Source organism: Bradyrhizobium xenonodulans (genome assembly GCF_027594865.1).
Classification (GTDB): domain Bacteria; phylum Pseudomonadota; class Alphaproteobacteria; order Rhizobiales; family Xanthobacteraceae; genus Bradyrhizobium; species Bradyrhizobium xenonodulans.
Map to the genome: position 1 here is coordinate 170,464 of NZ_CP089391.1, position 451,122 is coordinate 621,585.

Consider the following 451,122-nt stretch of genomic DNA (forward strand, 5'->3'; position numbering starts at 1 on the left):
TCAGCCCCCCAAAAGGCGGCTGACGATGCGGGCGGCGTAGTCCACGGTCGGGATCACGCGGGCATAATTCAGCCGTGTCGGCCCGATCACACCCAAAACACCGACGATATGGCCGGCGGCATCCCGATACGGCGAGATGATGGTGGAGGAGCCTGACAAGGAAAACAGCTTGTTCTCCGAACCGATGAAAATGCGCACGCCTTCCGCGGTTTCGGCCCTGCCGAGCAGGTCGATCACGCCGCGCTTGGTCTCGAGGTCGTCGAACAGAAGGCGCACGCGCTCCAGATCCTCCAGCGCATGCAGATCCTCGAGCAGATTGGCGTGGCCGCGGACGATGAGCTGGCGGTCCTCGTTCTCGCCGCCGGACCAGCTCGCAATCCCGGCCGAGATCACCTTTTGCGTCAGTTGGTCGAGCTCGGCACGAGCCTCCCCGAGCGCGGTCTCGAGCTCGAGCCGCGCCTCGGCCAGTGTGCGGCCGCGGATGCGCGCATTGAGGAAATTGCCGGCCTCGGTGATCGCCGAGGAGGGAACTCCCGGCGGCAGCGACAGCACGCGGTTTTCGACCTGGCCATCCTCGCCAACCAGGATCACCAGCGCCTTCTCCGGTTCCAGCCGGACGAATTCGATGTGCTTCAGCCGCGCATTGGATTTCGGCGTCAGCACCACGGCCGCGGCGCGCGTGAGGCCGGACAGCCGCGTCAGCGCCTGGTCCAGCGCCGCCTCGACCGATTGCGCGTGCCCGACGGTGGCAAGCTGGCTCTGGATCGACTGCCGCTCGGGCTCGGTGAGATCGCCAACCTGCATCAAGGCATCGACGAAGAAGCGCAGGCCGAGTTCCGTCGGCAGCCGGCCGGCGGAGGTGTGCGGGGCGTAGATCAGCCCCAGCTGTTCCAGATCGGCCATCACATTGCGGACGGAGGCCGGCGACAGCGGCATGGCGATCAGCCGCGAGATATTGCGCGAGCCCACCGGCTCGCCGGTCGCGAGATAGCTTTCGACAATTTGACGAAAGATGTCGCGAGAACGCTCGTTGAGCTGGGCGAGGCCTGCGCGCGGCGCGATCAGATGGATCGGATCGTGATGGGCCACAGACGATAACTCCTCTCAGATGCTCATAATTTGTCCATCCCCGAGGCTTCTGACAAGCGTGGCGTTTGCGGGGTGGAAAACCGGGGGTGAAAAAGCCTTGTCCTCCCCACTCACCCCCCCTACAAGCACCGCGAACAGCCCTTTTCCGAGAGTTTTGGAGGATTCCCCATGCGGCCAAGCCGCCGTGCGCCCGACGAATTGCGCCCCGTGACGCTGGAGCGCGGCGTGGTCAAATATGCGGAAGGCTCCTGCCTGGTGAAATTCGGCGACACTCATGTGCTGGTGACAGCCACGCTGGAGGACCGCCTGCCGCCGTGGCTGAAGGGCCAGGGCCGCGGCTGGGTCACCGCCGAATATGGCATGCTGCCGCGCGCGACCTCCGAACGCACCCGCCGCGAAGCCTCTGCGGGCAAGCAGAGCGGCCGCACCGTCGAGATCCAGCGCCTGATCGGCCGCTCGCTTCGCACCATCGTCGACCTCGAAGCCCTCGGCGAGCGCCAGATCACGGTCGATTGCGACGTGCTCCAGGCCGACGGCGGCACGCGCACGGCCTCGATCACCGGCGCCTGGGTCGCGCTCGCCGATTGCATCGGCTGGATGAAGGCGCGCAACATGGTCAAGGCCAACGTGATGCGCGACAACGTCGCCGCAATCTCCTGCGGCATCTACAACGGTACCCCCGTGCTCGACCTCGACTATGCCGAGGATTCGGAAGCCCAGACCGACGCCAATTTCGTCATGACCGGCGATGGCCGCATCATCGAGGTGCAGGGCACCGCGGAACGCGAGCCGTTCACGCAGGACGAGTTCCTTGCGCTGATGGCGCTGGCACAGAAGGGCATCGCGCGTCTGGTGGACTTGCAGAAACTGGCTGTCGCGTAGTCAATAGGCCCATGCACCGCCGAATCACCGGAAAGCTCGTCATCGCGACCCACAATCCCGGCAAGCTCGCCGAGATAAAGGAGCTGCTCGCGCCTTACGGCGTCGAGGCGGTGTCGGCCGGTGAGCTCGGCCTCGCCGAGCCGGAAGAGACCGGCAACGATTTTCGTAGCAACGCCGCGATCAAGGCGATCGCGGCCGCGCAGGCGACCAAGCTGCCCGCGTTCGCCGATGATTCCGGCATCGTGGTCGATGCGCTCGACGGCGCGCCCGGGATCTACAGTGCGCGCTGGGCCGGACCGAAGAAGGATTTTGCTGCGGCGATGGCGCAGATCGAGCGCCTGTTGCAGGAGCGCGGCGCGACCACGCCCGACAAGCGCAAAGCACATTTCGTCTCGGCGCTCTGCGTCGCCTGGCCCGACGATCATCTCGAAGAGGTCGAGGCACGCGTCGACGGCACACTGGTCTGGCCGCCGCGCGGGAATGCCGGCTTCGGCTACGATCCGATGTTTTTGCCTGACGGACACGGCCGCACCTTCGGCGAGATGGAAAGCATCGAGAAGCACGGGCTGCCGCCGCTCGGCCTCGGCCTGTCGCACCGCGCCCGCGCCTTCGTGAAACTGGCGGAGATCTGCCTTGAGCCGCGCTAAGGAAGCCTTCGGCGTCTACGTGCACTGGCCGTTCTGCCTGTCGAAGTGCCCCTATTGCGACTTCAACAGCCATGTCCGCCACGCCGCGATCGACGAGACACGCTTTGCCTCCGCCTTCGCGCGCGAGATTGCAACCACCGCCGAGCGTTCGCCCGGCCGCGAGGTGACCTCGATCTTCCTCGGCGGCGGCACGCCGTCCTTGATGCAGCCCGCAACGGTCGGCGCCGTGCTCGATGCGATCGGCAAGCACTGGACGGTCGCCAATGACGTCGAGGTCACGCTCGAAGCAAATCCGACCAGCGTCGAAGCCACGCGCTTCGCCGGCTATCGCGCAGCCGGCGTCAACCGTGTCTCCCTCGGCGTGCAGGCGCTCGACGATGCCTCGCTGAAGGCGCTCGGCCGCATGCATAGCGCGCGCGAGGCACTCGATGCCGTCGCGATCGCACGCCGTTCGTTCGACCGCTATTCGTTCGACCTGATCTACGCCCGCCCCGACCAGACGCCGGCGATGTGGGCCGACGAGCTTCGCCTCGCGATCGATGAGGCGGCCGAGCATCTGTCGCTTTATCAATTGACGATCGAGGAAGGCACGCCGTTCTTCGGCCTGCATCAGGCCGGCAAATTGAAGACGCCGGACGAAGCCGTCGCGCGCGCGCTCTACGACGTCACGCAGGAGACCTGTGACAAGCTCGGCCTGCCCGCCTACGAGATTTCCAACCACGCGCGGCGCGGCGCCGAGTGCCGGCACAATCTGGTCTACTGGCGCGGCGAGGAATATGCCGGCATCGGCCCCGGCGCCCATGGCCGCCTCGACATCGACGGCGTGCGCCATGCCACTGCCACAGAGAAGCGCCCCGAAGCCTGGCTGATGCGCGTCGAGACCAACGGCCACGGTGTCGTCACCGACGATCTCCTCAACAGCGAAGAACGTGCCGACGAATTTTTGCTGATGGGATTGCGTTTGGCTGAGGGTATCGACCCCGAGCGTTACAAGGCGCTGTCGGGCCGCTCGCTCGATCCCAAGCGCATCACGCTGCTGCGCGAAGAAGGCGCGATCACGGTCGATGCCACGGGCCGTCTGCGCGTGACCAGCAGCGGATTCCCGGTGCTCGATGCGGTGGTTGCGGATCTCGCGGCGTAGCGAGATCTCGTAGGGTGGGCAAAGGCGCACTTGCGCCGTGCCCACCAATTCCATGTGATAGCTGAGAGATCGTGGGCACGCTTCGCTTTGCCCACCCTACGGCAGCGTCGTCCTGAGCTACGCCCCAAAACTCTTCGGCGAGCCCGCCACCGCGACGCCGCCGCCGGTCGACACCTTCATCACTGCGAGGCCCCGCTCATTCGTGCCGTCCGCGCGGAAGCGGAACAGTCCGTCGATGCCGGCGAAGCCGGACGGATTGGTGAGCACGTCGGGCGCGAAGCGCGTGGTGCCCTGCGTGCGCGCGAGCGCGGCGACGAGGGCGACGGCGTCATAGGCGAGTGTGGCGGTGCGGATCGGCTCGGCGCCATACTTCGTGCGATAGCGGCCGGAGAAGGCGCGGAAACCGGCCGGATCGGGCGCGGCGTAGAGACCGCCTTGCAAGTTCTGGCTGGCATAGACGCGCGGGCTGTCCCACAGGCCGGTGCCGAGCAGCTGGATGTTGCGCAAATTAGCACCTGCGGCCGTCATTGCATCGGCCACCGTCACCACCGCGTCGCCGTCATCGGCGATGAACAGCGCATCCGCGCTGCCGAGCTGCTGTGCCACGGTGCGCGCCGGTGTGGCGCGATCGGCACCGTATTTCTCGAACGCGACGATGCGCCCGCCGCGGCGCGGCACCGCCGCCTTCACCGCGGCCTCGACCACATTGCCATAGGCATTGTCGGGCACGAGCACGGCGACGGAGCGCTTTCCGATGCTGGCGGAATATTCGACGATGCGGTTGACGTCGGACTCCGGCAGGAAGCTGAGCAGATACACGCCGCGACCGGCGATGCTGGAATCGGTCGAGAACGCGATCACCGAGATGCCGCGTGCGCGCGCGACCTGCGCAACAGCCGGCACGGACTGCGCGAACAGCGGCCCCAGGATGATCTCGGCGCCTTCGTCGACCGCCTGCTGGGCGCCCTGTTGCGCACCCTGCGGGCTGCCGTTGTCGTCCTTGATCAGGAGCTGGACGTTGGGATTCTGGAACTCGGCCAGCGCCATCTCGGCGGCGTTGCGCATCGACTGCGCGGCAAGCCCGGCATTGCCCGCGGCCGAAAGCGGCAGGATCACCGCGACCTTGACCCCGCCCGTGCCGGCGGTCGTCGCCTGCTGCGGCGGCCCGGCCGGCTGGGCCGGCGGCGGGGAGGAGCTGCTGAACGGGTTGGAGAACTGGCTGAGGCTCTGCTGCACGCCGGCGCAGGCCGACAGCAGCGGCGCGCCGAGCAACAGGCCGAGCGCACTCCGCCGGGTCGCCCCTGATATCGAGGGCCCCTGAACGGGAGACTCCTCCGAAGAGGACGATCTGGGATCACGCGGGCCCGGCATGGCAGCTTCTCTTCTGACTTGCCGTTGCCGGCCGGTCACAACATTCTTTCCACGACACAAGCCGCGGATTCAGGCATATTGTCGGCAAATAGTTAACCAAAACAAAAGGATAATAACCGCTTAACGCGACCGCACCTCGAGTCCTGGCCGGCTGTCCACCGTCCGTCACCCAGCATCAAGGCGGCGTTTCCGCCGCGAATATGGCGCTGATGCTTCATTCTCCAGGGAATGTGATGCCGGATGGATCACATTCCAGTCCTTCCTCACCCCTCACCTCGGCACGATCTTTTTCGGAGGACCGGTTCCCAGCCCCCGGGATCATGCCTAAGTTCGATTCATTATGCGCGCAAAGCCGGCCCCGATAAATACGCCTGAAGGCCCAGACGCCGCCCCGCGCGGTTTCTCCATCGATGCCCATCGGCTTGCCGTGCCGAAGGCGTCGCCGGGCCTCCATCTGGTCGCGACCCCGATCGGCAATCTCGGTGACATCACGCTGCGGGCGCTTCAGACGCTCGCCGGCGTCGACGTCATCGCCTGCGAGGACACCCGCATCACGCGGCGCCTGACCGAGCGCTACGCCATCACGGCGCAGCTCAAGCAGTACCACGAGCACAATGCCGAAGCCGCGCGTCCCAGAATCCTGGAGGCGCTGGCAGCGGGCGGCTCGGTCGCGCTGGTGTCGGACGCCGGCACGCCGCTGATCTCCGATCCCGGCTTCAAGCTGGTGCGCGAGGTCTGCGCGGCCGGCCACGCGGTCCATGCGTTGCCCGGCCCGTCCTCGGTGCTGGTGGCGCTGTCGGTCGCCGCGCTGCCGACCGACCGCTTCTTCTTTGAGGGCTTTTTGCCGGCGAAATCAGTCGCGCGAAAATCGCGCCTCACGGAGCTGGCGCGCATCGATGCGACGCTGGTGATGTTCGAATCCGGCAATCGCGTGCAGGACACGCTCGCCGAGCTCGCCGAGATCATGGGCACGCGCGAGGCCGCGATCTGCCGCGAGCTGACCAAGCTGCACGAGGAGATTTCGCGCGCGACGCTGAATGAGCTGGCGCGCGATGCCGACACGCTGGAGACCCGCGGCGAATTCGTGCTGGTGATCGCTCCGCCAGCGGCCGATGCCGAAATGCTGACATCGGATGCGCTGGACGAGCTCCTGCGCGAGCAACTTGCCGCGCACAGCGTCAAGGATGCCGTCGCGCATGCGGTCGCGCTCTCGGGCCGGCCGCGCCGCGAGGTCTATGCCCGCGCGCTCGAACTCGCCAAGAATTTACGGGGCGGCGATGGCCAAGAGTGAGGGCGTGGAACCGAAAGTCGCATCGCCCAAGCGCGTCGCCGCGTTCCGCACCGGCATCTCCGCCGAGAGCCGCGCCGCCGCCTATCTCATGGCCAAGGGCTACCGCATCCTCGCCAAGCGCTTCCGCACGCCGCATGGCGAGATCGACATCGTGGCGCGCCGCCGCAACCTCATTGCCTTCGTCGAGGTCAAGGCGCGCGCGACGCTGGATGACGCCGCTTTCGCCGTCACCCCGCGCCAGCAGCAACGCATCATCGACGCCGCACAAGGCTGGCTCGTAGCGCATCCCGAGCATGCCGAATTCGAATTGCGATTCGACGCCATGCTGATTGCGCCGCGCTCGCTTCCGCGCCATGTGTTGGCGGCATTCGACGCCTCGACCTGAAAGGCAGACCATGAAACTCAACGTCGCCGTCCAGATGGACCCCATCGCCCGCATCAACATCAAGGGCGATTCGACCTTTGCGCTGCTCCTGGAGGCACAGAAGCGTGGCCACGGCTTGTCCTATTACACACCGGACAAGCTCTCGATGGTCGGCGAGGAGATTGTCGCCCCCGTCCAGCTCCTGACCGTTCGCGACGAGCCAGGCAATCACTTTACGCTCGGCGAGCCCAGGCGCGAGGCGCTGAACGGCTTTGACGTCGTGCTGCTGCGCCAGGATCCGCCGTTCGACCTCGCCTACATCACCTCGACGCACCTTTTGGAGCGCATCCATCCCAAAACGCTGGTCGTCAACGATCCGGCCTCGGTGCGCAATGCGCCGGAAAAGCTGTTCGTGATGAACTTTCCGCAATTGATGCCGCCGACCCTGATCTCGCGCGACCTCGACGAGATCAACGCCTTCCGCGACAAGCACGGCGCTGTCGTGATGAAGCCGCTGCACGGCCATGGCGGCGCAGCGGTGTTCCGCGTGATGCCGCAGGACATGAATTTCGGCTCGCTGTTCGACATGTTCTCGGTGACGTTCAGGGAGCCCTGGGTAATCCAGCAGTTCATCCCCGAGGTGAAGCACGGCGACAAGCGCATCATCCTCGTCAACGGCGAGTTCGCCGGCGCGGTGAACCGTGTGCCGGCCGCCGACGACCTCCGCTCCAACATGGTGCGCGGCGGCGCGGCGCAGGAGACCGAGCTCACCCCGCGCGAGCGCGAAATCTGCGCCACCGTCGGCCCGGCGCTGCGCGAACGCGGCCTGCTGTTCGTCGGCATCGACGTCATCAACGGCAACCTCACCGAGATCAACGTGACCTCGCCAACGGGCATCCGCGCCATCGCGAAGCTGGGCGGCCCGGACGTGGCGGCGAAGGTCTGGGACGTAATCGAGCAGAAGCGGGCGAAGTAAGGGCCGGCCGTAGCCCGAGGCGCCAACCCATCACCGTCACCCCCGCGCAACGGCGAAGCCGTTGTCGCTGGAGGTGGCCGCTCCTTCAGCGGCCCTCGAAGGGCGACGGCCCGGCTGCATCCCGGCCGCAGATCCTTCGAGGCTCCCGGCGCGACGCTTTGCATCGCGCCACTCGCACCTCGGGATGACGGATCACCAGTGTCCGCGCGGCGCGCCGTGATGGCGAGCCACACACCTCACTAACCACCCATTCACCATGACGCCGCGCGCGTCATGCGAACGTATGAGCCGTCACTCGTGTTTCTACGGGGCCACTGGCCGACCGGCTAACGCGACGTTCACCATCTGCGGAAAGACCGCACCGCGGCCGGCGATCGCATTCGGCCTCGCAACACCCCTTATACTTTTACTCCCTACTCATCGACATTGGGGAACCCGCCACGTGCGGTTCGAGTGCCCCACGTAAGAGTAAAAGCGTATGAACACCGCACGCATTGTCGTTCTCGTCATCGCGCTGGGCGCCGGCGGCGTCGCTGCGTATCTGGCGAGCGGCTTCGACAACAAGCCCGCGCCCGTTCTTCCCGTCGCCGAAAAGCTGCCGACGGTCGAGGTGCTGGTCGCGAAGAACGACATCCAGCTCGGCCAGGCCGTCAAGCCCGAGGATCTGCAATGGCAGACCTGGCCGGCGGCGACCGCAAGCAACGCCTTCATCCGCCGCGACAACAGGCCCGAGGCGCAGACCCAGATCGCAGGCTCGATCGCGCGCGTGCCGCTGATGCAGGGCGAGCCGATCCGCGAGCAGAAGCTGGTCAAGGCCGAAGGCTCCGGCTTCATGGCCGCGATCCTGCCCTCCGGCATGCGGGCCGTTTCCACCGAGATTTCCGCCGAGACCGGCGCCGGCGGCTTCATCCTGCCGAACGACCGCGTCGACATCGTGCTGACGCGCCGCCTGAAGAATCCCGACGCCAACGGCCCGACCGGCGGCAACGACCTGATCCTGTCCGAGGTCATCCTGACCAATATCCGCGTGCTCGCGATCGACCAGGCGCCGAAGGAAAAGGACGGCCAGAACGCCGTCGTCGGCAAGACCGTCACGCTCGAGCTCAAGCCCGACCAGGTCGCCACGCTCTCGGCCGCGCGCCAGGGCGGCACGCTGACGCTCGCGCTCCGGAGCATCGTCGATGCCAACGCGGTCGATCTCAAGCTCGACGACCAGACAGCCAAGCGTTCCGGCGGCGTGAACGTGATCCGCTACGGCGTGCAGGCACAGCAACTGACGTCACAGAAGTGATGATGGGGATACCATGAACTTTGGGGATGATCGCACGGGCATGCGCATTCGGGGGAAGCGCGCATACTCGTTCTGGGCAGGGGTATTGATGCTTGGGCTGGTTGCAGCCCCCGATCTCGTTAGCGCCGCGGATGCGCCGGTCGGCGACCAGGCGCCGATGCAGGCATCGGATCTCGACATATCGCCGGTTTCGACCATCGCGCCGGCCCGCACCCGCTCGCTGTCGCTCGGCGTCGGCAAGTCCGTCGTCATCGACCTGCCGCGCGAGGTCAAGGATGTGCTGGTGGCCGATCCCAAGGTCGCCAACGCCGTGATCCGTTCGGCGCAGCGCGCCTATATCATTGGCGGTCAGGTCGGCCAGACCAATATCGTTTTCTTCACTGCCGACGGCCAGCAGGTCGCCTCCTACGACATCGCGGTGAAGCGCGACCTCAACGGCATGCGTACGGCGCTGCGCCAGTCGCTGCCGGGCGTGCAGATCGAAGGCATCGGCGACAGCGTGATGCTGACCGGCTCGGTGTCGAGCCCGGTCGAGGCCCAGCAGGCCGGCGACGTCGCCGCGAAACTCGTCGGCGGCTCGGACAAGGTCGTCAACAACATCGTCGTGCGCGGCCGCGATCAGGTGATGCTCAAGGTCGTCGTCGGCGAAGTCAGGCGCGACATCGTCAAGCAGCTGGGCGTCGACCTCAGCGCCAGCCTCAATGCCGGCACCGCGGTGGTGAATTTCAACAACTCCAATCCGTTCTCGGTCAGCGGCGGCCCGATCGTCGGCAGCAACGGGCTCGGCGTGGCCGGTCTCGCCAAGGGCGTCGCCACCGTCAGCGCGACGATGCGCGCGATGGAAAGCGCCGGCGTGATGCGCACTTTGGCCGAGCCGAGCCTGACCGCGATCTCCGGCGAATCCGCCACCTTCATCGCCGGCGGCGAATTCCCGATCCCCGCAGGCTATTCCTGTGACCCGGTCACTCACGTCTGTACCACCCAGGTCACCTACAAGAAGTTCGGCATCTCCCTGAACTTCACCCCGGTCGTGCTCAGCGAAGGCCGCATCAGCCTGCGCGTGATGACCGAAGTCTCGGAGCTGTCGAATACGAACGCGATCACGCTGACGCAGGCGGTGTCCTCGACCTCGAGCAACTCGATCACCATTCCCTCGGTCCAGACCCGCCGCGCCGAGACCACGCTGGAAATTCCCTCCGGCGGCTCGATGGCGATGGCCGGCCTGATCCAGCAGAAAACCAAGCAGGCGATCAACGGCCTGCCCGGCGTCGACCAGGTGCCGATCATCGGCGCGCTGTTCCGCAGCCAGGACTTCGTCAACAACGAGACCGAGCTGATGGTGATCGTGACGCCCTATGTGGTGCGCGCGGTTGCCCAGAAGGAATTGTCGCGGCCCGACGACGGCTTCGCGCCGGCCTCGGACGCGCAGTCGGCGCTGCTCGGCCGCATGAATCGCCTCTACGGCATCGCGCGCCGTGTCGACCCGATCGACGGGACGCGCGGCGATTTCGGCTTCATCATCGACTGAAACGAACGGTTTGGGGACCGTGCAAGAAACGGGGCAAGAGGGGGACAAAGCGATGACGAAGACGATCGCCGATCGACGTCGCAACCTGCGGATCGCGCTGGCACTGACGGGTCTTTCCGTCCTGCTCGGCGCTTGCAACACGACCGGTGAGATCGTCACCCAGACGGTGCCGACCGACTATCGCCAGCGTCACCCGATCGCGGTGCAGGAAGCCAAGAAGTCGATCGTGATCTTCGTCGGCAAGGCCCGAGGCGGCCTCTCGGCCGCCCAGCACGCGGACGTCGCGGGCATCGCCCGGGACTGGGTCGGTGAAGGCACCGGCTCCGTCGTCGTCGACGTGCCGGTCGACACCGCGAACTCGCGCGCCGCGGCGGCGACCTACCACGAAATCCGCTCCGTGCTCGCCTCCGGCGGCGTACCGTCGCGCGCCATCGTCCAGCATCCCTATCGCCCCGAGGATCCCGGACTGCTGCCGACCATCCGCCTGAGCTATTCCAAGATCGCCGCGGTCGCCGGTCCCTGCGGGCTGTGGCCTGAAGACGTCGGTCCGAACATCCTCGACCCCGGCTACAACGAGAACCGGCCGTACTTCAATCTGGGCTGCGCCAGCCAGCGCAATCTCGCGGCCATGATCGACAACCCCGCCGACCTCGAGCAGCCGCGGGCCGAGACACCCGCCTACACCGCCCGGCGCGACATCGCCTTCGAACGCTACCGCAAGGGCTCGACGACCGCGACCACCTATCCCGAGGCCGACAAGGCCAAACTCAGCGACACCGGCAGATGACAGCCATCCACGACGAAGAAGCGGACGATCCGCGACACCCCGAGGAACACATTGCGCCGGTTCCCCGGATCTCGGTGCAGGCCTTTTGCGAGACCGAACAGACGCTCAAAGCGGTGACCGCGGCCGGCGAGGATCGCCGTCTCGCCAAGGCGCATCTCACCGCCAAGGACGGCGGCCTTGCCGCGGCCATCGAAGTCTATGAGACGATGCCGACGCCGAACGTCATCGTGATCGAATCCGACGGCACGCGCGACATTCTCGAGGGCCTCGACGACCTCGCCGGCGTCTGCGATCCCGGCACCCGCGTGGTCGTGATCGGCAATCCCAACGACACTGCGCCCTATCGCGAGCTAGTGCGCCGCGGCGTCAACGACTACGTGGTCGGACCGGTCGAAACGCTCGACGTGGTCCGCTCGATCTGCAGCCTGTTCTCGGCCTCCGAGGCCATCATCACCGGCCGCGTCATCGCGGTGGTCGGCGCCAAGGGCGGCGTCGGTGCGTCCACCGTCGCACACAATGTCGCCTGGACCATCGCGCGCGACCTCGCGCTCGATTCCGTCGTGATCGATCTCGACCTCGCCTTCGGCACCGCGGGCCTCGACTACAACCAGGACCCGGTGCAGGGCATCGCCAACGCGGTGCTGTCGCAGGACCGCCCCGACACGGCGCTAATGGAGCGCCTGCTGTCCAAATGCACCGAGCGCCTCAGCCTGCTTGCTGCGCCTGCCACCCTTGACCGCGTCTACGATTTCGGCGCCGAAGCTTTCGACGCGATCTTCGACACGCTGCGCATGACCACGCCCTGCATCGTGCTCGACGTTCCCCATCAATGGTCGGGCTGGACGCGCCGCGCGCTGGTCAACGCCGACGACATCGTGATCGTGGCCGAGCCGGATCTTGCGAACCTGCGCAACACCAAGAACATGCTCAGCGTGCTGAAGGCGGCGCGGCCCAACGACCGGCCGCCGCTCTATTGCATCAACCAGGTCGGCATGCACAAGCGGGCGGAGATCGACGTCAAGTCGTTCGCCAAGACGATGGAAAGCCAGCCGATCGCGGCGATCCCGTTCGACTCGAAGCTGTTCTCGACTGCGGCCAACAACGGCCAGATGATTGCGGAGGTCTCCAAGAGCCACCGCACCACGCTGCTGTTCCAGGACATGGCGAACCGCCTCGCCGGGCGTGGCGAAGTGAAGAAGCCGAGCCGATCATTGTTCGGACCGCTGCTGAAGAAGCTCAAGGGCAGAACGGGTCGCGGCTCAGCCCCGCATCGCAAGGCGTCCTAACAAACAAGAAGCGAGGGCGGACTACTTGTCCGCCCGCTGCTGCTTCTTCGCCAGCAACTGCCGCAGCGCCGTGACCTTGGCCGCGGCCTGGTCCGGCGGCAAATCTGCCTTCACAAGGATTTCAGCCTCGGCTTCGCGGCCCTGCAATCCCAACACGAGCGCGAGATTGGCGCGGATCCGCGCGTCGTTCTGATTACGCTGATGGGCGCGCCCGAGGACCTGTTCGGCCCGCTGCAGATTGTTCTGCAGCATGTAGGACAGGCCGAGATTGGACAGAACCTGCGGCTCTTCGGGCACGATCTTCAGCGCGCTCGCATAATATTGCTGGGCTTCCTCGTTGCGGCCGAGCTGGTCGAGCGCCGCGCCTTGCGCCGACAGGATGCGCCAGTCCGGATCCTCGGGCGAATGCGCGCGGCCGAACACGTCGAAAGCCTGCTGGAAATTGCCGCTGTCGGCGAGCGCCCGGCCGTAGCCGGCGAGCAGCGCCTTGTTGTTGGGATGGTTGAGCACGGCCTGCTCCATCACCGCGACGGCCTGGGCGCGCTGGCCGGTCCCGCGCAGTGCCTTGCCGTATTCGAGAGCGACCTCGGGATCACCGGGCTTGGCGCGATAGCGCTCGCGAAGCGCGTCCATGTCGGGCTTCGGGTCGGCCTTGCCAGCCGTTTCCGACTTGCCGCCGAGCGCGCCGGTGACGTCCTCCAGGCTCGTGGTCTGGCAGCCGCCGAGGGCTAGCATCAGAAGCGCGGAGAACAGATATCTCGCCGGGGAAGAGGCAACGGACGAACGCTTGGACATACTCTGATCACTCGGCGACTGATCAGAGATGCTTACCGATTAACGCTAAAGTCCCGTTAAGGAGCCGCGCCGGTCCGGTTCAATCGGTGAACTCGGCACCGAATTCGCAGCCGATGCGCCAACGCAGGCGGCACTGGCGGGAATAGTCGGGCGCGAAGATGATGGTAAATTGCGGCGGCACCTCCAGAAACTCCGCCACCACCTTCACGCCGCCATCCGAGATATCCGTGATGGTGCAGTCCCGCGGCAGCGAGCCCGCGCCAAGGTGAATCTTGGCGAGCCGGCTGCACACCCGACGTTCGCTTCTCCGGCGATTTGCAAGCATTTGAATTGTTCACCCGTTAGATCACGGCCCATCCCGCACCCTAGCAGTAGCGAACATTCGTTGGGATGTGCTGAGCGGAGCCGTTCGCATTCGAGGCGTAGTGTCTCCGTGCTGTTTACGACCTCTTAGGGCTTTACGGGCCTTCAGGTTCGTTCTCGTATTGTTCTTGCAGGGAAGATCGAGCTCTGCTACCCTCGATTGTGCAAGAGGGCAGGCTGGTTCGAGCATGGTTCAGCGGGTTTCTACCGTCGCCTTTGAGGGGATCGAGGCCCGCGCGGTCGACGTGCAGGTGCAGGTCGCACCGGGCCTGCCGGCCTTTGCCATCGTCGGCCTGCCGGACAAGGCGGTGTCGGAGGCCCGCGAGCGGGTCCGCTCGGCGCTGATTGCCTCAGGGCTGGCGCTGCCGGCGCGGCGGATCATCGTCAATCTCGCGCCCGCCGACCTCCCGAAGGAAGGCAGCCATTACGATCTGCCGATCGCACTTGGGCTGATGGCCGCAATCGGTGCGATCCCGCCGGATGCGCTGACAGGCTTTACCGTGCTTGGCGAGCTCGGCCTCGACGGCTCGATCGCGCCTGTCGCCGGCGTTCTTCCCGCCGCGATCGGCGCCAATGTGCGCGAGGAAGGTCTGATCTGCCCGGCCTCCTGCGGCTCGGAAGCGGCATGGGCGAGCCCTGACATCCAGATCATCGCTGCACAGTCGCTGATCCAGATTGCCAATCATTTCAAGGGCACGCAGGTGCTGTCGCGGCCCTCGCCGCGCGTGCACGAGGCCGCTGCCTCCACGCTCGATCTGCGCGACATCAAGGGCCAGGAGAGCGCCAAGCGCGCGCTGGAGATCGCGGCTGCCGGCGGGCATCATCTCCTGATGATCGGTGCACCCGGCGCCGGCAAGTCGATGCTGGCGGCACGCCTGCCCTCGATCCTGCCGCCGCTGTCGCCGGGTGAATTGCTCGAAGTCTCCATGATTGCCTCCGTCGCCGGCGAGATCGAAGGCGGAGCGCTGACCGCGCGGCGTCCGTTCCGTTCGCCGCATCACTCAGCCAGCATGGCCGCGCTCACCGGCGGCGGCATGCGGGCAAAGCCCGGCGAGATCTCGCTCGCGCATCAGGGCGTGCTGTTTCTCGACGAGCTGCCGGAGTTCGATCCGCGCGTGCTGGATTCGCTACGGCAACCGCTGGAGAACGGCGAGGTCGCGGTGTCCCGTGCCAATCACCGCGTCACTTATCCGGCGCGCTTCATGCTCGTCGCGGCGATGAATCCCTGCCGCTGCGGCAACGCGTTCGAGCCCGGTTATGCCTGCAAGCGCGGCCGTATCGATCGCTGCACCGGCGACTACCAGGCGCGCATCTCCGGCCCGCTGATGGATCGCATCGATCTACGCATCGAAGTGCCGGCGGTGACCGCGGCCGACCTGATCCTGCCGCCGCCGGCCGAAGGCTCTGCGGAGGTCGCCGCGCGCGTGGCGGCGGCACGCGACATCCAGCTCGCGCGCTATGCGGATGCGGGACTGCCCAACGTCCGCACCAATGCCGAAGCCCCCGCCTCGGTGCTGGAGAACATCGCCAAGCCGGATGCGCAGGGGCAGAAACTGCTGCGCGACGCCGCGGAGACCATGCGGCTGTCGGCGCGCGGCTATCACCGCGTGCTGCGGGTGGCGCGCACACTCGCCGACCTGGATAACGCCGACAAGATCGGCCGTCTGCATCTTGCCGAAGCGCTGTCCTATCGCGCACTCGCGGAGGATGTGCGCCAACTGGCCTGATCATTGCGCGCATCAACCCGGCGGTAACGAGTTTCCTTTACGCTCTGCAAACCATAAGGCCCATGAGTCCCGACATGAGTTCGTGGGGACAGTTCCCAAGTGGCCCGGCGAGTAGAGTGTCATGTTGCGTTTCAAGATCCTGGCCTCGGTTGTTCCCCTGCTGGCCGCCGCGGTGTTCGCCCGCAGCGAGGTCGGAGCGGTCTCGCATCCCTGCATCGCGCTGGGCGACACCTCGGTCGAGCTGACCTCCCTGTTCTGGACGGCCGGCGTCCATGTCGCCTTCACCGACGATCTGTCGCGGGCCACGGTGCGGGTTCAGATCACCGACGATCCGGACGCCGCGGACTTCGCGGTCGTCGACGACGGCCTCGGCTCTGAACCCGACTCCTGCCAGGCAAATCCGGCGACACGTCTCATCACCATTGCCGCGCAACCGGTCGACGGCGGACCGGTCATTTACCTCTCCACCGACGGTCCGGCCGATTACCGCATCTATGTGCGCTCGAAGACGTTCTCCCAGCGCGAGGCGGCAGCCCTGATCGTCGGCGCCCATGGCGGCCAACGCCCGCTCCGGCTCCAGGCCGCCTCGCTTTGAGGCATTAAGAACTCGCTAACCCTGTTTGGAGGCCGAACCAAAGCCTCAAGCTGTTCGCAAGGTCGGCGAGACATCGTCGCAGCCGGCGGCGGGGTTTCGGACAAGAGTCGGGGTCGGTGACGATGGGTCGGACGTTCCGGATCAAGGTGCGCATGCGCCGCTTCAGGCGGCAGCATCCCCGCATCGCCTTCGCGATCCGCTCCTTCATGATCTTCTCGGCCACATTCGGCGGCGCCTACGGGTTCGTCTCCGGCAGCCGGTCCGAAAATTCCGGTTACGATCCCAACACCTTTGCGATCGGCGCGAGCTTCCTGTTCGCCCTCGCCTGCCTCGGCCTCGCCACGCTCAGCATGCGGCTGCGCTTCGTCAACAAGCGCCTGCGCGCGCTGGCCGCTCACAACGAGGCGCTGATCGACCGCAACTGGGAACTGAAGGAAGCGGAAGAGCGCGCCCGCAGCCTGTTCGAGCAGCAGGGCGATCTGATCGTACTGCGTGACCATCAGGGCCGCATCACCTTTGCCAACGAGGCCTATTGCGCGCTCGCAGCACAAAAGCGTACTGCGCTGGTCGGCACGCGGTTCGACTTCGACGTGCTGGAGCAGGGCGACAGCGCCCGCGAAAGCAACGGCACGCGCATTCACGACCAGAGGATCACAACTCCGCTCGGCGCGCGCTGGATCGCCTGGCGCGAGGGTTATGTCCGACTCGATGCCGGCCAGCCCGCGGAGCTGCAGAGCGTCGGACGGGACGTCACCGACCGCACCGAGACCGAACGCGCGCTGTCGGACGCGCGCGACCAGGCCGACGCCGCCAACCGCGCCAAGTCGCGCTTCCTGGCGATGGCCTCGCACGAGATCCGCACGCCGCTCAACGGCATCATCGGCATGGGCGGCCTGTTGCTCGACACCACGCTGACACCGGAACAGACGACCTATGCGCGGGCGGTGAAGACCTCCGGCGAAGCACTGATGGCGCTGATCGAGGAGCTGCTCGACTATTCCAAGATCGAGGCCGGCAAGCTCGATCTCGAGCAGCGTCCTTTCCCGCTCTCCACCCTGGTCGAAGAGATCACCGAGCTGCTCGCACCGCGCGCGCAGGCGAAGACGCTCGAGATCGCAGCCTATGTCGACGAGCGCCTGCCGCTCGAGGTCGTCGGCGATGTCGCCCGGTTGCGCCAGGTGCTGCTCAACCTCGCCGGCAACGCCATCAAGTTCACCGCGACCGGCGGCGTCGCGCTGATCGTCGAACCCGGTATCTGGCCGAACGAGATCAGCTTCCTGGTGCGCGACACCGGCATCGGCATCGCGCCCGAAGCGCAGACGCGTATCTTCCGTGAGTTCGAGCAGGCCGACGAGCGGATCGCACGCACCTATGGCGGCACCGGGCTCGGCCTTCCCATCAGCGAACGCATCGTCAAGCGCATGGGCGGCCGTATCACCCTTACGAGCGAGCCGGGCAAGGGTTCGACCTTCGAGGTCGCGATCCCGCTCGCGCCATCGCAAACCGACGCGGGACAGACGGCGTTCCCGAGCCCTGACCTCACCGGCAAGTCGATCCTCTTGATCGCCGACGGCATCGAGGCCTCGCTGATTGCGCGGCGGCTGGAGCGCTGGGGCGGCCAGACCTGCCTGGTCTCGGATGCTTCGGTCGCCGAGGCGCTGCTGCCGGAGCGCTCCTGGCATGCGGTGCTGGTCGACCGCGCGATCGGTCCTGCGATTGCAGATCATGTTGGCGACGTCGCGCGCGCGCATGCGGCGCAGCGGCTGGTGCTGCTGACGTCGAGCTCGCGCCATGAAAAACTCTCCGCGGCCTTCACCGGCTTTCTGGTCAAGCCGCTGCGTGCGGCTTCGCTCGCCGCCCGTCTGGCGCTGACGCCGGAGGTGGCCTCGCCCGAGCTCGCGCCGGAGCCGCCGGCTGAAACCGCGAGCGCAACACCGGCGAAAGGCCTGTCGATCCTCGTCGCCGAGGATAACGAGATCAACGCGCTGTTGATGCGCTCGCTGCTGACAAAACTCGGCCATCGCGTCGTCATCGCCGTCCATGGCGAGGCCGCGCTGGAATCCTGGCTCGCCGCGTCGTCCGCCGGCACGCCCTACGATCTCGTGCTGATGGACATCCAGATGCCGCAACTCGACGGCATCGAGACGACAAAACGCATCCGCGCCCATGAGGCCGCCACCGACGGCCACCACACGCCGATCCTGGCGCTCACCGCCAACACGCTGGTGGAGGATCGCTATGCCTGCTTCGAGGCAGGCATGAACGGATTTCTGATCAAGCCGCTCGATCGCGACAAGCTGGAAGAGGCGGTTGCCGGGCTGGCGGCCTCACGGCATCCGGCGATCTGATCCAGAGTTCCACGGGAACTCATCTCGCCCGGCAATCGATAATTGAAATCGACCGCGTGGCACGTCACCATCCTCCGGGGCATTTGCAATAGAGGATTTGCGCATGAACGTGCTTTGCCGCCTCGCCGCCATTGTCCTTCTCTGTGGGTTCACCCAAGCCGCCGCAGCCGATACGCCGGACCTGATCGCCTCGCTCACGCAAGGCGGCTACGTCCTGGTGTTTCGGCACACCGCGACCGACGACAGCCAAAAGGATGTCTACCCCTTCAAGTTCGACGACATGAGCGCCCAGCGTCAGCTCAGTGAAAAAGGCAGGGACATGGCGCGCCGGATCGGGACCGCGGTCAAGGAACTCGCGATCCCGGTCGGTGATGCCTACAGCAGCCGGCTGAACCGCGCGATCGAGGCCGGCAGGCTGATCTCCGGCCAGGAGGTCAAGCCGGTCGATGCGCTGACGGACAGCAGCAATGCCAGCGCGTCGGGAATGGCAAACCCGACCGGCGCAAATGCAAAGGCCGGGCAGGCCGTGCGTCAGCTCGTCGATTCGCCTCCGAAAGCCGGCACCAACAATTTCCTGATCACCCACAAGACGAACATCGCCGATGCTTTTGGCAAGGAGGCCGGTGACGTGCAGGAAGGCGAGGCCTTCGTTTACCGGGCCAGCGGTTCCGGCCCGGCCAGCTTTGCGGGGCGCATCAAGCCTGCGGATTGGATTGCCAAGGCCGGCAAGTGAGCCCTCGGCTATGCGGCGTGAGCAAGAAAACGCGGCGCAGAGAGCTTATCCGGTGGTCCTCGGGTGCCTTTGAACACGGTGTCCGTCTGCGCTGCACGCTTGCAATGCGGGCAGACGAAGAGATGCGCGATGATTGGAACCGGCTCGTCCGCGAGCAGTTCGGAGCGGTACCACCTCATCTCGATATGGCAATCCGGGCATGTCGGCGCTTCGAGCTGTTCCGCCGCGCTTCTGAGACGATCAACCATGGGCCCCTCGCGTTGTCGAAGGCCATAACGGAATACCCTTTGTCAGTCTGCAACAAAAGACACTCAGCCTGAAAAATTAAAGGGCCCCACCCACCGGCGCGATTACAGCCTTCGCAGCGCCACGCTCGCCACCGTATGGTCCGCGCCCTTCTTCAGGATCAGCGTCGCGCGGGGACGGGTTGGCAGGATGTTGTCCTCGAGATTGGCGAGGTTGGTGCGTTCCCAGATCGCGATCGCCGTGGCGGTGGCTTCCTCGTCCGACAACAGCGCATAGCGGTTGAAGTAGGATTTTGGATTGGTGAACGCGGTGTCGCGCAGCGCCAGGAACCGCTTGATGTACCATTGCCGCAGTGCCGCCTCGTCGGCATCGATATAGACCGAGAAATCGAAGAAGTCGGAGACGACGGGCACCGCCTTGCCGTCGCGCGGCAGCTTGCCGGTTTGCAGAACGTTGACGCCCTCGACGATCAGGATGTCGGGCTGGTCGATCTCGGCCCACTGGTTCGGCACGATGTCATAGGTCAAATGCGAATAGACCGGTGCGCGCACATGGCGGCGGCCGGACTTGATATCGGAGAGGAAGCCGAGCAGCAGCGGCAGGTCGTAGCTTTCGGGAAAACCCTTCTTCTGCATGATGCCCTGCCGCTCGAGCACGGCATTGGGATACAGAAATCCGTCGGTGGTGATCAGCTCGACCTTCGGCCGCGGCGACCAGCGCGCCAGCAACGCCTGGAGCACGCGGGCGGTGGTGGATTTCCCGACCGCGACCGAGCCGGCGACGCCGATGATGTAGGGCACCTTGCGGTCGCGGATGTCAAGGAACTGGCGTTCCGCATAATACAGCCGCTGCATCGCATCGACATAGATCGAGAGCAGGCGCGACAGCGGCAGATAAATGTCCTCGACTTCCTTGAGATCGAGGCGATCGTGCAGCGAACGCAGCCGGTCGAATTCACCCGGCTCCAGCGTCATCGGCGTGTCGTCACGCAGGCGCGCCCACTGCTCGCGCGTATAAACGCGGTACGGATTATACTGCTGCTCGGGTGCGCGGATATCCATGACGCCGCCTTCTCCGTTACGATCTCAGCTAGTTTCCGCCCTTGCGGGACGCCTTCTCTTCCAACCCAGACATATTCGTGCGCTTGTCCAGCGCCGCTTCCACCTCTTCCAGCTTTACGCCGCGGGCCTTGAGCAGCACAAGGAAGTGGTAGAGCAGGTCGGCACTTTCGGCGATCAGATGCGCGCGATCGTTTTCGACTGCTGCGATTACGGTTTCGACTGCTTCCTCACCGAACTTCTTGGCGCAATGCTCGGCGCCCTTGTCCAGAAGCTTGCGGGTATAGGACGCTTCGCCGCCGGCCGCCGCGCGGGCGTCGATGGTCTCGGCCAGATCGTGGATCGTGAAACGCGGCATACAGGATACTCGGAAAATGCACCCGGCTGGACGAGCCGGTCCCTGACGGCTCATTTAGCATTTTTATGAACCGGAGTCGTCAGGCATCCAGGCGCATGGCCAGTCCGCGCCGAGCCATGTGCTCCTTGGCTTCGCGGATGGTGAATTCCCCGAAATGGAAGATCGAGGCGGCCAGCACAGCCGTGGCGTGTCCATCGCGGATGCCGTCGACGAGATGATCGAGATTGCCGACGCCGCCCGAGGCGATCACGGGCACGGGAACGCTGTCGGCGATCGCCCGGGTCAGCGGGATGTCGAACCCCTGCCTTGTACCGTCGCGATCCATCGAGGTGAGCAGGATCTCACCGGCACCGAGCGAGACCACTTCCTGGGCATATTCGATGGCGTCGATGCCGGTCGAGTTGCGGCCGCCATGGGTAAAGATCTCCCAGCGCTCGCCACCGCCCGCGCGCTTGACCCGCTTGGCGTCGATCGCGACCACAACGCATTGCTCACCGAACTTCTCGGCGGCTTCCTTGACGAACTCGCGCCGCGACACCGCGGCGCTGTTGATCGAGACCTTGTCCGCGCCGGCGCGCAGCAGCGTCTTGATGTCGTCCACCTTGCGCACGCCGCCACCGACGGTCACAGGCATGAAGCAGGCCTCGGCGGTACGCCTGACCACATCAAGCATGATGCCGCGGTTCTCATGGGTCGCGGTGATGTCGAGGAAGGTGAGCTCGTCGGCACCGGCGGCATCATAGGCGATGGCGGCTTCGACGGGGTCACCGGCGTCGCGCAGATCGACGAAATTGACTCCCTTGACGACCCGGCCGTCCTTGACGTCGAGGCAGGGGATCACGCGCACCTTGAACATGTGTCAGCTCCTGCGCGCGTCGCGGATCAAGGTGAGGGCGGCGGCGGGATCGAGCCGGCCGTCATAGAGCGCGCGGCCGGCGATCGCACCGGCGAGCTTCCTTGCGCGCGGCGTCAGCATGGCTTTCACGTCCTCGATCGAGGCGAGGCCACCGGAGGCGATCACGGGAATCGAGATCGCGTCGGCGAGCGCAATGGTCGCATCGAGATTCAGTCCCTTGAGCAGACCGTCGCGCGCGATGTCGGTGAAGATGATGGCGGCAACGCCGGCATCCTCGAAACGCTGTGCGATCTCCAGCACCGTCACCTGCGACGTCTCGGCCCAGCCCTCGACGGCGACCTTGCCGTCGCGGGCATCGAGCCCGACCGCGACGCGGCCGGGGAATTTTTTGGCCGCAGCCTTCACCAGTTCGGGATCGCGCACCGCGGCGGTGCCGATGATGACGCGGCTGATGCCCTTGTCGAGCCAGGCTTCGACGGTCGCGAGATCGCGAATGCCGCCGCCGAGCTGCACCGGGATCTTGATCGCCTTCAGCATCGCCTCGACGGCCTGCGCATTGACAGGCTTGCCGGCAAAGGCACCGTCGAGATCGACGACGTGGAGATACTCAAAGCCCTGCTCGACGAAGCTCTGCGCCTGCGCGGCGGGATTGAGGTTGAACACGGTCGCGCGCGCCATGTCGCCTTGCTCGAGGCGCACGCACTGGCCGTTCTTGAGGTCAATAGCGGGAAAGAGAATCACGGTTTCCATCGCAAAAAGTTCGAGATCAGGGCCAGGCCGAAACGCTGACTCTTCTCGGGGTGGAATTGCGTGCCGATGGCGGTGTCCTTCGCGACGATCGCGGTGACAGGCCCGCCGTAGTCGGCGCGCGCGAGCACGTCCGCCTCGTTGGCGACGTTGAGGTGGTAGGAGTGCACGAAATAGGCGTGCTGGCCCTTGGGGCCGAGCGGCAGCTTGTTCAGCACCGGATGCTCGCGCAGCACCTCGAGCGTGTTCCAGCCCATGTGCGGGATCTTCAGGCTCTCATCGCGCGGCGTGATCTTCTCGACGTCGCCGCCGATCCAGTTCAGGCCGTCCGTCGTGACATGCTCCTTGCCACGGCTCGCCATCAGCTGCATGCCGACACAGATGCCGAAGAAGGGCCGCGCCTTGACACGCACCGCCTCGGTGATCGCCTCGACCATGCCGTTGACGGCGTCCAGGCCGCGCCGGCAATCGGCAAAGGCGCCGACGCCCGGCAGCACCAGACGGTCAGCTTCATAGGCCTGGTCCGGATCGCTGGTGACGAAGACCTTTTGCGGATTTTCGAGGCTGCGCGCGGCGCGCTCGAACGCCTTCGCGGCGGAATGCAGATTACCGGAACCGTAATCGATGATGGCGACGCTCATCTTGACCCTCCCGGTTCTGGAAACAACCCAATGATGCCGCCGGCCGGAATCGGCGGCGGATTCGAAAATGGCTGACCCGGCACACCGCGGGTCGGCGGCGGACCGCCGCGGTCGACGGCCCATTGATCGTTGACGATGCCGTGCTGCTTCTGACTCCAGCGCTCGAAGAAGCGACGTTCGGCGGTGTCCTCGTCGTCGGCAACGACGACATCGAGCTGACGCCATTTGCCGCGCGACAGCGTCCAGCGGCGCAGGCTCGAGGCCTCGAAGCCCATCAGCAGCGCGACGATGAGATCGGCGAAGAAGATCGACGAGCGTCCGACGCCGAGGCTGGACAGCCCGGCGTTGAACGCGGCCACGAAGATCAGATAGCCGATCAGCGCCAGCCACAGCCTATTCCACAGCAGCCAGAGCGGGCCGAAGATCATCGCCCAGAAATGGAAGCCGTCGCGTACGAACACGAACTTGTCGGTCGCGCGCAGATCGGCTCCGGCAGGGGAGGGAGCATGAACTGTGTAGACAGGCATGGTGATGCCCCGTTCTCTGAATTCAGTGATAGGCGGCGCGTGCCGCCGGCCGAGAGGTCAGCCGCCGAGCGAGCCCTTGGTGGACGGGATTTCGCCCACAGCCTTCGGATCGATCGCGACCGCAGTGCGCAGCGCCCGCGCCAGACCCTTGAAGCAGGACTCGGCGATATGGTGGCTGTTATCGCCATATAGGGTCTCGACGTGGAGAGTCACGCCGGCGTTGATGGCGAAGGCCTGGAACCATTCGCGCACCAGCTCGGTGTCGAACTCACCGATCTTGTCGCGGGGGAATTCGGCCTTGAACACCAGGAACGGGCGGCCCGAGATGTCGATGACCACGCGCGACAGCGTCTCGTCCATGGGCATGTGCACGCCGGCATAGCGGGTGATGCCCGCCATATTGCCGAGCGCCTGCCTGACCGCCTGGCCGAGCGCGATGCCGGTGTCTTCGGTGGTATGGTGATAATCAATGTGCAAATCGCCCACCGCCTTGACCGTGAGGTCGATGCGGGAATGGCGAGCGAGGAGATCGAGCATATGGTCGAAAAAGCCGATGCCGGTCGCGATATTGGCCACGCCGGTGCCATCGAGGTTCACGGAGACCTCGATGTCGGTTTCCTTGGTCTTGCGCTTGATCGTCGCGGTGCGCATTGAAAAGCGGTTTCCATTCTGGTTTTGGACCGAAAACGCCGGTCTTTTAACAGCCAAATGACGCCTTCGCTACTGCGGGAACGGCCGGCCGGGCCTCTACTTCTGCCTATGGTGAGCGAAATGGGCCCGGAGCGGCCCGTTGTACGGTCGGTCTTGACCGACTAAATCAGGCCGGACAACGAGGTATTTCATGCAGGATTCCCAAAACAGCTCGCCGGGCTGGCACGGCACCACGATTTTGACGGTCCGCAAGGGCGACAAGGTGGTGGTCGGCGGCGACGGCCAGGTCTCGATCGGCCAGACCGTGATCAAGTCCAACGCCAAAAAGGTCCGGAAGCTCGGCAAGGGCGACGTCATTGGCGGCTTTGCCGGCGCCACGGCCGACGCCTTCACGCTGTTTGAGCGGCTGGAATCCAAACTCGAGCAATATCCGGGGCAATTGACCCGGGCCGCAGTCGAGCTGGCCAAGGACTGGCGCACCGACCGCTATTTGCGGCGGCTGGAGGCCATGATGATCGTGGCCGACAAGGACGTCTCCCTGGTGCTGACAGGCACCGGCGACGTGCTGGAGCCCGAGGCCGGCGTGATGGCGATCGGCTCCGGCGGCAACTACGCCCTGGCGGCCGCGAGGGCTCTGATCGACACCGACAAGGACGCCGAGACCATCGTCCGCCGCTCCCTCGACATCGCCGCCGACATCTGCGTCTACACCAACCGCAATCTGACCATCGAAAGCCTGGCGACCGGCTAGGCCATGGCGCCCGCCTACACCTTCCGCCCGATGACGACGGCCGATCTGCCAATGATCAGGCGGTGGCTGGGCGAGGCGCATGTGCGGGAATGGTGGGGCGATCCGGACGAGCAGTTTGCGCTGGTCAGCGGCGATCTGATTGAGCCCGCAATAGACCAGTTCATCGTGTTGGCCGGAGACAAGCCGTTCGGCTATCTTCAATGCTACCGCCTGACCGCCTGGAATACGGGGTTCGGGCCGCAACCGGAGGGTACGCGTGGGATCGACCAGTTCATCGGCGAAAGCGACATGATCGCGCGCGGCCTCGGCTCGACGTTCATCCGCGCGTTTGTCGACGAGCAGCTGCGGAACGGCCTGCCGCGGATCGTGACCGATCCGGACCCGCTGAACCAGCGTGCCGTGCGCGCCTATGAGAAGGCAGGTTTTATCCGTGACCGCATGGTCGAGACCCCGGATGGACCGGCGCTGCTGATGGTGCGCGAGCCGTGACGCTGGCGAGCACACACGAGAGCAGGGTCGCAGTCCCGCCGCTCGCCTGGGCCGGCATCGCGCTGCTGCTATTGGCGCTGCAGGCCTCGATCCTGCTTGCGATGGGACGGGTGCCGATCTGCACCTGCGGTTATGTCAAGCTGTGGCACGGCGTGGTGAACAGCTCGGAGAACTCGCAGCACATCGCCGACTGGTACACCTTCTCGCACATCCTGCACGGCTTCCTGTTCTACGGACTGACCTGGCTGCTGTTCGCGCGGCTGCCGTTGCTGCGACTGTCCTGGCCGGCACGGCTGATCATCGCCATGCTGATCGAAGGCGCCTGGGAAATCGTCGAGAACTCGCCCTTCATCATCGAGCGCTACCGCGCCGGCACGATCTCGCTGGACTATTTCGGCGACAGCATCGTCAACTCGGTCTCCGACAATCTGGCCATGATGCTGGGTTTCCTCGCCGCACGCGTGCTGCCGGTATCGGCGACGGTCCTGCTCGGACTCGCCTTCGAAATCATGCTGGCGCTCCACATTCGCGACAATCTGACGCTCAACATATTGATGCTGATCCATCCGATCGATGCCGTAAAACAATGGCAATTGGGGCCGCCCATCATCTGACCTAAAATGCAGCTTGTCCTTGCCCGCCTCCCGCCCTAGCTAAACAGACATGACAGACTTCTCCCCCCGCGAAATCGTCTCCGAACTCGACCGTTTCATCGTCGGCCAGGCCGACGCCAAGCGCGCCGTCTCGATCGCGCTGCGCAACCGCTGGCGGCGGCAGCAGCTCGAAGGCTCCCTGCGCGAGGAGGTGCTGCCGAAGAACATCCTGATGATCGGCCCCACCGGCGTCGGCAAGACCGAGATCGCACGGCGGCTCGCCAAGCTCGCCAATGCACCGTTCCTGAAGGTGGAAGCCACAAAATTCACCGAGGTCGGCTATGTTGGCCGCGACGTCGAGCAGATCGTGCGCGATCTCGTCGAGGTCGCGATCGCCCAGGTCCGCGAACGCAAGCGCAAGGACGTGCACGCCCGCGCGCAGCTCGCCGCCGAGGAACGCGTGCTCGACGCGCTGGTCGGCGCCAATGCCAGCGCCGCGACGCGGGAATCCTTCCGCAAGAAGCTGCGCGCCGGCGAGCTCAACGACAAGGAAATCGAGATCGAGACGCAGGGCGGCGGCAGCGGCATGCCGATGTTCGAGATCCCGGGCATGCCGGGCGCGCAGATGGGCGCGATCTCGATCGGCGATATCTTCGGCAAGCTGGGCGGCCGCAGCAAGACGCGGCGGCTGACGGTGGAGGGCTCGCACGAAATCCTGGTCAACGAGGAGTCCGACAAGCTCCTGGACACCGATCAGCTGACGCTGGAGGCGATCAGCGCAGTCGAGAACAACGGCATCGTGTTCCTCGACGAGATCGACAAGATCTGCGCGCGCGACGGCCGTGTCGGCGGCGACGTCTCGCGCGAGGGCGTGCAGCGCGATCTCTTGCCGCTGATCGAGGGCACCACGGTCTCGACCAAGCACGGCGCGGTCAAGACCGACCACATCCTGTTCATCGCCTCGGGCGCCTTCCACGTGGCAAAGCCGTCGGACCTGCTGCCGGAGCTGCAGGGCCGCCTGCCGATCCGCGTCGAGTTGCAGGCGCTGACCCGCGACGACATGCGGCGCATCCTGACCGAGCCCGAGGCGTCGCTGATCAAGCAATATGTCGCCCTGATGCAGACCGAGGGCGTGACGCTCGACATCACCGACAACGCCATCGACGCGCTGGCCGACGTCGCGGTCGCCGTCAATTCGACCGTCGAGAACATCGGCGCGCGGCGGCTCCAGACCGTGATGGAGCGGGTGCTGGACGAAATCTCCTTCACCGCCCCCGACCGCAGCGGCGAGACCGTCCGGGTCGATGCCGATTTCGTGCAGAAGCATGTCGGCGACCTCGCCAAGAACGCGGATCTGAGCCGGTTCATTTTGTAATTTTGGGCGGTCGCGCTATGGATGCGGCGTGACCGCACGTATCCTGCAAAATCCCTGGCGACTGCTGCTCGCGATCAACGCGGCGGTCATTGTCGGCGTGTTCGTCCACAAGATCCAGTTGCCGCCTTACGTCCCCTACATCCACCTTCTCGTCGACTACCATTTCGGCTTCATCAAGCGCGCGCTGATCGGGGCGATCGTCGCGCTGTTCATAGACAAGGTGCCGGTCTGGCTGGTGTTCGCGCTCGGCGGCGTGACCTGGCTGGTGACGCTTGGCCTCTATGCAAGACTATTCCAGAAGACGTTCGGCTTCACCGCGAAGACATTGCCGCTGTTCGTCTTCATCGGGGGCTCGCCGTTCTTCCTGAAGAATTTCATGCACACGCTCGGCCATTTCGACATCTATGGCTGCGCGCTGGCACTCATCCTGCTGCTGATGCCGGCGGGCTCATTGCTGTTCGTCGCTTTGGCCGCGCTGTTCTCGATCATCCTCGTGCTGATCCATCACATCCATCTCCTGATGTATGTGCCGACGATCATCACCATCGTCGTGATGAGGCACTACCTCGCTTACGGCTGCAATCGCAGCAACATGGCCTTCGGTGTCGCCGCCCTCACGGTCGTCTCCGCACTGTTCTTCGCGGCGCAGTTCCTGGGAACGATGCCGATCCCGCAAGCTGATTTCGTCGCCCATCTGAAGACCCGGATGGCCGATCCGTCCCGCACCGATCTGCTGCAGTTCGCCTACATCTGGTATCAGCCGCTGGCGAAGGAAATTTCCGACACCTGGGGCCGCCTGCCGCACAACATCCTCGGCGTGCCCGTGTTCGCGCTGCTGATCTGGCTGCACACGCCGCTCTGGCGCGTCTTCGCGAACCTTGTCGGCGCGCTCGCAAGCGATCTGCACCGCCGCCTCGTCGTCGCGGCACTGATCGGCATCAGCCTCGCCTATCTCGTGATGTTCGCGATGGTGTTCGACTATTCGCGCTGGATCTCGAACTGGGCGGTCTGCATGTTCCTGATCCTGCATGCGGTGAAGATGCTGCCTGCCGCGCGCGAGACGACGCTAATTCCGGAGGAGGATCGGAAGACCAACATCTTCGGCCTGATCATCACATTGATCCCTCGCGTCGGAATCGTCCGGCCGTTCTAAGATCTCGCGCGGCGGATCCGCACATAAAGCGCGCCCTCGCCGCCATGTCCGATACCAGCCTCCTCAAATCCAACCACCAAGGCGCGGAATTCCGGCAGGCTCAGCCATTCAGGCACCTGACGGCGCAGCACGCCGCTCTCGCCGCCGCTGCGCCCCTTGCCGGTGATGACGAGCACGAAGGTCAGGCCGTCATGATGAGCGCGGTGCAGGAAGCCGGACAGGGCCCGATGGGCGCGCATCTGGGTCATGCCGTGCAGATCGAGCCGCGCCTCGATCTCGCTGCGGCCGCGTGACAGCTTTGTGCGCTCGCGCTTGCCGAGCGGCGCCAGCGGCGGGATGGCCGGTTTTGCCGCGCGCGGCGCCGGCGCAGCAGGGATCGGACGCGGCGATGGCGCGGTCCGCGGGACCGGCGCTGCGGGTGAAGGCTCCGTGCGCGGCGCGGCTTGCGCCTTCGCCACGCGATGCTTCCGCAGCGGCTTCACCTGTCTTGCGACCGTATCCCACAGCTCGCGCTCCTCTTCGCTCAGCGCGCGGCGGCGCGGCGAGGGGCGAGGCTCCAGCACGGGCGGACGGGACGATCGCTTCATTGCTGGTCGGAACGACGATTCACGCGCTTGCGCTGTTCGCGGTCGGGCTTGATGTTGGGACGCGGCTCCGGCAGCGGCACCGGGCTCGCCACCGAAACGGCGGCATCTTTGGCTTGTGGCACGGCCGACGAAGCCACGCCAGCCTTCACCGGTTCAGCCTTGCTGGGCTCGGCGGGCTTCGCCGCAGCCGCCGTGTTCTTTGGATCCTTCGCGGGATCGGTCTGCGGAGACAGCTTTGCGATCTTCTCGGACGGTCGCGGGTCCGGCACCGGCAGCCGCGCACCGCGCACGGAGGGGTCGAGGCCCTTCGGCACCAACATGACGAAGTGCATGGGGTGGCGCAGCCGTCCCGAGACCCGGCCGGCTTCCTGACCGGCGCCGAAATAGAGATCGGCGCGCGCAGGACCGATGATGGCCGAGCCGGTATCCTGCGCGATCATCAGCCGATGGAATGGCGTCTTGGCGCGTTCGGAATCGATCGGCAGCTCGCCCTCGATGAAGAACGGGGTGCCGTAGACATGCAGCGCCTTGTCGACCGCGATCGAGCGGCCGGCGGTCAGCGGAATGCCTTGCGCGCCCACCGCCTCCTCCTTGTCGGAGAGATTGACCTCGCGGAAGAAGATATAGGAGCGGTTCTGGCGCCGCAGATCCTTGGCACCGTCAGGATTCTGCGCCATCCACTCCCTGATCTTCTGCATCGACATCTCTTCCTTCGGAATGATGCCGCGCTCGATCAAAACGCGCCCGACGGCGGTGTAGGGATAGCCGTTATAGGCGTCATAATTGAGCCGGACCGTGCCGCCGTCATCGAATTTGATCCGCGCCGAGCCCTGGATCTGGGCGAACAGCAGATCGGTCGGGTCCTTCAGCCAGGCGATCTCCAGTCCGCGGCCGGCGATCTTGCCGTCCTCGATCTCGCCGCGATCGTAATAGGGCACGAGCTTGCGGCGGCCGATCTTGCGATAGACCGGCCCCTTGTTGGGCAGGCTGACCGAATCCTGCTTGTAGCCGCGCACGAACAGGTTCGAGGGCCGGCGATAGACCGGCACGTTGAAGATATCGGTCTGCGTGCGCGATCCCTCGAGCACCGGCTCATAATAGCCGGTGACGAAACCATCGGGCTCGCCGAGCCGCGATATCCGCAGCGGCGCAAAATTCTCCTCGAAGAAGCTCTTTGCTTTGGCGTCGTCGGTGAGCTCGAGCGATTTGGCGGCCCGGCAGGGCTCGCTCAAGGAGCCAGCCAGCGCCTTCGGTTCAGCCGCGACGGTCTGCGCGTTGATCGTCCGGCAGCTCGCACGGAACGTCTTGTAGGCGGCGAGATGATTGTCGTCGCTCCAGCCCTTCACATCCGCCCAGGCCAGCGGCAGATATTGCGCGCCGGGGATCTCGAACGGCAGGGGAAGCTGCGGATAGGGCAACGCCCGCGGCGGGGCCGCAGGCAGTTCCGGACGATGATGATGATGGCTGCGATAGTGGCGCCGCGCCGCCTCGGCGCCGAGCGAAAACGACGACAGCGCGACGGCACCTGCGCAAAGCGCCGTCGCGCTGGTCTTCAGAAAATTCTTAATTCGCGCTTCCGGTGCCAACCAGCTTCCAGTTTGGATCGCGAGAGGTGATGTCGCGGGCGAAAGTCCAGATGTCGGTGATGTCGGCCACCGTATCGGCGCTGCCGTCGACGATGTTGCCGGTCTTGTCTCGGGTGGCCGAGATCATCTGCGAGACGAAGCGAATGGTGAGCTGGGCGGTGCGATCGCGCAACTCGGCACCGACGAGCTCGGCCTTGTCGATCGAGACGAAGCGCGTTTCGGTCTTCTGCTCGTTCTTCTCGCGCTCCTTGATGGCGGCGTCGAAGCTGTCATAGACGTCCGACGACAACAGGTCGCGCAGCGCGCGGCGGTCGCCATTGGCGAAGGCCAGCACGATCATCTCATAGGCGCCGCGGGCGCCCGAGATGAAATGGCGCGGATCGAAGGTGGAATCCTTGTCCACGATGGCATCGAGACCCTGGGCCAGCGCCGTGCCCGGCTCGGTCAGGCCCTTCCAGCGATCGGAGGGCGGGGCCGGCTCGGCTGCCGGCGCCAGCGGGGCCTGATCGATCACCTTGCCCGGCATGGTCACGACGTTCTTGTCCTGGGCACCCCCCAGCGCATTCCGGGCGGCGGTGCGGTCGAACGGCGGCCGTTCGTTCCCCGTCCGCTGGCCCAGCACGCTGCGCAGCCTCAGAAAGATGAAGACCGCCAGCGCCAGGAAGATGATGGTGTAGATGTCCACGTCGTATTCGCTTTCTGGTCTTCGCGAGAAGGGGCCGTCTCGAAGGGATCGTCGCCGGGGAAAATCAATCCGGCCAGTAGACCGTTCCATACCGGAACGGCAAGTCTACATCACCATTTAAGGTCCGCGCGTCTGGTCCTCGGGATGTAGGCACGAAATCTTGCCCGGCCAATGGCGCCTTTTGGCACAGCACCGAGTGTAGCGCGTTTTATGCTTAAGGGGAAACCCGATCCTGCCCGGAAATCGCGCATCTTCAATCGTTTAAGCCGTGATTTGGTGGAATGACCGGGGTGAACGTCACAGTTGTGGCCGCGGCTTGGATTCCCCGCCCGGGACCGTTCGTCCTTGTGGAACGAGGCGGCCCTATGTTAGCCAACCGCCGCGAAATTCAGCCCCATTCGGGTAAGGAGAGACTCTCATGACCAACGGTAACGGCACCCCTCCCGAGGCGGCCCAGGCTCCCCAGCTCAACGTGCTGGCGCAGTACACCAAGGACCTTTCGTTCGAAAACCCGAACGCGCCGACCTCGCTCCAGCAGCAGGGCCAGCCGCCCCAGATCAACATCCAGATTAATGTCAGCGCCAACAACCTCAGCGATACCGAGTTCGAGGTGACGCTGTCGGTCGAGGGCAAGGCCGAAACCGCCGGCAAGATCATGTTCTCGTTCGAGCTCGCCTACGCCGGCGTGTTCCGCATCGCCAATGTGCCGAAGGAGAACCTGCATCCGCTGGTCATGATCGAGTGCCCGCGCCTGCTGTTCCCGTTCGCCCGCGAGATCATCGCGACCGCGGTGCGCGACGGCGGGTTCCCGCCCCTGATGCTGGATCCAGTCGACTTCGTCGGTCTCTACCGTCAGAACATGGAGCGGCAAATGGCCGCCGGTGGCCAGGCAGGCCAAGCCTGATCAGGTTTAACCAGCCGGAGGCGCGGCTGGAGCGGGCAGGAACTCGTTCCAGATCGCCTTGTCGCCGAGCGTTGCGATGAAGGCCCGATGGGCGTCGCGCTCGGCATCGGAAATCCGCGGCGCAAGCGGCACCAGCCGCTGCCGCCGCGGCGCATCCCCAATCGCATTGACGCGAATCTCTTCGCTCTCCGAAGCCAGAAGCAGCTGCGACTGCCGCGCCCCGACCAGGTCGACATAGACTTCAGCGAGCAACTCGGCGTCGAGCAGCGCGCCGTGCTTGGTGCGGCGTGAATTGTCGATCGAATAGCGCGAGCAGAGATCGTCGAGCCGGTTCGACACGCCGGGATGCTTGCGCCGCGCCAGCAGCAACGTATCGACCAGCCGGTCGCGCGGAATCGCCGCGCGCTTGATGCGGTCCAACTCGGCATTGATGAAGCTAATGTCGAACGAAGCGTTGTGGATCACCAGCGGCGCATCGCCGATGAACTCCAGAAACGCGTCGACGACCTCGTGGAACAGCGGCTTGGTCGACAGGAATTCGGCCGACAGCCCGTGCACCGCAAAGGCTTCCGCCGGCATGTCCCTCTCAGGGTTGATATAGACGTGATACGTCTGTCCCGTCGGCATGCGGTTCAGCATCTCGACGCAGCCGATTTCGACCAGCCGATCCCCGCGGAGCGGATCGAGGCCAGTGGTTTCGGTGTCGAGAACGATTTCACGCATGATTTGAAACGCCGTGTGAGGGCGGCGAATCAGGCGCGCCGCTGCGGCATCTTAACGACCTCAGCCAGGATGTGCGTGATTTGGGCGCGCACCGGTTCAAGTCCGTGTGACGTATCCACTACGAAATCGGCCCGCTTGCGCTTCTCGGCATCCGGCGTCTGCTTGGCAATGATGGCATCGAGCTTGGCTTCGTCCATCGTGCCCCGCGCCAGAACCCGCTCGCGCTGGAGTTCCGGTGAGGTCGAGACCACGACCACGGCGTCAACCCGCTTCTCGCCGCCGGTTTCGAACAGCAGCGGGATGTCGAGCACCACGACCGGCGCCTTGGCCGCTTCCGCATCGGCGAAGAATTTTTGCCGGGAGGCGCCGAGCATGGGGTGAACGATCAGCTCGAGCTGCTTGATCGCGGCGGGATCGTGCACGACGCGGGCCGACAATTTGGAACGATCGACCTTGCCGTTTACGGTGGTGCCGGGGAAGGCGGCTTCGATCGCCGGCGCGGCTTCACCCTCATAGAGCTGATGCACGGCGGCATCAGCGTCGTAGACGGGCACGCCGGCCTCCGCGAACAGTTTTGCGGTGGTGGATTTGCCCATCCCGATCGAGCCGGTCAGTCCCACGATCCGCATCAGTGCCCAGCCTCGTCTAGCATCTACACCGCAACTAGCCGTTCGCGCCGCAGGAACGCAAGCAACGGCAGCAGCGGCAGGCCGAGAATGGTGAAATGGTCGCCCTCGATACGCTCGAATAAATGGATGCCGAGACCTTCGAGCTGATAGGCGCCGACACTTGTGGTCACGGCATCGCCGGCGGCATCGAGATAGGCCGAAAGCTCGGCGTCGGTCATAGCTCGCATGGTCATACGGGCGACCGAGACGTCCTCGAAAGCAATTTTGCCATCTCGCGCCACGGCCACGGCGGAATTCAGCTCGTGGCAGTTGCCGGCGAGATCACGCAATTGCGCCAACGCCTGTGCGCGGCCGGCGGGCTTGTTGAAAAGACGATCGCCGAGAGCCAGCGTCTGGTCGGCGCCAATCACGTAGCTTCCCGGACGATGGACCGATACCGCCTTCGCCTTCTCGCGCGCCAGCAGCAGGCCGATCTCGCGTGGGTTCGAGAGTCTGGAGGCAGTCTGAATGGCGCGCTCGTCGATGTCAGCGGTAATCGCCTCGAATTCGAGCCCGGCATTGGCGAGCAGCGTTTTGCGCGCGCTGCTTTGGGAAGCCAGAATCAACGGAGACCTGCCGAGCCACAGACTCATCGCCGAAACTATTCCGTTGGCCGATGACGCTGGCGGTCACTGTAGAGCTTCATGATCGCCGCCGCGGTTTCCTCGATCGAGCGCCGCGTGACGTCGAGCAGCGGCCAATCGTGCTTGGCGCTCAGCTTGCGGGCGAACGCGACCTCCTCAGTGACCGACTGTTTGTCGGTGTAGGTGTCGCTGCCGGAATCGGCCCCCATCGAGAGCAGGCGATTCTGACGGATCTGGATCAGGCGTTCCGGCGTCGCGTGCAGGCTCACCACCAACGGCCGTGTCAGCTTCTCCAATTGCTCGGGCACCGGGATGCCCGGCACCAGCGGCACGTTGGCGGTGCGGATGCCGCGATTGGCCAGATAAATCGACGTCGGCGTCTTCGAGGTACGGGACACGCCGACCAGCACCACGTCAGCATCGTCGAGGCCTTCGACATGCTGACCATCGTCATGGATCATCGTGTAGTTCAGCGCATCGATGCGCTTGAAATATTCGGCATTGAGGACGTGCTGGGCACCGACGCGGCCCGTGGTCGCTGCTCCAAGATAGGCTTCGAACAATTGCATCACCGGCCCGATGATCGAGAGGCTCGGAACGTTGATCCCCTTGCACTTGTCCTCGAGCCTGGAGACCAGATCTTTTTCCAGCAGCGTGAACAGCACGATGCCCGGCGCCTCCTCAATCTCATCGAGCACACGATCGAGCTGCTTCTGGCTGCGCACCAGCGGATAGACATGCTCGACCGGGGTCACGTTGGCGTACTGCGCGGCAACGGCGCGCGCGACCGTGATCAGCGTCTCACCGGTGGAGTCGGAGACGAGGTGCAGATGGAAATAATTGTTCGAGGTCGGCACAAAATCCCTTTGTATGGAGTCGGTGTGGTTTGTGGATTTCTGTGGACCTTAACCTCTCGGAAAGGGTTGTGCGACACCAGGGGCGGGACAAGTGCCAATTTTCTTCACACCACTGCCCGTCTGAACAAGTCCGGCTGCCTCCTGAGAGGGAAACGGGATTGCGCGGACAACCCCCTTGATAAGCTGCCGACAGAAACGCGCAAGCCCTTGAAGCTGGCTGACTTATGGGAAGCGGGGCAGAGCTGTCGGGATATGTTGATGGATGTGAACAAGCGCGCGTGAACGTGCGGACGGAATTGTGTGAGTCCAATCCACGGTCACATAGACTCAAACCTTAAGAATCTAAGATTCTAGATTTGAGGAAGGCGCTACGGACGGATATGTGTGCAGGGTAAGACCTTAACGAGTTCTTACTATCCCCAGCGGTCCCTGCACGGGGCAGAAATCCGGGCCCGAAAAATGTTCGAAGACGTCTATCTCTGGATCAAGGCGCTGCATGTGATCGCGGTCATCTCCTGGATGGCCGGCATGCTCTATCTGCCGCGGCTGTTCGTTTATCACTCCGAGGCCGAGATCGGCTCAAAACAGTCGGAAACGTTCAAGGTGATGGAACGCCGGCTACTCAAGACGATCATCAACCCCGCCATGATCGTCACCTGGCTCGCCGGACTTTATCTGGCTTGGTCCGGCCACTGGTTCTCGTTCGGCTGGCTGCACGTAAAACTGGCACTGGTCCTGGCGATGTCCGCGGTCCACGGCTTTTTTTCCCGCTGGCTGAAGGATTTCGCCGCCGACCGGCGCCCGCGGAGCCAGAAATTCTATCGGATTATCAACGAGGTGCCGACTGTCCTGATGATTTTCATCGTCATCATGGTGATCGTGAAGCCGTTCTAGGCAGCAATCGTGAACGATCGCTCAGCGCTTCGGCTTGCGGAGTGGGAAGCGATTTTCTATATTAGCGCTATCCCACCCAACGCAGGCGGATGTGGTTGTGTCTGAGCTTTCCAGAGGCCGGACACCGCATCAGGTTTGAAGCCTCATCGGCACTTAACCTTGCCAGACCTGCGGACCTTATCTTCTCACGTCCGCATTTCAGAGCCTCCTCGCACCCCCTCCCAAGGTTACCCCACAGGACCACCCCAATGCGGGAAATTAAACTCGAAGACCTCAAGTCCAAAACGCCGGCCGAGCTTGTCTCGTTTGCGGAGGAGAACGGGGTCGAGAACGCCAGCACCATGCGCAAGCAGGAGCTGCTGTTTGCCATCCTCAAGCAGCTCGCACTCGCCGAGACCGACATTGTCGGCCAGGGCGTCGTCGAGGTGCTCTCCGACGGTTTTGGCTTCCTCCGCTCGCCCGATGCGAATTACCTGCCGGGCCCGGATGACATCTACGTTTCGCCCTCGCAGATCCGGCGTTTCGGCCTGCGCACCGGCGACACCATCGAAGGCCACATTCGCAGCCCGAAGGAAGGCGAGCGCTACTTCGCGCTGCTGAAGGTCAACACGCTCAATTTCGAGGACCCGGAAAAGGCCAAGCACAAGGTCAATTTCGACAACCTCACGCCGCTGTTTCCGAATCAGCGTTTCCGCATGGAAATCGACGATCCGACGCGAAAAGACCTGTCTGCACGGGTGATCGACATCGTCGCGCCGATCGGCAAGGGCCAGCGCGCGCTGATCGTCGCGCCGCCGCGCACCGGCAAAACCGTGCTGATGCAGAACATCGCGCATTCGATCACGCACAACCATCCCGAATGCTATCTGATCGTGCTGTTGATCGACGAGCGTCCGGAAGAAGTCACGGACATGCAGCGCTCGGTGAAGGGCGAGGTCGTGTCCTCGACCTTCGACGAGCCGGCGGTGCGCCACGTCCAGGTCGCCGAGATGGTGATCGAGAAGGCCAAGCGCCTGGTCGAGCATGGCCGCGACGTCGTGATCCTGCTCGATTCGATCACGCGCCTCGGCCGCGCCTACAACACCGTGGTGCCGTCATCCGGCAAGGTGCTGACCGGCGGTGTCGACGCCAACGCGCTCCAGCGCCCGAAGCGCTTTTTCGGTGCCGCCCGCAATATCGAGGAGGGCGGCTCGCTGACCATCATCGCGACCGCGCTGGTCGACACCGGCAGCCGCATGGACGAAGTCATCTTCGAAGAGTTCAAGGGCACCGGCAACTCGGAGCTGATCCTGGACCGCAAGGTCTCGGACAAGCGTACCTTCCCGGCGATCGACATCTCGCGCTCCGGCACCCGCAAGGAGGAGCTCATCACCGATCCGCAGGTGCTCAAGAAGATGTACGTGCTCCGCCGCATCCTCAACCCGATGGGCACGATGGACGCGATCGACTTCCTGCTCGACAAGCTGCGCTCGACCAAGAGCAATTCGGAGTTCTTCGACTCGATGAACACCTGAGTGCGGTGCAACAAGGCATCAGAGGGCGCCTCCGGGCGCCCTCTTTCTTTTGTGCACCTTTGCTGCGGAGACAAAGCAGCATGGCAGCCGGGCCGAGTACAAATCCGGTTTTTCATGAAGGTGTTGATATATTTCGATAATTCTTGACTTAAGCTCGTCGGTCTATTCCGGGCGCATAGTCTTCTGCAGCAAAATGCTGCACTATATGCTGCATCGCAATATGGCTATTGCTGCGAGTCAGAGCGCAACAAAACGAAGTCGGCAAGGTCTCGAATGGGACGTTTGCGTTTTCTTCGCCAGCCGGACAAATAGGCCATGCATCCGCGAGACCAGACCATCTTTGCGCTGTCGTCCGGCCGTGCGCCGAGTGCGATTGCCGTGGTGCGTGTCTCGGGCCCGCAGGCCGGTCTGGTGTTGACGACGCTCGCGGGCAAATTGCCGGCGCCGCGGCAGGCCAGCCGTCGGCTGCTCCACGATGGCGGCGGCCAGCCGATTGACGACGCAGTCGTGCTCTGGTTTCCGGGGCCGGGAAGTGCGACCGGCGAGGACATCGCCGAATTCCACGTTCATGGCGGCCGCGCCGTGCTGTCGGCGCTCCTCGCCGCGATTTCTTTAATTCCGAATACACGTGCAGCCGAGCCGGGCGAGTTCACGCGGCGCGCCTTCGAGAACGGCAAGCTCGACCTCACCGAAGCCGAGGGCCTCGACGATCTCATCCACGCCGACACTGACCGCCAGCGTCGCCAGGCGCTGCGGCAGTTGCAAGGCCTGCTCGGTGATCGCGCGCGTGATTGGCGCGAGCGGATTATCGCGGCGTCGGCCTTGATCGAAGCCGGCATCGATTTTTCCGATGAGGGCGATGTGCCGGCCGAATTGAGAGCGCCGGCGGTCAAGGCGATCAGAGCGTTGCATGATGAAATTATAAAAGTCCTTGCGGCACAGGGACATTCCGAACGTTTGCGTGACGGCCTGGTGGTTGCGATCGCCGGCGAACCGAACGTCGGCAAGTCGACGTTGATCAATCAGCTCGCCCGCCGCGATGTCGCAATCGTCTCGCCGTACGCCGGCACCACGCGCGACGTGATCGAGGTGCAGCTCGATCTCGACGGCTATCCGGTCACGGTGATCGACACGGCCGGCATTCGCGAGACCGACGACCCCGTCGAGCAAGAGGGCGTGCGGCGGGCGAAAGCGCGCGCCGAAGATGCGGATCTCGTGCTGTGGTTGGTCGAGGGAGAGCAGGCCGTCACTCCGGACGCGCTGCCGTCACTTCGGAGTTCCGGGGAGGATGATGGGTCCTTCGGTCAGGTCTGGATCGTGCGCAACAAGATTGATCTGAGCCAAGCCAGGGTCGCCGGGTCGCGGGGCGAGTTCGGAATCTCGGCGAGCCGGGGCGACGGCATCCCCGAGCTGGTCGAGGGGCTCGTGAAATTTGCGGCCGAGTTTTTCGGAGCCAGTGAGGGCGCCGTGGTGACCCGAGCCCGCCAGCGAGATCTGTTGAGCCGGGCATCAGAGAGCTTGCGCCGGAGTCTGGAGCTTGTAGAAGACGGCGAAGAGCTTGCCGCCGAGGAGCTGCGCGCCGCCGCTTATGCCCTAGGCCGGCTGCTTGGCCGGGTGGACGTCGAGGACGTCCTGGGGGCCATTTTCCAGAAATTCTGTATTGGGAAGTAGCGCTAGTACTACATTGTAGAACTAGGCCTTGTTCCATTTCTTGTGTTTCACGTGAAACGTGGATGGGACCGTTGTTTCACGTGAAACGACGCCTCGGCCCTTTGGTGCCATCTGCCGATCCGGGAGCAGTGACAGTCGAGGATGATAGGTTTCGCTCCCAATCCCCGTCGTTGCGAGGGGTCTAAGCGACGAAGCTATCCGGACTGCCCGAAGCAGAGGGATTCTGGATTGCCTTCACTACGCTCGCAATAACGAGGCGGCAGCGGTGTTTTCGCGGAACAGCACCCGCGGAGCGGTAGAACCCCATACCACGCTGCCAGCGATTTCGTTTCACGTGAAACAGCAATCCGTTCAATAACCTTTCTACTGTGCATGGGGTTGTTTTCGCGAAAATGTATTCCGGGGCTTCGCTTGCCCCGTTTCACGTGAAACATGCGCCTCACAGTTTCCACTTCCGGCTTTCCCGGCTCTGGGATAGAAGTCCGCCCATGCGCACAGAGCGAGAGAGTTTCGACGTCATCGTCATCGGCGGCGGCCATGCCGGCTGTGAGGCTGCGTCTGCGGCTGCCCGGATGGGCGCGACGACTGCTCTGGTGACGCATCGGTTCTCCACAGTCGGCGCAATGTCCTGCAACCCCGCCATTGGCGGTCTCGGCAAGGGTCATCTGGTCCGCGAAATCGATGCGCTCGATGGTCTGATGGGCCGGGTCGGCGATGCCGGCGGCATCCAGTTTCGCGTGCTCAATCGGCGCAAAGGTCCCGCTGTACGTGGTCCTCGTGCCCAGGCCGATCGGAAGCTCTATGCCGCCGCGATGCAGACGGCGATCCAGGAGACCGGGGGTCTGTTCGTCATCGAAGGCGAAGCCGACGAGCTGACCGTGGTTGACGGACGGGTGACCGGACTCCGCCTGGCGGACGGTCGTGAGCTGCGGGCAGGGGCCGTCGTCGTCACCACCGGGACCTTTCTCCGCGGACTGATCCATCTCGGTGAGAAGAACTGGCCCGCCGGCCGGGTTGGCGAGGCGCCTGCGATGGGTCTTTCCAGCTCCTTCGAGCGTGCCGGCTTCACCCTGGGACGGCTCAAGACCGGCACACCGCCGCGTCTGGACGGCACCACGATCGACTGGTCCGCAGTCGAGATGCAGCCCGGAGACGAGCCGCCGGAGCCGTTCTCGGTCATGACGGAGCGGATCACGACCCCGCAGATCCAGTGCGGCATCACCCGGACCACCGCCGCGACCCATGAGGTGATCCGGGCCAATGTCCATCGCTCGCCGATGTACTCGGGCCAGATCAAGAGCAGCGGTCCCCGCTATTGCCCCTCGATCGAGGACAAGATCGTCCGCTTCGGCGATCGCGACGGGCACCAGATCTTCCTTGAGCCAGAGGGGCTCGACGACAGCACGGTCTATCCCAACGGCATCTCGACCTCGCTGCCGGAGGAGGTTCAGCTCGCGATCCTCGCCACCATCCCGGGTCTGGAGGGGGTGAAGATGGTCCGTCCGGGCTATGCCATCGAATACGACCATATCGATCCTCGGGAGCTCGATCCGACCCTGCAGACCAAGCGTCTGCGCGGTCTGTTCCTGGCCGGACAGATCAACGGGACCACCGGATACGAAGAAGCTGCTGGGCAGGGCATTGTGGCGGGCCTCAATGCGGCACTCTCCGCTAGCGGCGGCCTGCTGACGGTATTCGACCGGGCCGACGGCTATCTCGGCGTGATGATCGACGATCTCGTCACCCGCGGCATCAGCGAGCCCTATCGGATGTTCACCTCGCGGGCCGAGTACCGGCTGACGCTGCGGGCCGACAATGCCGACCAGCGCCTGACCGAGAAGGGCATTGCCCTCGGATGTGTCGGCAATGCCCGGACCCAGCATCACCGCGCCAAGATGGGCGCCCTGAACGCGGCTCGGATGTTGTCGAAGTCGCTCACGATCACCCCGAACGAGGCGATCAAGCACGGGCTGTCCCTGAACCGGGATGGCCAGCGCCGCTCGGCCTTCGAGCTGTTGGCCTATCCCGATATCGGCTGGAGCCAGGTCCGTGCCATTTGGCCGGAGCTATCCGCCATCGATCCCGTCATCGCCACCCACCTCGAGATCGACGCGAAGTACGATGTCTATCTGGAGCGCCAGAGCGCCGACGTCGAAGCCTTCCGACGCGACGAAGGGATGGTGCTGTCGGAGGTCGATTACCAGCAGGTCCCCGGTCTCTCCAATGAAGTGCGGGCCAAGCTGGAGAAGGCACGACCGTTTACGGTCGGCCAGGCTGGCCGGATCGACGGCATGACGCCGGCGGCGCTCGGCATCCTCGCGGCCTATCTCCGCCGTGAGGCGCGGAAGATCTCCAAGGCAATCGCATAGGCGTTTCACGTGAAACAGCGCGGACCGGGCGGGGACAGACCGCTATTGCGACGACCCAGAGCGGGTGAGGGCGCCGCTCGTCAATCCGAGCCCGCGCCGGCCAGACCGAAGATCGACAAGGCCAGCGCCAACGATCAGGCGCTCGATTCCATCATCGCCGCCGACAAGATCGCAGCGTTGAAGCTCGCCCCCGTTTCACATGAAACGGGGGAGCGGCTCGATCGCTACATCGCATTGCTGCGGGAGTGGCAGGCCAAGACTAATCTGGTCGCGCCCTCGACCCTCCCGCACCTGTGGACCCGGCACATCGCCGACTCACTTCAGCTCGTCGATCTCGCGCCATCGGCAAAACGCTGGGCCGACCTCGGCAGCGGCGGCGGCTTTCCCGGTGTCGTCTTGGCCTGCGCCATGGCCGGAGCGCCCAATGCCAGCGTCCATCTCGTCGAGCGAATCGCCAAGAAGGCGGCCTTCCTGCGCGAAGCCATCCGCGTCACCGCATCACCGGGGGTCGTACATCTTGCTGAGATCGGGGATAATGTGGATAGAATCACTGGCCCCGTCGATTGCGTCACCGCGCGTGCGCTGGCTCCGCTACATCAACTCATCGGCTTTGCGGAGCCGCTGATGCGCCAGGGCGCAAAGGCGCTATTTCCTAAGGGTCAAGATGTAGAGGCTGAATTGACCGAAGCCGCTAAATATTGGAATATTCAGCCGCAACTCCACCGAAGCCGGACAGGCGACGGTTGGATCGTCGAGCTGACGTCCGTCGAACGGCGCGGGTGAGGCATTCAGGGGTGAGTGGGGAATTTCGATGACCGTGATTGACGAGCCGAAGCAAGAACAGGCCCCAGAACCGACCAGCGACGTTCCGCATGGCCACCCGCGCATCCTGGCGTTGGCGAACCAAAAGGGCGGGGTGGGTAAAACAACCACAGCGATCAATCTCGGCACAGCGCTCGCCGCGATTGGCGAGCGCGTCCTGATCGTCGATCTCGATCCGCAGGGCAACGCCTCGACCGGCCTCGGCATCGACCGCCGCAACCGCTCCTGCTCGACCTACGACGTGCTGATCGGCGAATCGAGCTTGCGCGAAGCGGTGGTGTCGACCGCGGTGCCGCGGCTGCACATCGCGCCCTCGACCATGGATCTCTCAGGTCTCGAACTCGAGCTCGGCACCACGCCCGGCCGCGCTTTCAAGCTGCGCGATGCGATCGGCGCGCTCAACAACAATGTCTCGCCCGACGCCGACTACACCTATGTGCTGATCGACTGCCCGCCCTCGCTCAATTTGCTCACCGTGAACGCGATGGCTGCCTCCGATGCGATCCTGGTGCCGCTGCAATGCGAGTTCTTCGCGCTCGAAGGTCTGTCGCAACTGCTGCAGACGGTGGAGCAGGTGCGCTCGACGCTCAATCCGAACCTGTCGATCCACGGCATCGTGCTGACCATGTTCGACTCGCGCAACAATCTCTCGAACCAGGTCGTCGCCGACGTCAGGCAGTTCATGGGCGAGAAGGTCTACAAGACCATGATCCCGCGCAACGTGCGCATCTCGGAGGCGCCGTCCTACGGCAAGCCGGTGCTGGTCTACGATCTCAAATGCGTCGGCAGCGAAGCCTATTTGCGGCTCGCCACCGAAGTGATCCAGCGCGAGCGCGAGTTGCGCGTCACGCATTGAAGAGGCCGTGGGTGGGCAAAGGCGTCTTCGCCGTGCCCACCATCTTCCGCACATAACCAACTGGTGGGCACGCTTCGTTTTGCCCACCCTACGACAATTCAGTTCTGGAGTGCGCTCAAGTGAATCCAAGGGAGCTGGCGATGGCCGACGAAGCGCGTTCGCGACTGGGCCGGGGTCTTGCAAGTCTGATCGGTGACGTCGGCGGCGAGGCTCAGCATGTCGATCGTCCGCGCGCGCAGCGCAAGGTGCCGATCGAATTCATCAAGCCCAATCCGCGCAACCCGCGCCGCACCTTTTCGGACGCGGAGCTGAAGGAGCTCAGCGATTCGATCCGGCAGCATGGCGTGATCCAGCCGATCGTGGTGCGTCCGGTGAAGGGCGCCCAGGATCGCTTCGAGATCATCGCCGGCGAACGGCGCTGGCGTGCCTCGCAAATGGCCGGCCTGCACGAAGTGCCAATCGTCCCGGTCGACATCAGCGACAGCGATGCGCTGGAGTTCGCGATCGTCGAGAACGTGCAGCGCGAAGACCTCAACCCGATGGAAGAGGCGCTGGGCTATCACGCGCTCGCCAACGAGTTCAAACGCAGCCAGGACGACATCGCAAAAGTCGTCGGCAAGAGCCGCAGCCACATCGCCAACATGATGCGGCTGACGAAACTGCCGACGGAGGTGCAGGCCCTGATCACGAGCGGCGAGCTGACGGCCGGCCACGCCCGCGCGCTGATCGGCGTGCCCGATCCGCTCGCATCCGCGAGGCGCATCGTCGAGGAAGGTCTCAACGTCCGCCAGGCCGAGGCGCTCGCGCATGAAGAAGGCGTGCCCGAGCGCAAGCCGCAGAAGGCGCGCGCGACCGGCGGCAAGGAAAAGGACCCCGACACGATCGATCTCGAGAAGCGCGTCAGCGATGCGCTTGGTCTCAAGGTCACCGTCAATCACCGCGATCCCGGCGGCTCGGTCCAGATCAACTACCGTAACCTCGATCAGCTCGACGAGGTGATGAAGCGGCTCGCGAAGGGCGCGCTGTAGGCCAAGCCCTCGAGTCTTCGCCAAACCGCTCCCTGTGGTTACGGATCCCCGCGTTCGCGGGCATGACAGTGAGTGTGTGGTGCGCATCTGCTTCCACGTCGTCATTACAAGCGTCGCGAAGCAATCCAGAATCTTTCCGCGGTGGGACTCTGGATTGCCTCGCTGCGCTTTGCAATGACGGTGGAGAGAGTAGCGGTTCAGCCCCGCCGCTTCGCATTCGCGGCGATGGCCATCAGTGTGCGCTGGGCGATCGCGGCGGCTAGCGTCGATTGCTTGCGGGTATCGAGCGCGGCAGTCGCGAGCTGCTCGATGATGGCGGCAAGCCGCGCCACGTTGAAATTGCGCAGCGCCGTTTCGACCGCCGGCTTTCGCGAAAAATGCAGGCGCGGATAGCCGCCTTCGAGCACGGCGGAGGCCGGCGTGCCGTCGGCGATCGCGAGCGCGGATTTATGCAGCCACGCCGCCTGGCGCTGCGCGGCGGAGATGATCACGCCGGGATAGGTGCCGGCAATCATGGCCTTGGCGAACTCGGTCTCGACGATATCGGGCCGGCCGGCGAAGGCGCCGTCGACGATCGGATCGAGCTTCAGCTCAGACGCGTCGGCGACCACGGACATGACGTCATCAAGCGTGATCTCGCCCTTGCCATGCGCATAGAGCGTCAGCTTGCGCAGCTCGTTGCGCGAGGCCTGGCGGTCGCCGCCGAGGAACGACATCAGCGCCGCGCGGGCGTCCTGCGCGATGCGCAAATTGGCGATGCGGAGCTCGTCTTCCATCAGCTTGGCGAGGTCGCGCTCGGTGTCCGGATAGCAGCCGATCGCAACGGCCGTCTTGGCCTTCTCGCAGGCCTTGCGCAGCGGCGATTCCGGCCGCAGCTCGCCGGCCTCGATCACGATGCGGCAATCCCTCACGCTCATCTCCGCCAGCGTGTCGACACCGCTGGCAAAGCTGCGCGAGCCGGCGCGGATGCGGATGGCGCGGCGGCCGCCGAACAGCGGCACCGTCATGGCTTCGTCGACGAGACGCGACGGTTCGGCGGAGAGCTCGTCGCCATCGAGCTTCACGAGCGAGAAGGGATCGTTGGGATCGTCCACGGCCGAAGCAATCAGTGCATCGGCGCGCTCGCGCACGAGGCCGGCGTCGGGACCGTAGAGCAGGATGATCGGACGGCCCGCATCGGGACGGGCAAGAAAGGCGTCGATCTCTTTTCCGCGCAGCGCGACCATGTTGCCTGGGTTCGTCACTCCGGGCGCCCCGGAATGACAGGATGAATTACGTGCCTGCAGTGAAGAACGAGGCGAGCCGGGTCGTGATGTTCTCGGCGATCTCGTTGGCAGCACGATCCTCCGCATCACGTATCGCGCGGTTGCGGCCGAAACGCTGATAGGAGCCGGGCATGTCGTACGACACGCGCGAGAACGTCGTACCGGTCATCACCGACTTGCCGCTGACGACCTCGATCAGATTGTACTGGGCGTCGATGCCGTAGTTCTCACTGCTCGGCAGGCCGGTGTTGGGATCGACGATCAGCGATGACTTGCTGCTTGCAAAGCGGATCTCGAGGCGATGGGTCGGCGGCATGCCGGTGGCCGTGCCGTAGAGCTTGAAGGCGAGGGCGTTGCGGACCTCGACGCCGACGCGAGCCTCGCGGGAGGCGTTCGCCTTGGTGATCGGCGGCAGGTCGACCCCCATCAGCTTCTCGCGCAGGCCGGGGGTGCCGTCGGTACGCTCGGCGTACATCGGCTGGAAGCAGCCAGCCGTCAGCGCCGCCAGTGCGGCCACCGCGAGCAAGCGGGCTGCGATACGGATCCTAGCCGACAACATTCACGATCCTCTTGGGGACGATAATCACCTTGCGGACGGGTTTGCCGTCCAGGGCCAGTTTTACCGCATCGAGGGCCAAAACGGCAGTCTCGATTTCCGGATTCTGGGCCGCTGTTGCAACTGTGACCTCACCCCGCTTCTTGCCGTTGACCTGAACCACCAGGGTCACGCTGTCTTCCACCAGCAAATCGCGTTCGATTTGGGGCCAATCGGCCTCCGAAACCAGCCCGCTGTGACCCAGAACCTGCCAGCACTCCTCGGCCAGGTGCGGCATCATCGGGGAGAACAGCTGGACTAGGATCTGGCTGGCCTCCCGGATCGCCCAGGCGAGATCGGGCGCCGGCTGGCCGGGCCGCTGGAGCACCTCCGAAAACGCATTGGTGAATTCGCGGATATGGGCGAGGCAGACGTTGAAGTGCAGCCGCTCGACGCCGGTGGTGACCTTGTCGAGCGCGCCATGGGCGGCCTTGCGCAGGGCGATCGCATCCCCGCCGAACGAGGCCGGTCGGGCCGCGGGGGCACCCTTGCCGAGTTCCATGGCATCGTTCACCAGCCGCCACAGCCGCTGCACGAAACGCGAAGCGCCCTGGACGCGTTCGTCGCTCCAGATCACGTCGCGGTCGGGCGGGGAGTCCGACAGCATGAACCAGCGGGCGACGTCGGCGCCGTAGGTCGCGATGATGTCGTCGGGGTCGACCGTGTTCTTCTTCGACTTCGACATCTTCTCGATCGGACCGATCGTGACGTCTTCGCCTGTGCTCAGCAGCGTCGCGCGGCGTCCGTTGCCGCCGACCTCGATCTTCACCTCGGCCGGCTGCACCCAGCTGCCGTCGGTCTTCTGGTAGGTCTCGTGCACCACCATGCCCTGCGTGAACATGCCCGCGAACGGCTCGTCCAGTGCGATGTGCCCGGTCGCCTTCATCGCACGGGTGAAGAAGCGGCTGTAGAGCAGATGCAGGATCGCGTGCTCGACGCCGCCGATATACTGGTCGACCGGCAGCATCCGGTTGGCGACTGAAGGCGTCGTCGGTGCGTTCTCGTTCCAGGGATCGGTGAAGCGCGCAAAATACCAGGACGAATCCACGAAGGTGTCCATGGTGTCGGTTTCGCGCTGGGCCTTGCCGCCGCATTTGGGACAGGTGACGTGCTTCCAGGTCGGATGATGATCGAGCGCGTTGCCCGGCTTGTCGAAGCTCACATCCTCCGGCAGCACCACCGGCAGGTCGGCATCCGGCACCGGCACCACGTCGCACTTCGGGCAATGGATGACCGGAATCGGACAGCCCCAATAGCGCTGGCGCGAAATGCCCCAGTCGCGCAGGCGGAAATTGACCTGACGCTCGCCGACCGGCGCGTTGCCGCGCAGCTCGTTTTCAAGGCGTTTTGCGACCTCGTCCTTGGCCTGATCGATGGTCATGCCGTCGAGGAAGCGCGAATTGATCATGCGGCCGTCACCGTCATAGGCGGTGTCGGTGATGACGAACGATTTCGGATCCTGGCCCTCGGGACAGACGACCGGCGTATTGCCGAGGCTGTACTTGTTGACGAAGTCGAGGTCGCGCTGGTCGTGCGCCGGGCAGCCGAAGATCGCGCCGGTGCCGTATTCCATCAGCACGAAGTTGGCGACATAGACCGGCAGCTTCCAGGAGGGATCGAACGGGTGCACCGCGCGGATGCCAGTGTCGAAACCCTGCTTCTCCGCGGTGTCGATGATTGACTGCGCGGTGCCGATCTTCTTGATGTCGGCGATGAACTCCGCAAGCTTCGGGTTCTTCGCGGCGGCCGCCTGCGCCAGCGGATGATCCGCCGAGATCGCCATGAATTTCGCGCCGAACAGCGTGTCGGGGCGCGTCGTGAAAATCTTCAGCTCGCTCTCGCCGGCGGGCGTGGTCGCCTGATCCAGCGCGAAGCGGACCAGCAACCCTTCCGAGCGACCGATCCAGTTGCGCTGCATCAGCCGCACCTTGTCGGGCCAGCGGTCGAGCCCATCCAGCGCGGACAGCAGCTCTTGCGAGTACTTCGTGATCTTGAAGACCCACTGGCTCATTTCCCGCTGTTCGACAACGGCACCCGAGCGCCAGCCGCGGCCGTCGATCACCTGCTCGTTGGCGAGCACGGTCATGTCGACCGGATCCCAGTTGAGCTTGCGCTTCTCACGCTCGGCGAGGCCCGCGGCGAGCATGTCCAGAAACATCTTCTGCTGATGCTTGTAATAGCTGGGATCGCAGGTCGCGAATTCGCGTGACCAGTCCAGCGACAGCCCGATTGAGCGGAGCTGCTTCTTCATCGCGGCGATGTTGTCGTAGGTCCAGGCCTTCGGCGCGACCTTGCGCTCGATCGCGGCGTTCTCGGCCGGCAGGCCGAACGCGTCCCAGCCCATCGGGTGCAGCACGTTGAATCCCTTGGCGCGCATGAAGCGGGCCAGCACGTCGCCGAGGGTGTAGTTGCGGACATGGCCGATATGGATGCGCCCGGACGGGTAGGGGAACATCTCGAGCACATAGTATTTCGGCCGCGAATCGTCGTTTCGGGAGACGAAGATCGCCTGCTGGTCCCAGGTAGCCTGCCAGCGCGGTTCGGCGTCGCGGGCGTTGTAGCGTTCGGAGGTCATGGAATCGTTGGGTTTTTCGTGGATTCGGCCGTCTAAAGACGGCGGACTAGGCCATAAAAGTCCTCGGGGGGTCAATGGGTTGCCGCAGCCGAGGACCCTTCCCCTGCGGCTCCCCATAACTACCGAGGCCGCCGTTGGGCCGGGATTAAGGGCTCGATGCAAGTTCGCGGCTGACCAGAACCCCGAATATCCCGATGGACGCCAGCTTCGACGATCCCGATGACGACCACGCCGTGTCCATTGCCGGACAGGCGATGCGGCGCGATCGCGTGGTAACGGAGATCGAGCGCGATCGCGCCGGAGCAGCGGGCTAGTTAACCCGCCATCGCGATTTCGGCCGCGCCGTTGTCGATCACGAGGATGCCGTGCTCGACGACCTTGTTGCGGCCGCGGTGCTTGGCGGCGTAGAGCGCGGCGTCGGCGGCTTCGATGAGATCGCCGGGACGCAGGGTCTCGTTGGGCTTCGTCGCGGCAACGCCGATCGAGACGGTGACGATCATATGGGCCGAGGTGATGTGCGGCAGGCAGAGCTTCAGCACGGCCGCGCGCGCCTGCTCACCGATCTCGACGGCGCGCGTCACGTCGGTGTTCGGCAGCAGCAGGCAGAACTCCTCGCCGCCATAGCGCGCCGCAAAGCCCATCGTGTCGGCGGCGATACCGGAGAGCGATTCGCCGAGCCGGGTCAGGCACGAATCGCCTTCGAGATGGCCGTAGGTGTCGTTGAACAGCTTGAAGTGATCGACGTCGATCATCAGGAGCGCGAGGTCGCTGCCATATTGCTGCGCGCGCATCCATTCGAAGTCGAGCCGGCTCTGGAAGCCGCGGCGATTGGCAAGGCCCGACAGCATGTCGATCGAGGCCATCACGGTCAGGCGGTCGTTGCTCGCGATCAGCTCGCGCTCGCGCTGGCTGAGCTGCGCGGCCATCGCGTTGAACGCGCGGGCGAGCGGCACGAACTCGGCCGGTAGCCGGTTGCGCGCGGCGCGCGCCGACAGGTCGCCTTCGCCGAGACGCTTGGCCATGTCCGCGAGCATTTCGATCGGCTTGATCACGAGCTTCTCGGCGGCGATCAGCGCACCGAGCAGGACGAACAGGACGACGAAGGCGAGCTGGAGATAGGCGGTGCGGATGTCGCGGCTGACCGCCGCGGACACCTTGTCCTCGTCGATGCTGGCGATCAGGCGGGCGTTAGTACCGGCGATGCGGATATAGCTGACCGCGCGGCGCGAGCCGTCGGCGGCGAGGAAGGAGAGCGAACCTTCGTCCTGGTCCGAGCGCAGCGCCTTGTCGGCGATTGCCGACATCAGCGGCATGTTGTCGAGGGGACGGCCGATCGCGCTGTGCTGGTCGGCGGGTGCTGCCAGCACGGTGCCGGCGCTGTCGACCAGCACGGCGGTGATGCCGGCGCGGCCGCCGAGATTGCTCATGACCTTCGACATCCAGTCGAGGTTCACGGTGGCGAGCACGACGGCATCCGCGACGCCGCTGAAGGCGGACACCGGGTAAACCGCCATGACGGTCGGCGACGGCACCGGCCGCGACAGAATGAAATCGCTCAGCACGAACCGGCCGGTTTCCTGCGCCTGCTGGAAGTAAGGCCGGTCGCTGAGGTCGAGGCCGACATACATGTTGTTGGTGGCGCACTGGATGCGTCCGTCCTGGCCGGCGATCAACAGCGTGCGGATCCAGGGAAGGTTCGACGGCAGACTCGCGCGCAGCACGTCACAGCTCTTGCTGATGCCGCCGGCGGAGGCGCGGATGAAGGCTTCCGATTTCAGGATGGTCTCGACCGACGAGATCACTTCGCGCTGCGCATCGGCGCTATGCCTGGCGATGGTGGTGAATTCGGCCGCGGCCTGCGCGATTTGCTTTGCGCGCGTGTCCTCGAGCGAACGGACGCGCTCGAACATCAAGGGCGTCACCAGAATCACCGCGAGCAACGCAAGCCGCGCCCGGATTCCGAGAACCTGCTTGAGTTTCGCTCGTTTGCGGTTGAAACTGATGTTTGCCATCTTCGCGACCCACCCCGTGTGCCAAGGTAAAGCGAAGGGTTCAAAAACTCTTTCTTGAACTCGGTAAAATTAGAAATAGCACCGCAACAATCAGTCTCGATTCGACGTCATGACAGAAGAAAGCGCCGCGCCGGTAACCGGCCATTCACCTAACGCGCTCGCCGCGGTCGAAGCCGAAATTGCACGCGCCTGCAAGGAAGCGCGGCGGGATCGTGCCTCCGTGACGTTGATCGCGGTATCCAAGACGTTCGCCGCCGATGCAATTACCCCGATAATCGACGCCGGACAGCGCGTATTTGGCGAGAATCGGGTGCAGGAGGCCAAAGCCAAGTGGCCTGGGTTAACGTCCGCTCACTCCGGTATCGCGTTGCATCTGATCGGGCCGCTGCAATCCAACAAGGCGAAAGAGGCCGTCGCGTTGTTCGATGCCATCCATTCGGTTGACCGCCCGAGCATTTGCCAAGCGTTAGCCAAGGAAATCGAATCCCAGAAAAAGCACCCGGAACTGTTCGTCCAGATCAATATCGGCGAGGAGCCGCAGAAGGCCGGCATCGCCCCCGGTGAAGCCGATGCCTTCATCGCGAGCTGCCGCGACAGCTACGGGCTGACGATCTCCGGCTTGATGTGCATCCCGCCGGTCGACGAGCCGCCGGCAGCCCATTTCGCACTGACCGCCAAGATCGCCGCGCGCAACGGATTGAAGAATCTCTCAATGGGCATGAGCGCGGATTTTGCGACGGCGATCATGCTAGGTGCCACCCATGTGCGGGTGGGAAGCGCGATCTTCGGGCATAGATAGTTGTCGTCCCTGCGAACGCAGGGACGACGGCGAAGGGTGGAGCGCCTACACAAACCCCACCGACACCTTCCCCAGCACGCCGAAATCCACCTCGAAGCGATCGCCGGCCTGGATCGGCAGCGGCGGATGGCACGTGCCTGTGGTCACCACCTCCCCTGCCCGCAAGGTGATGCCGAGCCCGCGCAGCTCATTGGCGAGCCACGTAAGCGCGACACGGGGATCGCCGAGCACGTTCCCGCCGTGGCCGACATAATGCTGGCCGCGCAGCGTGATCTGCGGCCGTTCCTCGACGAGATCCATGGCTCGCCAGTTCGCAGTCGTCGGTGCGCCCAGCACGAACAGATGTGCGCAGGCGTTGTCGGCGATGAGCTGCGCCTCGCCGGCACTGGCGAAATCGACAAAGCGCGAATCCGGAATCTCGATTGCGGGATGAAAGCTGCCTGTCGCGGCGAGGACCTCGTCCACGCTGTACGGCGACGCACGCGGTGGCAGATCGCGCCCCATGCGGAAAGCGAACTCGGGCTCGCCGACGCGCATCTCGTTACCCTTCATCGACGCCGTGCCGCCATCGGCAATCACGGTGTCGCTCATGATGCGGCCGGCCAGCGGTCCCGTGACGTTGATATGCTTCTGTCCGGATTCGCTCGTCGCCGCGATCTTCCAGCCGAACAATTGTCCGAGCGATGGCGTTTCGAGCGCGGCCTGGATGGCGTAGCCATCGGCGCGGCTCCGCGGGCGCGGCTCCAGCGCGTCAAGCTTGGTGCCGTCGCGCCAATGTTTGGCCAGGACGCGAGAAGCGTCGGCGATCTGATCCTTGTCGAGCATGAGCCCTCACCCGATGATGATTCTTGTTCTTGGTCCCAGCCGCCGCAGCAATTGCAGCATTGCCGCCTTGGTCATCGAGACGCAGCCCGCAGTCGGCCCGAAATTGTCGCGGGCCAGGTGCAGGAATACGGCGCTGCCGCGCCCGGCGATGCGCGGTCTGGTGTTGTGGTCGATTTCGATGATGAAGTCATAGAGTTGGTCGGCCCGCTTGAGCCGGTCGCCGCCCTGCTCCCGATCGAGCCGGATCGGCTGATTATAATGGCGGTCGCTCGGGTCCTCGCACCAGGCGTCCGTGTCGCCGATGGCCCGCGCCGGTAAAAAGGTCTGCGGCCGGCTGTGGCGGTCGCCCCGCCACCACAATTGCCTGGGACGGAAGCTGCCCCTGGGCGTGCCGCCATCGCCCTCGCGCTTGTTGGCCAAAATACCGCCGCGTCCCAGCGCCACCGGAATTGTCAGGTGTCCGGCCGTCAGCCAGCCCCGGCGCGGATTCCCGGCGGCAGGCTTAACGCGGATCGTTGACAGCGGTCCGGCGCTTCGATTCCTGGTGTAACTGACTGACACGGCTTTATTTTTCATGCGAAAATGCGATGTCGAATTCATTACAGGACATTCATCGAAACGGCCCGCGATTTTGAGTTAGAGTGGTTCTGGCTTGAGAATCGGTAACAGCCCACTACTTCAACACGAACAACAATAATAACGGCGACCCCTAAACTTCCCCTCTCGGCTGGGTGCAGCATGGATGCGCGCCGCGCCGGACCCCAAAAGGATGACCCCCTATGGCCAATGCCCGCAAGATCCTCATCGTGGATGACGATACCGATCTGCGCGATACGTTGGTGGAGCAATTATCGCTGCACGAAGAATTCGAAGCCTCCGCCGTCGATACCGGCGCCAAGGGTGCGAGCGCCGCGAAGGCCAATGCCCCCGATCTCGTTTTGATGGATGTCGGCCTGCCCGACACCGATGGCCGCGAGGTGGTCCGTTCCTTGCGCAAGGGTGGCTTCAAGGCCCCGATCATCATGCTCACCGGGCATGACACCGATTCCGACACCATTTTGGGGCTGGAATCCGGCGCCAACGATTATGTCGCAAAGCCCTTCCGCTTCGCCGTGCTGCTGGCCCGTATCCGCGCCCAGCTCCGCCAGCACGAAGCCAGCGAAGACGCGGTGTTCTCGGTCGGCCCCTACTCCTTCCGTCCCGGCTCGAAGATGCTGACGGCGGCCAATGCGCGCAAGGTCCGGCTCACCGAGAAGGAAACGGCGATCCTTCGCTTCCTCTACCGGGCCGGCCAGATGCCGGTCTCGCGCGAGACCCTGCTCCAGGAGGTCTGGGGCTACAATTCCGGCGTCACCACCCACACGCTGGAAACCCATATCTACCGCCTTCGCCAGAAGATCGAGAAGGACGCCGCCAACCCGGAAATCCTGGTCACGGAAGCCGGTGGCTACAAGCTGGTGCCGTGATACGCTTCAGGGGCGTGCGAATCGTTTTAGATCGCGTGCCTTTGAGCCTCGGACCTGAATGTCAATCGACGACGACGTAGCGCTTCTCGAGCGTGTCCCGACACTGCGCCTGTTGGGAGACGCCTCGCTGCGCATGTTGGCGATCGGCTCCGAGCAGCGTAATTTCGTCCGCGGCGACATCCTGTTCAATCTCGGCGACGACGCCGATGCCGGCTTCGTGGTCCAGCGCGGCGCCTTTCGCGTCGATGACGGCGCCGGCGCGGAAATGATCGCCGGTCCCGGCGCGCTGATCGGCGAGCTAGCACTGGTGGTGCCGATGAAGCGGCCGTCGAGCGCGATCGCGCTGGAGCATGCCTCCGTCATCCGCGTTGCGCGCAGCCTGTTCCAGCGCGTGCTCGAAAGCGATCCCGCCGCCGCCGTTCGCTTGCGCGATGAATTCGCGGTGCGCTCCAGCCAGATTGCCAGCGATATCCTGATGGCGGGCGCGAAGCTGACGTCGTGAGTGATCCCTCATGGTGAGGAGGCGCGTCAGCGCCGTCTCGAACCATGAAGGCCCAAGTATCGCCTGCGGCCCATCCTTCGAGACGCGCGCGAGCGCGCTCCTCAGAATGAGGGCGTCCGGCGTGGCTGCCGGTACTACACCTCCAGCGTCACCGTCACCGGGACATGGTCCGAAGGCCGCTCCCAGCTCCGCGCGTCGCGCAGGATCTTGAAATCGCTGACCGCATCCTTCAGCGCGCGCGAGACCCAGATGTGGTCGAGCCTCCGGCCGCGATCGCCGACGGTCCAGTCGGCAGAGCGATAGCTCCACCACGTATAGACCTTCTCCGACATCGGGATGCGCTCGCGCGCGACGTCGACCCATTCGCCGGCTTCGAGCGCCGCCTTGAGCTTCTCGGTTTCGACGGGCGTGTGCGAGACCACCTTCAGAAGCTGCTTGTGCGACCAGACGTCATTTTCGTGCGGCGCGACGTTGAGATCGCCGACCAGGATGTGGCGATCCTCGCCGCGCGGATGCAGCGGCTCGCACGCCTTCATCTCGTCGAGGAAGCGAAGCTTGTGGTCGAACTTCTCGTTCAGCGCGGGATCGGGAATGTCGCCGCCGGCGGGCACGTAGAAATTATGCAGCACCAGCGGCTTTGCGATATTGGCCTTCTCGCCGAACGACACCGAGATATGGCGCGAATCCACCTTGTCGCAGAAGGTGCGGATGTCCGTGGATTCGAACGGAATCCTCGAGACGATGGCGACGCCGTGATAGCCCTTCTGCCCGTTCAGCGCGACATGCTCATAGCCGAGCCGCTTGAAACGCTTCAGCGGAAAGGCATCGTCGATGCACTTGGTTTCCTGAAGGCACAGTACGTCCGGCCGCGCGCTCTTGAGAAACTTCGCGACCAGGTCGATGCGCAGCCGCACCGAATTGATGTTCCAGGTTGTCAGGGAAAAACGCATGAGGGATGCGTCTTAGCATGGATTGGCGCGGGGCAAATGCTTGTCCACAACGAGCTCTCGCAGGGAGGGCAAAGCGACTTGTCCGCCGTAGCTCGAAGAGCGAAGGCGGAAGCGTGCCCGCGAGGCTTGCCATGAGGTGGAGAGATGGTGGCACGGCGCAAGTGCGCCTTTGCCCACTCTAAGACGACGTTGCCTATCCCGGCGACGGGCCGTAATTGGTGAAATCGATCTTGAACATGCTGGGGTCGAGCTTCTTGCTCGTGTCCAGATTGTAGACCGCGAACGTAGTGTCGTAGCCCTGCGGGTCGGTGACGGTCCACTGCTTCAACTGGCCGTCCTTGGCGCCGAGCATCAGCAGGAGGCGGCTGGTGCCGACCAGGGCCTGCTTCTCCTCGATGGTGACGCTGATGAAGAGGTCGTCGGCCGAAACGCTGATGACGTTGGTGTCCCTCATCAGGTCGATGCGGTCAGACAAGAGGAAGCGCAGCGGCGTCTGCGACAGCGGATAGACGTCCTGCGTCGCGAGCTTGCGGTCGCGCACCACCAGCGAGGATCCGTCGGCGACGATGTCGATCGGGCTCGGCGCGTCATATTCGACGCGCATCTTGCCCGGCTTCTGGATGTAGAAATCGCCCTGCGTCTTGCTGCCGTCGGGGCCGACCTGGACGAAATTTCCGACCAGCGTCTGGAGCGACGACAGATAGGCGCTGACCCTGGCCGCCTGCGCCTTCTGGTTGGCATCGAAGGTCTGGAAGATGCTGCTCGGCACGTTGCGGCGCGGATCCGGGATGACCGGATTCGGCGGCGTCTGAGTCGCGCCGGTGATTGCGGGCCCGCCGGCGGACGCACCGCCATCGCGGCCCTTCGGCGCGGGTCTTGGCACGGGCACGGTCTGCGCGAACGACGCAGCAGTCGCCATCGCGGCAGTGACGAGAAGCACGCAGGCCACGCGCGCGCTTCGCGCGACGATGGTGGCAGCGAATCGAATGTCCGGATGTCTGATCAACGCGTCGTCCTGTGTGGCTGGGCGCCTTTTTAGCGTGATTTCGGGCAAAAGCAGATAACGATTTCGCGTGAAATTTCGTTTGAGGCCCCTCGCCTCACATATGGCTGTCTTCTTCCTCGACCAGAATCTCGCGTTTGCCGGCGTGGTTGGCGGGGCCGACGATGCCTTCGAGTTCCATCCGCTCCATCAGCGACGCCGCGCGGTTGTAGCCGATCTGGAGCCGGCGCTGGATGTAGCTGGTCGAGGCCTTGCGGTCGCGTTTGACGATGGCAACGGCCTGTTGGAATAAATCGCCGCCGCCATCCGCGCCCATGCCGCTGGCGTCGAACACGGCGCCGCCGTCCTCGTCCTCGGTGGGCTCTTCGGCCGTGACTGCTTCGAGGTATTCGGGCTGGCCTTGCGTCTTGAGGTGACGCACCACCTTCTCGACTTCCTCGTCCGAGGCAAAAGGTCCGTGCACGCGGCTGATGCGGCCGCCGCCGGCCATGTAGAGCATGTCGCCCTGGCCGAGCAGCTGCTCGGCGCCCATCTCGCCCAAAATGGTGCGGCTGTCGATCTTGGACGTCACCTGGAAGGCGATGCGGGTCGGGAAGTTCGCCTTGATGGTGCCGGTGATGACGTCGACCGATGGACGCTGCGTCGCGAGGATCACGTGCAGGCCGGCAGCGCGCGCCATCTGCGCGAGACGCTGCACCGCGCCTTCGATGTCCTTGCCGGCGACCATCATCAGGTCGGCCATTTCGTCGACGATGATGACGATGTAGGGCAGCGGATCGAGCGAGAGCTTCTCTTCCTCGTAGATCGCCTTGCCGGTCTCCTTGTCGAAGCCGGTGTGCACCGTGCGGGTCGGCTCCTCGCCCTTGGCCTTTAATTCGAGCAGGCGCGTGTTGTAGCCGTCGATGTTGCGCACACCGAGCTTGGCCATGTTCTTGTAGCGCTCTTCCATCTCGCGCACGGCCCATTTCAGCGCGACCACCGCCTTCTTCGGGTCGGTCACGACGGGCGTGAGCAGATGGGGAATGCCGTCATAGACGGAGAGTTCGAGCATCTTCGGATCGACCATGATCAGCCGGCACTGATCGGGGCGCAGCCTGTAGACCAGGCTGAGGATCATGGTGTTGATCGCGACCGATTTACCGGAGCCGGTGGTGCCGGCGATCAGCATATGCGGCGTGCGCGCGAGGTCGATGATGACGGGGTCGCCACCGATGGTCTTGCCGAGGCAGAGCGGCAGCTTCGCAACCGTGTCGGTCGCTTCCTTTGCGATCAGCAGTTCGCGCAAGTAGACCTTTTCACGATGCGCGTTCGGCAGCTCGATGCCGATCGCGTTGCGGCCGGGGACGACGGCGACGCGTGCCGACAATGCGCTCATCGAGCGGGCGATGTCGTCAGCAAGGCCAATCACGCGCGACGACTTGATGCCGGGCGCCGGCTCCAGCTCGTACAGAGTGACCACGGGACCCGGATTGGCCTTCACGATCTCGCCGCGTACGCCGAAGTCCTGGAGCACGCCTTCGAGCGAGCGCGAATTGGCTTCCAGCTCGGTCTTGCTGAGCGGCTGGCGATCACCGGCCTTGGGCGCGGCCAGCACGGAGACGGACGGAAGCTCGAACTTGTCGGAGGATTTCTTGGAGGCGGCCTTCGGTGCAGCCTTCTTGCGCGGAGCGCGCGCGGCCGGCTCCTCTTCCTCCTCCTCGTCGACTTCCTCTTCTTCGTGCTCGTCCTCGTAGTCTTCGTCTTCGGCCTGCGGCGAGATCGAAGGCGCAGCGCGGCCGCCACCGAGATTCGGCTCCTGGCGGCTGAATGCAACGGCCTTGGTCTTCGGTCCGCTCGAGACCAGCGAACGGTAAGCGGCACCACACAGCCAGATCAGCCGCGCCTTGGTGCTCATCAGCGCATGGAACAGCCAGCCGAGCGACACCGAGCCGCGATCGCTCGCGTCGTCCTCGTCGAGCGGCTTGTCGTCGTCCTCGATCTCCGCGAGCTCGTCGTCATGCGCGCGTGCGCCAAGGCCACAGGCGATCAGGAAGGTCGCGGCCATCGCGGCGAACAGGATCGTGCCCAGCACGATGCGATAGATCGTGCCGGGCGGTCCGAAAATCACCGCGGGCGCGCGCACCAGGGCATCGCCGACCACGCCGCCGAGGCCGGTCGGCAGCGGCCAGGCGCCGCCATGCGGCCAGCAGCTGACGAAGCCCGCGGCGATCACCGTGCAGAGAATCCAGGAGCCGAGCCGCAGCGCCTCGCGGTCGAACGGGCGATGGGTCATCATGCGCCAGCCCCAGACCGCGACGGTCAGGACCAGCATGATCGCGCCGAGCCCGAGGATCTGCATCGCAAGGTCGGCGCCGATCGCGCCGGCATAGCCGAGGATGTTGCGGATCGGCCGCGAGGTCGCGTGGCTGAGGCTTGGATCCTGCACCGACCAGGTCATCAGCGCCGCCGAGGCGACGCCCGACAGCCCGATCAGCCCGAGCCCGGTGAGCTCGCGCATACGCCGCGCCAGCCCCTCTCGGATCGAGAGCGGCAGATGGCCGACCAGTGGAATGACACGTTCGATTGCCGACATGCTCATGGGCCCCGCCTAACCCAGAGTCTCGACCAGGCGGTGCAGCGCTGCCGCCGTGGTCTCGCCATCCTGAACCAGTGCGAGGCGAATGTAGCCCGCGCCCGGATTGAATCCGTCAGGCTGCTGCCGCGCCAAAAAGCTGCCGGGCACCACGCGCACGCCTGCTTCCTTGAAGAGTTTTAGACACACCGACACGTCGTCGCCGAGCTCGGATGTGTTGAGCCAGACGCAGAAGCCGGCGTCGGGCCGGCGATAGCCGTAACGATTGCCGATGATCTGGTCGGCGAGGTCGAACTTGATCCGGTAGAGTCTCCGGTTCTCCTCGACATGCGCTTCGTCGCCATAGGCAACGGTCGCGACATGCTGAAGCGGCACCGGCACCTGCGGCGCTGCGATGTTGCGCAGCTCGAGGAACATGCCGATGAGCTTCTTGTCGCCGGCGGCGAAGCCGACCCGCAGGCCCGGCAGGTTGGAGCGCTTCGACAGCGACTGGAACGCAACCACGCGGGTGAAGTCGGGGCCGGCGCATTCCAGCGCGCTGCCCGGCGCCTCGCGGGTGTAGATCTCCGAATAGCACTCGTCGCTGAGGATCACGAAGCCGTAGCGGTCGGCGAGCTGCTTCAGGCGCTTGAAATAGTGGGGCTTGGCGACCGAGCCTTGCGGATTGGCGGGCGAGGCCAGATAGAACGCCACCGTGCGGGCCAGCGTCGCTTCGTCGATGGCGTCGAGATCGGGCAGGAAACCGTTTTCGACCGTGGTCGGCAGATAGACCGGCTCGCAGGCCGCGGCGCGGGCGCCGGCGCCATAGACCGGATAGAACGGATTCGGCATCAGGATGGCGGGCTTGCCGGGCTTCGGGCCGACATAGCGCGCGGCCGCGATCGCGGCGAGGAACAGCCCCTCGCGGCTGCCATTGAGCACCAGAATTTCGCTCATGGGATCGAGGGGCCGCGGCAGCTTGAAGCGCGACGACAGCCAGGCGCCGGCTGCCTTGCGGAACGGCTCGGTGCCCTGGTTCATCGGGTAACGGCCGAAATCGGCGATGTGCTTGGCCAGCACCGGGCCGACGAAGTCAGGGACGGGATGCTGAGGCTCGCCGACGGCAAGCGAAATCAAGGGTTTGCCCGGCTGATGCGGCACCAAGAGCTCGTTCAGCCGGACGAAGGGCGAGCGCTCGCCATCGGAGCTTCCACTGGCCTGCGGCGCACGGGATGAAGCGGTCATGACCATTCTGGACGCCAGCACTCTTGGAACAGCCGGTCGCACCAAGGCGCCGGCGGGAAGCGGTTCAGTTCACCATAGATAGGGCGAGGTTAAGACGCGATTAACCATCGGCGGGCGGGCCCGTCCAGAGCGGGAATAATGAGGCCGGATAACAACGGGATGCGGGGCCTTCTAGCCTCTCCCGCTTGCGGGAGAGGTCGGCACAAAGCGCTGGGTGGTCGCCGGCTTAGTGCCCCGGCAGCTTCTCGAACGTCGTCATGCCCGCGGGGATCGCGTGAAACTCCTGCTTGTCGCAGGTGTAGATCGCCATTTGCGGCTCGAACTGTTTTGGCTCGTCCAGCGTGCCGACCTTCAGGATCGCCGCAGGCAGACCCGGAACCTTGGTCACCAGATGGGTGCCGCATTCGGCGCAGAATTCGCGCGTGACGGCGCGCTCGAGGTCCTTGCGCGTGAACTGCTTAGGTTGCCCGGTGATGTAGCTGAAGCCGGCCGCCGGCATCGCGATGAAGGTGTTGGGCGCGCCGCCCGAGATGTACTGGCACTCGCGGCAATGACACTGGGCCTGCATCATTGCATCGCCTTCGGCGACATAGCGCACTTCGCCGCAATAGCATCCGCCTTCCAAACGCATGACGACCTCCCGATTGTTGTTCTTGTGGCCGATATTTCTGCGCCGACGGTGCGGAATGGCAATCTTTTTCTTCGCCCCGGCTTCTTGTTTGACGCGTTTTCTTTACGCGAACCGGGATCCACTTCGCTCGAAAACGCTTTGTCGGATCAAAAAGAAAGGGGCTCCAACTTGCGCTGGAGCCCCTCGACGGTCTGGGCATTGCCGGGTATGTGCCCGAACCGTAGTTGTGGACGCGGCCTCCGAAGACGCCGCGTCCGGGAGGAGAGTTACATGTTGTAGGCGCGCTCGGTGTGCTCGGTGATGTCGAGGCCTTCACGCTCGCTCTCGACATTGGCGCGCAGGCCAACGATCACATCGACGACCTTGTAGAGGATCGCCGAACCGATGCCCGACCACACCAGCGTGGTGCCGACGCCCCAGAGCTGGGCGATCATCTGCGTGGCGAAGTCGTAATCGGCAACCTTCGGCGGGATCGCGGTGTAGTCCATGATGCCGGCGCCGCCGAGAGCGGGATTGACGAGAATGCCGGTGCCGAGAGCGCCGACGATGCCACCGACGCAGTGCACGCCGAACACGTCGAGGCTGTCATCGTAGCCGAGCGCGTTCTTCACGACGGTGCAGAAGAACAGGCAGACCACGCCGACCACCAGGCCGAGGACGATCGCACCCATCACACCGGCGAAGCCGGCGGCTGGCGTGACGGCCACGAGACCCGCGACGGCGCCGGAGATGACGCCGAGCACCGACGGGTGACCCTTGATGATCCACTCCGCGAACATCCACGACAGCGCGGCGGCTGCGGTGGCGACGAAGGAGTTGGTCATGGCGAGGGCAGCGCCGCCATTGGCTTCGAGGTTGGAGCCGGCGTTGAAGCCGAACCAGCCGACCCAGAGCAGCGAGGCGCCGATCATCGACATGGTCAGCGAGTGCGGAGCCATCAGCTCCTTGCCGTAGCCGACGCGCTTGCCGATCAGGAGAGCACCGACGAGACCTGCGATGCCGGCGTTGATGTGCACCACGGTGCCGCCTGCGAAGTCGATCGCGCCCTTCTTGAAGATCCAGCCGGCGTCGGCGTTGACCTCGTCGAGCTTGGCCTGTGCCGCGGTCTTCGCCGCCGCGTCAGTAGCGGCAGCCAGAGCCTTGGCTGCGTCCTGGATCAGATCCGGGCCGGGCCAGTACCAGACCATGTGCGCGATCGGGAAGTAGATCAGCGTGACCCAGAGCGGGATGAACAGGGCGATCGCCGCGAACTTCATGCGCTCGGCGAAGGCGCCGACGATGAGGGCGGGCGTGATCGCCGCGAAGGTCATCTGGAAGCACATGTAGATGAGCTCCGAGATGTTGGCGTCGACCGAGAAGGTCGCGGCCTTCGAGTCGGTGGTGACGCCCATCATGAAGGCCTTGGAGAAGCCGCCGATGAAGTCGGAGCCGCCGGTGAAGGCGAGGCTGTAGCCGTACACGGCCCAGATCACGGTGACGACGCAGACGGTGTAGAACACCTGCATCAGGACGGAGAGCATGTTCTTGGAGCGGACGAGGCCGCCGTAGAACAGCGCGAGGCCGGGGATCGTCATCAACAGCACGAGCACTGTCGATGTCAGCATCCAGGCGTTGTCTCCCTTGTTGACCGTTGGCTCGGCATAGGCCGCGGTCGCAGCGAACATGCCGACTGCGAGAGCCGCCAATCCCGCGCCATAGGGACGCTTAAACGTCATTTTATTCACTCCTGATTGGATAAGGTTGAGCGCGAAATCAAAGGGCCGCGGCATCGGCCTCGCCGGTGCGGATGCGAACCGCGTGGTCGAGGTTGATGACGAAGATCTTGCCGTCACCGATCTGTCCGGTTTTCGCGGCGGACGTGATGGCGTCGATGGTCTTGTCGACCTGGTCGGAGGCGACAGCGACTTCGATCTTGATCTTGGGCAGGAAGCTCACGGCATATTCGGCACCGCGATAGATTTCCGTATGGCCTTTCTGGCGGCCATATCCCTTGACTTCCGTCACCGTAAGACCGTGAACGCCGATGGCGGTCAGGGCGTCACGGACTTCTTCCAGCTTGAATGGCTTGATAATCGCCATAACAATTTTCATGGGTCCTATCCCCGCTTGGCCCGGTCCGGACGTGGCCGGGCGTTTCTCGACTGGTTCGCCACGAGGGAGAAGTTCACTACGCGGGCACAGCCGGGACCCTTAGAATCAAATGCCGTGCCAGATCGGACGGCTTGCCTAACGGACTATGAAAGCGGGTGTTTTCGCGTTTGACGCGTATTGCGGTGCAGTGCGCTATTACGCCGCGCTTAAAACGTAGTCACGCCTGATCAAAATGCGAGCACGACAGGCCTCCGACACAATGTTGCTCATGTGTCGGGCAGTGCGATGGTAATTAAGTAGGGAGATCGCCCTATGGGACGCTTCTCCGAGCTGCGAAATATTCAGCTCCTGAAGCTCGTGCTCATCGGATGCGCGCAAGGACGACCGGGTCGCGTGAGCAAATCTCGCCGAAAGGTATCCAGCTGAGGGCCGATGTCGGACCGTCAGGCGGCGTCGCGCGCTGCAAAGACCCGATCGACCAATCCCCATTCCACCCCCTGCTGTGCGGTCATGAAGTGGTCGCGGTCCAGGGTCCGTTCGACTTCCGCCTCGGAGCGCCCGCAATGCTGCGCATAGAGCCGGATGAGGCGCCGCTTGGTCTCCTGCATTTCGTTGGCGTGGATCAGGATGTCGGAGGCCTGGCCCTGGAAGCCGCCGAGCGGCTGATGCACGTGGAGGCTGGCATTGGGGAGTGCGGCCCGGTGCCCGGGCTCGCCGGCCATCAGCAGGAACGAGCCCATCGAGCGCGCGGTGCCCATGCACAGCGTATGAACCGGCGCCTTGATGAACTGCATGGTGTCGTACATCGCAAGGCCAGAGGTGACCACGCCGCCATAGGAATTGATGTAGAGATTGATCGGCTTGTTCGGATTGTCTGCCTCCAGGAACAAGAGCTGCGCGCAGACGAGGCCCGACATCGCATCATTGACCTCGCCGTTGAGGAAGATGATGCGCTCGCGCAGCAGCCGCGAATAGATGTCGAAGGATCGTTCGCCGCGGGCGGATTGTTCGACGACCATAGGGACGAGCTGAAGCATGTCGCGCATCGGCGACCTCCATGTCTGCAGGTGATGAAGTCTGTTTGCTCTTAGTCGAGCATGATCTTTTCGGAAAACCGCTTCACGCTTTGCGCTAGCGCGGCCCTTCGGGTCCGGATCATGCTCTAGGCTGCCAGCATCAGGCAGCAGTTGGTGTTGGCGGGCTGTGGCAGTTTCGCGAGGTCGTCGCAGGCTTGCTGGACGATGCGAACGCGGGTGCCGCCGTCTTCGTTCGGCTCGATCCGGAAGGTGACGTGGCTTTCGCGAAACGGCGGCTCGGAATCGCGAAGGCGGTAACTCACCTCTTCGCCTGTGACCGATGATTCCGGCTCGGCGCGCGCAAGATCGGAATCCGGCAGCCAGCGCTCGCGCAGGGCCGGAATGGTGACGGCGCGCCAGACCTTTGCCGGCGGCGCATCGAAATCAAATTCGAGCACCAGGTTTGCATCGGGACAATCAGTCTTCGCTGCGTCGCTCATTGATCCAGATCCTTATTGATCCATGTCCTTCAAGAGATCGGCGAGCGCTTCCATGCGCTTCGGCCAATAGGCGCGGTAGCGCGCAAGCCATGTCCCGATGGTTGCGATCCCGTCCGGGTCGACCTCGTAGTTCACGAAGCGGCCCTGGCGCTGTTCACGCACCAGGCCTGCCGCGCGCAGCACCGAAAGATGCTGCGACATCGCCGGTTGGCTGATCTCCAATCCGTCGCGCAAAGCGCTGGCATTCAGGCTGCCGCCAGCGAGCTTCTCAAAGACCTTTCGGCGCGTCGGGTCGGCCAGTGCCTTGAAGATGTCGGCTTCGATCATGACAACACATAAGCATGTACTTATGTGTTGCGCAAGCCTTTACTGAAGCGCCTCGCCGTGCTGCGAGATGTCGAGCCCTTCAAGCTCGTGCTCGCGCGAAACGCGCAAGGGCACGAACAGGGCGACCAGCTTGAGCAGGATGAAGCTCACGCCCGCCGCCCAGACGAAGGTGACGGCAACCCCATAGAGTTGGATCAGAAGCTGCTGCGGATGGCCCTCGACCAGGCCGGCGGTGCCGCCGATCGCGCTGGTGGCGAACACGCCGGCCAGCAGCGTGCCGGTCAAGCCGCCGATGCCGTGGACGCCGAACACGTCGAGCGAATCGTCATAGTTGAAGCGGTGCTTCAGCCAGGTGCAGGCCCAGTAGCAGACCGCCCCCGCAACCACGCCGATGACGATGCCATGCCACGGCGCGACGAAGCCCGAGGCCGGCGTGATGGTGCCGAGGCCCGCCACCGCGCCGGAGATCATGCCGAGCACCGAAGGCTTGCGCCGCGTCGACCATTCGATCGCGCCCCAGGTCAGCGCGCCGGAGCAGGCCGCAAGATGCGTCGCGATGATCGCCAGCACCGCGCGCGAATTGGCCGCGCCCGCCGAGCCGCCGTTGAAGCCGAACCAGCCGACCCACAACAGGCCGGTGCCCATCACCGCCAGCGACAGATCGAACGGCGAGAGATTTTCGGTGCCGTAACCGTGCCGGCGCCCCATCACCTTCGCGGCGACGAGGCCGGCGGTGCCGGCCGACAGATGCACGACGAGGCCGCCGGCGAAATCCAGCACGCCCATGCTGGCGAGGAACCCGCCGCCCCACACCCAATGCGCCAGTGGAATGTAGACGAAGATGAACCACGCGACCGAGAAGACGAGATAGGCGGAGAATCGCATCCGGTCGGCAACCGAGCCCGCGACCAACGCAACCGTGATGATGGCAAACGTCATCTGGTACAGCATGAACAGCGCTTCCGGGATCGTCTTCGCCGCCGGGTTGACGCTGTCCATGGTCATGCCGGCGAGAAACCAGCGGTCGAGCGAGCCGATCCACGGACCATCGCCGACGAAGCAGAGCGAATAGCCGAACGCGACCCAGAGAATGGAGATGATCGTCACCGCGGCAAGGCTTTGCGCCATGGTCGCGAGCACGTTCTTCTTGCGCACCATGCCGGAGTAGAACAGGGCAAGGCCGGGGATCGTCATCATCAGCACCAGCGCGGTGGCGACGATCATCCAGGCGGTGTCGGCGGTGTTGATCTCGGAGGCCGCGGCATGCGCAGGCGCGGCCATGATCGACATAAATCCGACCGGCGCAGCCATAACGGCTGCGCGGCGCAACAATCCCGCCATGTCATTTCCCCCAGCATAGAAATTACGTCGCACGCTGTGGCGTCGTTGCCCGGTGCGATCGAAGGTCTATCAGAGCGTTTTCGAGCGAAGTGGATACCGGTTCGCGTGAAGAAAACGCGTCAAAACAAAAATCTAGAGCGCGTCGCTGTCGGTTTCGCCGGTGCGGATGCGCAGCGCGTGGTCGATCGGTGTGACGAAGATCTTGCCGTCGCCGATCTGCCCGGTGCGCGCGGTCGCGGTGATCACGGAGACCGCCTTGTCGGCGACGTCAGAGGCGACCGCGATCTCGATCCGCAGCTTCGGCAGGAAGTTCACGACATATTCCGCGCCGCGATAGATCTCGGTGTGGCCCTTCTGGCGGCCATAGCCCTTCACCTCGGTCACAGTCATGCCGTGGACGCCGATCGCCGTCAGCGCCTGGCGGACTTCATCGAGCTTGAAGGGTTTGATGATCGCGACGACGAGTTTCATGGTCAGGCCTATTCCCCGGGATCCGCCGCGCCGCATGTCCCCGGCGCAGCGTCAATCTGGCATCTTTCCGGGCAGATGGCATAAAAAACTTGCAGATTGAAGCGGAAAAACGTTTGGCCATGGGCGGTCATGTGAACGGCCGCCTCTGTACAGGGCAGCCGTTCATCCTTCACAATGCATTTTTGGCATGGATGCGGTGAACCCAACCGTCCCGGCCGGTACATAAGTATGTTTGAGGGGGGACGCTTCATGGCGAGTTGGTTCTACGCATCCGAGGGCAAGCAGCAGGGGCCCTATCCGGAGGGGCAATTCCGCGACCTGGTCGCGCAGGGAATCGTCCGCCCGGATACGCTGGTGTGGTCCGAGGGCATGGCCGGCTGGCAGAAGGCCGCCGAGATCCCTGGCCTGATCGGCGGCGGCGGTGCCCCCCCGATGATGCCGGCGGGCGGCCCGCCGATGATGAGCGGCGGTGGCTATGCCGGCAGCGGCTACGCTGGTGGCGGCGGAGGAGGATCGCTGGCGGTCGATTTCGGCATCCTCGAGTTCACCTGGCGCACGCTCGTGTTGGCGATCGGCTCATGCTTCGTCATTCCGGTGCCGTGGCTGTTCGTCTGGTACACGAAATGGATCGTGCCCTGCGTCAAAGTCCCCGGGCGACCCAATCTCAGCTTCACCGGCAATGCGATGACGCTGGTGCCCTGGTTCTTCGGCTTCATCGTTCTGGCGATCGCGCTCGGCTTCATCGGCAGCCAGCTATTGAGTAATCTGCTGTTCATCGTGCAGATCGTGCTCTACTGGCTCCTGATCAAATGGATGGTCGCGAACCTTGCCTCCAACGGGCAGCCGCTCGGCTTGAGCTTCTCCGGCTCGGTCTGGGCTTATATCGGCTGGAACCTGTTGTTCGCGATTTCGATCATCACCATCATCGGCTGGGCCTGGGTCGCTGCGGCGCAGATGCGCTGGTTCTGCCGTGGCATCGAGGGCACGCGCCGCGAGATCTTGTTCAAGGGCAGTGGTCTCGACATTCTTTGGCGCGGCATCGTGGCTGCGATCCTGTGCAGCCTCCTCATCCCGATCCCGTGGGTGTATCGCTGGATCATGAACTGGTTCGCGTCGCAGACCGAGCTCGCGCCGCGCGGATCGCTCCAGGCCTGATTTGAAAGGCTCCAAGCGCGATCCGTCGCGCTTGGAGCGATCAGGATCTTCGCTCGCGCACGGAGCCTTCCTGCGCGACGGAGGCGACCAGCGTGCCGTCGGGCTTGAAGATCGAGCCGCGCGTCAAGCCGCGGCCTGATCGCGCGCTCGGCGAATCCTGCGCGTAGAGCAGCCATTCGTCGGCGCGGAACGGGCGGTGAAACCACATCGCGTGGTCGAGGCTCGCCGGCATCATGCGCTTGTCGAACAGCGTCCGGCCGTAGCGCGCCATGATCGCGTCGAGCAGCGAGAAGTCCGACGCGTAGGCCAGCGCGCACATGTGCAGCGCCGGATCGTCCGGCAGCGTCGCTGCGGTCTTGATCCAGACGTGAATGCGGCCGTCGTCGATTTTCTGGCCGAAGTAGCGGCCGAGCTCGACCGGGCGCAGCTCGATCGGTCGATCGGATTCATAGTAGCGGCGGATGAACTCCGGCATCTCGCGGAACATCGGCTGCTTCGCCACCTCCTCTGCGGTGAGTTTTTCCGGCGGCGGCACGTCGGGCATCTTGTCCTGATGGTCGAACGCGCTCTCCTCGTCGGTGTGGAACGACACCATGATCGAGAAGATCGCGTTGCCGTGCTGGATCGCGGTGACGCGGCGGGTCGAATAGCTCTTGCCGTCGCGCAGGCGCTCGACCTGGTAGATGATCGGGATCTGCGGGTCGCCCGGCAAGATGAAATAGCAGTGCAGCGAATGCGGCAGCCGGCCCTCGACGGTGCGGCAGGCTGCAACCATTGCCTGCCCGATCACCTGCCCGCCGAACACGCGCTGCCAGCTCGTCTTCGGGCTGTTGCCTCGGAAGAGATTCACCTCGAGCTGTTCGAGGTCGAGAATCGAGATCAGGTCGATCAGGCCTTTGGACATGATGGTGCTTTCTCGCCGTCGAACCGGACCTCATCTCTTCGAGACGCTCCGGAATGACACATTGGGCCAGTTCCGCCCTTGTTTCACCGCACTGTTTCGCCCAGCTATAGTCTGCTAGCAAGACCAAGAATTGACTGGGATTTTGGTATGTCGGTACAGGGTAGCATTGTCATTGGCGGCGGCGCGTTTGCAGGACTGGCGCTGGCCCTGGCGTTGCGCCAGGGGCTCGGGCCCGAGATTCCCGTCATCGTCGCCGACCCTGCGCTCAGCACCCGCCCGAGCCGCGATCCGCGCGCGACCGCGATCGTGGCGGCCTGCCGCCGCCTGTTCGAGGCGATCGGCGCCTGGGACGACGTCAGGGGGGAGGCGCAGCCGATCCTCGACATGGTCGTCACCGATTCCAAGCTGGAGGACGCGACCCGTCCGGTGTTCCTGAATTTTGCCGGCGACGTCGCGCCGGGCGAGCCCTTCGCGCATATGGTCGAGAACCGCCGCCTGATCGATGCGCTGGTGGTGCGTGCCGAGGCCGAGGGCATTGATCTGCGCGCCACCACCGTGTCGTCCTACGATGCGCGCGCCGAGGGCATCGACGTGACGCTCGGCGATGGCAGCGTCATCGCAGCCAGCCTATTGGTCGCCGCTGACGGCGCGCGGTCAAAACTGCGCGAGCGCGCCGGCATCATCACCCATGGCTGGGAGTACGACCAGTCCGGCATCGTCGTCACCGTCGGCCATGAGCGCGATCACGAGGGCCGCGCCGAAGAGCACTTTCTGCCCGCAGGTCCGTTCGCGATCCTGCCGCTATCCGGCAAGCGGTCGTCGCTGGTCTGGACCGAGCGCCGAGCTGAGGCTGCGCGCATCATCGCGCTCGGCGACGAGCAATTTCACGGCGAGCTCGAGCAACGCTTCGGTCTGCATCTCGGCGAGGTGAAGGCACTCGACAAGCCGCGCGCGTTTCCGCTGTCCTATTTCGTCGCGCGCTCCTTCATCGCCGAGCGCCTCGCGCTGGTCGGCGATTCCGCCCATGTCATTCACCCCATTGCGGGCCAGGGGCTCAATATGGGGCTGAAGGACGTCGCGGCGCTCGCCGAAGTCGTGGTCGATGCCGCGCGGCTCGGCATAGATCTCGGCGGCGCCGACGTGCTCGAGCGCTACCAGCGCTGGCGCCGCTTCGACACCATGGCGATGGGGGTTGCCACCAACTCGCTGAACTTCCTGTTCTCCAACCAGTCGACCTTGCTGCGCACCGTGCGCGACATCGGCCTCGGCCTCGTCGACCGTGCCCCGCCGCTGAAGAACCTCTTTATCCGCCAGGCGGCCGGGCTGACGGGCGAAGTGCCGCGGCTGTTGAAGGGCGAGGCGTTGTAGCGGGCGAATGGCGAATAAAATCTATTCGCCACTCCCTATTCGTCCTCTTCAATCGATCTTCCGCGCCTCTTCCGGCAACATGATCGGGATGCCGTCGCGAATCGGATAAGCGAGCTTGGCGCTGCGCGAGATCAGCTCCTGCTTTGCGGAATCGAACTCCAGCGGGCCCTTGGTCAACGGGCAAACCAGAATCTCCAGCAATTTGGGATCGACGCTGTTTTCGGGGCGTTCGGTAGGCGCGTTCATTGTGGTCTCCGGCGATTGCCTGCCTCTAGCACAGAAAGATGTGGCCGCCCACCGCGTCGCCTCAGGCAGAGACCATCCGCAGGATCTCGTCGAGCAGATCCTGGAGCCGTGCCGCCGGCACCGGCGTGCCCGACAGGGCAAAACCGAGAAATGTCCAGTACAGGATCTGCGCACGCGCCTGCGCCACCGGCGGCGCGAGTCCCCGCATGGTCAGTAACGTTGCGATATAGTCGATCCTGCGGCGGTCGATCGCGCGGACCGCGCCTTGCGCGGCCGTATCGAACGCCGCCCAGTTGCGCACGGCGCGCTCGAGATCGAGCCGCGCGCCAAAGGAACGCCGCAGCAACGCCTCGAGCGGCTCGTCACCGGCGGCCTCGACGTCGGCAATGATCTGCTCGGCTGCGATGTCACGCCAGCGTTTCAGCACGGCCGCGTGGAACGCGCCGAGATCGGCGAAGTGCCAATAGAAGCTGCCGCGCGACACGCCCATGGCCTTGGCGAGCGGATCGGCCTTCAGCGCCGTAAAGCCGCTTTTGGCGAGCGCCTTCAATCCCTCCTTGATCCAGTCGTCGGCGGTGAGCTGTTCCGTCATCTCGGTTCCCAAAATTCGACCATACACTAATGTATTGACAGGCGGCGCACCAGCGCCTATCTCACCATACACATATGTATGGGCAATGTTCGGGGAGCTTTGACGATGCGTGATCTCCTGCTCCAGTGCGCCGGTGTCCTGACCATTGCCGTGGCTCTCATCCACGGCTACCTCGGCGAGGCCAAGGTCTTTGTCCGCGCCACCATCGAGCCGGAGCGGCTCCGCACCCTGATCCGGCTGGTCTGGCAAGCCTCGACCGTCGCCTGGATCGGCGGCGGCATGCTGCTGATCGCGGCGCCCTGGATGGGCTCGGAGCCGGCGCGCCACTGGATCGTCGTCACCATGGCTTGTGTGTTCGGCTTCTCGGCTCTCGCCAACGCATGGGCCACGCGCGGCCGGCATTTCGGCTGGATGGCGCTCAGTGCCGTCGTCGCGATGGCGGTCGCCGGTTACTGAACTCGCCGATCCGAGCCACAAAGGAGAAGCACGATGACCGATCGTATTCGGCTGACCATCGAGGACGGCGTCGCCCGTGTCCAGCTGAACCGTCCCGACAAGATGAATGCGCTCGACCCCGAGATGTTCGCGGCAATCATTGCAGCCGGCACGCAGCTCGGTCAGCACAAGGACGTCCGCGCAGTCGTGCTCTCCGGCGAAGGGCGCGCATTCTGCGCGGGTCTCGATCTCGATCGACTGCTGGCAACGACAAGCGGCGAGCCATTGATCCCGTCCGTCGATCTGACACGCCGAACCCATGGCATCGCGAACTATGCCCAGCATCTGGTCTGGCTGTGGCGCGAGCTGCCCGTGCCTGTGATTGCCGCAGTGCATGGCGTTGCCTTCGGCGGCGGTTTCCAGCTCGCGCTCGGTGCCGACCTGCGCTATCTCGCGCCCGGAACGAAGCTCGCGATCATCGAGGCCAAATGGGGCCTGGTCCCCGACATGTGCGGCACGCAACTGATGCGACACCTCGCGCGTGAGGATGTCGTGCGCGAGTTGACCTATACCGGGCGGGTCTTTTCGGCCGAAGAGGCGCTCGCCTACGGCTTTGCGACGCAGCTTGCCGATGATCCCGTGGCGGCGGCCCTCGCGACTGCGCGCGAAATTGCAGGCCGCAGCCCCGATGCGATCCGGGCGGCCAAGCGGTTGCTCAATCTGTCCGCGACTTGCGATGTGGCGGCTGGTCTCGCCGCGGAGACCGCCGAACAGGCGACGCTGCTCGGCGCGCCCAATCATGTCGAAGCGGTCAGAAGCAATCTCGAGGATCGCGCACCGCGATGGAGCCACGCATGACGCTGACGCTCGTGACCGGCGGCACCGGCCATCTCGGCCGCGACATCGTCGATCGTCTCGTTCGTGACGGGCGTCGCGTCCGGGTGTTTGCACGATCGCCGAGCACGCGATCGGACGTCGATTGGGCGATCGGCGATCTGGCCACAGGTGTCGGGTTGCGGGAAGCGCTGCATGACGTCGACACGGTCATCAATGCCGCGACCTACTCGCCGATCGCGCGGCGGGGCGGCGTGCGGCCGATAGATTTTTTCAGGTCACCCTCGGCCGTCGATGTCGAAGGTACCGAGCGGCTGCTGTCGCTCAGTGGCAAGGCCGAGGTGCGGCACTTCCTCCATGTCTCGATCGTTGGCCTGGACGAGGCGACCCTGCCCTACGCACGGGTCAAGCTCGCCGGCGAGCGTCTGGTGCGTGCCTCCAACCTGCCGTGGTCCGTCGTTCGCGCGATGCCGTTCTATTATCTGCTCGACAAGCTGCTCGCGGGCCTCGTCTGGCTTCCGCTATGGCCGACGCCGACGACGCTGTTCAATCCCGTCGACACGTCCGACGTTGCCGACCACGTCGTGGCTTGCGCCTTCGACGGGCAGCGCGGCGAGCGCCCGGAGATTGGCGGCCCGGAAGATCTCGACCTTGTCGCCTTTGCTCGTCAATATCAGGATGCGAGGAGGCTGCACCGAAAAATCCTGCCGATCGGCCTTTCGGAGGCGAAGGCGCGCGGCATGGGATTTGTCGTCAGCCAGGGCGTGCGTGGGCGTCTCGCCTGGGCAGACTGGCTGCAGCGAAATGCCCCGGGATCGCGAAGCGCGGCCTGATGCAACCGGCGAGGTCGGCAACCTGTCCCCAGCCGTGAGGCGTAAGGCCGCAGCAATCCGCCAAAGGTACCATGCGCACGGAGAGCGCTGATCTTTTCGGGCTCGTTAGAACGACTCTAAGGCCAACTGACGCTGAACCGGATTGACTTCATCATCTCCTTTGCTTCCTTCGGTGCGCGCTACGCGGCCCCGCGCAGCACACACGACAGAGGAGGAGACGTTCGTGAAGGTCATTCGTGTAGTTGCCATTGCACTGACGATCGGGATTGGCATGGGATCGGCCGCCATGGCCGACGGATTCAAGGACTGCACCAAGCTCGACAAGGCGTCGTGGAAGCCGGCGAGCGAAGCCGAAGCCAAGGCCAAGGCGCTCGGCTACGAGGTGCGGCGATCCAAGATTGAAGGTTCGTGCTACGAGGTCTATGGCGTCAAGGAAGGCAAGCTTTACGAGCTGTTCTACAGCCCCGAAGATCTCACCCTGAAGCACACCATCGCCAAGTGAGCCGCGCAAGGTGATCTGCGCCAGGTAATTGATTGGGATGGTTCCGGCTTGATCGATGAAGCGGTGCCAGAAGCGCGCGGGGCGTCCGAGAGGGCCCCCGCGCATCGACCTGCATCCCGGACGGTCGGGGTCTGGGACCTCCCGCTACGCCTCTGGCACTGGGCCCTCGCGGCCAGCATTCTGGCTGCGTGGTTCACGCCCACCGTGTATGACGGTCTGCACCGCATCGTCGGTTACACGGTGCTCGTGCTCCTGGCCTTCCGTCTGATCTGGGGTTTTTGGGGAAGCCGCTATTCGCGCTTTCGCATGGTCGGTGCCAGGCTTCGTGCCGCACCGCGTTATCTCTGGAATCTGCGCCGCGGCATGACGGGCCGCTATATCGGGCTCAATCCTGCCGGCACCCTGATGCTGGTGGCGCTGCTGCTGGCGATCGCGGTGTCGGCGATCACAGGTGCGATGTCGGTGACCGCCACCTTCTTCGGCGTCTGGTGGGTCGAGGATACCCACGCCGTCGCATCGGACGCCGTCATCGTGCTGGCCGTACTGCATGTCCTGGGCGTGGTGCTGATGGGACTTGTCCAGCGCGAGAACCTGATCCGCGCGATGATCACCGGACGCAAGCGCATCCGCAATCGGCTCTAGACATTCCTGGCCGACCACTATGCGCGCTCCCGGCTGGTGCAGGACCGAAGCTACACCGTCATCTACAAGCGCTCGGCAAGCTTCAAATTGCGCGAACCGCGTTAACCTGCCGATAAGCATGCAATCAGGCACGGCACAAAATTAACGCGAAGGCTGGTTAGCCCGGTCACCATCGACAATATTGCCGATGGAGCAGCCTGGATGTTCCGTGTTTTGTCTTGCCTTACCGTTGAGCACGATTGGCGGCTGGTCCTGCTTGCCGGCCTGGTCTGCTTCGTCGCGAGTATCGTTGCCGTCAGCATCTTTCATCGCGCGATCGCAGCGCGCGCCAGAACACGATTGATCTGGATCGCGATTGCCGGCGCTGCCATCGGGTACGGGATCTGGGCAACGCATTTCGTCGCGATGCTCGCCTACGAGCCCGGCGTTACGACCGGCTACGGAATCGTGTTGACGGCGCTTTCGCTTGCTGCGGCAATGCTGCTGACGTCGGGGGGCTTCGGCGTTGCAGTCGGCGATACCGGCCGGTGGCGCGCAGCGGCAGGCGGCGTCATCGTCGGCGGCGGCATTGCCAGCATGCACTATCTCGGAATGTGGGCACTCGAAGTGCCGGGTCGCGTCACATGGTCAGTGGACCTGGTGTTCGTCTCGATCATCCTGGGAATGTGTCTGGGCTATGCAGCGCTGGCCGTCGCACTCAGGTACCAGGACCATTGGGGTACGCTGGCAGCGGCAGTCCTGCTGACACTCGCTATCGTGTCGCATCACTTCACGGCTATGGGTGCCGTGCAGATCGTTCCAGATCCGACGCGTGCGACAGACACCCTGTCTCTTTCTCCGACTTTCCTCGCACTTGCTATCGCCGGCGTGGCGCTTTCAGTGCTCGGGATGAGCCTGATCGGCGTCCTGGCCGATCGCCGCCTGGCAGTCAGAACCGCCAAGTTCGAGGGGATCATCAGCCAGCTTTCGACCGCCCGGCAGCAGCTCGAAGGCTCACAAAAAGAACTGCAACAACAGAAGCTCATGCTGGACACGGCGATCGACCACATGGTCGAGGGCCTCTGCATGTTCGACGCCGAGAAGCGGCTTGTCGTCTGCAACGAGCGTTATGCCCTGCTCTATCGGCTGCCGCCGGAGCTGCTGAGGACGGGGACGTCGCATACCGACATCATCAGGCATCGTATCGTGAAGGGAATCCTCAAGGGCGACCCCAGCGAGGGCGCTGCCGAGCAATTCATCTCGAAGCTGGCCGCGTTGCCGTTCGATGCAGTCTCGAGCAGAATCGACGAGTTTGCGGATGGTCGGTTGATCTGCGTGACGCGACAACCAATGGCCGGTGGCGGATGGGTGGCCACGCATCTCGACGTTACCGAGCAACGCCGGTCCGAGGCCAAGATTACTCATATGGCACAACACGATGCGCTGACCGATCTGCCGAATCGCGTGCTGCTCCGCGAGCGGATGGAGCATGCCATTGCGGTTACGCGCAACGGCGGCGTCGACCTGGCCGTGCTCATGCTCGACCTCGATCGCTTCAAGGAAGTCAACGACACGCTTGGTCATCCGACGGGCGATTCCCTGCTGCGCGCCGTTGCCGCACGTCTGCGCGAATGCACCACGGAAACAGCGTTGATCGCTCGACTGGGCGGCGACGAGTTCGCCGTGATCGATTACGTAACCAACCCGGCCGTGGAGGCCGCCGCGCTTGCAGAGAACATCAAAAAGGCGCTGTGCGAGCCGTTCGATCTCGGCGATCACCGGGTCACGGTAGGCACCAGCATCGGCATTGCCATCGCGCCGCGCGATGGCAACGATTCCGACGTGATCATGAAGAGCGCGGATCTCGCCCTCTACTCGGCCAAGAGTGGTGGACGTGGCGCATTCCGCTTCTTCGAGCCGGAACTCGACGAGCTCATGCACGCGCGCCGCAATCTGGAAAGGGACATGCGCAAGGCGCTTGCGCAGGGCGAATTCGAGCTCCACTACCAGCCGTTCGTGGACGTCGAGAGCGGCCAAGCCTGCGGTTTCGAGGCGTTGCTGCGGTGGCATCATCCCGAGCGCGGTCTGGTCTCGCCTGCCGAATTCATTCCCCTTGCGGAGGAAACCGGCCTGATCCTGCCCCTGGGCGAATGGGTGTTGAGAGCCGCCTGCGCCGAGGCAGCCAAGTGGCCTCCCGCTCTGACGATCGCAATCAATCTGTCTCCCGCTCAGTTCAGGAGCAAGGACCTCGTCTCGATCATTGTCGGCGCCCTGGCAGCCTCGGGGATCGCGCCGCAAAGGCTCGAGCTCGAGGTGACCGAGACCGTCATCATGCATGACAGCGAAGCGGTGTTCGCAGCCCTCGGGAAGCTGCGCGAACTCGGCGTGCGAATTGCCCTCGATGATTTCGGCACGGGCTATTCGTCGCTGAGCTTCTTGCAGAGATTTCCATTCGACAAGGTCAAGATCGATCGCAGCTTCGTCAGCGAGCTCTCCAGAAAAAAGGGCGAGGCGCATCGGATTGCCCGTGCCGTGGTCGCCTTCGCCGTCAGCCTCGGCAAGACGACGACGGCCGAAGGCGTCGAAACCGCCGAGCAGCTGGACATTCTGCGCGAGGAAGGCTGTGCTGAGGCGCAGGGCTACTACTTCAGCCGGCCGATGCCTGCTTCCAGTATCCCGCAACTGGCGCAGCGAAAGGCCGAAACAGCCGTTTATGCCGCCTAGGTGCTTGGATCCTCACTGCAACGGCGGATCGCCGCTGGTGCGCTTCTTCGCGAGGTCCATCTCGGTGACCGCGATCAAGATCTCGGCGCGGGTCTTCAGGTCCATCGCCTCCAGCATGGCCTGCTTTTCCGCCGGGCCGTAGGGCGACATCATCGCCAGTGCGTTGACGAGCGCTTCATTGGGTGCGCTCTCGACGCCCTCCCAGTCGACCTTGAGATTGTTGGCTTTCAGGAAATCGGCCAGCACCGCCAGCAGCGCCTCGCGATCGACCTCGTCCTCGCCCATGCGTGCCGTAAAATCGTCGACGAAGGCGAAGAAATCGACCTTGCACTGCCGGTATGCAGTCAGCACTTCGAGCTCCTCGACCACCCTGAAGCGAGAGACGCCGGTGAGCTCGAGGATGTAGCGGCCGTCGCCGGATTCGGCGAGCTGGGTGATGCGGCCGACGCAGCCGACGCTGAACAGCGCCGGCTTGTCGGAATTCTTCGGCGAATGCGCGACGTCAGGCTGGATCATGCCGATCAGGCGATGGCCGTCGCGGAGGGAATCGTCGACCATCGATAGATAGCGCGGCTCGAAGATGTTGAGCGGCATCTGGCCGCGGGGCAGCAAGAGCGCGCCGGGCAGCGGAAACACCGGAATGATCTCCGGCAGGTCGGCGGGTCCGCGATATTCGATGTTGATCGGCATCTGGTCCCTGCGTCGCTTTGCGGCCTGCGTCTACGAAAACAGGATCGTCGATAACCGCTTGCGGCCCTCGACGGTTGCATCATCCATGCTGCCCCAGGCCTCGAAGAACTGCACCAGCTGCTTGCGGGCGCCGTCGTCGTTCCATTTGCGGTCGCGCTTGATGATCGCGAGCAGCTGCTCGGTGGCGGCTGCGCGATTACCTTGCGCATTCAGCGCCGTGGCAAGATCGAATCGCGCCTGATGGTCGAGCGGGTTTGCGGCGACTTTCTGTTCCAGCTCGGCGACCGGTCCGAGCTGTTCCGCCTGCTCGGCGAGATCGATCGCGGTCTGCACGGCCTTCACCGCGGGATCGTTGCGCTTGGATTCCGGCACCATGGCGAGCGTCTGCTTGGCCTGCTCCATCGCACCGGAGACCGCGTAGCATTTTGCGAGGCCCGCGAGCGCTGCGATGTTGGTCGCATCATGCTGGAGCGCTTCGGCGTAGATCTGCGCGGCCGCGGCGGCATCGCCCTCGGCGAGCACGGCATCGGCTTCCTGCACGATCTCGGCGACATTGACCTCGCCGGGCGCGGTCACGCCCTTGGTCAGCTTCTCGATGAAGGCGTTGAGCTGGCTCTCCGGCACCGCGCCCATGAAGCCGTCGGCCGGCTGGCCGTTGACGAAGGCGATCACGGCCGGGATCGACTGGATGCCCATCTGGCCCGGGATCGCCGGGTGCTGGTCGATGTTCATCTTGACCAGCTTGACCTTGCCCTTGGCCGCCTTGACCGCCTTTTCCAGGAGGGGGGTCAGTTGCTTGCAGGGGCCGCACCACTCCGCCCAGAAGTCGATCAGCACCGGCTGGCGCTTCGATTCCTCGATGACGTCCTTCATGAAGCTCTGGGTGGTGGTGTCCTTGATCAGATCGGCCGCAGCCGGGCCCGGCGCTCCGTTACCCTGGTCGATGATCGTCACGGGATCCCCTCGTCTGATGTCTGGAATGGCGGGTCTTTAGCACGTCGCCATCACATATGCTTCGCTGTCGGCCCTAAAATTGGGCCGGGGCGGCCGAATTTCAATCCATGGGCGCCGATTCGGCGGTTCCGGAGCGTTTTCGGGCCAATTGGTCGCATTCGAGGTCCATTTAGGGCTCCAGATTGCGAATTGATGCTGCCGGTAGCTGTTGCATTCCCCTCCCGCTTTTGGCATACGACAGCCGTTGCCGGCGCGTCACGCGACCGACACAGGATGCGGGTGTAGCTCAGTGGTAGAGCACGACCTTGCCAAGGTCGGGGTCGAGGGTTCGAGCCCCTTCGCCCGCTCCAATTTTTTCCCAGAGCATCCAGCCAAATCAGGTCGGGCCGTGGTTTTCCACGCCGCTGGCGGCTGTATGGGGTTTGCAATGACAATTCTGGTCACCGGCAGCGCCGGCCACCTCGGCGAGGCGATTCTGCGGACGCTTCGCGGGCGCCGGTCACCTGTGCATGGGGTCGATCTGACACCATCGCCCTTCACCGATGCGGTCGGCTCCATTGTGGATCCGGGTTTCGTCCGGCGCCAGATGGACGGCGTCACCGCGGTCATCCACACCGCGACGCTGCACAAGCCGCATGTGGGAACCCACAGCAAGCAAGACTTCGTCGACACCAACGTCACCGGGACGCTCAACCTGCTCGAGGCGGCCGTGGCCGCCGGCGTGAAGAGCTTCGTCTTCACCAGCACCACCAGCGCGTTCGGCTCGCAGCTCCGGCCGGAGGCGGGACAGGCCGCGGTGTGGGTCACCGAGGATCTGCCGCCGGTGCCGAAGAACATCTACGGCACGACCAAGCTGATGGCGGAGACGCTGTGCGAGCTGTTCTTTCGCGAGCGCAGTCTGCGGGTCGTCATCCTTCGGACCTCGCGGTTCTTTCCGGAGGACGACGACGATCCCGCGATGCGGTCGGCCTACCCCTTGGACAATGTGCAGGCCAACGAGCTGCTCTATAGGCGGCTGGATATAGCGGACGCGGTGAGCGCCCATCTGCTTGCCGTCGAGTGCGCGCCGAAGATCGGCTTTGGGCGTTACATCGTCTCGGCCACCAGCCCATTCGAGCAACGCCACCTCGCGGCGCTCGCACGCGACGCGGCCGGCGTCGTGCACGAGCTTTATCCGGATTGCGAGGAGCTCTACGCAGCGCGCGGCTGGCGACTATTCCCGGAGATCGACCGCGTCTATGTCAACGCGCGCGCACGGCGGGAGCTGGGTTGGCGGCCCGAATTCGACTTCGCGCATGCGCTGAATTGCCTTCGCGACGGCCGCGATTTTCGCAGCGCGTTAGCGCGCGAGGTCGGGTCGAAGGGCTACCACGACGTGGTGTTTGACGATGGACCTTATCCCGTCGCCTCGTAGGCGCCGCATTTGTCGTTTTGCTCGATGCATCAAATGTCTGCCTGATGTCGCCGGGCGCAAAACGGCCTGAGCCGTTCTACTGTGCATGGGGTTGTTTTCGCATTTTTTGAGTTTGACGCCCCCATTGCTGTCCGCGAGTGCGCCGCGCGCGCGTCGATTCCGCGTCGCAGCGAGAGTGCTGTCGTCGCGGCGTCGCCCCTCGTTGACATTCCGTCTCAATTTTTATTGAGCCTAACCGCACCCCGCGCGACGCGCTTCTCAGCGCCGGCAGATGTGCTAACCTTTTTGCGTCTGCCTCCCGGCAGACCCCAACTTCGCCTCTCGACTAGCCATAACAAAATAACGTGCAGCCCTGACGGCTGCCTTAGGGGAGTGACGCGATGACATCGATGTTCCATCGATCCGTGTTGGCGCTTGCGGCCGTGGCCCTTCTTGCGGGGACCAGCGTTGTCAATGCGCAGCAACAGGACAAGAACCGGGCACTGAAGAAATACGAATCCGGCACCAAGGAGTTCTGGACCCACCCGCCGGATGACTGGTTCCTCGGCGACGAGACCGAGGCGCAGAAGGGCCTCGCGCCGCCCTCGGGTCCGCCGACCGGCGCTTCCGACGCCGAGCTCGCCAACATCGTCAAGAAGATCAAGCTGCCGGCGGGCTTCAAGATCGAGGTCTATGCCTCCGGCGTGCTGGCCGCGCGGCAGATGGCCTGGGGTGACAAGGGCACGCTGTTCGTCGGCTCGTTCGGCCTCGGCAACGTCTATGCCATCAAGGACAACAACGGAAAGAAGGAGGTCAAGACCATCCTGAAAGGGCTGAACATGCCCACGGGTCTCGCCGTCAAGGATGGTGCGCTCTACGTCATCGCGGTCGACAAGCTGATCCGCTACGACGACATCGAGAACAAGCTCGACAATCCCGGCGAGGGCAAGGTCGTCTATGACGACATGCCGTCCTACGCCGCGCATGGCTGGAAGTACATCGCGGTCGACAAGGAAGGCTGGTTCTTCCTGCCGTTCGGACCGCCCTTCAATGTCGGCATCCCGCCGACCAGCGTGTCGCAGATCCGCCGCGTCGATCCCAAGACCGGCAACGCTGAAGTCTATGCGCTCGGCGTCCGCAACTCGGTCGGCGGCGACGTCGATCCGCGCACCGGCAAATACTGGTTCACCGAGAATGCCCGCGACTGGATCAGCGACGACAAGCCCAGCGACAAGCTGAACATGATCAGCAAGATGGGCGAGCATTTCGGCTATCCCTATTGCCATCAGGGCAATCTGCCGGACGACAAGTTCGCGATGGGCCACAAGTGCTCCGAGTTCACGCCGCCCGTGCTGAATCTCGGCGCACATGTCGCCCCGCTCGGCATGAAGTTCTATACCGGCGACCAATTCCCGCCCGAATACAAGAACAACATCCTGATCGCCGAGCACGGCTCCTGGAACAGGCATAAATATCAGGGCGCGCGCATCGTGCGTGTCATTGTCGGGCCTGACGGCAAGAATCCGAAGGAAGAGGTGTTCGCGTCCGGCTGGCTCGAGGGCGACCAGGGCTATCTCGGCCGTCCCGACGACATCATCCTCGCCAAGGATGGATCGATCCTCGTCGCCGACGATTGGGCCGGCGCGATCTACCGCATCAGCTACAGCAAGAAGTAGCGCATGACGACAAGAGGCTGCGGTGGCCGAAAGGGGCCGCAGCCTCTTTTGCTTTCAACTTCAAGGTCGTTCCGGATCGCGCGCCAGCGCGTGTCCGGAACCCATGACCCCGACGGGTTGTTATGGATTCCGCACGCCGTGGAATGACGCAGTCGATAGATCGGAATCCCAATCATGCGCCGGCCGTTCATCTCGCACGCAATCAGCGCGGTTGCGCTCGCAGCGCTCGGCGCCCTCCCCGCAGGCGCCGCCGACAATGCCGCGATCAAGGAGAAGGCCGCGGTCTGCTCCGGCTGTCACGGCGAGAACGGCATTTCGCAGACGGAGAACATCCCCTCGCTGGCCGGCCAGCCCGATCAGTTCATTCAATGGCAACTCGTGTTCTTCCGCGCCGGCTCGCGCAAGAACGACCAGATGCAGCCGATCGTCGAGCAGATCACCAATGAGGACATCCGCAATTTCGGCGCCTATTTCGCGCAGATGACGCCGCCGAAGGCCGAGGAAGACAAAGACCCGGACCTGTCGAAAAAGGGCGCGCAGGTCGCCGCCGGCCGCCGCTGCGCCTCATGTCACACCGACAGCTTCGCCGGCACCAAGGCCGTCGCGCGGCTCGCAGGTCAGCGCGAGGAATATCTGGTCAAGGCGCTGCACGATTACAAGGCGGGCGCGCGCGTCGGCGGTGGCGTCGCCGCGATGGCCGATGTCGCCTATCATATGAGCGACGAAGAGATCACCGCCGTCTCGCACTATCTGGCGTATTTCAAGTAGCGCTAGGCTTTTGCGGTTAGCTCGCCCGCTGGTTCTCATACGCCTTCAGATGCGTATAGGCGATGCGCAGCTTCGGCACCGGCACCTTGGCGTCGTCGGCGCGCGCGATGAGGTCGCCGATGACGTGATCGGCCTCGACCGGCAGACCCGCTTTGACGTCGCGGAACATCGAGGCCGTCATCGGTGACCCCTCTGTGGTGAGGTTGCCCTTCACGCGCTCGAAGAACGGGCCGCCCGGCGTATAGCCCGACGCAGTGGCGATCGCGGTGGTCTCGTCCAGCATGCCGAGCAGAAAGTCCCTGCCGCCGGGGGCGGCGAGGATGTTGCCGACCGACGTGCGCATCAGGCTGGTGGATGCCGCGAGCGAAGACAGGAACACCCACTTCTCCCACATGTCCTGCATGATGTTCTGGCTGGCGGTGGCACCATTGATGCCGCTCTTGAAGGCCTCGTCGATCGCCTTGACGCGATCTGACATCTTGCCGTCGCGCTCGCCGTAATTGAGCGACTGCATCGGCTGGAGCTGCACCACCTCGCGCTTCTCGTTCAAGGTCGCGGCGATGGCACAAAGGCCGCCGAGCACGCGCTCCTTGCCGAACTTTTGATCGAGCGTGTCGAGATGCTTCATGCCGTTGAGCATGGGGATGATCGCCGTATCAGGGCCGACCGCCGGCGCGAATGATTTGATGGCGTCGTCGAGGTCGAACGCCTTGCAGCTCAAGAGCACGACATCGAATTTGTCATTGAGCGCGTCGGCCTGAACCGTCGGCGGATTCTTCAAGGTCACATCGCCGTTCGGGCTCTTGATGACGAGACCGGTGCTCGCAAGCTCGGATGCGCGCCGCGGCCGGACCAGGAAGGTGACGTCGCGGCCGGCCTGCAACAGCCTGCCACCAAAATAGCCGCCAATGGCGCCGGCGCCGACCACCAGGATACGCATGGGAGAACTCCGTTGAACGAGGCGAATGGCGAGTAGGGAATAGCGAATAGGGCGAGAGGCCGCAAATGACGAGTCACAATTTCACGACTCGCTATTCGCCATTCCCTATTGGCCCCCTTCCAGCACCATCTCCTCGACTTCGCGCAGCTGCTCCTTGCCGAAAAACATCTCGTTGCCGACGAAGAAGGTCGGCGAGCCGAATGCGCCGCGGGCGACCGCCTCCTCGGTGTTCTTGATCAGCTTGCCCTTTACTTCGGGCTCCTGGGCGCGGGCGAACAGCTTTTGGGCATCGAGGCCTGAGGATGCCAGCGCCTTTGCCGCGATTTCGGGGTCGTCCATCTTCTTCGGCTCGCGCCACATGTGGTGGAAGGCCGCCTCGACGTATGTCTCGAACACGCCCTCGAGCTGCGCCGCGATCGCCGTGCGCATCAGGTTCAGCGTGTTGACCGGAAAGTTAGGATTGAAGACGTAGGGCTGGACGTTGAAGCGTTTGATGAAGCGCTCGGTCTCGACCGCCTGGAATTCGCGCTTGTTCTTGATGCCGGCGAGCGTCTCGGCCGGCGACTTGTTGTTGGTCGATTTGAAGATGCCGCCGAGCAGGATCGGCACATATTCGAATTTGACGCCGATGCGCTGCTCGATTGCCGGGATCGCCAGATGGCTGAGATAGGCGTTCGGGCTGCCGAAATCTAACAGGAATTGCGGGGCTGTGCGGGTCAAATTCACTCTCCCTGACGAGCTTTCTGATCTGGCTTTTCATCCATTGTGGCGCAGGGCGCGCCACAGGTCCACCGTTTAATGATGGTCATAATCTCTTGACGGTCAGATCAAACGCCGGATCGCCCGCTTGCGCCACACCAGGAGGTAATAGCCCATCTGCAAAAGGAACATGGCGCAGAACACGATCGGATAGGCAGCCCACACGCCCTCGAGGCCAATGATGCGGCTCAGGATCACGGCCGACGGCAGCTCGATCGCGACGATGGCGAAGATCGACAGCAGCATCGGCGTAAAGGCGACACCCGCCGCGCGCATCGCGCCGGAGAACACTGTGGCGAGGCCGAATGGAATGGAGCTCCACAGGGCGATATGGAGCAGTCCTTTCGCGAGATCGAGCACGGCACCGTCGGTGATGAAGATGCCGAGGATCGCGCGCGGCACGAGGTAAATCAACGCCACCAGCCCACCGGTCAACACGATGTTGAACGCGAGGCCGGTGCGAACGATGGCGTCGAGCCGCCCCCTGTCGCCGCCGCCGACCGCCTGCGCGCCGAGGATCGAGACAGCGATCGAAATCGACATCGCCGTGAACTGCGTGTAGCCCATCACCTGGTTGACCGCGCCATAGGCGGCGGTGGCCTCGGATCCATAGCCGTTGACGAGGCCGAGCAGCACCAGCTCGGCAATCGCCATCACCACCATGCCGACGGCGCTCGGCAAGCCTATGCCGAGCACTTTTCCGAGCACGGGGCGATTGAGCCGCAGATGACGCAGCAATGCTGCGTCCGGAGCCAGTGCATGTTGCTTCCGCCTCAGATAGACGGCCAGCACGATCAGCGTCAGCGTGTTGGCAATCGCAGCGGCCCATGCCGGACTGGTGATGCCGGCCGCGGGCGATCCGAACGCACCGCGGATCAGCATCGGCGTCAGGATCAAGCCGATCGCGGTCGACAGGGCCAGCGCCAGCAGCGGTGTGAGTGCATCGCCAACGCCGCGGATCATCGCCGTCATCAGCAGGAACACGAAGCCGAGCGGCATGGTGAGCAGCATGACGCGCGCATAGGCACTCGCCTGGTCGAGGATGTCCGCCGGTGTCGCGAGCATCACCATCAATTGCCTGCTGAAGATCCCGCCGACCAGCGCGACCGAAAGCGAGAGCAGCAGGCCGACCGAGAGCGTCGTGCCGACCACGCTCTTGATCCTGCCGTGCTCGCCCGCGCCAAAGGCCTGGCCGATCAGCACGGTGGCGCCGGTGCTCAGGCCCATGACGAAGGCGAACAGGAAGAACATCACCGGGAAAAACACCGAGACCGCCGCGAGCGCGTCGACGCCGATCATCTGGCCGAGATAGACGTTGCTGACGGTGCCGAACAGCGATTGCAGCGCGTTGCTCAAAATCAGCGGTGCGAGGAAGCGGAGGAATGTTTTCCAAAGCGGTACGGCGGCGGACATGGATATGCCTTTCATCAGGGCGTGCGAAGCCGTTGCCGCGCGATGCGCGGCTCGGCCGTCGATGGGAGAGAAGTGCTGCGCGCTTAGGCGCGGTCGCTGTAGGCGAGCTTGACGATGTGGTCGCGGATGTCGGTCGGCCAGTCGGCAATCAGTCCGGTGAAGCGCCGCCTGTCATCTGCGAACAGCGCGCGCGAGGCTTCCTCGAACTGCGGCAAATTGCCGGCCATGGTCGACATGAAATGATAGGCTGCATCGCGTGCCTGCCGCTCGCGGTCCTTGTCGCCGCTGGCGCGCCTGGCCTCGTCGACGAGCTTTCGCAGCGCGACCGAGGCGCCTCCCGGCTGCGCGCCGAGCCACTCCCAGTGCCGCGGCAACAACGTCACCTCGCGGGCGACCACGCCGAGCTTCGGCCGGCCGCGGCCGCGCGGCTCGCTCGGGGGCGGGCTCTCCTCAGCTGGAGGCGGCACAAGCTTCGCCAACCGCGCCAGCACCTCGCGATCGCCGCCGCGCAGATCGAAGTCGATCGGTCGGCCCGTGCCGTCCTCGAAGATGATGATGGGCTCGTCCGGCCGCGGTGCCACCCGCTTGACGACCAGCGCGACTTCGCCTGCCGGTCCGGATGTCAGGCGGCGCTGGCCCTGGAACGCGGTGAAAATCCTTTGCATCGGAATCATTGCCAGATTGATGATGTTGGCCTTTTAATACCCGGGTAAATTATTGGCGTCAATATACCCGGGTGAAAATATCCGTCCGGATGTCTCGACATTGCGTTCCCGGGCTGGCACGAAATGCGCGGCCGACTGACCCGCCTAGCCCTCAAGGACCATGCGATGCTGACCGTTCATCACCTCAACAACTCCCGCTCGCAGCGCGTGCTGTGGCTGCTCGAAGAGTTGGGCATGCCCTACGAGATCGTGCGCTATCAGCGCCAGCCGGACATGCGCGCACCGCAGGAGCTGCGCGCCATCCATCCGCTCGGCAAGTCGCCCGTCATCACCGACAACGGCAACACCATCGCCGAGTCCGGTGCGATCATCGAATATCTCATCGCGACCTATGGCAACGGCCGGCTGATCCCGCCGCCGAACACGCCGGAGCGGCTGCGCTTCACCTACTGGCTGCACTATGCGGAGGGGTCCGCGATGCAGCCGCTGCTCCTGAAGCTGCTGTTCACGCTGATGCCGAAGCGTGCGCCGGCGCTGCTGCGCCCGCTGGTGCGCAAGGTTTCGAACCAGGCGCTCACTGCGCTGGTCAATCCACAGCTCAAGCAGCACATGGATTATTGGGAAGGCGAGCTTGCGAAGAGCGAGTGGTTTGCCGGCAACGAGTTCACCGCCGCCGACATCCAGATGAGCTTTCCGCTCGAAGCCGCGCAAGCGCGCGGCGGGCTTGAGCTCGGCCATCCCAAGGCGATGGCGTTTCTGGAGCGCATCCACGCGCGGCCGGCCTACGCGCGCGCGTTGGACAAGGGCGGGCCCTACCAGGTGGGGCGGTAACTCGCTTTCACTAGTCCGGGTGCAGCACGCGCCCGCGCGTCTCCGGCAGCGCGAAGGCGGCGATGAAGAACACCGCGTAGGCCGCCACCGCGAAGATCGCGATCGCATTCGCGAGCGATGTCGTCGCCGAGAGCGCACCGACGAGGAACGGAAATAGCGCGCCGATGCCGCGGCCGAAATTGTAGCAAAAGCCCTGGCCGGAGCCGCGCAACCGCGTCGGATAGAGCTCGGTCAGGAATGCGCCGATCCCCGAGAAATAGCCCGAGGCGAAGAAGCCGAGCGGGAAGCCCAGCAACCACAGGATCTCGTTGGTGAGCGGCAGCTGCGTGTAGAGCAGCACCACCGCCATGGCGCCGATCGAGAAGATCAGGAACAGATTGCGCCGTCCGATCCGGTCGGCGAGCCAGGCGCCGACGAGATAGCCGATGAAGGAGCCGATGATCAGAGTCGAGAGATAGCCGGTCGAGCCGACGATCGACAGATGCCGCTCCTTGGTCAAAAACTGCGGCACCCAGAAGGTGACGGCGTAGTAGCCGCCCTGGCAGCCCGTCGCCATCAGCGAGGCCAGGATCGTGATCTTCAGGATCGGGCCTGAGAAGATTTCCCAGATCGCCGGACGATCGCCGCTCGCGGCCTGTCTTGCGCGGGCCTCGGCCGCGATCTCCGGCTCGGTGACGGAGCGGCGGATGTAGAACACGAGAAGCGCCGGCAGCGCGCCGATCACGAACATCCAGCGCCACGCGGTCTCGGCCGGCATCAGTGAGAACAGGATCGCCTGCGACAGCACCGCAAGGCCCCAGCCGACCGCCCAGCCCGATTGCACCGAGCCGACCGCGCGCCCGCGATATTGCGGCCGGATCGCCTCACCCATCAGCACGGCGCCCGCCGCCCATTCGCCGCCGAAGCCGAGGCCAAGCACGGCGCGCGCGATCAGGAGCTGGTCGAAATTCTGTACGACCGCGCAGACCAGCGAGAAGAAGGAGAACCAGATGATGGTGATCTGGAGCGTCCTGACCCGGCCGATATGGTCGGAGAGATAGCCGCCGAGCCAGCCGCCGATCGCGGACGCCAGCAGCGTCACGGTGCCGGCGAGTCCGGCCGATCCCGCATCGACCTTCCACAGCGCGATGATGGTGCCGATCACCAGCGGGTAGATCATGAAGTCCATGCCGTCGAGCGCCCAGCCGGCGGCGCAGGCCCAGAACGTCCGCCGTTCGGCAACGTTCATGTCGCGATAGAAGGCGAGAAGGCTGGTGTCTTCGATCTCGGCGCGCTCGATGCGCCCGGTCGGATCGGTCGTTGTCATCTGCGTTTCCCCGGTGTTCTTTGGCCGCGGTGGTAGCACGCGCGATGGCCTGCGCAAGCCTTCGGGCCATGCAGGGACGGTGCTACTGCCCCGCGGCTTCTGCGCCGCGCGTGCGCGGATCGGGCGCGCCAAGCGGGCCGTTCGACGTCGCCAGAATCGAATTGGCCGAGGTCTGTCCCATCGGCTCGACGATGCGGTGGTCCATCGCCTTCAGCTCCAACAGGACATCGTTGGGAAAGCCGCTTTCGACGCGCACCTCGTCCGGCAGCCATTGGTGATGCAGCCGCGGCGCCGCAACGGCGGCGGCCACATCCATCCTGTAGTCGAGCACGTTGACGATCACCTGGAGAACGGTCGCGATGATGCGGCTGCCGCCGGGCGAGCCCGTCACCAGCACCGGCTCGCCGTCCTTGAGCACGATGGTCGGCGACATCGAGGACAGCGGACGCTTGCCGGGACCGGGCAGATTGGCCTCGAAGCCGACGAGACCGTAAGCATTGGAGGCGCCGACCGCTGCGGTGAAATCGTCGAGCTCGTTGTTGAGCAGCACGCCGGTGCCCTCGGCGACGAGACCGACGCCGTAGCTGAAGTTCAGCGTATAGGTGTTGCTGACGGCATTGCCGCGGGCATCGACGACCGAGTAATGCGTGGTGTTGGTGCCCTCGCGCGGCGCGGGAGGAGCGGAAACGATATCCTTGGACGGCGTGGCGCGATCGACAGGGATGCCCGCGCGCAGCTTGGCAGCGTAGTCCTTCGCAATGAGCGTCTCGATCGGCGCGTTGACGAAGGCGGGATCGCCGAGATAGCGCGCACGGTCCGCATAGGCGCGCTTCATCGCTTCGATCAGCAGATGCAGCGACGCCGGTGAGCCCTGCTTCAGATCGGCGAGCTGAAAGCCCTCGAGGATGTTGAGCGTCTCCACCAGCACCACGCCGCCGGAGGACGGCAGCGGCATCGAGACGATGTCATAGCCGCGATAGGTGCCGCGCACCGGCGCGCGGATCACCGCAGAATAGGATTTCAGATCGGCCGGCGTCATGATGCCGCCGGCATCGGAGACGGCCCTGGCGAGCTTGTCCGCAACCGGGCCTTCATAGAAACCGCGCGGACCTCGGGTCGCGACAGCCGACAGCGTCTCGGCGAGGTCGCCCTGCACCAGCCTGTCGCTCTCGCCAAGCGGCGTGCCATCGGGCCGAGAGAAGATCTTGGCCGAGGACGGCCAGCGCGCGAGGCGCCGGTGCCAGCCCGGCAGCGTGTCGGCCATGTCGTCGGTGACGATAAAACCGTCGCGGGCAAGCGCGATCGCAGGCTCGACCAATTGCGCCAGGCTGAATTGGCCCGAGCCGTATTTCTCGAGCGCCAAAGCAAGACCTGCCACCGTGCCGGGCACGCCGACGCCGAGCGCGGAATCGCGCGACTTCGCGGCATCGGGCTTGCCGTCGGGCCCGAGGAAGATTTGCGGCGTGGTTGCTGCCGGCGCGGTCTCGCGATAATCGATCGTGATGTCTTCGTTGCGGTCGGCCGAGTGGATCACCATGAAGCCGCCGCCACCGATATTGCCGGCACGCGGATAGGTCACGGCCATCGCAAAGCCGGTGGCGACCGCGGCATCGACTGCATTGCCGCCGCGGCGCAGGATGTCGGCGCCGACTTGCGCGGAGATTTTCTCCTGCGCCACGACCATGCCGTGCTCGGCGGAAATGGCGTGCACCGTGTCCAGCGCAGGCGGGACATAGGCCCGCCGCGCATCCTGCGCGGTCGCGGGCGCAAGGCCGAACGCCAGAGTGGCAACGAAGGCGAAAAATGTCCGCCGTGTCGAATATGACGACATCATCGATTTTCCGCCGTGGCCTTCAGTCTTTCTCCGGGCCGGTTCACACGCGTCACCGTAATGCTATACGGTTTGCGCCAAGAGAGGCAAAACTGTTCGTGATGGGGGCTGGACGATGACGACGATTGCCTCGGATGCGCGCCTGGAGGCGCAGCGGACTTATCCGCCGCGCGCCGCCGTCGTCAGCTGGATCTTCTTCGATTGGGCCGCGCAGCCTTATTTCACGCTGATCACGACCTTTGTTTTCGCGCCCTATTTCGCCACCAGCATCGCGCCAAATCCTGCTGCCGGCCAGTCGCTATGGGGCTTTGCGATGGCGGCTGCGGGTCTCGCGATCGCCCTGATGTCACCCGTGCTCGGCGCCATCGCCGATGCGTCGGGTCGCAGGAAGCCGTGGATTGCGGGGTTCGGTGCCCTGCTGGTGCTGGCGGCCTGCATGCTCTGGATCGGCAGGCCTGGTGACCCCTCCATCATTCCGCCGCTGCTGACCGCGGTCGCGCTTGCCAGCGTCGGTGCGGAATTCGCCACCGTCTTCAACAATGCGATGATGCCGACTTTGGTGCCGCCGGAGCGGATCGGCCGGCTCTCCGGCACCGGCTGGGCCACCGGCTATATCGGCGGCATCGTCAGCCTGATCATCGTGCTCGGCTTCCTCGCCGCCAATCCCGAGACCGGCCGCACGCTGCTCGGCTTCAAGCCGTTGTTCGGGCTCGATCCCGTCAGCCATCAGGGCGATCGCATCGTTGGACCGCTGACCAGCCTGTGGTTCATCATTTTCGTGACGCCGCTGTTTCTGTTCACGCCGGACTATCCGGCAAAGCGTCCGGTGCGCGAGGCGCTGCACGAAGGCCTGTCCGAGCTGAAGCAATCGATCAGGAGCCTGCCGCAGCAGAAGTCGCTCGCAGCTTTCTTGCTCGCCAACATGATCTACACCGACGGGCTGGTGTCGCTGTTTGCCTTCGGCGGCATCTATGCCGCCGGCACCTTCGGCTGGCACACGATCCAGATCGGCACCTTCGGCATCATGCTCGCGATCGCCGGCACGTTCGGCGCATGGCTTGGCGGCAAGCTCGACGATCGTCTCGGGCCGAAGCGCGTCATCGCCGGCAGCATGCTAATTCTCCTGCTCGCGGTGGCGGCGATCCTTCTCGTCGACAAGGATTCGATCTTCTTCATCAAGGTCGCGCCGCCAGAGCCCGGCGGTGGGTTGTTCGCCGCCCCCGCCGAGCGCGCTTATCTGGTGCTGGGCTGCCTCATCGGCGCCGCCGGCGGACCGCTCCAGGCTGCCTCGCGCACGCTGCTGATCCATCTCGCACCGAAGGATCGCATCGCGCAGTATTTTGGTCTCTTTGCGTTGACTGGAAAAGTCACGTCCTTCATCGGCCCGCTGCTGATCGGCATGATCACCGCGGTGACCGCAAGCCAGAAGGCCGGCATGGCCGTGCTGGTGGTGTTCTTCGTCGCGGGGCTCGCGCTGTTGATGCGGGTGCGGGATTAGCTGCACCGCGCAGTTTCACCTCCGTCATTGCGAGGAGCAAAGCGACGAAGCAATCCAGACTCTCTCCGCGCAGACTGGATTGCTTCGCTTCGCTCGCAATGACGACGTGATTATTGCCAATCAATCAGTGCCTGAAGTGCCGCGTGCCCGTGAACACCATGGCGATGCCGTGCTCGTCGGCGGCCTTGATCACCTCGTCGTCGCGCATCGAGCCGCCGGGCTGCACCACGGCGGTGGCGCCGGCCTCGATGCAGGCGAGCATGCCGTCGGCGAAGGGGAAGAACGCGTCCGACGCCACGACCGAGCCCTTGGTGAGCGGCTCGGCAAGCTTCAGCTCGTTCGCCGCATCCTGCGCCTTGCGCGCCGCGATCCGGGCTGAATCCACCCGGCTCATCTGGCCCGCGCCGATGCCCACGGTGGCAAGATCCCTGGCGTAGATGATGGTGTTGGACTTGACGTGCTTTGCAACACGGAACGCGAATTTGAGGTCGCGCATTTCAGCGTCACTCGGCGCGCGCTTGGTCACGACCTTGAAAATCATGTCGTCGACCACGGCATTGTCGCGGCTCTGCACGAGCAGGCCGCCGGCCACCGTCTTGGCAGTGAGGCCCGGCGCGCGCGGATCGGGCAGGCTGCCGGCGAGCAGCAGGCGCAGGTTCTTCTTCCCGCCGATGATGGCGATCGCTTCCTCGCTGGCGTCGGGCGCGATGATCACCTCGGTGAAGATCTTGGTGATCTCGCGCGCGGTGTCGGCATCGAGCGCGCGGTTCATCGCGATGATGCCGCCGAACGCCGAGGTCGAGTCGCAGGCGAGCGCCTTGCGATAGGCGCTGACGAGGTCGGATCCTTCAGCGACGCCGCAGGGATTGGCGTGCTTGACGATGACGCAGGCTGCGGTGCGCTTGGCATCGAACTCGCCGATGCATTCATAGGCCGCATCGGTGTCGTTGATGTTGTTGTAGGAAAGCTCCTTGCCCTGGAGCTGCCGCGCGGTGGAGACGCCCGGGCGCTTGTCGGGGGTTGCATAGAACGCCGCGGTCTGGTGCGGGTTCTCGCCATAGCGCAGCGACTGGATCAGCCTGCCGCCGAAGGCGCGGAAGTCGGGCGCGTCGATCTCGAGCTGGCGGTTGAACCAGTTCGAGATCGCGGCGTCATAAGCGCCGGTGCGCGCATAGGCCTTGGCGGCCAGCCGCCGGCGCAGCTTCAGCGTGGTTGCGCCGTTGTTGGCGGCGAGCTCGTCGAGCACGGCCTTGTAGTCCTCGGCCTCGACCACGACAGCGACGTCGTCATGGTTCTTCGCGGCGGCGCGGATCATGGCGGGGCCGCCGATGTCGATGTTCTCGATGCAATCCTCGAAGCCCGCGCCTTTGTCGACGGTCGCCTCGAACGGATAGAGGTTGACGACGAGAAGGTCGATCGGCGCGATGCCGTGCGCCTTCATCGCATCCGCATGCTCCTTGTTGTCGCGGATCGCCAGCAGGCCGCCATGCACCTTCGGATGCAGCGTCTTGACGCGGCCGTCCATCATCTCGGGGAAGCCGGTGAGGTCGGACACGTCCTTCACCTTGAGGCCGGCGGCGCCGATCGCTTTCGCGGTGCCGCCGGTCGAGACCAGCTCGACATCATGCGCGGCAAGCGCCTTGGCGAACTCGATCAGGCCGGTCTTGTCGGAAACGGAGAGAAGGGCGCGGGTGACGCGGCGGGGATGGTCAGTCATGAGCAAGATCCTCTGTCTTAAGGAGTGTCTATGCCCAGGCGCGCGGCGGATATCTGTCGCGCTTCCCGATGGTGCTCCATCCAAGGTCGCCAGTCGCGCGAGCGAGGGCTCGATAGCAGTTTTCGGCGCCCTTCACAACGCCGGACAGGACTGGCAGACGCGCGTTTACAGCGGAAGTTCCGGCTCGCGCCGGGCGTTGCGGCGGGCATTGGTGACCGCGGGCGAAGCGGTGGAACGGACAAAGCTCCAGCGGATCGACGGAGCCTGGCGCGCGTCCTGCCGGATCACGATCTGCGCGGTGCGACGCGGCCCGTCATTGCCGGCCAGGAACACGCTGTCTTCGAGGTCGACCTTGTCGTCGAGCGCCTCGAAGGTCCAGACGTCGCGGTTCGGCAGCACCAGCATGACGCCGCGCGCATCCGACAGCCGGCTCGCCTTCACCGCGGGATGCAGATGGAAGCGCAGCGCGAAATCGGCATCTGCGCCCTTGAAACGGCCGCCCTGTGGCGGCGACAGCGTGTCCTCGCCGTCGATACGCACGCCGTCATTGGCGATCATCAGCACGCGGCGATGGATCGCGCCGAACTTGGAGAGATAACCGTCATGCGAGGTCGTCAGCAGCGTGCCGTTCTGCACGATTTCGCGATAGCTCTCGACCTCGACCGGGCCGCTGGTGACGGGCGAGCCGTGCAGGAGGCGCTTCATCGCCGACATCTCGACGAACTGGCATGAGGACGTGTCGTGATAAGCCAGCGTCGAATGCGCAGCGGTGCCGCGCGCGAACGGCCGCCAATTGTCGCGGCCTGTGGTCGGCATGCCGCAATTGGTGACGATGCGGCTGATGCCGGAAGACAATTCGAACGACAGGCAGCCGGCATGGGCGTCGTGGCTGACGCCGGCCGGCGGCGGCGGGCCGGTGTCGATGATCAGCGTGGTCTGGCCGGCATCGAGGCGCTGGAAGCCGGTATGCGGCATGTTCGCCATCGGCGCGCCGTGGGTGTCGTCATAGGCGAGCAGGGTGGCGAGCAGGTCCGAAGGCGTCGCGCTCATGCCGTTGAACAGCGCGAAATTGCCGTCGCCGTGCCGGAAGAAGCGCAGCATCGGCATCATGCGGTCGATCGCATTGAGCAGCGCTGGCGGCGGCGCGATGTTGCGCGCGGCAAAGGTCTGTCGCAGTGGCAACAGGTCGATCAGCAGCTCGATCAGCGCGCCGGGATTGCGGGAGATGTGTCCGCCGTCCGGCAGGATCTGTCGCTGCAATTCATCCGAGAGCTTTTTCGAGGCGCTGCGGATGTGGCTCGCCTGATTGGCGAGGCACAGCGCCGCGTAGCACAGCGCGATCAGCACCTGGAGCTTCGGCACCCCGTCCGGAATGTTGACCATGGTGTAGCGCAGGAAACGGATCTCGCGTGCGAGCGCGCGCAGATAACGACGATAGAATTTGTTGTCGGTGTCGTTGAGCACCAGCGGGGCCTGCGACAGCAGCGAGATCACGCGCCGTGCCAGCACGTCGGCGCGCCGCGCGACCGGGCGGCGCTTGTTGGCGGGGTTGGCGATCCAGTCCTCGATCAGCGCGCGCGCATTGGCCCGCGTCAGCGCAGTATCGGCGGCGCGCAGGTGTCGCAGCCAGCCGAAGCCGAGTAGCGCAACCTCCCAGTCCTCCGACGGCGGCTCGAGATCGAAGATCGAGCGGCCGTGGCAATTGACGATCTTGCCGGCGAAGACGAAGCGACCGGCGTAGATCTCGGCGGCGCGGGTCGCGTCCGCCGTGCGCAAATCATGCGGCGCGATGATCAGCCGGTCGGTACGGCCGGGCCAGACCCGCGACAGCGCAACGGAACCGCTGCTCGCGCGCGCGAGCATGTTCCGCGCGAAGCGGTTCATCACCAGCGTCGAGATACGTCTGCGTTGAGCGACCGACACGCCTTGCCTTGAAGGGGGAGAGGATTAGCGACGAATCCTTCTTAATCCCAAAATCGGACGGCCGACACCATCTTCAGGGGGCACGAATCAACCCCGTCGCAAAAACCGGTGCAAAATCAGGATTTAACGAGCCGCGCCGCGTAGAACCCGTCGAGCCCGCCGAGCTTGGGATCGGCGTTCGGCAGGTGGCTCGGCAGGGTGCGCAGATCGCCCGCGGCGGTGATGATCTCGCTGAGATCCGACACCTCGGAAGCTTCGATCGGGTGACGGCGCAGGCCGGCCTCCGCGGCAAGCAGCGTGGCGATCGCCTGTTCGCCCTCTTCGGGTTCCAGCGAACAGGTGCAGTAGACCAGGGTGCCGCCGGGCTTGAGCAGCGAGACGGATTTCGTCAGCAGCCGCTGTTGGAGTGCTGTCAGGGCGGCGATGTCGGATTCCTGCCGGAGCCATGCGACGTCGGGGTGGCGGCGGATCGTGCCGGTCGAGGTGCAGGGCGCATCGATCAGGATACCGTCAAATCCCTCAGCGGGGCCGGCCCATTCCACGGCGTCGGCGACGACGGTCTCGGCCTGGAGCGACAGCCGCGTCAGATTCTCGCGCAGGCGTGCCACCCGGGCCGGCGAGCGGTCGATCGCCGTGACATGCGCGCCTGATAGCGCCAGCTGTGCGGTCTTACCGCCGGGGGCGGCGCAGAGATCGGCAACGGCCTTGCCCTTGATGTCGCCGAACAGCCGGGCCGGCAGCGCGGCGGCGGCGTCCTGCACCCACCACTGCCCTTCGGCAAAGCCCGGCAGCACCGTCACCGAGCCGTGCAGCAGCATCCGTACCGTCCCCGTCGGCAGCGTCTCGCCATGCAGGCGGCTCGCCCATTGTGCGGCGTCCGACTTCACGGTGAGATCGAGCGAGGGTTCGTGGCCGAGCGCGAGCGCCATGTCCCGCGCGGTCGCCTCGCCGTAATGCGCGCTCCAGCGCGCCAGCAGCCAGGGCGGCAGGTCCAGCGATTGCGCGGCGACTTCATCCACCAGCGCTTTGCCTTCGCGCGCGCAGCGGCGCAGGACGGCGTTGACGAGGCCGGCATAGCGCGCGGCGCGCCGGTCGGATTGCACGAGACGAACGGAGAGATCGACGGCGGCGTGATCGGGCACGTCCATCCAGAGGATCTGCGCGGCGCCGATCAGGAGCGCGCTCTGCGCCCGCGGCGCGTCGGAGGGAATGCCCTTGTCGAGCAGGCGGGACAGCACATGGCCGAGCGTGCCGAGCCGGCGCAGCACGGTCGCGACCAGGCGCCGCATCAGCGCGCGGTCGCGGTCGGCGAGCGTCTTCAAGCCGGGATGGGCGCCGCCGCCGTCGAGCTGGTCGTCAAGCGTGCGATGCTTGTGCAGCACGCCGTCGACGATGTCGGCGGCAATCCGCCGTGCCGCAAGACCTGGCACTTCGGACGGAGGAGCGAAACGTTGAGATGGCATGCGGAAGCAAGGTTCTGTGCGAGCGGCAGTTCCGCCGCAATGGGCGCATGCCTTGAGAAGCCGATCTCTGGCACGCGAATATGCCAAATGTAAGAATCGCTTCCGGCTTTTTCAGCCCTCCGGGCCCGATTTCAGGAATGCGTTATTTGGCGTCGCACCACGGGCCGTCCTGCGCTAGAACGCGGGATGATGAGTGACCCATCTCCCGTTCCTGATCGCAAGCCGCTCACGCCGGCCGCCCAGCGCGCGCTGGCCGAAGCCGAGGCGCGCCGGCAGGCTGCCGCAGCCCACGCCGAGGCCGCACCGAAGGAGTTGCAGGGGCCGAAAGGACCCGAGCCCACCCGCTACGGCGACTGGGAACGCAAGGGTATCGCCTCCGACTTCTAGGCCTCCGCCGGCCCCGGCAGGGCACTTTCGCCCCCGCCGCTAGAGATGCCGCTACAGATAATGATTATCCCTGAGATAGCGGATGATGCGTTCGCAGGCCGCGTCGGTCGATAGTTCCGACGTGTCGATGGTGATTTCCGGCGACTGCGGGGCCTCGTAGGGATGGTCGATGCCGGTGAACGCCGGCAATTCGCCCGCCCGCGCCTTGCGGTAGAGCCCCTTGGGATCGCGACGCTCGCATTCGGCGAGCGGGGTCGCGACATGGATCTCGATGAACTCGCCCGCCTCGACCCGGTGGCGCGCGAGCTCGCGCTCACTGCGGAACGGTGAGATCAGCGCGACCAGCGCGATCATGCCGGCATCGACGAACAGCGCCGCGATCTCCGCAGCACGCCGGACGTTCTCCATGCGCTCCGCGTTGGAGAAGCCGAGGTCGCGATTGATGCCGTGGCGGAGATTGTCGCCGTCGAGCAGAGCAGCATGACGGCCGAGCTCGGCAAGCCTGCGGTCGACGAGATCGGCGATGGTGGACTTGCCGGCGCCGCTGAGTCCGGTGAACCAGAGCACGCAGGGCCGCTGCTGCTTCAGCCGCGCCCGCACGGATTTGTCCACCGCAAGCCGCTGCCAGTGAATATTGGTGGCGCGACGCAGCGAAAGATCGATCATTCCCGCCGCGGCGGTGCGGTGGCTGATCGGATCGACGAGAACGAAGCTGCCCAATTCGCGGTCGTCGCGATAGGCCTCGAATACCAGCGGGCGGTCGAGATTGAGGTGGACGTAGCCGATCTGGTTGGCGCCGAGCGTGGCGGCGCTCTCCTGCGCCATGGTGTCGATGGCGATGCGGTGCTTGAGCGTGGTGATCACCGCACCGGTCGAGGCCGTGCCGCATTTGAGGACGTAGCGCCGGCCCGCGGCCATGGCCTCGTCATCGAACCAGACGAGATGCGCGGCCAGCTGATCCGAGACAAGCGGTGCAGGTCCCGCAGTCAGCACGTCGCCGCGGCTGACGTCGATCTCGTCGGTCAATGTGAGCGTCACTGATTCACCCGCCGCAGCCCGCTCGCACTCGCCGCCGGGCGTGAGGATGCGCGCGACGTGCGTGCGGCGGCCCGACGGCTGCACGGTCACGGTCTCGCCGGCCGCGATCGTTCCGCTGGCGATCCGTCCGCAAAAGCCGCGAAACTCCGCATGCGGCCGGTTGACCCATTGGACCGGCAAACGGAAGGCGCGTTGCGAGACGTCGCCGGTAACGTCCACGGATTCCAGATAGGTCGTGACCGTCGGTCCGGTGTACCAGGGCATCCGCGTGCTTGCGGCGACGATGTTGTCGCCGTCGGGCGCGACGACCGGGATGCACTGGACCTGCGAGATTCCGAGCTGCCCGGCCATGGTCAGATATTCGGCGGTGATGGCCGCAAAGCGGTCCCCGTCGAATCCGATCAGGTCCATCTTGTTCACGGCGAGCACGACGTGGCGGATACCGAGCAGCGACAGGATGTGGCTGTGGCGCCGCGTCTGCGTGATCACGCCCTTGCGGGCGTCGACCAGCACGACGGCGAGGTCGGCATTGGAGGCGCCGGTCGCCATGTTGCGCGTATATTGCGCGTGCCCCGGCGTGTCGGCGACGATGAAGCGGCGCAGCTTGGTGGCGAAGAACCGGTAGGCGACGTCGATCGTGATGCCCTGCTCGCGTTCGGCCTGCAAGCCGTCGACCAGCAGTGCGAAGTCGAGACCGCCGCCGGTGGTGCCGACCGTCTTGCTCTCCGAGGCGAGCGCGTCGAGCTGGTCGTCGAGCAGTGTCTTGGAATCGTAGAGCAGGCGGCCGACCAGCGTGCTCTTGCCGTCATCGACGCTGCCGCAGGTGACGAAGCGCAGGGTCGGGCGATCGCCCTGTTCGAGCCGCGGCGCGTCCGCGGCGGCGATCGTGGGAGCCTCGTGATAGGACATCAGAAATATCCTTCCGCCTTCTTGCGTTCCATCGATGCGGGACTGTCGCGGTCGATCATGCGTCCCTGCCGTTCGGAGCTGCGTGAGGCCATCATCTCCCGCACGATGTCCGGCAGGGTTGCCGCCGTCGAGATCGTTGCACCGCTGAGAGGATAGCAACCCAAGGTGCGAAACCGGACGGAGCGCCAGCGCGGCTCTTCGTTCGGGCGCAGCGGCATCCGTTCGTCGTCCACCATGATCAGCGCGCCGTCGCGCTCGACCACCGGTCGTTTTGCTGCGAGATAAAGCGGAACGATCGGGATGTCCTCGAGCAGGATGTAGTCCCAGATGTCGAGCTCGGTCCAGTTCGACAGCGGAAACACCCGCATGCTCTCGCCGGGCGCGAGCATGGTGTTGTACAGGCTCCACAGCTCCGGCCGCTGGTTCTTCGGATCCCAGCGATGCGCCGCGCTCCGGTGCGAGAACACGCGCTCCTTGGCGCGCGACTTCTCCTCGTCGCGCCGCGCCCCTCCGATCGCGGCGTCGAAGCCGTGAAGGTCCAGCGCCTGTCGCAACGCCTGTGTCTTCATGACATCGGTGTAGCGGGCCGAGCCGTGGGTGAAGGGGTCGATGCCCTGGCTCAAGCCGTCATTGTTGGTATGGACGATCAGATCGAGGCCGAGCTCGTGCGCGCGGCGGTCGCGAAACGCGATCATCTCGCGGAACTTCCAGGTGGTGTCGACGTGCAGCAGCGGAAACGGCGGCTTGCCGGGATTGAATGCCTTCATCGCCAGATGCAGCAGCACCGAGGAATCTTTCCCAATGGAATACAGCATGACCGGCTTGCGAAACTCGGCCGCTGTCTCCCGCAGGATGTGGATGCTTTCCGCCTCGAGGCGTCGAAGATGGCTGGCGGCGCTGCGTATGGCAGCGCCGTCCGGCGCGTTGGGCGCCGCCGCCATCGTGGGAGCGATCTGGCCGGTCATGCGGCGGTGACCATGGCATCGCCGAACAGGCGCGCTGCGGTGTCGGTGTCCAGCGAGAGGTCGCGGACGCAGGCGTCGACCGAGGCGCGGTACATGTCGTCGATGCCGTAGCGTTCGATGATCTGGAGCTGGGCATCGCTCAGCGATGCCGTCTTGCGGGTCCGGTAACGATAGGCAGTGTCCGATCCGTGAAGGCCGACCACGGTGTAGATCTTGGGCTCGCTGAGGAAGGTCACGCCAGATCCCTTCGTTTCGATCTGTCCGCGCTCCTTCCAGTCGGTGACGGCGCTTTCGGTGAAGCGTTCGCCAAGGCCAAGCCGGTCGAACAGCTTTCGCACCGATCCGGTCGCGTCCTTGCTGGCTTCATAGACGTAGTGCGTGACCGGCACGCCGTGCCGCCTTGCATAGCTCTCGACGCGACGCGCATTCAGCGAGGAGATCACGTAATTCTGGATCAGGCGATCCTCTGGAACGCGGTCCGACCATTTCTCGAGCCAGGATGCGAGCGAACTGGCGGGATCGCGGTCGAGCATGATCATGTGAAGCTTCTCGGCCGGCCAGCCGGCTTCGATCAGCGGCTGGAGCGGCAGGAATAGGCTTTCGGTCAGCACATAGGGCCCGGCCATTTCCTTGCTGAAAATATGCGGCTGCTCCGCCGCCGTCGGCATGGCCCAGGGCTCGCCCGCATTTCCAAGGAGCCGATGGCGCAGCACGACCTTCACCGGCTGGAAGTAGGACGGCATTCCGGCGACGCCGAACAGATTGGTGAGCGCGGTCGAGCCCACGCGGCAGCGGCCCCACGCGCAATAGAGCGTCGGGAAATCCGCAGGGCTCCAGCGCCGGAACGTTTCGCCGAGGCAGTCCCGCACCTCCCACATCAGCTCATCGAGCGCCGCAGGCCTGTTCTGGTATTTGCCGTCCGGTGCAAGGACCATCGTGTCGAGCGAGGGATGGTCGTGACGAACGAGATCGGCGAGGCGGTCGGTTTCTTCGACTGACGTCGTGATGGTGCTCATCTGCTGACCTTTCGGGTTGAGGATCGAATCGACCACGATCTGCGCACGGCGCAGGTTGATGTCGACGGCGGCAGCGTAGAAGTGCGCGCCCTTGGTGGGGCCACCGACCGCGTAGACGTTCGGATAGGGTGTGCCGTGGCGATCGTGGACTCGGCTGTCCTCGTAGCCGCAGCGAATTCCGCCGACCGGGTCGAACGCGACGAGCCCCTGTCGCTGCATGTCCCGATAGAGCGGGCTGGCGTCGAGCCGGTAGGACGGCCCTGTCGCGTCGATGACGTAATCGACGTCGTAGTGATCGCCGTCGCCCAGGATCGCGCGAAACCGGCTGCCGATGCCGGTTACGTCGCGCAGCCTTGCGCGGGCCGATAGCCTGCCCGACCGCATCAGGTCACGGATACGGATTGCGTTCTCCAGCGGCATCGCCGAACGGTTGCGAAGCCAGCCGGAATTGTAGACTTTCATGAAGCGCATTTTCTCGGCGTCGCTCATCCGGCTCCAGGCGCCGCACATCACGTCGATGACGCTGACGAGATAGGAGTAGACGTTGGGCTCGCCAGTCTCGGCTCGGGCGATGTTGTGCTCGAGATCGGCCAACGCATCGCCGCCGACGTTGCGGCAAGACAGATCGCAACGAATCCCGGTGGTCTCCAGCAGCAGCTCGGAAAGGCGGGCGGCAAAAGCATCCGCTTCGATCCGCTCACGGCTGGTCACATAGCGATCGAGGGCGTCGCGGAAGTCGGTCGCGATCGCGGGAATCGTCGCGGGCTGCACCGTGGGAAACAAGCCGCTTCTGGAGAGGCAGGTCATCCTGACGGCTTGATGGGTCTTGGCCAGTGCCGCCACGGTGTCGACCGCGCTGAGTCCGCTTCCGAGGATGCCGACCTCGACGTCGCCGCGATCCGCAAAGGCGAATGGGGCGTAGGGATCGCGAATGTAGTTCAGGTGTCCGGCCAGATCGTAATGATCGGCGGGCCCGTTGTGACCGGTGCAGAGGATCAGCGTGGACGAGATATGCGTGATGTTGCGGTCGGTCGTCAGCAGCACATCGCGATCCGGCGAGAATCGCATGCGGACGATTTCGGCATGTTCGACATGAACAGGCACGCCGGCGCTGCGGCATTGCGCGATCGCGGCCAGTCGCACCGAGTCGAGGTAGTCTTTGTAGACCATCCGCGGCAAATGCTTGCCGCGATGGCACGAGAGGCCGCGGGCCCGAAGCCAGCGCAGAAACTCCTCCGCGTCGCCCGGACGGATCGACATCGTCGACGCTTTCATGTTGAGCAGATGACGATCGCTCTGCGTGCGATAGGCGACCCCACCATCGAAGCCGGACTTGTCGAAGAGCTGAATTCCGCTGATCGCGCCGTTGTCTCGCTCCGATGCGGCGAGCTCCGCCAGATAACGCAAGATCGTGATGCCGGTTGCGCCGCCGCCGACAATGCTGATGATCATCGTTCAATCCCCCTGGTTTTTACCGTGTTTGACCCAGGCGCGAGCGGGGGCTCGGCGTGGGGGCCTCCCAAAGCCGTTGGTTTGTCGATGCGTCAGAAAGTTGGCTTGCCGCCGGCCTCAGGCCGGCTGCCGGACGTGCGGGGCCTCAGGCGGCCCGCACCGTGTCGAGGAATTTCGCGACCTCGTTCTTGAGGCGGCCACTCTCGGTCGAGAGTGAGCGCGCGGATGCGAGCACTTGCGTCGACGCCGAACCGGTGGCGCTGGCGCCATGACTGACCTGGGCAATCTTGTCAGCGACCTCGACCGTTCCCTTGGCGGCTTCGCTGACGTTGCGTGCAATCTCGGCCGTCGCAGCCCCCTGTTCCTCGATGGTGGCCGCAATGGTCGTCGAGATGTCCGAAATCCTGGAGATGGTCGCGCCGATCTCCTTGATGGCGCCGACGGAGTCTTCCGTCGCGGTCTGCATGCCGGCGATCTGCGCGCCGATTTCATCGGTCGCTTTCGCCGTCTGCGCCGCCAGTGCCTTGACCTCGCTGGCAACCACCGCAAACCCGCGGCCGGACTCGCCGGCGCGTGCCGCTTCGATGGTGGCATTCAGAGCCAGCAGGTTGGTCTGCTCCGCGATCGCGGTGATCAATTTGACGACGTCGCCGATACGGCCGGCGGCCTTGAGCAATTCGTTGATCCGGGCGTCGGTGCGCTCGGCCTGCTTCACCGCGTCGCCGGCGATGCGGCTGGAATCATGGACCTGGCGGCCGATCTCGACGACCGACGCGCTCATTTCCTCGGCGGCGGATGCCACGGCACCGACGTTGGCGGAGGCTTCTTCGGACGCCGCCGCGACCATTCCGGAAAGCTGCTCGGTCTCTTCTGCCGTTCCCGACAGCGTGCCGGCGGCGGATTCGAGCTGCTGCGAGGCGACCGAAACCGAATTGATGATGCCGCCGACTGCGTCCTCGAACGCGCCTGCCAGCCGGATCATCTCCTGCTTGCGCCGTGCGGCGGCCGCGGCCTCCTGATCCTTCTGCTCGGCCTCCATCTGCTCGATGCGGATCAGATTGTCCCTGAAGGTGCGGGCCGCACGAGCGTTGTCGCCGACCTCGTCACCGCGGGCCGTATAGGGAATCTCCACGGCCTTGTTGCCGCCGGCGAGTTGCAACAGCACGTCGCCGATGCGACGGATCGGCCGGGCGATGTTCAGCACCGAAAACAGCGCCGAGCCGGCCAGGACCAGGATCACGAGGACCCCGACGGCCAGGCTGACCTGGGTCGCCTGCTGCAGCGCGGCCATGAGCTGGTTCTGCCGCAGGGCCATGTATTCGTTGTTGGCGGAGACCAGCTTGTCGACGCGCGTCGTGATTTCCCGGGCGGCCGGAAGCACCCGCTCTTCGAACACGCGCGTCTTGGTCTCCTCCGCCTTCACGGCAGCGCCGGTCGCTGCCTTGAAGCGTCCCGCGAGGGCCGTCAGCGCGTCGACCCCGTCCGCGATATCCTTGTCGCCGGCGGATTGGCGCGCCTGTTTCAGGACACGGAGCATCGCGTCGGCACGTCCGCCGATACGATCTTTCTGCTCGACGTCACCCGTTGCCGTGAAATGCCAATCGGCGGCACTGACCGCCTTGAAGGACGAGTCGGCTTCGCGCAACGCGACCTCGATGCTGAGACGGCTCTGCGATGCGGCGAGCGCCGGCGATGCGAGCAATTTCTCGATCGCCTTGTTCCAGGCGTCCTCGATCTGGTTGGCCGCGGCGAATTCTGCGATGGCGGTGCCACGGGCTTGGCCGAGATCGCTGCCCGCCTTCAGGGAGGCCTCGAGCAGGGTCTTCACCTCGCGACAGAGCTCTTTGGCCTCGGCGCGCTTGGACCGATTCAACGCGGCGTCTATTTCGGTCGTGGCATTGGCGATGGAGCCGCGCAATGTTTCGAGATGTTTGGCGAGCACGTCGGCGGAGGATGCGGATCCGATCTCCGCCACGGCCAGGCGTGCGCGGGTCACTGCGAGCTCGGCGCCCTGGGCATTGGCCTTGTTGGCGGTGTTGATGACCACCAGCTCGCTCAGTTCCGCGATCTGCCCGTTCCTGACGAGCTGATTGGCCAGCATGCCGCCGACGAGAAGAACCCCCGCACTCGCGGTTAATCCCAGCTTTGTACCGATGCGAAACTTGAACGATGCCATGCTTGCCGCTCCCCCACACGCATACCGAGTACTCGCCCTTAATACTAAACGGCGGGTGAATATCAATCTCCGTACAACTACAGGAGGTATCGGATGGAGAGCGTTTGGAACAGCGTGCCTTGCATAGGTGAGATTTTCCGGCGGGAACGATCCGGGCGGCGGCGCCGCGATCGCGCCTTGCCGGTTTCCCCGACTCAGTCCTAGCGTGACCCGATGCCTTTCCACGATCGCCCCAATGCCTATCGGCCGCGGTTCGGCGGCTCGCCGTTCGGCCGTCGCGTCTCCGGATTGTTGCCGTGGATGTTCGTGGTCGGCATCGTGGTGGCGGTCGTGCTCATCTTCCGCCACGGAACGAACTGGCCCGTACCGCGGGCGGATGGCGACCGCATGCGGGACGCCGAGATCGTTCTCCAGAAGGCCGGCCATCCCGACAGTCGCGAACCGGTCGACGTCATTCGCACCATTGACGGCGACACCTTTCTCGCGCGCCTCCGTCAGAGCGACGGCCGCGATCTCGTCGTGCGCGTTCGCCTGCGCGGCATCGATGCACCCGAACTGAAGGCGTCCTGCCAGGAGGAGCTGGACAAGGCCGAAGCTGCGGCCCGTGCGTTGCGCGATCTGCTCGGCCAGGGCGGCGTGACGATCACCAACCTTGGTCCCGACAAATACGGCCGCGTTCTCGCCGACGTTGCGACCAAACGCACCGCCAACGTCTCGGCGGCGTTGCTCGCGGGTGGCTACGCGCGGAGCTACAATGGCGGCCACCGCGACGGCTGGTGCGCGCGCGGCTGGCGCTTCTGGTAACAAAAAAGCCGCGTCGAAGGACGCGGCTCTTCGTGTGGCCTTGATCCGGCGATCAGCGCGTCACGACCACCGTCGTGCCGACGGAGACGCGACTGTAGAGATCGGTGATGTCGTCGTTGAGCATGCGGATGCAGCCATAGGAGACGAAGCCGCCGATCGAGCCGGGCACATTGGTGCCGTGGATCGCATATTCGCCGCCGGACAGCGTCATTGCCGCAACGCCCATCGGGTTGCGCGGCGAGCCGCCCGGAATGACGTCGGGGATGCTCGGCTTGTCGCGCTTCACTTCGGCTGGCGGCGACCAGGCCGGGTTGCGATATTTGCCCTCGATGCGCGTGGTGCCAGCCCATTGCTTGCCGGACTTGCCGACGCCGACCGGGTAACGCACGGCTTGGCCGTTACCGATGATGAGATAGAGCCGCCGCTCGCTGGTTCTGACCACGATGGTGCCCGGCGAATAGTCGGCTAAATGCGTCCCCACCATTTCCGGCCGTGCCTCGGCTGCCGTCGACATCAAGACCCCAGCCCCGATGGTGGCGGCGAGCGCCACAGCAATCCTCATCGACATCATTTCCCCCTGCTCGAACGGATCGTCCAAAAATTACGCAGAAAGCGGCAATCGCCTGCGTGCCCGGAGATTCTTAATCGCGCCCGTTAACCGGATGGTTTCCACGCGCGGCCGCCAAGGGCCCGCCAGCAGGGGGAACAAAGGAAATGTTCGAAATAAAGTAAATGACAAGAAAACAACACTCGGCCGGAAAGATGCGGCCGTGCGCGCACGCGCGCTGACAAGCGCGTGAGGGTGTGAACGGCTGTTGTTTTGGGGGCGCTGGCGCGCGAAGGCAATCTCGTGTCCCGGACGCGCTACAGCGCTCTTGCGCTGCGGCGCAGAGCCGGGCCTCAGCTCTTTCTTCGCCGATGGATGGGCCCCAGTTCTGCAGCGCACCGCTCAAGAAGCGTTGCGCTGCGCCCGGGGCACGAGAGCGTTCTTACGCCGACTTCTTGTTCTGCCGGTTCTTGACGAGGTCGTCGACTACGGCCGGATCGGCGAGCGTCGAGGTGTCGCCGAGGCTGCCCGGTTCGTCCTCGGCGATCTTGCGCAGGATGCGGCGCATGATCTTGCCGGAGCGGGTCTTGGGCAGGCCCGGCGCGAACTGGATCTGGTCGGGCGAGGCGATCGGGCCGATCTCCTTGCGCACCCAGGTGACGAGCTCCTTGCGCAGATCGTCGGTCGGCTGGACGCCGGCCATCAGGGTGACATAGGCGTAGATGCCCTGGCCCTTGATGTCGTGCGGGAAACCGACGACGGCGGCCTCCGACACCTTCTCATGCGCCACCAGCGCGCTCTCGACTTCCGCGGTGCCCATGCGGTGGCCGGAAACGTTGATGACGTCGTCGACGCGGCCGGTGATCCAGTAATAGCCGTCGGCATCGCGGCGGCAGCCGTCGCCCGTAAAATACTTGCCCTTGTAGGTCGAGAAATAGGTCTGCTCGAAGCGGGCGTGGTCGCCATAGACCGTGCGCATCTGGCCCGGCCATGACCGGGTCAGGCACAGATTGCCTGATGTCTCGCCGTCCAGCACCTTGCCGTCGGCGTCGACGATCTCGGGCACCACGCCGAAGAACGGTTGCGTCGCCGAGCCCGGTTTCAGCTTGGTCGCGCCCGGCAGCGGTGTGATCAGGATGCCGCCGGTCTCGGTCTGCCACCAGGTGTCGACGATCGGGCAGCGGTCGTCGCCGACGACGCGGTGATACCACTCCCAGGCCTCGGGATTGATCGGCTCGCCGACCGAGCCGAGCAGGCGCAGACTCGTGCGCGAGGTCTTCTTCACGGGCTCGTCGCCGGCTTGCATCAGCGCGCGGATTGCGGTCGGCGCGGTGTAGAAGATGTTGACCTTGTGCTTGTCGATGACGCTCCAGAATCGCGAATTGTCCGGATAATTCGGCACACCCTCGAACATCAGCGTGGTCGCGCCGTTCGCCAGCGGTCCGTAGAGGATGTAGCTGTGGCCTGTGACCCAGCCGACGTCGGCGGTGCACCAGTAGATGTCGCCGTCGTGATAGTCGAAGACGTATTGATGCGTCATCGAGGCGAACACGAGATAGCCGCCCGACGTATGCAGCACGCCCTTGGGCTGGCCGGTCGAGCCCGAGGTGTAGAGGATGAACAGCGGATCCTCGGCGTGCACGTGCTCGACCGGGCATTCCGTCGTCACCATCGCCGCCGCTTCGTGATACCAGAGGTCGCGCGTCGGATTCATGTCGACCTTGCCGCCGGTGCGCTTGACCACGACGACCCAGTCGACGCCGTCGGCTTTAGTGAGCGCCGTGTCGACATTGGCCTTCAGCGGCACCTTCTTGCCGCCGCGCAGGCCTTCGTCCGCGGTGATGATCAACTTCGATTGGCAATCGTTGATGCGCTGGGCGAGGCTGTCGGGCGAGAAGCCGGCGAACACCACGGAGTGGATCGCGCCGATCCGTGCGCAGGCCAGCATCGCGTAGGCCGCCTCCGGAATCATCGGCAGATAGATGGTGACGCGGTCGCCCTTCTTGACGTTGCGGGTGCGCAGGATGTTGGCCATCCGGCAGACCTCGTCGTGCAGCTCCTGATAGGTGATGTGCTTCGACTGCGAGGGATCGTCGCCTTCCCAGATGATCGCGGTCTGGTTGGCTCGCTTGGCGAGATGCCGGTCGATGCAGTTATGGGCGACGTTGAGGACGCCATCCTCGAACCATTTGATCGAGATGTTGCCGGGCGCGAAGGAGACGTTCTCGATCTTCGTCGGCGCCTTCATCCAGTCGATGCGCTTGGCCTGCTCCGCCCAGAACGCGTTCGGGTCCGAGATCGAGCGGGCGTACATTTCCTGGTACTTGGCCTGGTCGACCCAGGCGCGCTTCGCCCACTCCGCCGGGACGTCGTAGATCTTCTCGGACATGGTTTCCCTCCACACGCGGCAGGCCGAGTGCATGCAACTGGCAAGCCGACTTCATCGTTGAACCGATTATGCGTCGGGCTAACCGGCCCCGACAAGGAGCACAAGCTGGACCTTCGGCGAGCGGCCGGCCATGCGGCGGATCAAGGCCATCGGGAGCAACTGTCGCAGATCTGAAACAGCGGAAGGCGCGGCTTTTGGGTCTTTACCCAAATCTCGGGAATAGGCCGGTGCAGGGCGCCCATGCGTCGCAGGTGGTATTTAGAAACCGCCTCTCACTGATTCGGGACTCGCAATGCGGTTCGGAACACCCTAAATGGCCAACCCGGGTCCAAAGAGACCTCAAGGAACAAAAATCAGAACAGCGGCATTGAACGGTAACAAACAGGGCCAAGGCTTAACACTATGATGGATCAGCAGAATCTCGGGACGATGCGGCCCGCTTCAGCCGATCCTGCAGCCGTTGCACTGGCCAAAGCCCTCGGACAGTGGCCGAAACCGGCCAGTTCCACCCGTCCCAGCCCGAAAAAGGTCTTTGATTCAGCTTCCCCGGCCGCGGTCGAGGACCTGGCCAAGGAGCTTGGCCTGCGGCTCGGCGACCAGAACGAGCTGACCATCCGCCGCATCCGGCGCGGCAAGGGCTATTCATTCGTCCGCCCCAACGGCGCCCATATCCGCGACGCCCGCACCATCCGCCGCCTGCACGCCATGGCGGTGCCGCCGGCCTATCGCGAGGTCCGCTACTCGGCTGATCCGAGCTCGCATCTCCAGGCGGTGGGACGCGATGCCGCGGGCCGGCTGCAATATCGCTATCACGCCGACTGGGAGAAGGTCCGCGAGCACCGCAAGGCGCATCGCCTGGAGAAGCTCGTCGGCGCGCTGCCGAAGATTCGGCGCAAGGTCTCGGCGTTCCTGTCAGGCGACGAGCCGACGCGTGAATTCGCGCTCTCGGCCGTGATCGAGCTGATCGCGCGCACCGCGATCCGTCCCGGCAATGAATCCTACGCGCGCCTCAACGGCACCCGCGGCGCGACCACACTGCTGAAGTCGAACGTGACGCTGGAAGACGATTGCTTCGTGCTGACCTTCAAGGCGAAGGGCGGCAAGGCGGTGCGCAAGGAATGCGACGCAGCCAAGCTGGTGCGTGCCATCGGCATTTTGAACGGCGTTCCCGGCAAGCGCATGTTCCAGTATCGCGATGCCAACGGCATCGTGCGTGCGGTCAGCACCACACAGGTCAACGCCTTCCTGCGCGAGATCGCCGGCATCAAGATATCGCTGAAGGATTTTCGCACGCTGATGGCCTCTGCCGTCGTCGTGGAATCGCTGTCGCGGATCACGCCCGCGACCAGCCAGCGCGGCCGCAAGAAGCAGGTGCTGGACGCGATCCGCGCCGCCGCCGACAAGCTCTCCAACACGCCGGCGATCTGCCGCAAGAGCTACGTCCACGACACCATCGTCACCGCCTTCGAGGACGGCATCCTCGAGCGCTTCGCCGCGACCATGAAGGGCCAGCGTTCGCAGGCTAGGCGCGAGCAGCTCTTGCAGCAGGTGGTGGCGACCGCAGCGGTTTGATCCGCGCGCCGTCGCTAGTCTGAAACGCCCTTATCCGGACCGGGATCGCTGCCCGCGGCCGCGCTGGTGAGCCGCTCCAGATAATGCGTCCACCCCTTCGCGTGCGCGGCGGCCTGTTCTTCGGTCGGCAGCCCGCTATGGGTCATGCGCAGCAGCGTGCCGCCGTCGCGCTCGATCAGGTCGATCTCGATCAGGCTCGAGCCGGGTGGCACTTCCTGGCCGCCCTCCCAGCCGAACGTGTAGGCCAGACGGTGCACCGGCACGACCTCGCGGAACGCGCCGCGGGCGACGCCGCCGCGGGGGCCGACGCCCTTCAGCAGATAGAGCCCGCCGGGATGTGGTTCGGTGGTTGCGTCCGAGCCCATCCAGCTCAGGATCTTCTCGGGATCGGTCAAATAGGCGAAGACGGTGGCGCGCGGGGCTGCGATCTGGGTCTCGCGTCGCACTACGAACGGCTCGGTCATCGGCGATCATCCCTGGGCTGACACTGGGACATGGCGGCGCCGAAGCGGGCCGTCAAGGATTGCCCGTGACAAAGACGGTCCACCTTCGTCATCATCGGGCCATGCAACTCTCCCCGACCCTCGCCTGGCTCGTCGATGCCGCCTCGGATAGCTCCGGAGCCGACCGCTTGCTCGCGGAACTCGGCGCGCATCTGGTCGCCGACGGCGTGCCGCTGGCGGCGGGCAGCCTGACGCTGGAGGTGCCGCATCCGCTGATCGCGAAGCGGACCTGGTTGTGGCGCGCGGAAAACGGCCGGGTGATCGAAGCGCTCGGCTTTGCACCGGGCGGACTGGTACCGGACCTGCCCGACGACGCCGGTCGCCGCTGGCTGCGCGACTTCCCCGGCGGCGAGATGCACGAAGATGTCGTCGGACGGCCCGACGGGCCGTTGCTTGGCTGGATCGGGCCGCGTCCGTTCACCGCAGACGAAATCGAGCAATTGCGCGAGGCCGCGCGCTTCGCCGCAACGCCCCTCGCTGTGCTCGCGGCGCGGGCCACGTTGCGTGCGACGTTAGATGCCTATCTCGGCAAGCGGAGCGCGGAGCGGGTGCTGGCGGCACCGCTGCGGCGCGATCTTGGCGAGACGATTCAGGCCGCATTGCTCTATGCGGATTTGCGCAATTTCACGCCCCTGTCGGAAACCAGTCCGCCCGCAGACGTCATCGCGGCGCTCGATGCCTGGTTTGATCGCATTGCCGGTGCCGTTCACGCTTTCGGCGGTGAGGTGCTGAAATTCATCGGTGACGGCGTGCTCGCGATCTTTCCGGTGGTCGAGCCGTCACCGCGCCGCGCCTGCGAGGCGGCTCTGCGTGCGGCCGGCGCAGCCGAAGCCGGCATGGCGTATCTCAACGCCGAGCGCCGCGCCCAGGGGTTGCCGCCGCTCGCATTCGGTGCCGCCCTTCATCTCGGCGAGATACTGTGGGGCAATATCGGCGCCGCCAACCGGCTCGATTTCACGGCGATCGGTCCTGCCGTCAATCTCGCCAGCCGGCTCGAGGGACTGTGCAAGCCGCTTCGAAGGACCGTGCTGGTGTCGGGCGCGCTCGCAGCGGAGACGGAAATGCCGCTGATTGGGCTCGGATCGCATGCGCTGCGCGGCATTGCGGCGCCGTGCGAGGTGTTCGCACTACCGGAGACGCAAGCCGGGCTACGGCGCTAGCTACATCCCGCCCATCTTGCATACGAGCTTCCACTCCTCGGCGGTTACCGGCTGCACCGACAGGCGCGAATATTTCACCAGCGCCATGTCGGCGAGCTTCTTCTCGGCCTTGATCGCGGCCATCGTCACCGGTGTCTTCAGCGGCTTGTCGGCCTTGATGTCGACGCAAACGAATTTCTCGGTCTTGTCGGTGGGATCGGGATAGGCCTCCTTGACGACTTCCGCGATGCCGACGATCTCCTTGCCCTCGTTGGAATGATAGAAGAACGCCTTGTCGCCCTTCTTCATGGCCACGAGGTTCTGGCGCGCCGTGTAATTGCGCACGCCGGTCCAGGCTTCGCCCTTGGCGCCCTTCGCCACCTGCTGGTCCCAGGACCACACCGACGGCTCGGATTTCACCAGCCAGTAGTTCATCGCAACTTGCCCCATTCTCGGATTTGCGCCGCGACAATACAGGGACGCGGATGCCCGCGACAAGCGTGGGCATCCGATATCCCCTCGCAGCGCTCATTCCTTCAGATATCGATCGAAGAACCTTGCGATATCGGTGAAAGCTTCCTTCGTCTCCGGCGCATTGATGTTGAACTGGTACTGCGCGTGCGACTGGCCTTCGTAGATGTTGAGATCAGCGACCACGCCGGCGCGGCGCAGTTTGCGATGCGTGCGAACCGTGTTGCTGAGGAACAGATCGCGCGTGCCCGATGTCAGGATGGTGGGCGGGAAACCCCTGAGGTCGCCGTAGATCGGCGAGATGTAGGGATTTTTCAGGTCCGTGCCATTGGCGTAGAGCTTTGCGGCGCGGCCGAGCCAGCCGTCCCAGGTCACCAGCACATTGTCGACCCACTCATTGCTGGCATAGGTGTCGCCGACCTTGTCGATGTCGGACCACGGCGTGCCCGGCGCGATCGCAGCGGGCTTCGGCAGCTTCTCGTCCTTCGCCCGCAGCACCATCGCCAGCGTCATCGCGCCGCCGGTCGACGTGCCGAAGATCGCCATCCGGCGTGCATCGTGCGTCTTGGTGACGTCCTTCCAGACCGCCATCGCGTCGTCCATCGCGGCGGGATAGGGGAAGTCGGGCGGCATGCGGTAATCGACCGAGATCACCTTGAAGCCACCAAAGCCCGCCATCATGATCGCTTCGGGCAACGCGGCCTCGCCGGGCCCGAACACATAGCCGCCGCCATGGACGTGGACCAGAAGGCGCCGGCGGTTCTCGGGCGCGATCCTGTTCGGCGTGACGATGAAGCAATGCACGCCGGCGATCTTCGTCTCCTCCACCTTGACGCCGAGCTTCTCCTTCATCGTGGGAACATTGGCGATCGACAGTTTTGCGCGGCGGTCGATCAGATCCTTCCATTCCGCCGGGGTCTTCGGGTCCGCATTGAAATGCGGCGGAAACGGCGCGCCGATCATGGCCTGCATGTCGGAGCTGACGTCATTGGACGGATTGCCGATCGACTTGAGGGGCGCGATCCGCTTGCCGTTCTCGGCATTGGACGCCGCCTCACTCTTGGCGAGCTCGTCATAGGAGATCGCGGCCTGGGTGTAGGCGGCGGTGGGTAAAGCGATGGCGGCGAGTGCGGTGATGGCGATCGAAACGATCGCGCGATGCGGTTTGCGCATGCGTTCTTCCCCTGGATCCGTTTCGTTATTGTTGGACCGGGATCCTGCGGTGTGCCGCTAGGCTAAACCAGCGTGCACGAGCCGTGAAGTGCGACCTGCGGCGCTGGGCGGCCGCTATTCTTCGGCCTTGAACGGCCGTGTCAGCAATCCTTCGATCGCAGCGTCGACGGTCAACCTGTCGTCGAGGATGGCGGCCACCGCCTGCGAGACCGGCATGTCGACGTGCCGCGCCGCCGCGAGCTCGACCAGCACCGGCGCGGTGAATGCACCTTCCGCAAGCTTGCCGGCCGGCGCGGTTTCGCCGCGACCGAGTGCGATACCGAGCGCGAAGTTTCGCGATTGCGCGGTCGAGCAGCTCAGCAGCAGATCGCCGAGGCCGGAGAGGCCCGAGAGCGTTTCCGTGCGCGCGCCGCAGGCACGGCCGAGCCGTGCCAGCTCGCTGAAGCCGCGCGTGGTCAGCGCGGCAAGCGCGGAAGCACCGAGGTTGCGGCCAACCACGATACCGGCGGCGATCGCCAGCACGTTCTTGGCCGCGCCGCCGATCTCGACGCCGCGGATGTCGGTGGAGCGATAGGGTCGGAACGTTGGCGAACCGAGCGCCTGCACCAGCGCGCTCGCCAGGGCCTCGTCCTTCGCCGCCAGCGTCACTGCCGTCGGCAAGCCGCGCGCCACGTCGTCGGCGAAGCTCGGGCCGGACAGGATCGCCGGCTGCGCGTGCGGCGCGGCCTCGGCGATCACTTCGGTCATGAATTTATGCGTGCCGTGCTCGATGCCCTTGGCACAAGCGACGATCGGCACCGGCTTTGCCAGATGCGAGGCGAGCATGTTGACGGCGCCACGCAGATGCTGCGCCGGCGTCACGATCAAAACCATGTCGGCGCGCGCAGCTTCCGCGAGCTCGTGCGTGACGACGATCTCCGGCGCCAGCTGCACGCCGGGCAGCCGCGGATTCTCGCGGGTCGAAGCGATGCGCGTCGCATGCTCGGCATTGCGCGCCCACAGCGTCACGTTCCGGCCGGCCCGCGCCGCCACCGTTGCCAGCGCCGTACCCCAGGCGCCCGCACCGATCACCGTGACGCATTGGAACGCAGCCATTGCTAGTAACCCGCCCGCGTCTTGCCGTAACCCGCCGGCGCCGTCGCGTTGGCGTCGAGCAGCCAGCGCGCGCGGGGTTGGGCTTCCATCGTGTCGGTCATGCCGAGCGCAAGGCGTTCGGCGCCGGCCCAGGCGATCATCGCGCCATTGTCGGTGCAGAGCGCGGGCGGCGGCATGATCAACCGCGTGTCTGCCTCTCGTGCGACGCCATCCAGGGCGCCGCGGATCGCATGATTGGCCGCGACGCCGCCGGCCGCCACCAGGGCATGCGGCGCACCGAACCGCTCGCGAAAAAGTCTCAAACCGACGTTGAGACGGTCTGCGGTCGAGTCCAGCACCGCGGCCTGGAAGCTCGCGCAGAGATCGCTCACGTCCTGCGGGGTGATCTCAGTTAACCGGCTCGCCTCGGTGCGCACCGCCGTCTTCAATCCCGACAGCGAGAAGTTGGCATCGGGGCGTCCTTGCATCGGTCGCGGGAAGGCAAAGCGCGTGGCATCGCCGTTTGCCGCGGCGCGCTCGACCTGCGGTCCGCCCGGATAGGGCAGGCCCAGCATCTTCGCGACCTTGTCGAAGGCTTCGCCGATGGCGTCGTCGACGGTGGTGCCGAGCCGCACATATTGGCCGACGCCGATGACCGCGACGATCTGGGTATGGCCGCCCGAGGCAAGGAACAGGCAGTAGGGGAATTCGATGGCGTCGGTGAGCCGCGGCGTCAGCGCATGCGCTTCGAGATGGTTCACCGCGACCAGCGGTGTGTCGTGCACCATCGCGATCGCCTTCGCGGTGGTGAGGCCGACGATGACGCCGCCGATCAGTCCCGGTCCCGCGGCGGCCGCAACGCCGTCGAGCTGGGCGAAGCCGATGCCGGCCTCGTGCATGGCTCGGTCGATGATACCGTCGAGCAGGTCGACATGCGCGCGTGCGGCGATCTCCGGCACCACGCCGCCGAAACGGGCATGCTCCTCGACCTGCGACCGCACGATATTGGACAGGATCCTTCCGCTGCCGTCGGGCGCGCGCTCGATCACGGCCGCGGCGGTCTCGTCGCAGGTGGTTTCGATGCCCAGCACCAGCATTGGCGAATCGTTATCCAATTTGCGGCCTTGCGCTCATCCGTAAAGCAGAGTTCTGGTAACGCGGTAGCATTCCGGGGTCGGCTTGCGCAATCGCCACGCGTAACCGCCCCCCGTCAATGCTCACGTGCCCCCGGGAACACCAGCGATGTCCATTCTTGTCACACGGCCGCATCCCGACAATGAGGCGACGGCGGAAAATTTGCGCGCGCGGGGTCATGTGGTGCTGCTCGCGCCGGTGCTCAAGTTCGAGCCGATCGCCTTTCACGACGAGAGCGAGGCGGGCTACGGCGCGATCATCGTCACGTCGGCCAATGCGATCCGTGCCGTCGCGCCGCAATTGCGGGACCTTGGCCTCCTGGAGCTGCCGCTGTTTGCGGTCGGCGAGCACACGGCTGCCGTGGCACGCGAGGTCGGCTTCAACGAGGTGATCGTGGCCGGCGGCGATGCCGCGGCGTTGCGCGACAAGGTGGTGCAGAGCGCGCGCGACAAGCTGCTGAAGAAGAAAAGCACGCTGCTTTATCTCGCCGGCGCCGATCTGTCGCGCGATCTCGGCGGCGATCTTAGCGCGGAGGGTTTTGGCGTGGTCACGCAGACCACCTATCGCATGGCGCCGATCAAGCATCTGCCGCGCGAGGTCTGCGAGGGTTTTGCGGCCCACGGGGTCGAGGCGGTGCTGCACTACTCCCGGCGCAGCGCACGTGCGTTCCTGGAAGCGGCACGAGACGAAGGCGTTGAAATCTCGGCACTGGCGATTCCGCAATGCTGCCTGTCCGAGACGGTCGCCAGCGTGCTGCGCGATGCCGGCGCGTCGCAGGTTCTGGTGGCCGCGACGCCGGACGAAAATGCCTTATTTGACACCTTGGAGCGTGCTTTGCGTACCCGTTTGGCGTAAGAGGTCGGGCCGAATCCGACGCAATCGGGTCCGTTTTGGGTATGGAAGTGTGAGGAACCGTCACGATGGCCGACGACAAGCCTGAAGACGCAGGCAAGCCTCAAGACGCGGGCAAGCCTGAAGACTTGGGAATGGCCCCCGAGTCCGGCCGTGCCAAGCGCACCCCGCCCACCATCGATCTCGAGGCGACAGAAGTCTCCACCCAGCCGCAGGAGACGGCCGCCGAACCGGAGGCTCAGCCGGCGGCCGAGCAGGCCGCGCATGAGCAGGCTGCGGTCGAAGAGGCCAAGGTTGAAGAGGCCAAACCCGAGCCGCAGCCCGAGCCCGTCGAAGCGCAGGCTGCCGTCGCGTCGCCGCCAATTTCTCCCTGGGTCATCGCGCCGTTCTCTGGCGCCGTCGCAGCAGCCATCGTGATCGGAGTCGGCTGGATGCTGGGCTGGCCCGCGGTGCAGGCGCCGCCGGCCGCGCCGCAAGTGACGAGTGCGACGGTCGATGCGCTGAGCGGCCGCGTTGCCGCAGTCGAAGCGAAGGCCGCCAAGCCCGCAGCCGATCCGGCCATGGTGGCGCGGATCGACGCGCTGGAAAAATCCGTTGGCGCCTTGCGCGGCGACATCGCCAGTCTGCGCGCGCAGCCCGCGCCGCGCGATACCGCGGCATCTTCCGATCTCGCCAACCGGGTCGCGCAGCTCGAGCGCGCCAGCAAGTCCGAACGCGCCGAGCTCGCGCAGCAGGGCGAGAAGATCGCCGACGCCAGGACGATGGACGACAAGCCGCTGCGCCATGTGGTGGCGGCGTCTCTGCTCGACGTCGCCGTTCGCCATGGCGATCCCTATCAGTCGCAGCTATCCGCGGCGCGCTCGCTCGCCGCCAAGGCCGAATTGTTGAAGCCGCTCGACACCTTTGCATCGTCAGGCATTCCGACGCCGGTCGCGCTGAGCCGCGAGCTGCTCACCATCGTGCCGAAACTGGCACCGCCGCCGGAAACCCCAGCTGCGAATGCCGGCATCGTCGAGCGGCTCCAGGCGGGGGCGTCAAAGCTCGTCCGCATCGAGCGCACCGACGGGGTCGGCAACGATCGCGGCGCTATCGTCGCACGAGTGACGGCTTTCGCGCTTCGTAACGATTTTACCGAGGCGCGGCGCGAGCTGAAGACCCTGCCCGAGGCCGATCGTGCGCCGGCGCAGGCCTGGCTCGACAAGGCCGATGCCCGCGACGCCGCGCTCGCGGCATCGCGCAAATTCGCCGACGATGCCATGGCGGATCTCGTTAAGCCCGCTCAATAAAGGTTCGCGCAACAATCAGCGCGTATAGGGATCGTCATGCTTCGCATCGTCCTCTTCCTCGTTTTGATTGCGCTGGCGGCGGCCGGCGCGGCCTGGGTTGCCGACCAGCCCGGCGAAGTCGTGATGACCTGGGGCGGCTGGCGAGCCTCGCCGACCATTCCGGTGTTCGTGCTCCTTCTCGGCCTGTTTGCGGTGGCGATCGTTTTGCTCTGGAGCGCCCTGACCGCGACGTGGCGACTGCCTGGGCGCATGCGCCGTCGTCGTCACGAGAAGCGTCACGCCCGTGGCCGCCACGCCATCACCCACGGCCTGCTCGCGATCGGTCATGGCGATACCGCGCTCGCCCGCCGGCACACGGAAGCGGCGCGCCGGCATGCGCCGAACGATCCGCTCGCGTTGCTGCTGCACGCGCAGTCGGCCCAGCTCGAAGGCAATCGTGACGAGGCCCAGCGTGTCTTCCGCGTCATGGCCGAGCGTGAGGATACGCGGCTGCTCGGCCTGCGCGGCCTGTTCATCGAGGCGCAGCGCGCCGACGACGCGGTCGGCGCCGTGATGATCGCGGAGGAGGCGATCAAGCTATCGCCGTCCTCCACCTGGGCCTCGCATGCGGTGCTCGGCTTCCGCTGTGCGCGCGGCGATTGGAGCGGTGCGCTGGCGATCCTCGATTCGAATCTGTCCGCGGGCCTGATCGACAAGGCGGCCTATCGCCGGCAGCGCGGCGTGCTGCTCACGGCGCGCGCGCTCGAATTGGCGACGATGGACCGCGACGTCGCGCGCGAGAGCGTGATGGAGGCGATCAAGCTGGCGCCGACCCTGGTGCCGGCCGCGGTGCTGGCCGCAAAGTTCGAAAGCGAGGCGCATCAGGTGCGCCGTGCCATGAAGCTGGTCGAAGCTGCGTGGCTCGCCAATCCGCATCCGGATCTTGCCGACGCCTATGCGCATGTGAAGCTCGGCGATTCTGCGCGGCAACGCTTGCAGCGGGTCGAGACGCTCGCGGCCAAGACGGCTGCCGACAAGCCCGGCCATGTCGAGGGCCAGCTCGCGATCGCGCGCGCCGCGATCGATGCCTCCGAGTTCGCCCGTGCGCGCGCGGTGCTGGCGCCTTACGTCAACGATCCGACCCAGCGCGTCGCGTTGCTGATGGCCGAGATCGAACGCACCGAGCATGGCGACGGCGGCCGCGCCCGGGCCTGGACCCTGCGCGCGGTGCGCGCCCGCCACGATCCGGTCTGGACCGCGGACGGCTATGTCAGCGACCGCTGGCGTCCGGTCTCCCCGGTCACCGGCCGCCTCGACGCCTTCCAGTGGCAGACGCCGGTCGCAAGTCTGCCTTCCGACAAGGGGACCACGATCGAATCGTCGGCCTTCGAGGAAGCCATGCTGGCGGCGCCGCCGCCGAAGCGGGTGACCGCGGCCCCGAGCGAAGGTGTCGTGGAACCGGTCGTGACGGCGCCCGCTCCGGTGCCGGCCGCACAGGACAATTCGCCTCCTGAGGCCAAAGAGACGGTCAAGGAAACCGCCGCGGAGACCGTCAAGGAAGAGCCGCCGGCTACACCCGCGGAGCCGGTCAAGCCGGGCCCGGAGGCGGCCGAATCATCGCCGGCGGCGGCAACGCCGGTGTTCCGGACCCGTGCCGACCTCGGCAAGCCTGCTCCCGGCCCGATCCCGGCCGTCATCCCGATCGTCCGCGCGCCGGACGATCCCGGGATCGATGACGAGGGTCCGAGTGATGAATTTACGGAACAAATCGGCACGTCCAAGGCCGATGCGAAGGCCCAGGCCGGCGGCTGGCGCGGATTCTGGTCCCGCTGGGGCGCGTGAGGCCCATTTCGCCTCCCGCTTGTTCTTGCCAATTCGGGCCATGCCCGATATCAGGAGCGCGCGTATCGGGACCGGCATTGCCCAAGTCCCGGCAGGGTTCGCCGCAATAGCTCAGTCGGTAGAGCACGTCATTCGTAATGACGGGGTCGGGGGTTCGAATCCCTCTTGCGGCACCAACGCCCCCATTCGTCCGATCGTCATCTTGCCTAGTGAAGCCGGTGCGCGTTGCGCTTCGCGCTTGTGCCACTACGATGCGCCGCCGATGAAATGCGCGTGACGGGGCAAGTGGTGGCGACGGAGAACAGGGTCGGGACGACGAATCAGAGCGCTTGGCTGCGGATCTCCTTTCTCGTCATTCTCGCCGCAGGCATCACCGCCATCGTTGCCACGCGATCGCTCGAGGCCTCACGCCTGCACAGCCGGCTGTCCGTTCCTCCGCTCTATGACGACGTCTCCTATTTCCTCGACGCCGTCAGGTGGATGAATGCTGCAAGCGAACAAAGCATCTTCGCCAGCGCGTGGAGCTTGTTGCATGACCACGCGCCATTCTCGACGCTGGTCGCGGTGATCGGCCTCGGGCTTTTTCCCGGCAGCTTCATCGGCCCCTATCTCGTCCACGCGGTGATCGTCTTTGCATTCCTACTCGGAATCGTCTGGCTGGTCTGGCGCCGGCCTGTGCTCGAGATCGCGGCGTGTCTGATTGCGGTGCTGTGCGTGCCGGTGCTGTGGCATACGGTGACCGAAGCGCGTCCGGACCTGCCCTCGGGTCTTGCCATCGGCCTTGCCGCGGGCGCCATCGTTCACCGCAGCGTGCTCGATCGCAGTGCGCGTGCTCTGGCCGCTCTCGGCGTCGGCTGCGGGCTCGCCGTCAGCATCAAGCCGACTTCATTCTTTGCCGTGCTCGCCTTGTTCGGCGGCGCCTTTGCGATCCGGCTGTTCGTCGATTGCATCGAAGCCGGCGGATTGCGGATCTCGATTCGCAGAGCGGTCGGCGCGCTCCTGTGGTTCGTGCTGCCGTTGATCGCGACCACGGCCGCGCTGATCGGACCGGCCCTTGTCGAGACCGTCACCTACATCCTCACTGTGTTCGTCGGCCAGCGCGATCTCTGGACGACTGGCGAAAGTTTCTGGGCCGGATTGCTGCGCTTCTCAGTTGGCGGAGAGGGACAGTTCGGCCTGCACTACTGGTTCGCCATCGGGCTCGGCCTGATGCTGCTGCGTCTCGTGCTGGCGGCCGTTCACGGCAAAGCCGCGCTGCTGGATGCCGTCGTCCTGCTCGCCGCCGTGCTGATCGCCTATGCCATTCCGTCCGTCGCGGAGCTCAAGACCTATTATTTCGGCGCGATGTTCTATGGCGTCTTCATCGTTGCGATGGTCCTCAACGGCTGCACCAGCCTGGTGCTCATTGAGGCCCTCCTCACCCGCTTCGGTCTCGGGAGCGGTGTCCGCATCTACATGCTCACAGCCGTTCGGGTGCTGGCGCTTGCCCTCGTCGCCCAGCTGTTCGTCTGGCACGTCGTCATCGGCGAGATCAGCACGGCGACGCCGCTGAGCGCGCAGCAGCAGGAAAGCATTCGCCTTGCAACTGAGCGGCTCTGGTCGCTGCTGCGCGACATCAAGCCGGAGAAGCCCGGCCCGCTCACTGTCGGCTTTTCGAGCCCTTATCCGGTGACGTCGGCGACGATCCAGCTCTATGCCGCGCAGGCGAAGACGAATCTCGTCATTCGCAACGAGCTGTATCACCGGACCGCGCAGGCGACGGGCGATGCGCTGTTGCAGTCGGAGATCCTCGTGCTTTCGAGTTCGATCCCACACACGCTGGTCGGGCCGCGCGTCGGCGACGAGCTCATCGCCCGCCTGAACACGGAAAAAGGCTTCTGCTCGATCGAAACCCAGACCTTTCCGGACGTGACGCTGCAGGTCTATCGCCGCGGGTGCTGATCGCGGCGTGGTGGGTTCGAATCGATCTGAGGTCCTTGTGAGGTTGATCACATCAGCCGGGAGGCGACTCCCGTATTGTCCCGGGTACGCAAACACGGGGAGATTTCACATGCGCAAGATCATTCTGGTTGCCGCCATGGTCGTGGCCTCCGCATCTGCCCATGCGGGCGACCGCAGCCTGTCGCTGTCTGGAATGGCCGGGCAGCCCGCCGCTTCGCAAGCCGCGACGACCGCCGTTCCCCCGACGCAAATCAGCGACGTCGCGCCGGCCGCGGAAGCTCCGAAATATGTCGACCGTCCGCCGGCAGTGTCGGCGCCTGCACCCGTTGCGGCGACGGCCCCTGCCGTCACCACGCCAACGACGGCCGCGGCGCCTGTCGCGACGACCAGGCCCGCCAAGACCGCAAGGGCGGAGAAGCCGAAGCGCAAGCGCGAATGGACCGAGCGCCGCATCATCGGCGAGCTGCATCGCCACGGCATCTACTGGTAAGCCGTTGCTTCCCTGCAAAAAGCAAATGGCCGGGCGAAAGCCCGGCCATGCGCGTATTGAAGCCGTCGACGTATTACTGCGAGACCGTCTGCACCACGCTACCGATCGGACGTGCGCTCGAGGTCGGCACTTTCAGGTCCTTCAGCAGCGCTTCGTCGTATTCCGGCAGCGTCTGGAAGGTCGTCTTGGCCTTCATCTGCACGATCTTGTAGCCGCCGGCCTTGAGCCGCGCGAGCAGCGCCGGCATGGCTTCGCCGGTGTGCTTCTGGAAGTCGTGCATCAGGATGATGCCCTTGCCGAGCTTGTCGAGCCTGGTCATCACAGTCTCGACGATCTTCTCCGGCGTCGCGCCCTTCCTGAAGTCGAAGGAGTCGATGTCGGTCGAGAACATCGCGACGTTGCGGGTGCCGAAATAGCTCACCATCGCCGGATTGTGCTGAAGCTGCGGGAAGCGGAAGAACGGCGCCGGATTGGTGCCGAGCGCGAATCGCACTGCGCTGAAGCCCTTCTCGACCTCGTCCTTGACCTGTTGCTCCGTCATCTTCTTGCTGTTCAGATTGACATGCGACCAGGTGTGCGTGCCGACCGTGTGGCCCTGGGCCAGCACCTGGCGCAGGATTTCCGGATGGTAGGTCGCGTGCTTGCCGACCGAGAAGAACAGGCCCTTGGTGCATTCATCCGCGAGCGCCTTCAGCACGGCGGGCGTGTTGACCGGCCACGGACCGTCGTCGAAGGTCAGCACGACCTCCTTCTCGGTGAGGAAGTCGAACTGCTTGAAGTGCTCGAAGCCGAAGCCCGGGCCACCTGTGGTGTCGATCTCGACCACGCGGGCAACGCCGAGCGCGTTCGGATTGGCGCAGGCCTGTTTCTGCTGCACCGGCATGGCCGGAGCGGGCGCAGGCGCCGGAGCGGGAGCCGCCGGCTTGGCCGCGATCGCAGCCGTGGTCTGGACGTCATCCTTGGCGGCGAGCTTCGCCGGTGCCGGCAACGGATCGGCGGCACGGGCGGCAACTGTCTTGGGAGCGCCCTGATCGGCGCGGGAGGAATAATAAAACCAACCGCCGGCGGCAATCACGACCGCGGCAACTACACTGGCCAGCATCAGGCCCAACGCATTACGCATCGCTACTCTTTCCAATTACGCAACCAAACCTGCGGAATTTCCCGCGCGACGAGCCATTAATGCGAAGGAACAGTTAACGTGACACCAACGCGACGGCGGTTGCGGAGGAATTTCAGCGATCTGCGCCAAAGTGACCGAGGTCACAGAGGGCGGGCCGCCCGTGACCATCATCACAGTGGAAACTGTTTTGCTGGAGCATCGTAGTTCCCATCAACAACGGGCCCCGCTTCCAGCGGCGCCAATGGGAGCTTCAAATGACCACCTCGCTGACCACCAAGTCTCTGACCAGCAAGATCCGCGACACCAGCCTGGCGCTGGGCTTTGCCGCCATCGTCTCGATCGTTTCGACGACCTCGAGCTTCGCCTTCTCGGCCGAGGCGCAGCAGCAGTGCACCGGCGATGCCTTCCGCCTGTGCTCGGCGGAGATTCCCAACATCCCGAAGATCACGGCGTGCATGATGAAGCATCGGTCGGATCTCAGCGCCGGCTGCCGCGCGGTGATGGACAAGGACCTCGCCAAGGGCGCCTCCCGCAAGGTCGCTGACGCGCAGGACAGTCAGTAAGCGCAACGATCGTTGCGTCGGTTAGCTCCCCGCGCGATGTGCCCCGGCGTCAAGCCGGGGCGACGCGGCGGCGCCATGCAGCCTGTCGATAAAGCCGTTGCGGCTGAGGGATCGTCGCACTAGCTTCGCCCGCACATTCTTCCGGGTAAGAGGCATTACGCGATGACCAGATTTCTTTTCATTCTTCCTTTGCTCCTGTGCGCATCGGCCGCGTCCGCGCAACAGCAGCCTGGCCACGATGCCTGTGCGCGCGATGTCACGCGCTTCTGCCGCGCCGTGATGAACAATGGCGATGGCGCCGTGCTCGCCTGCCTGAAGCAGAACCGCGCGCGGCTGAGCAAGGGCTGCGACAAGGTGCTGACGGACCACGGGCAATAATGATTCCGTAGCCGGGATGGAGCGAAGCGTAATCCGGTAAGTTACGTACTGCTCCCCGCAGCGGTCGCGACCACCGGCAGCACCTCGGCGCTGGCACGATCCGGCGTCTCGTCCTTCCAGCGCACGGAGCCGAACGGGCGCTCCAGCATGCGGCGGATCCGCACCGGCTCGGGGCCGATGTGGAAGGCGATCGCCTCCTGATGCAGCGCGCGTTCGGACTGCGTCGAGCGGTTGCGCTGGCGTAAGTAGTCGAGCCAGGTCGGACAGTGATAGCGCTCGGTCCACAATTCGGGATCGGCGATGTCGCGCGCGATCGACCAGCCATAGGCGCCGTTGCGCTGGCGGGAGAGCTGCACGTCCTGCATCACGTTGTGGAAGGCGCGCGCGTTCTCCTGGGCGACCCGGTATTCGATCTCGACCACCAGCGGTCCGCTGCGTGCCGTGAGCGACAGCTTCACCTCGGGATCGGCGAGCACGTCGGCGTCCTCGTTGCGGGCGCCGACGCGCGGCATCGTGAGCCACAAGCCCAGCAGCGGCGAGATCAGCATCAGGCCGGCGGCGGTGAGAAGTGCGATTTCGACGCCGGCATAATCGGTGAGATGGCCCCAGCCCCAGGCGCCGATGGCGATGCCGCCGGAAATCGAGGCCTGGAACGCGGCGAGCGAGCGGCCCGCGACCCAGCGCGGCGCCGAGAGCTGCACGCCGATGTTGAACAGCGCGACTGCGGCCATCCAGACGGCACCGGCGAGCACCAGCGCAGCCGCCGTCAGCACCGGCTCGGTGCTCACGGCGAGCGCGGCCATCGCAAACGCCATCGAGATGGTGCAGGCGCGGATCGCGGCCTCGCCGCTCATGCGCTTGCGCAATTCGTGGATGTTGAGCGCGCCGACCACCGCGCCCATGCCGAAGGCGCCGAGCATGATGCCGTAGGTCTGCGCACCGCCATGCAGCAGGTCGCGCGCCACCAGCGGCATCAGCGCCATGATGGCACCGCCGATCAGGCCCATCACCAGCGTGCGCAGCAGCACGATCTTGATCGGCGGGGAATTGGTGATGTAGCGGAAGCCTGAGACCATGGCGCGGTTGAGCTTCTCCCGCGGCAGGCGTGACGGCTCGGTGTTGCGGCGCCAGAGCAGCAGCACCACCAGCAGCGGCAGATAGAGGATCGCGTTGCAGGCAAAGGCGGCAACCGCACCGAGCGCGGCGACGATGACGCCGCCGACCGCGGGACCGAAGCTGCGGGCGATGTTGTAGCTGATGCCGTTCAGCGCGACCGCCGAAGGCAATGCATCGGGCGGCACCTGCTCGCTGACCGAGGACTGCCAGGCCGGACCGAACAGCGCGTTGCCGCTACCGACGACGAAGCAGAAGGCGAGCAGCAATTCCGGCGTGATGAGGTTGAGCCAGGCGAGTACCGTCAGCGCGGTCGCGCCGGTCAGCGCGATCGCCAGCGAGACCAGGGTGACGATGCGGCGGTCATACATGTCGGCGATGGCGCCGGCCGGCATCGAGATCAGCATGATCGGCAGCATCAGGGCGGTCTGCACCAGCGCCACCTTGTCGGCCGAGGCCGCCATCTGCGTCATCGCCCAGGCCGCGCCCACGCCCTGGATCAAGAGGCCGAGATTGGAGAGCAGGCTGGCCAGCCAGATACGCCGGAACACGGTGTACCGCAGGGGGGCGGTGATGCCGTCGGCTGCAATTTTCTGACGGTTCGGCTGCTCGGTCATATCCCCTTCCATATGGGCTGGCAGAAGTGGGCTTGGAGTGGTCTTTGGGTGATTCCGGCAAGTTCAGTGATGCCTGCGAAAGTCCTTCGCTGTCCAGTGGTTAGGCCGGTATAAGCGGTGCAAAGACATGGTTTTGCCGGGGAGGAACAATGAGGCTGTCGCGACGGACGATCCTGCAAGGTGCTGGCAGCTTGCCCTTCGCAATTGCGAGCTTGCGGGCGGGCGCGCTGGCCCAACCCGCACCCGCCGGCGCGCCGAGCGAGGTGCCTCCGATCCTGTTCGTCCACGGCAATGGCGACTACGACGCGCTCTGGATGACGACCTTGTGGCGGATGGAATCCAACGGCATCGCGCGCGACCGCATGGCGGCGATCAATTTCACCGATCCCAATGCGCGCAGCGACGACAAGGTCGAGCAGGCGAACCGCTCCTCGACGGAGGACCAGCGCCGCGAGCTCGCCGCTGCCATCTCGGAGTTGAAGCGCCGCACGGGCGCACCGCGCGTGGCGCTGGTCGGCAGCTCGCGCGGCGGCTATGCGATCCGCAACGTCATCAAGAATGGCGGCGCCGGCGATGTCAGCCACGCCGTGCTGTGTGGTACGCCCAATCACGGCGTGTTTGCGACCGATGACCAACCGAACAACGAATTCAACGGCCGCGGCGCGTTCCTGCGCGGCTTGAACGAGGGCGAGAGCGAGGTGACGCCGGGCACGGCCTTCCTCACGCTGCGCAGCGACGGCATGGACAAATACGCCCAGGCCGACGGCCGCTTCATCGGCAAGCCCGGCACGCCGACCGGCGTCACCGTCGAAGGGCCGGAGCTGAAGGGCGCCACCAATCTCGTGCTTGGCGCGCTCGACCATCGCGAGGTTGCGTTCCACCCGAGGGCCTTCCGCGAGATCTACAAGTTCATCGCGGGACGCGAGCCCGCGCGGATCGCGATCGTGCCGGAGCAGAGCGTCAGGCTGAGCGGCCTCGTGACGGGCACGCCTGGCGGCGTGTCGACCAATCGGCCGGTGACGGGTGCAACCGTCGATGTCTTCCGCGTCGATCCTGATACCGGTGAGCGTAAAGGCGCCGCGGTGCACAGCGCGAAGACCGGAGCCGACGGCCGCTGGGGTCCCGCGCAGGTCGATCCGTCATGGTCGCTCGAATTCGTCCTGACATCGCCGGATGCGCCGACGACGCATATCTATCGCTCGCCCTTTCCGCGCTCGTCCGATGTCGTGCATTTGCGCGCCGCCCGCCCGCTCGGTCCGGCCGACAAGGATGCCGGCGCCGTCGTGATCTTGTCGCGCCCGCGCGGCTATTTCGGGCTGCCGCGGGACGTGGTGCTGCTTGGTGGCAAGGAGCCTGCCGACGTCAAGCCGGGCGTGCCTACGGATTCGACAGCAACCCTGCGCCTTCCGGCCAGCGAAGTCGGGCGTAACATCGCGGCCCAGTTCGGCGAAGAACGGATTGTGGCACGCGCCTGGCCTGCCGCCGAGAACAGGATTGCGATTGCTGAGCTGACTTATTAGCTATCTGCCTGCGTGACATCGGGAGAGAGCCATGAACATCGCCAGCGTGCGTCGGCCCATCATCCCTCCGACCCCGCCGCGTGCGCCCGATGACATGTCGTTCCTCGGCCGGGTCGCCGTCCTCAGGCAGAACATGATCGCGACCTGGGGGCAGCGCGCCTACGAGGAAGACATCATCAAGGGCCGCTTCTTCCTCCGCAACAGCTTCATCCTGAACCAGCCGGACGCGATCCGGCACGTCCTGCTCAGCAATTACGAGAATTATTCGCGCACGCCGGCGGGCATCCGCATGCTGCGCCCGGTGCTCGGCGACGGCCTTCTGATCGCGGAAGGCCATTCCTGGACGTTTCAGCGTCGCACGCTTGCGCCTGCGTTCACGCCGCGCGCGACTGCAAACCTCGTGCCGCATATGACGGCGGTGCTGGACGAGACCATCGCGAAGCTCGATGAGCGAACGAGCGAGCCGGTCGACCTTCGCGAGGTGATGCAGCGCATGACGCTGGAGATCGCCGGCCGCACGATGTTCTCGTTCGGCATGGAGCGTCACGGCCCGACCTTGCGCAATTTCGTCATGGAATACGCCGCGCGGCTGGGACGGCCCTATTTCCTCGACATGGTGCTGCCCGTGTCCTGGCCGAGCCCGATGGATTTTGCACGGGCCCGTTTCCGCAAGCGCTGGACCGAGTTCGTCGCCATGCTGATCGCCGAGCGGCGTTCAATGGGCAAGAAGGACGGTGCGCCGCCGCGCGACCTGTTCGATCTCATGGACGAGGCGCGCGATCCGGAAACCGGCAAGGGCTTTTCCGACGAGCAGCTTGTCGACGAGGTCGCGACCATGATCCTCGCCGGTCACGAGACCACCGCAACCGCGCTGTTCTGGGCGCTCTATCTGCTCGCGCTCGATCCGGAGACGCAGGAGGAGGTGGCGTCCGAGACCCGTGGCGAGCATCTCGACAGCATCGCCGACATCGATCGCCAGAAGTTCACCCGCGCCGTGATCGAGGAGACGATGCGGCTCTATCCGCCGGCCTTCCTGGTCGCGCGGGCCGCGCGCGAAAAGGACAATGCCGCCGGCGTCGAGATCGGCAAGGGCGACATCATCATGATTGCGCCGTGGCTGCTACACCGGCACGAGAAGTTGTGGGACCAGCCGAACGCATTCATCCCCAAGCGCTTCATGTCGAAAGAGGCGCCGGACCGCTTCGCCTATTTGCCGTTCGGCGCAGGACCGCGCGTCTGCATCGGCGCGCCGTTCGCGCAGGCCGAATCCGTGCTGGCGCTGGCCCGGCTGATCGGCGCGTTCCGTGTCGAGCTCGCCGATACGACCGATCCCGTGATCCCGCTTGGCGTCGTCACGACCCAGCCGGACCACTCACCTTTGTTCCGCATCACGCGTCGGTGACAGACATTCGTCTGGCCGATGGCGTGATGCACTCCAGATAGAGTTTGCGCCATGAGCGACATCCAGGCCCAGTTTTCCGTTCTGAAGCAGACCGCTGACGCGAAGGTGGTCGATGCGATCGCGCGTCTCATCGAGGACGGTGAGGACCACGAGCTCAACCGCGTCAATGTCCTCGATTTCGCCACGCAGCATGGCCTCGACGAAGAGCATGCGATCTCGGGCTTTCTGCATTCGGCCCGGCTCGGGCTGTTCGATCTCGGCTGGAACGTGCTGTGTCCGGGCTGCGGCGGCGTGCTGGGGGCGCATTCGACGCTGAAGGCGCTCAAGCCCGACGATTATCACTGTGCGCTCTGCGCCTGCGGCTACAAGGCCTCTGTCGACGATCAGGTCGAGGTGTCTTTCACCGTGAATTCGCGCGTGCGGCGCATCGCTGCGCACGACCCTGATACGCTTCCGGTGTGGGAGTATTTCAAGCAGGTGTTCTGGAGCTCCGGCGTCGACTTCAACAAGGAATCGTTCACGACGCTCGCGAACGAGGTGACGTTGGACACGATGGAGCTGCCGGCGGGCGAAAAGGCGACGATGTCGCTGCAATTGCCGAACGATTTCATCATCATCTTCGAGCCGGTGACGCACGCCGCCCATTTCATCGACGTGCAGGGCGAGCCGACCAAGGACCGCCAGCAGCTCGCCATCATGTACAACAAGGTGCAGGCGCCGACGGGGACCACGACCATGCGGCCGGGTCCGCTGCGGTTGTCGTTGGAGAACCAGGCCGGCGTGCGCGTGTTGCCGTCGGTGTTCATCGCCGCCGAGGCGCTTCATCACCTGATCGGCAAGCGCAAGCCGTTCCTCACCGCCAAGAGGATGCTGTCGAACCAGACCTTTCGCGATGTGTTCAAGGCGGACAATCTCAGTCTCGACCAGCGGCTCCAGATCACCTCGCTGACGTTCCTGTTCACCGACCTGAAGGGATCGACCGCGCTCTACGAACGCGTCGGCGATCTCGCCGCGTTCGATCTCGTGCGGGCGCATTTCCATGCGCTGCTCGAGATCATCTCCTCCGAGAAGGGCGCGGTGGTGAAGACCATCGGCGACGCCGTGATGGCGACCTTCATCCGCCCCGAGCATGCGATCGTCGCCGGCTTCCGGATGCGCGCGGCGATGGACGAGCTGAACAAGCAGCGCGGCACCGAGGATCTCATCGTCAAGATCGGTATTCATGAGGGGCCGTGTCTGGCGGTGATGCTCAACGAGCGGCAGGATTATTTCGGCCAGACCGTCAACATCGCCGCCCGCGTGCAGAGCCTGTCGACCGCGCAGGAAATCCACATCACCGGTCCGGTGCTCGATGCGCCCGCGGTCGCCGAGCTGCTCGAGCAGCGCGCGATCAAGCCGATCCAGAAGCAGGCGGCGCTGCGCGGTATCGCCGACAAGATGGTGGTGTACGAGATACCGTGATGGACTTCCGTCTGAGGGCTTGGCTTGCTACTCGCGCCCGATTGATAGCGGCCAGATTGCCGAAACGTAATGCAGCGCGCGGAACTGACGCACGTTGCGGCGGTTGAGTTTCCCGCTCATATAAGGCTGGTAGCCGCCGGCTCCCCGCGGCGTCATCGATTTCGGTAGGACCTTATGCTCGACGGCTTGCGCCAATTCATCGCCGACATTGTTGCTCCCCATGGCCAGGACCGCGCGTTCGGCGATAGCGATTACCGGCTGGCGGCGACCGCGCTGCTGGTTCACGTCGTTTCGCTGGATGGCCAGCCGACCGCGGCCGAGCAGCGCAAGCTGCACAATTTGATCGAAAGCCATTTTGGGCTCGATCGCGGCACGGCCGATCGGTTGATCGCGGATGCGACCCAGGTCGAGGGCGAGGCGGTCGATCTCTATCATTTCACCAGCGTCATCATGCGCTCGCTCGACGAGGAGGGCCGCAGGCGCATCGTCCAGATGATGTGGGAGCTGGTCTATGCCGACGGCCAGGTCACCGAGTTCGAGGACAACGTGGTCTGGCGCGCCTCCGACCTGCTCGGGATCTCCCAGCGCGACCGGATCGAGCTGAAACATGCGGTCGCGGACCGCGCCGGCGGCCAAAACGGTGGTCAGGTCAAGGACAGCGCCGTCGGCGGCTAATCCGTCCCACACCGCAAATTGCCGGTTGTGCGGACCACATGACGAAACTTTAATATAGCCTTGGGAGACGGCCGGGTTCCGGATTCTCCTGTAAATACGCCGTTTTCCTGCTCTCCCTGTCTCCCGCTCAAGCCGCCATGCTGCAAGCGCCGCTTGCCTGTCGCGCATGGCCTATGCTCTCGTTCGGTCATTGCGGGCTAAAAAACTTCAATTCAAGAGACTTGGATCAAGAGACTTGGATCGTGACTGAGCGGGTAACGTTGATCACCGGTGCTTCGGCGGGCATCGGTACGGAGCTGGCACGTGTGTTTGCCGCGAACGGGCATCGCCTCGCGCTGACGGCGCGACGGGCGGATCGGCTGGAGGCGCTCGCGAACGAGCTCGCCGCCACGTGTGGCAAGAAGCCGATTGTGATCGCCTGCGATCTCCAGGATATCGATGCCGGCGAGAAGATCGCCGCCGCACTCGCCGCCGAAGGCGTCGAGCTCGACAATCTCGTCAACAATGCCGGCTTCGGCGTGTTCGGCGACGCCATCGAGCGCGACCGCGTCGAGCAGGTTGGCATCGTCGATGTCAACGTCCGGGCGCTGACGGATCTGTCGCTGCGCTTCGCCGACCAGCTCATCAGGAACAAGGGCGGTCTGCTCAATGTCGGATCGGTCGCCGGCTTTCTCCCCGGCCCCGGCATGGCCGTCTACTACGCGTCCAAGGCCTATGTGATTTCCCTCACCGAGGCCCTGCGCGCCGAACTCGCGCCGCGCGGCGTTCGCGTCACCGTGCTTTGCCCCGGTCCGGTGCCCACCGAATTCCAGGCGCGCGCCGGCGTCGGCTCCGGACACGACACGGCCCTTCTCAATGTCCCTGCCGCCGTGGTTGCAGAACAGGCCTATCGCGGCCTGATGGCCAACAAACGGGCAGTGCTGCCTGGTCTCGGCATCAAGATCGTGCCGTTCGCGCTGCGTTTCTTCCCGCGCGGCTTCATCCTGGCGGCCACCAGCCGCTTCCAGAGACAAAGGCGCTAGAAGCCGGACTCTCCCGTATTGGCCCGGAGCTTGCTTTCATTTCGGTGTGTGCGCGAACTCACACGAAATTAACGATCGCTTAGTTATGCTGGCGGTCTGAACCGATAGCACTCGCAGAGGCCATGTCGTTCCGGACGGACAGGTTTGGTGGCGCAGAACTGGTGCCCTTCCCCAGAAGGACGCCGACCGCCGTCGCCTCAGAAACCCGGTTGCCGGTTCTGATCATCCTGCATCAGGAATCCTCGACACCCGGCCGCGTCGGCAATGCGCTCCGCGCGCTCGGCCATCGTCTCGACATCCGCCGTCCCCGCTTTGGCGATCCCTTGCCGGAGACACTCGATCGGCATGCCGGCGCCGTCGTCTTCGGTGGTCCCATGAGCGCCAATGATCCCGACGACTACATTCGCCGCGAGATCGACTGGATCGAAATTCCGCTTCGCGAGCAGCGGCCGTTCCTCGGCATCTGCCTCGGTGCGCAGATGCTGGCGATGCAGCTCGGGGCCCGCGTCGCGCCGCATGCGGAGGCGCTGACCCAGATCGGCTACTACCCGATCCGCCCCACGGCCGCGGGCCACGCACTCTGCCCGGCCTGGCCCGCGCAGGTCTATCATTGGCATCGCGAGGGATTTGAACTGCCTGCCGGCGCCGAGCTGCTTGCGGAAGGCGATGATTTCCCGGTGCAGGCGTTTCGCGCCGGCAATGCCTTCGGCGTCCAGTTTCATCCCGACGTGACCTACGCGATGATGCATCGCTGGACCACGCGCGGCTATGACGGCTTCAGCGCACCCGGCGCCCGACAGCGGCATCATCATTTCGCGGATCGCGCCGTCTACGACGTCGCGGAGCGCGCCTGGCTCGATCACTTCATCCACGGCTGGCTGGCGCATCGGCCGGTACTGGCGCAAGCCGCCGAGTAGTCCGCGCGTTCGCGCGAGGCCCTTGCCTCTCTCCTGGATATGCTAGGCTCGTCGTCAACGAGCGCGCGTAAACGCGCGCCGGCAGACAAAGGGAGAGCGCGATGGCCTATGAACACATTCTCTATGACGTCAGCGACAAGATCGCGACCATCACGCTCAATCGTCCGGATCGCATGAACGCGTGGACGCCGACCATGGAGCGCGACGTCCGTCACGCGATGGAGGTATCGAGCGCGGATGAGAATGTCCGCGTCATCATTCTCACTGGCGCGGGCCGCGCCTTCTGCGCCGGCGCCGACATGGATGCGCTGAAGGGGCTCGATCCCAACGACGTCGGGCGCGCATCGAACCTGCCGCCGTTCGACATGAACCGCCGCCCGGACTGGCAGACGCGCTACGGCTTCTATCCGTCGATCGGAAAGCCCGTGATCGCCATGCTCAACGGTGCGACCGCCGGCATCGGCCTCGTCCACGCGCTCTATTGCGACCTGCGCTTCGCCGCCGACAATACCGTCTTCACGACGGCCTTCGCCCGGCGTGGCCTGATCGCCGAACACGGCATGTCCTGGATGCTGCCGCACATCGTCGGCCATGCCAATGCGATGGATCTGTTGCTCTCGGCCCGGCGCGTTTCGAGCGAGGAAGCGCTGCGGATCGGATTGGTCAACCGGCTCTGCCCGCCCGAGAAGCTGCGCGAGGAGACGTATGCTTACGCGCACGATCTCGCGGACATGGTTTCTCCGAGCGCGGTGGCCGTGATCAAGCGGCAGCTCTACGAGGTGCCGTTCCAGACCCTGGCCGAGGCCACGATCGAGGCCAACAGGGAGATGATGGTGGCGCTGAACGGCAGTGATTTCCGGGAAGGCGTCGCCAGCTTCATGGAGAAGCGGCCGCCGCGATTTACGGGGAAGTAGGGGGAGTGTTCCTCAACCAGTCCGTCTTCGCCCTGCGGGCTTCGCCGGACACCACGCTTCGCCCTTCAGGCTCCTCGTGGCTGCGCCACGCGTAGCCCGAAGGGCGGAGCGTGGTGGAGCCAGGCGGGATCGAACCGCCGACCTCGTCATTGCGAACGACGCGCTCTCCCAGCTGAGCTATGGCCCCTTTGCTGGCCGCTCTGGTAAACGCGGCCGACAACCGGGCGCCATTTAAGTCCCCGCCAAGGTCAAGTCAAGGACGGGTGCAACCCGGTTTTAGCCATTCCGGCGTCCGAACTTCCCTTGTTTGGGCCTGACGGAACCGATATCTAGCAAAAGGCGTCAATCCCGACCGCAGCCAGAGTTTTTAAAAGCCATGCGTGCCGTTCTCGACATCGTCATCATCGTGCTCGACCTCTACGTCTGGCTGCTGATCGCCTCCGCGATCCTGTCCTGGCTGATCGCCTTCAACGTCGTGAACACCCGCAACCAGTTCGTTTCGGCGGTGGCGGAGTTCCTGTACCGGATCACCGAGCCGGTCCTGGCGCCGATTCGCAATTTCCTGCCCAGCCTCGGCGGCCTCGACATCTCGCCGATCATCCTGATCCTGCTCATCATGTTCATCGAGCGCGTGATTCTGTACTACATCTACCCGAACGTGATCTGAGCGGGTTGGAGCGCCTTGGTTGCAAACAAGGAACCCTGGCGTTACTCGGCCGCAGGAATCAGCATCGCGCTGCGGGTGACGCCGCGCGGCGGCCGCGACGACATCGACGGGATCGAGCAATTGGCCGACGGCCGCAGCGTGCTCAAGGTGCGGGTGCGCGCGATCGCCGATGGCGGCGAGGCCAACAAGGCCGTTCTGGTCCTGTTGGCGAAATCACTCGGCGTCCCCAAGGCCAGCGTAAAGCTGCTATCCGGTGCCACCTCGCGGCTGAAGCAGATCGCGGTCGACGGCGATCCGTCGCGGCTCGGCGAAGCCCTGCGCAAGCTCGTCCAAGCCAAATCGGCAGACACGAAATCGATAGACCAAGGGAACTGACATGACCGCCAAGATCATCGATGGAAAGATCATTGCCGCGGAACTCCGCGGCCGTGTCGCCGACGAGGTCGCCCGCGTCAAGCGCGAGCACAATCTGGTGCCGGGCCTTGCGGTGGTGCTGGTCGGCAACGACCCCGCCAGCGAGGTCTATGTCCGCTCAAAACACACCCAGACCCAGGCAGCCGGCATGGCCTCGTTCGAGCACAAGCTGCCGGCCGACGTCTCGCAAGCCGATCTGCTGGCGGTCGTCGCCAAACTCAACCGCGATCCCGCCGTGCACGGCATCCTGGTGCAACTGCCGCTGCCGAAGGGCCTGAACACCGAAGCCGTCATCAACGCCATCGATCCCGCCAAGGACGTCGACGGCCTGCATCCGAACAATGCCGGCCGGCTCGCCGGCGGCTTCCAGGCGCTGTCGCCCTGCACGCCGCTCGGCTCGATCATCCTGACCAAGAGCGTGCACGCCTCGCTCGAAGGCATGAACGCCATCGTCATCGGCCGCTCCAATTTGGTCGGCCGTCCGCTGGTGCAATTGCTGCTGAACGAGAACGCCACGGTGACGATCGCGCACTCGCGATCGCGCGATCTGCCCGGCCTCGTGAAGCGCGCCGATCTCGTCTACGCCGCGGTCGGCAAGCCGGAGATGGTGCGCGGCGACTGGCTCAAGCCGGGGGCGACCGTGATCGACATCGGCATCAACCGCATCCCCAAGGACGACGGCAAGACGCGTCTCGTCGGTGACGTCGCCTATCAGGAAGCGCTTGGCGTGGCCGGTGCGATCACGCCGGTGCCGGGCGGCGTCGGCCAGATGACGGTGGCGTGCCTGCTGGTGAATACCCTGCGCGCGGCCTGCGCGATCGCGGGGCTGCCGAAGCCGGCGGTGTAGTGATCTCGCGTGCCCCGGCCGCAGCGCAGCGTGTAACGATGCGCTGCTGAGCCGGGGCCTAGTGCAAGTTACATCATAGGTCCCGGCTCTGCGAAGCGTCACTTCGTGCCGCATCGCGTCCGGGACACGGACGCCTTAGCCTTTTTTGTTCTTTTCGCGCTCGATGCCTTCGAGGATCAGCTTGTGCGCATCCTCGGGGCCGCCCCAGCGCAAAATCTTCACCCACTTGCCCTTCTCGAGATCCTTGTAGTGCTCGAAGAAGTGCTGGATCTGCTGAAGCGTGATGTCAGGCAGATCGGAATACGACTTCACCTTGTCGTAGCGCTGCGTGAGCTTCGACGACGGCACGGCAAGAATCTTCTCGTCGCCGCCGGCTTCGTCTTCCATGAACAGCACGCCGACCGGGCGCACGCTCATGACGGCGCCGGGAATGATGGCGCGGGTGTTGATGATCAGCACGTCGCAGGGGTCGCCGTCATCGGACAGCGTGTGCGGGATAAAGCCGTAGTTACCGGGGTAACGCATCGGCGTGTAGAGGAAGCGGTCGACCACCAGCGTGCCGGCCTCCTTGTCCATCTCGTATTTGATCGGTTCGCCGCCCACGGGGACTTCGATCACGACGTTGACGTCGTGGGGGACATTCTTCCCGATCGAGATAGCATCGATACGCATTCAAGGCTCCGTTGTTGCCGAGGATAAATCGCGCCCGGCAGCGATTTTGGCGCTGTCATACGCGGGCTTGGCCCGCCAATCCATCGTGTTTTTGTGAAATAATGAATCCGGCGATCACCGGCTCAAAGGCAACGGTATCGACGGATGGGAAACGCTGCCGGCCAAGCTTTCAGCAGCTCAATGGGTCAAATCTTAGTTGGTCCAGGCGAAGGCCACCTTGTCGAGCGACTTCGGCCCGAAACGCTCCGAGGAGCGCGCCACCATACGGCCACCCAGGGCCCGGTAGAACTCGGTCGCGGGATCGTTGTCCGAGAGAGCCCACACCACCATACTCTTCAGGCCGCTCTGCATCAGGTCGCGGCGGGCGGCTGTGAACAGGCGGCGGCCAAAGCCGAGGCCCTGGAATTCAGGACGCAGGTAGAGCTCGTAGATCTCGCCATCGAAATGCAGGCTGCGGGCGCGGTTGCGGCCGTAATTGGCGTAGCCGGCGATCTTGTCGCCGAACACGAGCACGCTGACGCGACTGCCCTTGCGGATCGCACTGTCCCACCACTGCGGACCACGGCGGTTGATCAGCTTCTCCAGCTCACCGCCGGGAATGATGCCCTGATAGGCGGCGCGCCAGGCTTCGTCATGGGTGGACGCCACCGCAGTTGCATCTGCAGCTTTGGCCGGCCGGACCTCGATCAGGGTTGTGCTCATGGACACAATCAAACCAAGTCGCCGCGCTCGCGGCAAGACCTATCGTTAATTATCGGTTAACCTGTGGACTTTGTGCATCAGTATTTCAACCATGTTGTACCGAAAAAAGACAAGACGCCATTTCGGGTGGCATCGGCCTGCCATGCACCAGTGCAAAACTTCCCGGCGGCAACGAATGAACCGCCATGGCAACGCAGAAAGTCCGCCGATATTGATTCGTTCCAACTAGTCTGGCTGTCGCTATCCGTGTTCGGCTCCGGCAATTCATGCGGTTCTTCAACACCCTTTTCAGCCCCCTTGCGCTCCTGCCTTTGCTGTCGCTGCTGACTGCGCCGCCTCTGTGCGCGCAGGTCACGTTCGGGCCGTCGGGCGAGGAGGGCGAACCGTTTCGCCGGCAGGAGTGGCGTGTGCCCTCACCCGATACCAGCGTTGCCGCGCACGCCCTGCTGTTTCGCCCCGCCGGGGTCGGCCCGTTTCGGCTCGTGGTGATCGCGCACGCCTCGACGCAGAATGGATTGCGTCGTGCGCAAATGCCGCAGCCGGAATACCGCGCGCTCACGGCCGTTCTCGTCGCGCGCGGCTTTGCCGTGCTGGTGCCCGAGCGGCTCGGCCATGGTGCAACCGGCGGCCGCTACATCGAGGACCAGGGCGGATGTGACGAAGCGGACTATGCGCGCTCGGGCCGCGCGACCGCCGAGCAAATTTCGCTCGCGTTGAACTATCTGCGCAGGCAGGATTTCATGCGCAAGGATGCCGCGGTCGTGATCGGTCATTCCGCCGGCGGCTGGGGCGCGCTGGCGCTCGCGAGTGCCGATTCGAAAACGATCTCGGCGATCATCGCGATCGCGCCGGGGCGCGGCGGCCACGCCAATGACGAACCGAACCGGATTTGTGCGCCGCAGACGCTTCATGCGGCCGCCGCTGAGTTCGGCAAAGCCGCGCGCATTCCCGTCACATGGCTCGTTGCGACCAATGACAGCTATTTCGCGCCGAAGTTTTCGCTGGGCTTGGCCGATGCGTTTCGCGGCAGCGGCGGCAACGTCGACTTCCGCACCTTGCCGGCCGTCGGCAGCGAGGGGCACTGGATGATCGAGAGCGAGGCCGGCGTCAGAGCTGCCAGCAACGAGCTCGATCGTGCGCTGAACCGGTCCAAACCCGCGGCAACCAAGAAGCCATGACGCTGTATCTCCTGGTCAAATACCTGCATGTGCTCGGTGCCATCGTCATCCTCGGTACCGGCACCGGCATCGCCTTCTTCATGCTGATGGCGCATCGCACGGATAACGCGGAATTCATTGCGCGCACGGCTTCGGTGGTGGTGATCGCGGACGCAATCTTCACGTTGTCGGCCGTGATCCTCCAGCCGGTCACCGGCGGCCTGCTGATGATGCTCTCGGCGATGCCGGTCACCGAGCGCTGGCTGCTCGCCTCGCTCGCGCTCTATGTCATTGCTGGCCTGTTCTGGGTCCCCGTCGTCGTCATGCAGATCGAGATGCGCGATCTCGCACGCAAGGCGGCCGAGCAGCGCGTCGTGCTTCCGGAACGCTATTTTGTGCTATTCCGCCGCTGGTTCGCATTTGGCTTTCCCGGTTTCGGCGCGACGATGCTCATTCTCTGGCTGATGATCGCAAAGCCGTTCTGAGGGATACGATGGGTCAGCGAACCATTTTGGTGCTCGGGGCCTCCGGCCTGATCGGCCGCTTCGTCACCGACGATCTGCGCGCGCGGGGATTTCGTGTGGTGGGCGTGGCGCGCAGCCTGTCGCCGGCGCAGACAATGAGCGCGCGGGACATCGAGCTGCCGATCCTGTCGCTCGATGCAGCCGCGCTGACGCGCCTCCTCAGCGAGCATGCCGTGGATGTCATCGTCAACTGCCTCGGCGTGCTTCAGGATGGCCCCGGCAGCGACACCAATGCGGTGCATCGCGATTTCGTCGCACGGCTGCTTCGGGCGATCGGCGACAGCGGCCGTGCGATCCGGCTGGTGCATATCTCGATCCCCGGAATGGCCGAGGCCGATCGCACCGCGTTTGCGACGACCAAGCGCGAGGCCGAGCGGCTGATCGCGGCATCCGGCATTCCCCACGCCATCTTGCGACCCGGCTTCGTCGTGGCGCCGTCAGCCTATGGCGGCAGCGCCATGCTGCGCGCGCTCGCCGCTTTCCCGCTCGACCTGCCGGCCAAGGAGATGGTGACGCCGTTCCGGCCCGTCGCGGTCGAGGATATTGCGGCGACCATCGCCTGGCTCGCCGCGCGCGATATCGAAGACGTCTCCGTGAAAGCCGTGAGCTGGGACCTGATGCAGACCGAACCCGTCACCATGGCTGGCGTCATCGCGCAGTTTCGTCTCGCATTCGGCACGGCAGGCTGGCCGCGCGTCGCAATGCCGCCCTTCATGCTCGGTCTCGGCGCAAAGCTCGGCGATCTCGTCAATCATCTCGGCTGGATGCCGCCGATGCGCACCACCGCCATCGCCGAGCTGCGCCGCGGCGTGCGAGGTGATCCCTCCGCGTGGATCGCCGCCACGGGCATCGCGCCGAAGAATCTGGCGGATACGATCGGGCGCCGCCCCGCCACCATCCAGGACAAATGGTTCGCGCGGCTGTTCCTGATCAAGGCGCTGATCGTCGCAAGCCTGGTCGTGTTCTGGCTCGTCTCGGGATTCATCGCGCTGTTCGTCTCCTATCGGGCCGCGGCCGGCATTTTGACGTCGCACGGCTTCGCACCGGCACTGGTCGATCCCATCACCATCGGCACCAGCCTGATGGACATGAGCATCGGCGTGCTGATCGCCTTCAGCCGCACCGCGGCGATCGGGCTCATCCTGGGCATCGTCGCTTCGCTCGGTTACATGTTCGGCGCAGCGATCCTCACGCCTGACCTCTGGATCGAGCCGTTAGGTGCGCTGGTGAAGACAGGACCGGCGATCGTGCTGATGCTGGTGGCATTGCTCATGCTGGACAATCGGTGATGGGGAAATGGCCCGACGACGACGTGATCCTGTTCGACGGCGTCTGCATCTTCTGCTCGCGCTGGGTTCGCTTCGTCGCCAAGCGCGACACGGCGAGGCGGTTTCGCTTCACACCGATTCAGTCGGACTACGGCGCGAAGCTCGCGCGCACCTTCGGCATCGATCCTGACGATCCCGATACCAACGCTGTGGTCCACGGCGGCGAGGTGTTCATGAAATCAGACGCTGCACTGACAGTGCTGTCGCTTTTGCCGGGATGGGGCTGGGTGCGGATGCTGTTCGCCGTGCCGAGGCCGCTACGAGACCCCGTCTACAACCGCATCGCGCGCAACCGCTATCGCATTTTCGGCAAGTACGAGGCGTGCTTCGTGCCGGATGCCGATCTGCGGGCGCGGGTGATCGAGTAGTACCCTCGTCAAGAGAAAGAGGCTTCGTAGTTGAGCGGCGAAAGGCGAACGAGTTTCTCCAGCGGCGGAGTTAACTCGAACATACGAGGGTGTGCCGAGAAATCAAAAACCCGGCAAAGTCTAAAAGCGTCTGGCCGTTCTGAAGCCAGAGAGAGCTCGTTTCTCGTGATGTAAAACGGTGTGACGTCCGCGCCGACCGTTGTCTTTACTTCGAGCAGTCGTTCTCTGCCTTGCGCGTCGAAAGAGAGTATGTCGTAGCCTGCGCCGTCACCAAGTTCTTCCGAAATCCATCGAATTTTCCTGGCAAGATCGGGGCGTTCAAGCTGAGTTAGTCTCTGGCGTTCGTGATGGAAGACCAGCTCTTCTCCGTCGCGACCTAGTTTGCGGTTACGGAAGTCCCGTTCGACCGGGTTAAACTTACGGATCAACCGCTCTATGTCCGCCTTGCGCGGCGAAACTGGCAGGAGCGGTGGAGGGGCTCCCACAAACAGGCCTTGCCGCTCAGCCCACCCGTCCACGACCTTCTCCGGGTGCAACGCAGCCGGATTATGAGAAAGGTACCGATCAATCGCAGGAATAATCGCGGCTTGATGATTATCGGCCGGGAAATAGCCCTTGATGCTGGGCAGGCCCAACTTGACCAGCACTGCCGAAATGTTCCGATGCTTGAATTCGACGGAACTCTTGCTTCGATCGAGACTATCTCTCAAAGCCCGATTGTGTGCGGCCTTGTTATAGGGAATGCCGGAGATCTCTTCGTCGAGCATGCTAAAATAGTCGGCGACGATGCGATCGAGCTCTTCGTCAGTCCAGTCTGGTTGTCCGCCGCCGGCCATACGCAGGAAAATGAACCAAATGGTTATGGGCGTCCAGTCCCGGGTTCATGACCAGTCGGATGTCGCCACCAGCACTTCCTGCGCCGCCCGTTCTCCACTGTCCCGCGCTCCATGCGCCGTCGTGAAAAACTCCGGCGACGTCGCCTCGCCTGCGAAGAACAGTCGTCCATCTACCGGCGCCGCCAGCACAGCGCGATCTCCGGCGTGGCCCGGCAGCGCGTGCGAATACGATCCCCGCGCGAATGGATCATGCGCCCAGCGCGACTCGTATAGCGGCTTCAGCTTGCGGCGGATGTCGTTGCCGAGAAAGCCTGCGATCTCGTCGATGCTCTGCGCGGCAATGGCGCCTTCGCCGGCATCTTCCAGCGCGCGGGCAAAGCTGCCGCCGAAAAAGCCTTCGATGCAGGGCTGGCCGAACGGGCGGATGTGGTAGGTGCCCATCTCGGTGCGCATGGTGGCGCCGCGCAGGTTTGCTTCTTTCGGGAAGGCTTCGGCGCCGTCGAGCGCCAGCGTCACCTTGTCGTCGACACCGAGCGGCAGGCCGGCTGCCGCATCGACCTTGGCGGGGAGCGGCGGCGAGAAACGGATGTCTCCGTCTGCGATCAGATTGGTCGGCACGGTGACGATCACCTTGTCGGAAGTCAGCGTGCCCTGCGAAGTCTCGACGCGGATGCGCTTGCCGGAATGATCGATCAGCGTGACGTTGCAATTCAGCGCCACCGGGCAGGGCGCGCCATAGGCTGCGACCAGCGCGCCATAACCGCGACGGATACGCCAGTTGATGTCGCTGTCCTCATAGGCGTCCCAGTCCAGCGTCGACATGTCCTTCAGCTCGCAGCCGTTGACGTAGGTCGAGACCGCGTCGATCATGGGATTCCAGCGGTTGCCGGGTTCGAGGCTGAGGCTGGCGGGTTCGTCCTTGCTCCTTTGCGCGGCCTTCCACATGCGCTCATAGAATGCCTCCATCGCGCGCATGAAATCGTCGCGCTCGCTTTGCGGAAAGGCGTTGCCGAAGGCCCGCTCGCGCCAGGGCGGCAGGTCCTTGTTGAGCTCGAAACCGAGTTGTTGCGCGATGGCCACGAAGGAGTTTTTGTCCGCCGAGTGCAGCCAGCCGCAGCCGACGTCGAAAGTGACCTCGGGCGAGGCCTGCACGGTCCAGGCCCGGCCGCCGAGCCGGCCCCGCGCCTCCAGCACGATCACGGAGAGGCCGGAGCCAGCCAGCGCATGCGCCGCGCCGAGGCCGGCAGCACCGGCGCCGATGATTGCGACGTCGACGGAGGAGGGCAGAGAGCTCATGGCCGGGCTCTAGCACGTTCGCTGAGTGTGCTGAAGCCGCCACACGCACAACTGTCATCACCCGCGAAGGCGGGTGATCCAGTATTCCAGAGGCGGTCGTTGTCGAGCCGATAGGCTGCGGCGTACTGGATTCCCCGCTTTCGCGGGGAATGACAGTGAGGACTTGGCTTTTACGCCACCGCTTCCTTGGCCTTTTCCGCGCGCTTGCGCTCGTTCGGATCGAGGTGCTTCTTGCGCAGGCGGATCGACTTGGGAGTGATCTCGACGAGCTCGTCGTCCTCGATATAGGCGAGCGCCTTTTCCAGCGTCATGCGGATCGGCGGGGTCAGGCGCACAGCCTCGTCCTTCGACGTCGTGCGGATGTTGGTGAGCTGCTTGCCCTTGAGAACGTTGATCTCGAGATCGTTGTCGCGGGTATGCTCGCCGACGATCATGCCCTTATAAACCTTCCAGCCGGGCTCGATCATCATCGGGCCGCGGTCTTCCAGCTTGAACATGGCATAGGCCACCGACTCGCCCTGGTCGTTCGAGATCAGCACGCCGTTGCGACGGCCCTGGATCGGGCCCTTGTAGGGCAGGTAGTTGTGGAACAGGCGGTTCATGATCGCCGTGCCCTTGGTATCGGTCATCAGCTCGCCCTGGTAGCCGATCAGGCCGCGGGTCGGCGCGTAGAACACCAGGCGCAGGCGGTTGCCGCCGGACGGCTTCATCTCGATCAGCTCGGACTTGCGCTCGCTCATCTTCTGCACGACGACGCCGGAATGCTCCTCGTCGACGTCGACCACGACCTCCTCGATCGGCTCCAGGGTCTGGCCGGTGGCTTCGTCCTTCTGGAACACGACGCGCGGACGCGACACCGAGAGCTCAAAGCCCTCGCGGCGCATGGTCTCGATCAGGATCGCGAGCTGCAATTCGCCGCGGCCCGATACTTCCATCGCGTCCTTGTCCTGGGATTCGACGACGCGCAGCGCGACATTGCCTTCGGCCTCGCGCAGCAGGCGGTCGCGGATCAGGCGGCTGGTGACCTTGTCGCCTTCGGTGCCGGCGAGCGGCGAGTTGTTGACGATGAACGACATCGATACGGTCGGCGGATCGATCGGCTGCGCCTGCAGCGGGATCTCGACGGTCGGATCGCAGAACGTGTCGGCCACGGTGCCCTTGGGCAGTCCGGCGATGGCGACAATGTCGCCGGCTTCGGCAATATCGACCGGCTGGCGCTCAAGGCCGCGGAACGCCAGGATCTTGCTGATCCGGCCGGTTTCCACCAGCTTGCCGTCACGCGACAGCACTTTCACGGCCTGGTTCGGCTTCACCGTGCCGGATGTGATGCGGCCGGTGATGATGCGGCCGAGATAGGGGTTGGCCTCGAGAATGGTGCCGAGCAGCCGGAACGGACCTTCCTCGACCACCGGCGGCTTCACATGCTTGAGCACGAGATCGAACAGCGGCTTCATGCCGACGTCATGGGATGCGTCCGGCGAGTCAGCCATCCAGCCGTTCTTGCCCGACCCGTAGAGAATCGGGAAGTCGAGTTGCTCGTCGGTGGCGTCGAGCGCCGCGAACAGGTCGAACACCTCGTTGACGACTTCGGAGATGCGGGCGTCAGGACGATCGACCTTGTTGATGGCGACGATCGGCTTCAGGCCGAGCTTGAGCGCCTTGCCGACCACGAATTTGGTCTGCGGCATCGGGCCTTCGGCGGCATCGACCAGCACGATCACGCCGTCGACCATCGACAGGATACGCTCGACCTCACCGCCGAAATCGGCGTGGCCGGGGGTGTCGACGATGTTGATCTGGGTATCTTCCCAATGCACCGAGGTGCATTTGGCCAGAATGGTGATGCCGCGCTCACGTTCCAGATCGTTGGAATCCATCGCGCGCTCGACCTGGCGCTGGTTGTCGCGATAGGTGCCGGATTGCTGCAGCAGCTTGTCGACCAGGGTGGTTTTGCCGTGGTCGACGTGGGCGATGATGGCGATGTTGCGAAGGTTCATGAGTGAGCTTCTTTGCGTTCGAACAATGGGTTTAGCGCGATCTCGCCGGTCGGACCGGGACCTCTTCTCGAAACAACGCTGGAAGACTGGAAAAGGGCGCTCGCCGCCCAAAAAGGAAGCCCGGCCATATCGACCGGGCACCCTACGCGTTGCGGCGCAATATATGCAAAAACCGCCAAAAAACAATGTGTTCTTTGGGCCTTGGTTGACTGAATTTTGTCCGGGAATCTCCGGGGGTTAGCGACCGTTTTGGACGGGCGGGGCCTTTCGCCCCTTGATCGCCGCCCAGATCAGGGCGGCCCCGCCGATGCCGACGACCAACCCCAGAAAGACCAGCGGCGCCATGTCGGCGGCGATCCGGCCATCCTCGACCACCGACATTCCGCCGAACAGGAGCGCGCAGAGACCCGGCAGCAGCATGAATATCCCTAAGATCGCCATGAGCGCGGTCAGGCAGCCGCTGCGTGGCGTGGGCGGGGGAGGAGGTGGTAGGGCCGAAGCCGGTTGCTGGTTGTCAGGATTGCTCATGATGGCGGTGGCCCAAGTCCCCATTTTCTGATCGCGGCGGCAAGCAACAGGACGGCGGCGGCGACGCTCAGCACCAATCCGATCAGGCCGAGCGGGCCCCTGCCATCTAAACTCACCAGGCAAACGCCTGGAAGGAGCAGGATGATGCCGATGATGACCATCAGTGCCGTCAGGCAGCCGTTCCGTTGCGGCGGCCCGGCGGGCGGCGGCCGCGAATTCGGCGCGCCCTCGGTGCCGCTCATCCCCGCAATGCCCTTTCCGCACCGACTTCCGAAGCAAGCGCTGCCCGAATGCCATCGATCTTGCCGTTGCGGTAGAACAGATTGTAGGTGTCGAACGGAATGATCGCGCCGCTCTCGGTGACGAAATGGATGCAGGAGCGCTTGACGTTGCCGACGCAGAAATTGAAGCGATCGAGGAATTGCACGATGGTGACGCGGAAGACGTTTTCGTAACCGAGCCCCTGAGGCACCTCGAAGCTCGGCAGGCAGCACAGCAATTCGCAGACGCGCTCGGAGGTGTTGAGCGGGCCTGACGACAGCGAAAAGAGATCGACGAATTTCTCCCGCAGCACCGGATATTTTTCCGGGCTGATCGTATTGGGCATCGCGGCGACCAGCTGCTCCTGCGGGATCAGCGAGGTCAACGGCAGCACCTTCTCGCCGTTGCGCAGGCCGTAGCCGATCGAAATGCTCTCGGGATTGCACGGCAGCGGGATCATGTCCTTGTCGCCGAACACGCCGGTCTCGATCACGCGCTTGCGAATCTCCGACAGCATGATGCGGTCGGTATTTTTGTCGAAATTCTCGTTGCGGCCGGCGTCCTGCACCGGCTGGAGCGTGACGCCGCGCACGCATGTCCAGGTGAGCGCGTGGCGGACGATGTCGCCGATCTCGGCATCGTTGACGCCGCGCTTGATGGTCGCGACCAGGGTGGTCGACACGCCGTAATGTTCGAGATTTTCCAGCGCCTGCTGGCGGATTTTTCGCAAATCCGCGCCGCGCAGATTGACCAACGCATCGCGCTGAAGCGAATCGAACTGGAGATAGACCTCCAGTCCACGCTTGTTCTCGGCGAGCCGCGCCACGAAATCCCTGTCGCGGGCGATGCGCAGGCCGTTGGTGTTGATCATGACGTGGCGGATCGGGCGGGCGCGCACGGCGTCCAGGATCGCGAAGAAATCCGGATGCAGCGTCGGCTCGCCGCCGGAGAGCTGCACGAGATCGGGCTCGCCTTCGCTTGCAACCAGCGCGTCCAGCATCTTCTCGACCGTCGCGAGCGGGGTGAAGCGCGACCGCGCGGGCGAGGATTCGGCGAAGCACACCGGGCAGGTGAGGTTGCAATGCTCGGTGATCTCGATCAGCGCCAGGCAGGAATGCTGCTCGTGGTCGGTACACAGGCCGCAATCATAGGGGCAGCCGAATTCCGTCCGCTGCTGGAATTGCAGCGGACGGTCGCCGGGCTTGATGAAATCCTTGCACAGCCGCCAATAGGCCGCATCCGTCGACACCAGCGTCGACTGGACGCCGTGCTCCCTGCAGCGCTTTTCATACCAGACCTCATTACCCAGGATCTGGATCTTGGTTGGCACCAGCTTCAAGCAGGTCTCGCAGAGAGATTGGGTCTGGCCCCAGAAGATATAGGGACGCGACTTACGCAACGGCGCGTTCATGCAGGGGTCTCGCTTTTGGCCCTGTCGCCAGCATGATTGCGGCGTAGAGCAGGATGGACAGCGACAGCAGGTGAAACAGGGTGAAGGGGCCGATCAGCGTGCCGTAGGGCTTGAGGAATTCCCATAGGAAGCGCTGCGCTCCATAGTAGACGAGAACCAGGTAGAACCCATTGGTGATCACAAAGGCGTTCCGGTTCACGACGGCCAGCACATAGAGCAGCGCGAACAGGGCCATTGCCGCGCTCTCGTAGAGCTGCACGGGATGGCGCAGGATGCCGTCGCCGAAATCATGGCCGAACGGCAGCGTCGTCGGCGTGCCATAAGTGAAATCGTCGAGGCCCGCGAAGTAGCAGCCAAGCCGGCCGAGCGCGATGCCGAGCGCCAGCGGCAGCGCGAAGCGCGCGCCGGTTCGCACCGTGATGCCCGCGGACCATTTGTAGAGCTCGATCGCCACGATGCCGCCGGCGAGCGCGCCCTCGACCGAGCGCGCGATGCCGCTCTGGCCCGACAGCCACAGATTGCTGGAGCCGAACAAATAGGCCCCCAGCCCCGCACCGAACACCAGCGCGGCGACATAAGGCATCACGAAGGATTGCGCCGGAAACCGCAAATCCTGTCGCGACAGCCACCACACAGCGGCAGCCGCCGTCAGCCATGCCAGGATGTCGAAGACTGTGTGAAGGAAAGCCCCGCTCATGCGGGGGTGAGTATAGCACGGCCACGTTCAAAAAAAGCGCGCCGCGCATTGACCACCTTCTCACATGGGGAGAAGGAAGAAGCTATCCGGCCTCGCGCTCCTCGGTCGGATAGACGCCGCGCAGCACCTCCTCGAAGTGCATCTTCACGGCATCGTTGCACAGGCAGGCGCGCAGGCGCAGGCCTTCGATATTGCGGACCAGGATCGAACCGCGTCGCGTGTCGAGCACGCCCTCGACCCGGAACGACTGGAGTACGCGGCTCGCATAGCTGCGGCCGACTCCGAGCAGCGTCGCGAGCTGCTCATGCGTCAGCGGCACGCTGCTCTCGTCGCCGGTCCGCTCCATCGCCGCAATGATCCACTTCGCCGTACGTTGTTCAATGGAGTGAATGGCGTTGCAGGCGGTGGACTGGAAGATCTGCGCCAGCATGCAGTCGGCGTAGCGGGCGAAGATGTTGCGCAGCGAGGCCGAGCGCAGCTTGGCCGCTTCCAGCTTGGCGACGTGAATGTGCGCGAACGGTCCGCCGAATTTCACGCAGATGCGGGTATAGGCCGGCAAAAATCCTTCGCTGACGATGCCGCCCACCGCGCCTTCGCGGCCGACCAGGATGGTCTCGACATCGCGGCCGTCTTCATTGGGGACGAGAAATGTCGCGAGCGAGGGGCCGCAGGGAAAGTGCACGACCTGAACGTCGTCGCCGGGATTGTAGAGCAGCTCATGGGCCGCGGCATCGTCAACGGCGACGTGTGGCGCGAGCAGCGCGTAATCCGCCGGGCTCAGGCGTCGCAGCAGATTGTTGGCAGGCCGGCTGTTGACCTCGGTCGTCTTGCTGATGCGCGCGTCCATCGTAAATCCCCTGCTCTCCTTCAACACTAGCGCGGTCCGTTCGTGGGCTGTGTGCACAAGTGGACAGACGTAAAAACTGTTCTGTGGTGAGTTTCGTTCCGGGAACCCTCCGATGCGCTGGGCGCAGGCGTCGGGATGAGGCTGTCCTTCACGGATAAAAACATGCAGCCCTCGATAGCCAGCACCATGATACCTATTTCGCCGGATGGATCGGCCGACGTTCCCGCTGACGTGCTGATCGTCGAGGACGATCCGATCATCGCGATCGACTTCGAGGATCGCCTGCTCGGCTTCGGCGTGAAGCGCGTGCGCACCGCGGGGTCGGTTGCGCAGGCGCTGGCCGCGATCGAAGCGCGCGCACCGGATTTCGCGCTACTCGACGTCGAGCTCGGTCGCGAGAAAAGCTTCGCGGTCGCCGACCGGCTCGCGGCAGCGCAAATTCCCTTCGTCTTCGTGACCGGCTACGGCGCCGAGGTGCGGATCGCGCCCGAATTCAAGATGCGGCCGCGGCTGCAAAAGCCCTGCCCGAGCGACGCGCTCGAGGCCGCGCTGCGCATGCGCGGCGCCTGACCACTCGTCCGAGTTCTCGCAGCTTCAGGAAAGTTTCGGATCGAGCGTGGTCGACCACAACGCGACGTCGGCGCGGTCGCGCAAGGTCACAATCATCTGGCCGGATGCACCATCGATCTTGACGTGACCGAAGAACTGCATGCCGGCCGACGGCGGCAGGTTCTGATTGTTGGGGCCGGGCGCCTTGACGAAACGCACCTCGGGTCCAAACGTGTTGTCCATCTCGCCCGGTCCGAATGTCCCGGCATGCAGAGGACCCGAGACGAATTCCCAGAACGGATCGAATTCCTGAAACTGTGCCTTGTCCGGGTTGTAGTAGTGCGCGGCGGCGTAGTGCACGTCGGCCGTCAGCCAAACCGTGTTGCTGATCGGTGCCATCTTGATGAAGCGCAGGAGGTCGGCGATCTCGAACTCGCGGCCGCGCACCGGGCCATCACCTTGTGCAAACGCCTCCGAACCCTTTTTGTTTGCGGCATCGTCATAGACCAGGATGCTGAGCGGCATATCGGAGGCAATCACCTTCCAGGTCGCACGCGAGTTGAGCAGCCCGCGTTTCAGCCATGCCATCTGATCCGGACCGAGGAAATAACTGGCCGGGCCGTATTCCGTTTCCAGATTGGCGCCGTTCGGGCCGCGGTAGCTGCGCTCGTCGAGCACGAACACGTCGAGATGCGGGCCATAGGAGATCTGGCGATAGACGCGGCCGGGCTCAACGATGCTCTCGCGCATCGGATACATCTCGTGGAAGGCGCGGCCTGCGCGGGCCGCGAGCAGCGTGATGTCGCGCACCTTGTAAGTCGCCGGCAACTCCTTCGACAGCGACCAGTTGTTGGTCACCTCGTGGTCGTCCCACTGCGCGAAGATCGGCACCTCGGCATTGAAGGCGCGGAGATTGTCGTCGGTCAGATTGTATTTGTGCGCGGCGCGGTACTCGTCGAGCGTCTCGGCGACCTTGGCTTTCTCCGGAATCGTGACGTTCTTCCAGATCTTGCCGTCGGCGAGCTTCACCTCGGATTGAATGGGGCCGTCGGCATAGATGGTGTCGCCCGAATGCAGGAAGAAATCCGGACGATGCTTGCGCATCGCGGAAAAGGTGAACATGCCGCCGTCATCGGGATTGATGCCCCAGCCTTGCCCTGCGACGTCGCCGCCCCAGACGAAGCTGACGTCACGGCGGTCGGCCGGCGCGGTGCGGAAGCGGCCGGTCACCGGCTCACCCTCAACAGCGGTGTGGGAGAGATCGCGGAAGCGGACGCGATAAAAGATGTCCTGTCCGCTTGGCAGGTTTTCCAGCAACATCTTTGCGGTGAAATCGCTTTCGGGCAGCGCCGCGATCGGCGGCAGCGCGCGGGCGTTCTTGAAGGATTCGGTGGTCGCGACCTCGACCAGCATCTGCGCGGGACGATCGGTGCGCGCCCAGACCACCCCGCCGTCGACGGTGACGTCGCCGGACTGCACGCCATGGGTCACCGCCGGCCGGTCGGCGGCGCGCGACAGATGCGGCATCGCGATGGCGCCGAGCGCACCGGCACCGGTCGTGAGGAAGCGGCGGCGGGAGAATTTGATTTTCATGGGACGGTCTCGATATCGCGTGAGACGGCCGCTCAGGCAGCCGCCACGGTGAAGTCAGACGCTATAGTGAGACATTGTGACGCAGCGATTACGTGCGCAAGCGTCTACGCGTTGCCGGCGGCCCTGAACTGTGTGCCGGCGCGCGGCGGATTCTGCGGCAGGCTGAATAGCACCGCCTTGCGGTCGGCGACGGCGGCGTGGAACTGGTCGAGGACGATGTTGAAGGCCGTGAGTGCGCTCTCTTCAATCGCGCCGTGATCGAAGCAGCGCAGCGTGTCGCGCAAGATCTCGTCGGCTTCGGCCTGCATCTGGTCGAGCTCTTCGGTCGCCTCGCTCTTGCGGGCCGCCGCGATCATGTCGAACAGGCGTTCGCGCAAATGGCTGTTATTGTCGCGCTCGTCCTTCTTCAGATAGCCCGCGAACCAGGCGCCCAGCGAGCCCATCGCGGAGAGCGCCATCAGGCTCCACCAGATGTAATCGCTGTATTTGTCGAGGAAGGTCTTTTCCTCGCCGTCGACGAAGGCGGCCGCGCCGGGATGCACCGGGATTACCGCATCCTTGTCGGTGTCGGGCGTCTCGATCTTCGCTGCCAGCGGGAATTCAGTCACGAGTTGCTGGCGCACGGCGAAGAGCTGGCGCGTGAACGCCGCGATGGTGGTCTCGGACACAGCTTTGCGCGCCACGATGTGGTGCGAGAAGCTGATGGTCTTGACCTCATCCTCGGGACGATCGGGCGAGCCGCCATAGGTGCCGGCGGGAATCTCCGAGGCTTCATAGACCGGGTGGTTCTGCGCGATGGCATCCGCGGAATCGATCGCGAGGAAGGTCGGCGTGCCGCTGTCCTTGGCGGAGGCAGCGATCGCATCCGACGTGATCTTGCTGTTGACGGGGCCCGCCGCGAGATAGGCATCGGCTTTCTGGGCCTTGATCGCTTCGGCGGCTTCATTGGCCGGGAACTGTATCACCTCGACCTTGGCGGGATCGACGCCGTATTGCTGGAGGATCACCTTGAGCAAATTGACGTTGGCCTGGGTGCGGCCGATCACCCCGACGCGATGGCCGGCGAGCTGCGCGATCTTGGTGATCTTCGCGCCCTTCTTCTTGCCCTTGCCGGGGACGGACCACAGCACCACGACGTTCTTGCGCAGGGTCGCGACCGCCTGCGCGTTCTTCGGCACGTCGACGTCGCCGCGCACGATGGCGAGATCGGCCTTGCTTTCTGCCAGCGCCACGGCGCTGGCGGTGGCGCCGTCGGTCTGGATCGGTCGCAGCCGCACCTGGCTTTTGTTCTGGGTGAAAGCCTGCGTCAGCGCCTGCACGACCTTGAGGTCGTCGCTGTTGGCGGGGCCGACCGCGATCTTCAGCGTCACCGGCCGCATCGCAAAATAATAACCGCCGGCGAGCGCGCCAATGATCGCAAGGACGAGCGCCAGGGACACGAGCGCCGTCTTCCGCGCCGCGGATCGCGGCGAAGGCGGAGAGGGCGTTTCGGCCAGGTCCAATCCCCCGGTCATCGATCTCCCAAACAAGCGCTTGAGGCTCAGTTTCATCTTGGCCGGCGATTTACGCCCGCAATTGTAGCAAATTTCTTGTCCGACGGGGTTACATCTCCGTCATGGTTAGCGGATCGACGAAATCCCGTATGAACCCGGGCCGTATGCACGGTGTTAGGGTAAAGTTCCCCTGAAAACGGAGGCCATCATGGCAGAGCGGCTGACGGCGGAAGCACGCAAGCAGGCGCTGGGCGCCGTACCGGGCTGGACCGAGGTTCAGGGCCGAGACGCCATCGGGAAGACCTTTGTCTTCAAGGATTTCAACGAGGCGTTCGGCTTCATGACCCGCGCGGCGCTGGTCGCAGAGAAGATGGACCACCACCCCGAATGGCGCAACGTCTACAAGACCGTGGAGGTGGTGCTGTCGACCCATGACGCCGGCGGCGTCACCGCGCTCGACATCGAGTTCGCCAAGGCGATGAACGCGATCGCCAGGCTGACGGCTTAGCTGACACCGGGCTGACATCTTGCGAGGGCTGGTGGCATCCCCATGTTGTGATCAGCGGGTGATGCGGCGATCCGCCGTTCTTCGCGAACGTTGCTTTTGGCTGAACGGGGAGTTTCTCGAACATGGCTGCCGAACACAGCGTCGGCTTCGAGCCGGCCGATCGGCTCGCGGAAGATCGCGAGAGCGTGCGCCGCCGCTTCTGGCGCAAGCTGAAGCGTGTCGCTGCGCACCTGCCGTTCGCGGAAGATCTGCTCGCGGCCTATTACTGTGCGTTCGACCGGCAGACGCCGCGCCACGTCCAGGCCTCGCTGCTCGGGGCGATCGCCTATTTCATCCTGCCGTTCGACTTCGTTCCCGACGTGATGCCGATCCTCGGCTTCACCGATGATGCCGCCGTGCTCGCCACCGCGATCCGCATGGTCGCCAGCCACATCACGACGGAGCATCGCGAAGCCGCCCGCGCTGTGTTGAAGCGCGGGGTGGATGAGGGAGATGCGGAGGCCGCGTAGCCGCTGTCGCCCCGCATTCCACTGTCATTCCCCGCGAAGGCGGGGAATCCAGTACGCCGCAGCCCATCGGTTCAATCACTGTCGTCTCGGAATACTGGATCGCCCGGTCAAGCCGGGCGATGACAGCTCGTGTGCGGATCGCGCTCGCGACAACATTGGTCGCAATGACAACTGCTACTTCTTCTCCGCCCGCGCCTTCTCCGCGTCCCAGGCCTGGAATTGTTTGAACAGCGCTTCCTTGTCCGTGTCGGACACCTTTGCGGCCGCAGGAGTCTGCTTCAGGAACGCCTCGAAGCGCTGGCGCGCGACCGGCTCGACGCCGTGCTTGTCGAGCCATTGCTGCGCCACCGGCAATCTGCTCCAGCCGGACAGGGGAGCCGCGAGCGAGACCTCCTTCCACTTGGGATGGAAGGGCGGGTTCTGGAGCGCGGGGAATTTCGTGAAGAACGCGTCCACGAACAGTGCGAGCTTGCGGTAGCGCTCGGTGTTCGGCGCCCAATTATACGCCGCGAGCACCGCAGGCACCGCGATCGTGTCGACGCTCTCGCCCTCCTTGATCAGGTTCGGATAGTCCTTTGCGGTCAGTGTCGCCGGCAGATAGTCGCTCTGGAGCGGCTTGGCATAGTCGACCCTGGCAAGATGGAAGCGGCCGTCATTGCCGAAGGTCGAGACCGATTTGTACGGCTTGCCGCCGACCACGATGACGGCGTCGATCTCGCCGGCCTTCAGCTTCTCCATCGCGATGCGCTGCTCGACATAGACGAATTTCGCCTTGATCCCGAGCCGCTCGAACACCGTGAGCGCGGTGATGAAGGTGCCGCCGTTCGGCAGGTCCACGCTGACGGTCTTGCCTTCGAGATCTTTCAGTGTGGCGACCGTTTTCGGCGCGATTACCTGCATCTCCTCGTTGTAGAGTTTGGTGACGTAGGTGAACTGCCGCTTGATGTCCTTGGCAAAGCCCTTGCGCTCGAGATAGTCGAGCGTGTCGGCCCGCACGATGCCGAGATCGACGCCTTGCAGGAACAGGATGTCGGCGACGCTCTGAACCGAGCCGCGGCCGACGATCGGCAGCACGCGAATCCTGTTGCCGTCGTCGAGCACGGAGGCGAGGTCGGCGCCGAACTGCACATAGGTGCCGCCGATCGTGCCTGTGATCAGCGTGACGGTGTTGGCGTTCAGCGACTGCTTGGTCGAGGTCGAGCCGAACCGGAAGATGGCCTTCAAACTATCCGAGACCTTGGCCGGATCGTATTCGGTCTGCTCGGCGCGCGCCGATAGGCCACAGACCGCCATTATGGCGACGAGCGCCATTTTCAAAGTGGTACGCATGATGTCCCCTGCTGGCTCTAGTTCTGGAGTTGGGTGAGGCGCTGCTGCGCCTCGGCCGATCCAAGCTGCGCGGCTTTCCGGTACCAATCGCGCGCGGCTGCGGCGTCCGCGGTGACGCTCCGCGTGTCCCTGGTGCCCAGCACGGCTGGATCATAGGTCTGCGCCAGCACGAACGCCGCTGTCGCATCCTGTGCATTGGCCGCGCGTTCGAGCAGGAGCCGCGCCGCGGCGATGTCGCCGACGGTCATCAGGCTCCTGGCGCGCGCCATCAGCGCCGCCAGCGTGTCCGCGTCGAGCGTCTTGATGGGCGGAAGTGTCTTGGCGGGCGGAGGTGGCTCGGCCGGTGCCGCAACGGCTATCGGCACAGGCGCCGGTGCCTGCGCCTGTAGCGCGCTCTGATAGGCCGTTACGATCGCCTCGCGGCTCGGCGTTGACGGTGCAGGGAGATCCTGCGTGTCGGCACTCGCCAGCTTCGCGTCGGTCACGCGCGCCGGATCCTTGCGCGGCGTCTGCGGTACGGCCGGCGCATTGGTCGACGCCATGGCTTGGTCCGCCGCGATGCCCATCCAGCTACCGGCGTTGGCGGCGAAGAGGCCGCGGAGGTCGGACTGAAACAGCGCGGCCAGAACAGCCAGCGTGGATGCCGCCAGAACTGCCGCGAGAGCACGCGGGATAATTCTGGAGCGCAGCTCCATTGGCGCATATTCGCGTGGGTCCGGCGCGCCGAGCGGATCGGACAGGAAGAGTGGAATTGGATCGTCCTGCGAAAGATCGGCCCGTGCGGCGCGCGCACGGATAAAGGACGCGGTCGGCGGATGTGATGCTACTCGATTGGAGTCGAGCGCCCTCGACTCCGTCGACGGGCGACGCGCCGTCGTCTCCATGGTGATGCTCCCCATACTAACGCAACGCAGGGGCATTCCCGGCTTCAGTCTTCTTGCTTTTGTCCAGAAGTGTCCCGCAAATGGAACCGGTAAAACGCCGTTTGAATCAGCCCAAAAAGCGACGACGGTTTGCGCGAATTGGGAAATAGTTGGGTTTGATTCGGGCGAGGCGGGGGAATGCACCGCAATTTTGGCGGTGATGGTTGAGGAAGGCTCAACCAGACGGCGGCGCACGAAAAAGCCGGCGCAGCTTCGGCGACGCCGGCGATGACGGTTGAGTATGTGGTGGCGCGGTGCCTACATCCTCACGGATGCAAAATCACCTTGCCCATGGCCTGGCGTCCCGCGAGCACCTTCAGCGCATCCGCCGTTTGCGCCAGCGGGAAGGTGCGGTCGACATGAGATGAAATCTTTCCTTCGGCCGTCCACTTCACGAGCTTCTCGAGATTGGCGCGGTTCTTTTCCGGATTCTGCCGGGTCCAAGCACCCCAGAACACGCCGCGGATGTCGCAGCCTTTCAGCAGCGCCAGGTTCAGCGGCATCTTCGGAATGTCGCCCGCGGCAAAGCCGATCACGAGGAAGCGGCCCTCCCACGCGATCGAGCGCAGTGCCTGTTCGGCATACGCACCACCAACCGGATCGAAGATGATGTCGACACCCTTGCCGCCGGTGAGCTTGCGCAGGCCCTCCTTCAGATCTTCCTTGCCGTAGTTCAGCGTCAGCTCGGCGCCATGCGCCCTTGCGAATTCGAGCTTCTCGTCCGACGAGGCGCAGGCGATCACCTTCAGGCCCATCAGCTTGCCGAGCTCGCAAGCCGCAAGGCCAGTGCCGCCGGCCGCGCCGAGCACTGCAAGCGTCTCGCCCGGCTTCGGGCTGGCGCGATCTTCCAGCGCATGCAGCGCGGTGCCGTAGATGATGATGATGCCGGCCGCGCGGTCGTAGTCGAGATTATCGGGGATCTTGACGATCGACGCCGCGGGCAATGCGATCTTCTCGCGGGCGCCGTTGTGGCCGCAGGAGGCGACGACGCGATCGCCGACTTTCAGATCGGTCACGCCGGGGCCGATGCTCTCGATCACGCCGGCAACTTCGGCTGCGGGCGAGAACGGAAACGGCGGCTTGATCTGGTACTTGCCCTGGATCATCAGGATGTCAAAGAAGTTCAGCGCCGCCGCCTTGATCGCGATCACGGCCTCGCCGGGCCCCGCCACGGGATCCGGCACTTCAGCGAGCACGAGATCGTCGGGCTGGCAGTATTGCGAGCAGAGGATGGCTTTCATGGCGGCACCTTGAGCGTTTCGAGTGGAATTATAGTTGGGTCGGTTCTGCCGGAATTAATGCGGTCGGACAATCCGGATTCTTTGCCGGCCGCCATGTTCGGCCTATCCTCGTCATTGCGAGCGCAGCGAAGCAATCCAGACTATTTCCGCGGGGCGGATTCTGGATTGCTTCGCTGCGCTCGCAATGACGGAGTGTATGAAAACAACGAGGATTCAAACCATGTTTGAAACAAGCCTGCTCAAGAACAAGCGCATCCTCGTCACCGGCGGTGGCTCGGGTCTCGGCGCCGCGATGGGGCGCCGCTTCCTCAGCCTAGGCGCCGAGCTCGTGATCTGCGGCCGCAAGCTCGACCGGCTGGAGGCAACGGCGAGCGAGATGCGCGCGCAGACCGGCGGCAAGGTCACGACGATGGCTTGCGATATTCGCGATGGTGCCGCCGTCGACAGCATGATGGATACGATCTGGCGCGAAGCGCCGCTCGACATCCTCGTCAACAATGCCGCCGCCACCTTCATTGCACAGAGCGAGCATCTGTCGTTCCGCGCCGCGGATGCGATCCTCTCGCCGACGCTGCACGGCGCGATGTATTGCACGCTCGCCGCCGGCAAGCGCTGGATCGACGGCAAGCATGGCGGCGTCGTGCTCTCGATCCTCTCGACCTCGACCATCACCGGCCGCGCCTTCACCGTGCCGTCGGCGATGGCGAAGTCGGCCGTGCTGGCGATGACCAAAAGTCTTGCGGTGGAATGGGGCCCGAAGGGCATCCGCACCGTCGCGATCGCGCCGGGGCCGTTCCCGACTGCCGGTGCATCGGGGCAGCTCCGCCCTGAGGGTCGTGACGACGGCTGGACCTCGCGCAACCCGCTTGGCCGCACCGGGGAGCACAGCGAGCTCGCCGATCTCGCCAGCTTCCTGGTCTCGGACCGCGCCGGCTACGTCAACGGCGAAATGGTGGTGATCGACGGTGGCGCGCATTTGCGCAGCTCCGGTGCCGAGGATCTGCTCGGCTGGACCGACGCGCAATGGGCCGAGCAGCGCGCCGCGCGATCCAAGGGCTGACGAACTGGGCTGACCCGCTAACTACCTTCCCAAACTGAACTTTCCCGGTTATCCCTGCCCCGGGGACAAAGCGCGACCGGGCCATCTTCCAGTCACAATATTGAGGGAACCACTCCAGCATGTGGCGGGTGCTATCTTTAGCTTTGATGATCGGCATGATGACGTGCGGGATCGCGGATCTCGCGCGGGCGCAGACGGCGCAACCGGCGCCCAAGGCTGCACCGAAAGAGGCTGCACCGAAAGCGGCGGCGCCGGCGACCCATCCGACTGCCAAGTCGGCTGCAAAGCCCGAGAGCAAACCGGCCGCCCCGCCCGCAGCGGTTGCGGGCGGCGCCGAGCCGACCCTGATCGGCCAGTTCGGCACCTGGGGCGCCTATTCGGCCACCCCCAACGGTAAGAAAGTCTGCTTCGCATTGGCCAAGCCGTCATCGTCGAAGACCAACCCGCCGAATCGGCCGCGCGATCCCGCCTATGCCTTCGTCTCGACCCGGCCGGCGGAAAAGGTGAACAACGAAGTTTCGGTGATGATCGGCTACGCGCTGAAGCCCGGCTCGGAATCCTCGGTCGAGGTCGGAGGGGCCGCTTTCGCGATGTACACGCAGGGCGACGGCCTCTGGATCAAGAACGCGGCCGAGGAAGAGCGGATGGTGGAAGCCATGCGCAAATCCGCCGATCTCGTGGTCAAGGGCGTCTCGGCCAAGGGGACCGAAACGACCGATACCTTTTCGCTGAAGGGCCTCGCCCAGGCACTCGACCGGATCTCGCAGGATTGCAGGCGTTAAGGCTGCCCGCATAGCTACGGTCGCAATCGGCAAGTCCGGTTGCTATATAGAGCCGGTTCCAAGTTTTTCCGTCATTTCGGGATGGTCCGAAGACCAGACCCGGAATCTCGAGGTTCCGGGTTAGGCTCTTCGCGCCGTCCCAGAACGACCCAGCAATTTAGGCCTAACGATGCAACCGACGACCGAGCCGCACAACGCCATCCTGGTGGAGAAGACTCCACTCGAAACCTACGTGCCGCCGGCAAAACCGTCGCTGATCGGCCTCTCGCGCACCGAGCTTGCCGACCGCCTCGGCGAGATCGGCGTCGCACCCGCGCAGCGCAAGATGCGCGTGCAGCAGCTCTGGCACTGGCTCTATTTCCGCGGCGCCCAAAGCTTCGACGACATGACCTCGATCTCGAAGGGCATTCGCGCCGAGCTCGCGCAGCATTTCACGGTCGATCGTCCTGAAGTCGTGGCCGAGCAGATCTCCAACGACGGCACCCGCAAATGGCTGCTGCGTCTGCCGAGCGGCGACAATGTCGAGCGCGCCCATGAGGTCGAGTGCGTCTACATCCCCGAGACCGATCGCGGCACGCTCTGCGTCTCCTCGCAGGTCGGCTGCACGCTGAACTGCTCCTTCTGCCACACCGGCACGCAGCGGCTGGTGCGCAACCTCACCGCCGGCGAGATCGTCGGTCAGATCATGGTCGCGCGCGATCGTCTGAACGATTGGGCCGATCGCGAGGACGGCACGCGCCGCGTCACCAACATCGTGATGATGGGCATGGGCGAGCCGCTCTACAATTTCGACGCGGTGCGCGATGCGCTGCTGATCGTCGGCGACAATGAAGGCATCGGCATCTCCCGCCGCCGCATCACGCTGTCGACGTCGGGCGTGGTGCCGAACATCGTGCGCGCCGGCGAGGAGATCGGCGTCATGCTCGCGATCTCGCTGCATGCGGTGCGCGACGAGCTGCGCAACGAGCTCGTGCCGCTCAACCGCAAATATCCGATCAAGGAGCTGCTGCAGGCCTGCCGCGACTATCCCGGCGCCTCGAATGCGCGCCGCATCACCTTCGAATATGTGATGCTCAAGGGCGTCAACGATTCGCTCGACGACGCCAAGCTGCTGGTGAAGCTGCTCAAGGGCATTCACGCCAAGATCAATCTGATCCCGTTCAATCCCTGGCCCGGCACGGCCTATGAATGTTCGGACTGGGACCAGATCGAAAAGTTCTCCGAGTACATCTTCAACGCCGGCTATTCCTCGCCGGTGCGCACCCCGCGCGGCCGCGACATCCTCGCCGCCTGCGGTCAGCTCAAGTCGGAAACCGAAAAGCTCTCGGCCAGGGAACGCCAGGCGCTGCGCGCCATGGCGATGACGGATTAGCGATTATGCTTGCGCTCTTTCGACTTCGTCATTGCGAGGAGCGCAGCGACGAAGCAATCCAGACTGCCTGCGCGGATGCATTTCTGGATTGCTTCGCTGCGCTCGCAATGACGGAGAGGGGGACGCGATGTCCCTGATCGGCCGCCTCGTCGTCATCTTCATCGGCTTCCTCGCCGCCTGTTTCGTCGGCGGCATGATCGTCGTCGTCGCGCTGCTGTTTCCGGAGTTTGCCGATCTCGGCGCGGGTCCCGTCGACCAGGGTGCGATCGACATCCTGCTTGGTTTCGGCTTCATCTTCGTCTCTGGCTTTGCCCTGGTGCCGGCGGCCGTGATCGTTGCGATCACCGAAGCGCTCTACATCCGTAGCGCGCTGGCCTATGCCGTCGGCGGCGGCCTCGTCGGGCTCGCCTGCTATCTAGGTCTCGTTCCCTTCCACTCCGACACGTTGCAGTTCGAGGGCATCGTGCGGCGTCACCTGGAGATCATGACCGGCGCTGGCATCGTCGCCGGCATGGTCTATTGGCTGATCGCCGGCCGCAATGCCGGCAACTGGCGCATCCCGCGGCCTCCTCGCAAGCCGCCTCCGCCGCTGCCGTCGAATTCGCGGCCGGATGCGCGGTGACTTGCTTACCCTCCCCCCGGGGTTTTCATCCCCTCTCCACTCCGCTAAACCGCGCGCCATGAACCGGACTGGACTTTTCATCGGCCTGGCGCTGTGGCTCGTGATCGGCGGCATTTTCGGCCTCTATCCCGAGCTCGATCTCAAGCTCGCCGCGCTGTTCTTCGATCCCGAGACGAAGACGTTTCCGCTCAAGCTGAACGACTGGGCTGGCTTCGCGCGGGATGCTGCGATGTGGGTTGCCTGGGCGTTCGTGCTGCCTCCGCTGGTCGCGCTCGTGGTCAAGATGATCCGGCCCGACCGTCCCTTGATGGTGTCGGGGCGCGCGATCGTGTTCCTGCTGGTCACCATCATTCTGTCGGCCGGCATCCTCACCAATCTCACCTTCAAGACCTATTGGGGCCGGCCGCGGCCGGTCGTGGTGACGCAGTTCGCGGGCGACCAGCAATTCGTGGCGTGGTGGGATCCGCGCGGCGACTGCGCCCGCAACTGCTCGTTCTTCTCGGGCGAGGGCGCGACCGCGTTCTGGACGCTGGCGCCGGCTGCGCTGGCGCCGCCGGCGTGGCGGCCGCTCGCCTATGCCGGTGCGGTGATCTTCGGTGTGGTCACCAGCGGGCTGCGGATGGCCTTCGGCGGCCACTTCTTCACCGACGTCTCGATTGCCGGCCTCGTCACCTTCGTCGTGATCTGGCTCGCCTACGCGCTGATCTACCGCTGGCCGCAGACCCGGTTCTCGGACGCGGCGGTCGATGCCGCCCTGACCCGGCTGAACATGCCCGCCTACCGCCTCCGCCAGCGCCTGTTCGGCCGCAAGACGAGCGCCGAACCGTCCGTTTAAGCCATTAAAGGGGTGCCGAGGCGTGCGAAATTTGATATTCGCGCGGTCAAGTTCACCCCTGACATCAGCCCTTGAGCCCCGATTGGAAGCGCCATGACCACGATCCTGAAAAGCCTCCCCAAGGGTGAGAAAGTCGGCATCGCTTTTTCGGGCGGCCTCGACACCAGCGCGGCGCTGCTCTGGATGAAGCAGAAGGGTGCGCGCTGCTACGCCTATACCGCCAATCTCGGCCAGCCGGATGAGGCCGACTACAACGAGATCCCGCGCAAGGCCGAAGCGTTCGGTGCCGAGAAGGCCGTGCTGGTCGATTGCCGCACGCAGCTCGTCCACGAGGGCATCGCCGCGATCCAGTCCGGCGCCTTCCACATCTCGACCGGCGGCATCACCTATTTCAACAGCACGCCGCTCGGCCGCGCCGTCACCGGCACCATGCTGGTCGCGGCGATGAAGGAAGACGGCGTCAACATCTGGGGCGACGGCTCGACCTTCAAGGGCAACGACATCGAGCGCTTCTACCGCTACGGCCTGCTGACCAATCCATCCTTGCGCATCTACAAGCCCTGGCTCGACCAGCAGTTCATCGACGAGCTCGGCGGCCGCGCCGAGATGTCGGCGTTCATGACCGCGCAGGGCTTTGCCTACAAGATGAGCGCCGAGAAGGCGTATTCGACAGACAGCAATCTGCTCGGCGCCACGCACGAGGCCAAGGATCTCGAAAGCCTCGACAGCGGCATCAAGATCGTCAACCCGATCATGGGCGTGCCGTTCTGGCGTGACGACTGCAACGTCAAGGCCGAGAAGGTCGTGGTGCGGTTCGAGGAAGGCCAGCCGGTAGCGCTGAACGGCCAGACCTTCTCTGATCCCGTCTCGCTGTTCCTCGAAGCCAACGCGATCGGCGGCCGTCACGGCCTCGGCATGAGCGACCAGATCGAGAACCGCATCATCGAGGCCAAGAGCCGCGGCATCTACGAAGCGCCCGGCATGGCGCTCCTCCACATCGCCTACGAGCGCCTCGTCACCGGCATCCACAACGAGGACACCATCGAGCAATACCGTATCAGCGGCATGCGCCTCGGCCGCTTGCTCTATCAGGGCCGCTGGTTCGACTCGCAGGCCCTGATGCTGCGCGAGACCGCGCAGCGCTGGGTCGCGCGCGCCGTCACCGGCGAGGTGACGCTCGAGCTGCGCCGCGGCAACGACTATTCGATCCTCAACACCGAGAGCCCCAACCTCACCTATGCGCCTGAAAGGCTCAGCATGGAGAAGGTCGAGGACGCCGCCTTCACGCCGGCCGACCGCATCGGCCAGCTCACCATGCGCAACCTCGACATCGCCGACACGCGGACGAAGCTGAAGCTCTACACCGACACCGGCCTGCTGTCGGGCAGCGAAGGCTCGCAGATCTTCCGGCTGGAGAGCGACAAAGGCTGAGGCGGCTCTCGCAGGCTGGGCAAAGCGAAGCGTGCCCATCCTACGAGTTCACGCCGTGCCGCAACCTCGCGCGCAACGGCGAAAACAAAAATGGCCGGGATCACTCCCGGCCATTTGCATTTGTACGTCTCGCCTCAGCGCGGCGGCGGTGCCGCGTTGGCCTGGCCGCCATTGAGCAGCGGCGTGATGTTGCGGACGGTGACGCGGCGGTTGATCGCGCTCGGCCCCTGCGTCTGCTCCTTCAGGTACTGCTCGCCATAGCCCTGTGACGTCAGGTTCTCCGCCGGCACGCCGAATTGCTGGGTGAGCAATTCTGCCGCGGCCTGCGCACGGCGGTCCGACAGCGACAGATTGTCGACGTCGTTGCCGACCGCGTCGGTGTGCCCCTCGATCAGGAACACCGCCTGCGGGTTGGCCTGGATCGCCTGGTTGAGGCCGTCGGCGATCGCCTGTAGCCGGGCCGCCTGCTCCGGCGGGATGGTCCACGATCCCGTCTCGAAGTTGATCGAGTTGACGTCGATGCTCGGCATCTGCATGCGAACGTTCGGGCTGTAGCGGATCTCGTCAAGCGAGTAGCGCCGATCGATTCGCTGCACCGGCGGGGCCCGCATCGTCTCGTAGATCACCTGCGGCGAGGCCTCCTGGGCATCGACGATGTAGCGATCGTAGGGAATGTTCACGACCGGCGGCGGCGCGTCGACATAGAAGCCGCCGACCGCGCGCGGATCGCGGTAGCTGTTGTCGATGATGACGATCTCGCGTCCGCGGGGGTCCCTGCGGATTCGCCGCAGCAGCGAGCCGTCGGCGCCGACCACGGTGACGATCTCGCTGCCGTCGGGACGGACCACGACGGTGCGGGTCTCGCCGCCGACGGTGTCGGTGCGGATGTCGCGGGCGCCATAGCGGAAGCGATAGAGATCGTTGCCGCGGACATAGGCCTGCCCGCCCGGATCGCGGATGATGATGCGGTCCGGCTCGGTGTAGACGGTGCGGCCGCCTTCGACGACTTCACGCCGCTGGCTGTGCATGTCGGCAATGGTCGCGCCGATCACGGCACCGGCCACCACGCCCGCACCGATCGCGAGCGGCGTCAGGTCACGCTGCTGCGGACGCGGCGGCGGCGGCAAGGGGGCCGCGACCGTCGGCGCGGCGCGGAAGGCCGGTGCGACCGTCGGCGGAGCGTATTGCGCCCTGTTTGGCGGAGGTGCTGAGGCTGGCGAGCCAGGGACGACGGTCGGTGCCGCTGCGCCGGCGGGAGCCGCAGGCCGGGGCGGGACGCCGCCGGCCTGGGGCGGCGCCGCCGGAGTCCCGGCAGCGGGCGCGCCAGCAGGAGGCGTTGCACCCTGTTGGCCGGGGGCCGGCGTCGTGCCGGGGGCGGGTGTCGGTGCCGCACCGGGACGTCCGGGCGGCGGCGTCGGAGCAGCACCGGGCGCCGGCGTGGCCGTTGGAGCGGGCGTGGCACCGGGAGCCGGCGATGGCGATCCCGCAGCCGGAGGTGCGCCGGGACGTCCGCCGGGCGGCGGTGTGCCGGGGCGACCAGCCGGCGGCGTGCCGGGCGCAGCACCCGGAGCCGGCGTTGCGGTCGGCGAAGGTGTTGCCGTCGGGGCGGGCGTAGCAGTCGCGCCGGGGCGTGCCGCAGGTGCAGCCGGTGAAGGCGACGGCGTTGCCGTAGGTGTCGGCGCCGGGCGTGCGGGTGTTGCTGAGGGCGGCGTTGCTGCTGCCGGCGGAGTCGGAGCGGGACGCGCGGCAGGCGGAGCTGCTGCGGGAGGCGGTGTCGGCGTGTGTTGCTGCGCGGCCGGGGGCGGTGGTGTCGGCGCGTGCTGCTGGGGCGCCGCGGCCGGAGGCGGCGACGGCTGCTTGGGAGCGGCTGGCGGCGGGGGCGGCGGTGTGGGTGCCTGACGCGCCGCTGGCGGGGGCGGAGGAGGTGGCGGTGTCGGACGTGACGGCGCGGCAGCCGGCGGCGGCGGGGCGGGCGGATGCGGAGGTGCAGCCGCGGGCGGCGGCGCGGTCGGGCGCGCGGGAGCTGCAGGCGGTGCCGCGGCCGGAGGAGGTGGCGCGGCCGGACGCGCAGCGGGCGGCGCTCCCTTTGGCGCTTCCTTCGGAGGCTGCTTCGATTTGTCATTCTCTGGTTGTGGCTGCGCCTGCGCGACCACGAGCGGCGGCGCGCTTTGCGCATGCGATGCGGAGCTTGCGAATTGCATCGCGGTCAGAGCCGTCGTTGCAAGCAGCACGAAACGAAGGTTGGTCATGGTGTTGAACTTCCCCGGAAGGTTCTTTGACGAAGTGCTTTGATGAACAGCTACGCGTTAGGCCGGAATGTGGCGGGCGAAGACGTCGCGGCCCGATTTATTTCTGCACGCAAATCACCTCATGACGATGACGTTCATTGCGCATTCAGATGCAGGTTGCAATTGCCTCACATGTGATCGCCCGCCTCATATGTGATCCCGCAGCGAACTCGCATCCGTCGCGGGATTCGGCGTGAGCGGTCCGTTCGGTCCGCGTGATGGAATCTCTTCAGGCATGCGGCCCGGCAATTCGTCGGGCCGCGGTGGCGAGCCGGGCTCACGCACCGGCGGTGTAATTTCAGGCTGCGGACCGCCCGGCGGGATTCCCGGCGGCGGCTCGGCGGGCGTGCCGGGCGTCGATGGTGGAATCTCGGGCGGTTCGATCGGCATCGGCGTCTTCGTGCAGTTGTCGGAGAACGACAACGATGATGTCGCGCCGATGTTCCCGCGCCTGCTGGGCCTCAATCCGGCTATGCTGGCGCGTGGCAGACCGCCTCGATGTTGTGGCCATCGGGGTCGAGCACGAACGCGCCGTAGTAGTTCGCATGATAATGCGGGCGGATGCCGGGCGCCCCGTTGTCGCGGCCACCGGCCGCCATCGCGGCCTGGTAGAAGGCGTCGACCGTGGCGCGATCCTTCGCCGCGATGGCGACATGCACCGGCTTGTTCATCGCGCCTTCGCCACCGATCCAGAAGTCCGGCTTGCCGCCGGCGCCGAAGCCTGCGGCGGCGGCGTGGCCGGTCTGCTCTGCCGTCACCTCCATGACCAGGCTGTAGCCGAGCGGCGCCAGCGCCTTGGCGTAGAACGCTTTCGCGCGCTCATAGTCGGAGACGGAGAAACCCAAATGGTCGATCATCGCTAGCCTCCGTTGTTCGCTCCCGTCAGCGCGACAGGAACGTATTGCTCCGCGTCTTGCGCACGATCGCAAAGCCGCGCGCGACCATGTCCGCAATACAATCCTGCTGCCATTCGTTTTGTGACAGATGCTCGATCACCACTGCGCGCGGCCATAGCGATTGCGGCGCGTCGCGGAAGAAGCCGATCAGCACGCGGTCCTCAAAACCCTCGACGTCGATCTTGAGCGAATCGACCTGGCCGACGCCGGCCTCGTCGAGAATGCGCATCAAGCGCAGCGACGGCACCTTGATGGCATCCGTGCTGGCCGTGCCAGTGACGACGTGCGTGGCGCCGAGATTGCCGCCGCCGCTTTCGATCATCAGCTCGCCGTCACTGTCGCCGGCGGCGGCCTGCACCAGGCGCACCTGCGTTGCCTTCGACGCGGCGTGGTTGAACGCGAGCCGTCCGAACGTCATCGGATGCGGCTCGATCGCGACCACCTTGCCATTGGGGCCGACCTGCCGTGCCATCACCAGCGCAAAGGTGCCGACATTGGCGCCGACGTCGACGAACGTGCCGCCCGCTTGCGTGTGCTGGCGCAGGAAGTCGAGCTCATCGAGATTGTAGTCGGGATTGAACAGCGCGCCGCGCTCGGTCGCGCTGCCCTGGTGATAGAACCGGAACGAGGCGCCCTGGTACTGCACGTCGACCGGGCCGCCGCGCAGCAGATTGACCAGCCGCGACATCCACGGCCGAAACGCACCGCGCTTCAGCCCGGACTGTTGTGCGAGGCGAATGATCGCAGCCTGCGCCGCATTCGGCGCAAACGCGCCGAACGGCGCGGACGAAGGGGCATTATCGGTCGTCAAGCAGGCGGTCCTCGTTGCAAGCGGCGCATGCATAGCCGGTTTTGCCGGCGACTCCAACGGCGCTCACGCCGCCTTTTTCGGCGGGGCCTTGCGCTGACGCAGGAAGCGGCCGAGCAGCTTCCGCCTGCCCTTGCGTGGGATCAGGTCGATGTCGCTGACGAGCTTGGCGCCGCCCTTGCGGCGCTCCAGCACGATCTTGCGGCTGTGGAAGGCTTCCAGTTCGATGCGATGCGCCACGCTGACGATGGTCGCCTTCGGCAGCTCGTCGGTGACCATCTTCATCATCTTGTCCTGGCTCTTCTCGTCGAGCGCCGAAGTCGCCTCATCCAGCACGACGATATCGGGGGTGTGGAGCAACAGCCGCGCGAAGGCGAGACGCTGCTTCTCGCCGCCGGACAATGTCTGGTCCCAGGGGCCTTCTTCCTCGATCTTCTCCTTGAGGTGATCGAGGCCGACCTTGTGCAGGGCTTCGCCGATCTCCTCGACGGTCCAGTCGTCCTCGGCGCCGGGATAGGCCACCGCACGGCGCAAGCTGCCGGAGGGCACGTAAGGCCGCTGCGGCAGCATGAACAGCCGCCGGTCGGGATGGAAATTGACGCTGCCGCCGCCCCATGGCCACAGCCCGGCGATGGCGCGCACAAGCGTGCTCTTGCCGGTGCCGGATTCACCGGCGACCAGCAGCCGTTCACCCGGCTCGATCACCACCTCGGTCTCGCCGACGACCGCAGTGCCGTCGTCGAGCGTCACCGAGAGATCATTCAGCTCCAGTATGGCGTCGTTGCTGGTCTCGCCGCGCTTGATGCGGCCGAACCCGTCACCCTGCTCGGCGCGCTCGAGGCCGTCGAGCGACATCATCAGCGAGGCAATGCGGTGGGCGCAGGCGTTCCAGTCGGCCAGCCGCGGATAATTGTCGACCAGCCAGCCGAACGCGCTCTGTACGATGGTGAAGGCGGAGGCCGCCTGCATCACCTGTCCGAGCGTCATGCTGCCGTCGAGAAATTTGGGCGCGCAGAGCAGAAGCGGGACCACGGGAGCAACAAGGCTCGATCCCTGCGAGACCAGCGTGGTGCGCATGTGCTGGCCGGCGAGCCGCGCCCATTGCCTGAGCACGCTGGTGAAGTTGCGGTCGATGCCGCCGCGCTCCTCCTCCTCGCCGCCGAGCAGGGCGATGCTCTCGCCGTTCTCACGCACGCGCGTCAGCGTGTAGCGGAAATCGGCTTCCGCCTGGTTCTTGTCCTCGGACACCTGCACGAAGCGCCGGCCGATCACCATGATCGAGCTGGATGCGATCGCGGCATAGAGCATCGCGGCGATCACGAGGAAGCCGGGAATGGTGATGGCCGACCCGCCGAGCGTGACGGTGAGCGCGCCGCCGATGGTCCAGAGCACGACGATGAAGGTCGCGGCCGAGAGCAGCGCCGAGGTGACGCCCGCGAGGAAATCGACCGGCGAATCGGTCGCGATGCGCAGATCTTCGGCGATGCGGTATTCCGGATTCTTGTGGTCGCCGCCGACGAGGTTGAGCTGGTAGTAGCGACCGTTGGTCAGCCAGCGCGTCAGCACGCTCGCCGTCAGCCAGGCCCGCCAGCGCCGCTGGATGCCCATCCGCGCGAACACTTGCATCACGCCGAGCGCGATGCTGCCGATCGCGAGCGGAAAGAACACCGCGGTGAGATGGAAGACGGTGGCCGCATCGCGCTGCTCGATCGCGTCGAAGATCGCGCGGTTCCAGACGTTGATGCCGTATTGGAAGCCGACGGTCAGGACGATCAGCGCGCCGAGGCCGATCGAGTAGAGCCAGGCCAGCCGGTCACCGTTGCGGCCCCAGAAGCCGCGCGCGCTGATCCAGAACCGGGTGAGGAGATAGTCCTTGCGCGCCTGCTCGGCCTCTTCGGGCGACAGTTCGGGGTCAGGCTCGATGACTTCCGGAGGCGGCGGCACGACCTCATCGCCGGTTTCGCCCTTGATCTCGACAATGGGCGGCTTCTTGCCCTGTTCGCGCTTTGCGGCCGGCTTGTGCATGAGTCGACAACGCCAAGGAAATCAAACGGTTCCCTTCGGTTCCGCGCCGAATCACTCGGCGGCGCCACCCCGCACGCGGCGCAGCCGGGCCGCCTTGTGGAGGATGCGCGAGAGCTCTTCGACCGAATAGGGCTTTTGCACGAGCTCGAAGCCGGCAGCACCTTCCTGGGACAGAGCCTCGCTGTAGCCACTGGTCAGCACGACCGGCACGCCGATGCCGCGGTCGCGGATCGCCCGCGCCAGATCGAGCCCGGTCATCCCGGGCATCACCACGTCCGAGAACACGACGTCGAAGCGCTCCGCGTCCATGACCAGCTCGGCGAGCGCATCGGTTGCATTGTCGATCAGGGTGATGCTGAAGCCGAGCTCGGTGAGGCCGTCGGCCGCGAAATTGGCGAGCTCGATATTGTCCTCGACCAGCAGCACCGACATGCCGCTGCCGGCGACCGCCGGCGCCGTGTTGGGCGCCTGCCGCTGTGGCAGCAGGTCCGGCGGCACGCGCGGCAAAAAGAGCGAGAACGTGCTGCCCTGTCCGACCTCGCTCGTGACCGTCACCTCGCCGCCGGATTGCCGGGCGAAGCCGAACACCTGGGACAGGCCGAGACCGGTGCCGTGACCGACCTGCTTGGTGGTGAAGAACGGCTCGAAGATGCGTTCGAGTCGCGCGGCGGGAATACCGATGCCGGTGTCGCTGACGGTGATGCCGACGAAGCCATGGTTGCTGGAGACACCGCTCGAGACACTGCCCGAGACATTGCTCGAGGCATTGCTCGAGCCTTGGGCCAGCGTGTCTGGAACGGTGATCGCGGCCTCGACCTTGAAAACGATCCGGCCCTTGCCGTGCATGGCATCGCGCGCATTGGTCGCCATGTTGATCAGTGCTGTCTCGAACTGGCTGGCATCGGCGTTGACGAGGCACGGCTCCGCCGGCAATTGCATCGCGATCTCGATCGCCGGGCCCAGCAGCGTGGCGAGCATGTCATGCAGCCGCTGCATCCGCTCGGCGACGTCGAACACCTCCGGCTTCAGGGTCTGGCGCCGTGCAAACGCCAGAAGCTGCGAGGTCAGCCTGGCCGCGCGCGCCACCGCATCGGCAATGGCCGTGATGTAGCGCTGGCGCCGCTCCTCGGTCAGTTGCGGCCGGTTCAACAGATCGACGGAGGCGCGGATCACGGTCAGGAGGTTGTTGAAGTCGTGCGCGACGCCTCCGGTGAGCTGGCCGAGCGCTTCCAGACGCTGGCTGTGCTTGAGCGCCTCCTCGGCCTCGCGCCGCGCGGCGGCCTCGGCCTGCAGGTGCTGGGTGCGCCGGAACGCGAACGCCAGCAGCACGAACAGCAGTGCGGTGGCGGGCACACCGAACACCAGATGCTGGCCCATGGTGGCGAACCAGCGCCCCCGGATCGCCGAGGTCTCGAGCCCCGCGCTGACATAGATCGGATATTCGGCGACGCGCCGGTAGCCGATGCGGCGCTCGATCCCGTCCGACGGCCAGGCGATGGTCATCAGGCCGCGCTGGGGGTGAGCGGCGATCTCCCGGCCAACCGGCCCGGTCGGATCGAGCCGGAGATCACTGTCTGCCTGCGGAAAATGGGCCAGCAGCACGCCGTCGGTGCGCCCCATCGCGAAGAAGCTGCCGGGATCGGAGCCGATCCTGGCATAAAAACTCTCGAAATATTCCGGCAGGACGGAAGCCTGGATCACGCCGACGAAACTGCCGTCGTCGGTTTCGCGCCGCCGGCTCACGCCGAAGAAGCGCGCGCCCTGATAGGGCGGCCGCGGCGTCAGCGAGGCGCCGATGAACGTGCCGATGCTCTGGTCGACATGGGCGTAGAAATAATCGCGGTCGGCAAAGCTCAGATCCTGTGGCGGCGAGGCGAGGCTGTTGACCAGCGCCTTTCCGTTCGCGTCGAAGATCCAGGCCGATTTGAGCTGCGGCAGCGAATCAGCCAGCCGTTTCAGGCGACGGTGCAGCGCCGGTTCGCGCGAGCGGATGACGTCGTCGGGAAGGCCGCGCACGACCTCGTTGATCTCGGCAAGGCTGCGGTCGATGGTCTCGAACACCTTGAGCGCATGCTCATGCGCGACGTCGAGCGTGCGCTCGATCTCGCGGTCGGCAATGTTCCTCGTCGAGGTGTAGGAGATCGTGGAAGTGAAGACGAACAGTGCAATCGGCAGCGCCAGGGATGCCGCCATCATCCACTGCAACAGTTTCAGCGAGTTGCGTTGCGCGCCCTGCACAGTCGCTCCGGTCCCTGACCGGAAGCTTACTTGAATTTCCCGCCGGGAAGGAAGCGGCTTATCGCCGGAACCGGAGGTTGCAATCCGGGCATTCGCGCGTGGCGCGGGCCGGAAGAAGAATCTTCTCGAATTGGCGCCGGCCGTAGAAATCCTGGCTGTCGCGGCGTCGGGCGGACCTGGACCGCATGAAATTGCTTTACGCTCCCTACCACCTCTTGAAGCGCCCGAACGATCTCACATAGACTGTCTTGACGGGGACAAGCAGACTCCCCGCGAGACTTCGGTCCAAGATCTGCGCAGCACGCAACACGTGGAGCTTGCGCATGGACACGGAACGACAACCCAATTCTCAACGGTCAATCGCCATTCTCTCGCGAGGCGACGCCGCCGCGCGCCGGGACGCCTCCCCACGAAACAGCCGCTTCGTCCAGGTGTTTGAAGCATTGGCCGCCGTCGGCGTCGACGCACGCCCGGTGACCTACGACGAGAGCTTTGCCGAAGAGGTCCGCGAGCAGTTGCTCGCGGTGGACGGCGTACTCGTCTGGGTCAACCCGATCCAGGATGGTCGAAGTCGTGCCGGCCTTGACGCCCTGCTGCGCGATGTCGCCCTCCGGGGTGTCTGGGTCAGTGCTCATCCGGACGTCATCCTCAAGATGGGTACCAAGGAGGTACTCTACCACACCCGCTCGATGGCGTGGGGAAGCGACACAGCACTCTATCAAACCGCCGAAGCGATGCGCGCCGAGTTGTCGACGCGGCTTGCCGCCGGTCCGCGCGTGATCAAGCGCAACCGGGGTAACGGTGGTCAGGGTGTCTGGAAGGTCGAGAGGCTGCCGACCTTCCCCATGATCAGGGTGCTCGACGCGACCAAGGACGCGCCCGAGGAACTGACGTTGGATGATTTTCTCCGTCGCTGCGCGGAGTATTTCGAGAACGGCAGCGTGATCGATCAACCGTTCCAGCCTCGCCTGAGCGAAGGCGTCGTGCGCTGCTACATGGCTGGCGATCGGTGCGCGGGTTTCGGCCATCACAAGGTCAAGGCCCTGGTCGACTCGCCGGCCGCACGTGCGGGGGCCGGGCCGCGGCTCTACACGTCCAACGCCGACCCGCGCTTCCAGCGGCTGCGCCGGCTGATGGAAGACGAGTGGACGCCGCAGCTAACCTCGTTGCTGGATATTGCCCGGGATGACTTCCCAGCCATCTGGGATGCGGACTTCATGCTCGGCCCCGTCCAGGCGGACGGGAGCGACAGCTACGTGCTCGGCGAGATCAATGTCAGCTCGGTGCACCCCTACACGGACGAGGCACCGGCGGAGATCGCCCGACGGGTTGCCGATCGGCTGCAGCTTAAGCTTTGACGCATGCTGACGGTCAGCGGGCTCAAGCGCTTGCACATCTCCGCGTCATTCGACTTGCAGGACGGCGAATGCGTCGCCCTGCAAGGACCGTCCGGGGTCGGGAAGACTTTGCTGCTTCGCTCCATAGCGGACCTCGATCCGAACGAAGGAACGGTCAAGCTCGACGGAACGCTGAGAGAGGCGATGCCCGCCCCCGCCTGGCGAAAGCGAGTGACCTACCTCGCCGTCGAGCCTGGATGGTGGTCCGACATCGTGCAAGAGCACTTCTCGGGCTGGGATGATGCCCTACCGCTGGTCACGCGCCTGGGGTTGCCGGACGATTGCGGACCTTGGCCGATCCAAAGACTTTCGACCGGCGAGAGACAACGTTTGGGGCTTGTGCGGGCGCTCATGCTGCGGTCACGGGTGCTTCTGCTGGACGAGCCAACGTCGGCGCTCGACCCGGCATCCGCCGCGGCGGTGGAATCCTTGATCGCCGAACGCATTTCGAATGGAACGAGCGTCATCTGGAGCACCCACGACAACGCTCAAGCCCGCCGCGTCGGGTCACGGATACTCACGATGGGGCCCGATGGTGGCATTAGGGAAAACCGGTCGTGAGCTACATTCAGCTTTCGTATGGCGATCTGGCCCTACCCGCGCTCCTTGTCGTCATGGACGGCGTTCTCTCGCTTGCTCTCCGCCTCAAGCTTGAAAAACAACTAGCCGTCGCGACCGTGCGGATGGTGGTTCAGCTCGTCCTCGTTGGATACGTGCTGACGTTCCTGTTTGCCGCGGTGTCGCCCCTTTGGACAGCGCTTGCAGCCGTCATCATGGTTCTCTTCGCATCTCGAGAAATCGTCGCGCGCCAGAAGCGGCGCCTTCCGGGCGTTTGGAAGTACGGGCTGGGCGCGGCATGCACGCTGCTCGCAGCCGGCACCGTTACGATGTTCGCGCTCCTGACAGAGCTACGTCCCGATCCTTGGTATCATCCGCGCTATGCGCTGCCTTTGCTGGGCATGATCCTGGGCAACACCATGACCGGAATAAGCCTCGGCTTGGACGTGCTGACAAGCAGTCTGGTGCGGGAACGTGCCGCCGTGGAAGCTTGTCTTGCGCTCGGCGGCACCCGACACCAAGCCCTGCTGCCGATCATACGAGACGCCTTGCGAAGCGGCTTCATGCCGATCATGAACAGCATGGCGGCAATCGGCCTCGTTTCCCTGCCGGGGATGATGACTGGCCAGATTCTCGCGGGCGTCGAGCCGGTCGATGCAGTCAAATATCAATTGCTGATCATGTTCCTGATTGCCGGAGGGACCGGGCTGGGAACGCTGGCCGCCGTCCTGGGCGGCGCACGCCTCCTGACCGATCATCGACACCGACTACGTCTCGACCGGTTTCCCGGTGAGAAGTCGATTTGACAGCTTGGAAGCGGACCCGTCTCGATGCGCCTCGAAATCAATCGAGATTCGCGGATGTGGTCGCAAATCGAGACCGGTCCTTTTAAGGAATGCTTGTTTCCGGCTCTTCTCGCGTATCCGCGGCATGGCGGAGAGAAGTCCCACTCCCTCCGCCGCTCAAAAGAGTCGATAGACGCAGCAGCCGAACAGCGAGGCGTGGCGGGCTAGATCTGCCGCTCGACCATCTTGAGCTTGAGCTCGGCGATGGCTTCGGCCGGGTTGAGGCCCTTCGGGCAGGCCTTGGCGCAGTTCATGATGGTGTGGCAGCGGTAGAGCCGGAACGGGTCTTCGAGATTGTCCAGCCGCTCGCCGGTCGCTTCATCCCGCGAATCAGAGACCCAGCGATTGGCCTGGAGCAGCGCGGCGGGACCGAGATAGCGCTCGCTGTTCCACCAATAGCTCGGGCACGAGGTCGAGCAGCAGGCGCAGAGGATGCACTCGTAGAGACCGTCGAGCTTCTCGCGGTCCTCGTGGCTCTGCTTCCATTCCTTCTGCGGCGTCGGCGAGGTCGTCTTCAGCCACGGCTCGACGGAGGCATACTGCGCGTAGAAATTGGTGAGGTCGGGGACGAGGTCCTTCACCACCGGCTGGTGCGGCAGCGGGTTGATCTTGACCGCGCCGTCCTTCACGTCGTGCATCGAGCGGGTGCAGGCCAGCGTGTTCTGGCCGTCGATGTTCATGGCGCAGGAGCCGCAGACGCCTTCGCGGCAGGAGCGGCGGAAGGTCAGCGACGGGTCGATGTGGTTCTTGATCCAGATCAGGCCGTCCAGCACCATCGGGCCGCAATCATTGGTGTCGACGTAATAGGTGTCGACGCTCGGATTCTTGCCGTCGTCCGGATTCCAGCGATAGACGCGGAATTCGCGCGTTTCGGTCGCGCCCGCGGGCTTCGGCCAGGTCTTGCCGCCGGTGATCTTCGAGTTCTTCGGAAGTGCGAATTCAACCATTTCGATTAGGGCCTTCGCTGTTCGATCAGTACACGCGCGCTTTGGGCGGGATGTACTGCACGTCGTTGGTCATGGTGTAGTCGTGAACCGGGCGGTACTCGATCTTGACCTTGCCGGCATCGTCCAGCCAGGCCAGCGTGTGCTTCATCCAGTTCTTGTCGTCGCGCTCGGAGAAGTCCTCGCGGGCATGCGCGCCGCGGCTCTCGGTGCGGTTGGCGGCCGAGTTCATCGTCACCACCGCCTGCGAGATCAGATTGTCGAATTCGAGCGTCTCGACGAGATCCGAATTCCACACCAGCGAGCGGTCGGACACGGCGATGTCGGTGATGCCGCTGTGGACTTTCTCGATCAAATTCTGGCCTTCGCTCAGCACTTCGCCGGTGCGGAACACCGCGCAATTGCTCTGCATCACGTGCTGCATGCCCTCGCGCAATTTCGCGGTCGGCGTGCCGCCGGAGGCGTAGCGGTAATGGTCGAGGCGGCCGAGCGCGAGGTCGGACGAGTTCGCCGGCAGTTCCGGCTGGCTGGCGTTGGGCGTCAGCTTCTCGGCGAGACGGAGCGCCGCGGCGCGGCCGAACACGACGAGGTCGATCAGCGAATTCGAGCCGAGCCGGTTGGCGCCGTGCACGGAGACGCAGGCCGCTTCGCCGATCGCCATCAGGCCCGGAATGACGGCGTTGTCGTCGCCGTCCTTCTTGGTCAGCACTTCGCCGTGATAATTCGTCGGGATGCCGCCCATGTTGTAATGCACGGTCGGCACGATCGGGATCGGCTCGCGCGTCACGTCGACGTTGGCGAAGATCTTCGCGGATTCGGAGATGCCCGGCAGCCGCTCGGCCAGCACCGCGGGATCGAGATGGTCGAGATGAAGGAAGATATGGTCCTTCTTCTTGCCGACGCCGCGGCCTTCGCGGATCTCGATGGTCATCGCGCGCGAGACGACGTCGCGCGACGCCAGATCCTTTGCGGACGGCGCATAGCGCTCCATGAAGCGCTCGCCCTCGGAGTTGACGAGATAGCCGCCTTCGCCGCGTGCGCCTTCGGTGACGAGACAGCCCGAGCCGTAGATGCCGGTCGGGTGGAACTGGACGAACTCCATGTCCTGCATCGGCAGGCCGGCCCGCAGCACCATGCCGCCGCCGTCGCCGGTGCAGGTATGCGCCGAGGTGCAGGAGGCGTAGGCGCGGCCGTAGCCGCCGGTCGCCAGAATCACGGTCTGGGCGCGGAAGCGGTGCAGCGTGCCGTCATCGAGCTTGAGCGCGATGACGCCGCGGCAGGTGCCCTGGTCGTCCATGATCAAATCGATGGCGAAGAACTCGATGAAGAACTCGGCCGCGTGGCGCAGCGACTGGCCGTACATCGTGTGCAGCATGGCGTGGCCGGTACGGTCGGCGGCGGCGCAGGTGCGCTGCGCCTGGCCCTTGCCGTAGTCCATGGTCATGCCGCCGAACGGGCGCTGGTAGATCTTGCCGTCCTCGGTGCGCGAGAACGGCACGCCCCAGTGCTCGAGCTCGTAGACCGCCTCGGGCGCGTTGCGCACCATGTATTCGATCGCGTCCTGGTCGCCGAGCCAGTCCGACCCCTTCACGGTGTCGTACATGTGCCAGCGCCAGTCGTCCTTGTGCATGTTGCCGAGGGAGGCCGAAATGCCGCCCTGCGCCGCCACCGTGTGCGAGCGGGTCGGAAACACCTTGGTGATGCAGGCGGTGCGGAGTCTCGCCTCGCTGCAGCCGACCACGGCGCGCAAACCGGCGCCGCCGGCACCGACCACGACGACGTCATAGGTGTGGTCTTCGATCGGATAGGCTTTGCCGTTGGTGGCGGGAGCGCCGTTGCCCTTGCCATTCGTCTCTGTGGCCATGGCTTACACTCCGGATGAAAGCTTCAGAATCGCGTAGGTCGAGGCAAGCGCCACGGCGATCGAAAAGAAATTGTTGAGCATGATCGAGATGAGCTTCAGCTTCTCGTTATGGACGTAGTCCTCGATCACCACCTGCATGCCGATCTTCATGTGCCAGACGCTGGCGGCGATGAAGAGCAGCAGGATCACCGCGACCGGCAGCGAGCTGAGGATCTGCGCTGCGCCAACCTGGTTGCGGCCGAGCAGCATCATGACGATCACCAGCGCGGGAATCATCAGCAGCGTCATGGCGACACCGGTGATGCGCTGGCGCCAGAAGTCGGACGTGCCCGAATGCGCCGCGCCGAGATTGCGGACGCGGCCGAGCGGGGTGCGCATGCTGCGCTTGGGCGTATCGGCTGTGCTCATCGTCCACCTCCGATCGCGTAGGCGATGATCCAGATCAGCACCGTCAGCACGATGCCGCCGATCAGCGCGCCCCAGGTCAGGGCCTCGCGCTCGTTGGCCTTGAAGCCGTAGCCGAGGTCCCACACGAAGTGCCGGATGCCGCTCAGCATATGGTGCATCAGGGCCCAGGTGTAGCCGAACACGATCAGCCGGCCGATGATGCTGCCGGTAAAGGCCTGGACATGGCCATAGGCGGCAGGGCCGGAGGCCGCCGCGATCAGCCACCAGGCCAGCAGCAGGGTTCCGAAATAGAGGGCGATACCGGTGGCGCGATGGACGATGGACAGGGCCATCGTCAGCGTCCAGCGGTAAACTTGCATGTGGGGTGAAAGCGGTCGTTCGATCCGTGCGGTCATGGGCTTTGATGTTGTATTGCGGCCCAGCATGGGGCGCGCGGGGATCGCGAAAGGTCGGCTCTATTTACGGAGTCGATTTCGCGTGCGCAATCACCAATTCGCCATAAATCGAACGGGGGTTCAGCCCTACAGCGTTGATGAAACAAGGCCAATCAGGGGCTTGGTATACCAGAGCAGTGGTGCACCGTCTAAGAAAAGAATACAAATTCACTCTTTGTCCCGACCGGCGAGGCGCATTGAAATCGCTATTGGAACGGCTCTAACCCGCGGCTAGCAGCTCACAGTTCGAACCAGTCAGTTCATGAGACCCGGAGCCGCCTGGACGGCCGAGCTGACATCTCCCATTTCCGCGCGGCGCACCGATTTTTCGTCCGGCGGGTGGATATGCGCAGCCTGCATCCCACCCCAGACCCGCGGCGCCGCGTGTCGACCGGACAAATCAGATCGCCTACAGCTTGGCGCGTAGCCATCTCCAAGCAGTTCTTGGAGAAGTTGCGGCCATTTGCCGGGGCAGGTCAGGGGTGATTGCAGGTCTCGATATCAAGGAGATCATCGAGCTCGCGCTGCTGCTGATCGCAACCGGCGCGCTCTCGGGATTTCTGGCCGGCGTGTTCGGCATCGGCGGCGGTGCGATTCTGGTGCCGGTGTTCTACGAGTGCTTCCGCATCGCCGGCGTGCCGCTCGAGGTGCGCATGCCGCTCTGCATCGGCACCTCGCTCGCTGTGATCATCCCGACGTCGATCCGCTCGTTCCAGGCGCATTACAAGCGCGGCGCCGTCGACATGGCGATTCTGCGGGTGTGGTGGCTGCCGATCGTGATTGGTGTCGTTGCAGGCAGCGTCGTCGCGCGCTACGCGCCGGAGCGGCTGTTCAAGATCGTCTTCGTTGCGGTCGCGTGGTCTGCGGCGTTGCGCCTGATCTTCGCGCGCGAGACCTGGAAGCTCGGCGACGATTTGCCAAAGGGCCCGCTCATGCGCGTCTACGGCTTCTGCGTCGGCATCCTGTCGACGCTGATGGGCATCGGCGGCGGCCTGTTCTCGAACCTGCTGATGACCTTCTACGGACGGCCGATCCATCAGGCGGTGGCGACGTCGTCGGCGCTTGCTGTGCTGATCTCGATCCCCGGCGCGCTCGGCTACATCTATGCGGGCTGGCCGGCGGCCACGAACTATCCCGGCGTTGCGGCCCTGCAAATCCCGTTCGCGCTGGGTTACGTCTCGCTGATCGGTGCCGTGCTGGTGATGCCGATGAGCCTCGTCACCGCACCGCTCGGCGTGAGGGCCGCGCATGCGATGTCGAAACGGACGCTGGAGGTCGCGTTCGGCTGCTATCTGTTTATCGTGGGCAGCCGGTTTGTGATGAGTCTCGTGGGCGGGCTGTGACAGGTTTGGGGAAAGCGCGTCCTACACTCTCGGTGTCATTCCCCGCGAAGGCGGGGAATCCAGTACGCCGCAGCCTTTCGGTTCTATCATGGCCGTCTCTGGAATACTGGATGCCCCGCCTTCGCGGGGCATGACAGCGCGTCTTGTGGTGGCCCCTCGACGGGTCCACCTCACTTCTTCGCGTAAATATCCTTGTACGTGTCGCGCAAAATGTTCTTCTGCACCTTGCCCATGGTGTTGCGCGGCAGCTCGTCCACGACGAAGACGCGCTTGGGCATCTTGAATTTGGCCAGCCGCCCGTCGAGCGCCTTCAGCACCGCAGATTCAGTGATATCGGCACCCTTGTTGCAGACCAGCACCGCCGTGACGCCTTCGCCGAAATCGGCATGCGGCACGCCGATCACCGCAGACTCGATCACGCCAGGCATGGCGTCGATCTCGCTCTCGATCTCCTTGGGGTAGACGTTGAAGCCGCCGGAGATCACGAGATCCTTGCCGCGGCCGAGGATGTGGACGTAGCCCTTGTCGTCGATCTTGCCGAGGTCGCCGGTGATGAAGAAGCCGTCGGGCCGGAATTCGGACTTGGTCTTCTCCGGCATGCGCCAGTAGCCCTTGAAGACGTTCGGCCCCTTCACCTCGATCATGCCGATTTCTTCGCGCGGCAGCTCCTTGCCCGTGTCGGGCTCGGTCACGCGCACGGTGACGCCGGGAAGGGGGAAGCCGACCGCGCCGGGCACACGCTCGCCGTCGTAAGGATTCGACGTGTTCATGTTGGTCTCGGTCATGCCGTAGCGTTCGAGCACCGCATGGCCTGTGCGCGCCGACCATTCGCGATGGGTTTCGGCCAGCAGCGGCGCCGAGCCCGAGATGAACAACCGCATATGCTTCGTTGTCTCGCGCGACAGCGCAGCATTTTGCAGAAGCCGTGTGTAGAACGTCGGCACGCCCATCAGCACGGTCGCGCGCGCCATCAGCTTGATGATCAACTCCGGATCGAGCTTCGGCAGGAAGATCATCGACGCCCGCGAAAACAGCGTCACGTTGGTCGCCACGAACAGGCCGTGGGTGTGGTAGATCGGCAGCGCGTGGATCAGCACGTCCTTGTCGGTGAAGCGCCAGTAGCCGACCAGCGAGAGCGAGTTCGACGCGAGATTGTCATGCGTCAGCATCGCGCCCTTGGAGCGGCCGGTGGTGCCGGAGGTGTAGAGGATCGCGGCGAGGTCGTCATTCGCCCGCGAGACGGTCGTGAATTCGTGGCTGGCCTTGTCAGCGGCGTCCGTCAGCGAGCCTCTACCGTCCGGCCCGAGCGTCTCGACCTTGGCCTTCACCTTGGCGGCAATCGGGGCGAGCCCTTCCGCCTTGGCGGGATCGCAGACCACCAGCGACGGCTCGGCATCGCCGATGAAGTAATCGAGCTCGTTCAGCGTATAGGCGGTGTTGAGCGGCAGATAGACCGCGCCGGCCCGCACCGTGCCGAGATACAGCACGATGTTGGCGACCGACTTTTCCACCTGCACCGCGACGCGGTCGCCGGGCTTCACGCCGCGCGCGACCAGCACGTTGGCCATCTGCCCGGCCCGCGCGATCAGATCGCCATAGCTGATATGGGCGCCGTCCTGCGTCTCGATCGCGAGGCGTTTGGGATCGTCCAGGCCGTCGAACAGGCGGGAAAACAAATTGGCGTTGGCAGCTTGGTTCATGCAACATTCCTCGCCGGCGAAGGCCGGTCAAAACCGAGGGCTGGATTAGCAAAAACCGCCCCGATGAAGCAACGGAGACAGTTTGCATGACAAAAAACGGGAAACGCGTGGCCTGGGTGACGGGCGGCGGCAGTGGGATCGGGGAGGCCGGCGCCGCGGCGCTCGCGGCCGACGGCTGGATCGTCGTGGTCTCGGGCCGGCGCAAGGACGCCCTGGAGACCGTGGTGGCCAGGATCGCCAAGGCCGGCGGGACGGCCGAGGCCATCGCGCTGGACGTGTCCAACGCGGCTGAAGCCCAGAAGGCGGCGGATCAGATCGTCGCCAGGCATGGCCGGATCAACCTGCTTGTGAACAATGCCGGCATCAATGTCCCCAAGCGGAGCTGGAAGGACATGGAACTGGACGGCTGGGACAAGCTGGTCCAGGTCAATCTCAACGGCGTGCTCTATTGCATGCGCGCGGTGTTGCCGACGATGCGCAAGCAGCAGGACGGCTCGATCATCAACGTCTCGTCCTGGGCCGGCCGCCACGTCTCGAAGATGCCGGGCCCGGCCTACACCACCACCAAGCATGCGGTGCTGGCGCTGACCCATTCCTTCAACATGGACGAATGCGTCAACGGCCTGCGCGCCTGCTGCCTGATGCCGGGCGAGGTGGCGACGCCGATCCTGAAGCTGCGCCCGGTGGTGCCGAGCGAAGAGGAGCAGGCGAAGATGCTGCAATCCGAAGATCTCGGCCGCACCATCGCGTTCATCGCATCGATGCCGCCGCGCGTCTGCATCAACGAGCTCCTGATCAGCCCGACGCATAACCGCGGATTTATCCAGACGCCGCACAACAGGGATTGAGGCGCGCACCACTGCCGCAACGCGCACACTGCCGCAGGGTGGGTAAAGCGACTTGTCCGCCATAGCTCGCAGAGCGACGGCGGAAGCGTGCCCACACGAACTCGCCGCCGCATAGTTTCACGCATCACAAAGAATTTTAATCCGAAACCGCAGCGCAAACCCTCCCGTAGTTCGGCCAACGACGGCACTGCTGCATCACCCCAACTGTCGCAGGCGCCGTTGTTGCCCCAACTCAACGCCGGCCATTGCCGGTCACAATCCAATCGGGAGACTTTCCATGTCGAAGCGTATTGCCTATCTCGCTGCCGCCGCTTTCAGCGCCCTCGCCATCTCCGCGACCGTCGTCGCGCCCGTTCGTGCCGAGGAGAAGACCGTCATGGTCGGCGGCGCCGCGATGTTCCCGTCCAAGAACATCGTCCAGAACGCCGTCAACTCGAAGGACCACACCACGCTGGTGGCGGCGGTGAAGGCGGCCGGCCTGGTGCCGACGCTGGAAAGCAAGGGCCCGTTCACGGTGTTCGCGCCGACCAACGCCGCCTTCGGCAAGCTGCCGGCGGGCACCGTCGATAACCTGGTCAAGCCCGAGAACAAGGCGACCTTGACCAAGATCCTCACCTACCATGTCGTGCCCGGCAAGCTCGAGGCCTCCGACCTCACCGACGGCAAGAAGATGAAGACCGCCGAAGGCGAGGAGCTGACGGTGAAGAAGATGGATGGCAAGGTCTGGATCGTCGACGCCAAGGGCGGCACCTCGATGGTGACGATCTCCAACGTCAACCAGTCGAACGGCGTGATCCATGTGGTCGACACCGTGCTGATGCCGGCGACCTAACACCACGCGGTCCTGTTTCATCCCCGAACAGGATGGCTTGAGACGGCGAGCCGGGGGTGCCCCGGCTCGCTTTTTTGTGACCATGATAGCCCGGCGGTATCGATTCGATGTCGGAGAGGGCGTAACGAAAGCCGAAGCATCGGCGTATAATTGCTGTCAGACGACGTTCAGGACGGAACCATCATGTCGAGCCTCACAGTCACCGACGAGCAGGTCAGCGCCACCCCCGCCAAAGTGATCCAGCCGGCCTGGGTCCGCGTCATGCACTGGATCAACGCCCTCGCCATGATCCTGATGATCTTGTCGGGCTGGCAGATCTACAACGCCTCGCCGCTGTTCGGCTTCAGTTTTCCGCGCGACTACACGCTGGGCGGATGGCTCGGCGGCGGCCTGCTCTGGCATTTTGCGGCGATGTGGCTGCTCATGATCAACGGCCTCGCCTACCTCGTCACCGGTTTCGCCACCGGGCGCTTCCGCAAGAAGCTGCTGCCGATCACGCCGTCGGGTGTGCTGCACGACGTCAGGGCGGCCCTGACCTTCAAGCTCGGCCATGACGATCTCACCGTCTACAATTACGTGCAGCGCGTGCTCTATGCCGGCATCATATTGGTTGGCGTGCTGATCGTGCTGTCGGGCCTGGGGATGTGGAAGCCGGTGCAACTGCATTGGCTCGTCACGCTGTTCGGCGATTATCCGACCGCGCGCTACGTGCACTTCTTCTGCATGGCCGCGATCTGCGCGTTCCTCGTCATTCATGTCCTGCTCGCGCTGCTGGTGCCGAAGAGCCTGCGCGCGATGATCATCGGTCGTTGAGAGGAGAAGGGACCATGGCCAAGCGTTCATTCCTGATCCCCGGCGTCGACAAGCGGCTGCTGATCAAGGACTCCATCAAGACGATGCCCGATGTCACCCGCCGCCGCTTCATCGCGGGCGGCGCCAGCCTGGGCGCGCTGACACTGCTCACCGGCTGCGATGTGATCGACTCGTCCTCGGCCGAGGAGATGCTGAAGACGGTCTCGAAATTCAATGACGCGGTGCAGGATTTCATCTTCAATCCCGATGCGCTGGCGCCGACCTTTCCCGAGAGCGCGATCACGAAGCCGTTTCCGTTCAACGCCTATTACGATCTCGACGATGCGCCTGATGTCGACGGCAACGACTGGAAGCTCGAGGTCCGCGGCCTCGTCGACAACAAGAAGTCGTGGACGCTTCCCGAGCTCTACAAGCTGCCGCAGGTCACCCAGATCACCCGGCACATCTGCGTCGAGGGCTGGAGCGCGATCGGTAGCTGGACCGGCACGCCGCTGCGCGATTTCCTCAAGCTGGTCGGCGCCGATACGCGTGCCAAGTATGTCTGGTTCCAGTGCGCCGACAAGGACGGCTACAACTCGCCGCTCGACATGCGCAGCGCGCTGCATCCGCAGACGCAGATGACGTTCAAATACGCGAATGAAATTCTGCCACGCGCCTACGGCTTCCCGATGAAGATCCGCGTACCCACAAAACTCGGCTTCAAGAATCCGAAATACGTGGTGTCGATGGAAGTCACCAACGACTACAAGGGCGGCTATTGGGAAGACCAGGGGTACAATTCGTTCAGCGGGAGCTGACGTCCGGCACGCTGCCGTAGGGTGGGCAAAGCGAAGCGTGCCCACCATTCCATCCATCATGAAGAAACGTGGGCACGGCGCTGCGCGCCTTTGCCCACCCTACGGCACCGATTGTTTGGCTGGTCCCACCTTCCGCTGGCACAACGCCGCCACCGCCCCGAGCGCCAGCAGCGCCGCCGAGACGTTTAGCGCGTAACTCAGGCTCCCCAGCGCATCCGTGATGGCGCCGACCACGATCGGTCCCAGCGTCTGGCCGACGCCGAACGAGATCGTCATCGCCGCGATCGCGGTCGGCCACGCCTGCGGCGGATAGTTGAAGCGCACGAAGGCGGTGGTCGAGCCGACCACGGCGAAGAAGGCGACGCCGAACACCAGCGCGGAGACCGCGAGCCATGCCGGCGAATGCCCCAGCATCGGCAGGGCCGCCCCTAACGCGTTGGTGCCGAGGATGATGGCGGTGGCAAGGCCGCCGCGGTCGAGCGCCAGCACACCGCGCCAGGCCCAGGGTGTCGCAAAGGCGCTAAGGCCGATCAGGCTCCAGAACGCCGCCTGCGCCGCGGCCCCGCCGCCGCCGTCGCGCACATAGGCGATCATGAAAGTCATGTAGGCGATGTAGCCGGCGCCGAACAGGAAGTAGCCGGCGAGATAGATCAGCACGGGCCGGATCGCGAAGGCGCCGTGGCCGCCGTCCGAGAACCGCGCGCCGCTTTCGATGCGGATCAGGAACAGCGGCACGGTCATGGCGACGGACAGCAGCGTCAGCGCCCACCACACCATCCACCACGAGCCCGGCCCGAAATATTGCAGTGTGAACGGGGCGATCAGCCCCGAGGCGAGAATGCCGATGCCGGGCCCGGCATAGAACAGGCTCAGCAGGAAATTGGCCCGCTCCGGCCGCGATTGCGCGATCGTCGCGGCCAGCGCGCCGCCGGCGACGAAGCCGGCCGCGGCACCGAAGCCCAGCACGAGGCGCGCCAGGCTCAGCGCGACGAAATTCCCGGTCAGCGCGCAGGTCGCGAGTGCGGCGACGCAGGCCAGGGTTCCGCCGCGGATCGCCGCCGCCCAGCCGATCCGCTGGATCAGCCGGGACGCCACCAGCGCGCCCACGAGGTAGCCGACGGCGTTGATGGTGTTCATGAAACCGGCCGCCGAGTAGGACCAGCCGAGGTCCTCCCGCATGTCGGGCAGCACCAGCGCATAGGCAAAGCGACCGATGCCGAGCCCGACCGTCGCGGCCAGCGACAGGGTCAGGATCAGCCGCGCGGGATGGGCGTCGGGCGGGGGGCGATCAGGCGCGTGCAAGGGATACTCCGGCAGCCGCAGTGTGGCAGGCCCCGCCGGCCTTGCACAGCCGCAGCGCGGCAATGGTGTCTTGCCAAGCGCGCAACGCCGCTCTAGCACTCCGGCCGAATTCGATCTCAGAGGAAACGACCATGGCGACCCACAAATTGCTGCTGCTCCCCGGCGACGGTATCGGCCCCGAGGTGATGGGCGAGGTGAAGCGGCTGATCGACTGGCTCAATTCGGCCGGGATCGCCAAATTCGAGACCGACACCGGCCTCGTCGGCGGCTCCGCCTATGACGCGCACAAGGTGTCGATCTCCGAAGGCGACATGGCCAAGGCCAAGGACGCCGACGCGATCATCTTCGGCGCCGTCGGCGGTCCGAAATGGGATGCCGTTCCTTACGAAGTGCGCCCCGAAGCCGGCCTGCTGCGCCTGCGCAAGGATCTCGGCCTGTTCGCCAACCTCCGTCCCGCCGTGTGCTATCCGGCGCTGGCGGATGCCTCGAGCCTGAAGCGCGAGGCGGTCGAGGGCCTCGACATCGTCATCGTGCGCGAGCTCACCGGCGGCGTCTATTTCGGCGAGCCCAAGACCATCACCGATCTCGGCAATGGCCAGAAGCGCGCCATCGATACCCAGGTCTACGACACCTACGAGATCGAGCGCATCGCCCGCGTCGCCTTCGAGCTTGCCAAGAAGCGCAAGAACAAGGTGACCTCGATGGAGAAGCGCAACGTCATGAAGTCGGGCGTGCTCTGGAACGAGGTCGTCACGCAGGTTCACAAGCGCGAATATGCCGACGTGACGCTCGAGCACCAGCTCGCCGATTCCGGCGGCATGATGCTGGTGAAATGGCCGAAGCAGTTCGACGTCATCGTCACCGACAATCTGTTCGGCGACATGCTCTCCGACATCGCGGCGATGCTGACGGGATCGCTCGGCATGCTGCCCTCGGCCTCGCTCGGCGAAGTCGACGTCAAGAGCAAGAAGCGCAAGGCGCTGTACGAGCCGGTGCACGGCTCGGCGCCTGATATCGCCGGCCAGGGTCTCGCCAATCCGATCGCGATGATCTCGTCCTTCGGCATGGCGCTGCGCTATTCCTTCGACATGGGCGATCTCGCCGACAAGGTCGACGCCGCGATCGCCGCGGTGCTGGCCAGCGGTCTTCGCACCGCCGACATCAAGTCGGAAGGCACCAAGGCCGCCTCGACCACGCAGATGGGCGAAGCGATTCTGAAGGAATTGCAGAAGCTGCACGCGTAAGCGGCGAACACAGCTCTCGTAGGGTGGGCAAAGCGACTTGTCCGGCGTAGCTCGAAGAGCGAAGACGGAAGCGTGCCCACCATTCGGTTGTGATCAGAGAGAGAGGGTGGGCACGGCGCAAGCGCGCCTTTGCCCACCCTGCGGCACTGCCCGGAATCTCAGGAGCCCTCATGGATACGCCCCGCCCCAAGATCGCGGAAACCATCATCCATGAGACGGTGCGCCAGCGCGAGGCGCAGATCGGGCGCCGCTGCGAGATACTCAGCCATACGCGCATCGAATATGCCTCGCTCGGCGACTATTCCTATCTCGGCGAGAACTGCGATGTCGCCGACGCGGTGATCGGAAAATTCACGGCCATCGCCAATTCGGTGCGGATCGGTGCGCCCAATCATCCGATGGGCCGTCCGTCGCAGCATCGCTTCACCTATGTCCCGGAATATTACGAGGCGAGTGCGACGCGTGACCGCGACTTCTTCGCGGATCGTCGCGGCGACCGTGTCATCGTCGGCAATGATGTCTGGATCGGCCATGCCGCGATCCTGCTGCCGGGCGTCACGGTCGGCGACGGCGCGGTGATCGCCGCAGGCGCCGTCGTCAGCCGCGACGTGCCACCCTACACGATCGTCGGCGGTGTTCCCGCGCGCGCCATCCGCAAGCGCTTCGACGATGCTGTTGCGGCGAGCCTGCGCCGGATCGCCTGGTGGGATTGGCCGGACGAGCTCATCTTCGAGCGCCTCGGTGATTTCCGCTCCGAGGCGATCGAGGAGTTTTGCCGGCGCTACGATCCCGCAGCGAATGCGTAAGGCGGACGCATCTTGCGCACACAACAGAAATCGTAGGGTGGGCAAAGCGAAGCGTGCCCACGCATCTTTACGGATCGAGAGAGATCGTGGGCACGGCGCAAGGGCGCCTTTGCCCACCCTACGGGATCTCGTCAAAACAAAAAGGCCGGGCGTGAGCCCGGCCTTTTGATTCGTCAGATACGTTCGCCTCAGTACAGCGGGAAATTCTGCGGATAGCCGCCGACATCGGCCGGCGTGGCCAGCGGCTGGCGATCGATCGGACGGTTGAGGTTTTCGCGGGCGAAGGACGGATAGCCGACGGCCGGCGGATAGGCGTAGTCGGTGAACTTGCGGTCGCCCGGATTGACCTCGGTGCCGCCGTCGAGCCAGGAGCGCTTGCTCACATAGATACGGGTGCGACCCTGCTGATAGACCGCGTTGGGGCCGGCCGGACCATAATAGTGGCGGCCGCGCTCGTCATAGCGCTTGGTCTTGGTGTCGGCCGAGGCCGGCGTCGCGAGCGACACGGCGATCACGGCGCCCGCCGCAAGCCAGGTCGCCAGTTTGGAGAATTTCGAGCTCATCACGTCCCCTTCAGGCGGCAAGCCGCCAGTCGATGTCATCCCATACTAGCCCGGCGGGGGCGGCCGCAACTAGGTCTATTGGGTCACACCAGCTCGGAATAATCGCGCGCGCCGGCAAAAGTTGCATCAATACCAGCCACTTGAGCTTGATGCGGTCAAAGCGCTCCGCGCAATTGCGCGTTCGCGGCGCCCAGCAGCCAGTCCGCCGAGCCCTGAGATTCGCAACCCCTGCGCTTCAGCTCCGCACGGGCGAACAATTCCGCCAGCTTCGGCTCGTTGCCCGAGGTCAGCAGCGTCAGCCGGTTCAGCGTGCAGGCGACCGCCGCGCGCCGGGCGGGCATTGTGTCGCCCTGGCAGGAGAAGCCGGAGATCTGGAGCGCGGGCTCCTCGCTGCGCTTGAGGTAGCCCAGGCACCCCCGGGCGCCCTCAGTCGTGCCGGTCGGCCGGAACAGGGCGACGGGGCCGAATTTCGTGTCGATCAGGCCGGCCTGCTCGAGCGTCGTGGCCGCACCGAGTCCCATCTGGATGGCCAGATCCGCGGTGGCCGGACGAGCCACGTCGAATTCGCCGCCTTCCCGGTAAATCTCGAGCTCGGCCAGCGGCTTGGCGGCCTCGCCGGACCAGCGCATCACGTCCCTGCGGCCGCCTTCGGGATGTCGAAGAATGACGTAAGAAGCTGTTTTGTCGGACGAATCCGGCTTGCCGAGGGCAAAGGCCGGGTGCGAGCGGGAGGCCTCGCTCCAGCCCGGCCGTGCAGCGACCTCATCGTCGGGCAGGGCAGGGAGCTGACCAAGCGCCGCAAGGGCGAGGATGGCAAACAGGGCGAGCGCCCCCACATAGGCAAACAGGCGCGCCAGCGTGCCGACGACCTCGTCGGCGAAGGCTGCAAGCGCCAGATGGATCTGGGTGGGGCTAACGGCCGTGCTGGCCTCAGGCGACTGCATCCACGGCCTTCAGGCATGGTCCAACGTTGTCTTGAGGCCGGTTCTCGCATAGAAGCGCTGCTCTTCCTGTTTAAGCGTCAGCTTCAGGAACGGGCTTTTTCATCGGAGAGTGAACGATGGGTTACAAAGTCGCAGTCGTCGGCGCGACCGGCAATGTCGGACGGGAAATGCTCAACATCCTCGATGAGCGCAAATTCCCCGCGGACGAGGTCGTGGCCCTGGCGTCGCGCCGCAGCGTCGGCGTCGAGGTCTCCTACGGCGACCGCACCCTGAAGTGCAAGGCGCTCGAGCATTACGACTTCTCCGACGTCGACATCTGCCTGATGTCGGCCGGCGGCGAGGTGTCGAAGGAATGGTCGCCGAAGATCGGCGCCGCCGGCGCCGTCGTGATCGACAATTCCTCGGCCTGGCGCATGGATCCGGACGTGCCGCTGATCGTGCCGGAGGTGAACGCCGACGCCGCCAAGGACTTTGCGAAGAGGAACATCATCGCCAACCCGAACTGCTCGACCGCGCAGCTCGTGGTGGCGCTCAAGCCGCTGCACGACAAGGCGACCATCAAGCGCGTCGTGGTCTCGACCTATCAGTCGGTGTCGGGCGCCGGCAAGGACGCGATGGACGAGTTGTTCTCGCAGACCAAGGCCGTCTACACCAACAGCGAGATCGTCAATAAGAAGTTTCCCGCGCGCATCGCCTTCAACGTCATCCCCCACATCGACGTCTTCATGGAGGACGGCTACACCAAGGAAGAGTGGAAGATGATGGCGGAGACCAAGAAGATTCTTGATCCCAAGATCAAGCTCACCGCGACATGCGTGCGCGTGCCTGTCTTCGTCGGCCACTCCGAAGCCGTCAACATCGAGTTCGAGAATCCGATCACCGCGGACGAAGCCCGCGACATCCTGCGCAAGTCGCCCGGCTGCCTCGTCATCGACAAGCAGGAGCCCGGCGGCTACGCCACGCCCTATGAAGCGGCCGGCGAGGACGCGACCTATATCAGCCGTATCCGCGAGGACGCCACGGTCGAGAACGGTCTCGTTCTCTGGTGCGTGTCCGACAATCTGCGCAAGGGCGCAGCCCTGAATGCGATCCAGATCGCGGAAGTGCTGATCAACCGCAAGCTGATCAGCGCGAAGAAGAAGGCGGCGTAAGACGCTGCCACCGGTCTCGTAGGGTGGGTAAAGGCGCGCAGCGCCGTGCCCACCATCTTTCTCGATTGAAACAGGTGGTGGGCACGCTTCGCTTTGCCCACCCTACGAAGTCAAACCGCGCCGAAGCAGGCTTACGCCATGCTTCGCGCGTTCTTGAATTCCTTGCTCGCCTTGTCCAGCACGAACAGCGATCCCTCGGCGACGCCGAAATAGGCGCCGTGGGTCTGCATCAGGCCAGCGTCCACGGCCTTGCGGACGAATGGGAAGGTCATCAGGTTTTCCAGGCTGCGGAACACCGCGGCCTTCTCGATCCGCTCGACGAATTGCGCCATGCTCTCGTGGTCGCGCTGCTCGACCACTTCGCCGGGCTTGATGAACATCTGCATCCATTTGCCGATGAAGTCGCCGGGGGTGAGCGGCTCGATCTTGTCGACGAAGGCGCGGATGCCGCCGCATTGCGCGTGGCCGAGCACCACGATGTGCTTCACCTTCAGCACCGTCACCGCATATTCCAGCGCCGCCGAGACGCCATGCGCATTGCCGTCGGGCTGATACACCGGCACCAGATTGGCGATGTTGCGGACCACGAACAATTCGCCCGGGCCGACGTCGAAGATCACCTCCGGCGAGACGCGGCTGTCGCAACAGCCGATCACCATGACTTCCGGGAACTGCCCCTTCACCGACAGCTCGCGGTAGCGGGTCTGCTCGGTCGGCAGCCGCTGGGTGGCGAAGGCCTTGTAGCCTTCCAGCAAATGCTCTGGGAATGTCATGGCCTATGCCTAATCATAGACCGCAGGGGCGAACAAGCCTTTCGAATAGGCAGGCCAAGTGCTATCGGCTTGGTTTGTTGTTTGAGCATGATCCTTGCGGAAAACCGCCGCACACTTTTCCGGGATCATGCTCCAGAATACAGACGAGGAAACCGGAAGGAACGCTCGCATGACCCGCCCGCGCCGCAGCCATCTGTTCATGCCCGGCTCCAACCCCCGCGCGCTGGAGAAGGCGCGCAATCTGCCCGCCGACGGCCTGATCCTCGATCTGGAAGATTCGGTTGCGCCCGATGCCAAGGCCGCGGCGCGCGAGGGCATCACCGCCGCGATGGCGGCCAAGGGGTTTGGCAAGCGCGAGATCCTGATCCGGACCAATGGCCTCGACACGCAATGGTGGGCGGATGACGTCGCGATGGCGGCCAAGGCCTCGCCGGATGGCATCCTGGTTCCGAAAGTTTCAAGCATCGAGGATCTCCAGACCATCGGCCGCCACCTCGCCGATCTCGGCGCCGCGCCGACCGTGAAAGTCTGGGCCATGATCGAGACCGCGCGCGCCGTGCTGCATGCAGAGGAACTCGCTGCCGCCGGGCGCGATCCATCGAGCCGCCTGTCGGGCTTCGTGTTCGGTCCGAACGACATCTCGCGTGAGACGCGGATCAAGATGCTGCCCGGCCGCGCCGCGATGATCCCGATGATCACGCACTGCATCCTGGCGACGCGCGCCCACGGCCTCGAGATTCTCGACGGCCCCTACAGCGACATCGCCAATTCCGACGGCTTCGCCACCGAATGCGCGCAAGCGCGCGACCTCGGCTTTGACGGCAAGACGTTGATCCATCCCTCGCAGATCGACGCCTGCAACGCGATCTTCACCCCGCCGGAAGAGGACGTCGCGCGCGCGCGAAAGATCATCGCGGCGTTCGAATTGCCGGAGAACGTCTCGCGCGGCGCGATCCGTCTGGATGGCGCAATGGTGGAACGCCTGCACGCCGACATGGCGAGGCGCACGATCGAGATCGCGGATGCGATCGCGGCGATGGGGAAGGGCTGAGGCGTCAACTCGAAATAGCGATATCCGCTTTTCCGCTACAAACGGCAATCTTCTGTTCGCCAGGAGCAGGGGACGGTGCGGCCAATTCCTCGCAGTACATCCGATCGATCTTGCGCTGCATGAGCGCATAACAATCGCATGCGACCTTTTCGAGCCGCGCCCGATTGATCTCTACAAACCCACGCCGGTCCGACGGGACGGCGCCGGCCTCGCGCAGCTTGCTCATCGTCAGAGTTACGGTCGTTCGCCGCACCCCAAGCAATTGCGCAAGCGCCTCCTGAGTCACCGGAAGAAGGTCATCAGGAACGCGGTCGTGAAGCTGCAGGAGCCACCGCGCCATGCGGCCATCCACCCGGTGCAGCGCGTTGCAAGCGGCTACGTGCTGGAGCTGCAACAACACCGCGCGGGCGTGGACCTGCACGACGTTCCTGATGGCGGCGCTTTGCGCAAAGGCAGCCCGAAACTTGGCGGCGGAAATCAGTGATGCTGTGCCGGCCACGCGAGCAATCGCCGTCACGGATGAAAGCGATGGGCCGAGCACGGAGAACGAGGCCAAAGCGCCTTCCCGTCCCATCAAGGTGGTTGCGACCGTTTGCCCGTCCGGCATATCGAGCATGAAGGCGATTGCGCCGCTATGGGGAAAATAAACCGGGTCGAGCTCATCGCCCGACCGCACCAGGACGGCATCGGGTTCGAACGAGACCTTCTGGAAGTAGGGCGTGAGCAAACCGAGATCCGCCGGCGGTAACGCCGCCAGCAGCCGATTCCCAATGCCGGCGCGGTGGGCGGTCACGATGCTCTCTTGTGATCTGGCACTCAATGAACGACGGAATCCATCGATTTCATTCACCATGATGATCCGAGATACGAGATACGAATTGCGGAACGGCCATCATCCAAACAGAGCCATTGGTCGAGATCAAGTACGGACAATTGCGGGCGTCCGCCTGCAGGCAAAATCTGCATTCGTCATACTATTCACGATCTCGCCGCTCGACGAGGTGCCCACGAGTGATCGACCAGTGACGGTTGCGGCAGCACGTGAGTCTGCCCTTGGTGTCAACGCGGACCTCTGAGGGAGCTCTGCCATACGCCGCTATCAGCGGTAGAGCAGACATCCATGCCCATCCAAGGCAGGGATCGAGGAGTGCGCGGCGCGTGGAATCTTCCGCGCGAGTTAGCGCGGCACGATCTCGGCGCGATCGAGCGACTCCAGTGTCGAGGCATTTCCGCAATAACCGTGAAAATTCTCCGCGGCGGTGCCGTCGGCGAGGTCGCGGTCGCATTGTCCCTTGTGATTGCAGAGCGAGCAGACCCGCTCCATGTCGCGCAGCAGCAGCGGCTGCGCGCGGCCGAGCCCTTCGGCATTGATGCCGAGCTGCTCCAGCATTTTCGGCAGCTCGTCGGCGGCGTGCTTGCCGTGGCGGACCAGTTCCTCCAGATCGTCAGGCGCGATCCTGAGATCGCTCGCGATGCGGTCGAAATCGGCGCGATCGAGCTGCCGCATCTCGTTCATCTCGCGGCGGTGCTTCAGCCAGCTCGCAAAGGAGTCGATGAGATCCTGAACGATGGGATAAGGCCTGCTTGCGGTGCTCATGAGAAGCTCCATTCGAACGGCGGAATTGGAGCAAGGTTAGGCACAATGATGCAGGAGCGCGTTGCGCTGGATCAAATTGAGAAGTGGAAATCGCCCTCGTGTCCCGGACGCGCTGCAGCGTGAAACGCTGCTGCGCAGAGCCGGGATCCAGTTCTTTGAGGCATGGGCCCCGGCTCAGCAGCGCACCGCTGAAGGGCGCTGCGCTGCGTCCGGGGCACGAGGGCGCCGCGCGAAGAACAGAGCTACGCGAATCTCTCCGTCGCCCACGCGTACAGGCTCCCCGGAATCGGCTTCTCGCCGCCGCGGCCCTTGGGCGAGATGTGCAGGCCGATGATGGCGGGGTCGGTGACGAGGCCGAGATAGCTCGAGGGATCGAAGAACAGCTTTGGCTCGGCATGCACGGCGTAGAACGACTGCTTTGGTAGCGCGTTTTGCAATTCGCCGGTGCGGCGCGCGAGCGCAGTGAGCGCCGCCGGCCCAAAGATCGCGACGCGAATGTCGGAGAGGCGGTCCGAGCCGCCGCGCAGGCGGCGCATCATGAAGGTGATGCGATGGCGCAGCGACAGCCAGTTCGGCGTCAGCTCCTCCTGCTCCATCAACTCCTCGAAGGCGGCGACGATGCCGTGCTGCGCCGGCAGATAGATCACGGAATTGCCGAGCTGGCGCGGCCGCTCCCAGGCGAAATAGGGCTTTGCGGGATCGATCTCGACGGGTCTCAGCAGCAGCACGTCGGCGTCGAGCCAGAGGCCGAGGCCCTTCGCCATCAGCTTCATGCGGAAGAAGTCGCTGAACTGCAGCGTGGTCCAGTCGCGCCAGCTTCCGTCCGGCTGCGGCGGTCGCAGCCGTTCCGAGAACGCGTGCGGCAGGATCGCCTCGGCTTCCGCATTCGCGACGCCCGGCGGCAGGCCGGGAATGGTGTCGAAGCTGTAGACCGTGACCTTGTGGCCGGCCGCGAGCTGCGAGCGCAGACAGGTCTGGCGCAGCGCATCCATCGGGCCGTGCCAGAAGGTGACGATCTCGAGCAGCATGCGTGCAGCTATACGGGATAACACGAACAAAGAAAAAGCCCCGGCGCTTGTGGCACCGGGGCTCGGACGAAAAACGTGCGATCAGGCCCAGGCGCGTTCGCGCTTGAGCTTGTCCTCATAGGTGTCGATCGAGGACTTCTTCTCCATCGTGAGGCCGATGTCGTCGAGGCCGTTGATCAGGCAGTGCTTGCGGAACGGATCGATCTCGAACTTGACCTTGCCGCCGTCGGGACCGCGAATCTCCTGGTTCGGCAGGTCGATCGTCAGCGTCGCGTTGGCGCCGCGCTCGGCGTCGTCGAACAGCTTGTCGAGGTCTTCCTGCGAGACGCGGATCGGCAGAATGCCGTTCTTGAAGCAATTGTTGTAGAAGATGTCACCGAACGAGGTCGAGATCACGCAGCGGATGCCGAAGTCGAGCAGCGCCCAGGGCGCGTGCTCGCGGCTCGAGCCGCAGCCGAAATTGTCGCCGGCAACCAGCACCTTCGCATTCCGATAGGCGGACTGGTTGAGGACGAAATCCGGGTTCTCGCTGCCGTCGTCCTTGTAGCGCTGCTCGGAGAAGAGCCCCTTGCCAAGGCCGGTGCGCTTGATGGTCTTGAGGTACTGCTTCGGAATGATCATGTCGGTGTCGACATTGATGATCTTCAGCGGCGCCGCGACGCCTTCCAGCGTGGTGAATTTATCCATGGTTGCGCTTTCCCGGGGGTGGTTCAGGGGAACCGGTTATTTATCGCGATCGACGTCCGAATCCTAGGCCGAATTGGGCAGGGCTGCCTTACCTCTCCCGCTTGCGGGAGAGGTCGCGCCGGAGGCGCGGGTGAGGGTTCTCCACGAGGGGACTGTCCCATTGCGGCGACACCCTCTCCCCAGCCCTCTCCCGCAAGCGGGCGAGGGAGCGCACCTTCCTGGCCGCTCTACTCCGGCCGCGCCTCAATCGCCGCCATATCGTCGTCCGAGAGGCCGAAATGGTGGCCGATCTCGTGGATCAGGACGTGGCGGACGATATGGCCGAGGCTCTCGTCGTGCTCGGCCCAGTAGTCCAGAATCGGGCGGCGGTAGAGCCAGACCATGTTGGGCAGCCGCGCCACGTCGCCAAAACTCTGCTGCGGCAGGCCGACCCCCTGGAACAGGCCGAGCAGGTCGAACTCGCTCTCGCAGTCCATCTCGTCGAGGACCTCCTCGGTCGGGAAGTCGTCGACGCGGATGATCACGCCCTCGCACAGCTTGCGAAACTCCGCCGGCAGGCGCTCGAAGATGTCATGGGCCGTCGCTTCCATCTCGGCCAGCGAGGGCGCTTTCAAATCTGTCCACATGGAGCCGTCTTAGCGCGGGTTCCGCGGCGATGCATCCAGCTTTATAAGCGCGGCAAGGTTGACGGGCGCCGCCAAAACGGGGAGCCTAGGCCTCGAATGGGACGGTTCAGGTGGGCGGAAAAATGCGAGCGAAAACAGCGCTGACGCTACTGTGCATGGGGTTGTTTTCGCAGTCTTGCGGTGGCGTTCAGGCTCAGACCGTCGGCGCCGAGGTCCAGATGGCCCAGGCGACCTCACCCGAGGACGCTCCGCCGCCGCGCAGGCGGCCTCCGCCGCGGCTGCGCGTCACGCCCTATTACAGCCCCGATGGCGTCTATCCGCGCTACAATCCGGGTCCCGACGCGGTCCGCGAGTGCAACGCCACCTATGTGCAGGAATTCCGGCCGAGCGGCACGGTGATCGTGCCGCATATGCACTGCTACTGGCGCAGGGGCTGACGCCAGGTTCAGCGTCCACGCCAATGCGCAGCGCGGAGGCCTCGTGAGGGTCGTCATGGCGAGATGGATTGCATTGGCCGTTGCCGTCGCACTTGCCACGGGCCTGCCTCGCGCTTCCGCGGCCCCAAGGGTGGCGACGCCGGAGGCCTCGGCGGGGATCGCGGTTTTCGATGTGCGACGACACGCGCGAACCCATGACGTCGTGCGGCCTGCCGTGCGCCATGATCCTCGCTATTACGCGCGGCCGGTCACCTACCGTCCCTATCCCTACGGCGTGCCCGCACCGTTCGTATTCGGCTACGGGCCGTTCTGGTGATCCGCTAACCGGGGCGCAAATCCCTTGACCAGCAGCACCGTCGCCTGCGCGCCCGCTTTGCGGTCGCGCGAGATGTCTTCGTACTCAGGTGAGTTCGAGAAGGCGAGGAAAGCGGCCTCGTCGGGGAACGACATCATGACGGGCTTGTCATGCGGCCATGCACCTTCGAGCACGCGCGGATGCTCATCGGCAGCGAGCAGACGCCCATCGTACTTCTTGAATACGTCGAAGAACCGCGCCTGATAGCGATCATAGGCGGCGCGGTCCGTCATCTTCAGTTGCGCAATTGCGTAGACAGTCATCTCCAAAACTCCGTTCCTTGCGGCGCTGCGTCGCATCGCAGTCGCCAGCGCCGTTCATTCATGGGGCGTTCACATCGCTGTCTTCAATTTAATCCCGGGAGCGACCGTCATTGAACAGCGATGGCGCGGCCAGACGTCGCGTCGCAACTCTGCTGTCGATATTCAGGGAGGATTCCATGCTTGGGATATTAGGTCGCAAGGCAAGCCCGATGCGCTTGCTCGGGATTGCCGCGGCCGCGACGCTGATGCTGTCAGCCGGGCCCGCGCGTCGCGCTGAAGCGCTGACCTTGATCAATCCGGCGACGTCACCCGCGACGAAGGCTGCGGCCGACGATCTCGTCACGCAGGTTCGTCACGGCGGCGGTGGGCATGGTGGTGGCGGTTTTCACGGCGGAGGTTTCCGCGGTGGCGGCTTCCATGGTGGCGGAGGCCATATCGGCGGATTCCGCGGCGGTGGATTTCACGGCGGTCATGTCGGCGGCTTCCGCGCCGCGCCGGCTTTCCACGGTCATGTCGGCGGCTATCGCTATGGCGGCGTCCGCTACGGCGGATACGGTGGCGGCTATCACCGTCACTGGGGTCATTATCGCCCGCACTACGGCTATCGCCATTTCCACCGGCGCTATTACGGCGGCTATTATCCCTATTACCACTATCCGCGCCGCTGCCGGGTGATCTGGACCTATTACGGCCCGCGCCGCGTCTGCCGCTGGCATCGCTGGCACCATCCCTACCGTTATTGGTAAGCACCATCGACGTGAAAAGGGCGCCTCATCGGCGCCCTTTGTTCATCCCTGACTCAGAGCCAATCCCTCAGCTTCCACGACGAAGCCTTCCACCGCATCAGGTTCTCGATCTTCCACTGCCGGAACATCGCCGGTGGCCAGCGGCTGAGCTTCGAGGTCTCCTCGACCTCAGGCTTGGCGGCGACGCGCAGCGGCATTGCGCGCCGCCGGTGCTGGCGCGTGGCATCGCCGATCAGATCGACATATTCAGGCTTGTTGGCCATGAGGCGTGTCCTCGCGAAATGCTCGCGAGGACACAATGTGGGCGTCGGCGATTAACGGCCGTTTGCCGCGTTAGCTCAAATTGCAGGGAGTGGCTTACCGCCATTCCCGCACGTCGACGAAGTGACCCGCGATCGCGGCTGCCGCCGCCATCGCCGGCGACACCAGATGGGTGCGGCCCTTGAAGCCCTGGCGGCCCTCGAAATTTCGGTTCGAGGTCGAGGCGCAGCGCTCTTCCGGCGCCAGCTTGTCCGGGTTCATGGCAAGGCACATCGAGCAACCGGGCTCGCGCCATTCGAAGCCGGCCTTGATGAAGATCTTGTCGAGGCCCTCGGCCTCGGCCTGCTCCTTCACGATGCCGGAACCCGGCACGACCATGGCGTTGACGCTGCCAGAGACCTGCTTGCCTTCCGCGATCTTCGCGGCGGCGCGCAAATCCTCGATACGGCCGTTGGTGCAGGAGCCGATGAAGACGCGGTCGAGCTTGATGTCGGTGATCTTCGTTCCCGCGGTCAGGCCCATGTACTTCAGCGCGCGATGCTTGGAGAGACGCTTGGCCTCGTCCGCGATCTTGTCGGGATCGGGCACGATGCCGGTCACCGAGATCACGTCCTCAGGGCTGGTGCCCCAGGTCACGATCGGCGGCAGCTTGGCGGCATCAAGCCGCAGCTCGTGGTCGAAATGCGCGCCCTCGTCGGAGCGCAAGCGCTCCCAGTAGCGCATCGCTGCATCCCAGTCCGCGCCCTTCGGCGACTTCGGACGGTCACGCAGGAAGTCGTAAGCCTTCTGGTCGGGTGCAACGAGACCGGCGCGGGCGCCGCCTTCGATCGACATGTTGCAGACCGTCATGCGGCCTTCCATGCTGAGCGCACGGATCGCGTCGCCGGCGTATTCCAGCACGTAGCCGGTACCGCCCGCGGTGCCGATCTCGCCGATGATGGCGAGGATGATGTCCTTGCCGGTCACGCCGTCGGGCAATTTGCCATCGACGGTGACGCGCATGTTCTTCGCCTTCTTCTGGATCAGCGTCTGCGTCGCCAGCACGTGCTCGACCTCTGATGTACCGATGCCGTGCGCGAGCGCGCCGAATGCCCCATGCGTCGAGGTGTGGCTGTCACCGCAGACGATGGTCGTGCCGGGCAGGGTAAAACCCTGCTCGGGGCCGATGACGTGGACGATACCCTGGCGCTTGTCGAACTCGTTGTAATATTCGATGCCGAATTCCTTGGCGTTGTCCGCCAGCGCCTTGATCTGCTCGATGCTTTCAGGATCGGGATTCGGTTTGGTGCGGTCGGTGGTCGGCACGTTGTGGTCGACGACGGCGAGCGTCTTTTCCGGCGCGTGGACCTTGCGGCCGGTGGCGCGTAGGCCTTCGAACGCCTGCGGCGAGGTCACCTCGTGCACCAGATGGCGGTCGATATAGAGCAGGCAGGTGCCGTCCTCGGCTTCGTGCACCAGATGGTCGTTCCAGATCTTGTCGTACAGTGTGGTCGGCTTGGACATGAGCGTCAGCTCCGAAGAATGTTGTGTCAGCGGATGTGCGCGGCAGGCGCGCGGGGCAACAAAATCGTCAGCGCAGCCTTTAAGCTGCGCGCGTAAGCTCTGACGTTGCCGAGGTCGCAAAGCGTCCGAAGAACCGGCCGGGCAGCCGCGAGCGATCGTCGATGACGATGCGCTTGACGGGGCAGAGGCTGGTCAGATCTGGAAACATTCTAGGAATATATAGCAGGCCGGTTTGGAATCGCGAGGGCTTTGACACGCACGGCTGACGCAACAAAAAAGCGCGGGGTTTCGCCCCGCGCTTTCCGAAACTCGTCTGTAAGCGGAGCTTACTCGTTGACGGCCTTGGCGTGCTCGGTCTTCTCGACGATACGCGCGGACTTGCCGCGAAGGCTGCGGAGATAATAGAGCTTGGCGCGACGCACCTTGCCGCGGCGCACCACCTTGATCGAGTCGATCATCGGCGACATCACCGGGAATACGCGCTCGACACCCTCGCCGTACGAAATCTTGCGAACGGTGAAGCTCTCGTTGAGGCCACCGCCAGAACGGCCGATGCAGACGCCTTCATAGGCCTGCACGCGGGTGCGGTCGCCTTCGACGACCTTCACGTTGACGATCACGGTGTCGCCGGGACCGAATTCCGGAATCTCCTTGGTGGCGGAGAGCTTGTCGAACTGCTCTTTTTCGAGCTGTTGGATCAGGTTCATGGGGTAAATCTCCATCGGCGCGCCCAGCCGCAGATCGGGGGCGGCGCGAAATTCGTTGATCCAGCTATTGCGGATTTGGCCGCTCCTATAAGGCAAGCCGGAGCGTTTGTCACCCGTCTGTCTTGTTTTTTGGCGTTTTTTGGCGGCCGGCCCGATTCGGGGGCTTGGCCGGGATCTGCGCCCACAAATCGGGCCGCCGGGCCGCCGTCAGGGCCTCGGATTGCGCGCGCCGCCAGCTGGCGACCTTGGCGTGGTCGCCGGAGGTGAGGAGCTCCGGGATCGGGGCCCCCTCGAACAGCTGCGGGCGGGTATATTGGGGGTATTCGAGCAGACCGTCGGAAAAGCTTTCCTCGGTTCCCGAGGCTTCCTTGCCCATCACGCCGGGCAGCAGCCGGACGCAGGCGTCGATCAGCGCCAAAGCGGCGATTTCGCCGCCTGAAAGCACGTAATCGCCGATCGAGACCTCCTCCAGGCCCCGTCCGTCGATCACCCGCTGGTCCACCCCCTCGAACCGCCCGCAAACGATCAGGGGGCCGGGGCCTTTGGCGAGCTCCAGGACGCGGGCCTGGGTCAATGGCCGACCACGCGGGCTCATCAGGAGCTTCGGCCGCTCCGGCTCGCCTTCGGCGGCATCGATGGCCGCCGCCAAAACATCCGCCCGCAGCACCATGCCCGGCCCGCCGCCGGCCGGCGTGTCATCGACGCTGCGGTGGCGGTCGGTCGCCGAAGCCCGGATGTCCCGCGCCTCGAGCTGCCAGAGCCCGCCAGCCAGCGCCCGGCCGGCCAGGCTCACGCCGAGCGGCCCCGGAAACATCTCCGGAAACAGCGTCAGCACCGTCGCGCGCCAGGGTGAGGGGTTTGTCATGCAGTCAGCTTAGCCAAAAACCACGCCTCGTGGTTATGGGTCCCCGTTTTCGCGGGGACGACTCGCGGAGGGCACGTTGCCTTCGTCCTCGCCCTCGATCTCGCCTTCAATTTCCTGCGGCAGCGCAATCACCACGCGTCCGCCGGCAAGATCGACCTCGGGCACCACCGCGTTCGTAAACGGCAGCAGCATCGTCGGGCCCTTGAGCGGCGCGATCTCGATGATGTCGCCGGCGCCGAAATTATGGATCGCGAGCACCCGGCCGAGCGCATCGCCGTCAGTCGTGACGGCGGCGAGCCCGATCAGATCGGTGTGGTAATATTCGTCCTCGTCCGTCGCGGGCAGTTTCTCGCGCGCGACGTAGAGCTCGATGCCGTTGAGGCGCTCGGCCTCATCGCGGGTCGTGACGCCCTTGAACGTCGCGACCAGATGATCCTTGGCTTCGCGTGCCTGTGCGACCTCGAACTGGCGCTTGCCGTCCTTGGACAGCAACGGGCCGTAGTGCCGCACGGCAAAAGGATCTTCGGTGAAGGTCCATAGTTTGACCGCACCGCGCACCCCATGCGCGGCGCCGATCCGCGCGACGCAGACCAGCGCCGACATGTCTTACCCTTAGCCCTTCGCGGCGGCTTCGGCCTGCGCCTTGCGCTCCTTGCGCGGCACGGCCTTCTCGGGGTTGTTGCGGGCTTCGCGCTTCTTGACGCCGGCGGCGTCGAGGAAGCGGGACACGCGATCAGACGGCTGCGCGCCCTTGGCGAGCCAGGCCTTCACCTTGTCCATGTCGAGCTTCAGACGGGTCTCGTTGTCCTTCGGCAGCAGCGGGTTGAAATAGCCGAGACGCTCGATGAAGCGGCCATCGCGGGGGAAGCGCGAGTCGGCGACGACGACGTGATAGACGGGACGCTTCTTGGTGCCTGCGCGGGCGAGGCGGATAACGACGGACATTCAGTTCTCCTTCAAAGTACGTTTTGTTCGGTTGATTGGTATTTTCGCGCCGCGCGGGACCAGTGCAATCTCGTGCGACGAATTCCTCATTTCTTCTTGCCGGGAAAACCGCCGAGCCCCGGAAGGGTCGGCTTGCCGCTGAGGCCCGTAAGCCCCGGCAAATTCGGTAGGCCCGAGCGAAGACCGGGCGGCAGATCCTTCGGCAGGCTGGGCAGACCCTGTCCGCCGCCGCTCTGCATCTTCTCCTGCATCGCCTTCATCTCTTCGGGCGACGGCATCTTCATGCCGCCGCCAAAGCCCATCGCCTGCGCGATGCCGGCGAGCGGGCCGCGCTTGCCCGAGCCCATCGCCTTCATCACGTCGGCCATGTTCCGGTGCATTTTGAGCAGCTTGTTGACCTGCTCGACGCTCTGGCCTGAACCTGCAGCGATGCGCTTCTTGCGGCTGGCCTTGAGCAGATCGGGATGACGGCGCTCGTCGCGCGTCATGGAATCGATCACCGCGACCTGGCGCTTCAAAATCTTGTCGTCGATGCCGGCAGCCGCGATCTGGTTCTTCATCTTGGCGATGCCGGGCATCATGCCCATCAGGCCGCTGATGCCGCCCATGTTCGCCATCTGCAACAGCTGCTCGCGCATGTCGTTGAGATCGAACTGACCCTTGCGCATGCGCTCGGCAGTGCGCGCGGCCTTTTCGGCGTCGATGTTGGCGGCGGCACGCTCGACCAGCGAGACCACGTCGCCCATGCCGAGGATGCGGCCGGCGATACGATCGGGGTGAAAATCTTCCAGCGCATCGGTCTTTTCGCCGGTGCCGATCAGCTTGATCGGCTTGCCGGTGACGGCGCGCATCGACAGCGCGGCGCCGCCGCGGCCGTCGCCGTCGACACGAGTCAGAACGATGCCGGTGAGGCCGACGCGCTGATCGAACGCGCGCGCGAGGTTGACGGCGTCCTGGCCGGTGAGGCTATCGGCGACCAGCAGCACTTCATGCGGGTTCGCCGCGGCTTTGATGCTGGCGGCTTCCGCCATCATCTCTTCGTCGAGCGTGGTGCGGCCGGCGGTATCGAGCAGCACGATGTCGTAGCCGCCGAGCTTGCCGGCTTCCAGCGCACGCTTCGCGATCTGCGGCGGCTGCTGCCCCGCCACGATCGGCAGCGTCGGAATGTCGAGGTCGCGGCCGAGCACGGCCAGCTGTTCCATCGCCGCCGGACGATAGATGTCGAGCGAGGCCATCAGCACCTTGCGCTTGTCGCGCTGGACCAGGCGGCGGGCGAGCTTGGCGGTGGTGGTGGTTTTGCCCGAGCCCTGCAGGCCGACCATCATGATCGGCACCGGCGGCACGGAATTGACGTCGATGGTCTGGCTTTCGGCGCCGAGCGTGTTGATCAGCTCGTCATGGACGATCTTGACCACCATCTGGCCCGGTGTCACCGACTTGACGACGGTGGCGCCGATCGCCTGCTCGCGGACGCGCTCGGTGAAGCTGCGCACCACCTCGAGCGCGACGTCGGCTTCCAGCAGCGCCCGGCGCACTTCGCGCATCGCGGCGTCGACGTCCTTTTCGGTCAGCGCACCGCGCCCCGTCAGACGATCGAGAATGCCACCAAGCCGTTCCGACAGATTGTCGAACAATGCCGTTGTTCCTTGTCCTGCGCGCGCAGGGTTGCCGCATTCACCACTGTCATGCCCCGGCTTGACCGGGGCATCCAGTACGCCGCGGCACCTCGGCTTGAGCCGAGCCGCCTCAGGGATACTGGATCGCCCGATCAAGTCGGGCGATGACCACTTCCTTGGGTAAACGGTCTTCCAAACACCTTTACGCCCGAGGGCGCAAAGCGCTGTCGGGCGTTGACCTCCGGCCTCCAGGGCCAGTCGGCGGGTCGAAAAGAAAGCCTTTCCGAGAAAGTGGCGGGGTTAAACGCCGCTCCCGCCCAAAAGTCAAGGAAAGTTAGGGGGCCGGGGCGGCTTTGCCAGGGCAAGACCCTGAAAATAAGACTGTTTTGGCGCCGGGTTCCCTTTCTGCCGGCCGCGCCCATATAGCAGGGTGATGTCCTTCCGCCCCGACCATCCCTGAAGCCGCCCCGTGCCGATCACCCGCCGCCGCCTGTTCGGACTGCTTGCCGGAGCCGGCGCATCGGTCGGCGTCCCCTCCCTCTGGATATCCCGCATGAAAACCTATGACGGCCCGGTCTCCGACCATTTCGACGGCCTGACCTTCTTCGATCCGGACGGCGCGCCGCCGAAATCGCTTCGCGAGGTGCTGCGCTGGCAGTTCGGCGGCAAGCGGCAGCGCGCGACCTGGCCGGATTGGGCCCCCAGCCCCCACGCCGACACCCCGCCCGAGCGCATCGACGGCGACAAGGTGCGGCTCTCCTTCGTCGGCCATGCCAGCTGGCTGATCCAGACCGGCGGCCTCAACATCCTGGTCGATCCGGTCTGGTCCTCGCGGGTCTCGCCGGTCGCCTGGGCCGGGCCGAAGCGCCACAACGATCCCGGCATCGCTTTCGAGAAGCTGCCGAAGATCGACGTCGTGCTGGTCTCGCACGGCCATTACGATCATCTGGACATCGCGACGCTATCGCGGCTCGCCAAGAATTTTGCCCCGCGCGTGGTCACCCCGCTCGGCAACGACGTAACGATGCGCAGCTGGGATCCCTCGATCAAGGTGGACGCGTTCGACTGGCACGACCGCGTCGAGCTCGGCGGCGGCGTGGCCGTGACACTGGTGCCGACAAGGCATTGGTCGGCGCGCGGCATGTTCGATCGCAACAAGGCGCTGTGGGCGAGTTTCGTGCTGGAGACACCGGCGGGCAAAATCTACGTTGTCTGCGATTCCGGCTATGGCGATGGCGGGCATTTCCGCCGCGTCGCCGAGAAGCACGGGCCGCTGCGCCTGGCGATCCTCCCGATCGGCGCCTATGAGCCGCGCTGGTTCATGCGCGATCAGCACATGAATCCCGAGGATGCGGTGAAAGCGCTGGCCGATTGCGGCGCGCAGGAAGCGCTCGGGCATCACCACGGCACGTTCCAGCTGACGGACGAGGCGATCGATGCGCCGGCGAAGGCGCTGGTGGAAGCGCTCGATGCCGCGAAGATACCGCAGGAGCGGTTCGTCGCGATGAAGCCGGGGCAGGTGGTGGAGATTTAGCCGAGATTTAGCGTCATTCTCCGCTGTCGTCCCGGACAAGCGAAGCGCAGATCCGGGACCCATAACCACAGGATCAGGTTTGGCGAAGACTCGTGGTTACCAGCTCGCACCACGACTCCTCCCTGTGGTTATGGGTCCCCGCGTTCGCGGGGACGACACCTGTATTCGTAGCAGGCAGTGTGCCTCTCACAGAGCTTACTGCCCCGCCTTGATCGCCCAGCTCACATTCACCGTCACCGACAGCGTTTCCTCGCCCGGTGCAACGGCGGCTGGCGCGGCCATCGGCGCTGTCGCCATCCGCGCCTTGAACAACGGCACCGGTGCGCCGCCTTCGGCGACGCTGATCGGCGCGCCGAGCGTGACACCTGTCGCCTTGGCGTAGATCTCCGCCTTGCGCCGCGCGTCCGCGACCGCCTGCTCACGCGCATCGTCGAGCAGTTTTGAGGCCTGCGTCACTTCGAAGGAGATGTTGCCGATGTCGTTGGCGCCGGCGCTGACCAGCGTATCGATGATGGTGGCGACCTTGGTGACGTCGCGAATCTTGACGGTGACGCGGTTACTGGCGCGGAAGCCGACCACGGGCGAGGCGCCGGTGGATTTGTTCTGGCCGTATTGCGGCTGCAGCGACAGCCGCGAGGTCTGGTAATCCTTCTCGGCGATGCCGGCGCCCTTCAGCGCCAGCAGCACCTTGCCCATCGCGGCGTTGTTGGCGTCGGACGCCTCCTTCGCCGACTTGGCGTCGTTGGCGACGCCGGCGTCGATCTGCGCGAGGTCGGGCGCCGCGGACATCGTGGCTTCGCCGCTGACCGTAATGGCGGACGGAAAATCGTCGGCGCGCGCGGGCGTTGCCAGCAGCGTGGCGGCGAAAGCGGCGGCGAGAGACGTAATGGAAAGGACGGCAGGCTTCTTCATTTCTCTCACTTCAATGGCACGAACACATTGATCACGAGCTTGTCCTCGGCCGTCTTCAGGGGATCGGTGAGGTACTCCTCGACGAAGGTGTCCTTGGCTTCCAGTTTCTTGTCGTCGAGGTGATTGGTGATCGCCTCATAGGTGTTGTCCATGTTGTCGTAGGAGCCGCGATGGACGAATTTCAGCGCCTTGCCCTCCGGCGATTTGCCGATGCTCATGTCCTTGGACAGGTTTTTGGGGTCCTGATCGACCGGGATCTCGGCGAGGAAGGTGAAGCCGGTGTCGTCGGTCGAGGTGTAGACGATCATCGAATTGCCGGCGTGCTTGATGCCCTGCTTGTCCAGCAGCGTGTTCAGCGCCTTGAAGGCGTCGATCAGCGTGTCGAAGGCCGAATCCCAATTGGCGGTGCCCTTGACCATCACGACCTTCCGGGGCTCGAGCGTGGTCTCCTGGCCGAAGGGATCGGCGGTCTGCACCGGGGCGGGCGTTGCGGCCGCGGCCGGCGGCGGTGCCGCCGGGCTGGGTGACGGTGAGGCGCTGGCCGCGGGCGATGGTGCCGGGGCGGGTGCAGGCGAGGCACTGGCGGCCGGTGCGGGTGAGGCCGACGGGGCCGGCGAGGGACTTGTCGAAGAAGGGCTTGCCGACGCGGCCGGCGCCGGACTTGGGGTCTGCGCCGGTGCGGCGGTCAGACCAAACGACAAGGCCGCTGCCGGGATCAGCGCGGCCAGAGCGAGACGACGAAACCTGAACATTTTATTCTCCCCAACAGCTTATCCGCCAAGGCCTTACGCCCCCAAGGCCTTAAGTCGGCGCCGCCCGCGCATCCCGGTTCGCGCGAACTGCGCCGTTCTAACACGCGAGCGCCGAATTCGTCCCATGACAGATGCGTCATGGCAGACGTCCGGCGCTCGGCGGCAAAACACTGGCCAAGCCGGCAAGGATCGCCATATAAGGCAGGCGAAATTCGGGAATTTTCATGAGCGCGCTGGCCAATCACGCATTTGCCAAGATGAACGGCATCGGCAACGAGATCGTCGTTGTCGACATGCGCGATTCCACCGCAAAGGTGACGCCGGACGACGCCCGCGCGGTGGCGTCGGCGCGGGGCGGCGTACCTTACGACCAGCTCATGGTGCTCCAGAAGCCCCGGCTCGACGGCACCGAAGCCTTCATCAGCATCTACAATAATGACGGCTCGGAGGCCGGCGCGTGCGGCAACGGCATGCGCTGCGTGGTCCGCCGCATCTTCGAGAAGAGCGGCCAGACGACGGCAACATTCGAGACGGCCGCCGGCCTGCTCAATGCCTGGCGGGGTCCTGCGCCGGACCTCTACACGGTCGACATGGGCGCGCCAAAATTCGGCTGGCAGGACATCCCGCTGGCGGAGGAATTTCGCGACACCCGCTACATCGAATTGCAGATCGGGCCGATCGACAATCCGATCCTGCATTCGCCTTCTGTCGTGAGCATGGGCAATCCGCACGCGATCTTCTGGGTCGAGGACGTCAACGCCCATGATCTCGAGCGTTTCGGTCCGCTCCTGGAAAACCATCCGATCTTCCCCGAGCGCGCCAATATCACGCTGGCCCACATCGTGGATCGCGACCACATTACGATCCGCACCTGGGAGCGCGGCGCCGGCCTCACCAGGGCCTGCGGCTCGGCGGCCTGCGCCACCGCGGTTGCCGCGGCGCGGTTGAAGCGCACTGAGCGCAAGGTCGAGATCACGCTGCCCGGCGGCAAGCTCGGCATCGAATGGCGCGAGCGCGATGATCACGTGCTGATGACGGGAACGGCGACCTTCGAATTTGAAGGCAATTTCGATCCGGCGCTGTTTGCGCCGGCCGGCTGATGGCCGTCGACATCGTCACCTTCGGCTGCCGCCTCAACGCCTTCGAGGCCGAGGTGATCCGCCGCGAGGCCGAGGGTGCGGGCCTTTCAGATACCATCGTCATCAATAGCTGCGCCGTCACCAACGAGGCCGTGGCGCAGGCGCGGCAGTCGATCCGCAAGCTGAAGCGCGAGCGGCCCGGCGCGCGCATCGTCGTCACCGGCTGCGCGGCGCAGACGCAAAGCCAGATGTTCGCCGACATGGCCGAGGTCGATCGCGTCGTCGGCAATGACGACAAGATGCGCGCTTCCGCGTGGCGGGAGACTCGCAACGCTTTCGACATCAACGCCAGCGAAAAAGTTGCCGTCAGCGACATCATGTCGGTGAAGGAGATGGCGCCGCATCTCATCGACGGTTTTGCTGCCGGCCTTCCGCGCGTGTTCGTGCAGGTCCAGAACGGCTGCGACCATCGCTGCACGTTCTGCATCATCCCTTATGGCCGCGGCAATTCACGCTCGGTGCCGATGGGCGCGGTGGTCGAGCAGGTACGGGCGCTGGTCGAACGCGGCCACGCCGAGATCGTGCTGACCGGCGTCGATCTCACCAGCTATGGTACTGATCTGCCGGGCGCGCCAAAGCTCGGCCTATTGACGAAGCAGATCTTGCGGCACGTGCCGGAGCTGAGGCGCCTGCGCATCTCCTCGATCGATTCGATCGAGGCCGATGCCGATCTGATCGATGCCATCGCCGACGACGCGCGTCTGATGCCGCATCTGCATCTGTCGCTGCAATCCGGCGACGACATGATTTTGAAGCGCATGAAGCGGCGGCATTCGCGGCAGGACGCGATCGCGTTCTGCGACCAGGTCCGCCGTTTGCGGCCCGATATCGCGTTCGGCGCCGACATCATCGCGGGCTTCCCGACCGAAACCGAGGAGATGTTCTCGCGCTCGCTCGATCTCGTCGAGGAATGCGGCCTGACGTTCCTGCACGTCTTTCCCTATTCCCCACGCCCCGGCACACCCGCCGCGCGGATGCCGCAGGTTGCGGGCGGCGCGATCAAGGACCGCGCGAAGCGGCTGCGTGCATCTGGCGAAGCCGCCTTACGGCAGCGGCTGAGCGCCGAGCTCGGCGCAACGCGCGAGGTGCTGATCGAGAGCGACGGTCAGGGGCGCACCGAGCACTATCTGCCGGTGGCGATTGCGGGCAAGCAAGTTGGCAGGGTCGTGCCGATGATGATCACTGGCAATGATGGCGAGCGGCTCGTCACACGATAGGTGTCGTCGCCCGGCTCGACCGGGCGACCCAGTACGCTGCGGCCTTTCCGTATCCCACTAAAGTCGCTGGAATACTGGATCACCCGCTTTCGCGGGTGATGACTTCGTTAGTTTGGTGGGCAGCGTACCCCCTTAAGACGCCCGCACCTGCCAGAACCGCAGCGTGCGCCGCGCATTCTCCGGCGTCATCCTCGCGTAATTGCTTTGCGCTCTCGCGATGTCGGCGGGTTTCATCGCGCCGGTCGCAAAACGGCTTTCGAGCACGGCGGCCGTCGTCTCCCAGCTGAGCTGGGCCGCCTTGCACGGCACCAGCAATCCGTCTTCGCGCAGGCTCTGCATCAGCGGACGAATCACCTCGATGGTCGATCCGGACAGGGCCGCCAACGCCGCCACGGCTTCTTCATACCGCCGCTGTTTGGCGAAGCCGAGCAGCGTCGCCTCGGTGAGCTGGCCGGTTGCCTTGAGATTTGCAATCGCCCGCTTGGCGCCCTCGAAATCGCGAACGCCGGACATTTCACGCTCGACGCCGATGGTGACGGCAGCGATCGCGGTCTGGATCTCTTCGAACAGATGCGGCGGCGCGCGTGACAGCAGGCGGGTGCGCACCGCATCCGTCGCCGAGCGCAGCAACTGGCGGCGCAGGTCCGAGGGCAGGTCGACGCGGACGCCGACACTGACCGCGAGTTCGGGATCGCTTTCGGCCTGACCGACGATGACGGCAAATCCCTTGCCGGAGACGCGCGCGCCGGGATTGGCAGCGAGCCGCCGGCTGACGCTGGGATAGCGCCGCGCCAGCAGCGCGTCGGTGACGATCTCCTTCAGCCACCAGCGCCCGGCGACCGCGAGCAGATGCGGCTCGCCCTTGCTGGAGGCGATCTTCACCAGCTCGCCGTCATCGAGGCGCGCGGATTCCTGCAGCACGGGGCCGGCGATGCGGATCTCGTCATTGCTGGCGAGGCGGCGGATCACGGAGGGCGGCGCCTGCGCGATTGGCGCGAGCTGGGCGCTGATCTCGGCCAGTGCAACGCGCGCACCCATGTCGGCGATGGCGCGCAGCTCGATGGTGTCGATCAGGCGCTCGAGCACGTCGTCGAACAGTGCGATCTGCTCGTCACTGAAATTGCCGGCGGAGGACAGGAACAGATCGGTGACGCGGCGGGCGGTTGCCAGGCCTTTTTCCGCGGAGCCTGTCCGAAGCGCGGACTCGACCTCGTCGATAATCGATAACTCGGCCGTGGACATGACGCGCAGCTCGTCCTGAGCAGATTACGGAAGCTTGTTCTAAGCAACCGCTATCATTAGAGGCGAGCACTGAACTTTCCGTAAACCATGGGGCAATGACCGGGTACTGCTCCGCTCCCTGACCGACCATTGCTCCTCATCCTGAGGAGCCCGCAAAGCGGGCGTCTCGAAGGATGGCCCCGGGCGACAGTCGGGCCTGCATGGTTCGAGACGGCGCTAGCGCGCCCCCTCACCATGAGGGTCGAGCAATTGGGCTATTCTCCGTTCCATCCGCAGGAGCGGAGCTTCTCGTGCATGTGGGGCGGGGCGGGCGCCACCACGCGGACCGGCTCCTTGTTCCGGGAGATCGGCACCACGATCTCGCGGGAATGCAGGTGCAGCTTCGGCTCGCCGAAGCGCGGGCCGTTGCCGTAAATGTTATCGCCGTAGATCGGCCAGCCGGTCGCGGACGAATGCACCCGTAATTGATGGGTTCGGCCCGTCACCGGTTCCATGGCGAGCCAGGTCAGGCCCTCGCCCCGCCCCATCACCTTCCAGTTGGTGACGGCCTTCTGACCCTCCGGATCCGGCTTCTGCCACCAGCCGCGTTCGGCATTGAGCCGGCCGAGCGGCATGTCGATGGTGCCTTCGTCTTCGGTGGGGCCGCCCTCGACCACGGTCCAGTAGGTCTTGCCGATCTTGCCGTGCTTGAAGAGGAGGCCGAGCGAGGCGGTGGCTTTTCGGTGGCGGCCGAGCACGAGGCAGCCGGAGGTGTCCTTGTCCAGCCGGTGGGCCAGCACCGGCGGCCGCGGCAGGCCGAAACGCAGCGCGTCGAAGGAGTCCTCCAGATTGGCGCCGCCCTTGGGGCCGCGATGCACCGGCAGGCCGGACGGCTTGTCGATGATCAGCATCAGGCCGTCGCGATGGAGCACGCGGGCGAGGATTTCATCGGCCGTCAATTGGGGAACATCGAGCAATCGCAGGACTTTCGGTCAAGACTTTCGTTTGGGAGCCGGAACGGCTAACACACCCCCGCCATGAACGATACCACGTCAGATCCCCCCAAGCTGAGCTGGTGGCGCCGCCTGTCCAACGGGCTGAAGCGCACCTCGTCCTCGCTCGGGACCGCGGTCGCCGATCTCGTCACCAAGCGCAAGCTCGACCGCGCCATGCTCGACGACATCGAGGACGTGCTGCTGCGCGCCGACCTCGGCACATCAGTCGCGGTGCGGATCGCGGACGCTGTCGGCACCGGGCGCTACGACAAGGCGATCTCGGCCGACGAGGTCAAGGACGTCGTCGCGACCGAGGTCGAGAAAGTGCTGTCGCCGGTGGCAAAGCCCCTCGAGATCGACGCTGGCAAAAAGCCGTTCGTCATCCTCGTGGTCGGCGTCAACGGCTCCGGCAAGACCACGACCATCGGAAAACTCTCGCAAAAGTTCGCGTCCGAAGGCCGCAAGGTGATGCTGGCCGCCGGCGACACGTTTCGCGCGGCCGCCATCGAGCAGCTCAAGGTCTGGGGCGAGCGCACGAAAACGCCCGTGATCGCCGGCGCGCAGGGCTCGGATTCTGCCAGCCTTGCCTTCAACGCGCTGACGGCGGCAAAGGAGCAGAATGTCGACGTGCTCCTGATCGACACCGCCGGCCGCTTGCAGAACAAGGCCGAACTGATGAACGAGCTCGAAAAGGTCGTGCGCGTCATCCGCAAGGTGGACACCACCGCGCCCCATGCGGTGCTGCTGGTGCTCGATGCCACCGTTGGCCAGAACGCTCTGTCGCAGGTCGAAGCCTTCCACCGCACCGCCGGGGTCACCGGCCTCGTGATGACCAAGCTCGACGGCACCGCCCGCGGCGGCATCTTGGTGGCGCTCGCGGAGAAATTCAAACTGCCGGTGCATTTCATCGGCGTCGGCGAAGGCGTCGACGATCTCGCGCCGTTCACCGCGCGCGATTTCGCCCGCGCCATTGCCGGAATCGAGTCGTAGGTTTCTTTTGTCATGCCCCGCGCAGGCGGGGCATCCAGTACGCCGCGCTGCTGGTGGTTGATCACAGGCGCCTCGGAATACTGGATCCCCCGCCTTCGCGGGGGATGACAGCAACAAAGGTCAGGTAATGGACAAGACCCAGCCGCATCCGCTGTTCAAGCTCGCGACCGAGCTCGGTCCGCTGCTCGTGTTCTTCTTCGTGAATGCGAAGTTCAATCTGTTCGCCGCGACCGGCGCCTTCATGGTGGCGATCGTGGTGGCGATGATCGCCTCCTATGTGGTGACGCGCCACATCCCGATCATGGCGATCGTCACAGGCGTGATCGTGCTGGTGTTCGGCACGCTGACGCTGGTGCTGCACGACGAGACCTTCATCAAGGTCAAGCCGACCATCATCTACGCCCTGTTCGCCGCGATCCTTGGTGGCGGCCTGCTGTTCGGCCGCTCCTTCATCGCCGTCATGTTCGACCAGATGTTCAATCTGACGCCGCAGGGCTGGCGCATCCTCACGCTGCGCTGGGCGCTGTTCTTTGCCGGCATGGCGGTGCTGAACGAGATCGTCTGGCGCACCCAGAGCACGGACTTCTGGGTGAACTTCAAGGTGTTTGGCGTCACCCCGCTGACCATGGTCTTCGCCATCGCCCAGATGCCGCTGACCAAGCGCTACCACCTCGAGCCGGTGTCGCTGGAAGCGAGCGAAGCGGACGCGGGGGATGTAAGGAAGGGGTAGGGCGAGCGTTTGCCCCACATACCGCTGTCATGCCCCGGCTTGACCGGGGCATGTACGCCGCGGCCTCTCCGTATACGACTGACGTCTCTGGAATACTGGATCGCCCGATCAAGTCGGGCGATGACAGTTGAGTATGCGGCGCGAGAGTCGCGTCAGCTGCCCGCCTTCAGCGCCTTCTCCATCTGCGGCAACAACACCGTGCGCAGATTGTCCGGCGTGATCGGTCCCACCAGCTTGTAGACGATGGTGCCCTCGCGCCCGACGACAAAAGTCTCCGGCACGCCGTAGACGCCCCATTCGATCGAGGCGCGGCCGTTGGCGTCGACGCCGACGCGGCCGAACGGGTTGCCGTAGCGGCCGAGGAAGCGCCGCGCATTGTCGGCCGCGTCCTTGTAGTTGATGCCGACCAGCTCGAAGCGCTTGTCCTTGGCGAGCTCGGTCAGCAGCGGCGCCTCGTCGTGGCACGGCACGCACCAGGACGCCCAGACATTGACGAGGCTGACCTTGCCCTTGAACGCGGCGGGATCGAGCCCCGGCACCTGCGCATTGTCGGCCCGCAATCCCTCGAGCGGCGGCAGCGTCGTCTGCGGCGCGGGACGACCGATCAGCGCGGACGGAATCCGCGAGATATCGCCGCTGCCGAGCCGGAACCAGAACAACAGCGCGAGGCCAATGAACGCGATCAGCGGCAGCACCATCAGGAAGGTGCGGCGCTGCGGCGCTGCGGGGGTCGATTGATCGCTCATGTCGCGCTGCGCCCCGAACGACGCGTGACGCCGCTGCGCTCGAGCTCGCGCAGGCGCTGGGTCTGGCTGCGATAATCGAGCACAATCCAGCCGATCAGGATCACGACCACGAGGGCGGCTGCGGCATAGGACGTCACGATGAAGGAGGCGTAAGGACCGAGCGACATCATCACGCAGCCCCTTTTGACGCATTTTCTTCACGCGAACCGGGGCTCAACTCGCTCGAAAACGCGACGCGGCTCGCCTGCATCATTTGCAGCGAGCGGACGCGGCGGCGCAGGATCTCGTTGCGCATCGCAGCCAGGTGCAGCGTGACGAACAGCAGCGTGAACGCGACCGCCATCACCAGCAGCGGAATCAAAAAGGATTTGTCGAGCGACGAGCCGCCCATGCGCATCACCGAGGCCGGCTGGTGCAGCGTGTTCCACCAGTCGACCGAGAACTTGATGATGGGCAGGTTGATGGCGCCGACCAGGGTCAGCACGGCGGCGGCGCGCGCCGCGCGCGAGGGATCGTCGACCGCGCGCCACAGCGCCATCAGGCCGAGATACATCAGGAAGAGGATCAAGACCGAGGTCAGCCGCGCGTCCCATTCCCAATAGGTGCCCCACATCGGCCGGCCCCACAGCGAGCCCGTGAGCAGCGCGAGAAAGGTGAAGCTGGCGCCGATCGGAGCTGCCGCCTTCGCGGCGACGTCGGCGAGCGGATGCCGCCACACCAGCGTGCCCAGCGAAGCAATGCTCATCACGCCCCAGACGAACATCGACAGCCAGGCATTGGGCACGTGGATGAACATGATCTTCACGGTCGCGCCCTGCTGATAATCGTCGGGCGCAAGCGCAGACTGGTAGAGGCCGATGGCGAGCAGGATGACGGTCGCAGCCGCAAGCCACGGCAGCACCCGCGCCGTCAGCGCGAGGAACCGGGTCGGGTTGGCAAGGTCGATCAGCGTCATGGCATCCTGATAATCGCGGGGGTGACGGGAGGCAATCAGCACAAAAGAAGTTGTCTAAAGTTGATCGGGGTCAAGGTCAGTCGAGCCCATCTCAGTCGAGCCCGTGCCGCAGGCTCGCCGCCGCCGCGAACGGACCGATCACGAGGCTGACCAGCGACAGCGCGCACAGGATCGAGAACGGCGCGCCGAAGGTCATCGGACCGACGATCACGGCCTGCGAGGCCGCGACGCCGAAAATCAGCACGGGAATCGACAGCGGCAGCACCAGCACGGCCATCAGCAGCCCGCCCCGGTGCAGCGTCACCGCCAGCGCTGCGCCGATCATGCCGGTGAAGGTCAGCGCCGGGGTGCCCGCCAAAAGCGTCAGCGCCACCGCGCCGGTGGCGACCATGTCGAGGTTGAGCAGCAGGCCGAGCACGGGGGTTGCGACAATCAGCGGCAGGCCGGCGGCCAGCCAATGCGCCAGCGCTTTGGCCGCGCAGGCGAGTTCCAGCGGTGTCCGGCTCATCGTGATCAGATCAAGCGAGCCGTCCTCATGGTCGGCCATAAACAGCCGGTCCAGCGTCAGCAGGCTCGCCAGCAGCGCCCCGAGCCACAGGATCGCCGGCCCCAGCCGCGACAGCAGCGCCAGATCCGGCCCGACCGCGAACGGCATCAGCACCACCACGGTCAGGAAGAACAGCACCCCGATCAGCGCCCCGCCGCCAACGCGGAGCGCGATCCTGACATCCCGGCGGATCAGGGCGGACAGGGCGGTCATGGGCGGCCTCCTGCGGATAGGCCCGAGGGCGACCGCCCGGAAATCTGAGGGTCGGGCCGCCTCACGCCACACCCCCGATCCGCAGCTCCCGCGATTCGATCCCGAGCGGGGCGTGGGTGGCGGCGATGATCAGGCCGCCGCTTGCCACGTGCTGCCGCATCAATCCGGAAAACATGTCCTGGCCGGCCACGTCGAGCGCGTTGGTCGGCTCGTCCAGCAGCCAGACCGGACGGCGGACGGTCAGCAGCCGGGCCAGCGACAGCCGGCGGCGCTGGCCGGCCGACAGGAAGGCCGCGGGCAGATGCGTGGCGTGATCGAGCCCGACGATGGCGAGGCTCTCGGCGGCGTCGCCGCGCTCTCCGCCCAGAAAATCAGCCCAGAACGACAGATTTTCCTGAACGCTCAACGCCGGCTTCAGGGCGTCGCGATGGCCGAGATAGTGGCATTGCTCGGGCAGCGTCATGTCGGCGTCGCCCCCGTCCAATACGATTGTCCCGCCGGCCGGAATGAGCAGACCCGCGATCAGCCGCAGCAGCGAGGTCTTGCCCGATCCATTGCGGCCGACGACCGCCACGGCCTCGCCCGAGACCGCCTTGAAATCGAGCCCGGCAAACACCTCGCGTCCGCCCCGCACGCAGGTCACCCCGCGCCCGCAAAGCTGCATCTTGTCTTGGTCCAACCCGCTCAAAGCCAGGCCTCAGGAAATCTTGGGGTAGCGCATGGGAATTTTTGGCTCGCGGATTGCTGCGGCACGATTGTGGCTGTGGCGGCGCGGTTAGAAAGCTTCTATAAGCCCGGAACTACTTGATGCAGCAACTCAACCTGCCCCTGCAAGCGGCCCAGCCTGATACGCTGACGGTGTTAAAATACCCTGCCGGGTATAACTAACAATTGGGATTCCTACATGACCTCGCTCGACAGCTTCAAATGCAAAAAGACCCTCAAGGTCGGCGCCAAGACCTATGTCTATTACAGCCTGCCCACGGCCGAGAAGAATGGTCTGAAGGGAATTTCGAAACTCCCCTATTCGATGAAGGTCCTGCTCGAGAACCTCCTCCGTAACGAGGACGGCCGCTCGGTCAAGAAGGAAGACATCGTCGCGGTGTCGAAATGGCTGCGCAAGAAGTCGCTCGAGCATGAAATCGCCTTCCGTCCGGCCCGCGTGCTGATGCAGGACTTCACCGGCGTGCCGGCTGTCGTTGACCTCGCCGCGATGCGCAACGCGATGCAGAAGCTCGGCGGCGATGCCGAGAAGATCAACCCTCTGGTGCCGGTCGACCTCGTCATCGATCACTCCGTGATCGTGAACTTCTTCGGCGACAACAAGGCCTTCGGCAAGAACGTCGCCGAGGAATACAAGCAGAACCAGGAGCGCTACGAGTTCCTGAAGTGGGGCCAGAAGGCGTTCTCGAACTTCTCCGTGGTGCCGCCCGGCACCGGCATCTGCCACCAGGTCAATCTCGAATATCTCTCCCAGACGGTCTGGACCAAGAAGGAGAAGATGACGGTCGGCAAGAAGACCGGCACCTTCGAGGTCGCCTATCCGGATTCGCTGGTCGGCACCGACTCCCACACCACCATGGTCAACGGCCTCGCCGTGCTCGGCTGGGGCGTCGGCGGCATCGAGGCGGAAGCCTGCATGCTCGGCCAGCCGCTGTCGATGCTGCTGCCCAACGTCGTCGGCTTCAAGCTGAAGGGCGCGATGAAGGAAGGCGTCACCGCGACCGACCTCGTGCTGACCGTGACGCAGATGCTGCGCAAGCTCGGGGTGGTCGGCAAGTTCGTCGAGTTCTTCGGCCCCGGTCTCGACAATCTCTCCGTCGCCGACAAGGCGACCATCGCCAACATGGCGCCCGAATATGGCGCGACCTGCGGCTTCTTCCCGGTCGACGCCGCCGCGATCGATTATCTCAAGACCTCCGGCCGCGCTCCGGCGCGCGTCGCGCTGGTGCAGGCCTATGCGAAGGCGCAAGGGCTGTTCCGCACCGCCAAGTCGGCCGATCCTGTGTTCACGGAAACGCTGACGCTCGACCTCGCCGACGTCGTGCCGTCGATGGCCGGCCCGAAGCGTCCCGAAGGCCGCATCGCGCTGCCGTCAGTCGCCGAAGGTTTCTCGCTCGCGCTCGGCACCGAGTACAAGAAGGCGGAAGAGCCGGCGAAGCGCTTTGCCGTCGAGGGCAAGAACTTCGAGATCGGTCATGGCGACGTCGTCATCGCCGCCATCACCTCCTGCACCAACACCTCGAATCCGAGCGTGCTGATCGGTGCCGGCCTGCTGGCGCGCAACGCCGCCGCAAAGGGCCTCAAGGCAAAGCCGTGGGTGAAGACCTCGCTCGCCCCGGGCAGCCAGGTCGTCGCGGGCTATCTCGCCGATTCCGGTCTGCAGGCCGATCTCGACAAGGTCGGCTTCAACCTGGTCGGCTTCGGCTGCACCACCTGCATCGGCAATTCCGGTCCGCTGCCGGAGGAGATATCGAAGTCGATCAACGACAACGGCATCGTCGCCGCGGCGGTGCTCTCCGGTAACCGCAACTTCGAAGGCCGCGTCTCGCCGGACGTGCAGGCGAACTATCTGGCCTCGCCGCCGCTGGTCGTCGCCCACGCACTCGCCGGCAGCGTCACCAAGAACCTCGCCGTCGAGCCGATCGGTGAAGGCAAGGACGGCAAGCCGGTGTACCTCAAGGACATCTGGCCGACGACGAAGGAGATCAACGCCTTCATGAAGAAGTTCGTGACAGCGTCGATCTTCAAGAAGAAGTATGCCGACGTGTTCAAGGGCGACACCAACTGGCGCAAGATCAAGACGGTCGAGAGCGAGACCTATCGCTGGAACATGTCTTCGACCTATGTGCAGAACCCGCCTTATTTCGACGGCATGAAGAAGGAGCCGGAGCCGGTCACCGACATCGTCGAGGCGCGCATCCTCGCCATGTTCGGCGACAAGATCACCACCGACCACATCTCGCCGGCCGGTTCGATCAAGCTCACCTCGCCCGCCGGCAAATATCTCAGCGAGCACCAGGTGCGTCCGGCCGACTTCAACCAGTACGGCACGCGCCGCGGCAACCATGAAGTGATGATGCGCGGCACCTTCGCCAACATCCGCATCAAGAACTTCATGCTGAAGGGCGCGGACGGCAACATTCCCGAGGGCGGTCTCACCAAGCACTGGCCCGACGGCGAGCAGATGTCGATCTACGACGCCGCGATGAAGTACCAGCAGGAGCAGGTGCCGCTCGTCGTGTTCGCCGGCGCCGAATACGGCAACGGTTCGTCGCGCGACTGGGCCGCGAAGGGCACCCGTCTGCTCGGCGTGCGCGCCGTGATCTGCCAGAGCTTCGAGCGTATCCATCGCTCCAACCTGGTCGGCATGGGCGTGCTGCCGCTGACCTTCGAGGACGGCACCTCCTGGTCGTCGCTCGGCCTCAAGGGCGACGAGAAGGTCACGCTGCGCGGTCTGGTCGGCGATCTGAAGCCGCGCCAGAAGCTGATCGCGGAGATCGTGTCCGGCGACGGCTCGTTGCAGCGCGTTTCGCTGCTTTGCCGCATCGATACGCTCGACGAGCTCGATTACTACCGCAACGGCGGCATCCTGCACTACGTGCTGCGCAAGCTCGCGGCGTAAAGCGCGGATTTGTGAACATTGGCTCACTGCGAAGTGAGTAGAAGGTTAAACGAAGGCGGCCTATCAAAAGGCCGCCTTCGCGCGTTTGCGGCACGCTTCAGATGGCCCCATCAGGCGGAAACCCGTCTCCGATGGTCTAATGTGCCGCGCCCCGTAAGACTACGGTGACCATCAGGCGATAAGCTTTCCCCCAACGAGTGACGATGTGTGACGTTAGACATGACTGGAATGATGGCTTCTAATCTGGTTACGCGCTGGTCCGGTGCACTCTGGTCGGGGGCACTCGGCATCTGTGCCATCGTCGCCGTCATCCGCCCCGCCCACGCCGATCCCCGCGCCGTTGTCGAATTGTTTACCTCGCAGGGCTGCTCGTCCTGCCCGCCCGCCGACCAGATCATCGGCGATCTCTCCAAGGATCCCTCGATCATCGCGCTGAGCATGCCGATCGACTATTGGGATTATCTCGGCTGGAAGGACACGCTGGCGGATTCGCGCTTCTCCGCACGGCAGCGTGCCTATTCGCGCATGCGTGGCGATCGCGAAGTCTACACGCCGCAGGTCGTGGTCAACGGCTCCACCCATGTCATCGGCAGCGACCGGACCGGCATCGAGAATGCGATCGGCAAGACCGACCGGGGCGTCGGCGTGATGAGCGTGCCGGTGACGATGTCGCTCTCGGGCAAGCAGATCAACGTCTCGGTGGCCGCGAGCAAGGAGCCGGCGGTCTCGCACGGCGAGGTCTGGATCTGTTCGGTCGCCAGATCGGTGCCGATCGCGATCAGCCGCGGCGAAAATCGCGGACAGCAGGTCACCTATCACAACGTCGTGCGCAACCTGCTCAAGGTCGGCGACTGGACCGGCCGTCCGGAGAGCTGGACCGTGCCGATCGAGAACCTCACGCGCGACGGCGTCGACGGCGCGGTGGTCTATGTCCAGGACGGCAGCCGAGAGAAGCCGGGTGCGATGCTCGGCGCGGCGTATACGTCGCTGCACTGATCCGAATTTCTCTCTTGCTTCGTACTCTCAATCCTCATGGTGAGGAGGCGCGCCAGCGCCGTCTCGAACCATGCAGGCCCGGCTGGCGCAGCGTGGCCTCGATCCTTCGAGACGCCGCTTCGCGGCTCCTCAGGATGAGGGGAGGGAATTTTTGCGCGGAGGTTCGGAAAAAGCGGGTCGCGCCGGAAACATCCCGACACAAACAAAAAAGGACCAACTCGCGTTGGCCCTCCTTGTCGCGCGTACAGACCCGATCCTGTTCGACCCCGGGGGGCTGGGGGCTGAGGAATCCGGAACCGAAAGGACCGGGTCAACGCACACAGGTCTTTTCGCAATGCAGGGCGGCGGGCGCTTGGCGGAAAAGCGGCGATCCTGTGATTCCTGCTAACGATCCCGTGACGGTTTGCCGCGACAGAGTTCCACTATTGCGTGTGCCCTGATTCGCAGCCGATTCGATCGGTTGAGTGGAAGAGGCTCTTGCGATGGGGGACGGTTGGCGCAATCATGCAACTGTCATGATCCGCGGTTCCGGGGACGGTCTTCGCGGACGCGGTCATGCTGATGCGACAGGAGGCGCTCCATGAGTGTGATGTCGGAGGATGCCGATCCGAGCGGGCAGCGCGCGGCGGCGCATCCCGTCGCTGCGAACGCCCAACCGAACCGGGTGACGTTCAACCGGCTCGAGCTGCATCGCATCCTCAATCTCTATGGCCGCATGGTCGCGGACGGCGAGTGGCGCGACTATGCCATCGACTTCCTCAAGGACCGCGCCGTGTTCTCGGTCTTCCGCCGCGCGTCGGAAGTGCCGATCTATCGCATCGAGAAGGATCCGCGCCTCGCGCGCAAGCAGGGCATGTACAGCGTGATCTCGGCGACCGGCCTGATCCTGCGCCGCGGCCACGAGCTCGAGCGCGTGCTGCTGGTGATCGATCGCAAGCTGGCGGTGGTGTAGCGCCACGAACGGTGCCGTAGAGTGGGCAAAGGCGCGCAGCGCCGTGCCCACCATCTCTCCTCAATCGCCGCGCTTGGTGGGCATGCTTCGCTTTGCCCACCCTACGAGACCTATTTTGTTGGTACCGTGCTCGCGCCTTCGCCGAGGTCGCGCTGCATCATCACCGTGTCCAGCCAGCGGCCGAATTTCAGCCCGACGCTGGGATGCGTGCCGATCATCTTGAAGCCGCCCCGCGTGTGCACGCCGATCGAGCCGGCATTGGCGGAATCGCCGATCACCGCGATCATCTGGCGGAAGCCGCGCGCCTCGCATTCGGTGATCAGCCGCTCCAGCAGCAACGAGCCGACGCCGCGGCGATGGAAGGAGGGGTCGAGATAGATCGAGTTCTCGACCGTGAAGCGGTAGGCCGGCCGCGGCCGGTAGGCGCCGGCATAGGCATAGCCGGCCACGCGTCCCTCGAGGATGGCGACGAAATAGGGATAGCCGCCGTCGACCAGCGCGCGATAACGGCGCGTCATTTCGGCGAGGTCGGGTGGCTCCAGCTCGAACGTCGCGGTGCCCTCGCGGACAGCCTGCTGGTAGATGGCGGTGATGGCGGGAAGGTCGGCCTCGGTGGTGGGCCTGATTTCAGGTGCGGACATGCGGGAAGATTAGAGCCTTCGCCCGGCCGCTGGAAGGGGCCTCGGCGTTGCCCTACCCGTCATTGTGAGCGCAGCGAAGCAATCCAGAAATGCATCTGCGGAGGGACTCTGGATTGCTTCGTCGCAAGAGCTCCTCGCAATGACGAGGAGAGGTCAAAGACCCAAACAAAAACCCCGGCCTTTCGGCCGGGGTTCGAGTCCGTTCTCTCATCCTGGCGCTTAGTCGCGCTGGCCGAGGAGCTGCAGCAGCAGCGTGAACAGGTTGATGAAGTTCAGGTACAGCGACAGCGCGCCGGTGATGGCCGCACGCTCTGCGATGTCACCGCCGGCCGAAGCGTAGCCGTAGATGTAGTCGTTCTTCAGCCGCTGCGTATCCCAGGCGGTGAGGCCCGCGAACACCAGCACGCCGACCACCGACACGATGAACTGGAGCAAGGAGCTCGCCAGGAACAGGTTCACCACGCTCGCGATGATGATGCCGATCAGGCCCATGAACAGGAACGAGCCCATTCCGGTCAGGTCACGCTTGGTGGTGTAGCCGTAGAGGCTGAGCGCACCGAAGGTCGCCGCCGTGATGAAGAACACCCGCACGATCGAGGTGTGCGTGAACACCAGGAAGATCGAGGACAGCGAGATGCCCATCAGCGCCGCGAACACCCAGAACAGGATCTGGGCGGTCGAGGGGGCGAGACGGTTGATGCCTGCCGAGATCACGAACACCATGGCGAGCGGTGCCAGCATGAACAGCCATTTCAGCGGGCTCACGAACATCGCATAGCCGAACGGCGTCAGGAACAGCTTGCCGACCCGGACGGTCTCCGCGGTGGGGACGTCCGTCACGGCGGCCATGTAGACGCCGAGCGCGGCCAGGCCGGTGATGGCCAGGCCGATGCTCATGTAGTTGTAGATGCGCAGCATATAGGCGCGCAGGCCGGCATCGACCGTCGCGGCGTCAACACGCCCGGCGGCCCTGCCGAAAGGAGAAGCGTAGTTACGGTCTAGGTCCGACATGGTCGAATTCCCGTTGGTTGGTCCGGTCCGGCATGAGGGTCGCCATGCCGCCGGTTCGTCAAATTCTATCTCGGATGCCGCTGCGGGCCGACTTAAATTTGGCTCACAATCGGCGCTCCGAACCCATCCGATATGTGGGAAACTAACACATTCGCTGCAACCTTCCACGCGCGGCTGAATGTCGCCCTCCGGCGCGCAATCCTTACGCGAGCCTGACAAGCAACCTAGTTAATCGCAGGAATCGTGCGATTCCGTGCCCGCGCGGCCACCCGCTACATTTTGTCACAAATTCCGCAACACCGTGGCGGGCTTTTTGTTCAACGCCAGCAGCGTGCCGGCGAGCCCCAGCCCGACCGTGACGACGAGGGCGGCCGCGACCACGCCAGCCGCGCTGCCGGCCTGCCAGACGAAGCTCAGCGTCATCAGCCGCGTCACGATCATCCAGGCCGCGGCGCTGCCGGCGATCACGCCGAACACCGCGGTGGCGAGGCCAATCAGGAGATATTCGAGGGCATAGGCACCGAGCAGCCGGAGCCGGGTCGCGCCGAGCGTCTTCAGGATGACCGCATCGTAGACCCTGTGGCGATGACCGGCCGCGAGCGCCCCGCCCAGCACCAGGATCGCCGAGATCAGGGTCACGGCGCTGGCGCCGCGGATCGCCAGCGCCAGATTGGTCACGACCGAGCCGACCGTCTCCATCACCTCGCGCACGCGCACGCTCGTCACCATCGGATAGGCGTCGGCGACCTGCTTGATGATCTTGCCGTCGCCGGCCGCATCGCCGCCGGTTTCGGTCAGCGTCGCGATATGGGTGTGCGGCGCGCCCTTGAAGGCGTTCGGCGAGAACACCAGGACGAAATTGATGCCCATCCCCTGCCAGTCGATGGTGCGCAGATTGCCGATTTTTGCGGGAATGTCGCGGCCGAGCACGTTGACCACGATTTCGTCGCCGAGCTTGAGGCCGAGCCCGTCGGCGATCTTCTTCTCCATCGAGACCAGCGGCGGGCCGGAATAGTCGGCCTTCCACCACTCGCCCTCGACCACCTTGGAGCCCTTCGGCAAATCGGCGGTGTAGGTCAGGCCGCGGTCGCTTTGCAGCACCCATTCGGAATCGGTGGTTGGCTTGAGGTCCTCGGCACGGACGCCGCGCGCTCCGACGATGCGCCCGCGCAGCATCGGCACGTCATCGACGGTCGCGCCCGGCGCGATCTGACGCAGATAACCGTCGAACTGCTCGGCCTGCGTGCTCGGGATGTCGATGAAGAAGAACGACGGGGCCCGGTCCGGCAACGCTGCGAGAAATTGCCGGCGCAGATTGCCGTCGATCTGGGTGATGGTGACGAGCACGGCTAAGCCCAGGCCCAGCGACAGCACGACGGAGGGTGTCAGCGCGCCCGGCCGGTGGATGTTGGCGATCGCGAGCCGCAGCATCGGCAGACGCGTGCGCGGCAGCCGCCGTGCGATCGTCATCAGCAGGGCGGCGATGCCGCGCAGCAGGGCGAACACGACGACGGAGGAGGCCACGAACACCGCGGCGATGCGCTTGTCGAAGGACAATCCGATCACGACCGCGATCAGCAGCGCGACCACGACGGCCATGAACGCGAGATAGCCCAGGCGCGGCCGGTGCCATTCGGAGCTGATGGTGTCGCGGAACAGCGCGGCGACCGGCACGTCATGCACCCGCCCGAGCGGCCACAGGCCGAAGGCGAGCGCGGTCAGAAGGCCGTAGACGAAGGACAGCGCGAGCTCGTCGGCGTGCACCGCCGGCACCACCGGCAGCGGCAGCAGTTTTCCAAACAGGCCGACGATGGCGAACGGCATGGCGGCGCCCAGTGCCAGGCCGATCACCGAGCCGATCGCGGCGAGCAGGAGAACCTGCGCCAGATAGATGCCGAACACGTCGCGCCCGGTGGCGCCGACGGCCTTGAAGGCGGCGATCACCTCGAGCCGGCGGTCGATATGGCTCTTCACGGCATTGGCGACACCGACACCGCCGACCAGCAGCGCTGCGAGGCCGACCAGCGTCAAAAACTGCGTGAAGCGGCTGATGTTGCGTTCGAGCTGCGGCGAGGCATTGGAGCGGCTGCGGATCTCCCAGCCGGCTTGCGGCGCCGCGTTGCGCGCGTCCGCAATGAAGGCGTCGGTGGCGCGCTCGCTGTTGGCGGTATCTGGCAGTTTCACGCGGTAGACCCAGCGCACCAGGCTGCCGGGCTGGATCAGGCCGGTGGCGCGCAGGCCCGCCTCGCTGATCAGGAAGCGCGGCCCGAAACCGATGCCACCGGCGAGCTTGTCGGGTTCGGCCTCAACGGTCGAGCGGATCTGAAACGTCGCGGATCCGACGGTGACACGGTCGCCGGTCTTCAGCGACATACGGGCCAGCAGCGTCGGATCGGCGGCGGCGCCGAACGCGCCGTCGCGTTCCGCGAGCAGATCGGACATCGGCAGCTGTGGCGCCAGCGTCAGCTTGCCGAGCATCGGATAGGTGTCGTCGACCGCCTTCATCTCGACCAGCGCCAGCTTGCCGTCGGCCGAGCGCGCCATGCCGCGCAGGGTCGCCGCGGTCGAGACCGTGCCGCGCGAGCGCAGGAAAGCGACCTCCTCGGGCTTGGCCTCGCGCTGAAACAGCACGAACGACACGTCGCCGCCGAGCAGCGTACGGCCTTCGCGGGCGAGACCGTCGGAGAGGCTCGCAGAGACCGAGCCGACGCCGGCGATCGCCATCACGCCGAGCGCGATGCAGGCGATGAAGACGTAGAAACCGCGCAGGCCACCGCGCAATTCGCGCAGCGCATAGCGCAGCGACAGCGCGACGCCGTTGGGCTTCGCGAACGGTTCGACTGCTGCGCTCATGCTGGCGCGGACTGCGTGTCGATGCGGCCCGAGCGCAGGCGGATGACGCGATCGCAGCGATGCGCGAGTGAGGAATCGTGCGTGACCAGCACCAGGGTCATGCCGCGCTCGGCATGTTTGGTGAAGAGAAGATCGACGATCTGCTTGCCGGTGGCCTCGTCGAGATTGCCGGTCGGCTCGTCGGCGACGAGGATCGCGGGATCGGGCGCCAGCGCGCGGGCGAGCGCGACGCGCTGCTGCTCGCCGCCGGACAGCTGCGTCGGATAATGATGCAGGCGATCGCCGAGCCCGACCGATTGCAACTCCTGCGCCGCGCGCCTGGCAGCATCGGGATTGCCGGCAAGCTCGAGCGGCACGGCGACGTTCTCCAGCGCCGTCATGGTCGGGATCAGATGAAAGGACTGGAAGACGATGCCGACCTGGCGGCCGCGGAAGCGAGCCAGCGCATCCTCGTCGAGGGCATTGAAAGGCGTGCCTGATACCACCACCTCTCCGCTATCAGGACGCTCCAGCCCCGCCATCACCATCAGCAGCGTAGATTTGCCCGAGCCTGACGGGCCGATCAGGCCGATCGTCTCGCTACGGCCGACCCGCAAGCTGATATCCTTGAGGATATGAACGCGTGCCGCGCCCGTGCCCAGTGAGAGATTGACGTTGGAGATGGCGATGGTGTCCGGCGCGGTGCCAGCGAGCGAAGAGGGTTCGATGCGAGTGTCCATGGTCCGGTCATATGGCAACTCCGACGGCGCGGTCGAGAGGCGTTACGGATTCTTCATGCACATAGCCGTGTTGATGTTCGCTTTGATGACGGTTGCAAGGCCGGCTTGGGCGGAGGCGACAAAACCGGTCAAGCTTGTCGTTCTCGGCGATTCCCTGAGCGCCGGCCTCGGCCTCCCGGCCCAGGAAGCGTTCCCCACGAGGCTCCAAAAAGCCTTGCAGGCCAAAGGCATAGCCATCGACATGACCAATGCCGGGGTGTCCGGCGACACCACGTCCGGCGGCCGCGACCGGCTCGACTGGTCGGTGCCTGACGGAACCGACGGCGTCATCGTCGAGCTCGGCGCCAACGACGCGCTGCGCGGCATCGATCCCGGCCTGACACGCACCGCACTGACCGACATCGTCCAGCGTCTCAAGGCTCGCAAGATCGCGGTGATGCTGTGCGGCATGCTGGCGCCGCCGAATTACGGCGACGATTACGCCGCGCGCTTCAATTCGATTTATCCGGATCTGGCGAAAAAATTCGACGTGCCGCTCTATTCGTTCTTCCTCGAAGGTGTCGCGGCGGATGCCAAGCTCAACCAGGCCGACGGCATTCATCCGACGGCGGCCGGCGTCGACATCATCGTCGGCAACATCATGCCCACCGTGGAGGCATTCCTGCGCAACATAAGCGAGCAACGACGATGAAAAGCAGGCAAAGCTAACCCTAATTCCCAGTGTTTTCCCGGGGGCGGGCGCACGATGCTTCGCAGAGTCACACAACTGCGATAGGAATCAGGGTACCGGTGATTCGTCACCGGCTCTAAAATTTGGATATGATCTCTCCTGGGGATCATGCCCAAGCATCGGGAGTGCGAAACGATGCCGCGTTTGTTTACTGGTCTGGAAATCCCGGCCGAGGTCTGCCAGACGCTTTCCAATTTGCGAGGTGGCCTTCCAGGCGCCCGCTGGATCGATCCCGAAAATTATCACGTCACTTTGCGCTTCATCGGCGATATCGACGGCCTCTACGCCAACGAGATCGCCTCGATGCTGTTTCGCGTCGACCGCAAGCCGTTCGAGGTCAAGGTGCAGGGGCTCACGAGCTTCGGCGGCCGCAAGCCGCGCGCGGTGGTCGCCACCATCGCGCCGAGCAAGCCGCTGATGGAATTGCAGGCCGAGCTCGAACGCATGATGCAGCGGATCGGTCTCGATCCGGAGGGACGCAAGTTCATCCCGCATGTCACGCTCGCCCGCCTGCACGACGCCACCGACCGCGACGTCGCCGACTATCTCTCGCTGCGCGGCTACTTCCCGAGCAAGGCGTTCATGGCCGAGCGTTTTGTCTTGTTCTCGTCGCGTGCATCGACCGGTGGCGGACCATATGTGGTCGAGGACGCTTACGAGCTGTGTGAGTAGATCTCACCTCACCGCGCTATCTCGGCGGCGCTCCGCCTGCTCGGCTGACGTCGGTCTTCGCAAAGTCCTCGCCTTTGAACAGCAGTGCTTCGCCGCGTGTCATAGCCAGCGCGTAGGAAAAGCAATCACCGTAGTTGAGCGACGCGACGTGACGGCCCTTGCCGCAGCGTCGCCAGGCGCGCCGTGCGGCATCGGCTTGTTCGGCATCGACCGCCACGACCTCTGCGCCGATTTTGACGAGCCAAAGATCGAACTCACGGCCGCCTGCATCGCCGAGCCGTGTCTCGATCACCATCGTTGCTTCGAGCACTGTTGCCGCGGAAATCAGGCGGATCGGATCGTCCGCGATCAGTCGCTCGATATTGGCTGCATCGGCTTCATTGAGTGCGATTGCTACGATCGCCGATGTGTCGATCACCATCAGCGCGGCAATCCATCCTCGTCGTACCCGAGAATTTGCTCGGGCGTGCGGTCATCCACGACCCGCATTTCGCTCCAGCGTCGCCTGATCTCGGCCATGTCTTCCAGCAGTGCGTCTTTGCGCGCTTGACCGCCGAGTCGACGCAAGCGCTCCTCGATGGCGCGCTTCGTCGCCGTCGTAATGGTCTCGCCGGTCAATTGCGCCAGGCTCCGCGCCAATTGCTCGGTTTCGGGGTCCTTGATGCTCAGCGCCACGTTGAGGTTCCTAGGTTCCTCAATAGGTATATTCTAGCCGTGAGGAAGGCAAGAACGGATCTCTGTGGTCGCGTGAAAAACGGCATCGATCCCGAGGTCCGGGCACAGCAAGCGAGCTCCTCACGGAAACAGAGCGCATAAGCCGTTGCGCCAATACGCAGTTGCAATTTCCGCCGGTCTCTGGCGGTAAAGGGCGATGCTCTCGACCCCCAGTTCCCCATTCAGCGAGGCCTATCAGGCCCAGATCGCCTCCGGCGCGATCGAGCCCGACGCGGCGCAGGCCGAGGTCGCCGAGGCCTATGCGGCGCTCGACCAGCGGCTCGCGAATTACACGCCGCAGCGCAAGCAGGGCCTGCTCAGCCGCCTGTTCTCCAGCGACAAGGACGAGGCGCCGCGCGGGCTCTACATCCATGGCGAGGTCGGCCGCGGCAAGACGATGCTGATGGATCTGTTCTTCCAGCACTCTTCCGTCGAGCACAAGCGGCGGGCGCATTTCCACGAATTCATGGCGGAAGCGCATGAGCGCATCTACGACTATCGCCAGGGCATCGCGCGCGGCGAGATCGCCGATGGCGACGTCATCGCGCTGACGGCGAACGCGATCTTCGAGGAGAGCTGGCTGCTCTGCTTCGACGAATTCCACGTCACCGACATCGCGGACGCGATGATCCTCGGTCGCCTGTTCGCAAAATTGTTCGAGCTCGGCACGGTGGTGGTCGCGACCTCCAACGTTGCGCCCGACGATCTCTACAAGGGCGGCTTAAACCGCGCGCTGTTCCTGCCCTTCATCAAGCAGATCACCGACCACATGGACGTCGCGCGGCTCGATGCGCGCACCGACTTCCGGCTCGAAAAGCTCCAGGGCGTGCCGATGTGGCTGACGCCGGCGGATGCCGATGCGGATACCGCGCTCGACCGCGCCTGGTCGAAGATGTCGGGCGGCGCCAAATGCAAGTCGCGCGACATCACGATCAAGGGCCGCATCCTGCACGTGCCGTGCTCGGCCCATGGCGTGGCGCGGTTTTCGTTCGCCGATCTCTGCGAGAAGCCGCTCGGCGCATCCGACTACCTCAGGCTCGCGCACGACTACCACACCATCCTGGTCGACCGTATTCCAGTGATGGACTTCTCCCAGCGCAACGCCGCCAAGCGCTTCATCACGCTGATCGACACGCTCTATGACAATGCGGTGAAGCTGATGGCCTCGGCCGACGCCAACCCGATCTCGCTCTACCTCGCCCATGAGGGCAACGAGGCCATGGAGTTCAAGCGGACCGCCTCGCGTCTGATCGAGATGAGCTCGGAATCCTATCTGGCGCTGGCTCACGGCCGCAAGGATTCCACCGCCAGCGGCTCCACCAAGGGCCTCGTGGAGACTTAAGTCCTATTTGCCAGCGCTGTCATTCCACGCGACTTGCCCGCCGAAGCTCAAAGGCGGAAGCGCGCGCCGCGCGTGCCCGAAGCATCGCCAAGCCCGACAATTGGGCATCCACCGACTTGAACGGCGGAAGCGAAAGGGATAACCACCCTCTCAGTTTTCCCCTCCTTACGTGTCTAAAGGACAGGTTCACATGGCGCGCGACAAGATTGCTTTGATTGGCTCCGGTCAGATCGGCGGAACGCTGGCTCATCTCATCGGCTTGAAAGAGCTGGGTGACGTGGTGATGTTCGACATCGCCGAGGGCGTGCCGCAGGGCAAGGCGCTCGACATCGCGCAATCCTCGCCGGTCGACGGCTTTGACGCGCACTACACCGGTGCGAACTCCTACGAAGCACTCGACAACGCCAAGGTCTGCATCGTCACCGCCGGCGTGCCGCGCAAGCCGGGCATGAGCCGCGACGACCTCCTCTCCATCAACCTCAAGGTCATGGAGCAGGTCGGTGCCGGCATCAAGAAGTACGCGCCCGACGCCTTCGTCATCTGCATCACCAACCCGCTCGACGCGATGGTCTGGGCGCTGCAGAAGGCCTCCGGCCTGCCGCACAAGAAGGTCGTCGGCATGGCCGGCGTGCTGGATTCGGCGCGCTTCCGCTACTTCCTGGCCGACGAGTTCAACGTCTCGGTCGAGGACGTCACCGCCTTCGTGCTCGGCGGCCATGGCGACACCATGGTGCCGCTGGTGAAGTACTCCACCGTTGCCGGCATCCCGCTGCCCGACCTCGTCAAGATGGGCTGGACCTCGCAGGCGCGCCTCGACGAGATCGTCGACCGCACCCGCAACGGTGGCGCCGAGATCGTCAACCTGCTCAAGACCGGCTCGGCCTTCTATGCCCCGGCCGCGTCCGCGATCGCGATGGCCGAGAGCTATCTGCGTGACAAGAAGCGCGTGCTGCCGTCGGCTGCGTACCTCAACGGCGAATACGGCGTGAAGGACATGTATGTCGGCGTGCCCGTCGTGATCGGCTCCAAGGGCGTCGAGCGCGTCGTCGAGATCGAGCTCGCCGGCAAGGACCGCGAGGCGTTCGACAAGTCGGTCGGCGCGGTGCAGGGCCTGGTCGACGCCTGCAGGAAGATCGCACCCGATCTTCTCGGCCGCTAAGGTCAAACAATCTCCGCCGAAGATCGAAACCCGGTCTTCGGCGGTTTCATTTCCGGGCCCTGCGTCGGGCAGGCTCCGGGTTCGGCAGTCCAGAGATCTCGAAGTCAAAGAATCCGGGTTGCAGTTCCTGTGGTATATGGTATGCCAGCCACAAGACTGAGGTGGGCCCTTGAGGTCACCGCCCGCGGGTTCAGGGAGCGACCATATGAATATCCATGAGTACCAGGCCAAAGCGCTGCTGAGCGAGTTCGGCGTAGCGATCTCCAAGGGCGTGCCCGTCCTGAAGCCCGCCGACGCGGAAGCCGCCGCCAAGGCGCTGCCGGGTCCCGTCTATGTGGTGAAGAGCCAGATCCATGCCGGCGGCCGCGGCAAGGGCAAGTTCAAGGAAGCCTCCGCCGGCGACAAGGGCGGTGTCCGCATCGCCAAGTCGGCCGCCGAGGTCACCGAATTCGCCAAGCAGATGCTCGGCGCCACCCTCGTGACGATCCAGACCGGCCCCGCCGGCAAGCAGGTCAACCGCCTCTACATCGAGGACGGCTCCGACATCGACAAGGAGTTCTATCTCTCGATCCTGGTCGACCGCGAGACCTCGCGCGTCTCCTTCGTCGTCTCGACCGAGGGCGGCGTCAACATCGAGGACGTCGCGCACAACACGCCCGAGAAGATCGTGACCTTCTCGATCGATCCCGCCACCGGCGTCATGGGCCATCACGGCCGCACGGTTGCGAACGCGCTGAAGCTCTCGGGCGATCTCGCCAAGCAGGCCGAGAAGCTCACCGCGCAGCTCTACACGGCCTTCGTCGCCAAGGATATGTCGATGCTGGAGATCAACCCGCTGGTCGTGACCAAGCAGGGCCAGCTCCGCGTGCTCGATGCCAAGGTGTCGTTCGACGACAACGCGCTGTTCCGCCACCCCGAGGTGCTCGCGCTGCGCGACGAGACCGAGGAAGACGCCAAGGAAATCGAGGCGTCGAAATACGACCTCAACTACGTCACCCTCGACGGCAACATCGGCTGCATGGTCAACGGCGCCGGCCTCGCCATGGCGACGATGGACATCATCAAGCTCTACGGCATGGCGCCGGCGAACTTCCTCGACGTCGGCGGCAGCGCCAGCAAGGAGAAGGTCGCGGCCGCCTTCAAGATCATCACCGCCGATCCCAACGTGAAGGGCATCCTGGTCAACATCTTCGGCGGCATCATGAAGTGCGACGTGATCGCCGAAGGCGTCACGGCTGCGGTTCGTGAAGTCGGCCTCAGCGTGCCGCTGGTGGTTCGTCTCGAAGGCACCAATGTCGAGCTCGGCAAGAAGATCATCCGAGAATCCGGCCTGAACGTGGTGCCGGCCGACAATCTCGACGACGCCGCGCAGAAGATCGTGAAGGCCGTCAAGGGAGGCTAAGGCCATGGCCCAGGACCATCTCGCCGCATCATCCCCACTTGCAGAGCATGCGCGCCTCGCCGCGTTCGCCGGCGAATGGAATGGCGAAGAGGTGGTCTTTCCGTCGCGCTGGACGGAGGGCGGGCCGGCCACCTCGCACGTCGTTGCGCACATGGATCTCAATGGATTCTATCTGATCCAGGACAGTGTCCAGATGCGCGACGGCAAGCAGATCTTCGCCACCCACGGCATCTTCACCTACGACCGCGACGACCGGAGCTACAAACTGTTCTGGTACGACTCGCTCGGCTACACGCCGCCCTCGCCCGCCTCCGGCGGGTGGGTCGGCAAGACCCTGACGCTGGTGCGCGGCTCGCTCCGCGGCAATGCGCGCCACGTCTACGAAATCATCAATGAGGATTCCTACTCGTTGAAGATCCAGTTCTCGCCGGACGCGGAAGGCTGGGCCGACGTGCTCACCGGCGTCTACCGCCGCATCCACTGACCCTCTCACTCTGTTAGTTTCGCGAAAGCAGACCTCATGTCCATCCTGATCGACAAGAACACCAAGGTCATCTGCCAGGGCTTCACCGGCAAGAACGGCACCTTCCATGCGGAGGCCGCGATGGCCTACGGCACCAAGATGGTCGGGGGCACCTCGCCGGGCAAAGGCGGCGCGACGCATCTGGGCCTGCCGGTGTTCGACACCGTTCGCGATGCGCGTGAGAAGACCGGCGCCGATGCGTCGGTGATCTACGTGCCGCCGCCGGGCGCGGCCGACGCAATCTGCGAAGCTATCGACGCCGAGATCCCGCTGATCGTCTGCATCACCGAGGGCATTCCTGTCGTCGACATGGTGCGCGTAAAGCGCTCGCTGGCTGGCTCCAAGTCGCGCCTGATCGGGCCGAACTGCCCGGGCGTCATGACCGCCGGCGAGTGCAAGATCGGCATCATGCCCGCCAACATCTTCAAGACCGGCTCGGTCGGCATCGTCTCCCGCTCCGGCACGCTCACTTACGAAGCCGTGTTCCAGACCTCCCAGGAAGGCCTCGGCCAGACCACCGCGGTCGGCATCGGCGGCGACCCGGTCAAGGGCACCGAGTTCATCGACGTGCTGGAGATGCTGCTCGCCGACCCCAAGACCGAATCGATCATCATGATCGGCGAGATCGGCGGTTCCGCCGAGGAGGACGCCGCCCAGTTCCTCAAGGACGAGGCCAAGCGCGGCCGCAAGAAGCCGATGGTCGGCTTCATCGCCGGCGTCACCGCCCCTCCCGGCCGCCGCATGGGCCATGCCGGCGCGATCATCTCGGGCGGCAAGGGCGACGCCGGTTCCAAGACCGACGCGATGAAATCCGCAGGGATTACAGTGTCCCCGTCTCCCGCCCGCCTCGGTCACACGCTTGCCGAAATACTGAAGGGCTAATTCACTTCTTCGTACTTTTCCGGGCGAAGTTTCGCAGCAAATAGGGTAAATGGTGCCTGTCGCGCTGGGCCTCTGCCGGGGAGCCCAGCGCTAGCGCCGTTTGTTATGCGCGAACCGAAATCGCCAGGAACTCAAGTATGTCTCGCCAAGACGCGAACGCAGCCTTTGCCCTCTCCTCCTTTTTGCAGGGCACCAACGCCACCTACATCGACGAAATCTACGCCCGCTACGAGAAGGACCCGTCCTCGGTCGACGCCGAGTGGCAGGAATTCTTCAAGAGCCTCAACGACCAGCCCGCCGACGTCCGGAAGAACGCCGAGGGCCCGTCCTGGGAGCGCACCAACTGGCCGCTGACCCCGCAGGACGATCTGACCTCCGCCCTCGACGGCAACTGGGCCGAAGTCGAGAAGGCGGTCGGTGCCAAGATCGCCGCCAAGGCGCAGAAGGCGGGTGACAAGGGCGCCGGCCTCTCCTCAGCCGATTTGCTCCAGGCGACGCGCGACTCCGTCCGCGCCCTGATGCTGATCCGCTCCTACCGCATGCGCGGCCATTTCCACGCCAAGCTCGATCCGCTCGGCATCGAAGCCCCGCGCAACCGCGAAGAGCTCGACCCGCGCACCTACGGCTTCAGCGAGGCCGATTTCGACCGCAAGATCTTCCTCGATCACGTGCTCGGGCTCGAATACGGCACGCTTCGGGAGATCACCGCGATCTGCGAGCGCACCTACTGCCAGACGCTCGGCGTCGAGTTCATGCATATCAGCAATGCCGCGCAGAAGGCCTGGATCCAGGAGCGCATCGAGGGTCCGGACAAGGAGATCTCGTTCACCCGCGAAGGCCGCCGCGCCATCCTGATGAAGCTGATCGAAGCCGAGGGCTTCGAAAAGTTCTGCGATACCAAGTTCACCGGCACCAAGCGCTTCGGCCTCGACGGCGGCGAATCCCTGATCCCCGCGCTCGAGCAGATCATCAAGCGCGGCGGCAATCTCGGCGTGAAGGAAATCGTGCTGGGCATGCCGCATCGCGGCCGCCTCAATGTGCTGACCCAGGTGATGGGCAAGGCGCACCGCGCGCTGTTCCACGAGTTCAAGGGCGGCTCGGCCAACCCTGACGCGGTGGAAGGCTCCGGCGACGTCAAATATCACCTCGGCGCGTCCTCGGACCGCGAGTTCGACGGCAACCGCATCCATCTGTCGCTGACCGCCAATCCCTCGCATCTCGAGATCGTCGATCCCGTCGTGCTCGGCAAGGTCCGCGCCAAGCAGGACCAGCACGGCGATCCGCCCGACATGCGCATCTCGGTGCTGCCGCTCCTGATGCATGGCGACGCCGCGTTCGCCGGCCAGGGCGTGGTCGCGGAATGCTTCGGTCTGTCGGACCTGAAGGGCTACCGCACCGGCGGCTCCGTGCACTTCATCGTCAACAACCAGATCGGCTTCACCACCTATCCGCGTTACTCGCGTTCCTCGCCCTATCCGTCGGATGTGGCGAAGATGATCGACGCGCCGATCTTCCACGTGAACGGCGACGATCCGGAAGCCGTGGTGTTCGCGGCCAAGGTCGCGATCGAGTTCCGGCAGAAATTCCACAAGCCTGTCGTCATCGACATGTTCTGCTACCGCAGGCATGGCCATAACGAGGGCGACGAGCCGGCATTCACCCAGCCGGTGATGTACAAGAAGATCGCGGCGCACCCGTCCACGCTCGAGCTCTACGCCCGCCGCCTCGTCAGCGAAGGCGTGCTGACCGAGGGCGAGGTCGACAAGGCCAAGGCCGACTGGCGCGCGCGGCTCGATGCCGAGCTGGAAGCCGGCTCCGGCTACAAGCCCAACAAGGCCGACTGGCTCGACGGCAAGTGGGCCGGCTTCAAGATCGCCGACCAGGAAGAAGATGCGCGCCGCGGCGTGACCGGCGTCGACGTCGCCGCGCTGAAGGATATCGGCCGCAAGATCACCAAGGTGCCGGACGGCTTCCGCGCCCACCGCACCATCCAGCGTTTCCTCGAGAACCGCTCCAAGGCGATCGACTCCGGCACCGGCATCGACTGGGCGACCGGCGAGGCGCTGGCGTTCTGCACGCTGCTCAACGAGAACCATCATGTCCGCCTGTCCGGACAGGACTCGGAGCGCGGCACCTTCTCGCAGCGTCACTCGGTCCTGATCGACCAGGAAGACGAGAGCCGCTACACGCCGTTCAACCATCTCGGCAACGAGCAGGGCCATTACGAGGTCATCAACTCGCTGCTGTCGGAAGAGGCCGTGCTCGGCTTCGAATACGGCTATTCGCTCGCCGAGCCGAACACGCTGACGCTGTGGGAAGCCCAGTTCGGCGACTTCGCCAACGGTGCGCAGGTCGTGTTCGACCAGTTCATCTCTTCGGGTGAGCGCAAATGGCTGCGCATGTCCGGCCTCGTCTGCTTGCTGCCGCACGGCTATGAGGGCCAGGGTCCGGAGCATTCCTCGGCGCGCCTGGAGCGTTACCTTCAGATGTGCGCGGAAGACAACATGCAGGTGGTCTATCCGACCACGCCGGCAAACTACTTCCACGTGCTGCGCCGCCAGCTGCACCGCGAGATCCGCAAGCCGCTGATCCTGATGACGCCGAAGTCGCTGCTGCGCCACAAGCGGGCGGTCTCGCGTCTCGAGGAACTCGCGAAGGGAACGACCTTCCACCGCATTCTCTACGATGACGCCCAGATGCTGCCGAGCGAAGCGGTCAAGCTCGTCCCCGACGAGAAGATCCGCCGCATCGTGCTGTGCTCCGGCAAGGTCTATTACGACCTCTACGAGGAGCGCGAGAAGCGCGGCATGGACGACATCTATCTGATGCGCGTCGAGCAGCTTTATCCGGTGCCGCTGAAGGCGCTGGTGGCCGAGCTGTCCCGCTTCAAGAAGGCCGAAGTGGTGTGGTGCCAGGAAGAGCCCCGCAACATGGGTGCCTGGCACTTCATCGAGCCCTATCTGGAATGGGTGCTCAACCAGGTGAACGGCGTGAGCCGGCGTCCGCGTTATGTCGGCCGCGCCGCTTCCGCCGCGACCGCCACTGGTCTGATGTCCAAGCATCAGGCGCAGCTGAAGGCGTTCCTGGACGAAGCACTGAGCTGAACTTTTTGAACTGCGTCATGCCCCGCCTTGTGCGCGCTTGCGCACCGGAGCGGGGCATCCGGTCCGTGACGTCCTCGTGCATGCGATGCGTCCCGGCTCGCTGGATGGCCTGCTTTTCGCGGGCCGATGACATTGGAATTCATGACCGCACCGGCGATCTCCTTAAGGAAAAGACCATGACTGAAATTCGTGTGCCGACGCTCGGCGAATCCGTCACCGAGGCCACCATCGGCCGCTGGTTCAAGAAGGCCGGCGACGCCGTCGCCGTCGACGAGCCCTTGGTGGAGCTCGAGACCGACAAGGTCACCATCGAAGTCCCGGCGCCCTCTGCCGGCACGCTGAGCGAGATCATCGCCGCCGACGGCACGACCGTCGCGGTCGGTGCGCTGCTCGGCCAGATCACCGACGGTGCCGGCGCTGCGAAGCCGGCCGCTGCGCCCGCAAAGCCCGCCGCTGCCGCTCCGGCCGCCGCGGCTGCTGCTCCGGCTCCGGCCGCGAAGGCGCCGCCCGCCGATGCCCCGCTCGCCCCGTCCGTGCGCAAGCTGTCCGCCGAGACCGGCGTCGATGCCTCGACCGTTCCGGGCTCCGGCAAGGACGGCCGCGTCACCAAGGGCGACATGCTCGCTGCGATCGAGCGTGCGGCCTCCGCGCCGACCCCGGTCAACCAGCCCGCCGCCGCCGTGCAGGTCCGCAGCCCCTCGCCGGCCGATGACGCCGCCCGCGAAGAGCGCGTCAAGATGACCCGCCTGCGTCAGACCATCGCGCGCCGCCTCAAGGACGTGCAGAACACCGCGGCGATGCTGACGACCTTCAATGAGGTCGACATGACCAACGTGATGGCGCTGCGGGCCCACTACAAGGATGCGTTCGAGAAGAAGCACGGCTCCAAGCTCGGCTTCATGGGCTTCTTCACCAAGGCCGTCGTGCAGGCGCTGAAGGACATCCCGGCCGTCAACGCCGAGATCGACGGCACCGATTTGATCTACAAGAACTACTACCACATCGGCGTCGCCGTCGGCACCGACAAGGGCCTCGTCGTGCCCGTGGTGCGCGACTGCGACCACAAGTCGATCGCCGACATCGAGAAGGGCATCGCCGATTTCGGCCGCCGCGCCCGTGACGGCCAGCTCAAGATCGACGAGATGCAGGGCGGCACCTTCACCATCACCAACGGCGGCATCTACGGCTCGCTGATGTCGACCCCGATCCTGAACGCGCCGCAGTCCGGCATTCTCGGCATGCACAAGATCCAGGAGCGGCCGATGGTCGTCGGCGGCAAGATCGAGGTCCGCCCGATGATGTATCTGGCGCTGTCCTACGATCACCGCGTCATCGACGGCAAGGAAGCCGTCACCTTCCTGGTTCGCGTCAAGGAGAGCCTGGAAGATCCGGCGCGCCTGGTGCTCGATCTCTGATCCCTGATGCTCTGCGAGCGCCGTCGCCCCTCGCGACGGCGCGTGTCGAACCATGGAGGCGCGCGTGACCGATAAAGTCGTTGTCATCACCGGCGGCAGCCGCGGCATCGGGCGGGCGACCGCGCTTGCGGCGGCCGCGCGCGGCTATCGCGTCGTGGTCGGCTATGCCAGCAACAAGCAGGCCGCCGACGAGGTGGTCGCGCAGATCGAGGCCAGCAATGGCAAGGCGATAGCGGTGAAATGCGATGTCGCCGAGGAGGGCGATATCGTCGAGCTGTTCAAGCAAGCCGACAAGTTCGGCACCCTCGGTGCCCTCGTCAACAATGGCGGCATCGTCGGCACAAGCGGCGTGCGCGTCGACGAAATGTCGGCCGAGCGCATCCAGCGCGTGATGGCGGTCAACGTCACCGGCTCCATCCTCTGCGCGCGCGAAGCCGTGAAGCGGATGTCGACCAAGCACGGCGGCAAGGGCGGCGTCATCGTCAATCTGTCGTCGGTTGCTGCCAAGCTCGGCGCGCCCAATACTTATGTCGATTATGCGGCGTCCAAAGGCGCGATCGATTCCTTCACCACCGGCCTCGGCTATGAGGTCGCGAGCGAAGGCATTCGCGTCGCGGGCATTCGCCCCGGCCTGATCGATACCGAAATCCACGCCTCCGGCGGCGAGCCCGATCGGCATCATCGTCTGGCCCATATGGTGCCGATGAAGCGTGTCGGCACCGCCGACGAAATCGCCAATGCCATCGTCTGGCTGATGTCGGACGAGGCCTCCTATGTCACCGCAGCCACTCTCGATGTGTCCGGCGGACGCTGACACATCCTCATCACGCTAAACTCACGGGACTTTCTCTCATGGCTACCTATGACCTCGTTGTGATCGGCACCGGACCGGGCGGTTATGTCTGCGCGGTGCGCGCCAGCCAGCTCGGCATGAAAGTCGCCGTGGTCGAAAAGAACGCCACCCTCGGCGGCACCTGCCTCAATGTCGGCTGCATGCCGTCGAAGGCGCTGCTGCACGCCTCCGAAATGTTCGAGGAAGCCGGGCATTCCTTCGCCAAGATGGGCGTCAACGTCTCCGCGCCGAAGTTAGAGCTTCCTGCGATGATGAACTTCAAGCAGCAGGGCATCGACGGCAACGTCAAGGGCGTCGAGTTCCTGATGAAGAAGAACAAGGTCGACGTGCTCAAGGGCACCGGCAAGATTTTGGGCACCGGCAAGGTCGAAGTCTCGGCCGACGGCAAGTCGCAGGTGATCGAGACCAAGAACATCGTGATTGCGACGGGCTCGGACATCGCGCGTCTCAAGGGCATCGAGATCGACGAGAAGCGGATCGTGTCGTCAACCGGCGCGCTGTCGTTGGACAAGGTCCCCGGCAAGCTCCTGATCGTCGGCGCCGGCGTGATCGGTCTCGAGCTCGGCTCGGTCTGGAAGCGCCTCGGCGCCGAAGTCGTCGTCGTCGAATTTTTGGACCGCATCCTGCCCGGCATGGACGGCGAGATCGCCAAGCAATTCCAGCGTATCCTCGAGAAGCAGGGCTTTGCGTTCAAGTTAGGGGCCAAGGTCACCGCGGTCGACACCTCCGGCAAGTCGCTGAAGGCGACCATCGAGCCCGCCGCCGGCGGCGCGGCCGAGACGCTGGATGCCGATGTCGTTCTCGTCTGCATCGGCCGCGTGCCGTACACCGACGGGCTCGGTCTGAAGGAAGCCGGTGTTGCGCTCGACAATCGCGGTCGCGTGCAGATCGACCCGCATTTCGCCACCAGCCTCAAGGGCGTCTATGCCATCGGCGACGTCGTTGCTGGGCCCATGCTCGCGCACAAGGCCGAGGATGAAGGCGTCGCCGTTGCCGAGATCATCGCAGGGCAGGCCGGCCACGTGAACTACGACGTTATCCCAGGCGTGGTGTATACCACGCCGGAAGTGTCCTCCGTCGGCAAGACCGAGGAGGAACTCAAGCAGGCGGGCGTCGCCTATACCGTCGGGAAGTTTCCCTTTACCGCCAACGGCCGCTCCAAGGTCAACCAGACCACTGACGGCTTTGTGAAGATTCTCGCAGATGCGAAGACCGATCGCGTGCTCGGCGTCCACATTATCGGCATCGAGGCCGGCGAAATGATCCACGAAGCCTGCGTTCTCATGGAGTTTGGCGGCAGTGCGGAGGATCTCGCGCGCACCTGCCACGCCCATCCGACCCGTTCGGAAGCCGTCAAGGAAGCCGCGCTTGCAGTCGGCAAGCGGGCCATCCATATGTAGGTCCGCGCCCAGCACCGAAACGGGCGGGAAACACATGCTGCGCCGCCTTCTTCAACCGGTCTGGGTCCTGCTCGCGATCATCTTCCTGATCGAAGCCTGGCTGTGGGACCATCTCGAACCGATCGTCGCGCGGGTTGTCGCAGCCATCCCGCTCGCACGCTTCAAGCAATGGCTGACGGAGCGCGTCGATGCGCTGCCGCCGGCCATGACGCTGATCGTGTTCGCGGTGCCGATCATTCCGCTGTTTCCGCTCAAGCTGATCGGCCTGTATCTGCTCACGCATGAATACTGGCTCACCGGCGTATCCACGTTCCTGTTCGCAAAGCTGCTCGGCGTCGGCGTCACCGCCTTCGTGTTCGACGTCACGCGCGACAAGCTCATGGAGATGCATTGGTTCGAGCGGATCTATGACCTCGTGATGAGGCTGCGCGCCAAGGCTGCCGAGCTGGTCGATCCCGTCAAGCAGCGCATCCGCGAACTCATTGCCGGCAACGGCGAGGGCTGGTCGTCACGGACGCTGCGTCTGATCCAGCGTTTCAGGAAGAGCGTACACGAAGCGCGCTAGCTGCTCGCCACGGACCCAGTGCTATCGCCACACACTCGATGTCATCGCCATATACTCGGTGTCATTGCCCGCGAAGGCGGGCAATCCGGTATTCCAGAGACATCGAGATCAGAACTGAGAAGCCGCGGCGTACTGGATGCCCCGCTTTCGCGGGGCATGACACTGTCCTTGTGGCGTCAAGCCACGCGTCTCAACGCCCTAATGCAAATGCACCAGATGCGGCCACCACAGGCCGAGCGCGGTCATGAGCAGGCCGGCGAGGGTCAGCACGCCGCTGACATAGGCCAGCGCGAGCATGCCGGTGATGATGGTGGCCGAGGCCAACACGATGCCGATCTGGAAGGCGGCTGACGCGAGCTCGAAGTGATGATACTTCGCGGTCGCCTCGTCGCGCTCGTGCTCGGCATGCTTGGCCTTCTCGGCGAGCTGCTCGGTGCCTTCGCCGGTCTCGGGCTCGGAGCGGTAGCGCTGCGCCGTCTTGGCCCAGTCGTCGACCTGCTTCTGCACGATCGCCTTCTGGGCGTCATCGGTAATCGTGCCCAGCGTGAGCTTGCCCTGCTCGGATGCGGTCAGCACCACGGTGCGGCGGATGGTCTTGGCCTGGAAGAACGCCCAGAGATTGGCGGCCTCGACGTTCTTGCTGATCGATTCGGTCTGGGCGCCCTTGCCGAGCGTCTCCGAGATCGCCAGGAACAGCGCCAGCACGGCGATCAGAAGCGCGATCTTCTTGTTCGAGCCGGACGCGTGTTCGGCGTGCTCGGCATGCTCCATGCTTTCATGTGCGCTCATAAATCCCTCCTGCCTCGGTTCCGCAACGATTGACCGAACCGCGCGGCCTGCGCAAGAGGCAAGCAAGTTATGACGTCAGTGTGTCACCGCCAATTCTTCAGCGTCTTGGATGCGCGCTGGCATAGACCTCGAGCAGGCGCTCGGAGTCGATGCCGGTATAGATCTGCGTGGTCGACAGCGAGGAATGGCCAAGCAATTCCTGGATCGCGCGCAAATCGCCGCCGCGTGAGAGCAGATGCGTGGCGAAGGAGTGGCGCAGCGCATGCGGCGTGGCGCTGTCGGGCAGACCGAGCGCGCCGCGCAGCCGCTCCATCGCGAGCTGGATGATGCGCGGGCTCAGGGGACCGCCGCGGGCACCGACGAAGATCGGCCCCTCGGCCGGCAGCGGATACGGACACATCGAAACGTAGTCCTGCACCAGCGCGAGCACGTTCTGGAGCACCGGCACCATCCGGGTCTTGTTGCCTTTGCCCGTCACGATCAGCACGTCGCCTTCGCCCGGACGCGGCACCTCGCGACGCTTCAGGCCGAGCGCTTCGGAGATGCGCAGGCCCGAGCCATATAGCAGCGCCATCACCGCAGCGTCGCGCGCCAAAATCCAGGTCTCGCGCTCCTCGCCGGCGCGCTCGTCGGCATCCGCAAGACGCTTTGCGGATGCCATCGGCAGCGGCTTCGGCAGGCTCTTTGCGACTTTCGGCGCGCGGATCGCGGAGAGCGCGCCGACCTTGCCCTTGCCTTCGCGTTCGAGGAAGCGGCCGAACGAGCGCAGGCCCGCCAGCGCGCGCATCAGCGAGCGGCCGGCAATGTCGTCGGCGCGGCGCATCGCCATGAAGGCGCGCACATCGGTGGCTTCCAGCGCCGCGAAACGTGCGAGCGTCACGCGCTCGCCCCAATGGCTGCACAGGAAATCCAGGCACTGCCGCAAGTCCCGGCCATAGGCCTCCAGCGTCTTCGGCGACAGCCGCCGCTCAGCGCCGAGATGCGACAGCCAGCGCGTCATCTCCTGCGCGATCGAGGGATCGGCGCTGGCGAGCTCGATGTGTGGGGCGGCCGCTTTGCTCATGCGCTCTGGACGTAATGATTCCGCACAGTATATCGCATCAGACCCGTTAACGTTCGCTAAGGCCGCCCCGACGCGCTAGCCTCAGGGCCTTCAGGTTCCGATTCTCCCTCCAGATCATTCATGGATCATTCGTCGCGCAGCAACGCCGCCCCCGCCAACGCGACCCGCATGGTCGACGTGCTGGTGCCGGTCGCGCTCGACCAGACCTATTCCTACAAGGTCCCGCGCGGGATGGAGCTGAAGGCGGGCGATCTCATTGGCGTGCCGCTCGGCCCGCGCGAGGTGCTGGCGGTGGTCTGGGCCGAAAACGCCAATCCCGATCCGCGGCTGCACAACCGCCTCAGGGAGGTCAGCGAGAAGCTCGACTTTCCGCCGCTGAAACCTGAGCTGCGTTCCGTGGTCGACTGGGTCGCCAATTACACGCTGAGCCCGCGCGGCATGGTGCTGCGGATGTGCCTGCGGATGGGCGAGAATCTCGGTCCCGAGCGGGTGCGTCCCGGCGTGCGCCTGGCCGGCGATCCCCCCAGGCGGCTGACACCGGCGCGCCAGCGCCTGATCGAGGTGCTGTCGGACCGGTTGCTGCACGGCAAGTCGGAAGCCGCCAAGGAGGCCGGCGTCTCGGCCGGCGTGATCGACGGCCTCGTCGACGAAGGCACGCTTACGGTCGAGCCGATGCCGCCGCCTCCGCCGCCACCCAGCCCCGATCCGGAGTTCGGCCGGCCGGATTTTTCGCCGCTCCAGCGTGCCGGGGTGGATGCGATGCGCGCGCTTGCGGCCAACGGCAGCTTCCACGTCGCGCTGCTCGACGGCGTCACCGGCTCGGGCAAGACCGAGGTCTATTTCGAGGCCGTCGCCGAAACGATCCGCCGCGGAAAACAGTCGCTGATCCTGATGCCGGAGATCGCGCTGACCGGCCAGTTCCTCGACCGCTTCGCGCAGCGCTTTGGCGTGCGGCCGATCGAATGGCACTCCGAATTGACACCGCGCACCCGCGCGCGCAATTGGGCGGCGATCTCTGAAGGTTCGGCGCCGGTCGTGGTCGGCGCGCGCTCGGCGCTGTTCCTGCCTTACGGCAATCTCGGCCTCATCGTGGTCGATGAAGAGCACGACCAGGCCTACAAGCAGGACGAGGGCGTGCATTATCACGCCCGCGACATGGCGGTGGTGCGCGCGCATATCGCAAAAATTCCGATCGTGCTGGCCTCCGCGACGCCCTCGGTCGAGTCCGAGGTCAATGCCCGCAAGAACCGCTACCAGCGCATCGCGCTGCCTTCGCGCTTCGGCGGCCAGCACATGCCGCATATCGAGGCCATCGACATGCGCCGCGAGCCGCCCGCGCGCGGCCGTTTCATCTCGCCGCGGCTTGCGGGCGAAATCAGGACCGCGATCGAGAAGCGCGAGCAGGCGCTGCTGTTCCTCAATCGCCGCGGCTATGCGCCGCTGACGCTGTGCCGGGCCTGCGGCCATCGCTTCGCCTGCACCATCTGCGATGCCTGGCTGGTCGATCATCGCTTCCGCCAGCGGCTGGTCTGCCATCACTGCGGTTTCTCGATGCCGCGGCCGCCAACCTGTCCGCATTGCGCGGCGGAGGAATCGCTGGTCGCGGTCGGCCCCGGCGTCGAGCGCTTGCAGGAGGAGGCGGCCGCGCTGTTCCCGGAGGCGCGGACCATGGTGCTGTCGAGCGATCTCATCACCTCGATCGAGACGATGCGCAGCGAGCTCAATGAGATTGCCGAAGGCCGCGTCGACGTCATCATCGGCACGCAGCTGGTGGCAAAAGGCCACAATTTCCCGCGGCTCAACCTCGTCGGCGTGGTCGACGCGGATCTTGGTCTTAGCAACGGCGATCCGCGCGCGGCGGAACGCACCTGGCAATTGCTCAACCAGGTGATCGGCCGCGCCGGCCGCGAGCAGGGCCGCGGCGTCGGCTATCTCCAGACCCACCAGCCCGATCATCCCGTGATGAAGGCGCTGATCGCCTGCGACCGCGAGGCCTTCTACGACAGCGAGATCGACCTGCGCGATCGCACGCTCTATCCGCCGTTCGGCCGGCTGGCGAGCCTGATCATCTCCGCGGGCGACCGCCCGAGCGCGGAAGGTCTTGGCAGGAAACTCGTTGCGCTCGCACCGCGTGACGAGCGCGTCGTGGTGCTGGGGCCGGCGGAAGCCCCGCTCGCGGTGATCAAGGGCCGCTACCGCTTCCGCATCCTGGTGAAATCGGCGCGCGGCTTCGATCTGTCGGACTATTTGCGCAACTGGCTCGCGGTCTGCCCGAAGCCGAAGGGCAATCAGAAACTCGAAGTGGACGTCGATCCGCAGAGCTTTCTGTAGGGGCTGCGCTTTCCCCTCTCGTGCCCCGGACGCAATGACGACACAAACAAAAAGCCCGCGGTCCCCCAAGACCGCGGGCTTGTTTCATGCGCGCATCAAACTGATGAAAACTGCGCGTTGAGAGGTGGCGCCTGGAGCGCCTTAGGACACGACTTCCGCGGTGACGCGGCCGACGCCGGCGCCGGTGAGGCCGATGGCGCGGGCAGCGCCCGTGGAGAGGTCGAGAACACGGCCGCGAATGAACGGGCCGCGGTCATTGATGGTGACGATGACGCTCGAGCCGCCATGGGTGACGCGCAGCTTGGTGCCGAAGGGCAGCGAGCGGTGCGCCGCGGTCATGGCGTTCTGGTTGAAGCGCTGGCCCGAGGCCGTGCGGCTGCCGGACTCGTTGCCGTAATAGGAGGCCATGCCCGAGAAGCTGCGGCCGGTGCCGGAGGTCGGCGTCATCGACGCATTGGCGTTGCGCCAATCGGGGGGCGCGTTGGTATCGGCCTGAGCATGGTGGCGGTGATGATGATGCCGGTGATGCCGGGATTTGGCGGAAGCTTCGGTGGCAGTTCCACCGACGATGAGAGTTGCGGCAACGAAAGCGATCGCCGTACGCGGCCGGGTCACAGAGCCCAGCGTCTTCAAAGACAGCATTTAGTGGTCCCTAAGCTAGTATTGCCACATATGTGGCAAGTGGAGCCCCCATCAGTTTGTGAGCGGGACCGCGTTTCGATTCCTAATGAGGCGTGAATTGGGCAGTAATTCTGTTCTGTGTCGTCATGAAATATCTTGTGACTGGCACTGATATTGCAGCCGAAGTTCCGTAATCTTCCGCTTTAACAGTTCTTTAACCTATTTATTACTTGCGAATACTGTAGAACGAAGTCATCACACTTCGTGTTTAGAATTGGGTAAGTATTCGGGAAGAGTTGGCAACCCGCCCCCGAATCACGCCTCAGCGATCCGTGTTCATGGCGGCTATGCGCTGAGGGCAGGAACGAACGGACAAGAGACGGACGTAAGGCTCACGGCAATTCCGTGACGTGGCAGGTCCTCGCCGGATCATCGGGCATGTCGTCGCGAAGCTGTCGCGGACTGCGACGAACTGGGGACAGAACCTCGTGCCTTTAATTTGGCGTCATGTTGCACCTGCGCGCCTGCTATGTTAGCAAAGCCGCGATTTTTACGGACCCGGCACCTCCCGTGTCGGCCGAAAATCGAAGTCCCGCTTGAATTCCAAGGGCTTGGATCGCTAGGCGCCGCTTTGTGGCGACGGTTTTTCCCTTGCGAGTTTGACAGCAAAAAGAGCGCGTCTGTGGCTGCAGAAGATACGTCCGTTTCCGGTGTGTCCGGCCGTTATGCAACGGCCTTGTTTGAACTGGCCCGCGACCAGAAAGTGGTCGACGAGGTCAAGGCCGATCTCGAGAAATTCGAGGCCTTGCTGAACGAGAGCGCCGATCTCAAGCGCCTCGTCCGCAGCCCGGTGTTCGCGGCCGATGCCCAGTCCAGGGCCCTCTCGGCCGTGCTGGCCAAGGCCGGCATCGCCGGCATCTCCGCCAATTTCCTGAAAGTCCTGACCGCCAATCGCCGCCTGTTTGCGGTGACGGACGTCATCCGCGCCTATCGCGCCCTCGTCGCCAAATTCAAGGGCGAGGCGATGGCCGACGTCACCGTGGCGGAGGCGCTCTCGGACAAGAATCTCGACGCCCTCAAGGTTGCCCTGAAGTCGGTGACCGGCAAGGACGTCGCGCTCAACGTGAAGGTCGATCCCTCGATCATCGGTGGCCTCGTGGTCAAGCTTGGCAGCCGCATGATCGATAGTTCGCTTCGCACCAAACTCAATTCGATCAAGCACGCGATGAAAGAGGCAGGCTGATGGACATCCGCGCCGCGGAAATTTCCGCGATCCTCAAGGACCAGATCAAGAATTTCGGCCAGGAAGCTGAAGTCTCCGAAGTCGGACAGGTGCTGTCCGTCGGCGACGGTATCGCCCGCGTCTACGGTCTGGACAACGTTCAGGCCGGTGAAATGGTCGAGTTCGAGAACGGCACCCGCGGCATGGCGCTGAACCTCGAAACCGACAACGTCGGTGTCGTTATTTTCGGCGCCGACCGCGAGATCAAGGAAGGCCAGACCGTCAAGCGCACCCGCGCCATCGTGGACGCGCCGGTCGGCAAGGGCCTGCTTGGCCGCGTTGTCGACGGTCTCGGCAACCCGATCGACGGCAAGGGTCCGATCCAGGCCGACAAGCGCATGCGTGTCGACGTCAAGGCGCCCGGCATCATTCCGCGCAAATCGGTCAGCGAGCCGATGGCGACCGGCCTCAAGTCCATCGATGCACTGATCCCGGTCGGCCGCGGCCAGCGCGAACTGATCATCGGCGACCGCCAGACCGGCAAGACCGCGATCGCGCTCGACACCATCCTGAACCAGAAGCCGCTCAACGCGCAGCCCGATGAGAACATCAAGCTGTATTGCGTCTATGTCGCGATCGGCCAGAAGCGTTCGACGGTTGCCCAGTTCGTCAAGGTGCTGGAAGAGCAGGGCGCGCTGGAATATTCCATCATCGTCGCCGCCACCGCGTCCGACCCGGCGCCGATGCAGTACATCGCGCCCTTCACCGGCTGCACCATTGGCGAGTATTTCCGCGACAACGGCATGCATGCCGTCATCATCTATGACGATCTGTCCAAGCAGGCCGTCGCCTATCGCCAGATGTCGCTGCTGCTGCGCCGTCCGCCGGGCCGCGAAGCCTATCCCGGCGACGTGTTCTATCTGCATTCCCGTCTGCTCGAGCGCGCGGCGAAGCTCAGCAAGGACCACGGTTCAGGCTCGCTCACGGCGCTGCCGGTGATCGAAACCCAGGCCAACGACGTGTCGGCCTACATCCCGACCAACGTCATTTCGATCACCGACGGCCAGATCTTCCTGGAAACCGACCTGTTCTTCCAGGGCATCCGTCCCGCGGTGAACGTCGGTCTGTCGGTGTCGCGCGTCGGCTCGTCGGCGCAGACCAAGGCGATGAAGAAGGTCGCCGGCAAGATCAAGGGCGAGCTCGCGCAGTACCGCGAAATGGCGGCGTTCGCGCAGTTCGGCTCCGACCTCGACGCCTCGACTCAGCGCCTGCTGAACCGCGGTTCGCGCCTGACCGAACTCCTGAAGCAGCCGCAGTTCGCGCCGCTGAAGATGGAAGAGCAGGTCTGCGTGATCTGGGCCGGCACCAACGGCTATCTCGATCCGCTGCCGGTCAACAAGGTGCGCGCGTTCGAGGACGGCCTGCTGTCGCTGCTGCGCGGCAAGAACGTCGAGATCCTCAATTCGATCCGCGACACCCGCGACCTCACCGACGACACCGCTGCGAAGCTGAAGTCGGTGGTCGAAGGCTTTGCGAAGAGCTTCGCGTAACAGCAAGCATGGCCGGGTCTTCCGGCCATGACCGCTTCGCGAGCGACAAGACAATAAGAAGCGTGCCCGGCGCCCGGCCGGGCATTGCGATCGGGACAGGCTAGCGGTCCGACGACTCAGTCGAACCGCCGGGGTGAACGAAGAATGGCGTCACTTAAAGACATGCGCGTGCGCATCGCCTCCACCAAGGCGACGCAAAAGATCACCAAGGCCATGCAGATGGTCGCGGCGTCCAGGTTGCGCCGCGCCCAGCAGGCGGCCGAGGCTGCACGCCCCTATGCCGACAAGATGAGCGCGGTGATCTCCAACATCGCCAGCGCTGCCGCGGGTTCGCCCGGCGCGCCGGCGCTGCTGGCCGGCACCGGCAAGGACCAGGTTCACCTGCTGCTGGTCTGCACCGGCGAGCGCGGCCTGTCCGGTGCGTTCAACTCCTCGATCGTGCGTCTCGCCCGCGAGCGTGCCCAGGCGCTGATGGCGCAGGGCAAGGACGTGAAATTCTTCTGCGTCGGCCGCAAGGGCTATGAGCAGCTTCGTCGTCTGTTCGACAAGCAGATCGTCGAGCATCTCGACCTGCGCAGCGTTCGCCAGCTCGGCTTCGTCAATGCCGAGGACATCGCCAAGAAGGTGCTGGCCCGTTTCGAGAACGGCGAGTTCGACGTCTGCACGCTGTTCTACGCGCAGTTCAGGTCGGTGATCGCCCAGATCCCGACCGCGCAGCAGATCATTCCGCTGGTCGTGGAAGAGAAGGCGGCGAACGCGCCGTCGACGTCCTACGAATATGAGCCGGAGGAGGACGAACTCCTTTCGGGCCTGCTGCCGCGCAACATCGCGGTGCAGATCTTCCGCGCGCTGCTGGAAAACAACGCTTCGTTCTACGGCGCGCAGATGAGCTCGATGGACAACGCCACCCGCAACGCCGGCGAAATGATCCGCAAGCAAACCCAGATCTACAACCGAACCCGTCAAGCCCAGATCACCAAGGAGCTGATCGAGATCATCTCCGGCGCCGAGGCGGTCTGACGCACGAACTAAACGACGGTCGTTCAAGTAAAGAATTTCGAAGGAGAGCTTCATGGCTACAGCAGCTAACCAGGTCGGTCGCGTCACCCAGGTGATGGGCGCCGTTGTCGACGTTCAGTTCGAGGGCGGCCACCTTCCGGCCATTCTCAATTCGCTGGAGACCAAGAACGGCAACATCCGCCTCGTGCTGGAAGTTGCGCAGCATCTCGGTGAGTCCACCGTGCGCACGATCGCGATGGACGTGACCGAAGGTCTGGTCCGCGGCCAGGAAGTGACCGACACCGGCGAGCCGATCCGCGTTCCCGTCGGCGAAGGCACGCTCGGCCGCATCATCAACGTCATCGGCGAGCCGATCGACGAAGCCGGTCCGGTCAAGGCCGAAGCCCTGCGCCCCATCCACCAGGAAGCGCCGACCTACACCGACCAGTCGACCGAAGCTGAAATTCTCGTCACCGGCATCAAGGTCGTCGACCTGCTTGCTCCGTATGCGAAGGGCGGCAAGATCGGCCTGTTCGGCGGCGCCGGCGTCGGCAAGACCGTGCTGATTCAGGAGCTGATCAACAACGTCGCGAAGGCGCACGGTGGTTACTCCGTGTTCGCCGGCGTCGGCGAGCGTACCCGCGAGGGCAACGACCTCTATCACGAGTTCATCGAGTCCAAGGTCAACGCCGATCCGAAGAATCCGGATCCGAGCGTGAAGTCGAAGTGCGCGCTGGTGTTCGGCCAGATGAACGAGCCCCCGGGCGCCCGCGCCCGCGTCGCGCTCACCGGTCTCACCATCGCGGAAGACTTCCGCGACAAGGGCCAGGACGTGCTGTTCTTCGTCGACAACATCTTCCGCTTCACCCAGGCCGGCTCGGAAGTGTCGGCGCTCCTGGGCCGTATTCCTTCGGCGGTGGGTTATCAGCCGACGCTCGCGACCGACATGGGCGCGCTGCAGGAGCGCATCACCACCACGCAGAAGGGCTCGATCACCTCGGTGCAGGCCATCTACGTTCCGGCCGACGACTTGACGGACCCGGCGCCCGCGACCTCGTTCGCCCATCTTGACGCGACCACCACGCTGTCGCGCTCGATCGCCGAAAAGGGCATCTACCCGGCGGTGGACCCGCTCGACTCGACCTCGCGCATGCTCTCCCCGCTCGTCGTCGGCGAGGAGCACTACGCGGTCGCCCGTCAGGTCCAGCAGGTGCTGCAGCGCTACAAGGCGCTCCAGGACATCATCGCCATTCTCGGCATGGACGAGCTTTCGGAAGAGGACAAGCTGACCGTGGCCCGCGCCCGCAAGGTCGAGCGCTTCATGTCGCAGCCGTTCCACGTCGCCGAAATCTTCACGGGTTCGCCGGGCAAGTTCGTCGACCTCGCCGACACCATCAAGGGCTTCAAGGGCCTGGTGGAAGGCAAGTACGACCATCTGCCGGAAGCGGCCTTCTACATGGTCGGCACCATCGAAGAAGCCGTCGAGAAGGGCAAGAAGCTGGCGGCGGAAGCCGCCTAAGGGCGAATGGCGAACAGGGAGTAGCGAAGTAGATTCGCTGCTCCCACTCGGTTCGCTCCTCGCCATTCGCTATTCGCTACTCGCAGGTACACCATGGCCACCTTCCACTTCGATCTCGTCTCGCCGGAAAAGCTCGCATTCTCGGGTGAGGTCGATCAGGTCGACATCCCCGGCGTCGAGGGCGACTTCGGTGTGCTGGCCGGACATGCGCCGGTCGTGGCTGCGATCCGCCCGGGCATTCTCACCATCACCACGGCTGGCCGCCACGAGAAGGTCATCGTGCTTGGCGGCCTCGCCGAGGTCTCGGAGAAGGGCCTCACCGTTCTCGCCGACGTCGCGACCTCGCTGGCCGAGCTCGACCGTGCCCGTTTCGCCGAGACCATCTCGGAGATGGAAGAGGGCCTGAAGGAGCACGAGGGCAGCGAGCTCGACAACGCTATCGAGCGGCTCGACCACTACAAGAGCATCCAGCAGCAGCTCAGCAGCACGGCTATGCATTAAGCCCCGGGGCATTGCTTCGGGGCTCGAGCTCGGAATTCCTGAATAAGTTCAGCGCTCGTCACTGACCGTGGCGGGCGCTGAAACTTTGTTGCACCGCGCCGGAGATCGCGGCATTCTGCCCTCGCGAATTTGTTCCGGGGCTGGTGCAGATGAAACGCAAGATCGCAGCGATTTTCGCAGCCGATATTGCCGGTTATTCGAGACTGGTCGCGGAAGATGAAGAGGAGACGCTGCGGCGTCTGGCCTCCTATCGCGAGGTCGTCGACGATTTCATTGCGAAGGCCGGCGGACGCATCTTCAACACGGCGGGCGATGCCGTGCTCGCGGAATTTCCGAGCGCAGTCGATGCGGTGCGTTGCGCGATCGACATCCAGGAATCCCTGCGGACCCGCAACATGGCCTATCCGCCGAGCCGGCAGATGTCGTTCCGCATCGGCATCACCATCGGCGACGTGGTCGAGCGCGATGGCGATCTGCTCGGCGACGGCGTCAACATCGCAGCAAGGCTGGAAGGCCTGGCCGAAGTCGGCGGCATCTGCGTCTCGCGCGCGGTGCATGAGCAGGTCGCCAACAAGCTCTCGGTCCAGTTCGCCGATATCGGCGCGCAGGAGGTCAAGAACATCCCGACGCCGGTGCACGCCTACATGGTGGCGATGCGGCGCGAGGACGGCACTTATGCCAAGCCGCAGCTGAAGAAGGCGGCCTCCAAGGTGGCCGCAGCACCGGTCTGGATGTGGCCGCTGGTGGTTGCCGTCGTCTCGATCGTCGCCATCGGCGTCAGCGGCTTTCTCTACAACACCAAGCTCAAGCAGACCGCGAGCGTCGCAGCGCGGGCGGCGTCCCCCAGTGCCTCCCCAAGTGCCTTGCCGAGCGCGACGCCGGCTGCAACGACAACGGCGCCGACCCCAATGCCGACCCAGCTCGCCAAGGCGCCGATGGCACCGACGAATGCCGGCGCCGCGATGGCTCCGATGCCTGCACCGTCACCATCCGCGGCGCCGATGACCGGCAAGCTCAATGCCGACAGCGTGCCCTTCATCAATGAACGCGTCCGCAATTATCTGGCCGGCGACTATTCCGCGGCCGGCGACTACAAGGCCTTCGCGCTCAATGTCGGCGGCTTCACGGGCTCGGCGTTGAACCAGCCAAGCGAGGAGGCCGCGCGCAACTCCGCGATCGAGCAGTGCCAGAAGCGGGCCGATGCCGCGCAATCGCCGCGGCGCTGCGAGCTCTACGCGGTCGGCAACAATGTGGTCTACACCCACGGCAAGCCGCCGATGCCGCCGCAGCCCTTCGTGCGGCACGATGCCGTGATCGAGCGGCCGTTCGCCTCGAAGGATTTTCCGATCGTGCGCGAACCGCAGAAAGTCCGGCTCGAAAACATATTCGCGCCGGCGGCGAAAGCCCGCTCGGTCGCGCTCGGCCCGGGCGGTCAATACTTCATGGTGCTGGGCGCATCATCCGCCGACGATGCCGCGCGGCGTTCGCTGGAATCCTGCGGCGCGATCGCCGGCGTGGCCTGCCTGGTCGTCGCGATCGACGACAATTTCGTCGTGCCGATCCCGACCCTGTTCAGGATCACCGGCTTCTTCAATGCCGCGTCCAACGCCTCGATCGTGGCGGATGCGCGCGGCGAGGTCATGCGCAAGCTCACCGACGCCATGGGCTGGAACGCCGTCGCCGTTGGCATCGCAGGCCGTCCCGGCCTCGGCCTCAAGGCCGCCGACGAGCAGACCGCGGTCAATTCGGCACTCGCCGACTGCGCCAAGCGCGACAGCGATTGCCACGTCATCGCGATCGGCCCGTTCACGGTGGGACCGGTGAATTAGCGCGATGGGAGCGAGCGCCTCGTCCTTCGAGACGACCGCTCCGCGGTCTCCTCAGGATGAGGCTGTGCAACAGCCTTGCTTGTCGAAATTGTTGCCGCGCACTCCGTCGTCATCCTGAGGGTCCGCCGGAGGCGGACGTCTCGAAGGATGGCCGCAGGTGAGCTTCGCGCCACGTTTTCTTGACTGCGACAACCATGCCTTGCGGGGAGGGCTAGGGAGAGGGGCGGCCCTCGAAAATTTCTCTAATCTTTCCAACCCCATCCCTACTGTGCATGGGGTTGTTTCCGCAGTTTCAGTTTCCGAACGCCGCAAACTGCTGCGCCACCGCGCGATACACCTCGCGCCGGAATGGCACGACCACATCGGGGACGCGGTCGAGCCGCTCCCAGCGCCAGGCGTCGAACTCCGCGGGCTGGTTGTTGCGCGGCGTCAGCGGATCGATTTCGTCATCGTTGCCGGTGAAGCGCAGCGCGAACCATTTCTGGCGCTGGCCGCGGAATTTTGCGAGGCGATGCGTCTGCGGTCCGTCGTAGGGCGGGAACTCGTAGGTGAGCCAGTCGGTCTCGCCCAGATAGCTCGCGCTTGTGACGCTGGTCTCTTCCCACAGCTCGCGCATCGCGGCGTCGCGCAGGTCCTCGCCTTCGTCGACACCCCCTTGCGGCATCTGCCAGTCGAGGCCCGGCAGGATGATCTCGGGTCCGTCGCCCTTGAAGCGGTGGCCGATCAGCACGCGGCCTTCGGTATTGAAGAGGGCGATGCCTACGTTAGGGCGGTAGGGTTTTTCATTCGTCACGCGCGGATCTTTCGTCGTCATCCCCGGCGATGCATTAGCATCGAACTTGGAATGACGATTTGATTTATTCGTCCGCCAGCGCGGAAAATTCCTTCACCACACGCTCATAGACCGGGCGCTTGAACGGGATGATCAGCCCGGTCAGGTTCTTCATCGGCTCCCAGCGCCAGCTCACGAACTCGGCCTTGTGGCCGCCGCCGCCGGGCTTCTCGACATTGATCTCGCTGTCCTTGCCGGTGAAGCGGACCGCGAACCATTTCTGGCGCTGGCCGCGATAGCGGCCCTTCCAGGCGCGCCCCGCAACCGTGCGCGGGATGTCGTAGATCAGCCAGTCCGGGACCTCGCCGAGTCGCTCGACCGAGCGCACGCTGGTCTCCTCGTAGAGCTCGCGCTTGGCCGCGTCCCAGGTGTCCTCGCCGGGATCGACGCCGCCTTGCGGCATCTGCCAGACATGGCTGTCGTCGACATGCTCGATGCCGCCGGCACGGCGGCCGATGAACACCAGTCCCTTCGTGTTGATCAGCATGACGCCGACACAGGTCCGGTAGGGCAGATCCTCATAACGCGCCATTCCGGAAGACCTCTCGCGTGCTTTGGTGGGGGCATGCCGGTCCCACAGGACCCGTGCCGTACCAATCCGTTGATTTAGCTGGATTTTGATTTCAGCATCGCGGTTGTCAATGGCACCAAAAGGATACCCCGGTCGCCCAATGTCTTGGTCCAGGCGCCGATGCGCTCGATCGAGACAGGGAGGGCCGAGGCGGTGCCGATGGCGACGCCGCGCTCCCGTGCGGCCGATTCGAGCTTGCTCAGGGCGCGGTCGATCTCGGCCGGGGTCGGCACCACGTCGATCGCGATGTCGCCCTTGCCGAACGGCATCGCCGCGGTGGCCGCGGCCTGGGGCGCGATGCTGCGGGGTGAAGAGCCGTCGTCGAAGAAGCCGAGGCCGCGCTTGGCCGCCTCGCGGATGATCGGCTGCATCGCCGGCTCGGTCGCGATGAAGCGGGCGCCCATGAAATTGGCGAGGCCGGCATAGCCCTGCATCCGGCTGAGGTGCCAGTACAGGCGGTCCATGTTCTGGTCGGGGCTGAGCGAGGTCAGCAGTGTCTGCGGTCCGGGATCGTTGTCCGGGAAGTCATAGGGCTCCATCGGGATCTGGAGGAAGATCTCGTGGCGCTGGACGCGGGCCCGTTCGGCGAGCTTGCCGGGGTCGGCGCCATAGGGCGTGAAGGCCAGCGTCACCGCCGGCGGCAGCCGCATGATGGCATCCGTGGTCTTGGCCGCACCGACCCCGAGGCCGCCGATCAGGATCGCGACCACAGGCATCTTCGCGGCCTTGGCGCGATCAGAATCCGCCGCATAGACGTTGAACGGCTTCAGCTCGCCGGCGACCACCGGGATCATGCCATAGCGCGACTTCTCCAGCAGCTTTGGATCGATCCCGGCCATGACGGGCGGCGGGGCGGCCGCGGCCGCCGCCTCGCTCTTGTCGGCGGCCTCGCCGCTGCCGATCACGACGTCATGGCGCGTTCCGGTGGAGCCGTCGATCATGGTGACGGTCTTCTGCTCGCCGGCCTGCTTCGGAGCCTCCTTGGTCTCGTGCTTGCCTTCCTGCTTGGTCTCCTGGCCATGGCTGGAGGCGGCAGGCTTCTCGTCCGCGGCCTTGCCGGGCTCGCGGATCGCGAGCCGCGTCATCGGCTCGCCGCCGAGCGGATCCTTGTTGAAGATGGCGAAGCCGGCAAAGGCGGCCAGGAACAGGCCGAGCATGACGGCGAGCGCCTGCATGGCCGTGAACGGCAGCCGCAGCCGCCGCTTCCGGCGCGGCTTGTCCTGTCCGAGCGGGGCGCTCAGATCATCGGCCGTTTCAGTCATGTGCGATCCCGAATCACTCCCCCGACGATACCACGCCGAGGTCAAGCGGCGGCAGGCCGGGATAGGCCGGGGACGCCCTGGAGTTCCAAGCAAAAAGGGCGGCTCCAGGAGCCGCCCTTTGTGTTGGATCGCTTGATGCCAGAACCTGGCTTGAAGCCTTAGTTCGCCGCTTTGGGCTTGTCGGTCGCGGCCTTGTCGTCGCCGCCCGGCGTCGGCGCCGCGGAGGCGCTGTTCTTGATGCCGTGGAGCAAGTCGTCGGCGAGCTTGAGCGCCTTGTCGTCCTTGGCGTCCGGCGGCACGTAGGACTGCGAGCCGGTCTTCTCGTCGCCGTCGTTCTTGAGATGGCCGCGCAGCGAAGCCTCGCCCTTGGTGTCGGTGCGCGACTTCAGCTCGTCCGGCACGTCCTGGAGCACTTCGATGTCGGGCACGATGCCCTTGGCCTGGATCGACTTGCCCGACGGCGTGTAATAGCGCGCCGTGGTCAGGCGCAGCGCGCCGTTGCCCGAGCCGAGCGGAATGATGGTCTGCACCGAGCCCTTGCCGAACGAGCGCGTGCCGACGATGGTCGCGCGCTTGTGGTCCTGCAGCGCGCCGGCGACGATTTCCGACGCCGAAGCCGAGCCGCCATTGACGAGCACGATGACCGGCTTGCCCTTGGTCAGATCGCCCGAATGCGCGGTGCGGCGCTGGGTCTCCTCGGCATTGCGGCCGCGGGTCGAGACGATCTCGCCCTTCTCCAGGAACGAGTCGGAGACGGTGACCGCTTCCTCGAGCAGGCCGCCCGGATTGTTGCGGAGATCGATGACGTAGCCCTTGAGCTTGTCGCCGATCTGGTTCGAGAGATTGGCGACTTCGCGCTTCAGGCCCTCGGTGGTCTGCTCGTTGAAGGTGGTGATGCGGATATAGGCGATGTCGTCCTGTTCGATGCGCGCGCGCACCGAACGGACGCGGATGTTGTCGCGCACCAGGGTGACGTCGATCGGATTGTCCTGGCCCTTGCGGATGATCTTGAGCTTGATCTTGGTGTTGACGGGGCCGCGCATCTTCTCGACCGCCTGGTTCAGGGTCAGGCCCTGCACCGCTTCGTCGTCGAGATTGGTGATGATGTCATTGGCCATGACGCCCGCGCGCGAGGCCGGCGTGTCGTCGATCGGCGAGACCACCTTGATCAGGCCGTCTTCCATCGTGACCTCGATGCCGAGACCGCCGAACTCACCGCGCGTCTGCACCTGCATGTCGCGGAAGCTCTTGGCGTCCATGTAGCTCGAATGCGGATCGAGGCCGGTGAGCATGCCGCTGATGGCGGATTCGATCAGCTTGGTGTCGTCGGGCTTCTCGACATAGTCCGAGCGCACGCGCTCGAAGACGTCGCCGAACAGGTTGAGCTGGCGATAGGTGTCCGCGGTGGCGGCGCGCGCGCTGGAGCCCATGAAGACCGCGCGCGGCTGGGTCACGAACAGCGTCAGCGCCGCACCGGTGGCCGCGCTGAGGAGGATTACTGAAGTCTTGCGCATCATCCGCGAACCTTCTCGCCTTCATTTATGGCCCACCATGGGCCTGGATCGATTGGAGTGCCGTCCTTACGGAACTCGACATACAGCACAGGTTGACTCGCGTTCGTGGCGAGAATGGAGGCGACTTGAGAGGTCGACCCCATGGTCGCGACCGGCTCCCCCGTGAGCACAAACTGTCCGATGTTGACCGAAATGCGCTCCATCCCGGCGATCAGGACATGATACCCGCCACCGGCGTTGAGGATCAAGAGTTGTCCATAGCTGCGGAACGGGCCGGCATAGACCACCCAGCCATCACACGGCGTCGTGACCTGGGCGCCGGGCTTGCTGGCCAGCGAAATGCCCTTCTGAACCCCGCCGACGCCGTCGGAACCGCCAAAGTCCCTGATCTTGTTACCGTTAACCGGAAGAGGCAGGAGCCCCTTGGCCGAAGCAAAGGCGATGGCCGGGGTAGTCCGGGACCGGTCTTTGAAAGCGCCGGGACCGGGCTTGACGTTGGCGGCCGCGTTTGCAGCCGCCTTGGCCTCGGCCTGCCTTGCGGCCTCGGCCGCCTTCTCAGCCGCCTTGGCGGCGCTTTGCAGGTCCTGCTCCATCTTGGCGATCAGCCCCTGGAGATCGCCGACCTGCCGTGAAAGCGCGATGGCGCGCGAATTCTCGGCGTCGAGGTCCTTTTCACGCGAGGACTGCTGGCGCTGCCGCTCGTCGACCAGAGCCGTGAGCCGGGTCTGGTCGCTCCGGACCTTGTCGCGGTCGGTTGCGAGTTGGTCGCGCTCGCCGGCGATGTTCTTGCGTAACGAAACGAGCTCGCCGAGCTCGCTTGCGATCTTTTCCGCGCGGCCGCGCAATTCCGGCACCACCGCGCCGAGCAGCATGGCGGTGCGCAGTGACTGAAGCGCATCCTCGGGGCGCACCAGCAGCGCCGGCGGCGTGCGCCTTCCGGCGCGCTGCAAGGCCGCCAGCACCTCGACGATGTCGGCGCGGCGCGAATCGAGCGAAGAGCGCATCTGCTGCTCGCGGCCGTTCAGCGCGCGCAGCCGCGCTTCGGCTTCGTCGATCTTGGTCTCGACGGCGCGCACATTGGCGGCGGTGTCGATCAGTTGCTGATTGAGCTGGGTGCGGTCCTGGCCGAGCGAGGTGATCTCGGCCTTGAGCTTGGCCTGTGCTTCTTCAGCGCTCTTCTGCCTGGCGCGCGCGGCCTCGAGCTCCTGCTCGCGCTGCTTGATCGCATCGGGCGAGACGGCCGCCGTCTGTGGTGCCGGCGCTGCCGTCTGAGCTTGCGCGAGGCTTGCGCCCAAAACACCTGCGCCCAGAACACTTGTGCCCAAAACACTTGCGCCGGTGAGGCCAGCGATCAGCAACAGGTTGAGGACAGGCGCTCGCATCGCTTTAGGCAAAGGTGCTCGTTGTGGCGCGCATCACGCGCGGTGATAGGGATGGCCGGCCAGAATGGTGGCGGCCCGATAAAGCTGTTCCAGAAGCATGACGCGGACCATTTGGTGCGGCCAGGTCGCAGAGCCGAACGCGATCGCGAGCTTGGCCTTACGGCGCAATTCGGGCGAAAGTCCGTCCGCCCCTCCGATCACGAAGATAGTATGTCCGGCCCCCTCGTCGCGCCAGCGTCCGAGATGCCGTGCGAATACGGTGGAGTCGAGATTCTGGCCGCGCTCGTCCAGCGCGACCAGGATCGATTTGTCCGGGATGTGCGCGGAGATCGCCGCGGCCTCTTCAGCCATCCGGGTCGCGGTATCGCGCGCGCGGCTTTCGGGAATTTCGTGGACCAGGAGCTCGCGGAATCCGAGCTTGCGGCCGGCCTCGTCGAACCGCTCGAAATAGCGGTCGGCAAGCTCCCGTTCGGGGCCCTGCTTCAGCCGGCCCACCGCAATGACAGCAACACGCATGATATCTTCAGGGTCGCGTTTCCAGGACCGCGCGCAGATTGCGCGCGCACGACGCTAGCATGCGCGTCCGCCGATTCGAAATCGGCCAAGAATCGGCCGAGTCGGCCTAGATCGCCTTCGCCGCCCCTGGGCCCTGCGTGTACAATCTCTCGAGATTGTAGAACTCTCGGACCTCGGGTCTGAACACGTGCACGATCACATCGCCGGAATCGATCAGCACCCAGTCGCAATTGGGCAAGCCCTCGACGTGGATGTTCTTGATGCCGTTTTCCTTGAGGCCCTTGGCGACGTTCTCCGCGATCGCGCCGACGTGCCGGTTCACCCGGCCGGTGGTGACGATCATGTAGTCGGAGTAGGCCGATTTGCCGCGAAGGTCGATGGTGACCGTCTCTTCCGCCTTCATGTCGTCGAGGCGGGAGAGGATCAGGCTCAGCGTCTTGTCGGCGTCGGGTTGCGCCTTCAAGGCCGCAGCTTGGGTCGATGTTTTACGCGTAGGCTTGGCAACCTTGGGTAAAACAGACTTGGACAATACAGATGTGGTCAGGGACCATTCCTTTCACTGTATCGCGAACGCCGAATCCAGCGCTCACTGGTTACACTACATCATGTGGGGTTAAGGGTTTCAATATGCCAGAGAGCCGGAAGCCCACACTCCGTCCGCACACTCCGTCTCACTTCGTACCTTTCCAGCTCCCGTCCGGGTTCCGCAGGCCGGTCGAGGAGAGATTCAGCTTCAATCCGGTCAGGAAGACCCAGGCCGGCGCCGGCTGATCCGCAAGCATTGCCGCCTTATTCTCGGGCAAGCGGTAACGGGTGAGGGCCCGGGCGGCGGGGGAGGCGAGAGCGCGAAAACTCTGCGGCGGGCGATCGATGATGGCCATCGGGATCTGGGCAGCGATCCGCCGCCAGTCCTGCCAACGATGGAATTGAGCGAGGTTGTCGGCGCCCATAATCCAGACAAAGCGCAGGCCGCTGAAGCGACGGCGCAAGGTGTTGATCGTGTCGATAGTATAGCGGGTGCGAATGACGGATTCGAGACAGCTCACCTCGATCCGGGGATCGTCCGCGACGTCGCGCGCCGCCTGCATGCGCTCGCCGAGCTCATGCAAATTGCCATTCTCCTTGAGCGGATTGCCGGGAGTGACGAGCCACCAGACGCGATCGAGTTGCAATCGCTTCAGGGCGAACTGGCTGATCGCGCGATGCGCCTGATGCGGCGGATTGAACGAGCCGCCGAGCAGGCCGATGCGCATGCCCGGGGTCGAGGACGGCACCGCTTGCGCCACGGTCCGCGGCACGACGAAATTGTTGCTCAATGCCCCGCGCCTCGCGACGTTACTTACGGCCTTGTCTGCCCGGTGCCGTGGACGCGATATTTGAAGCTCGTCAACTGCTCGGCGCCGACGGGGCCGCGGGCATGGAAGCGGCCGGTGGCGATGCCGATCTCGGCGCCGAAACCGAACTCGCCGCCGTCGGCGAACTGCGTCGAGGCGTTGTGCAGCACGATCGCGGAATCGACCTCGCTCAGGAATCTCTTCGCCGCAGCCTCATCCGCGCTCACGATCGCATCGGTATGATGCGAGCCGTGGTTCTGGATGTGCGCGATCGCGCCGTCGACGCCGTCCACCACCTTCGCCGCGATGATCGCGTCGAGATATTCGGTGTCCCAATCGTCCTCGCTGGCGGGCTTTACGCGTGCATCGGTCTTCTGCACGGCGTCGTCGCCGCGCACTTCGCAGCCGGCCTCGATCAGCATCTCGACCAGCGGCTTCAGGTTGTTGCCGGCCGCGGCGCGATCGACCAGCAGCGTCTCGGCGGCGCCGCAGACGCCGGTGCGGCGCATCTTGGCGTTGAGCACGATCGCCTTCGCCATGGCGAGGTCGGCGCTGGCATCGACATAGACGTGGTTGACGCCTTCGAGATGCGCGAACACCGGCACGCGCGCTTCCTGCTCGACGCGCGCGACGAGGCTTTTTCCCCCGCGCGGCACGATCACGTCGATGGCGCCGTTCAATCCGGACAGCATCATGCCGACCGCCGCGCGGTCTCGCGTCGGCACCAGCGTGATGGCGGCTTCGGGCAGACCCGCTTCGCGCAGGCCCTGCCCCAGACATTCATGGATGGCGCGGCACGACCGAAAACTGTCCGAGCCGCCGCGCAGGATCACGGCATTGCCTGATTTCAGGCACAGCACGCCGGCGTCGGCCGCAACGTTCGGCCGGCTCTCGAAGATCACGCCGACGACGCCGAGCGGCACGCGCACGCGCTCGATGGTCATGCCATTCGGCCGCTGCCAGCTCTCGGTGATGATGCCGACCGGATCGGCGATGCCGCGCACGATGCCGATGCCCTCGGCCATGCCTTCGACGCGCGCCGGGGTCAGCGTCAGGCGGTCGATGAAGGAGGAGGTGGCATTGCCGGAGGCGCGGGCCTCCGCGACGTCCTCGGCATTGGCGGCAAGGATCGCTGCAGCATTGCTGCGGATCGCCCGCTCCATGGCTTCCAGCGCCCGGTTCTTCTGCTCCGGCGGCGCCAGCGCCAGCACGCGCGCGGCAGCGCGGGCACGGGTGGCGAGATCGGACATCAGCGCCTGGAGATCGGCATTGCCGTCAACGGCTTTGAGGGGGGCGGCCATGGGGGTCAAAACCTTCTGCTAAGGCGGTGTCCTAGCACGGAAATCCCGCATTTGCGAAGGGCGGGGAGGGTATGGCTGATCTCCCCGGCGATGTGCCGGGTAGGTCATTGGCCCAGCAAACTCAGTGAAAAGGGCCGTCGCGGCCCTTACCCGCCCATCACCAGATCGTCGCGGTGGATCATCTCGGACCGCCCGCTGATGCCGAGGATCGCCATCACGTCCGGGGACGAGCGGCCCTTGATCCGCTCGGCGACCTCGGCGTCGTAGGCGATCAGGCCGCGGCCGACCTCGCTGGCGTCGGGGCCGCGCACGATCACGGCGTCGCCGCGGGCGAACTGGCCCTCGACCTTGATCACGCCGGCCGGCAGCAGGCTGGCACCGGCGCGCAGCGCCGTCACCGCGCCGGCATCGATGGTCAGCGTGCCCTTCGGCTCCAGCGTGCCCGCGATCCAGCGTTTTCGCGACGTGATGGGATTGGCCGGCGTCAGGAACCAGGTGCAGCGGCCGCCATCCGCGATTGCCTGCAAGGGATGCTCGATCTTGCCGGAGGCGATCAGCATATGCGTGCCGCCGGTCGTGGCGATCTTGGCCGCCTCGACCTTGGTACGCATACCGCCGCGCGACAGCTCGGACTCGGCATCGCCTGCCACCGCCTCGATCTCCGAGGAGATGCTGTCGACTACCGGAATGAGCTTTGCGTTCGGATTGTTCTTCGGCGGCGCGTCGTAGAGCCCGTCGATGTCGGACAGCAGCACCAGCAGATCGGCGCTCGCCATGGTGGCGACGCGCGCGGCGAGGCGGTCATTGTCGCCGTAGCGGATCTCGTTGGTGGCGACCGTGTCGTTCTCGTTGATCACGGGGATCGCGCGCCACTCCAGCAGCTTGCCGATGGTGGAGCGCGCGTTCAGATAACGGCGTCGCTCCTCGGTGTCCTGGAGCGTCACCAGGATCTGCCCCGCGCCGATGCCGTGGGCCCCGAGCACCTCCGACCAGATCCGCGCCAGCGCGATCTGCCCTACGGCCGCGGCCGCCTGGCTCTCCTCCAGCTTCAGCGGGCCGCGCGGCAGCTTGAGCCGGCTGCGGCCGAGCGCGATCGAGCCTGAGGAGACGACCAGCACGTCGCGGCCCTCACGGTGCAGCTTGGCCATGTCGTCGGCGAGCGCGGCGAGCCAGGACGCCCGCACCTCGCCCTTGTCGGAATCGACCAGCAGCGCGGAGCCGACCTTGACGACGATGCGGCGGAATTGACTGAGTTCGGGGCTGGCCATGTGTGTATGTGTCGGCGGCGAATTGCTCTGCATCGGAAACGGCGGTGCGACAGGCGGCGCCGGTTAAGGCCTGCTTTTGCAGCAGGACGATGGCCGGCGCAAGGCGGCCGCGATGGTAAACGGCGAAGGTCGGCCTTGTCTTGAACGCTGGCCCGGTTCTAATGCCGCCAACCAATAATGGGCTGAAAGAGGAAACGAATGGATCGCCGCAAATTCATGGCCGGATGTGTCGGTCTGCCGCTGCTGGCGCAGGCGGGCGAGACGCAAGCGCAGGCCGGGCTGACAAAGGTCATCTTCCCGTTCGCGGCAGGGGCGGGCGGTGACACGCTGTGCCGGCTGATCGCGCAGGAGATGGCGCCGGTGCTGCAACGGACCATCGTGGTCGAGAACCGCACCGGCGGCGACGGCCTGATCGGCATCAAGGCGGTGAAGGGCGCCAATCCCGACGGCAGCATGGTGCTGGTGACGACAGGTCCCACCATGTACCTGCTGCCCATGGTGGAGACGACGCCGAGCTTCGACACGGCAAAGGATTTCGTGCCGGTGTCGCTGCTGGCGCGGTTCGAGTTCGCCGTCGTGGTCGGACCGGGGATCGACGCCGCCGATTTCAAGGGATTCGTCGCCTGGTTGAAGGCGCATCCGGACAAGACCTCGTTCGGGGTGCCGAGCAACGGCACCATTCCGCACTTCATGGGCTCCAAGCTCGAGAAGGATCTCGGCATCCCGCTGACGCGCGTGCCCTATCGCGGCAGCGCGCCGATCCTCAACGACATCATTGGCGGGCACATCTCGTTCGGCATCGTGACGCTGGCAGACGCACTGCCGCAGCATCGCGCCAAGGGCGTGAAGATCATTGCGGTCAGCAGTGCCGAGCGTTCGCCGTTCGCGCCCGAGGTCCCGACGCTGAAGGAGAGCGGCATCGATCTGGTCGCCGACGCCTGGTACGGCATGTGGCTTCCCGCCGGCAGCCCGCCGGACTTCGCCAGCAAGCTCGGCGCCGCCGCGAGTGCGGCGCTCGCCAAGCCGGAGGTGAAGGAGAAGCTGACGGGAATCGGCTTGATCCCGGTCGGCTCGCCGCCTGAAGGTCTGACGAAGGAGCTCGCCGCGAACACCGCTTTCTGGCAGCCGATCGTCAAGGCGACAGGGTACAAGATCGAGAATTGAATCTGGTTGGTCGACTATGACACAGCGGTTACTCGGTGCTGCACGCGTGTTTGCAAGCAATTATCAGATCGTCGTGTGCGACGATCCATTTCGCCCCCTTGAGAACGAGGAGAACTGGGACGCGGAGAAAGCCAGGCAAGGCTTTGCCGGCGTGTCTGCGTTTCGAATGATCGGCACCGAAGCGGATCTCAACGACCATTGGGTCGAGCTGGTCTCGAGCGATCAGCCGCCTTCATCGGATGACTGGCAGCGGATCACGTGCGTGCATTTCCATTCGGGAAGCGGGCGGATCCACGTCATGTCGGTGATCGATAGCGATCCTCCAATTTCTGCGGATATCGAGCGCGGCGACTATGCCGTCTACGTGGCCGGGCAAAATCTTGGAGTCGATCAGTTGAGCCTCGGTGAGACGGCGAAACTCTCGGACGCCGAAATCGCAGAGCGAAAGGATATCGAGTGGTATCGGCTCTTTCTGGTGACGGGTAAGCCGGAGTTTGAAGGCCGTCTGGTTGATCGCTAGTCGGCGGCGTTCTACATCTTCGCGCGCTGCGCGATGCCGTCCTTGATCGCGGCAAGCTCGGCTTCGTCCCAGATGCCGATCAGGACGCCGTTCTTCACCTGCAGCTGATTGTCCGCATAGGCCGCGATCTTCTCGCGCGGCGTGGTGATGTGGCCGTTGGGATGCAGCGCCCAGTCGGACAGTTCGGCCTGGAGGCGCGCGATCACACCGACGCATTCCGGGTCGTCACCGCGATCCAGGAACTCTTCCGGATCGGTTTCGAGGTCGTACAGCATCGGGCGGAAGCCGGAGGCGTGGATGTATTTCCAGCGGCCGTCGAACACCATGAACAGGCGGCAGCGCTCGATCGGCTGGTTCAGCTTCAGCCGGACGTCCTGCATGGCGTAGTCGTATTCGGAGAAGGCGACCTTGCGCCAGTCGGACGGCGTCAGGCCACGCAGCAGCGGCAGCAGCGAACGTCCTTCGAGGATGTGGCCCGGCACCTTGCCGCCGAAATAATCGACGAAGGTCGGCGCCAGATCGATGCCTTCCACCAGTGCGTCGCTGCGGGTGCCACGCGTGGCGTCGGCTTCCTTCGAGGGGTCGATGATGATCAACGGAATCTTGGCCGACTGTTCGTGGAATAGATCCTTCTCGCCCATCCAGTGGTCGCCGAGATAATCGCCGTGATCGGAGGTGAACACGATCATGGTGGTGTCGAGCAGGTCGCGGGCCTCCAGAAACTTCATCAGCACGCCCATCTGGTCGTCGATCTGGGTGATCAGGCCCATATAGGTCGGGATCACCTTCTCGCGGGCATCGTCGCGCGCCATGTTGCGGGAGTAGCGCATGTCCATATAGGCGCCGAACACCGGATGCGGATTCTGCCGCTCACGCTCGGAGCGGATCACCGGGATCATGTCGTCGGTCGAGTACATGCTCGCGTAGGGCTCGGGCGCGATATAGGGCCAGTGCGGCTTGATGTAGGACAGATGCAGGCACCACGGCCTGCCGTCGGTCTCGGCCTCGCCGATGAAGTCCATCGCGCGCCGCGTCATGTAGGGCGTCTCGGAATGCTCGTCCGGCACGCGCGCGGCCTTGTCGGCGTGCACCAGCAGCCAGCCGTTCTGCAAGCTGCCATCGTCCGCCGCGCCTGAATTCGCCCAATGCTCCCAGGGATTGGTGGCTTCAAAGCCCTGCTGGCGCAGATACTCATCGTATTTCGGCCGCGGCCGTCCGGTCGGATGCAGGCCGTCGTCACGCTCATAGGGCTCGAACCCGCATTCGGCGACATGCACGCCGATCATCGATTCCGGCGGGATGCCGAGCGCCTTCATGCCTTCGAGATCGGGCGCCATGTGGGTCTTGCCGACCAGGACGTTGCGCACGCCGATCTTCTTGAGGTGGTCGCCGAGCGTGGGCTCGCCGACGCGTAGCGGCCAGCCGTTCCAGTGCGAGCCGTGCGAGCGCATGTAGCGGCCGGTGTAGAACGACATCCGCGACGGGCCGCAGATCGGCGACTGCACGTAAGCCTTCGAGAACAGCACGCCGCGCTTCGCCATGGCGTCGATGTTCGGGGTCTTCAGCGTGGGATGGCCGGTGCAGCCGAGATAATCATAGCGAAGCTGGTCGCACATTATCCAGAGAACGTTTTTCGCGCGCGCCATGCCTCGCCCCCGCATTTTCTTGATTGTTCGATGCTGCGCTATCGCGCTGGCGAAGACAAGTCAGTGCCCTATTTTGACTGCGTCACAAGCTCCGAACCTCATCCTGAGGAGCCCGCGTAGCGGGCGTCTCGAAGGATGTCCGCGGGCGGAAGCCGGGCCTTCATGGTTCGAGACGCGCGTTCCGCGCTCCTCACCATGAGGATTTCTCGGCGGGTTGGATTACGCCGACCACGGCTCCGCTTCGGCGGCGCTCTTGGCCTTGGCCGAGACCGGCGCCTCGCCGATCACCTCGACCAGCGCGCGCAGCGCTTCCTTGACGCCATCGCCGGTGACGCCGGAGAGCAGCAGCGGCGTCTTCTTGGCGGCGCGCTTCAGGCGCTCCTTCTGCTTCTTCAACGCGTCCGGCTCGACCGCGTCGATCTTGTTCAGCGCGACGATCTCGACCTTGTCGGTGAGCAGCCCGCCATAGGCATCGAGCTCCTTGCGCACGGTCTTGTAGGCCTTGCCGGCGTGCTCGCAGGTGGCGTCGATCAGATGCAGCAGCACGCGGCAGCGTTCGACATGGCCGAGGAAGCGGTCGCCGAGACCGGTACCTTCATGCGCGCCCTCGATCAGGCCGGGAATGTCGGCGAGCACGAACTCGCGGCCGTCGGCGTTCACGACGCCGAGCTGCGGATGCAGCGTGGTGAAGGGATAGTCGGCGATCTTCGGCCGCGCCGCACTGACCTTGGAGAGGAAGGTCGATTTGCCGGCATTGGGCATGCCGACGAGACCGGCATCCGCGATCAGCTTCAGCCGCAGCCAGATCCAGCGTTCCTCGCCGGTCTGACCGGGATTGGCGTTGCGCGGCGCGCGGTTGGTCGAGGTCTTGAAATGCGCGTTGCCGAAGCCGCCATTGCCGCCCTCGGCCAGCACGAATTTCTCGCCGACATTGGTGAAGTCGTGGATCAGCGTCTCGCGGTCTTCGTCAAAAATCTGCGTGCCGACGGGGACCTTCAGCACGATGTTCTTGCCGTTGGCGCCGTGGCGGTCCGAGCCGGAGCCGTTCTCGCCCTTCTGGGCCTTGAAGTGCTGCTGGTAGCGGTAGTCGATCAGCGTGTTGAGGCCGTCGGCGACCTCGATGATCACGTTGCCGCCGCGGCCGCCATTGCCGCCGGAGGGACCGCCGAATTCGATGAACTTCTCGCGGCGGAACGCCACGCAGCCGTTCCCGCCATCACCGGAGCGGATATAGACCTTTGCTTCGTCGAGGAATTTCATGGGCCATAGGTAGGCCAGCCGGTCCCGCGCGGCAACCCGGATGACCCCGCAAATCGGCCGAAATTCCGCGATTCTGGAGGGCGTGCTTAACCCGCCGGCCGCTTCCGGATCAGGAATTTCTGCATGCCCTCCAGCACCAGCTCCTTGCGCTGGTTGAACACGGTGCTCCGGAGCGTCACCGCGCCGGTCGTGCGGCCCGGCACCAGCTCAGTGACCTCGAGCGCCGGATAGATGGTGTCGTCGGCGAACACCGGCTTGAGGAACCGGCTCGATTGCTCGAGGAAGCCGACCAGGGAGTCCTCGACCATGAACGGAAACAGGCCGGCGCCGGGCGCGGTGTGGATCAGGGTCTGGAAGCCGTGGGCCAGCAGATGCGGCATGCCGCGGCTGCGGCAATATTCCACGTCGTAATGCACGGGGTGGGTGTCGCCGCTCGCGGTCTGGAACGCGGCAAACACCGCAGTGGTCTGGGTCCGGCTCGGCAGCACGAAACGCTCGCCGACCACGAAATCCTCAAACCAGCGTTGCGCGGTGATCATGCGATGCTGGGTCGGGTCGAAGTCGGTCATGTCGATGCACCATCGGGACGAATGCGGAGAGTGATCCGTATCGCGTGCCGCGCAGTGCGACAATGCGTTCAATTCGTCAGAGCCGGGCTTGTCCCGCGCGCTCACGCGATTAAAACGACGCCAATGTCCCTCTTCAAGAATCTCTCCGCCTATGACGACCGCTCCGCGCGCCTTGCCGGCATCGCGTTGATGGTGCTGTCGATCTTCATGTTCTCGTTCGGCGACGCCATGGGCAAGTTCCTGGTCGGGACGTATTCGGTTGGACAGCTGCTGTTCCTGCGCGCCTGCGCGGCGCTGCTGCTGCTGTCGCCGCTGGTCTGGCGGCAGCGTCACCACTTCCTGCATCTGGAGCGGCCGGGCCTGCAGCTGTTTCGCGTCGTGCTGTCGACGCTGGAAGTCGCCGCCTTCTTCCTCGCCACCGTCTATCTGCCGCTCGCCGACGTCATCACTTATTACCTCGCCGGCCCGATCTTCGTGACCGCGATGTCGGCGATCTTCCTCGGCGAGAAAGTCGGCTGGCGGCGCTGGACCGCGATTCTGATCGGCTTCTGCGGCGTGCTGATCGCGCTGCGGCCGTCGGCGCAGACGGTCAGCCTGCCGGCGCTGATTGCGCTGGGCGGCAGCCTGTCGTTCGCGACCCTGATGCTGATCACGCGCAGCCTGCGCAAGACGCCCGACATCGTGATGGCGTCCTCGCAATTCGTCGGCACGTTCCTGCTCGGTGCAGCCTTGTCGGCGTTCCACTGGGTGCCGCCGACATCAGGAAGCCTCGCGATTTTCGCGCTGGCGGGCTGCGTGTCGGTGACGGCGCTGTTCTGCGTCAACCGCTCGCTCAAGCTGGCGCCGGCCAGCGTCGTCGTGCCCTATCAATATTCGATGATCGTCTGGGCCGTGATCTTCGGCTTCGTCGTATTCGGCGACGTGCCGTCGATGGCCACCATCGTCGGCGCCGCCATCATCATCGGCGCCGGGTTCTATATCTACTTGCGCGAACGCGATTTGGGACGTGGCAGCGCGGACGTGAATCCGCCTGTGTGATGCCCACCCTCCAGGGCAGGGTAAGCGCCGCGGCCCTTACCTCATCCTTCGCGCGCTGCTCCAGCTCTTCAGCGACGACCACACGCCGCGCGACAGGCGGAAGCAGTCGACCGGCGTGGAGGAGCCCAGCGCCAGGAAACGGTGCAGCTGGACGCCGCTCCACTGGAAGCCGCACTTCTCCAGCACGTTGCGCGAGGCCGGGTTGGTGACGCGCGCGCCGGCATAGAGATGGTCGTCCTCGAACTCCTCGAAGAAGAAGTCGATGGCACCGCGCGCGGCTTCGGTGGCAAAGCCCCGGCCCCAATGCTCGACGCCGAGCCAGTAGCCGAGCTCGGCATTGTCGGGCGTGGAGCAGTCGATGCCGACCATGCCGATCGGCCCAGTGTCGTGCTCGATCAGGAACACGGTCTCGCTGCCGAGCGCGGCGGTGGCGCGGACGAATTCGACGGCGTCGTCCTGCGAATAGGGATGCGGCAGGCGGCGGGTGTTTTCCGCGACGCGGCGGTCGTTGGCGAGGAGGGCGATGGTCCTGACGTCGGCGAGGGTCGGCCGCCGCAAGGTCAGCCGCTCGGTGGCGACGACATCAGGTCTCGCCTCCCGCAAGGTCACGCTCGAGAAATCCTGCAACATGTCCGGCTCCGTCGAAGTCACTAAGTGAAAAGTGAGCACGTCAAAGAAAAGGGGAGGCCGGTTTCCCGCCTCCCCTGGAGCCTTCGATCTTTCGATCTTGGAGGACTCCGCCGGTTCGGTAGGACCCGGCGGACTCCAAATTGATCCACCGTCTATTCAGCCGCCTCTGCGAGCGGGAGCACCGATACGAAGGTGCGGCCGTTGGCTTTGGCCTGGAACGTGACACGACCCTCGATCTTGGCGAACAGAGTGTGGTCCGTGCCCATGCCGACATTAAGGCCGGGATGCCAGGTGGTGCCGCGCTGACGCGCAATGATGTTGCCGGGAATCACGACTTCCCCGCCGAACGCCTTGATGCCGAGGCGCTTACCCTTGGAATCGCGACCGTTGCGCGATGAACCGCCTGCTTTTTTGTGAGCCATGGCTCGTCTCCGAAATCCTGCGTATGTCTAGGTCAATTCCTTGACGGAATCATTTCAAAATCTGTCGCGCATCAATTCGTGATGGCGCGTGATCGATTTTATGCGGCGTCGGCTTCCTTTGCCGGCTCCTTCGCGACCTTCTCCTTCTTCGGACGCGGGCCCTTGGTGGGCTTGGCGCCGTCCGTCAGGATCTCGGAGATGCGGAGGACCGTGATCTCGTCGCGATAGCCGCGCTTGCGGCGCGAATTCTTGCGGCGGCGCTTCTTGAAGGCGATGACCTTGGGGCCACGCTTGTGGTCGAGCACCTCGACCGCAACGGAGGCGCCGGCCACCGTCGGAATGCCCAGCACCGGCGTGTCGCCGCCGACCACCAGAACTTCATTCAGCTGGATGATCGAGCCGACTTCGCCTTCGATCTTGCCTACTTCGAGAACATCATCCGGCACGACGCGGTATTGCTTGCCGCCGGTTTTGATGACTGCGAACATCGTTTTTTCTCCGTGTTCAAATCCCGGCCTCGCGACGGGTATCGTCCGGGCCGGCTTTTTGTCAGTCGCTATGGGTTTATTGCGAGTTTTGTGCGGGCGGGAGTTATCCCTTTGAAAACCCACGCAAAAACAAGCGGCGCGAGAAACGCCCCGCGCCGGGTGTGGGACTTATAGCCGCCATCCGCCGCAAGTCAAGGAAAAGCGGGCGAAAAGGGCCCGGATTTGAAGGATTTGGGCCATTTCCGGCGCGCTGCCGAATCTGCCGCCGCTTTGCAACTTCCGGGTTCCCTCGCCGTTGTCCCCGGAAATTGGCACACGGGCAAGGGTTTCCATGGCAACGGACGAGTTGGTCAAGACAACGACGGGCATCGCCACCCACGGCGCGGCGCGTCTGCCGTCGGTGGACGTCGACAGCTTCAATATCGAGATGAAGGACGAGGAAGGGTTTCTCGGCGACCGCGCCAGCAAGGGCGCGTTTCGTGAAATCCTCGAGCGCTGGCGCAAGCCGCTGCGCAAGTCGGGTGAGGACCCGTTCGGCAAGGAGCCGTCGGACGAGATCAGCAAGAAGACGCTGGACGCTATTCTCGTCGGCGACGACGTCGAGGCCTGGGCGGTGGTGCACAGCGCGATCGAGGACTTTGCCCAGGAGCTCGCTTACGTCACGCGCCGTTTCCTGAAGACAAAAGCCTGGGCCAAGACCGAGTGCATCGTGGTCGGTGGCGGCTTCCGCGACAGCAGGCTCGGCGAACTCGCGATCGCGCGCACCGAGATCATCCTCAAGGCGGAAGACTTCAAGGTCGACCTCGTGCCGATCCAGCATCACCCTGATCAGGCCGGCCTGATCGGTGCGCTGCACCTCGCGCCGTCGTGGATTTTCGAGGCCCACGACAGCATCCTTGCCGTCGATATCGGCGGCACCAACATCCGCTGCGGTCTGGTGGAAACCGGCTGGAAGAAGGCAAAAGACCTGTCGAAAGCCAGGGTCGTGAATTCCGAGCTGTGGCGTCATGCCGACGATGAGCCCACCCGCGAAGGTGCGGTGAAGCGTCTGATCAAGATGCTGAAAGGGCTGATCACCGAGGCCGAGAAAGAAGGCTTCAAGCTGGCGCCCTTCATCGGCATCGCCTGTCCCGGCGTGATCAACGAGGACGGCTCGATCGAGAAGGGTGCCCAGAACCTTCCGGGCAATTGGGAGAGCAGCAAGTTCAACCTGCCGGCGAGCCTGATCGAGGGCATTCCTGTCATCGGCGAGCACGACACCGCGATCCTGATGCACAATGACGGCGTGGTTCAGGGCCTCTCCGAGGTGCCATTCATGCAGGATTTCGACCGCTGGGGCGTGCTCACCATCGGCACCGGCCTCGGCAATGCCCGCTTCACCAACCGCCACAAGGACAACGGAAAAGACCGGGATTCTACTGAGAACGGCAAGAAAAAGGGCAAGGACAACAACAAGAACGGCAAGGAGTAACCTTGCTTGGTTAGGTTAAGGACCGGATTGCGTTGCGGCGCCCACGTCGCACGCTAGGGTCGAATCGTCGTCTCGCCTGGCCGGCGAAGCCGCCCTTCCCGGCCAGAGTTTCAATGAGCGGCACGGGACCGCCAGTGTTTACCGCGTCTGGCGGTCCCATCCCCTTTTTCGGATCAGTCGCATCAACGCCAGCCGAGGCGCTGAAAGAACGCCGCGATCTCCGCCGCCGCGCGATCCGGATCTTCCCGATGCGGGAAGTGCCCGACATCCGGAAACATCGCGAGATCAAGCGCGCTGAACGTCTCGCCCAGGCGGTCGGTCCACGCATAGGGAAACAGCGGATCGTGTTCGGCCCAGCGCACGCAGGTCGGAACAATGATCGGCGGCAGTCGGGACGCCTCGCCCTTCATCATCGCGACGCGCCCTTCATGCGAGGCGCGATAATGCGCAAAGCCGCCGGCGAGGTTGCCGGGCTTGAAGAAATTGTCGGCGAATTCATCGAGGACGTCGTCGAAGGCGTTCTTGCGATGCGCCCAGCCCTTCAGGAAGTGGCCGATATAGAGCCGGCAGTTCTCGCGGCTCGCACCGACCAGGCTAGGTGCCATCTCCATCTGGTGAAAGGATTGGTACCAGATGTGGTTGAGCCGATCGGGCGCCGCCATCCGCGGCCCGATGCCGGGATAGACGAAATCGAAGAAGAACAGCCCGGCGACCCGCGCGCCCGCCTGCCGGGCCAGCGGCTGCATCACGGCGCCGCCGACGTCATGGCCGACGACGCCGAATCGGTCGACACGAAGCGCGTCCATCAGCGCCAGCATGTCCGCGGCATGGCCGTCCGGCCCGTAAGGCCCGTCCGGCTTGTCGCTGTCGCCGAAGCCGCGCAAATCGGGCGCGATCAGCATGAACCGGTCCGAAAGCCTTGACATCACCGGCTCCCAGGTCAGCCAGAATTCCGGCCAACCATGCAGCAAAAGCAGCGGTTTGCCCCGTCCGGCGCGAACCAGGTGGAAATCGGCGCCATTGGCCTTGAGGGTCAGGTGCTCCATCGCAGTTCCTCCGGGAAGGCAAAGCGTTTTCAAGCGAAGCGGACCCCGGTTCGCGCCAAGAAAACGCGTCAAAACAAGAATCCAGCTGGTGCGGGGCTGAAAGAGGCAGCGGATTTTCCCCTTTCGCGCCTTGTCTGGCCCGCCATCCTCGCCTATTAACGCCCCCAACCACAGGGGCCCTGCCTCTATATGGCGCCTTCAGGAGAGGTGGCAGAGTGGTTGAATGCACCGCACTCGAAATGCGGCATAGGTGCAAGCCTATCGGGGGTTCGAATCCCTCCCTCTCCGCCATACATCAAGAAGTCCGCCCAGATTGCTACGCCAGCACGGTCCGCGCCGTCGCCACGAACGCCTGCGCGGCCGGTGATAGCGTTCGGCCCTTGCGTTGCAGCAGCGACACCGGGCGGGTGATGGCCGGGCGCACCAGCGGTTTTGCGATCAGCGCCGGGAATTGATCGGCCGGCAGCATCGTCGCGGGAAGGATGGCTAAGCCGAGGCCCTGTGCGGTCATGGCGAGTGCGGTGTTGATCAGCGTCACTTCGTAGGTTGGATTGAGGTGCTTGCCTTGCGCGCCGAGCGCCTGGTCGATCTGTATGCGGATCCGCGTGTCGCGCCGCATTGCGATCGTCGGCAGTTGCGCCAGCTCGTCCCATGTCAGAGAACGGCGCGCGGCGAAATCGGCTGTGCGGCCGATCGCGCTCAAGCGCCCGCGTGTCAGTGTCTCGATCGTCATCTCCGCGAATTCACCCTCCACGCTGCCGATCGCGAACTCTGCGTCGGTCGTGCTGAGGCGTGGAGCGAGATCGTCGGCGGCAACATCCCGCATGTCGATCTCGATGTCGGGATGGGCTGCCCGAAATTTCACGAGCACCGACGGCAGCAGCGCCGATGCGGCGCCGGCTGACGCCAGAAACGCGACACGGCCGGCACGAGCCTGTGCGAGGTCGCGCATGCGCCGCGACAGGCCCTGCGCATCGCCCAGCATCCGTTCGGCCGCGTGAAATGCCTCCATGGCGGCGAGCGTCGGCTGTACTGAGCGCGTGGAGCGGTCGAACAGCTTGACGCCGAGCTGGACCTCCAACTGCTGGATCAACAGGCTCGCTGCCGGTTGTGTGATCCCCAGTTCGCGCGCGGCCCGCGTGATGCTGTGCGTGCGATAAACGCACGTGAAGGCTCGCAATTGCCGCAAGGTCACATTCATAGGTAAAGCTCATGAATTGATGAATTCTTTCCGGCTTATCGCATAAGCGACCTTGCATTAAAATGCACCCTGCGGACGGAGAATCCGTGGCGGTGCGAGGATGGGAACGAGCATGAGGACGCAGGTGCTGGTGGTGGGCGCCGGGCCCGTAGGGCTGACCGCGGCAATGGATCTGGCCTCGCGTGGGGTCGATGTCGTCGTCGCGGAAATCCGCCATGCCGGCGATCCGCCCAGCGTCAAATGCAATCATGTCTCGGCGCGCTCGATGGAAATTTTTCGGCGGCTCGGCGTGGCCTCCAAGCTGCGCGATGCGGGTTTGCCCGCGGACTTTCCGAACGATTGCTCCTATCGGACCACGGCGACTGGCATCGAGCTCTGCCGCATCGACATTCCATCCCGCGCGCGTCGCTACAGCGCGACGGGCGGCCCCGACACCTGGTGGCCAACGCCGGAGCCGCCGCACCGGATCAACCAGGTCTATCTCGAGCCGATCTTGTTCGCCCACGCGGCGGCCCAGCCGCGCATCACCATTCTCGCGCGCACAGAAATCACTGACATCGAGCAGAGTGCCGATCATGTGACGGCGCTGGCGCGCAATCTCGACAGCGGGGAGGCGGTTCGCATCGAAGCCGGCTTCGTGATCGGATGTGACGGCAGCCGTTCGCTCGTTCGCAAATCGATCGGTGCTAGCCTCTCTGGAACGCCGGTGATCCAGCGCGTGCAATCGACCTTCATCGAGGCGCCGCGACTGAGGGACCTGATGGGCGCGCACAAGCCGGCCTGGATGGTGCTCTCGCTCAATCCGCGCCGCTCCGGCACGACGGTTGCGATCGATGGCCACGACCGCTGGCTGATCCATAATCACCTCAAGCCCGACGAGCCCGAGTTCGACTCGGTCGATCGTGACTGGTCGATCCGCGCCATTCTCGGCGTCGATGAACGCTTCGAATACAGGATTCTCAGCAAGGAAGACTGGGTCGGGCGTCGCCTCGTGGCCGATCGCTTCCGCGATCGCAGGGTCTTCATCTGCGGCGACGCCGCGCATCTGTGGATGCCCTATGCCGGCTACGGCATGAATGCGGGCATCGCGGATGCCGTCGATCTCTGCTGGCAATTGGCCGCACATCTGAGCGGGTGGGCGCCCGCTGCGATCCTCGATGCCTATGAGGCGGAGCGTCAGCCCATTACCGAGCAGGTCTCGCGCTTTGCGATGGACCACGCCATCAAGATGATGGCGCAACGCGGCGGCGTCTCCGCGGAAATCGAGGACGACACGCCCCGCGGCCATGCGGCGCGCGCCTCGCTTGCAAGAGCGGCCTATGATCTCAACGTGCAGCAATATTGCTGCGCCGGCCTCAACTTCGGCTATTACTACGACGCCTCTCCGATCATCGCCTATGACGGCCAGACCCCGCCGGCCTACGCCATGGGAAGTTTTACGCCCTCGACCGTCCCGGGCGCCCGCGCGCCGCATGTGTTCCTACGCGATGGACGATCGCTCTACGACGCATTCGGAGCCGGCTACACATTGCTGCGGTTCGACCGGGCGGTCGACGTGACACGGCTACAGTCCGCTGCAGAGACGCGCGGCGTGCCGCTAGCGCTGATCGACCTCTCGCCCGATGATGCGAACGGCGCCTATGCCGAAAAGCTGGTGCTGGCGCGGCCCGATCAGCACATTGCCTGGCGCGGGCAGGCCGCACCTGAGAATCCGGAAGGCTTGCTGGCGCGCATCACCGGCGCGGCGGCATAAGCGAGCATCGAGCGGCAACCTGACGGCGGAAGCCGCCAGATCGTGTCTCACAACAAGAAGACGCACTGAGGAGGAGAGACGTGTTTCACGTTGCAAGGCGCCGCATTCTGGCCGTGCTGACGGCCGCGACTTTCGCCGTGCTGCCGCTGGAGGTCGTTGAGGCGACCTATCCTGAGCAATTGATCAAGATCGTCGTGACCTTCCCGCCCGGCGGCAGCGCCGACACCGTCATCCGCGCGCTCGAGCCGCTGGTCACCGCCGAGCTCAAACAGAGCTTGGTGATCGAGAACCGTGCCGGGGCAGGGGGGCAATATCGGCATGGCCGCGGTCGCGCAAGCCAAGCCCGACGGCTACACGCTCGGTATCGCGCCCGCGGGCGCATTGACGGTGAATCCTCACCTCAATTCGTCAATGCCGTTCGAGTTGAAGGACCTTGCGCCCATCACGCTGCTCGCGGAAATCCCCTTCGTGCTCGTCGCCTCCGCGGACATACCTGCGCACTCCACTTCCGAGACGATCGCGCTCGCCAAGGCAAAGCCGGGTGCGCTGTCGATCGGGCATGGCGGCAATTCGACGGCGATGCACTTGACGGCTGCGCTGTTCACGCAGAAGACCGGGATTGCGATGGAGCTCGTTCCCTATCGTGGCACCGCACCGGCGACGGTCGACGTCCTTGCAGGCCATGTTCCTTTCGCGGTGCTGGATATCCCGGCATCGCGGCAATTGATCCTCGAAGGCAAGCTCAACGCGATCGGCGTTTCCTCCGCACGGCGTCTTCCATCCTTGCCTGATGTGCCGACCCTCGCCGAGAGCGGCATCGCAGGTTTCGAATCGGTGGGCTGGTTCGGGCTCGTGGCTCCGGCCGGCACGCCGGCGGATGTCATCGGCAGGCTGAACCTGGCCTTCACGAAAGCCCTGAAAGACCCGTCGGTGGTCGAGAAGATCAGGACACTCGGTGCAGAGCCTGCGCCCACGTCCCCAGAGCAGTTCGCTCGCTTCATTCAGAGCGAAAGCACGAAATGGGGCAAGCTGATTAGTGAGGCCGGCATCAAGGCGAATTAGGTTGGCGTCATGCCACCCCCGGCTTCGCAAAATAGTCCTGGAACTGCGGATCCGTCCGCAGCGCCACCGGATCACGTCCCTCGGCAATTCGGTCACATGCATCGCGCGCACCGTCGCGGGCCGCGCGATCAGCCTCAGCACGCGGTCGGCCATGGCGATGGTTTCGCCGATGTTGTGGGTGACGAGAAAGGCGCGCTTGCCGCGCTCGGCGATGATGCGGGCGACGTCGGCCTGCATCAGGAGGTGGGTCTAAAAGTCGAGCGCAGAGAACGGCTCGTCGAGCAGGATCACTTCGGGGTCGAAGACGGCCGTGCGCCTGACCTACTGCGCACCAATCCCCGCGCTCTCGATCACCCGCTTGTTGCGTGCGGTCTCCTCGACGATGAACGGCTCCATCTCGGCCGGGCCCTTGTCGGCGATCGACACCTGGCCGTTGGCGGTGAGGTCCGCGACGATGCCGGGGTCGGCGAGCACGGCGGCCATCGCCTCGGAGAGCCTGCTTACAATTCGCGGATCGGTGCCGGCCGGGACCGAGACCCAGGTCGAGCCGGCATTGACGGCGTCCGGGTAGCCGGCCTCGAGCACCGTCGGCGCGTCGGGCAGCGCGGCCAGCCGCGCCGCGCCTGTCGTGCCGAGCACCTTGACCTTGCCGGTGTCGATCAGCGGCCTCAGCACGGTGAGGTAGTCGAAGGAGACGTCCAGGATGCCCGACATCATGTCGGTCATCTGGCTCGAGCCCGACTTGTAGGGCACGTGGGTCAGCTTGATGCCGGCGGCCGCCTGCAACATCTCGCCGGCGAGGTGCTGGGCGGTGCCGGGGCCGGGGGAGCCGAAATTGACCTTGCCCGGATTGGCCTTCGCGTAGGCGACGAACTCGGCCAGCGTGCTGTAGGGCGCTGCTGCGGTCGCAACGAGGACCTGATTCGACGAGCTCACGCCGCGGACGTGGACGTAGCTCTTGAGCGGGTCGTAGTTGAGCTTCGTCAGCCCCAGGTTCGGCTGGATCGTCATCGGCCCGCCGGAGGCGTAGAGCACGGTGTAGCCGTCGGGCTGGGCCCGGGCGACGAACTCCGTCCCGATGGTCCCGCCGGCGCCGGGCCGGTTCTCCACCACCACGGGCTGCCCAAGCCGCGTCCGCAGCAGCTCCGCGATCTTGCGCGAGACGAGGTCGGTGACGCCGCCGGCCCCGAACGGCACCACCCAGGTGATCGCGCGGTTCGGCCAGGATTCCGCGGCCGACTGAGCCCTCGCAGCGCCCGCCTGGAGGGCCAGCGTCGTCGCGGCGACGAGACACAGGAGCGCTCTCGTCATCATCGTCGCTCCGGGGCGATCGAACGGCGCTCCTTGGCGGCGATGTCTTCCATGGCTGCAGTCCCCCCTCGCTGCAATGTGGCCCTTTATGGCCACGTTGACCGAAAGCTACAGCTTTGAGTGTCTTCCAACCATTCGCGTAATCTGAGCATCTCTTTTGCAGAATATGAAAAGATCGATCAGCGCCGCGAGCACGTGCTGAACGGCATCGAGGATGCCGAGGCCGCCGCGCTCGCGCGACGGAGCACGCCGCGCGCTTCAGAAGCTGGCGGGCTGACGTGGCGACAAGGGTTGAACCTGCTGCCGGCATGGACCGACCTAGCAACAGCGCGCCGACCGGCAGGAGCAAGTGATTCACGACGATGTTCGACAAGACCTACCGGCAGCGCCTCGAAGCTGATCTTACGCAATGGGAGGCCGACGGCGTGATCGCGCCGGCGGCCGCCGCCTCCATCCGCAACGTGCTGCCGCCGTTGTCGCCCGGCATCAACATTGCCGTGGTGGTCGGCATTGTCGGCGGGCTGTTGATCGCGGCCGCTTTCCTCGCCTTCGTCGCGGCGCACTGGACCGAGATCGCGCGGCTGGTGCGGTTCGCGATCCTGCTTGCCGGCATGGTCGCCGCCGGCGGTCTCGGGGCGTGGTTCGCCGCGACGGGCCGCATCGTTCTGGCCGATCTCTGTGCCAGCATCGGTGCCATCATCTTCGGCGCGGGCATCGCGCTGGTCGGCCAGATGTATCATCTCGGCGAGGATTTTGCCGGCGGCATGCTGCTGTGGTCGATCGGCGCGTTTGCCGCAGCGCTGCTGACCGGCTCGCGCGGCGCGCTCGCGGTCGGCCTCGTCGCCGCCTGCATCTGGACCTGCATGCGCAGCTATGACGCGCCGGATGTCGTGCATCTTCCATTCGCGGTGACCTGGCTGATCGCCGCAGCACTCGCCTTTGCGTGGAATTCCCGCGTCGCGGCCCACCTTGTCGCGATCGCGATGCTTCCCTGGTGGATCGCGACCTCGTTTCGTCTCGAATTCGACGGCGCCCAGCCGTCATTCGTGCTGGCGAACGGTGCGGCCCTGCTGTTCGGTGCCGGGCTCGCGATTGCCGCGGCGCCGTCGCCGCGGGCGCTGCGGCTCGGGAGCATCCTGTCGAGCTATGGAGCATTGGCGCTGGCCGTCGTTGCCTTCCTGGAGGTGACGACGGTCGACGACTTCATCCACTTGCGGACCGGTTCTGGTGCGGCCCAACCGGCCTGGGCGATCCTGTGCGGTGTTGCGGGTGTGGTCCTCGCGCTCGCGTCTGCCGGGATCACCAGGCGCGTCGGTGAAATTCTCGCGGCATGTGCGATCGGGCTCGTGCTGGTCGCCGCGCCGATCTGGCCGGCATCCGCGGCCGGCGAGCCCTGGTTCGCCTATGCTTCTCTTCTCTGCGCCATGCTGTGCCTCGTCGTCTCCGGCATGCTCGACGACGTTCGCCCGCGCATCGTTGCGGGCTGGCTCGGGATCGCCGGCGTCATTGCGGGCATCACCTGGGCGGTGAAGGGCTCACTGCTGCGCCGCTCGGCCTTCCTTGCGGCGGCCGGCATCATCGCCGTCGTCTTTGCAACCGCGCTCAATCGTGCGCTGCCGAGGGCCGGGCGATGATCGAGACCATCACAACATTCTGGCAGCGCATCCCGAAAGCCGTGCTGTTCGGCGTCGCCATCCTGCTTCAATGCGTGCTGCTGGTCCTGATGGTCGTCGATCGCATGCAGATCCTGCGCGAAGGCCGTGAGGTGACCTTGCAGACCCAGCCTGTCGATCCCCGCGATCTCCTGCGCGGCGATTATGTCGTGCTCCGCTACGACATCTCGCAATTGCCGGCGGGCGCGCTCGCCGGCAAGACGGCCGAGACGCGCAATCCCGTCGTGTTCGTGAAGCTCGCGCCCAATGCCAACGGGCTTTACGAGGCCGTCTCGGTCTCCGCCGAGCCCGTCACGGTCACCGCGCCCGAAATCCTGATCCGCGGCCGCATCGGCTATTCCTGCGGCTCGACCAGCCGCACCTTCTGCGACAAGCTGACGATCAAATACGGTCTCGAAAGCTATTTCGTGCCCGAAGGCGAGGGCCGGAAGCTCGAGCAGGCCCGCAACCAGCAAAAGCTTCGGGTCGTCGCCGCCGTGCTGCCCTCAGGCCGCGCCGCCATCAAGCGCCTGCTGCTCGACGGCGAACCGGTGTATGAGGAGCCGTTGTATTAGGCGCCGATCGTGCGGGGCGTTCCTTTCAACGCCCGCCGCAGCACGTCCCACACCTGCGGATCGCTCATGTGCGCCACGTTGAAGCGCATGAAGTTCTGCGCCGTCTGCGACACGCTGAACACGTTGCCCGGCGCCAGTACGACGTTTTCCTCGAGCGCGGCGCGCGCGACGGTGGTGGCGTCCTGTCCGCCCGCGAGGCGGCACCAGAGGAAGAAGCCGCCGCGGGGCGTCAGCCAGGGTTCGATGCCGAGCGCCTGAAGTTTTCGCGCAACGTCGCGACGGGTGCGCGTGAGCTTGTGGCGAAGCTCGTCCATGTGCTTGCGATAGCTGCCGCCGGCCAGCACGTTTGCGATGATCTCGGTTGCGACGGGACTCGGGCCGCCAAAACTGGTTGCGACCTGGAGGTCGACGAGATGCTCGATCCAGTCGGCGCGCCCCGCGATGTAGCCGCAGCGCACCGAGGCCGACAGCGTCTTGGAGAAGCTGCCGATGCGGATCACGCGGTTCAAGCCGTCGAGCGCGGCAAGGCGCGGCGAGCGCTCGGGCTCGAAGTCGCCAAAGATGTCGTCCTCGACGACGGTGAGGTCATGGGCGGCGGCCGCCGTCAGAAGCCGGTGCGCGGTCTGAAGCGAGATCGTCGCGCCGGTCGGATTGTGCAGCGCTGAATTGGTGATGTAGAGCCGCGGCCGCTCGCTGCCGAGGATCTGCTCGAAGCGGGTGACTTCAGGGCCCGACGGCGTCGTGGGCACGCTGACGATCCTGGCCTGATGCGCCCGCAGCAATGCGCGAAAGTTGAAGTAGCAGGGATCGTCGACCAGCACGGTGTCGCCGGGACGAAGCAGGAAACGGCAGATCAGGTCGGTTGCCTGAGTGCCCGAACCCGTCAACATCAGCTGGTTGATCGAGGCCTCGATCCCGTCTTCGGCGAGCCGCGTGAGCAGCAGCCGGCGCAGCGCGAGGGAGCCGGACGTCGAGCCGTAATTGGTCAGGACGCTCGCGTCAGTGCGGGCAAGCGCGCGGGCGGCGCGGCGCAAGGCCGCTTCCGGCATCCATTCCGGCGGCAGCCATCCGCAGCCGGGTTTCGGCACGGCCGCATCGGCGTCGAGCGATTGCCGGGAGACCCAGAACGGATCGACCTCGCGGTCGCGCCGCGGCTCGACCTCGGTCAGTGCGAGCGGCGATGTGACGGTCGGCGAGACATAGAAGCCGGAGCCGCGACGGGCGCGGATCAGCCCTTCGGCTGCGAGGCGATCATAGGCTTCGACGACGGTGGAGGGCGAGACGCCCATCGTCGTTGCGAGGCTGCGGATCGACGGCAGGCGGTCGCCCGCACCGAGCGTGCGGCCGGCAATCTTGCCGCGGATCGCGCTCATCACATCGATCGTTCGCGTTCCGCCGCGTCCCTTCGATTGCGCCTCGACGGTCAAGGTGTATCACCTTCCATACCCATACAATTTCCGCGAATTGTATTGGATTGTCACTGGTTACGCCATCGCGGGTGGTCGAGTATCGCCGTCCAACAAGAAAGACGGACATGCAATCTGCGGGCAGCGGCTGGGGCAACGGCCTTCTGGGCGTCATCATCTTCAGCGGCTCCTTGCCGGCGACGCGCGTCGCGGTCGGCGGCTTCTCCGCGCTGTTCCTGACGTCGGCGCGCGCGGTCATCGCGGCGCTGATCGGTTTGGCCGTGCTCGGCCTTCTCCGTCAGGCGCGGCCGCAGCGCAACGACCTCGTCTCGCTCGCCATCGTCTCCTTTGGCGTCGTGGTCGGCTTCCCGCTCCTGACCGCGCTCGCGCTCCAGCACATCACCTCGGCCCATTCGATCGTCTTCATCGGTCTCTTGCCGCTGTCGACCGCGATGTTCGCCGTGCTGCGCGGCGGCGAGCGGCCGCAGCCGCTGTTCTGGCTGTTCGCGATCCTCGGCAGCGCCACGGTGGCGGGCTTTGCCCTCTCCGGCGACGGCTCGGCTTCGCTCACCGGCGATCTTCTGATGGTCGCCGCGATCGTGCTGTGTGGCCTCGGCTATGCCGAAGGTGCCGCGCTGTCGCGCCGCGTCGGCGGCTGGCAGGTGATCTCCTGGGCGCTATTGCTGGCCTTGCCGCTGATGGTGCCGGTCGCGATCTGGACCTGGCCGCCGACATGGAGCGGCATCAGCGCGCCGGCCTGGATCGGGCTTGCTTACGTCTCGATCTTCAGCATGTTCGTCGGCTTCATCTTCTGGTACCGCGGCCTTGCGATCGGCGGCATCGCCCGAATTGGCCAGTTGCAGCAGCTCCAGCCGTTCTTCGGCCTCGCGCTCGCCGGCTTCCTGCTGCACGAGCCGGTCGCATGGAGCATGATTGCGGCGACCGCGCTCGTAGTGGTCTGCGTCTTCTTCGCGAGACGATTTGCGTGATGATAGCTGCCTAGTTCTGCTTCGTGCCCGGCGATTTTTCGATCCCTGGGATTCGCGCGATCTGCCCGGCGAGAAAATCGACCAGCAGGCGCACCCGCGCGACGCCGGATCGCTCCGGCACGATCAGCATGTTCAGCGGAACAGGCGGCGGCGAATAGTCCGGAAGCACGTGCTCCAGTCTGCCGGAGGCAAGAAGGTCGCCGACGAGCCAGAGATGTGCGGGCGCAATACCGCGGCCGGCCGCGAGCGCCTCCCGCGCGGCAAGTCCGTGATCGACCCGCAAGCGTCCGGCAAGCGGAACCGCATGGCGGCCGCCGCGACGTCCTTGCAATACGAGCACATCGCTGCCGGCGATGTTGGACATTCTGATCCCCTCGTGATTGGCGAGGTCTTGCGGACGCGCGGGCCTGCCGCGCTCGGCAAGATAGCTTGGTGCTGCAACAAGCATCCGCCGCGACTGGCCCAGGGACTTGAGCTTCATCGAACTCTCGGCGAGCGGCCCCAAACGGAGCGCGACATCGACGCCTTCCCTGACAAGGTCGATCCGTTCGTCCGTCAGGCTGAGATCCACCGACACGTCCGGATAACGGTCCTGGAAGGCGAAGATGCAACGGCTGATGTGGAGCGCGCCGAAAGCCGCGGTGCAGGATATCCGTACCCTTCCGGCGGGCGCACCGCGGGTGCTGCGCGCTTCGTCCCCGGCATGCTCGACCAGGCGCAGGACCTGCACGCAGTCGGCATAGTAGCGCCGGCCCTCTTCCGTCATCGTCACCCTGCGCGTGGTCCTGGTGAGCAACGGCACGCCGACGGCTTGCTCCAGTTCCCGGATGTGCCGAGTCACCGTGGACTGGCCAAGCCCAAGCTCACGCGCGACTGCCGACAGGTTTCCCCGCTCGGCGACCCGCACGAAGCTGCGCATGCGCTCGAGCGTGATCTCCGATTTATCCATTTTCCGGCACAATCCTATCCATTGCCGACATCTACCGATTTGCAGTCTGCCGCGCTAGCTCCGTGACATCATCAACGAACGGTGCTGATCATGAAAGTATTGGTTGTTTTTGCTCATCCGGAACAGCGTTCGCTCAGCGGATCGCTCCGCGATGTTGCCGTCAGAGAGCTCGAGGCTCAGGGTCACGAGGTGCGCGTGTCCGACCTTTATGCTGAGGGCTGGAAGTCGGACGTCGGCCGCGACGACTTCCCGTCGTTGCCGGCAGACGCACGGCTCGCGCCTGCGGCTGCATCGAAGCAAGCATTCGAGGCCGGCACGCTCACGCCTGACGTCAAGCGCGAGATCGAAAAGCTGCTGTGGGCCGACGCGCTGATCCTGCAATTCCCGCTGTGGTGGTTCAGCATGCCGGCGATCCTGAAGGGGTGGGTCGACCGCGTGTTCGCCTACGGCTTCGCATATGGCGTCGGCGAGCATAGTGAGAAGCGGTGGGGCGACCGTTACGGCGAGGGCACGTTAGCGGGCAAGCGCGCCATGCTGATCGTGACCGCCGGCGGCTGGCAGGAGCATTATTCGGCCCGCGGGATCAACGGACCGATCGACGACCTGTTGTTTCCGATCAATCACGGTATCCTCTATTATCCGGGATATGACGTTCTGCCGCCGTTCGTCGTCTACAAGGCCGACAAGCTCGGCGAAGGCGGTTTCGAAGCGATCGCGGAGCGATTGCGGGAGAGGATGAGGACGCTTGCGACAGCCTCGCCTATTCCCTATCGGCGCCAAAACGGCGGCGATTACCTGATTCCGAGCATGCAGCTGCGCGCCGGGCTCGAGTCTCCCGAGGCGAGCGGTTTCGCGCTTCACCTCGCGCGGGCGCAGGCGCGCGTCTCGCGAGGTGATCCGGACGCCACGCAGTCGCCAACGGATGCCAGCGCCGCAACAGCGTAAGTGTACGGACCAAAGCGCGACGAGATCGAGATGAATTGCCATCGTGCTTCGGGCTGTTGCTGGAGCGAACGAGCTCACTCCATCACCGTTTTCGTCAACGTGCTCCGTGCGAACTTCTTCAGCGGCATCGGCTTTCCGAACAGAAAACCCTGCACGAGGTTGAAGCCGAGCTCGTTGGCGGCGACGAGGTCGGCGCGGCTCTCGACGCCTTCGGCGACGGTGCATGCGCCATAGCCCTGCGCGAGCTCGACGATGTGGCGGCACACCGTGCGCTTGAGGCGGTCATTGCCGCTGCCGGTGACGAAATGGCGGTCGGCCTTCAGCTTGATGAAGGGAATCCTGTCCAGGTCCATCAGCTCCGGCCAGTTGGCGCCGAGATTGTCGATCGCCAGGCCGATATTGTGCAGGCGCATTTCGCGCGCGATCTCGGAGAAGAATGCGAGGTCGCGGAGCGCCTCCTCGCTGTCGATCTCGATCGTCAATCCGCCGAAGGCCGGATGCGTCGGCACGCGGCGGCAGAGATCGCCCACGGCTTGCGGCTCCTTCAGATAGGACGCCGGCAGGTTGATCGAGAGATCGACCGGGCTCTGCTGCTCCAGCAGATAGTGCCAGTCCTGCACCGCGCGCTCGATCACGAACTCCGAGAGGTCGCGCAGATGCGGATCGTGCTCCTCGGGAATGAAGTAGGCCGGCGGCACCACGCCCCAGGTCGGATGCCGCATCCGCACCAGCGCCTCGGCGCCGCAGCGGATCAGCGTGCGCGCGTCGATCTTGGGCTGGTACCAGAGCTCGAGCCAGCCGGCATGCAGGGCCTCGCCGACATGCACGGCCGGGCTTGGCGCCGGCTCGTCCGGCAGCAGCATCGCGACGCGCTCGCGCAGCGTCTCCGCGGCAAAGGGCGTGGTGAGCGGCGGCAGCATCGCAAGGCCATATTCTTCGCCGACCTGCTGCACCGCCTTGACGATGATCGACTCGCGGGCGCCGACAGCCAAGACCTTGCCGTCGAAAGCCTCGCGCACCAGCGTCTCCAGAAACTGTCCGGGCTCGATGCCGTCGGCGGCGATGCCGAGCAGGATCAGGTCCGGCAAGTCGCTCGTCAGCACCGCTTGCAGCTCGTCCGCGCTCGCGCATTCGCTGGTGACGAAGCCGAAATCCTCCAGCACCTCGGCGAGGAAGGCGCGCAAATGCCGCTTGCTATCGGCGACACACGCGCGCGGCATCACTTTTCGCCGTCCGAAGGTTTTGGGCCTCCGGCCGGCGAGTTCAACAATTTCATCGTTCATCGCAAACAACTCCCGTTCCGCGACCGGTGTTAGCGATGGGAGCAGTTTCAAATATGGAGGGCTTCAGACGATTGTTGAATTATCTGGGTAACGTTAAAGCCCGCATCATATCTAAAATTGTCCGGATCTCGTTGGAGAAGTTTTTACGTCTGCCCGCGCCATGCGCGCAGGAGTGCGGCAATCACGAGAGATTTTCGCGACGTGCAGTGGGGCAACATGCACGCGCCGTGTCCTGCAATTGGACGCAGCCGCGCGCGCTTCGCCCAATTGAATAATGCCTCGCCTCAATTGCCTGTGGCCTTGTCGTGCTGGGCCATGCCGACCGCCTTGTAGTCGTAGGTCGGATAGAATTCGGTGCGATAGGAGCCCCACGCGGTGTTCTCGATGATCCGATTGACTTCGCGTAAGCGCGAGGCCGGCAGACGCAGCGTGATCACCTGGCCGATGCCCATCATCACGTACCAGCTCACGACCTCGACGCCGGGCGGCGGAAAGGCCTTGTAGAAACCCTGCTTCTCGAGCTGCGCGTTGAGCTCGTTCAGCGGGCGCGACTGATCGTGCTTGAAGAACACGGTGAGCAGCACCGCGTTGTCGGCGGTCGGCGCGGCATTGCCTTGCGGCGGCGAAGTCTGCGCCATCGTCGCCGATGTCAGCGCCAGCGCGCCCGCAAGCAACGCCGCCATCGTCAGAGTGCGTCGATTCGATCCCATCGCAAATTCCCTCCCGTTGCTCTCTCAGATGCATCGGAGGATAGGAGCGACAGCCGCGATCGAAGAACTCATTTTCGCGCGATGCGCGCATATTCCCGCTTCGCGCGTGACAGTTATGCGACAACGCGTCCGGCCGCGGCGAGGCGAGTGTGAAGCACATCACATGTGTCTTGCTGCACCTGCGCTATTGCTCCGCGCAGCCGGTGGTGGGCTGTCGAGGATTGCAGCAATGACGACGCGGCGAATGTTGTATTGGTGGTTCAGATTCGTGCTGTCAGGGCGATTTATCGATCGCTTCCTGTACCTGCCGCGGGCGGATTAGCCGCGGTGCGAATTCAGGTCTGCCCGATCAATTTGCGAAACGCCGCCGCGCCGTCCTGAACGGCGTCGCGCCCCTTCCAGGCCAGGTAGGAGAGTTTGCCGCCGAGCGTATCGTGGCTGCGCAGCCGGCGCGAGCCGAGAATGTGTCCGACATTGGAGGGGAAGCGGCTCACCTCGGCGGCGACCAGCGACGCGATCGCATCCATCAATTGTTGGAGCCGAATGCCCCATTCGCAACCCTCGATCCCGTCGATGCGGACCTTGAGCGCATATTCAGTGTCGTAGATTTCGGCGAGCAGGTCGCGCGCGACCAGCACGCGATTGTGCCTGAGCGCGATCCTCAGAGCGAGGCGCTTGTCGTCGAGCCGGTCGAGCACCATGGGGACGACGCAGGCATAGGGCGTGGCGGCGACGTCGGCCGCGCTCTTGCTCGCGGCGCTCTTGGTGGCAAGACGCACCAATTGCCAGGACGTGGTCAGGCGCCTCGCCACCAGCGCCAGCGCAAAGGGCAGCGCATCCGGATGGGCCTTCTTGAAGGCGCCGAGCTGCGCGGTGATCTGGGCAACCTGGCCGTCGTCGAATTTCGCGATCTTCTCGGGCAGTTTTTCGTTGAATTTCGGCAACGCATCGCCGGCGCGCAGCACGTGCTGCATCTTCCTGACGTCGTCGAAGGCGGTGCGCGAGGCCGTGTATTGCGCGAGCTTGCCGCGCGCGATCTCGGTGCTCTCCGCCGATGCAAGGGTGTTCTCGAGCACCTTGACGACCTTGGTCTGAAAGATCGATGCGGTCTTCAGCACTTCCTTCGGGTTGTTGGCGGTGACCTGGTCGTTGATCGCTTTGATGTAGTCGCGCGCCATGGTCGGCAGCAGGTCGCGGCAGATCCACTCCCAGATCGGGGTCAGCGTGTTGCGCGAAATCCGCCCCGCATTGGCATGCTCGGGCGCGCCGTCGATCAACAGCAGTTCGAGCGGGGCGAAGAAATAGCGCGAGGGACTGGTGGCGCGCGCCTGGGTCGATCCGTCCTTGCGGAATTCGGCGCGCAAGCGCGCCTGGACCGCCGCCGAGCCAGGCATGTCGATGCCGCAGAGCTCAAGCCGCTCGAGCTCGCTGAGCAGACAGCTTCGCGACAGCGGCGTCAGCCTCTGCAGGAATTCCGATAGCTGGTCGATCTCGTTCATGGCACGCAATCTTCCGCAGCGTTTCCCGCAAGGCCAGGCGGCCCGGTGCGAGGAGGCATTTGCGCGCTCTCAATCGTGACCAAGAGAAGCAAGTCATTGTTAATTTATCCGTAAAAACCGGGGGATGGCCGACCCAATGGTAACCCGTCCGTTAACCGGGCACCGGTCCGGATGTCGCAGCCTGGGGGTTTATCAACCTCCACGCGGCGTCTCGCGCCGCTGCGCAAGCATAAATTGTGCCCATGCCGACGTTTCAGCATAAAACTGCCAAAATCACCGTAGTCTTACGGAGCAAAAAGTTAACCACAGACCGCCCCAGGTTCCGCTAAACGGATCACATGGGGTCACAGAACGATACGGCCATCGATTCGCGGCCGTCGGAATGGTACGAAAGCAGCGCTGCTCCGACTGAAGAGCTCGATTTCGTCCGTCTGAACGCCGCCCGTGCCAAGGCTGCCGACGAGATGGCCGCCGCCATTGCCCGCGAGCTCAACGGCCCCCTCACGGCGCTCCTGCTCTACATGGGCGAGATCAAGCATCACAGCGATCAGCTCGCGCCTGTTACGGGCGACCGGGTCTATCTGCGGCGGGTGGTGGAGAATGCGTTGGCGCAGACCGAGCGCGTGTGCGGCGTGGTCAAGCAGCTTGCCGGTCCGCACAAGGCGGGTCTGCCGATCCCGTCCAGGACCGAGGACGCCGAATCCCAGTCCGCCCGCGCGCCCCAGCCGCAGCGTGTGCCGAGCACCGAATTGCTGGGCCTGTCGGCGCAGAAGCGGCTGACCAAGCGCGAACGCGAGGTGCTGAGGCTGATCAGCGAGGGCTATTCGAACAAGCAGGGTGCGCTGCGGATGCAGATCAGCCCGCGCACCTTCGAGAGCCATCGCGCCGAGGCGATGCGCAAGCTCGGTGCACGCAACACCGCGGACCTCGTCCGGGCGGCACTGCTGCATTCGATCGATTGAGGTTCAGTGCGCCGCCGGGCGGGGCGATCAAGCCATGGGAATCAAGCCATGGGAATGGCTTGATACGATACAGAGGGGCCTGGAAGCCCGATCGCGCTCAGAGATAGTCTTCGGCGAAAGGGCGCGCGCGCGACGACGGCCGCAGCGGCTTGGGCTCGTCCTTCGGCCCGTTCGGAATGATCGTTATGATCCAGCGCGGAGGCATGGTCGATTCCTGCTCCAGCACCGAACGAACGAAACCGGTCACCGTCGCCTCGCCAGATTTCACCGTTGCCGTCCGGCCGTTGAACTGTGCGATGCGGAAGCGACGAACCTCTTTCTGGTCCGCAGTCTCATAGGTGAACATGGAAACCCTCCTGGTTTCCGGCGACTATCGCCACCTATGATTAGCCATCTGTGAAAATCGCAAACCGTAGAAGTACGGCGGGTCTTTCCTGTGCCGCTCTACTTCTGCGGCTCCTGCGCGTGCGCAGCGGCGTAGGCGGTCTCCATCAGGTCCAGTAGATCGTGGAATTCCGGTTCGGGAAGCGTCTCCGCGGACTTCTCCAGCCGCAGTGCCAGCGCCGCGAGCCTGACATAGCCGAACGTTGCGGCGGCGCTCTTCAGCGAATGGGCTTCGCGCGCGATCCTGGATTGGTGCCGTGCGAGCGAGAGCGTGCGAAACAGGTGCAGGCGCGCGCAGGTCTCGCTCCAGAACACCTCGCGGACTTCACGGGCCCCGTCCTCGCCGATCTCGCGCACCAGCGCCTCATAGGCGCCCGGCTCCCGCGCGGGCTCGGCATCGCGCGCTTTCTGCTGAGGTGCCGCGGTCACGTCAAACATGGTTTTGCCCGTCCTGGTCACGGTTCGATGGTCGCGCGGCCCGTCCGGCGCGAGGCACGCTCGTGTCTAGGACATTCGAATTTCAGTTCCGGTAGCGGGACAGGAGGTGTTTGCGGGCCGGCGTTAGCGGCCGGTTTACCAAGCCGTGGTGGTCAGCGCGGGCCGAGCAGCCGGTCGTACTGGGCCTTCACGGTGGCGTAGCATTCGCACGCCGTCTGGCGCAGGCCGTCCAAATTGAGGATCTGGATGTGTCCGCGGCTGTAATGGATGAAATTGGCCTGCTGCAACGTGTTGGCGACCAGCGACACGCTGTTGCGGCGCGCGCCGATCATCTGCGCCATCGCCTCCTGGGTCAGCAGCAGGCGGTAGTCGCCCGACAGGTCGTGGGTGTGCAGCAGGCAGCGCGACAGCCGCGCCTCCACCGGATGGGCGGCGTTGCAGCCCGCGGTCTGCTGAACCTGCGCGTAAACCGCCAGCCCGTGACGGGTGAGCAGCGTCCGCAGGGGGCTGCTCCGCTCGGCCGCGTCGCGCAGCCGGTCGAGGTCCATCACGGAGGCGGTGCCGGGAACCAGCACGATCGCCGTGTTCAGCGCAGCGGCATCGCCCATGGTCGAGAGGGTTCCGAGCAGGCTGTCGCGGCCGATCATGGCGACCTGCACATGCTCGCCCTTGGCGAGCTTCACCACCAGCGAGATCACACCGCGGTGGGGAAAGTAGGCGCGCTTGAGCGTCTCGCCGGTCTCGACCAGGACCGCTTCATGCGGCAGATCCATCGTGCGCAGATGCGGGCGGATCAATTCGTAATCCTCCGCCGACAGCGCGGACAGGAAACCGTTGGTTGGACGCACCATCGTCTCCAAGACTGCCTCCCCTCTCGTCAGCGAGGGACGTGCGAAAGCGAATTTGCCGATCCCTTCTTCCGGCAAGCTCCATCATGTTCACGTCGGGATATATTGGCAATTGGGACAAGTTGTCCGGCCGCGATGATCGCCCCTGCGGCACTGTGTGCACCCCGGCATGCAAGCTGGTCGCGTCGTCCCATCGTCACCGCAGGGTTCCCAGCAAGCGCGTATGGTGGGCCTTCACCGTGCCATAGCAGTCGCAGGACGTCGTTTCCAATGCGCGCAGGTCGAGGATCTCGATCTGGCCGCGGGTGTAATGAATGACGCCGGCGCGCTGGAGCGCATTCGCGACGAGGGAAATCGCGTTGCGCCGGACCCCCATCATCTGCGCCAGGGTCTCCTGTGTCAGCGGCAGGCTCTCGCTGTCGGACAGGTCGTGGGCACGCAAGAGCCAGCGTGCGAGCCGTGCTTCGACCGGGTGCAGCGTATTGCACAGCACCGACTGCTGCGCCTGCGCGAGCAGCGCCTGCTCGTGGCGGATCATCAGGCCGCGGAACTGCACGCTTGCAGCAGCGACCACCCGGAAAGCCGGGATTTCGAGCACGGAAGCCGTGCCCGGGAACAGCACGGCTGCGTCCGTCGGTGCAATGCCGTCGGCCAGCGCGGCGCCGCCGCCCACGACGCTGTCGCGGCCCAGCATCGCAACCTCGATCATCTGTCCCTCGGAGAGGCCCACCGTGATCGAAACGGATCCGCCGTGCGGGAAGTAGACATATCGCAGCGCGGCGCCCGCCTCGGCCAAGACAGATTCCCTGACCATTTCGACCGTCGCGAGATGGGGGCGCAGCAGATCGAAATCCGCCGCCTCGAGCATTTGCAGCAGCTGATTGTGCGGGTGGCCGCTTGCGGTCATGCAGGATCCATCCGGCGCGTTCGAAACATGATCGGCGCCGCGCCCTGTTCGTCATCCAGTTGCACGGCGACAAAATCATATTGTAAAGGTTGTGGCGTCGTCCATATACCCGTTGGAGGGCAGACAGGCAGCCGCATTTGCGGCGGAAATAAGTGGCGCGCTGATTCGCGCGTGAACTCGAAGCGCTCGCCCTGCATCGATTGGCAGGAAAAAGCGGCAAGGGGGCTGTCATGAGCCGGAAGCATCGCATCCGCGTCGCCATCGGACGCCGGCCGACAGCTGCGGCCTGCCTTCTCGAGCGCATATTCCCAGCGATCAGGGACTGGACTGCAACGCGGCTACGCAACCCCGCGAATGTCGCATCCCTTGCCGTTCGTTGCCCGACGCGATCGGCGGCGTTCGCGGCCATCAAGGTTTCGATCCCAGCCAGAGGAGAACGGCGTGCCCAACGGCTCAATTTTTGAATCGCCGAATCGGGAAGCCCAAACGGGGAAAAATCTGCGCCATATTCTCGTTGTCGACGACGACCCGATGGTGTGCATGGCCATCGAGATCTGTCTCCAGCGGAATAATTTCCGGGTGACGATTGCCGACGGGGGAGAAGCCGGACTTCGCGCGCTCGAAACCGAACAGGTCGATCTGATGATGATCGATATCTTCATGCCGCATATGCGGGGGTTCGAGTCGATCCGGATCTTCCACGAACGCGCGCCGGCGATTCCGCTCATCGCGATGTCCGGCTACGCCTTCGCAAATCTGAACTCGCCCGCACCCGACTTCCTCCGGATGGCGCTGGAGCTCGGCGCGACGCGTTGCCTGCGCAAGCCGTTTACGCCGAATGCGTTGCTCGCCGCCATCAGGGACTGCCTCGCGGAGCATCGCGCCGTCGCCGCGCGATTGGGTTAGCGCGTTGCCGGTCGCAGAGGCCGCGAGGTAAGCGTCCATTTACCGCAACTGCAGCTATTGCGGCTTCCGGCTGACGGCCAGCAGACGGCCGTGCGGGTGAGCCTGATCGCGCGTGATTTGATTCAGTTTCGCGCGGCCCGTGCATATCGTTCCTCACCGGCAGGGTTTTTTCGCGCGCGGCGCAACGTCGTTATCGGAGCGTTTACCTATGGCGTCTCACGCATGAGATGCGGACGCTGCCTTTGCCGAAAACCGCTATCGCATGCGGCCGAACCGCAAACTTGTCTTCAATATCCGTATTAGCACGGAGGCTGAAATTAACGGGACCGTGAAAGGGGTTGTCTAACGATCCAAGGCGAAGACTTCCGCCGATTCCAGACGTGGCACAGGCGTCGAAGTTCAGCTTAGTAAGGCGTATCCCATGGATGATCTGTTGCGGGAGTTTTTGACGGAGACCAGCGAGAGCCTGGACACCGTCGACAATCAGCTGGTGAAGTTCGAGCAGGAGCCGAACAACGCCAAGATCCTGGATAACATCTTCCGCCTGGTCCACACCATCAAGGGTACGTGCGGCTTCCTCGGGTTGCCGCGGCTCGAAGCGCTGGCGCATGCCGGCGAGACCCTGATGGGCAAATTCCGTGACGGCATGCCGGTGACCGGGCAGGCGGTGACGGTGATCCTGTCCTCGATCGACCGCATCAAGGAGATCCTGGCGGGTCTCGAAGCCACCGAAGCCGAGCCCGAGGGTACCGACCGCGATCTCATCGACAAGCTGGAAGCGATGGTCGAGCAGGGCATGGCCGCGATGGCTGCCGGCGCTGCTGCCGCGACCGCTCCCGTTGCCGAAGCCCCGCCGCTGGTGCCGGAAGCGCCTGTTGCTGCGGCGCCTGCACCGGCAAAAGAAATGACCGCCGGCACGCTGATCGACCAGACCCTGGAGCGCCCGTTGCGTCCGGGCGAAGTCTCGCTCGACGAACTCGAGCGCGCCTTCCGCGAGACCGCGATCGAAGCGCCGGCACCTGTTGCCAAGGCCGAGCCCGCGCCGGCTGCTGAAGCTCCTGCGCCCGTGGCCAAGGAAACGGCGAAGGAAGCCAAGGCGCCCAAGGAAAAGCCCGCACCGAGGAAGTCGGCCGCCGACGAGGGCGCTGGCGAGGGCGCCAGCATCGCCAACCAGTCGATCCGCGTCAACGTGGATACGCTGGAGCATCTGATGACCATGGTCTCCGAGCTGGTGCTGACCCGCAACCAGCTTTTGGAGATCTCCCGCCGCAACGAGGACACCGAGTTCAAGGTGCCGCTGCAGCGGCTGTCCAACGTCACCGCCGAGCTGCAGGAAGGCGTCATGAAGACGCGCATGCAGCCGATCGGCAATGCCTGGCAGAAGCTGCCCCGCATCGTCCGCGACCTGTCGAGCGAACTCGGCAAGCAGATCGAGCTGGAGATGCACGGCGCCGACACCGAGCTCGATCGCCAGGTGCTCGATCTGATCAAGGACCCGCTCACCCACATGGTGCGCAACTCCGCCGATCATGGCCTCGAGACCCCCGCCGAGCGGCTCGCGTCCGGCAAGGGCGAGCAGGGCACCATTCGCCTGTCCGCCTATCACGAGGGCGGCCACATCATCATCTGCATCGCCGACAACGGAAGAGGCCTCAACACCGAGAAGATCAAGGCCAAGGCGATCTCTAGCGGTCTCGTCACCGAGGCCGAGCTGGAGAAGATGTCGGAAGCCCAGATCCACAAGTTCATCTTCGCGCCGGGCTTCTCGACCGCGGCCGCCATCACCTCGGTCTCCGGCCGCGGTGTCGGCATGGACGTGGTGCGCACCAATATCGACCAGATCGGCGGCACCATCGACATCAAGTCGGTCGCCGGTGAAGGCTCGAGCGTCACCATCAAGATCCCGCTGACCCTGGCGATCGTCTCGGCGCTGATCGTCGAAGCCGCCGGCGATCGCTTTGCGATCCCGCAGCTCTCGGTGGTCGAGCTGGTCCGTGCCCGCGCCAACTCGGAGCACCGCATCGAGCGCATCAAGGACACCGCGGTGCTGCGCCTGCGCAACAAGCTGCTGCCGCTGATCCATCTGAAGAAGCTCTTGAAGATCGACGACGGCGCGGCCTCCGATCCCGAGAACGGCTTCATCGTGGTCACGCAAGTCGGCAGCCAGACCTTCGGCATCGTGGTCGACGGCGTGTTCCACACCGAAGAAATCGTGGTCAAGCCGATGTCGACGAAACTCCGTCACATCGACATGTTCTCCGGCAACACCATTCTGGGCGATGGCGCGGTCATCATGATCATCGACCCCAACGGCATTGCCAAGGCGCTCGGCGCCGCCGGCTCCTCGGCCCATGACATGGGCGACGAGAACGGCGCGCACCACATCGGCTCGGGCGAGCAGACCACCTCGCTCTTGGTGTTCCGCGCCGGCTCGTCGCAGCCCAAGGCGGTCCCGCTCGGGCTCGTCACCCGTCTCGAAGAGCTGCCGGCCGACAAGATCGAGTTCTCCAACGGCCGCTACATGGTGCAGTACCGCGAGCAGCTGATGCCGCTGGTCGCCATGGAGAGCGTCACCATTGCGAGCCAGGGCGCCCAGCCGATCCTGGTGTTCGCCGATGACGGCCGCTCCATGGGCCTCGTCGTCGACGAGATCATCGACATCGTCGAGGAACGGCTCAACATCGAGGTCGGCGGCTCCTCCAGCGGCATTCTCGGCTCGGCCGTGATCAAGGGCCAGGCCACCGAGGTGATCGACGTCGGCCACTTCCTGCCGATGGCGTTCTCGGACTGGTTCACCCGCAAGGAGATGAAGCCGTCGATGCATTCGCAGTCGGTGCTGCTGGTCGACGACAGCGCGTTCTTCCGCAACATGCTGGCGCCCGTGCTGAAAGCCGCCGGCTACCGCGTCCGCACCGCGCCGACCGCGCAGGAGGGCCTCGCGGCGCTCCGTGCCCAGACCTTCGACGTGGTCCTGACCGACATCGAGATGCCCGACATGAACGGGTTCGAGTTCGCCGAGACCATCCGTTCCGACAACAATCTCGGCTCGATGCCGATCATCGGCCTCTCGGCGCTGGTGTCGCCGGCGGCGATCGAGCGCGGCCGCCAGGCCGGCTTCCACGACTATGTCGCCAAGTTCGACCGTCCCGGTCTGATCGCGGCGCTGAAGGAACAGACCGCGGGTGCCGCCGGCGCCTCCGAGCTGAACCGGGCAGCGGCGTAAGAGCAGGACAGGGATCAGGAGTACGCACATGACCAAGAAGACCCAGATCGGCGAAGGCGCCATGGTCGAATACGTCACGGCGATGATCGGCGGCCAGCTGTTCGGCCTGCCGATCTCCCGCGTCCAGGACGTGTTCATGCCCGAGCGCGTCACCCGCGTTCCCCTGTCCTCGCGCGAGATCGCGGGCGTCCTGAACCTGCGCGGCCGCATCGTCACCGTGGTCGACATGCGCGCCCGCCTCGGCCTGCCCAAGCCCGAGGACGGCCAGACACCGATGGCGGTCGGCGTCGATTTGCGCGGTGAATCCTACGGCCTCCTGATCGACCAGATCGGCGAGGTGCTGCGGCTGGCCGAAGACGGCAAGGAAGAAAACCCCGTCAACCTCGATCCCCGCATGGCCAAGCTCGCCGGCGGCGTCCACCGCCTCGACGGACAGCTCATGGTCGTCCTCGACGTCGACCGCGTCCTCGAGCTGAAGACCGAAGTGCAGATGGCTGCGTGAGCCAACGAAACATCGAAACCGGAGAACAGAAATGAAGACATGTTTGGTGGTCGATGATTCCAGCGTCGTGCGCAAGATCGCGCGCCGGATCCTGGAAGGCCTGGAATTCCAAGTCACCGAGGCCGAGGACGGCTCCAAGGCGCTCGAGATCTGTCAGCAGAAGCTGCCCGATGCGGTGCTGCTCGACTGGAACATGCCCGTGATGGACGGCTTCGAGTTCATGGGCCATATGCGCCGCCTGCCCGGCGGGGACCAGCCGAAAGTGGTGTTCTGCACCACCGAGAACAACGTGGCCCATATTGCTCAGGCGCTCAGCGGCGGCGCCAATGAGTACATCATGAAGCCCTTCGACAAAGACATCATCGCCGACAAGTTCGCTGAAGTCGGTTTGATCCCGGTCGGACAAGCCATGGTCTGAGTGTGTCTGGCCGCACGTTGGCCAGAGTGTTCCCAGTACAGCTTCCGAGAGGCTTTCCGTGACCCCGACCGAGTATGAGTATCTGCGCAAGTTCCTGAAGGACAATTCCGGGCTCGACCTGTCCGCAGACAAGCAATATCTGATCGAAAGCCGCCTGCTGCCTCTGGCCCGCAAGGCCGGGCTCGCCGGCATCAATGAGCTCGTGCAGAAGCTTCAGGGCGGCTCGCGCGAGATGATCACCAACGTGGTCGAAGCCATGACCACCAACGAGACCTTCTTCTTCCGCGACAAGGTCCCGTTCGATCATTTCCGTGACCACATCATGCCCGAGGTGATCAAGGCGCGCGCCGGACGTCGCAGCGTGCGCATCTGGTGCGCCGCCGGCTCAACCGGGCAGGAGCCCTATTCGCTGGCGATGAGCCTGAAGGAGATGGGCGCGGCCCTGACCGGCTGGCGCGTCGAGATCATCGCGACCGACCTGTCGCAGGAGGTGCTGGAGAAGGCCAAGGCCGGCATCTACAGCCAGTTCGAAGTCCAGCGCGGCCTGCCGATCCAGATGCTGATGAAATATTTCAAGCAGACCGGCGAGACCTGGCAGATCAATCCGGAATTGCGGGCGATGATCCAGCACCGGCAGCTCAATCTGCTGCACGACTTCGCCCAGCTCGGCACGTTCGACGTCATCTTCTGCCGCAACGTGCTGATCTATTTCGACCAGGACACCAAGATCAACATCTTCAACCGCCTGGCCCGCCAGATCGAGCCCGACGGCTTCCTGGTGCTGGGTGCAGCCGAAACCGTGGTCGGGCTGACCGACACGTTCAAGCCGATCCCGGATCGTCGCGGCCTCTACAAGCCGAACGACCCGCGTGCGGCCGCGGCCAAGCCGGCTCTCGCCGGCGCGGCGCCGCGCGTGGCGGTGATGGCAGGACGATAAGCATGGCCGAGGATGGCAAGGGCGCGGAGCGCGTCACGTTCAGTCGAGGCTATGATGTCTGCATCATGGCGATCGACGGCACGTGGCGGCGCGACTGCAAGCTCAATGCGATCTCCGACACCGACGCCATCCTCACGGTGGAAGGCTCGATCCAGGGATTGAACCTGAAGGAATTCTTTCTGCTGCTGTCGTCCACCGGCCTCGCCTATCGCCGTTGCGAGCTGGTGCGCGTCAACGGCGCCGAAATGGACATCCAGTTCCTGCGCGGCAAGAACCGGAAGAAGCGCGGCGCTTCCGGTGGCCGTGACGAGGCAGCCTGATCGCCAGACAGGCCTCGTCATGAGTCGCGTTGCCGCTTTCCGGGGCGTTGGTTCATATTTGCTGAAACATCCGAACGAATTCGCCGCAACTGCTTTACGTGGCTGAAGCGCGATCCGTGTATCAATTGCCGGTCTCAATCTCAGGATACGGTAATGCCCAGAAGCTCTCTCTCCCCCATCCCGTCAAACCTGCCCGACGCCGCCGAGCGGCGCGCGCTTCAGCTCCTGGTGGTCGACGACGACGCCACGCAGCGCAGCCTGATCACGGTCGCCGCGAAGCAGGCCGGCCACGAAGTCACGGTGGCGCCGTCCGTCGCGGAGGCGATCGAAAAGCTCCGCGCCGCGCGCTTCGACTGCGTGACGCTCGATCTCGTGCTGGAGGATGGTGACGGCATCGACGTGCTGCGCGAGATGGCGGCGGCGAAATTCGCGGGCTCCGTGATCGTCATCAGCGGCATGGACGGCAAGCGCCGCAGCGCTGCCCGCAGCTTCGCCCGCTCCGTCGGGATCGAACTCCAGAGCCTGCCGAAGCCGCTCGATCTCGCGGCGCTGCGGATCAGCCTCGCCAATCTCGGCAAGGCGGCGATGGGCCTGCCGGTGATCCACACCTGGGGCGGCGTCGCCACCGACGCGATCGTGGAGCGGCACCGCACCTGAGACGCGGACCTGCCATGCAATCGGCTGCGGACGATCCGCCGCGCCGATTGCGGCCTACGCCGGACTGCCAAATTCCGATAATTGTTGCAGGGCGCGGCCGAGCTCCGCCCGGCAGGCGTTGAGGGCGGCACTCGCCGTGGCATAACGAGGCGTGAGGTCGTCGAGCACGACAATCTCGGTGGAACCCACGATAGCGCTATCGTCGTCCGGCTCTCCGTCCGAGGTCATGGCCGCGTCGATCAGACGCAGACTGATCTCGATGCGCGCGATCAGAGAGCGAAGTTCGGCTGCGATCAACTGACGGCTGTCCGTTTCAGCCATCGCGGCGAGCGGGGGTGTGCCAGCGTAATTTAGCATGGATATTCTCCGTCCCCCGCAATAAGGCACCTCGCCGCTACTTGTGCGTTAAGTCCATGTCCCGTACAAATACGGGTGGGCCGAATCCGCGCCGAGCGCCATAAACGTTGGCGCGGACGCGAGTCCGTAATGCCAACTGGATGTGGCACATGGCCGAGCAAACCTCTCGTGGTGAAATCTTTGTGGTCGACGACGACCCTGCCGTTCGCGACACCTTGTCGATGGTGTTGAAGGCGGCGGGCTATGAAGTGATCTGTTTTGCGGACGGCGCAGCCCTGCTGTCGGTCGCACGAAACCGCACCCCGGCTGCGGTCCTGCTCGACGTCCACATTCCCGGAAAGTCGGGCCTCGACATTCTGAAGGAACTGCACGGCGAGGACTATCCGGCGCCGATCTTCATGATCTCAGGGCAGGGCGACATCGCCATGGCGGTGGGCGCCATCAAGAGCGGCGCGCTCGATTTCATCGAGAAGCCGTTCCGCGGCAGCGAGATCGTCGGCCGGCTGGACGAGGCGATCGGTGCCTATGCACGCAGGCAGTCAGAGAGCGCATCGCCGAAGTTCGGCTCGCTGCATTTCCCCGGACGCGAGCCGCTGACGCGGCGTGAGCGCGAAGTGCTCGAGCAATTCGCCGCCGGCGCCTCCAACAAGGAAGCCGGCCGCACGCTCGGCATCAGCCCGCGCACCATCGAGGACCACCGCGCCAACATCATGAAGAAGCTCGGTGCCCGCAACGCCGCCGATCTGATCCGCATCGTGATGACCGCGGCCCAGCGGGCGTCGTAACATCGTCTCACGCCCCGGACGCAGCGCATCATGCAATGATGCGCTGCCGAGCCGGGGCCCATCTCTCCGATTTCACCGCTGACAGGTCTGGTCCCGGCTCTGCACAGCAGCCATGGCGCGTCGAAGACGCGCGTGAACGCGCTTATGGCGCGCTGCAGTGCGTCCGGGACACGAGCCGCGAGGCCTCAAGCGGTCAGCGCCCTGCGGATGATCCGCGCGAGGTCCGATTTGCGGTACGGCTTCGCCAGCAGCAGGACGCCCGAATCCAGCCGGCCGTGATGGATGATCGCGTTCTCGGTATAGCCGGACGTATAGACCACCCTGAGGTCGGGACGTGTCTTCAGCACCTCGTCGGCAAGCTGCCGTCCGTTCATCTTGCCGGGCATGATGACGTCGGTGAACAGCAGGTCGAACGGCTTTCCGGAGGCGACGATCGCGAGCGCTTCCGCGGCGTTCGCGGCCTGCAAGGTGACGTAGCCGAGCGAATGCAGCTGCGCCAGCACGTAGTCGCGCACCAGCCGGTCGTCCTCGACGACGAGGATCGTCTCGTGCCCGCCCTCGATCGTCGCCGGCATCACGCCCTCGCCCACTGCGGTGGGCGTCTTGCCCGGCGGCAGATACATCTTGATCGTGGTGCCGTGGCCTTCCTCGCTGTAGATCTTGATGTGGCCCGCGGACTGCTTGATGAAGCCGTAGACCATCGAAAGCCCGAGCCCGGTGCCCTTGCCCGGTCCCTTCGAGGTGAAGAACGGATCGAACACCCTGGCCAGCATGTTGGCGGGGATGCCGGTGCCGGTGTCGCTCACGGCGATCAGCACATAGTGTCCCGGCGGGACGTCGTTGACGCTGGCATAGACCTCGTCGAGATAGGCGGCGCCCGTCTCCACGATCAGCTTGCCGCCGCCGGGCATGGCGTCGCGGGCATTGAGCGCGAGGTTGAGGATCGCGGTGGTGAGCTGGTTGGGATCGACGATCGCAACGCAGCTCTCGTCCTCGAACACCGATTCGATCTGGATCTGCTCGCCCAGCGTCGGCCGCAACAGCTTTGCGGTGTCGATGATCAGCACGTTGATGTCGATCTCGCGCGGCTGGAGCGGCTGCTTGCGCGCGAAGGCGAGCAGGTGCTGGGTCAACTCGGCGCCGCGCCCGGCGGCCTCGTCGATCATCTTGGTGATCGCCGCAAGCTCCGGCTCCTTCGCCACCGCATCGGCCAGAATCTCGATCGTGCCGGTGATGACGGTGAGGATGTTGTTGAAGTCGTGCGCCACGCCGCCGGTGAGCTGGCCGACCGCCTCCATCTTCTCGGCGTGGCGGATGCGTTCCTCGGAGGCGATCTTGTCGGTGAGGTCGCGGTAGAACACGTTGAACAGAATGCCTTCGCGGCGTCTGAGCGCCGTGACGCTCAGCTCGGCCCTGAATTCCTTGCCGTCGCGACGTCGGACCATGAGTTCGCGCCGGCGGTTGAGCGTCTGACCGTCCTGGGTCTCGAGGAAGCGCGCGAGGCCGGCCTTGACCCTCTCGCGCTCGCTCTCGGCGACGATGAGGTCGACCGCATTCCTGCCGAGCGCCTCGCTGCGCCGCCAGCCGAACAGCTCTTCGGCCCGCGAGCTCCAGTTCAGGATGGTGCTGCGGTCGTCGGTCTGGACGAAGGCGTCGAGCGCGGTCTCGACGATGTTGCGCGCGAGCAGCTCGCTTTCGCGCAAGGATTCTTCCGCGCGCCTCGCCTCGGTCATGTCGCGTCCGACGAAGAAGAAGCGGTTCGCCTGCGCGGACCAGTTGCCGAGCCAGGACAGCCAGACCTCGTGGCCGTTGCTGTGGAGGCACCTGGTGTCGGAGAGCTTGGGGCGTTCGCCGCGCCGCAGCGCGCGCATCTCCCCGCGCGACTGCTCGAGATGGTCGGGATGAATGAAATCCGTGCCGCTGCGGCCGAGCATCTGTTCCGGCCGGTAGCCGAGAATGGTCTCGCTGCTCGGACTGATCTGCGCGATATGGCCGCGCGCGTCCATGACCATGATCAGATCCTGCGAGGTCTCGAAGATCTGGCGCCGCTCCTCGATCTGCTGCTGCAGCGCCCGCTCGGCCCGCCGGGCCTCGGTGAGGCTGCGCGCGGAGCCGGAGGCGCCGATGATCTCGCCCGACGGCCCCTTGATCGGTGACAGGCTGAGCGAGATCTCGACCGGCGTGCCGTCCTTGCGCAGGCGCACCGTCTCGAACCGCTCGATCGGCTCGCCTTCGGCGATCCGCTGCAAATAGGTCTTGCCTTGCGCGCGTCGATCCGTCGGGACGATGATCGCGGTGGATTGCCCGATCGCCTCTTCCGCCGAATGGCCGTAGAGACGTTCGGCGGCGGGATTCCAGCCGGTGATGATGGCGTCGAGCGACTGCATCACGATCGCATCGTCGGAGGATTCGACGGCGGCGCTGAACAGGCGCTCGCGCGCTTCATGATGGCTGCGCGCGGCCTCGGTGCGGCGGTGCTCCTCGACTTCGCGTTCGAGAGCGGCTGTCTTTGCTCGCGTCTCTTCGACCATCCGGGCAAAGGCCCGTGCCAGCACGCCCGTCTCGCCGCCGGCATCGAGCGGAATGTCGGCGGGCCGGCCACTGCCGATCGCCTCCACCGCCGCGGTCAGGCGCCCGATCGGGCGCGTCAACGAGCGCGCCAGGAATACGGCGAGCGCCGCCGCAGCGAGGACGGCAAGGACGCCGACGAGCAAGGACGTTTTCTGAATGGCGGCCGGCACGCGGCCGAAGACCGCCGGGGGCACGGTCACGATGATCGCGACCCATTCCTTGCCCGCAAGCAATGCCGGGGCCATCGCCGCGCCGCTCGGGCGGTCCGAGGCGTCGGTCATGAGCTGCGTGGATACGTCCGGCGCGCCGGCCAGGGCCGCAAAAAATGGGAAATCCTTGCGCCAGTCGTTGGGACGGCCCTGCAATGCGCCGAATTCCCGCGCGCGATCGGGATGGACGAGATAATCGCCGCGCGAATTCACGACGTAAATCTCTCCTCCCGAGCCCGCGGTCGAGCGGACGCGGTCGAGCGCCGGACGCATGTCGATATTGGCGATGATGATGCCGAAGGGCCTGCCGTCCGGCGCGAACAGCGGCGTCGCGACGCGCAATGTCGGAACGTGAATATCCGCGGTCCCGCCCTGCCGGGTGGCGAGGTCGATCGGGGACACATAGACCTCGCCCGGCGCCAGTCGGATCGTGTCCTGAAAGTAGGTTCGCTCGCCTTTGCGCTCCAGCTCGCTGTCGGGGGCGACCCGTGCCTTTCCATTCGGGCCGGAGCGATCGACGCGGACCAGTTCGCGATGGTCGTCGTCGAGACCGATGATCCGAAACTGCCCGTAGCTGGGTTTGGCGTCGATCTCGGCTGCGAGCCGCGCTGCGATGCGCTCGCGCCAGGTTTGCTCCGAAACGCCGTCGAGCGCGTCGATGCCTCCGCCGATATGGGCGCGGATCAGGCCATTGATGGCTGCGGCGGAGCGATAGCCGGCCAGATCGCCGCGGGTGCCGGCAACGTAGGATTCGAGATTGGTCGCCAGCAGGCGCGACTGGGCTTCGACGCGTTCCAGGACCCGCGGAATAACGGCCTGGGTGATGTTGCGATAGCCCAACCAGCCGACTGCGGCCACGGTCACCGCCACCAGCAGAATCATCGCGATGGCCAGCCGCGTTGCGAGCGTCATGGGGATATTCGTACCACGTCCCGAGTGGCCGCGCCCGTTCTGGCCCGAAACAGAGCGGAGGCTGTCGTCATTGGCGCTCGGTGCTGACATCGGGAGCCTCCGGCTGCAGCGCCTTCAGGCAGCCGTCGACCGCGGCGAGCAACGCGTCGGGGCGAAATGGCTTCTGAAGGCTTGCCACCGCGCCGAGCTTGGTCGCCATCTTGAGAAAATCCGGCTCTGCATAAGCGTCCGGCGTGAGCGAGCGTCCGGAAATGACGATGATGGGAATGGCCGGCTGCAGCGCCCGGATGTGGCGCATCGTCTCCAGCCCGTCCATGCCGGGCATGAAGATGTCGAGGAACAGCAAGTCGACCGGGCTGGCCTCGAACAGCGCGAGCCCCTTGCGGCCGTCGCCCGCAACGGTGACGTGGTGACCGGCCCTTTCCAGGATCAGCCGGATCGTGATCTGCACGGCCGGGTCGTCATCCACGATCAGGATGTTGGCCACGTCAAAAACCTCCGGGTCGGACAGGGATGCCTCCCGCGACCCAAATCAAAGCTTCAAATACGAAATTGTTGCGCGAATTGTGCTCGTCCTGCAAGCACCGCGCGGCTATCCGATGGTCGTAAGCGGCGCCTGGATTCGATGGCCGTCCATATGCACGATGAGGTGCACATGGTCAGGACGCCGTCACAATAGCCCGTCGGTCAGGTATTCGGGATAGTGGCTCCGGATCTTGTCCAGCTCGCTCAGTGTGCCCGACAGGTGTTTGCGCAGATGCTGTTGCGCAGCGTCGGCGTCGCCGGCCTCGATCGCACGCGTGATCAGCTTGTGATGGCGGACGATGTTCTGGGCCTTGCCGGGGGAGGGCAAATGCAGCCGGCGCAGCCGGTCGATATGTCCGCTGCGGCTGCGGACCAGCGTCCACAAATCCTGCTTGCCGGCCGCGGCATAGAGCTGCCCGTGAAAATCATTGTCGCCGGCCATGAAGGCTTCGAAGTCGCCGGCCTTGGCAAATTGCTGTTGCAGCGCAATGGCATGGTCGAGGCGGATCACCAGCGCGGCGTCGTGGCTGCCTGCCAGGAGGCGCACGATCTCCAGCTCTAGCGCCTGGCGCAGGAAATGCGCTTGCTCGGCGCGGCTGATGTCGATCCGGCTGACCACGGTTGCGTGCTGCGGAAACACGTCGACCAGGCCCTCTTCCTCGAGCCGCATCAAGGCGTCGCGCACCGGTGTCGAGCTGATGCCGAACTGGCCGGCGAGCTCGGCGCGCGACAGCGGCGCGCCGGGCGGCAGCTCCAGGGCAATGATCGCATTGCGCAGCCGCTCGAACACCTGCGGCGCGGCCTGGCGGGCGCGATCGAGCCTTGAACCGGTCTTCGCGGGCGCGCGTGGCGCGGTATGGGCTGCTTCCATGTCGGGTCCCGCGGGCTTGCCTTTGATGCACTAATATATTAGTGCATCAGCAGGGTCAACGCGGCTGAACGCTGGCCGGAGGAAACACACAACAATGATCAAGCATCTTCGTAGCAAGCTTGCGGCTGCCGCCCTGATCGCCGCCGCCGCCCTGTCGGGATCTGCGGCCCATGCGCAGCAGAAATCCGAGATCGCGCTGTCGCGCCAGCCCGGCATTTTCTACATGCCGAGCCACATCATGGAAAAACAGAAACTGATCGAGAAGCATGCAGCTAGCCTCGGAGTTGCTGGCGTCACCACCAAGTGGATCACCTTCTCCGGCGGCGGCGCGCAGACCGATGCGCTGCTCGCGGGCGGCGTCGACATCCTCAACACCGGCACCGGCAATCTTCTGTTGCTGTGGGACCGCACCCGCGGCGGCGTGAAGGGCATCGTTGCGACCTCGGCGCAACCGATGACGCTGATCTCCAGAGACGCCAACATCAAGTCGATCAAGGATTTCGCCCCCGGCGACAAGATCGCGGTGCCGACGGTGAAGGTCTCGACCCAGGCGATCGTGCTCCAGATCGCGGCGTCTGAGGCTTTCGGCGCCGATCAATGGTCGAAGCTCGACGCCAACACGGTGCAACTCGGCCATCCCGACGCCTATGCGGCGCTGTCCAATTCCAAGCACGAGGTGCATACGCACTTCTCGATCCCGCCTTTCACGTTCCTCGAGCTGAAGAACGTGCCGGGTGCGCATGTCGTGCTGTCCTCGCCTGACGTGATGGGCGGCCCGCTCAGCCAGGCGCAATTCTTCACCACGACCAAATTCGCGGACGCCAATCCAAAGATCATCCAGGCCGTGCGTGACGCCACCAAGGAGGCGCAGGACCTGATCCGCAGCGACACCAAACAGGCGGTCGAGATCTACAAGGAGATCACCGGGGACAAGACCTCCGTGGAGGAGCTGCTCGATCTGCTGAAAGAGCCCGGCATGATGGAGTGGAATCTGGAGCCGCAGGGCACGATGAAGTTCGCCGCGCATCTGTTCAAGACCGGCACGCTGAAGAACCAGCCCAAGGCCTGGACGGACTACTATCTCCCCGTCGCCCACGATTTGAAGGGCAATTGATGGCTCTGCTCGACGTCAACGGGGTGACGCTGCGCTACAAGACCTCCAGCGCCGTCGTCACCGCCACCGAAAGGGTCTCGTTCACCGTCGACAAATCCGACCGCTTCGTGCTGCTCGGGCCGTCCGGCTGCGGCAAGTCGACCCTGCTCAAGGCCGTCGGCGGCTACATGAGCCCCAGCGAAGGCCGCATGACCATCAACGATCGTGAGATCCACGGTCCCGGCGCCGACCGCATGATGATCTTCCAGGAGTTCGACCAACTCCTGCCCTGGAAGAGCGTGCTTGCCAACGTCATGTTTCCGCTCCTCACCGCGCGAAAACTGTCGCGCAAGGACGCCGAGGCGAAGGCGCGGGCCTATATCGAGAAGGTCGGCCTCACCCGCGTGGTCGATGCCTATCCGCACACGCTCTCCGGCGGCATGAAGCAGCGCGTCGCGATTGCGCGCGGCATGGCGATGGAGCCGGACATCCTGCTGATGGACGAGCCGTTCGCCGCGCTGGACGCGCTGACGCGCAGGACCTGCCAGGACGAGCTGCTCCAGCTCTGGAGCGAGACCAAGTTCACGGTGCTATTCGTGACCCATTCGATTGCGGAAGCGATCCGCATCGGCAACCGCATCCTGCTGCTGTCACCGCATCCCGGCCGCGTCAAGGCCGAGGTGATCGATGTCGATAAGGTCTCCAGTGGAGACGGCAGTGCTGGCCGATTGGAGAAGGAGATCCATGATCTCCTGTTCGCAGCCGAAGCCACGGCGCATTGAGGGAGCCTGCCATGGGCGAAGCGAAAATATTGCTGCGTGATGCGCCGGTCGCCGCCGCCGACGAGGTCGAGCGCAAGCTGAGCGTGCTTGAGTTGTTGTGGAACGACGGTTTTGTCCGCAAGACCGTCATCATCCTGTTCCTGGCCGCGATCTGGGAGGCCTACGGCGTCGCCCTCGACAATCCCCTGTTGTTTCCGACGCTGCACGATACCGCCGTGACATTGTTCGACCGCGTCAAGGACGGCACCATTCCGATGCGAGCCTGGACCTCGCTGAAGGTTCTGTTCATGGGCTATTCGGCCGGCATCGCACTGGCCGCGATCTTCACCGTGCTCGCGATCTCGACGCGCATCGGCACCGACTTCCTCGAGACCGTGACGGCGATGTTCAACCCGCTGCCGGCCATCGCGCTGCTGCCGCTCGCTCTGATCTGGTTCGGCCTCGGCAATGGCAGCCTCGTCTTCGTGCTGATCCATTCGGTGCTGTGGCCGGTCGCGCTCAACACCCATTCCGGCTTCAAGAGCGTGTCCAACACGCTGCGCATGGTCGGCCGCAATTACGGCCTGCGCGGGTTGCCCTATGTGGCGAAAATCCTGATCCCCGCCGCGTTCGGCTCGATCCTCACGGGTCTCAAGATCGGCTGGGCGTTCGCCTGGCGCACCTTGATCGCGGCCGAGCTGGTGTTCGGCGTGTCCTCGGGGCAGGGCGGGCTCGGCTGGTTCATCTTCGAGAACCGCAATCTGCTCGACATACCCGCAGTGTTCGCGGGCCTCTTGACGGTGATCATCATCGGGCTCTTTGTCGAGAACCTGATCTTCCGCGCCATCGAGCGGAACACCGTGCAGAAATGGGGCACCCAATCATGACCAAGAAGAAAATCACGCCCGACCAGCTCCGCAGCGCGCGCTGGTTCGCGCCCGACGATCTCCGCTCGTTCGGCCACCGCTCCCGCACCATGCAGATGGGCTACGCGCCGGAGGAGTGGAAGGACCGTCCTGTTATCGCGATCCTCAACACCTGGTCGGATGCGCAGCCCTGCCACATGCACTTCAAGTCGCGCGTCGACGACGTCAAGCGCGGCATCCTGATGGCCGGCGGCCTGCCGATCGAGCTGCCGGCGCTGTCGCTGTCGGAATCGCTGCTCAAGCCCACCACCATGCTCTATCGCAACCTGCTCGCCATGGATGCCGAGGAGCTGCTGCGCAGCCATCCCGTCGACGGCGTCGTGCTGATGGGCGGCTGCGACAAGACCACGCCGGCGCTCTTGCTGGGCGCGACCTCGATGAACATCCCGGCGATCTATCTGCCGGCGGGCCCGATGCTGCGCGGCAATTGGAAGGGCAAGACGCTCGGCTCCGGCTCGGACGGCTGGAAATATTGGGACGAGCGGCGCGCCGGAAAAATCTCCGACAAGGACTGGCTCGATATCGAAGCCGGCATCGCCCGCAGCTACGGCACCTGCATGACCATGGGCACGGCCTCGACCATGACCGCGATTGCGGAGGCGATCGGCATGACGCTGCCCGGCGCCTCTTCGATTCCGGCGGCGGATGCCAACCACATCCGCATGGCCTCCGAATGCGGCCGCCGCATCGTCGAGATGGTGTGGGAGGATCTGACTCCGAAGACGATCCAGACCCGAAAAGCCTTCGAGAACGCGATCGCGGTCGCGATGGCGATGGGCTGCTCGACCAACGCCATCATCCATCTGATCGCGCAGGCTCGCCGCGCCGGCCTCGATATAGGCCTCGACGATTTCGAAATCGCCAGCCGCAAAGTGCCCGTGATTGCCAATGTCCGCCCGAGCGGCGATGCCTATCTGATGGAGGACTTCTTCTATGCCGGCGGCCTGCCGGCGCTGATGGGCCAGATCAAGCAGCATCTGCATCTCGATTGCATCACGGTCACCGGAAAGACTCTCGGTGAGAACATCGACGGCGCCGAGGTGCACAATGCCGACGTGATCCGCTCGGTCGACAATCCCATCTACAAGGAAGGCGCGCTCGCCGTGCTCAAGGGCAATCTTGCACCCGACGGCTGTGTCATCAAGCCGAGCGCCTGCGCGCCGCGCTTCCTCAAGCACACCGGCCCCGCGCTGGTGTTCGACGACTATCCCTCGATGAAGAAGGCGGTCGACGATTCCAATCTCGACGTCACCGAGGACCATATCCTCATTCTGCGCAATGCCGGGCCGCAAGGAGGGCCGGGCATGCCGGAATGGGGCATGTTGCCGATCCCGACAAAACTCGTGAAACAGGGCGTGCGCGACATGGTGCGCATCTCGGACGCGCGCATGAGCGGCACCAGCTACGGCGCCTGCATCCTGCACGTCTCGCCGGAGTCGTATATCGGCGGCCCGCTGGCGCTGGTGCGGAACGGCGATCGCATCACCCTCGACGTCGCCGCCCGCACCATCAATCTCGACGTCCCCGAGGCCGAGCTGGAAAAACGCCGCGCCGCATGGAAGCAGCCCGAGCGCCGCTTCGAGCGCGGCTATGGCTGGATGTTCACCAAGCACATCAAGCAGGCCAACGACGGCTGCGACTTCGATTTCCTCGAGACCGATTTCGGCGCGCCGATCGGCGAGCCGTCGATTTACTAGAGAGTACACCATGACCAAACTCAGCGAAGCCACCCGCAACAAGCTCAAATCCGTCTCCACCGCCACGGTGGCGACCGCGCTGTTCAAGCGCGGCCTGCGCATCCAGATGATCCAGGATGTCCACCCGCTCGGCGCCGATCAGCCGACCATGGTCGGCGAGGCCTTCACGCTGCGCTACATGCCGGCGCGCGAGGACCTCAACACCATCGACGTGTTCAAGGACCGCTCGCATCCGCAGCGCAAGGCGGTTGAGGATTGCCCGCCGGGTGCCGTGCTGGTGATGGACAGCCGCAAGGACGCGCGCGCGGCGTCGGCCGGCGCGATCCTGGTGACGCGCCTGATGAAGCGCGGCGTCGCCGGCGTCGTCACCGACGGCGGCTTTCGCGATTCCGCCGAGATCGCCAAGCTCGGCATCCCCGCCTATCACCATCGTCCGAGTGCGCCGACCAACCTGACGCTGCACCAGGCGATCGAGATCAACGTTCCCATTGGCTGCGGCGATGCGCCGGTGTTTCCCGGCGACGTCATCCTCGGCGATGCCGACGGCGTGATCGTGATCCCCGCGCATCTCGCCGACGAGATCGCGAACGAGACCTTCGAGATGACCGCGTTCGAGGATTTCGTCACCGAGGAAGTCGGCAAGGGCCGCGGCATCTTCGGCCTTTATCCCGCGACCGATCCGCAGACGCTCACCGACTTCGCGGCCTGGCGCAAGGCGAACGGCCGCTGAGGCCCCGCGCGCCAATACCACGTCACGACAACGAGCTGGCGCATCAAGCGCCGGCCTTTTATCAAGCAGGGAGGACTTCAATGAACTTCACGCGACGCAATCTCATGGCCGGCGCTGGCGCGATGGCTGCTTCCACGCTTCTCGCCCGCGCCGCCGGCGCCCAGTCGTTCCCGTTCACGCCGAACCAGCGCTACCCCGATCCCGCCGTCCAGATTCTCGATCCCGGCTTCGCAAAATACCGGCTCTATTCCTCGACGGTCGAGCAGGTCGCGTCAGGCTTTCGCTGGGCCGAGGGTCCGGCGTATTTCCCCGAGGGCGGCTATCTCTTGTTCTCGGACATTCCCAACAACCGGATCATGAAGTTCGACGAGAAGACCGGGCAGACCAGTGTGTTCCGCGCCAACGCCAACTACGCCAACGGCAATGCGCGCGACCGCCAGGGCCGCCTCGTCACCTGCGAGCACTCGGTGACCCGCCGCATCACCCGCACCGAGAAGGACGGCAAGATCACCGTGCTCGCCGACAAGTTCGAGGGCAAGCGGCTGAACGCGCCGAACGACATCGTGGTGAAGTCGGACGACAGCATCTGGTTCACCGATCCGCTGTTCGGCATCAACGGCGAGTGGGAGGGCAAGAAGGAGAAGGCCGAGCAGGCCACCACCAATGTCTATCGCATCGCCAAGGACGGCAAGATCAGCGCCGTCCTCACCGATCTGGTCAACCCGAACGGCCTTGCCTTCTCGCCGGACGAGAAGAAGCTCTATATCGTCGAGTGGAAGGGCACGCCCAACCGCAGCATCTGGAGCTACAATGTCGGCGACGACGGCAGCCTCAGCGGCAAGACCAAGCTGATCGACGCGGTCGATCAAGGCTCGCTCGACGGCTTCCGCGTCGACCGCGACGGCAATCTCTGGTGCGGCTGGGGCTCCAACGGTGCGCTGCAGGCTGAACCCACCGATGTCGGCGGCCGCAAGGTGTTTCAGCTCAAGGCGAGGCCGGAGGATCTCGACGGCGTCATGGTGTTCAACGCGGACGGCAAGCCGCTCGCCTTCATCAAGCTGCCCGAGCGCTGCGCCAATCTCTGCTTCGGCGGCCCCAAGAACAACCGGCTCTATATGGCGAGCAGCCATTCGATCTATGCGCTCTATGTCGAGGCGCACGGTGCGGTGTGAGTCGGCGGGCCAAGCTGCCGTAGGGTGGGCAAAGCGAAGCGTGCCCACGTTCTCGTAGAAATCTGAAAAGACGTGGGCACGGCGCTTCGCGCCTTTGCCCACCCTACGAGAGTGCCTTGTGGGGCAGGTAACTCGCCCCACAATCTTCCCTGTCGTCCCTGCGAACGCAGGGACCCATAACCCCAGGGAGCAGTTTGACGAAGGCTCGCAGTTAAGAAGTCTTCGCCGGTATTGCTGCCGCATTCCATTGATAGATCACGCGGTATGGGTCCCTGCGTTCGCAGGGACGACAGTGGTGGATGTCGCTACACCCTGGCCTCCGCCATCCCCGCCGCCCACAGCGCGAACGCATAGACGATCGCGACCTCATCGAGCCGGTCGAATCGCCCCGAGGCGCCGCCATGGCCGGCGCCCATGTTGGTGCGGAGCAGGACCGGGCCGCCGCCGCTCATGGTCGCGCGCAGCCGCGCGATCCATTTGGCGGGCTCCCAATAGGTGACGCGCGGATCGGTCAACCCGCCCATTGCGAGGATCGCCGGATAGTCCTTTGCCGCGACATTGTCGTAGGGCGAGTAGGACAGGATGGTGCGAAAATCCTTTTCGCTCTCGATCGGATTGCCCCATTCGGGCCATTCCGGCGGCGTCAGCGGCAGCGTGTCGTCGAGCATGGTGTTGAGCACGTCGACGAATGGCACTTCGGCGACGATGCCGGCGAACAATTCGCCGGCGCGGTTCGCCACCGCGCCCATCAGCATGCCGCCGGCCGAGCCGCCATGGCCGACGATGCGTTTGGCGCTGGTGTACTTCGCATCGATCAGCGCGCGGGCGCTTACCGCAAAATCGTCGAATGAGTTGGTCTTCTTCTCGCGCTTGCCGTCGAGATACCAGCCCCAGCCCTTGTCGGCGCCGCCGCGGATATGGGCGATGGCGTAAACAAAACCGCGATCGACCAGCGACAGGCGGTTGGCGTTGAACGAGGCCGGCATCGCCATGCCGTAGGAGCCGTAGCCGTAGAGCAGCAGCGGCGCCGAGCCGTCGAGCTTGAGCCCGCGGCGATACAGGATCGACACCGGCACCTCGGCACCATCCTGCGCCTTCGCCATGATCCGCGTGGTGACGTAGTCGGCGGCATCGTGGCCGGACGGGATCTCCTGCCGTTTGCGCAAGGTGCGCGTCCGCGTGACCATGTCGTAATCATAGACTTCCGATGGCGTCGTCATCGACGAATAGGCGAAGCGCAAATTCGTCGTCTCGAACTCGTAGGAGCCCATCGTATCGAGCGAATAGGCCGCCTCGTCGAAGGCGATGGCGTGCTCGTCCCTGGTGGTGAGATCGCGGATCACGATCGACGGCAGCGCATTGGCGCGCTCCAGCCGCACAAGATGGCCGGCATAGAGATCGAGGTCGATGATGTAGATGCCCGGACGATACGGGATCAGGTCGCGCCAGTTCTTGCGCTCGGGCTGGCTCAGCGGCGCGGTGACGATCTTGAAGTCGATGGCGTCGTCGGCATTGGTGAGGATGAACAGCTCGTCGCCGCGATCGGCGAGCGAATATTGCACGCCGTCCTCGCGCGCGGCGACGAGGCGCGGCGGTGCCTCGGGGTTGGCAAGGTCGATCAGCCGCTGCTCGCTTGTCTCGTGGTCGCCGCCTGCGATCACGCAGAAGCGGCCGCTGGTGCTCTCGTGCAGATGGGTGAACCAGCCGGAATCCTGCTCTTCATAAACGAGCGTGTCGTCGGCTTGCTGCGTGCCGAGCCTGTGCCGCCACACCTGCATCGGGCGATGGTTGTCGTCGAGCTTCACATAGAAGAAGGACTTTGCATCTGCGGCCCAGACCACGCCGCCATCGGTCTCCTCGACGAGATCGTCGAGATCCTTGCCCGTGGCCCATTCGCGCACGCGAATGGAAAAATACTCCGAGCCCTTGGTGTCGGCGCTCCAGGCATGCAGCTTGTGATCGTTCGAGTGCCGGCTGCCGCCGAACTTGAAATATGTGTGGTCTTTTGCGAGCGCGTCGCCGTCGAGCACGATATGGCCCTCGCCGCCGTCGCGCGGCATGCGGCCGAACAGCTCGTGCTGCCCGCCCTCGCGAAACCTGCGGAAATAGGCGAACGGTCCGTCCGGCGACGGCACGCTGGAATCGTCCTCCTTGATCCGTCCGCGCATCTCGCGCACCAGCGTCTTCTGCAACGACGAGGTGTGGCCGAGCAGGCTCTCGGTATAGACGTTCTCCTCATCCAGATATTTGCGGATATCAGGGTCGAGCACCGCGGGATCGCGCAGCACCTCCTGCCATTTCTCGTCCTTCAGCCAGGCATAGTCGTCGGTCACGGTGATGCCGTGCCGTGTGAAGGAATGCGGCCGGCGCAGGGCGACGGGGGGCTGGGAAGGTGTTTTGGCTTGTGTCACTCGATCCTCATCATCTCTCATTCGCGCGGTGCCTCTTCCTTACCTCGCCCCGCTTGCGGGGAGAGGTCGGAATTTGCGAGAGCAAATTCCGGGTGAGGGGGTACAGGTCTCTCGACGATTTCACTCGCCGAGAGAGGCCCCTCACCCCAACCCTCTCAGCGCGAGCGAAGCTCGTCGCGGCCCCGTAAGAACGGGGAGAGGGAGAGGACACACCACCTTATATCGTCCCAGTTCCGCGAATTGCCAGCGCGCTGCGCCAAGTCGCCGGGTTGTTGATCGCTCCCTTGTATGCTTTAGGGACCATATCCCCGCCGCCGGTCCAGCCTGATGCTGTTCAATTCCTACCCGTTCATCCTGCTGTTCCTCCCCGTTGTGCTGGCGGGCTATTTCTGGCTGGGGCGGCGCAGCAATCTGGCGCCGGTGATCTGGCTGGCGCTGGCCTCAATCGCCTTCTACGCCATCGGCAGCTGGCAGTTCGTCGCCCTGCTGCTGCTCTCGATCGCGTTCAATTACGGCGTCGGCCATCTCCTGATCGTGGCGAAGCTCACGCCGGTGCAACGGAAGGCGGCGCTCGCGCTTGGCGTCGCCGGCGATCTCCTCGTACTCGGTATCTTCAAATATGCCGGCTTCGTCACCGAGAACATCAACGCGCTGGCCGGCACGCATGTCGCGGTCCACATCCTGCTGCCGGTCGGCATCTCCTTCTACACCTTCACCCAGATCGCGTTCCTGGTGGACGCGCATCGCGGCCAGGTCGCGGCCTATGCGCTGCCGCATTACGCGCTGTTCGTGACTTATTTCCCGCATCTGATCGCGGGTCCGATCCTCCACCACAAGGACATGATCCCGCAATTCGAGCGGAAGGAGTCCAAGCATCCGGACGGGCATCTCATTCTCTGCGGCGTCATCATCTTCGCGATCGGCCTGTTCAAGAAGACGTGCCTTGCCGACGGCATCCAGCCGCTGGTCGCGCTGGCCTTCGAGGCGCGCTCGCCGAGTTTCGATCAGGCCTGGCTGGGTGCGCTCGCCTACACGTTCCAGCTCTATTTCGATTTCTCCGGCTATTCCGACATGGCGATCGGGATCTCGCTGATGTTCGGCATCTTCCTGCCGGTCAATTTCAACTCGCCCTACAAGGCGACCAGCATCGTCGATTTCTGGCGCCGCTGGCACATGACGTTGTCGCAATTCCTGCGCGACTATCTCTACATCCCGCTCGGGGGCAACAGGCGCGGCCGCGTGCTGCGCTACGTCAATCTGCTGATCACGATGCTGCTCGGCGGCCTCTGGCACGGCGCGGCCTGGACTTTTGTCATTTGGGGCGCGCTGCATGGCGCCTATCTCTGTGTCAACCATGCCTTCAACGCCCTGGTGCCGAACATTCCGACGATCCTTGCGCGACCAGCCCGCATTGCCGGGGCCGTGCTGACTTTCCTCGCCGTCGTCGTCGCCTGGGTGTTCTTCCGCGCCGAGAGCGTCACCTGGGCGCTGCGGGTTCTCCATGCCATGGCCGATCCCTCGAATATCGTCTTCGGCCGCGAGGAGATTGCGGCGCTGGTGCTCGTCTTCCTTTATGCCGCACTGGTGTGGCTGGCGCCGAACACGCAGGCGATCATGGGCTACGATCACGGCAATCGCCGGGTCGGCGAAGCCTTGTGGGCAGGGCGCATGCGGCCGCTGGTGCTCTATGGGGCGTCACTGGTGCTCGCGTTCGGCATTCTGGGCATCCAGAGCCACAGCGAATTCATCTATTTCCGGTTCTGATGCGAGGCACGTTCACACATCTCAGGCGCCTTCTGCTCGCGAGCCTCGCATGCGTGCTGGGTGCAGCGATGCTCGTCTATGTCGTCGATCCCCTGCAACTGTTTCGCCCCTCGGGTCTCGCCTTTTATTCCGACGACACGCGCGTGCAGAATGCCGGGTTGATCCGCAGCCAGTCGTTCGACACCGCCTTCATGGGCACCTCGCTCGCGATCCATTTCCGCCAGAGCGACATCGACCGCGCGCTTGGCGTGCATTCGCTCAAGCTGGCGATGACCGGTTCCAATTCTCGCCAGCAGGGCTTTGTGCTGGAGCGGGCGATCGATCGCGGCGCGCGGCGCGTGATCTGGGCGATGGACGACTTCATCTTTGTCGATGCCGCCGACATCGAGACCGACCCTTATCTGTCCGTCGACCTCTATCGCAGGACCGCCAAGGGCATCGCGTCCTATCTGTTCAGCGCCGCGATGGCAAAGGAGTCGCTGTTCGCCCTGCTGCGGTCGGTCCCGCCGCTACAGCCGCCGCTCACGCGCGCGACACCCTATCTGCCCGTCAAGTTCGCGCTCGCTGACGTCGACGACATCTACGCGCTGCCGCGGGATTTCGACGTCGCGCGGGACTACAATGCGAAGAAGACGCTTGCCGCCTTCGCCTATATCACCAGCCCCGTGCGCAGCCGTTTCCTCGGCGAAGGCTACGGTTATGATGCCATGGTCAGGCATTTCGAGCGTGACGCCGTCGGCCTGATCATGCGCCATCCGGACGTGACCTTCGACATCTACTTCCCGCCCTATTCGATCCTGCAATTCGTCGCGATGCGCGATGCCTCACCTGCAACGCTGAAGATCGTCACGGATCTCACGGCGCTCATTGCGCAGCGGCTGACGCAGCTTCCCAACGTCCGGCTGCACGATTTCCGTGCGATCAAGGCGGTGACGCATGATCTCAGCAATTACGGCGACGTCATTCATCATTCGCCGGTGATTGATGCGAAGGTGTTGTCGTGGCTGGCGAGTGGGGAATATCGGGTTGATCCGAAGGCGCCGCTTGCGTCGCTGGACGCGCTGAAGGCTCAGGTCGAGGCGTATCGCGTCGAGCGCTGATCTTCCCCTCTCCCTTGTGGGGTGAAGGGGGCTCCTTCCGCTAGCTCGGTACCGTAGGGTGGGCAAAGGCGCGCTTAGCGCCGTGCCCACCATCGATCCAATAGTGCAACAGAAGCCGTGGGCACGCTTCGCTTTGCCCACCCTACGATACTGTCTTCGTAGGGACAGCAGCGGCCTTACACCGCCACCTCTTCGCCAAGATAAGAAACCGCCGCTTCCAGCCCGCCCTTGCCGTGCGGGATCTTCAGCGCGTTCAGGGCGATCTCGACCACCCCGAGCGTGCCGAGCAGCATCGGAGCGTTGACGTGGCCCATATGGGCGATGCGGAAGGCCTGGCCCGAGAGATCGCCGATGCCGGTGCCGAGCACCACGCCGCATTTATCCTTGCAATAGCGTTGCAGCACGGCCGGGTCATGGCCGTTGCTCATGGTCACCGTGGTCACGGTGTTGGAGCGCTCGCTGGCCTCCGCGACGTTGAAGCCGAGCACCTGGCCTTCCGTCCATGCGGCGACGGCGCGGCGCGCGGCTTCGCCGAGCAGGCTGTGGCGGCGGAAGGCGTTCTCCAGTCCTTCCTCGTGCAGCATGTCGATCGCCTTGCGCAAAGCGAACAACAGATGCACCGGCGCGGTGCCGGCATATTTGCGATAGTTCTCGGTGCCCTCGCGCTCGCTCCAGCTCCAATAGGGCGTGTTCATATTCGCCTTCTTGTGCACCTCGAGCGCGCGCGCGTTGGCGGCGACGAAGCCGAGGCCGGGCGGCGTCATCAGGCCCTTCTGCGAGCCGGACATCGCGACGTCGATGCCCCATTTGTCCATCTCGAACGGCATGCAGCCGAGCGAGGCGACGGTGTCGACCATGTACAGCGCGGGATGGCCGGCTGCCTTGATCGCCTTGCCGATCGCCTCGATGTCGTTCTGCACGCCTGACGCCGTATCGACCTGGACGACGACGACGGCCTTGATGGTGTGCTCCTTGTCGCGGCGCAGGCGCTCCTCGACCTCGCTCGGGCGCACCGCGCGGCGCCAGTCGCCCTTGAGCACCTCGACCTCGGCGCCCATCAGCGCGGCCGCGTTGCCCCAGCCGATCGCAAACCGTCCGCTCTCCAGCACCAGCACCTTGTCGCCGCGCGACAGCACGTTGCTGAGTGCGGCCTCCCAGGCACCGTGGCCGTTGGCGATGTAGATGTAGGACTTGCCCTTGGTCGCGAACAATTTCGAGATGTCGCCGAGCAGGCTTTCGGTCAGGTCGAGCATCTCCTTGGAGTAGATGTCGATCGCCGGACGATGCATCGCCCGCAGCACCTCGTCGGGCATCGTGGTGGGCCCGGGGATGGCCAGAAATTCCCGGCCCGCGCGAACGGTCATTGCTGTTGGTCCTTATTGCCAGAGAACAGATCGGTGGGTTGCTGATTCACAGTCTTACGCGGGGCGAGGGCCTTGGAAAAGCGCCCAAAATGCAGGTCTGGTTATCGCTTGGTCTCCCGGCAGCCGGCGGCCTCCGCTTCTTCCACCGAGCAGAACCAGCGGGTGCCCTTGCTGATCTTCATCTTGATCTGGGTGTACCAGCGGCTGGTCGGCTGGTGATAGATGCACTCGCCGGCGCTGTTGACGTTGCCCTTGATGGTGCAGTCGGGCGACGGGGCGACCGGCCCCGAGGCCGAGGCGAGCAGCACCGCATGCGCCCCGTCGGGCGGCTTGGTGGCGCCCAATATCGTGGTCTTCTTGTTGCGCACGCGCCAGTCCCAGGGCGCGATGAAGGCGCCCTGCCACATCCCGGCCTTTGCCTCGCGCGCGGTGGCTTCATCGGGTTCATAGTCTTTGGAGATGCGGGTGTAGGCCAGCGCCCAGCCGCTGCGCACCAGCCATTTCTGGATGTCCTCGCCGCCGACCTCGCAACGCGCCACGGTACGGCCGCGCCGGTCGATCGACCTCGCGTGGCAGACCCAGGTCTTGCCGTCGGTGTATTTGGCGAGCTCGTCGCGGGCCGCGATGCCGCAGGTCCAGCGCTCCGTCTTGGTGTTGAGGCAGAGCTGGTCGACCGCGGGCGCGTCGATGCCGCCGAGCCGGATGCGCGTGTTCCCGATCACGACGGCGTCGCCGGCGCGGACCTTTGCCGTGCCGGTGATGTCGGCGGCCTCCGCCAGCGACGAGATGCCGGGCAAGGACAAGGCGAGCAGTGACAGCGCAATCAGGAATTTTCGCAACATGCCAATCCGCGTGTGAGGAAAATCTCGATAGACTCCGCAATTGTGGTCGGCTTTTGTCCACCCGGCCAGCGTGTGCCTGACAGGTCGGCTTTCAACTTCCCGTCATTGCGGTGGGCCTTGCTTACCCTCCCCTGGAGGGGGAGGGTCGATCGCGCGCAGCGCGAGCGGGGTGGGGTGATCTCTCCACTCGGGCACTGCGCGTTGCGGAGAGACTGTCACCCCACCCCGTCTCACATTTCGCTGCGCTCCATGTGAGCCGACCCTCCCCCTCCAGGGGAGGGTAAGCAAACTCACCCCGGCGCCATCGCCCGCTTGGCCACCGCCAGCCCCATCAGCACGAACGCCGACGTTACCTCTGGCCCGCCGACCAGGATCCGCGTCGGCGTCTTCATCTTGTTCCATTCATAGGCGCGGAACGGGCCGCGGCGGCCGCCTTCGCCGAGGCTCGCGACGATCACGTTCAGCGCCGGTGCGAAGGCGCGGGGGTCGGCACCGAGATGGCCGAGCGCGATCAGCGCCAGGGCCGCGTCGAACACGTTCATCTCCGCGGCCATCAGCTCGCCCTTGACGTAGGACAGCACGCGGTGGCGGATAAAGTCGAAATCGCCGTCGGGATCGATCGCCGCCTGCGCCGCCAGCGGCAGCGCCAGGAAGGCTGCATAGCAGCGGCCGAAATAGGCGCTGTAGAGTTCCGGCAGGTAATAGATGTGGGAGCGCGGATTGGCGAAGGCGCCGCTGGCCGCCAGCCGCTTCTGGAAGCCGATGATCCGATGCACGGTCGCGAGACGCGACGGCGTCTCCAGAACTTTCCAGCGTGCGAGATTGCGAAAACTCACCTCGAGAATGTCGAGATTGAGCGTCGGATCGAGATCGTTGCCGTAGGGACGCTCGCCCTTGAGGTTGTCGATCCAGGTCGCAACCCCGCCCTCGTAGTCGATATTGTCGTTGAGCGGCACGGTCACGCGCGGCTCGTTAACGCCCGCGCGCACCTGATAGCCCGCATAGAAGTCGAGCAGCGGCTGGTCGATGATCTCATCGGTGCAGCCGGCCTGTGTCGCTGCCGAGATCGAGCAGGCCGTGGTGTCGCAATCCGGCACATAGACGCCGAAGCCGAGATCCTGCTTGATCTGCGCGAAGTAGCGCGAGAAGCGCGGATGCGGCGCGGGCGCCAGCGCGGTGATGACGTTGAAGCGTGCGCCGCCCAAGCCCTCGACTTCCTCGCGGCTGATGTTGACGCAGAAATCGACCATGTCGGCGATGGCACGCTCCGCCGCAACCTTGTCGGCGGGCGAGGCGAGCCCGGTCTCGACATAGCCGAGCAGCGCCTCGATGAAGAACGCATCGTAATAGGCCGAGCGGTGACGGATCTGCACCGGCTCCCACATCGGCTCGGCGACCCCTCGCCAGGGCGGATTGATCACGGCGGCTGCGTGAGAGCGCGCGATGAAGACGCGGGCGAGGTTGAACAGCAGCGAGGAGTTCTTGTAGCCGCGCGCATTCAGTCCCGTGAGCGCCATTGTCAGCTCGCGGCCGCGGAAATCGGGATCGCCGATCAGGTTGAAGGCGGCATAGGTCGGCAGAAAGCCGTTCTTGCGGTAGGCGCCGAGCAGGTGCTGCGCGCAGTCGCGGATCACGCCGTCGATCTGGGCTTGCGAAGGCGCGGAGCCGATGAACATCGCCGGCGGCGGCTTGGGGTGGTCGAGGGCGATGCTGTCGACGAGATCGGCGACGGGCTGGCCGACCGCCGCCCAGTCGGGCTCGGCCTCGTCGCGGGCGCGCACCAGGGCCTCGCGCAGCCGGCTCAGCTTCGCCTCGTCGCGCAGCTCGGGCACGCCCGCGCGTCGCAGCAGCAGCCGCAATGCGGGATTGCCGAGCGCGGTCTTGTAGAATTTGGCCAGATGCGGATCGCCGCTGACCGTAGCAGCCAGCACGGGATCGCAGACATCGTAAAGCGAGGGGCCGTCTTTCCGCGCCGTCAGCGCCCGGCAGGCGGCGCCGGCAAAATATTGAAAGCTCATGAAATACCTGGTCGCGGGGCATTGGCCAGGGGCCGGCCGGCACGCTCCCATCTGCGCGCCACCCCCTGCAAGTCTTTGAAAAAGCTACCCGGATTCGCAGGAAATACAAATGTGATGGTGGTCACGGAAAAAGTCGGCATGAGGACTGCATGATTGAGCCCCGGAAGAGTACTGGAAAGCGGTGAAATGCCTGTTTTTCGTCCGGAGGATTGATAAGCATCTTCAATGGTTTAGCTCTAATTTCGAGCAATCTATTGCCCGAGGGCCTATATCCGGTTAAGGGTTTGTTTGGTGCGGCGCCGCAAATTGCGCGCAATTCGGGGTCACATCCCCGGCCAATCCCTCAAACCTGAAGCCGCTATCGCGCTACTCAAACAGTGTGCGCGCGCTTGGCAGGTCTTTGGCACTGACAGGAATGAAGCGAGATGAATGTAAGGCAGCTCGATATTTCCCGCCGCACGATCGCGGTCGCCGCGGCCCTCATCGGCACGGTGTCGCTCGTGATCGGGGCGCATGCTGCCCTCAACATGCGTGCGCTCGATGCCGCCAAGGCCGTCTCGACCGACCTGGTCACCGGCGCGATCGGCCAGACCGCGCGCCTCGCGCTGGTCATCGGCAATGGACATTACCCCGACGCCAGCGCGCCGCTGACGCAGTCGATCAACGACGCCCGCGCGCTGTCCTCGGCCCTGCGCAAGAACGGTTTTGACGTCGACATGGTGGAAGACGCGACCAAAGACGACATGGTCCGCGCCGTCAACCGCCTGAAGTCCCGGATCAAGCGCGACACCGTCGTCATGCTGTTCTTCGGCGGCTACGGCGTGCAGGCCGGCCGCGAAAGCTACATGCTGCCGGTCGATGCCGTGATCTGGAAGGAAAATGACGTCCGTCGCCAGGGCGTGTCCATCGACGGCGTGCTCGACATGATGAAGGAGCAGGGCGCGAAGGCCAAGCTCGTCGTCGTCGATGCCTCCCGCCGTAACCCTTACGAGCGCCGCTTCCGCTCCTACAGCCACGGTCTGGCGCCGATCAGCGCGTCCGACAATGCGCTGATCCTCACCTCGGCCTCGCCCGGCAAGGTCGTCGACGACGGCAAGGGCGAGCACAGCGTGCTGGTCGGCGAGTTCCTCAACAACCTCACTGCGCAGGGCAGCGCCGAAGGCGTCTTCAACAAGACCCGCCTCGCCATCTCCCGCGCCAGCGAAGGCGATCAGGTCCCGACCGTCTCCTCCTCGCTGCTCGAAGACGTCCACTTCGACGCAGCCGGCGGCTAGTTCTTCTTAGAGCTCGCGAGCCCTCGTAGGGTGGGCAAAGGCGCAACGCGCCGTGCCCACCATATTCCAAAAATTCGATAGAAGAACGTGGGCACGCTTCGCTTTGCCCACCCTACGATACTGCGCACGTAGCGCGCATCTGCTCCCACATCGTCATTACTTCGCCGCTTCTGTCGCCATCGCCGGGCGCACCGGATCGCCTTCGCGCAAGAGCGCGCCGGCGCGGGCGACGACGATATCGCCTTCGTTGAGGCCGTCGCGCACCTCGATATTGCCGCCCGACATCAAGCCGATCTCGACGCGCTTGGTCTCGACGCGGTTGCGGCGGATCACCTGCACCACGGTGCCGGCGGAGGAATATTGCACGGCGGTGAGCGGCACCGCGACGTTGCAGCTCTGCCCGGTCTTGATCAGCGCGCGCCCGCTGGCGTTGAGCAACAACCGCTTCTGCGAGGAGATGCCGATATAGACCATGCCCTGCTGGATGTTCGGCTCGACGGTCGGTCCGATGCGGCGGATCTTGCCGTCGAGATCGCCGGCGCCGGCGATGCGCACAGTCGCCTGCTGGGCCACCGCGAGCTTCCTGATATCGGTGGTCGCGACCAGACCGACGAGATCGTATTCGCTGCGCGCCACGATCGTGAACAGCGCTTCGCCCTTGGCCGAGGCGGGATTGCCGATCTGCGCGGTCGAGGTCGCGATCACGCCTGCCACGGGCGCCGTGACCTGAAGCGTACCGCCTTCGGGCAGCGCCAGCCGCGCCAGCACCTGGCCGGCCGTGGTGGTGTCGCCGGCTTCCGCCAGCACGTCCGTGACCTTCAGGCCGGGACGCTCCGGCCGCACCGAGGTTTCCTCACGCGCGATGATTGTGCCGGTGGCCTCGACGATGTCGGAGAAGCAGGATTTTGCGACCTTTAGCACCGTGACCGCCGGCCCCTTGGGTGCGTCGTCATCGGCGGCGAGGGCGAGCGGGGCGGACAGGATCAGCAGCCCGGTGAGCGCAACGAGATGTCTGGAAAAGGAACGCGCAGGCAATGGACGCATCGGTCATTCCGGTTGGGGCCTTGACGACCTCATCGATAGCAGAAGCGCGCGCGGTGGACCATGGGCCGGCCGGATGAGAATGCCGCAGCGCAGGCGGCGCGATGCCGCCTGTTGAATTAGTGTTCGGGACCGGGGGAAGGTTCGCTGCTCTTCACCCTCCCCTGGACGGGGGAGGGTCGATCGCGCGCAGCGCGAGCGGGGTGGGGTGATCTCTCCACGCGGGCACCGCCTCGATGGAGAGACTATCACCCCACCCCGCTAGACATTTCGCTTCGCTCAACGCCTAGCGACCCTCCCCCTCCAGGGCAGGGGAATCGCATGTGGCTCTAAGGCATTGCGATTTGGAGAGAAATCGATTCTGAAGGTGGCTCCCGGAGTTGGAGAGGGCGACCGATGGATCGATTTTCGGAGTGCTTCGAAGACCTGCCCGACCCGCGTGCGGACAATGCGCTGCACGACCTGACGGAGCTTTTGTTCATCGCGCTGATGGCGACGTTGTGCGGAGCGACGAGTTGCACCGACATGGCGCTGTTTGCGCGGCTGAAGGCTTATCTTTGGCAGGACGTGCTGGTGCTCAAGCATGGCTTGCCGAGCCATGACACGTTCAGCCGAGTGTTCCGCATGCTCGATCCAAAAGCATTCGAGGCGGCATTCCGCCGCTTTATGGAAGCCTTCGCTCAAGGCGCGCAGATTGCACGGCCGCAAGGCGTGATCGCGTTGGACGGCAAGGCGCTGCGGCGTGGCTACGAGAGCGGCAAAAGCCACATGCCGCCGGTGATGGTGACGGCGTGGGCAGCGCAGACGCGCATGGCGCTGGCCAACGTTCTGGCGCCGAACAACAACGAAGCCGCCGGCGCTTTGCAACTGCTCGAACTCTTGCAACTCAAAGGCTGCGTCGTGACGGCCGATGCACTGCATTGTCACCGAGGGATGGCCAAGCAGATCGTGACGCAGGGCGGCGACTACGTGCTGGCGGTGAAGGAGAACCAGCCCGCCCTGCTGGCTGACGCCAAGGCCGCGATTGCCGCAGCGGCGCGCAAGGGGAAGAAGCCGGTTGCTACCGCCGATGCAGACCATGGGCGTAAGGAAAGACGCAGCGCGCTTGTCGTGCCCGTCAAAGACATGGCCGAGAAACATAACTTTCCCGCCCTCAAAGCTGTCGCCCGGATCACCAGCAAGCGCGGCAAGGACAAAGCTGTCGAGCGCTACTTCCTGATGAGCCAAAACTACAGTCGCACACAGGTTTTGCGCATCGTTCGCACCCATTGGACCATCGAAAACGGCCTGCACTGGCCGCTCGACGTCATCCTCGACGAGGATCTGGCCCGCAACCGCAAGGACAACGGTCCTGCCAACCTTGCCGTCCTCAGGCGACTTGCCCTCAACGTCGCCAGAGCTCACCCCGACAGCACCATCTCCTTGCGTCTCAAGCTCAAGCGGGCCGGCTGGAACGATGCCTTCTTCTTCGAACTCCTCGGCCACATGCGATAGCCCTGCCCTCCAGGGGAGGGTAAGCACGAGACCTCACTTCAGGCTCAAAAACTCCACCCAGTTCGGCTTCTTGCCGGTGGGATAGGATTTCAGCTTGGCGAGCGCACCGCTGCTCTGGTCGATGGCATAGACCGTCATGCTGTCCGAGAGCTCGCCGACCGCGGCGAGGTAGCGCCCCGCGGGATCGATGTGGAAGCCGCGGGGCTGCTTCTCGGTCGGCACGCTGCCGATCGTGGTCAGCTTGCCGCTTGTCGCATCGACCTTGTAGGCGGTGAGCGTGTTGGTGGTGCGCTCGGAGGCGTAGAGGAAGCGGCCGTCCGGGGTGATGTGGATGTCGGCGGCCCAGGGTTTGCCAGTAAAGCCCTCGGGCAGCGCGGTGGTGCGCTGGATCTCGGTCCAGGCGCCGCTCTTGGCTTCATAGCTGAACGCCGCGACGTCGCCGTTGAGCTCATGAATGAGATAGACGAACTTGCCGCCCGGGTGAAACACGAAGTGCCGCGGTCCTGATTTCTCCGGCACCTTGATCGCCGGCGGATCGTTCGGCGTCAGCGTGCCGGCCGCGGCATCGAAGGCGAAGGCCAGCACCTGGTCGGAGCCGAGATTGGTCGCGAACACGAAGCGATTGTCGGGCGCCGGCAGGAAGGCGTGGGCGTTGAGCCCGGTCGGGATCACCTGCTTCGGCTCGCCGGCAACGCCGTTCGCGGCAAGCGGATTGAGCGCGACCTTGTTGCCGCCATAGGAGGCGCTGAACAGGAATTTGCCGTCGCGATCGACCGCGATGTTGGCCATGCTGTCGGCGAGCGGCCCGTTGCCGATGGGACTGAGCTGGCCCGTCTTGGGATCGATCGCGAAGCTCACCGCGAGGAACGGCTGCGAGCGCACGCCCGCGATCAGCACGCGGTGGTCGGGCGTGATGGCAAGCGGCGTCGAGGATCCCGGCTTTTCGACGCCGGTGAAGGCGGCGGTCTGCACCGGGGTCATCTCGCCGCTCTCGGCCATCTTGAACACGCTGATGTCGTTGCTGTCGGCGTTGCCGACATAGGCAAAGGTCTCGGCCATGCCGGGGCGGGCTCCAGAAACGAGAGTGAGGAAGGCGAGGGTGGTGGCGATCGCAGCGCGCGGGGCGATGCGGCGTGTCGGTCTCAACATGGGGTCCTCCTTACAGCCGGTGCGGCCTTGTCATTTTGCCGTGGAAGATAGCGGGAGCCGCGCCACCGTACCAAATTCCAGTTGGGGATCGATCGATGCTGAAATTGTATCGGTCGCGCCGGATCGCTACCGCGCCGCGGCCGTCTGGCTGCGCGAAGGCAGATGGAGACCGGACGCAGTGTCAGGCGCCCCGAGCAGGCCCCAGACGGCCACCGCAAGCAGCGCGCAGGTCAAAATGGTCCAGGCGACCAGTCGTTTCCGCATCAAATCCGTCCGCCAATTGGAATGCGCCAAGTAGAATGCGCCAAGTGGGAATGCACCAAGGCGCGTAGATGATCGTGCACTGCAAATGGCGGCGATCCTATGAACTCGCTCACAGGCGAAAACAGCTCGCGCAATTGCGAACCAATGCCGCGCCAGCGCATTGACCCGGCATGCCCCGTGAAAACGACCTCGAAGGCAAGCCCGACATGGGCGGCAAGCATGGCGGCCAGAAAGGCCAGCCCAAGCCGCCGCCGCGTCCGCCCGAGGGCGAGCGCGACGAGGATGTCGTGGCAAAGCGCCACACCGGCCAAACCGATCGCGGCTCACCGCCGACCAAGCAAAAATAGCGCTACGCTTCGCCCGCACACGCCCTGCCGCAATCGCGCCGGGAACGGCAGCGTTGCCTTGCAGTTAGCTTGGTCCTGCGGGCGGAGGAGATCGAACTGGAGGCTGGCAGATGTTTTGGATCTATTGGAACACCGCCTGGTCGCTGATCATCAGCGGCATCTGGGTCGCTACCATCGTCAGCCATCCCGATTCCGAAATCGCCGAAGTGCGCGCCGCAAGACGGCTGATGTGAATTTGCGCGATCGCAATCAACCGATCGCGAAGTCGGCCGCGGTCTCGGCGTGAATGGCCGTCGTGTCGAAGGTCTCGACCGTCGTGTCGTCCTGGCCGACCAGCATCGTGATCTCGGTGCAGCCGAGGATGATGCACTCGGCGCCGCGGGCAACCAGCGCCGCCATCGCGTCCTGATAGCGGCGGCGCGAGGGTGCGGAAATGATTCCAAGGCACAGCTCGTCGTAGATGATGCGGTTCACGTCGGCCTGCGTGTCGGCGGGAGGAAGCAGAACATCGAGATCGTGCGCGCGCAACCGGTCGACGTAAAACTCTTCCTCCATCGTGAACTTGGTGCCGAGCAGTCCGACCCGCCGGTACCCTTTGGCGCGGATTCGCTTCGCCGTCGCATCGCCGATGTGAATGAAGGGAATGGTCACGCGCGAGGTGATGTCGGGGGCCAGCTTGTGCATCGTGTTGGTGCACAGCACGATCGCGCGCGCGCCGGCGCCTTCAAGCCGCCGTGCGACCTCCGCCAGGCTTGCCGCCGCCTCGTTCCAGCGGCCGGCATATTGCATCTCCTTGATCTCTTGGAAGTCGTAGGAATACATCAACAGCGGAGCCGAATGCAGCTTGCCCAGGCGATCGCGGATCCGCTCGTTGATGAGCTTGTAGTAGAGCGCGGTGCTCTCCCAGCTCATGCCTCCAATCAGGCCAATCGTCTGCATTCTGCGGCTCCGATGATTTCAATCGGATCCTAGCCGAAGACGCGCAGGCCCGCCATCATGATGCGGAATGATTGTCTTGCCGCGGACGCACGCCGCCCGAACGATGAGTTGCAGGCGGCGAAGTCGGTGTCGTCAGTCAGTGATGGTGATGACGCCAGTTGCCGCGTCCCCGATACCAGCCGTAGTGATGTCCGCGATTGCCATGCCAGCCGCCGTGATGGCCGTGACCATGGCCATGGCCGCCACGGACCTGGATGATCGCTTCATCCTGACCGGTGGCCGGGGGCGCGATGCCCAATCGTGCCGAAGCCGGCGCGGACAGTGCGATCGTCGCGATCAATGCCGTCGCCGCGGCCAGTGCTGAAAATTTCATTGTCGGTCCCTCTCGCTGCTCGTCTGATCCCGGATCGCGCCACGATCGGGGTGGCGCTTCAACGGGAAAAATCGGCAATCGTTCCCGGCGGCGGGAATGATACAGGGGATGCGGGGCCAGCTAAGCCGCCGCAGCCTGCGCCGACAACAATTGCTTCAGCTTCGCCGCGGGCACGGCCGGGCTGAACAGCCAGCCCTGCATCTGGCTGCATCCGAGCCGCCGCAGCACCTCGCGCTGGGCTTCGGTCTCGACGCCTTCGGCCGTCGTCGCCATGTGGCGAGCGGCGGCCATGTGCACTACGGCCTGAACGATCGGTGAGGAATCCTCAGACTGACCGATATCGCTGATGAAGCTGCGGTCGATCTTGATCTTGTCGAAGGGGAAGCGGTGCAGATAGCTCAGCGATGAATAGCCGGTGCCGAAATCGTCGAGCGCGATGCGCACGCCGAGCTCGCGCAGCTGCTGGAGGACAGTCAGCGCCTCCTCGTCGTCGCGGATCAGGACGGTCTCGGTGATCTCGAGCTCGAGCCGTCCCGGCGTCAGCCCTGATTCCGCCAGCGCGGCTGCGACCTTGAGCGCCAGCGTCCGCGAGCGGAACTGCACCGGCGAGACGTTGACCGCGATATGGATCTGGCCAGGCCAGCTTGCTGCTTCGGTACAGGCCTGTTTCAACACCCATTCGCCGATCTCGCCGATCAAGCCCGTCTCCTCCGCAACCGGAATGAAGTCGGCCGGCGAGATCATGCCGCGCTCGGGATGGCGCCAGCGCAGCAGCGCCTCGCAGCCGGTCACCACATTGGCGGCCAGATCGACCAGCGGCTGGTAATGCACCTCGAATTCGCCGCGGACCAGCGCCTGGCGCAAATCGAGTTCGAGCTGGCGGCGCAGCCGTGCCTTGGCGTCGTATTCGGGCACGAAGACGCGGAAGGTGCGGCGCCCTTCCGACTTTGCTGCATACATCGCAAGATCGGCGCGCTTGAGCAGGTCGTCGAGATTGTCGCCATGATCGGGCGCGATCGCGATGCCGATGCTGGCGTCGGTCGGGATCTCCTGGCCCTTGCAGTCCACGGGCGTGCGGAGCGCCTTGAGGATGTTTTCTGCCAGCGCGGTCAGCTCGCTCGGGTCGCTCATGCCGGCCTTGACGATGGCGAATTCGTCGCCGCCGAGCCGCGCGACGAGATCGTTGCCGCTGACGCAGGCGCGCAGGCGGTTCGCCACCTGGCGCAACAACTCGTCGCCGACCTCGTGGCCGAGCGAATCGTTGACGCCCTTGAACTCGTCGACGTCGATATAGAGGATCGCGAACGGCTTGCCCTCGGCGAGCTCCGCCACCCGGCGCTCCAGATGGCCGCGCATCAGCACGCGGTTGGGCAGGTCGGTCAGCGCGTCGTAATGCGCCATATGCGCGATGCGCTCGTCGGCGCGGATACGCTCGGTGACGTCGTCATGGGTGGCGAGCCAGCCGCCGCCGGCGGCGGGCTGGTTCTTGATCTCGATCAGGCGGCCGTCGGCCGTCTCGATGATGGCACTGTGCGTCTGCCCGACGCTGTCCAGAATGCCGTCGCAGTAAGTGTCAACGTCGCCGTGGAACGAGCCGGTCTCGAAGCGATGCTGGATCACGTCGCGGAAATAGGCGCCGGGCTTCACCAATTCGGCCGACAGCCCGTACATCCCGATGTAACGGCTGTTACAGACGATCAGCCGCTGGTCCTGGTCGAACATCAGCAAGCCCTGCGTCATCGTGTTCATCGCCGTGTCGAGCCGCTGCTTCTCGACCGAGAGCCGCTGCGTCATCTGGCGGAAGATCAGGAACAGCGTCAGCACGAGCAGGCCGATCGACAGCACGGCGACGGTGACGAAGAATTTCGTCTGCGTGCGCCAGGTCGCGAGCGTGGCGTCCAGCGACTTGGTCGCGACCACGACCAGCGGCTCGCCGGTCAGCATGCGCGAGGCGACGATGCGGTCCTTGCCGTCGATCGGGCTCGCGAGCTGCGTCGTGACGAAGGTGCGCTCGAACACCGCCATCTGTTCCGGCGTGCCCTTGCGGTAGTTTTGCCCGATCATCGCATCGACATGCGGAATGCGCGCGAGCAGCTGGCCGTTCTGATGGTGCATCGCGACCGAGGATTCCTCGCCGAGCCCGGCCGAGGCGAAGAAGGCTTCGAGCTGTTCGGGCGAAATCGCCCGCGATACGATGCCGAAGAACTCGCCATGCGGACCGGTGACACGCCGCGCGAACACGATCGCAGGCCCGTTGCCGATCCGGCCGCTCACGACCTCGACCTCTTCCTGCGAGGCCGGATCATTCTTGAGACGCTTGAAATAGCCGCGGTCGGCGACGGTGACGTCGGCGACCGGCCAGCGCCGCGAGGAGTTGATCAGCACGCCGTCAGCATCGAATACATTGGCGCCGGCGACGTCGGACCAGCCGCTGGCTTTTGCGCGCAGCACCTCGTGCATCGCAAGCGTGGCCATCTCGCTGCGGAACACATCGGCGGATTCGATGCCATGGCTTTCGAGTTCCGCGATGACGCTCTTCTGGAGCACCGCAAAGGCCTCGAATTCGCGGTCGAAATGCCGGGCGAGCAGGCGCACGGAGTTTTCCAGGCTGTCACGGCCGCTTTCGATGGCATTCTGGCGGAAGCGGTCGACGGTGAGCGCGGTGCCGATGGCCATCGCGACCATCAGCACGACGCCGCCGGCGATCAGCCACGTCAGCGGTGCGCCCTGCCAACGGCGGAGCAACGCGCGCATGCGCGTGGTCCATCGAATTGATGTGCCCATCCAGCCCTCCCGTGGGATGCAAGATGCAGCAAAACCGACAAGACCGGGTTACCAGTGAAGGTTAGGAGAGTATGAATTGGAGCGGAATCAGGGAGTTGGTTCCCGGGCCGCCGGCGCTCACCGCCGGATTTCCCACCTCAAGGCTTCCGCATTTCCCTTCACGAACATCGCCGGCACGTCAAACGTCCCGGTCTTGAGGTCATAGCGGCAGCGCCAGTCGGCCAGTCCCTTCACGGCGACGTTCTTCGGATGCTTGTCCATGGCGCCCGAGAGCGAGATCACGAGGTAGCGGTTGTCGGGCCATTTCACGCCGAGGCCGCGATAGGCCTCTTCGGTGCCTTTCACGAGATTGGCCGAGATGTGGTAGTCGAGCTTCATCTTCTTCGTGTCCGGCCGGCCGTGGAAATAGGCCCAGGCGAGGTCGCTCAGCGAGGTCCTGGTCGCGCTCGCGAAGGCGCCGTTCTCGACGTGGTAGAGAAACAGATCCTGCGCGCCGGAGCCGGTCTTCTGCATCCGCACCAGCCATTGCGAGTCGTTGGTGAAGCGGAAGCCGGCGCCATAGCCCTGCTCCGGCTTCAGCTCCGTCATCTGCTCGCCGTGCCGCGCCCAGACCTGCCATTTGACGCCGAAAAGGTCTTCACTGTCCTTCATGTACTGCTCGAGCCGGGTAGCGCCGTCCGGCGAGGTGAAGGCGAGATCGGCATCGTCGGTAAGGATGAACCCCGGCGGCGGCCCCGATGCGGCGAGTGCGGGGGAGGCTGCGAGCACAAGGGCAAGCGCCAGCCATGGCGCGCGGCGGCAAAATGCGTTCACGGAAAAAATCCCTAAAAATACTGCGCTGCGGTCTCGCTCATTTGACGCCGACGGGGCCGCACCGGTTCACCGGAACGGCGAGGCACTCATCCTATCGAACGTCTTGCTGCCGTGGCCAAATCGGCGCAACGTGCCGGCCTCGGCCAATTTGCGACCCAAGGCTCGTTTGATCTAAGGCTCGTTTCAAGGCTCGTTGAGGTTCGTTTCCGATGATGACCGCTTCCAAAGCCTTCATTGCATTCTGTCTGCTCGCATTGGCCGGCACCGTGCTAGTGATCGGGCCCACCGAGTTGCGCCGCCTGCTGCCGGGCGGCGCGCAGACCGACATCGTGGCGGCCGCGAAGCCGGAGGCCAAACCTGACGCCAAGGTCGAAGCGAAAGCCGAGTCCAAGCCCCTGTCCAAGCCAGACACCCGGCCGGACGAGCCGAAGCTTGCCGCCAGCACGCCGCCGGCGCCGTCCGCGGCTCCGGTTCCCGCGCCGAAGGCCGATGCGCTGGCCGAGACGCAGAAGGAGGTCAATGCGCTGGCCGATCTCGCGCCGGTCAAGCCGCCGGCGGCCGTGGCGGACACCGGTCCCCGTTTCGACGTCGCCCGCGTCGACGATCATGGCGAGGCCGCGGTGATCGCAGGTCAGGCCGCGCCCGGTGCCAAGGTCGAGCTGCTGCGCGACGGCAAGCCGCTTTATTCGGTGGTGGCCGATGCGTCGGGCCAGTTCGTGATGACCCCGCCGCAGCTTCCCGCCGGCTCCTATGAATTGACCCTGCGGGCGAAAGCGCCTGACGGCACCGTCACGCAGTCGGCTCGCACCATGCCGGTGACCGTCGCCGAAGCCGCGCCGCCGCCCGCACGCCCGCTGCCGGCCGCCCGGCAGGAGGCGAAGCAGGCCGAGAAACCGGACGACAAGTCGGATGTCGTGGCGTCCCTGCCGTCGCCGCGCCTGGCCTCGGCATCGGACAAGCCCGCCGCCCGGCCCCGACTGATGGGCGCGCCGAAGCCAAGGAGCACGTCAGGCGTCATGGCGCGGGCGCCCGCCGCACCGGCGGCCACGACGGTCGCATCGGCCTCGCCCGCGGAGGTCTTCAATGCCGCACCGGCGGAAGCAGGCGGTAACCGGGTCATCTCCCGCGGCGACAGCCTGTGGGCTCTCAGCCGGCTCGCTTACGGCGACGGCGCCCGCTACGCCGTGATCTTCAACGCCAACCGCAGCAAGATCCACAACCCCAATTTGATCTATCCCGGTCAGACTTTCGTGCTGCCGCAAAAGGCGCCGTGAGCGGTCTCTCCTCTCCCTCTGCCCGTTCTTACGGGGCCGCGACGAGCTTCGCTCGCGCTGAGAGGTAAGGAAGCCGCGCCGCGACGCTTTGCCCCCGGCAGCCCTCGGAACCTTTGGTTCCCCTGCGCGTCATCACGATGCGGCGCGGTGCGCGCTTGGCGCCGGAGGAGGACCAGGACGTGGTCAGCTCAGTGGTCAAACCGCTGGTCGGGTCAGCGATCATTCCGGGATCACGCATGGGACTGGCGCTGGCAGGCGCAGCCCTCGTTGCTCTGGCCGTGCTGCTGCCTGATAAAGCCGAGGCGCAGTTCGGAATGCGCGGCGGTCCGCTTGGCGTCGCACAATTTGCCGTGGGTCATGTCATCGGCATGTCGCGCCTGCGCCATAGCCGCATGGCGGCGCGCGGCAGCCGGTACCGCTCCGCTGCGTTGCGGGCGCAGGACCCGCGCGGTGCCGAGCGCGGCCAACCTTCCAACCCCACCATCCTGCGCGCGGCGCTTTCGGCGCAAGCTGCGCTGTCTGGCTGGCGTGGCGGCCGCCGCCCGCAGGGCTGGTGGCGCCATCCCGACGGCAGCTACGGCTGGGCCGGCCCGGTGTTCTGGCCGTTCGCGCATGACGAGCTCACCAATACCGTCGTCTACGGCGATACGACCGGCCTCTCGCTCTACGGCTATGGCGACATCTATGCCGCGATCTTCGCGCCCTATGCGGCCACCGAGCTTGCCGCCTACACCGCGCCGCAAGGCCGGCGCGCGCGCAAAATTCCGTCGGCACAGAACATCTGCGACGCCAGCGATCCCGCCGGCTTCCCGGTGGACCGCATCGCCGCCACTGTCCAGCCGAACGAATTGCAGCGCAGCGCACTCGACGATCTCAATGCCGCCTGGCTTGATGCCCGCGACAGCATCCGCGCGACCTGCCCGGAGCAGGCGCCCGCGACCGCATTGGAGCGCCTCGGCCTGATGCGCGAGCGCATCGAGGCCATGATCAAGGCAACGGACCGGGTCGCGCCGCCGCTGGCAAAGTTCGAAGGTCTCCTCGACAACAACCAGAAGACAAAGCTCGATGGCCTGGCCCGGGAGCGTCAAGCCGCGCTGGCAGCGGCTCAGCGCAAGGACGCGCAGGCGGCAAGCGCCTGTGCTGCGGACAGCGATCCCCGCTACGACGAAAAGCTGCAGCGCCAATATGAGCAGCTCGTGCAGCAGCAATGGCCCGCGGCCGACATCGCGTCCACGCTCAAGCTCGACGAGATCGCCCGCGCCCGCCTCGAGGTGCTTCAGGACACCACGCTGCGCACGATGGAGACGCTGAGCCCGTGCCCGTCCAAGGCGGCCGAGACACCGCAAGCCCGCCTCGCCGCCGTGAAGGCGCGGCTTCAGACGATGCTGCAAGCGGTGAGCGGCGTCACCGATGCGCTCGACGATTTCGAGGCCGACTTGAGCGACGAGCAGAAGGCCGGCTTCGAGGCGATTGGGCCGAAGCGCGGGGCGTGATCAGTAGCCCACGCGCGCTTCAATCTGCAATCCTAGCTGAAGAAATGCCCGCTGGATGCCAGCGAATAGGCCTGCCATTGATGATCGAGCACGATCGTCTCGTGGCTGCCATTGCTCTGGCTGATGTCGATCACGAGGTCGTTGGCGCCGCCGCGATGGGCGGTGACGTCGGCCGAATCCTTGACGAGATCGGCCAGCGCCGCCATCGACTTCACCACCGTGCCGGAGCCCAAACCCTCGCCGGTGTCGAGCACGGTCGCGGGATGCGCGCCGGATGAGGCGAAGGTGCCGGCCTCGTAGTCGTAGAGCACCAGCGCATCGCCCTTGTTGAAGTTGAGGTCGAACACCGTATCGGTGGCGCGCTGGCCGGCCGCCTGATCGGTGCCGTTGAAGCGGAACTGATCCGCGCCGGCGCCGGCGTAGAGCAGGTCGTTGCCGGCCCCGCCATTGAGCACGTCGGAATGCTGGCCGCCGATCAGGATGTCGTTGCCGCCCTTGCCGTCCAGGAAGCTGCCGACCGGGCTGAACAGCTTCGCGATCAGGAGATTGTTGCCGTCGGTGCCCTCGACGAGATTGTCGGCGATGGCGGTGATCTTGGTGCCGCCATTGCCGTCGGAGGACAGCTGGAAGTTCAGCCCCGAGGCATAGGCATGCGGATCGAGCTGGAGCGTGATCGTGCCGGACTTGCTGCCGGTGATGGTGAGGACGTTGTCGGCCGACAGCGTCGCCTGCGTGGCCTTGCCGATGCCGGCGAGGTCGATGGTGTCGCCGCCGCCGAAGCCTTCGATGGTGTTGTCGAGATGGCCGTGGTCCAGCGCCGCCCTGTCGATCTTCAGCGTCTGCGCGCCGTCCTCGAAAATGATCGCGCCGGTGCCGGCGGCATCGCGTGCGGCGAGTTCCAGCGTGCCGGCATGCAGCATGGTGCCGCCGCTGTAGCTGTTGCTCTGGCTGAGCACCGTGGTGCCGGTGCCGGCCTGGTCGAACGCGCCGCTGCCGGAGATCGCCGCGTTGAACACGAAGACGTCTGAATGGGTGGAGGCGAAGACGCCGTTGTCGGTTATGGCGCCGGTGAGCGAGCCGCCGTCGGCGATCGCGAGCCTGGCGCCGGTCTCGATGGTGATGCCGGAGGCGAAGCTCGCGGCATCGCTGACGCTCCAATTGCCGGCCTGCACGTCGAGCCGCTCGAAGTTCACCGTATGCGCCAGCGTGCCGGAGCCGGTGCCGAGCAGGTTGAACGTGTCGATGCCGTCGCCGCCGTCGATATCAGCGGTGAAGGTCGCGCCAATGTAGTCGTTCACGATGTCGTCGCCGCCGCCGAGCGCGATGCTGCCGTCGATGACGCCCTTGTTGGTGAGCGTGTCGGCATAGGCGTCGGTGATCGAGATCGCCTCGCCGTTGCCGCCGCGGATCGTGCCTTCGTTGTAAATCGTCGTCGGCGCGAAGGCGTTGCCGAGGTTGGAATCGTCGACCGTGATGGCGCGCTCGACGCTGGTGATCGTGCCGTAATTCGCAATGCTGCCGCCGCCGATGGTGATCGCTTCGGCGAGGATGCCGTCGCTGTGGCCCGTCGTCGTGATCGAACCGTAATTGGTCAGCGCGATGAGGCCGTCGACGTCGATGCCGTCGCCATCGCTGATGCCGTCCGCATGTCCGGTGATCAGACCGGCGTTGAGGATGGTCGTGGTGGTCGTGCTGGCGGTGTCCATGTTGATGCCGGAGCCGGCATCGCCGATGATGCTGCCGCCCGCATCGTTGCTGATCGCGATCGGCTGATCGCCGGTGATGCCGTGGCGGGTGCCCTCGATGGTGCCGCCCGCATGGTTGTTGACGACGCCACCGGCGTTGCCCTGGAAGTCGACGCCGTCATTGCTGTCGCCGGCCACGCCGCCGCCGAAGATCTTGCCGTAATTGTCGATCACCATGTTGACGCCGCCGCGGATCGCATCCGCATCCGCCGTCTTGATCACGCCGGTCGCCTGGTTGGTGAGGTGAATGGTGCCGCTGGTCGAGACCAAATCGGTGAAATCGATCGCCTGGCCGTTGCTGGCGCCCGTTCCCGTCGACTGGATGGTGCCGGAATTGTCGACAATGATCGAATAGGTCGCGGACGTGGTCAGCGTCGCCGCCGTGATGCGCACCGCATCGCCCTGCGACTGGATCACGCCGTGCTGCGCGTTATCCAGCGTGAACGAGGTGATGTTCGAGAGGTTCGACGTGTTCAGATTGATCGCGCGGCTGGCCGACACGGTCGCGTCGATCAGCCCGTCATTGCTGATGGTGATGATGCCGGCGCCGGGGCGGATCGCATCATTGCCGGAGGCGCCGATCACGGCGCCGGTGTGATTGGTGATGTTGATCTCCTCGCTCGCCGAGACGATCGCGGCGAAGTCGAGCGCCTGCCCGCTGGTGCCGGCGACGATGTTGCCGTTCGCATCCACCGTGCCTGAGACGAGGATGCCGGAATTGTCGACAGTAATGGTGCCGGTGGTGAGCGCCGTGTTGATGCGGAACGCATCGTCGGCTGCGATCAACTTCGCGCCGGCTTCATTGGTGAAGGTGAAATTGCCCGTCGTGAACGAGCCCTTGGTGTCGATGCCGCGATTCGTCGCAATGAGGGTTCCGGCGTTGTCGATCACGACGGTCTGCCCGGCCGCGCCGCCGGTCCAGCTGATGTCGGTGGTGGAGGACAGCGTGCCGCCCGCCTCGATGGTGCCGGTATCGGTGTTGCCGACGGTCTTCGCGGACGTGACTGTGGAGCCGCTTGCCACGGTGAAAGAAGCCATGATTCCCCCTGACGTGCCCTGGACATGCGGCGCCGGTCCGGCGCCGTGAAAATGCGTGTGGGACGAGAGCGGTATCGGGAGGAGATGACGGTGGGATGACGCGTTGTGGATCGCGCGCGGTGCTTCCGGCGCTATCCGCACGCCCAGTCGAATTTCATGTCCTTGAAGTCGAGCTGCGCATTGCCGGTGCCGAAATTGTAGCCGCCGAAATATTCCTCGAACTCGATGTAGAACGGGCTCATCTCGGGCACCGCCTGGCACGGCCGCATGGTGCCGCCGAGGTGGTTTTGGGCGTGATCCTTGGCCCAGTCGTGCACGCGGTAATTGTCGGTGGTCGGCACGCCGTCGAGAAAATAATAGTAGGACTGGTAGTCGCTCGGCACTTCGCGCGGGATGTGCGGGTCCTGCGGGGGCTTGCCGGCGTTGGGATCGGTCGCGCGCGGCGTCAAGGCGATCGCGAGGTTCTCCGCCAGATCGGCGCGCGGCGGCCTCGCGAACATCTCCTGCGCGAAGGACGGCGCGGACGCGAAGAAGGCGCTGGCGCCGCCGACGTCGAGCCAGCGCGGCCGCTCCGCCGTCGCCAGCGCAAGCGGCGCCGGCGGCACCGCGAACGCGCCCTCATATTCGGCTTTGGTCAGCAGCAGCGCGGCATATTCGTAATCGAGGATGTCGCTCATGCGGGAGAGACGCGGATGCGCCGACCGCGCCAGCACCGCCTCGCGAATCCCGGGCTCGTCAGTCGCGCCGCCGTCATTGTGATCGGCCGGGGTGGCAAAGAACGACACCGCGACGACGTCCTCGCCATGCACGCGATAGTCCTCCGGCAGCAGCAGCGTGAAACCGTGCATGAGCGGATAGCCGGTGACGGGATCGAGCGGCCATTGCTCGGATGTGATGCCCGGCGGCAGCCCATAGACCCAGCCGTGGTCGCGCGCCCGGTCGGCCGGGCGGTCCAGCATCTGCAGATCATAAGCACGCGAAGGCAAGGCAAACGCCACAGGTCGTCTCCATACGGATTATTGCCTCGACGCTTGAGGCGATGGTTGGTCGCGGTGAGGAGGGATGTGGTTCTCGGGGGAGGGGCGATGTTGCCATTCTGCCGGTGTTTTGCCCGACGTGTCAAAGCGCCAGCCTGCGCGGATTTTTGTACCCGCGTAAGTCATTGATCTCACAGCCCCCGCCTACTGTGCATGGGGTTGTTTTTCGACTTTTTTGTTTGGCTACCCGCGCCGCCGCGCGACCGAGGCATCCACCACGTTCTCCACCTCCTCGCGCCACGACAAAATCTCCATCGCCAGCACCGGGTGATTGAAACCCTTGAGCTGGAGATCATCGAGGGCGCGCGCCTCCACCCAGGGCTCGACGATGCCGTAGACGCGGCGGCTGACCACGATCTGGTTGGCCTTGGCTTCGCCGCAGAGGCGGGAGGCGAGGTTGGTGACGCTGCCGATCGCAGCGTATTCGAGCCGCTGCTCGAAGCCGACCTGGCCGAGCGTGGCATAGCCGACCGCAATGCCGATGCCGAAGCCGAGGCTGTGCCCGCGGTTGCGCCAGCGCTCGGTCAGCGGGCCGATGGTGTCGCGCATCTCCACCGCCATCCGCACGGCGCGCTGGGTGTGGTCCTCGAACTGGATCGGCGCGTTGAACAGGATCATCACGCCGTCGCCGGCATATTTGTCGAGCGTGCCCTCGTATTTGAAGATCAGCTTGCCGAGCGCGGCGTGATATTCACGCAGCACGTTCATCGCCTCTTCCGGCTCGGTCGCCTCCGTGAACGCGGTGAAGCCGCGCAGGTCGCAGAACACCACGGTCACTTCGCGGCGCTGGCTGGTGAGCAGCCCCTCGGGGCTGTCGGAGGAGGCGATCAGCTGCGCCACCTGCGGCGCCAGGAAACGCTCGAGCTTGCGGATGCGCTCGATCTCGCCGAGCTGCTTCTCGACGCGCTCCTCCAGCGAGCGGTTCCAGTTGCGCAGCTGCTCGGTCTGCTCCTGGAGCTTTGCCGCCTGCTGCTGCACGGTCTCGTGCGCAGCGGCGAGCTCGCGGCCCTTGTGGTCGACCTCGGTGAACAGCCGCGCATTGCGCATCGCCAGCACGGCCTGGTTGGCGAAGGTACGCATCAATCCGATGATGCTGCCGGCAAACTCGCCGCTGGCGCGGCGCAGCACCACCAGCGAGCCGAGCGTGCCCTGCTGGTCGACCAGCGGCACCACCAGCACCGAGTGGAAGCCGGCATCGACCGCGACGTCGCGCAGCGGCTGCTCGGCGGCGTGGTCGAGATCGGCAATCGCGATCGGCTCGCAACTCGCCGCGGCATCGCTCAGGATATTCGCACCTTCGTCGATCGTGACATGCGCGCCGTCGACCGATCTGTCGATGCCGTTGGATTCGACCAGGTTGAAGCGATGCTTTTCCGCGTCGTAGCCGTAGATCAGCACGGCGTCGGCATGGGTGATCTCGATCGCGCGCGCGGCGATAGTCGGCAGCACGGCGTTGAGGTCGAGCGAGGCGGCGACGGCGCGGCCGACCTCTTCCAGCACCTTCAGCTCGTTGATCGACTGCGCGAGATCGCGGGTGCGCTCGTCGACCTTGGTTTCGAGATTCGAGTAAGTCTCCTGGATCTGGCCGGCCATGCGGTTGAACTGGCCGGCGAGGTCTTCCAGCTCGTCGGAGGTGTGCACGTCGATGCGGTGGCTGAAATCGCCCTCGCCGAGCTTGTGCGCGCCGTCGCGCAGTGCCGTGATCGGGATGATCATGCGGCGGGCCAGCAGCGTGCCGGCGAGGATCGCGATCATCAGGCCCATCCCGATCAAGAGCGCGATGCGCACGAGCTGGTCGCGGATCGGCATCAGGGCCTGCGTGGTCGGCTGCTCGAACAGCACGCTCCAGCCGAGCTTCGGCACGGTGCTGGCGGCGCTCATCACCGCATGGCCGTTGAAGTCGGTGCCCGACGTGTCGGCCTCGCGGCCGGGCGCGATCGCAGCCGCGACCTGCGGCAGCTTCGACAGATCCTTGCCGACATCGGGCCCCTTCGACGAGGTCGCCAGCACGCGGCCGCGCGGATCGACCACATAGGCGAAGGCGGCCTTGCCGACCTGGGTATCGGACAGGAAGTCGGAGAGGAAGCTGAGATCGACCTCGGCCACGGTGACGCCGGCCTTGAAGCCGGAATGCGCCACCGAGATCGACATGAACGGCGTCTGGTCGGAGAACCAGGCCGGCGCATAGCTGACGCCGCGGGCGACCGTGTCGGTGAAGCGCATGTCGCGGGAGAGATCGGCATTGCTGCCGGTCGTGGTCGACTGCCGCGAGACCCGCAGCACCTCGCGGCCGTCGCCGTTGAGCTGGAACAGCTGGGAGACGACCGAGGCCTGTTGCAGCAGCTGGGCGTAGTCGGCGCGGCGCTTCTCGAGCGTGTCCCGGCTCGCCGTCGTCACCCAGCTGATCTGGCGCTCGATCTCGGAGATCGACTGCTCCATGCGCCGGGCGACGGCCTGCGCCTTGTCCTCCAGCCCGTCGGTCAGCTGTGTCCTGGTGGCGCGGTAGGAGATCCAGGTCTCCATCGCGCCGTTGACGGCGAGCACGAACACGACGAGGCCGACGAGGGAGACGACATATTTGGCGAACAGGCCCTCGCGCAGAAACCGTGTCTTGTCGTTCGCTCCTGCCATCCGGATCCTCTCGCGCCGCCATCGACGCCGGCGCTACGGGCCGTACCGGCCCTCGGCGTCTTCTACCACAATTTGGGGCAAGGGATCGTCAAGCGACCGTCCCGGGACCGGTAGACCGGCCGACGTGGTTACCCGCTGTGGACACTGGGTGAATTGTCGCAGCCTCGTCCGTTCGGATGAAGCGGCGGACCGGGAAGCCGGTGTAAGGGACTGCCGTGGAGTCCAGCGCGTTGGTCCGCCAATCACCGATTGAAGAGTTGCCGCAGCACGTCGTTCATTGGCTGACTGTCCTGCTCCGCCATCGGCGGGGCCTCCGGGGCGGCCGGCTCGGGCGAAGCCAGCGGTGCCGGCTTAGACGGCGTTGCCGGCAGGCTCCGGCTGCGGCCGGTGCCCGTCGCGGTGCCAGCGCCGGTTCCGGCGCCGCCGGAAAGCCCCTGCTGGATCAGATTGCCGATCGCCTCGCCCAGCGGGCCGCTGAGCGGGTTGTTCTGCCCCGGCTGCTGGGTTTGCGGATTGGCGTTGCCGGTCGCACCACCGCTGCCCGGCGCGGTGGCGCCGCCCAGCCCGAGGCTGCCCAGGATATTGCCGAGCCCGGCACCATCGGGACCGAACAGCCCCTTGCCCATCTCGCGCAGTCTGGCATAGGCGGCGTCCGGATTATCGAGCATGCCGGCCATGTCGGGGTAGATCCGCGGCTGCGACCAGGTGCCCTGGATCATCACGGGGATGCCGAAGCCGACCGGCTCGGAGGCGCGGCCCTGGCCTTCGGTGGTCATCACCAGCTTCGGCTCGACGCGGAAACCCATCATCTTGGTGTCGAGCGCGATGGTGCCGGCGCCGGTGACGCGCACCAGCGGCCCGATCAGGTTGAGATCGGTCGTCACCGCTTGGCCCTTGTCGATGCGGAAGGAGGCCGAGAGCTGCGACAGATCGGTGCTCTGCTCCTGGCTGGAGCTCTGGTTGTCCTGCCAGCCCGACAGCGTGCCCGATGTCAGCGAGCGGATCATCTGCGCGACGTTGATGCCGCGAATGGCGCCGTCCTGGAAATTGACGAAAGCGGTGCCCTGCATGTTCGCCATCAGCGCGCGCTGGCTGGTGCCGGCGCTGCGCAACGCGAGCTTGGCTTGCAGCTTGCCGTCGATCCGGTCGAACTCGGTAAGGCCCTGGAGCAGCGGCAGCGCGCGCACCCCGACGAGATCGGAATGCATGGCAAAGCTCGGGGCACCGGTGGTGGCATCGAGGATCACCTCACCGGAGACCTGGCCGCCATAGGCGCCGAGATTGGCGGTGCTGGCCTTCAGCACGCCGCCTGCGAGCTTGGCATCGAGGGCGAGCGGCGCAAGACGGGCGTCGCCGATCACGGCCTCGTTCGCGGAGAGCCTGATTTGTGCATCGACATAATTGAGCCCGGACACATCGATCGGCGCATTGCTCCAGGGCTGTCCAGATGCACCCTCCGGCGTTTTCGCCAACGGCATCGCGAGCCGCTGGAAATCGAGATCGACCTTGACCAGAGGCTTGCTCGCGATGTCGACCGAGGCCCAGCCGTTGAACGAGCCGTCGCCGAGCCTGCCGTTCACGCCGTTGATCATCACGACGTCGCCGCTGAGGCGCATGTCGGCACGGCCGGTGAGCTGGGACTTCAGCACGTCAGGCATGTCGACGGCGAAATCCACCGGAATGGTGGGCCGGTCGGCCGGCGGTGCCGGCGTCGTCGCCTTGATGTCGAACTTGGTCGGGTGATCGCCGACGCGCGCGGTGCCGGCGATGCTGACCTTGCGGTCGCGACCGACGACGGCATCGGCGTTGATGGCGCTGATGCGGCCCTCGATACGATCGCGCACGCGCGAGAATGCGATCTCGCCGTCGGTGACCTTGACGCGGTCGATGGTCGCCCCGTTCGTGTCGAGCGCAGGCGGCTTCGACGCGGTGCCGGCGTTTGGCAGACGCTCGCGCAGCAGCGGCTGGTAGAGCACGGGATGGGTGACGACGAGCTCGCTGATCTCAGGACGGCCCGACGATACGCTCGCAAGCGTCATCTCGGCCTGCACGCTGTCGACCGTGAGGCGGGTGATGCCGCTGCGGTCCTTGGGGTCCTGGAGCGTGAGGTCGTTCAGCGTGACATTCAGCGTCGGCCACAGGCTGATCTTCGTGGTGCCGTCGATCGACAGGCGATAGCCGGTCGCGCTCTCGACCCGCGCGGCAATCGTCGAGGTCAGGAAGCCCGAGGGGATGCCGACCACCAGCAGGAGCGCGATCACGATGATGACGGCGGCCAAAGTCGCGCCGGCGAATTTCACTATTCTCATGTCGACTTTCCAACGACAGACAATCGGCGCCGAATACAGCAAGTTACCGACCTATGCGCCCGTCCTTTGCGCCTGAGTTTATCCCCGGACGGGAAGTGGCTCCAAGCGTGTAAAAATAGTCAGGGGGAGCTGTAAAGTTATGTGACTTATGACACACTTCCCCGACGCGGTTTTACGCGATCCTGATGTTGATGGTTCCAAGCGATTTGCCAAGGAATTGGCCAAGCAAGCTGGCCAAGCAAGCTTGCCAAGGAAATTCACAAGGATACTGAAATGAGCAAGCAGGCCGAATTTGCGGTCATCCTGAAGATGAATGCGATGTTCGCCGATCTCGGCGCGGACGAGCTCCAGCGGCTGTCCAGTCTCTGCCACACCCAGCATCTGGGGAACGGCGAAGTGCTGTTCCAGAAGGGTGATGCCGGCGACGCGCTGTTCGGCGTGCGCCGCGGCCAGGTCCGCATCGAGACCGGCGCCTCCGACGGCAGCCGGCTGACATTGAATTTCATGGGGCCGGGCGACCTGTTCGGCGAGGTTGCGGTTCTGGACGGCCAGAACCGCACCGCGGATGCCACCGCGGGCGAAGCCAGCGAATTGTTCGTGTTGCGGCGCGAAGATTTCCTCGCCTTCCTCGAACGCGAGCCGAAGGTCGCGATCAGGATCATCGCGCTGCTGTGCCAGCGCATCCGCTGGCAGAGCGAGCGCATGGAAGAATCCATGCTGCAGCCGCTGCCGGTCCGGCTGGCGCGGCGGCTGTGCGCGCTCGCCGCCGATTTTGGCTCCGAGGTGCACATCTCGCAGGAGCAGCTCGGCGTCTTCGTCGGCGCCGCCCGCGAGAGCGTCAACCGCCAGCTTCAGGCCTGGCGCAAGGAGGCGATCCTGGATCTCCAGCGCGGCCGCATCCTGCTGAGGAACATGACCAAGCTGACGGCGATCGCGCGGAACGAATAGGCTTCACAAGAGCAATGGCCTAAGCGCGTCCGCGCGCGTGGTTTGCGCCAGCGCGCGCCGCTGAGTCGGCCTACTCCGCCGGATGTGCGGCGTTCTTCGGATCCGGCGCCGCCCCGTGATGACCGTCCGTCTCGGCATCCTCGCTGTGCACGATCAGCCGCTTGGCGAAGCGCCAGATCAGGGCGCCGAGGTCGTCCATCACCATGAACATCGCGGGCACGAACACCAGCGACAGGATGGTCGAGAAGATCAGGCCGCCGATCACCGCGAGCGCCATCGGCGAGCGGAACTCGCCGCCGGCGCCGACCGCGAGCGCGCTCGGCATCATGCCCGCGGCCATCGCGATCGTGGTCATCACGATCGGGCGGGCGCGCTTCATGCCGGCGTCGATCATGGCTTCGTCGCGCGGCTTGCCGGCGTGAATGGATTCGATCGCGAACTCGACCAACATGATCGCGTTCTTGGTGACGATGCCCATCAGCATCAGGATGCCGATCCACACCGGCGTCGTCAGCTGCTTGCCGGTGATGAGCAGGGCCGCGATGGCGCCGCCGATCGAGAGCGGCAGCGAGAACAGGATGGTGATCGGCTGGAGGAAGGTGCCGAACAAGAGCACCAGCACCGCGTAGACCATCATCAGGCCGGCCGTAATCGCAGTCGCGAAACCATCGGACAGCTCGTTGAGGCTTTCGGCGTCGCCGGAGGGCGAGACCTTCACGCCCTTCGGCCGGCTCTTCATCACCGGCAGGTCGTAGATCTTCTTGGTGGCGTCGCCGAGCGCGGCGGAGCCGACGAGGTCGGCGGCGACGGTCGCCTGCCGTTCACGATCGTAGCGGTTGATGCTGGTCGGACCCTGGTCGAGCTTGACGTCGGCGATGACCGAGAGCGGCACGCCGCCCTTCTCGCCGCGTTCGCCGAGCGGCACACGCAACTGTTCGAGCGTCTTCAGATTGCCGCGTGCGGCGTCCTCGAGCTGGACGCGGATCGGCACCAGGCGGTCGCCGACGTCGAACTTGGCGAGCGCGGGGCCGACGTCGCCGATGGTGGCGACGCGGATGGTTTGCGACAGGCTTTCGGTGGAGACGCCGAGGCGCGCGGCGAGGTCGGCGCGCGGCTCGATGCGCAGCTCGGGCCGCTCCAGCGTGGTTTCCGAGATCACGTTGGAGATGGTGGGGATCCGCTTCATCTGCGTCGCGAGCTCGCTCGCGACGTTGTTGACGATGTTGGCGTCGACCCCGGTCACGACCAGCGAGATGGCGCGCAGGCCGTTCTCGTCGAGGAACCAGAAGCGGATGTCGGGAACGTTCTCCAGCTCCTGGCTGATCGAGAATTCGAGCTCCCGCTGGGTGATGTCGCGGCTGTCCTTGGGCGTGTAGTTGATGATCAAGGCGGCACGCCGGACTTCCTGGGTCCCCGGTGGGACGCGCCCGCCGTCGACGAAGATGCTCTTCACCTCGGACCGCTTGCGCAGGCGCGCGACGATGTCCTCGGTGACCTTTTCGGTGTAGGCGAGCTGTGTGCCCGGCGGCAGCTCGAGGGCCAGCAGCGAGCGCGCGCTGTCCTGCGCCGGCAGGAAGCCCTGCGGCAGCAGCGTGATGCTCCAGATCGAGGCGGCGAAGACGCCGAAGCCGGCCAGCACCGTGATGAAATAGTGCTTCACCGACCAGGCCACGATCCGATGATAGGATCGCAGCACGCGGCCCGGCGGCGGCTCCTCGTGATGGCCGTGTTTGAGGAAGTAGGCCGCCAGCACCGGCGTGACGAAGCGCGCCGCGAGCAGCGAGAAGAACACCTGCACCGAGACGGTGATGCCGAACTGCTTGAAGAATTGTCCGGCGATGCCCGACATGAAGCTCGCGGGTGCGAAGATCGCGATGATGGTGAGCGAAATCGCGATCACCGCAAGGCCGATCTCGTCGGCGGCTTCGAGTGCGGCGCGATAGGGCGACTTGCCCATGTTCATGTGCCGGACGATGTTCTCGATCTCGACGATGGCGTCGTCGACCAGAATACCCGTCGACAGCGTGATGGCGAGGAAGCTGACGAGGTTGAGCGAGAAACCGAGAAGGTCCATCGCCCAGAACGCCGGGAAGATCGACAGTGGCAGCGAGATCGCGGCGATGATGGTGGCGCGCAGGTCGCGCAGGAACAGCAGCACGATGACGACGGCCAGGATGGCGCCTTCGAACAGGGTCGAGATCGCCGCGTGGTAATTGCCGTTGGTGTATTCGACCGAGGTGTCGATCACCTTCAGGTCGACGTCGGGATAGGTGGCCTTGAGCGCATCGATGCGCTTCTGCACGGCCTCTGCCACCTTCACGTCGCTGGCACCCTTGGAACGCTTGATGCCGAGCGCGACGATCGGCTCGCCGTTGAAGCGGGCGAAGGTGCGGCGATCTGCGATGGTGTCGGTCACTGTGCCGAGATCGGCGAGCCGGACCTCGCCGCCGCCGAACAGCGGGATCATGGTGCCGGCGAGGTCGCCCAGCGTCTTGGCGCCCGCGAGCGTGCGGATCGCCTGGTCGTTCTTGCCGATCTCGGCACGGCCGCCGGCGACGTCGACATTGGTGCCGCGCAGGCTCTGGCTGACATTGACCGCGGTCAGCCCCATCGCCTGGAGACGGTCGGGATCGAGCGAGACCAGGATCTCGCGCTCGACGCCGCCGATGCGCTCGACCTGGGCGACGCCGCGCACGCCTTGCAGCGCGCGCTTGACGACGTCGTCGACGAAGTAGGAGAGCTGCTCCGGCGTCTTGCCGGGTGAGATCGCGGCATAGGTGACGATCGGCAGTCCGATGACATCGACGCGCTGGATCAGCGGCTCGGTGACGTTCTGCGGCAGATTGGAGCGCACGCGCGTCACCGCGTCCTTGACGTCGTTGAGCGCGCGGTCGGTGTTGGTCTCCAGTGCGAACTGGATGGTGGTGACCGACAGGCCGTCGGTAATCTGCGATGTGATGTGCCTGACGCCTTCGACGCCGGAGACGGCGTCTTCAACGGTCTTGGTGACCTGGGATTCAAGCTCGGCGGGCGCTGCGCCGAACTGCGACACCGCGACCGAGATCACGGGAATGTCGGCCGACGGCAGCCGCGTCACCGCGAGCTTGGTGAAGGAGGTCCAGCCCAGGACCAGGAGGATGATCGAGAAGACGACCGACGGCAGCGGATTCCGGATCGACCAAGCCGAGATATTGAGAGCCATCAGCGTACCCGCGTGCGATCGAGTTCATCGGCGAACATGGTCTTGATCTGGTCGCCGTCATGGAGCGAAGAGCCGGCGTCGGCGACGACGATTTCGCCGACGTCGAGGCCTTCCAGGATTTCCGTGGCGCTGTCGGAGGAGAGTCCGACCCGCACCTTGCGTGTCTCGACCACGTTGCCTTTGACGACCTGCACGGTGAGATGGTCGATCGCGGTCTTGGGGATCGAGACGCCGCAGCTGCGTTTGGCGTCGATGGAGGCGCGGGCAAATACGCCGACCTTCAGCGAGGGATTGTTGGTGACGCTGATGCGGACGCGGCCGAGCTGGGTGGCGCGGTCGATTTCGGGCGCAACCAGCCGGACCCGGCCGATCAGATCGGGCGCGTCGTCGCGGCTGATGCGCACGGTCGCGCCGGAGCTGAGCTTGGGCATGTGCACCGCCGGGACCTGGGCGTCGAGCTCGATCTCGTTGTTGACGGCGATGCGGAACATCGGGCCGGCCTGCGGTGAGGCGGGTGCGCCGACGATGGTGCGGACCTCGGTGACGAGGCCCGGCGCAGGCGCCTTCAGCGAGACCGGACCTTGCGGGCCGGGCCGCTGCGGCTGGCCGGGAATCTGCGGCGGTGCCGTCAGGCGCGCCAGCTCCTGATTGTCGGTGACCATGGTGCCTTCGGTGACGAAGAGGTCCGTCACTCTCGATCCCTCCTGGTCGGCGACGACCACGGCCTCCCGGCGGGGCACGAAGAAGCCGGTCACCCGCACCAGGTCCGAGAAGCAGGCATTGGTCGATTTCGTGACGATGACGAGCGCCTCGCCCGGCGTCTCCTTCACCTCGGGGCGCTTCCGATGCTCGAACAGATAATAGCCGACGCCGAGCGCAACGACGAACGCCACGGTTCCGGCAGGCTTGAGGTATTGGGTGAGGCTCATCGCCGGATCATCCTGGCCTGGCTCACGGCCATCCGCACGAGGCCTGCTGAGAACGTTTCCCTGAAATGAAGCGGCGTCCCGCAAGGCTGCGGGACGCGCGTCGATAGCAAGACTTTACACCACATCACGACCGGTCACTTCAAAAGGATTGCGTCGCGCTTACTTCGATGCGGTGGTCTTGTTCTCCATGTTGACGACCTGCACGCGGCGGTTGACCTCCGCCATCGGCTGGCTCGGGTCCTTCAGCTTGCTCTTGCCATAGCCGACGGTGACGAGGTCGGTCGCGGAGATGCTGTATTTGTCGACGAGATAGCGCTTGATCGAATCCGCGCGGCGCTCCGATAGGTCCTGATTATAGCCTTCGCCGCCGGCGGCGTCGGTGTGGCCGGCGACCACGAAGGTCGAGCCCTTCAGGTCGGGGCTGGTCAGCGCACGGCCGAGCGCCTGCACGGAGGCAAGCGACTTGTTGCTGATATTGGCCGAGTTGTAGTCGAAGGTGATTTCCAGATCGATGTTCGGCTTGTCCTTGGCGGCGGACGCGATCTCCTCGCGCTCGGTCGACGAGAGCGAGCGGGTCGAGCGGCCGCGCACGGACTGGATCAGCTTGGTCTCGGCCGCGTTCGGCGCGGGATCGGCCTGCGGGGCGATCGAGAGGCCGCGGGTCAGCGGCTTCTTCGGCGGCGGCGCAAGCGCGCGGACGATCTCGTCCTCGGTGACGTTCTTGCTGTTGCCGTCGTCGCCCGCGAATGCGAGCGGGGCCGTCAGCGACAGAGCGGCGCCGACCGTGATGATGGACAGGATCGCGGTAAGCCCTTTTGCAGCCATTCTCATTGCCAGTCCCTCCTGCGCAGCAGACCTGCGTGTTCCAAATTTCTGCAACCGGCCCCCGGAAAGGCCGCCTGCGGCATCCGTTCGTTAGTCTTCCTTGGGGCATCGGGGGTTCGAGGCATCTCCTGCCCCAATTCAAAAAAATACTAGCGTACTCCGTAACTTGCGAATTCCTGAACGATGTTCGGGTCCATCGCCTTGGCGTTGGCGATGTCGAGCGCGCCTTCCTGGGCCGAGCCATTACGCTGCTTGGCAATGCCGCGGCCATAGAGCGAGGAGGTCAGGCGCGGATTGATCCTCAAGGCAGCGTCGAAATCGGCGATGGCGTTCTTGACCGCGCCCGATTTCAGATTGACGAGCCCCCGGCTGTCCAGCGCATCGACGAAGTTCGGCCGCAGCCGTAGGGCCTCGTTGCAATCCTTCAGCGCGCCCTGGAGGTCGCCGACCACGGTGCGGGTCCAGCAGCGGTTGTTCAGCGCCTCGACGTCCTTGGAGTTGATCCGGAGCGTGTCGTCGAAATCCTTGATGGCGAGGTTGTAGGCGCCCTTGCTGGCATAGACCTGGCCGCGCCGGTACAGCGCGTTCACGTCATCAGGATTGGCGGCGATCTTGGCCGTGAGGCCCTTGATGGTCGGGTCTTCCGCCAGCACGGCCGGGTTCGGTCCGCTATCCATGCTCGGGGCGGGAGTGGTTTCGGTCGGCTTCACCGGCGGTGGCGGCGGAGGCAGGGCAGCCTCGACCTGCGGCTTCGGCGACGGGGCCGGTGCGGGGACAGGAGGCGGAGCCGGTGCGGCCGCCGTGTCGGCCGGCTTCGACGGCGGGGGCGGTGATGGCGGTGCGGGCGGAGCCGGCGGCGGGTTGTTGGCGACGACCGGCGGCGAAGGCGGCGGTGGTGCCGTCACCGGCGGGCGCGATCCGCCAGCGCCGGGAATGAACGAAAAATCTTCGGCGAGCGAAGAGGAGATCCACGGCACCTGCTCGCCGCGCGAAGCGCGGGTGACGCCCATCTTGGTGCGGTTCAGCGTCTCCTCGGCCATCAGGTCGGGGACACGGATTTCCTTGAGGAGTTCCTGGACGAACAGACTGTGCTCGCCGCCGGCGTCCGAGACCACCGAGGCCAGCGCCGCCGAATACATCACCAGCGTGCCGTTCGGTGCGATGACCGGAGTCAGGCCGGCCGAGAAGCTGCGGAACCGGCGCTCGAAAGGATTGCGCCTGGAGGCGTCGATCAGCGCGATCTTGACACCTGCGCCGCGGGTGTTGAGCTCGCCGAGCACGGTTTCGAGGCTGACGCCGTCGCGGCGCACGTCGGATTCGGTCCAGATCTGTGCGTCGATCGGCAGCATGTAGCTCTGGCGCGCCGACTGGATGCCGAAACCGCTGAAGAACACCAGCGCCACCGAGCCAGGCTTGATCTTGCTGTAAAGCTTGTCGAACGCGCGGCGCATGCCGTCGCCGGTCAGGTTTTCGCCGATTTCGACCGAAAAGCCGTCGCGCTTGAGCTCGTCGGCGACGTCGCGCGCGTCATTGAGCGGTTCCTTCAGCGGGGCATCCGCGTCCGGATATTTGGCGTTGCCGATGACGAGCGCGAAACGATCGCCGGCGGCCAGGGACGGCGCGGCCGGAACAAGCGAAACGAGCAGGGGCAGAAGAAAAAGGAAGCGAATTTTCATAATCAGCGCGGTCCAGCCAAAAAGGCGCCGTTACCAGCTTGCGCCGCGGCGACCTTAACTTACGCAAAGTGCATTATCAAACCGGGGAAGGGGGGCGTCAACCGCTTGGAGATTCGGCGTTATCGCGACAATTGACCGCGACGCATGGGCTCGCTGCGAGGGGAATAAACGGACTGTCACGGTTGCACTCGACACGATTGGGTTCTGCATTGCAGCGGCCACGTTACGGCAGTTGCCGCGACGATAGTGTGATTGGTCTCACATTGCAGGCCTGTCTCAACCGCAATGCCCGGCGTTTGACCTTTGCGGCCGACAATGGCTTGGTGCGCCCGATCATCCCGCAAGATCCAACTCAGAAAAAGCAGGACCATGGGAAACGCCTACGAAATCTATGCCCTGCGCTATGCGACCATGTCGCCGCGCACCCCCAACATGAATTTTCTGGCGCCCGACCCGCATGACAGCGCGGCGCAGGACCTCGACTATTTCGTCTGGCTGATCCGAGGGCAGGGCCGCGACATCCTGGTCGACACCGGCTTCAACGCCGAGGAAGCGAGCGCGCGGGCGCGCAAGCTGACGCTCAATCCGGTCGATGCGCTGGAACGCTTCGGTGTCGCGGCGCCCGCTATTCGCGACATCATCGTGACGCATCTGCATTACGACCACGCCGGCAATCTCGATCGCTTTCCGAACGCGCGCTTCCATCTCCAGGAGCGCGAGATGGCTTACGCGACGGGGCGCTGCATGTGTAACGGCCTATTGCGACATCCGTTCTCGGTCGAGCACGTCACGCAGATGGTGCGTCATGTCTATGGCGAGCGGGTCAATTTCTATTCCGGCGACGGCGAGGTCGCGCCCGGCGTCACCGTGCACCGCGTCGGCGGCCATTCCGACGGGTTGCAAGTGGTCAAGGTCGAGACCGCGCGCGGGCCGGTGGTGCTGGCATCCGATGCCGCGCATTACTATGCCAATCTGCAGCGCCGCAGCCCGTTCCCGATCGTCTATAATGTCGGCGACATGGCCGTCGGCTGGGAGACGATCGAGCGCCTCGCCGGCCACCCCGATAGATTCATTCCCGGCCATGATCCGATCGTGACGGAGATCTATCCGCGCGCCAGCGACAAGGTCGACGCCTGGGCACTGCATCTGCCGCCGTCGCGGTCGTTTGCGAAATAGTCGAGGCCCGACCCGCATCCTGAGGAGCGCGCTCTTGCGCGCGTCTCGAAGGATGAAGGCCGAACTGCTGCAGCGAGGCCTTCATGGTTCGAGGCAGCGCTTCGCGCCTCCTCACCATGAGGATCGAGAGTTCAATACGCCTGCTTGGCGTCGGCCTCTTCGCTGGTCTGGATCAGGTCGAGGCTCTGCTCGATCTTGCCGAGCAGTGTGGAGAGCAGCTTGCGCTCCTGTGCGGACAGGCAGGCAAGGATCTCGTCTTCCCGCCGCAGCAGTTGCGGGAACAGCTCTTCATAGAGCGCGCGGCCCTTCTTGGTCAGTTGCAGGCGGAATTCGCGGCGGTCGGCTTCGTTCTCGACCCGCTCGATCAGCTCCTCGTGCAGCAGCGTCGTCACCGCGCGGCTGATGGTCGATTTGTGGGTGCGGGTGCATTGCGAGATGTACTGCGCGCTGCAGGCATCGTTGCGGAAGCCGAGCGTGGCGATCACGCGCCAGGCCGGAATGTCGAGGCCGTGGCGTTCCTGATATTCGACCGACAGCGCGGAACTGACTTCTGCGGCAAGCCGGTTGAGACGGAATGGCACGAACTTGAACAGGTCGAGTCGTGCTTTTGCCTTCGGCGATGGCTGGTCTGCCTCGCGCGTCTTCAGCGCAGTGTCTGTCGTCCTCGCCAAGGAGAGCGCTCCGAATTCCAGTTGACGGCCGGCCGGCTCCGGTCCAAAATAGTTGCACGTGAGACTATCTAGCAGATCAGTCCTCTCCTGACCAGAGCCGAGGTTAGTGTATGGCGCAGGCCAGTACGCATCAGGCCAAAACCCAGTTCGGCTATCGCCGCCACCCCGACCAGGACCGTCCCGGCCAGGACGCGGCCGAGCATCCGGTCGTGATCGTCGGTGCGGGCCCGGTCGGGCTGTCGCTGGCGATCGATCTTGCCCAGCGCGGCCAGCGCGTCGTCCTTCTGGATGACGCCGACCGCATCGGCGAGGGCTCGCGCGCGATCTGCTTCTCCAAGCGCTCGCTCGAATATTGGGACCGGCTCGGCGTCGGCGACCGCATGGTCGACAAGGGCGTGGTGTGGAGCGTCGGCCGCATTTTTCACGGCGAGTCGCAGCTCTACCAGTTCAACCTGCTGCCCGAGGCCGGCCACAAGCGGCCGGCTTTCATCAACCTCCAGCAATATTACGCCGAAGCCTATCTGGTCGATCGCATCAGCGATCTGCCCGGTATCGACCTGCGCTGGCGCAACAAGGTGACGGCGCTGGAGCAGCGGAATGACTCCGTTACGCTGACGATCGAAACGCCGGAGGGCGCCTACCGCCTGCATGCGCGATATGTCGTCGCCTGCGACGGCGCGCGGTCCTCGCTGCGGCAGATGGTCGGTGCCGAGTTCGCCGGACAGGTGTTCGAAGACCAGTTCCTGATCGCCGACGTCAAGATGACGGCGGAGTTTCCGACCGAGCGCTGGTTCTGGTTCGACCCGCCGTTTCATGCCGGACGCTCGGCGTTGCTGCACCGCCAGCCCGACGATGTCTGGCGCATCGACCTCCAGCTCAATCGCTATGCCGATCCCACAGTCGAGAAGAAGCCGGAGAACGTGCGGCCGCGGATCGCGCGCATGCTCGGCCACGACAAGTTCGAGTTCGAGTGGATCTCGCTCTATAAATTCCAGTGTCGGCGGATGGATCGGTTTCTCCATGGCCGCGTGATTTTTGCGGGCGACTCTGCGCATCAGGTCTCGCCCTTCGGCGCGCGCGGCGCGAACTCCGGACTCGAGGACGCCGAAAACCTCTCCTGGAAGCTCGATCGCGTGCTGCGCGGCACTTCGCCCGCGAGCCTGCTCGAGAGCTACCATGTCGAACGCAGTCTCGCGGCCGACGAGAACATCCGCGAATCGACCCGCTCTACCGATTTCATGGCGCCGAACTCGCATCAGGAGGCGCGGCTGCGCAAGGCGGTGCTGTCGCTGGCCAAGGAGACCGAGTTCGGCAAGCGCATGGTCAATGGCGGCCGGCTCTCGGTGCCATGCAGCTACGACTCGCCGCTGTCATCGCCCGATACGGATGCGTGGCGGGGTGGGCCGTCTCCCGGCTGTTCCATGCTCGACGCACCCATTGCCGAGCAGGCCTATCTGACGGACGCATTCCGCAAAGGGGGAACAGACTTCACCTTGCTGTCGTTCAGCAATGGCGCGGCGATCGATGCGCCAGATGGGGTCAAGGATATCTGTATCGGCGGTGAGGGCGGCTTGGCCGATTCCTCGGGCCTCGTCGCGAGGCGCTATGATGCAGAGCCGGGTGCCGCCTACCTGCTCAGGCCCGATGGCTACGTTGCCGCACGCTTCCGCCATCCGACGCGTGAGGCGATCCAAGTGGCGCTGTCGCGCGCCGCAGGCGTTAATTGAGGTTTCGCATGCCGCTGTCCACCAGTTCCAACTTCGCGCGGCCAGACGACGCCTTTCGGGCCATCGTCGAGGCGCATCGCGGCCTCAGCGACGAGCAGAGTGCCGATTTCGACGCGGCGCTGGTGCTGATCCTCGCCAATCATATCGGCGACATCGAGGTGCTCAAGGAAGCGATCTTGCTCGCCAAGCGCCGTATGATCGACGGCCAGCAACAGCAACAGCAACAACAGCAACAACAATAACCCTGTGACTTGAAGGACGAGTTTATGGCGAAGAACTTCGCATCCACCGGCGATCTCTCCGAAAAGAAGATCACCTTCTCCGAGATCGGCACCGATCTCTATGCCTTCACCGCCGAGGGCGATCCGAACACAGCCATCATCGTCGGCGACGACGGCTGCCTCGTGTTCGACGCGCAGTCGACGCCGGCGATGGCGAACAAGGTGATCGAGCGCGTCAAGGCGGTTACCGACAAGCCGATCAAATATGTCGTGCTGTCGCACTATCACGCCGTGCGCGTGCTGGGCGCCTCCGCCTACAAGGCACAAGGCATCGTCGCTTCGCAGGAAACCCATCGGCTCATCGCGGAGCGTGGCCAGCAGGATTGGGATTCCGAATATGGCCGCTTCCCGCGGCTGTTCCAGGATGCCTCGAGCATTCCCGGCCTGACCTGGCCGACGCTCACCTTCGAAGGCGAGATGTCGATCTATCTCGGCAAGCGCGAGGTGCGGCTGATGCAGTTAGGGGCCGGCCACACCTCGGGCGACATCGTCGCCTGGGTGCCGGATGCCGAGGTGATGTTCTCCGGCGATCTCATCGAATATCACTCGGCCTGCTATTGCGGCGACGCTCACTTGCGCGAATGGCCGCTGACGCTGAACGAGATCCGCAACTTCAATCCGAAGGCGATCGCGCCCGGTCGCGGTGACGCGCTGAAGGGCACGGCCACGGTGCGCGAGGCCATTGCGATGACGCGCGACTTCGTCACCTCGCTCTACGGTGCCGCCGAGATCTCGGTCGCCAAGGGCCGCACGCTGAAGGAATCGATGGCGGCGACCCGCGAAGTGATGGACCCGAAATTTTCCAGCTTCGCCATCTACGAGCACTGCCTGCCGTTCAACGTCTCGCGCGCCTATGACGAGGCGTCGGGGATCGACGACCCCGTGATCTGGACCGATAAGCGCGACCAGGAAATGTGGGCCGCTTTGCAAGGAGGAGGATAGTCATGAACATCAATACCTCGCCTGATCAGATCATCCGCAGCTCGGCGCAGGTCACGCCGGGCTATATGTCCGGCTTCGGCAACAGCTTTGAGACCGAGGCGCTGCCCGGCGCGCTGCCGATCGGGCGCAACTCGCCGCAGCGTTGCGCCTACGGGCTCTATGCCGAGCAGCTTTCCGGCTCGCCCTTCACCGCGCCGCGCGGCACCAACGAGCGCTCCTGGCTCTATCGCATTCGACCCTCGGTGAAGCACTCCGGCCGCTTCGAGAAGGCCGATGCCGGCCTGTGGCGCTCGGCGCCGTGCCATGAATACGACCTGCCGATCGCGCAATTGCGCTGGGACCCGGCGCCGATCCCGAAGGAGGACATGACGTTCCTCCAGGGCGTGCAGACCATGACGACGGCCGGCGACGTCAATACGCAGGCCGGCATGGCCGCGCATGTCTATCTCATCACCAAATCGATGGTTGACCAGCATTTCTACGATGCCGATGGCGAGCTGATGTTCGTGCTCCAGCAGGGCAATTTGCGCATCGTCACCGAGTTCGGCCGCATCGATGCCGAGCCCGGCGAGATCGTGGTGATCCCGCGCGGCGTCAAATTCCGCGTCGAGATTCTGAGCGGCCCTGCGCGCGGCTATCTCTGCGAGAACTACGGCGGCGCCTTTACGCTGCCGGAGCGCGGGCCGATCGGCGCCAACTGCCTCGCCAATGCGCGCGACTTCCTGACGCCGGTTGCGCATTACGAGGACAAGGACACGCCGACCGAGCTGTTCGTGAAATGGGGCGGAGCGCTGTTCAAGACGACGTTGCCGCATTCGCCGATCGATGTCGTGGCGTGGCACGGCAATTACGCGCCCTACAAATACGATTTGCGGACCTTCTCTCCGGTCGGCGCGATCGGCTTCGATCATCCCGATCCCTCGATCTTCACGGTGCTGACCTCGCCGTCGGAGACCGCGGGCACAGCGAATATCGACTTCGTGATCTTCCCCGAGCGCTGGATGGTCGCCGACAATACCTTCCGTCCGCCCTGGTATCACATGAACATCATGAGCGAGTTCATGGGCCTGATCTACGGCGTCTACGACGCCAAGCCGCAGGGCTTCGTCCCCGGCGGCATCTCGCTGCACAATTGCATGCTGCCGCACGGCCCCGACCGCGATGCGTTCGAGCACGCCAGCAACGGCGAATTGAAGCCCGTCAAGCTGACCGGCACCATGGCCTTCATGTTCGAGACCCGCTACCCGCAGCGCGTTACCGCCCACGCCGCGAATGCGTCCACGCTGCAGGACGACTACGCGGATTGCTGGAAGGGTCTGGAGAAGCGGTTCGATCCGAACCGGCCGTGAGGCTTCTTACCCTCCCCTGGAGGGGGAGGGTCGCTACGCATGCAGCGAAGCGGAATGCGTAGCGGGGTGGGGTGACGGTCTTTCCGCAAGCAACACTGCCAGTGTTGAGAGATCACCCCACCCCGTCTCATATTTCGCTGCGCTCCATATGAGCCGACCCTCCCCCTCCAGGGGAGGGTGACACCGTCACCGCTGCGCCACGGGAAACCAATGCCTCACCCCAACGACCCCAGCCTCCGCTCCTTCATCGACGTCGATCCCGCCTCGGACTTCCCGATCCAGAACCTGCCCTATGGCGTGTTCTCCGCGAATGGATTGGCGCCGCGCGTCGGCGTCGCCATTGGCGACTACATCCTTGATCTCTGGGAGCTCGAACAGGATGGCCGCCTGGATGTCGGTCAACCGGGGATATTCGCGGCGGGCAGTCTGAATCCGTTCATGTGGTTGGGCCCGAAGGTTTGGTCGAGCACCCGCGCGCGGATCAGCGAGCTCTTGAGGCATGACAATCCGGAGCTGCGTGACAATGACGAGCTGCGCAAGCTTGCCCTCGTTCCGATGTCACGCGCAAAACTGCATCTGCCGTTCGCGGTCTCCGGCTACACAGACTTCTATTCCTCGAAGGAGCACGCCACCAATGTCGGCGTGATGTTCCGCGGCAAGGACAATGCGCTCCAGCCGAACTGGCTGCACATGCCGATCGCCTATAACGGCCGCGCCTCGACCGTCGTCGTCTCCGGCACCAAGGTGAAGCGGCCGCGCGGACAGCTGAAGCCGCCGAATGTGGATGTGCCCAGTTTCGGACCGTGCAAGCGGCTCGATTTCGAGCTTGAGATGGGCGTCGTGGTCGGCCAGCCCTCAGCCATGGGCGGCATGCTGAGCGAGCAGCAGGCCGAGGAGATGATCTTCGGTTTCGTGCTACTCAACGACTGGAGCGCGCGCGATATTCAGCAATGGGAATATGTGCCGCTGGGGCCGTTCCTCGCCAAGGCGTTCGCGACCTCGATCAGCCCGTGGGTGGTGACGCGCGAGGCGCTGGAGCCGTTCCGCCTGAAAGGGCCGGAGCAGGAGCCGGTGCCGCTCGATTATCTCAAGCAGGGCAAGCCGCAGAACTACGATGTCGAACTCGACGTGTCCCTGCGCGCCGCCGGCGCCAATGCGCCGGCCGGCGTCAGCCGCACCAATTTCAAGTACATGTACTGGTCGTCGGTGCAGCAGCTGATGCACCACGCCTCCAGCGGCTGCGCCATGAATGTCGGCGATCTCCTGGGAAGCGGCACCATCTCCGGCCCGGAGAAGAACCAGCGCGGCAGCTTGCTCGAAATCAGTTGGAACGGCACCGAGCCGGTCGAGCTGCCCGGCGGCGTCAAGCGGTCGTTCCTGGAAGACGGCGACAGTCTGGTGATGCGCGGCTGGTGCCAGGGCAACGGCTATCGCGTTGGCTTTGGTGAGGTCGAGGGGACGATTCTGGCGGCGGAGTGATTGCGGCGCGCTCCGGTCTCGTAGGGTGGGCAAAGCGAAGCGTGCCCACCATATCGATGACGTGGGCACGGCGCTAACGCGCCTTTGCCCCACCCTACGAGATCTATCGCCGATCCGCCGGCACGTCTCTGATCCGCGCGCAATGCGCTGCGACATCGTCCACGCTGTATTTCAAATGCACCCGCTTGTCCGACGGCGCCTGCTTGGTCGTGCACACACCCGGCCGCCATTCCTGCGCGGGACGGATCGGGCGCGGGGCAAAGCCGCCGCCGCAGTTCGGGCAGACGTTGGAGAGCTTTGTCTCGACGCAATCCGCACAGAACGTGCATTCATAGGAGCAGATCCGCGCATCCGTCGCGTCAGGCGGCAGGTCGCGGTCGCAATATTCGCAGTTCGGTCGAAGCTGGAGGGCCATGGCTCGATCTCCCGGATTGGCTCGGATCATCGCAGATGGCGCGCGAAGCGCGAATGGCGCAGTTCCCTCGATTTCAGCCAGCCTTCGAATCCTTCAGCGGGAGCTTTGAGCTTTCCTTGAGACGATCGAGCACGATCGAGGAGCGCACATGCGCCACGCTCTGGTGCGGCATCAAGACGTCGTTGACGAGGTTGGAGAGGCCCTTGAGGTCGCGCAGCACGGCCTTGAGCACGTAGTCGGCATCGCCCGTCAGTGAATAGGCTTCCTGGATTTCGTCGATGCGGTTCACCAGCGTGCGAAACCGCTTGGAATTGTCGGGCGAATGGGTCGCAAGCCCGACCTGGATGAAAGCGACCACGCCGAAGCCGAGCGCGTCGCTGGAGAGATCGGCGTGGTAGCCTGATATCACCTTCTCCTCCTCCAGCCGCATCCGCCGCCGCGAGCATTGCGAGGCCGAGAGCCCTGCGAGATCGGCCAGTTCCTGATTGGTGAGGCGGCCGTCGTCCTGGAGCGCGCCCAGAATCTTGAGATCGAAGGCGTCAACAGAAGTCATGCGTTATTGTCCTGTTTCGTGCACGGATGGTGCATATCATAGCCAAATTGCGGCTCGTTTGCACGCTCATTGCGCGCCCCGTGAAGGATAGTTCATAGCAGCAGCAAATTGGGAGAGCACCATGGGTCCGTTTCCGCACGATGCACCGCCGGCCACCATCACCGCCGACAATCCGATGGGCACCGACGGGTTCGAGTTCGTCGAATACGCGCATCCCAATCCGGAAGAGCTGCACGCGCTGTTCAAGCTGATGGGATACACGCCCGTCGCGCGCCACAAGGCCAAGAAGATCACGGTCTATCGCCAGGGCGATATCAACTACCTCATCAATGAGGAGCCTGGTATGCACGGTTACGACTTCGTCGCCGCGCACGGCCCCTGCGCACCGTCGATGGCGTTCCGGGTGGTCGATGCAAAGGCGGCCTATGACCGTGCGATTTCGCTCGGTGCGGAACCTGCCGATGTGTCATCGGTGCAGAAGACCCTCGACGTGCCCGCGATCAAGGGCATCGGCGGAAGCCTGCTCTATCTCGTCGACCGCTACGGCGCCAAGGGCTCGGCCTATGATGCCGAGTTCGAATGGCTAGGGGCGCGCAATCCGCAGCCCAATGGCGCAGGCCTGTTCTATCTCGACCATCTCACCCACAACGTCCATCGCGGCCGCATGGATGTGTGGACCGGCTTCTACGAAAAGCTGTTCAACTTCCGCCAGATCCGCTTCTTCGACATCGAGGGCCGTGCTTCCGGCCTGTTCTCGCGCGCGCTGACCAGCCCGGACGGCAAGATCCGGATTCCGATCAACGAGGACGCCGGCGATTCCGGCCAGATCGAGGAATATCTGAATATCTATCGCGGCGAAGGCATCCAGCACATCGCCTGCGGCTGCCGCGACATCTACCGCACCATCGAAGGCCTGCGCGAAGCCGGCCTGCCCTTCATGCCGCCGCCGCCAAACACCTATTTCGAGCGGATTGATGCGCGCCTGCCCAAGCACGGCGAGGATGTCGCGCGTCTCCAGAAGAACGGCATCCTGATCGATGGCGAAGGCGTGGTCGACGGTGGCCAGACCAAGGTGCTGCTCCAGATCTTCTCGGCCAATGCGATCGGCCCGATCTTCTTCGAGTTCATCCAGCGCAAGGGCGACGACGGCTTTGGCGAAGGCAACTTCAAGGCCCTGTTCGAGTCGATCGAAGAAGATCAGATCCGGCGCGGGGTGTTGAAGGTGGATGCGGCGTAGGTCGCGACGTTCGCGCCCACTGCCGTAGGGTGGGCAAAGCGAAGCGTGCCCACCACCTTTATCGAATTGCGGGGAGGACGTGGGCACGGCGCTTTGCGCCTTTGCCCACCCTACGCGACCTTTGCCGGCGCTGTATCTATCGCTTCCACGCCTTCATCACTGCGCCGATCTCGGCGCCTTCGGGCTCGCGGACCGCGGAAGGTGTGAGCGAAAACCGCGGCGCGGGCGCGGGCTGCTTGACGCCGTGGCGCTCGACGAAGACGTTGCGGGCGACCATGTGCGGATGTTGCGTGGCTTCCGACATGGTCAGCACCGGCGCGAAGCAGATGTCGGTGCCTTCCATGATCTTGCACCAATCCTCGCGCGTCTTGCTTTTGAACACGGACTTGAGCTTCTCCTTCAGCGCGGGCCAGGCCTTGGGGTTCATCTGCGCGTCGAAATCGGCGTCCGTCAGGCCGGCGTGCTGGCGCAGCAGAGCGTAGAATTGCGGCTCGATCGAGCCGATCGAGACGAAATGTCCGCAGGCGCATTCGTAGACGCCGTAGAAATGCGCCCCGCCATCGAGAAAATTCTGGTTGCGCCCTTCGGTCCAGCGGCCGAGCGTGGTCATGTCGAAGAAGAACGACATCAGCGAGGCCGCGCCGTCGCACATTGCGGCATCGACAACCTGCCCCTTGCCGGACTTTGATGCTTCCAGCAGAGCAGCGAGCACGCCGACGACGAGATAAAGCGCGCCGCCGCCGAAATCGCCGACCAGATTGAGCGGCGGCACCGGCGCCTCCTTCGTGCCGATCGCCGCGAGCGCGCCGGTGATGGAGATGTAGTTGATGTCATGGCCGGCGGCATTGGCGAGCGGGCCTTCCTGGCCCCAGCCGGTCATGCGGCCATAGACCAGCTTTGGGTTGCGCGCGAGCACGACATCGGGACCGAGGCCGAGCCGCTCCATCACGCCGGGCCGAAAGCCCTCGACCAGCGCGTCGGCGCTGGCGAGCAGGTCGAGCACCTCTGCGATCGCCGCCTTGTCCTTGAGGTCGAGTTCGATCACCTTGCGGCCGCGGCCCGCCACCGACTTCATGCTCTTCTTCGCGCCGACGCGGTCGAGCGTGACGACATCGGCACCCATGTCGGCGAGCATCATGCAGGCGAACGGGCCGGGTCCGATGCCGGCGAATTCGACGATGCGGAAGCCGGAGAGCGGGCCGGAGGTGCGGACGGAAGCGGAGGGGGCTGATTTGTCGAGCACGTTTTTGTTTCCTCGGATCCGAGGCGCTGTTGCCGATGGTCGGCAAGCGCCAAGGCGTTCCTCTGTGGGGCGAGTTAATTGGCTGATTAACTTTTCTCGCCTTCACGTCAGCGAGGCAAGCGGTTTTCATGCCGCATGGCCAAAATAAGAACGGCGCGCACCGAAGTGCGCGCCGCGGAAAATTTGCGTCGAGGCGCTATCAGCCGGCAGCGGCCACCGCGCGCTGCGCCATCACCTTGACGAGGTTGGCGCGGTACTCCGCCGTGCCGTGGATGTCGGCGAGCAGATTGCTCGCCGAAATCGTCACGCTGTCGATTGCCGACGGCGACCAGTTCGCCTTCAGCGCGGCTTCGATGGCCGGGACCCGCATCACGCCGCTCTGCGAGGCGCCGGTCGCAGCCACCCGGACTTCGCCCGACTTCGTCTTTGCGACGAACACGCCGGTGAGTGCGAAGCGCGAGGCCGGGTGACGCATCTTCTCGTATCCGGCCTTTTCCGGAACCGGGAACGATACCGCCGTGATGATCTCGCCGTCTTCGAGTGCCGTCGTGAACAGGCCCTGGAAGAAATCCTCCGCCGAGATCGACCGCTTGTTGGTCTTCACCGTGGCGCCGAGCGCGAGCAGCGCGGCGGGATAATCCGCGGCTGGATCGTTGTTGGCGATCGAGCCGCCGATCGTGCCGCGATAGCGCACGGCGGGATCGCCGAGCACCGAGGTGAGATGGGCAATCGCGGGGATCGCCTTCTTCACATCGGCGTTCTGCATGATGTCGTAATAGGTCGTGGCGGCCTTGATAGTCAGCACGTCGCCCGAGAGCTCGACGCCCTGAAGCTCCTTGATCTTGCCGAGGTCGATCACGTCAGAGGGGCTCGCGAGCCGCTGCTTCATGACCGGTAGCAGCGTCTGGCCGCCTGCAAGGAATTTCGCCTCGCTGCTCTTGCCGAACAGGGCGGCGGCCTCGTCGACCGAGGAGGCGCGATGATAAGTGGTCTGATACATCTTGCTCGCTCCCTTTAAGCCGCGTGGATCGTGCGCCACACCCGGTCAGGGGTGGCGGGCATTTCCAGATTGTTCTTGCCGATCGCATCCGTGATCGCGTTGATCACGGCCGCAGAGGCGCCGATCGCGCCGGCCTCACCGCAACCCTTGATGCCCAGGGGATTGCCCGGACACAGCGTCGTGGTGTGGGAGAGGTTGAAGGAGGGCACATCGTCGGCGCGCGGCATGGCGTAGTCCATGAACGAGGCCGTGACCGGCTGGCCGTTGGCATCGTAGATGGCGTGCTCGAGCAGTGCCTGTCCGATGCCTTGAACCAGGCCGCCATGGACCTGGCCCTCGACGATCATCGGATTGATCAGCCGGCCGAAATCGTCGGCCGCGACGAAGTTGACGAAGGAGGTCTTGCCGGTGCCGGGATCGACCTCAAGCTCGCAGATATACGTGCCGGCCGGGAAGGTGAAGTTGGAGGGATCGTAGAAGGCACTCTCCTTCAGCCCGGGCTCCATCCCGTCAGGCAGATTGTGTGCGGTGTAGGCCGCGAGCGCGACCATCGGGAAGGCGATCGCCTTGTCGGTGCCGGCCACCTTGAACTCGCCGTTCTCGATGACGATGTCGCCTTCCGACGCTTCAAGCGCGTGCGCCGCGATCTTCTTCGCCTTGGACTCCATCTTCTCCATGGCCTTCAGGATCGCGGTGAGACCGACGGCTGCCGAGCGCGAGCCGTAGGTGCCCATGCCGAACTGCACCTTGTCGGTGTCGCCATGCACGATCGAGACCTGGCTGATCGGAACGCCCAGGCGCTCCGCGACCAGCTGGCAGAACGTCGTCTCGTGACCCTGGCCATGGCTGTGCGAGCCAGTGAGGATCTCGATGGTGCCGACCGGGTTGACGCGCACTTCTGCCGACTCCCAAAGGCCGACGCCGGCGCCCAGGCTGCCGACCGCCTTGGACGGCGCGATGCCGCAGGCCTCGATATAGCAGGACACGCCGATGCCGCGCAGCTTGCCTTGCGATTTTGCCTGCGCCTTGCGCCCGGCAAAGCCGGCATAGTCGATTGCCTTCATCGCCGCATCGAGCGAGGCGTTAAAGTCGCCGGTGTCATAGGCCATGATCACGGGCGTCTGGTGCGGGAACTGGGTGATGAAGTTGGTCCGGCGAAGCGCGGCCGGATCGACCTTGAGCTGCCGCGCGGCCGTCTCCATCAAACGTTCGATCAGGTAGCTCGCCTCGGGGCGGCCCGCACCGCGATAGGCGTCGACCGGCGTGGTGTTGGTGTAGACCCCGACCACCTCGGCGTGGATCGCCGGGATGTTGTACTGGCCCGACAGCAGCGTCGCGTAGAGATAGGTCGGCACCGACGACGAGAACAGCGACATGTAAGCGCCGAAATTGGCGTAGGTCTTCACCTTCAGCCCGGTGATCTTGTTGTTGGCGTCGAACGCCATCTCGGCATGGGTCACATGGTCGCGGCCATGCGCATCGGTGAGGAAGGCCTCGGTGCGGTCGCCGGTCCATTTCACGGGACGGCCAACCTTCTTCGAGGCCCACAGCGCCACCATCTCCTCGGGATAGATGAAGATCTTGGAGCCGAAGCCGCCGCCGACGTCGGGCGCGATCACGCGCAGCTTGTGCTCGGGGGCGATGTTGTAGAACGCCGACAGCACGAGGCGGGCGACGTGCGGGTTCTGCGAAGTCGTATAGAGCGTGAAGTGCTCTTCCGCCGCGTCGTAGTCCGCGATCGCCGCGCGCGGCTCCATCGCGTTCGGGGCGAGGCGGTTGTTGGTGACGTCGAGCTTGACCACATTGGCGGCCTTGGCGAAGGCGGCATCCGTGGCGCCCTCGTCGCCGATCACCCAGTCGTAGACCTGGTTGCCGGGCGCTTCGGGATGAAGCTGCGGTGCGCCGGCCTTGATCGCGGCCTGGACGTCGGCAACTGCCGGCAGCTCTTCATAGTCCACGACCACGGCTTCGGCGGCATCGCGCGCGAGGTTCTTGCTGTCGGCGATCACGACCGCGACGGCCTGACCGACGAAGCGCACCGTTTCCGGCGCCATCGCCGGCCATGCGCCCATCTTCATCGGGCTGCCGTCCTTGGAGGTGATGGCCCAGCCGCAGATCAGGTTGCCGACCTTGTCGTCGACGATCTCTTGTCCCGTGAGCACCGCGACCACGCCCGGCATCTTCAGCGCGGCGGACGAGTCGATCTTCTTCACCTTGGCGTGCGCGTGCGGGCTTCTGATGAAATGGGCATGGGTCATCCCCTGCAATTTGATGTCGTCGACGTAGCGGCCCTTGCCGGTAATGAAACGCTTGTCTTCCTTGCGCACGACGCGTGCGCCGATCCCTTCAACACCCATGTCTGGTCCTCCCGACCGGAAACTTGTTTTGACCGCGCTTTCCCTCGAAAGCGGCAGCGGTGGTTCTTGTTTCGAGGCGTGCCGCTTACTCGGCCGCCTGCGAGACCTTCATGCGGCCGGACGCATCGAGCACGGCCTTGACGATGTTATGGTAGCCGGTGCAGCGGCAGATATTGCCTTCGAGTTCCTGGCGGACGGTGGCTTCGTCGAGCTGGCCACCATGACGGTGCACGATGTCGATCGCCGACATGATCATGCCCGGGGTGCAATAGCCGCACTGCAGGCCATGATTGTCGCGGAAGGCGGCCTGCATCGGGTGCAGCTCGTCGCCCTTGGCGATGCCTTCGATGGTGGTGACGCTGGCGCCGTCGGCCTGGCCCGCCAGCATGGTGCAGGATTTCACTGCCTTGCCGTCCATGTGCACGACGCAGGCGCCGCACTGGCTGGTGTCGCAGCCGACATGGGTGCCGGTGAGGTTGAGGTGGTCCCGCAGCAGATGGACCAGCAGCGTGCGGTCCTCGACGTCGACAGCAACGGCCTTGCCGTTCACCGTCAGTTTGACTGTAGACACGTGGAGTCCTCCCGTATGTTTGTAATTATTCCAATTAGAGACAGCGCAAGCAGAACTTTGCAACTGGCATTTTGATGATCTCGCGTCATGGAAAGGTCATCGTGGCGGCCATCACCGGCGCGCGATCGAGTCATGATGGTTCGGGCCGCCGCCAGCCCGTGGCGCGACCTGCAATGTGGGTCTGAAAGATCTGCATCGCGCCCGCAGGCAATGTCACATCGTCGCTGTCGCGCGCCGCCTCCGTCTGCGGAGGTCAGCCCTGTCGCGCGTTGTCTCTCCCTGGATGATCTGTTCCTTGCCGCAAATTGGAGCACGCGCTCGCGTCCTTGTAATCGCGATCTTGGTAGTACGCGGTGAAAACGATAAATAACTGATTTTGCTTGAGATTCTGGCCCGTGTCTCGAGCGCTGGGCGCCGCGGTCCGGCGCTCGCGCCTCGTCCATGCGCCCCCGGTCCTTCCTGGCGATTGATCGAAGGCCGGTGGCCTCCGGCGGTTTTGCCAAGGGCGGCGCGAAAGTCGGGCTGGAGGAAGAATCGCCCGACGTGACCATCCTGCAGGACGAGACCGACGCGCAGATCGGCGGCAAGCTCGCACAGCCCGGCTCGCGATTGATCGATTCGACGTCGCGCAAACTCGCTGCGAACTTCTTCGAAAGTCTTGCCGCTTTGGTAGCGCCGTCATCGCGATGGACGCGCCGATGATGTGCGCGAGGTCGAACGGAATCGTTGGACTGCAACACGGCATCGCCCGAATTCGATGGCGCGTTTCGAGCTGCAAAACGCGGCCAAGACGCGAGCGTCGACAACGAGATGCGCGACAAAACCCGGCAATGATTCGCACTACTACCTTCCGCCAATACTGAGCGCGAGAAGGCGATGCTGTAATTTCGATCGATGGTTCGCAGACAACTGCGCATCGCGGGCGCAGCGCGCTCGGGCGCCCAACATGGCGTGCACAACAACACCACGGAGGGAATACATGACCTTTGGAACGAAGGGCTTTCTGGCCGGCATTTCGGTGGTTGCGATGCTGACCGCCGGCACGCTTGGCGTCAGCGCCAACGACTCGCTGATCAAGGCGCAATCCGATTCGAATCAATGGGCCGTTGCCGGCCACGACTACGGCAACACGCGCTTCAGCCCGCTGAAGCAGATCAATACCGAGAATGCAGGCAAACTGACGCTGGCCTATTCGTTCTCGCTGGCGTCGCTGCGCTCGAACGAGTCCTCGCCGATCGTCGTCGGCAACACGCTCTACGTCTCGAGCTCCTGGGGTCCGAAATACGTCTACGCGCTCGATGCCGCCACCGGCGCGCGCAAGTGGACCTGGGAACCCGAGATTCCCGATGACGTGCTGCAATATGCCTGCTGCGACGTGAACAACCGCGGCGTCTCCTATGCCGACGGCAAGATCTTCGTCGGCCGTCTCGACGGCAAGCTGACGGCGCTCGATGCCGCGACCGGCAAGTCGCTGTGGACGGCGAAGGTGGTCGACTACAAGCAGGGCTCGGTCATCACCTCGCCGCCGCTCGTCGTGCGCGACAAGGTCATCACCGGCTTCGGCGGCGGCGAGTACGGCGTGCGCGGCTCGCTCCAGGCCTTCGACATCAACACCGGCAAGCAGCTCTGGCAGATGTTCACCGTTCCCAGCCCGGACGAGCCCGGCGGCGATAGCTGGAAGGGCGATTCCGCCCAGCATGGCGGCGGCGCGGCCTGGCTGGTCGGCTCCTACGATCCCAAGACCGACACAGTCTATTGGGGCACCAGCAATCCCGGTCCGTGGAATACCGGCGTTCGCTCCACCGGCGACGGCAATTTCGGCAAGCTGACCAATCTCTACACCGCCTCAACGCTCGCGCTCGATCCCAACACCGGCAAGATCAAGTGGCACATCCAGACCACGCCGGCCGATGCCTGGGACTACGACGGCGTCAACGAGGCCGTGCTCGCGGATCTGAAGATCGGCGGCAGTACCGTTCCGGCGCTGATGAAGGCGGATCGCAACGGCTACTTCTTCGTCGCCAACCGCGAGACCGGCAAGGTGCTTTCGGCGGAGAAATACGTCTTCTCGAACTGGGCGAAGAAGTGGGACGTCAACACCATGCGCGCGGAGGAGGATCCCGACAAGCGTCCCGGACCGAACCATCCCGCCAAGGACATCTGTCCGAACCTGATCGGCGGCAAGAACTGGCAGCCGATGTCGTTCAATCCGCAGACCGGGCTCGTCTACATCCCCTCGAACAACGTCTGCATGGATTGGTCGGTCTCCGATGTCGCCTATAAGCGCGGCGTGTTCTATCTCGGCGCCGAATTCCCGACCAAGGAGGGCCCCGGCGGCTTCCTAGGCGAGCTCGTGGCCTGGGATCCCGTCGCCCAGAAGAAGGTCTGGTCGATCAAGGAAGACCTGCCGTTCAATGGCGGCACGCTGACCACCGCCGGCGGTCTGGTGTTCGCCGGCAACATCCATGGCGACTTCCGCGCCATCGATGCGAAGTCCGGCAAGGTGCTCTGGAGCAAGAATCTCGGCTCCGGCATCGGCGCGGGCCCGGTGACCTACAGTGTCGACGGCAAGCAATATGTCGCCATCGTCGTTGGCCGCACGGCCGCGCTGCCCGCGTTCCTGGGCGAGATCGGCAAGAAGATGACGGCCGCAGCTCCCGAGGGCGGGTCGCTCTTCGTGTTCTCGGTCCAGTGACCACTCGCGCGCGTATCCCGGAGGTGACGGGATACGCGCGCGTTCTTTGAAATTGCGCGGTTGCGGCATCGGCCGGATTCCATGCCGCAACGCCGGTCAACGATCTACAGATCACGGGAGATGAGGATGCGTCCGAACAGTCTTGGAAGCGGCAAGGGCCGAAATCGCATCGTCGGCGGGCTCCTCGCATGGGCTGCCGTGGCCGCGACGATCGCACCCACCGCAACGGCGCGCGCAGACGATGCGAAGCCGTTCCGTCTCTGCGCAGATCCGACCAATCTGCCGTTCTCGAGCGATAGTCCGTCGCAGCCGGGCTTCTACGTCGAGATCGGCCGGGCGCTGGCGCAGGCGCTCGGCGAACCGATCGCTTACGACTGGTACAAGTCCTATTTCGGCAAGCGCACGGTGCGTGTCACGCTGCTGGGAAAGCAGTGCGACGCCATGATCGGCTTGCCGCGCTCCGAGGATTTCATGGGACCGGCCGTGATCTTCTCGAATAGCTTTGCGAAGGAAGGCTACGCCCTGGTCGCGGCCAGGGGGCTGGCGCTCGGCGGCGTCGACGACCTCAAGGGCAGGCGCGTCGCCGTCCAGTACGCCAGCACGCCGCAAAACCTTCTTGCGACGCGCGACGACATTCAGAAGGTGACGGTGCTGTCGCCCGAGGAGGGCATGCAGGCGCTCGACCAGGGCAAGGCCGACGTCGCCTTCATCTGGGGGCCCGTCGCCGGCTGGCTGAACAAGACCGCCTACAATGACCGCTATCAAATCCAGCTCACCGAAGGCGAAGGCTTGTCGTGGGATGCCGCCATCGGCTTCGCGAAGACCTCGGCGGAGCTGCGCGATCGCGTCGATGCGATCCTGCCGCAGCTCCAGGGCACGATCGCCGGTCTTGCGGTGAAATACGGTTTGCCGGCCGGGCAGCCGGTTCGCTTCGGCGCGGCCCAGGCCGTGCCGGCGGGAACGACGACCGGAACCGGGCCCGGGGCGAGCGTGGTGCAGGTGGCAAATGGGGTGGCGACCGAGGCCAAGGGCGACGCATCCGCGCTGAACGCGGCAACCGTCGGCGCCGGCAAGGAGATCTTCAACGGGACCTGCGCACATTGCCATGGCCCCGACGCCATCCAGAGCGAGCGGAAGATCGACCTGCGCCTGTTGCGCCACCGCTACGGCGACGACATGCGCGATACGTTCTGGAAGACCGTGCACGACGGACGGCCCGCCAAGGGCATGCCGGCCTGGAGCGAGGTCTTCACCGACGAGCAGTTCGACAGCATCTATTCGTTCCTGCTGACGGTTCAGGCGGAATCGAACGATTGATCGGTCTTGACCGGACGGGTTCGGGAAGATGTGCTAGCGTCCATCCGGCATCCTCCCGACACCGGACCGGCGCGGGATGGATGCGCTGCCACCCCTCGCGCGGTGGAATTCTGGAAGGCGCCATGGCCAGCTTCCTGATCATCGACGATCACCCGCTGTTTCGCGAAGCGCTCGGCAATGCGGTGCGGCTGGCCTTGCCCGAGGCCCGCATTCTCGAGGCGATGTCGATCGAGGATGCCCTGCACATCCTGTCGGTCGAGCAGGGAATCGACCTCGCGCTGCTCGATCTCTCGCTGCCGGACGCGACCGGCTTCTCCGGTTTTCTCCGCCTGCGCGAAACCTATCCGCGCCTGCCCGTCGCCATCGTGTCGAGCGAGGAGGACCAGCATGTGGTCCGCGAGGCGCTGGCGCTCGGCGCAGCCGGCTATCTCCCGAAGTCGACGTCGAAACGCGAGCTGGCCCTGTCTATCGAGGGTGTGCTCGCCGGCTCGATATCGGTCCCGAGGGATTTCGTGGCGGCGCCGCAGCGGCGACGGGCCGAGACCAGCAAGGCCCTCGAGGTCAAGCTGCGCGAGCTCACGCCGCAGCAGCTTCGCGTGCTGGACCTGCTTCGCCGCGGCTATCCGAACCGGCAGATCGCGCAGGAGCTCCAGCTCGCCGAATCCACGGTGAAGGCGCATATCACCGAGATCCTGCGCAAGCTCGGGCTGTTCAGCCGCAACAAGGCGATCATCGAGATCGGCAAGATGGAGCTGCCCGATCCCAGGAGCCGGCCCTTTGCGAGGGCCGAGCGCGGGAGGCCGCAGTGATCCGCGCCTTCGCCCGTTTGATCTGGATCAATCCGGCCCGGGCCGGTTGATACATCCTCGCATGACGTCGAACCCGGCAGCGATTTGGAATGGCTCACGCGCGATGCGATTTCTGATTGTCGAAGACCACCCGCTGTTTCGCGAGGCGCTCGAAGGGGCCCTGCAAATGGCGGCGCCGGATGCCGACATGCTGGAGGCGACGTCGATCGACGGCGCGCTCGAGCAATTGTCCGCAAGCGCCGAGTTCGATCTCGTCCTGCTCGATCTCTCGATGCCGGGCACCACCGGCCTCTCGGGCATCGTTCGCATCCGCAAGGCGTTCCCGAAGGTTCCCGTCGTCATCGTGTCGGGGCATCAGGACCCGCAGATCATCTCGGGCGCCTTGTCGCTCGGCGTGTCCGGTTACATCCTCAAATCCTCATCCAAGCAGGAGCTTGCCCAGTCGCTCGGCGAGGCGTTGCGCGGCTCGGTCTGTGTGCCCCATGCCTATCGTGCACTCCGGCCGCAGCGGGCCGCAGGTCCTGCCCGTGAGCTGCTGAAGCGCCTGCATGATCTCACGCCGCAGCAATTGCGCGTCCTCGAAATGCTCAAGCGCGGCCTGCAGAACAAGCAGATCGCTTATGAACTGAAGATTTCCGAGACCACCGTGAAGGTTCACGTCTCGGACATCCTGCGCAAATTGAATGTGTTGAGCCGCACCAAGGCGATCGTCGAAATGTCGCGGATCGATTTTGCGACGCTGGCGGGAGCAGGGACGCGGACGAAGCACGATCGCGCGCAGTCCGAATAGTCACCGCGGCTCAAGCCAGCAGGAACGACAGCAGCGCGCGCATTTCGGCCGGCTTGATCGGCTTCTTCAACACCTCGAGCCCATGGAGGCTCGCTTCCTTGGCGGCATTGTCGGAATAGTCGGCGGTGATGATCATCGCGGGCACGTCCAGCTTGAGCTGCTGCCGGATGTCGGCGACGGCCGCCAGTCCACTCTCGCCGTGGTCGAGATGCAGATCGGCGATGACGGCGTCGGGCGCGCCGCCCAGCTCGCTGAGGCGCAGTAGCGCGTCCGAGGCCGATCGCGTGATCGCGACGTCGCAGCCCCACCCTTCCAGCAGGGCGGCCATGGCCTCGGAGCCGGACGGATCGTTCTCGACCAGCAGGATCTTGGCGCCTTCGAGCCCGCCATATTGCCGTTCGGCGAGCTTGGCCTCCTGCACCTCGTCGCCGACATCGGCGAGGTCGGCCGGTTCGAGCTCCAGGGTGAACGTCGATCCTTTGCCGATCTGCGACGACAATCGCACCCCGTGTCCGAGCACGGTTGCGAAGCGGCGAACGATAGAGAGACCGAGGCCAAACCCGGCCTGGTCGGTTGCGCTGACTTCGCCACGCTGGAATTCGCGAAAGATCGCTTCCTGCTGCGCCTGCGCAATCCCCGGCCCGGTATCGGAGACCTGGACGCAGATGCGGTTGTTTCGGCGCCGGCACCCCATCACGATGCCGCCGCTGCGGGTGTAGCGGATGGCATTGGCAAGCAGATTTTGCAGGATACGCCGGAGCATCATGGCGTCCGACGATACCGCCACCGGCGACGTGCGGATGCGCAAGGAGAGGCCTTGCCGCGCGGCAATCGGCGCGAATTCGTCGCGGAGCTGCTCGAACACCGGGGCGAGCGCCAGGGGACGCACGTCGGGCCGGAGCGCCCCGGCGTCGAGCTTTGCGATCTCGAGCAGCGACCGCAGCATGTCCTCGAGCGTCACCAGCGACCGGTCAACCTGATCGATCAGCAAGCCCGCCTCCTGCGATTCCATCATCTCGGTCAGCGCCGACAGCGTCAGGCGGGCCGCATTCAACGGCTGCAACAGGTCGTGAGTGACCGAGATCAGCACCGATGATTTGAGCGAGCTCGCGGCCTCGGCCTGCTGCTTGGCGCGGTAAAGATCCTCATTGGCGCGTTCGATCGAATGCAGCACCTCGCGCAGCTGGTGCGTCCGGTCCCGAACCTGACGGTCGAGCGCGATGGCCGTCTCGAATAGCGAAAAGGCGTTGAACTGCTGGTCCATCGAACGCTCGACGCGGGACATCAGCGCCGCGTTGATCTTCTTCAGCTTCGCCGTTTCCCGCCGCAACTCTTCGACCGTTCCGGGATCCTGCCACACCTCCGTCACGGCGATCGCCTTCCGATGGCGACTCCCGTGAACGTCTGGTTCACGTGCATCGAGCCGAACTGTTCGCCATAGGTATGAAAACCGACCACCCGATTCTGGCGGTAGAGCTCGGACATGTCACGGGCGAGCTGGTGCTGCTCGGCGTCGAGCCGGCGCAGCAGGCATTCGAAGCCGATATAGAGCGAGACGTCGCCGATCTGGTCGCGCGTTTCGGCGAAGGCCTCGCGCGTCGTGCCGACAAGGCTGAGCGAGGCCGCCGCCGTCAGCACCATGCCTTCGTCGATGGCGCAAAAGAAGTGCAGGGAGCCATCCGGCTCGACACGCTGGATCGACCGCGCGTAGTAGGAGCCGCCGACGCGGACCAGCACCGGATGCGAGGCAAACGAGAACGGATCGAGCTTGGCATCCATGATCCCGACGACGCGGGAATATTCCTGGGCTGCCGGCTCGGCGTTCAGCTCCCTGACGGTTCTGCTCTCGATATCGGCCTCGGTGACAACCATCTTCTGCGGCCGCGGTTCGAAATTGTCGCACTTGAAAACCCGGAACGGCAGCGACGTGTTCAGGAGAATTAGAAGAGCGGCGTTGGTATGCGCCTTGCCGTCGACGAACACCCAGGTCTTCTCGAAGCGCATCCCGTCGCCGGCAGATCCACCCACGATCGGAATGTCGTCCAGCGAGGCATAGATCGCGGACATGACCGCCTCTTCGCGGCGGCACAGGCCGTCGATCAGCACCAGTCCGAACGAATTTCCGCGCTCGACCTGCGAGGGCACCCGCAGCAGTTCCTGCCGAAGCTCGGCGCCGATCCTGCGGCCGTCCTCGACGCGAAAACCGTCGAGATTGAGAATCGGGCGAGCCACGGCCGAGAAGTCGGCGCGACTGAAGGCGAGGGCGACGACGCTGTTCTCGTCCCAGCCGTCAGGGGCGAGCTCGCCTGCGGTCGTGCAACCACAGACCGGGATCCCGTCAAATCGTCGGCTGATCTCCCCGATGAATTGATGGGGATCGTAGCTGGGAGAGACGAAGAGCAGGATCAGCGCCAGGTCGTCGGATGGAAGCTGCGTGACGAGCTCGGCAACGGCTTGCTCGGCGCCCGCGGCCTTCGACTTCGCGACGGCAACGCCAGACGTATCGCCAAACCGAAAGTCGGTTTGCCCCACTCCGTTTCCCTCCTCGAGGACCGCTTGGTCTGGTGCCAAGTGCCGGTCAAGTGCTCAAAGAGTATGGCTTTTTTCATCTGGTCGCAATACGGCGACCAGACCCGCGGGGCGCGCGAGCTCCGCACGAATGCGACCTTTGCCGGAAGGCGGACGAATTTACCGCCCCTTATTCATTCCGCCTTAGTTTTACGCATCCGGGTCTGGAGGCGGGGCGCCTCCGGATCGCGGTCGAATGAAAATGGGGGTGGGAATGTCCGGGCGTATCGCGTCGCCGTCGAAGCGCACAATATTTCCGACCCTCAGGTTCCGCGCCAAGATTATTTTGGGCTTTGCCGTCGTGCTGGCGATCTCCGCCGGCAGCATGGCCTTCTCCTATTTCGGCTTTGAGCGGGTCTCGTCCGGGGTCGGGTCCTACCGCACCAGCGTTTCGGAGGCCGACCTCGCCCGCAACATCGACCGCGAGCTGCTAGGCTATCGTTCGGCCGCCCGCTATTTCGTGGTGACCGGCAAGGAAGACGACGCAAAGGCGGCGCTGGATGCCGAGGCCAGCCTGAAGAATGCCATCGATCAGGCGATCAAGAATGCCAAGAAGCCGGCGCGGCTGGAGAGCCTCGACAAGCTCGCCAAGGAGTTTTCCAATTTCTCGGCGACCTTCGCCAAGATTCTGCAGGCCAAGCGCGACAGCGCGCTTCTGGTCCAGAACCAGCTCCAGCGCAACGCGAACCTCCTGAAATACAAGCTCGACGACATCGGCAACAATGCCTCCGACGCGGAAGCGCAGGCGATCGAGTTCGGCACCAAGCAGGTCAACGCCCAGTTCCAGACCGCCAGTGCGGCGGCGAACAATTTCATCCTCAACTCGGACCAGGCCGTCGGAGCCAGTGCGATGGCACGGCTGAAATTCGTCGAGAACTCGCTCGGCGCGGTCTACTCCATGGACGACAAGATCGTCGCCGGTTTGAAGGACGCCAAGGCGCTGCTCGTGGCCTATCGCGAGTCGCTGGAGAAGCTGATCGCCAATGCCAAGCTGGTCGACGAGCTCGTGACCGAGATGAGCGGCTCGGCCGGTGCGATCCTGCAAGGAGCGACCGCCATGAAGGCGGACCTCGTCGCCGAACAGCAGCGGCTGGATTCCGAGTCGGAGGCGACCATCGGGCGGACCGAGCAGCTCGTGCTGATGCTGGCCGTCGGCGGTACGCTGCTCGGTGCGATGCTGGCCTTCCTGCTCGGCACCGGCATTTCGCGCCCGATGATCGCGATGTGCAAGGCGATGCGCGAGCTGGCGTCCGGCAATTTCGACGTCGTGCTGCCGGGGCTCGGCCGCAAGGACGAGATCGGCGAGATGGCCGGCGCGGTTGAAGAGTTCAAGGTGCAGGCCGTGGCCAAGGCGGAGCGCGATGCCGCCGCCAGCGAAGCCCAGAATAGAGAGCAGGCCGCGAGCCGCCGCTCCGAGCTGATTCGCTTTGCAGACGATTTCGAAAGCGCCGTCGGCGCCATCGTCTCCAACGTCTCATCCTCCGCCGTGCAGCTCGAATCGGCTGCGTCCACCCTGACGCGTACGGCCGAGACCACGCAGAGCCTGTCGAGCCAGGTTGCCGACGTGTCCGAGCAGGCCTCTTCCAACATGCAGTCGGTCGCGACCGCGACCGAAGAGCTGTCGGCTTCGGTCGAAGAGATCGGCCGCCAGGTCCGCGACTCCAGCCGCATTGCCGAAGCTGCCGTGGTCCAGGCCAAGGAAACCGATACGCGTATCGGCAAGCTATCCCACGCCGCTCAGCAGATCGGAGAGGTGGTCAAGCTGATCACGGCGATTGCCGAGCAGACCAACCTTCTCGCGCTCAACGCCACCATCGAGGCGGCGCGCGCCGGCGAGGCCGGCCGCGGCTTTGCGGTGGTCGCCAGCGAGGTGAAGTCCCTGGCCAGCCAGACCGCGAAAGCCACCGACGAGATTTCCTCGCACATCACGGGCATGCAGGGTGCCACGGCCGAATCGGTCGCCGCGATCAAGGAGATCGGCGCGACCATCGGCCAGATTTCGTCGATCTCGACCTCGATCGCGAGCGCGGTGGAAGAGCAGGGCGCGGCGACCCAGGAGATCGCCCGCAGCGTCCAGACCGTCGCGCAGGGCACCCAGACCGCCGCCACCGATATCGGCCAGGTCAACCGCGGCGCCGCCGAAACCGGCTCAGCCTCGGAAGAGGTGCTGAACTCGGCCAAGACCCTCTCCAGCGAAAGCAACCGCCTGCGCGCCGAGCTCGATCGGTTCATGGCGAATATCCGGGCGGCGTAAGCCGCGCTGTAGCGCCATCCACCAACGCGTCGATTGTCGCCGGTTTACTCTGCTTTAACGGCGCGTTGGCGACCGCCCCCGCGTCATCTAACCGCCAGTTGCGGCGCCACAAATTTACCACAGCTTATCCTTTGCCCCGTAACGTGCCGGAGAGTCGGGGAGCGGGCTGCTTCCCGGCTGCGCCTGGTTTTCCGCGAATGGAATGGGGTGGGGAATGCCCGTCAAGTCGAAACCGAACACATCGAAGCTGCTCACCTTGCGTTTTCGCGCAAAAATCATCCTCGGTTTCGTGGCGGTGCTCGCCATCCTCGCCGTCAGCATGGCTTTTGCCTATTTCGGCTTCGAGCGGATCCAGGGCGCCGTAGCCTCCTACCGAACCAGCGTGTCCGAAGCGGATCTTGCGCGAACCGTCGATCGCGAGCTGATCAGCTACCAGGGGCTGGCGCGGGCCTATACGATGACCGGCGCGGCCGATGACGAGACCGCGGCCAAGGCGGCCGAAGAGAATCTGAAGGGCGCGATCGCCAAGTCGATGGCCGCGACCACCGGTGCGGCGCGCCGCGAGCAGGTCGGCAAGCTCGAGGCCGAGTTCCAGAGCTTTACAAAGGTGTTCAGCGAGATCATCACGCTGACGCGCGCGAACAACAAGATCGCGGCGGACGAGCTCAACAGCGTCGGCAACAAGATTCGCTTCAAATTCGACGATCTCGCCGACACCGCGGCGCTCGCCGGGCTCGCATCGGTTCAGACCACGGCCAAGGACATCACGTCGCAATATCTGGCGGTTTCCACCTCGGTCAGCGCCTTCGTCGCCAAGCCGGAGCCGAAGACCGCCGACGGCGTGATCGCCCGTATCAAGTTCCTGGAGACCCTGCTGGTCTCGATCTATGCCAACGACCAGAAGATCACTGACCGCGTCACCGAGATCGGCAATCTGCTGAAGCAGTACCGCACCTCCTTCTCGAAGCTCACCGAGAACGTGAAAGTCATCGTCAAGTCGAACGGCGAGATGACCAAGACCGCGGCGACCATCCTGAAGCTCTCGGCCGAGCTGAAGTCGGATCTCTCAGCCGATCAGCAGCGCATCGAGGCGGGTGCCAATGCCACCATCGTCGAGACCGAGCGGCTGATGCTGATGATGGCGCTGGGCGGCCTCACCATCGGCGCCGTGCTGGCCCTGATGCTCGGCAACGGCATTTCGCGCCCGATGATCGCGATGTGCAAGGCGATGCGCGAGCTGGCGTCCGGCAATTTCGACGTCGTGCTGCCGGGGCTCGGCCGCAAGGACGAGATCGGCGAGATGGCCGGCGCGGTTGAAGAGTTCAAGGTGCAGGCCGTGGCCAAGGCGGAGCGCGATGCCGCCGCCAGCGAAGCCCAGAATAGAGAGCAGGCCGCGAGCCGCCGCTCCGAGCTGATTCGCTTTGCAGACGATTTCGAAAGCGCCGTCGGCGCCATCGTCTCCAACGTCTCATCCTCCGCCGTGCAGCTCGAATCGGCTGCGTCCACGCTGACGCGTACGGCCGAGACCACGCAGAGCCTGTCGAACCAGGTCGCCGGCGTCTCCGAGCAGGCCTCCAGCAACATGCAATCGGTCGCAACCGCGACCGAAGAGCTGTCGGCTTCGGTCGAAGAGATCGGCCGTCAGGTCCGCGACTCCAGCCGCATTGCCGAAGCTGCCGTGGTCCAGGCCAAGGAAACCGATACGCGTATCGGCAAGCTGTCCCATGCCGCTCAGCAGATCGGCGAAGTCGTCAAGCTGATCACGGCGATTGCCGAGCAGACCAACCTTCTGGCGCTCAACGCCACCATCGAGGCGGCACGTGCCGGCGAGGCCGGCCGTGGCTTTGCGGTGGTCGCCAGCGAAGTGAAGTCGCTGGCGAGCCAGACGGCGAAGGCGACGGACGAAATCTCCTCCCACATCATGGGGATGCAGGGCGCAACCGCAGAGTCGGTCGCCGCGATCAAGGAGATTGGTGCGACCATCGGCCAGATCTCGTCGATCTCGACGTCGATTGCCAGCGCCGTCGAGCAGCAGGGTGCGGCGACGCAGGAGATCGCGCGCAGCGTCCAGACCGTGGCGCAGGGCACCCAGACCGCCGCCACCGATATCGGCCAGGTCAACCGCGGCGCCGCCGAAACCGGCTCGGCCTCGGAAGAGGTGCTGAACTCGGCCAGGTCGCTGTCATCGGAAAGCACCCGCCTGCGCGCCGAGCTCGATCGGTTCATGGGGAATATCCGGGCGGCGTAGAGACCGCTGGAATTACTCGTAGGGTGAATTAGCGTAGCGTAATCCACCACCTTGATTTCACTGCCGCGCCTAAAGCGGTGGGTTACGCCTTCGCCTAACCCACCCTACAATCTCACTCCCTCCCGAACGCCCGCTTCAATTCCACCTTCGCCCGCTCCAGCCGCGTGCGTTGTGTTTTCGGCAGCGTCTTGCCGGCACGATTGATGTAGAAGGTCAGCATCGACAATGCCGATCGGTAGGCGCCGGTCTTGCGGCGCGCGCTGTGCTCGGCCGAGCGCTTCAGCGAGGCCGCGATCCTCCTTGCGCTGGTCAGCTTGAACACGCCTGGCTTGAGGTCGAGCGCATCGCTCTCCCTGGTCACGCGCTGCGACCAGCGCTTTGGCGTGGCGCGGTTCGTCCTCTTGCGCGCAGTGGTGCTACGCCTCGCGCTGGTCTTCCTGTGTGTCGTCTTTCGCGCGCCAGCTTTCGGCGAATGTGTCGTCTTTCTGACGTGAGCCATGCATCAACTCCTTGCGGCTCCATCGGAAACGGACGGTCCCAGCAGGCGTTCCTGGGGGAACCTGCCCTTGCCGCGGACGTTGTCGCAGGTGGCAGGCAGAATGCCGCACCCCCATGATCGGATCAGCCTCGCCCACATCATGTGAACCGGGGCCACCTTCATTGGTCAAACGCAACAACGCGATGGAATTGCAGCAAAGCCCAGCGCCGAACTATGGATCTGCGATCCCGGCGGCGGCCGCGACCGACCGCATCGTCGAGACCAGCATTCCCTCGCGGCTCGATGCGCTGCCGTGGAGCGGTTTTCACACCCGTGTCGTGCTGGCGCTCGGGATCACCTGGATTCTCGACGGGCTCGAGGTCACGCTGGCCGGCGCGCTCTCCGGCGCGCTCAAGCAGAGCCCGATGCTGCAGTTCTCCAATCTCGATCTCGGTATTGCCAACTCGGCCTATCTCGCCGGTGCGGTGCTTGGTGCGCTCGGCTTCGGCTGGCTTACCGATCGGATTGGCCGCAAGAAATTGTTCTTCATTACCCTTGCCCTCTATCTCTCGGCGACGGCGGCGACCGCGTTGTCGTGGAATGTCGCGAGCTACGCGCTGTTCCGTTTCCTCACCGGCGCCGGCATCGGCGGCGAATACACCGCGATCAATTCGACGATTCAGGAGCTGGTGCCGGCGCGCTACCGCGGCTGGACCGATCTCGTGATCAACGGCAGCTTCTGGATCGGTGCCGCAATGGGCGCGGTGGCGGCCATCGTGCTGCTCGATCCCGCAACGATCGGCCCCGATCTCGGCTGGCGCCTTGCTTATCTCATCGGCGCGGCCATCGGCCTCGTGGTGTTGCTGATGCGGATGTGGATCCCGGAAAGTCCACGCTGGCTGATGATTCACGGCCGGCCCGATCAGGCTCATGCCATCGTCGACGAGATCGAGCGCTCGGTGATCGGACACGACCAGGATACGAGCGATGGCCGCTTCACGAAGATCCGCCTTCGGATGCGCAGCCACACCCCGATCCGCGAGGTCGTGCACACGCTGTTCTCCACCTATCGCCAGCGCGCGCTGGTCGGCCTGGTGCTGATGAGCGCGCAGGCCTTCTTCTACAACGCGATCTTCTTCACTTTCGCCCTGATACTGACCGACTTCTACGGCATCAGTGCCGACCAGGTCGGCTGGTACATCCTGCCGTTCGCCGCCGGCAATTTCTTCGGCCCGCTGCTGCTCGGCCGTCTGTTCGACACGCTCGGCCGACGCGTCATGATCATGTTCACCTACGGCGTGTCGGGCCTGCTGCTGGCGCTCTCGGGCTATCTGTTCTCGATCGGCGCGCTGAGCGCGCAGGGGCAGACGATTGCCTGGATGGTCATCTTTTTCTTTGCCTCGCCCGCCGCGAGCGCGGCTTACCTGACCGTCAGCGAGACGTTCCCCTTGGAAGTGCGCGCGCTGGCGATCGCGGTGTTCTATGCGGTCGGCACCGGCATCGGCGGCGTGATCGGACCCGCGCTGTTCGGTGCGCTGATCGATACCGGATCACGCACCAGCGTGTTCGCCGGCTATCTGCTGGGGGCCTTCCTGATGATCGCGGCGGCGATCGTGGCGTGGCGCTACGCCGTCTCCGCGGAACGCAAATCGCTCGAACAAATCGCGCGGCCGCTTGCCTTTATGGAGTAGACTATGAAATCGGAACTCGCTGAACTGGATCAGAAGCGCACCATGGTCGACGATGATGAAGCGCCCGACGCGGTGCCGGTGCCGCATGCACTCGTGCCGCATCTGGGCGAGACCGCGATCCTGCTCGATATCGACGGCACGCTGCTCGACCTGATGCCGACGCCGCGCGAGGTGTGGGTGCCGCCGGGCCTGTCGGAAACGCTGAACCGGTTGACGGAGCGCACCTCGGGCGCGCTGGCAATGGTCAGCGGCCGCTCGCTCAACGACATCGACCTGATCTTCGCGCCTGACGTGTTTCGCGCGGTCGCAGGTCACGGCGCGGAGATGCGCTTGTCCGTGGACAATGAAGCGGACGATGTGCATGCGCCGCCGCTGGACAAGGAGCTGAAGCGGCGTCTGGCTGCGATCGCAAAGCTCAGCCCCGGCATTCTGCTCGAGGACAAAGGCTATTCGCTGGCGTTGCATTATCGCCTCGCGCCGCACGCGGAGAAGGCGATCTACGAAGCTGTCTCGCTGATCCGCGCCGACCTGCCCAACGCGCCGATCGAAGTGCTGCCGGGCAAGTTCGTTTGCGAGATCAAGCATTCCGGTTTCACCAAGGCAACCGGCGTGCGCGAACTGATGAAGCATGAACCCTTCAAAGGGCGCCGTCCGATCTTCATCGGCGACGACGTCACCGATGAAACGGTGTTCGCGATCATGCCCGACATGAACGGGCTGTCTTTCTCGGTCGGTCGCCGCGCCATGGGCGTCAACGGGCATTTCGATGCGCCGAACGATGTGCGCGCGTTCCTGGCGCGTCTGCTCGACGACACAAGGTTGGAATAAGGCACTGACATCTCGGAGCCACATTGTCGTCTGCGGTGTTCCCTTGTGCGCGCAATTGATGCTGCGCACCACCGACCAATAAAACAGACTTTGTCGAGGAAAATCGGTGGGTTCCCGCAAGGGAAACCTGTTCCAATGCGTGCGCCCGATTTTGGTGTCAATTCGTGCAAATGATGATCAGGAACCATATTGATGAACGGCAGTTAAACGGGGTGGAATGAACAGGAGGGGACGACCTGTGAACTTAGTCGTCGTTTCAAATCGAGTTGCGCGCGGTAAACCCAACGAGCCCATGACGGGCGGCCTTGCTGCGGCCTTGCTTCCCGTGGTGGAGCATTCGGGGGCGATCTGGGTGGGGTCATCCGGCCGCGTGCGCGACGGCCATCAGAAAGAACCGTTCGCCGAGATCGAAGCGCTCGGCTCGGGCGCGATCGCGACGCTGGATCTGCCGGCGGCGCATTACGGCGGCTATTACGAAGGCTTTGCCAATTCGGCGCTGTGGCCGGCGCTGCATTCGCGCAGCGATCTGATCCGCGTCTCGCGCGAGGACTATGTCAGCTACCGCGAGGTCAACGCCTTCATGGCGCGTGCCTTGATGCGCTTCCGGAAAACCAAAACGGCGTTCTGGGTGCAGGATTATCATTTCCTCGCGCTCGGCGCGGAACTGCGCGACCTCGGTGTCGACGATCCGATCGGTTTCTTCCTGCACACGCCGTGGCCGGTCACTGCCGTGATGCAGGGCGTGCCCAATCATCGCGAGCTGATCACGGCGATGCTCGCCTATGATCTGCTCGGGTTCCAGACCAACGAGGATTGCCAGAATTTTCTCGGCTATGTTGCGGGCGAGCTCGGCCTCGCCGTCGAAGACGGCGTTGCGATCTCGCAGCACGGCCGCACGCGCTGCGAGGTGTTTCCGATCGGCATCGATGCGGAGAAGTTCGCAGCCTATGCCGCGAAGTCCGCCTCGCATCCCGACGTGTCGCGGCTGCGCCGCAGCCTCAACGGCGAGCGGCTCGCGATCGGCGTCGACCGGCTCGACTATTCCAAGGGTCTCGTCAATCGCATCAGCGCGTTCGACCGGCTCTGGACCGAGCAGCCGCAGTTTGCGCGCAGCATCTCGCTGCTCCAGATCGCCAACCCTTCGCGCGGCGCGATCGAGGCCTATGGCAACCTCCAGAACGAGGTCGCGCGGCTCGTCACCGACGTCAACGGCCGCCATGGCGAGGTCGACTGGACGCCGATCCGCTATCTGAACAAGGGTTTCAGCCAGGCCGTGCTCGCGGGTCTCTATCGCACCGCGCAGGTCGGCGTGGTGACGCCGCTGCATGACGGCATGAACCTCGTCGCCAAGGAATATGTCGCCGCGCAAAATCCGGCCGATCCCGGCGTGCTGGTGCTGTCGAAGTTCGCCGGCGCCGCCAACGAGCTCGAAACGGCTTTGCTGGTCAATCCGCACGACATCGACGGCATGGCGCGCGCGATCGCGGTTGCGGCCGCGATGCCACTCACCGAGCGCAAGATGCGCTGGGACGCGATGATGAAGAAGCTGCGCGGCCACACCATCCAGCAATGGTCCGCCGACTTCGTCGCCGAGCTCGAGAAGAGCCGGACGCAGAAGGCCGCAGTTGCGCCGCTCGCCTCCCAGCCACCGCAGGCGCTGCGCTGGCTGAAGTCGGCGATCTCCGGCGTAAGGCTGATTTAGATAAGGCTGATTTAGATCTTGCGTCGTGGCCGGGCTTGTCCCGGCCATCCACGTCTCCAGCCCTCGATTTCGAGAACGTGGATGCCCGGGACAAGCCCCGGGCATGACGGTTCATGGGCGAGAGCGCACTCGCGCCCTCAATAGCAATACGACACGCCTTCCAAGATCGCGCACTGCCGCTTGTTCGGCGCGTTGGGATCGTCCATTGGCATCATGCCCTTGCCCTGGCCGACGAACACGCCGGGCCCGACATGCACCGAGCTCTTGTTGCCGATGATCACGCTCGGATGCGGCGAGGCGCTCGAGCGCGTCCCGTCCGGCCAGATGATGGCATTGCCCGACAGCATCCCGCGCCGCCCGTCGTCGCAGCTCACGTCGACGCCCTGCCGGGTGCAGACCTGCGCCAGGGCCGGTACGGCAAAGGCGGAGCCAAGGGCTGAAATCAGGCCAAGGGTGGCGATGGTCTTGTGGATGGTCATGGTGTCCCCGGTCGTGTCTGGTGTCCTTGCGTGAATCGTCGCGGCAAACCCGCCTCTGGTTCATCCGGCGGCAGGTTCCGAGGCGTCGATCGACGCCTGATATTCCCTTTTAAATACAATGATTTGCGGAAAATTCACCCGATTTCGCCGCGATCCCTTGCAAAATCACCGGCGCCCCTTCAAGAGAGGGCGCTCCGGAGAGATGGCCGAGTGGCTTAAGGCGCACGCTTGGAAAGCGTGTGTGCGGGAAACCGTACCGTGGGTTCGAATCCCACTCTCTCCGCCATCAGCCTCATCCCACCAATCTCCACTTCCGATCCCCCGCGCGCTTCAGCACAGGATCGCGCACCCGCACGTGCTCGGCCAGGAAATCGATGAACGCGCGCACGCGCGCAGGGAGGGGTGCGGTGTGGCCGACATAGACGGCGTGGATATCTTCGCGGTCGCCGGGATTGTAGCTCTGCAGCACGGGCACGAGGCGGCCTGCCTCGATGTCGGGGCCGATGTGGAAGAGGGCGAGGCGGGCTAGTCCCACGCCGCCGAGCGCAAGGCGGCGGGCGACTTCGCCGTCGCTGGCACGCGCGACGGGCGGCGGCACCGCTTCCTCGGTATGATCGCCGCGCTTGAACGCCCAGCCGCGGATACTGCGCGGAAAGGTCCAGCCGATGCCGCGGTGATCGGCGAGGTCGGCTGGCGTCTTCGGCGTACCGCAACGGGCGAGGTAACCCGGCGCGCCGACCACGACCATGCGGCTGCTGCCGAGTTTTCGCGCCACCAGGCGCGAGGCCCGCAACGGGCCGGCGCGAATGGCGACGTCGGCGCGCTCCTGCATCAGGTCGATCAGCGTGTCGGTCAGCACGAGATCGAGCGTGACGTCGGGATGCAGTTCGAGGAAGCGCGGAATCAGCGGCATCACATGCAGCATGCCGAAGGGAATGTTGCAATTGACCGTGAGGCGGCCGCGCGGCGCCGCGCCTGATGCTGCCTCGCGCTCGGCCTCCTCCATCTCGCCGAGGATCCGCACCGCGCGCTGGTAGAACGCCTGGCCTTCCTCCGTCAGCGTGAGCTTGCGCGTGGTGCGATTGATCAATCGCGAGCCGAGCCGCGTCTCCAGCCGCGAGATCAGCTTGCTGACGCCTGATGGCGTCAGGCGCAGTTTTCTTGCGGCCTGTGTGAAGCCGCCAAGGTCGACGACGCGGACGAAGACCTCCATCTCGGCGGAGCGGTTGGTGTCGAAACGGGCCATGTTGAATTCACGTCACAAATGATTGGATTGCGGACATCCTAATGGTTTTGCTGCGGTGCGGCTATCTGCGTGGCTTATCTCATCCATTGGAGCTACGCATGCCTCCCGCCGTCCTCGCCCTCACCGCCGGTGCCTTCGGCATCGGCACCACCGAATTCATCATCATGGGCCTGCTGCTCCAGGTCGCCGCCGACATGCATGTCTCCGTGCCGGTCGCGGGCTTGCTCATTTCCGGTTATGCGCTCGGCGTGTTCGTCGGCGCGCCGGTGCTGACCCTCGCCACGCGCCGGATGCCGCGGAAGACCGTGCTGCTCGCCCTGATGGCGATTTTTACGCTCGGCAATGCGGCCTGTGCGCTGGCGCCAAACTACGAGCTGCTGATGGCGGCGCGGGTGCTGACCTCGCTGGCGCACGGCACGTTCTTCGGCGTCGGCTCGGTGGTGGCGACCAGCCTCGTCGCCGAGGACAAGCGCGCCTCCGCCATTGCCACCATGTTCATCGGCCTGACCGTCGCGACGCTGCTGGGCGTGCCCTTCGGCGCCTGGTTCGGCCTGATGCTCGGCTGGCGCGCGGCGTTCTGGGCGGTGACGGTGATCGGCGTCGTCGCCTTTGCAGTGGTGGCCGCGCTGGTGCCCGGCCATGTCGGCAATGGCGACAAGCCGATCTCGCTTGCCGAGGAGGTGGCGGTGCTCGGCCGCCCGCAGGTGCTGCTCGGCCTCGCCATGACCGTGTTCGGATTCGCCGGCCTGTTCGTGGTCTTCACCTATATCCAGCCGATCCTGACGCGCTTCACGGGTTTCTCGGAAGCCGCGGTGTCGCCGATCCTGCTGGTGTTCGGCGCAGGGCTTGCAATCGGCAACGTCGCCGGCGGCAAGCTCGCCGACCGCGGTCTTGCGCGCGCCCTGATCGGCACGCTTGCCGCGCTCGCCATCGTGCTGATCGGCCTTGCCGCCGTGCTCTCGGTCAAGATCGCGGCCATCGCGCTGATCCTGCTGCTCGGTATCGCCGCCTTTGCGACCGTGGCGCCGCTTCAGCTTCGCGTGCTGGAAGCCGCCGGCCCGAGTGGCCGCACACTCGCCTCCAGCCTCAACATCGCCGCGTTCAATCTCGGCAACGCGCTCGGTGCCTGGGCCGGCGGCGTCGTCATCGATCGCGGGCTCGGTCTCTCCACGCTGCCGCTGGTCGCAGCCGGCATCACCGCAGTTGGCCTCGTGCTCGCGCTGTGGAGCCTCCAGCTCGACCGCAGGCAGGTCGCCGTCGCGGCGTGCCCGGCGGAATAGGAGAGGGATCATGGATTATCGCAATCTCGGCGCTTCCGGGCTCAAGGTCCCCGCTCTCAGCTTCGGTACCGGCACGTTTGGTGGACAGGGGCCACTGTTCTCGGCCTGGGGCCGCAGCGACGCAGACGAGGCACGCCGGCTGGTCGACATCTGCCTGGAGGCAGGCGTCAATCTGTTCGACAGCGCGGATGTCTATTCGAACGGTGCATCGGAGGAGATCCTCGGGGCCGCGATCAAGGGTCGCCGCGACAAGGTACTGATCTCGACCAAAATGAGCCTGCCGATGGGAGACGGTCCGTTCGATGCCGGCTCCTCGCGGCATCGTTTGCTCGCCTCGGTCGAAACGGCGCTGCGCCGGCTCGGGACTGACTATATCGACCTGCTCCAGCTTCACGCTTTCGATGCCTTCACGCCGATCGCGGAGGTGCTGTCGACGCTCGACACCCTCGTGCGCGCCGGCAAGCTGCGCTATGTCGGCGTCTCCAATTTCGCCGGATGGCAGTTGATGAAGTCGCTCGCGGTCGCCGATCATCACGGTTGGCCGCGCTATGTCGCCCATCAGGTCTATTATTCGCTACTCGGCCGCGACTATGAGTGGGAGCTCATGCCGCTCGCACGAGACCAGGGCGTCGGCGCGCTGGTGTGGAGTCCGCTCGGCTGGGGCCGGCTCACCGGCAAGATCCGCCGCGGAAAGCCGCTCCCTGCGAATAGCCGGCTGCACGCGACCGCGCAGTTCGGTCCGCCCGTGGATGACGAGCGGCTCTATGCCGTCGTCGACATGCTGGAGGCGATTGCCGCGGAGACCGGCCGCACCGTGCCGCAAATCGCGATCGCCTGGCTGCTGTCGCGCCCTACCGTATCGTCCGTGATCATTGGTGCCCGCAACGAGGCGCAACTGCGCGACAATCTCGGCGCGGTCGGATGGTCGCTGGGCGCGGACCAGATCACGCGTCTCGACGAGGCGAGCGCGGTGATGCCTTCCTATCCCTACTACCCCTATCGCGTCCAGGAGGGCTTTGCGCGGCTCAATCCGCCTCTGGTGTGATGGCTAGAGCATGATCCGGACCCGAAGGGCCGCGTTAGCGCAAAGTGCGAAGCGGTTTTCCGGAAAGATCATGCTCAAACAACAACCTAAAGCGATTCATCGTAATCTCATCGCGCTTTAGTAGAAGGTGGCAATCGCCGCGCCTATTCCTGGCGGAAGATTCGGCTCGTTCTTCAGCGTGTCGAGGAAGACGGGATCGCTGGATACCGTGAGGCCATCCAGCTTGATCGGATGCAGCGGCTCGGCCGCTGCCGCCGCGGTGACCTGCAAATCCGGACCGGTCCTGGCGCCGTCATATGCGAGCCGCGGCCGCAGTTGGACATTGTTGCCGAACTGCTCGTCCAGCGCGAGACGCCATCCGCCGCGAGACGCCGTTCCTCGGGCGATCGCGTCGCTCATGGCGAGGCTACGCGGCTGCAGCGTGCCGAGATTGCCGAGCGCGGTGTGCAAGCGGGTCGTCGCCTCCGCCAGCGTGACCTTCTCGATGCCGGGATCCTGATCGGGCGAGGAGAAGTCGATCACCCGCGCGCTACTGCCGATCTTGAGGGCCTCGCCGCTTCCGTCCGCCTGTTGCATCGCCTTCTTCGTTCCATAGCGCGGCCGTCCGCCGATCGTGACCAGCACGATATCCTGCTCGCGCGACTTGATCAGATGGCCGTAGGGATCGCCGGTGACGCCCTTCACGACCAGCAGATCGGCGAAGTTGCCCTTGGCGATCGTCCCGAGCTTCGCATCCCATTTCAGGATCGCCGCCGGATTGCGCGTCGCCATCGACACGATGTCGTAGTCGCTGAAGCCGAGGTTGAAATGCGCCGACACGACTTTCGCCGCCTTCAGCTCTCCCAGCAGGTTCTTGCTGCCGGACGGCGACCAGTCCGAGCCAAGCGCGATGGTGAGGCCGGCGTTCCGCGCTGCGGCGACGTCTGTCGTCTTTCCATACAGCAGCAGATTGCTCAGGGGCGACCAGATGACCTTGGCCCGGTTTTCGGCCATCGTTCCGAAGTCGGTCGCATCGAGCGCGGTGCAATGAATGCCGGCCAGCGACGGCTCGATCGCCCAGTCTCCTTGCGGATTGCGCAGCGCGAGGAAGTGGCTGTGCGCCTTGGTGTCGATGCCTTCGCTGAGATGGAGCAGGAAGCACGACGACGATTTCAGCTCGTGGTCGAACTTTGCCCAGTCCTCGGCGTCGATGTCGGGGATCTTGGAGTGAGCGCGCGGAAGATCGGGCGGGCTGCCGATTTCGGCAGCGCGCAGCGCGCCCTTGTAGTATTTGTGAATCGTGCCGCTCCAGTTCGACAGCGTGATCCCCTGGCTCGTCGTGGTGCCCGCGACAAGGCACTTGGCCTCGACATAGCGGACCAGGGCCGGCAGCAGCGAGCCGTCGTCGGCCAGCGCAATCGCGCTCATGGGACCTGTGACGGAGGTCTTGTACGATTTGGCGTTCTGCCACTGGTCGCGATTGCCGTAGAGTTGCGGCACGCGCCAGAGCGGCAGGATGTTGTAGCTGAGATGATTGTGCAGCTCGATCAGGCCGGGATAGATCGTGCCGCCAGTCGCCACCGGATCGACGGCCTCGAAGCCCACAGGGGCCGGTTGTCCCTTGGGGACGATTGCGGCGATGCGATTGTCCTCGATGAAGATCGTCCCGTTCTTGATGACGTCGCCCTCGGTGGCCATCGTCACGATCCGTCCGTTCAGCGCCCAGCGCTTCGGGGTCGCAGCCGGGCTCATGGGATCACTCCGTCGGGAACGGTGATCGTGATGTTGCGCCGCTTGGCTGCGGCATCAGCGCCCTGACGCACGGCCCAAGGCGTATCCCCGCGCATCCAGGCCGGCAGTCCTGCGGGAAGATCCTTTGCGATGATGTCGATGAGCTCGGACGGCAAGAAGGCGTCGCCGTAGGGCACGAGCGTCGTCGGCGCGTCGGGATGCTGGACATGCGGTGCGAGCGCCGCGAGCGCGGCATTCCACTTGGTCAGCATGATCTTGGTGTTTGCGATCCGGGTCGCGTTGTCATGGGCGGAGCTTTCCGGCCAGGTCGGGTGTGTGATGTGCTGGTAGGTGAGGGTCTTGAAGGCCGCGCCATCCGACGTCTTGAGCCAGGCCTTCCAGGCCTCGTCGGCAAGGCCGCCAAGCGAGACCACGGCCTCGATGTTGCCGGGCGCGAGGACTGCCTTGAACCATCTGTTGCGGTAGTCGACGATGCCGGGCTCGTTCTTGTGCTTGTTACCGCCGCTCTGCCCGTAGACGCTGTACAGGAAGGTGTTCACCATCACGTAGCTCTGCGTGATGCCGAGCTTGGTGAGGAAACCCTGCGTCCGGCGTCCCGCGGTGCCGACCAGGATGCGGCGCACGATGGTCTCGTGCTGGGCGGGATCCTGACCGACGACGAGCACGCGCGCCGATCCGTCGAGCCGGCCGCGGTGAAAGATCGGCCCCCATTCGATCCGGAAGTCGTGCGGATCGTAGGCCTCAGCGCCCGGATAATCGGCGCAAAGATCGCGAAATGGTTGCTGGTCGTATCCGCTGTCGAATTCCACGAGCATGGCAAATGCTCCGCTGTGTCGCGGGTGAAAATAACTGCGTCAAAAACGGCAATCTTGGCGGTCGTTCTCCGCAAGATTCAACCACTATATGGGTCAAGAGAGAGGGCCCAAAGGTTCATGCGCAGCAGGCTGTGACAGAGCGCCGCGACACCGCGCCATGCAGAAACGCGCCTGTACACGGTTGCGTGACCTTCATAACCTCCGCGGCGCAATTTCAGGAGATGCGACGTGGCGAAGACGGCGACCAGGAAGAAAACTGCTTCGAAGACGGCAGCGAAGACCGCGAGCAAGACGAGCACCGCTCGCAAGGTGGCCGTCGCGAAGGCGGGCAGGAAGACAGTCAGCAAGGCCGTCAAGACGACGGCACCTGGCAAGCCGGCCGCGGCACGCAAGCCGGCCCGGGCACGCAAGCCGGCCCGGGCACGCCGGCCGAAGGGCCCGGCCTGGCAATGGTCGGCAGTCGAGACTGTCGCTGCGATCCGCTCCGGCGCCATCTCCGCCGTCGAGGCGGTCGAAGCGCATCTCGAGCGGATGCGCGCCGTCAATCCGCGGCTGAACGCGGTCGTCGTCGATCTCAGCGAGGAGGCGCTGGCCGCGGCGCATGCGGCCGACAAGCAGCGTGCCAAGGGCGGCGAGCTCGGCCTGCTGCACGGCGTGCCCATCACCATCAAGGAGAACGTCGATTACGAAGGCCGGCCCAATTTCAACGGCGTTCCCGCCAACAAGGATCTCGTCGCGCCGTCGGATTCGCCCGTCGTCCGCAACCTGAAGAAGGCGGGTGCGATCGTCATCGGCCTCACCAACACCCCGGAATTCTCCTTCCGCGGCTTCACTGACAATCCCCTGCACGGGCTGACGCTCAATCCCTGGGATCCCAATATCACCTGCGGCGGCTCCTCGGGCGGCGCGGGCTCGGCGGTCGCCGCCGGCATCGGCACCATCGCCCATGGCAACGACATCGGCGGCTCGCTGCGCTGGCCGGCGCATTGCAATGGCGTTGCCACCATCAAGCCGACGCAGGGCCGCATCCCCGCGTTCAACGCGAGCGCTGCGGCCGAGCGGCCGATGCTGGCGCATCTGATGTCGGCGCAAGGCCCGCTCGCCCGCCATGTGGCCGATGTCCGCCTCGCATTGGAGGCGATGAGCCAGCGCGATCCGCGCGATCCCTGGTGGGTGCCGGCGCCGCTGGTCGGCGAGAGGCCGAAGGGACCGATCAAGGTCGCGCTGGCGAAGATCCCGGAGGACATGGACGTCGATCCGTCTGTGCACGCGGCACTGCGGCAGGCCGCCGATCATCTCGAACGCTCCGGCTATCGCGTGACCGAGGTCGATGTGCCCGACATCAACGGTGTCTGGCAGACCTGGTGCGACATCATCACCAACGAGACCGTGGTGATGCAGGAAGCCGCCATGCTGAAGGACACGTCCGAAGACTTCCACAAGGCGTGGAACGGCATGAAGACAAAGGCCGCCGTGCTTGATCTTCCCGCCTGGATGCGCGCCACCGCCGCGCGCAGCGGCCATATCCGCGCCTGGCAATTGTTCTTCGAGGAATATCCGGTGGTGCTTGCGCCGACCACGGTGAAACCGACGCCGGGCCCGCGCGACGACACCGTCAGCGCCGAGCGGGTGCGCGAGATCTTCTGGGGCGAGATCCGCTTCATCTCCGCGATCAACGTGCTGGGCCTGCCCGGCGCGGTGGTGCCGGTTGCCCTGCATGATGGCAAGCCGATCGGCGTGCAGCTCATTGCCGGGCGCTATCGCGAGGATCTTGCGCTCGATGCAGCGGCCGCGATCGAGAAGCGCGCCGGCGTGCTCACCCATCGGCTCTGGGAGACGATGGCCTGAACCCAGGCAAGCCGTTGACGCGTTGGCGGTGCACCCTCTCCCCTTGCGTGGGAGAGGGTAGCTTCGCGCCACCTCTTCCTACAAAGGGAAAAGCAACGCGGCTGGCGCGGCAAGATCGCGCAATTCGTTAATCCGGTTTAACGTGAATCTCGGCCAATTCACCAACAAGCATTAGGGTTACTTCCTCGATCTCTATGCGAATTATTGTCCGCTTTACCACCCACCTCTAACAGAGGAGCAGCGGACAACGCACATGCCTCATACAGGCCAATAAGTGCGGCCCGCTCCACGCGGAGGTGGCACGATGCGCAACGAAACGATCGCTATTCACGCCGGCTACGAGCCCGAAGCCACCACGCACGCCGTGGCCGTGCCGATCTACCAGACGGCAGCCTACGCCTTCGACAGCGCCGATCATGGCGCGGCGCTCTTCAATCTCGAGGCCGAAGGTTTCCGCTACAGCCGCATCGCCAATCCAACCAGCGCGGTGCTGGAAAAGCGCATCGCTCAGCTCGAAGGCGGCGTCGGCGCGCTTGCGGTCGCGACCGGGCAGGCTGCGCTGCATTTCGCCTTCGTCAACGTCGCCGACCACGGCGGCAACATCGTCTCCGTGCCGCAGCTGTACGGCACCACGCACACGTTGCTGTCGCACATCCTGCCGCGCCAGGGCATCACCGGCCGCTTCGCCGAGAGCGACAAGCCCGAGGCGATCGAAAGGCTGATCGACGAGAACACCCGCGCCGTGTTCGCCGAGACCATCGGCAATCCCGCCGGCAACGTCTGCGACATCGAGGCGCTCGCCAACATCGCGCATGCGCATGGCGTGCCGCTGATCGTGGACAACACGGTCGCGACCCCGATCCTGCTCAAGCCGTTCGACTACGGCGCCGACATCGCCGTGCATTCACTGACCAAGTTCCTGGGCGGTCACGGCACCACGCTCGGCGGCGCCATCGTCGATTCCGGCAACTTCCCCTGGGCGAAGCACGCCGACCGCTTCCCGGCCTACAACGAGCCTGACGCGTCCTATCATGGCCTCGTCTACGCCGAGCGTTTCGGCAGGACCGCCTATATCGAGCGCGCCCGCAGCGTCTATCAGCGCACCATGGGTTCGGTGCTGTCACCCTTCAACGCCTTCCTGCTGATCCAGGGCATCGAGACCGTGGCGCTGCGCATGGAGCGCCACTGCGAGAACGCCCGCAAGGTCGCCGAATTTTTGCGCGGCGATCCCCGTGTCGCCTGGGTCAACTACACCGGTTTCCCGGACAGCCCATACTATCCGCTGGTGCAGAAATATCTGAACGGCAACGCCTCCTCGCTGTTCACCTTCGGCATCAAGGGGGGCATGGAAGCCGGCAAGGCCTTCTACGACGCGCTGAAGCTGATCACGCGCCTCGTCAATATCGGCGATGCCAAGTCGCTGGCCTGCCATCCGGCCTCGACCACGCACCGGCAGATGTCGGCGGAGCAGCAGCGGGCCGCCGGCGTATTGCCGGAAACGATCCGCCTCTCGATCGGCATCGAGCATTCCGCAGATATCATCGAGGACATCGACCAGGCGCTGGACAAGGCCTGTCCGTCGGCACGCCTTCAGGCCGCGGAGTAGGCGAGCGCCTGCGATGACGATCTTGATCGACAGGGATCAAGTGATATCGAGCCCGGCGCTGGTCCCGGCCGGGGGCGGCCTTGCGCATGGCCACGCCGAACTCACCATCGGCCTGATCAACAACATGCCGGATCTGGCGCTGAAGGCGACCGAGCGGCAGTTCATGAAACTGCTCCAGGCCGCCGCTGGCCCGCGCCGCATCCGCTTCCATTGTTTTTCGTTGCCGTCGGTGAAACGCTCGCCGGAAGCCAGGTGGCATGTCGAGAGCGAATATTCGGAGCTCACCGAGCTCAGGCACCACAAGTTCGACGGGTTGATCGTGACAGGCGCCGAGCCGGTCGCGCCCGAACTCGACCAGGAGCCGTATTGGCGCGATCTCACCGAGCTGATCGACTGGGCCAAGGTCAACACGCGCTCGACGATCTGGTCGTGCTTGGCCGCGCACGCGGCGGTGCTGCATCTCGACCGCATCGAACGGCGGCGTCTCCCGGCCAAATGTCACGGCATCTTCGACTGCGAGGCCGTGACCGACGATCCGCTGACGCGCGCCGCGCCCGCGCCGCTCAAGGTCTCGCATTCGCGCCTGAACGAGCTCGCCGAGAGCGACCTCGCGCAGGCCGGCTATCAGGTGCTGACGCGTTCGGCCAAGGCCGGCGTCGACATCTTCGTCCGGCAATATGTCAGCCGGTTCGTGTTCTTCCAGGGCCACCCGGAATACGACGCGCTGTCGCTCCAGCGCGAATATCTGCGCGATATCGGCCGCTATCTCGCGCGTGAGCGCGAGACTTATCCGCATTTGCCTGTGAGCTATTTTGACGCAGCGACCGAAGAGAAGCTCAATCGCTTCGAGAAGAAGGCGGCCCACCAGCGCCATCCGGCGCTCACCAACGAGCTGCCGGCGCTGAATTTGCGCGCCGATATCGCCGCCGGCAGCGCGGCGGCGGCGCTTTTCCGCAATTGGCTACAGTATCTGGGCGCAGATGCCCGAGCTCCGCTGCTGGCGCGCTAGCCGGAGGAATTTGGTTCCGTGTTAGGATTACCCAGGCGTTAAGCTTGCCTCAACCGGCGCGCGAATGTTTCAGTAGAGAAATACGGAATCACAGGAAACGGAAGTCGTGTGGTCGGCACTCCAGGGACGCGTGAGCAATCGGCTTGCCCGGCATTTCCGCGCCGCGCCGCACCGGCTGCCCGCGCATGCGCCGATGGTGAGCTTCACCTTCGACGATGCCCCCGATAGCGCCGCAGGCGAGGGCGCCGAGCTCCTGGAGCAGCATGGCGGCCGCGGCACGTTCTACCTCGCCGGCAGCCTGATCGATCGTCCGTCCGATCATTGGCGTGGCCTGTCGAATGACGCGATCGTGCGGCTTCACCGGACCGGTCACGAGATCGCCTGCCACACCTTCTCGCACCAGAGCTCGGCCCGTCTCGACGAAGCCGCCATGGCCCGCGAGATCGAGCGCAACCGCAGCCATTTCCACGCCATCGATTCGTCGATCGTGCTGGAAAACTTCGCCTATCCCTATGGGATCGCCTCCGTCTGGCGCAAGCCCCAGCTCGCAAAGGCCTTCCGCTCGGCGCGCGGCATCCTTCCCGGTGTCAATCGCGACGTCATCGACCTCCAGTTCCTGCGTGCCTCGCCTTTGGTGAATTACGAGATCGATACTGCAGGCGTCGATCGCTATTTCGACGACGCCGTTGCAAGCGGCGGCTGGCTGATCTTCTACGGCCATGACGTCGCGGACGCGCCGAGCCCCTATGGCTGCACGCCGCATCTGATGCGCCACGCGCTGGAGGCAGCCCAGCGACGCAGCATGCCGATCGTGACGGTGGCCGAAGCGCTGCGCCGGATCGGGGCGTAGCCGGCTCTTCTTTATTTCTCCTCGCTCGCGGCGGAGTGAAGGCCCTTTCTCTGCGGCCATCCTTCGAGACGCCCGCCTTTGGCGGGCCCCCAGGATGAGGACGTCGTGCGTGGCAGCAATTTCTACAGGCAAAGATAGCGCTTAGCCTCATCCTGAGGAGACCGCATAGCGGTCGTCTCGAAGGACGAGGCGCTCGCACGGGCTCCGCCGGGGAGAGGGAGTAGCGGTGCAAGTCGCGCAAACAGTCTTGCCACGCCCGCGCCGCCATGCGACTGGCCTTGTGACGAATCCCACGGTCGTGGTTCCTGCCGCTCATGTCCTCCCCTTCCACCGTTCCGCTGCCTGCGCCGGCCAACGGCCGCGATGCGCTGTCGGTGCTGCATTCGGTGTTCGGCTTGCCGGGGTTCCGCGGCGCGCAGGGCGAGATCATCCGGCACGTCACGGACGGCGGCAATTGCCTGGTGCTGATGCCGACCGGCGGCGGCAAGTCGCTGTGTTATCAACTGCCGTCACTGCTGCGCGAAGGCTGCGGCATCGTGGTGTCGCCGCTGATCGCGCTGATGCGTGACCAGGTCGCCGGACTGATCGAGGCCGGTGTCAACGCTGCAGCGCTGAACTCGTCCCTGACGTTCCAGGAAGCCTCCGACATCGAGCGGCGCCTGATCGCGGGCGATCTCGACCTGCTCTATGTCGCACCGGAACGCCTTGTCACGCCGCGCTGCCTGTCGATGCTGGCGCAGGCCAAGGTGGCGCTGTTCGCGATCGACGAGGCGCATTGCGTCTCGCAATGGGGCCACGATTTCCGGCCCGAATATGTCGGCCTCTCCGTCATCGCCGAACGCTTTCCGGACGTTCCGCGCATCGCGCTGACCGCGACCGCCGACGAGTTGACGCGCAAGGAGATCGTCGAGCGCCTGAAGCTCGCCGACAGCCCGCAATTCGTCTCCAGCTTCGACCGGCCCAACATCCGTTACGAGATCGTCGACAAGCGCAATGCGGTGTCGCAGCTCAAGGAATTCATCCGCGAGCGTCATGCCGGCGATGCCGGCGTGGTCTATTGCCTGTCCCGCAATCGCGTCGAGGAAGTCGCCGCCGCGCTCGACGATGCCGGCATTGCCGCGCTGCCCTACCACGCCGGGCTCGACGGCAGCGTGCGCTCGCGCAACCAGGACCGTTTCCTCAGCGAGGACGGCATCGTCATCGTCGCCACCGTCGCCTTCGGCATGGGCATCGACAAGCCCGACGTGCGCTTCGTCGCCCATCTCGATCTGCCCAAGAGCATCGAGGCCTATTACCAGGAGACGGGCCGTGCCGGCCGCGACGGCAAGCCGTCAGCGGCCTGGATGGCCTACGGCCTCTCGGACATCGTGCAGCAGCGCCGCATGATCGACGAGTCCACCGCCTCCGACGAGTTCAAGCGGGTCTCGATCGGCAAGCTCGACGCGCTGGTCGGCCTTGCCGAAACGCCGCACTGCCGGCGCCGGCGGTTGCTCGCCTATTTCGGAGAGATCGTGATGGGCGAGAGCTGCGGCAATTGCGACAACTGCCTGACGCCGCCCAAGATGCGCGACGGCAAGGTGCTGGCGCAGAAGCTCCTGTCCTGCGTCTACCGCACCGGGCAGCGCTTCGGCGCGATGCACCTGATCGACGTGCTGATCGGGCGCCTCACTGAGAAGGTGACGCAGTTCGGCCACGACAAGCTCTCGGTGTTCGGCATCGGGCGTGAGCTCAACGAGAAGCAATGGCGCACCGTGCTGCGGCAGCTGGTGGCGATGGGGCATTTGCAGAGCGACAGCGAGGCATTCGGCGCGCTGAAGCTGACGGAGACCGCGCGCGGCGTGCTGCGTGGTGAGACCGAGGTGTGGCTACGTGAGGAGGCGCCGGGGACTCGCGTTCGCGCAAGCCGCGCCAAATCCCGCCGCGGCGATCTCGCGCCGGAGGCGAGCGGGCCGCAAGGCGATGTCGATCCCGAGCTGCGTGCGCGGTTGCGGTCCTGGCGTGCAGACGTCGCGCGCGAGCGCGGTGTGCCGGCCTATGTCGTGCTGCACGATGCCACCATCGACGGCATCGTCCGGGCCTGGCCGACCACGCTCGACGAGCTGCGTGGCGTGCCCGGCATCGGCGACAAGAAGCTCGAGCATTACGGCGACGAGCTGCTGCAGATCGTCAGGACGCGGTAGCGGCGCGCCCTCGCCACATCGTCATCCCAGACAAGCGGAGCGCAGATCCGGGATCCATACCGCGTAATCTATCTTGAGGCAGGCGGGACGACGTTCTTAGCCAAACATCTCCCTGGGGCTATGGATCCCAGGTCTGCGCTGACGCTTGCCCGGGACGACAGCGGAGAGAAGGTGAGAGCTTACCGCTTCACCCATTCCGGAACGCGTAGGCATAGCCGTTCAGCGCCGGCGCGCCGCCGAGATGGGCGTAGAGAATCTTTGCGCCCTTCTCGAAATAGCCCTTCTGCGCGAGGTCGATCAGGCCCTGCATCGATTTGCCTTCGTAGACGGGGTCGGTGATCATGCCCTCGAGCCGCGCGGTGAGGCGGATCGCTTCCTTGGTCTCTTCCGATGGCACGCCATAGGCGGGATAGGCGTAGTCCTCGACCAGCACGACGTCGTCAGCGACGAGGTCCTTGCCGAGCTCGACGAGCTTTGCGGTGTTCTGCGCGATCTCGAGCACCTGCGCTTTCGTCTGGCTAGGGGTGAAGGAGGCGTCGATGCCGATCACCTTGCGGGCGCGGCCATCGGCGGCAAAGCCGACCAGCATGCCGGCATGGGTCGAGCCGGTGACGGTGCAGACCACGATGTAGTCGAACTTGAAGCCGAGCTCGGCTTCCTGCTTGCGCACCTCTTCGGCGAAGCCGACATAGCCGAGGCCGCCGAACTTGTGCACGGAGGCGCCGGCCGGAATCGCGTAGGGCTTGCCGCCCGCGGCCTTCACTTCGTCGATCGCCTGCTCCCAGCTCTTGCGGATGCCGATGTCGAAGCCGTCGTCGACGAGCCGCACGTCGGCGCCCATGATGCGCGACAGCATGATGTTGCCGACGCGGTCATAAACCGCGTCCTCGTGCGGCACCCAGGCTTCCTGCACCAGGCGGCACTTCATGCCGATCTTGGCCGCGACCGCCGCGATCATGCGGGTGTGGTTCGACTGCACGCCGCCGATCGAGACCAGCGTATCGGCGTTGGAGGCGATCGCGTCGGGGATGATGTATTCGAGCTTGCGCAGCTTGTTGCCGCCATAGGCGAGGCCGGAATTGCAGTCCTCGCGCTTGGCATAGACCTCGACCTGGCCGCCGAGATGCTTCGACAGCCGCTCCAGCTTCTCGATGGGCGTCGGGCCGAAGGTCAGCGGATAGCGCGCGAATTTGTCCAGCTTCATGGGTCATCCCGATTGGCGTTGGTGTCAGGGACGTGGCTAGCATCCGCTTGCGGAAAGGTGCTCTCGAATATTGCGCCTATGCTGCGCCTTATCTTGCAGAGGTGACGTCATTTGCTATTATTTCTTCCGTTATAATCGCCATTTACGGAAATTTCTTCCATGCCCGCTCGGCTCGATCGAATTGACCTCAAGATGTTGAGATTGCTGCAAAATAACGGTCGGCTCAGCAATGCGGAGCTGGCCGAAACCGTCGCCATTAGCCCCGCGACCTGCCATCGTCGCACCCAGCGCCTGTTCGAGGACGGTTTTATCGCCACTGTGCGCGCCATGGTCGCCCCGAAGAAAGTGGCCAAGGGCACGCTGGTGATGGTCGGCGTGGTGCTGGACCGCTCGACGCCGGAGAGCTTTGCCATCTTCGAGCAGGCGATCGCCAGGCTGAAATTCGTGCTCGACTGCCACCTCGTCGCCGGCGACTTCGACTATTTCCTGAAAATCCGCGTCGGCGACATGGAGGATTTCAATCGCATCCACGGCGAGCAGCTCATCGCGCTGCCCGGCGTGCGCCAGACCCGCACCTTCTTCGTGATGAAGGAAGTCGTCGACAACGCGCCGCTGGAGTTTTGAGCCAGAGCGTTTTCCGGCGAAGTGGAAACCGGTTCGCGGGATGAAAATGCGTCCAACAATAATTCAGGGCTATTGATGCGCGATCCGCATCGTGGGAGGTTCGCGCGATGCAGACATTTCCCTTCCGCCACCCCAATCCGGCCGGGCCGGCCTATCGGCGCGGCTGGGTGGACGAGGCGGTGGCCGCGATCGAGGCCGACCAGTGCCGCACGGCCGACACGCATCTGATCCGGCTGATCGTGCCGGCACTATCAGGCATCGACATCTATCTCAAAGACGAGTCCACGCATCCGACCGGCAGCCTGAAGCATCGCCTGGCGCGTTCGCTGTTCCTCTATGCGCTCTGCAACGGCCATATCCGCGAAGGCACGCCCGTCGTCGAGGCCTCGTCGGGATCGACCGCGGTGTCGGAAGCCTATTTCGCGCAGATGATCGGCGTGCCGTTCTACGCCGTGATGCCGCGCACGACCTCGGCGGAGAAGATCGCCGCGATCGAGCATTATGGCGGCAACTGCCATCTGATCGACGACGGCCGCGCGCTGTATGCGGAAGCCGCCGCGCTCGCCGCCCGGCTGAACGGCCATTACATGGACCAGTTCACCTTTGCCGAGCGGGCCACGGACTGGCGCGGCAACAACAACATCGCCGAATCGATCTTCACGCAATTGCAGGGCGAGCCGCGACCGCTGCCGGACTGGATCGTGATGGGCGCGGGCACCGGCGGCACCTCGGCGACCATCGGGCGCTATCTGCGCTATCGTCAGTATCCCACGCGCCTGTGCGTCGCCGATGTCGAGCATTCCGCCTTCTTCGACTGTTTCCGCACGCAGGACCGCTCCCACGTTTGCGACCGTCCGTCGCTGATCGAAGGCGTCGGCCGGCCGCGCTGCGAGCCGTCCTTCGTACCGGGCGTGGTCGATCGCATGATGAAGATCCCCGATGCGGCAACGATTGCGGCCATGAACCTGCTGTCGCGCCGGCTGCGCCGCGCGGTCGGCGGCTCCACGGGCACCAACTTCCTGGCGCTATGCCGGCTCGCCTCGGAGATGCGCAAGGCGAACGTGACGGGGTCGCTGGTGACGCTGATCTGCGATTCCGGCGAGCGTTACCGGCAGACCTATTACGAGCCCGAATGGCTGAAAGCGCGCGGCCTCGATCCAGCGCCATTCGAGGCGGCGCTATCGTCGTTTCTCGATACCGGGCAGCCGTTGGCGCTCGCGGTCGAAGACGTCGTCAATCCGCTGGCTGTGCCAAACCCTGACGCCTGACAGCTGACGTCTCCGTGCGATTTGCAAAATGGCACGGTCGTCACGGCAACTTCACTTGCCTTGCACGTATGCGCGGGTGAGCCTCAGCTCTTCTCAACGAGGAGATCTCGCCGTGCGCCTTCCCATTCTCGATCCGAAACAGCTGACCGACGAGCAGAAGCCGCTTTATGACGACATGCGAGCGGGCATCAAGGACCATTTCAAGGGCTTCATCAACATGCGCGATGACGGCGCGCTGCTCGGACCCTGGAATCCCTGGATCCGCGAGCCGCGCTTCGGCAAGCCGGTGTGGGAGCTGGTCAAGGCGATCGCGTCGAATCCGCTGCTGCCGGCGGCGGTGCGCGAGGTTGCGATCCTCGTCACCGGCTCGCATTTCCGTTCGGGCTACGAGCTCTATGCCCATGTGCTGGTGGCCGAGCAGCGCGGCCTCTCCGACGAGAAGCTCGCGACCATCGTCGCCGGGCAGCGGCCGGTGGATCTCACCAGGCAGGAAGCGATCGCCTATGACGTCGCCTCCGCGCTGGTCGGCGGCGGCGTGCTGCCGGAATTGACCTGGCGCGCGGCGGTGAAGGAATTCGGCGAGCACGGCGCGGCCGAGCTGTCTTACCTGGTCGGGGTCTATTGCATGGTCTCGGTCACGCTCAACACGTTCGACGTGCCGGTGCCGGAGTAGCCAGGCCCCGTTGTTTGGGCATGACGCTTGGCGCTCTGATGGGGGAACCGTTCGCTGAATGGAACGTGATCACTCAAGCGCTATCCGCAAGCAATGGACTGCACGGATGGACGCGGTTACCCTGCCGTGATCGCACTGATAGGCTCGCCGGCCAGAGTGCAGGCCGGACAATGGAAGGACGACAGCCATGAACACGTCACGCCGCATTCTGCTCACTGGTCTGGCTGGGTTCGCTGTTGCTCCGACGGCCGTGGCGGCTAGCGTGCCATCGCCCGAGCCTGGTGACGTGACGGTCGCCGAAGAGCGATTCGCGCGCACGATTGCAGCCGCGCATGCGCCTGATGTCACCTGCGCGCGACAGGCGGAACGCTATGCGGATGCGCATTGGCCTGACTATGTCGTGGCGGCCAGGGCGGTGCTCGGCGCGCGCGTCTGAGTCTCGCTCTTACTTCTCCACGGCGCGCCGCACCTGCTCGCCGATCTGCGACAGCACGAGCTGGGCCTGCGGCAGGATTGCGCCCATGGCGTGGAAATTGTGAACCATGCCGTCGTGGCAGACATGCTCGACCGCGACGCCCGCGGCGAGCAGCTTGCGCGCATAGGCGTTGCCCTCGTCGCGCATCGGGTCGTACTCGGCGGTATGGATGATCGCCGTGGGCAATCCCGCAAGTCGCGTCGCCCGCAGCGGGGAGATGCGGGGATCGGCGGCGTCCAGGCCCTCGGGCAAATAGTCGGAAAGATCGGCTTCGATGGTGATGCGGTCGATCAGATGGCCCTCGGCGAATTCCTCACGCGAAGGCGAGGTCTCCTCGAAATCCAGCACCGGGCAGATCAGGCATTGCGCGACGATGGAGAGCCCGGCGCTCTGCGCCGCCTCCTGGCAGACGATCGCTGCGAGGGTGGCGCCGGCGGAGTCGCCGCCGACCACCAGATGTTCGGCGTCGATGCCGAGCGACGACGCTTCGCGCGCGACCCATTCGGTCGCGGCGATCGCATCGTCGATGGCCGCAGGAAATTTGTGCTCGGGCGCGAGCCGGTAATCGACCGAGATGAGGCGGCAGCCGGTGACATGCGCCAGCCCGGCCGCGATGCGGTCGTGCGTCGCAATGCTGCCCGCAACGAGGCCGCCGCCATGAAAGAACACGAAGCCCGGCGTGCGCTCGCCGGCAGACGCGGGCGCGTACAGGCGATAGGGCATCTCGCCGCCGGGGCCGGGCAGCATGCCGTCGGAGGTGGTCACATCCGGCGCCTCGGCACGCGCGAACTGCATCAGTTTCGCCAGCGACTGCCGCCGCGCCTCCACGCTCGGCCGGCTTCGCGCCTGCGGCGCGGCCGCCGCCATCATGGTCAACAAACGCTTTGCGAGCGGATCGAGCGGCATGCGGCTTCTTCTCCTCTTGTGCGAGAAGGTAACCCACCCTTTCCCCGCAGGGAATCATTTAGAGATTGCGACCAATAGTGGCGCTATATTGCGGCGTCACGCCAACGGGAGGCCGGTCATGGCCGAGATCATGAAATCGATCGAATATTCGCCGAGCTGGACCTTCTTCGAAGGCAAGTGGCACGACGGCAATGTGCCGATCATGGGGCCGCGCACGCATGCGGCCTGGCTCGGCTCGATCGTGTTCGACGGTGCGCGTGCGTTCGAGGGCGTCGCGCCCGATCTGGATCGTCACGTCGCCCGCGCCAATCAATCCGCGATCAACTTTGGTCTGAAACCGGTGGTCGACACCGCCACCTGGCTCACGCTGGCAAACGACGGCATCGCGCGTTTCGCCGCGAATGCCGAGCTCTACGTCCGCCCGATGTATTGGGCGCAGAACGGAAGTGGCGGCGGCGTGCTGTTCGACCCCGAGACGACCAATTGGTGCCTGTGCATCTACGAGGCACCGATGCCGAAGCCGGTCGGCAACGCAATCACGCTGTCGCCGTTCCGCAGGCCCACGGCCGAATGTGCGCCGGTCGAAGCCAAGGCCGCCTGCCTCTACCCGAACAATTCGCGCGCGCTGGCGGAAGCGGCTTCCCGCGGCTTCCAGAATGCGCTGTTGCTCGACATGCTCGGCAATGTCGCGGAGTTCGGCAATTCCAACGTGTTCATGGCGAAGGATGGCGTTGTCTATACGCCGGTGCCGAACGGCACGTTCCTGAACGGCATCACGCGCCAGCGCGTCATCAGCCTGCTACGCGGCGACGGCGTCACCGTGGTCGAGAAGACGTTGCGCTATGCCGACTTCCTCGCCGCCGACGAGATCTTCTCCACCGGCAATTTCGCCAAGGTCGCGCCGGTGATCCGCATCGACGAGCGCGAGCTGAAGCCGGGGCCGTTCTACACCAGGGCGCGAAAACTCTATTGGGATTTTGCGCACGCGGTAAAGCTGGCGGCGTGAGGGGAGCTAGCCGCTCCGCCGAAACCGGCTGAACTGAAACGCCTGCGTCGAATTCCACGGCGTATGGTGCGTCTCGCTCCGCGTCTCGACCAGCTCAAACTCCGGCCCGAGCTCTGCCGCAAGGCTCGCACTGTCGTGCCGCTGCACCGGCAGGCCGCTGCACTTCTCCGGACCGTCGGGCGCGAACGTCGCGATGATGACGTGGCCGCCGGGTGCAACCGCCGACCGCAGGCGCGCGACGTAAGCAGCCCTGTCGCGGGCTTCGGTCAGGAAGTGAAACGCCGCACGATCGTGCCAGATATCGTAGGTCTTCGCCGGCTGCCAAGTCGTGGCGTCGGCGACCATCCAGTCGACCGTTGAGGCGGCGTGGCCGATTCGTCGCTTCGCAGCGTCGAGCGCATTGGCGGAGAGATCCAGCACGGCGAGATCACGATATCCGTGCTGCAACAGAGCATCGACCAGCCGCGAGGCACCGCCGCCGATATCGATGACGCGTGCGCCGGGAGCCGGATCGGCCGCACGAATCATCTCGAGGGAGATCGTCGGGCTGTCCTGAAACCAGCTAACCTCGGCCTCGCCCTTGGTGGCGTAGACATTGTCCCAATGCGTGCTTCGGTCGGACATGACGTCCTCCGACTCGCCCGGCGGCCGTCCGCAGAGGAACGATTTATTCGTCCTTCTTCGACATCCGCTCGAGGCGCTCCTGCATGTCCTTCATCTGCTGGCGCAGATCGTCGATGTTGCTGTCCGTGGCCGCCGGGGCGTTGGCATCGGGCTCCGGCTCCGAAGTGGTCGCCGGGCGGGCCGCGCCCGGGGTAAACGGCTTGAACATCGAGAAGGTCTGCTGGAACAGTTCCATGTTGCGGCGGACCTGTTCTTCCAACGGCGCAAAGGGAGTACCGGACAGCGTGTTGGCGATCTGCTTGCGGAACTTCTCCTGCTCCTGGGTCAGCGTCGCGATCGACTGCTCCAGATATTTCGGAACCACCATCTGCATGCTGTCGCCATAGAAGCGGATGAGCTGGCGCAGGAAGGTGGTCGGCAACAGGTTCTGGCCGGCCTTGTTCTCCTGCTCGAAGATGATCTGGGCGAGCACGGAGCGGGTGATGTCGTCACCGCTCTTGGCGTCGTAGACCAGGAAATCCTCGCCGTCCTTGACCATGGCGGCGAGATCCTCGAGCGTCACGTAGGTGCTCGTTCCGGTGTTATAGAGCCGGCGGTTCGCGTATTTCTTGATGGTGGTGGGTTGGTCTGATTTCGCCATGGGCTCTCACTTGCAAGCGCGGAGAACGGGAACCCGGCGGGCCATGCCGCAGGGCGGGAAGAGTACGCAACGCAACAAAATAAGCATTTTCAAAGGGGTCACGCTACCGTTTTGTGCGCCACGGTTAATCGGGCAGCAAAAACGTGCTTGCGAAAGCGCCAAGAACGCTATTTTGAATGCGCTGCGGCATGAATTCGGTCGCCGGCCGATTGACATGCCTCAACGACGTTAACAGGATGCCATCCGAGACTGGCGAGCCTTTTCCCCAGCCCCGCCTGCCCCCTTTCAACACCAGGAGATGCCCATGTCAGACGATGTCGTCATCGTCAGCGCCGCCCGCACCCCGGTCGGAAGCTTCAACGGAGCGTTCGCGACCCTTCCCGCCCATGATCTCGGCGCCATCGCCATCAAGGCCGCGCTGGAGCGTGGTGGCATCGAGCCCGGTCGGGTTTCGGAAGTCATCATGGGCCAGATCCTGACCGCCGCTCAGGGCCAGAACCCGGCCCGCCAGGCCTCGATCATGGCCGGCATTCCAGTGGAGAGCCCGGCCTGGGGCGTCAACCAGCTCTGCGGCTCGGGCCTGCGCACGGTCGCGCTCGGCTACCAGGCGCTGCTCAACGGCGATTCCGAGATCGTGGTCGCCGGCGGCCAGGAATCCATGAGCATGGCCCCGCACGCCCAGTACCTGCGCGGCGGCGTCAAGATGGGCCCGGTCGAGTTCGTCGACACCATGATCAAGGACGGCCTGTGGGATGCCTTCAACGGCTACCACATGGGCAACACCGCCGAGAACGTCGCGCGGCAGTGGCAGATCACCCGCGCCCAGCAGGACGAGTTTGCGGTCGCCTCGCAGCAGAAGGCCGAGGCCGCGCAGAAGGCCGGCAAGTTCAACGACGAGATCGTCGCCGTCACCATCAAGGGCCGCAAGGGCGATGTCGTCGTCAGCGCCGACGAATATCCGCGCCACGGCGCAACGATCGACGCGATGGCCAAGCTTCGTCCCGCCTTCGAGAAGGAAGGCACGGTCACCGCGGGCTCGGCCTCCGGCATCAATGACGGCGCTGCCGCCGTGGTGCTGATGACCGCCAAGCAGGCCGCCAAGGAAGGCAAGACGCCGCTCGCGCGCATCGTGTCCTGGGCGCAGGCCGGCGTCGATCCGAAGATCATGGGCTCGGGTCCGATCCCGGCCTCGCGTGCCGCGCTGAAGAAGGCCGGCTGGAACGTCGGCGATCTCGACCTGATCGAGGCCAATGAAGCCTTCGCGGCGCAGGCCTGTGCCGTCAACAAGGACCTCGGCTGGGACACCTCCAAGGTCAACGTCAATGGCGGCGCGATCGCGATCGGCCATCCGGTCGGCGCTTCCGGTGCGCGCGTGCTGGTGACGCTGCTGCACGAAATGCAGAAGCGCGACTCGAAGAAGGGTCTCGCCACGCTGTGCATCGGCGGCGGCATGGGTATCGCGATGTGTCTGGCGCGCGACTGAAGATAGCTGACACATAGCTGACGTGTCATTTGCGCGTGCGCTGCACACAGATTGAGTGCGTCGCACGCGGCTAAAAAGGCAGCGGTTGCAAATCAATTATTCTTCGCAACCGCGCAAGCCTCGACTAAATAAAAACGCCCGGCTCAACGCCGGGCGTTTTGTTCTTGATGTCCGTCAAACCAACCGCATAATCCACCGTTAAAAACGATCACTCAGAAACGTCCGAAGAGTCCAAGGGAAGGAATACGATATGGCACGTGTTGCATTGGTGACGGGTGGTACGCGGGGCATCGGAGCTGCGATCAGCAAAGCGCTGAAGGCCGCCGGCTACAAGGTCGCGGCGAGTTATGCCGGCAACGATGCGGCGGCGGAGAAATTCAAGGCCGAGACTGGCATCGCCGTCTACAAATGGGACGTCAGCAATTTCGACGCGTGCGCCGAAGGTGTGAAGAAGGTCGAAGCTGATCTCGGCCCGGTCGAGGTGCTCGTCAACAATGCCGGCATCACCCGCGACACCGCCTTCCACAAGATGACGCTGGAGCAGTGGAACGCCGTCATCAACACCAATCTCGGTTCGCTGTTCAACATGACGCGCCCGGTGATCGAGGGCATGCGCGCGCGCAAATTCGGCCGCATCATCTCGATCTCATCGATCAACGGCCAGAAGGGCCAGTTCGGTCAGGTCAACTACTCCGCGGCGAAAGCCGGTGACATCGGCTTCACCAAGGCGCTCGCGCTCGAGAACGCCAAGGGCGGCATCACCGTCAACGCGATCTGCCCCGGCTACATCAACACCGAAATGGTGCAGGCGGTGCCGAAGGACGTGCTGGAGAAGAACGTGATCCCGCAGATCCCGGTCAACCGGCTCGGCGAGCCCGAGGAGATCGCGCGCGCGGTCGTGTTCCTCGCGGCCGATGAGGCCGGCTTCATCACGGGATCGACGATGACCATCAATGGCGGCCAATATCAGGCCTGATGGGGCGTCAAGCCTTTGACCCAAAAGCCTGTAGCTTCAGGCGCGGCAAGGCGATAGTGAAGACGAAAATGCCCGGCCTCGTGCCGGGCATAAGCGTCCTCAGAGCCTTGAATGATGACCCCACGCACAGCCACACTGATCGGATTGACCGCGATCCTGATGTGGTCGCTGCTGTCAGTGATGACGGTGGCGACCGGAAAGATCCCGGCGTTCCAGCTCGCCGCGATGACCTTCGCGATCGGCGGTCTCGTCGGCCTGCTCACTTGGATCGGCCGCGGCGATGCGGCGAAGAGCCTGCGCCAGCCGCTGGTGGTGTGGGTCGTCGGCGTCGGAGGCCTGTTCGGCTATCACGCGCTGTATTTCCTGGCCCTGCGCTTTGCGCCGCCGGCCGAAGCCGGCCTCTTGAATTACATGTGGCCGCTGCTGATCGTGCTGTTCTCGTCGTTCCTGCCGGGCGAGCGGCTCGCCATGCATCACATCATCGGCGCCGTGCTCGGCCTCGTCGGCACCGTGCTGCTGTTCGCCGGCAACACGAGCGGCTTTGCGCCGGGGGCGGCCCCCGGACTGATCGCGGCCTTCATCGCGGCGTTCGTCTGGGCGACCTATTCGGTCCTGTCGCGGCGGCTCAAGGCGGTGCCGACCGACGCGGTCGCGGGTTTCTGCCTTGCCACCGCCGTGCTCGCCGCGCTGATGCATGCTCTGCTCGAAACCACGGTGTGGCCCGAGACCACGCTGCAATGGCTCGCCGTGATCGCGCTCGGCATCGGCCCCGTGGGCGCGGCGTTCTACGCCTGGGACATCGGCATGAAGCGCGGCGACATCCGCGTGCTCGGCGCCGCCTCCTACGCGACGCCGCTGCTTTCGACCGGCTTCCTCATCGCCGCCGGTTTTGCAAAAGCCAGCGCCAACATCGCCATCGCCGCGATCCTGATCGCTGGCGGCGGCCTGATCGCGGCGAAGGACATGGTGCTGCGGAAGCGGTGATCGTCATTCCGGGGCGCGCGGAGCGCGAGCCCCGGCGTGGATCTACGGCTCCCAGCCCTGCGGTGCGAGCTCGAAGCCTGCGAACTCGAACGCCGGAGCTACGGTGCAGCCGACCAGCGTCCACTCGCCCGTGCTCTCGGCCATCTGCCAGGCATCCGCCGGCACGATCGCCTGCGGCCGTTCGCCGCCGAGAAGGTCGGTGCCGAGCCGGACCTCGTGGCGGGTGCAGCCCTCATGCGCGATGCGCAGTGTCAGTGGACTGCCGGCGTAGTAGTGCCAGGTCTCGACTGCGTCGACGCGATGCCAGTGCGAGCGCTCGCCCCGCGCGAGCAGGAAGTAGATCAGGGTCGAGCGCGAGCGCCCGTTGGCGTCGGTGGTCTGGTCGCGAAACGTCTCGCGGTAGTGGCCGCCCTCGGGATGTGGACGGAGTTCGAGGCGCGTGATGATCTCGGCTGCGGTCGGCATCGATCCCCGGCAGGATTTGTGCTTCAGGACTTGTTTTTGCGCTCGCGCAGTTCGCCGAACACCGCGGCGGCTTCGGCGCCCTTCATGTGCAGCCTGGCTGCGACCGACGGTTCATCGGCGCGCAGGAACACGTTGGCCCGCTTCTCATCACCAAGCAGTGAGGGAATGGTCGGCTTGTTCTCGGCCCGCAGCTTGGTCACCTCCGCCGCACGGGCCTGAAGCGCCGCATTGTCCGGATCGATGGTCAGCGCGAACTTGACGTTGGACGCCGTGTATTCATGGCCGCAATAGAGCTTGAAGTCGTCGGGCAGCGCCCGCAGCTTCAGAAGCGAGTCCCACATCATCGGGTAGTCGCCTTCGAACACGCGGCCGCATCCGATCGAGAACAGCGTGTCCGCAGCGAACAGCGTCTTTTCGTTGTCGAACACGTAGGAAATGTGATCGAGCGTGTGGCCGGGTGTCTCGAGGATCCGTCCCAGCAGATTGCCGACCTTGATCACGTCGCCATGGGCGACGCGCAGATCGACGTTGGCAATCTTCGTCGTCTTGTCATGCGGCGCGACGACGCGGCAATTGTATTTCTGCTTGAGCTCGGCGACCCCGCCGACATGATCGCCATGATGATGGGTAATCAGGATGTCGGTGAGCTGCCAGCCCTCGCGTTCCAGCGCCTGCAGGATAGGGCCAGCCTCCGGCGCGTCGATCGAGGCGGTCGCCTTGGTTTCCACATCGTGGATCAGATAACCGAAATTATCGTTTAAACAGTTGAAAGTACGAATTTCGGCGGCCATGACATCTCCATCGGGCTCAGCCCCGCCAGACAAATATGGCGTTAACGTTGCACAGGCAATGCAATATTCCGCGCGCGGCGGCGGCCTTGCGCATGTTACATTGCCGTCATGACCATCGACGTCGTCGACCTGCGCGAGTTCTACTCCCGCCGCCTTGGAATTGTGGCGCGGCAAATGATCAATCGCGGCATCAGGGAGCGCTGGCCGAATGCCGAGGGCCAGCGTGTGCTCGGTATCGGCTATCCCACGCCCTATCTCGGCCTGTTCCGCGAGGACGCGGAGCGCTGCCTCGCCTTCATGCCGTCAGCGCAGGGTGTCCTGAAATGGCCGACGGGACGGCCGGCGCTGGCTTCGTTGGTCGATGAGTTCTCGCTGCCGCTTCCCGACGCCGCCGTCGACCGTATCCTGCTGATCCATGCGCTGGAGATGTCGGACGATCCAGCCGCGCTGCTCCGCGAGGTGTGGCGGGTGCTGTCGCCCTCCGGCCGCGTGATCGCGGTGATTCCGAACCGGCGCGGGGTGTGGACCCGCACCGACAGCACGCCATTCGGCCACGGACGACCCTATTCGCGCTCGCAGATCACCGACCTCTTGCGCCAGACCTGGTTCACGCCGACCGCCTGGGGTGAGGCGCTGTTCATGCCGCCTTATGCCGGCGGCTGGGTGCTGAAATCGGCGCAGATGTGGGAGCGCGCCGGTGCGGCGCTGTCGCTGCCCTTTGCCGGCGTGCACATCGTCGAAGCCACCAAGCAGGTCTATCGCGCGATCCCCGCAACGCGCGAGCGTGCGCGGCTGATTCCCGCGCTGACGAAGCCCGTGCTGGTGCCGTCCTCGACGACGGTCACGCGCAGCTGAAAACAAATCGTCCCGGCGAGGCCGGGACGATTCAGGTCAGGATGTCTGGCGAAGGATGTCCAGCGAAGGCAGGGCCGCGGCTTACTCGCCGGGGGCCACTTCGTCGCTCGAGGCGGCCGGAGCGGCTTCGCGCTCGGGGCGTGGGCCATGCGGCCGACGCCGACGTCGCGGAAAGCGCTCGCCGCCAGCGCCGCCTTCGAAACCACCCTGGCCGGCATTCGCTTGCGGCTGTGCGCCGCCGGTGATGAAGGAGGGCAGGCGATCGACGCTGCCGGTGTCGGCAACGACGGGCTGCGGCTGGTTCAGCGGTAGCGGCTGGGGCTGCGGTTGATATTGCGGCTGCGGGCGATGGTCGCGTTCGCGATGCTCGCGCGGCTGCTGGTTGTCGCGCTGATAGGGCTGCTGGTTGTCGCGGCTCTGATGATCACGCTGGTGATCGCGCTGGCCGTCGCGGTCGCGCATGAAGGGCTGCTGCGGCGGCTGTGGCACGAAGCCCGGCTCCTGGCCGAAATTCGAGAAATTCTCGCCGTCGTCCTCGCCATCGTCGCCGCTGCTGCTGCTGATCGGCTCGTCGCCGCGCGGCTGCTGGTTCTGGCGGAACTGTTCCTGGGCGGCCGCGATCAGGCGGAAATAATGCTCGGCGTGCTGGTAGTAGTTCTCGGCTGCGACGGGGTCGCCTGAGGAGCGCGCATCGCGCGCGAGCTGGAGATATTTTTCGGCGATGTGCGAAGCCGTGCCGCGGATCTTGATGTCGGGTCCGTTGGATTCGTAGACCCGGGTCATCGGGTTCTGGCCGCGCCGGTTATTGTTGTTGTTATTATTATTGCGGTTGCGCATCCGCTGCTTGTTCTGACCGTTTCTCATGTCCTGCCTTTAATTCCAGCCCTAAAGGTTGCACGCATTACTGATTGCTCGGAGTGACCTGGTGACAGCGGTTCACATCTCTCGCGCGCACCGCGCGCAGGAGCGGCTTGAACTCTGCCGATGTTCGTCGACCGTCGCGTTCAACAAAGACGCGTTCCCCACCCGCCAGCACTCATTGCCAGCGAACCCATTCATATCGCCTGCCGAAACAAGCCCAGCTTTGTTGCGTAAGTCTTCAAGCGCAATATCAGGCTTTCGTTCACGTTGCGGTCGGTAAGCAGCGCAGCTCTAATCGCCATCGCGCTCAACAGGACCTGCGGCTTGGAACCTTCATCAGTAACGCTCTCGCCCGAGAGCCCGGCTTTCACCCGTAGGTCTACGGGGCCGGTACCGATCTGTTGACCGGAAGGTAGTCGTTCCCAAGCGATATTCCAAGAGGTTTTTTGCAGCCCAATCCGGCTTTTATGGGGGCATTTTTCGGGCCGAAACTGCCCGCGGAATGCCCGCCAGATCGGCCTTGGGCGGCCTGTCCACCGATAACGCGGCAGCCATCATCAAGGTTTCAATATCTCCGGCCTGACCCTGTCCAGCCTCGACGATCAGCGCTCCGCCGGGTGCGAGCCGTTCAGTCGCCTGCGGGATCAGGGCGCGGTAGGCGTCATAGCCGTCATTGCCGCCGTCGAGCGCCAGATGCGGATCGTGCTCGCGCACCTCGATGCCCAGTTTCGGAATTTCTCCCGAGGGAATGTAGGGTGGGTTCGACACGATGAGATCGAACGGGCCGCGGAGCGCCGCCGCATAGGAGCAGGCGACGAAGGCGGCGCGGCCGGCAAGGCCGAGAGCTGCGGCATTGCCTTTCGCGGTATCGAGTGCGGAGAGGCTGAGATCGGTGCCGACCCCGAAGGCACCGGAGATTTCGTGCAGCAGCGCAAGCAGGATCGCGCCGGATCCGGTGCCGATATCGGCGATGCGCGGCGGATGAGACATTCGCCGCTCGCGAAACAGCTCGAGCGCGCGTTCGACCACGGTCTCGGTGTCGGGACGCGGAACCAGCGTTGCTTCCGACAGCCGAAACGGCAGGCCCCAGAATTCCCGCACGCCGAGAATGCGCGCCACCGGCTCGCCGGCGATGCGACGCTGTGCATGCTGCGCGAGCCGCGCCGCTTCGGCCTCGGTGAGCGTGCGGCTGGCCTGTGCAATCAGGCCGGTGAGATCGAGGCCGAGTATCGCACCGAGCAGGATGCGGGCGTCGAGCTCGGCTTCGTCGAGCTGCGCCGATCTCAGTTGTCCGGCCAGCGCCCGCCGCGCGCTCTCGATCGATTGCCCGGTGAAGTGATGGCTCGCGCGGGGCGTCACGCCGCCGCGCCTTGCGCGGCGAGCTGCGCGGCCTGATGCTCGGTGGTCAGCGCATCTGTCAATTCGCCGAGCGCTTCGCCCGCGATCACCTGCGGCAGCTTGTAGAGCGTCAGATTGATGCGATGGTCGGTGACGCGTCCCTGCGGAAAATTATAGGTGCGGATGCGCTCGCTGCGGTCACCGGAGCCGACCTTCTCCTTGCGCTCGGCCGAGCGGGCGGCGTCGACGCGCTGGCGTTCGGCGTCGTAGATGCGCGAGCGCAGGATGTTCATGGCCGAGGCGCGGTTCTTGTGCTGCGAGCGGCTGTCCTGCATCATCACCACGATGCCGGTCGGGATATGGGTGATGCGGATCGCCGATTCCGTCTTGTTGACGTGCTGGCCGCCCGCGCCCTGCGCGCGCATGGTCTCGATCCTGAGATCGTCGTTCTTGATCTCGACGTCGACCTCCTCGACTTCCGGCAGCACGGCGACCGTCGCGGCAGAAGTGTGGATGCGCCCTTGCGTCTCGGTGTCGGGCACGCGCTGCACGCGGTGCACGCCGGATTCGAATTTCAGTTTCGAGAACGCGCCGCGGCCCTGCACCTCCGCGATGATTTCCTTGTAGCCGCCGACGGTGCCTTCGCTCGCCGAGATCACCTCGACCTTCCAGCCCTGAAGGCTCGCGAAGCGCTCGTACATCCGGAACAGATCGCCGGCGAACAGCGAGGCTTCGTCGCCGCCGGTGCCGGCGCGGATTTCCAGCACCACGTTGCGATCGTCCATGGCGTCCTTGGGCAGCAGCGCGACGCGGATCTTCTGGACCAGCTCTTCGATTCTGGGCGCCAGCTCGTCGCGCTCGGCTTCCGCCATGCTGCGCATCTCGGCATCCGTCGCGGGATCGGCGATCAGCGCCTCGGTGTCGACGAGCTCCTTCACGGCCGAACGATAGGCTTTGACCGCCTCGATCAGCGGCGTGATCTCGGCGAGCTCTCGCGTGATCTGCACATAGCGTTCGGAGGCGAGCTGTCCCAGCGATTCGGCCTCGAGCGAGGCATGATGCGCGAGCAGGACGTCCAGTTTGGCTTCGGGGAGTGACGACATCGGTTCAGTCTCAAATGGCGGAAAGAGGCGAGGCGGCGGGGAGGGACGACAGGCCCGCTACAACGCCAGGCCTTCGGCCTCGGCAAATTCCGTCAGCTTCTGCCGGATCGAGACGCTGCCGCTCGGCGCGTCCAGCAATGGGCCGAGCATCGCCTCGGCCTTCTTCGCGTCGAGGTCGATCACCATCGCCTTGACCGGGCCGAGCGCGGTCGCCGAGAGCGACAGCGAACGGTAGCCCATCGCGATCAGGGCGAGCGCGCCGATCGGCTTGGAGGCCATCTCGCCGCAGAGCGACAGCGACTTCTTCGCATCGTTCGACTTCCGCGCGATCTCGCGCAGCACGCGCAGGATCGGCGCCGACATGGTGTCGAAGCGCTCGGACACCTTGGCGTTGCCGCGGTCGACCGCGAACAGGAACTGGAACAGATCGTTGGAGCCGACCGAGATGAAGTCGACCTTCCGCAGCAGCTCGTCGAGCTGATAGAGCAACGCCGGCACCTCGACCATGGTGCCGATGTCGATTCTTTCAGGCAGCGTGTGGCCGTGCTGGCGCAGATAAGTGAGCTCGCGCTCGACCAGTGCCTTGGCGGAATCGAACTCGGCAACCTCCGAGATCATCGGGAACATGATGCGCAGCGCGCGGCCGCCGCCGGCGCGCAGCAGTGCGCGGATCTGGCCGCGCAGCAGGCCGGGACGATCGAGCCCGAGCCTTATCGCGCGCCAGCCGAGCGCGGGATTCTCCTCGATCACCGCTTCCATGTAGGGCAGCGCCTTGTCGCCGCCGATGTCGAGGGTGCGGAAGGTGACGGGCTTTGTGCCGGCGGCATCCAGCACGGTGCGATAGAGCGCGAGCTGGTCGCTGGTGCGCGGCAGGCTCTGTCCCACCATGAATTGCAGCTCGGTGCGGAACAGGCCGATGCCGGCGCTACCGGTGTCCTCGATATGCGGCAGGTCGATCGCGAGACCTGCGTTGATCATCAGCTCGACCTTCTGGCCGTCCCTGGTGACGCAAGGCCGGTCGCGCAGCGCCAGATATTGCGCCTGGCGGCGGGCGCGGAAGCGCACGCGCTCGGCGAAGGCCGCCTCGACCTCCTGCGACGGCCGCACATAGATCGAGCCGGAGGTGCCGTCGACGATGATGGCGTCGCCGGGATCGGCGATGCCGGGCGCATTCGGCACTTCGCCGACCGCGGGAATGCCGAGCGCGCGCGCCACGATCGAGACGTGGGAGTTGGCGGTGCCTTCCTCCAGCACGATGCCGCGCAGGCGCTTGCGGTCGTAGTCGAGCAGCGCCGCCGGGCCCATCGCGCGCGCGATGACGATGGCGTTGTCGGGCAGCTGTTCACGTGACGGCGCATGGTCCTGGCCGACCAGCTGCCGCATCAGGCGGTAGCCGAGATCCTCGAGATCGTGCAGCCGGTCGCGCAAATAAGGATCGGTCGAACGCAGCATGCGCGCGCGGGTGTCGGACTGCACGCGCTCGACGGCGGCCTCCGCGGTCAGGCCGGTGGCGACCGCCTCGTGCAGCTTGTGCGACCAGCCCTGGTCGTTGGCGAACATGCGGTAGGCTTCCAGCACCTCGCGGTGCTCGCCGCCTTCGGCGACGTCGCCGCGCTCCAGCATGCGGTCGAGATCGGCGCGCAGCTTGGCGAGCGCGGTGTCGAGCCGCTTGATTTCCTTCGGCAGATCCTCGGCGATGTAGTCCTTGATGACCACACGCGGCTCGTGCAGCACCACATGGCCGAGCGCGATGCCTTCCGACAGGATCGCGCCGACCTTCTGCGCGGAATGGCGTGCGGCAGGCTCGAGGCCCGGCTGGGCGAGCGCGGACAGCTCGCCCGAGGCGATCAGCTCCGCGATCACCATGGCGGTGGTTTGCAGCGCCTCGAGCTCCTCCTCGACATAATTGCGCTTGGCGCGGTTCTGCACCACCAGCACGCCGAGCGTGTTGCCGGCGCGCAGGATCGGCACGCCGAGGAAGGAGTGATAGATTTCTTCGCCGGTCTCCGGACGGAACGAGAAGGCCGGATGGCTCTGCGCATCGCTCAAATTGAGCGGGGTTGCCTCGCTGGCAACGAGGCCGACCAGGCCCTCATGGGCGCTGAGCACGGTGTGGTGCACCGCCTCGCGGTTGAGGCCTTCGGTGGCGTAGAGCTCGAGCGTGTTGTCGACGCGCAGCACGTAGACCGAGCACACCTCGGCCACCATGTTGGCGGCGATCAGCACCACGATCTTGTCCAGCCGCTCCTGGGCCGAGACCTGCTCCGCCATGGTTTCGCGGAGCCGTCTCAACAAGACGCGGGGACCTCCCGACGCGCTCCGCATGAACCGTCAATCTCCTCCGTCTGCCGGGCCCGGCGGTATCGGCCGGCGGCTGGCCCAAAATTCCAGAAAAACAACCAAATTGTTCGTCCGGCGCAGGCGCAAACCACAGCTTGCACCGAATCAGCGGCCTGAACTGGGACACAGTCTGCGGCAGCCCACCCTGTTCGCCGTATAGCGAATTGGGGCTTGTTTTGCCAAGCAAAACGCCTGCCAAACGCGAAGGTGTGTACACCTTCGCGTTTGCTGCGACCGCTAAGAGAAAATTAGCCTAAGCCTGATCGAGACCGTAGAGCGTGTGCAGGGTGCGCACCGCAAGCTCGGTATAGGCCGTGTCGATCAAAACCGAGAATTTGATCTCGGAGGTTGTGATGGCCCGGATGTTGATATTCCGTCCGGCGAGGGCGGAGAACGCCTGGGCGGCGACGCCGGCATGGCTGCGCATGCCGCTGCCGATCACCGAAATCTTGGCGACGTCGGTGGCGGTATCCAGCCGTGCATAACCGATCTTGGCCTTGGCGGCGGTGATCGTGTCCTTGGCGCGGGTGTAGTCGGCGGCCGGCACCGTGAAGGTAAGGTCGGTGGTCTTGCCGTCCTCGGACACGTTCTGAACGATCATGTCGACGTTGATGTTGGCATCCGCCAGCGGACCGAAGATCGACGCCGCAACGCCCGGCTTGTCCTCGATCTGGCGCACCGAGATCTGGGCCTCGTCCTTCGAAAAGGCGATGCCGGTGACGACGTGGCTTTCCATGATCTCCTCCTCGCTGCAGATCAGCGTGCCGGGCGGCTGGTTGGCATGCGGGTCGATATCCTCGGGCTTGTCGAAGCTCGAGCGGACGAAGATCGGCATATTGTGGACCATGCCGAGTTCCACCGAGCGGACCTGGAGCACTTTTGCGCCCTGGGAGGCCAGTTCCAGCATGTCTTCGAACGCGATCTTGTCGAGCCTCTTGGCCTTCGGCACGATTCGCGGGTCGGTGGTGTAGACGCCATCGACATCGGTGTAGATGTCGCAGCGGTCCGCCTTGACCGCGGCGGCAATCGCCACGGCCGAAGTGTCGGAGCCGCCACGGCCGAGCGTGGTGATGCGATTCGTTTCGGGATTGATGCCCTGGAAGCCGGCGATGACCGCGACCTCCTTGCGATCCCTGAAGCGGTTGATGATCTCGGTGCCGTCGATGTCCTCGATCCGTGCCGAGGCATGGGCGTCGCTGGTCTTGATCGGGATCTGCCAGCCCTGCCAGGAGCGGGCCTGGATACCCATGCCCTGGAGCACGATGGCCAGCAGGCCGGACGTGACCTGTTCGCCGGAGGCGACCACGGCGTCGTATTCGCGCGCGTCGTGCATCGGCGAGGCCTCGGTGCACCAGGCCACCAGCTCGTTGGTCTTGCCGGACATCGCCGAGACGACCACGGCCACCTCGTGGCCGGCGTCGACCTCACGCTTCACATGGCGTGCGACGTTGCGGATACGTTCGATGTTGGCGACGGACGTGCCGCCGAATTTCATCACGAGGCGGCTCATGACGACGCGTGCATTCCTTCATAAGGATCAGTATGGTGACCCGCGCCGACGGTGCCTCGCGGATACCGACCGCGCGTATACAGACGGGCGGGGCCGGGGGCAAGCGGGTTCCTGCGGGGCCAGTTGCGGGGGTATGGGTTAACCGAGATCATGGCGCGTTATATCGACGAGATCCTGCAACCCGGCGAGCGGGTGCTGTATTCGACCAATGCGCACTGGATCTTCTATTTTCCGGCCATCCTGGCCTGGATCGTGGCCTTGGGCCTTCTGGTCCTGTCACGGCAGGCCACGGTCGACGGGCTGGTGATTCTGTGTCTCATCGGCGCGGGCGTGGTGGCTCTGGCGGCCCTGTTCTGGACCGTGAAGGGCTGGTTCCACCGCTTCACCACCGAGACCGACGTCACCAACCTCCGGGTTGTGCACAAGACCGGGTTCATCAAGCGCCGCACCTTCGAGATGGCGCTGGACAAGGTCGAGAGCGTCGATGTCGACCAGACCATCCTTGGACGTATTCTCAACTACGGCGACGTGACGATTCGCGGCGTTGGCGAGGGGATCGAGAAGATCACCACCATCGCCTCGCCGCTCGCCTTCCGTAGTTCGATCACCACGCGGTAGGACCGCGCGTAACCATGAGCATGCAGCAAAATACTTCCGCAACCGCCTCCGCCCAGCCGGGCTCGACCGTCGACGCCGCCGAGATCGCGAAATTCTCAAAGCTTTCGGCCGAGTGGTGGGACCCCAACGGCAAGATGGCGCCGCTGCACCGGATCAACCCACTGCGGCTCGGCTACATCCGCGACGCCGCCTGCCGAAAGTTCGAGCGCAATGTGCGCAGCCTCAACTGCCTCGCCGGCCTGCGCGTCCTCGACATCGGCTGCGGCGCCGGCCTGTTGTGCGAGCCGCTGTCACGCCTCGGTGCGCAGGTCATCGGCGTCGATCCGTCGGTCAGCAACATCGCAGCCGCGAAGCTGCACGCCGACAAGGCGCACTTGTCGATCGACTACCGCTGCACCACGGTGGAAGAGATCGATCCGCGCGAGCGCTTCGACATCGTGCTGGCGATGGAGGTCGTCGAGCACGTCGTCGATGTCGGCGTTTTCCTCAAGCGCTGCGCCACCATGCTGAAGCCGAACGGCCTGATGGTGGTCTCGACGCTGAACCGCAACTGGAAGAGTTTTGCGCTCGCCATCGTCGGCGCCGAATACGTGCTGCGCTGGCTGCCGCGCGGCACCCACGAATGGAACAAGTTCGTCACCCCCGACGAGCTGACGAAATATCTCCTCGACAACCGCCTCGTCATCACCGAGCAGACCGGCGTCGTCTACTCGCCCTTCGCCGACAAATGGGCGCTCTCGTCCGACATGGACGTGAACTACATGGTGGTAGCGGAAGGCATGGTGTGAGGCTGCGGACATGGCACGAGCTGCCTCTCCACAGACGGTGTCGTCCCTGCGAACGCAGGGACCCATAACCCCAGGCCTTAATCGTTAGCCGAGACAGGCGTCCAGAGCATGTACTACGTCTACATCCTCGCCAGTCGCCATCACGGAACGCTCTACATCGGCATCACCAACTCGCTCCAGAAACGGCTGGAAGAACATCGAACCGGCAAAGGCTCGAAGTTCGTCAAGCACTACGGCGTGCACCGCCTCGTCGAGACCTACGAGCGGGCCGAAGAGGCAATCGCCCGCGAAAAAGCAGCTCAAGCGCTGGAAGCGAGACTGGAAGATCGAGCTGATCGAGCGCGACAATCCGGAGTGGCGTGACCTGAGCGATCTCCTGGTTTGATGGTGTAATGCTTCCCAAGCAAACGCTGTCGTCCCTGCGAACGCAGGGACCCATACCGCGTGATCTATCGGTGGAGACGAGGTGCTAGTACTGGACCACTAGCCTTCGCCAAACTGCTCCCTGGGGTTATGGGTCCCTGCGTTCGCAGGGACGACACTGAAAATTGTTGCGCGAGCATCGCACCCATGACGTCCGTGTGGTTGACCGCGCAAGCGACAGCTTGCAACGTTGGCTACGATCTTTTCCTGCATAGCCGCCCCCAACCCCCATGTTCACCGTCGCCAGCCTCTGGATTCCCTTCACAATCATTGCTGCGCTCGGCCAGGTCGTGCGCAATGCGATGCAGCGGTCGTTGACGAAGCCGCTGGGGACCTGGGGCGCGACCAATATCCGCTTCCTGTTCGGCTTCCCGTTCTCGCTGCTGTTTCTTGGCGTGGTGCTGGTCTTAACCGGCGATCATCTCGGCATGCCGCCGGCCGTGTTCTGGCTGTGGCTGCTGCTGGGTGCGCTCAGCCAGATCGTCGCCACCGGGCTGATGCTGCTCGCGATGAACGATCGCTCCTTCGTGGTGACGACGGCGTACCTGAAGACCGAGGCGATCCAGACCGCAATCTTCGGCTTCGTCTTTCTCGGCGATCATCTGACCTGGCTGAAGGTGCTGGCGATCGTGATCGCGACAATCGGCGTCGTCATCACCGCGCTGCGGCCTGGCGGCGAGAAGAGCTTTGCGGAATTGAAGCCGACCATCACGGGCCTCGTTGCCGCCGCGGCGTTCGCGCTGTCGGCCGTGGGCTTCCGCGGCGCCATCATCAACGTGCCGGGCGTATCCTTCGTGACGGCCGCGTCGGTCACGCTGGTGCTCGGCCTGTTCGCGCAGACGCTGGTGCTGACGATCTACCTGCTCTGGCGCGCGCCAGACGTGCTGCGGGGGATCCTCGGACTTTGGCGGCCCTCGATGCTCGCGGGCTTCACGGGCGCCTTCGCCTCGCAATTCTGGTTCCTGGCGTTTGCACTGACGGCGGCCGCCAATGTCCGCACGCTCGCGCTGATCGAGGTGCTGTTCGCGCAGGGCGTGGCATATTACTCGTTCAAGCAGCCGATCGCGCCGCGCGAGATTTTCGGCATCGCGCTGATCGTCGTCGGCGTGGCTGTGCTGGTGGGCGTCTGACGCGCGTCGCGCGTCAGTTCCGGTCTTCCGGCAAGGTCGGCAGCGGCGAGACCTCGATGCCCTCGTCGATCAGCGACTTCGCGTCTTCAGGCGAGGCCTCGCCATAGATCGGACGGTGCTCCTTGTCGCCGTAATGCATGGCGCGGGCTTCGTTGGCGAAACGCTCGCCGACATTGTCGGCGTTCTTGACGATGTGATCGCGCAGCTCTTTCAGCTTGGCGCGCAATTCGCGCTCCTGCGCCATCATCAGCGAGGTCGATCCTGATGGCGTGGCTTCCGGCGCGGCGGTCGTCGCCGGCTCCGGTGGCGGGGTTGCGCGACCGCGGCCCTTCTTGCCGACGATCCGCGGGGCCATGATCGCCTTGTCGACCTTGGCCGAGCCGCAGATCGGACAGGTCACGAGCTTGCGCCTCACCTGCGAATCGTAAGCCGACGAGCTCTGGAACCAGCTCTCGAAGGCATGGTTTCGGTCGCAGTGGAGCGCGTAGCGGATCATACCGATCCCCTGACGAGGTGCAGATGGTCCGGCCCGGCCTTGGGATCGGCGACGCCGAAGCGGCGGCCGTGCTGGAGCGAGGGAATTGCGCGGCGGGCGGTCTCGACCTTGGCCGGATCGATCTTCGCCATGATGATGCCGGGCTCGACATCGCCCTCGGCGAGGATCTCGCCCCAGGGATCGATGATCAGGGAGTGACCGTAGGTCTCGCGCTTGTTCTCGTGCAGGCCTGCCTGCGCCGCCGCGAACACGAAGCAGCCGGTCTCGATCGCGCGCGCACGCAGCAGCACATGCCAGTGCGCCTCACCGGTCTTGCGGGTGAAGGCCGACGGCACCGTGATGAAATACGCGCCGCTCTCGGCCAGCGCGCGATAGAGCGCGGGGAAGCGCACGTCGTAGCAGATCGTTAAGCCCACCCGGCCCCAGGGCAGGTCGGAGATCACGGCGGTCTCGCCCGGCTGGTAATTGGCGGATTCGCGATAGCTCTCGCCGTCCGGCAGCTCGATGTCGAACATGTGGATCTTGTCGTAGCTCGCGAGCACATTGCCCTCGGGCCCGATCAGGAAGGAGCGGTTGACCGCCTTCTCCGGCGAGAAGCGCAGCGCCAGCGAGCCGACATGGATGTGAATCCCGAGCTCGGCCGCGAGAGCCCGATAAGCCTTCAGCGAGGTGTCGTCCTCCTCGCTCTGCAGATGCTCGAACAGTGCCTTGCGGTTGAGCTGCATCATGTTGCTGACTTCGGGCGTCTGCACGTAGTCGGCGCCATTGGCCGCAGCCTGCCGGATCAGCCTGGTCGCCTGGGCGAGGCTCGGCTCGGGCATCAGGCCGGTGCGCATCTGCACCATGGCGGCGGTGAAGGTCCTGTTGTCGCTCATGACACCGCCTTCACGTTGTCGAGCAGGCCGTCGAGCTTGCCCTCGCGGTCGAGCGCGTAGAGGTCGTCGCAGCCGCCGACATGGGTTCCGCCGATCCAGATCTGGGGGAAGGTCGAGCCATCGCCGGCGCGGTCGTACATCTCCTGACGCCAGGACGGGTTCTTGGCGACGTCGAACTCCGTGAAGGTCGCCTTCTTGCGGGTCAGCAGCGATCTGGCGGCGGAACAGTAACCGCAACCCGGTCTGGTGTAGATCTCGACAGCAGCGGTCATGTCGTCCAGCGCTCTCATGTCATGAAGTCATTGAATTATATGGGACGGGGGCCGCTCTCGACAACCCGGGCGAACACCAGCACGTCGACCTGGGCCGCCTTGGCGCGCAGCAGGGCCCGCGCGCAGGCATCCAGCGTCGCCCCCGAGGTCAGGACATCGTCGATCAGGATGATACGGCGGCCCTGGACCTCGGCCTGACGGTCGGGGGATACCTGGAATGCGCCCTGCACATTGGTCGCGCGCTGGGCCCGCGACAGGCCGATCTGCTGCTCGGTCGCGCGCACCCGTCGGAGCACCTCGCCGCGGACCTTGATCCCGCTCTGCCGTTCGATGATGCGCGCGAGCGCGCCGGACTGGTTGTAGCGGCGCCGCCAGGCCCGCCGCCAATGCAGAGGCACCGGCACCAGCATGTCGGCGCCTGCGAGCAGCTCGCCGCCCGCGCGCGCCATCCAGCGGCCCATGGCTGGCGCCAGATCGGTGCGGTCCTGGTATTTCAGCGCATGCACCAGCGTGCGCGCGACGTCGTCATAACGTACCGCCGCGCGCGCCCGCTGGTAGGCCGGCGGGCTCGCGATCGCCTCCATCGACAGCATGTCGGGGCCGGGGTCATAAACGAAGGGGATGCCGAGCCGCGGGCAATAGGGCCGTTCGATGAACGACAGCCGCGCCCAGCACGACGCGCAGACCCCCTCGCCATCGACCGGCTCACGGCAGGACACGCATAGCGTCGGCAGCGCAACGTCGAGCGCGAGCCGCGCCGCCCGCGCCAGCACGGTGCGGCCGGCCGTCCACGCCGCACGCAGCGGTGCGGAGAGGGAACGGGAGGGGGCGGCGTCGGCTTCCATGGGAGGAGGCTAGCGTTGCACGCGGCGGATTGCCAGAACCGTCGTGATCAGCGTAACCAGCGGCATGGCCCAGACCCCGCAAACCCCGCCTGCCTTGTTCGATCGCGCGTTGCTGTACGCACGGCAGCGGCGTGCGCTGGCGCAGGGCGAGGTGACCTTTCTGCTCGATCGTGTGGCCGAGGACATGTCCGACCGGCTGGCCGCAGTGATGCGCGAGTTTCACGCGCCGGCCGATCTGTGGACATCAGGGGAAGGCCTCGCTGGGCTGCGCACGCAGCTTCCCACTATCGAGCGCATCGCGCTCGATGCGGCGGGAGCGGAGACGCTGCCCTTCGCCCCGGAAAGCCTCGACCTCGTCGTCTCCGCGCTGGCGCTGCAATTCGTCAACGATTTGCCGGGCGTGTTCGCGCAAATCCGCCGTGCACTGAAGCCCGATGGTTTGCTCCTCGCCGCGATGATCGGCGGCGACAGCCTGACCGAGCTGCGCCAGGCCTTTGCCGCAGCGGAAGCCGAATGCGAGGGCGGCGTTTCGCCGCGCGTGGCGCCGTTTGCGGATTTGCGTGACATCGGCGCGCTGTTGCAGCGGGCGGGCTTTGCACTGCCTGTCACCGACGTCGACCGCGTCGTGGTGCGCTATGGCAATGCGTTCGCGCTGATGCAGGATCTCCGCCGCATGGGCGCGGCCAATGTGATGATCGAGCGGCGCCGCGTCCCGAGCCGGCGTGCGACGCTGCTGCGCATGGCCGAAATCTATGCTGAGCGCTTTGCCGACGCCGACGGCCGCATCCGCGCGACCTTCGACATCATCTGGCTGTCCGGCTGGGCCCCGCATGCGAGCCAGCAGCAGCCGCTCAAGCCGGGGTCGGCGAAAGCGAGCCTGGCGGAGGCGGTGAAGAAGGCGGGGAAGGAGTAGCGGTAGCTTGCCGCAAAACGCGGCGTCATCCTGAGGTGCGAGCCTCTTCGGCGAGCCTCGAAGGATGCCAGCGGGCACCTTGGCGCCGTCGCCCTTCGAGGCCTCCGCTTCGCTCCGGCACTTCAGGGTGACGGCGATCTTCCATTCACATCAGCAAATCAATCAAATGCGGGATCAGCGGGATGTCCGCCGGCGGCATCGGGTAGTCGCGCAGCTTGTTGGCGCGGACCCAGGCCAGGGTCTGGCCTTCGCGTGGCGAGACCTGACCCTCCCAGCGCCGGCAGATGTAGAGTGGCATCAACAGGTGAAAGGTCTCGTAGCCGTAGCTCGCGAAGGTGAGTGGTGCGAGGCACGGCTCGGCGACGGTGATGCCGAGCTCTTCGTGGAGCTCGCGGATCAGGCTCTGCTCCGGCCGTTCGCCGGGCTCGAGTTTGCCGCCGGGAAATTCCCAGAGGCCGGCGAGCGTCTTGCCCGGCGGGCGCTGCGCGATCAGGACACGCTTGTCGGCATCGACCAGCGCGCAGGCCACCACCAGTGTCAGTTTGAGATCGGCCATCGGCGTTCGATTTAAGACCTGTAATCCCCGTTAATCGCCACATATTCCTTGGTGAGGTCGCAGGTCAGCACGCGGTCGCGGCCCTTGCCGAGGCCGAGCGAGACCTTGATCGCGATCTCCGGCGCCTTCATCGCTTCCGACACCTGCGCCTCGTCATAGGACGGATCGCGCGCGCCGCTCTTGGCGACGCGGATGCCGTTGAAGGAAATCGAGAGCTTGTCGCGATCGGCCGGCTCGCCGGCCTTGCCGACGGCCATCACCACGCGGCCCCAATTGGCGTCCTCGCCGGCGATTGCGGTCTTGACCAGCGGCGAGTTGGCGATCGACATCGCGATCTTGCGGGCCGACGCCTTGGTCTTGGCGCCCTCGACGGTGATCTCGACCAGTTTTCGCGCGCCTTCACCGTCGCGGGCGACTTGCTCCGAAAGATTGGCCAGGATCTGGTTGAATGCTTTCACGAAGGCCTTCAGGCGCGGGTCGCTGGCGCGGCTGATCTTTGGTGCGCCGTGCTCGGCGGCAGCGCCAGTGGCAAAGGCCAGCAGCGTGTCCGAGGTCGAGGTGTCGCCGTCGATCGTCACCGCGTTGAAAGTGTCCTCGACGCCGGCCTTGAGCAGAGCTTGCAGCGCGGCCGGCGCGATAGGTGCGTCCGTGAAGATGAAGGACAGCATCGTCGCCATGTCGGGCGCGATCATGCCGGCGCCCTTGGCCATGCCGTTGATGGTGACCTTGGCCTTGCCGAGCTTCACGGTCGCGGTTGCGACCTTCGGGAAGGTGTCGGTGGTCATAATCGCCTTGGCAGCAGTGAGGTAATCGCCGGGTTCGGCGGTCTCCGCGAGGCGGCCGAGCACGCCGTCGAACTTGGTCGCGTCCAGCGGCTCGCCGATCACGCCGGTCGAGGCCAGGAAGATCTCGCCCTCGCTGCACCCGACCGCCTTGGCCGCGATCTTCGCGGTCAGTGCGGTGGAACTGCGGCCGGTCTTGCCGGTGAAGGCATTGGCATTGCCGGAATTGACCACCAGCGCGCGCGCCTTGCCGCCCCTCAGTTTCGAACGGCACCATTCCACCGGCGCGGACGGACACTTCGATTTGGTGAAGACGCCGGCGACCGCGGTGCCCTTGTCCATGACCGCCAGCAGCACGTCGGTGCGGTTCTTGTAGCGGATGCCGGCTTCGGCCGTCGCGAGACGGACGCCCGCGATGGTGGGCATGTCGGGAACGTTTTTCGGGGCGAGCGGGGAGACGGAGGAGGACATCGCGGGGCGCCTTGGTGGGATCTGGATATGCAGATGCCCGGCCCCACTTTGCGAAGACGCGCTTCGCGCTTGGGGCCGGGCATCACGAAGGCTTAGATACTCTTCACGTCACCGAAGTGACAGCGAATTCTTACTTCTTCGCAGGCGGCGCCATCTTGCTGTCGGAGGGCTTGGCATCGGTCTTGGCCGCATCGGCCGGCTTGGCGTCGGCCGCCGGCTGGTCCATGCGCTCGACCTTGGCTTCCGCGCGCAGCTTGGCGACGTAGTCGGCCTGGGCCTTGCGGGTGACGTATTGCTCGATCTGCGCCTTGACCTGCTCGAAGTCCGGCGCCTTGCGGCTGCGCTTTTCCTCGACCTTGATGATGTGCCAGCCGAACTGCGACTTCACGGGGTCGGAGATCTTGCCCGGCTCGAGCGCGAAGGCCACGGCCGAGAATTCCGGCACCATCTGCTCCTTGGTGAAGAAGCCGAGGTCGCCGCCATCGGCCGAGCCCGGATCCTTGGACTTCTTCTTGGCAAGCTCGGCGAAATCGGCGCCCTTGTCGAGCTCGGCCTTCACCGCCTTGGCCTCGTCCTCGGTCTCGACCAGGATGTGGCGGGCGCGCACTTCCTGCTCGCCCGTGATCTGCTTGGAGGCCTCCTCATAGACCTTCTTCATCGCGTCGGGAGTGGTGGCGGCCTTGCCCTCGCCCGCGAGCAGGCTGTCCATCAGCAGGCGGTTGCGGGCAAACGCCAGGCGCTTCTTGAACTCCTCGCCGTCGGCGATCTTCTTGTCCTCGGCGGCCTTGCCGACGATCTTCATGTCGATCAGGAAGGACAGGACGTTCTCGTCCTTGGTCGCCGGGTCCATCTGGGCGAGGCTCGGTCCGAGTTCCTCCTCGGCCATGGCGACGTCGCTCTTCTTGATTTCCGCGCCATTGACCTTCGCCAGCACCGGATCGTCGGCAGCCCGGCCGGGACCCGCGATCAGCGCCAGCGCAAGGCAGCCCACGAGGGCGGTGGCGAGGCCGAAGCGCAGGCCGGTTTTGGTTACCGGGAACGAGGTGGTCATGGAAAATCCTTTTGTTGAAGCAGGGGGCTGCTCGAGCGGGGCGGACACTCGCCCAATTCAGGGGGGCTTGGCAACGCGAAAAGTCTGTCAAAATGATGAATTAGCCGCAACGCGGCCGCCGTTGACAAGGCCCTGACCGGGCCATATCTCTGCCCGGTCGCGACCATGGCGATGGCGTTTATTTTGCTGCGTTTTTGGCCGTTGAACCCAGACTTGCCCAATTCCCACCCATATGGCGGATGACCCCCCGCAGTCCGGGCTCTGGCGCCATCAGGCGTCACGGTGAGTTGATAGGCAGGCGGGTGACAACTTCTTGGCTGCAACGCGGTTAAATCGCGAACACAGGAACTAGGCATGATCGGCGCGCTCGCCCGCAAGTTTTTCGGCTCCGCCAACGACCGGCGGGTGAAGGGATATCAGTCCCGCGTCAACGCGATCAACGCGCTGGAGCCGGAGGTCTCGAAACTCTCCGACGAGGCGCTCAAGGCCCGCACCGCCGAATTCAAGAAGCAGCTCGCCGAGGGCAAGACGCTCGACGATCTGCTGGTCCCCGCCTTCGCCACCGTACGCGAGGCCGCCAAGCGCACGCTCGGCCAGCGCCATTTCGACGTCCAGCTGATCGGCGGCATCGTGCTGCACGAGGGCGACATCGCCGAGATGAAGACCGGCGAAGGCAAGACGCTGGTCGCAACGCTCGCGGTCTACCTGAATGCGCTCGCCGGCAAGGGCGTCCACGTCGTCACCGTCAACGACTATCTCGCCCGCCGCGACTCCGGCTGGATGGGCCAGATCTACGGCTTCCTCGGCATGACCACCGGCGTGATCGTCCACGGGCTCGACGATGCCGAGCGCAAGGCCGCCTATGCCTGCGACATCACCTACGGCACCAACAACGAATACGGCTTCGACTACCTGCGCGACAACATGAAGTACCGGCTCGAGGACATGGTCCAGCGGCCGCACTTCTACGCCATCGTCGACGAAGTCGACTCCATCCTGATCGACGAGGCGCGCACGCCGCTGATCATCTCCGGCCCGCTCGACGACCGCTCGGATTTCTACAACACGATCGACGGCTTCCTGCCCAAGCTCGACAAGACCGACTACGAGGTCGACGAGAAGCAGCGCACCGTGACGCTCACCGAAGCCGGCATGGAGAAGATCGAGACGCTGCTGCGCGATGCCGGCCAGCTCAAGGGCGAGTCGCTCTACGACGTCGAGAACGTCTCCGTCGTGCACCACATCAACCAGGCGCTGCGCGCCCACACGCTGTTTACCCGCGACAAGGACTACATCGTCCGCGACGACGAGGTCGTGATCATCGACGAGTTCACCGGGCGCATGATGGCCGGCCGGCGCTATTCGGAAGGCCTGCACCAGGCGCTGGAAGCCAAGGAGCACGTCCAGGTCCAGCCCGAGAACCAGACGCTCGCCTCCATCACCTTCCAGAACTATTTCCGGATGTACGAGAAGCTCGCCGGCATGACCGGCACGGCGCTGACCGAAGCCGACGAACTGTTCGACATCTACAAGCTCGAGGTCGTGGAAATCCCGACCAATCTGGCGGTCGCCCGTCTCGACGAGGACGACGAGGTCTATCGCACCCAGAACGAGAAATACGCCGCGATCCTGGCCGAGATCGAGCGCGCCAATGCGCGGTTGCAGCCGGTGCTGGTCGGCACCGCCTCGATCGAGAAATCGGAAGTGATCGCCGAATATCTGAAGAAGCACGGCTACCGGCAGATCGATTTCGGCAACGAAAATTCGATGCAGAAGCTCTACGCCGCCGCGCGTGCCGGCAAGCCGGCAAAACTGTTCGCGGTGCTGAACGCGCGCTTCCACGAGCAGGAAGCCTATATCGTCGCGGAAGCCGGCGTGCCCGGGGCGATCACGATCGCCACCAACATGGCCGGCCGCGGCACCGACATCAAGCTCGGCGGCTCGCTCGAGATGCGCATCCAGCAGGAGACCGCAGGGATCGAGGACGAGGCCGAGAAGGCCAAGAAGATCGAGCAGATCAAGGCCGACATCGAGCACTTCCGCGACATCGTGCTGAAGGCCGAGGAAGAGGTGGAGATCGAGCCGGCGAAGGGCAGCAAGCCCGCCAAGACCGTGAAGAAGCCCGGCGGCCTCTACATCATGGGCTCCGAGCGCCACGAATCCCGCCGCATCGACAACCAGCTCCGCGGCCGTTCCGGCCGTCAGGGCGACCCCGGCCGCTCGAAATTCTTCCTGTCGCTGGAAGACGATCTGATGCGCATCTTCGGCTCGGACCGTCTCGACAGCATGCTGCAGCGTCTCGGCCTCAAGGAAGGCGAGGCGATCATCCATCCCTGGATCAACAAGGCTCTCGAGAAGGCGCAGCAGAAGGTCGAGGCGCGCAACTTCGACATCCGCAAGAACCTCTTGAAGTTCGACAACGTCCAGAACGACCAGCGCAAGGTGATCTTCGACCAACGCGTCGACCTGATGAAGGACGAGAGCGTCGCCGAGACCATCTCCGACATGCGCCACGCTTTCATCGACGACCTCGTCGCCAAGCACGTGCCCGAGCATGCCTATGCCGAGCAGTGGGATGTCGCCGGCCTGAAGGAAGAGCTGAAGCGCGTGCTCGATCTCGACCTGCCGGTCGATGACTGGGCCAAGGAAGAGGGCATCGCCGACGAGGAGCTGCTCACCCGCATCGAGACCAAGGCCGACGAGCACATGGCGGCCAAGGTCGCGCAATGGGGCCCCGACGTGATGCGTTACGTCGAGAAGACCATTCTGCTGCAGACGCTCGACCATCTCTGGCGCGAGCACCTGATCATGCTCGACCATCTGCGCCAGGTCATCGGCCTGCGCGGTTACGGCCAGCGCGATCCGCTGCAGGAGTACAAGACCGAAGCCTTCAATCTCTTCCAGGAGATGAGCGCGCATCTGCGCGAGGCCGTCACGGCGCAGCTGATGCGCGTCGAGATCGTCCCGCCGGAGCAGGAAGCCCCGGTGCTGCCGCAGATGGAAGCGCACAAGTTCGACCCGAACACCGGCGAGGACGAAATGGCCCTCGCCAGCGTCACGCTCGGCGCGCAGGCCTCCGACGCTGCGCTGCGCGATCCCAAGAACCCGGCCAGCTGGGGCAAGGTCGGCCGCAACGAGGACTGCCCGTGCGGCTCAGGCAAGAAGTACAAGCACTGCCACGGGCGGTATGCGTAAGGCAGTAGCTACGCAGGCGTGAGGCGCGACGCCAGCGCCTCATCCTCCACTATCGTCGCCCGGCTTGACCGGGCGACCCAGTACGCTGCGGCTTCTCGATTCAAGCACGACCGTCTCTGGAATACTGGATCGCCCGATTAAATCGGGCGATGACAGTGAGTGTGTGGGAGCCGCTTCCGTCCCAACTCAATTCGAGCTGTCGATCAAGCTCTCCAGCAGCCGCTTGAGCTCGCTCGTCGACTTGTCGCCGTAGCTCTCCAGGATGTGCTCCTCCTGGTCGACCGCGAGCGAGTTGAGCTTCTTGCACAGCACCTTGCCGCGGTCGGAGATGAACATCAGCACCTTGCGGCGGTCGTTCGGGTCCTGCACGCGATAGACCAGCGTGTCGGAGACCATGCGGTCGATCATCTTGGTCAGCGTCGGATGATTGAGCAGCACCGCGTCCGCGAGTTCGCCCATCGAATGGCCGTCGCCGTCCGAGAGAACTTTCAGGATGCGCCACTGCTCGACGGGAACGCCTTCCTTGCTCAACCGCAGCTCGAGCTGGCGGTTGATCTCCCGGTTGGCTTGCGCGAGCAGGTAAGCGAGGTGTTCGGTGATCGGGGAGTTCGGTTTTGCCACGGCTAAGACTTCGTCTTGACCCAATTGAGTGAATGTCTTGCAATCAATGCTGCATCTATATGCACTTCAATTGTTGAATATTCAATATTTTCAAAATAGGATCATTGCCCAACAAAAGGGCGGAAGCCGCGGCCGCCTGCTCAATGTGCTTTCAGGTCTGGTACCAGACAGGAGTTGGCGTGCGCGCGACGGTAAACTTCCCGGCTCACGGCGGTCCGGCGTTGCCGCCGTCCCTGCTGTTCAGGAATCTGTCGTCATCGGCGGCCGATTTCGACCTGTCTCCGGTTGACGCGCATTTCATGCGGCGCCGCGGCGCGCGCAACAAGCTGCGTATCGGCAACTTCCTCACCTTCACCGGCTCGCCCGGGATCTGGGGCCCGACCTCCACCAACAGCGCGATGCTGGCGATCGCCGAGATCAACAAGCGCGGCGGCATTTTGGGGCGCGAGCTCGAATTGTCGATCTACGATTCCGGCGGCCCGATCGACGATGTGGTGCAGCGCGCCGAGCAGGCGATTGCCTTCGACGAGGTCGACCTCATCATGGGCTCGCATATCAGCGCGGTCCGCGTCGCACTGCGCAAGGTCACCGGCAACCGCATCCCCTACATCTACACGCCGGTCTATGAAGGCGGCGAGCGGACCCCGGGCGTGATGGCGATCGGCGAGACCCCGCGCTGGCAGAGCCGGCCGTCGATCCACTGGCTGGCGGACGTGAAGAAGGCGGCGCGCTGGTACCTGATCGGCAGCGATTACGTCTGGCCGTGGCAGTCGCATCGCGCGGTCAAGCGCTACATCAAGGAGGCCGGCGGCCAGGTCGTCGGCGAGGAGTTCGTTCCCGTCGGCGAGGACAATCACGAGCCGCACCTGGCGCGCATTCGCGCCGCCAAGCCCGACGTCGTGCTGATCTCGCTGATCGGCACCGACAGCATCACCTTCAACCGCGCCTTTGCCGAGGCCGGCCTTGCCACCTCGACGCTGCGGCTGGCGGGCGCGATGGACGAGACCGTGCTGCTCGGCATCGGCGCCGACAACACCGAGAATCTGTTCTGCGCTTCCGGCTATTTCAACTGCATGGTCTCGCGCGCCAATGACGAGTTCCTCGGCGGCTACCAAGCCATGTTCGGCGCCAACGCCCCGCCGGTCGGGTCGGTCGGCCAGTCGAACTACGAGGGCTTGCGCTTCCTCGAGGCCGTGGCCAACCGTGCCGGCTCGCTGGCCATGCGCCCGTTGCTGAAGGCGGCGCGCAACACCGTCTATTCGGCGGGCCGCGGTCCCGTCACCATCCGCGATGGTCGCGCCGAGATGCCGATGTATCTGGCTGAAGCCGACGGTCTCGACTTCAGGCTGGTCAAGACGCTCTGAGCTCGTGTCGTCCCCCGGTCGGGGCGGCTTTGCGAAATAATACTTGAAAAGGAAAATATTTCCGTCTGTAATATCGACGCGAAGCCGGTTGGCCCGCGCTGTGCAGGCGCGACCGAGTGGCTTTTCGTTCAACGCCAGGGATCAAGAAGCCTCAAGGAGAGCGCCGTGACAGTTGCCCTTCCCACGCCCGCCCAACTTCGCAGCGTCGCCGAGCAGTGCGGCCTTTCGCTCACCGACGACGACGTCGCCTCGTTCCGTGGCCTGATGCAGGGCTCGATCGAGGCCTACAATCTCGTCGGCGCGATGCCGGACGAGGTGCCGGAGGTCAAGTACCCGCGCACGCCGGGCTACCGGCCCTCGGCCGAGGAGAACCCGCGCAACGCCTGGTACCGCAAGTCGACCGTGAAGGGCGCTAGCTCCGGCAAGCTGAAGGGCAAGACCGTCGCCCTGAAGGACAACATCATGCTGGCCGGCGTTCCCATGACCAACGGCTCCTCGACGCTGGAAGGTTATGTGCCCGATTTCGACGCCACCATCGTCACGCGCATGCTGGATGCCGGCGCCGAGATCAAGGGCAAGGTGCATTGTGAGCACTTCTGCCTGTCCGGCGGCAGCCACACCGGCTCCTATGGGCCGGTGCATAACCCCCACAAGATGGGTTACTCGGCCGGCGGTTCGTCGTCGGGCTCGGGCGTCGTGGTGGCGCTCGGCGAGGTCGACATGGCGATCGGCGGCGACCAGGGCGGCTCGATTCGCATGCCGTCCTCGTTCTGCGGCATCTACGGCATGAAGCCGACCTGGGGCCTCGTGCCCTACACCGGGATCATGCCGATCGAGATCTACGTCGACCATACCGGTCCGATGACCGCGACGGTCGCCGACAACGCGCTGCTGCTCGAAGTGCTCGCCGGCGATGACGGCTACGATCCCCGCATCAAGGCGCCGAAGGTCGAGGAGTACACCAAGGCGCTCGGCCAGGGCGTCAAGGGCATGAAGATCGGCATCCTCAACGAAGGTTTCGAGCAGCCGACCGCAGAGGCCGCGGTGAATGAAAGCGTGCGCGAGGCCGCAAAGCGCTTCAAGGACCTGGGCGCCACCGTCGAGACGGTCTCGGTCCCGATGCATCTCCTGGGCGGCGCGATCTGGACCCCGATCGGCACCGAAGGCCTGACCCAGACCATGATGTTCGGCGACGGCTACGGCCTGTCCCGCGGCGATCTCTATTCGACCTCGCTGATGGATTTTCATCGCGGCTGGCGCCGGCAGGCCGACTCGCTGTCCGAGACCACGAAATTGTTCATGATGCTCGGCACCTACATTAACAACAATTTCGGCCCACGCTTCTACGGCAAGGCACTCAACATCTCGCGTCGCCTGTCCGCGGCCTACGACAAGGCGTTCGGGGATTACGACCTGCTGCTGATGCCGACCACACCGATGAAGGCGACCAAGCTGCCGGAGCCCACTGCCAGCCGCGAGGATTATGTCGCCCGGGCGCTGGAGATGATCTCCAACACCGCGCCGTTCGACATCACCCACCATCCCGCGATGTCGCTGCCCTGCGGCATGGTCGACGGCCTGCCGGTCGGCCTGATGCTGGTCGGCCGCATGTTCGAGGAATCCACCATCTACCGCGCCGCGCACGCCTTCGAGCAGATCGGCGACTGGAAGAAGATGTGAGCGAGGTATTGATGCAGACGAGCGGACCAAAGCGTTTTCGAGCGAAGTGGATGCCGGTTCGCGTCAAGACAACGCGTCAGAACAAGAATCCACCGCATGGCTAACGCGTTCGTCGCGGCGTTCGAGATCCTGAGCTTCGGCGCGATCATCGTCCTGATCGTGCTGGGGCTCGGGATCATCGCCAGCATGATGGGCATCTTCAACTTCGCGCAGGGCGAGTTCGTCCTGCTCGGGGCCTACATCACCTATCTCGCCCACGCCAAGGGCCTGCCGATCTGGGCCGGCATGGTCGCGGCCCCCTTCGTGGTCGGCGCCCTCGGCTTCGTGCTGGAGGCGCTGATCATACGTCGCTTCTACGCCGCGCCGATCGTCGCCATGCTCGGCACTTACGCGCTCGGCCTGATCATCCGCGAAGCCGTCCGCGGCCTGATCGGCGGCTTCTATCTCACCGTGCCCGAGCCGATCGGCGGCTCGATCGACATCGGCGCCATGCACATCTCGGCTTGGCGCTTCACCATCATCGTCATCACGCTGCTGGTGATGGCGGGCTGCTATCTCCTGCTGTCGCGCACCAGCTTTGGCCTGCGCATGCGTGCCACGCTGGAAAACCCGTCGCTGGCACGCGCCTCGGGCATTTCCACGCCCTTGATGTACGGCGCCACCTTCGCGTTCGGCTCCGCGCTCGCCGGCCTTGCCGGTGCGCTGATCGTGCCGGTGTTCAGCCTCTACGCCGATCTCGGCCTGCGCTTCCTGATCCAGGGCTTCGTCGCGGTGATGGTCGGTGGCGTCGGCTCGTTCATCGGGCCGGTCGCTGGCGCCGGTGTCATCGGCACGCTCAGCGCCGCGCTGCCATGGGTGATGGCGCCCGTCGTCGCCGACGTCCTCGTCTTCGTGCTCGCCATTGTCTTCATCAAATTCCGCCCGCAGGGCCTCATCGCTGGAAAAGGGGTTTAGTTACATGTTCGATCGTACGCAGCTTTCACGCCGCCGCTTCCTGTCCAATCTGGCGTTCACCACCGGCGCGGTCGCGACCGGTGTCGGCAGCTGGGTGATCCCGGCGCCCTGGGCCAATGCGGCCGAAGGCCCGATCAAGGTCGGCATCGCGACCGACCTCACCGGTCCGATCGCTTACGCCGGTAACGCCGACGCCAATGTCGCCAAGATGGTGATCAAGGAGATCAACACCGCCGGCGGTCTGCTCGGCCGACCGCTCGAGCTCTACATCGAGGATACCGCGTCGAACGAATCCGTCGCCGTCGGCAACGTGCGCAAGCTGATCCAGCGCGACAAGGTCGACATGGTGCTCGGCGGCATCACTTCGTCGATGCGCAATGCGATCAAGGATCCGATCGTGGCGCGCGGCAAGACGCTCTACATCTATCCGCAGCTCTACGAGGGCAAGGAATGCACGCCCTATCTGTTCTGCACCGGCCCGACGCCGGCGCAACAATGCGACGAATTCATTCCCTGGCTGATCAAGAACGGCGGCAAGAAGTTCGCGCTGCCCAGCGCCAACTATGTCTGGCCGCACACGCTCAACGTCTATGCCCGCAAGGTGATCGAGGCGAACGGCGGCGAAGTCGTGTTCGAGGAATACTATCCGCTCGACCAGGTCGACTTCTCCGCGACCGTCAACCGCATCATTTCCAACAAGGTCGACGTCGTCTTCAACACCGTCATTCCGCCGGGCGTCGGTCCGTTCTTCAAGCAGCTCTATGAAGCTGGCTTCCTCAAGAACGGCGGGCGCCTCGCCTGCGTCTACTATGACGAGAACACGCTCAACATCAATCAGGCCGCCGAGATCGAGGGCCTCGCGAGCTGCCTCGATTACTTCAAGGTGCTGACCAAGGAGAACTCGTTCGACGCCAAGATCCAGGCGGCCTACGAGAAGGACTTTCCGGGCAACTTCCTGTTCGCCGCCGGCAGCGCCGCGACCGGCACCTATCGCGGTCTCAAGCTGTGGGAAGCCGCCGTCAAGGAAGCCGGCAAGATCGATCGCGAGTCGGTGGCAGCAAGCCTCGATCATGCCAAGATCGCCGAAGGTCCGGGCGGGCCCGCCGAGATGGTGCCGGGCAAGCGGCACTGCAAGATGAAGATGTACACCGCGGTCGCCAAGGGCGGGAACTACGAGATCGTCGGACGCAGCGACGGCCTCGTCGATCCCAAGGAATGCTGAGGCGGAATGCCGAAGTCCATGAGTGTGGTAAGAGAGGCCATCGTCGCCGACGCCGGCGATGAAGTGGACGGTGCGATGGCCGAACGCGCAACGGCGAAGCAAGCTGCGGCCGGACGAAAGATCCTGCCGATCGTGGAGGGCGTCGTGCTGGTCGCGGCGCTGCTCGCGCCGCTGGTGCTGCAGGACTATCTCACGGTGTTCGCGACGCGTGTGATCATCCTCGCGCTGTTCGCGCTGTCGTTCGACCTGGTCTGGGGCTATGCCGGCATCATGAGCTTCGGCCAGGCCCTGTTCTTCGGCTCGGCCGGCTATGGCGTCGCGCTGCTCGCGCGCGACCTCGACATCACCAACATCTTGCTGGTGCTGCCGGCGGGCACCATCATCGGCCTCACCTTCGCGCTGCTGCTCGGCGGCTTCCTGCTGCTGGGACGGCATCCCTCCAGCGTGATCTTCGTCTCGCTCGGCACGCTGACCGGCTCCTACGCCGCCGATCGTCTCGCGCGCGGCTGGTACTATCTCGGCGGCCAGAACGGCATCCCCTCGATCGCGCCGATGTCGCTCGGCGGTTACGAGTTCACGGAAGGGCCGGCCTTCTATTATCTCGTGCTCGGCATCCTCGTCGTCGTCTACCTGCTCTGCCGCTTCCTGGTGCGCTCGCAGTTCGGCTTGGCGCTGGCCGGCCTGCGCGAGAACGAGCAGCGCATCGCCTTCTTCGGCTACAAGGCGCAGCATCTCAAGGCGATCATCTTTGCGATCGGCGGCGCCATCGCCGGCCTTGCCGGTAGCCTCTATGCCTTCCACGAAGGTTTCGTCTGGCCCAACATGGTCGGCGTCGTGGTCTCGACCCAGGTGGTGCTTTACGTTCTGTTCGGCGGCTCCGGCACGCTGATCGGCGCCGTCATCGGCACCGTGATCGTCGAGGGCGTCAGCTTCTGGCTCTCGGACAATTATCGCGACATCTGGCCGATCATCCTCGGCTTGCTGCTCCTCCTCGTGATCCTGTTCCGGCCGCTCGGCCTGATCAGTTTCGTGCTCGGCGAGCGCGAGCGGGTCGGCAGCTTCGGTGCCAAGCTCAACGCGAACGTCAAGGAGAAGCGCAATGCTCCTTGAAGCCGCGGGCATCTCGAAAATATTCGGCAAGCTCACCGCGCTCGACGGCGCCGCGCTGACCGTCGGCGAGAACGAGTTTCACGGCCTGATCGGCCCGAACGGATCCGGCAAGAGCACGCTGATGAAGTGCATCGCCGGCGCCGAAGTGCCGACGCAAGGAAAGGTGTCCTTCATCAACACCGACATCACCGCGTTCACACCGACCGAGCGCGCCCGCGCCGGCATGAGCCTGAAATTCCAGATCACCAGCGTGTTGCCGACGCTGACGCTCTACGACAACATCCTGCTCGCGTTGCAGGCGCAGTCCTCGCTGTTCGACCTCGTATTCTCGCGCACCCGCGGCGCGCTGCACGACCAGGTCATGACCATGCTGACGCAGTTCCGTCTCGCCGATCGCGCCTTCGATGCCGCGGCTGCGCTGTCGCACGGCCAGCAGCAATGGCTGGAGATCGCGATGGCGCTCGCCGGTAAGCCAAAGCTGTTGCTGCTGGATGAGCCGACTGGCGGCATGAGCCTGGAGGAGCGCCGCGTCACTGGCGAATTGCTCCAGCCGATCAAGAAGCATTGCTCGCTCGTCATCGTCGAGCACGATCTCGATTTCATCCGCGACATCTGCGATCGCCTCACTGTGCTCGACCAGGGCAAGGTGCTGGCGTCCGGCACGGTGTCCGAGATCCAGGCCAACAAAGCCGTTCAGGAGATCTATCTGCGCCGTGCCTGAATTTTTGGACATCAAGCATCTCGACGCCGGCTATGGCCGCAGCCAGGTCCTGTTCGACGTCACCCTCGGCATCCCCTGGCGCGGAGGCGTCGCCGTGCTCGGCCGCAACGGTGCCGGCAAGACCACGCTGATGAAGACCATCGTCGGCGAATTGCCGGCGTGGAAGGGCGAGGTCGCCTTCGACGGCCGCGACATCAGCCGCCGCGCGACCCAGGAGCGCGTGCGCGCCGGCATCGGCTACGTCCCACAGGAGCATTCGGTGTTCGCGCGCCTGTCGGTGCGCGACAATCTCGCCGTCGGCTCGCTCGCAAGCAGGAAGGCCGACGCAGTCGACCACGTGCTGACCATCTTCCCAAAGCTCGGCCAGCGCCTCGACCAGCCCGCCGGCACGCTCTCCGGCGGCGAGCGCAAGATGCTCGCCATCGGCCGCGCCATGCTGGGTGATCCGAAGCTACTGCTGCTGGACGAACCGACCGAAGGCGTCTGGATCGGCGTGATCGAGGAGATCACCGAGCGCCTGATCGAGCTCGCGAAGAGCATCGCCGTCATCATCGTCGAGCAGCATCTCGACCTGGCACTGCGCGTTGCGGATTACGCCTACGTGCTGGACCGCGGACGAGTCGCCCTGCAGGGGCAGGCGGGCGATGTGAGGGGCAATCCGGAGTTGATGCGGTATCTGGCGCCGTAGGGGCGTTGCTCTCTTTGTGAGTGGGGGGAACGCCCTCACCACCATCTAACTGTCATGCCCAGCGATGACAGTTGAGTGTGAGGCGAGGACGAAATTCGCTGCGGTTACTTCACAGCCCCAAAGCGGCTCTCGAACGAGTTCGACGATACTACGGGAGCCGCTCCCATCATTTGCGCCGCTTCACCCGCGCCATCGCTCACCGACGGCTTCAACGCCGGGCGCGTGGCAGCAAGGCGGGTGTCGGGCTTCGCCGGCTCGGCGGGCTTGGCAGCAGCCACAGCCGGCTTCGGCGCATCCTTCGCTGCATCCTTGGACTTGTCGTGGCCCGGCACGAAGCGGGTCACTGCGGCCTTCAGCCTCGACGCTGCGGTGGGCGGCGTCGTGGACGTGGCGGCCGGAGCGACGGACGCTGTGGCCTGCGGCGGAGGCGTGGTCGCCGAGGTGTCGGCGGTGCCCATGCCCATCTTGCGGCCGAGGTTCGAGAAGAAGCCGCCGCCTTGAGATTTCTCGGCAGGCTGAGCTGCGGCGACGCGGGTGTTGGCGGCGGGTGCGCCGACGGCGACGACGGGTTCTTCCTGCGGCGCAGTCGCGACCGCGTCGAGATTGGGCTTGGGCGGATTGACGTGTCCGGGGATCGTGCCCGGCGCCTTCGACATCGCCAGCATCTGAAGCGTGGTGCCTTCGGCGCCCTCGGACAGGCCGGTCGAGCCTTCGGGAATCTTCGCGGCAAAAATCTTGTTCATGCCGCCGTCGATGCCGGTGTTCATGCGCGCCATCGGCGTGCCCTTGGCGACGAGCTTGGCATAGGCAGCCTCGTCCTGCTGCTGCTTCTCGCGCACGGCGCTCGCGATCTCCTCGGGGATCACATAGGCCGGACACTTTGCAGAGGCGTCGAACACCGGATCGCGCTTGGCGTCCGCCGGCTTCGCGGCGTCGAACACGTATTTCTTCTCGCAGAAATCGACCTTCGGCTCCTGCCGCGTCACCTCGAAATGATCATAGCCTTCCTTGATCATCTTCCAGAAGGCCATGTTCGGATTGTTCCGGTGCTTGGCCATGTTCACCGGCGTCATCTTGAACGGATAGGCTTGGAGCTGGAACGCCTTCTGGCCGCCGAAGAACGACTCGCGGCCGAGCGAATAGATCTCCGCGATCTGCTCGTCCGTCATGGCGTAACAGCCGCGCGAGGAGCAGTCGCCATGCACCATCAGCTGCGAGCCGCTGCGGCCCAGCGCCTTGTCGAACGCGTTCGGATAGCCGGTGTTGAAGGAGAGGTAATAGGCCGATTGCGGATTCATCTGGCCCGGATTGATCGAGTAGAATCCTTCCGGCGCCTGGCGGTCGCCTTCGCGCACCTTGGGGCCGAGATCGCCGGACCAGCGGCAGATCGGATAGGTCTTGAGCAGCGCGAACTGGCCGTTGCGGGTCTGCTTCCAGACCTCGAGTTCGGCCTCCTGCTTGAACAGGCGGACCAGGATCGGCGATTGCAGATCCATGTTCTTCTCGACCATCGCGGCGAGAAGCTTTGGCGGCACCGGCTGGTTGGCCTTGGCGTTGGTCGCGAGCGAAACCTGGTCGGTGTCGCAGCCGGCCAGCACAATGCTGGCGGCGAGCGCCACCGAAGCCAAAAGCGCGCGAGCAAGCGAACGAGAAATCAAGATGGACCCCACACCGTGCCGGGCAGAGAGCGCGAACCCCAATCTCGAAGCATGATCTGACCGAAAGATCCGGACCCGCCGTGACGGGCTTTTCAGCTCACGCTCCAGCGCTTATGCCCTGAAGCCATTGATTAAAATTCTAACCTCTGGGTCATGTGGTCGCAACCCGAGCGGGGATCACGAGCCCGTTGGCCCAGTGGCATGGTCAACGAAGCCTAAATGGACGCGACTTTGGGCCTTACTTGGGCCTTTCGGCCTGTTCGGGACTCAGATCGCCGATTTGGGCAAAAAAAGGGTTAACGCGGGGTTACCGGGCGGCCCGGGAGGTCTCGTAGGGTGGGCAAAGGCGCAAAGCGCCGTGCCCTCGAGCCGTTCCTACGGTCGGGAATGGTGGGCACGCTTCGCTTTGCCCACCCTACGGCACCGAATCCAGCCGAATCAGCCCAGTTTCCGGCCGATATCGAGGAATTTCTGCCGCCGCTGCTTGCGGATGGCGTCGCCGTCGAGGCCGCGCATCTCGTCAAAGGCCTTGGCGATGGCGTCCCCGGTGGTGGCGATCATGGCGGCGGGGTCGCGGTGGGCGCCGCCGACCGGCTCCTTCAAAATGCTGTCGATCACCCCGAAGCGGAGCATGTCCTGGGCAGTGATCTTCATGTTGTTGGCGGCTTCCTGGGCCTTGGAGCCGTCGCGCCAGAGGATCGAGGACGCCGCTTCCGGCGAGATCACGCTGTAGATCGCGTGCTCCAGCATCAAGACCTTGTTGGCGGTGGTGATGGCGATGGCGCCGCCCGACATGCCCTCGCCGGTGATGATGGCGACGTTCGGCACGGTCAGCGCCATGCAGGCATCGGTCGAGCGCGCGATCGCCTCGGCCTGGCCGCGCTCCTCGGCGCCGATGCCGGGATAGGCGCCGGCGGAATCGGCCAGCGACAGCACCGGCAGGCCGAACCGCTCGGCCATCTCCATCAGCCGCACGCATTTGCGATAGCCCTCGGGCCGCGCCATGCCGAAATTGTGCCGGATGCGGCTCTCGGTGGAATCGCCCTTCTCCTGGCCCATCACGCAGATCGGCTCGCCGCGGAAACGGCCGAAGCCGGCGACCAGCGCCTCGTCCTCGCCGAACTTGCGGTCGCCGGCGAGCGGGGTGAATTCGGTGATCAGGCCCTTGATGAAATCGTTGAAATGCGGCCGCTGCGGATGCCGCGCGACCAGCGTCTTCTGCCACGGCGTCAGGTTCGCATAGAGGTCGGCCAGCGCCTGCGCCGCCTTGTCCTCGATCCGCCCGATCTCATCAGCGATGTCGGTGCCGTTGGCCGCAAGCGTCCTGAGCTCGTCGACCTTGGAGTCGAGCTCGGCGACGGGCTTTTCGAAGTCGAGATAGCTGCGCATCTGGTCTGGCATCAACTCAATATAGGGAGGACGGGGCGAGGCGTCGAAGCGGATTCGAGCTTTCGGAAAGAAGTGTAGATTCTTCAGTGACTTGGCTTGTGGGCTCCGCGGCAGATCGCCAAATCATGCGTGAGGCCCCGGCTCTTTCTGCGGAGATGTGGCCGAAGTCAAGGCGGTTTCGTTTCCCGTGGTCCGGGCTAGGCCCGCAGCTACTTCTCCGCCAGCGGGTGCAAGTCGCGCACAAGGCTCTTCAGCCGCTCCTCCACCACATGGGTGTAGATTTGCGTGGTCGAGATGTCGGTATGGCCGAGCAGGGTCTGCACGATGCGCAAATCGGCGCCGTTGTGAAGCAGGTGGCTGGCGAAGGCATGGCGCAGCACGTGCGGGGAGACCAGCCGGGCCTGCAAGCCCGAGGCAACCGCAAGCACCTTCAGATCGCGGGCAAAATGCTGCCGCGTCAGATGCCCGCTCTCGCCGAACGAGGGGAACAACCATTTCGAGGCGGCCACACTGCTCTTCTTGTCGGCCTTTGCAGCCTCCGTCGCGCTGAGATAATCGGCCATCGCCTGCCGCGAGGCTTCGTTGAGCGGCACCAGCCGTTCCTTGTTGCCCTTGCCGCGCACCACGATCATGCGGGCGTCGCGCTTGGCGGCCGTGCGCGGCAGCGCCACCAGCTCGGAGACGCGCAGGCCGGTGGCGTAGAGCACTTCGAGCAGGCAATAGAGCCTTAGTGAGCGCAGCCGTTTCGACGGCGAGGCCTCTTCCGCCTCGCTCAATTCCTTGGCGCGGCGGAGCATGCGGTCGACATCCGCGATCGACAGCACCTTTGGCAGGCCGCGGCCACGCTTGGGGCCGGACAGGATCGCCGCAGGATCGTCGCCGCGAATGCGCTCGTTCAGGAGGAAGCGGTAGAGGTGCCGCATCGCCGACAGCCGCCGCGCGACGCTGGTGGATTTGAAGCCGCGGGTGTCGAGATCGGCGAGATAGTCGCGCAGCGTCTGCGTTTCGGCGTCCGCGAACGTATGGCCGACACGGCCCAGAAACTCCGAGAAATCGGTGAGGTCGCGGCGGTAGGCATCGAGCGTATTGGGGCCGGCGCCCTGTTCCGCCGCGAGCATGTCGAGGAACAGGCCGGTGAGCTTGGCATCTGAGGGCTTGGTGCGCATGCCCAGGAGGCTAGCTCCTATTTCTTGAGAAACTTATCCGGCGGGATCGTCACCGTCATTTCCCGCGACTTCGGGCTGACGAAGTTCGCCAGCGCGAACACCACGCCATAGACGATGCCGGCGATCACGGCGACGACCGTCAGGAAGCGGAACAGGCTGGGCATCGGGAAAGGTCTCGGGGCGTGCCAAATTAACCAATGAAATCATCCAACATGTTCGCCGTTTCGTGGCAAGAGTCCTCTGGCGAGGGCCCCGAGGGGGTCGTATAGGTGGCCAAAGCATGCCGCCTTTGGCGGCAGATTGAGCGAGAGCCAAAGCGATATCCATGTCCGACGCCGCGTTGCCGATCCCCGCTTCGCCCGAGGCCGACATCCTGTCGGCGCTCGGGGCGCGCTCGATCGTGCTCGTCGGCATGATGGGGGTGGGCAAATCCACCATCGGCCGGCGCATGGCGCTCAGGCTCAAGCTGCCCTTCGTCGACGCCGACACCGAGATCGAGGCGGCTGCCGGCATGACCATACCTGAGATATTCGAGCGCCATGGCGAGGCGCATTTCCGCGACGGCGAGGCCCGCGTGATCGCGCGCCTGCTGGATGGCGGGCCGATCGTGCTGGCGACCGGCGGCGGCGCCTTCATGCGCGAGGAGACGCGCGCGCGCATCGCGGCGAAGGCGGTCTCGATCTGGCTCAAGGCCGACCACGACGTCATCATGCGCCGCGTCCGCCGCCGCGCCGACCGTCCGCTGCTCCAGACCGCCGATCCCGAGGGAACCGTGACGCGCCTGCTCACCGAGCGCGAGCCCGTCTACGGCCATGCCGACCTCACCATCGCCTCGCGTGACGTGCCGCACGAGAGAATCGTCGACGAATGCATCGAGACGCTGCGCACCCATCTCTGCGGCGAACCACCTGCCGACATCGCGAGTGCCGTATGATGACCGCGCCTTTGAAACATTCCGACCCCGTCAACGTCGGCGTCGCCCTCGGCGATCGCGCCTATGACATCGTCATCGGCCGCGGCGTGCTGGCCTCGCTCGGCGAACGGGTCGCAGCGCTGCGTCCCGGCGTGCGCACCGCGATCGTGACGGATCGCACGGTGGCGAAACACTGGCTCGAGCCGACTGAAGCCTCGCTCGCGGCCGCCGGCATTCCGACATCGCGCATCGTGGTCCAGGAAGGCGAGATCTCGAAAACCTATGCCGGCCTCGAAAAGGTCAGCGAGGCCCTGATCGCCGCCAAGATCGAGCGCAACGATCTCGTCGTCGCGCTCGGCGGCGGCGTGGTCGGCGATCTCGCCGGCTTTGCCGCGGCGATCGTGCGCCGCGGCGTCGATTTCGTGCAGGTGCCGACCTCGCTGCTGGCACAGGTCGATTCCAGCGTCGGCGGCAAGACCGGCATCAATTCGCCGCAGGGCAAGAACCTGCTCGGCGCCTTCCACCAGCCGGTGCTGGTCATCGCCGACACCGCCGTGCTCGACACGCTGTCGCCGCGGCAATTCCGCGCCGGCTATGCCGAGGTCGCCAAATACGGCGTGCTCGGTGACGAGGCCTTCTTCACCTGGCTGGAGAAGAACCACCTCGAGATTTTAAAGGGCGGCTCCGCGCGCGAGCACGCGATCGCGACCTCCTGCCGCGCCAAGGCCGGAATCGTCTCGCGTGACGAGCGCGAGACCGGCGAGCGCGCGCTGCTCAATCTCGGCCACACCTTCGGTCACGCGCTGGAAGCGGCGACCGGTTTCTCCGACCGGCTGTTCCACGGCGAGGGCGTTGCCATCGGCATGACGCTGGCGGCGCAGTTCTCGGCCAAGCTCGGCATGATCGGCGACGCCGATGCCGCGCGCGTCGAGCGTCACCTCATCGAGGCCGGCCTGCCGACGCGCCTGCAGGATATCGCCGGCTTTGCGCAGGAAGGGCTTGCCGACGCCGACGCGCTGATGACGCTGATGGCGCAGGACAAGAAGGTCCAGCGCGGCAGGCTCACCTTCATCCTGCTGGAGGCCGTGGGGCGCGCCGTCATCGCAAAGGATGTCGAGCCGGCGCCGGTGCGCGATTTCCTGAAGGACAAGCTCGCGCAAAAGGCGTGATGCGCGGCTAATCGGTTTTTTGAGTGGTGCATGGACTGGCTCGGCTTCACCATCGTCATCATCTGCCTGCTCGTCTCGGGCTTCTTCGCCGCGAGCGAAACGGCGCTGACCGGCGCCTCGCGCGCCAGCATGCTCAGGCTCTCCAAGCAGGGTAATCGCGACGCCGACGTCGTCTCGCAGCTGCTCGACATGCGCGAGCGCCTGATCGGCGCGCTGCTGCTCGGCAACAACATCGCCAATATCAGCGCCTCCGCGCTCGCGACCTCCATCTTCACGGCCTGGTTCGGCGATGTCGGCGTGCTCTACGCCACCGGCGTGATGACCGCGCTGGTGGTGATTTTCGCGGAAGTCCTGCCCAAGACCATCGCCATCAACGCGCCCGACCGCATGGCGCTGGCGGTCGCGCGCCCGATGCGGCTGACCATGTACGTGCTGGGGCCGCTGCTCAAGATCGTCGAAGTGATCGTCCGGCTGCTGCTGCGCCTGTTCGGCCTTGCCGGCGAGCATCAGGCGATCCTGTCGCCGACCGAGCGCCTGCGCGGCGCGGTCGACCTGCTGCATCATGAGGGCAAGTTCGAGAAGCAGGACCGCGACATGCTCGGCGGCCTGCTCGATCTCCGCGAACTCCAGGTCTCCGACGTCATGATCCATCGCACCGAGATGATGATGATCAACGCCGACCTGCCACCCGAGGAGCTGGTGCGCGAGGTGCTGGCGACCGAATACACCCGCATTCCGCTGTGGCGCGAGAAGCCGGAAAACATCATCGGCGTGCTCCACGCCAAGGATCTTCTGCGCGCGATTCGCGCCGCCGACGGCGACACCTCGCGGATCGACGTCTCCACCATCGCGCTGCCGCCCTGGTTCGTGCCGGAGATGCGACCCGTGTCCGAGCAGCTCAAGGCGTTCCGGCGCCGCAAGACCCATTTCGCGCTCGTCGTCGACGAGTACGGCGAAGTTGAAGGTCTCGTGACGCTGGAAGACATTCTGGAGGAGATCGTCGGCGATATCTCCGACGAGCACGACGTCGTCGTCGCCGGCGTGCGCGCCCAGCCGGACGGCTCGGTCGTGGTCGACGGCTCGGTGCCGATCCGCGATCTCAACCGTGCCATGGACTGGCACCTGCCCGACGAGGAGGCAACCACGGTCGCCGGCCTCGTCATTCACGAGGCGCGCTCGATCCCCGACCGCGGCCAGAGTTTTACCTTCCACGGCTTCCGCTTCCGCGTCCTCCGCCGCGAACGCAACCGCATCACCGCGCTCCGTATTTCACCGGTGCCGCGCGACGCGGAGCTGGAAGAGGCGAAGCCGAGACGGGCCGGGACGTCGTTTTAGCCTCATACTCGGTGTCATCGCCCGCGCAGTGTTCAGACCGGGGACATAGCTGACACCTGTTCGGACACATCACTGACAGGTTGGCCATTGGTCAAGTCGATTGATGCGACCTGCCAGCTGGCGAAGAAGATTCCGTAGCGACCGTCGCGGTCGAGCTGCCTGATGGCCAACTGCTCGCCGCAGAAGGCTTGAGGGACTTTCCACATCTGCCCTTTGAAGGCGATGTAGCTCCGGGTCGAGGAGGCGGTGCGAACGATCTCCCCGGCGTCGTATTGCACCTTCGGCACACGATCGGGCATGGCGCGAGAACTCGGCCGGTAGCGATCGGCGGGGATACCCATGCCGAGGCTTTCATGTGGCCGCTCCAGATTGTAGATCGTGCGCCAGTTGTCGAGGGCGCGCTGAACTTCCGCCAGGGTGCGGAACGTGTGCAGAGCGAACACTTCCGCTTTCAAGCTGCGATGGAAGCGTTCGTTCTTGCCTCGGCCCTGAGGATGGCGTGGCCTGGCGTGGATCACCCTGACGCCGAGCTTGAGCAGCCATACCTTCAGCGAGGTCCAGCGAGCGCCGGACGTGTCGCCCCAGGGAGATCCATTGTCGAGGTAAAAGGCCTCTGGCATCCCATAGCGTCGAAAAGTGTCGGTCAGGTGTTTCTGCACGTCTGGGCGCCGCTCGTTGGCGCATGCCTTCAGACACAGGGCATAGCGCGAGTGGTCATCGACCATGGTGAGCGGATGGCAACGCCTCCCGTCGGCAAGCGGCATGTGACCCTTGAAGTCCATCTGCCAAAGCTGATTGGGCGCATCCTTCTCGAACCGGTGGTCTGAAGGGCTTGGCGAAGCCTTCTCGCTCGGCTTGATCCGCTCATTCCGGCACAGGATCTGATGGACCGTCGAAGGCACAGGCACAGCCTGGCCGTCGCGCTTCAGGCAATGGGCAATCTTGCGCGCCCCCCAGGCTGGATGCTTGTCCCGCACAGCCAGGATTTGCGCCTCCACCGCAGGCTCGCTGCGCCTGGGCATGCTCTTCGGACGACGCGGCTGATCCGCCAGATCATGGTCGCCAGCCTGCCAACGCCGCAACCATTTATAGCCCACGTCAGGGCTGATTCCGAACCGCCGGCACAACTCTCGCCGGTTCGCTCCTTCCTGTAAGGCAAGCCGCACAAACTCGCGTCGCTGATCCATTACCGACACCTCGTTCCAGGGCATGGACGGCCTCCCAAATCGACCAATCCAGCCCATTGTGATGTGTCAGCTATGTCTCCGAACACCCGTCAGTGATCTGTCCGGTCTAAACAGCAGGCGGGCGATCCAGTACGCCGCAGCGGCTCGGCTCTAGCCGCGCTGTCACGGAGTACTGGATGCCCCGCCTTCGCGGGGCATGACAGCAGAGGTTACGTCCCGCCTTCCCCAGGCGCCTGGGCGTGGATCGCGAGGGCGTGGACGCTGCCGGAGAGTTCCGCGGCCAGCGCCGAATTTATCATGCGATGGCGGTCGACCCGGCTCTTCCCTTTGAAGGCGGCAGACACGATATAAACGCGGAAGTGCGTCTCGCCGCTTGGCCGATGGCCGGCGTGGCCCTCATGCAAATGTGACTCGTCGACGACTTGCAGGCTTTCCGGCGTGAAAGCTTCCTGCAACTTGTTGCTGATAGTGTCTTTCATAACCATGGGTGCCATTAAAGCGTGCGCAAGCGCCCCGTCAATTGCATAGGCCGCCTCTGGCGGCCGTCCTGAAAAATGCCGAAGTGCTACGGGGTTTCGTCCTAATTGCAATGTCAAGACTTGAAGGTTTTTGCATTGCGTAGTCAAAGTCAGCCATGCCGATCGATTCATCAAAGTTCTTCGACTCCATCCGCGTGAAGCCGCGGGGCAAGCAGCCGGAAGTGAAGCCGCGCGACGCCGTGGTCAACTGCGAATGGGCCGGGTGTCAGAACAAGGGCGCGCACCGTGCGCCGAAGGGCCGCGAGAACCAGCGCGAGTACTGGCACTTCTGCCTGAACCACGTGCGCGAGTACAACCAGAACTACAATTTCTTCTCCGGCATGAATGCCGACGCCGTCGCGCGCTACCAGAAGGATGCCCTGACCGGTCATCGCCCGACCTGGAAGATGGGCGCCAATGGCGGCAAGAAGGGTGCGGAAGCCGAGATCGACATGGCGTCCGATCCGTTCAGCATGTTCTCCGAGATCAACGGCCGTGCGAATTGGCGGAAGGGCCCCGAGGCCCAGCCCAAGGCCGAGACGCGCAAGGTGATGAACGCCGAGCGCAAGGCGCTCCAGGTCATGGGTCTCGGCCCCGATTCCACGCTCGCCGACGTCAAGAGCAAGTACAAGGCGCTGGTCAAGCAGCACCATCCCGATGCCAACGGCGGCGACCGCTCCACCGAGGATCGCCTGATCGAGATCATCAAGGCGTATAATTATCTGAAGACGGTGGTGCGCGAGGCCTGAAGCGTCATCGCGCTCTAGGCAGCGACCCCCGGGAAGGACAGCTCGCAGACCAGTCCTTCCGGCCTCCATTGCCGGGTAATTCTTCCCCGCAAGGTCCGGATTACGCCATCGACAGCGCCGACCCCAAAACCCTTGCGGGTCGGCTCGGTGACCTCCGGCCCGCCGCTCTCCGACCAGCGCAAGACGAGGGACGTGGCTGGATCGGCCTCCCAGCGGATATTCAACCGGCCCGAAGGCGTCGACAGCGAGCCGTATTTGGCCGCGTTGGTCGCCAGCTCATGGATGGCGACCGCGATCGACTGGGCCAGCGTCGCCGGCAGGCTGATGTCATCTCCTTCGATGCCGACCCGTTCGCGGTCTCCGCTTGCGTAGGGCCGGAGCTCTTCTTCGACGATCGTCTTCAGGCTCGCGCCGGTCCAGCGCGAAGCCGAGAACAGTCTCTGCACGTTGGCGAGGGCGCTGAGCCGGCCTTGGAACGTGGCTTGGAACGCTTCCGCGCTATCTGCCTTCGTCAACCGCAGCATCGCCTGGATCACCGCGAGCAGGTTGTTCGACCGATGGTCGACTTCGGCCGTGAGAAGCATCATCCGCTCTTCCGCCTGCTTGCGGGCCGTGATGTCGACCAGCATGTTGACGGCTCCGACCAACCGGCCGTCTTCGTCGCGCAGCGGAGTGGGATAGGGCACGAAGCAGATCCGCGAGCCGTCGGGCCGTTCGGCAACGGCCTCGGCATCGCGCACGGGACGGTTCTGCTTGAGGGCGATCGCCATGGGGCATTTGTCGTGGGGAAGCGGTGTGCCATCGGGCAGGTAGAGCTTCCAAGTCACGCACCACATCTCGCCAATCTTCGGCGTGCGTCCGGCGAAGTCGATGCAGGCTTGATTGAAGAAGGTGATGCGGCCCTCTGCGTCGGTGGTGTAGATGGCCGCGGGCAGCGCCTGGAGCAAGTCCCGGAATCGTCTCTCGGAATCCGCGCCGGCGGCGCTGCTGTTTGCTGCCTGCCTGGCGATCTCGCCAATCCTGGCCTCGTCAGATGGTCCAAACAAGTCCAGCATTGCGTTCCTCTACGGGGCCAGATCAGCTAATTCGCCGGCCACGTATCCGTTCCACATTGCTCCTCGGGGAGGTGCAGACCCCCCTCTCGACCTATCGATAGCCGAGGCGCCGGATGGAGCGTCAGCGTCGTCCGGGTCCATCTCGCACGCGCGACTTTTCCGGATTGCGCTTCGCTCCATCGGGGCTGCTGCGTCATTCCTCCGGCATCGCCCCCACATAGGACGAGCTCGGCCGGATCAACCGTCCCGTGCGCTGCTGCTCGCGGGCATGCGCGGTCCAGCCTGCGACGCGCGCGACCGCGAAGATCGGCGTGAAGGCCTGACGCGGAATTGCCAGCGCATCGAGCAGGATCGCGGTGAAGAACTCCACGTTCGTCTCCAGCGGCCGCTCCGGATTCTTCTTGCGCAGCGCGCTGCGGATATAGGCCTCGACCTCGCCGGCAAACGGCAAATCGGCACCGTTGGACGCCAGCGCCTCGATTGCGGTCTTGAGCACGTCGGCGCGCGGATCGCGCACGCGATAGACGCGATGACCAAAGCCCATCATCCGCTCGCCGCGGGCCAGCGCCGCATCCACCCAGGGCTGGATGCGCTCGCGCGAGCCGATCGCATCGAGCATTTCCAGCACCGGCTCGGGCGCGCCGCCATGCAGCGGTCCGGTGAGCGCGCAATAGCCGGCGGTGACGGCGGCAAACAGATCGGCTTGCGTCGAGGCGACCACGCGTGTGGTGAAGGTCGAGGCGTTCATGCCGTGGTCGCTGGCGGTGACGAGATAGGCGTCGAGCGCAGTGACCTCGCGCGTTTCAGGCGCGCGCCCATGCAGCATGCGCAGCGTATCGGCCGCGTGGCTCACGTTCGGATCGGGCGCGACGGGATCGAGCCCTTTCGCGCGCCGCACCAGCGCGCCCGCGATCACCGGAAACGCGCCGACGATGGTCGCCTCATGCGCGAGGCCATGCTCGGCGCGAAGTCCGGCGACCGCCGCGCGAAACCCGTCGATGATGCCCATGCCGCGTGTCGCCGGCAGCAACTCGTCCACCCGGGCGAAAGCGCGCTCACGCGCCGCACCGAGGCTCGCCCGCACATTGGCTTCGCTCAAGCCGGTCTTGCTCGCGCCGGCGCCGTTCCAGAGCCGGGCGGTGACGCCCTCGAAGCTCGATTTGGCGGCAAGGCGGCCGACATGCTCGCCGGCGATGATCAGCTCGCCGCGCTCGCCGTCGACATGGCTCAGCACGGTCTCGGCCGCGGGAACGCCGTCCAGCCCGATCTGGCTTTTGGTGAGGATGTTCATGGCCAATCTCCCTTTTTGCACTGCACGGGCAGAAAGGTCGGGCCTCTCGACAGATTGATCAATCTTGATTACATAAATCAATATGAAAAATTCCGAGGAGCTTTACCTCTCTGCCCGGGAGGCCGCCGCCGAGCTCGCGATCTCGCCGGCGACCCTCTACGCCTATGTCAGCCGTGGCCTGATCCGCTCCGAGCCGACGCCGGATTCTCGCAAAAACCGCTACCGCGCCGAGGACGTCCGCGCCCTGAAGGAGCGCCGGGTGCCGTCGCCGGAGCCGAAGGGCCTGCGCAGCTTCGACGCCGACCTGCCGGTGATGGACACGGAGATCTCGACCATCACCGAGGAGGGCGCGATCTACCGCGGTGTGAACTGCGTCGATCTCGCCGAGAACGACACGCTGGAGCACACCGCGACGCTGCTCTGGGACGTCTCCGGCGTCGATCCGTTCGCGCCTGACAATCAGCCCAAGATATCCGAGGAGATGCGCGCGATCGCAGAAGCCGCGCGCCGGGCCGCGCCGATCGACCGGGCCATCGCGGTGCTGGCGCTCGCGTCGAGCGCCGATCCCCGCGCCTTCACCCGCGCGCCCGACGGCCGCGCGCTGGTCGGGGCGCGCATCGTCCGCCTGCTGGTCGCGACTATGCTCAATGCCGAGCCATCGGCCGAGCCGCTGCATCAGCAGGTTGCGAAAGCGTGGGCGGCGGACAACAAGCATGCGCCCGATCTGATCCGCCGCGCATTGGTGCTGCTCGCCGATCATGAACTCAACGCCTCGACCTTCACCGCGCGCTGCGCGGCCTCCACCGGCCTCAATCTCTATGATGCCGTCATCGCCGGTCTCGCCGCGCTGAAAGGGCCAA

421 protein-coding genes, 5 tRNA genes, 1 pseudogene and 1 riboswitch (1 of these 428 only partly in view) are annotated in these 451,122 nt (G+C 64.9%); of the genes and pseudogenes, 209 read left to right on the forward strand and 218 right to left on the reverse strand.

Going from position 1 to position 451,122, the window contains the following annotated elements; genetic code table 11:
- Complete coding sequence (gene hrcA, locus I3J27_RS00795) at window positions 1–1,089, reverse strand: heat-inducible transcriptional repressor HrcA (RefSeq protein WP_270164259.1); 1,089 nt, start codon at window positions 1,087–1,089, stop codon at window positions 1–3.
- A gap of 168 nt (window positions 1,090–1,257) precedes the next feature.
- On the opposite strand from hrcA, the gene rph reads away from it, so the two are divergent.
- The 3 genes from rph to hemW are packed head-to-tail and all read left to right on the forward strand — an operon-like array spanning window position 1,258 to window position 3,759.
- Complete coding sequence (rph, locus tag I3J27_RS00800; RefSeq protein ID WP_270164260.1) at window positions 1,258–1,971, forward strand: ribonuclease PH; 714 nt, start codon at window positions 1,258–1,260, stop codon at window positions 1,969–1,971.
- Between the two features lie 11 nt (window positions 1,972–1,982).
- The gene (rdgB, locus tag I3J27_RS00805; protein ID WP_270164261.1) at window positions 1,983–2,618 is read left to right on the forward strand and encodes an RdgB/HAM1 family non-canonical purine NTP pyrophosphatase; all 636 of its coding nucleotides are present in this window, start codon (window positions 1,983–1,985) and stop codon (window positions 2,616–2,618) included.
- Entirely contained in the window at window positions 2,605–3,759 is a 1,155-nt protein-coding gene (gene hemW, locus I3J27_RS00810) for a radical SAM family heme chaperone HemW (protein WP_270164262.1), read from the forward strand. The genes rdgB and hemW overlap by 14 nt, the downstream gene beginning before the upstream one ends.
- Window positions 3,760–3,876: 117 nt before the next feature.
- Here the strand turns inward: hemW and I3J27_RS00815 are convergent, their stop codons facing one another.
- A complete protein-coding gene (locus tag I3J27_RS00815; RefSeq protein ID WP_270164263.1) occupies window positions 3,877–5,130 on the reverse strand; it encodes a penicillin-binding protein activator in 1,254 nt (417 codons plus the stop codon).
- Window positions 5,131–5,470: 340 nt separating this feature from the next.
- Here I3J27_RS00815 and rsmI point away from each other — a divergent pair, with 340 nt between their 5' ends.
- The 7 genes from rsmI to I3J27_RS00850 all read left to right on the forward strand — a co-directional run bounded on the left by rsmI (window position 5,471) and on the right by I3J27_RS00850 (window position 12,653).
- Window positions 5,471–6,421 carry a 16S rRNA (cytidine(1402)-2'-O)-methyltransferase gene (rsmI, locus tag I3J27_RS00820; RefSeq protein ID WP_270164264.1) on the forward strand — a complete coding sequence of 317 codons (951 nt, stop codon included), beginning with the start codon at window positions 5,471–5,473 and terminating at the stop codon, window positions 6,419–6,421.
- On the forward strand, window positions 6,408–6,806 hold the full coding sequence (locus I3J27_RS00825; protein ID WP_270164265.1) for a YraN family protein: 399 nt from the start codon (window positions 6,408–6,410) through the stop codon (window positions 6,804–6,806). Before rsmI ends, I3J27_RS00825 begins: the two co-directional genes overlap by 14 nt.
- A gap of 10 nt (window positions 6,807–6,816) precedes the next feature.
- Window positions 6,817–7,761, forward strand: a complete 945-nt coding sequence (gshB, locus tag I3J27_RS00830; protein ID WP_270164266.1) for a glutathione synthase — start codon at window positions 6,817–6,819, stop codon at window positions 7,759–7,761.
- Window positions 7,762–8,239: 478 nt separating this feature from the next.
- Window positions 8,240–9,052: a Flp pilus assembly protein CpaB gene (cpaB, locus tag I3J27_RS00835; protein ID WP_270164267.1), complete on the forward strand. Its 813-nt coding sequence runs from the start codon at window positions 8,240–8,242 to the stop codon at window positions 9,050–9,052.
- Between the two features lie 13 nt (window positions 9,053–9,065).
- Window positions 9,066–10,580 (forward strand): type II and III secretion system protein family protein, encoded by a 1,515-nt coding sequence (locus I3J27_RS00840; protein WP_270164268.1) that lies wholly within the window; start codon window positions 9,066–9,068, stop codon window positions 10,578–10,580.
- Between the two features lie 52 nt (window positions 10,581–10,632).
- A complete protein-coding gene (locus tag I3J27_RS00845; protein WP_270164269.1) occupies window positions 10,633–11,367 on the forward strand; it encodes a CpaD family pilus assembly protein in 735 nt (244 codons plus the stop codon).
- The gene (locus I3J27_RS00850; protein ID WP_270164270.1) at window positions 11,364–12,653 is read left to right on the forward strand and encodes a CpaE/TadZ family protein; all 1,290 of its coding nucleotides are present in this window, start codon (window positions 11,364–11,366) and stop codon (window positions 12,651–12,653) included. The genes I3J27_RS00845 and I3J27_RS00850 overlap by 4 nt, the downstream gene beginning before the upstream one ends.
- 21 nt (window positions 12,654–12,674) lie before the next feature.
- Here I3J27_RS00850 and I3J27_RS00855 read toward each other — a convergent pair whose 3' ends face one another.
- Window positions 12,675–13,448 (reverse strand): tetratricopeptide repeat protein, encoded by a 774-nt coding sequence (locus tag I3J27_RS00855; protein ID WP_270164271.1) that lies wholly within the window; start codon window positions 13,446–13,448, stop codon window positions 12,675–12,677.
- A 79-nt stretch (window positions 13,449–13,527) separates the two neighbouring features.
- Window positions 13,528–13,773 (reverse strand): PilZ domain-containing protein, encoded by a 246-nt coding sequence (locus tag I3J27_RS00860; protein ID WP_237860885.1) that lies wholly within the window; start codon window positions 13,771–13,773, stop codon window positions 13,528–13,530.
- Between the two features lie 226 nt (window positions 13,774–13,999).
- Between I3J27_RS00860 and I3J27_RS00865 the strand changes: the two genes are divergently transcribed.
- From I3J27_RS00865 to I3J27_RS00880, 4 genes are all read left to right on the forward strand, one after another.
- Window positions 14,000–15,538, forward strand: coding sequence for a YifB family Mg chelatase-like AAA ATPase (locus I3J27_RS00865; RefSeq protein WP_270164272.1), 1,539 nt, complete (start codon window positions 14,000–14,002; stop codon window positions 15,536–15,538).
- A 121-nt stretch (window positions 15,539–15,659) separates the two neighbouring features.
- On the forward strand, window positions 15,660–16,133 hold the full coding sequence (locus I3J27_RS00870) for a hypothetical protein (protein ID WP_270164273.1): 474 nt from the start codon (window positions 15,660–15,662) through the stop codon (window positions 16,131–16,133).
- Window positions 16,134–16,255: 122 nt separating this feature from the next.
- Entirely contained in the window at window positions 16,256–18,481 is a 2,226-nt protein-coding gene (locus I3J27_RS00875) for an ATP-binding protein (RefSeq protein WP_270173002.1), read from the forward strand.
- Window positions 18,482–18,584: 103 nt separating this feature from the next.
- The gene (locus tag I3J27_RS00880; RefSeq protein ID WP_270173003.1) at window positions 18,585–19,214 is read left to right on the forward strand and encodes a histidine phosphatase family protein; all 630 of its coding nucleotides are present in this window, start codon (window positions 18,585–18,587) and stop codon (window positions 19,212–19,214) included.
- Between the two features lie 8 nt (window positions 19,215–19,222).
- Here I3J27_RS00880 and I3J27_RS00885 read toward each other — a convergent pair whose 3' ends face one another.
- From I3J27_RS00885 to hisB, 8 genes are all read right to left on the reverse strand, one after another.
- The gene (locus tag I3J27_RS00885) at window positions 19,223–19,462 is read right to left on the reverse strand and encodes a hypothetical protein (protein WP_270164274.1); all 240 of its coding nucleotides are present in this window, start codon (window positions 19,460–19,462) and stop codon (window positions 19,223–19,225) included.
- Between the two features lie 102 nt (window positions 19,463–19,564).
- A complete protein-coding gene (gene coaA / locus I3J27_RS00890; protein WP_270164275.1) occupies window positions 19,565–20,521 on the reverse strand; it encodes a type I pantothenate kinase in 957 nt (318 codons plus the stop codon).
- 28 nt (window positions 20,522–20,549) lie between these two features.
- Entirely contained in the window at window positions 20,550–20,876 is a 327-nt protein-coding gene (locus I3J27_RS00895; RefSeq protein WP_270164276.1) for a phosphoribosyl-ATP diphosphatase, read from the reverse strand.
- Between the two features lie 79 nt (window positions 20,877–20,955).
- Window positions 20,956–21,732: an imidazole glycerol phosphate synthase subunit HisF gene (gene hisF / locus I3J27_RS00900; RefSeq protein WP_270164277.1), complete on the reverse strand. Its 777-nt coding sequence runs from the start codon at window positions 21,730–21,732 to the stop codon at window positions 20,956–20,958.
- A gap of 3 nt (window positions 21,733–21,735) precedes the next feature.
- Entirely contained in the window at window positions 21,736–22,473 is a 738-nt protein-coding gene (gene hisA, locus I3J27_RS00905; protein WP_270164278.1) for a 1-(5-phosphoribosyl)-5-[(5-phosphoribosylamino)methylideneamino]imidazole-4-carboxamide isomerase, read from the reverse strand.
- The gene (hisH, locus tag I3J27_RS00910; RefSeq protein WP_270164279.1) at window positions 22,470–23,120 is read right to left on the reverse strand and encodes an imidazole glycerol phosphate synthase subunit HisH; all 651 of its coding nucleotides are present in this window, start codon (window positions 23,118–23,120) and stop codon (window positions 22,470–22,472) included. Before hisH ends, hisA begins: the two co-directional genes overlap by 4 nt.
- Window positions 23,117–23,647 (reverse strand): DUF2628 domain-containing protein, encoded by a 531-nt coding sequence (locus I3J27_RS00915; RefSeq protein WP_270164280.1) that lies wholly within the window; start codon window positions 23,645–23,647, stop codon window positions 23,117–23,119. The genes hisH and I3J27_RS00915 overlap by 4 nt, the downstream gene beginning before the upstream one ends.
- A 57-nt stretch (window positions 23,648–23,704) precedes the next feature.
- Complete coding sequence (gene hisB, locus I3J27_RS00920; protein ID WP_270164281.1) at window positions 23,705–24,298, reverse strand: imidazoleglycerol-phosphate dehydratase HisB; 594 nt, start codon at window positions 24,296–24,298, stop codon at window positions 23,705–23,707.
- Window positions 24,299–24,488: 190 nt separating this feature from the next.
- Here hisB and hslV point away from each other — a divergent pair, with 190 nt between their 5' ends.
- From hslV to I3J27_RS00945, 5 genes are read left to right on the forward strand one after another with little or no spacing between them, the layout of a single operon-like run.
- Complete coding sequence (gene hslV, locus I3J27_RS00925; RefSeq protein WP_270164282.1) at window positions 24,489–25,049, forward strand: ATP-dependent protease subunit HslV; 561 nt, start codon at window positions 24,489–24,491, stop codon at window positions 25,047–25,049.
- Between the two features lie 3 nt (window positions 25,050–25,052).
- A complete protein-coding gene (locus tag I3J27_RS00930; RefSeq protein ID WP_270164283.1) occupies window positions 25,053–25,538 on the forward strand; it encodes a GNAT family N-acetyltransferase in 486 nt (161 codons plus the stop codon).
- Window positions 25,535–26,152, forward strand: coding sequence for a DUF2585 domain-containing protein (locus I3J27_RS00935; RefSeq protein ID WP_270164284.1), 618 nt, complete (start codon window positions 25,535–25,537; stop codon window positions 26,150–26,152). Before I3J27_RS00930 ends, I3J27_RS00935 begins: the two co-directional genes overlap by 4 nt.
- 49 nt (window positions 26,153–26,201) lie before the next feature.
- The gene (hslU, locus tag I3J27_RS00940) at window positions 26,202–27,506 is read left to right on the forward strand and encodes an ATP-dependent protease ATPase subunit HslU (protein WP_270164285.1); all 1,305 of its coding nucleotides are present in this window, start codon (window positions 26,202–26,204) and stop codon (window positions 27,504–27,506) included.
- 28 nt (window positions 27,507–27,534) lie between these two features.
- Window positions 27,535–28,659: a hypothetical protein gene (locus I3J27_RS00945; protein ID WP_270164286.1), complete on the forward strand. Its 1,125-nt coding sequence runs from the start codon at window positions 27,535–27,537 to the stop codon at window positions 28,657–28,659.
- Here I3J27_RS00945 and I3J27_RS00950 read toward each other — a convergent pair.
- From I3J27_RS00950 to I3J27_RS00960, 3 genes are read right to left on the reverse strand one after another with little or no spacing between them, the layout of a single operon-like run.
- Complete coding sequence (locus tag I3J27_RS00950; protein ID WP_270164287.1) at window positions 28,656–29,246, reverse strand: Smr/MutS family protein; 591 nt, start codon at window positions 29,244–29,246, stop codon at window positions 28,656–28,658. The two genes, I3J27_RS00945 and I3J27_RS00950, sit on opposite strands and share 4 nt — an antisense overlap.
- A complete protein-coding gene (gene mltA / locus I3J27_RS00955) occupies window positions 29,243–30,832 on the reverse strand; it encodes a murein transglycosylase A (protein ID WP_270164288.1) in 1,590 nt (529 codons plus the stop codon). Before mltA ends, I3J27_RS00950 begins: the two co-directional genes overlap by 4 nt.
- The gene (locus I3J27_RS00960; RefSeq protein ID WP_270164289.1) at window positions 30,810–31,517 is read right to left on the reverse strand and encodes a Tim44/TimA family putative adaptor protein; all 708 of its coding nucleotides are present in this window, start codon (window positions 31,515–31,517) and stop codon (window positions 30,810–30,812) included. Before I3J27_RS00960 ends, mltA begins: the two co-directional genes overlap by 23 nt.
- A 418-nt stretch (window positions 31,518–31,935) precedes the next feature.
- Between I3J27_RS00960 and secB the strand changes: the two genes are divergently transcribed.
- Window positions 31,936–32,421 carry a protein-export chaperone SecB gene (gene secB, locus I3J27_RS00965; RefSeq protein WP_270164290.1) on the forward strand — a complete coding sequence of 162 codons (486 nt, stop codon included), beginning with the start codon at window positions 31,936–31,938 and terminating at the stop codon, window positions 32,419–32,421.
- Window positions 32,422–32,427: 6 nt separating this feature from the next.
- On the opposite strand, the gene dnaQ is transcribed toward secB, so the two are convergent.
- From dnaQ to I3J27_RS00985, 4 genes are read right to left on the reverse strand one after another with little or no spacing between them, the layout of a single operon-like run.
- Window positions 32,428–33,144, reverse strand: a complete 717-nt coding sequence (dnaQ, locus tag I3J27_RS00970; protein ID WP_270164291.1) for a DNA polymerase III subunit epsilon — start codon at window positions 33,142–33,144, stop codon at window positions 32,428–32,430.
- Between the two features lie 29 nt (window positions 33,145–33,173).
- On the reverse strand, window positions 33,174–33,773 hold the full coding sequence (gene coaE, locus I3J27_RS00975; protein ID WP_270164292.1) for a dephospho-CoA kinase: 600 nt from the start codon (window positions 33,771–33,773) through the stop codon (window positions 33,174–33,176).
- 23 nt (window positions 33,774–33,796) lie between these two features.
- Window positions 33,797–34,405, reverse strand: coding sequence for a Maf family nucleotide pyrophosphatase (locus I3J27_RS00980; protein WP_270164293.1), 609 nt, complete (start codon window positions 34,403–34,405; stop codon window positions 33,797–33,799).
- 8 nt (window positions 34,406–34,413) lie between these two features.
- Window positions 34,414–35,253 (reverse strand): pyruvate, water dikinase regulatory protein, encoded by an 840-nt coding sequence (locus I3J27_RS00985; protein WP_270164294.1) that lies wholly within the window; start codon window positions 35,251–35,253, stop codon window positions 34,414–34,416.
- Between the two features lie 459 nt (window positions 35,254–35,712).
- On the opposite strand from I3J27_RS00985, the gene hemJ reads away from it, so the two are divergent.
- From hemJ to I3J27_RS01020, 7 genes are all read left to right on the forward strand, one after another.
- The gene (hemJ, locus tag I3J27_RS00990; RefSeq protein ID WP_270164295.1) at window positions 35,713–36,147 is read left to right on the forward strand and encodes a protoporphyrinogen oxidase HemJ; all 435 of its coding nucleotides are present in this window, start codon (window positions 35,713–35,715) and stop codon (window positions 36,145–36,147) included.
- 248 nt (window positions 36,148–36,395) lie between these two features.
- The gene (gene rho, locus I3J27_RS00995) at window positions 36,396–37,661 is read left to right on the forward strand and encodes a transcription termination factor Rho (protein WP_008133567.1); all 1,266 of its coding nucleotides are present in this window, start codon (window positions 36,396–36,398) and stop codon (window positions 37,659–37,661) included.
- Window positions 37,662–37,976: 315 nt separating this feature from the next.
- Complete coding sequence (mnmE, locus tag I3J27_RS01000) at window positions 37,977–39,332, forward strand: tRNA uridine-5-carboxymethylaminomethyl(34) synthesis GTPase MnmE (protein WP_270164296.1); 1,356 nt, start codon at window positions 37,977–37,979, stop codon at window positions 39,330–39,332.
- Window positions 39,333–39,820: 488 nt separating this feature from the next.
- Window positions 39,821–41,701 carry a tRNA uridine-5-carboxymethylaminomethyl(34) synthesis enzyme MnmG gene (gene mnmG, locus I3J27_RS01005; protein WP_270164297.1) on the forward strand — a complete coding sequence of 627 codons (1,881 nt, stop codon included), beginning with the start codon at window positions 39,821–39,823 and terminating at the stop codon, window positions 41,699–41,701.
- Window positions 41,702–41,851: 150 nt separating this feature from the next.
- A complete protein-coding gene (gene rsmG, locus I3J27_RS01010) occupies window positions 41,852–42,484 on the forward strand; it encodes a 16S rRNA (guanine(527)-N(7))-methyltransferase RsmG (protein ID WP_270173004.1) in 633 nt (210 codons plus the stop codon).
- 28 nt (window positions 42,485–42,512) lie between these two features.
- Window positions 42,513–43,379, forward strand: coding sequence for a ParA family protein (locus I3J27_RS01015; protein ID WP_270164298.1), 867 nt, complete (start codon window positions 42,513–42,515; stop codon window positions 43,377–43,379).
- Window positions 43,380–43,519: 140 nt separating this feature from the next.
- Window positions 43,520–44,407: a ParB/RepB/Spo0J family partition protein gene (locus tag I3J27_RS01020; protein ID WP_270164299.1), complete on the forward strand. Its 888-nt coding sequence runs from the start codon at window positions 43,520–43,522 to the stop codon at window positions 44,405–44,407.
- A 197-nt stretch (window positions 44,408–44,604) separates the two neighbouring features.
- Here the strand turns inward: I3J27_RS01020 and holA are convergent, their stop codons facing one another.
- The 4 genes from holA to I3J27_RS01040 form a co-directional block, all read right to left on the reverse strand.
- Window positions 44,605–45,633, reverse strand: coding sequence for a DNA polymerase III subunit delta (gene holA / locus I3J27_RS01025; protein WP_270173005.1), 1,029 nt, complete (start codon window positions 45,631–45,633; stop codon window positions 44,605–44,607).
- Between the two features lie 46 nt (window positions 45,634–45,679).
- Complete coding sequence (gene lptE, locus I3J27_RS01030; protein ID WP_270164300.1) at window positions 45,680–46,231, reverse strand: LPS assembly lipoprotein LptE; 552 nt, start codon at window positions 46,229–46,231, stop codon at window positions 45,680–45,682.
- Window positions 46,218–48,842 carry a leucine--tRNA ligase gene (gene leuS, locus I3J27_RS01035; protein ID WP_270164301.1) on the reverse strand — a complete coding sequence of 875 codons (2,625 nt, stop codon included), beginning with the start codon at window positions 48,840–48,842 and terminating at the stop codon, window positions 46,218–46,220. Before leuS ends, lptE begins: the two co-directional genes overlap by 14 nt.
- 314 nt (window positions 48,843–49,156) lie before the next feature.
- On the reverse strand, window positions 49,157–50,854 hold the full coding sequence (locus I3J27_RS01040) for a diguanylate cyclase domain-containing protein (RefSeq protein WP_270164302.1): 1,698 nt from the start codon (window positions 50,852–50,854) through the stop codon (window positions 49,157–49,159).
- 109 nt (window positions 50,855–50,963) lie between these two features.
- Here I3J27_RS01040 and I3J27_RS01045 point away from each other — a divergent pair, with 109 nt between their 5' ends.
- Window positions 50,964–51,653, forward strand: a complete 690-nt coding sequence (locus I3J27_RS01045; protein ID WP_270164303.1) for a YggS family pyridoxal phosphate-dependent enzyme — start codon at window positions 50,964–50,966, stop codon at window positions 51,651–51,653.
- A gap of 45 nt (window positions 51,654–51,698) precedes the next feature.
- Here I3J27_RS01045 and I3J27_RS01050 read toward each other — a convergent pair whose 3' ends face one another.
- Entirely contained in the window at window positions 51,699–52,478 is a 780-nt protein-coding gene (locus tag I3J27_RS01050; protein ID WP_270164304.1) for a 2-keto-4-pentenoate hydratase, read from the reverse strand.
- Window positions 52,479–52,484: 6 nt separating this feature from the next.
- Complete coding sequence (locus I3J27_RS01055; RefSeq protein WP_370692003.1) at window positions 52,485–53,054, reverse strand: L,D-transpeptidase family protein; 570 nt, start codon at window positions 53,052–53,054, stop codon at window positions 52,485–52,487.
- 203 nt (window positions 53,055–53,257) lie between these two features.
- Between I3J27_RS01055 and I3J27_RS01060 the strand changes: the two genes are divergently transcribed.
- Window positions 53,258–53,944, forward strand: coding sequence for a response regulator transcription factor (locus I3J27_RS01060; protein WP_007598630.1), 687 nt, complete (start codon window positions 53,258–53,260; stop codon window positions 53,942–53,944).
- A 58-nt stretch (window positions 53,945–54,002) separates the two neighbouring features.
- Window positions 54,003–54,446, forward strand: a complete 444-nt coding sequence (locus I3J27_RS01065) for a cyclic nucleotide-binding domain-containing protein (RefSeq protein ID WP_270164306.1) — start codon at window positions 54,003–54,005, stop codon at window positions 54,444–54,446.
- Window positions 54,447–54,580: 134 nt separating this feature from the next.
- Here the strand turns inward: I3J27_RS01065 and xth are convergent, their stop codons facing one another.
- The 12 genes from xth to I3J27_RS01125 form a co-directional block, all read right to left on the reverse strand.
- Window positions 54,581–55,396: an exodeoxyribonuclease III gene (gene xth / locus I3J27_RS01070; RefSeq protein ID WP_270164307.1), complete on the reverse strand. Its 816-nt coding sequence runs from the start codon at window positions 55,394–55,396 to the stop codon at window positions 54,581–54,583.
- 193 nt (window positions 55,397–55,589) lie between these two features.
- Window positions 55,590–56,345 (reverse strand): outer membrane lipoprotein carrier protein LolA, encoded by a 756-nt coding sequence (locus I3J27_RS01075; protein WP_270173006.1) that lies wholly within the window; start codon window positions 56,343–56,345, stop codon window positions 55,590–55,592.
- Between the two features lie 151 nt (window positions 56,346–56,496).
- The gene (locus I3J27_RS01080) at window positions 56,497–58,977 is read right to left on the reverse strand and encodes a DNA translocase FtsK (protein ID WP_270164308.1); all 2,481 of its coding nucleotides are present in this window, start codon (window positions 58,975–58,977) and stop codon (window positions 56,497–56,499) included.
- 9 nt (window positions 58,978–58,986) lie between these two features.
- On the reverse strand, window positions 58,987–60,201 hold the full coding sequence (locus I3J27_RS01085) for an aminotransferase class I/II-fold pyridoxal phosphate-dependent enzyme (RefSeq protein WP_270164309.1): 1,215 nt from the start codon (window positions 60,199–60,201) through the stop codon (window positions 58,987–58,989).
- A 220-nt stretch (window positions 60,202–60,421) separates the two neighbouring features.
- A complete protein-coding gene (locus tag I3J27_RS01090; RefSeq protein ID WP_270164310.1) occupies window positions 60,422–60,826 on the reverse strand; it encodes a GFA family protein in 405 nt (134 codons plus the stop codon).
- A gap of 266 nt (window positions 60,827–61,092) precedes the next feature.
- The gene (locus I3J27_RS01095) at window positions 61,093–62,541 is read right to left on the reverse strand and encodes an ammonium transporter (protein WP_270164311.1); all 1,449 of its coding nucleotides are present in this window, start codon (window positions 62,539–62,541) and stop codon (window positions 61,093–61,095) included.
- A 37-nt stretch (window positions 62,542–62,578) separates the two neighbouring features.
- Window positions 62,579–62,917: a P-II family nitrogen regulator gene (locus tag I3J27_RS01100; RefSeq protein WP_008142813.1), complete on the reverse strand. Its 339-nt coding sequence runs from the start codon at window positions 62,915–62,917 to the stop codon at window positions 62,579–62,581.
- Between the two features lie 443 nt (window positions 62,918–63,360).
- Window positions 63,361–63,963 (reverse strand): ATP-dependent Clp protease proteolytic subunit, encoded by a 603-nt coding sequence (locus I3J27_RS01105; protein WP_270164312.1) that lies wholly within the window; start codon window positions 63,961–63,963, stop codon window positions 63,361–63,363.
- A 116-nt stretch (window positions 63,964–64,079) separates the two neighbouring features.
- Complete coding sequence (locus tag I3J27_RS01110) at window positions 64,080–64,433, reverse strand: SRPBCC family protein (protein WP_270164313.1); 354 nt, start codon at window positions 64,431–64,433, stop codon at window positions 64,080–64,082.
- A gap of 12 nt (window positions 64,434–64,445) precedes the next feature.
- Window positions 64,446–64,760 (reverse strand): ArsR/SmtB family transcription factor, encoded by a 315-nt coding sequence (locus tag I3J27_RS01115; protein ID WP_270164314.1) that lies wholly within the window; start codon window positions 64,758–64,760, stop codon window positions 64,446–64,448.
- Window positions 64,761–64,799: 39 nt separating this feature from the next.
- Window positions 64,800–66,101 (reverse strand): ammonium transporter, encoded by a 1,302-nt coding sequence (locus tag I3J27_RS01120; protein ID WP_270164315.1) that lies wholly within the window; start codon window positions 66,099–66,101, stop codon window positions 64,800–64,802.
- Window positions 66,102–66,233: 132 nt separating this feature from the next.
- Complete coding sequence (locus I3J27_RS01125) at window positions 66,234–66,572, reverse strand: P-II family nitrogen regulator (RefSeq protein WP_028176997.1); 339 nt, start codon at window positions 66,570–66,572, stop codon at window positions 66,234–66,236.
- Between the two features lie 249 nt (window positions 66,573–66,821).
- Between I3J27_RS01125 and I3J27_RS01130 the strand changes: the two genes are divergently transcribed.
- Window positions 66,822–67,727, forward strand: a complete 906-nt coding sequence (locus I3J27_RS01130; RefSeq protein WP_270164316.1) for a GYF domain-containing protein — start codon at window positions 66,822–66,824, stop codon at window positions 67,725–67,727.
- A gap of 40 nt (window positions 67,728–67,767) precedes the next feature.
- Here the strand turns inward: I3J27_RS01130 and tesB are convergent, their stop codons facing one another.
- Window positions 67,768–68,631 (reverse strand): acyl-CoA thioesterase II, encoded by an 864-nt coding sequence (tesB, locus tag I3J27_RS01135; protein WP_270164317.1) that lies wholly within the window; start codon window positions 68,629–68,631, stop codon window positions 67,768–67,770.
- A 147-nt stretch (window positions 68,632–68,778) separates the two neighbouring features.
- On the opposite strand from tesB, the gene I3J27_RS01140 reads away from it, so the two are divergent.
- The gene (locus tag I3J27_RS01140) at window positions 68,779–69,999 is read left to right on the forward strand and encodes a ubiquinone biosynthesis hydroxylase (protein WP_270164318.1); all 1,221 of its coding nucleotides are present in this window, start codon (window positions 68,779–68,781) and stop codon (window positions 69,997–69,999) included.
- 48 nt (window positions 70,000–70,047) lie between these two features.
- Here I3J27_RS01140 and I3J27_RS01145 read toward each other — a convergent pair whose 3' ends face one another.
- Window positions 70,048–70,245 (reverse strand): Trm112 family protein, encoded by a 198-nt coding sequence (locus tag I3J27_RS01145; protein WP_092232493.1) that lies wholly within the window; start codon window positions 70,243–70,245, stop codon window positions 70,048–70,050.
- A gap of 61 nt (window positions 70,246–70,306) precedes the next feature.
- Window positions 70,307–70,837, reverse strand: coding sequence for a TetR/AcrR family transcriptional regulator (locus I3J27_RS01150; protein WP_270164319.1), 531 nt, complete (start codon window positions 70,835–70,837; stop codon window positions 70,307–70,309).
- 105 nt (window positions 70,838–70,942) lie between these two features.
- Here I3J27_RS01150 and I3J27_RS01155 point away from each other — a divergent pair, with 105 nt between their 5' ends.
- The 6 genes from I3J27_RS01155 to I3J27_RS01180 all read left to right on the forward strand — a co-directional run bounded on the left by I3J27_RS01155 (window position 70,943) and on the right by I3J27_RS01180 (window position 76,786).
- Window positions 70,943–71,293, forward strand: coding sequence for a hypothetical protein (locus I3J27_RS01155; RefSeq protein ID WP_270164320.1), 351 nt, complete (start codon window positions 70,943–70,945; stop codon window positions 71,291–71,293).
- A 33-nt stretch (window positions 71,294–71,326) separates the two neighbouring features.
- On the forward strand, window positions 71,327–72,130 hold the full coding sequence (locus tag I3J27_RS01160) for a crotonase/enoyl-CoA hydratase family protein (RefSeq protein WP_270164321.1): 804 nt from the start codon (window positions 71,327–71,329) through the stop codon (window positions 72,128–72,130).
- Entirely contained in the window at window positions 72,127–72,939 is an 813-nt protein-coding gene (locus I3J27_RS01165; RefSeq protein ID WP_270164322.1) for an SDR family oxidoreductase, read from the forward strand. The genes I3J27_RS01160 and I3J27_RS01165 overlap by 4 nt, the downstream gene beginning before the upstream one ends.
- Before the next feature lie 223 nt (window positions 72,940–73,162).
- Complete coding sequence (locus I3J27_RS01170; protein WP_270164323.1) at window positions 73,163–73,441, forward strand: PepSY domain-containing protein; 279 nt, start codon at window positions 73,163–73,165, stop codon at window positions 73,439–73,441.
- Between the two features lie 48 nt (window positions 73,442–73,489).
- Window positions 73,490–74,083 (forward strand): cytochrome b/b6 domain-containing protein, encoded by a 594-nt coding sequence (locus tag I3J27_RS01175; RefSeq protein WP_270164324.1) that lies wholly within the window; start codon window positions 73,490–73,492, stop codon window positions 74,081–74,083.
- 201 nt (window positions 74,084–74,284) lie between these two features.
- A complete protein-coding gene (locus tag I3J27_RS01180) occupies window positions 74,285–76,786 on the forward strand; it encodes a bifunctional diguanylate cyclase/phosphodiesterase (protein ID WP_270164325.1) in 2,502 nt (833 codons plus the stop codon).
- Window positions 76,787–76,798: 12 nt separating this feature from the next.
- Here the strand turns inward: I3J27_RS01180 and I3J27_RS01185 are convergent, their stop codons facing one another.
- On the reverse strand, window positions 76,799–77,476 hold the full coding sequence (locus I3J27_RS01185; RefSeq protein ID WP_270164326.1) for an LON peptidase substrate-binding domain-containing protein: 678 nt from the start codon (window positions 77,474–77,476) through the stop codon (window positions 76,799–76,801).
- Between the two features lie 30 nt (window positions 77,477–77,506).
- Complete coding sequence (trxA, locus tag I3J27_RS01190; protein WP_270164327.1) at window positions 77,507–78,430, reverse strand: thioredoxin; 924 nt, start codon at window positions 78,428–78,430, stop codon at window positions 77,507–77,509.
- Between the two features lie 275 nt (window positions 78,431–78,705).
- On the opposite strand from trxA, the gene I3J27_RS01195 reads away from it, so the two are divergent.
- The 4 genes from I3J27_RS01195 to I3J27_RS01210 all read left to right on the forward strand — a co-directional run bounded on the left by I3J27_RS01195 (window position 78,706) and on the right by I3J27_RS01210 (window position 82,267).
- Window positions 78,706–78,780, forward strand: a tRNA-Gly gene (locus I3J27_RS01195).
- Between the two features lie 77 nt (window positions 78,781–78,857).
- Window positions 78,858–79,844 (forward strand): NAD-dependent epimerase/dehydratase family protein, encoded by a 987-nt coding sequence (locus tag I3J27_RS01200; RefSeq protein WP_270164328.1) that lies wholly within the window; start codon window positions 78,858–78,860, stop codon window positions 79,842–79,844.
- Between the two features lie 380 nt (window positions 79,845–80,224).
- Window positions 80,225–81,499 carry a PQQ-dependent sugar dehydrogenase gene (locus I3J27_RS01205; RefSeq protein WP_270164329.1) on the forward strand — a complete coding sequence of 425 codons (1,275 nt, stop codon included), beginning with the start codon at window positions 80,225–80,227 and terminating at the stop codon, window positions 81,497–81,499.
- Window positions 81,500–81,673: 174 nt separating this feature from the next.
- On the forward strand, window positions 81,674–82,267 hold the full coding sequence (locus I3J27_RS01210; protein WP_270164330.1) for a c-type cytochrome: 594 nt from the start codon (window positions 81,674–81,676) through the stop codon (window positions 82,265–82,267).
- A 16-nt stretch (window positions 82,268–82,283) separates the two neighbouring features.
- Here the strand turns inward: I3J27_RS01210 and panE are convergent, their stop codons facing one another.
- The 4 genes from panE to I3J27_RS01230 form a co-directional block, all read right to left on the reverse strand.
- Window positions 82,284–83,207: a 2-dehydropantoate 2-reductase gene (panE, locus tag I3J27_RS01215; RefSeq protein WP_270164331.1), complete on the reverse strand. Its 924-nt coding sequence runs from the start codon at window positions 83,205–83,207 to the stop codon at window positions 82,284–82,286.
- A gap of 105 nt (window positions 83,208–83,312) precedes the next feature.
- Window positions 83,313–83,927 carry a 2-hydroxychromene-2-carboxylate isomerase gene (locus I3J27_RS01220; RefSeq protein WP_270164332.1) on the reverse strand — a complete coding sequence of 205 codons (615 nt, stop codon included), beginning with the start codon at window positions 83,925–83,927 and terminating at the stop codon, window positions 83,313–83,315.
- 102 nt (window positions 83,928–84,029) lie between these two features.
- Window positions 84,030–85,379 (reverse strand): MATE family efflux transporter, encoded by a 1,350-nt coding sequence (locus I3J27_RS01225; protein WP_270164333.1) that lies wholly within the window; start codon window positions 85,377–85,379, stop codon window positions 84,030–84,032.
- A gap of 83 nt (window positions 85,380–85,462) precedes the next feature.
- Window positions 85,463–86,044, reverse strand: coding sequence for a DUF2239 family protein (locus I3J27_RS01230; protein ID WP_270164334.1), 582 nt, complete (start codon window positions 86,042–86,044; stop codon window positions 85,463–85,465).
- A gap of 165 nt (window positions 86,045–86,209) precedes the next feature.
- On the opposite strand from I3J27_RS01230, the gene I3J27_RS01235 reads away from it, so the two are divergent.
- Entirely contained in the window at window positions 86,210–86,875 is a 666-nt protein-coding gene (locus I3J27_RS01235; protein WP_270164335.1) for a glutathione S-transferase family protein, read from the forward strand.
- A 10-nt stretch (window positions 86,876–86,885) separates the two neighbouring features.
- Here the strand turns inward: I3J27_RS01235 and I3J27_RS01240 are convergent, their stop codons facing one another.
- Window positions 86,886–88,181 (reverse strand): MFS transporter, encoded by a 1,296-nt coding sequence (locus tag I3J27_RS01240; RefSeq protein WP_270164336.1) that lies wholly within the window; start codon window positions 88,179–88,181, stop codon window positions 86,886–86,888.
- An 82-nt stretch (window positions 88,182–88,263) separates the two neighbouring features.
- Window positions 88,264–90,015, reverse strand: a complete 1,752-nt coding sequence (gene ggt / locus I3J27_RS01245; RefSeq protein ID WP_270164337.1) for a gamma-glutamyltransferase — start codon at window positions 90,013–90,015, stop codon at window positions 88,264–88,266.
- Window positions 90,016–90,127: 112 nt separating this feature from the next.
- Here ggt and I3J27_RS01250 point away from each other — a divergent pair, with 112 nt between their 5' ends.
- Complete coding sequence (locus tag I3J27_RS01250) at window positions 90,128–91,510, forward strand: MFS transporter (protein ID WP_270164338.1); 1,383 nt, start codon at window positions 90,128–90,130, stop codon at window positions 91,508–91,510.
- A 124-nt stretch (window positions 91,511–91,634) separates the two neighbouring features.
- Here I3J27_RS01250 and purH read toward each other — a convergent pair whose 3' ends face one another.
- The 3 genes from purH to I3J27_RS01265 form a co-directional block, all read right to left on the reverse strand.
- A complete protein-coding gene (gene purH, locus I3J27_RS01255; RefSeq protein ID WP_270164339.1) occupies window positions 91,635–93,227 on the reverse strand; it encodes a bifunctional phosphoribosylaminoimidazolecarboxamide formyltransferase/IMP cyclohydrolase in 1,593 nt (530 codons plus the stop codon).
- A 25-nt stretch (window positions 93,228–93,252) separates the two neighbouring features.
- A riboswitch (ZMP/ZTP riboswitch) is annotated at window positions 93,253–93,334 on the reverse strand.
- A 58-nt stretch (window positions 93,335–93,392) separates the two neighbouring features.
- Window positions 93,393–95,111, reverse strand: coding sequence for a heparinase II/III family protein (locus I3J27_RS01260; protein WP_270173007.1), 1,719 nt, complete (start codon window positions 95,109–95,111; stop codon window positions 93,393–93,395).
- A gap of 155 nt (window positions 95,112–95,266) precedes the next feature.
- Window positions 95,267–96,613: an RsmB/NOP family class I SAM-dependent RNA methyltransferase gene (locus tag I3J27_RS01265; protein WP_270164340.1), complete on the reverse strand. Its 1,347-nt coding sequence runs from the start codon at window positions 96,611–96,613 to the stop codon at window positions 95,267–95,269.
- A gap of 189 nt (window positions 96,614–96,802) precedes the next feature.
- On the opposite strand from I3J27_RS01265, the gene I3J27_RS01270 reads away from it, so the two are divergent.
- Complete coding sequence (locus tag I3J27_RS01270) at window positions 96,803–97,000, forward strand: DUF1674 domain-containing protein (protein ID WP_270173008.1); 198 nt, start codon at window positions 96,803–96,805, stop codon at window positions 96,998–97,000.
- Window positions 97,001–97,051: 51 nt separating this feature from the next.
- Here the strand turns inward: I3J27_RS01270 and cysC are convergent, their stop codons facing one another.
- From cysC to I3J27_RS01295, 4 genes are all read right to left on the reverse strand, one after another.
- Window positions 97,052–98,947, reverse strand: a complete 1,896-nt coding sequence (cysC, locus tag I3J27_RS01275; protein ID WP_270164341.1) for an adenylyl-sulfate kinase — start codon at window positions 98,945–98,947, stop codon at window positions 97,052–97,054.
- Window positions 98,947–99,888, reverse strand: a complete 942-nt coding sequence (cysD, locus tag I3J27_RS01280) for a sulfate adenylyltransferase subunit CysD (RefSeq protein WP_270173009.1) — start codon at window positions 99,886–99,888, stop codon at window positions 98,947–98,949. Before cysD ends, cysC begins: the two co-directional genes overlap by 1 nt.
- Window positions 99,889–99,908: 20 nt before the next feature.
- Window positions 99,909–102,380: an FAD/NAD(P)-binding protein gene (locus I3J27_RS39050; RefSeq protein WP_306417048.1), complete on the reverse strand. Its 2,472-nt coding sequence runs from the start codon at window positions 102,378–102,380 to the stop codon at window positions 99,909–99,911.
- Between the two features lie 145 nt (window positions 102,381–102,525).
- Window positions 102,526–104,556: a methyl-accepting chemotaxis protein gene (locus tag I3J27_RS01295; RefSeq protein WP_270173011.1), complete on the reverse strand. Its 2,031-nt coding sequence runs from the start codon at window positions 104,554–104,556 to the stop codon at window positions 102,526–102,528.
- Between the two features lie 213 nt (window positions 104,557–104,769).
- Here I3J27_RS01295 and I3J27_RS01300 point away from each other — a divergent pair, with 213 nt between their 5' ends.
- Window positions 104,770–105,360 carry a thermonuclease family protein gene (locus tag I3J27_RS01300; protein ID WP_270164342.1) on the forward strand — a complete coding sequence of 197 codons (591 nt, stop codon included), beginning with the start codon at window positions 104,770–104,772 and terminating at the stop codon, window positions 105,358–105,360.
- A gap of 52 nt (window positions 105,361–105,412) precedes the next feature.
- On the opposite strand, the gene I3J27_RS01305 is transcribed toward I3J27_RS01300, so the two are convergent.
- Both I3J27_RS01305 and acs read right to left on the reverse strand, forming a co-directional pair.
- On the reverse strand, window positions 105,413–105,928 hold the full coding sequence (locus I3J27_RS01305) for a L,D-transpeptidase (RefSeq protein WP_270173012.1): 516 nt from the start codon (window positions 105,926–105,928) through the stop codon (window positions 105,413–105,415).
- A gap of 421 nt (window positions 105,929–106,349) precedes the next feature.
- Window positions 106,350–108,296: an acetate--CoA ligase gene (gene acs / locus I3J27_RS01310; protein WP_270164343.1), complete on the reverse strand. Its 1,947-nt coding sequence runs from the start codon at window positions 108,294–108,296 to the stop codon at window positions 106,350–106,352.
- A gap of 402 nt (window positions 108,297–108,698) precedes the next feature.
- Between acs and I3J27_RS01315 the strand changes: the two genes are divergently transcribed.
- Window positions 108,699–109,868 carry a DNA topoisomerase IB gene (locus tag I3J27_RS01315; RefSeq protein ID WP_270164344.1) on the forward strand — a complete coding sequence of 390 codons (1,170 nt, stop codon included), beginning with the start codon at window positions 108,699–108,701 and terminating at the stop codon, window positions 109,866–109,868.
- Between the two features lie 14 nt (window positions 109,869–109,882).
- On the opposite strand, the gene I3J27_RS01320 is transcribed toward I3J27_RS01315, so the two are convergent.
- A complete protein-coding gene (locus I3J27_RS01320; protein WP_270164345.1) occupies window positions 109,883–110,332 on the reverse strand; it encodes an SRPBCC family protein in 450 nt (149 codons plus the stop codon).
- Window positions 110,333–110,433: 101 nt separating this feature from the next.
- Here I3J27_RS01320 and I3J27_RS01325 point away from each other — a divergent pair, with 101 nt between their 5' ends.
- Entirely contained in the window at window positions 110,434–111,531 is a 1,098-nt protein-coding gene (locus I3J27_RS01325) for an adenylate/guanylate cyclase domain-containing protein (protein ID WP_270173013.1), read from the forward strand.
- Here the strand turns inward: I3J27_RS01325 and I3J27_RS01330 are convergent, their stop codons facing one another.
- The 4 genes from I3J27_RS01330 to tsaD form a co-directional block, all read right to left on the reverse strand.
- Window positions 111,532–111,945, reverse strand: a complete 414-nt coding sequence (locus tag I3J27_RS01330) for an EVE domain-containing protein (protein WP_270164346.1) — start codon at window positions 111,943–111,945, stop codon at window positions 111,532–111,534.
- Window positions 111,946–112,038: 93 nt separating this feature from the next.
- Window positions 112,039–113,154 carry an alpha/beta hydrolase gene (locus I3J27_RS01335; RefSeq protein ID WP_270164347.1) on the reverse strand — a complete coding sequence of 372 codons (1,116 nt, stop codon included), beginning with the start codon at window positions 113,152–113,154 and terminating at the stop codon, window positions 112,039–112,041.
- 114 nt (window positions 113,155–113,268) lie between these two features.
- Entirely contained in the window at window positions 113,269–114,249 is a 981-nt protein-coding gene (locus tag I3J27_RS01340; RefSeq protein ID WP_270164348.1) for an NAD(P)H-dependent glycerol-3-phosphate dehydrogenase, read from the reverse strand.
- 2 nt (window positions 114,250–114,251) lie between these two features.
- Entirely contained in the window at window positions 114,252–115,325 is a 1,074-nt protein-coding gene (tsaD, locus tag I3J27_RS01345; RefSeq protein ID WP_270164349.1) for a tRNA (adenosine(37)-N6)-threonylcarbamoyltransferase complex transferase subunit TsaD, read from the reverse strand.
- 145 nt (window positions 115,326–115,470) lie between these two features.
- Between tsaD and I3J27_RS01350 the strand changes: the two genes are divergently transcribed.
- The 6 genes from I3J27_RS01350 to I3J27_RS01375 all read left to right on the forward strand — a co-directional run bounded on the left by I3J27_RS01350 (window position 115,471) and on the right by I3J27_RS01375 (window position 121,752).
- A complete protein-coding gene (locus I3J27_RS01350; protein ID WP_270164350.1) occupies window positions 115,471–116,217 on the forward strand; it encodes a uroporphyrinogen-III synthase in 747 nt (248 codons plus the stop codon).
- Between the two features lie 65 nt (window positions 116,218–116,282).
- Window positions 116,283–117,500: a COG4223 family protein gene (locus I3J27_RS01355; protein WP_270164351.1), complete on the forward strand. Its 1,218-nt coding sequence runs from the start codon at window positions 116,283–116,285 to the stop codon at window positions 117,498–117,500.
- Window positions 117,501–117,536: 36 nt separating this feature from the next.
- Window positions 117,537–119,321 (forward strand): heme biosynthesis HemY N-terminal domain-containing protein, encoded by a 1,785-nt coding sequence (locus tag I3J27_RS01360; RefSeq protein ID WP_270164352.1) that lies wholly within the window; start codon window positions 117,537–117,539, stop codon window positions 119,319–119,321.
- A gap of 100 nt (window positions 119,322–119,421) precedes the next feature.
- Window positions 119,422–119,497 (forward strand) — tRNA-Thr (locus I3J27_RS01365).
- A 91-nt stretch (window positions 119,498–119,588) separates the two neighbouring features.
- Window positions 119,589–121,262 (forward strand): hypothetical protein, encoded by a 1,674-nt coding sequence (locus tag I3J27_RS01370; RefSeq protein ID WP_270164353.1) that lies wholly within the window; start codon window positions 119,589–119,591, stop codon window positions 121,260–121,262.
- 109 nt (window positions 121,263–121,371) lie between these two features.
- Entirely contained in the window at window positions 121,372–121,752 is a 381-nt protein-coding gene (locus I3J27_RS01375; protein WP_270164354.1) for a hypothetical protein, read from the forward strand.
- Window positions 121,753–121,825: 73 nt separating this feature from the next.
- Here I3J27_RS01375 and I3J27_RS01380 read toward each other — a convergent pair whose 3' ends face one another.
- Window positions 121,826–122,875 (reverse strand): polysaccharide deacetylase family protein, encoded by a 1,050-nt coding sequence (locus I3J27_RS01380; RefSeq protein ID WP_270164355.1) that lies wholly within the window; start codon window positions 122,873–122,875, stop codon window positions 121,826–121,828.
- A gap of 254 nt (window positions 122,876–123,129) precedes the next feature.
- Between I3J27_RS01380 and I3J27_RS01385 the strand changes: the two genes are divergently transcribed.
- On the forward strand, window positions 123,130–123,438 hold the full coding sequence (locus I3J27_RS01385) for a hypothetical protein (protein ID WP_270164356.1): 309 nt from the start codon (window positions 123,130–123,132) through the stop codon (window positions 123,436–123,438).
- Between the two features lie 162 nt (window positions 123,439–123,600).
- Window positions 123,601–123,816 carry a hypothetical protein gene (locus I3J27_RS01390; RefSeq protein ID WP_270164357.1) on the forward strand — a complete coding sequence of 72 codons (216 nt, stop codon included), beginning with the start codon at window positions 123,601–123,603 and terminating at the stop codon, window positions 123,814–123,816.
- Between the two features lie 41 nt (window positions 123,817–123,857).
- On the opposite strand, the gene I3J27_RS01395 is transcribed toward I3J27_RS01390, so the two are convergent.
- Window positions 123,858–125,546 carry an MFS transporter gene (locus I3J27_RS01395; RefSeq protein WP_270164358.1) on the reverse strand — a complete coding sequence of 563 codons (1,689 nt, stop codon included), beginning with the start codon at window positions 125,544–125,546 and terminating at the stop codon, window positions 123,858–123,860.
- Window positions 125,547–125,695: 149 nt separating this feature from the next.
- Between I3J27_RS01395 and I3J27_RS01400 the strand changes: the two genes are divergently transcribed.
- The 7 genes from I3J27_RS01400 to I3J27_RS01430 all read left to right on the forward strand — a co-directional run bounded on the left by I3J27_RS01400 (window position 125,696) and on the right by I3J27_RS01430 (window position 133,457).
- Window positions 125,696–127,066, forward strand: coding sequence for a hydrolase (locus I3J27_RS01400; protein ID WP_270164359.1), 1,371 nt, complete (start codon window positions 125,696–125,698; stop codon window positions 127,064–127,066).
- A gap of 31 nt (window positions 127,067–127,097) precedes the next feature.
- Entirely contained in the window at window positions 127,098–128,468 is a 1,371-nt protein-coding gene (locus I3J27_RS01405; RefSeq protein ID WP_270164360.1) for a cytochrome P450, read from the forward strand.
- Window positions 128,469–128,519: 51 nt separating this feature from the next.
- Window positions 128,520–129,929: an adenylate/guanylate cyclase domain-containing protein gene (locus I3J27_RS01410; protein ID WP_270164361.1), complete on the forward strand. Its 1,410-nt coding sequence runs from the start codon at window positions 128,520–128,522 to the stop codon at window positions 129,927–129,929.
- 174 nt (window positions 129,930–130,103) lie between these two features.
- A complete protein-coding gene (locus I3J27_RS01415; protein WP_270164362.1) occupies window positions 130,104–130,604 on the forward strand; it encodes a tellurite resistance TerB family protein in 501 nt (166 codons plus the stop codon).
- A gap of 242 nt (window positions 130,605–130,846) precedes the next feature.
- Window positions 130,847–131,626: an SDR family NAD(P)-dependent oxidoreductase gene (locus I3J27_RS01420; RefSeq protein WP_270164363.1), complete on the forward strand. Its 780-nt coding sequence runs from the start codon at window positions 130,847–130,849 to the stop codon at window positions 131,624–131,626.
- Window positions 131,627–131,748: 122 nt separating this feature from the next.
- Window positions 131,749–132,543, forward strand: a complete 795-nt coding sequence (locus I3J27_RS01425) for a glutamine amidotransferase (protein ID WP_270164364.1) — start codon at window positions 131,749–131,751, stop codon at window positions 132,541–132,543.
- Between the two features lie 101 nt (window positions 132,544–132,644).
- Complete coding sequence (locus I3J27_RS01430; RefSeq protein ID WP_270164365.1) at window positions 132,645–133,457, forward strand: enoyl-CoA hydratase; 813 nt, start codon at window positions 132,645–132,647, stop codon at window positions 133,455–133,457.
- 111 nt (window positions 133,458–133,568) lie between these two features.
- Here the strand turns inward: I3J27_RS01430 and I3J27_RS01435 are convergent.
- A tRNA-Ala gene (locus I3J27_RS01435) sits at window positions 133,569–133,644 on the reverse strand.
- 189 nt (window positions 133,645–133,833) lie between these two features.
- Here I3J27_RS01435 and I3J27_RS01440 point away from each other — a divergent pair.
- The 3 genes from I3J27_RS01440 to folD are packed head-to-tail and all read left to right on the forward strand — an operon-like array spanning window position 133,834 to window position 135,385.
- Complete coding sequence (locus tag I3J27_RS01440) at window positions 133,834–134,124, forward strand: YggT family protein (protein WP_007598721.1); 291 nt, start codon at window positions 133,834–133,836, stop codon at window positions 134,122–134,124.
- Window positions 134,125–134,139: 15 nt separating this feature from the next.
- Window positions 134,140–134,499: a DUF167 domain-containing protein gene (locus I3J27_RS01445; RefSeq protein ID WP_270164366.1), complete on the forward strand. Its 360-nt coding sequence runs from the start codon at window positions 134,140–134,142 to the stop codon at window positions 134,497–134,499.
- A gap of 1 nt (window position 134,500) precedes the next feature.
- Window positions 134,501–135,385, forward strand: coding sequence for a bifunctional methylenetetrahydrofolate dehydrogenase/methenyltetrahydrofolate cyclohydrolase FolD (gene folD, locus I3J27_RS01450; protein ID WP_270164367.1), 885 nt, complete (start codon window positions 134,501–134,503; stop codon window positions 135,383–135,385).
- Window positions 135,386–135,520: 135 nt separating this feature from the next.
- Here the strand turns inward: folD and ppa are convergent, their stop codons facing one another.
- Both ppa and I3J27_RS01460 read right to left on the reverse strand, forming a co-directional pair.
- A complete protein-coding gene (ppa, locus tag I3J27_RS01455) occupies window positions 135,521–136,057 on the reverse strand; it encodes an inorganic diphosphatase (RefSeq protein WP_270164368.1) in 537 nt (178 codons plus the stop codon).
- Between the two features lie 192 nt (window positions 136,058–136,249).
- Window positions 136,250–136,759 (reverse strand): GNAT family N-acetyltransferase, encoded by a 510-nt coding sequence (locus tag I3J27_RS01460; protein WP_270164369.1) that lies wholly within the window; start codon window positions 136,757–136,759, stop codon window positions 136,250–136,252.
- Window positions 136,760–137,025: 266 nt separating this feature from the next.
- Here I3J27_RS01460 and I3J27_RS01465 point away from each other — a divergent pair, with 266 nt between their 5' ends.
- The 4 genes from I3J27_RS01465 to I3J27_RS01480 are packed head-to-tail and all read left to right on the forward strand — an operon-like array spanning window position 137,026 to window position 140,136.
- Window positions 137,026–137,937 (forward strand): dienelactone hydrolase family protein, encoded by a 912-nt coding sequence (locus I3J27_RS01465; RefSeq protein ID WP_270164370.1) that lies wholly within the window; start codon window positions 137,026–137,028, stop codon window positions 137,935–137,937.
- Window positions 137,934–138,401, forward strand: a complete 468-nt coding sequence (locus tag I3J27_RS01470; RefSeq protein ID WP_270164371.1) for a DUF2269 family protein — start codon at window positions 137,934–137,936, stop codon at window positions 138,399–138,401. The genes I3J27_RS01465 and I3J27_RS01470 overlap by 4 nt, the downstream gene beginning before the upstream one ends.
- An 8-nt stretch (window positions 138,402–138,409) precedes the next feature.
- Window positions 138,410–139,729: an SDR family oxidoreductase gene (locus tag I3J27_RS01475; protein WP_270164372.1), complete on the forward strand. Its 1,320-nt coding sequence runs from the start codon at window positions 138,410–138,412 to the stop codon at window positions 139,727–139,729.
- Complete coding sequence (locus tag I3J27_RS01480; RefSeq protein WP_270164373.1) at window positions 139,729–140,136, forward strand: thiol-disulfide oxidoreductase DCC family protein; 408 nt, start codon at window positions 139,729–139,731, stop codon at window positions 140,134–140,136. The genes I3J27_RS01475 and I3J27_RS01480 overlap by 1 nt, the downstream gene beginning before the upstream one ends.
- Window positions 140,137–140,144: 8 nt before the next feature.
- Here I3J27_RS01480 and I3J27_RS01485 read toward each other — a convergent pair whose 3' ends face one another.
- From I3J27_RS01485 to I3J27_RS01520, 8 genes are all read right to left on the reverse strand, one after another.
- On the reverse strand, window positions 140,145–140,972 hold the full coding sequence (locus I3J27_RS01485) for a protein NO VEIN domain-containing protein (protein WP_270164374.1): 828 nt from the start codon (window positions 140,970–140,972) through the stop codon (window positions 140,145–140,147).
- 45 nt (window positions 140,973–141,017) lie between these two features.
- Window positions 141,018–142,268 carry a flavin monoamine oxidase family protein gene (locus I3J27_RS01490; protein ID WP_270164375.1) on the reverse strand — a complete coding sequence of 417 codons (1,251 nt, stop codon included), beginning with the start codon at window positions 142,266–142,268 and terminating at the stop codon, window positions 141,018–141,020.
- Between the two features lie 170 nt (window positions 142,269–142,438).
- Window positions 142,439–144,265, reverse strand: a complete 1,827-nt coding sequence (typA, locus tag I3J27_RS01495; protein ID WP_270164376.1) for a translational GTPase TypA — start codon at window positions 144,263–144,265, stop codon at window positions 142,439–142,441.
- A gap of 237 nt (window positions 144,266–144,502) precedes the next feature.
- Window positions 144,503–144,793 (reverse strand): hypothetical protein, encoded by a 291-nt coding sequence (locus I3J27_RS01500; RefSeq protein WP_270164377.1) that lies wholly within the window; start codon window positions 144,791–144,793, stop codon window positions 144,503–144,505.
- Window positions 144,790–145,035, reverse strand: coding sequence for a hypothetical protein (locus I3J27_RS01505; RefSeq protein ID WP_270164378.1), 246 nt, complete (start codon window positions 145,033–145,035; stop codon window positions 144,790–144,792). The genes I3J27_RS01500 and I3J27_RS01505 overlap by 4 nt, the downstream gene beginning before the upstream one ends.
- Window positions 145,032–146,465 (reverse strand): radical SAM protein, encoded by a 1,434-nt coding sequence (locus I3J27_RS01510; protein ID WP_270164379.1) that lies wholly within the window; start codon window positions 146,463–146,465, stop codon window positions 145,032–145,034. Before I3J27_RS01510 ends, I3J27_RS01505 begins: the two co-directional genes overlap by 4 nt.
- On the reverse strand, window positions 146,446–147,162 hold the full coding sequence (locus I3J27_RS01515) for a prolipoprotein diacylglyceryl transferase family protein (RefSeq protein ID WP_270164380.1): 717 nt from the start codon (window positions 147,160–147,162) through the stop codon (window positions 146,446–146,448). Before I3J27_RS01515 ends, I3J27_RS01510 begins: the two co-directional genes overlap by 20 nt.
- Before the next feature lie 82 nt (window positions 147,163–147,244).
- Window positions 147,245–148,009 carry a Crp/Fnr family transcriptional regulator gene (locus I3J27_RS01520; RefSeq protein ID WP_270164381.1) on the reverse strand — a complete coding sequence of 255 codons (765 nt, stop codon included), beginning with the start codon at window positions 148,007–148,009 and terminating at the stop codon, window positions 147,245–147,247.
- Window positions 148,010–148,171: 162 nt separating this feature from the next.
- On the opposite strand from I3J27_RS01520, the gene I3J27_RS01525 reads away from it, so the two are divergent.
- Window positions 148,172–148,579 carry a response regulator gene (locus I3J27_RS01525; protein ID WP_270164382.1) on the forward strand — a complete coding sequence of 136 codons (408 nt, stop codon included), beginning with the start codon at window positions 148,172–148,174 and terminating at the stop codon, window positions 148,577–148,579.
- Window positions 148,580–148,603: 24 nt separating this feature from the next.
- Here the strand turns inward: I3J27_RS01525 and I3J27_RS01530 are convergent, their stop codons facing one another.
- Complete coding sequence (locus tag I3J27_RS01530) at window positions 148,604–150,151, reverse strand: alkaline phosphatase D family protein (protein ID WP_270164383.1); 1,548 nt, start codon at window positions 150,149–150,151, stop codon at window positions 148,604–148,606.
- A 104-nt stretch (window positions 150,152–150,255) separates the two neighbouring features.
- A complete protein-coding gene (locus tag I3J27_RS01535) occupies window positions 150,256–151,701 on the reverse strand; it encodes a TAXI family TRAP transporter solute-binding subunit (protein ID WP_270164384.1) in 1,446 nt (481 codons plus the stop codon).
- A gap of 151 nt (window positions 151,702–151,852) precedes the next feature.
- Between I3J27_RS01535 and I3J27_RS01540 the strand changes: the two genes are divergently transcribed.
- Entirely contained in the window at window positions 151,853–152,152 is a 300-nt protein-coding gene (locus I3J27_RS01540) for a 4a-hydroxytetrahydrobiopterin dehydratase (RefSeq protein ID WP_270164385.1), read from the forward strand.
- Between the two features lie 122 nt (window positions 152,153–152,274).
- The gene (locus I3J27_RS01545; RefSeq protein WP_270164386.1) at window positions 152,275–152,661 is read left to right on the forward strand and encodes a YkvA family protein; all 387 of its coding nucleotides are present in this window, start codon (window positions 152,275–152,277) and stop codon (window positions 152,659–152,661) included.
- 174 nt (window positions 152,662–152,835) lie between these two features.
- Here the strand turns inward: I3J27_RS01545 and I3J27_RS01550 are convergent, their stop codons facing one another.
- The 3 genes from I3J27_RS01550 to I3J27_RS01560 all read right to left on the reverse strand — a co-directional run bounded on the left by I3J27_RS01550 (window position 152,836) and on the right by I3J27_RS01560 (window position 156,154).
- Window positions 152,836–153,990, reverse strand: coding sequence for a TAXI family TRAP transporter solute-binding subunit (locus I3J27_RS01550; RefSeq protein WP_270164387.1), 1,155 nt, complete (start codon window positions 153,988–153,990; stop codon window positions 152,836–152,838).
- A gap of 17 nt (window positions 153,991–154,007) precedes the next feature.
- Complete coding sequence (locus I3J27_RS01555) at window positions 154,008–154,874, reverse strand: hypothetical protein (protein WP_270164388.1); 867 nt, start codon at window positions 154,872–154,874, stop codon at window positions 154,008–154,010.
- Window positions 154,875–155,179: 305 nt separating this feature from the next.
- Window positions 155,180–156,154 (reverse strand): NADPH:quinone oxidoreductase family protein, encoded by a 975-nt coding sequence (locus tag I3J27_RS01560; protein WP_270164389.1) that lies wholly within the window; start codon window positions 156,152–156,154, stop codon window positions 155,180–155,182.
- A 220-nt stretch (window positions 156,155–156,374) separates the two neighbouring features.
- On the opposite strand from I3J27_RS01560, the gene I3J27_RS01565 reads away from it, so the two are divergent.
- The 6 genes from I3J27_RS01565 (at window position 156,375) to argG (ending at window position 162,256) form a co-directional block, all read left to right on the forward strand.
- Window positions 156,375–157,214 (forward strand): SDR family oxidoreductase, encoded by an 840-nt coding sequence (locus tag I3J27_RS01565; protein WP_270164390.1) that lies wholly within the window; start codon window positions 156,375–156,377, stop codon window positions 157,212–157,214.
- 119 nt (window positions 157,215–157,333) lie between these two features.
- Complete coding sequence (locus I3J27_RS01570) at window positions 157,334–157,996, forward strand: invasion associated locus B family protein (RefSeq protein WP_270164391.1); 663 nt, start codon at window positions 157,334–157,336, stop codon at window positions 157,994–157,996.
- A gap of 169 nt (window positions 157,997–158,165) precedes the next feature.
- Window positions 158,166–159,368, forward strand: coding sequence for a dual-specificity RNA methyltransferase RlmN (gene rlmN, locus I3J27_RS01575; RefSeq protein ID WP_128959621.1), 1,203 nt, complete (start codon window positions 158,166–158,168; stop codon window positions 159,366–159,368).
- 127 nt (window positions 159,369–159,495) lie between these two features.
- A complete protein-coding gene (locus tag I3J27_RS01580) occupies window positions 159,496–159,990 on the forward strand; it encodes a hypothetical protein (protein ID WP_270164392.1) in 495 nt (164 codons plus the stop codon).
- A gap of 58 nt (window positions 159,991–160,048) precedes the next feature.
- Window positions 160,049–160,825 carry a phosphatase PAP2 family protein gene (locus I3J27_RS01585; RefSeq protein ID WP_270164393.1) on the forward strand — a complete coding sequence of 259 codons (777 nt, stop codon included), beginning with the start codon at window positions 160,049–160,051 and terminating at the stop codon, window positions 160,823–160,825.
- A gap of 93 nt (window positions 160,826–160,918) precedes the next feature.
- Window positions 160,919–162,256, forward strand: a complete 1,338-nt coding sequence (argG, locus tag I3J27_RS01590) for an argininosuccinate synthase (protein ID WP_270164394.1) — start codon at window positions 160,919–160,921, stop codon at window positions 162,254–162,256.
- 134 nt (window positions 162,257–162,390) lie between these two features.
- Here argG and I3J27_RS01595 read toward each other — a convergent pair whose 3' ends face one another.
- The 6 genes from I3J27_RS01595 to I3J27_RS01620 all read right to left on the reverse strand — a co-directional run bounded on the left by I3J27_RS01595 (window position 162,391) and on the right by I3J27_RS01620 (window position 170,511).
- The gene (locus I3J27_RS01595; RefSeq protein ID WP_270164395.1) at window positions 162,391–164,505 is read right to left on the reverse strand and encodes an OmpA family protein; all 2,115 of its coding nucleotides are present in this window, start codon (window positions 164,503–164,505) and stop codon (window positions 162,391–162,393) included.
- Window positions 164,506–164,691: 186 nt separating this feature from the next.
- Window positions 164,692–164,934 carry a hypothetical protein gene (locus I3J27_RS01600; protein WP_270164396.1) on the reverse strand — a complete coding sequence of 81 codons (243 nt, stop codon included), beginning with the start codon at window positions 164,932–164,934 and terminating at the stop codon, window positions 164,692–164,694.
- 80 nt (window positions 164,935–165,014) lie between these two features.
- Window positions 165,015–165,401, reverse strand: a complete 387-nt coding sequence (locus I3J27_RS01605; RefSeq protein WP_270164397.1) for a VOC family protein — start codon at window positions 165,399–165,401, stop codon at window positions 165,015–165,017.
- 25 nt (window positions 165,402–165,426) lie between these two features.
- Entirely contained in the window at window positions 165,427–166,251 is an 825-nt protein-coding gene (locus tag I3J27_RS01610; RefSeq protein WP_270164398.1) for an FkbM family methyltransferase, read from the reverse strand.
- Between the two features lie 63 nt (window positions 166,252–166,314).
- Window positions 166,315–168,273 carry an ABC transporter ATP-binding protein/permease gene (locus I3J27_RS01615; protein ID WP_270164399.1) on the reverse strand — a complete coding sequence of 653 codons (1,959 nt, stop codon included), beginning with the start codon at window positions 168,271–168,273 and terminating at the stop codon, window positions 166,315–166,317.
- A gap of 51 nt (window positions 168,274–168,324) precedes the next feature.
- On the reverse strand, window positions 168,325–170,511 hold the full coding sequence (locus I3J27_RS01620; RefSeq protein WP_270164400.1) for a hybrid sensor histidine kinase/response regulator family protein: 2,187 nt from the start codon (window positions 170,509–170,511) through the stop codon (window positions 168,325–168,327).
- Between the two features lie 323 nt (window positions 170,512–170,834).
- On the opposite strand from I3J27_RS01620, the gene I3J27_RS01625 reads away from it, so the two are divergent.
- The 3 genes from I3J27_RS01625 to I3J27_RS01635 are packed head-to-tail and all read left to right on the forward strand — an operon-like array spanning window position 170,835 to window position 173,272.
- Complete coding sequence (locus I3J27_RS01625) at window positions 170,835–171,869, forward strand: Cj0069 family protein (RefSeq protein ID WP_270164401.1); 1,035 nt, start codon at window positions 170,835–170,837, stop codon at window positions 171,867–171,869.
- Window positions 171,870–171,872: 3 nt separating this feature from the next.
- Complete coding sequence (locus I3J27_RS01630; protein ID WP_270164402.1) at window positions 171,873–172,469, forward strand: ABC transporter ATP-binding protein; 597 nt, start codon at window positions 171,873–171,875, stop codon at window positions 172,467–172,469.
- Window positions 172,466–173,272 (forward strand): ABC transporter permease, encoded by an 807-nt coding sequence (locus tag I3J27_RS01635; RefSeq protein WP_270164410.1) that lies wholly within the window; start codon window positions 172,466–172,468, stop codon window positions 173,270–173,272. The genes I3J27_RS01630 and I3J27_RS01635 overlap by 4 nt, the downstream gene beginning before the upstream one ends.
- 203 nt (window positions 173,273–173,475) lie before the next feature.
- On the opposite strand, the gene I3J27_RS01640 is transcribed toward I3J27_RS01635, so the two are convergent.
- The 4 genes from I3J27_RS01640 to sdhC are packed head-to-tail and all read right to left on the reverse strand — an operon-like array spanning window position 173,476 to window position 176,922.
- Window positions 173,476–174,258, reverse strand: a complete 783-nt coding sequence (locus tag I3J27_RS01640; RefSeq protein ID WP_094890228.1) for a succinate dehydrogenase iron-sulfur subunit — start codon at window positions 174,256–174,258, stop codon at window positions 173,476–173,478.
- Between the two features lie 25 nt (window positions 174,259–174,283).
- On the reverse strand, window positions 174,284–176,119 hold the full coding sequence (gene sdhA, locus I3J27_RS01645) for a succinate dehydrogenase flavoprotein subunit (RefSeq protein WP_270164414.1): 1,836 nt from the start codon (window positions 176,117–176,119) through the stop codon (window positions 174,284–174,286).
- 3 nt (window positions 176,120–176,122) lie between these two features.
- A complete protein-coding gene (sdhD, locus tag I3J27_RS01650; protein WP_270164416.1) occupies window positions 176,123–176,527 on the reverse strand; it encodes a succinate dehydrogenase, hydrophobic membrane anchor protein in 405 nt (134 codons plus the stop codon).
- Window positions 176,524–176,922 (reverse strand): succinate dehydrogenase, cytochrome b556 subunit, encoded by a 399-nt coding sequence (gene sdhC, locus I3J27_RS01655; RefSeq protein ID WP_270164423.1) that lies wholly within the window; start codon window positions 176,920–176,922, stop codon window positions 176,524–176,526. Before sdhC ends, sdhD begins: the two co-directional genes overlap by 4 nt.
- 521 nt (window positions 176,923–177,443) lie before the next feature.
- On the opposite strand from sdhC, the gene I3J27_RS01660 reads away from it, so the two are divergent.
- Window positions 177,444–178,304, forward strand: coding sequence for a sulfite exporter TauE/SafE family protein (locus tag I3J27_RS01660; protein ID WP_270164425.1), 861 nt, complete (start codon window positions 177,444–177,446; stop codon window positions 178,302–178,304).
- A 170-nt stretch (window positions 178,305–178,474) separates the two neighbouring features.
- Here the strand turns inward: I3J27_RS01660 and I3J27_RS01665 are convergent, their stop codons facing one another.
- The gene (locus I3J27_RS01665) at window positions 178,475–180,004 is read right to left on the reverse strand and encodes a malonate--CoA ligase (RefSeq protein ID WP_270164427.1); all 1,530 of its coding nucleotides are present in this window, start codon (window positions 180,002–180,004) and stop codon (window positions 178,475–178,477) included.
- Window positions 180,005–180,090: 86 nt separating this feature from the next.
- On the opposite strand from I3J27_RS01665, the gene I3J27_RS01670 reads away from it, so the two are divergent.
- The 4 genes from I3J27_RS01670 to I3J27_RS01685 all read left to right on the forward strand — a co-directional run bounded on the left by I3J27_RS01670 (window position 180,091) and on the right by I3J27_RS01685 (window position 183,294).
- Window positions 180,091–180,852 (forward strand): SDR family oxidoreductase, encoded by a 762-nt coding sequence (locus I3J27_RS01670; protein WP_270164429.1) that lies wholly within the window; start codon window positions 180,091–180,093, stop codon window positions 180,850–180,852.
- 277 nt (window positions 180,853–181,129) lie between these two features.
- Entirely contained in the window at window positions 181,130–181,684 is a 555-nt protein-coding gene (locus I3J27_RS01675) for a fasciclin domain-containing protein (protein ID WP_270164431.1), read from the forward strand.
- A 183-nt stretch (window positions 181,685–181,867) separates the two neighbouring features.
- Window positions 181,868–182,497, forward strand: a complete 630-nt coding sequence (locus I3J27_RS01680; protein WP_270164433.1) for a cytochrome b/b6 domain-containing protein — start codon at window positions 181,868–181,870, stop codon at window positions 182,495–182,497.
- A gap of 14 nt (window positions 182,498–182,511) precedes the next feature.
- Window positions 182,512–183,294 carry a molybdopterin-binding protein gene (locus I3J27_RS01685; protein ID WP_270164435.1) on the forward strand — a complete coding sequence of 261 codons (783 nt, stop codon included), beginning with the start codon at window positions 182,512–182,514 and terminating at the stop codon, window positions 183,292–183,294.
- Window positions 183,295–183,393: 99 nt separating this feature from the next.
- Here I3J27_RS01685 and I3J27_RS01690 read toward each other — a convergent pair whose 3' ends face one another.
- A complete protein-coding gene (locus tag I3J27_RS01690; RefSeq protein ID WP_270164437.1) occupies window positions 183,394–184,596 on the reverse strand; it encodes a YbfB/YjiJ family MFS transporter in 1,203 nt (400 codons plus the stop codon).
- 131 nt (window positions 184,597–184,727) lie between these two features.
- On the opposite strand from I3J27_RS01690, the gene leuB reads away from it, so the two are divergent.
- Both leuB and I3J27_RS01700 read left to right on the forward strand, forming a co-directional pair.
- A complete protein-coding gene (leuB, locus tag I3J27_RS01695; protein ID WP_270164439.1) occupies window positions 184,728–185,840 on the forward strand; it encodes a 3-isopropylmalate dehydrogenase in 1,113 nt (370 codons plus the stop codon).
- Window positions 185,841–186,010: 170 nt separating this feature from the next.
- On the forward strand, window positions 186,011–186,646 hold the full coding sequence (locus tag I3J27_RS01700; protein ID WP_270164441.1) for a DapH/DapD/GlmU-related protein: 636 nt from the start codon (window positions 186,011–186,013) through the stop codon (window positions 186,644–186,646).
- 188 nt (window positions 186,647–186,834) lie between these two features.
- Here the strand turns inward: I3J27_RS01700 and I3J27_RS01705 are convergent, their stop codons facing one another.
- Entirely contained in the window at window positions 186,835–187,209 is a 375-nt protein-coding gene (locus tag I3J27_RS01705; RefSeq protein ID WP_270164443.1) for a hypothetical protein, read from the reverse strand.
- Window positions 187,210–187,364: 155 nt separating this feature from the next.
- Window positions 187,365–188,153: a hypothetical protein gene (locus I3J27_RS01710; protein WP_270164445.1), complete on the reverse strand. Its 789-nt coding sequence runs from the start codon at window positions 188,151–188,153 to the stop codon at window positions 187,365–187,367.
- A gap of 116 nt (window positions 188,154–188,269) precedes the next feature.
- Between I3J27_RS01710 and I3J27_RS01715 the strand changes: the two genes are divergently transcribed.
- The gene (locus tag I3J27_RS01715; protein WP_270164473.1) at window positions 188,270–189,304 is read left to right on the forward strand and encodes an aspartate-semialdehyde dehydrogenase; all 1,035 of its coding nucleotides are present in this window, start codon (window positions 188,270–188,272) and stop codon (window positions 189,302–189,304) included.
- Between the two features lie 131 nt (window positions 189,305–189,435).
- On the opposite strand, the gene I3J27_RS01720 is transcribed toward I3J27_RS01715, so the two are convergent.
- A complete protein-coding gene (locus I3J27_RS01720; protein WP_270164491.1) occupies window positions 189,436–190,077 on the reverse strand; it encodes a carbonic anhydrase in 642 nt (213 codons plus the stop codon).
- 169 nt (window positions 190,078–190,246) lie between these two features.
- Here I3J27_RS01720 and I3J27_RS01725 point away from each other — a divergent pair, with 169 nt between their 5' ends.
- Window positions 190,247–191,128: an HpcH/HpaI aldolase/citrate lyase family protein gene (locus I3J27_RS01725; RefSeq protein WP_270164492.1), complete on the forward strand. Its 882-nt coding sequence runs from the start codon at window positions 190,247–190,249 to the stop codon at window positions 191,126–191,128.
- A 4-nt stretch (window positions 191,129–191,132) separates the two neighbouring features.
- On the opposite strand, the gene I3J27_RS01730 is transcribed toward I3J27_RS01725, so the two are convergent.
- From I3J27_RS01730 to I3J27_RS01750, 5 genes are all read right to left on the reverse strand, one after another.
- A complete protein-coding gene (locus tag I3J27_RS01730; RefSeq protein ID WP_270164494.1) occupies window positions 191,133–191,981 on the reverse strand; it encodes a Crp/Fnr family transcriptional regulator in 849 nt (282 codons plus the stop codon).
- A 324-nt stretch (window positions 191,982–192,305) separates the two neighbouring features.
- Window positions 192,306–192,725, reverse strand: coding sequence for a hypothetical protein (locus I3J27_RS01735; RefSeq protein ID WP_270164502.1), 420 nt, complete (start codon window positions 192,723–192,725; stop codon window positions 192,306–192,308).
- Window positions 192,726–192,967: 242 nt separating this feature from the next.
- A complete protein-coding gene (locus I3J27_RS01740) occupies window positions 192,968–193,753 on the reverse strand; it encodes a glycosyltransferase family 32 protein (protein WP_270164536.1) in 786 nt (261 codons plus the stop codon).
- An 81-nt stretch (window positions 193,754–193,834) separates the two neighbouring features.
- Window positions 193,835–194,440: a 3-isopropylmalate dehydratase small subunit gene (leuD, locus tag I3J27_RS01745; RefSeq protein WP_092261454.1), complete on the reverse strand. Its 606-nt coding sequence runs from the start codon at window positions 194,438–194,440 to the stop codon at window positions 193,835–193,837.
- Between the two features lie 227 nt (window positions 194,441–194,667).
- A complete protein-coding gene (locus tag I3J27_RS01750; RefSeq protein ID WP_270164540.1) occupies window positions 194,668–195,066 on the reverse strand; it encodes a metallopeptidase family protein in 399 nt (132 codons plus the stop codon).
- A gap of 155 nt (window positions 195,067–195,221) precedes the next feature.
- On the opposite strand from I3J27_RS01750, the gene I3J27_RS01755 reads away from it, so the two are divergent.
- Both I3J27_RS01755 and I3J27_RS01760 read left to right on the forward strand, forming a co-directional pair.
- Window positions 195,222–195,503: a hypothetical protein gene (locus I3J27_RS01755; protein ID WP_270173014.1), complete on the forward strand. Its 282-nt coding sequence runs from the start codon at window positions 195,222–195,224 to the stop codon at window positions 195,501–195,503.
- 55 nt (window positions 195,504–195,558) lie between these two features.
- The gene (locus I3J27_RS01760; protein WP_270164542.1) at window positions 195,559–195,819 is read left to right on the forward strand and encodes a hypothetical protein; all 261 of its coding nucleotides are present in this window, start codon (window positions 195,559–195,561) and stop codon (window positions 195,817–195,819) included.
- Here the strand turns inward: I3J27_RS01760 and I3J27_RS01765 are convergent.
- Window positions 195,801–196,121 carry a DUF1330 domain-containing protein gene (locus tag I3J27_RS01765; protein ID WP_270173015.1) on the reverse strand — a complete coding sequence of 107 codons (321 nt, stop codon included), beginning with the start codon at window positions 196,119–196,121 and terminating at the stop codon, window positions 195,801–195,803. The two genes, I3J27_RS01760 and I3J27_RS01765, sit on opposite strands and share 19 nt — an antisense overlap.
- A gap of 176 nt (window positions 196,122–196,297) precedes the next feature.
- On the opposite strand from I3J27_RS01765, the gene I3J27_RS01770 reads away from it, so the two are divergent.
- On the forward strand, window positions 196,298–196,867 hold the full coding sequence (locus I3J27_RS01770; protein WP_270164544.1) for a hypothetical protein: 570 nt from the start codon (window positions 196,298–196,300) through the stop codon (window positions 196,865–196,867).
- 53 nt (window positions 196,868–196,920) lie between these two features.
- On the opposite strand, the gene I3J27_RS01775 is transcribed toward I3J27_RS01770, so the two are convergent.
- The 7 genes from I3J27_RS01775 to ffh form a co-directional block, all read right to left on the reverse strand.
- Window positions 196,921–197,130, reverse strand: coding sequence for a hypothetical protein (locus I3J27_RS01775; RefSeq protein WP_270164546.1), 210 nt, complete (start codon window positions 197,128–197,130; stop codon window positions 196,921–196,923).
- A gap of 94 nt (window positions 197,131–197,224) precedes the next feature.
- Entirely contained in the window at window positions 197,225–198,631 is a 1,407-nt protein-coding gene (gene leuC / locus I3J27_RS01780; RefSeq protein WP_270164548.1) for a 3-isopropylmalate dehydratase large subunit, read from the reverse strand.
- Between the two features lie 326 nt (window positions 198,632–198,957).
- The gene (gene rplS / locus I3J27_RS01785; RefSeq protein WP_091964989.1) at window positions 198,958–199,338 is read right to left on the reverse strand and encodes a 50S ribosomal protein L19; all 381 of its coding nucleotides are present in this window, start codon (window positions 199,336–199,338) and stop codon (window positions 198,958–198,960) included.
- 109 nt (window positions 199,339–199,447) lie between these two features.
- Window positions 199,448–200,203 carry a tRNA (guanosine(37)-N1)-methyltransferase TrmD gene (gene trmD / locus I3J27_RS01790; RefSeq protein ID WP_270164552.1) on the reverse strand — a complete coding sequence of 252 codons (756 nt, stop codon included), beginning with the start codon at window positions 200,201–200,203 and terminating at the stop codon, window positions 199,448–199,450.
- A 33-nt stretch (window positions 200,204–200,236) separates the two neighbouring features.
- Window positions 200,237–200,806, reverse strand: a complete 570-nt coding sequence (gene rimM, locus I3J27_RS01795) for a ribosome maturation factor RimM (RefSeq protein WP_270164554.1) — start codon at window positions 200,804–200,806, stop codon at window positions 200,237–200,239.
- A gap of 9 nt (window positions 200,807–200,815) precedes the next feature.
- Window positions 200,816–201,148, reverse strand: a complete 333-nt coding sequence (gene rpsP / locus I3J27_RS01800; protein ID WP_014438992.1) for a 30S ribosomal protein S16 — start codon at window positions 201,146–201,148, stop codon at window positions 200,816–200,818.
- Between the two features lie 86 nt (window positions 201,149–201,234).
- Window positions 201,235–202,782, reverse strand: a complete 1,548-nt coding sequence (gene ffh, locus I3J27_RS01805; protein WP_270164563.1) for a signal recognition particle protein — start codon at window positions 202,780–202,782, stop codon at window positions 201,235–201,237.
- Between the two features lie 451 nt (window positions 202,783–203,233).
- Between ffh and I3J27_RS01810 the strand changes: the two genes are divergently transcribed.
- Entirely contained in the window at window positions 203,234–204,298 is a 1,065-nt protein-coding gene (locus I3J27_RS01810; RefSeq protein ID WP_270164565.1) for an MBL fold metallo-hydrolase, read from the forward strand.
- A gap of 195 nt (window positions 204,299–204,493) precedes the next feature.
- Here the strand turns inward: I3J27_RS01810 and I3J27_RS01815 are convergent, their stop codons facing one another.
- Together I3J27_RS01815 and I3J27_RS01820 are read right to left on the reverse strand one after the other, a co-directional pair.
- On the reverse strand, window positions 204,494–205,210 hold the full coding sequence (locus I3J27_RS01815) for an SIMPL domain-containing protein (protein ID WP_270164567.1): 717 nt from the start codon (window positions 205,208–205,210) through the stop codon (window positions 204,494–204,496).
- Between the two features lie 5 nt (window positions 205,211–205,215).
- A complete protein-coding gene (locus tag I3J27_RS01820) occupies window positions 205,216–205,962 on the reverse strand; it encodes a GyrI-like domain-containing protein (RefSeq protein WP_270164569.1) in 747 nt (248 codons plus the stop codon).
- Between the two features lie 224 nt (window positions 205,963–206,186).
- On the opposite strand from I3J27_RS01820, the gene dapF reads away from it, so the two are divergent.
- Window positions 206,187–207,062: a diaminopimelate epimerase gene (dapF, locus tag I3J27_RS01825; RefSeq protein ID WP_270164571.1), complete on the forward strand. Its 876-nt coding sequence runs from the start codon at window positions 206,187–206,189 to the stop codon at window positions 207,060–207,062.
- A complete protein-coding gene (mtaB, locus tag I3J27_RS01830) occupies window positions 207,062–208,318 on the forward strand; it encodes a tRNA (N(6)-L-threonylcarbamoyladenosine(37)-C(2))-methylthiotransferase MtaB (protein ID WP_270164573.1) in 1,257 nt (418 codons plus the stop codon). Before dapF ends, mtaB begins: the two co-directional genes overlap by 1 nt.
- Before the next feature lie 132 nt (window positions 208,319–208,450).
- Here mtaB and I3J27_RS01835 read toward each other — a convergent pair whose 3' ends face one another.
- Both I3J27_RS01835 and I3J27_RS01840 read right to left on the reverse strand, forming a co-directional pair.
- Window positions 208,451–209,560 (reverse strand): DUF2336 domain-containing protein, encoded by a 1,110-nt coding sequence (locus I3J27_RS01835; RefSeq protein ID WP_270164575.1) that lies wholly within the window; start codon window positions 209,558–209,560, stop codon window positions 208,451–208,453.
- A gap of 254 nt (window positions 209,561–209,814) precedes the next feature.
- A complete protein-coding gene (locus I3J27_RS01840) occupies window positions 209,815–210,516 on the reverse strand; it encodes an RluA family pseudouridine synthase (RefSeq protein ID WP_270164577.1) in 702 nt (233 codons plus the stop codon).
- 60 nt (window positions 210,517–210,576) lie between these two features.
- On the opposite strand from I3J27_RS01840, the gene ftsY reads away from it, so the two are divergent.
- Window positions 210,577–211,524: a signal recognition particle-docking protein FtsY gene (gene ftsY / locus I3J27_RS01845; protein WP_270164579.1), complete on the forward strand. Its 948-nt coding sequence runs from the start codon at window positions 210,577–210,579 to the stop codon at window positions 211,522–211,524.
- Window positions 211,525–211,651: 127 nt separating this feature from the next.
- Window positions 211,652–212,254: a septation protein A gene (locus tag I3J27_RS01850; RefSeq protein ID WP_270164581.1), complete on the forward strand. Its 603-nt coding sequence runs from the start codon at window positions 211,652–211,654 to the stop codon at window positions 212,252–212,254.
- A 152-nt stretch (window positions 212,255–212,406) separates the two neighbouring features.
- Here I3J27_RS01850 and I3J27_RS01855 read toward each other — a convergent pair whose 3' ends face one another.
- From I3J27_RS01855 to ccmA, 5 genes are all read right to left on the reverse strand, one after another.
- Complete coding sequence (locus I3J27_RS01855; RefSeq protein WP_270164583.1) at window positions 212,407–213,000, reverse strand: DsbE family thiol:disulfide interchange protein; 594 nt, start codon at window positions 212,998–213,000, stop codon at window positions 212,407–212,409.
- Entirely contained in the window at window positions 212,997–213,173 is a 177-nt protein-coding gene (gene ccmD, locus I3J27_RS01860; RefSeq protein WP_270164585.1) for a heme exporter protein CcmD, read from the reverse strand. The genes I3J27_RS01855 and ccmD overlap by 4 nt, the downstream gene beginning before the upstream one ends.
- A complete protein-coding gene (locus I3J27_RS01865; protein WP_270164587.1) occupies window positions 213,170–213,955 on the reverse strand; it encodes a heme ABC transporter permease in 786 nt (261 codons plus the stop codon). Before I3J27_RS01865 ends, ccmD begins: the two co-directional genes overlap by 4 nt.
- 91 nt (window positions 213,956–214,046) lie before the next feature.
- A complete protein-coding gene (gene ccmB, locus I3J27_RS01870; protein ID WP_094972731.1) occupies window positions 214,047–214,715 on the reverse strand; it encodes a heme exporter protein CcmB in 669 nt (222 codons plus the stop codon).
- Window positions 214,716–214,776: 61 nt separating this feature from the next.
- On the reverse strand, window positions 214,777–215,379 hold the full coding sequence (ccmA, locus tag I3J27_RS01875; RefSeq protein ID WP_270173016.1) for a heme ABC exporter ATP-binding protein CcmA: 603 nt from the start codon (window positions 215,377–215,379) through the stop codon (window positions 214,777–214,779).
- Window positions 215,380–215,619: 240 nt separating this feature from the next.
- Here ccmA and acnA point away from each other — a divergent pair, with 240 nt between their 5' ends.
- The 3 genes from acnA (at window position 215,620) to I3J27_RS01890 (ending at window position 220,288) form a co-directional block, all read left to right on the forward strand.
- On the forward strand, window positions 215,620–218,340 hold the full coding sequence (gene acnA / locus I3J27_RS01880) for an aconitate hydratase AcnA (RefSeq protein WP_270164591.1): 2,721 nt from the start codon (window positions 215,620–215,622) through the stop codon (window positions 218,338–218,340).
- Between the two features lie 219 nt (window positions 218,341–218,559).
- On the forward strand, window positions 218,560–219,336 hold the full coding sequence (locus I3J27_RS01885; protein WP_270164593.1) for a DUF1223 domain-containing protein: 777 nt from the start codon (window positions 218,560–218,562) through the stop codon (window positions 219,334–219,336).
- Window positions 219,337–219,916: 580 nt separating this feature from the next.
- Window positions 219,917–220,288, forward strand: a complete 372-nt coding sequence (locus I3J27_RS01890; protein ID WP_270164595.1) for a DUF2794 domain-containing protein — start codon at window positions 219,917–219,919, stop codon at window positions 220,286–220,288.
- Between the two features lie 110 nt (window positions 220,289–220,398).
- Here I3J27_RS01890 and I3J27_RS01895 read toward each other — a convergent pair whose 3' ends face one another.
- The 4 genes from I3J27_RS01895 to I3J27_RS01910 all read right to left on the reverse strand — a co-directional run bounded on the left by I3J27_RS01895 (window position 220,399) and on the right by I3J27_RS01910 (window position 225,512).
- A complete protein-coding gene (locus tag I3J27_RS01895) occupies window positions 220,399–220,929 on the reverse strand; it encodes a GNAT family N-acetyltransferase (RefSeq protein ID WP_270164597.1) in 531 nt (176 codons plus the stop codon).
- Between the two features lie 219 nt (window positions 220,930–221,148).
- Window positions 221,149–221,940 carry a Bax inhibitor-1/YccA family protein gene (locus tag I3J27_RS01900; RefSeq protein ID WP_270164599.1) on the reverse strand — a complete coding sequence of 264 codons (792 nt, stop codon included), beginning with the start codon at window positions 221,938–221,940 and terminating at the stop codon, window positions 221,149–221,151.
- A gap of 282 nt (window positions 221,941–222,222) precedes the next feature.
- Window positions 222,223–224,793 (reverse strand): ABC transporter permease, encoded by a 2,571-nt coding sequence (locus I3J27_RS01905; RefSeq protein ID WP_270164601.1) that lies wholly within the window; start codon window positions 224,791–224,793, stop codon window positions 222,223–222,225.
- Entirely contained in the window at window positions 224,790–225,512 is a 723-nt protein-coding gene (locus I3J27_RS01910) for an ABC transporter ATP-binding protein (protein WP_270164603.1), read from the reverse strand. The genes I3J27_RS01905 and I3J27_RS01910 overlap by 4 nt, the downstream gene beginning before the upstream one ends.
- Window positions 225,513–225,567: 55 nt before the next feature.
- Between I3J27_RS01910 and I3J27_RS01915 the strand changes: the two genes are divergently transcribed.
- Both I3J27_RS01915 and thpR read left to right on the forward strand, forming a co-directional pair.
- Window positions 225,568–226,203 carry an arylesterase gene (locus tag I3J27_RS01915; protein ID WP_270173017.1) on the forward strand — a complete coding sequence of 212 codons (636 nt, stop codon included), beginning with the start codon at window positions 225,568–225,570 and terminating at the stop codon, window positions 226,201–226,203.
- A 174-nt stretch (window positions 226,204–226,377) separates the two neighbouring features.
- On the forward strand, window positions 226,378–226,914 hold the full coding sequence (gene thpR, locus I3J27_RS01920; RefSeq protein ID WP_270164605.1) for an RNA 2',3'-cyclic phosphodiesterase: 537 nt from the start codon (window positions 226,378–226,380) through the stop codon (window positions 226,912–226,914).
- Window positions 226,915–226,930: 16 nt separating this feature from the next.
- Here the strand turns inward: thpR and I3J27_RS01925 are convergent, their stop codons facing one another.
- Both I3J27_RS01925 and I3J27_RS01930 read right to left on the reverse strand, forming a co-directional pair.
- A complete protein-coding gene (locus I3J27_RS01925) occupies window positions 226,931–227,335 on the reverse strand; it encodes a type II toxin-antitoxin system VapC family toxin (RefSeq protein ID WP_270164607.1) in 405 nt (134 codons plus the stop codon).
- Window positions 227,335–227,589 carry a type II toxin-antitoxin system VapB family antitoxin gene (locus I3J27_RS01930; RefSeq protein ID WP_270164609.1) on the reverse strand — a complete coding sequence of 85 codons (255 nt, stop codon included), beginning with the start codon at window positions 227,587–227,589 and terminating at the stop codon, window positions 227,335–227,337. The genes I3J27_RS01925 and I3J27_RS01930 overlap by 1 nt, the downstream gene beginning before the upstream one ends.
- A gap of 196 nt (window positions 227,590–227,785) precedes the next feature.
- Here I3J27_RS01930 and zapE point away from each other — a divergent pair, with 196 nt between their 5' ends.
- The 10 genes from zapE to I3J27_RS01980 all read left to right on the forward strand — a co-directional run bounded on the left by zapE (window position 227,786) and on the right by I3J27_RS01980 (window position 240,273).
- Complete coding sequence (zapE, locus tag I3J27_RS01935; protein WP_270164611.1) at window positions 227,786–228,970, forward strand: cell division protein ZapE; 1,185 nt, start codon at window positions 227,786–227,788, stop codon at window positions 228,968–228,970.
- A gap of 190 nt (window positions 228,971–229,160) precedes the next feature.
- Entirely contained in the window at window positions 229,161–230,129 is a 969-nt protein-coding gene (mdh, locus tag I3J27_RS01940) for a malate dehydrogenase (RefSeq protein ID WP_151646186.1), read from the forward strand.
- A 205-nt stretch (window positions 230,130–230,334) separates the two neighbouring features.
- Window positions 230,335–231,531: an ADP-forming succinate--CoA ligase subunit beta gene (gene sucC / locus I3J27_RS01945; protein WP_270164618.1), complete on the forward strand. Its 1,197-nt coding sequence runs from the start codon at window positions 230,335–230,337 to the stop codon at window positions 231,529–231,531.
- 4 nt (window positions 231,532–231,535) lie between these two features.
- The gene (locus I3J27_RS01950) at window positions 231,536–232,015 is read left to right on the forward strand and encodes a DUF1579 family protein (RefSeq protein WP_270164621.1); all 480 of its coding nucleotides are present in this window, start codon (window positions 231,536–231,538) and stop codon (window positions 232,013–232,015) included.
- Between the two features lie 36 nt (window positions 232,016–232,051).
- Entirely contained in the window at window positions 232,052–232,936 is an 885-nt protein-coding gene (sucD, locus tag I3J27_RS01955) for a succinate--CoA ligase subunit alpha (RefSeq protein WP_270164624.1), read from the forward strand.
- A 137-nt stretch (window positions 232,937–233,073) separates the two neighbouring features.
- The gene (locus tag I3J27_RS01960; protein WP_270164627.1) at window positions 233,074–236,040 is read left to right on the forward strand and encodes a 2-oxoglutarate dehydrogenase E1 component; all 2,967 of its coding nucleotides are present in this window, start codon (window positions 233,074–233,076) and stop codon (window positions 236,038–236,040) included.
- Window positions 236,041–236,216: 176 nt separating this feature from the next.
- Window positions 236,217–237,455 (forward strand): 2-oxoglutarate dehydrogenase complex dihydrolipoyllysine-residue succinyltransferase, encoded by a 1,239-nt coding sequence (gene odhB / locus I3J27_RS01965; protein ID WP_270164629.1) that lies wholly within the window; start codon window positions 236,217–236,219, stop codon window positions 237,453–237,455.
- A gap of 52 nt (window positions 237,456–237,507) precedes the next feature.
- Window positions 237,508–238,269 carry an SDR family oxidoreductase gene (locus tag I3J27_RS01970; RefSeq protein ID WP_270164632.1) on the forward strand — a complete coding sequence of 254 codons (762 nt, stop codon included), beginning with the start codon at window positions 237,508–237,510 and terminating at the stop codon, window positions 238,267–238,269.
- 38 nt (window positions 238,270–238,307) lie between these two features.
- Entirely contained in the window at window positions 238,308–239,708 is a 1,401-nt protein-coding gene (gene lpdA / locus I3J27_RS01975) for a dihydrolipoyl dehydrogenase (RefSeq protein WP_270164635.1), read from the forward strand.
- A 34-nt stretch (window positions 239,709–239,742) separates the two neighbouring features.
- Entirely contained in the window at window positions 239,743–240,273 is a 531-nt protein-coding gene (locus tag I3J27_RS01980; RefSeq protein ID WP_270164638.1) for a hypothetical protein, read from the forward strand.
- A 198-nt stretch (window positions 240,274–240,471) separates the two neighbouring features.
- Here the strand turns inward: I3J27_RS01980 and I3J27_RS01985 are convergent, their stop codons facing one another.
- Both I3J27_RS01985 and I3J27_RS01990 read right to left on the reverse strand, forming a co-directional pair.
- On the reverse strand, window positions 240,472–241,062 hold the full coding sequence (locus tag I3J27_RS01985) for a DUF4337 domain-containing protein (protein WP_270164641.1): 591 nt from the start codon (window positions 241,060–241,062) through the stop codon (window positions 240,472–240,474).
- Between the two features lie 97 nt (window positions 241,063–241,159).
- On the reverse strand, window positions 241,160–242,125 hold the full coding sequence (locus tag I3J27_RS01990; protein ID WP_270164644.1) for a tyrosine recombinase XerC: 966 nt from the start codon (window positions 242,123–242,125) through the stop codon (window positions 241,160–241,162).
- Between the two features lie 120 nt (window positions 242,126–242,245).
- Between I3J27_RS01990 and I3J27_RS01995 the strand changes: the two genes are divergently transcribed.
- Window positions 242,246–244,456, forward strand: coding sequence for a primosomal protein N' (locus I3J27_RS01995; RefSeq protein WP_270164646.1), 2,211 nt, complete (start codon window positions 242,246–242,248; stop codon window positions 244,454–244,456).
- Window positions 244,457–244,597: 141 nt separating this feature from the next.
- On the opposite strand, the gene I3J27_RS02000 is transcribed toward I3J27_RS01995, so the two are convergent.
- Window positions 244,598–245,098, reverse strand: a complete 501-nt coding sequence (locus I3J27_RS02000; RefSeq protein WP_270164649.1) for a septal ring lytic transglycosylase RlpA family protein — start codon at window positions 245,096–245,098, stop codon at window positions 244,598–244,600.
- A 661-nt stretch (window positions 245,099–245,759) separates the two neighbouring features.
- Between I3J27_RS02000 and I3J27_RS02005 the strand changes: the two genes are divergently transcribed.
- From I3J27_RS02005 to I3J27_RS02030, 6 genes are all read left to right on the forward strand, one after another.
- The gene (locus I3J27_RS02005; RefSeq protein ID WP_270164651.1) at window positions 245,760–246,320 is read left to right on the forward strand and encodes a F0F1 ATP synthase subunit delta; all 561 of its coding nucleotides are present in this window, start codon (window positions 245,760–245,762) and stop codon (window positions 246,318–246,320) included.
- Complete coding sequence (gene atpA / locus I3J27_RS02010; protein WP_270164654.1) at window positions 246,320–247,849, forward strand: F0F1 ATP synthase subunit alpha; 1,530 nt, start codon at window positions 246,320–246,322, stop codon at window positions 247,847–247,849. Before I3J27_RS02005 ends, atpA begins: the two co-directional genes overlap by 1 nt.
- 144 nt (window positions 247,850–247,993) lie before the next feature.
- On the forward strand, window positions 247,994–248,869 hold the full coding sequence (locus I3J27_RS02015; protein WP_270164656.1) for a F0F1 ATP synthase subunit gamma: 876 nt from the start codon (window positions 247,994–247,996) through the stop codon (window positions 248,867–248,869).
- Window positions 248,870–248,921: 52 nt separating this feature from the next.
- Window positions 248,922–250,367 carry a F0F1 ATP synthase subunit beta gene (atpD, locus tag I3J27_RS02020; protein WP_270164658.1) on the forward strand — a complete coding sequence of 482 codons (1,446 nt, stop codon included), beginning with the start codon at window positions 248,922–248,924 and terminating at the stop codon, window positions 250,365–250,367.
- A 93-nt stretch (window positions 250,368–250,460) separates the two neighbouring features.
- Window positions 250,461–250,868: a F0F1 ATP synthase subunit epsilon gene (locus I3J27_RS02025; protein WP_270164660.1), complete on the forward strand. Its 408-nt coding sequence runs from the start codon at window positions 250,461–250,463 to the stop codon at window positions 250,866–250,868.
- A gap of 149 nt (window positions 250,869–251,017) precedes the next feature.
- Window positions 251,018–252,697 (forward strand): adenylate/guanylate cyclase domain-containing protein, encoded by a 1,680-nt coding sequence (locus tag I3J27_RS02030; protein ID WP_270164662.1) that lies wholly within the window; start codon window positions 251,018–251,020, stop codon window positions 252,695–252,697.
- A gap of 292 nt (window positions 252,698–252,989) precedes the next feature.
- Here I3J27_RS02030 and I3J27_RS02035 read toward each other — a convergent pair whose 3' ends face one another.
- From I3J27_RS02035 to proB, 10 genes are all read right to left on the reverse strand, one after another.
- Window positions 252,990–253,490: an RNA pyrophosphohydrolase gene (locus tag I3J27_RS02035; RefSeq protein WP_270164664.1), complete on the reverse strand. Its 501-nt coding sequence runs from the start codon at window positions 253,488–253,490 to the stop codon at window positions 252,990–252,992.
- Between the two features lie 64 nt (window positions 253,491–253,554).
- Window positions 253,555–254,061 (reverse strand): RNA pyrophosphohydrolase, encoded by a 507-nt coding sequence (locus I3J27_RS02040; RefSeq protein ID WP_270164666.1) that lies wholly within the window; start codon window positions 254,059–254,061, stop codon window positions 253,555–253,557.
- Window positions 254,062–254,135: 74 nt separating this feature from the next.
- Complete coding sequence (locus tag I3J27_RS02045) at window positions 254,136–255,362, reverse strand: divergent polysaccharide deacetylase family protein (RefSeq protein WP_270164668.1); 1,227 nt, start codon at window positions 255,360–255,362, stop codon at window positions 254,136–254,138.
- A 158-nt stretch (window positions 255,363–255,520) separates the two neighbouring features.
- Window positions 255,521–256,879: a S41 family peptidase gene (locus I3J27_RS02050; protein WP_270164670.1), complete on the reverse strand. Its 1,359-nt coding sequence runs from the start codon at window positions 256,877–256,879 to the stop codon at window positions 255,521–255,523.
- Window positions 256,876–258,258, reverse strand: a complete 1,383-nt coding sequence (locus I3J27_RS02055; RefSeq protein ID WP_270164672.1) for a murein hydrolase activator EnvC family protein — start codon at window positions 258,256–258,258, stop codon at window positions 256,876–256,878. Before I3J27_RS02055 ends, I3J27_RS02050 begins: the two co-directional genes overlap by 4 nt.
- Window positions 258,259–258,291: 33 nt before the next feature.
- The gene (rlmH, locus tag I3J27_RS02060) at window positions 258,292–258,774 is read right to left on the reverse strand and encodes a 23S rRNA (pseudouridine(1915)-N(3))-methyltransferase RlmH (protein WP_270164674.1); all 483 of its coding nucleotides are present in this window, start codon (window positions 258,772–258,774) and stop codon (window positions 258,292–258,294) included.
- A 106-nt stretch (window positions 258,775–258,880) separates the two neighbouring features.
- Entirely contained in the window at window positions 258,881–259,237 is a 357-nt protein-coding gene (gene rsfS / locus I3J27_RS02065) for a ribosome silencing factor (RefSeq protein WP_027515020.1), read from the reverse strand.
- Between the two features lie 208 nt (window positions 259,238–259,445).
- The gene (locus I3J27_RS02070; protein ID WP_270164679.1) at window positions 259,446–260,090 is read right to left on the reverse strand and encodes a nicotinate-nucleotide adenylyltransferase; all 645 of its coding nucleotides are present in this window, start codon (window positions 260,088–260,090) and stop codon (window positions 259,446–259,448) included.
- Between the two features lie 23 nt (window positions 260,091–260,113).
- Entirely contained in the window at window positions 260,114–261,409 is a 1,296-nt protein-coding gene (locus tag I3J27_RS02075) for a glutamate-5-semialdehyde dehydrogenase (protein ID WP_270164681.1), read from the reverse strand.
- A gap of 146 nt (window positions 261,410–261,555) precedes the next feature.
- Complete coding sequence (gene proB, locus I3J27_RS02080) at window positions 261,556–262,677, reverse strand: glutamate 5-kinase (RefSeq protein WP_270164683.1); 1,122 nt, start codon at window positions 262,675–262,677, stop codon at window positions 261,556–261,558.
- A 198-nt stretch (window positions 262,678–262,875) separates the two neighbouring features.
- Here proB and I3J27_RS02085 point away from each other — a divergent pair, with 198 nt between their 5' ends.
- Both I3J27_RS02085 and comJ read left to right on the forward strand, forming a co-directional pair.
- Window positions 262,876–263,841 (forward strand): Bug family tripartite tricarboxylate transporter substrate binding protein, encoded by a 966-nt coding sequence (locus tag I3J27_RS02085; RefSeq protein ID WP_270164685.1) that lies wholly within the window; start codon window positions 262,876–262,878, stop codon window positions 263,839–263,841.
- 46 nt (window positions 263,842–263,887) lie between these two features.
- Entirely contained in the window at window positions 263,888–264,361 is a 474-nt protein-coding gene (gene comJ / locus I3J27_RS02090; protein WP_270164687.1) for a competence protein ComJ, read from the forward strand.
- Window positions 264,362–264,372: 11 nt separating this feature from the next.
- Here the strand turns inward: comJ and I3J27_RS02095 are convergent, their stop codons facing one another.
- From I3J27_RS02095 to I3J27_RS02105, 3 genes are all read right to left on the reverse strand, one after another.
- Window positions 264,373–266,007 (reverse strand): alkaline phosphatase family protein, encoded by a 1,635-nt coding sequence (locus I3J27_RS02095; RefSeq protein ID WP_270164689.1) that lies wholly within the window; start codon window positions 266,005–266,007, stop codon window positions 264,373–264,375.
- A gap of 219 nt (window positions 266,008–266,226) precedes the next feature.
- A complete protein-coding gene (gene obgE / locus I3J27_RS02100; protein ID WP_270164691.1) occupies window positions 266,227–267,267 on the reverse strand; it encodes a GTPase ObgE in 1,041 nt (346 codons plus the stop codon).
- A gap of 86 nt (window positions 267,268–267,353) precedes the next feature.
- On the reverse strand, window positions 267,354–267,836 hold the full coding sequence (locus I3J27_RS02105; RefSeq protein WP_270164693.1) for a MaoC family dehydratase: 483 nt from the start codon (window positions 267,834–267,836) through the stop codon (window positions 267,354–267,356).
- Window positions 267,837–267,959: 123 nt separating this feature from the next.
- Here I3J27_RS02105 and I3J27_RS02110 point away from each other — a divergent pair, with 123 nt between their 5' ends.
- On the forward strand, window positions 267,960–268,874 hold the full coding sequence (locus I3J27_RS02110; protein ID WP_270164695.1) for a DMT family transporter: 915 nt from the start codon (window positions 267,960–267,962) through the stop codon (window positions 268,872–268,874).
- A 36-nt stretch (window positions 268,875–268,910) separates the two neighbouring features.
- On the opposite strand, the gene I3J27_RS02115 is transcribed toward I3J27_RS02110, so the two are convergent.
- From I3J27_RS02115 to rplU, 3 genes are all read right to left on the reverse strand, one after another.
- Window positions 268,911–269,504 (reverse strand): GNAT family N-acetyltransferase, encoded by a 594-nt coding sequence (locus I3J27_RS02115; RefSeq protein ID WP_270164698.1) that lies wholly within the window; start codon window positions 269,502–269,504, stop codon window positions 268,911–268,913.
- Window positions 269,505–269,656: 152 nt separating this feature from the next.
- Window positions 269,657–269,926 (reverse strand): 50S ribosomal protein L27, encoded by a 270-nt coding sequence (gene rpmA / locus I3J27_RS02120; protein WP_008137923.1) that lies wholly within the window; start codon window positions 269,924–269,926, stop codon window positions 269,657–269,659.
- 98 nt (window positions 269,927–270,024) lie between these two features.
- On the reverse strand, window positions 270,025–270,414 hold the full coding sequence (rplU, locus tag I3J27_RS02125) for a 50S ribosomal protein L21 (protein WP_270164703.1): 390 nt from the start codon (window positions 270,412–270,414) through the stop codon (window positions 270,025–270,027).
- A 331-nt stretch (window positions 270,415–270,745) separates the two neighbouring features.
- On the opposite strand from rplU, the gene I3J27_RS02130 reads away from it, so the two are divergent.
- Window positions 270,746–271,885, forward strand: a complete 1,140-nt coding sequence (locus I3J27_RS02130; RefSeq protein ID WP_270164705.1) for an ROK family protein — start codon at window positions 270,746–270,748, stop codon at window positions 271,883–271,885.
- 182 nt (window positions 271,886–272,067) lie between these two features.
- Here I3J27_RS02130 and I3J27_RS02135 read toward each other — a convergent pair whose 3' ends face one another.
- A complete protein-coding gene (locus tag I3J27_RS02135; protein WP_270164707.1) occupies window positions 272,068–272,931 on the reverse strand; it encodes an alpha/beta fold hydrolase in 864 nt (287 codons plus the stop codon).
- Between I3J27_RS02135 and I3J27_RS02140 the strand changes: the two genes are divergently transcribed.
- The gene (locus I3J27_RS02140) at window positions 272,848–273,090 is read left to right on the forward strand and encodes a hypothetical protein (protein WP_270173041.1); all 243 of its coding nucleotides are present in this window, start codon (window positions 272,848–272,850) and stop codon (window positions 273,088–273,090) included. The genes I3J27_RS02135 and I3J27_RS02140 overlap by 84 nt on opposite strands.
- A gap of 42 nt (window positions 273,091–273,132) precedes the next feature.
- Window positions 273,133–273,222 (forward strand) — tRNA-Ser (locus tag I3J27_RS02145).
- Between the two features lie 25 nt (window positions 273,223–273,247).
- On the opposite strand, the gene I3J27_RS02150 is transcribed toward I3J27_RS02145, so the two are convergent.
- Window positions 273,248–274,132 carry a LysR family transcriptional regulator gene (locus I3J27_RS02150; protein WP_270164710.1) on the reverse strand — a complete coding sequence of 295 codons (885 nt, stop codon included), beginning with the start codon at window positions 274,130–274,132 and terminating at the stop codon, window positions 273,248–273,250.
- A 112-nt stretch (window positions 274,133–274,244) separates the two neighbouring features.
- Between I3J27_RS02150 and I3J27_RS02155 the strand changes: the two genes are divergently transcribed.
- Both I3J27_RS02155 and I3J27_RS02160 read left to right on the forward strand, forming a co-directional pair.
- Window positions 274,245–275,885: an FAD-dependent oxidoreductase gene (locus I3J27_RS02155; RefSeq protein WP_270164712.1), complete on the forward strand. Its 1,641-nt coding sequence runs from the start codon at window positions 274,245–274,247 to the stop codon at window positions 275,883–275,885.
- 291 nt (window positions 275,886–276,176) lie between these two features.
- Window positions 276,177–276,947, forward strand: a complete 771-nt coding sequence (locus I3J27_RS02160) for a Bug family tripartite tricarboxylate transporter substrate binding protein (RefSeq protein WP_270164714.1) — start codon at window positions 276,177–276,179, stop codon at window positions 276,945–276,947.
- A gap of 321 nt (window positions 276,948–277,268) precedes the next feature.
- On the opposite strand, the gene I3J27_RS02165 is transcribed toward I3J27_RS02160, so the two are convergent.
- A complete protein-coding gene (locus tag I3J27_RS02165; protein ID WP_270164716.1) occupies window positions 277,269–278,261 on the reverse strand; it encodes a Bug family tripartite tricarboxylate transporter substrate binding protein in 993 nt (330 codons plus the stop codon).
- A gap of 359 nt (window positions 278,262–278,620) precedes the next feature.
- Here I3J27_RS02165 and I3J27_RS02170 point away from each other — a divergent pair, with 359 nt between their 5' ends.
- Entirely contained in the window at window positions 278,621–279,892 is a 1,272-nt protein-coding gene (locus tag I3J27_RS02170) for a DUF2157 domain-containing protein (RefSeq protein WP_270164718.1), read from the forward strand.
- A complete protein-coding gene (locus I3J27_RS02175) occupies window positions 279,889–280,485 on the forward strand; it encodes a GDYXXLXY domain-containing protein (RefSeq protein ID WP_270164720.1) in 597 nt (198 codons plus the stop codon). The genes I3J27_RS02170 and I3J27_RS02175 overlap by 4 nt, the downstream gene beginning before the upstream one ends.
- On the opposite strand, the gene I3J27_RS02180 is transcribed toward I3J27_RS02175, so the two are convergent.
- The gene (locus I3J27_RS02180; protein ID WP_270164722.1) at window positions 280,482–281,858 is read right to left on the reverse strand and encodes an aminotransferase-like domain-containing protein; all 1,377 of its coding nucleotides are present in this window, start codon (window positions 281,856–281,858) and stop codon (window positions 280,482–280,484) included. The two genes, I3J27_RS02175 and I3J27_RS02180, sit on opposite strands and share 4 nt — an antisense overlap.
- Window positions 281,859–282,019: 161 nt before the next feature.
- Here I3J27_RS02180 and I3J27_RS02185 point away from each other — a divergent pair, with 161 nt between their 5' ends.
- On the forward strand, window positions 282,020–282,880 hold the full coding sequence (locus tag I3J27_RS02185) for a DMT family transporter (protein WP_270164724.1): 861 nt from the start codon (window positions 282,020–282,022) through the stop codon (window positions 282,878–282,880).
- Window positions 282,881–282,890: 10 nt separating this feature from the next.
- On the opposite strand, the gene I3J27_RS02190 is transcribed toward I3J27_RS02185, so the two are convergent.
- Entirely contained in the window at window positions 282,891–283,829 is a 939-nt protein-coding gene (locus I3J27_RS02190) for a LysR family transcriptional regulator (protein WP_270164726.1), read from the reverse strand.
- A gap of 90 nt (window positions 283,830–283,919) precedes the next feature.
- Here I3J27_RS02190 and I3J27_RS02195 point away from each other — a divergent pair, with 90 nt between their 5' ends.
- Window positions 283,920–284,774, forward strand: a complete 855-nt coding sequence (locus tag I3J27_RS02195) for an NAD(P)H-dependent oxidoreductase (protein ID WP_270164728.1) — start codon at window positions 283,920–283,922, stop codon at window positions 284,772–284,774.
- A 74-nt stretch (window positions 284,775–284,848) separates the two neighbouring features.
- Here the strand turns inward: I3J27_RS02195 and I3J27_RS02200 are convergent, their stop codons facing one another.
- The 3 genes from I3J27_RS02200 to I3J27_RS02210 form a co-directional block, all read right to left on the reverse strand.
- Window positions 284,849–286,057 (reverse strand): EAL domain-containing response regulator, encoded by a 1,209-nt coding sequence (locus I3J27_RS02200; RefSeq protein ID WP_270164730.1) that lies wholly within the window; start codon window positions 286,055–286,057, stop codon window positions 284,849–284,851.
- A gap of 284 nt (window positions 286,058–286,341) precedes the next feature.
- Window positions 286,342–286,767, reverse strand: coding sequence for a hypothetical protein (locus I3J27_RS02205; RefSeq protein WP_270164732.1), 426 nt, complete (start codon window positions 286,765–286,767; stop codon window positions 286,342–286,344).
- 335 nt (window positions 286,768–287,102) lie between these two features.
- The gene (locus I3J27_RS02210; RefSeq protein ID WP_270164734.1) at window positions 287,103–288,266 is read right to left on the reverse strand and encodes a hypothetical protein; all 1,164 of its coding nucleotides are present in this window, start codon (window positions 288,264–288,266) and stop codon (window positions 287,103–287,105) included.
- 338 nt (window positions 288,267–288,604) lie between these two features.
- On the opposite strand from I3J27_RS02210, the gene I3J27_RS02215 reads away from it, so the two are divergent.
- Entirely contained in the window at window positions 288,605–289,228 is a 624-nt protein-coding gene (locus tag I3J27_RS02215) for a helix-turn-helix domain-containing protein (RefSeq protein WP_270164736.1), read from the forward strand.
- Window positions 289,229–289,325: 97 nt separating this feature from the next.
- On the opposite strand, the gene I3J27_RS02220 is transcribed toward I3J27_RS02215, so the two are convergent.
- The 4 genes from I3J27_RS02220 to I3J27_RS02235 all read right to left on the reverse strand — a co-directional run bounded on the left by I3J27_RS02220 (window position 289,326) and on the right by I3J27_RS02235 (window position 291,805).
- Window positions 289,326–289,574, reverse strand: a complete 249-nt coding sequence (locus I3J27_RS02220) for a hypothetical protein (RefSeq protein ID WP_270164738.1) — start codon at window positions 289,572–289,574, stop codon at window positions 289,326–289,328.
- Between the two features lie 98 nt (window positions 289,575–289,672).
- Window positions 289,673–290,050: an Hpt domain-containing protein gene (locus tag I3J27_RS02225; RefSeq protein WP_270164740.1), complete on the reverse strand. Its 378-nt coding sequence runs from the start codon at window positions 290,048–290,050 to the stop codon at window positions 289,673–289,675.
- Window positions 290,051–290,202: 152 nt separating this feature from the next.
- The gene (locus tag I3J27_RS02230) at window positions 290,203–290,901 is read right to left on the reverse strand and encodes a Crp/Fnr family transcriptional regulator (RefSeq protein WP_270164742.1); all 699 of its coding nucleotides are present in this window, start codon (window positions 290,899–290,901) and stop codon (window positions 290,203–290,205) included.
- Between the two features lie 193 nt (window positions 290,902–291,094).
- The gene (locus I3J27_RS02235) at window positions 291,095–291,805 is read right to left on the reverse strand and encodes a Crp/Fnr family transcriptional regulator (protein WP_270164744.1); all 711 of its coding nucleotides are present in this window, start codon (window positions 291,803–291,805) and stop codon (window positions 291,095–291,097) included.
- A gap of 498 nt (window positions 291,806–292,303) precedes the next feature.
- Between I3J27_RS02235 and I3J27_RS02240 the strand changes: the two genes are divergently transcribed.
- The 7 genes from I3J27_RS02240 to I3J27_RS02270 all read left to right on the forward strand — a co-directional run bounded on the left by I3J27_RS02240 (window position 292,304) and on the right by I3J27_RS02270 (window position 298,768).
- A complete protein-coding gene (locus tag I3J27_RS02240) occupies window positions 292,304–292,711 on the forward strand; it encodes a response regulator (RefSeq protein ID WP_270173018.1) in 408 nt (135 codons plus the stop codon).
- 421 nt (window positions 292,712–293,132) lie between these two features.
- Window positions 293,133–295,934 (forward strand): hybrid sensor histidine kinase/response regulator, encoded by a 2,802-nt coding sequence (locus tag I3J27_RS02245; protein ID WP_270164746.1) that lies wholly within the window; start codon window positions 293,133–293,135, stop codon window positions 295,932–295,934.
- Window positions 295,935–295,962: 28 nt separating this feature from the next.
- Window positions 295,963–296,436: a chemotaxis protein CheW gene (locus I3J27_RS02250; protein ID WP_270164748.1), complete on the forward strand. Its 474-nt coding sequence runs from the start codon at window positions 295,963–295,965 to the stop codon at window positions 296,434–296,436.
- Window positions 296,437–296,467: 31 nt separating this feature from the next.
- Window positions 296,468–296,854, forward strand: coding sequence for a response regulator (locus I3J27_RS02255; RefSeq protein ID WP_270164750.1), 387 nt, complete (start codon window positions 296,468–296,470; stop codon window positions 296,852–296,854).
- 58 nt (window positions 296,855–296,912) lie between these two features.
- The gene (locus I3J27_RS02260) at window positions 296,913–297,791 is read left to right on the forward strand and encodes a CheR family methyltransferase (RefSeq protein ID WP_270164752.1); all 879 of its coding nucleotides are present in this window, start codon (window positions 296,913–296,915) and stop codon (window positions 297,789–297,791) included.
- Between the two features lie 2 nt (window positions 297,792–297,793).
- On the forward strand, window positions 297,794–298,111 hold the full coding sequence (locus I3J27_RS02265) for a hypothetical protein (protein ID WP_014439079.1): 318 nt from the start codon (window positions 297,794–297,796) through the stop codon (window positions 298,109–298,111).
- Between the two features lie 153 nt (window positions 298,112–298,264).
- Entirely contained in the window at window positions 298,265–298,768 is a 504-nt protein-coding gene (locus tag I3J27_RS02270; protein WP_270164755.1) for a response regulator, read from the forward strand.
- A gap of 54 nt (window positions 298,769–298,822) precedes the next feature.
- Here the strand turns inward: I3J27_RS02270 and I3J27_RS02275 are convergent, their stop codons facing one another.
- A complete protein-coding gene (locus I3J27_RS02275) occupies window positions 298,823–299,125 on the reverse strand; it encodes a hypothetical protein (RefSeq protein ID WP_270164758.1) in 303 nt (100 codons plus the stop codon).
- A gap of 149 nt (window positions 299,126–299,274) precedes the next feature.
- Here I3J27_RS02275 and I3J27_RS02280 point away from each other — a divergent pair, with 149 nt between their 5' ends.
- On the forward strand, window positions 299,275–299,910 hold the full coding sequence (locus I3J27_RS02280) for a response regulator transcription factor (RefSeq protein ID WP_270164760.1): 636 nt from the start codon (window positions 299,275–299,277) through the stop codon (window positions 299,908–299,910).
- 185 nt (window positions 299,911–300,095) lie between these two features.
- Here I3J27_RS02280 and I3J27_RS02285 read toward each other — a convergent pair whose 3' ends face one another.
- From I3J27_RS02285 to I3J27_RS02295, 3 genes are all read right to left on the reverse strand, one after another.
- Complete coding sequence (locus tag I3J27_RS02285; RefSeq protein ID WP_270164762.1) at window positions 300,096–303,692, reverse strand: PAS domain S-box protein; 3,597 nt, start codon at window positions 303,690–303,692, stop codon at window positions 300,096–300,098.
- The gene (locus tag I3J27_RS02290) at window positions 303,670–304,089 is read right to left on the reverse strand and encodes a response regulator (protein WP_270164764.1); all 420 of its coding nucleotides are present in this window, start codon (window positions 304,087–304,089) and stop codon (window positions 303,670–303,672) included. Before I3J27_RS02290 ends, I3J27_RS02285 begins: the two co-directional genes overlap by 23 nt.
- 183 nt (window positions 304,090–304,272) lie before the next feature.
- Window positions 304,273–304,998, reverse strand: a complete 726-nt coding sequence (locus tag I3J27_RS02295) for a GntR family transcriptional regulator (protein WP_270164766.1) — start codon at window positions 304,996–304,998, stop codon at window positions 304,273–304,275.
- 94 nt (window positions 304,999–305,092) lie between these two features.
- On the opposite strand from I3J27_RS02295, the gene I3J27_RS02300 reads away from it, so the two are divergent.
- From I3J27_RS02300 to I3J27_RS02325, 6 genes are all read left to right on the forward strand, one after another.
- On the forward strand, window positions 305,093–306,112 hold the full coding sequence (locus I3J27_RS02300; protein WP_270164768.1) for an ABC transporter substrate-binding protein: 1,020 nt from the start codon (window positions 305,093–305,095) through the stop codon (window positions 306,110–306,112).
- The gene (locus I3J27_RS02305) at window positions 306,112–306,873 is read left to right on the forward strand and encodes an ABC transporter ATP-binding protein (protein ID WP_270164770.1); all 762 of its coding nucleotides are present in this window, start codon (window positions 306,112–306,114) and stop codon (window positions 306,871–306,873) included. The genes I3J27_RS02300 and I3J27_RS02305 overlap by 1 nt, the downstream gene beginning before the upstream one ends.
- An 11-nt stretch (window positions 306,874–306,884) precedes the next feature.
- Window positions 306,885–307,739 (forward strand): ABC transporter permease, encoded by an 855-nt coding sequence (locus tag I3J27_RS02310; RefSeq protein ID WP_270164772.1) that lies wholly within the window; start codon window positions 306,885–306,887, stop codon window positions 307,737–307,739.
- Entirely contained in the window at window positions 307,736–309,475 is a 1,740-nt protein-coding gene (gene araD, locus I3J27_RS02315) for an L-arabinonate dehydratase (RefSeq protein ID WP_270164774.1), read from the forward strand. Before I3J27_RS02310 ends, araD begins: the two co-directional genes overlap by 4 nt.
- A gap of 10 nt (window positions 309,476–309,485) precedes the next feature.
- Entirely contained in the window at window positions 309,486–310,205 is a 720-nt protein-coding gene (locus tag I3J27_RS02320) for a ribonuclease activity regulator RraA (RefSeq protein ID WP_270164775.1), read from the forward strand.
- A gap of 80 nt (window positions 310,206–310,285) precedes the next feature.
- Window positions 310,286–311,377, forward strand: a complete 1,092-nt coding sequence (locus tag I3J27_RS02325) for an SMP-30/gluconolactonase/LRE family protein (RefSeq protein WP_270164777.1) — start codon at window positions 310,286–310,288, stop codon at window positions 311,375–311,377.
- A gap of 305 nt (window positions 311,378–311,682) precedes the next feature.
- Here I3J27_RS02325 and I3J27_RS02330 read toward each other — a convergent pair whose 3' ends face one another.
- Window positions 311,683–313,788: a S9 family peptidase gene (locus tag I3J27_RS02330; RefSeq protein WP_270164779.1), complete on the reverse strand. Its 2,106-nt coding sequence runs from the start codon at window positions 313,786–313,788 to the stop codon at window positions 311,683–311,685.
- Between the two features lie 327 nt (window positions 313,789–314,115).
- On the opposite strand from I3J27_RS02330, the gene I3J27_RS02335 reads away from it, so the two are divergent.
- Window positions 314,116–315,552 (forward strand): MBOAT family O-acyltransferase, encoded by a 1,437-nt coding sequence (locus I3J27_RS02335; protein ID WP_270164781.1) that lies wholly within the window; start codon window positions 314,116–314,118, stop codon window positions 315,550–315,552.
- Window positions 315,552–316,652 (forward strand): hypothetical protein, encoded by a 1,101-nt coding sequence (locus I3J27_RS02340; protein WP_270164783.1) that lies wholly within the window; start codon window positions 315,552–315,554, stop codon window positions 316,650–316,652. Before I3J27_RS02335 ends, I3J27_RS02340 begins: the two co-directional genes overlap by 1 nt.
- 176 nt (window positions 316,653–316,828) lie before the next feature.
- Here I3J27_RS02340 and I3J27_RS02345 read toward each other — a convergent pair whose 3' ends face one another.
- The 3 genes from I3J27_RS02345 to I3J27_RS02355 all read right to left on the reverse strand — a co-directional run bounded on the left by I3J27_RS02345 (window position 316,829) and on the right by I3J27_RS02355 (window position 320,876).
- Window positions 316,829–318,016 carry a pyridoxal-phosphate-dependent aminotransferase family protein gene (locus tag I3J27_RS02345; RefSeq protein WP_270164785.1) on the reverse strand — a complete coding sequence of 396 codons (1,188 nt, stop codon included), beginning with the start codon at window positions 318,014–318,016 and terminating at the stop codon, window positions 316,829–316,831.
- Window positions 318,017–318,117: 101 nt separating this feature from the next.
- Window positions 318,118–318,858 (reverse strand): thermonuclease family protein, encoded by a 741-nt coding sequence (locus tag I3J27_RS02350; RefSeq protein WP_270164787.1) that lies wholly within the window; start codon window positions 318,856–318,858, stop codon window positions 318,118–318,120.
- 290 nt (window positions 318,859–319,148) lie between these two features.
- Window positions 319,149–320,876, reverse strand: a complete 1,728-nt coding sequence (locus I3J27_RS02355) for a hypothetical protein (protein WP_270164789.1) — start codon at window positions 320,874–320,876, stop codon at window positions 319,149–319,151.
- 425 nt (window positions 320,877–321,301) lie between these two features.
- Here I3J27_RS02355 and I3J27_RS02360 point away from each other — a divergent pair, with 425 nt between their 5' ends.
- Window positions 321,302–322,150 carry a caspase family protein gene (locus I3J27_RS02360; protein ID WP_270164791.1) on the forward strand — a complete coding sequence of 283 codons (849 nt, stop codon included), beginning with the start codon at window positions 321,302–321,304 and terminating at the stop codon, window positions 322,148–322,150.
- A gap of 156 nt (window positions 322,151–322,306) precedes the next feature.
- On the opposite strand, the gene I3J27_RS02365 is transcribed toward I3J27_RS02360, so the two are convergent.
- A complete protein-coding gene (locus tag I3J27_RS02365) occupies window positions 322,307–323,194 on the reverse strand; it encodes an efflux RND transporter periplasmic adaptor subunit (protein ID WP_270164793.1) in 888 nt (295 codons plus the stop codon).
- 393 nt (window positions 323,195–323,587) lie between these two features.
- Between I3J27_RS02365 and I3J27_RS02370 the strand changes: the two genes are divergently transcribed.
- Window positions 323,588–324,685, forward strand: coding sequence for an ISAs1 family transposase (locus I3J27_RS02370; RefSeq protein WP_270161936.1), 1,098 nt, complete (start codon window positions 323,588–323,590; stop codon window positions 324,683–324,685).
- Between the two features lie 33 nt (window positions 324,686–324,718).
- Here the strand turns inward: I3J27_RS02370 and I3J27_RS02375 are convergent, their stop codons facing one another.
- A complete protein-coding gene (locus I3J27_RS02375; RefSeq protein ID WP_270164795.1) occupies window positions 324,719–325,834 on the reverse strand; it encodes a lactonase family protein in 1,116 nt (371 codons plus the stop codon).
- Between the two features lie 126 nt (window positions 325,835–325,960).
- On the reverse strand, window positions 325,961–326,098 hold the full coding sequence (locus tag I3J27_RS02380; RefSeq protein ID WP_270164797.1) for a hypothetical protein: 138 nt from the start codon (window positions 326,096–326,098) through the stop codon (window positions 325,961–325,963).
- Between the two features lie 170 nt (window positions 326,099–326,268).
- On the opposite strand from I3J27_RS02380, the gene I3J27_RS02385 reads away from it, so the two are divergent.
- Entirely contained in the window at window positions 326,269–326,445 is a 177-nt protein-coding gene (locus I3J27_RS02385) for a hypothetical protein (protein WP_270164799.1), read from the forward strand.
- 110 nt (window positions 326,446–326,555) lie between these two features.
- A complete protein-coding gene (locus tag I3J27_RS02390) occupies window positions 326,556–326,678 on the forward strand; it encodes a hypothetical protein (RefSeq protein WP_270164801.1) in 123 nt (40 codons plus the stop codon).
- A 16-nt stretch (window positions 326,679–326,694) separates the two neighbouring features.
- Here I3J27_RS02390 and I3J27_RS02395 read toward each other — a convergent pair whose 3' ends face one another.
- From I3J27_RS02395 to I3J27_RS02410, 4 genes are all read right to left on the reverse strand, one after another.
- The gene (locus I3J27_RS02395) at window positions 326,695–327,384 is read right to left on the reverse strand and encodes an aspartate/glutamate racemase family protein (protein ID WP_270164803.1); all 690 of its coding nucleotides are present in this window, start codon (window positions 327,382–327,384) and stop codon (window positions 326,695–326,697) included.
- A gap of 136 nt (window positions 327,385–327,520) precedes the next feature.
- Window positions 327,521–327,757: a hypothetical protein gene (locus I3J27_RS02400; protein WP_270164805.1), complete on the reverse strand. Its 237-nt coding sequence runs from the start codon at window positions 327,755–327,757 to the stop codon at window positions 327,521–327,523.
- Window positions 327,758–327,877: 120 nt separating this feature from the next.
- Complete coding sequence (locus I3J27_RS02405) at window positions 327,878–330,541, reverse strand: bifunctional diguanylate cyclase/phosphodiesterase (protein WP_270164808.1); 2,664 nt, start codon at window positions 330,539–330,541, stop codon at window positions 327,878–327,880.
- Between the two features lie 117 nt (window positions 330,542–330,658).
- Complete coding sequence (locus I3J27_RS02410; RefSeq protein WP_270164810.1) at window positions 330,659–331,354, reverse strand: hypothetical protein; 696 nt, start codon at window positions 331,352–331,354, stop codon at window positions 330,659–330,661.
- 209 nt (window positions 331,355–331,563) lie between these two features.
- On the opposite strand from I3J27_RS02410, the gene I3J27_RS02415 reads away from it, so the two are divergent.
- Entirely contained in the window at window positions 331,564–332,628 is a 1,065-nt protein-coding gene (locus I3J27_RS02415) for a LysM peptidoglycan-binding domain-containing protein (RefSeq protein WP_270164812.1), read from the forward strand.
- 236 nt (window positions 332,629–332,864) lie between these two features.
- A complete protein-coding gene (locus tag I3J27_RS02420) occupies window positions 332,865–334,121 on the forward strand; it encodes a Spy/CpxP family protein refolding chaperone (RefSeq protein WP_270164814.1) in 1,257 nt (418 codons plus the stop codon).
- Between the two features lie 32 nt (window positions 334,122–334,153).
- Here the strand turns inward: I3J27_RS02420 and I3J27_RS02425 are convergent, their stop codons facing one another.
- From I3J27_RS02425 to I3J27_RS02440, 4 genes are all read right to left on the reverse strand, one after another.
- On the reverse strand, window positions 334,154–336,904 hold the full coding sequence (locus tag I3J27_RS02425) for a beta strand repeat-containing protein (RefSeq protein ID WP_270164816.1): 2,751 nt from the start codon (window positions 336,902–336,904) through the stop codon (window positions 334,154–334,156).
- Between the two features lie 131 nt (window positions 336,905–337,035).
- Window positions 337,036–337,863 carry a hypothetical protein gene (locus tag I3J27_RS02430; protein WP_270164818.1) on the reverse strand — a complete coding sequence of 276 codons (828 nt, stop codon included), beginning with the start codon at window positions 337,861–337,863 and terminating at the stop codon, window positions 337,036–337,038.
- A gap of 261 nt (window positions 337,864–338,124) precedes the next feature.
- On the reverse strand, window positions 338,125–340,572 hold the full coding sequence (locus tag I3J27_RS02435) for an adenylate/guanylate cyclase domain-containing protein (protein ID WP_270164820.1): 2,448 nt from the start codon (window positions 340,570–340,572) through the stop codon (window positions 338,125–338,127).
- Between the two features lie 242 nt (window positions 340,573–340,814).
- The gene (locus I3J27_RS02440; RefSeq protein ID WP_270164822.1) at window positions 340,815–342,881 is read right to left on the reverse strand and encodes an AsmA family protein; all 2,067 of its coding nucleotides are present in this window, start codon (window positions 342,879–342,881) and stop codon (window positions 340,815–340,817) included.
- A gap of 273 nt (window positions 342,882–343,154) precedes the next feature.
- Between I3J27_RS02440 and I3J27_RS02445 the strand changes: the two genes are divergently transcribed.
- Window positions 343,155–343,829 carry a Crp/Fnr family transcriptional regulator gene (locus tag I3J27_RS02445; RefSeq protein ID WP_270164824.1) on the forward strand — a complete coding sequence of 225 codons (675 nt, stop codon included), beginning with the start codon at window positions 343,155–343,157 and terminating at the stop codon, window positions 343,827–343,829.
- Window positions 343,830–343,899: 70 nt separating this feature from the next.
- Here I3J27_RS02445 and I3J27_RS02450 read toward each other — a convergent pair whose 3' ends face one another.
- From I3J27_RS02450 to I3J27_RS02465, 4 genes are all read right to left on the reverse strand, one after another.
- Window positions 343,900–347,031: an efflux RND transporter permease subunit gene (locus I3J27_RS02450; protein WP_270164826.1), complete on the reverse strand. Its 3,132-nt coding sequence runs from the start codon at window positions 347,029–347,031 to the stop codon at window positions 343,900–343,902.
- Complete coding sequence (locus I3J27_RS02455; protein WP_270164828.1) at window positions 347,031–347,960, reverse strand: RND family efflux transporter; 930 nt, start codon at window positions 347,958–347,960, stop codon at window positions 347,031–347,033. The genes I3J27_RS02450 and I3J27_RS02455 overlap by 1 nt, the downstream gene beginning before the upstream one ends.
- Window positions 347,961–348,119: 159 nt before the next feature.
- Window positions 348,120–348,791, reverse strand: coding sequence for an OmpA family protein (locus I3J27_RS02460; protein ID WP_270164830.1), 672 nt, complete (start codon window positions 348,789–348,791; stop codon window positions 348,120–348,122).
- 143 nt (window positions 348,792–348,934) lie between these two features.
- Complete coding sequence (locus I3J27_RS02465; protein WP_270164832.1) at window positions 348,935–350,461, reverse strand: caspase family protein; 1,527 nt, start codon at window positions 350,459–350,461, stop codon at window positions 348,935–348,937.
- A 369-nt stretch (window positions 350,462–350,830) separates the two neighbouring features.
- Between I3J27_RS02465 and I3J27_RS02470 the strand changes: the two genes are divergently transcribed.
- On the forward strand, window positions 350,831–351,637 hold the full coding sequence (locus I3J27_RS02470; RefSeq protein WP_270164834.1) for an N-acyl homoserine lactonase family protein: 807 nt from the start codon (window positions 350,831–350,833) through the stop codon (window positions 351,635–351,637).
- A gap of 131 nt (window positions 351,638–351,768) precedes the next feature.
- Here the strand turns inward: I3J27_RS02470 and I3J27_RS02475 are convergent, their stop codons facing one another.
- Window positions 351,769–352,308: a MarR family winged helix-turn-helix transcriptional regulator gene (locus I3J27_RS02475; RefSeq protein WP_270164836.1), complete on the reverse strand. Its 540-nt coding sequence runs from the start codon at window positions 352,306–352,308 to the stop codon at window positions 351,769–351,771.
- 110 nt (window positions 352,309–352,418) lie between these two features.
- Here I3J27_RS02475 and I3J27_RS02480 point away from each other — a divergent pair, with 110 nt between their 5' ends.
- From I3J27_RS02480 to fahA, 5 genes are all read left to right on the forward strand, one after another.
- On the forward strand, window positions 352,419–354,035 hold the full coding sequence (locus I3J27_RS02480; protein WP_270164838.1) for an FAD-dependent oxidoreductase: 1,617 nt from the start codon (window positions 352,419–352,421) through the stop codon (window positions 354,033–354,035).
- A gap of 8 nt (window positions 354,036–354,043) precedes the next feature.
- On the forward strand, window positions 354,044–354,277 hold the full coding sequence (locus I3J27_RS02485) for a DUF2783 domain-containing protein (protein ID WP_270164840.1): 234 nt from the start codon (window positions 354,044–354,046) through the stop codon (window positions 354,275–354,277).
- Window positions 354,278–354,301: 24 nt separating this feature from the next.
- Window positions 354,302–355,258, forward strand: a complete 957-nt coding sequence (locus I3J27_RS02490) for an MBL fold metallo-hydrolase (RefSeq protein WP_270164842.1) — start codon at window positions 354,302–354,304, stop codon at window positions 355,256–355,258.
- A 2-nt stretch (window positions 355,259–355,260) separates the two neighbouring features.
- Window positions 355,261–356,607: a homogentisate 1,2-dioxygenase gene (gene hmgA / locus I3J27_RS02495; RefSeq protein ID WP_270164844.1), complete on the forward strand. Its 1,347-nt coding sequence runs from the start codon at window positions 355,261–355,263 to the stop codon at window positions 356,605–356,607.
- Window positions 356,608–356,817: 210 nt separating this feature from the next.
- The gene (gene fahA, locus I3J27_RS02500; protein WP_270164846.1) at window positions 356,818–358,086 is read left to right on the forward strand and encodes a fumarylacetoacetase; all 1,269 of its coding nucleotides are present in this window, start codon (window positions 356,818–356,820) and stop codon (window positions 358,084–358,086) included.
- 103 nt (window positions 358,087–358,189) lie between these two features.
- On the opposite strand, the gene I3J27_RS02505 is transcribed toward fahA, so the two are convergent.
- On the reverse strand, window positions 358,190–358,501 hold the full coding sequence (locus tag I3J27_RS02505) for a DUF1272 domain-containing protein (protein ID WP_270164848.1): 312 nt from the start codon (window positions 358,499–358,501) through the stop codon (window positions 358,190–358,192).
- A gap of 73 nt (window positions 358,502–358,574) precedes the next feature.
- Entirely contained in the window at window positions 358,575–359,054 is a 480-nt protein-coding gene (locus I3J27_RS02510; protein ID WP_270164850.1) for an Lrp/AsnC family transcriptional regulator, read from the reverse strand.
- A 121-nt stretch (window positions 359,055–359,175) separates the two neighbouring features.
- On the opposite strand from I3J27_RS02510, the gene hppD reads away from it, so the two are divergent.
- Entirely contained in the window at window positions 359,176–360,291 is a 1,116-nt protein-coding gene (hppD, locus tag I3J27_RS02515; protein ID WP_270164852.1) for a 4-hydroxyphenylpyruvate dioxygenase, read from the forward strand.
- A 136-nt stretch (window positions 360,292–360,427) separates the two neighbouring features.
- Here hppD and I3J27_RS02520 read toward each other — a convergent pair whose 3' ends face one another.
- From I3J27_RS02520 to I3J27_RS02535, 4 genes are all read right to left on the reverse strand, one after another.
- A complete protein-coding gene (locus I3J27_RS02520; RefSeq protein WP_270164854.1) occupies window positions 360,428–361,534 on the reverse strand; it encodes a CaiB/BaiF CoA transferase family protein in 1,107 nt (368 codons plus the stop codon).
- Window positions 361,535–361,733: 199 nt separating this feature from the next.
- On the reverse strand, window positions 361,734–362,534 hold the full coding sequence (locus I3J27_RS02525; protein WP_270164856.1) for an FAD binding domain-containing protein: 801 nt from the start codon (window positions 362,532–362,534) through the stop codon (window positions 361,734–361,736).
- A 14-nt stretch (window positions 362,535–362,548) separates the two neighbouring features.
- Window positions 362,549–364,891 (reverse strand): xanthine dehydrogenase family protein molybdopterin-binding subunit, encoded by a 2,343-nt coding sequence (locus tag I3J27_RS02530; RefSeq protein WP_270164858.1) that lies wholly within the window; start codon window positions 364,889–364,891, stop codon window positions 362,549–362,551.
- An 85-nt stretch (window positions 364,892–364,976) separates the two neighbouring features.
- Window positions 364,977–365,462: a (2Fe-2S)-binding protein gene (locus I3J27_RS02535; protein ID WP_270164860.1), complete on the reverse strand. Its 486-nt coding sequence runs from the start codon at window positions 365,460–365,462 to the stop codon at window positions 364,977–364,979.
- A gap of 480 nt (window positions 365,463–365,942) precedes the next feature.
- Here I3J27_RS02535 and I3J27_RS02540 point away from each other — a divergent pair, with 480 nt between their 5' ends.
- The 5 genes from I3J27_RS02540 to I3J27_RS02560 all read left to right on the forward strand — a co-directional run bounded on the left by I3J27_RS02540 (window position 365,943) and on the right by I3J27_RS02560 (window position 371,073).
- Window positions 365,943–366,164, forward strand: coding sequence for an SRPBCC domain-containing protein (locus tag I3J27_RS02540; RefSeq protein WP_270164862.1), 222 nt, complete (start codon window positions 365,943–365,945; stop codon window positions 366,162–366,164).
- 277 nt (window positions 366,165–366,441) lie between these two features.
- On the forward strand, window positions 366,442–368,157 hold the full coding sequence (locus I3J27_RS02545) for a PQQ-dependent methanol/ethanol family dehydrogenase (protein WP_270164864.1): 1,716 nt from the start codon (window positions 366,442–366,444) through the stop codon (window positions 368,155–368,157).
- Window positions 368,158–368,277: 120 nt separating this feature from the next.
- Window positions 368,278–369,474 carry a c-type cytochrome gene (locus I3J27_RS02550; RefSeq protein WP_270164866.1) on the forward strand — a complete coding sequence of 399 codons (1,197 nt, stop codon included), beginning with the start codon at window positions 368,278–368,280 and terminating at the stop codon, window positions 369,472–369,474.
- 122 nt (window positions 369,475–369,596) lie between these two features.
- Window positions 369,597–370,283 carry a response regulator gene (locus I3J27_RS02555; protein ID WP_270164868.1) on the forward strand — a complete coding sequence of 229 codons (687 nt, stop codon included), beginning with the start codon at window positions 369,597–369,599 and terminating at the stop codon, window positions 370,281–370,283.
- A 103-nt stretch (window positions 370,284–370,386) separates the two neighbouring features.
- Window positions 370,387–371,073 (forward strand): response regulator, encoded by a 687-nt coding sequence (locus I3J27_RS02560; RefSeq protein WP_270164870.1) that lies wholly within the window; start codon window positions 370,387–370,389, stop codon window positions 371,071–371,073.
- A 10-nt stretch (window positions 371,074–371,083) separates the two neighbouring features.
- On the opposite strand, the gene I3J27_RS02565 is transcribed toward I3J27_RS02560, so the two are convergent.
- Together I3J27_RS02565 and I3J27_RS02570 are read right to left on the reverse strand one after the other, a co-directional pair.
- Window positions 371,084–372,442, reverse strand: a complete 1,359-nt coding sequence (locus tag I3J27_RS02565; protein ID WP_270164872.1) for a hybrid sensor histidine kinase/response regulator — start codon at window positions 372,440–372,442, stop codon at window positions 371,084–371,086.
- Complete coding sequence (locus I3J27_RS02570) at window positions 372,439–373,605, reverse strand: FIST N-terminal domain-containing protein (RefSeq protein WP_270164874.1); 1,167 nt, start codon at window positions 373,603–373,605, stop codon at window positions 372,439–372,441. The genes I3J27_RS02565 and I3J27_RS02570 overlap by 4 nt, the downstream gene beginning before the upstream one ends.
- 250 nt (window positions 373,606–373,855) lie before the next feature.
- Here I3J27_RS02570 and I3J27_RS02575 point away from each other — a divergent pair, with 250 nt between their 5' ends.
- On the forward strand, window positions 373,856–375,895 hold the full coding sequence (locus tag I3J27_RS02575; protein ID WP_270164876.1) for a methyl-accepting chemotaxis protein: 2,040 nt from the start codon (window positions 373,856–373,858) through the stop codon (window positions 375,893–375,895).
- Window positions 375,896–376,109: 214 nt separating this feature from the next.
- The gene (locus I3J27_RS02580; protein ID WP_270164878.1) at window positions 376,110–378,143 is read left to right on the forward strand and encodes a methyl-accepting chemotaxis protein; all 2,034 of its coding nucleotides are present in this window, start codon (window positions 376,110–376,112) and stop codon (window positions 378,141–378,143) included.
- A gap of 112 nt (window positions 378,144–378,255) precedes the next feature.
- Here I3J27_RS02580 and I3J27_RS02585 read toward each other — a convergent pair whose 3' ends face one another.
- Window positions 378,256–378,642, reverse strand: a complete 387-nt coding sequence (locus I3J27_RS02585) for a DUF3175 domain-containing protein (RefSeq protein WP_270164880.1) — start codon at window positions 378,640–378,642, stop codon at window positions 378,256–378,258.
- Window positions 378,643–378,824: 182 nt separating this feature from the next.
- Here I3J27_RS02585 and I3J27_RS02590 point away from each other — a divergent pair, with 182 nt between their 5' ends.
- From I3J27_RS02590 to I3J27_RS02600, 3 genes are all read left to right on the forward strand, one after another.
- Entirely contained in the window at window positions 378,825–380,312 is a 1,488-nt protein-coding gene (locus tag I3J27_RS02590; RefSeq protein WP_270173019.1) for an MFS transporter, read from the forward strand.
- A 3-nt stretch (window positions 380,313–380,315) separates the two neighbouring features.
- Window positions 380,316–381,140 carry a trehalose-phosphatase gene (gene otsB / locus I3J27_RS02595; RefSeq protein WP_270164882.1) on the forward strand — a complete coding sequence of 275 codons (825 nt, stop codon included), beginning with the start codon at window positions 380,316–380,318 and terminating at the stop codon, window positions 381,138–381,140.
- 238 nt (window positions 381,141–381,378) lie between these two features.
- Window positions 381,379–382,842, forward strand: coding sequence for a trehalose-6-phosphate synthase (locus tag I3J27_RS02600; protein WP_270164884.1), 1,464 nt, complete (start codon window positions 381,379–381,381; stop codon window positions 382,840–382,842).
- 137 nt (window positions 382,843–382,979) lie between these two features.
- On the opposite strand, the gene I3J27_RS02605 is transcribed toward I3J27_RS02600, so the two are convergent.
- Window positions 382,980–383,321, reverse strand: a complete 342-nt coding sequence (locus tag I3J27_RS02605; protein ID WP_270164886.1) for a hypothetical protein — start codon at window positions 383,319–383,321, stop codon at window positions 382,980–382,982.
- A gap of 196 nt (window positions 383,322–383,517) precedes the next feature.
- Between I3J27_RS02605 and I3J27_RS02610 the strand changes: the two genes are divergently transcribed.
- A tRNA-Ser gene (locus I3J27_RS02610) sits at window positions 383,518–383,607 on the forward strand.
- A 6-nt stretch (window positions 383,608–383,613) separates the two neighbouring features.
- Here the strand turns inward: I3J27_RS02610 and I3J27_RS02615 are convergent.
- Window positions 383,614–384,567 carry a LysR family transcriptional regulator gene (locus tag I3J27_RS02615; protein WP_270164888.1) on the reverse strand — a complete coding sequence of 318 codons (954 nt, stop codon included), beginning with the start codon at window positions 384,565–384,567 and terminating at the stop codon, window positions 383,614–383,616.
- Between the two features lie 98 nt (window positions 384,568–384,665).
- Here I3J27_RS02615 and I3J27_RS02620 point away from each other — a divergent pair, with 98 nt between their 5' ends.
- Both I3J27_RS02620 and I3J27_RS02625 read left to right on the forward strand, forming a co-directional pair.
- Entirely contained in the window at window positions 384,666–385,847 is a 1,182-nt protein-coding gene (locus I3J27_RS02620; protein ID WP_270164890.1) for an MFS transporter, read from the forward strand.
- 10 nt (window positions 385,848–385,857) lie between these two features.
- Complete coding sequence (locus tag I3J27_RS02625; protein WP_270164892.1) at window positions 385,858–386,892, forward strand: aldo/keto reductase; 1,035 nt, start codon at window positions 385,858–385,860, stop codon at window positions 386,890–386,892.
- Between the two features lie 117 nt (window positions 386,893–387,009).
- On the opposite strand, the gene I3J27_RS02630 is transcribed toward I3J27_RS02625, so the two are convergent.
- Window positions 387,010–388,623 (reverse strand): amidohydrolase family protein, encoded by a 1,614-nt coding sequence (locus I3J27_RS02630; protein WP_270164894.1) that lies wholly within the window; start codon window positions 388,621–388,623, stop codon window positions 387,010–387,012.
- Complete coding sequence (locus tag I3J27_RS02635; protein WP_270164896.1) at window positions 388,620–389,438, reverse strand: uracil-DNA glycosylase family protein; 819 nt, start codon at window positions 389,436–389,438, stop codon at window positions 388,620–388,622. Before I3J27_RS02635 ends, I3J27_RS02630 begins: the two co-directional genes overlap by 4 nt.
- A gap of 228 nt (window positions 389,439–389,666) precedes the next feature.
- On the opposite strand from I3J27_RS02635, the gene I3J27_RS02640 reads away from it, so the two are divergent.
- The 5 genes from I3J27_RS02640 to recQ all read left to right on the forward strand — a co-directional run bounded on the left by I3J27_RS02640 (window position 389,667) and on the right by recQ (window position 396,931).
- Window positions 389,667–391,286 (forward strand): amidase family protein, encoded by a 1,620-nt coding sequence (locus I3J27_RS02640; RefSeq protein WP_270164898.1) that lies wholly within the window; start codon window positions 389,667–389,669, stop codon window positions 391,284–391,286.
- Window positions 391,287–391,590: 304 nt separating this feature from the next.
- Window positions 391,591–392,892: an O-acetylhomoserine aminocarboxypropyltransferase/cysteine synthase family protein gene (locus I3J27_RS02645; protein WP_270164901.1), complete on the forward strand. Its 1,302-nt coding sequence runs from the start codon at window positions 391,591–391,593 to the stop codon at window positions 392,890–392,892.
- Window positions 392,893–392,905: 13 nt separating this feature from the next.
- On the forward strand, window positions 392,906–393,901 hold the full coding sequence (metA, locus tag I3J27_RS02650) for a homoserine O-succinyltransferase MetA (protein ID WP_270164903.1): 996 nt from the start codon (window positions 392,906–392,908) through the stop codon (window positions 393,899–393,901).
- 106 nt (window positions 393,902–394,007) lie between these two features.
- Entirely contained in the window at window positions 394,008–394,751 is a 744-nt protein-coding gene (locus tag I3J27_RS02655; RefSeq protein WP_306417050.1) for a polysaccharide deacetylase family protein, read from the forward strand.
- A gap of 314 nt (window positions 394,752–395,065) precedes the next feature.
- Window positions 395,066–396,931: a DNA helicase RecQ gene (gene recQ, locus I3J27_RS02660; RefSeq protein ID WP_270164908.1), complete on the forward strand. Its 1,866-nt coding sequence runs from the start codon at window positions 395,066–395,068 to the stop codon at window positions 396,929–396,931.
- A 187-nt stretch (window positions 396,932–397,118) separates the two neighbouring features.
- On the opposite strand, the gene I3J27_RS02665 is transcribed toward recQ, so the two are convergent.
- The gene (locus I3J27_RS02665) at window positions 397,119–398,135 is read right to left on the reverse strand and encodes a 1-aminocyclopropane-1-carboxylate deaminase (RefSeq protein ID WP_270164910.1); all 1,017 of its coding nucleotides are present in this window, start codon (window positions 398,133–398,135) and stop codon (window positions 397,119–397,121) included.
- Between the two features lie 159 nt (window positions 398,136–398,294).
- Between I3J27_RS02665 and I3J27_RS02670 the strand changes: the two genes are divergently transcribed.
- The 4 genes from I3J27_RS02670 to I3J27_RS02685 all read left to right on the forward strand — a co-directional run bounded on the left by I3J27_RS02670 (window position 398,295) and on the right by I3J27_RS02685 (window position 401,136).
- A complete protein-coding gene (locus I3J27_RS02670) occupies window positions 398,295–398,759 on the forward strand; it encodes an Lrp/AsnC family transcriptional regulator (protein WP_270164913.1) in 465 nt (154 codons plus the stop codon).
- 107 nt (window positions 398,760–398,866) lie between these two features.
- A complete protein-coding gene (locus tag I3J27_RS02675; protein ID WP_270164916.1) occupies window positions 398,867–400,027 on the forward strand; it encodes a PLP-dependent cysteine synthase family protein in 1,161 nt (386 codons plus the stop codon).
- A gap of 112 nt (window positions 400,028–400,139) precedes the next feature.
- The gene (locus tag I3J27_RS02680) at window positions 400,140–400,700 is read left to right on the forward strand and encodes a carboxymuconolactone decarboxylase family protein (RefSeq protein ID WP_270164918.1); all 561 of its coding nucleotides are present in this window, start codon (window positions 400,140–400,142) and stop codon (window positions 400,698–400,700) included.
- 187 nt (window positions 400,701–400,887) lie between these two features.
- Complete coding sequence (locus tag I3J27_RS02685; RefSeq protein WP_270164920.1) at window positions 400,888–401,136, forward strand: hypothetical protein; 249 nt, start codon at window positions 400,888–400,890, stop codon at window positions 401,134–401,136.
- A 9-nt stretch (window positions 401,137–401,145) separates the two neighbouring features.
- Here the strand turns inward: I3J27_RS02685 and I3J27_RS02690 are convergent, their stop codons facing one another.
- The gene (locus I3J27_RS02690) at window positions 401,146–402,081 is read right to left on the reverse strand and encodes an alpha/beta hydrolase (RefSeq protein ID WP_270164922.1); all 936 of its coding nucleotides are present in this window, start codon (window positions 402,079–402,081) and stop codon (window positions 401,146–401,148) included.
- Between the two features lie 118 nt (window positions 402,082–402,199).
- On the opposite strand from I3J27_RS02690, the gene I3J27_RS02695 reads away from it, so the two are divergent.
- Window positions 402,200–403,087 carry a branched-chain amino acid aminotransferase gene (locus tag I3J27_RS02695; RefSeq protein WP_270164925.1) on the forward strand — a complete coding sequence of 296 codons (888 nt, stop codon included), beginning with the start codon at window positions 402,200–402,202 and terminating at the stop codon, window positions 403,085–403,087.
- A gap of 6 nt (window positions 403,088–403,093) precedes the next feature.
- Here I3J27_RS02695 and I3J27_RS02700 read toward each other — a convergent pair whose 3' ends face one another.
- The gene (locus I3J27_RS02700) at window positions 403,094–403,711 is read right to left on the reverse strand and encodes a class I SAM-dependent methyltransferase (protein ID WP_270164928.1); all 618 of its coding nucleotides are present in this window, start codon (window positions 403,709–403,711) and stop codon (window positions 403,094–403,096) included.
- Window positions 403,712–403,754: 43 nt separating this feature from the next.
- On the reverse strand, window positions 403,755–404,351 hold the full coding sequence (gene phaR, locus I3J27_RS02705; protein WP_270164930.1) for a polyhydroxyalkanoate synthesis repressor PhaR: 597 nt from the start codon (window positions 404,349–404,351) through the stop codon (window positions 403,755–403,757).
- 304 nt (window positions 404,352–404,655) lie between these two features.
- Here phaR and I3J27_RS02710 point away from each other — a divergent pair, with 304 nt between their 5' ends.
- The 3 genes from I3J27_RS02710 (at window position 404,656) to yddG (ending at window position 407,794) form a co-directional block, all read left to right on the forward strand.
- On the forward strand, window positions 404,656–405,834 hold the full coding sequence (locus I3J27_RS02710) for an acetyl-CoA C-acetyltransferase (protein ID WP_270164933.1): 1,179 nt from the start codon (window positions 404,656–404,658) through the stop codon (window positions 405,832–405,834).
- Between the two features lie 250 nt (window positions 405,835–406,084).
- A complete protein-coding gene (gene phbB / locus I3J27_RS02715; protein WP_270164935.1) occupies window positions 406,085–406,810 on the forward strand; it encodes an acetoacetyl-CoA reductase in 726 nt (241 codons plus the stop codon).
- A gap of 114 nt (window positions 406,811–406,924) precedes the next feature.
- Window positions 406,925–407,794 (forward strand): aromatic amino acid exporter YddG, encoded by an 870-nt coding sequence (gene yddG / locus I3J27_RS02720; RefSeq protein ID WP_270173020.1) that lies wholly within the window; start codon window positions 406,925–406,927, stop codon window positions 407,792–407,794.
- Between the two features lie 42 nt (window positions 407,795–407,836).
- On the opposite strand, the gene I3J27_RS02725 is transcribed toward yddG, so the two are convergent.
- Window positions 407,837–408,259, reverse strand: a complete 423-nt coding sequence (locus I3J27_RS02725) for a cupin domain-containing protein (RefSeq protein WP_270164938.1) — start codon at window positions 408,257–408,259, stop codon at window positions 407,837–407,839.
- 23 nt (window positions 408,260–408,282) lie between these two features.
- Window positions 408,283–409,050: a hydroxyacylglutathione hydrolase gene (gloB, locus tag I3J27_RS02730; RefSeq protein WP_270164940.1), complete on the reverse strand. Its 768-nt coding sequence runs from the start codon at window positions 409,048–409,050 to the stop codon at window positions 408,283–408,285.
- A 108-nt stretch (window positions 409,051–409,158) separates the two neighbouring features.
- Here gloB and I3J27_RS02735 point away from each other — a divergent pair, with 108 nt between their 5' ends.
- Window positions 409,159–409,905, forward strand: coding sequence for a class I SAM-dependent methyltransferase (locus tag I3J27_RS02735; protein ID WP_270164942.1), 747 nt, complete (start codon window positions 409,159–409,161; stop codon window positions 409,903–409,905).
- Between the two features lie 81 nt (window positions 409,906–409,986).
- Here I3J27_RS02735 and I3J27_RS02740 read toward each other — a convergent pair whose 3' ends face one another.
- The 5 genes from I3J27_RS02740 to I3J27_RS02760 form a co-directional block, all read right to left on the reverse strand.
- Window positions 409,987–410,769 (reverse strand): DUF4167 domain-containing protein, encoded by a 783-nt coding sequence (locus I3J27_RS02740; RefSeq protein WP_270164944.1) that lies wholly within the window; start codon window positions 410,767–410,769, stop codon window positions 409,987–409,989.
- Between the two features lie 462 nt (window positions 410,770–411,231).
- Window positions 411,232–412,125 (reverse strand): peptide chain release factor N(5)-glutamine methyltransferase, encoded by an 894-nt coding sequence (gene prmC, locus I3J27_RS02745; RefSeq protein ID WP_270164946.1) that lies wholly within the window; start codon window positions 412,123–412,125, stop codon window positions 411,232–411,234.
- On the reverse strand, window positions 412,122–413,207 hold the full coding sequence (gene prfA / locus I3J27_RS02750; protein WP_270164947.1) for a peptide chain release factor 1: 1,086 nt from the start codon (window positions 413,205–413,207) through the stop codon (window positions 412,122–412,124). Before prfA ends, prmC begins: the two co-directional genes overlap by 4 nt.
- Before the next feature lie 57 nt (window positions 413,208–413,264).
- Window positions 413,265–415,532, reverse strand: a complete 2,268-nt coding sequence (gene ptsP / locus I3J27_RS02755) for a phosphoenolpyruvate--protein phosphotransferase (protein ID WP_270164949.1) — start codon at window positions 415,530–415,532, stop codon at window positions 413,265–413,267.
- A gap of 268 nt (window positions 415,533–415,800) precedes the next feature.
- Window positions 415,801–417,057 carry an aspartate kinase gene (locus I3J27_RS02760; protein ID WP_270164951.1) on the reverse strand — a complete coding sequence of 419 codons (1,257 nt, stop codon included), beginning with the start codon at window positions 417,055–417,057 and terminating at the stop codon, window positions 415,801–415,803.
- Between the two features lie 150 nt (window positions 417,058–417,207).
- On the opposite strand from I3J27_RS02760, the gene I3J27_RS02765 reads away from it, so the two are divergent.
- The 4 genes and pseudogenes from I3J27_RS02765 to I3J27_RS02780 all read left to right on the forward strand — a co-directional run bounded on the left by I3J27_RS02765 (window position 417,208) and on the right by I3J27_RS02780 (window position 420,016).
- Window positions 417,208–417,675 carry a PH domain-containing protein gene (locus I3J27_RS02765; protein WP_270164953.1) on the forward strand — a complete coding sequence of 156 codons (468 nt, stop codon included), beginning with the start codon at window positions 417,208–417,210 and terminating at the stop codon, window positions 417,673–417,675.
- Window positions 417,676–417,689: 14 nt separating this feature from the next.
- Entirely contained in the window at window positions 417,690–418,463 is a 774-nt protein-coding gene (gene ubiG / locus I3J27_RS02770; protein ID WP_270164955.1) for a bifunctional 2-polyprenyl-6-hydroxyphenol methylase/3-demethylubiquinol 3-O-methyltransferase UbiG, read from the forward strand.
- Between the two features lie 108 nt (window positions 418,464–418,571).
- Window positions 418,572–418,848 (forward strand): annotated as a pseudogene (locus I3J27_RS02775) (GIY-YIG nuclease family protein).
- A gap of 268 nt (window positions 418,849–419,116) precedes the next feature.
- A complete protein-coding gene (locus I3J27_RS02780; protein WP_270164956.1) occupies window positions 419,117–420,016 on the forward strand; it encodes an EamA family transporter in 900 nt (299 codons plus the stop codon).
- Between the two features lie 13 nt (window positions 420,017–420,029).
- Here I3J27_RS02780 and I3J27_RS02785 read toward each other — a convergent pair whose 3' ends face one another.
- The 4 genes from I3J27_RS02785 to I3J27_RS02800 are packed head-to-tail and all read right to left on the reverse strand — an operon-like array spanning window position 420,030 to window position 422,504.
- Complete coding sequence (locus tag I3J27_RS02785) at window positions 420,030–420,512, reverse strand: DUF1178 family protein (protein ID WP_270164958.1); 483 nt, start codon at window positions 420,510–420,512, stop codon at window positions 420,030–420,032.
- Window positions 420,509–421,387 carry a carbon-nitrogen hydrolase family protein gene (locus I3J27_RS02790; protein WP_270164960.1) on the reverse strand — a complete coding sequence of 293 codons (879 nt, stop codon included), beginning with the start codon at window positions 421,385–421,387 and terminating at the stop codon, window positions 420,509–420,511. The genes I3J27_RS02785 and I3J27_RS02790 overlap by 4 nt, the downstream gene beginning before the upstream one ends.
- Entirely contained in the window at window positions 421,384–421,659 is a 276-nt protein-coding gene (gene grxC, locus I3J27_RS02795) for a glutaredoxin 3 (RefSeq protein ID WP_270173021.1), read from the reverse strand. The genes I3J27_RS02790 and grxC overlap by 4 nt, the downstream gene beginning before the upstream one ends.
- A gap of 35 nt (window positions 421,660–421,694) precedes the next feature.
- Window positions 421,695–422,504: a ComF family protein gene (locus I3J27_RS02800; RefSeq protein ID WP_270164962.1), complete on the reverse strand. Its 810-nt coding sequence runs from the start codon at window positions 422,502–422,504 to the stop codon at window positions 421,695–421,697.
- 64 nt (window positions 422,505–422,568) lie between these two features.
- Here I3J27_RS02800 and I3J27_RS02805 point away from each other — a divergent pair, with 64 nt between their 5' ends.
- Window positions 422,569–423,417, forward strand: coding sequence for a methyltransferase domain-containing protein (locus I3J27_RS02805; protein WP_270173022.1), 849 nt, complete (start codon window positions 422,569–422,571; stop codon window positions 423,415–423,417).
- A gap of 145 nt (window positions 423,418–423,562) precedes the next feature.
- Here I3J27_RS02805 and I3J27_RS02810 read toward each other — a convergent pair whose 3' ends face one another.
- The 3 genes from I3J27_RS02810 to I3J27_RS02820 all read right to left on the reverse strand — a co-directional run bounded on the left by I3J27_RS02810 (window position 423,563) and on the right by I3J27_RS02820 (window position 426,277).
- Window positions 423,563–423,973 carry a (deoxy)nucleoside triphosphate pyrophosphohydrolase gene (locus tag I3J27_RS02810; protein ID WP_270164964.1) on the reverse strand — a complete coding sequence of 137 codons (411 nt, stop codon included), beginning with the start codon at window positions 423,971–423,973 and terminating at the stop codon, window positions 423,563–423,565.
- A gap of 11 nt (window positions 423,974–423,984) precedes the next feature.
- Complete coding sequence (argJ, locus tag I3J27_RS02815) at window positions 423,985–425,226, reverse strand: bifunctional glutamate N-acetyltransferase/amino-acid acetyltransferase ArgJ (protein ID WP_270164966.1); 1,242 nt, start codon at window positions 425,224–425,226, stop codon at window positions 423,985–423,987.
- A gap of 130 nt (window positions 425,227–425,356) precedes the next feature.
- A complete protein-coding gene (locus I3J27_RS02820) occupies window positions 425,357–426,277 on the reverse strand; it encodes a peptidylprolyl isomerase (protein ID WP_270164967.1) in 921 nt (306 codons plus the stop codon).
- Window positions 426,278–426,631: 354 nt separating this feature from the next.
- On the opposite strand from I3J27_RS02820, the gene secA reads away from it, so the two are divergent.
- Window positions 426,632–429,472 carry a preprotein translocase subunit SecA gene (gene secA, locus I3J27_RS02825; RefSeq protein WP_270164970.1) on the forward strand — a complete coding sequence of 947 codons (2,841 nt, stop codon included), beginning with the start codon at window positions 426,632–426,634 and terminating at the stop codon, window positions 429,470–429,472.
- Window positions 429,473–429,658: 186 nt separating this feature from the next.
- Here the strand turns inward: secA and I3J27_RS02830 are convergent, their stop codons facing one another.
- Entirely contained in the window at window positions 429,659–430,093 is a 435-nt protein-coding gene (locus I3J27_RS02830) for a MarR family winged helix-turn-helix transcriptional regulator (protein WP_014490415.1), read from the reverse strand.
- Between the two features lie 179 nt (window positions 430,094–430,272).
- Here I3J27_RS02830 and I3J27_RS02835 point away from each other — a divergent pair, with 179 nt between their 5' ends.
- The 7 genes from I3J27_RS02835 (at window position 430,273) to I3J27_RS02865 (ending at window position 437,832) form a co-directional block, all read left to right on the forward strand.
- The gene (locus I3J27_RS02835) at window positions 430,273–431,457 is read left to right on the forward strand and encodes a substrate-binding domain-containing protein (protein ID WP_270164977.1); all 1,185 of its coding nucleotides are present in this window, start codon (window positions 430,273–430,275) and stop codon (window positions 431,455–431,457) included.
- Window positions 431,458–431,622: 165 nt separating this feature from the next.
- The gene (locus tag I3J27_RS02840; protein ID WP_270164979.1) at window positions 431,623–433,137 is read left to right on the forward strand and encodes an amidase; all 1,515 of its coding nucleotides are present in this window, start codon (window positions 431,623–431,625) and stop codon (window positions 433,135–433,137) included.
- A gap of 96 nt (window positions 433,138–433,233) precedes the next feature.
- Window positions 433,234–434,091 carry a branched-chain amino acid ABC transporter permease gene (locus I3J27_RS02845; RefSeq protein ID WP_270164981.1) on the forward strand — a complete coding sequence of 286 codons (858 nt, stop codon included), beginning with the start codon at window positions 433,234–433,236 and terminating at the stop codon, window positions 434,089–434,091.
- Window positions 434,092–434,095: 4 nt separating this feature from the next.
- Window positions 434,096–435,313: a substrate-binding protein gene (locus I3J27_RS02850; protein ID WP_270164983.1), complete on the forward strand. Its 1,218-nt coding sequence runs from the start codon at window positions 434,096–434,098 to the stop codon at window positions 435,311–435,313.
- Between the two features lie 6 nt (window positions 435,314–435,319).
- Window positions 435,320–436,423 (forward strand): branched-chain amino acid ABC transporter permease, encoded by a 1,104-nt coding sequence (locus I3J27_RS02855; protein WP_270164985.1) that lies wholly within the window; start codon window positions 435,320–435,322, stop codon window positions 436,421–436,423.
- Window positions 436,413–437,144 (forward strand): ABC transporter ATP-binding protein, encoded by a 732-nt coding sequence (locus I3J27_RS02860; protein ID WP_270164987.1) that lies wholly within the window; start codon window positions 436,413–436,415, stop codon window positions 437,142–437,144. The genes I3J27_RS02855 and I3J27_RS02860 overlap by 11 nt, the downstream gene beginning before the upstream one ends.
- Window positions 437,137–437,832 (forward strand): branched-chain amino acid ABC transporter ATP-binding protein, encoded by a 696-nt coding sequence (locus I3J27_RS02865; RefSeq protein WP_270164989.1) that lies wholly within the window; start codon window positions 437,137–437,139, stop codon window positions 437,830–437,832. Before I3J27_RS02860 ends, I3J27_RS02865 begins: the two co-directional genes overlap by 8 nt.
- A gap of 104 nt (window positions 437,833–437,936) precedes the next feature.
- Here I3J27_RS02865 and I3J27_RS02870 read toward each other — a convergent pair whose 3' ends face one another.
- From I3J27_RS02870 to I3J27_RS02885, 4 genes are all read right to left on the reverse strand, one after another.
- Window positions 437,937–439,490: a L,D-transpeptidase family protein gene (locus I3J27_RS02870; RefSeq protein ID WP_270164991.1), complete on the reverse strand. Its 1,554-nt coding sequence runs from the start codon at window positions 439,488–439,490 to the stop codon at window positions 437,937–437,939.
- 438 nt (window positions 439,491–439,928) lie between these two features.
- Window positions 439,929–440,891, reverse strand: a complete 963-nt coding sequence (locus I3J27_RS02875) for an acetyl-CoA carboxylase carboxyltransferase subunit alpha (RefSeq protein WP_270164993.1) — start codon at window positions 440,889–440,891, stop codon at window positions 439,929–439,931.
- Window positions 440,892–441,088: 197 nt separating this feature from the next.
- Window positions 441,089–442,045 carry a site-specific tyrosine recombinase XerD gene (xerD, locus tag I3J27_RS02880; protein ID WP_270164995.1) on the reverse strand — a complete coding sequence of 319 codons (957 nt, stop codon included), beginning with the start codon at window positions 442,043–442,045 and terminating at the stop codon, window positions 441,089–441,091.
- A 17-nt stretch (window positions 442,046–442,062) separates the two neighbouring features.
- Window positions 442,063–442,209 (reverse strand): hypothetical protein, encoded by a 147-nt coding sequence (locus I3J27_RS02885; protein ID WP_014439243.1) that lies wholly within the window; start codon window positions 442,207–442,209, stop codon window positions 442,063–442,065.
- Between the two features lie 161 nt (window positions 442,210–442,370).
- Between I3J27_RS02885 and I3J27_RS02890 the strand changes: the two genes are divergently transcribed.
- The 3 genes from I3J27_RS02890 to I3J27_RS02900 are packed head-to-tail and all read left to right on the forward strand — an operon-like array spanning window position 442,371 to window position 445,462.
- Window positions 442,371–442,979 carry a shikimate kinase gene (locus I3J27_RS02890; RefSeq protein ID WP_270165004.1) on the forward strand — a complete coding sequence of 203 codons (609 nt, stop codon included), beginning with the start codon at window positions 442,371–442,373 and terminating at the stop codon, window positions 442,977–442,979.
- The gene (aroB, locus tag I3J27_RS02895; RefSeq protein ID WP_270173023.1) at window positions 442,979–444,127 is read left to right on the forward strand and encodes a 3-dehydroquinate synthase; all 1,149 of its coding nucleotides are present in this window, start codon (window positions 442,979–442,981) and stop codon (window positions 444,125–444,127) included. The genes I3J27_RS02890 and aroB overlap by 1 nt, the downstream gene beginning before the upstream one ends.
- A gap of 30 nt (window positions 444,128–444,157) precedes the next feature.
- A complete protein-coding gene (locus I3J27_RS02900) occupies window positions 444,158–445,462 on the forward strand; it encodes an HlyC/CorC family transporter (RefSeq protein ID WP_270165005.1) in 1,305 nt (434 codons plus the stop codon).
- A 32-nt stretch (window positions 445,463–445,494) separates the two neighbouring features.
- Here I3J27_RS02900 and I3J27_RS02905 read toward each other — a convergent pair whose 3' ends face one another.
- Both I3J27_RS02905 and I3J27_RS02910 read right to left on the reverse strand, forming a co-directional pair.
- On the reverse strand, window positions 445,495–446,673 hold the full coding sequence (locus I3J27_RS02905; protein WP_270162740.1) for an IS481 family transposase: 1,179 nt from the start codon (window positions 446,671–446,673) through the stop codon (window positions 445,495–445,497).
- A 185-nt stretch (window positions 446,674–446,858) separates the two neighbouring features.
- A complete protein-coding gene (locus I3J27_RS02910; protein WP_370692004.1) occupies window positions 446,859–447,134 on the reverse strand; it encodes a BolA family protein in 276 nt (91 codons plus the stop codon).
- A 149-nt stretch (window positions 447,135–447,283) separates the two neighbouring features.
- Between I3J27_RS02910 and I3J27_RS02915 the strand changes: the two genes are divergently transcribed.
- Window positions 447,284–447,916 carry a J domain-containing protein gene (locus I3J27_RS02915; protein ID WP_270165007.1) on the forward strand — a complete coding sequence of 211 codons (633 nt, stop codon included), beginning with the start codon at window positions 447,284–447,286 and terminating at the stop codon, window positions 447,914–447,916.
- A 14-nt stretch (window positions 447,917–447,930) separates the two neighbouring features.
- Here I3J27_RS02915 and I3J27_RS02920 read toward each other — a convergent pair whose 3' ends face one another.
- Together I3J27_RS02920 and I3J27_RS02925 are read right to left on the reverse strand one after the other, a co-directional pair.
- Window positions 447,931–448,971 carry a sensor histidine kinase gene (locus tag I3J27_RS02920; RefSeq protein WP_270165009.1) on the reverse strand — a complete coding sequence of 347 codons (1,041 nt, stop codon included), beginning with the start codon at window positions 448,969–448,971 and terminating at the stop codon, window positions 447,931–447,933.
- A gap of 193 nt (window positions 448,972–449,164) precedes the next feature.
- Entirely contained in the window at window positions 449,165–450,262 is a 1,098-nt protein-coding gene (locus I3J27_RS02925; protein WP_270165011.1) for a citrate synthase/methylcitrate synthase, read from the reverse strand.
- Window positions 450,263–450,344: 82 nt separating this feature from the next.
- Between I3J27_RS02925 and I3J27_RS02930 the strand changes: the two genes are divergently transcribed.
- A protein-coding gene (locus tag I3J27_RS02930; RefSeq protein WP_270165013.1) for a citrate/2-methylcitrate synthase crosses the window boundary here: on the forward strand, window positions 450,345–451,122 show its 5' portion. It continues 452 nt past the right edge of the window; only the first 778 of its 1,230 coding nucleotides appear in the window; the start codon lies at window positions 450,345–450,347; the stop codon falls past the right edge of the window.

Bases quoted from the DNA above. Each gene is read 5' to 3' on its own strand.
- rph (WP_270164260.1), top strand. From the start codon at position 1,258: ATGCGGCCAAGCCGCCGTGCGCCCGACGAATTGCGCCCCGTGACGCTG.
- rdgB (WP_270164261.1), top strand. From the start codon at position 1,983: ATGCACCGCCGAATCACCGGAAAGCTCGTCATCGCGACCCACAATCCC.
- I3J27_RS00815 (WP_270164263.1), bottom strand. From the start codon at position 5,130: ATGCCGGGCCCGCGTGATCCCAGATCGTCCTCTTCGGAGGAGTCTCCC.
- rsmI (WP_270164264.1), top strand. From the start codon at position 5,471: ATGCGCGCAAAGCCGGCCCCGATAAATACGCCTGAAGGCCCAGACGCC.
- I3J27_RS00825 (WP_270164265.1), top strand. From the start codon at position 6,408: ATGGCCAAGAGTGAGGGCGTGGAACCGAAAGTCGCATCGCCCAAGCGC.
- gshB (WP_270164266.1), top strand. From the start codon at position 6,817: ATGAAACTCAACGTCGCCGTCCAGATGGACCCCATCGCCCGCATCAAC.
- cpaB (WP_270164267.1), top strand. From the start codon at position 8,240: ATGAACACCGCACGCATTGTCGTTCTCGTCATCGCGCTGGGCGCCGGC.
- I3J27_RS00840 (WP_270164268.1), top strand. From the start codon at position 9,066: ATGAACTTTGGGGATGATCGCACGGGCATGCGCATTCGGGGGAAGCGC.
- I3J27_RS00845 (WP_270164269.1), top strand. From the start codon at position 10,633: ATGACGAAGACGATCGCCGATCGACGTCGCAACCTGCGGATCGCGCTG.
- I3J27_RS00850 (WP_270164270.1), top strand. From the start codon at position 11,364: ATGACAGCCATCCACGACGAAGAAGCGGACGATCCGCGACACCCCGAG.
- I3J27_RS00855 (WP_270164271.1), bottom strand. From the start codon at position 13,448: ATGTCCAAGCGTTCGTCCGTTGCCTCTTCCCCGGCGAGATATCTGTTC.
- I3J27_RS00860 (WP_237860885.1), bottom strand. From the start codon at position 13,773: ATGCTTGCAAATCGCCGGAGAAGCGAACGTCGGGTGTGCAGCCGGCTC.
- I3J27_RS00865 (WP_270164272.1), top strand. From the start codon at position 14,000: ATGGTTCAGCGGGTTTCTACCGTCGCCTTTGAGGGGATCGAGGCCCGC.
- I3J27_RS00870 (WP_270164273.1), top strand. From the start codon at position 15,660: ATGTTGCGTTTCAAGATCCTGGCCTCGGTTGTTCCCCTGCTGGCCGCC.
- I3J27_RS00875 (WP_270173002.1), top strand. From the start codon at position 16,256: ATGGGTCGGACGTTCCGGATCAAGGTGCGCATGCGCCGCTTCAGGCGG.
- I3J27_RS00880 (WP_270173003.1), top strand. From the start codon at position 18,585: ATGAACGTGCTTTGCCGCCTCGCCGCCATTGTCCTTCTCTGTGGGTTC.
- I3J27_RS00885 (WP_270164274.1), bottom strand. From the start codon at position 19,462: ATGGTTGATCGTCTCAGAAGCGCGGCGGAACAGCTCGAAGCGCCGACA.
- coaA (WP_270164275.1), bottom strand. From the start codon at position 20,521: ATGGATATCCGCGCACCCGAGCAGCAGTATAATCCGTACCGCGTTTAT.
- I3J27_RS00895 (WP_270164276.1), bottom strand. From the start codon at position 20,876: ATGCCGCGTTTCACGATCCACGATCTGGCCGAGACCATCGACGCCCGC.
- hisF (WP_270164277.1), bottom strand. From the start codon at position 21,732: ATGTTCAAGGTGCGCGTGATCCCCTGCCTCGACGTCAAGGACGGCCGG.
- hisH (WP_270164279.1), bottom strand. From the start codon at position 23,120: ATGAGCGTCGCCATCATCGATTACGGTTCCGGTAATCTGCATTCCGCC.
- I3J27_RS00915 (WP_270164280.1), bottom strand. From the start codon at position 23,647: ATGCCTGTCTACACAGTTCATGCTCCCTCCCCTGCCGGAGCCGATCTG.
- hisB (WP_270164281.1), bottom strand. From the start codon at position 24,298: ATGCGCACCGCGACGATCAAGCGCAAGACCAAGGAAACCGACATCGAG.
- hslV (WP_270164282.1), top strand. From the start codon at position 24,489: ATGCAGGATTCCCAAAACAGCTCGCCGGGCTGGCACGGCACCACGATT.
- I3J27_RS00930 (WP_270164283.1), top strand. From the start codon at position 25,053: ATGGCGCCCGCCTACACCTTCCGCCCGATGACGACGGCCGATCTGCCA.
- hslU (WP_270164285.1), top strand. From the start codon at position 26,202: ATGACAGACTTCTCCCCCCGCGAAATCGTCTCCGAACTCGACCGTTTC.
- I3J27_RS00950 (WP_270164287.1), bottom strand. From the start codon at position 29,246: ATGAAGCGATCGTCCCGTCCGCCCGTGCTGGAGCCTCGCCCCTCGCCG.
- secB (WP_270164290.1), top strand. From the start codon at position 31,936: ATGACCAACGGTAACGGCACCCCTCCCGAGGCGGCCCAGGCTCCCCAG.
- dnaQ (WP_270164291.1), bottom strand. From the start codon at position 33,144: ATGCGTGAAATCGTTCTCGACACCGAAACCACTGGCCTCGATCCGCTC.
- coaE (WP_270164292.1), bottom strand. From the start codon at position 33,773: ATGCGGATCGTGGGACTGACCGGCTCGATCGGGATGGGCAAATCCACC.
- I3J27_RS00980 (WP_270164293.1), bottom strand. From the start codon at position 34,405: ATGAGTCTGTGGCTCGGCAGGTCTCCGTTGATTCTGGCTTCCCAAAGC.
- hemJ (WP_270164295.1), top strand. From the start codon at position 35,713: ATGTTCGAAGACGTCTATCTCTGGATCAAGGCGCTGCATGTGATCGCG.
- rho (WP_008133567.1), top strand. From the start codon at position 36,396: ATGCGGGAAATTAAACTCGAAGACCTCAAGTCCAAAACGCCGGCCGAG.
- mnmE (WP_270164296.1), top strand. From the start codon at position 37,977: ATGCATCCGCGAGACCAGACCATCTTTGCGCTGTCGTCCGGCCGTGCG.
- mnmG (WP_270164297.1), top strand. From the start codon at position 39,821: ATGCGCACAGAGCGAGAGAGTTTCGACGTCATCGTCATCGGCGGCGGC.
- I3J27_RS01015 (WP_270164298.1), top strand. From the start codon at position 42,513: ATGACCGTGATTGACGAGCCGAAGCAAGAACAGGCCCCAGAACCGACC.
- I3J27_RS01020 (WP_270164299.1), top strand. From the start codon at position 43,520: ATGGCCGACGAAGCGCGTTCGCGACTGGGCCGGGGTCTTGCAAGTCTG.
- holA (WP_270173005.1), bottom strand. From the start codon at position 45,633: ATGGTCGCGCTGCGCGGAAAAGAGATCGACGCCTTTCTTGCCCGTCCC.
- lptE (WP_270164300.1), bottom strand. From the start codon at position 46,231: ATGTTGTCGGCTAGGATCCGTATCGCAGCCCGCTTGCTCGCGGTGGCC.
- leuS (WP_270164301.1), bottom strand. From the start codon at position 48,842: ATGACCTCCGAACGCTACAACGCCCGCGACGCCGAACCGCGCTGGCAG.
- I3J27_RS01040 (WP_270164302.1), bottom strand. From the start codon at position 50,854: ATGGCAAACATCAGTTTCAACCGCAAACGAGCGAAACTCAAGCAGGTT.
- I3J27_RS01045 (WP_270164303.1), top strand. From the start codon at position 50,964: ATGACAGAAGAAAGCGCCGCGCCGGTAACCGGCCATTCACCTAACGCG.
- I3J27_RS01050 (WP_270164304.1), bottom strand. From the start codon at position 52,478: ATGCTCGACAAGGATCAGATCGCCGACGCTTCTCGCGTCCTGGCCAAA.
- I3J27_RS01055 (WP_370692003.1), bottom strand. From the start codon at position 53,054: ATGAAAAATAAAGCCGTGTCAGTCAGTTACACCAGGAATCGAAGCGCC.
- I3J27_RS01060 (WP_007598630.1), top strand. From the start codon at position 53,258: ATGGCCAATGCCCGCAAGATCCTCATCGTGGATGACGATACCGATCTG.
- I3J27_RS01065 (WP_270164306.1), top strand. From the start codon at position 54,003: ATGTCAATCGACGACGACGTAGCGCTTCTCGAGCGTGTCCCGACACTG.
- xth (WP_270164307.1), bottom strand. From the start codon at position 55,396: ATGCGTTTTTCCCTGACAACCTGGAACATCAATTCGGTGCGGCTGCGC.
- I3J27_RS01080 (WP_270164308.1), bottom strand. From the start codon at position 58,977: ATGAGCATGTCGGCAATCGAACGTGTCATTCCACTGGTCGGCCATCTG.
- I3J27_RS01085 (WP_270164309.1), bottom strand. From the start codon at position 60,201: ATGGTCATGACCGCTTCATCCCGTGCGCCGCAGGCCAGTGGAAGCTCC.
- I3J27_RS01090 (WP_270164310.1), bottom strand. From the start codon at position 60,826: ATGCGTTTGGAAGGCGGATGCTATTGCGGCGAAGTGCGCTATGTCGCC.
- I3J27_RS01095 (WP_270164311.1), bottom strand. From the start codon at position 62,541: ATGACGTTTAAGCGTCCCTATGGCGCGGGATTGGCGGCTCTCGCAGTC.
- I3J27_RS01100 (WP_008142813.1), bottom strand. From the start codon at position 62,917: ATGAAAATTGTTATGGCGATTATCAAGCCATTCAAGCTGGAAGAAGTC.
- I3J27_RS01105 (WP_270164312.1), bottom strand. From the start codon at position 63,963: ATGCGCGACATGCTTCAGCTCGTCCCTATGGTCGTCGAACAATCCGCC.
- I3J27_RS01110 (WP_270164313.1), bottom strand. From the start codon at position 64,433: ATGAGCGACGCAGCGAAGACTGATTGTCCCGATGCAAACCTGGTGCTC.
- I3J27_RS01115 (WP_270164314.1), bottom strand. From the start codon at position 64,760: ATGATCGAAGCCGACATCTTCAAGGCACTGGCCGACCCGACGCGCCGA.
- I3J27_RS01120 (WP_270164315.1), bottom strand. From the start codon at position 66,101: ATGGCGGGATTGTTGCGCCGCGCAGCCGTTATGGCTGCGCCGGTCGGA.
- I3J27_RS01125 (WP_028176997.1), bottom strand. From the start codon at position 66,572: ATGAAACTCGTCGTCGCGATCATCAAACCCTTCAAGCTCGATGAAGTC.
- I3J27_RS01130 (WP_270164316.1), top strand. From the start codon at position 66,822: ATGGCGAGTTGGTTCTACGCATCCGAGGGCAAGCAGCAGGGGCCCTAT.
- tesB (WP_270164317.1), bottom strand. From the start codon at position 68,631: ATGTCCAAAGGCCTGATCGACCTGATCTCGATTCTCGACCTCGAACAG.
- I3J27_RS01140 (WP_270164318.1), top strand. From the start codon at position 68,779: ATGTCGGTACAGGGTAGCATTGTCATTGGCGGCGGCGCGTTTGCAGGA.
- I3J27_RS01145 (WP_092232493.1), bottom strand. From the start codon at position 70,245: ATGAACGCGCCTACCGAACGCCCCGAAAACAGCGTCGATCCCAAATTG.
- I3J27_RS01150 (WP_270164319.1), bottom strand. From the start codon at position 70,837: ATGACGGAACAGCTCACCGCCGACGACTGGATCAAGGAGGGATTGAAG.
- I3J27_RS01155 (WP_270164320.1), top strand. From the start codon at position 70,943: ATGCGTGATCTCCTGCTCCAGTGCGCCGGTGTCCTGACCATTGCCGTG.
- I3J27_RS01160 (WP_270164321.1), top strand. From the start codon at position 71,327: ATGACCGATCGTATTCGGCTGACCATCGAGGACGGCGTCGCCCGTGTC.
- I3J27_RS01165 (WP_270164322.1), top strand. From the start codon at position 72,127: ATGACGCTGACGCTCGTGACCGGCGGCACCGGCCATCTCGGCCGCGAC.
- I3J27_RS01180 (WP_270164325.1), top strand. From the start codon at position 74,285: ATGTTCCGTGTTTTGTCTTGCCTTACCGTTGAGCACGATTGGCGGCTG.
- I3J27_RS01185 (WP_270164326.1), bottom strand. From the start codon at position 77,476: ATGCCGATCAACATCGAATATCGCGGACCCGCCGACCTGCCGGAGATC.
- I3J27_RS01200 (WP_270164328.1), top strand. From the start codon at position 78,858: ATGACAATTCTGGTCACCGGCAGCGCCGGCCACCTCGGCGAGGCGATT.
- I3J27_RS01205 (WP_270164329.1), top strand. From the start codon at position 80,225: ATGACATCGATGTTCCATCGATCCGTGTTGGCGCTTGCGGCCGTGGCC.
- I3J27_RS01210 (WP_270164330.1), top strand. From the start codon at position 81,674: ATGCGCCGGCCGTTCATCTCGCACGCAATCAGCGCGGTTGCGCTCGCA.
- panE (WP_270164331.1), bottom strand. From the start codon at position 83,207: ATGCGTATCCTGGTGGTCGGCGCCGGCGCCATTGGCGGCTATTTTGGT.
- I3J27_RS01225 (WP_270164333.1), bottom strand. From the start codon at position 85,379: ATGTCCGCCGCCGTACCGCTTTGGAAAACATTCCTCCGCTTCCTCGCA.
- I3J27_RS01230 (WP_270164334.1), bottom strand. From the start codon at position 86,044: ATGCAAAGGATTTTCACCGCGTTCCAGGGCCAGCGCCGCCTGACATCC.
- I3J27_RS01235 (WP_270164335.1), top strand. From the start codon at position 86,210: ATGCTGACCGTTCATCACCTCAACAACTCCCGCTCGCAGCGCGTGCTG.
- I3J27_RS01240 (WP_270164336.1), bottom strand. From the start codon at position 88,181: ATGACAACGACCGATCCGACCGGGCGCATCGAGCGCGCCGAGATCGAA.
- ggt (WP_270164337.1), bottom strand. From the start codon at position 90,015: ATGATGTCGTCATATTCGACACGGCGGACATTTTTCGCCTTCGTTGCC.
- I3J27_RS01250 (WP_270164338.1), top strand. From the start codon at position 90,128: ATGACGACGATTGCCTCGGATGCGCGCCTGGAGGCGCAGCGGACTTAT.
- purH (WP_270164339.1), bottom strand. From the start codon at position 93,227: ATGACTGACCATCCCCGCCGCGTCACCCGCGCCCTTCTCTCCGTTTCC.
- I3J27_RS01260 (WP_270173007.1), bottom strand. From the start codon at position 95,111: ATGAACCGCTTCGCGCGGAACATGCTCGCGCGCGCGAGCAGCGGTTCC.
- I3J27_RS01265 (WP_270164340.1), bottom strand. From the start codon at position 96,613: ATGCCATCTCAACGTTTCGCTCCTCCGTCCGAAGTGCCAGGTCTTGCG.
- I3J27_RS01270 (WP_270173008.1), top strand. From the start codon at position 96,803: ATGAGTGACCCATCTCCCGTTCCTGATCGCAAGCCGCTCACGCCGGCC.
- cysC (WP_270164341.1), bottom strand. From the start codon at position 98,947: ATGTCCTATCACGAGGCTCCCACGATCGCCGCCGCGGACGCGCCGCGG.
- cysD (WP_270173009.1), bottom strand. From the start codon at position 99,888: ATGGCGGCGGCGCCCAACGCGCCGGACGGCGCTGCCATACGCAGCGCC.
- I3J27_RS39050 (WP_306417048.1), bottom strand. From the start codon at position 102,380: ATGATCATCAGCATTGTCGGCGGCGGCGCAACCGGCATCACGATCTTG.
- I3J27_RS01295 (WP_270173011.1), bottom strand. From the start codon at position 104,556: ATGGCATCGTTCAAGTTTCGCATCGGTACAAAGCTGGGATTAACCGCG.
- I3J27_RS01300 (WP_270164342.1), top strand. From the start codon at position 104,770: ATGCCTTTCCACGATCGCCCCAATGCCTATCGGCCGCGGTTCGGCGGC.
- I3J27_RS01305 (WP_270173012.1), bottom strand. From the start codon at position 105,928: ATGTCGATGAGGATTGCTGTGGCGCTCGCCGCCACCATCGGGGCTGGG.
- acs (WP_270164343.1), bottom strand. From the start codon at position 108,296: ATGTCCGAGAAGATCTACGACGTCCCGGCGGAGTGGGCGAAGCGCGCC.
- I3J27_RS01315 (WP_270164344.1), top strand. From the start codon at position 108,699: ATGATGGATCAGCAGAATCTCGGGACGATGCGGCCCGCTTCAGCCGAT.
- I3J27_RS01320 (WP_270164345.1), bottom strand. From the start codon at position 110,332: ATGACCGAGCCGTTCGTAGTGCGACGCGAGACCCAGATCGCAGCCCCG.
- I3J27_RS01325 (WP_270173013.1), top strand. From the start codon at position 110,434: ATGCAACTCTCCCCGACCCTCGCCTGGCTCGTCGATGCCGCCTCGGAT.
- I3J27_RS01330 (WP_270164346.1), bottom strand. From the start codon at position 111,945: ATGAACTACTGGCTGGTGAAATCCGAGCCGTCGGTGTGGTCCTGGGAC.
- I3J27_RS01335 (WP_270164347.1), bottom strand. From the start codon at position 113,154: ATGCGCAAACCGCATCGCGCGATCGTTTCGATCGCCATCACCGCACTC.
- I3J27_RS01340 (WP_270164348.1), bottom strand. From the start codon at position 114,249: ATGGCTGCGTTCCAATGCGTCACGGTGATCGGTGCGGGCGCCTGGGGT.
- tsaD (WP_270164349.1), bottom strand. From the start codon at position 115,325: ATGCTGGTGCTGGGCATCGAAACCACCTGCGACGAGACCGCCGCGGCC.
- I3J27_RS01350 (WP_270164350.1), top strand. From the start codon at position 115,471: ATGTCCATTCTTGTCACACGGCCGCATCCCGACAATGAGGCGACGGCG.
- I3J27_RS01355 (WP_270164351.1), top strand. From the start codon at position 116,283: ATGGCCGACGACAAGCCTGAAGACGCAGGCAAGCCTCAAGACGCGGGC.
- I3J27_RS01360 (WP_270164352.1), top strand. From the start codon at position 117,537: ATGCTTCGCATCGTCCTCTTCCTCGTTTTGATTGCGCTGGCGGCGGCC.
- I3J27_RS01370 (WP_270164353.1), top strand. From the start codon at position 119,589: ATGCGCGTGACGGGGCAAGTGGTGGCGACGGAGAACAGGGTCGGGACG.
- I3J27_RS01375 (WP_270164354.1), top strand. From the start codon at position 121,372: ATGCGCAAGATCATTCTGGTTGCCGCCATGGTCGTGGCCTCCGCATCT.
- I3J27_RS01380 (WP_270164355.1), bottom strand. From the start codon at position 122,875: ATGCGTAATGCGTTGGGCCTGATGCTGGCCAGTGTAGTTGCCGCGGTC.
- I3J27_RS01385 (WP_270164356.1), top strand. From the start codon at position 123,130: ATGACCACCTCGCTGACCACCAAGTCTCTGACCAGCAAGATCCGCGAC.
- I3J27_RS01390 (WP_270164357.1), top strand. From the start codon at position 123,601: ATGACCAGATTTCTTTTCATTCTTCCTTTGCTCCTGTGCGCATCGGCC.
- I3J27_RS01395 (WP_270164358.1), bottom strand. From the start codon at position 125,546: ATGACCGAGCAGCCGAACCGTCAGAAAATTGCAGCCGACGGCATCACC.
- I3J27_RS01400 (WP_270164359.1), top strand. From the start codon at position 125,696: ATGAGGCTGTCGCGACGGACGATCCTGCAAGGTGCTGGCAGCTTGCCC.
- I3J27_RS01405 (WP_270164360.1), top strand. From the start codon at position 127,098: ATGAACATCGCCAGCGTGCGTCGGCCCATCATCCCTCCGACCCCGCCG.
- I3J27_RS01410 (WP_270164361.1), top strand. From the start codon at position 128,520: ATGAGCGACATCCAGGCCCAGTTTTCCGTTCTGAAGCAGACCGCTGAC.
- I3J27_RS01415 (WP_270164362.1), top strand. From the start codon at position 130,104: ATGCTCGACGGCTTGCGCCAATTCATCGCCGACATTGTTGCTCCCCAT.
- I3J27_RS01425 (WP_270164364.1), top strand. From the start codon at position 131,749: ATGTCGTTCCGGACGGACAGGTTTGGTGGCGCAGAACTGGTGCCCTTC.
- I3J27_RS01430 (WP_270164365.1), top strand. From the start codon at position 132,645: ATGGCCTATGAACACATTCTCTATGACGTCAGCGACAAGATCGCGACC.
- I3J27_RS01440 (WP_007598721.1), top strand. From the start codon at position 133,834: ATGCGTGCCGTTCTCGACATCGTCATCATCGTGCTCGACCTCTACGTC.
- folD (WP_270164367.1), top strand. From the start codon at position 134,501: ATGACCGCCAAGATCATCGATGGAAAGATCATTGCCGCGGAACTCCGC.
- ppa (WP_270164368.1), bottom strand. From the start codon at position 136,057: ATGCGTATCGATGCTATCTCGATCGGGAAGAATGTCCCCCACGACGTC.
- I3J27_RS01460 (WP_270164369.1), bottom strand. From the start codon at position 136,759: ATGAGCACAACCCTGATCGAGGTCCGGCCGGCCAAAGCTGCAGATGCA.
- I3J27_RS01465 (WP_270164370.1), top strand. From the start codon at position 137,026: ATGCGGTTCTTCAACACCCTTTTCAGCCCCCTTGCGCTCCTGCCTTTG.
- I3J27_RS01470 (WP_270164371.1), top strand. From the start codon at position 137,934: ATGACGCTGTATCTCCTGGTCAAATACCTGCATGTGCTCGGTGCCATC.
- I3J27_RS01475 (WP_270164372.1), top strand. From the start codon at position 138,410: ATGGGTCAGCGAACCATTTTGGTGCTCGGGGCCTCCGGCCTGATCGGC.
- I3J27_RS01480 (WP_270164373.1), top strand. From the start codon at position 139,729: ATGGGGAAATGGCCCGACGACGACGTGATCCTGTTCGACGGCGTCTGC.
- I3J27_RS01485 (WP_270164374.1), bottom strand. From the start codon at position 140,972: ATGGCCGGCGGCGGACAACCAGACTGGACTGACGAAGAGCTCGATCGC.
- I3J27_RS01490 (WP_270164375.1), bottom strand. From the start codon at position 142,268: ATGAGCTCTCTGCCCTCCTCCGTCGACGTCGCAATCATCGGCGCCGGT.
- typA (WP_270164376.1), bottom strand. From the start codon at position 144,265: ATGAACCTTCGCAACATCGCCATCATCGCCCACGTCGACCACGGCAAA.
- I3J27_RS01500 (WP_270164377.1), bottom strand. From the start codon at position 144,793: ATGAGCAATCCTGACAACCAGCAACCGGCTTCGGCCCTACCACCTCCT.
- I3J27_RS01505 (WP_270164378.1), bottom strand. From the start codon at position 145,035: ATGAGCGGCACCGAGGGCGCGCCGAATTCGCGGCCGCCGCCCGCCGGG.
- I3J27_RS01510 (WP_270164379.1), bottom strand. From the start codon at position 146,465: ATGAACGCGCCGTTGCGTAAGTCGCGTCCCTATATCTTCTGGGGCCAG.
- I3J27_RS01515 (WP_270164380.1), bottom strand. From the start codon at position 147,162: ATGAGCGGGGCTTTCCTTCACACAGTCTTCGACATCCTGGCATGGCTG.
- I3J27_RS01520 (WP_270164381.1), bottom strand. From the start codon at position 148,009: ATGGACGCGCGCATCAGCAAGACGACCGAGGTCAACAGCCGGCCTGCC.
- I3J27_RS01525 (WP_270164382.1), top strand. From the start codon at position 148,172: ATGCAGCCCTCGATAGCCAGCACCATGATACCTATTTCGCCGGATGGA.
- I3J27_RS01530 (WP_270164383.1), bottom strand. From the start codon at position 150,151: ATGAAAATCAAATTCTCCCGCCGCCGCTTCCTCACGACCGGTGCCGGT.
- I3J27_RS01535 (WP_270164384.1), bottom strand. From the start codon at position 151,701: ATGAAACTGAGCCTCAAGCGCTTGTTTGGGAGATCGATGACCGGGGGA.
- I3J27_RS01540 (WP_270164385.1), top strand. From the start codon at position 151,853: ATGGCAGAGCGGCTGACGGCGGAAGCACGCAAGCAGGCGCTGGGCGCC.
- I3J27_RS01545 (WP_270164386.1), top strand. From the start codon at position 152,275: ATGGCTGCCGAACACAGCGTCGGCTTCGAGCCGGCCGATCGGCTCGCG.
- I3J27_RS01550 (WP_270164387.1), bottom strand. From the start codon at position 153,990: ATGCGTACCACTTTGAAAATGGCGCTCGTCGCCATAATGGCGGTCTGT.
- I3J27_RS01555 (WP_270164388.1), bottom strand. From the start codon at position 154,874: ATGGAGACGACGGCGCGTCGCCCGTCGACGGAGTCGAGGGCGCTCGAC.
- I3J27_RS01560 (WP_270164389.1), bottom strand. From the start codon at position 156,154: ATGAAAGCCATCCTCTGCTCGCAATACTGCCAGCCCGACGATCTCGTG.
- I3J27_RS01565 (WP_270164390.1), top strand. From the start codon at position 156,375: ATGTTTGAAACAAGCCTGCTCAAGAACAAGCGCATCCTCGTCACCGGC.
- I3J27_RS01570 (WP_270164391.1), top strand. From the start codon at position 157,334: ATGTGGCGGGTGCTATCTTTAGCTTTGATGATCGGCATGATGACGTGC.
- rlmN (WP_128959621.1), top strand. From the start codon at position 158,166: ATGCAACCGACGACCGAGCCGCACAACGCCATCCTGGTGGAGAAGACT.
- I3J27_RS01580 (WP_270164392.1), top strand. From the start codon at position 159,496: ATGTCCCTGATCGGCCGCCTCGTCGTCATCTTCATCGGCTTCCTCGCC.
- I3J27_RS01585 (WP_270164393.1), top strand. From the start codon at position 160,049: ATGAACCGGACTGGACTTTTCATCGGCCTGGCGCTGTGGCTCGTGATC.
- argG (WP_270164394.1), top strand. From the start codon at position 160,919: ATGACCACGATCCTGAAAAGCCTCCCCAAGGGTGAGAAAGTCGGCATC.
- I3J27_RS01595 (WP_270164395.1), bottom strand. From the start codon at position 164,505: ATGACCAACCTTCGTTTCGTGCTGCTTGCAACGACGGCTCTGACCGCG.
- I3J27_RS01600 (WP_270164396.1), bottom strand. From the start codon at position 164,934: ATGCCGATCGAACCGCCCGAGATTCCACCATCGACGCCCGGCACGCCC.
- I3J27_RS01605 (WP_270164397.1), bottom strand. From the start codon at position 165,401: ATGATCGACCATTTGGGTTTCTCCGTCTCCGACTATGAGCGCGCGAAA.
- I3J27_RS01615 (WP_270164399.1), bottom strand. From the start codon at position 168,273: ATGCACAAGCCGGCCGCAAAGCGCGAACAGGGCAAGAAGCCGCCCATT.
- I3J27_RS01625 (WP_270164401.1), top strand. From the start codon at position 170,835: ATGGACACGGAACGACAACCCAATTCTCAACGGTCAATCGCCATTCTC.
- I3J27_RS01630 (WP_270164402.1), top strand. From the start codon at position 171,873: ATGCTGACGGTCAGCGGGCTCAAGCGCTTGCACATCTCCGCGTCATTC.
- I3J27_RS01640 (WP_094890228.1), bottom strand. From the start codon at position 174,258: ATGGTTGAATTCGCACTTCCGAAGAACTCGAAGATCACCGGCGGCAAG.
- sdhA (WP_270164414.1), bottom strand. From the start codon at position 176,119: ATGGCCACAGAGACGAATGGCAAGGGCAACGGCGCTCCCGCCACCAAC.
- sdhD (WP_270164416.1), bottom strand. From the start codon at position 176,527: ATGAGCACAGCCGATACGCCCAAGCGCAGCATGCGCACCCCGCTCGGC.
- sdhC (WP_270164423.1), bottom strand. From the start codon at position 176,922: ATGACCGCACGGATCGAACGACCGCTTTCACCCCACATGCAAGTTTAC.
- I3J27_RS01665 (WP_270164427.1), bottom strand. From the start codon at position 180,004: ATGAACCAAGCTGCCAACGCCAATTTGTTTTCCCGCCTGTTCGACGGC.
- I3J27_RS01670 (WP_270164429.1), top strand. From the start codon at position 180,091: ATGACAAAAAACGGGAAACGCGTGGCCTGGGTGACGGGCGGCGGCAGT.
- I3J27_RS01675 (WP_270164431.1), top strand. From the start codon at position 181,130: ATGTCGAAGCGTATTGCCTATCTCGCTGCCGCCGCTTTCAGCGCCCTC.
- I3J27_RS01680 (WP_270164433.1), top strand. From the start codon at position 181,868: ATGTCGAGCCTCACAGTCACCGACGAGCAGGTCAGCGCCACCCCCGCC.
- I3J27_RS01685 (WP_270164435.1), top strand. From the start codon at position 182,512: ATGGCCAAGCGTTCATTCCTGATCCCCGGCGTCGACAAGCGGCTGCTG.
- leuB (WP_270164439.1), top strand. From the start codon at position 184,728: ATGGCGACCCACAAATTGCTGCTGCTCCCCGGCGACGGTATCGGCCCC.
- I3J27_RS01700 (WP_270164441.1), top strand. From the start codon at position 186,011: ATGGATACGCCCCGCCCCAAGATCGCGGAAACCATCATCCATGAGACG.
- I3J27_RS01705 (WP_270164443.1), bottom strand. From the start codon at position 187,209: ATGAGCTCGAAATTCTCCAAACTGGCGACCTGGCTTGCGGCGGGCGCC.
- I3J27_RS01710 (WP_270164445.1), bottom strand. From the start codon at position 188,153: ATGCAGTCGCCTGAGGCCAGCACGGCCGTTAGCCCCACCCAGATCCAT.
- I3J27_RS01715 (WP_270164473.1), top strand. From the start codon at position 188,270: ATGGGTTACAAAGTCGCAGTCGTCGGCGCGACCGGCAATGTCGGACGG.
- I3J27_RS01720 (WP_270164491.1), bottom strand. From the start codon at position 190,077: ATGACATTCCCAGAGCATTTGCTGGAAGGCTACAAGGCCTTCGCCACC.
- I3J27_RS01725 (WP_270164492.1), top strand. From the start codon at position 190,247: ATGACCCGCCCGCGCCGCAGCCATCTGTTCATGCCCGGCTCCAACCCC.
- I3J27_RS01730 (WP_270164494.1), bottom strand. From the start codon at position 191,981: ATGGTGAATGAAATCGATGGATTCCGTCGTTCATTGAGTGCCAGATCA.
- I3J27_RS01735 (WP_270164502.1), bottom strand. From the start codon at position 192,725: ATGAGCACCGCAAGCAGGCCTTATCCCATCGTTCAGGATCTCATCGAC.
- I3J27_RS01740 (WP_270164536.1), bottom strand. From the start codon at position 193,753: ATGCTGCTCGAGATCGTCACCTTCTGGCACGGCCCGATGGATGCGCTG.
- leuD (WP_092261454.1), bottom strand. From the start codon at position 194,440: ATGGATAAATTCACCACGCTGGAAGGCGTCGCGGCGCCGCTGAAGATC.
- I3J27_RS01750 (WP_270164540.1), bottom strand. From the start codon at position 195,066: ATGTGGACAGATTTGAAAGCGCCCTCGCTGGCCGAGATGGAAGCGACG.
- I3J27_RS01755 (WP_270173014.1), top strand. From the start codon at position 195,222: ATGGGGTTGTTTTCGCAGTCTTGCGGTGGCGTTCAGGCTCAGACCGTC.
- I3J27_RS01760 (WP_270164542.1), top strand. From the start codon at position 195,559: ATGGCGAGATGGATTGCATTGGCCGTTGCCGTCGCACTTGCCACGGGC.
- I3J27_RS01765 (WP_270173015.1), bottom strand. From the start codon at position 196,121: ATGACTGTCTACGCAATTGCGCAACTGAAGATGACGGACCGCGCCGCC.
- I3J27_RS01770 (WP_270164544.1), top strand. From the start codon at position 196,298: ATGCTTGGGATATTAGGTCGCAAGGCAAGCCCGATGCGCTTGCTCGGG.
- I3J27_RS01775 (WP_270164546.1), bottom strand. From the start codon at position 197,130: ATGGCCAACAAGCCTGAATATGTCGATCTGATCGGCGATGCCACGCGC.
- leuC (WP_270164548.1), bottom strand. From the start codon at position 198,631: ATGTCCAAGCCGACCACACTGTACGACAAGATCTGGAACGACCATCTG.
- rplS (WP_091964989.1), bottom strand. From the start codon at position 199,338: ATGAACCTGATCCAACAGCTCGAAAAAGAGCAGTTCGACAAGCTCTCC.
- trmD (WP_270164552.1), bottom strand. From the start codon at position 200,203: ATGACAAACCCCTCACCCTGGCGCGCGACGGTGCTGACGCTGTTTCCG.
- rimM (WP_270164554.1), bottom strand. From the start codon at position 200,806: ATGTCGGCGCTGGTCTGCGTCGCGCGGATCGGCGCCGCGCATGGGGTG.
- rpsP (WP_014438992.1), bottom strand. From the start codon at position 201,148: ATGTCCGTCGTTATCCGCCTCGCCCGCGCAGGCACCAAGAAGCGTCCC.
- I3J27_RS01815 (WP_270164567.1), bottom strand. From the start codon at position 205,210: ATGAAGAAGCCTGCCGTCCTTTCCATTACGTCTCTCGCCGCCGCTTTC.
- I3J27_RS01820 (WP_270164569.1), bottom strand. From the start codon at position 205,962: ATGTTCAGGTTTCGTCGTCTCGCTCTGGCCGCGCTGATCCCGGCAGCG.
- dapF (WP_270164571.1), top strand. From the start codon at position 206,187: ATGAGCGCGCTGGCCAATCACGCATTTGCCAAGATGAACGGCATCGGC.
- mtaB (WP_270164573.1), top strand. From the start codon at position 207,062: ATGGCCGTCGACATCGTCACCTTCGGCTGCCGCCTCAACGCCTTCGAG.
- I3J27_RS01835 (WP_270164575.1), bottom strand. From the start codon at position 209,560: ATGTCCACGGCCGAGTTATCGATTATCGACGAGGTCGAGTCCGCGCTT.
- ftsY (WP_270164579.1), top strand. From the start codon at position 210,577: ATGAACGATACCACGTCAGATCCCCCCAAGCTGAGCTGGTGGCGCCGC.
- I3J27_RS01850 (WP_270164581.1), top strand. From the start codon at position 211,652: ATGGACAAGACCCAGCCGCATCCGCTGTTCAAGCTCGCGACCGAGCTC.
- I3J27_RS01855 (WP_270164583.1), bottom strand. From the start codon at position 213,000: ATGAGCGATCAATCGACCCCCGCAGCGCCGCAGCGCCGCACCTTCCTG.
- I3J27_RS01865 (WP_270164587.1), bottom strand. From the start codon at position 213,955: ATGACGCTGATCGACCTTGCCAACCCGACCCGGTTCCTCGCGCTGACG.
- ccmB (WP_094972731.1), bottom strand. From the start codon at position 214,715: ATGACCGCCCTGTCCGCCCTGATCCGCCGGGATGTCAGGATCGCGCTC.
- ccmA (WP_270173016.1), bottom strand. From the start codon at position 215,379: ATGCAGCTTTGCGGGCGCGGGGTGACCTGCGTGCGGGGCGGACGCGAG.
- acnA (WP_270164591.1), top strand. From the start codon at position 215,620: ATGACCTCGCTCGACAGCTTCAAATGCAAAAAGACCCTCAAGGTCGGC.
- I3J27_RS01885 (WP_270164593.1), top strand. From the start codon at position 218,560: ATGACTGGAATGATGGCTTCTAATCTGGTTACGCGCTGGTCCGGTGCA.
- I3J27_RS01890 (WP_270164595.1), top strand. From the start codon at position 219,917: ATGAGTGTGATGTCGGAGGATGCCGATCCGAGCGGGCAGCGCGCGGCG.
- I3J27_RS01895 (WP_270164597.1), bottom strand. From the start codon at position 220,929: ATGTCCGCACCTGAAATCAGGCCCACCACCGAGGCCGACCTTCCCGCC.
- I3J27_RS01900 (WP_270164599.1), bottom strand. From the start codon at position 221,940: ATGTCGGACCTAGACCGTAACTACGCTTCTCCTTTCGGCAGGGCCGCC.
- I3J27_RS01905 (WP_270164601.1), bottom strand. From the start codon at position 224,793: ATGAGCGCAGCAGTCGAACCGTTCGCGAAGCCCAACGGCGTCGCGCTG.
- I3J27_RS01910 (WP_270164603.1), bottom strand. From the start codon at position 225,512: ATGGACACTCGCATCGAACCCTCTTCGCTCGCTGGCACCGCGCCGGAC.
- I3J27_RS01915 (WP_270173017.1), top strand. From the start codon at position 225,568: ATGCACATAGCCGTGTTGATGTTCGCTTTGATGACGGTTGCAAGGCCG.
- thpR (WP_270164605.1), top strand. From the start codon at position 226,378: ATGCCGCGTTTGTTTACTGGTCTGGAAATCCCGGCCGAGGTCTGCCAG.
- I3J27_RS01925 (WP_270164607.1), bottom strand. From the start codon at position 227,335: ATGGTGATCGACACATCGGCGATCGTAGCAATCGCACTCAATGAAGCC.
- zapE (WP_270164611.1), top strand. From the start codon at position 227,786: ATGCTCTCGACCCCCAGTTCCCCATTCAGCGAGGCCTATCAGGCCCAG.
- mdh (WP_151646186.1), top strand. From the start codon at position 229,161: ATGGCGCGCGACAAGATTGCTTTGATTGGCTCCGGTCAGATCGGCGGA.
- sucC (WP_270164618.1), top strand. From the start codon at position 230,335: ATGAATATCCATGAGTACCAGGCCAAAGCGCTGCTGAGCGAGTTCGGC.
- I3J27_RS01950 (WP_270164621.1), top strand. From the start codon at position 231,536: ATGGCCCAGGACCATCTCGCCGCATCATCCCCACTTGCAGAGCATGCG.
- sucD (WP_270164624.1), top strand. From the start codon at position 232,052: ATGTCCATCCTGATCGACAAGAACACCAAGGTCATCTGCCAGGGCTTC.
- I3J27_RS01960 (WP_270164627.1), top strand. From the start codon at position 233,074: ATGTCTCGCCAAGACGCGAACGCAGCCTTTGCCCTCTCCTCCTTTTTG.
- odhB (WP_270164629.1), top strand. From the start codon at position 236,217: ATGACTGAAATTCGTGTGCCGACGCTCGGCGAATCCGTCACCGAGGCC.
- I3J27_RS01970 (WP_270164632.1), top strand. From the start codon at position 237,508: ATGGAGGCGCGCGTGACCGATAAAGTCGTTGTCATCACCGGCGGCAGC.
- lpdA (WP_270164635.1), top strand. From the start codon at position 238,308: ATGGCTACCTATGACCTCGTTGTGATCGGCACCGGACCGGGCGGTTAT.
- I3J27_RS01980 (WP_270164638.1), top strand. From the start codon at position 239,743: ATGCTGCGCCGCCTTCTTCAACCGGTCTGGGTCCTGCTCGCGATCATC.
- I3J27_RS01985 (WP_270164641.1), bottom strand. From the start codon at position 241,062: ATGAGCGCACATGAAAGCATGGAGCATGCCGAGCACGCCGAACACGCG.
- I3J27_RS01990 (WP_270164644.1), bottom strand. From the start codon at position 242,125: ATGAGCAAAGCGGCCGCCCCACACATCGAGCTCGCCAGCGCCGATCCC.
- I3J27_RS01995 (WP_270164646.1), top strand. From the start codon at position 242,246: ATGGATCATTCGTCGCGCAGCAACGCCGCCCCCGCCAACGCGACCCGC.
- I3J27_RS02000 (WP_270164649.1), bottom strand. From the start codon at position 245,098: ATGCTGTCTTTGAAGACGCTGGGCTCTGTGACCCGGCCGCGTACGGCG.
- atpA (WP_270164654.1), top strand. From the start codon at position 246,320: ATGGACATCCGCGCCGCGGAAATTTCCGCGATCCTCAAGGACCAGATC.
- I3J27_RS02015 (WP_270164656.1), top strand. From the start codon at position 247,994: ATGGCGTCACTTAAAGACATGCGCGTGCGCATCGCCTCCACCAAGGCG.
- atpD (WP_270164658.1), top strand. From the start codon at position 248,922: ATGGCTACAGCAGCTAACCAGGTCGGTCGCGTCACCCAGGTGATGGGC.
- I3J27_RS02025 (WP_270164660.1), top strand. From the start codon at position 250,461: ATGGCCACCTTCCACTTCGATCTCGTCTCGCCGGAAAAGCTCGCATTC.
- I3J27_RS02030 (WP_270164662.1), top strand. From the start codon at position 251,018: ATGAAACGCAAGATCGCAGCGATTTTCGCAGCCGATATTGCCGGTTAT.
- I3J27_RS02040 (WP_270164666.1), bottom strand. From the start codon at position 254,061: ATGGCGCGTTATGAGGATCTGCCCTACCGGACCTGTGTCGGCGTCATG.
- I3J27_RS02045 (WP_270164668.1), bottom strand. From the start codon at position 255,362: ATGACTGAAACGGCCGATGATCTGAGCGCCCCGCTCGGACAGGACAAG.
- I3J27_RS02050 (WP_270164670.1), bottom strand. From the start codon at position 256,879: ATGATGCGCAAGACTTCAGTAATCCTCCTCAGCGCGGCCACCGGTGCG.
- I3J27_RS02055 (WP_270164672.1), bottom strand. From the start codon at position 258,258: ATGCGAGCGCCTGTCCTCAACCTGTTGCTGATCGCTGGCCTCACCGGC.
- rlmH (WP_270164674.1), bottom strand. From the start codon at position 258,774: ATGCGTGTTGCTGTCATTGCGGTGGGCCGGCTGAAGCAGGGCCCCGAA.
- I3J27_RS02075 (WP_270164681.1), bottom strand. From the start codon at position 261,409: ATGGCCGCCCCCCTCAAAGCCGTTGACGGCAATGCCGATCTCCAGGCG.
- proB (WP_270164683.1), bottom strand. From the start codon at position 262,677: ATGGCCAGCCCCGAACTCAGTCAATTCCGCCGCATCGTCGTCAAGGTC.
- I3J27_RS02085 (WP_270164685.1), top strand. From the start codon at position 262,876: ATGGATCGCCGCAAATTCATGGCCGGATGTGTCGGTCTGCCGCTGCTG.
- I3J27_RS02095 (WP_270164689.1), bottom strand. From the start codon at position 266,007: ATGGCGCGCGCGAAAAACGTTCTCTGGATAATGTGCGACCAGCTTCGC.
- obgE (WP_270164691.1), bottom strand. From the start codon at position 267,267: ATGAAATTCCTCGACGAAGCAAAGGTCTATATCCGCTCCGGTGATGGC.
- I3J27_RS02105 (WP_270164693.1), bottom strand. From the start codon at position 267,836: ATGACCGACTTCGACCCGACCCAGCATCGCATGATCACCGCGCAACGC.
- I3J27_RS02110 (WP_270164695.1), top strand. From the start codon at position 267,960: ATGTCCCTCTTCAAGAATCTCTCCGCCTATGACGACCGCTCCGCGCGC.
- I3J27_RS02115 (WP_270164698.1), bottom strand. From the start codon at position 269,504: ATGTTGCAGGATTTCTCGAGCGTGACCTTGCGGGAGGCGAGACCTGAT.
- rpmA (WP_008137923.1), bottom strand. From the start codon at position 269,926: ATGGCTCACAAAAAAGCAGGCGGTTCATCGCGCAACGGTCGCGATTCC.
- rplU (WP_270164703.1), bottom strand. From the start codon at position 270,414: ATGTTCGCAGTCATCAAAACCGGCGGCAAGCAATACCGCGTCGTGCCG.
- I3J27_RS02130 (WP_270164705.1), top strand. From the start codon at position 270,746: ATGGCAACGGACGAGTTGGTCAAGACAACGACGGGCATCGCCACCCAC.
- I3J27_RS02140 (WP_270173041.1), top strand. From the start codon at position 272,848: ATGCAGCAAAAGCAGCGGTTTGCCCCGTCCGGCGCGAACCAGGTGGAA.
- I3J27_RS02135 (WP_270164707.1), bottom strand. From the start codon at position 272,931: ATGGAGCACCTGACCCTCAAGGCCAATGGCGCCGATTTCCACCTGGTT.
- I3J27_RS02150 (WP_270164710.1), bottom strand. From the start codon at position 274,132: ATGAATGTGACCTTGCGGCAATTGCGAGCCTTCACGTGCGTTTATCGC.
- I3J27_RS02155 (WP_270164712.1), top strand. From the start codon at position 274,245: ATGAGGACGCAGGTGCTGGTGGTGGGCGCCGGGCCCGTAGGGCTGACC.
- I3J27_RS02165 (WP_270164716.1), bottom strand. From the start codon at position 278,261: ATGATGACGAGAGCGCTCCTGTGTCTCGTCGCCGCGACGACGCTGGCC.
- I3J27_RS02170 (WP_270164718.1), top strand. From the start codon at position 278,621: ATGTTCGACAAGACCTACCGGCAGCGCCTCGAAGCTGATCTTACGCAA.
- I3J27_RS02175 (WP_270164720.1), top strand. From the start codon at position 279,889: ATGATCGAGACCATCACAACATTCTGGCAGCGCATCCCGAAAGCCGTG.
- I3J27_RS02180 (WP_270164722.1), bottom strand. From the start codon at position 281,858: ATGAGCGCGATCCGCGGCAAGATTGCCGGCCGCACGCTCGGTGCGGGC.
- I3J27_RS02185 (WP_270164724.1), top strand. From the start codon at position 282,020: ATGCAATCTGCGGGCAGCGGCTGGGGCAACGGCCTTCTGGGCGTCATC.
- I3J27_RS02190 (WP_270164726.1), bottom strand. From the start codon at position 283,829: ATGGATAAATCGGAGATCACGCTCGAGCGCATGCGCAGCTTCGTGCGG.
- I3J27_RS02195 (WP_270164728.1), top strand. From the start codon at position 283,920: ATGAAAGTATTGGTTGTTTTTGCTCATCCGGAACAGCGTTCGCTCAGC.
- I3J27_RS02200 (WP_270164730.1), bottom strand. From the start codon at position 286,057: ATGAACGATGAAATTGTTGAACTCGCCGGCCGGAGGCCCAAAACCTTC.
- I3J27_RS02205 (WP_270164732.1), bottom strand. From the start codon at position 286,767: ATGGGATCGAATCGACGCACTCTGACGATGGCGGCGTTGCTTGCGGGC.
- I3J27_RS02210 (WP_270164734.1), bottom strand. From the start codon at position 288,266: ATGAACGAGATCGACCAGCTATCGGAATTCCTGCAGAGGCTGACGCCG.
- I3J27_RS02215 (WP_270164736.1), top strand. From the start codon at position 288,605: ATGGGGTCACAGAACGATACGGCCATCGATTCGCGGCCGTCGGAATGG.
- I3J27_RS02220 (WP_270164738.1), bottom strand. From the start codon at position 289,574: ATGTTCACCTATGAGACTGCGGACCAGAAAGAGGTTCGTCGCTTCCGC.
- I3J27_RS02225 (WP_270164740.1), bottom strand. From the start codon at position 290,050: ATGTTTGACGTGACCGCGGCACCTCAGCAGAAAGCGCGCGATGCCGAG.
- I3J27_RS02230 (WP_270164742.1), bottom strand. From the start codon at position 290,901: ATGGTGCGTCCAACCAACGGTTTCCTGTCCGCGCTGTCGGCGGAGGAT.
- I3J27_RS02235 (WP_270164744.1), bottom strand. From the start codon at position 291,805: ATGACCGCAAGCGGCCACCCGCACAATCAGCTGCTGCAAATGCTCGAG.
- I3J27_RS02245 (WP_270164746.1), top strand. From the start codon at position 293,133: ATGGATGATCTGTTGCGGGAGTTTTTGACGGAGACCAGCGAGAGCCTG.
- I3J27_RS02250 (WP_270164748.1), top strand. From the start codon at position 295,963: ATGACCAAGAAGACCCAGATCGGCGAAGGCGCCATGGTCGAATACGTC.
- I3J27_RS02255 (WP_270164750.1), top strand. From the start codon at position 296,468: ATGAAGACATGTTTGGTGGTCGATGATTCCAGCGTCGTGCGCAAGATC.
- I3J27_RS02265 (WP_014439079.1), top strand. From the start codon at position 297,794: ATGGCCGAGGATGGCAAGGGCGCGGAGCGCGTCACGTTCAGTCGAGGC.
- I3J27_RS02270 (WP_270164755.1), top strand. From the start codon at position 298,265: ATGCCCAGAAGCTCTCTCTCCCCCATCCCGTCAAACCTGCCCGACGCC.
- I3J27_RS02275 (WP_270164758.1), bottom strand. From the start codon at position 299,125: ATGCTAAATTACGCTGGCACACCCCCGCTCGCCGCGATGGCTGAAACG.
- I3J27_RS02280 (WP_270164760.1), top strand. From the start codon at position 299,275: ATGGCCGAGCAAACCTCTCGTGGTGAAATCTTTGTGGTCGACGACGAC.
- I3J27_RS02285 (WP_270164762.1), bottom strand. From the start codon at position 303,692: ATGTCAGCACCGAGCGCCAATGACGACAGCCTCCGCTCTGTTTCGGGC.
- I3J27_RS02295 (WP_270164766.1), bottom strand. From the start codon at position 304,998: ATGGAAGCAGCCCATACCGCGCCACGCGCGCCCGCGAAGACCGGTTCA.
- I3J27_RS02300 (WP_270164768.1), top strand. From the start codon at position 305,093: ATGATCAAGCATCTTCGTAGCAAGCTTGCGGCTGCCGCCCTGATCGCC.
- I3J27_RS02305 (WP_270164770.1), top strand. From the start codon at position 306,112: ATGGCTCTGCTCGACGTCAACGGGGTGACGCTGCGCTACAAGACCTCC.
- I3J27_RS02310 (WP_270164772.1), top strand. From the start codon at position 306,885: ATGGGCGAAGCGAAAATATTGCTGCGTGATGCGCCGGTCGCCGCCGCC.
- araD (WP_270164774.1), top strand. From the start codon at position 307,736: ATGACCAAGAAGAAAATCACGCCCGACCAGCTCCGCAGCGCGCGCTGG.
- I3J27_RS02320 (WP_270164775.1), top strand. From the start codon at position 309,486: ATGACCAAACTCAGCGAAGCCACCCGCAACAAGCTCAAATCCGTCTCC.
- I3J27_RS02325 (WP_270164777.1), top strand. From the start codon at position 310,286: ATGAACTTCACGCGACGCAATCTCATGGCCGGCGCTGGCGCGATGGCT.
- I3J27_RS02335 (WP_270164781.1), top strand. From the start codon at position 314,116: ATGCTGTTCAATTCCTACCCGTTCATCCTGCTGTTCCTCCCCGTTGTG.
- I3J27_RS02340 (WP_270164783.1), top strand. From the start codon at position 315,552: ATGCGAGGCACGTTCACACATCTCAGGCGCCTTCTGCTCGCGAGCCTC.
- I3J27_RS02345 (WP_270164785.1), bottom strand. From the start codon at position 318,016: ATGACCGTTCGCGCGGGCCGGGAATTTCTGGCCATCCCCGGGCCCACC.
- I3J27_RS02350 (WP_270164787.1), bottom strand. From the start codon at position 318,858: ATGTTGCGAAAATTCCTGATTGCGCTGTCACTGCTCGCCTTGTCCTTG.
- I3J27_RS02355 (WP_270164789.1), bottom strand. From the start codon at position 320,876: ATGAGCTTTCAATATTTTGCCGGCGCCGCCTGCCGGGCGCTGACGGCG.
- I3J27_RS02360 (WP_270164791.1), top strand. From the start codon at position 321,302: ATGAATGTAAGGCAGCTCGATATTTCCCGCCGCACGATCGCGGTCGCC.
- I3J27_RS02365 (WP_270164793.1), bottom strand. From the start codon at position 323,194: ATGCGTCCATTGCCTGCGCGTTCCTTTTCCAGACATCTCGTTGCGCTC.
- I3J27_RS02370 (WP_270161936.1), top strand. From the start codon at position 323,588: ATGGATCGATTTTCGGAGTGCTTCGAAGACCTGCCCGACCCGCGTGCG.
- I3J27_RS02375 (WP_270164795.1), bottom strand. From the start codon at position 325,834: ATGTTGAGACCGACACGCCGCATCGCCCCGCGCGCTGCGATCGCCACC.
- I3J27_RS02380 (WP_270164797.1), bottom strand. From the start codon at position 326,098: ATGCGGAAACGACTGGTCGCCTGGACCATTTTGACCTGCGCGCTGCTT.
- I3J27_RS02385 (WP_270164799.1), top strand. From the start codon at position 326,269: ATGCCCCGTGAAAACGACCTCGAAGGCAAGCCCGACATGGGCGGCAAG.
- I3J27_RS02390 (WP_270164801.1), top strand. From the start codon at position 326,556: ATGTTTTGGATCTATTGGAACACCGCCTGGTCGCTGATCATCAGCGGC.
- I3J27_RS02395 (WP_270164803.1), bottom strand. From the start codon at position 327,384: ATGCAGACGATTGGCCTGATTGGAGGCATGAGCTGGGAGAGCACCGCG.
- I3J27_RS02400 (WP_270164805.1), bottom strand. From the start codon at position 327,757: ATGAAATTTTCAGCACTGGCCGCGGCGACGGCATTGATCGCGACGATC.
- I3J27_RS02405 (WP_270164808.1), bottom strand. From the start codon at position 330,541: ATGGGCACATCAATTCGATGGACCACGCGCATGCGCGCGTTGCTCCGC.
- I3J27_RS02415 (WP_270164812.1), top strand. From the start codon at position 331,564: ATGATGACCGCTTCCAAAGCCTTCATTGCATTCTGTCTGCTCGCATTG.
- I3J27_RS02420 (WP_270164814.1), top strand. From the start codon at position 332,865: ATGGGACTGGCGCTGGCAGGCGCAGCCCTCGTTGCTCTGGCCGTGCTG.
- I3J27_RS02425 (WP_270164816.1), bottom strand. From the start codon at position 336,904: ATGGCTTCTTTCACCGTGGCAAGCGGCTCCACAGTCACGTCCGCGAAG.
- I3J27_RS02430 (WP_270164818.1), bottom strand. From the start codon at position 337,863: ATGCTGGACCGCCCGGCCGACCGGGCGCGCGACCACGGCTGGGTCTAT.
- I3J27_RS02435 (WP_270164820.1), bottom strand. From the start codon at position 340,572: ATGGCAGGAGCGAACGACAAGACACGGTTTCTGCGCGAGGGCCTGTTC.
- I3J27_RS02440 (WP_270164822.1), bottom strand. From the start codon at position 342,881: ATGAGAATAGTGAAATTCGCCGGCGCGACTTTGGCCGCCGTCATCATC.
- I3J27_RS02445 (WP_270164824.1), top strand. From the start codon at position 343,155: ATGAGCAAGCAGGCCGAATTTGCGGTCATCCTGAAGATGAATGCGATG.
- I3J27_RS02450 (WP_270164826.1), bottom strand. From the start codon at position 347,031: ATGGCTCTCAATATCTCGGCTTGGTCGATCCGGAATCCGCTGCCGTCG.
- I3J27_RS02455 (WP_270164828.1), bottom strand. From the start codon at position 347,960: ATGAGCCTCACCCAATACCTCAAGCCTGCCGGAACCGTGGCGTTCGTC.
- I3J27_RS02460 (WP_270164830.1), bottom strand. From the start codon at position 348,791: ATGAGAATGGCTGCAAAAGGGCTTACCGCGATCCTGTCCATCATCACG.
- I3J27_RS02465 (WP_270164832.1), bottom strand. From the start codon at position 350,461: ATGAAAATTCGCTTCCTTTTTCTTCTGCCCCTGCTCGTTTCGCTTGTT.
- I3J27_RS02470 (WP_270164834.1), top strand. From the start codon at position 350,831: ATGGGAAACGCCTACGAAATCTATGCCCTGCGCTATGCGACCATGTCG.
- I3J27_RS02480 (WP_270164838.1), top strand. From the start codon at position 352,419: ATGGCGCAGGCCAGTACGCATCAGGCCAAAACCCAGTTCGGCTATCGC.
- I3J27_RS02485 (WP_270164840.1), top strand. From the start codon at position 354,044: ATGCCGCTGTCCACCAGTTCCAACTTCGCGCGGCCAGACGACGCCTTT.
- I3J27_RS02490 (WP_270164842.1), top strand. From the start codon at position 354,302: ATGGCGAAGAACTTCGCATCCACCGGCGATCTCTCCGAAAAGAAGATC.
- hmgA (WP_270164844.1), top strand. From the start codon at position 355,261: ATGAACATCAATACCTCGCCTGATCAGATCATCCGCAGCTCGGCGCAG.
- fahA (WP_270164846.1), top strand. From the start codon at position 356,818: ATGCCTCACCCCAACGACCCCAGCCTCCGCTCCTTCATCGACGTCGAT.
- I3J27_RS02505 (WP_270164848.1), bottom strand. From the start codon at position 358,501: ATGGCCCTCCAGCTTCGACCGAACTGCGAATATTGCGACCGCGACCTG.
- I3J27_RS02510 (WP_270164850.1), bottom strand. From the start codon at position 359,054: ATGACTTCTGTTGACGCCTTCGATCTCAAGATTCTGGGCGCGCTCCAG.
- hppD (WP_270164852.1), top strand. From the start codon at position 359,176: ATGGGTCCGTTTCCGCACGATGCACCGCCGGCCACCATCACCGCCGAC.
- I3J27_RS02525 (WP_270164856.1), bottom strand. From the start codon at position 362,534: ATGTATCAGACCACTTATCATCGCGCCTCCTCGGTCGACGAGGCCGCC.
- I3J27_RS02530 (WP_270164858.1), bottom strand. From the start codon at position 364,891: ATGGGTGTTGAAGGGATCGGCGCACGCGTCGTGCGCAAGGAAGACAAG.
- I3J27_RS02545 (WP_270164864.1), top strand. From the start codon at position 366,442: ATGACCTTTGGAACGAAGGGCTTTCTGGCCGGCATTTCGGTGGTTGCG.
- I3J27_RS02550 (WP_270164866.1), top strand. From the start codon at position 368,278: ATGAGGATGCGTCCGAACAGTCTTGGAAGCGGCAAGGGCCGAAATCGC.
- I3J27_RS02555 (WP_270164868.1), top strand. From the start codon at position 369,597: ATGGCCAGCTTCCTGATCATCGACGATCACCCGCTGTTTCGCGAAGCG.
- I3J27_RS02560 (WP_270164870.1), top strand. From the start codon at position 370,387: ATGCGATTTCTGATTGTCGAAGACCACCCGCTGTTTCGCGAGGCGCTC.
- I3J27_RS02575 (WP_270164876.1), top strand. From the start codon at position 373,856: ATGTCCGGGCGTATCGCGTCGCCGTCGAAGCGCACAATATTTCCGACC.
- I3J27_RS02580 (WP_270164878.1), top strand. From the start codon at position 376,110: ATGCCCGTCAAGTCGAAACCGAACACATCGAAGCTGCTCACCTTGCGT.
- I3J27_RS02585 (WP_270164880.1), bottom strand. From the start codon at position 378,642: ATGGCTCACGTCAGAAAGACGACACATTCGCCGAAAGCTGGCGCGCGA.
- I3J27_RS02590 (WP_270173019.1), top strand. From the start codon at position 378,825: ATGGAATTGCAGCAAAGCCCAGCGCCGAACTATGGATCTGCGATCCCG.
- otsB (WP_270164882.1), top strand. From the start codon at position 380,316: ATGAAATCGGAACTCGCTGAACTGGATCAGAAGCGCACCATGGTCGAC.
- I3J27_RS02605 (WP_270164886.1), bottom strand. From the start codon at position 383,321: ATGACCATCCACAAGACCATCGCCACCCTTGGCCTGATTTCAGCCCTT.
- I3J27_RS02615 (WP_270164888.1), bottom strand. From the start codon at position 384,567: ATGGCCCGTTTCGACACCAACCGCTCCGCCGAGATGGAGGTCTTCGTC.
- I3J27_RS02620 (WP_270164890.1), top strand. From the start codon at position 384,666: ATGCCTCCCGCCGTCCTCGCCCTCACCGCCGGTGCCTTCGGCATCGGC.
- I3J27_RS02625 (WP_270164892.1), top strand. From the start codon at position 385,858: ATGGATTATCGCAATCTCGGCGCTTCCGGGCTCAAGGTCCCCGCTCTC.
- I3J27_RS02630 (WP_270164894.1), bottom strand. From the start codon at position 388,623: ATGAGCCCGGCTGCGACCCCGAAGCGCTGGGCGCTGAACGGACGGATC.
- I3J27_RS02635 (WP_270164896.1), bottom strand. From the start codon at position 389,438: ATGCTCGTGGAATTCGACAGCGGATACGACCAGCAACCATTTCGCGAT.
- I3J27_RS02645 (WP_270164901.1), top strand. From the start codon at position 391,591: ATGCGCAACGAAACGATCGCTATTCACGCCGGCTACGAGCCCGAAGCC.
- metA (WP_270164903.1), top strand. From the start codon at position 392,906: ATGACGATCTTGATCGACAGGGATCAAGTGATATCGAGCCCGGCGCTG.
- recQ (WP_270164908.1), top strand. From the start codon at position 395,066: ATGTCCTCCCCTTCCACCGTTCCGCTGCCTGCGCCGGCCAACGGCCGC.
- I3J27_RS02665 (WP_270164910.1), bottom strand. From the start codon at position 398,135: ATGAAGCTGGACAAATTCGCGCGCTATCCGCTGACCTTCGGCCCGACG.
- I3J27_RS02670 (WP_270164913.1), top strand. From the start codon at position 398,295: ATGCCCGCTCGGCTCGATCGAATTGACCTCAAGATGTTGAGATTGCTG.
- I3J27_RS02675 (WP_270164916.1), top strand. From the start codon at position 398,867: ATGCAGACATTTCCCTTCCGCCACCCCAATCCGGCCGGGCCGGCCTAT.
- I3J27_RS02685 (WP_270164920.1), top strand. From the start codon at position 400,888: ATGAACACGTCACGCCGCATTCTGCTCACTGGTCTGGCTGGGTTCGCT.
- I3J27_RS02690 (WP_270164922.1), bottom strand. From the start codon at position 402,081: ATGCCGCTCGATCCGCTCGCAAAGCGTTTGTTGACCATGATGGCGGCG.
- I3J27_RS02695 (WP_270164925.1), top strand. From the start codon at position 402,200: ATGGCCGAGATCATGAAATCGATCGAATATTCGCCGAGCTGGACCTTC.
- I3J27_RS02700 (WP_270164928.1), bottom strand. From the start codon at position 403,711: ATGTCCGACCGAAGCACGCATTGGGACAATGTCTACGCCACCAAGGGC.
- phaR (WP_270164930.1), bottom strand. From the start codon at position 404,351: ATGGCGAAATCAGACCAACCCACCACCATCAAGAAATACGCGAACCGC.
- I3J27_RS02710 (WP_270164933.1), top strand. From the start codon at position 404,656: ATGTCAGACGATGTCGTCATCGTCAGCGCCGCCCGCACCCCGGTCGGA.
- phbB (WP_270164935.1), top strand. From the start codon at position 406,085: ATGGCACGTGTTGCATTGGTGACGGGTGGTACGCGGGGCATCGGAGCT.
- yddG (WP_270173020.1), top strand. From the start codon at position 406,925: ATGACCCCACGCACAGCCACACTGATCGGATTGACCGCGATCCTGATG.
- I3J27_RS02725 (WP_270164938.1), bottom strand. From the start codon at position 408,259: ATGCCGACCGCAGCCGAGATCATCACGCGCCTCGAACTCCGTCCACAT.
- gloB (WP_270164940.1), bottom strand. From the start codon at position 409,050: ATGGCCGCCGAAATTCGTACTTTCAACTGTTTAAACGATAATTTCGGT.
- I3J27_RS02735 (WP_270164942.1), top strand. From the start codon at position 409,159: ATGACCATCGACGTCGTCGACCTGCGCGAGTTCTACTCCCGCCGCCTT.
- I3J27_RS02740 (WP_270164944.1), bottom strand. From the start codon at position 410,769: ATGAGAAACGGTCAGAACAAGCAGCGGATGCGCAACCGCAATAATAAT.
- prfA (WP_270164947.1), bottom strand. From the start codon at position 413,207: ATGTCGTCACTCCCCGAAGCCAAACTGGACGTCCTGCTCGCGCATCAT.
- ptsP (WP_270164949.1), bottom strand. From the start codon at position 415,532: ATGCGGAGCGCGTCGGGAGGTCCCCGCGTCTTGTTGAGACGGCTCCGC.
- I3J27_RS02760 (WP_270164951.1), bottom strand. From the start codon at position 417,057: ATGAGCCGCCTCGTGATGAAATTCGGCGGCACGTCCGTCGCCAACATC.
- I3J27_RS02765 (WP_270164953.1), top strand. From the start codon at position 417,208: ATGGCGCGTTATATCGACGAGATCCTGCAACCCGGCGAGCGGGTGCTG.
- ubiG (WP_270164955.1), top strand. From the start codon at position 417,690: ATGAGCATGCAGCAAAATACTTCCGCAACCGCCTCCGCCCAGCCGGGC.
- I3J27_RS02780 (WP_270164956.1), top strand. From the start codon at position 419,117: ATGTTCACCGTCGCCAGCCTCTGGATTCCCTTCACAATCATTGCTGCG.
- I3J27_RS02785 (WP_270164958.1), bottom strand. From the start codon at position 420,512: ATGATCCGCTACGCGCTCCACTGCGACCGAAACCATGCCTTCGAGAGC.
- I3J27_RS02790 (WP_270164960.1), bottom strand. From the start codon at position 421,387: ATGAGCGACAACAGGACCTTCACCGCCGCCATGGTGCAGATGCGCACC.
- grxC (WP_270173021.1), bottom strand. From the start codon at position 421,659: ATGACCGCTGCTGTCGAGATCTACACCAGACCGGGTTGCGGTTACTGT.
- I3J27_RS02800 (WP_270164962.1), bottom strand. From the start codon at position 422,504: ATGGAAGCCGACGCCGCCCCCTCCCGTTCCCTCTCCGCACCGCTGCGT.
- I3J27_RS02805 (WP_270173022.1), top strand. From the start codon at position 422,569: ATGGCCCAGACCCCGCAAACCCCGCCTGCCTTGTTCGATCGCGCGTTG.
- I3J27_RS02810 (WP_270164964.1), bottom strand. From the start codon at position 423,973: ATGGCCGATCTCAAACTGACACTGGTGGTGGCCTGCGCGCTGGTCGAT.
- argJ (WP_270164966.1), bottom strand. From the start codon at position 425,226: ATGTCCTCCTCCGTCTCCCCGCTCGCCCCGAAAAACGTTCCCGACATG.
- I3J27_RS02820 (WP_270164967.1), bottom strand. From the start codon at position 426,277: ATGACCACCTCGTTCCCGGTAACCAAAACCGGCCTGCGCTTCGGCCTC.
- secA (WP_270164970.1), top strand. From the start codon at position 426,632: ATGATCGGCGCGCTCGCCCGCAAGTTTTTCGGCTCCGCCAACGACCGG.
- I3J27_RS02845 (WP_270164981.1), top strand. From the start codon at position 433,234: ATGGCTAACGCGTTCGTCGCGGCGTTCGAGATCCTGAGCTTCGGCGCG.
- I3J27_RS02850 (WP_270164983.1), top strand. From the start codon at position 434,096: ATGTTCGATCGTACGCAGCTTTCACGCCGCCGCTTCCTGTCCAATCTG.
- I3J27_RS02855 (WP_270164985.1), top strand. From the start codon at position 435,320: ATGCCGAAGTCCATGAGTGTGGTAAGAGAGGCCATCGTCGCCGACGCC.
- I3J27_RS02860 (WP_270164987.1), top strand. From the start codon at position 436,413: ATGCTCCTTGAAGCCGCGGGCATCTCGAAAATATTCGGCAAGCTCACC.
- I3J27_RS02875 (WP_270164993.1), bottom strand. From the start codon at position 440,891: ATGCCAGACCAGATGCGCAGCTATCTCGACTTCGAAAAGCCCGTCGCC.
- xerD (WP_270164995.1), bottom strand. From the start codon at position 442,045: ATGCGCACCAAGCCCTCAGATGCCAAGCTCACCGGCCTGTTCCTCGAC.
- I3J27_RS02885 (WP_014439243.1), bottom strand. From the start codon at position 442,209: ATGCCCAGCCTGTTCCGCTTCCTGACGGTCGTCGCCGTGATCGCCGGC.
- I3J27_RS02890 (WP_270165004.1), top strand. From the start codon at position 442,371: ATGTCCGACGCCGCGTTGCCGATCCCCGCTTCGCCCGAGGCCGACATC.
- aroB (WP_270173023.1), top strand. From the start codon at position 442,979: ATGACCGCGCCTTTGAAACATTCCGACCCCGTCAACGTCGGCGTCGCC.
- I3J27_RS02900 (WP_270165005.1), top strand. From the start codon at position 444,158: ATGGACTGGCTCGGCTTCACCATCGTCATCATCTGCCTGCTCGTCTCG.
- I3J27_RS02905 (WP_270162740.1), bottom strand. From the start codon at position 446,673: ATGCCCTGGAACGAGGTGTCGGTAATGGATCAGCGACGCGAGTTTGTG.
- I3J27_RS02910 (WP_370692004.1), bottom strand. From the start codon at position 447,134: ATGGTTATGAAAGACACTATCAGCAACAAGTTGCAGGAAGCTTTCACG.
- I3J27_RS02915 (WP_270165007.1), top strand. From the start codon at position 447,284: ATGCCGATCGATTCATCAAAGTTCTTCGACTCCATCCGCGTGAAGCCG.
- I3J27_RS02920 (WP_270165009.1), bottom strand. From the start codon at position 448,971: ATGCTGGACTTGTTTGGACCATCTGACGAGGCCAGGATTGGCGAGATC.
- I3J27_RS02925 (WP_270165011.1), bottom strand. From the start codon at position 450,262: ATGAACATCCTCACCAAAAGCCAGATCGGGCTGGACGGCGTTCCCGCG.